Raw genomic sequence first — 364,817 nt, forward strand, 5'->3', positions numbered from 1 at the left:
CCCATCGGGCCGACTGGGTGCGACTGTTGGGGCTGGATGAGGGAGTGCTCGAGGCGGAGAGAGGCATCTGGGCCTCCCTTGAGGACCCGGGTGCGCTGTCGGGCGCGTGGCGCTGTTTTGCCGAGCGGGTGCTCAAGACCGTCTAGGGTGCGTACTCTCTGAGAAGTGATCGACCCGGCCTCTCGTGGCTCACCCGCAGGGACGAGTCATCGCCACTGTCATGCCGCTGGCCTCGCTGAGGGTCTTGCCCACTTGCATGAGGTAGAAGTCGCCTTGGGCATCGCGATAGGCCGCGTCTTCTGCATTGTCCACTAGCCGCACCGCTTCTTCGGGCGCCAGCTGCCAGAACCGTTCCATCGCCTCGGACGGGTCTCCGTCGAAGTCCAGTTCGGCCCAGAAGGTGGCCGCGTGCGGGGACGGCCCTTGCGCCGATGTGGGACATTCGGCAGTGCCTAGGTCGAAACGGTCGACTGAGCCGACTATGCGGGCCAGCTGGTCGAGCTCCCCCGCGACCGAGTCGGTGTCGAGGTAGGGCGCGCGGCTTTCGAATCCTTCGGCCCCTCGACAACCCGTGTCGGCGGAAAACGTGATCTGCCCGGTGCCCACGAGCCGCAAGTCGAGGAACTCCGGCGTCGTGACTATGCCTCCGTGGTCGGACAGTGGCCGGAAATGGTAGCGGGTGTCAAGGTGCTCAAACATTCGCGCCGCCGCCTGCTCCCGATGAGCCGATTCGGTGACCACACGCAGCGATTGGGAGTGTTCGACTCCGTCACGGACCAGCGTGATCGGGCATTCTTCCAGCAGCTGCGGGGTGATGACAAAGGGGTAGGGCTGCCCGGCCAGGGCGGTCATGCCCTCGGTCATGGCCTCTTGTAGCTCCTCGACCCCTTTGGCGGCGTCTGCTTGCTCGCGCACGGTCGGGGTGCTGGCCACAAAGGCGGTTACGACGATGGCAACGGCCCAGACCGCAGTCACGGCGAGAAGAATGCGGCGGCCACGCTGGCTGGTTTGAGCAAACACAGATTCTAGTGTGCCCCAAGAGGCCATGGGCGAACTCACCCGGCGTCGACCGATGTGGTCCTTTCTCCCGCCATCGCTGCTGGCTGGCCGAAACGTCCATCTGTGGCTGCGGCCCGCGCACGCTCGATGCCTGGTCACGGCAGGGAAGTCGTTCTCTCCTCAAGGTGGGATGTTGTGACCCGTTGGTCGTGGAGTGGCTGCCGCGCGCCTGGTGGTGCTGCGGTGCGCTCCGTCGAGGAATCCCGGTGGTGCTGGATGCTCTAGATACATCGCACTCGTTGGGGTCTCGTCGTCTCCACGCCAACGGGGGTCGGTGCCGTTGGGTGAGGGCCATCTAGACCGACGCGCAGCTGCCGCGCCAGGGCCACCCCCACTACAGCCAAAAGTGTGCGTATTGAATTGGTGTCTTAGGTTGTGTACGTCAACCAACGTGCCGCATCCACGACCGGTTGCCCCAGGTCAGCGCAGGCCAGACGGGCCGATGTGGGTCAGCGGCGCGATGGTGGCCACGGTTGGTTGACGGTGATTGCCAGCTGTGGCTACAAGTCGCGCAGCTGTGAGTGCGTCGTGAGATATTCCTGAAAATTTTCGTTCAGTCGACTCAAGCCTTTGGCTTTGTCGCCCCAGACGCACGGTTGCATCCACCAGCCGCCCAGCGGCGTTAGGTAGAAGCGGGCTACCGGTTCACCGTCGCGATTCTCTTCGCGGTGAACGGAAATGGAGTCTCCGCGCCAGGAGCCGTACAGGTAGAAGTACTGGTTGTCGGAGAGAAACCGCCCGTAGTATTTGCCCGGTTCCACGTATGTTCCCCACAGATCATGAGTCGAGGCTCGGCTGATGGCGTTGATCGATGGTTTGCGCCCGTTGACGATGCGCGTCTTCGGGATTCGAAACCTGTTGTGGCGCACTTCAGCCCACCTCCCGCAAAGCCGGGTCGGCGTTGGCGACCGCTTGGGCGAGGAGCGCTTCTTGCCATTCGGTTGGGCGGCCGGAGAACGGTGTCTCCCACTCGACGCCGGTGATGCGTCCACGGGCGAACAGGATCGTGGCGACGCGAATGGCCATGCATTGGCCGCGCATCCGCAAAGCCAGGGCTGAGCCTCGTTCCGGATGCGGCGAGACGGTGAAGACCTCTGAGTTGTAACGGAACTCGACCACAGAGTCGGGTGTTGTCTTGGGCGACTCGGTAGGAGGAGTCGTGCTGGTAAACGCCAGATCTTGGCCCACCAAGGTCCGGTGGAGATCCAGCTTGGCGGCGGGTTGTTCCTCCTGATGTCCAGATGACGGACCGCCGGAGGGCGAATCAGGTTTGGGATTATCGCTACTGTGCGCGATAATGACAGGGTCGGGCGTAGACATCGTCTACCTCCGATTTCTTTAGAGACCGGGGCGGGCTGAGCTACCAACTACTGGCCGCCCCGGTCGGCTTATGTGAACTTCGCAAGAGGTGCCCTTTTAGAACATCTCGCCACAGACAGTAGCGTCACTCTCACGATGGTTGATAGCATGACACAATCAGAGTTCCGTTGCAAGATTGCAACGGATAGTTTCCGCGATTTGTTTATTTTTGCCAGAAATGTCAGGAGAGGGTCCACGTGAAGAGAACCGGCCCAGAGCCCAGCCTTCGCGCACAGTGGCTTGGCGAAAAACTGCGTGACCTCAGGAAACGCCTCCGGATTCCGCAAGGTGAAGCTTCCAAGCACATCCGTCGCAACCCCGGAATGCTCAGTCGATATGAGAACGGCGAGATTCCGTTCCGGCGGGAAGATGTCCTAGCCCTCCTGGACTTCTACGGCGTGTCCAACGAAATCGAACGGAACGGCCTGCTGCAACTATGTGACGACATATGGCGAAAGGGCTGGTGGGATCAGCATCGAGATGACATGGGTAGCGAATTCATCAACGTTCCCTGGCTAGAGGCGAGAACTGATCGAATCAACACCTACCAACATCTGCTTGTGCCTGGTTTGCTTCAAACGCGCGAGTATGCCGACGCAATTATTCGGAACGAAGCGCCCAAGCGCACGCCTGAGGACCAGATTTCTCGGTGGGTTGACGTTCGAGTCGAGCGGCAAAAGGTTCTGCACCGGGAGTCACCGGTTCAACTCTCAGTCGTACTGGAAGAGGTAGCTCTTCTACGCCCAGTTGCGACCTCAGGAATTATGGCCGATCAGCTTCAGCACCTGCTCGATCGATCGCTGGAGAGCCACATCGAGGTCCTTGTCATGCCGATGAGCGGCGGTCCACACAAGGCTCAGTCAGGGAGCTTTGAACTTTTTGAGATGCCCTTCCCATACATGGACGTGACGTACATCGACACTGTTGGAGGGTCGCTCTACATCGAAGAACCACAGGTCCGACACATCCAGGCCGTGTGGGACAGTGTAAGAGGCAGAGCGCTCACTGAAGAAGACTCAAGAGCCCTGATCAAGCGGCACATGGAGGGCTACCAATGACATCTAGCAATCAGCCTTCGCTAGAGCGTAGTGAACTCGAAGTCATTGATTGGCATGTAAGTTCGCGAAGCTCGACCAACGGGGGCCAGTGTGTCGAAGCCGGGCCGCTGGCCGACGGTTCGGGCCGGGTCGCCGTGCGCCATTCCCACCACCCCGAAGGTGACCTCATCGTCTACACCCACCAAGAGTGGGCCGCGTTCCTCGCCGGAGCCAAAGACGGCGAATTCGACTTTTAGCCCCACAGCTAGGCGGACCCATGTTTACGGGATTCGTTGCCTCAGGCTCATCGCAAGTGGTCACGCCTCATCCAGCCACTGACATGTCGCAAGAGTGCTGCCTCAGCGCGGTCTAGAAGTCCGTCTCTTTCCTCCGGTGACGCATCCAGCTGTTGGACAACGACGTAATCCGCTATCGGCAAGATGGTTCTCTAAGCCTAACCAAGGGCTCCATCAAGTCGCTCTGGTTGGCCGAGAGTTGATTGGACCAAGAGCTCAATACGCAGTGGCTTCGGCCCATCGGAGGATGCCACCATCGCTCTGCTGGCATCTACGACGTATTTCTCTACCGTGATATGGCTACTGTCATCCTTGAGACCCTTCTCGATGACGATGCCAAACACCGCAAGATTTACTTGCCCCTGCTTTTCCCAGGGCTGCCAATCCCGATTGGCAGCAAATAGCGTCCCCCAACACTGGCGGGCATTAAAAAGAGGCGACACCTGGTCGGTCAGGTGTCGCCCCTATCCCACTAAGACGAACACAGTCGTCCGAGGAGAAGACCGCACAGGGATCGGTCTTCGATGAAGGTTCTGAAGGTTGTCGGATCCTGGCGCGAGGCCACCGGAGGGGACATTCACGGTTGCGAACGTCCTGACCGGTCTGTCGGCGCCAGCCAGTACGTGCCTAGGAACGGTCGACGGTCACAGTGGACTCGTTGAGTCCCTGCGAGACGGTGACTTCACTCTTACCGTCTCCGAAGCGTGAGAGCGCCCGCAGCGTCCAGTTACCTGGTGCGGCGAAGAACCGGTAACGGCCCTCCGCGCCCGTGACGACCTCGGCGGTGAACTCACCGGTGCCATCGAGCAGCCGAACGTAGGCCCCGGCCACGGTGTTGCCGTCGGAGTCATAGACCAGGCCAGTGACGACGGTTTCGGTCTCGAGGTCAACGGCGGCTGGTAGCGCGGCATCCTGAGACGGAGCTCCGCAACCGCTGGTCTGAGTGTTAACGGGGGTGGCAGTAGCAGCAGACATTTCTTTTCTCCTTTTCTCGTCAGCCGGTTTACTTGGCATCGCCGGGTTCATCGCCGAGCGCGATCGGCACGCCTACCAGCGAGCCGTACTCGGTCCAGGAACCGTCGTAGTTCTTCACGTTCTCGAAGCCCAGTAGCTCTTGCAGGGCGAACCAGGTGTGGGAGGAACGCTCTCCGATGCGGCAGTAGGCGATAGTCGGCCGGTCGAGGTCGAGGCCAGCTTCGGTGTAGAGCTCCTTGAGCTCTTCGTTGGACTTGAAGGTGCCGTCTTCGTTGGCTGCCTTGCTCCACGGGACGCTGATAGCCGTCGGGATGTGGCCCGCACGCTGGGACTGTTCCTGCGGCAGGTGGGCCGGGGCCAGGAGACGACCGGCGTATTCGTCGGGGGAACGCACGTCGACCAGGTTGACCGCTCCGATCGCGTTGACCGTCTCGTCACGCAGGGCGCGAATGGAGTTGTCAGCTTCCTTGGCGACGTATTTGGTGCGCTCGCGCTTGGGAACCTCGGCGACGAGGTCGCGGGCATCCAGTTCCCACTTCTTGCGGCCTCCGTCGAGCAGCTTGACGTTCTCGTGGCCGTAAAGCTTGAAGTACCAGTAGGCATAGGCGGCGAACCAGTTGTTGTTACCGCCGTAGAGAATCACGGTGTCGTCGTTGCTGATTCCGCGCTCGGAGAGCAGTTCGGAGAACTGTTCGGAGCTGACGAAGTCGCGTCGAACCGGGTCCTGGAGGTCGGTCTTCCAGTCGAGCTTGATGGCGCCTTTGATGTGGCTGGAGTCGTATGCGGTGGTGTCTTCGTCAACCTCGACGAAAACGATTCCTGCGGTGTCGAGGTTGTTCTCCGCCCATTCGGCGGTTACCAGCACGTCTTCACGGCTCATATGTGCTAACTCTCCTAAGTAGAGGGTCGAAAGATAGGGAAAGCGAATTTCCTGTGTTTACGCGTTTCTAATCTTGGGGTTCGATCCATAGGGGGTTGCTCCAACTGGTTGTCAGGTGGTTCGAACTGTTCAGGTGAAGCCGGTTGGCTTCTCTGTGACGGGTTGCGAATCCACGTTGATCATCACCGCGCAACACCACTTATGGCGATCCCCGGGGGACCGTGGCGTCACCTATGAAGAGGGTATTGAGATACGGAGACTTGGCCCCGCTCGCAGCCATAATGGCAGGAGCAAGGACTCACTTGTCTACGTAGGAAGATTGGGCAGAAACCCAGAATCCGGATTCTCGATACACCAGTACTCGCTGTGACGCCTCTGGCGGCTCATACAGCCGCCCGGGCAGCCTGAGGGCTGCCTAGGGCATTCGACATAGCGAGTTGGCGATCCGGCAAAAATCGATCGCGCGCCGCTTGGTTAGAAGTGCTTTGCGCATGAGGAGAACGGTAACAGACTGCGGGCGCTCCGGCTAGCCCCCGTCCCGGATTTTGGACACAGGCCCGAAAATGTTGGGTAGGTAACGCTGCCAGCCTCAGATTCATTGGCCAGTGTGACTCACGCTTACGAAAGTGCCGGTCAGATGCGATCGTGAACTCTATGCACGAATATCCGTTTTCTCACCGACGACCTCGAGCGCCCCCGGCTGCCAGTGGCGACGCCCCTGCCCGGTTCGGCCATCGCAGAGCGCCGCGCGGCCTCCTCCACCGACTCAAAGCCTTTCCGCACGGCGAATTCACAGCCACCCAAAAAGATGAGCTACTCGTCCTGAGACCAAGAAATGCCGAACGAGGCCGCCCGCCTCAGTTGCCATTAGGATTCTTCTTAGCAGTGACGTGCGCCTGTAATGGCCCACGCGAATCGCAAACACCGACTGTGCGAGAGCACCGATACCGCACAGTGATGTCACGCCACATTCACGACCCATTCAGACACAGCCGCAACGACGCAAAGATACCCCGATACCAAAATCGACAAATACGCGCGTCCACCCACTTGCGGCCACGATTTACAACCGCAACGCGAGGACATCCGGGGAATGGCCGCATTAGACCTGTAACGGGTTGACGACCAGTTCACGCCCCGACCCTAGAACTCACCGACGTCGTTCGATCCCAGAGTTAGGATGCGAGCAAATACGATAAAGCTATAGGCTAATTTCATCCAGCAAAAGCTACCTAGAAGCCAACGGCAAGCGAACACAAATCCATTCAGTAATCAATTATCCTCGCCCCAAAGTGGCATTATGCGCCCATATCGTATTCGCCATTATTCCCAGTCCTCGGCAGTAGCGATTAGCCGTGCGCGCAGAGGCTTCGACAAAAGGCGCTCGCGTCGGCTCGTTTACTTACGTCAAGTTCGCACTTTCTTATAGGCCTCGTAGGTGAGCGTGCCATGTCAACTGGGATCAAACACGCCCCACTATGGGCGAATGTTCCCCTTGCGGCGGCTCTATGAGTCGCCTGAAAAACCAGGTGGCCGCTCAGGTGAGGGTGACGTCTTCGGCATAGCCCTTTAGGTGGATGGCGTCGCTGGTGAACTCCAGGTCAGTCAACGTGATCCCATAAGGCAGCGTAGGCAGGGCCACGGTCGTGTTGAGGCGGTCGACCATGCCGCGCACAATCTCCTCGCCCCCAGGCGGCAGCGGGGTGCCCACGGCGTTGAAATCACCCGCGGAGATCACGATGGCGTTGTCTGCCATCGACACCGAGCCGGTGCCCTGGAGCGGGATGTCGTTTCCGAACACATTCAGCGTCGCGTCAATGGTCATGTCACCGCTGGTGGAAACACTGATGTCGAAGTCGACCACATCGTCTACCAAATTGGACAGAGACTCGGCCGACACCGTTCCGGTGGCCTCGACGCGCGCGGCCACAATCGAGCCGCCGCGCACCGTGTCCGTCAGCGGAGCGTCGATGTCGTAGGCCTCCAGTACCAGCCTGGGGAAGACCAAGCCATTCGCGTGCACGTCCCGCAGCGCGATGTCGACCTGCCCATACTCGCCGCCGACGACCTGGGTGAGGAACGGGAACCCGTGTATGTCGACGTGAGGGCGTTGTTCTGAGGCCGCGCCTTCGGACGCCGCCGAGGAGGCCACCTGCTTGGCGATCTGGCGCTCGGCGACATAGGCGGCGACGCGGTCGCCAACAACGAGCACGAGGGCCAGCACGAGCAACGCGATCAGCCAGCGGACGATACGGCGACGAGTCTTGTTCACGGGTTTCTCCTCAGCGATGCGACGCCCCGACGGCAGCGTTGTGGCACCGTGGGTCAACGTCAGGGGTAGACGGCCCGAATCCGAATGTTGGCATGGGGTTGCGCGCAATTTCGGGCGGCCGTCTGGGGCAACCATACTGCCCATCGACCACGGCAACAACGAACCGCATCAGGCCACCATGTAGTAGGCGCTGAGTAGGTAGATCACCGGCCCTGCCAAGGCGAAGGCGAGGAGCGGGCCCAGCAGTCCATTCACCAGCCACCAGGCGGTACCCAGCCCGTCGATGCGGCGAGCCGCTTGAAGGTAGGAGGCAGAAAGATCGCACAATACGGCCACGAGCGCGACCAGAAGCCCGCCGATCGCGGCCGAAGTCGGGTCAGGGCCCTCCAGCACGACCCCGGCGTACCCGGCCGCTCCCGTGCCACACACCACGCCGATGACGATGCCGAACGCACCACGGGGAACTTGCCGGTTGATGCGCGGGTTGGGCATGGCCATGTCGATCGCGCGGGCAGCCACGATCGCCGTCCCGGCGGCCATCACGGCCGTGTACATGGCTGGAGGGGCCGCCCCCAGGCGCGACAGGGCGATATAGGAGGCGAAGCCCACCGCGCCGACCACCGCGCACATGGAAATTGCCAATTGGTCGACCAAGTCACGGCGGTCGCGCTGAAACAGCTGCACCACGACCACGGCGATGAAGGCCACGGCCAGTAGTGCCGCGATGGGCAGCAGCGACACCGGCCGCCAGTGCACGGCGACGGCTCCAGCTCCAAGGCCCGTCATAACGGCTACGGCGACCGGCGGGATAGGTGACCGAGCTCTCAACTGCCACACGAGGGCAATCGCGAGCAGCGCTTGCAGGCCGCCAATCCCGATCGCGTAAAACATGCGTTCCAGTTGTGACCCAAGGATCAGGCCAGCAGTTATCAAGGCGGCCAAGACGATTGGCGGCACCAGCTGCCAGATAGGCGGCTGCGCGGGGGGCATCGTGGGGTCGATGGGGGGCTCCGCCGGTGGGCTAACGGGGGCATCGACGTCGTCATGTTGCTCAAGTGACACGCCCTTGAGCGTACGCGATCGGCCTCAGGGGGTGAAATCTTGCATTGCGAAGCCGTATACTGGTGGGCGTATCACCACCCGCTTTCCGCCAGCGGTGCCGGGCAGCGACGAACAGCCAGTCTTAGGCTGTTCAGTTATCGCGGAGGAACTCTGTGCAGATTCTCATTCTCACCGCCACCCCTGGTTCAAGCAACGGCCCTCAGTCCCGCCGCGCCGACCGTACGGCACCAGTCCGTCCCGGCCTCGCTGTCGCCTCGAACGCTCCGCTGGCCGCATTGGAGCTTCTAGGCCACCGGCTGCGATATGCCGAACCCGATGTCAACACCCTGTTGGGCGGACCCGCCCCGGACTTGATCCTGGTCGATGCCCGCACCGAACTAGCCGATGCCCGATCCACCTGTCGCCTACTCCAGGCCGCTGGCGGATCGACACCCGTGATCGCCGTGGTCACCGAGGCGGGTCTGGTGACATTGCAGGGCGACTGGGGCATTGACGATTTCGTATTGGACACTGCGGGCCCCGCCGAGGTCGAAGCGCGGCTTCGGCTGGCCTCTGGCACCCATGACACCCAGGGCACCGCTGAGGCGGCGCTCATTCGCGTCGGCGCGCTCACGGTCGACCCCGAGACCTACGCGGCGAAGCTCAAGGGGCAACCACTGGACTTGACCTACAAGGAATTCGAGCTGCTGCGCTTCCTGGCCCAACACCCCGGACGGGTTTTCACCCGTGAGCAGCTGCTGCGCGAAGTGTGGGGCTACGACTTCTTCGGCGGCACCCGCACCGTCGACGTACACGTACGACGGCTACGGGCGAAGCTCGGGAGCGAGCACGAGGCGCTCATCGGTACGGTAAGGCAGGTGGGCTACAAGTTCGTCGCCCCGCCGGTTGACAGTGACGAGGTAGTCGCGCAAGCCAACTCCTAACAGCGTTCCCACACCTCTACCGTGACCTGTCCTCGCTGGTGGGTACCTGTGCGGCGAAACGGCGTCGGAGCAAAACCGCCGGCGAACATGGGGATTCCACTGCCCGCGACTATGCTGTCACGCTTAATTTCCAGCCGGTCGATCTCGCCCAATAGTTCACCGGCGAGATTCCCTCCACCGCAAAGCCATATGTCGAGCCCGTCCTCGGACTTCAACCGCCGTACCGTCTCGACGGGGTCGCGGTCGACCACTGTCACCGCGGGGTCCACCTCGCCCAGCGTGGAGGAGAACACGAACTGGCGCAAGTGTGCGTACGGGCTCGATATTCCTTCGCGGTACCCCACCTCGTAGGTGTGTCGGCCCATCAACACCGTGTCGAAACGTTCGTTGGGAACCTCGTCTCGATTCAGCGCCTGGCGCACGTGGGTCGGGCACGTGTCGCTGTCGAGATACTTCAAACCCGCCTGCGGGTCGGCAATGTGCGAGAAAAAGTCGAACTGCCCGTTCGGTCCGGCAATATAGCCATCGACAGTGGCGGCAATGTAATAGACCAGTTGGCGCATGAGGGTCCCTTTCTAAAAACACACGGAAGCTTATGCAAAAACGCAAGCTCAAGGATACAGTGGACGCAGCCGACGAGAACGCCTGCAGCACCCTTCCATAAGCCTGGCGGACGGTTCGTCTCAGGTGTGGCCGCACCGCAAGCCTGAACAGGCCACGACTTCCAATACCGTTGAGACAGACACGAAGTGGCCGCCCGGAAAACCGAGCGGCCACTTACTTTAGTTTATTTCGTCCCTGACGGCCTCAGATTTTCACCGAGCCCGCCACGGCAAGGCAACCTAGGCGGTCACCCCGAACACGGTTTGGGCGATCAAGCCGCCGTCCTTACCGTAGTTGACGACACCCAGGTAACGTTCACCAGCAGTTAGCTCATCCCACGCCACGTTGACGGAGAAATCGCCAGTGGCCTTAACGGATTGAGAACTAGGGCTGACATCCACATTGCCCTGGTCGGCGGTGCCGACCTGCCACGTGTGCAACGTGACGTCCTGGTCGTCACCGGACCACAGGTCGACAAACACCGTGAAGGTATAGCCGCCCGGCAGGTCAATGACTTCATCGGAACCCGACGCCGCTGAGCTACCCACCAGCGTCAAGCCATTGCCGTCACCGAAGTCGTGGAAAGCGAACAAGTCGACGTCGGCATTGCTGGTGTGGTCGTCGTCAAACGATCCAAACCGTACGAAGTCGACGTCAGCGGGGACGGAGACTTCAACAGCGAACGTCTGATCGCGCTCAACCGGGTTGTCGGTCGGGAACGAGGAACCGTCCGCGTTCGACAGGGTCTGCACATCTTTCACAGAGGCGAACAGGCCAGCCGAAGACGCGGCAAGATTACCGGTGAAACCAGACTTTCCCTCCAGCGTCAGGTCACCCGAGGTGCCCTCAGCCGAAACTTCACCGTCAACGTCAAGCTCCACCGGCTGCACCACGATCGGGCTGTGAACCTGGTGGCCACGGCCATCGATCCAGGTCAGCGAACCGTAGGCGTACTCGTTGAAGTCCGCTGTGGTGCGCTTGATCGTCACATCGAACGAGGCCGTCTGGCCCGGGCGGACCACCAGGGTACGTGTCGAGACACTGACATCGAAACCGTCCGGGGCCTGAACGTGTGGGAAGTACACGCCAGCGCGCCTGTGCTTGTCAACGTTGGTGACGGTACGAGTCACGGTGTACTCACCGGTGAGAGAGCCGACCGAGATCGACGGGTAGTTCAGCTGGCTGGGCTCGATGCCACCAAAGGCGTCACACCAGCCTTCCAGGTTCGGAATCTGCTGGAACTGTCCCAGGCCACAACCGTACTGCGCCCAGTCGATGCCATCGGCGTCGTAGACCAGACCCGGGTTGAACATGCGCGAGCCGTCAACGTGACCGGCCCCGTAGTTCATCGGGGTGGCGTCCGCACCAGAAGCGGTCTTGATGGGGTTGCCCGAGTTGTCCTCGGTGTAGGCCGTGGTCATCATGGCGGACTTGATCATCGCCGGGGACCAGTCGGGGTTGGCGCTGGCGATCAGCGCGCCCAGGCCGGCAATGTGCGGCGACGACATCGAGGTTCCCTGCATCAGACCGTACTGGGTGCCGGTGGTGTGCTCGGGGTACCCAGCCATGATCTCCACACCAGGTGCGGTGATGTCCGGCTTCAGCAAGTTTCCCCCACCGGCGTTGGCCGGTCCATATGAGGAGAAGGCGGCCATCGACGGAGCGGTCTGGTCGATACGTTCGGTCTTGCCCAGCGTCACCGTGGCGTCGTCACCGGCGTAGTTCACGTACGCTTCGGTGGCCACACCGGTGTCGTAGTCAACGTGCACCGTCGGTGTCTGGTTGCGAATGACGACGTACTGCCCGGAGGGGTGGCTCGCGGTGTTGGCCACGATGACCGCCCCAGCGCCAGCGTTGATCATTTCGGCGTCGGTGTCGACGAACGGGTTGCCACGCTCACACAGAACGGCTTCGCCATCGACCTTGTCGGGGTCGATCGTGCCGAGCGTACAAGTACGAGCGGCGGCCGGGTTGGCGTCGTCGAAGGCGACGTCTTCGGCCAGCACGACTGGCAGTTCCAGCTCTTCACCCAGGAACGAACCGGACGGGAAGACCTGTCCGTCGCCCAGGGAGTAGTCAGCCTGGAAGGTCTTGTCGTGGGTCGAGGCGGCGACCGTGGTCACCCACGGGTAGTTGTGCGCCACGGTCGAGGGACCCGATCCACCGGAGTTACCGGCGGAGACGGACACGAAGATTCCGGCCGAGGCGGCGTTGAAGTACGCCACCGACACGGGCGTGATGACCGAGTCGCGGGAGCCAGAGATCGAGAAGTTCAGCACGTCTACGCCGTCGTTCAGCGCGGCTTCGATGGCCGCGACCGAGTTGGCTTCGGCGCACAGTCCACTGGCACCCCAGCACACCTTGTAGGCGGCGACGCGGGCGGCCGGAGCCATACCCGAGACGGTGCCGTAGGAGTTGCCGTCGAGGACAACCTCGACGTCGTGGTTACCGGCGGCGGTGGTGGCCACGTGCGTACCGTGGTTGAGTTCCTCCAGCGGGGAGGCGAAGCCGTGCTCGGCTTCGCCACGGCTGTCGAACCACTGGGCGCCGATGAGCTTGTTGTTGCAGGTGACGTTGTGGGCTGGGTTTTCTTCCTCGCCCTCGTCACAGACACCGTCCCACTTGGCGTCGATGATGTCCTGGTCTGGACGCGGTTCCGGCAACGGAGCCAGCGACGGGTTGGTGTGGTCGATACCGGTGTCGATAATGCCGACGATGGTTCCTTCACCAGCGTTTTCGGCGCCGCCGAACTCGCTGTCCCAGGAGCCGCCCTCGAGACCGACGAATTCGGGGGTCGACAGGGTGTCGATTTCCAGCATCCGGTCTTCGAAGATCCCCTTGACCTTGGGGTTCTTGTTGAGCTTCTTCGCCTCTTCGGCGGTGAGGTACATGGACACGCCGTTGAACACGGAGTCGTAGACCATGCTCACTTTGGAGTCGTCGACGTCTTCCAGGATTTCTTCGCGCTCTTTGGCCAGGTAGGCGCGGTAGGACTTGACTTCGGGAGAGTCAGGGTCGAACTTCTCGCCGTCCTTGACCGCGGTGGCGTTAAGGCCAGATACCTCGCCGGAGTAGGTGGCTGCGGGCTCATCGTCGAATTGAACGATGTAGTAGCCGTCCTCGAAGTCGTCAAGGTAGGCGTGTTCTTCAGTTGGGCCTTGCGTGACTTCCAAGTCATTGTTGGAGGTCGGCTCGGCGGACGCACTGTTGGCGGCCACCAAAGTCATGCCTGCGGCAGTCAATGCCGCGGCAGCAATAACGGCGCCAGACACAGTCCGACGCCGCAGTTTATGGGTTCTCGCTCCCATGTGATTGAGCTCCTTCCGGGGTATGCACCGCCAAGGGGGCGGCAGTGCATGCCAGCTGAGCCTAATTCGCATTCTTAACGATGTAAACCCAGAAGTACCTACTTCGAAGAAGCTCCACCAAATTGTTATTTTTGGGCATTGCGCAGTGGTTATGCCGCTGAATTAAGACTGGTTACCAACTAATCTCCATAGCCTAAATGGGGACTATTCGCCACTGATCACATTCCCGCGAATTCCACTAATCAGCATTCATAAATACCTTGCAATAGAATGCCTGCACTCATTTTTTCCTTTTTTGCCTTTAGTATCAACCACCTGCAAACGTGGTTCCCAATGCAATTGCCGGAATAATACCCCGGCGACCGCTTTGCTCGGTATAGCTACTAACTGACGTTTAGAGCCCTCGACCACAAAGGCCGGGAAAACATTTGTATTGACCCCGACTACGGCGAGTAAGCATCTGCGGCGAGAGGGCGAAAGGGCTTGTTTCCGGGTCGAATCGGAAACGAGGGGGCGGAACTTCCAGCAGTGGCAAGCCGAACCTGATTGTTCAAACCAAGCACGCATAGGAACAACCAAGCGCCCCGCTAGTCGCACCGGGAACTTCGAGGTTTACGTAAAAGGCACTTTCACCCTTGGGACGAAAACTCGAAAAATAGCCCCAAAACCAACAATAGTTAATCCGCATCACCGTTTGCTCGCCCAAAAACACAGGGTGCGCACGTGAGACGTTGCCGCAATGCCATGGCCCCACGACACAGCGCCGCCTATTCACGTGCGCACCCTGCGCGACCTAGCCAGCCACCGGCTGCACCACTAGCGGGCTTCGAACCTGATGACCTCTGCTATCGATCCACGTAATCGCCCCGAAGGAATACTCACCACTTGGCGCACCCGCGTGCGTGAACGTCACGTCGAACGAAGCCGTCTGGCCCGGACGCACAACCAAGGTCCGCTTCGAGACCCGAACATCGATGCCAGCGGGAGCCTCCACATGCGCGAAGTACACCCCAGTGAAATCGTCCACATTGGTCACCGTGCGGGTTACCGTATACGAACCCTCCAACGAACCCACCGAAACCGAAGGGTAATTCAGCTGACTGGGTTCGATCGGATCCACAAACTCACACATCAGCGCCAACTCCGGAACGCTCTCAAACTGGCCCAGGCCGCAACCGTAAGAAGTCCAGTCAATGAAGTCCGCGTCGTAGACCAGCCCCGGGTTGAACATGCGCGAACCATCGACATGGCCCGCACCGTAGTGCAGCGGGGTCGCCTCGTCGCCATGAGCGGTCACGATAGCCTCACCAGCAGAGTCGTCCGTGTAGGCCGTGGTCATCATGGCCGACTTGATCATCGCCGGAGACCAGTCGGGGTTCGCACTAGCGATCAGCGCGGCCAAACCCGCGATATGCGGGGCAGACATAGAGGTGCCCGACATCGGACCATACTGCGTTCCAGTGAGGTTCTCCGGGAAACCGGCCATAACCTCCACACCGGGCGCGGTAATGTCCGGCTTCAGCAAATCGCCACCACCGGCGACGGCAGGCCCATACGAGGAAAACCACGCCATCTCCGGCGCGACCTGGTCACGACGTTCGGTGGCCCCAATAGTGACCGCAGCGTCCTCACCCACCGAGGCGGCGTAGACGCGGGCAGCCTCACCAGCCTCGAGGCCGATATTGATAATCGGGAACTCGTTGCGGACCAGGTACAGCTGGTTCGCCGGGTGCTCCTCGGTATTGGCAAAGATGAACGCACCAGCACCAGCGTTCCTCACTTCGGCCAGGCTCGACCCGAGCCTGGCGTCGTCGCGCTCGCACAAGATGGCTTCACCGTCGACCTTGGCCGGGTCGATCGTGCCCGTGGCACATGTGCGGGCAGCGGCCGGGTCTGCGTCATCCCTAGCCACGTCCACGGCCGAGACCAGCGGAAATTCCAGTTCCGCGCTCTGGAACGCGGCAGACTCGAAGACCTGACCGTCCCCGAGAACGAAATCGGAGCGCAGCTTCTGCGAATGGGTCGAAGCCGCCACCGTAGTCACCCACGGATAGTTGTGGGCCACCGTGCTCGGCCCAGCCATCCCGCTATTACCCGCGGAAGCCGACACGAAGACACCCGCTGCCGCGGCACGCAAATACGCCTGTGCCACAGGCGTAACGATAGAACTGGTGGAACCAGAGATCGAAAAGTTGAGGACGTCAACGCCGTCATTGACGGCCGCCTCGATCGCGGCTACCGAGTTGGCTTCGGCGCACGTGCCGAAGAGACTCCAGCACACCTTGTAAACCGACAGTCGCGCCGCCGGAGCCATGCCCGACGCGTTCCCGTAGGAGCGCCCTTCGCTGATGGCTTCGACATCGTGGTTACCCACGGCCGTGGTGGCCACGTGCGTACCGTGGTTGACCTCCTCCAAAGGAGAGGCGTAACCGAAAGCGGCCAGACCATGGCTGTCAAACCACTGGGCACCAATCACCTTATTGTTACAGGTGACGTTGAGAGCTGGGTCCTCCTCGTCTCCCTCATCGCAGGTGCCGCGCCACTTAGCGTCGATGATGTCCTGATCCGGACGCGGTTCCGGCAACGGAGCCAGCGACGGGTTGCTCGGGTCGAAACCAGTGTCGATAATGCCGACGATGACCCCTTCACCGGCGTTGTCGGCTCCGCCGAACTCACGCTCCCAGGAGCCGCCCGCCCCATCAACACCGACAAATTCGCCGGTGCTCACAGTGTCGAGCTCAAGGTTCCGGTCTTCGAAAATGCCCTTCACCTTGGGATGATCGTTAAGGTTCTCGGCCTCGTCGGCACTCAAATGCATGGCGACACCGTTGAAAACACTGTCGTAGACCATGTTCACGGCCGCATCGTCAAAATCGGAGAGGATCTCCTCGCGCTCATGCGCCAGATAGTCGCGATAGGCCTTCGCCGCGGCCGAATCGGGGTCATAGCGCTCGCCCTCCTCCACCGCTGTCGCCGCGAACCCGCTGAGGTCTCCCTCATAGGTGACGGTGGGCTCGGCTTCGAACTCCACTATGTAGTAGCCACCGTCGAACTCATCGAGGTAGGCACTTTCTTCGGTGAACGTCTCGGACTCGAGGCCGAGTGGGGATGTTGGTTCGGCGGACGCGCCGCTAGCGGCCACCATGGTGATTCCTGCTGCGGTGATTGCCGCAGCGGTCATTGCGGTGGCGGACACGGCCCGCCGCCGCAATGGGGTTGTGACTCCCATTGTTGGGTCTCCTTCCGGGGGCGCGCGGAAAAGGGGGTCCGCGCATTAGAAGTGAGACTAATTCGGGCCCAGAGGCCGCGCATCGGGGTAAACCCTTGCAATTGCGCACAGACACCACCACATGCCACCGACGATGCTCCGAACAGCTACAACACAACGCCCGCAAAGAAAAGGGACTCGAACGAGAATTCCACGTCGGGCCTACACGCGATCTTCCACAAGATCAACTCAGGTTCAATTAATCGACGCGGCAAGCATTGTGGGACGCGCATAGATTCGCGCCAATCGAGTACGCACAAGCACCCCATACATTCGCAACCAAAAGCTTTCGATCACTTGTGAAAGTGCCGCCAGGGCACCGCATTGACCTGGCTTCGTCCGCAGCGAACCGCCGTTGGCCCCCTACTGAAACTGCGCAGGCACCTACGAAAGCGCCTGCCGCAACCGGCGCACCAACTGACATCGCACGTCGAGGTCACTGGCGCGCAACGGTCCGTACTGACTGACGTAACACGTCCGCCCCTCGAACACGACCGACGATTTTGCAGGCACCTCCGCCCGACACAGCAGCATGCGAAGCTGGCGATCCAACAGGGTCTTCGCAGCTTCAGCATCCAGGGCCAATACGGCAAAGCGGGAGTCGAACGAGGCCTCACCCGTGCGAACTCGCAACCGTCGTGCCGTGAACAGGGCGATGCGCATCCGAGGCTTGGGCACGACCAACACAGTCGGAAGCTCACGCTCGAGGTCCACCCCGACCAGGTTCATGAAGCGGTACCGCACCACCTGCCCCAAGAGAGTGCGCGGTGGAGGTCGGCGACGCGACCCTGCGAGGACGCGACTTTGCCAAATGCGGACACCATCGTCGGCAGACTCCAGCAGCGGGCCGTACGTCTCGGCGCTATCACTCCACATCGGGGGACGCGCGGCAAACCCGGCGAACAGGCGGGAGCCGGTCTCAGAGGAAGACGCGGCGCGGCCGAACGGGAGCACGTCCATCACCGTGTCGAGGCTCGTTCGGCCCCGAAAGACGAAAGCATGAGCCAGCGCCCATCGCGACAGAGCGACCTCCTGCCCCCGCAAGAGGACGATCCGCATAGCCCAGGCGACGCACAAGCCGACCACCAGGGCAGCCAGCGCGGCCACGACGCCCCACTGAAACAACGACAGGCCACTGGCCGCCTCCGAGACATAATTGATGTCTTGATCATGCAGAGCCGGACTGCTAGCTAGGGTCATGAATCGGCAATCATGCCGTCGATCTCCTCGAATGAGGCACGGAGTTCATCATCAATGAGGCTTAGAGCTCCTATCAGGTTTCTCTTCCTACTGCGGTGGAGTGATGTCGCGCCTGGCCGCGTTGTCGGCCCTTGCCCATACCCGCTGGGTATGAACAAGCACCTCCGCCTCCCCACGCACTGACAGCACACCATCCTCGCCACGGAAACAAACCTGATAGGAGCTCTTAGGCAAAAGTGCAAATTCAAGGCCGCAGGAGGCGAAGTTTACGCAGGTAAACGAGCCGACGAGAACGCTGAAAGTGCCTTTTGCATAGGCCTCAACGTCATGCCAGTGGTCAATTGATTCCTTGATCCGGTCGGCCGGGCCACTAAGCGCATGGTCAAACAAGCGAATGTTGTCCGCCAGTTCCCCTGCCGTGTCTTTGTACTTATCCACATGGCTCAGACCAGGTATCGCCATGACTGTGAAGACGTTTGTCACCAACGCCATTTGAAGAAGCGGTATTGGCGGCGGATCTTCAGCGATGAGGCGGACAGGCTGCCGGTGACCGATATGCGGACCCAGTTTTGAGGGCCGGTGTGGACCTTGTTCTTCACCGAGGCGGCTTTGAGGTCGATCTCGTCGACCGCGTAAACGCCCTCGTCGGGCAGGATGAGAACAATGCTTGAGGCCATGTCGTCAACCTGAATGTGGACTTCCCGGCTGGAGAAGATCGCCTCGGTGAAGTTGAGTTTGATATTCGAGGCTTTCCCTTTCAGGACGATCCGCTGCGGCACCCTCCAGCGTCCGAGTCGTTTGATAGTCGATGCTTTGGGGGTCAACTTCAAGAGTGCGGGCGAATCCGATTCCAGCTCACCGGGGCCGACCACCTCGACGCCGCCAGCGCTGGCCCTCAGTTGCCGGTTGATCTCGGGCAGGTCGCTGAGCAGGTCTTTGAGTTCTCCGTGGGTACGGACGCGATAAACTTCGGCGGCACGGTCGTTGAATTCGGAGAGGTCGAGGCGTCCCTCTTCGGTGCTGCGGTGCAGGTGGGCGATGACCTGCTCGCGTTCGGCATCCGAGACTCGCAGGCGGGGGTCGGGCTCTTCAGTTCCGGTCATATCTTTCAATTTAGCGAATGCGCCGGGGGTTGCGCACCAAGCCGCCGTTGCACCATTCCTGGTAGTCGAACAGTTTCGGGTACTTGATGAGGGCTTTGGTGTTGCGAATCCATAGCCGTATCCACTGGTCGCGATGTTCGGAGGCCGCTTCCAGTAGTTTCTCGACCTTTTTCTCGGTGTGGACCTTGAACTTGGTGCGCACCGCGTCGCCTGAGTAGATGTACATGACGTGTAGCGCGAACGCCCGTTTTGGGCACAGCGGGTCGGCGGCCAGTTCCAACCAGGTGTGAATGAGTTCGTCCGTTGCCAACAACAGGTCCCATTGTCGGCCTTCCGGGGGTCCCGCATGGGGGTCGTGGGCCCATTCCCGGATCTCTTCGGCAGTGGGGACCGCCGGGGTGGCAAAACCCTGAAATGGTTTCTTTGACACGCATCGCTCCTACTGTGGCCAGCGCCGAGGGTACCACCATGGGACAGCGGCGTCGTGTGTTGTCGGCGTCGGTATGGGGTGGCCGCGCTCGGCGTGGGGATTGGGGTTCGTCGCTTGCCCTCATTATTAGGTGCCTTGTCCAACTAAAGGGGCCCGGGGCCGCATCTCGCGGCTCCGGGCCCCTTTAGTTGTTGTGGCTTAGGAGCTGGGTTTGTCCGGCTCAGCCTCGGCGGCTTCTTCTGAGCTGGCTGCCTGGGCTGGGTCGGGTTTGGTCTGCTCCAGCAGCAGTTGGGCCACGTCGACAACCTGGACGTTCTCTTCTTCTCCGGAGGCGGCTACGCCGTCGTTGATCATGGTGGAGCAGAAGGGGCAGCCCACGGCGACGGTTTTCGCGCCGGTGTTGATGGCTTCTTCAGAGCGGTTGATGTTGACGCGTTTGCCGAGGTCCTCTTCCATCCACATGCGGGCGCCGCCAGCGCCGCAGCAGAAGGACTCTTTACCCGAGCGGGGCATTTCGGTGAGTCCTTGGGCGGAGATGTCGCCGAGGACTTCGCGGGGGGGCGTGAAGACTCCGTTGTGTCGCCCCAGGTAGCAGGGGTCGTGGTAGGTGAGTCCGCCTTCGAGTTGCCGGACGGGCTTGATTTTGCCGGATTTGAGCAACTCGGAGAGTAGTTCGGTGTGGTGGACGACTTCGTAGTGTCCGCCCATTTGTCCGTATTCATTGCCGAGCGTGTTGAGGCAGTGGGGGCAGGTGGCGACGATTTTCTTGGCCCCGGCTTCATTGAGCGCGGTGACGTTTTGCTCGGCGAGCATTTGGAAGAGGAATTCGTTGCCCATGCGGCGGGCGGGGTCGCCGGTGCAGGTCTCGCCTTTGCCTAGGGTCGCGAAGGAGACCCCGGCTTGGTGCAACAGTGTGGCCACCGCACGGGCGGTTTTTTGTGCCTTGGGGTCGAAGGCCGCCGCACAGCCAACCCAGAATAGGTACTCGTAGTCTTCGGCGGCCGAGTCGATGACGGGGACTTCGAAGTCGAGGCCTTCGGTCCAGTCGGTGCGCTTCTTGGGGTTTTCGCCCCACGGGTTGCCCTTGTTTTCGAGGTTGCGCAGCAGCACTCCGGCCTCGGGCGGGAAGGCCGATTCCATCATGGTCTGGTTGCGTCGCATGTCGAGGATGTGGTCGACGTGTTCGATGTCGACCGGGCACTGTTCGACGCAGGCTCCGCAGGTGGTGCAGGACCAGAGGACTTCGGGGTCGATGATGTCGCCGATGAGGCTCTTGTCGGCCTCGGCCAGCGCGATCGGGGAGACGTCTTTGAGTTGTTCGGCCGAGGCGGTCTCCTCACCCAGGGCGTCTTTGCGGCCTCCGGCCATGAGGTAGGGGGCCTTGGCGTACAGGTGGGTGCGCAGGTCTGTCATGAGCAGCTTGGGCGACAGCGGCTTGCCGGTGTTCCAGGCTGGGCATTGGTCTTGGCAGCGCCCGCATTCGGTGCAGGTGGTGAAGTCGAGCAGGCCCTTCCAGGTGAACTGTTCGACTTGGCCGACGCCGAAGGGGTCCTTTTCGGGGTCGTCGGTTTCGAAGTCGATGGGGCGGCCGTCGACGAGGGCCGGTTTGGCGGCTCCGAGCGCGACGCGGCCGTCTGCTTCGCGCTTGTAGTAGATGTTGAAGAATGCCGTCAGGCGGTGCCAGCCGATGCCCATGGTCAGGATGCGGGCGATGATGACGAAGAAGGTCCAGGAGACGAGGATCTTGCCCAGGGCCAGGAGGGTGACGACGGTGCCGAGGGTTTCGGCGCTGGTGTCGCCCCAAATGTTGGAGAGGGCGGCCGATATCGGGGAAGCCCAGGTGGTCTCGATGGCGCCCTTGGCGTATTCGGCCGAGCGAATCAGGAAGAGGAAGGACGCGATGGCGAAGATGGTGGCTTCGACGTAGAAGGCCTGCCATTGGCTGGAGCCTTCGAAGCGGGAGGTGGACTTACGTTGTCCGGCTTCGGAGGCGGGGCCGTCTTCGGGGGCGGGGTTGCGGCTGGGCAGCTTTACCATGCGCACGATGAACAGGGTGACGATTCCCAGCCATGTGAACAGGGCGATGAGTTCGGAGAGCATCAGCCACGGGATGAAGTGGCCGAGCAGCGGCAGTGACCAGTTGGGGTTGAGGACTTCGAAATAGGCCTGCACAAGGATGGGGAATAGGGAGAAGAACCCGATGAAGACAAACCAGTGGGCGGCTCCGACCAGGCTCAGTTTGAGCATGCGGGTGTGCCCGAGGGTTTCGACCGCCAGGGTCTTGAGGCGTTGCGCGCGGTTGCCGCTGCGGCTGTCGTCTTTGGCTCCCAGGCGAATGATGGCCAGGATTTGCGCGCAAGCGCGCACAAAGAGGGTGATGGCGACGGCGGTAAAGCCGAACGCGATCACCGAGGCAATGATTTGGACCGTACCCATCGGCGTCCTCCCTCGCTACAGGTGCTGTCAGACACAATAGTTGTTACTAGCCAGTAATATTTCGGCGGGGTGCGACATGACACTAATTGATCACCATTAGCGAGGTGTCCTTTTCCTGGCGAGGTTAGCCTGCCCCTTCCGCCGTGTTGGTGAAATCCGCATATGAGGCCACCCCGTCCGGCCACCCGGGGCAACCGCGTAGCCGGACGGGGCGAATAACGACCTAATCCTTGGAATCGGCCCCCTTAGAGGCCTGCTCGGCCGCCTCTGACTTCGCGCCAGCGGAGCGACGGACCGCGCGGATGTCCTTGATCGACATCAACGCCTCCACGATGACCCACATCGCCAGGCCCAAAATGATGGCGTCCAACGGCGCCAGCACCCATTCGCCCTGCTCAATAAAGTTACGCAGGTTCAAAACCAATGCCCACACCGTCATGACCGTCACGAAGACCATCGGCACCACAATCGCGATCGGATTGCGCCCCAGCTTCGTGACCCACACGGCGATGACCGCCAGCGCCAAACCGGCCATCAGCTGATTAGTGGTGCCGAAAAGCTGCCAGAGCACTCCAAACGCATACCCGGCGTCGTCCTCGCCGCCAGGCATCAGCGCCAAACTCATGCCCAAGGCTATGGTGATCAGCCCCGGCCAGGTCAAGCTGCGAGCCAGCTTCTTCCACCCGATGATGGTCGCGATTTCCTGAATCACATAGCGCTGTAGCCGCACTGCCGTGTCCAGCGAGGTCGCCGCGAACGAAATGACCACCACGGCCGCGAAAATCAACGCCAGATCCAACGGCACGCCCAGGTTCGAGGCGAAGACGGCCACCCCATCGACGAAGTTGCCAACGGCCCCGCCCGAGGCAGTGGAGAAATCCGGATACAGGCTGGACCAGTCGGCTTGGGTGGCCACGACACCAGCGGTGACGGCCAGGATTGAGCACAAAGCCAGCGAGCCCTCTCCGATGGCACCGGCGTAGCCCACGTACCTGGCATCGGTTTCCTTGTTCAACTGTTTGGCCGTGGTCCCCGAGCACACCAGCGAATGGAAACCCGATATCGCCCCGCAGGCAATGGTGATGAACAAGAACGGAAACAAGCTAGGGGAGTCAGCGGGCACATCGTTGACGATGGGAGCCACGACGGTGTTCCAGCCAACCAGCACCCCCGCCAACACCACCGCCAGGGCGATGAACAGTTGATGCGAGTTGATGTAGTCCCTCGGTTGCAACAGCATCCAAATGGGCAGGCGAGAGGCAACAAACGTGTACAGGAACAAAATGATGACCCACAAGTTGCGGGGGTTATCGAATCCCAGCCATTCGGCCAGCGGCGTGATGTCGACCGGATACATGTCGCCGACAATGATGAGCAAATACAGCGAAATGACACCGACGATCGACGGAATCAAGGCGGCGGTTTTCTTGCGATAGATGTATTGGCCGATCGCCATCGCGATGGGAATCTCGACAAAAATCGGGATCACCGCCCCAGGGTGGGCGACGAGCAAATTTGCGATAACCACCGCGAAGACAGCATTGACCAGCGTCAAAAGAAAGAAAATAATCAGCAAGAACAAGGTTCGGGAACGCTTACTGATCACATCCTGCGCCAAGACACCGATGTTGCGCGCCCGGTGCCGCACCGAAATGACCAACGCACCGAAATCATGGGTGCCAGCGGCGAAAATAGTGCCGAGGACTACCCAGGCCAAGGCCGGACCCCACCCCCAGAAAACCGCGATAGCCGGCCCCACGATCGGAGCCGCACCAGCAACAGAGGTGAAATGGTGGCCAAACAGGACATGCTTGTTAGTGGGGATGAAGTCCACGCCGTCGTGGAATCGATGAGCAGGAGTGACGAATGTGGGGTCTAGGCAATAGACTCTCTGAGCCAAATAGCGCGAGTAGAATATAAACCCGCAGGCAAATAGGGACAACACGCCTATTGCCAGCACAAAGGCAGGCATACGGCGACCTCCTCGAACGGAACGCGGCACATTGGCCTAGTGGGGTGGATCACTCAGCGGTGAAATCACACTAATATGGGCGCAAATAGGTGTCAATGACGACAAGGGTGGCGAATGATGACGAACAATGTGCCCGACACAAACCACGCGATCCGCGCCGCCGCCACCTGCGAAATCTCTTGGATCGGCGTCGACGGCAAACGCCATGCCACTGCCCTGACGCCCCTGAGTGACGGCGAACAGCTCACCGTGGCGTTCACCTTCGCCCAGGCCGAGCAAGCCCGCTCCCTGGCCGAGGCCGACACCGCCACCGTCACCATCACCGACCCACGTTCCGGTTCATCCACCTGGACACCACTGCTCATCCACGGCGACGTCTCCATGCGCGTCGACCTCGAGGGCGAGATCTTCACCGACACGCTGCTACCTGAGGAACTGGCCAAATACCCACCCTCCCGGGCGCTGGCCGACTCGATCATCCTGCGCCGCGAACACTGGTGGTACTTGCCACGACTACTTATCGACATCACACCCACCGCAGTCGAACCCTTCGCCGAACGCATAAAGGGACAACCGCTGCTCTTTACCAGCGACCGCCGCGCCCACGTCCTCGATACCAACCCCATCGAGGTTCACCGGCCCACCGAATCGCACCACATCGGCGAGGACATGCCTGAGGGGCCAGCCGCATTGTTCAACCACGACTTTTCCGTGCCCGACATGGAACAGTGGACCGAATGGCTCGCCACCGGCGACATCGCCCAGGGCGAATTCCACTTTGACTTTCAAACCGGGACGGTGGACCTGTCCCGCCCGCGCGGGCTCTTCGCTCGGTTTCGACACCAAGCCCAACTAGAGAAAGCATGTCGTACCGCCCTGGCAGCGGCAGGCCACCAGTAACGCATACCCAGCGCAACCCGCATTGCGCACCCGGCGCGGGGAGGATCTGGGCCCGAAATACGCGGCCGTGCGGGCCAGGGTGCTCCCAGGCCCCAGGTCGCGGTTTTCCACAACCACAAAACTTCTTCTTGACCCCTGAACCGCCCCTTGAAAAGATAGAATTTGGGGGTCCCAGCGTGAAACTTTCTCACCTTTCGGCGCGCGGCTGAGCAAGGCGAGAGACCAAAATAGGGAGCGCTGGCACATCCATCGTGATACAAGAAAGAGACGATGACGATCACCACTCCCGACGCACTAGCGTCACCGGATCTGCCGTTGCGTTACAAGGCAGTCCGCGAGCTCACCGAAGACCTAGCCGCACCACTGTCGGCCGAAGACCAAAGCATCCAGTCGATGCCCGACGCCAGCCCCACAAAATGGCATCGAGCGCACACGACATGGTTCTTCGAAACCTTTCTCCTCCAACCCCATCTACGCGACTACCATGTCTTTCACCCACAGTTCGGCTACCTGTTCAACTCCTATTACGAAACAGTCGGGACCCCACACCCACGCCCCGAACGCGGCATGATTTCTCGCCCCGGCATCGAAGAAGTCAAAGCCTACCGCCAGCACGTCGATGCGGGAATGGAACGCCTACTGACCGACAAACCAGGAGACGACCTAGCCGCACTAGTCGAACTGGGGCTCCAACACGAACAGCAACATCAAGAACTGTTGCTCATGGACATCAAACACGCACTATGGCAAAACCCGCTCCAGCCCTCCTATGCGGACCTACCGCCACCAAAGCCCACTACGGCGGCATCCCTCAGTTGGATCGAACACCCCGGCGGCCTCATAGAAATAGGGCATGCGGGAACCGGCTTCGCCTACGACAACGAAACACCCCGCCACAAAGTGTGGTGCGAGCCGTTCGCGCTGGCCAACCGCCTCGTGACCAATGGCGAATGGAAAGCCTTCATCGAGGACGGCGGCTATCAGCGCCCCGAACTGTGGCTATCCGAAGGCTGGGCCACCGTCCAGGAACAGGGCTGGAAAGCGCCACTGTATTGGGACCACACTGGAGACGAAGCCTTCACCCTCGCAGGTCCACAAGCGATCGACCCAGCTCAGCCAGTCTCACACGTTAGCTACTTCGAGGCCGACGCCTACGCCACCTGGGCCGGTCATCGCCTACCGCGCGAATCCGAATGGGAATGCGTAGCAGCGGCATTGCCAACCGAAGGTGCGTTTCTCAACCAAACACGCCTGCGTCCCCAACCCGCCCAAGGTAAGCAAAGCCCCATGCAAATGTTCGGCGATGTATGGGAATGGACCGCCAGCTCCTATCTTCCCTATCCCGGGTATCAGCCCCCCAAAGGAGCCATCGGCGAATACAACGGAAAGTTCATGGTCAACCAACACGTCTTGCGAGGAGGATCTTGTGTGACCCCGCCGCATCATGTGCGGGCCACCTACCGAAACTTCTTCGGCGCCAACGCCCGCTGGGCGTTCAGCGGAGTTCGCCTCGCCACATGATTACCGACAGTGCTTGACGATTAACTCTCGCGCGTTGCGCTTGGCGATCGAGTCCTCGTCCATGCGCACCATGAACCGGCTCGGGTTAGGCAGCGAGTCGAAACCTAGCTTGCGGTACAGCTCATGGGCGTCCAAGGTCGCCAGCAGCCATCTGCGGATCGGCGTCAATTCGGGGTGCTCCAACAAAAACGAACCCAGCCACGAGGCCAAGCCGTTGCCCCGGTGTTCTTCCAAGACGAACACATCAGCCAAATAGGCAAACTGGGTAAAGTCGCTGACCACACGGGCATAACCGACCTGGCTACCCTCGAAGTAGACACCGACAATCAGTGAATGCCGGGCAGAACGCTCCACATCGGCTCGGGAAATGCCCTTGGCCCAATAGCTATTGGTCAAAAAGTCGTGCACGACCTCAAAGTCAATCCGGCTTCGGTCAGTCGAGAGTTCATAGGGGCCCTTGTGCTCGGTCAAAACCGCGAATTCATCCATCGCCCGATCCTATGAGGAAAAACCGGTCCTGCCCACGCGGCGACAGACGCGGGCGGCGCTGGCGTGGTTACGTCGGCGTCCATGTCCGCAACGTCACTTGTGGGCGCACGGCCTGCTGACTAAATGTTTGGCCACGTATATGGGGCATGAACCGCGCCGCTGGACGCGGAAGATGCGTATCTGCGGCACGGCCAGTACGCTGGAGCCAAGAGCACCTTATTGGCGTGCAAGGAGAGTTCCATGGATTCCTTCGACGACGAACTCAGCTGGCCGTCTGTGCGCAGGGAGGTCACCATCGCCGATGTCGAGTTCCTTGAGTCCCAATCCGAAGACGTCGCCGAAGCGCTCGCCTTTATCTTCGCCGAAGAAACCTTCGACTATCTGCCCATCGAGTTGTCGAATGACTTCCTCGCCGCCAAAATCAAAAACGACAGCCTAGTGCGCATTATCAGCCAGCTGCGTAAAACCCTAGAGGAAGAGCCATAACCCCATGCCTGGCCACGAACCCCCCTCCCCTGAATCGATAGATGGGTTCCGGCTGCGCCTGGGGGCCTTTGAGGAGACCGTGAAGTGCCAGGAGGCGTTCCGCGAGGGCTTCTACAAGCCCACCGTGATCGAGGTCAACAAAGTCGGCAACGGTCACCAAGCCTCCGGCGAAGTTGCCCGCCGCATCTGTGTTAACTATCGGGACTCCGATGGCGACATCGCCATGGACACCCAGACTCTAGAGCGGGAGATCGACGAACTAGATACCGCCGCTGGCCATGAATTAGTAGTGACCGGTGCGGCTTATGCAAAAGCACACATTCAAGGTTGCAATAGGCGCCGTTAATATCTGCTCAGGTTGTCCGTGACCTGGGGTGTTGGGGTTCTATGCGTCGGTAGCCAGTTCCCGGCAGTGATCGCCGAAGCCACCAATGCGCACACGACCGCACGGGGCGAAAGGAGCGCGTGGGCCACGATACCGCCCACGCATCACCTGGCTCGCCGGAGAGCCCATCCTCAGACGCTGAACGGATACGCCCCCGCCCGTATGGATAGTCGGTTTTCGCTGCTGATACAGGTGGACCCGGCACTGTTGGGCAGCCGGTGCACAAGAGTGCCGGGGTAAAGAGTTGAAATCCCGAGAAACCGAGTTTTCAGTTATGAGACGTTTTCGTAGGTGGAGCAGTTATCCGGCCAGAGGGGAACATTCGTGCATGCGCGGAGTTTCTCAATTCCAGAAGACCAAGTTCCAGATCGGGCAGAACTATTCTTCCCCTCCTGCGTTTCGATGCGGTGCCTCGTGTTACTCCCTACCACGAAAAAGTTGGAGTAAGCATTAAAGCCATCCATTCTCGTATCGGTTACTTCAACACCTTTATCCTGGGAGTGAGTGGTGGCGCGGGCACCGGATACCTCCGCTGTGGCAGAAAAGGCTGGCGCGGTCGCGCCAAGGACTCCAGCGGTTGTGACGGCAATGATCGCAGTCTTGAACCAGGCTTTTGAGTGCTTACTCATATCTTCCTTTCATTGTTTAGTCCCTAATAATCGGGCCGGTACACAAGGCGGTGTCCGTTGTGGAAGGCGATCTGCGCCCGTGTACACGTCTATGGTTTTACCAACGGAGACTTATTCTCGGCCGGGTCGCCAACGCTGGGAGCAGGCGACGGCTATGGAAGATGCCCACCACCACATCAGAATTCCGGTCGCGGTAACGACCACGGTCACCAAAGTTGCCGTACCCCACCCCGGTGGACTACTGGTGTAGAGAGTCAGGGGACGCGTAATCCAGATGCCAATCGCTACGCCTATGAGAACAGTGGCAGTGATAGGGGCTGCCACACTCCATGCGGCGATACGGCGATGAGTACCAGCGGTTCCAGTGATTGCGGCTAGTGGCGCCAATGCTGTGCCATAGCGGAGGAATTCACCGGCGGCGGCGACAGCGGCGACTAGGCCCAGCAAGGCCAGACCTGTGATACCAAAAAGGCCGATCCACCGCGACTGTTCCCGAATGGGGATCGCGCCATTGCCCCACCGCTCGCCAGGCGTAGTCACGGTCGCCTGTTGCGGGAAAACTCGGGCCGAGCGTTTCAATTCAGGGATGGAGAAGCCACTCCCGGACTTGTCGATCATCAGCAATGCGGCACCATCTGCAACTGCATCGGCGACATCGCCCTGTCGTGTCTGCAATGGGTTGTGTCCCAGCCAAACGGCGAGAAACGGGTCGACCGTACGCGGGTCTATTTCTGTTTCGTCAGTGCTATGGCAGGGAGAGCCAAGGTCAGCAATATCCTCGCAACTTCCGGCCAGCAACGTGATGTTCTCCTGGGACTCCTCGTCCCATACAGTCTCTATCGCCAGAATCTTCGCGTGGTCGTCGACGGTACCTAGGAACTGGTCAGTGGCGGTGATATCGGTGGAACCATTGGGGCTGACGGTTACCGTACTGGTCCCAAACTGCGCTTGGTGTAGCTCGGCCGTTTCGGAGTTTCCAGCCAGCAAGGCTTGGTAAGCCGCGGCAAGGAAGAAGAGCACGATGCCCATGGCGAGACCGGTGACCTGACGAGTAATGGCTCGGGGCCGAGCGTGCATCCAGGATCCGGCTATCAACATTGGAGCATTCCGGCGAGCCCGGCCTGTACGGGCCAGTGATTTTCCTGCCCAGGAGGAGGCGACTCCGATGACCGCTGGCAATGTCACCATTGCGCCGATAGTTCCCAGCCAGTGGAAGATCATGTATCCGGGGGTGTACATGAAGAACTGCGGCAAGATGACCGCGATGCTTATAAAAACGGGGCACAGTGAAGCGACGATGATCAATCGGCGGTGCCGGGGAGCAGGAAGCGGTCGGGTGGAATCGTTGCGAACCTTGCCGCCTCTGGCAAGGCCCAGCGCAATCGACACGGTCACGGCGATTCCGATAAAGGGCGTGGCAGCCAGCGGCAGCCAGTGGGAGCGGACATCATCGGCGGCAATGGTGAATTCCGCATACGGCAGATTGATATCGAAGACGAGCACAAACGGAAGCAGAAGTCCGGCGAAAACGGTCCCAGCCAGAATCGGCGGAGCGGTTTCCCCTATCGCAATCCACCTGCGATGCCGTGCTGTACCGCCCAGGATCATCACCAGATGTTCCCGCCTATCCCGGGAATGCGCTGCGATGCGAGCCGCTATGAACATCAAGGCGCATGCGGGTATCAACAGCATCGCAATGGCCAAGGCCGCCAAAGCACCGACCGAAAAATCCTGTTCTTGTAGGATCCAGTGCACACCGTGGGAGTTAATAGTGTCATCTACGCCCCATCCGCTTATACGCTCGGTTGCGGAGGAATCGGCGTACTCCAGATCCTGGAGGGGTCGGACATAGGCCAGTAGTTGCCCGGCGTCCAGAAGCCCTTCCGAGCCGATAGTCCCCACCACATCGCCATAGCGTGATTCGATTTTTTCGGAACCGCCCTTTTCGAGCAATGCCGGGGATAGGACCGCTTCACCGGGCTGGGGCCAATGACTCAGTCCGGGCGGGAGCGGCGCGTCCTCACCCAAAGGAGAGAGGTAGAAAACTTCGAACTGCCTACTGCCTTGTAGGTTGTCGAAAATGCTTTGCACGAGCACAACTGAGGATTGGGATGTGTCCGTATCGGCGTAAACGGGCGTTCCATCCAGGGCCCGCTGAGCGCGTTCGGAAGCGACGGCGAATGTGACGGCAAGTGTGGCAACCGATATCACGATCATAAAGGCGGCGAACGCCAGTGCGGCGAATCGTAGTCCACCGGCTTCCATATTCCGTGCTGCCCCAAATCCGATCCGTGCGGCAATAACACGAGGGTTTCGAGGACGGTTCATGCAAGCTCGTCCCTTACTTGGAGACGACCGTCGACAATCTGCACTATCCGGTCTGCGCGAGAGGCCACGTTTAGGTCATGAGTAACAGTCAGGAGCCCACAGTGGTGAGAGACCGGCAGCTCGAACAGAATGGAGGCGACTTGGTCTCTAGTCTTCTCGTCCAAAGCCCCGGTGGGTTCATCGGCGAGTATCAGGCGGGGTGCATTTATCAGCGCCCGCGCGACGGCGACCCTTTGCCGTTCTCCTCCAGACAAATGTGCAGTCGGAGCAGTCGTGACAACTCCAAGTGTTTCCAGTAGAGAAGCAGCTCGCTCATAAGGGTCAAGGGCATCCGGGCGGGGGTTAAGCAACGCGGGCAGGGCCACGTTTTCTGCCGGTGTGAGTTCGGGAAGGATTTCCCCGAACTGGAAGACCATGCCCACTGCGGAGGCGCGCAGGTTCGCCAGCGCGTCCCCTCGCAAATCAGTGAGGGCTGTTCCATCGATGACGACTTGCCCCGAGGTGGGAGAAATAAGACCGAGAATAACCGAGAGCAGGCTACTCTTTCCCGAACCCGACGGCCCGAGAATGGCGAGGGATTCGCCTGCGTTGACGGTGAGGTCGGCGGAGGTGAATATAGTGCGTTCTCCAAGAGTCAGGCACAGGTCGCTGACCGACAGGACTGGGGATGTGTTCGGCATGCCTCTTGATTCTGTTCAGGGGGCTGGAGAGAAGCGAAGATTGCGGGCAGGGTCGCACTTGGGCGCCCCTGCCCGAGGGAGGAATTCAGCTACCACGGAACTTTGCGGTAGTCAGTGCAAGAGTCGGGAAGCAGCGTCCTATTCAGGCACGTGTTGTGGCGGTCGATACCCGCCTCATAGAGGCCGGACTCGGCGCATGAACCCTTACCGCCGGTGGTTTCGATGCGTTTGCGAACGCTGTCGTTGCGAACGTAAAAATTGGAATATACATCCCAGCCGTCCCAAGAGGTGTCACAGACTCGTACACCACGCTTGTTGCCGTACGTTTCGGAATATCCGTCCGCGCTTTGGAGTGACACGGCTCCATCGACTGATCCGGAGACGAGTAGTTGCTCGGCTGCTGCGGGGGTAACGGCTCCCATCACTCCCAGAGCAGTCACCGATATAAGGGCAGCTTGAAGCCAGCGTTTGGCCTTCATTTGGTACAATGTCCTTTCATTGTTAAGTCCCCCGTGAATGAGGGATTGATAGTGGGGTGGGCGGTATCCGTTGTGGAAGGCGATTACCGCTCACTTCTTTAGGAAAGTATCATATCTATTGCTCTGAGTCACTCCATGCCGGTTTGTCCGGTTTTTGGCCGCTGTCCTATAGGGAATCCGCAAGCTGAACAGGCAATCATGGTTCATTCGCCCACCAGCATGGCCGCTCGGGGTCGTTGAGCCTTTTCGAAAGCGCACGGTCAAGGCCGCACAAGGCAACTTAAGCTCCGTGGCAGCTAGCGCCGAAGGTGCCATTTGCGCAAGTCTCGAAGCTCTCCAGGGTGCGAAGACCCCCTCTAACGGTACGGTTAATGAGAACCCCCTCCGTGAGGCGTTTGGAGTCCGGCCATGGGAACTAGTGACGCATCCTCCAACAGGTCTTTTCCCAACCCCGTTCAACCTGGAGACATCACCCTCGCGCAGGTCGATTCCCTTCAAGCTCAGTCCGACGACGTCGCTCATATGCTCACATCGATTCTCGCCGAAGAAACCTTCGACTATCTGCCCATCGAGTTGTCGAATGACTTCCTGGCCGCCAAGATCAAAAACGACAGCCTGGTACGCATGATCAGCCAGCTGCGTAAAACCCTAGAGGAAGAGCCATAACCCCATGTCTGGCCACGAACCCCCCTCCGCCGAATCGATAGACGAGCTCCGGCTGCGCCTGGAACGACAGCTGCTATCCATAGACGAGGCCATCGCCACCGCTTCCGAAGGCCGCAAGAACTTCGAAAGCATGATCGATGAAGACTCCCCGGTCGAGATGTTCAACGCGACCCTACGAAACAGCCTGGAGAACATCAACCGCTTCACCAAGCATCTCTACCAACTACGCCAACGGGTCTACCAAGAGCTCAACGCATTGCAAAAGCATTGAGGGGCATTCGGATGGCTGGCACAGGACTTGGGATGTGCCCTTCATTGAGTTGGTGCCCCAGCCAGAGGACGATGAAGAGGTCGCCGGGTTCGGAAACCTTCGGCACGACGTTCCATCGGGCCCAACTAACTCTTCGTGAACGTGGCGCACTCGCGTTCGAGGTAAGCCAGTCGCCATGGTGCCCCGGACATTGAGAAACCTACGCCCGGTTCACCTCTGGTCACTGTGGTAACACCGTGTCGTCAACGTGACGCAATCGAGTGAGACTGGCACATTCTCGACCAGATATTCTTTGCACGGTTCGGTAAGATTGGTTTCTGAAAATTATCGTGCCCCTTGCTTGAATAAACGCCGTTGGGGCGTAGTCACAATCTAAATTCGCCAGCCTGCCCCAGGCTGGCGTTGATCCTGGTTGAGGAGATTTCACCGATGGTCCTGACCCCTATGGCCGATGGTGGTGGAGCCGCTTCCGGTAGCTCCGCTATCCAAAGCGCCGTCGCGAAAGCGGCATTGTATGTGGAGCCGCTGGAACTCGAAGAGTTCGCCGCCCGCGCGGCCGAGCTCGAGGAAGCCATTAGCAACGTAGTCGGGCTGCTGTCGCAGCAGCGCGGATTCATGATGCCTGGTATGCGGGCCTTCTCAATGCCCTCAGTGACCACCTTCGACGGGGAAAATCTCCAGCTGGGAGCTTTTGAAGAGGCCGTGAAGTGTCGGGAGGCGTTCCGCGAGGGCTTCTACAAGCCCACCGTCATCGAGGTCAATAAGGTCGGCAATGGTCACCATGTATCGGGCGAGGTTGCCCGCCGCACCTGCGCCAACTATCGAAACTCCGATGGCGACATCGCCATGGACACCCAGACCCTAGAGCGAGAAATCGACGAAGCTGGCCGCGACGCCGACAGTGCCTTTGGCGCCGATAGCCCCGGAACGCAGGGTTAGGAGCACCTGATGGCTACCAATGATTACATCGCCAAGTACAACCAGTACAGCTTCGAACAGTTGTGGTCGATGCTGTTCACCGACGCCGATCCCACCAGTGTGGCCATGGCCGCGCTGCCGTGGAAGAGCGTCCGCGAAACCCTGGAGGACGCCAACAACCGCGTGGCCTCCAGCGTTAGTCGGCTGATGCAGGGCTGGCAAGGCGAGGCGGCCGACGAGTTCGCCGACCGGATGGACAAGCTGAGCGAGTTCTCGTCAAGACTTGCCGGGTACATCGAGGAAACCGAGGCCAAGAGCATCCCCTTGTTGTCTGCGGCGCTAAAGGAAGCCCGGGAAAAGGCGGAGTCGTATCCGTTCAATGCCTCGCGGATGTCGTATGAGGAGTGGAAGGCGTCTCGCCCGCCTTGGGAAATGGACGACCGGGCCCATTATGAGAACGAGCAGCGCAAAGAGCGGCTATTGATGGCCAGCTACGTGGGAAAACTTGCCGAAACATACGACGAGGTAAGCGACAGATTCGACACAGAGCCTCCCCCAAAGCCCGCTCCGGGTACTCCGGGGGAGAATGCTCCATCGCCCGGCGGACCGCTGTTCGGTAATGACGGCTTGAATGGACGTTCGGACGGTTCTCCGGCAGTCATCGCCTCGAATAGCGGTTCGACGGGGTCAATGGGTTCCACAGGATCGAGTAGTGGCCCTGTTCTTCCGGCCGGTTCGGGCGCAATTGGCGCAACCGACGGTGTTGATTGGCAACTGTCGGGCGAGGGCGACGCCGATGAATCTGGGGCAGGTCTGTACGCGGGCACCGCTGGCCCCGCAGCTGGTCCGGCTGGCGGTGGGGTTGGTTCGATTGCCGGTGCTTCAAGCGGATCTATCGCTACCGGTGCCGGGGCGGCGGCTATTGGGGTTGCCGGTTCGGGTTCAGCCGCCTCGACGGCCAGCACTCGCGGGGGTTCCACGGGCTCTCGCGTCGGTCCGGGCGGTACCACAGCCTCCTCTACTGCCGCAGGCAAAGGCACTGCGGCGGTTATGGGCCGTGGAGGGGCCGGTACCGGTCGTCCGGGTGCGGGCATGATGGGTGCCGCTGGTGGGCGTCCCGGTGAGTCCGGGGAGGAAACCGAGGGTGGCCCGGAGAACTGGCTGACCGAACAAGACTTCGACTGGACCGCATTCGACCCGAACTCAGGTCCGGCCGATGATTACGATCCGAAAGCGATTCGTGAGTGGGAACGTATGTATGACGCATGGATGGCCCGCAAAGCACAAGCCACGGAATGAACATTGTTAGAGGTGGGCCCGGTGACCTTACGGTCACCGGGCCCACCTCTCTTGTGGCTTAGTACTGTGGCGGGTGGCTGCTGCCTTGTTGGCCCGGATACTGGGGCCATGGCGCATACGCCTGCGGTTGTTGTCGGGCTTCCTTGCGTTTCTTGAGCACCAAGAAGATCGTCACCGCGATGATGTCGAGCACGATGAACCCCACCAGCAACCAAAAGACCAGCGGGCTCAACCCCAAAATCCGATCATCGGGCGCAGCCCCCACCGGGCCAGCCGCCTCAGGCGAAGCTGTGGGCTCCTCTTCAGCCTCCTGACTGGCACCAGACTCACCCATCGGATACCCCAAGGGATTCTCACTGACCGTATCGATACCTTCAGCAGCCACCGCCGCACCAGCATCAATCAGACCATGCCCAAACTGATCCGCAGGCCCAATATCAACAGCAGTACCCAACATCCGCGCAATCGCATTATTAGCATCAATATCGGAATCAGAAGCCAGCACTAGAGCTGCGACTCCGCCGATAAGACCAACCGTCAACGACGTACCCCAGAACTGTCGATAGAGCGGATGATCGTCCTCTTGCCAGATGGTCGTGTCAGCGGCTGTGATGTCCGCTGCCGGACCAGCCGCATCGATATGCGGACCGGTCGTTGAGTCCACATACAGTTCGCCATTGACATCCGTACCCGACACAGCCAATATCCCATCGGTCGCAGCAGGGTGGAACTTATCAGCATCAGGATCGTTCCCGGCGGCTGCCAGGACAAGCACATCGTTGTCAACCGCATACTGATACGCCTCAAGGTCGACATCGTAGATTCCGTTGGAACCGAATGGAAGCACTAGAACGTCGGCACCATTATCCACAGCCCAACGAATCTCACTGTCGATCGGCGCAGGCGGAAGATCGACGGTTTCAAATTGGTCAAAGCGTCCATGGGTAGTCTTGACTGGCATCAAAGTGGCTTCCGGAGCCACGGCCAGCACCAATGACGAGACCAACGTTCCGTGACCGTCCTGGTCGTGAAAGGCATCGTCCTCACTATCGAAGGTGCTGTACCCCTCATGGACGTTCTTGTCTTCAAAATACGGGTGCGAGGCGTCTAGACCGGTATCGAGCACCGCCACCGTGATGCCTTCGCCCTGCGTGTGCTGCCAAGCCTCTTCCACGTTCAACGCATCCAACGCCCAACCACCCACCTCATCAGCATGAGCCGGAGCCGCCCCCAAAAACAACGCCGCCGAAGCTCCCAACGTGGCCGCAATAGCGGCCGCACCCCATCGAGACGCACGAGATCGCGGCCTAGCGGTCTGAGACATGGCTGGGGTGTCCTTTCGCTGGGGTATATCCGCCTCAAAGCCGGTATCGCAAGCCAATGAATGCACGCTGGCGGATACCGCGAACTTCTGGACGGGAGCTCTCCGGGTGGGTGCGTAGCGCTAAAAAATGACCGGTTGCGCCTTTAACACCATACCGAGAATCGTAAGACCGCACCAAATCAACGTCCGGCCCTGCCGATCTCAGTAAGCGAACGTCGCACGATAAACCGACACAATTCCCACTGACCACGATCCCCGACGGCCCCGGTCGCCGATGAACCGAATTCAGATCGACATAGATGCCACCGGCTAACTCATCACCTCCCAGTTCATTGCATGTCGCTCCGGTCTCAACCCATGAGCAGGCTAATTCCGAGGCTTGTAGCCGTCACGTTGACTTGTTATTCCGGGCCCGATGCGAACTAACGCGTGCATGTGCTGGTGATGCAGTGTCGCCGTGGCATCGTCGTTGCTGCGGTGACGTTGCTGGTGGTGACGTGCGTTGACGGTATCGGTGTGCCGCCTGTCCTGGTGGGGTCGCCACTGTTGGATCGTTGCGGCTAGTTTGACGTCGTCGCGGCTCGCATTGGCCCGGGTTTCTGTTGTGTGGGTTGAGTTGTTGTGAAGTTATGTCCCGTCTGGTCTGGGAATGGCTGCCGTGATTCCGTGCCGGGCTAGTTGTCTGACGCCTGGTGGGAGTAACTGTGGTTGCTCTTGCGTAGAGTTCTAGGCCGGTTTGGTTTCTGCGGTGCGCGATCCGGTCTCGGTTGAGGGTTTCTCGTCTAGATCGATCTGTCCTCGGTGAGGTCCGGATATCTCATCCAGCGGGGTTCGGTGCCGTTACGGTGGGGTCATTCTTGTCCGACAGTTAGCTTGACTGTCAGGGCCACCCCAACCACAGCGATTTACGAACACTTCCAGCATGGGTTCGTGTTGCTCACCTGGCGGGTGAGCTGCGATAGGTCTTTGGTATCGACAGGGCGGACGGTCTTTGGTGTCCAGACACCGCCACCCGGTCAGATCAGGTCAGGTCAGGTCACTTGGTTACTCGGATTCAGGTTTGTGGTGTGTACACAGGTCCGGATGTGCGGCCGCGTAGGTGGTGAAGTTCTCCGCGAAACGTTTCAACCCGTAGGCGGCTTGGCCGAAGACGAGGGTTTTGATCCACCAAGCGCCCGATGGCAGCAGGTAGGCGCGCACGATGGGGTCGCCCTCGCGCGATTCCTCCCGATGTACGGCGATCGAGTCGCCCATCCAGGAGCCATACAGGTAGTAGTAATACCCATCGGAGAGAAACCGGCCGTAAAACTTGCCCGGCTCCAGGCGTGCCCCCAACAAATCAAGCTTGGAAAACCTGCTGGTGACATTCGCCGGGGCCGGTTGCCCGTTCGCCCAGCGCACCGGAGGACCGTTCCCCGAACCCAACACGTGAGCGTTTCCCGGACGCACCGGTTGGCCGTTAGCTGAACTTACCTGGTGGTCGTTGCCTGAGCCCATCGGTCGGCCGTTGGCCGGGTTCGTCGGCTGGTCCTCGCCGGAGCGCATCGCCGGGATACCGAGATTGCGCGGGTTCATGACGCACCGCCCAGCAAAGACTCGGCCAGGTTTTGCGACACCTGGTTGAGGATGGCGTCCTTCCACTCAGGTGAACGGGCCAGAAACGGCGTCTCCCAGGTGACTTCACCCAACTGGCCCCGAACCAGGGCGATCGTGGCCACCGGAATAACCAAGGACTGACCCTGCAGGTTCAACGCCAACGCCGAACCGCGTTCCGGATGCGGCGAGACCATGTAACGACCCGGCCCAAAGGCGAACTCGACAACCTGGTTACCGGTCGTCTTCACAGGCGGCGACACAGGCGAGCCCGACGATCTCGACGACGTTGAATAGACCGTTTCCGGACTGGTCGCCTCATCAGCGCTGTGGTGTGTGGCTGCCGCATCGGCCGACTTCGCCAGATCACGACACCGGCCAACCGAGCCCGCCGCGTACGTCGGTTGAGAGGTGGCTGCGGAGATCTCATCACTCATTTCACACCGCCAAAAGTCAGCACCGAAACCCGCATCTGCCTGGGCATATGCGGGTCAAAAAGGTGTGAAGATGTGGGTGTTGACTGCTCGTTTTTGGGTGTGCGGCAGCGTATGGTGGTTCGTAGCATTACGAACTCCGTTTCTTGATGCTGTGAGGGTGGTCCGCCGGAACATGTTTAGCGGCAAGGTCCGTCGGACCACCTGTTTCCATATGAACTTGTGCGCCCCGAACCCTACGGATTCGTGAACGCGTGTGCCCCATGCGATGCCGTGCTGCACACGGATCACATCGGATAGTTCGGAACTATCCCCGAACAAAATCCAGAAGTCAACGACCACACGCGTTTCGGCTCGGCGTGTCGCCCAAAATTGACGAGATCCACGCCTAAACAGAGACCGACACCACACCCCCACCGGCGTGTCAACTGGGCACAGACTAGGTTCCGCACCCAGTCGATTCCAGTTGCCTGAGTCATGACCCCTACTGGCCACTTCCGCTTTGCGTGAACAGCGGCAATTGTCCAGTAGCGGTAAGCTATTCGACGACCACAAAACATGAGCGTTGCTCGCCCGACAGGAAGTGCCCATGCAACAAGTATCCAGTTCCCCTAGCAGTGGCTATGAAGGTCCCGCAGTCAGCTCCAACCCGGGAGACGTTGGCACCGGCCGGGGTTCGGCGTAGAACTTCACCGCCTCTATCGGGTGGGACGCCTCGACTTCCCCGATGCCGCCCAAAAGCTCGCTGTCGTCACTCACATCATCGAACGGAGTCGCGCGGACGATGCTGGCGCGTTTCGAGAGCTAGACGGCTCTCACCACCCGGCGACAACAGCATGGTTGCAGATGCGCGACTCGCTGCAACAAATCGTGCACACCTCATGTATCAATCTCCAAGACACCGGTTCGGCGCTGGTGGCCATCGCCAATGCATATGCCGCAACCGATGAAGAAGCCGCTAACGTGTTTGAGGACAAGCGCGACAACCTCTACGCGGCTGACTACACCTCCCAGCTACATACGGCTGAGCCCGTAGCTCCACGGCGCCCTGGAAACCGTGCGGCCCAGTAGAGGCGCGCTTCTGCCCACATTCAAACATCATGCCCTCGCACCCAGCAAAAAGAATAGGAAAAGTTGAGCCGTGGCTTCCCTCAAAGAGCACAAAGAATTCAACCGCGAACGTCTTTGGTCTGAATTTTCAGACCTGGGCCAAGCCCTCGCGGAGCTCAAGTATATCGATGAGATGGTCGCGTTCGATGGCCCTCGTATCCAAGCACCCAATAACACCGCGGCGATCGACAGCATGCGCTCCTCGGGCGTATCTAGCCCCGTCAACATTGGCGCTCCCCGTGGCTCTCTTACTTTGAGTGAGAGTCCGGTCGACCCCGATATTCTCAATATGAAGCTCGAGATCGGGGACGCCCAGTCTGTCCAGATTAAGAAGGAACTCCTTCTGTACAATATGTTCACTCCAGATGGCCTAGAATATTCCCAGTTCGACCTCAACTCTGTGAAGAAAATGATTGCAGACCAGGTCATGTCTGCCGCCGATTCTGCTGCTCAGTGGGCCTCCGATAACCTGGCCTTTATCAAACCCGCCCTAGACGAGATCGCATTTCGTAATCCCGCCTCAATACAGGCTGAGCATCACATGCTTTCCCAGGCGGGAAGTCAATATGCTGCCCTCATGGAAGATATGCAGAATTCTCAGTCTTATATCTCTGACTGGGTAGGGACAGCCCGTACAGACTTTCAAGAAAACATGTTGACCCCGTTTCCAAAGGCCATGGTTCATCAATCAGATGCTATCTATGAGCTTATGGCTTTTCTAGAGCTATTCAACAACATAGTTGTGGACTCACAAGATACGGCCTTCAATTGCGTGGTTGTATGCAAGAACAAAGCCCTCCAAGCAATTCAGGGCCGGGCTAACCAAATGCAACAAGAGCTAGAGCAGCGGCGCGATCGGGTAATGAACGTCGTCTTTGGCTTTCTTGGACCATTCGGAGGCTCGATAGCATCGATGATCGCTCGACGGGGTGATGACTTCAAGATCGATGTGGCACGATCCACCTATTCAGATGTCTTCGATTCAGTAAGTGAGGTCTACCCCGACCCCGAGGAGCTTCCTATATATGGCGGAACAGCGACCGGCATCATGAATGACTTCGCGACGGCCGTTACCGCATCGCAGAGGTTTTATTACGAAGCACTCGATGCTACAAAAGATGGCATTCAGGAGGGAGAGGACACCATTCATGAGCTCCGCAGGAACGCCCCAGCTCGAGGCATCGGCTCTATCGTGGTCGCCCGACCACTGCTAGTTGACTCACCTATCGATAGCTCCTCGCTCAGACACAGCTCAGGCCTAAGCAGCTAGTTAGGTCATACTCCCGGGAGCGATAACTATGAAAAGTCTCAAGTTGACACTGTCAATAGCGATTATTTCCGCCCTAGCAATTTGGGGAGGTGCCTTTTACTTGATCTTTAGTGATTCGTCTCCAGAACCCTATGTCGAAAGAGCTCAGGATCGATCACTGTTCGTCTTGCATTCAAAGGGTATTTGCGAAAACCTGACCCTGGACTTGGGCATGGGTGGCCAATTTCAAATGGAAGATTACGGTGACACTAGAGAAAGAAAATACCATGACCGCTCCGACTGTCGACAATTCTACGTAGACGACGAAGATCTTTACTTCACCGTGTCCGCGTTGGTAATCTATACAGTTATGCGGCCTGACCTGCACGATTATCAGGTCCGCTCCGAGATGGACCAAGCCAAGTGGAATCCATCTGCAAGCGCTCCCTCCAATGACGACGCCGTTACAATAGCTTCCGGTGACGTCCCGGGTTGGGATCGCAGCACCTACGAATGCTGGGACCATTCGAGTGCCCGCTCGCATAGTAAGACCTGCAGCTTCGGAGCCGAAATCGGTAACCTAGCCATGGGCGTGAGTTTGAGCTTTGACTTCCCGGAAAACAAAACCTTCGAAGAAGTCAGCGAGGAAGACCTCGAGGAACAACTAGAGTTCGTTCTCGGCTCGATCGAGGTAGTTTCCGAACTCATGAAAGACATTCATGAACTGCTTCCAGATCTTGAGCGTTAGGCACTGACGCACCTACAAGCAGGCTATGAGAGCACTTGGGCCCTCACCACAGCCGGGGCCATCACCGAGGCCACCAGAGCCCCGCATAACCGCAGTGCTCAATGGATAGAGCGACCGGTGAACGACCCCCATACGAAAACTCAACGTGAACACCCCGCGCTCATGTATCCAAGAAGCCGGTGGGCGCTCCTGACATGGTCTCGCAAAGTGAGAACGATGTCGGTCGGGCCCAGACTTCCTCACCCTCGCCTAAGCCAGACGTGGAGGAATGCGCAACCGTCGCATGGCGGTCTTGGTGGACAAACCAGCGGGCCGAGCTGGGCCAAGCCAGGAGGACGATGACGGTGGCGGCGATCGCGAGTGTCACCATGGCGATCGGGGAGCCGCTAATGAGGAGGTCGGCCAGTGACCTGAGCACGTCCATTCCCATCAAAGTCAACAGGACTATCCACGGCCACATCGCACCAGAGGTCAGTTTGTAGGCGACAAAGCCTATAAAGACCATGAGGCCAGCTAGTCCGCACCCGAGGCCTAGCGTGAAGGCCACCTCGAAGGTAAGGCCGCGGTGGGCCATCACCTCGAAAACTCCATATAGGACCAGGCAAGCGGCGGTGAAGCCGAGCAGTGCCAGGCTCCAGACCATCCACCGTGCCACCTGAATCGCCATCGGCGGCTCGACGGCATGAAAGCTGCGCGGAACCGCGACCGTCTGTTCGGCCGCGATGCGGCTTTGGTTGTTAACGTCATCGGGGTCAGGCGGTGGAGCGAACATAGGGGTGTACTCCCGGCACTTAGCGACATGGACGCCGTAACTGTACCCTCACGCTTCAACCAGGCGCTGCGGCGAAAATCTACCGGGAACCCATCACGCCGCGATATCAACCGCGTCCAGGCCTAGGAGTTACGCTCATAGATCATGCGCAGGCCCACCAACGTCAAGTCGGGCTCATAGTGGGTGATGGTCTCGCAGTGTTCGAACATCACCCCGGCCAAACCACCCGTACCGAGAACGGCCGCCACGTCGCCGTCCAGCTCGGCGGAAATACGCCGCACGAGTCCATCGACCTGCCCGGAAAAGCCATACAGAATGCCCGACTGTAGACATTCCACAGTGTTCTTCCCGATGGCGCTGCGCGGCTCCACCAGCTCAATCTTCGGCAACTGCGCCGCGCGCGCGGCCAGCGCGTCGATGGAGATGTCGATGCCGGGTGCGAACGCGCCGCCGAGGAAGTCGCCGGTCTGGCCCACCACATCGATGTTGGTCGAGGTGCCGAAGTCGACGATGATGCACGGCCCGCCGTAGAGGTGATAGGCCGCGTGGGTGTTGGCGATGCGGTCCGCGCCAACGCCTTTGGGGTTGTCGATGGCTAGCTGTACTCCGGTGCGTACGCCTGGTTCGACGACGACGCAATGTGCCTCGGAGTAGTAACGCTCCAGCATGGTGCGTACTTCGCGCAGGGCTTGTGGCACTGTGGAGGATACGGCGATGCCGCGAATGGAGACTTTGTCTCCGTCGAGCAGGGCCCGGAAGGTGAGGCCCAGTTCGTCGGCGGTGGCGCGCGGGTCGGTCTTGATGCGCCAGGAGTGGACCATTTCTTCGCCGTCGAAGGTGGCCAGGACGGTCTGGGTGTTCCCGATGTCGATGCACAGCAGCATGTCTACTCGTCTCCCTCGGGCCAGTCGAGTCCAATATCCACAATGGGCGAGGAGTGGGTGAGGGCGCCGACAGACAGGAAGTCGACCCCGGTGGCCGCGTACTCGGCGGCGGTGTCAAGGGTCAGCCCGCCGGTGGCTTCGAGTTCCACCTCGTCGTCCAACGCCGCCACGATCTCGCGCAATTGGTCGGGAGTCATGTTGTCCAGCAATAGGAATTCCGCGCCCGCCTCGACCGCTTCCAGCGCTTCGGCTAGCGTGTCCACTTCGACCTGGATAGACACGGTTGGGTCCTCATCCTCAATGGCGCGGAAAGCCGCCGCGATCGAGCCGGCGGCCTGTTTGTGGTTGTCCTTGATCATCGCCGCGTCGTACAGGCCCATTCGTTTGTTACCGCCACCTGCGGCCCGTACCGCGTATTTCTCCAACGATCGCAGGCCCGGCGTGGTCTTTCTGGTGTCGAGGACCTGCGCCTTCGTTCCTTTGAGCGCGTCGACCCAGGCGCGGGTGTGAGTGGCGATCCCGGTGAGGCGGCACAGGAAGTTCAAAGCCGTGCGCTCCGCCGACAAGAGATCACGGGTGCGTCCCGACACCTCGGCCAGCGCTTGACCGGGCGTGACGCGCTGGCCTTCGTCCACCAGGTAGGTGAAGTGGATGTCGGAGGGCATCGAGTCGAAAACCGCGTGAGCCACCGGCAGACCCGCCACCACGCCTGCCTGGCGCGTCACCAACTGGGCAGTCGAGACATGGTTGGGGTCAAAGATCGCATCGGCGGTGCGGTCCACTCGGTCCTCTGAGAGGTCCTCGTCCAAGGCCGCCTCAATCGTCACGCACACCTCGACCGGGTCGAGACCCAGCGCCACTAGGCGCTGGTTGACACCCAATAGGGCCTCTGGGTTGTCATTACTCGGGTCGGTTGTCACGGTGAAGTCCCTTCATGGGCTGGCGCATAGGCTCGGGCGAGGTCGTCGCCTACCAACCTAGTGGATCGGGCGCGGTGGGCCAGCCGGTCGGGCCAATGACTCCCCTGCCTGTCACATGTGCGGGCGTGGTCACGACCGGGTGGAGTTCTGCCACGTGCATCTCATTTGCCCATCCTCGTTCAGGCGCAGGTGAATGTGTCCCAGCCACGCGCCTTCGGCCTGGGGATGGTCGTCCCTCCAGTGGCTGCCACGGGTTTCGCGCCGCGCGTAGGCGGCTGCGGTGACTGCCACGGCCACGGTCAGGAGGTTCGTCGCTTCCCATGTCGCCGGGCGCGGGCGGCCGGTACGGGAGGCACCCAGTTCGCTGAGGGTGGCGGCGGTCGCGGTCAGGGAAGCGGCATTGCGGATGACGCCTGCCCCGGCTGTCATCGCCGCCTGCAACGGCTCGCGCGACGTGGTTGACACGGCCCAAGACTCAACATCGGGAAACACCGCTTCGCCGGGTTGCCAGTCGGACCGGGCAATGTCGTCGGCGATGCGGCGGCTGAAGACTAGTGCCTCTAGGAGCGAGTTCGACGCCAACCGGTTGGCCCCGTGCAGACCGGTGCAGGCGACCTCGCCGGCGGCATACAGCCCTGGCACCGAGGTACGCCCGTGTAGATCGGAGCGCACGCCACCGGAGGCGTAGTGCGCGGCCGGGGCGACGGGAATCAGGTCACGGACCGGGTCGATCCCGATGTCACGGCAGGTCTTGGTAATGGTGGGGAACCGGGTCTCAATGCCCTCTCCCAAGTGGCGGGCGTCCAGCCACACGTTTTTCGTTCCCTGGGCCAGCATCGAAGCGGTAGCTGCTTTCGCGACCACGTCGCGGGGAGCCAGCTCTGCCAGTTCATGGCGGCCGAGCATGAAACGCTCTCCGTTGGCATCCCGCAGGTAGGCGCCTTCTCCGCGCAGCGCCTCCGAGATGAGCGGCTGCCGGTCGCCCGTGGAGTCCTCCAGATACAGGGCTGTGGGGTGGAACTGGACGAATTCCAAGTCCGTCACGTCCGCGCCGGCCCGCAGCGCTGCTGCCACTCCGTCGCCAATGGAGACCGACGGGTTGGTGGTCGATTCGTAGATCTGTCCCAAACCGCCGGTGGCCAGCACCACTGCTCGGGCGTTGACGCCACCGACGCCGTACTCGACGCCCTCGCCCAACACGTGCAGGCTCACCCCGCACGCTTGTCCCCCAGCGTCGGTCAGCACGTCTAGCACCATCGCGTTCTCGATGACTCGAATCCACGGGTCACGGAACACCGCCTCGTGCAGGGCGCGTTGAATTTCCGCGCCCGTGGCGTCGCCTCCAGCGTGGATGATGCGGCGTGCCCGATGACCACCTTCGCGGGTCAACTCCAGGTTGCCATCACCGTCGCGGTCAAAGGCGGCCCCATTGCGGATGAGGTCCATGACGCGCTCGGGGCCTTCGGTCACCGTCACGTCCACCGCTTCGGGGTCGCACAAGTCCACCCCGGCGATCGAGGTGTCTCGCGCGTGGGCCGCCGGAGTGTCGGCCGCGTCCAGTACTGCGGCGACTCCACCTTGCGCCCACCTGGTGGAGCCGTCATCAATGTGGACCTTCGTGACGACGGTGACATGGAACCCGGCCTGGCGCAGATACAGCGCACACGTCAAGCCCGCCACGCCTGAACCGATGACGACCACGTCAGTGGTTTCGGTCCAGGATGGGGCACTGGCCCGCAATCGACGCGGAAGCCGAGGCAACCGCGGAAGTGCGAGTACGGGGTCAGCTGGATGTGCGGAAGTGGCCGTCGACTGTGGAGTCGCTCGGCTCTGCGCCAGGTCGGGTGTCACGTTGCCTTACCGGTTAGAAGTGGCGTTGATAAACGCGCTCAAGTCTGCCGCCTGTCGCAGGCGGGACTCCTCGTGGACATACATCATGTGCCCGGCCGGGTATTCCTTCACCTCGATGCGCTCGCGCGCCTCGTCGGGAATACGCAGCTGTGCCAGCGAGTGCTCAATGGCTTCGGAGGGAACGCCACCGTCGTAACGGCCCATCGCCACGTGCACTTGCAGCGCGGGGTTGAAACGCATGGCCTTGCCCAGCAGGTCCACAACTGTGACCTGCTGACCTTCGAACTCCTTGTACGACCACGGGTGCACGTTGCGCGTCAGCGTCTCGTAGACGAGGTCGTTCTCGTATTCGAGTTCGGCGCGCAGGTAGTGCATCATCGCGGCGGTGTAGGGGCCCTGGATGGCGGTCAGGAACGGGTCGCCGGGCATCGTCTCGTGCACGTAGTGGTCGGCCGGGCCCGTGAAGCGGGAGTCCAGGCGTCCGGTGACGAGCTTGCGGTGGCGCAGCAGCTCCGCGTAGTAGTGCGCGTGTTCCAGGCGCAGGTTCGCGTTGTCGACGTATTCCTCACTGACTCCGGTGAGCGAGGCGACCTTGGCCACGGCTGTGGCGCGCTCTTCGGGAGTGAGGCGCCCACCCTTGGCCAGCACCAGCGGGAATTCGTCTGCCGCATAGGCGCGAGCCTCGGCTACGACGTCTTCGAGTTCGCGGCCCTCGTGCAAGCCGTGGTAGTGGGCGATAGCGGAGTACACCGGTAGGAACAGCGAATACGGCAGGTCGTTGTTGTCACCGAAACGCAGCGTTCCCATGTCGAGCGCGGGCGCGATGAGCATCAGTCCGTTGAGGAACATGCCGTAACGCGATTGCAGGTATTCGCCGACGGAGGCGGCGCGAGTACCGCCGTAGGACTCGCCGATGAGGTATTTCGGGCTCAACCAACGGTTGTTGCGGGTCGTCCACAGGCGAATGACCTCGGCGACGGATTCGAGGTCGCCCTTGAAACCGTGGTAGGGGTCGGGCTTTTCGCCCTCGACGGCGCGGGAGTACCCGGTCGACATCGGGTCGATGAAGACCAGGTCGGAGTCGCGCAGGAGCGTCTCGTGGTTGTCGATCAGGCCGAACGGAGGTGGCGTGAGGTTGCCCACATCGCCGGAGTCGACGCGGCGGGGGCCGAGGACGCCCAGGTGCAGCCAGATCGAGGCCGAACCCGGTCCGCCGTTGAACGCGAAGGTGACGGGGCGTTCCTTCGGGTCGGCGTCGTCCAGTGTGTAGTAGGTGATGGAGACCTCGGCCTTGGGTTTACGGCCGTTGAACTTCTCGTCTTCGAAGTGCTCTTCGGCGAGCACGATGCGCCCAGTCGTGGCGGTGTACTTGAGTTTCCCCAGTTTGTGGTGGGTCGTCTTCAAGTCATCCTTGGGCTCTTTGTCCTTTTTTTCGACGTCGTTGCCCTTGGGGTCTGATGTGCCTTCTGAGGCTGAGTGTTTTTTATCCGACATGAGGGAAACTTACCCTGCGCTGTACGGATTGGCCACTGGGTTGCCAGCCGTTCCCGGCGCTGGACGAGCCGTATCCGCATTGACGTCTATGATTTCATTCTTGTCGTTGACGTGCACAACCGTCGGCTCGAAGGTGCGCGCGTCCTCGTTACTCATCTGGGCATATGAAATGAGGATGACCAGGTCTCCCGGGTCAATCAAATGCGCCGCCGCCCCGTTGATTCCCAGCACTCCCGAGCCAGCCTCACCCTCAATGAGGTAGGTCTCCAGGCGATTGCCGTTGTTGATGTCAACAATGTGAACCAACTCGCCGGGCAAAAGGTCCGCCGCGCGCATCAGGTCAGCGTCCAACGTGCACGAGCCGACATAGTGCAAATCGGCTTGCGTGACCGTGGCACGGTGGATCTTGGATTTAAACATGGTCCTAAGCATCGCGGTCTCCAATGTGGGTGGTTCGGCGGTTGAGGTCGACAGGATCGCTGCTGGCCTCGGCGTAGGTGGAGGATGTCATTGTTTCGTCGCCGTCTGGTTCGGCGGTGCGCCAGGCAGCGCCGACGCCGACGGCGGCGTTGTCGATCAGTCGCGTCGAGCCCGCAAAAGCGGCGATCAACAAACGGCCCTCGCCGTCTGAGGGCGCTGGTTCCAAGTCTGGCGCGGTTACCGCCACATAGTCCACTCGCAGCCCCGGTTCGGCCTCCAGCACCTTCTGCGCAGCCGCTAGCGGCTGCGGGCTGCTCTGCGCGACCCTGATCGCGCGCGGAATGGCCAGCGCCGACGCGCGTTCGGCCGCGCTCAAGTAGACATTGCGGCTGGATTGGGCGAGCCCGTCGCTCTCCCTCACCGTCGGTATCGCCTCAATATGGACGCCAAGGTGCAGGTCGTCGACCATCCGTCGCACCATGGCCAGCTGTTGGTAATCCTTCTCGCCAAAGGTGGCGATGTGGGCCCTGGTGAGGCGAAGCAGCTTCGCGACCACGGTCAGCACCCCAGTGAAGAAGCCGGGCCGGGAGGCCCCTTCGAACAAGTCGCCCGCCGGTCCAGGGATCACGCGAGTGACCGCGTCGCGTCCACGTGGATACAGCTCAGCCTCGCTAGGGGCGAAGACCACGTCGACGCCCTCCTCCGCGCACGCGGCGGCGTCGGCCTCCAACGTGCGCGGGTAGGCCTCGAAATCCTCGCCCGGGCGGAACTGCAGCGGGTTGACGAACACGGTCACTATCACGTGGTCGGCCAGTTGGCGGGCGCGCCGCATATGGGTGCGGTGCCCCTCGTGCAAAGCGCCCATCGTGGGGACGACGGCGACAGTCCCGGCCATGGACTCGCGCACGCGGCGTAGATCATCCAGCGTGTGGGCAATCATCGGTGGGCGAAGTGGCGACATGAGGGCAGCTCCTTAGGGCGTCACCGGCGACGCGCGAGCACTCCGAGGAGCTGCTCGGCGTCTTCAGGGGACAGTTGGCGGGCGGCGATGGCGCGGTCGGCGGTGCGACGGGCCAGCGCGAGGTAAGCCTCCACGGCGTCGGGCGCGGTCTTCTCCAACGCTTCCAGGTGGGAGGCAACGGTACCGGCGTCCCCGCGCACGACCGGGCCGGTCAGCGCGGCCTCGCCGTGACGAAGCGTGTTGTCCAACGCGGCCGACAACAGCGGGGCAATCAGGCGTTCGGGTTCGGTGATCCCCGCGTCACGCAACAGATCTAGCGATTCTGTCACCAGGGTCGACAGATGGTTCGCCCCGTGGGCCAGGGCGGCGTGATAGAGCGGGCGGTGCTCCTCGCTGACAAACTGGGGCTCGCCACTCATTTCGAGCACGAGCGCTTCGGCGATAACGCGCAGCTGTTCATCGCTGGTGCAGGCGAACGAGACGCCCGCCAAACGGTCCAGGTCCTCATCGCGGCCGGTGAACGTCATGGCCGGGTGCAGCGCCATCGTCAGGCAGCCGATGCGAGCGGCGGGGGCGAGAATGTCGATCCCGTGGGCTCCGCAGGTGTGGACGATGAGGGTGCCCGGTGCGAGACTGCCCGAGTCGACCAGTTCCTTGACCAGCGGTTCGATGGCGTCGTCAGGTACACAGATGAGCAACAACTGGGCGCATCGGGCCACTTCGCACACGTTCATTAGTTCCGCGCCGGGCAAGTATTTCTTAGCGCGGGCCCGAGATGCCTGCGAGTTGGCCGAAGTGGCGACGACGCGGTGACCGGCGCGGATGAGGCTCGCGCCGAGGATGGAGCCGACCCGTCCGGCGGAAATGACGCCAACGTTGAGCCGGCTGGCAGCGTTGAGCTCAGCATTGTCGTTCGCGGCATCGGCACGTCCTGAGGCCCGGTGGCCCTCGGCTTCGTTGCCGTGCGCAGTGTGCTCGGTGGGAGCCATAGCGTTGAGATCCAGTCCATAGTCGGTACCGGTCGTCCGGTCCTGGCACTACCTTGCAACAAATATGCCACGACCTCTATTCGTTTATTGTGCGTGGCGCTCACGACAGGGACGCGGTGGCCACTGAGAAGTGTTGCCTGTCACTCTAAGAGCATGAGCACTTTCGCCCGTTGGGCCACGGTTATGAGCGAATCCTTGTACGGGGAGGAGGGTTTTTATCGCCAATCCGACCCCATTGAGCATTTTCGCACCAGTGCCCACTATTGGGCGTTTGCACAGGCTGTCGCACGGATCATAGACAGGCTGACACCGCGGCTGGACGAAGTCACGGTAGTGGACGTGGGCGCGGGTCGCGGTGAACTACTAAACAGGCTGGCCTCTTTGGTGACGGCCGATATCCGCCTGATCGCCGTCGAAGTACGCCCCCGCCCCGGCGACCTGCCCCAACGCGTCGAATGGCGTACTGAGACCCCATCGAGGTTCTCTGGGCTGCTGTTGGCCTGCGAACTATTGGACAACATCCCCTTGGACGTGGCAGTACAGACCCCCCAAGGCTGGAGATACGAAGAAGTCGACCGCACTGGCGCGACCAGACCCGGCCCGAAACTGAGCCACACCGACCGAGCATGGATCGAAAAATGGTGGCCCGAACCGCACCCAGCAGACGCCGACGAACGCACCGAGCCAAACTTTCGGGCCGAGATCGGACGGCCCCGCGACCAGCTGTGGCGTGACATCACCGGCCGCCTCACCCACGGAGCAGCCATCGCGATCGACTACGGGCACACTCGCGGAATGCGACCCCAGCACCGCACCATCACCGGATATCGCCACGGACGACAAGTACCGCCCCAACTGGACGGCAGCACCGACATCACCGCGCACGTGTCGTTCGACTCGCTCAGCTGCCACCCCTCGGCAATGCTGCTCCCCCAGCGCGAAGCACTACTACGCTGCGGAATAACCGGCCAACGCCCACCCATCACCCAAGCTCACATCGACCCATTCGGATACGCGACCGCGTTGGGGCAAGCGTCCGAAGAAGCCGAACTGATCAACAACGACGGGCTCGGGGCGCACTGGTGGCTCGTCGAAGGGATAGACGTCCCGGCCGAAGAACTGCTACCAGTCCACGAAGAGAACTAGAAAATGCCGAGAAAACCAGCGATGATGAACAAAATCAGCACCACCAAAGCCGTCAGCGCGATATAGAGCATCGCGTTAGGAACCACCAAAATCAAAATCACCGAAATCAGCGCCGCGAGACCAACCGTGTAACCAGCCACCTTCCAGCGACGGTTGCGATCCACCCGGCCATCCTCATCCCGCGCCAACGGGAACCGAGGATCGGCGGCCAACTGATACGTCGGATCCTCGCCGTGACCGGGAGGCGCCAGACGCTGCAAATCAGCCACGAGGGCGTCCAGCTCGGCATACACCTTCGCCTCCATCGCCTTCTCGGCCCGGATGGCGTATTCGGTCACGTCCAGACGGCCCTCTTCCACCGCCACCCGCAGAGTGTCAAGCACCATCTGCCGATCCTGCTCCGAGGCCCGCATCTGTTCACGATCCATAAGTTCGAGCACCTCCATCTATAGGATGCCATTACACCGCAACCGCCCAATCTCTGCCAAGATGAACAATATGGCCGAACAGATCACGGTCGGACTCGGAGCCGGCACCGAAGCGACCGACATGGTGCTCAACATAGGGCCCCAACACCCCTCCACCCACGGCGTGCTGCGCCTCAAACTCACCATCGACGCCGAACGGGTCACCTCCTGCGAACCCATCATCGGCTACATGCACCGCGGAGCCGAAAAACTATACGAGGCCCGCGACTTCCGCCAGATCATGGTGCTAGCCAATCGACACGACTGGCTATCGGCGTTCTCCTCCGAGCTAGGTGTGGCGCTGGCGGCCGAACGGCTCATGGAACTAGAAGTGCCCGACCGGGCCACGTGGCTGCGCATGGCGATGGCCGAGATGAACCGGGTCCTCAACCATTTGATGTTCCTGGGGTCGTTTCCGCTCGAAATCGGCGCCATCACGCCCATGTTCTATGCCTTCACCGAACGCGACCATCTACAAAAAGTGTTCGAGGAAGCCACCGGTGGACGTATCCACTACATGTACAACCAAGTGGGCGGGCTGAAAAAAGACGTGCCCGCCGGCTGGGAAGATAGGGCCCGCTCCGCCATCGACGATGTCGCCCACGGCATGAAGCGGCTGGACGCGATGCTGCGCGGCAACGACATCTTCGCGGCCCGCACCAAGGGAATCGGGGTGCTCGACCCGGCCACCGCCGCCGCCTACGGCGTCTCCGGGCCGGTCGCCCGAGCCTCGGGCCTCAACTTCGACATTCGGCGCGAAGAGCCCTACCTGTTCTACGACCAGCTTGACTTTCCCGTCGTGACACGCGAAACCGGCGACTGTTACGCGCGCTTCGAAGTACTCCTCGACCAGGTCTACACCTCGCTGGACATAGCGCGGGAATGCCTCGACCGAGCCGTGCGCTTGGAGGGGCCCGTGAACTCGCGGCTGCCCAAAATCGTCAAAGTTCCCGAAGGACACACCTACCTGTGGACCGAAAACCCCTTGGGGGCCAACGGCTACTACCTGGTCAGCCGAGGCGGACAGACCCCGTGGAGGCTCAAACTGCGCTCCGCGTCGTTCTCCAACGTGCAAGCGTTGACCACTCTCATGACCGGTTGTCTCATTCCCGACATGATCGCCGTGCTCGGCTCCATGTTCTTCGTCGTTGGCGACGTCGACAAATAGCTCGACAGCCCGGCCCGAGGCTCGTAACGTGTACCTAGATGGTGATGTGTTGCCCGAGGCTCGGCGCGGTCAAGCGCTAGCAACGGCTCGAGAGCTGGAGGAGGGCACATGCGAGACGAATCAGCGCTCTTCGCGCCAGCGGTGCGACAGTTTTGGGCCGCTGGCGGTGTCACCACCCGCCACAGGGCCGGAACCCTGGTCACTCACCCCGACGCGCCGGACTACCGGATGGGCAACTTCGCTTGCGACTTCACCACTGAAGACCTGTCGGAAGTCGCCGAGCTGATCGAGCACACCGACCGGGTCGTCATCGGCCGAGACACTGGCGCGGCGATCGCCGCGCACCTGGCCCTCCACGACTGGCAGCTCGAACAAGAGCTCCAACTCGCGCTCTCTCCAAACGTGGCCGTCGAGGCGCCCATGCAGATGGAGTTTCAGCCAGTGCAGGGCGACCTTTGGGACACGATTTACCGTTTTTTCCGGCTCGACCACTGCGAAGAGGACGCTCGGGCCGGGGTGCCCACTCGCCCCGAAGCCGAAACTCGGTCAGGCGTGGCGCTGCGTCGCAATATCGCGGTAGAAGCTACGTATTACTTGGCCTCCGCCGGTGTGGAGCCCGAGGCGTGCGTCGCGATCTGGTCGAATCACGACGGTGTCGGCATCATCGAAGACGTGTTCGTCCACCCCGATGCGCGCGGGCGAGGCATCGCCACCAGCATGCTCAGGTTTGCCGTCCGGCGGTTGCGTGGCCGAGGCGTCAAGCACGTCCTCATCGCCGCCGACATCAACGACACCCCGAAGCATCTGTACCACCGATTCGGTTTTCGCCCGGCGTATGTGCGCACCAGCTACATCCGCCAACAGTGAGCCGGATTCACAAAGACCCTGAGCAGCTAAAATGTGTGCTCATCCGGTTTGGGCGGTGTTGTGAGTAACAGGCCGATACCCGGTTGCACGCGCCAATCAGCGGCCGGTAACATTGTCCACGGCCTTCAGCAATGAAAGCCAAGGCGGTGGGGAAACCTCATCGACTGGTATGCGCCCCTAGCTCAACGGATAGAGCATCTGACTACGGATCAGAAGGTTGGGGGTTCGAATCCCTCGGGGCGCGCCAAAGACACAGGTAAAGGCCGGTATCAATGCTGTGATACCGGCCTTCCGTATGTCCGCAGTACACATTTAGTACGCACAGTAAGCCCACGTCCTGATCGATCCCCTTCGTTTCAGGCCATTTTGTGTTTTCCATCCCTTCGTACTCTCCGGAGCCGAAGGCCCAGTGCACAACACCTCCGTCATCAGTGATGGCGGCATAATCGCAACCTCTGCCATCACCGCGCATCGCAAATCCCCTGCTAAACCCCTATGAAAACGCGACCACAACGCTTCCCACCGACACCTACAAACCCACATCGAACACACCTTCTCACGGATGAAATCCTAGAAAATCCTGCGTGGCTGCCGCTTCGAAGGCGACCTCGTCGCATCGCGATGAACCGCATCGCAAATCCACACAACCTCGCCCACGCCACCTGGACAAACCAAGCTACCGAGAACAGCACCGCGATCAGCGAACCCCCGCACCAATAACGGGCAATCTCAAGGAAGTGAGGTCTGATGACTTCGGTCGGCGAACACATCATGAACACCAGTGAGGCGATCTGCAACAATATCGACTCGCTGACAGACCATCGCGAATTGCTGTCCCAAAACGTACTCGCCCAACTGAGGAACCTGGTCGAGGGCGTCGCCGTACGTCTCGAACTTGGAACGTTTGAGGCTGAATACAACTACCAGGCGACTAGGAAAGGCCTAGCCTTCGTCAAAGGCAAGGGGCAGTATAGCTTCCTGAGCAAGTTCCACAAGTTCCTCCAAGCTAGTGCCTCGCACTACACTATGGATGGCGATGCTTCCGAGCGACTCATGCTCAAGTACTACGAGTATCTACTACGCATCCGGGCTCTACTTAAAGACGATTGTGAAATGGACGTGCTTGCCAACCTCGAGTCCTTTCCAGTTGACCTGGACCCGTCGTTGCGGGAGTACCACGAGAAGATCGCCGCACGAGTCCAACTGCTGCGGTCGAAGGAAGCAGGCAGCGGGGCGCGAGACCGTTACTACATCCACAAGACTCGCCCGTTCTTCGTGAATGGTCGAATATATTACGAGGTGACTTTCTATAGAGCTGTCAATAAGTTCAACAAGTTCGACCGCATTATCGCCTTCACCGAAATCGACATGACTGACAAGTACTCGGCCATGCTGACCCTCCAACCTGATTCGATCCAAGTCCTTGATCAGACGATGCCAATAACGCTCATCAGCGCCTGGGAGGTCTCGATCCGCCCGTGCGAGTTCGACATCTTTGCACGCCTCGTCGGTGTCTCCCTCAAGGCCAGCACCGGCTCGGCAGAATACAAATACCTCATGAACGACCTGACCGAGCGATCAGGCAACCTGCTCGAACTCATGGACATGTCAGACGACCAGTATGCGGCTGCCAGGGCCGCAGGAACGGCGAACACGAGCACTCCGAGAATCTTCCCGGTATTGGACAAAGCACGGGACATCGTTCGGTCCTGCGCACCCGGCCATAATATGCTCCGCTACCTGATGCTCCGAATGCGTAACGAGGTGCTCAAGCAGCAATATAACTACCAAAAGTGCAGTCTCCTATCCAATCTGAACCTACAGTTTGGGTGCATCCCGTTCGACACGATGCCATTCTGTAGTTCCCCAATACGTCACAACGTGAGGTACTGGGATCTTGTCGAGAGCCTGGACTCAACCGGGCGTGAGCACGAACTGCTCGCACGCCGAGTAAAGACCAACGTCGAGAGCTACGGGAGGTTGTACACACCCTTGGCTGAGCTTGAACCGTTCGGCGATGTCACCCAGCTGATCGCCATGCACAACGACAAGCTCTACCGCAAGCACAGGGCACGTCAGCTCGTGCAGGATAAAGGACACGTGTTCATACGAGGATACGAGAATGACGTTGTCGCCATCTTGGAAATGCTCCAGACGAATGCGTCGGCTGGAATAGATGACTACACCGTCTCCGTCGAGCGCTGGATGGGCGAGGCACCGCGTGGTATTGATGATGACGGTAAGAAGGATGCCCTCAAGCGTCTATTTAGTCAGTCAAAGGTTGCCCTGATATACGGAGCCGCTGGCACAGGAAAATCTACGATGGTAAACCATGTCGCCCAGTATTTCAATGACAAGAAAAAGCTACTCCTAGCCCACACCAATCCGGCCAAGGACAACCTAGAGCGTAAGGTAACTGCCGAGAACTCAACTTTTCAGACGATCAGTAGCTATATTTACCGCGCTAATCTGTCCTACTATTATGACCTGTTGATTATCGATGAGTGCAGTATCGTCAGCAACGCCGACCTACTCGAAGTACTGGAGAATACCTCCTTCAAAATGCTGGTGCTGGTCGGTGACGTCTACCAAATCGAGTCGATCAAGTTTGGTAATTGGTTTAGCATCATTCGCTCGTTTGTCCCGAGCAATTCAGTCTTCGAGCTGACGACGCCCTATCGAACCAAGAACAAGTCTCTCCTTAGATTCTGGGACAAGGTACGTAGCATTAAAGACGACATCGCCGAAGTCATCGCCCGCAACGGGTACTCGACCGCGCTCGACAAGTCACTGTTCACGCCGAAGCACGACGACGAGATTATCCTCTGTTTGAACTACGACGGCCTCTACGGGATCAACAACGTCAACCGTTTCCTCCAGAGCAGCAACCCCAACCCTCCCATCACTTGGCGCGTTTCTACTTACAAGGTCGGCGACCCGGTGCTGTTCCACGAGGCAGAGCGCTTCAAGCCGGTCATTTACAACAACCTCAAGGGAAGAATCGTCAACGTCGTCACCAAGGTCGGTCAGATCCAGTTCGAGGTTGAACTGGACCGACCTCTAACTGAATCCGACGTCGTCAATGATGAACTGGAGTGGGTTGAAGGTTCGACGGTGCGTTTCACCGTCTACGACTACGACACCAGCGACGAGGACGACGACTCACTCAACACCACCGTGCCGTTCCAGGTCGCTTACGCCGTCTCGATCCACAAAGCCCAAGGACTTGAGTACGACTCCGTCAAGATCGTCGTCACCGACGCCAACGAGGAGGACATCACCCATAGCATTTTCTACACCGCAGTCACTCGCGCCCGAGAGAGTCTCAAAATCTTCTGGACACCGGAGACTCAGGAGTCCGTGCTCAAGAGCTTGAAACGAAGCGACAGCATCAAGGACGTGGATCTGCTGTCGAGTCGCCGTGGCCTCACACCCTTGGACGGCAACGGTCGTTGCCAAGAACCATCTGATCGTGTCCCCTACGGAGCCATACAGGTTGAGGATGCTCCACCAGACAACTACGTAGCGCGCAGTTTACGGGCGCATTTGCTCCGTCACCTCATTCAATTCACGTTCTTGGCAATGTGAAGGTCATCAAGAAGCCGGGGCAAGAGACGCTCTTCCATGACCGCGTACTGATGATGCTGCATTTCCACAGCAAGTTTGGGATCCCATGGTGACTGGGTCGGACGGCCCTTCAAAGCTTCGGCTTCACCACGTTCGAGCGCCTCAAGGTAGTCGCTATTACCCATTCGCCAAGGCACTGCCCGCCAACGTTGAATTGCAGCAGCGGTACTGCGCACACCGGTCCAGTCGAAGTCACCCCTCCAGTGAATACGCACACCTGCATTGGCCGCGGTCGCGATGAACCGAGTACAGGCATGAAATGCTTCGCCTTCTGTGCAAATCAATGGCGGGCACTTGGATCCGAGTTCTTCGGCCGCCACACGCATCACAGCGGGGTTCTCACAAACGTACAGTTCCGGAAAAGCTGGGGTGGACGGATAGCGCATGAGCTGCTGGAGCGTCAGGCGAAACGGCAGGCCATCCTGAGCGGCCGCGTCGAGCCATTGACCGATCACATGCGGTTCACGGACGCGAACTCCGAGCACCAACACCTGCGAGGACAAATCGTCAACCACGACACCCACCTCTGCCCACAGGCTGCGCATCTGGGAACGGTCAGCGGGAACCGCTCTGCCCCGCCAACCAGCAATGGCCCGCAGTACCAGGCGCTCGAGGCCAGTATTGGACAACGCTTTAGTGTCACCAGTCGCAGCTTCGGCCAGCACTGGCACGGGTAGATCGGCGGCGGGAAGGCGGTCAAGTACCGCTACTGCCTGGGCGATCGTCTCGGCTTTCCCTTCCCGGATGCGTTTGGTGACTGTGCCATCGGATTCGATCGCGCTACTCCATGCCTCATACCAGTTCTCACCCCTGTGCTTCGAGGCATTGCGCACCTCGCCGAGCCGTTCACGCTCCTGGTTCTCTTCAGACTGTGTCTCGAGGCGACTGACAACCGGGCCCCTGAGCGTCTCGATGGCAGACCGCAAGTCAGGGGCGATTCCCGAGCCACGAAGTCGGGCTTCCAGAGCCTCCAGCCTGACCGAGACTCCTTGTCCTCCGCGATCCGGGCGGCCAAGCAACTTCGCGGCAGCACGGCGTTCCTGGGTCGTGGCAACATTTTGGGTCACGGTGCCAGATAGTTCATGGCCAAGCTCGAGCCGTCGCACCAGGCGATCGACGAGCCAAGCGAGCTCGTCTGCGCCAAGTGTGCGACGTAGCCGATCTACATCAACGCTCATACCGGCTGCTCGATCCTAGTGCGGGTGTGACCATCCCACTCGAATACGGTCACATACACCGCGTCGATATCGTCGGTTCTAACAAGTTGATGGGTGCGGATCCCCGGCACGGTCGAATAGAAGCCCCATTCCCGTTCGGAAGTCATCGCCACGTCTAGGTCGAAGTTCGCCAATAGGCCGAGGCACTTGGAGCGAGAGTCATCGTCAACTCCCGCGAATGCCTCGTCAAGCATGATCATGCGCGGCGCGTTTTCATGGGCCGAGCGATAGTGCGACGACGCCGCGGCAAACAGCGGCAGCGAGACGGTCAGCACCCGCTCGCCACCAGAGGCTGGGCCGATCGCATCTTTCCATTCCCCGTTCTGATGGCGCTCGATTCGAAACTCATGCCAGCGGCGGTAGTCTAGGGCGTTGCTCAAGTGGGTTTTCCACGTGTTCTCGGGGTCGGCAGCCGCCTCGTCCTGAATCTGGCGATGCAAGAACGCGCTGACCCGCTGCTGGTCGTCCGGACTCCACATATCGCTGTCGTCGTGCAGCAAGATGCGACGCACAGCGGCGAGTCCCTCGGGCCCGTCCCGCCTGGGACGCCACTTAAGTCGGATACGCATTCCGGTCGAGGTGGGTCGTTCGTCGAGTTCAGCATTGATGTGCTGAACCTGTTCATCGGCCGCGTCGATGAGCTGGTGCAAGTGATACGCGACATCGTTGATCAGGTGCTCTTCGAGAAGTTCCCGTTCCTTGGCGCTGAGAAGTTGTTCGCGATATTCGATGTCCTCATACAGCAACGTGGCGAGCTGATGAGCAAACAGCTGGCGGGCCTGATAGTTGACCGTTACCACAAAATAGCTGTGAACAAGTTCGCCGTTGGGCTGGTGACCGTGCGGGCCTACGGCTTCCTGGAACGTCCGGTATTCCCTAGAGGTCGCACTCTGAACGCGCTCCCAAGCCTGGTCGTCAGCGGGAACTTCGGATAGATCTCGTTCGAGGCGGCGAGCAAGTTGGACGGCCGGATCAGGTGCCCACTCCCGATCTGGATCAGGCATAGCCACATTCGGGGCAGCGACGCCAAGCAGGCCAGTGTCCGCGAATCCGCGAAGAATCTCTATCTCTTTCGCTCGGTTGCGTTTCGCCTCGGTCTGTTCTATGCCGATTTGTTCGAGTGTCCCTTCTAGGCGCGACTTGGTGTCTCTGGCGGCATCGCGCTTTTTCCCAGTAGACTCGGCTTGCTTATCAAGTCGCACTAGCTCTTCCCGCGCGGTGTCGAGATCTCGACGGATGACATCGACATCGGCTCCGATGCTCTTTCGAAGCTGGTCCAGTTCGGCCTTGGCCACCGCGAAACTTCGCGATGCCTCCTGATAGTGCCTGTCGGCCTCTCTGAACCGTTGGGTAACGGCCACAGATTCCCTGGTGCGTCGCGCAGCTTCCTCGGCAGTGGTGGCGTAGGCGTCAAACCCAGCCCATAGCTCGGCAACGGCCACCTGATACGACGCGATTGCCTTCTCGATAGTTCGCAACGCATCTGCTGCGGTCGGCAACCCTAGATCCGCCGCCAGCTCATCGCGTTCCACCACCGCTTGGCCGAGTTCTTCGCGAAGCTCAATGAGCTTGTGCTGCTGTCGTTCCACTTCCGACTTACACGTTGCCGCTTCGCGCTCAGCGGCTTCCAACCGCTGCTGCGCTGTTTGCAGGGCCTGATCCGTTGGAATCGAGCCGAGTTCTACTTGCAGAATCCGTTGCCGTTGTTCCAAAGCAACAACGGCTTTGTCGGCCTGTTCTGCAGACGTTCGGGCCTCAGCAATCATCTCTCGCAGTGCGTCAAGGCGACGAGTCCGGGCCGCTTCCCTAGCCGCATGTCCGATGTACTCGGCTTGAGTCTTGCTCCCCGTTCCCTGCCTGCAGCCGACACGATAACTGCCGTCTGGCCCAATCCAGTTGCGCCCCAATCGGATTCCGATGGCGGCAATTATCGAGTCCACGGTCTCCGGAGCTACCAGCGAAGCGTTCTGGTCATCTCGGTCAATCGACGACCGCAGAATACTGGCCACACTGTACGGCTCGCGTTCACCGCTCGTGAGAAAGTCATCGGCCATGTTGGCTTCAAGCAACTGGCCGCTTGGAGTCACCCAAGCGTCGAGAATCCCTGCGGCTTCAAGAGCAGCCTCATACCCAGCTCGGTCTGGGTCGCTAACGTTGTCATGGAAATCGATGAGCTTCCACAATGGCGCGCCAGCTCGCCCAGACCGACTAGTGGTCCTCGTGAGTGGTCGAGGCGGCAGGCGAACATGCCCCTTGTTCAGCTCCTGGTACTCCTGGTCCAGGTCACCAACAAGCTTTCGCTCTACTTTCGCGACCGCGCGTTGGTCGGAAATCTCGCTTTGGATTGCGCTGTTGGCGGCCAAGAATGACATATGCGCGGCTTGAGCTGCCGGATTGGGCCCGGAAAGAACCCGCACCCAATCTTGCAGACCAACCTCCTCCATATCGAGCGGTACAAGCTCGACCGGAGCAAACGCATTCCATTCGGCTAGGTACCCTTCCCGCTCGGCCTCCAGCGCTCGATCGGCCTCCCCGACCACATCGGTTGCCGTGTCTCGACGTCGTTCGGCCTCCCCAAGCCGCTCAATAGCGATATCCACCGTGCGCTGATGTCCATCGACCAACTGGCACTGACGGCGCATCGCATCTATGCCTTGCTGCTGGATCACAGCGGCCTCGACCGCAGCAGCTCTCGCCGTACGAATCGCCACAGTCCCAGGCGGAGAGGTCGCCTGCGAAAAAGCTTGGGTGATCTGACGATGCCGGTCCCTCAACGCGGCGGCACCAGCCCACTCCTCAGCGTTTTCGAGCAGCGTTTTGGCTTTCTCGCGGGCTAGCTCCTCCTTGCCAGCAGCCTCGACAGCATCCTCAGAGGCCTCTTCCAAGACAGCGAGATCCTGATCTCGTAGTTCCTTGGCTCGTTCACAATTCGACTGACGGTCGTCGAAAATCTCCTGCGCATTGTTGAGGTCGGCCAGCTCCCGGCGCGACTCCATTCGTCGTATCCTTCCGCGGGCTTCACCGATCTGCCTGGAGAGGGACGTGTGTTCGGTTTCAAATCGACCATGTTCGAGCTCGGCGGTTTGGAGCTGGTCATTGAGCCGCTTGGTGTCCGAGCCAATGCGTTCATACCTCGATTGTGAGCGACGTACCCCTTCAGCCGCTCGGCGTGCGGCGACACGAGCATAATCAAGGTAGCGCTGACCAAACTTTTTGGCTGCCAGCGCCGTGTCCTTCAACCCTTCGAGGGCATCACGTTGTGTGGCCTGGTCATGGAAGGCATTGGCAACGTCGGTAAGAACATCCTGGTCTACCGGCGTAAGCGCCTCCGACAGTGCGTTCGATAGCTTCTTGTTGTCTGGCCGTCTGGATAGCTGAGGTTGCCGCAATTGCACGAGCAGGTCGATGAGAGCCTCGTAGCGCTCTTCCCCAAGACGAAATAGCTGCTCGTCGACCAATCGGCGGTAATGGGAAACCGAGCGAACGACCTCACCGTCGGTGCCGATCGCGTCTTCGAGCTTTTCGCGGGAGAGTACAACTCCAGAATCGGATACCAAGTCCAACGCTCCGCGAACGCGCTGGACTGTGGAAAAGAACCATTTATCGGCCACGCCCTTGCCTCTAACTGCACGGAGACCAACGCCTATGGTCCTAAAACATTCGCGGCCGTCCTCGTCCACGCGCCCGAATTCCATCCAGGAGTATCCAAGTCGGTCGTCGTACTTACCGCCCAGCAGTAGGTTCCAGTCCATTCGCTTTTTGGGGTCGCCGTCGGGTTCGACCTTGTGTGAGGAGGAGTCTCCGTCGAGCAGGAACGGCAGCGTCAGCGCCAGTACTTTGGACTTGCCGGTCCCGTTGTTCCCGCGCAGCATCAGGCGCCCGTCTCGGAACCAGAATTCCTGCCGGTCGTAATAGAACAGGTCGACCAGTCCTAGGCGCAACGGCTGCCATCGGCCAGGGCGGGGAATGGGGAGCACTGTCATCGCTGCCCTCCTGTAATCGTGGCTGGACGATAGGCGTACCTGGCTAGGGCGGGGCGCGCTAGGACTGTGTCGTTTCGTCGTGCGACGAGGCGCAGTGCCACCAGCTTTTCCAGGGCTACTTCCAGCAGTAGCTTCAGATTCTCGGGTTTGGTCGCGTCTTTCTTCCAGTGGGTTCGATGGGTTGGCGCGATCTCGATCAGGTGTCGCAGCAGGCTGTCTTGCGTGATCTCGGAGTTAGGAGTCTCGCGGTGGATACGCGCCAGCTGCTCGGCGACCAGCAACGTGATGTGCCCTTCTGTGCCTTCTTCGGGCATGCCATAGTCGGTGGTTTCGCCGTTGGGGTCGAGCAAGGCGATGCCTTCGGCGCGAACTTCAGCGACTAGGCCGGTTTCTTCAGTGAGCCTGCGGAGCAAGTGGGGGCGTTGTTTGGTCAGGTACTCAGTTTCAGCGGAGTCGAGCTCGTCGTAATACATGACGGGGTCGTCGAGCAGCCGGCGCGACAAACGGTGGCGGATGGCGCGGTTACGGGCGTCGTCGGAGTCGGGAAAAGTCTCGGTGGAGACAGCGGCGATCTGTGTGTATATGTCCTGGGCGTTCACGAGCGAGGGGCCGGTCGTCACTGCCAGGGTCGCCGAGAGCACGTGGCGATCCACATCGTAGAGCGCGTCGCCACTGCCATGTACATATGATTGCTCGTCCCCTGCTACTCGCTTCAGCACACCCATACCTAGTAGCAGCTTTGCTACTGCGGCTAGGTCGCGTCTCTCCTCGTGGTTGCCAAGGGTGAACTCAATGCCCGCTTCGACTAGTTTCGGATCGCCGGCCAAGCCCAACAAACGCTGGGCCAAGTTCCCAAGCGTGATTTGGGATTCTGCCCGTTCCAGACCCGCCAATGCCAGGCATAGGAGCACGTAGCGCCGGCGGGAAAGTGCAATTCCCCCGAGTTCAGCGCCACGGCTACTGTCACCTTCAAGGCCTTGTTTACGCAGCCGAACGACGGCGGGGGAATCAATCAAGGGCCATCCACATTCGCGGGCGAACCATGCGCGCAACCATTCTCTATGGCGACGTGCGTCGCCGAATACCGCATGGGCCGGAGTGAGCATGGGTTCATGGAGCAACGCTCGGATCGAGCGAGCTCTTTCCGCGGCGAGTCGCCGCTGTTCGATCTCAATCATGGTGCCTGCCAGTGCGGTCGATCACAGTGATGAGATGTTCCGGGGCGTACATAACCCCGTCAGTCGTTGTTATCTCCGCGATCGCACCACCAGGCACTGGTTCCAACACTATGCCGAGCATGCCGTCGGAGGTGGTGGTGTGAATGCGGCCGTCGCGGCCGGGTCGTCTGGCAGCCAGAGCGTTGCCCAACAAATCGAGCAATAGCCGAAACTCGAGTCGGTCAAGCTGACCGAGGTCGGAAAGCTTCACGGGTTCACCGGTTGCTAGCCGCCTTTGGGCGCTTTGCAGCTCTGCGGCTTCCTTAGCGGCCTTTTCGGCCAGTTTGGCCCTGGCTGCGGTGCGGTCCTCGATCTTACGTGGACGTCCGCGTTTAGTGTATGTGCCCGTTGCGCGCAATTGTGGTGCGATATCAACAGTTTCGGCTTCGCCCCAGGGCGTCCGAGGTTCGGCATCGACGACTTCGCCGGTCATATGCCTGGCGGTTGAAAGCCCGAATGCCACTTGCCATAGGCGATGGGCTGTGGCGTCGTCGGGCGCAGTGGCAAACCAGCGTGCCAGCTGTAGAAAGTCTGCTGTGCGATCGCTGTGTCCTGTCTTTCGCTCTTGCAAGATTCCTACCGTCTCCAGTAGGTCCGGGATCGCTTTTCGGGCCCGTTGTCGCAGTAGATTCGCCTGGTTATGTCGATCAGTGGCAGGGCCGAACCAGGTGGCTAGTCCAGACCACCGATGTTCCCATTCAGCTAGACGTTCGGCGACCGCGTCGGCGGATTCGTCGAAGGCCGCGTCGTAGGCTTCCCGCTCGGCCGCAATCGTCAGCAAGCGGTGTGCGATTTCCTCGTCGAATGTCTTGAGCGTGCCAGCAATATCGTGGCTCTTATTTGCTAGCTGGGAGACGAACCTTTGCAGATAGTCGATGAGTCTGTCTTTATAAGCCAGGAATGCGCTCTCATCGACATCGTGGAGGTCAACTGTGCGCTGGAGGCTGTTCATGAATGCCTGTGCGTTCGAGGCCAACGAATCCAAGCGGCCAAACAACTCCAGCAACAGATTGTGGATCTTGGCAGGATCGGGGTTGGTCTCTCCGCCTAGTTCACGCAGATTGCGGATTCGTACCCGGATGTCCTCAAGGGCGACGGTCTGGAGCTCACCACGACGGCCGATCTCACGCTCATATAGTTGAACCGCACGAGCTGCGGCTTCACCCTCAGCGGTGAGCTGGTACAGCTTACGTGCCCGGTAAAAATCTTCCACAGTGACTACCCGGCCGGTATCCGGGTCCGAACGAAGGTTGCCCCATTCGTCTAGTTGTTTGAGCTTCGATTCCACTGTCTCCAGCGGGACTCGCCCTTCGGCGGCGAGAAACTCAGCTATGTCCTCGGGTCTCAGGTGGACGACGAAGCGCTCCTTGGCATAAGTGAACGCCGCTAGCACCCGCCGGTACAGCTCACCATCAGGTGCATCGAGATAAGCGAAGGGGCTCGACAGAATTGACTCCTCGCAAGTTGTCCGCTACGCAACGTGCTTTTCACTAGTATGCCTCACAACTGCGACATGCGGGCGCCACGTGATCTGCATCTTAGAATCATCTAGGCTGCCCGCTAACCGCTGGCGAAGTGCCTCGGTATCCGCAGAGCCTGGTGCGCACCTGGAAGATCGGACAGCCGCGCGGCAAGGGTCGCTCTTGCCAGCTCTTCGGGCAAGGCGTCATTGAACTTGAGACCGTTGACTGCACGGACATCCGGCGTAGGCGGTACGAGCACGGCGTCGCTTAGGGCGTGAGAAAGCACTTCGTTTGGAGCCGAGTCCTCGAGTCGAAGGCTGAAGTCGCTGACCCCGTCTGCGCGGGCGATACCATCCAGCGAAGCCTGCAAGGTCAGGTTGGCCCGGTATCCGGCCCAGGTCCACCATCGCAGTTCTGATTTCGAACGACGAATGATCAAACTGGTCTGATCCACGTGGTCGACGTGTTTCTCGCGCAGATCGGCCAAAGCTCCCTCAGCGCGGCTAGTGATCTTTACCGGCGGGTCTTCGCCTAGCACCACCGCTCTGATCGACTGAGCCAGCGCGAATGACTTTCCCGTCGGCAGACCCGCAGAACTCCATTTCGCGCTGCCTTCGCCCTCGGCAGGATCGACATAGCACAAGCGACGCTTCCAGTCGATGTGCTTGGGATACCACGTACGGCCAGCAAGCAGGATAATGGTGGTACCTCGGCCCTCCTCAGGTATGAGAATCGACGGGTCGACCTGACCGATCTCCTCACGTCCATGTAGAACCGTGAACTCCGGTGGGGCGCAGAAGACCGCAGTCAGGTCAGCGAAGTGTCTGGATCCGAAGCGCTTTTCGGCATTCGGCCCGATAAACAGCATCCCACCGTCGGTCTCAATGAATCCCTCGGCAACCAGGTACTCCAGGATGGGTTTCGACTCTGCGTCGAAAGGCTTCAGGCCATTCCACGAACCGGGCCAGAGCCGATCACCAACCCGGTGCTCCTGGAGGCACAATGCCAGAATCTGTTGGGCAACAATATGATTTGGTCCCGGCGGTGGCGCAACCGGTTCAACCCAGTGCCGTCCCCACAACCGCAGCAGCCCGGCTGCGTCCAGCAAGCCTCGCTTATCAATTGCCAGGAACAGACAGTTGCGGACGCTCCCTGAACGCCGCCCAGTTCGACCCAGCCGCTGCAGGAATGAGGCAACGGTCTTCGGTGCGTTGATTTGGATTACCCGGTCGAGATCGCCCACGTCGATACCGAGCTCAAGCGTGGAGGTAGCAACGATGACACAGTCACGAGCTTCGGCGAACGCCTGCTCGGCTCTCCGCCGCTCGCCTACTGACAGGGACGAATGCGAAAGAAAAACCGTCACGCCAAATTCACGCAGCCACCCGGCCAACTGTTCGACGAGTTTACGCGAATCGCAAAACACCAGCCGCTTCTCACCTCGATGCAGCGTGGCAATTACTTTGGCGGCGTTGGAAACCGAACCGACGTAGTCGAGCTCGATTTCACCACTGGGTGGGTTCTCAGGGATCTGGGAACCCACCGGCAAGACTCCTGGCGCGATGACCCGGCCGGGTCGTCGCCCGATTCCCGCGCCTTGTAGCCACTTCAGCAACTCGTCTGGGTTGCCGACGGTGGCAGACGCGCCAATTCGTTGCAAAGGGCGTCCTGCGAGGCGAGTCAGCCGTTCGAGCACGGCCCTGAGATGCCATCCTCGGTCGTCAGAGGCAAAAGCGTGGACCTCGTCGACAACCACGGCACGCAAATTCGCAAAGAAATCCGTCTCCGTCTTGGTCGAGATCAATAGCCCTTCGAGACTCTCCGGTGTAGTGAGCAAGATGTTCGGTGGATCGGCGCGCATACGGTTCTTCACGCTTTCACCGATGTCACCATGCCAGAGCCCGACTGTCCGTCCCATCCAGCCCGCGTATGCCTCCAGCCGTGGCGCAAGGTTATTCAGCAGCGCCTTGATCGGGCACAAGTAAAGGACGCTGAGTCCATTCCACTCCTGAGACGCCATCGCACTGATCAGGGGAAACGAGGAAGCCTCAGTCTTACCGCCTGCAGTGGGAGCCAACAAAATGGTGTCTTCGCCGTCGAGGATTGGTCCAATGGCCTCCTTCTGCAATGGACGCAGGTCTGACCAGCCAAGCGTGTTAGCAATGTGGTGAACCAGTCCAGGATGTAGCCGGTCAACACTCATAGACTCAGGTCGATGTCGTCTGCTGATGCCGCGTTTCGTTCCATGTCGTTGAGCTCGCTCGACCGGATGGTCAGTTGGTAGTGCTGTCTGGGATCGAAATCCTCGAACTGGTCGACTCTGTCGAGAACATCCTCAACCAACTTTCGCAGGAACAGTCTCGGTGCAATGCCCACGCGCCCACCAAGTCCACCAGTAACCGCGCTGGCCAGCTCAGCGATGAATTCGTCGTCTACGACCTTGTGGACTCGGTCTGTAGCGTCGACGGCGTACAGATCTCGCACCGCTCTACCAAGCAGTTCCAGTTTGTCCAGGTCGAATCCGTGCAATCGAATTTGCACGGCCCGGGGGTTGTCGAAGCGCGGGTCGGCGAAGTCCACTGCTAGCCGCTGAGCCAGTGCCGGAGCCCGTTGCACGCCCTGTGTTCCGTCAAAGAACGGAGGGGTTCCTGTAATGAGCAGGTACAGCCCGGGGAAGCGACCCTGGTCGATCTCGTCCATCCACTGCCGCAAGGCATTCAGGCTCTTCTCTCGGACGTCACTGCGCACTCGTTGCAACGTCTCGATCTCGTCTAGAACCACCAGGAGACCGGGGTGGCCCGAATCGCGCAACACTGTCAAGAGGCCTTGGAGGAAGCCAAGCGCACCGAAGTGGTCCAGGTCGCCTTTGACACCCGCAGCACGTTTCACCACTGCGGAGACGTTCGGCTGACCACCAATCCATGCCAATAGCCCTTCAGCCAAGGCATCATCGCCTCGCAGCCGCGCACTCCGGTAGGCACGCAGAGCCGCGGAGAAAGCAGGGGTCGAGCGGGCGACGCTCGCGAGTCGCTGCTCAGCTAGGGCGTCGACTGCTTGTGCTAGCTGACTGGGGTCCTCGATCGAATCCGCTTCCAGCACGTCTTCTTCGAGAATGTAAAACCAGCCTTCGATAATGGCACGCAGAGCGCTGGGCGGCTGAGCAGCCGTCGATAGGTGCTCCACCAGGCGTCGATAGACAGTCTCAAGCTTGTGCAAGGGCGTCTCGGTTTCCGAAATCTGGATTTCGGCAGAGGCCATGTCGCGACGTTTTGCTCTTTCGGCCAGCCAGCGCGCAAAGAACGTCTTTCCGGATCCGTATTCTCCGCGCAGCGCCTTGAACTGGGCTTTTCCGGTGGAAACGGTGTCAAGCTCAGCGTCGATGGCCTGTTCAAACCGATCAAGCCCAACGGCGAACAGGTCGAGCCCTGCTTCGGGGACTGTGCCTCTGCGTAGGGCATCTATGACAGCCCTGCGTCGGGCTGGACTGACCGATTCTGGGCTAGTCACTGGTGTCCTCCAAGAAACTGCTGGCGAAGTAGTTCCAGGTTGAGCCGAACGCTAGTGCCATTATCATCTCTAGTCAGCACTTGCGAACCGTCGATATTCAAGGCCCGCTGAAGTTGGGTGACGTATCCGTCGACACTGCCAGCTGGGCGTCCTGCGATGCGTCCTACCTCCGCGACTGTCAAAACTCCGCCAGCGTCCTGTGCGCCATCGATGATGGCTTTCACCACTGCGGAGTCCGGGACTCGGCGCAGGCCTCGAACGTGGTCACGATACGTCTGGGAGTCGCATACTTGCTCGCTCAGCGTGGGATGACGAGGAAAGGTTCCGGAGGCAACAGTGGGATTTTTTTGCTGTCCGACTGTTGCAGGCTCGGGTTCACTGTTGATGGCACCCGATGCTGCTTGCGGCTTCGGCTGGCTGTATTCGACACTCGGATCAGTGGTGCTGTGCAGTTCATCGGCCTTCAGGACAGCTCTGGCCCCAGCAGAGCTGAGTACTTGAGCCTCCGCACCGAGTTCGGTGACAATGGCCCACGCCCGTTGATACGTAGCTTGTGCCAAGTCAGGACTAATCTGGGCGAGCCGCCCCACATGGACCACTCCCGCATGAGCGAAACGCGCCAGGTAACCCGAACCGACCTGGCGGCCATCGAAATACCGCCGTTCAAGCTCAGCCAGCGCCGAGGTGGCACCCTCGCCAATAGACAGCAGTGCGCTTGCCACTAGGGCGGCGGCTGGTGCATCGTGTGCCAGGCTGAACCCATAAGGACCAGGGTCAAAGTCAGAGTGGCGGTGGGAGTCAGATTGTTGTTTGGCCGTGTGAGTCTGTTCCGGAATCAACAGTGGAGGAGTGGTCACGACAGGAGACGACTCGGGCCGGTACCAGATCTTACGCCGCACTAGGAACGCATGGACGGTGGCAAAATTCCATAGGACGATGAGGTAGGCGTACATCATGACTTGCTCGTATTGTCGACCTTCACTGAACACCAGCGCGCCGATCCACAGTGCCAAATACACCGCGAACCCGAGGAACTGGACGAACGTGCGGCGACGTATCCAGGCGATCAGGAAGGTCACCGGGGTGAGCAATCCGAAGCTCAGTAGCGGGCTCAACGCCCAGACAATGGATCCGAATGCCCGGCCCAGAGAGGCTTTCGCAGTAACGAGGGGTTGAGAGTTCATCGGCGGCGGCCCCCGAGGAACTGCTGGCGCAGAAGTTCCAGATCGATTCGAATGCTCGTGCCGTCGTCCTGTTTAGAGAGCACCTGTGTCCCATCAATGTTCAGGGCTCGTTGGAGTTGGCTGACATAGCCATCAACGCTGGCTGCCGGTTTATCCGCGATCTTGCCGACCTGGGCCGAGGCTAGGACACCTCCGGCCGACTGGACAGCGTCGATGATCGCCATGACCGCGACCGAGTCCGGTACCCGTCGCAGCCCTTTAACATGCGCACGGTAGGTATCGGACTCGCAGATCTGCTGGCCCAGCGTGACTTCCGCAAACAAGGTTGCCGCAGATTGCGTAGGCTTACCACTTTGCTTTGACTTCGACGAGGGTTCAGCGGTGCGTACTGAGTTGTTCCACCATTCGGGCTGGTGGACGGCGGCCGAGTCGTAGACCACCCAGTGTTCGGCGCGAGCCTTTGCCGTGGGGACATAGACCTGCACGGGAATGACCATCTCGGCCAGGGACGCGCCGCCGTGATACCCGGAGCGCTTGGACCGATAGCGAACTCGCTCGTCCACTGCGGCCACCAACGCATCGCCCTCCAACACCCGGGGGCCGGTGAGCACGACTTCGCCATCAGTCGCAGCCTCCCCGCTACGCCAGCGGGCACTGTCGCCCCAAACGGCCGCCTTGGCATTGCCGGGTTCGCGCACGTGCCCATGATCAGAGCACAAGACGATGGGCCTTGCTGTTCGAGAGGCCGCGTCCAGCAGCGGCTGTAGGTAGTCGATATTGGACACCTGCCACAGCGGGCGCGAGGCCAGCTCATCCTTATCGAGGGCATCGTCAATGGTGTTCAGGACGACGGCTACGACAGTGTCGCGATCCGCGAGCGCGCCTTGCAAGGCCTTCGGTATCTGACCCACCTCGGTAGCCCGCAGGTCACCCTTGTGAAACAGCTGGACCTTGCGTCGCCCCCACAGCTGGGTAAGTCCCTTCCGCTCGGCTTCTTGTCCGCCCGAGACAAGGCTGCCAGCCAACAGGCTGGCACGCGAGTAGACAGTCGAGGATGGAACAGTGGCAAGCGCGCCTTCCCGTCCGGAATCAAACCGGCCGACCTCGACCCAACTGCCCCCTGCCGCAATGTCGGCACCGATGGTGATGGCATCGGCCGCACTCATCCCGTCACAGACGACCAGCAGCGGCGCGGCTTCTCGTCCTGTGGTTCCGGCCAGCGGGCGCATGATCCGGTCTTGAAGGTTCTCCGCCAGCAACAACCGCTCAGTCTCACCGGTATTCCAGGCCGCTAGACGTTCAGCAAACCGTTGGTCCGCGAGCGCCCTGCGTTCACGGACTCGGTCAAGCAATGCTTGATAAACCCGCCCGAGGCGGGGGTTGTTCGCCGTGTCAGCTACGCGCAAACGTGCGCGAGCGGAGTCGACCCAGCCGCCTTCGCGGATCTGCCAGTCAACCCATTCGGACACTGTCAGGCCCTGGGGCACCTCGTTGGCAAGCCAACGCGTCAGACGCAGTGCGGCCCGAGCATCCTCGATGGGGCCCGAACGATCGGCGGCCATCGTATGGCTCTTAACCTGTTCGAAGGACGTCTCTAGCGCACCGATTCCCTCCGGCCGACTTAGCGTGCGCTTCAAGATGGCGGCAAAATCCGCGAGGCGAGCATGTAGACCAGCTACGAATAGGTCGGATGCTGCGATGACGCTCTCCGCACCGATCTCAGCGAGGATTGCTTCGGCACGCCGGAAGGCAGCTCCGGCGATATCCTTATCGCTTTCAGCCTGGCGTTGTAGGTGAGCAAGGCCCGCCTCGGCAAAGCGCCGGAGTGCATCCGCATCGGGACGGTCGTTACCGAAAAAGCGCTGCTCGAATCGGGCTTGGGGAATTTGGGCCTCCGACCCGGCATCCGCAAGTGCTTTGGCGGCCACCGCGACGGGGGGCGCATCGCGAGCTTCGCCAGTTTCGGCCAGCACCACGACGAGCGCGGCGGTTTGCCCGGCGATTTCTCGCAGCGCAGCCGCCAAGTGGTCACGTAGTGGTCGGTCTAGGTCGTGCCATTGTTCGATATTCGTCGCCGCCTGGCTCCAGGTGAGCATCGACGCCACGTCCACCACCGCGTCTGGGTCACTGTGCAGGTGGAGGCCAAGAAGTCGGCGGAGTACGTCCTCGCGAGCGAGTGCTCGCGGCGGCTGGCTGCGACGTTTCCACAGCTCGGAGCCGTAGTAGAGCAACTGCTCGGCGATCCAGTCGTCGCCTTTACCGCGCAGCCTTCGGTCGATGTGCTCGGCCTTGGAGTTGGCGCGGATCGCCTCCCAAGGGTCGATCGACGTGACCTTATGCCCGGCAATTTGCGCACGCAACGACGTGCCGAGCTCGTTTTCGGTCATGTCGGTGGGCACCACCAGCAGGCCATTACCGTCGTGTCGGTCGATCAAGTCGAGCACGGCCAGGACTGTCTTCGCTGGACGGACGGTCACCGTGAGGGAGTTGCCGTTGGTGCCCACGGTGATTGAGTCCGGTCCATCCCAGACCGGGTCGGCATGCAAGAGGACCGTTGACGGCCCGTTCGCTCGGCAGCCGATCTCGCGCACGATGGCCTCGACGATGCCCCTGCTGGCTGCTGGCACAGCTCCGCTCATTGTCGCTCCACTTTCATGAAGGTGACGTCGTATTCGCCATCGTCGAGCTCGTCGGAAAGGTCAGGAAAGGCGGACTTTAGTTGTCCAGCGCTGGCCCGGCGAGTAATCACCCCAGGCTGGGTTGGTTCGCTTTGGCCGGGGGCGGCTGCTTTCGCCTGGTCGGGCGGCGAAGGAGGCGTCGGCGGACGAGCCTTGACCAACCGATTCGTTGCCGCCGTGACACAGTCGCGGATGACTGGCTCTAGCGGCGCGTCATGTTGGTCTTTTTCCGCTGCCTGCCGCAGCCGATTGAGGATCTTGACAGCTTCGGGGCTAGTGTCGGTCACTAGCGGGTCGAGGATTGTCCAGGTGTTGGTTTCGTTGTTCAGCACTCCAGCCAGCACGGCGGCGTCACGGATGCTGCGCACATAGATGCCGGCATCGCGCGTGAGTTCGGGAGCGGCAAGCCGCTCGAACAGGTCGAGGTCGCCCTCGGCCTCCGACAGGCTTATAAACAGCTCCTTGAGTTCGGTGGCTGTCACCAAACGCGGGCTCTGTTCGTCCAGGCCCAGGGTGGTCTTGCGCGCCAGGAGAGCGGCATGGAGGTTTTCCACCGCCTGCTGTTTCTCATGCAGGACCAATCTCATGTGCTTGGTCATCGATACCAGCGCGCGGGAATTGTACGCGGGCCGGGGTTCGGCCCCAAAGATCTTCACAGCGCGTTGCGAGGCACGGTCGAAGGTTTCTCGCTCAGGCAAAGGCTGCTTGCACAAGCGCATGTCAGCGGCCAAGCCAGTCAGCCCTGGAGCCTCAATAGTCGTGCCCGAGCGCATCCAGGTGCGGTCATCTTCAATGGCGTAACACAGCACCACCAGATCCCGAAGATCCCCAGGCAGCCCAGGGTGCTTCTCCATAACCCAGTCGCGTATCTGGGCTACGGTGAGCGATTCGGGATGCCCGGTGGCCTCGGCCCGGGTATTGATGTCGCGCCGCCATCGGTCGGGCAGAATCATTGACCCTTCGTTGACGGTTCCCAGGTCGAGCGGACCGGCGATCCGCCTCAGGACCTCGCGATCGTCCTTGGTGATCTCGGCTCGACGGTTCGGGTCCTTCACCGCCGTTTCCACCGTGCGCAAGACAATGTCGAGCTCTGCCCGCTTGTAGGCGCGAGTTCGACCTCTGGCCCCCGAGCCAAGGTCGGGGTGGTCTGGGTAGGCGTGGTCAAGCAGGCTCTTGACAATGTCGGCCATCGAATCGGACAGCGACGAGCCCGGCTGCAACTGGTAGTGCCAACGCTGGTCCAATCCGAGAACTCGATCCCGCCCTTGGGGATGGTCATCCACGTCGGTGGGCTGGTCCTGATTGACGCCATAGGCCTGTTTCGTAGCTGAGAGGATGCGTTCCTTCAACGCGATTTGCTGCGAGTTCAAGGCAATCCGCGCTTCGGCTCGGTCTTCGCCGCTGAGGTTGGGGCTGGCCTCGATCAGCCGTTCCTCGCGCTCTAGGAGATAGCGGATGGTCACGTACTTGGCTAGGTCGGCTTGGCGTTCGGCCGTGAAGAAGGCCGGAATCATCCCGGCGGCCAGCGGGGCTGTCCCACTGAAGTTCTTCTGAGCTTCTTCGATAACCAGCCGGGCTTCGGTCGGACTGAAGCTGGCTCCTTCGTCAAATGGGTAATCGATAACCAACCGAATGCGGTCAGGTTCCTCTGAGTAGAGATCAACCTGCGCGGTCTCGCGGATGTTCGTGAAGAGGATTTCGACCGACCTGGTCGTCCCCCGCCACGTCACATCGGTGGTGGTAATGCGCTCGTCTGGGTCGCGCAAGCCTAGTTCTTCCCACAGGAGTCGCTTAAGCGCCAGCCGGTTCTCCGGCGGCTTATCACCTGATTTGCTCGCGGCGCTACGAATGATCGACTTGACATCTACTTGCAACAGCTGGATCGTGACTTGGGGGTCGTCGGATCCGGTGATACGAAAGGCACTGAAAGTAACGCCCAAGTCCTTGAGCGTCTTGGCGACCTTCTGTTTTTCGGCTCCGGGGATCGGTGAGGCGATCGCCCCTTGATTGAGGGCCGCCAAACGCGAAGCCGTCAGGTGCCCCAACGCAGGCACCCGCGGGACTAGCGCCGACAACATCAGGGTCTTGACCACCATGTCGTCAGCTCGGAAGGCGTGTTTGGGCGACAGGTCCCGTACTTCGGCCTCGGTCTTCAGCTTGTGCCGGTCAAGCAACCACGGACGCAGCTCGTCAAGGTAGAACTCCTTGATGCGGTTGTATTCATCTCGCAACCGGTCGGTGAATGGCTTGTCTTGACCGTCAATGAGCACTTCAAAGATCGTGCCTACCGGCATGAGCTGCCCCAGCGGCATGTCCCGGTGGTCAACCAGCAACTGCATGAGCAGTTTGAGCGCGGTGCGCTCACGCTGCAACGCACTCGATACGTCGACAATGGTGTGCATGAAAGCCGGTGAGAACGGGTAGGTGGCGGCGAAGTCGTCAACTGTGGCACGCCCGCCCTCGGAGTCCAGCAGGATGTCCCACACCTCGCGCCGATTGCTCTTGGTCCGGTCGAACGCATCGGCCAGCGCGCCAGCGGCCGCATCGTCCTTGGGCTTGAGCAGCCGCTCGGAGACAACAGCGGGAAGGTTGGTGTCCGCCAGGGAAATCGTGCCGAAGCGGCCGTCCCAGTACTTAAGCGTGTCGAACAGCGACTCGGTGTCGGTGCCGGCGATGTCTCGGCCGACTAGTTCGCGCAGATCGCGCTGCCGGGGCAGAAAGCTAATGATTGGGGCCGGGCGCTTTGCCTCTGCCGACTCGACCAGTTTCGAGACTTTCTGCGCCTCGTTTTTCAGCTTCGATGGTTCGCCGACGAACTTCGACTGCCAGAGCACCAACTCGTCGAGGTAGAGCACGACCGCGTCGTATCCGAGGTGCTTGGCATGGTGGCTAATTACCGAAAGTCCCTGGTCGAGTTTGAGGTAGGAGTTCTCGCCCTGGGTGTAGCCGGTGAAATGAGAGAAGTAGGACTTCATCAGCGCCGAGACCAGCTCAGTCCGGGCCGTATCACCTGGGGGCGCGGAAAAGGCGGCGTCGAGCGTCTCCGAGTCCCACGTGCCCGCCAAGTCGTCGCCCCACTCGTCTGCCTCAGCGGCCGCGCTACTGGGCAGGCCGGAGACGAAGGCCTCGTCACCGAGCTTTTCGCGCAAGAGGAGCGCGTTGTTAAGCAACATGCCGTCTCGGTAGACGGCTGGGAGCGCAGCCTCGGGGTGCAGTTCCTGGATGGCCTTCACATAGCCCCCCAGAACCGCGTCCTCAAGGGAGTCCTCATCGATCATGTGCAGACTGACCTGGAGAAACCGCTTATTCTGAAGCCAATTGTCGTGGGCGACGATGGCGTCAACCAGTCGGTGCTTGCCTCGGGCTGCGGGGTTGTGGCGGAGAATCTCTCGCAGCACTGCCATGAAGTGCGACTTACCGGAGCCGAATGAACCGTCGAGATAGGTGCCCTTGGAACTGTTCCCGGTGACTGCTTGTTCGATCAGTTCCAAAGCAGTCCTGAATCGGTCAGCCAAGTCTTCGGTCACGACATAGTCGTTGAGGACTTTTTCGGGTTGATCGTCACGGCCAAGTTCCAGGACGAAATCACCCGGATGCACGGACGTGGGTAGGTCAAATAGGTCTGAGAGGCGCTGGGGCTGGGACATCGGCTAACCTCCGCTATGGTTGCTTCTTTTTGGACTTGCGGCTCCGGGCAGAGGCAAGGGGCCTCCAGGTGGCGAGATCGGCATCGGACAGTTCAAACCGTTCCTGTTGTTCGCTCAGGAAGTCCGCGTACAGCTGGGCAGGCGTCACCCCAAGCTCAGGGTCTACTTCATCATCGTGCCATTGTTTTAGCCAAGGCAATTGTTCTGCCAGACCGGCGAAAATCGGCCTCAGGCGCTCTGAGTCCCAGCCTTCTTCACTTCGGACATGGGAGAGCATGGTCAGTGCGTGTGCAGCCTGGCGGTGGTCCCATCCGGCCCAGCCGATCAGCAGCGAGCTGTCATTGTCGGGAGCGGCACCAGGATAGGAGATAAACCGTTCCTTGGGCACGTCGAGCTTGCCGCGCTGACGCCAGTAGGAGGTCTTGCGGAAGTCGCCGGTGCCGTACTTGGGCGGGACGGCGATGTCAAGGCGCTCGCCCGTGCGGTCTTCTTCGCGCTGCTTTTCCCAGGTCTCTTCCCACTGGGCGCGTTTGCGCAGGCCGGAGTCCTTATAACGCAGGGCCGCCAGGTAGGGAACGTGCTCGGTGTCGATGATGTCGGCGAGGACTTTGGCGAGGTCGACATCAGAGCCAGCGTATAGCTTGGCTACGGAATCGACATCGTCGTCGTCCCGGAGCTTGTCGGCGAGCTGGTTGATCGTCAACGGCTGGGGCTGCTCGATGCCGTTGTGGTCGGGAGCAAACCAGAGTTCCCGGCGTTCACAGGCGTCAAGGAGCCAGGAACGAAGCGCTTCTTGCTCGCGCTGCTCCCACGGGGTGGTCGACCAGCGGCGCTTGCATTCGGGTCGCTCAATGAGCGCGATGTCCTTGCGAGACTCGATGCAGTCAATTCGCCGTTGTACAAGTTCTTGATAGGCTGCGGGCCAGTGGGACGGGATCTCGGTGATCGGGGTGGAGCCGTGGCGAGAGAACCACTCGGTCGAGACCTCACCTGCTTTCATCTTGCGGGCTAGGACGATTTCGAAGGCCCGCTCACCTAGGTTGATTTCCGGAACGGCCTCGGGGTCAGTGGTGAGACTGGCGCGCTCGGCCTCATCGAGAAGGCCATAGAGGCCGTAGACTTCCCAATCCAACTCTTCTTGAGCGGCGATCATCTGACGGCGGAGCGATGTGTTGGCTGCTCGAGCATTATCAAGGCTGGTGCGGGTGGGGGCTTCAACTTCCGTAAGCGCGGAAGGCTCGGTTGAGGCAAGCTCCCGTCCCAGGGAATCTAGTCGGCGTCCAGAATCAAGCGGGAGTTTGGACGGAAGCGGGAATTCCTTCAGTTTGGTTCCGGTGAATTCGTATCTATCATCCCAACCTTCAGCACTCACACGCGCTCCGTCTTTCCCTACTGGATCGCCACCCTTTGGATACGAAACCTGCTTAAGCCAAAAGCAGGCCGTGGAACTGTTCAACAGGCCGAGTAGCTCTAGATGGTCGTCCTCGGTGGCGCCCTCTGGCAACTTGATCACGGGAGCCGACTGCTTGAAGACCTTCCCCCCGCGGTCGAGCACGAAGTGGTTATGCGTAGCGACAAAGGCATACGTGATGGCGAATTCATGTGCACCCTTATCTACCACAATTTGATGCCACTCATACCAAGGCCGACATTCTTGAAAGTAAGAGACCTTTCCGAAAGTCTGGCGGTTCCCTGCTACGGTCCTGTAAGGCCACATCCACTTGTAACTGTCAAATTTCTTATTAAAGTCAACAAGCGATAGGTCATCTCTATACGGGAAAAAAGCGAAGTTCTCCCCACTGATATTCCAGTCACGAATTTCAACGCCAAGCACCAACCGCTTCTTCAAATCGAGAGACTTCGTTCGCCGCCTCCAGTCAACCTTTCGGGCAAGCATTGCATCATCTGCATTGGTCATGCCGAAGATCCCAATTCTAATTACCCTTGGTTTGGATAGACTATTTTCAGCCTGGCTTAGTGTACGCAGCAATTCATCAACTCCACCACCTGAAAGACTCCATGGATGCTTGGCTAGTCGTCCTCGGTTCAGGTCAGCACAACTAACCCATTTGCTTTCGCTTTCAGGATGGTCAATTTGGCTTACTATTGCACTCCAGACCACCCCCTTCGACGGAACAGTGGGCTGTGAAGGCTCACCTTGGATTCCCTGCACTACTCGGACATCATGACCTCGCTGCGCGGATTTCCTTCCAACCAAGATCACGGTCGGGGTGCCATGACCCGGAATGTAGGCACCCGAGGTATCGATAACGTGTGTCAGGTCGACCTTCAGATTGAAATATTTTTCAATGAGCTCAGTTCCGAACTCTCGTTTCATGAACGAATTTGCCGTAATTTGGCCAATATAGCCAGCGCCGACACGTTCATGTCGGCCATTGACTCCAAGTTCGAAGAACCGCGCAGCAAAAGGGACCGACAGCGCGTATTTACCTTTGCACACGTCCTTGTATGCTGCCCGGTAGTTGGCGTTTTCCCGCTTGTCTTTCACCGTGATATACGGCGGATTTCCTACCACTACATGGTATGACCCTCGTCCAAGCAGGTCGACATTCCCGAAGCGTTCCTCATAGATGTCCTCAGTAACGAATGTATGTGGCTCCAGGGTCGCGTTAAGAGCTTCCTGCACCTGCGTGGCACCTCGGCCGTGCAACAAAGAGTCACCTACCGCGATATTGACCGGGAAGTCAGGTGCCTCTTTAAGGGTTTTCGCCTCGGCCGCCTTCATTGCCGCCACGAACAACCGAAACCGGGCAATTGCTACCGCGAACGGGTTCTTGTCAACCCCGTGAATGCCATACAGCACCTTGCGGATCAATTCCCAGGGCTCCGCTCCGGGAGCACGGTGCTGCCAAGCCTTCAGCAACCGGTCGAACGCGCCTAGTAGGAAGTGGCCCGATCCGCAGGTCGGGTCGATGATGCGCAGGCCCTTCGGCATATCCTCACGCACATCCGGCCGTGGGTATTCCGGTTCCAGACCGAACTCGTCCATAGCCGGTTTCAACGTCAGGTCAAGAATGAACTCTTCCACGAACTCTGGCGTCTGCAGCAGCGCGAAGTTTTTCCGAGCCGCTTCCGAAAGGTCCTGGTATAGGTCCCCAAGAAAGCGCGTATCCCACTCCGGGTCCTCAAAGTCATGGACCAGTTCGCCGTCCTCACCACGCAGTCGCCAGAACTCGACCAGTTGTTTCGCCGCATGGTGGCTCGGCGTAATCCGCCACATCGGGTTGTGGGTCTGATCAAACAGCCCAGCCGCGACCTTAGATGCCTTCGACATGTCGTCGAATCCCGCCAGAATCCAGTCCCGGTCGGTATCCCGACCGGGGTTCTGCCCATAGAATTCGTGTTGACGGTCGGCCGGGATATCCCAACGCGCCTCTCCTGACGCTGCCAGGTACGGGTATTCGATCAGCCGGTTGTCCTCGCAGAACCGCTGGAATACTGTGCCAAGCACCCACGCAGCCGCAGCTTGAGTTACCTGAGCGTCAAGCCAAGTCTCATAGGTGACCGCAATGCGATCAGCGTTCTTGGCGGCCGCGTATTCGTTTTGAAGCGTGCTGCAGAACTCGGCCTCGTCCGCCCGCTCCAACAAATCGGCCTCAAGAGCCTTGACTTGCTGTTTCAGGTCAGCAAGCAGCAACTTATTGTCCACTAGATTCCTCGCTCAGGGCAGGGGCGGGCAGGTCTTCATCGAGGCGTGGTTTCAACACCCCGGCAGGAAATCGTATCTGTTCACCAGCTGAGTCGATAGCACCGACGTTGTAACCGTCCAGATGGGCCACGTGCCGCAAGGCATCCGTCGGGCACAACAGCCACACCCCGTGCGGCCGCAGCTCGGGACGCCGGGCCGCGCTGAGAAGCTCATGCAGAACTTTCTGGCCGCCGGAGTAGCGGCCCAGCGGCGTCGCGTTGTACAGGAAAAGCACCCGGCCCTCCGCCGTAGCTTCCAGCAACGCCGTTTCAAACCGGTTCCACACCTCTACCAGAAGGTTCGTCAATGGCGCTGGAGGCGGAACCGTATCCGCAGCCAGGACTCTTTCCCAAGACGGTTTGTTACCGCGTTCGGCCACGTATTGACGCAAGAGTCGCAGGAAAACTGCCTGCACATCCAACGCGACCACACCGGGTCGTGCGGCCAGCCATTTAGCAGCTGCACAAGTCTCGGCGACTCCAGTCTTGATTGCCCGGAAACCGCCGCTTTCGACAGCTTTATCAATCCGGTAGGTGAATCGCGCGGCCTCATCGGCCCCGCTTCCAACCCCAGTTGTCCGCGGGCCCTTGATGGAACTGGTGCGGCTGCCTTCCCCCAGCCGCAGACGGCCGCGGGCCGACGGGTGCTCCTCGACATCGAGGTCGCACTCATCCAAGAGATCCAATAGGCCCGAAAGATCTCTCGGGAAGCCTTCCAGGTCTCCGAACCGCGCCTTGACGCGCTTGATCAAGTCTTGCCACCTGACCCCGTCCTCATCATCGAGGTAGGCGCTCAATTGAGTGAGCGCCACTGCCCGCCTCGGGTTCATGTCAGTCGGATACAACTCCAACCGAGGCGTGACCGCGACTGACTTATTGGCGTCGGCAGCCAATCGCACCAGGTCAATGTCAGTCAAAACCACGCCATCGAGGGACGCGCAGGAGCGAAGCGCGGCAATCGCCTCGGCTGACGGCGGCAGCGGGTCTGCCTCACCAAGCCCGGAAACGAGCCGCTGAGCTTCCAAGGCAAGCTCAGCCACGTAATCGAAAAGCTCACGTTCGGTTGGCTTCGTGTAGTCCTCACCGTCCGAGAGCGCTACTAGCACTGAGCCATCGGAACGGCGGTGTAGAAGATACCGCGGTTCCTCCAGACTGTCCTCCACATGAACCGCCGCGTAGACGGCAGCACCCGCATTGGCCAGACGTTCGTCATGTTCGCTCAAGGCCGAACCGCGTCGCACCAAGATTGCAGCTGCCAGCCGAGAGGCCTCCATGACGCGCCCGTGCTCCGCCAAGACCTCAGCAACCAGATCACGCAATGCATTAATCGACCTGAGCTTCTTCCACCGACTGTCCCGGACCTGATTGCGGTACTGGGTGATCCGCGCCGACGTCATGCCAGTTGCACGCTCGATCTGATCAGCCGGGGCCCACACTCGGACCGGGGCAGGTTGGTTGCCTTCCGGCAGGCCAACGAGCGCCCGAATACAACGCTGATAATCCACCTCGCCCTTGACACTGACTAGCTCAGCAGCGATCGCATCGACCGTGGCATGACCGGCTTCCCCGGGCGCTTCCCCCAATCCAGGGGCGGTCTCGGCCAAATGCAACTTGCCGCGCCACTCACGGGCCTTCTGTTGCAGTTCATTGCGAACCAGTAGGCCCACGCCGCGGAGGGTCTGGATATCAATACCAGGCAGTTCGGTCAGCTGGCCGACCGTGTCGATCTTGAGCCGCTTCAGAGCTGCGGCGCGAGCCTTCTCGCTGAGATCGGTCTGCGACAAAGGCAAGTCAGGGGCAAGTCGGGATTGGGGGTCAGGGCGGGGTACCTGGATCGAGACGGGGTCCGGCTCCGAGCTCAGAGCCTTGCGGAAAGCATCCTCCATCGCGTCCAGGTCGTCAAACCGCTTCTTCACGTCACGGTGCAGCGCTTTGAGGAAGAAGGCTTTCAAACCTGCGGCGATCGACTGGTCGAATGCGTCAGACCGGATCTGCGGAACCGTCTCCGTTTCCGGCAGATCAGCCGGTTCGGTCAGGCCGTCACCCCAGGAAGGCAGCTCGGCAGTCACCATTTCGTAGAGGGTGACCGCCAGGGCATAGTGTTCGGCGGCCGAGTCATAGCTGGTGCGACGAGGAGGCCCCAGGAACGGATCAAGGTACGCCTTAGTACCCGCCTCAAGATTGGTAAGTGCGACTCCGGAAAGTGAAAAATCGAAGAGGAAGAGGTGGCGACGCTGCTTGTTCTTACCCTCTCGAACCCCCAGATTGTCGGGCTTAATGTCGCGATGCCGGACACCATGATCTTCCAGGTTACGCAAAGCCCCAAAAAGATCCCGCGTCCAACCCTTCAGCTCCTCACCAGTCAGGCTGCCCTCTCGGCGCAGGTACTGGGCAAGCGACTGTTCGCCAGCCACGGCTTCGACGAGGACCTTGCGACCCCCAAGGTCGATGGGGCCTCTCAGCAGCTCCACCACGTGAGTGGCACGAACAGACCGCAAAACCTCGGCCTCGTATGCGAGTGCCTGCGTAGCGCGCTCCTCATCCAGAGCCACCTTGAGGACCACTTCAAAGTGTTCCTCGCCCTTGGCCTTCTCAGTGTCCTCGGCCAGCAGCGCCCGGCCGGTTCCGCCGCTGCCCAAAACCCGCTTGATCCGGTACTGCCCGACCGTGTCGCCAGGACCGGCGGTCAAAGGGTCGGGGTCCGGCTCGTCGTAGAGGGCACTGATCTCCTCCTCCACGGTGTCAAGCTCGGCCATAAATGCGGCTACGTCAGCAAACCTGCGGCTGTGGTGGCAGGTCGCGCCCTGCACCATCTGGTCCATCGCCGGGGTCATGTCATCGCTAATGGCGGAGGGAACCAGCGACTCGCTTGCCTTCAGCAGTTCGGCCATACTCTCGCGAGTCTCGGCCGGTTCCTGGCCAGTCAGGATGAGATAGGCAAGCGCCCCGAGGCCAAAAATGTCCAGCTGGATCGGGTCAGCCTGCACGTTCGGGGCTTCCGGGGCGATATAAGTGCCCGCGGCGGCACCGATGTGAGGAGCCACTTTGCCCCACGAGGTCGTATGGCCCGCCTGATCCCGACCACGGCGGGCGGCCCCCTGCCAATCGGCAATACGCAGGCGCGGGTACTGGCCGTCGACCTCAACCCAAACGCTATTGGCCGCCAATGCCCGGTGATAGAGGCGCTGGCCGTGGGCGTGACGGAGGGCGTCGGCGAGTTGGCGGATCATCTCCACCCGGGTCTCGAGCGGGAGCCACTCCCCGCCGGTCGCCATATACTGGTTCAGTCGCTGCCAGCTGCGGCCGTGTTCGAACACGACCGCAGGTCCGAGGTCTTCGACCACCCCGCGATTGTCGACCGAGACGATGCCGGGGTGATTAATGCCCACCAAACTCTTGTACTCACGCTCGACCGCCATCGTCATCGAGGCGCGGGCCTCTTCGCTAGATCCCTTGGCAGTGAGGTAAATGCGTACTCGCCGGGGCGGGTCCTCGGGGAAATCCGTGTTGCTGGCTAGGAAGTCCTGCCAGGTGGGGCCCGAATCAAGTTCCTTCGGGTCGAGCGTGTACTGGCCAATACGGCGTTGGGTGCGGATTGGGGCAACGCCGATCTTGGTCAGCAGCTGCGGGAGCCTCGCGAAGAAGCCTTGGGGCGTGCGCCGGTCTGGGCGGGGCGCTCGGTTAAGAAGGCCGGTGACAATTCCAGCCAGACCGGTCTGGTTGCTCAGCCCTTCTCGGCCATAGACTTTGGTCTTTTGAATCTCGTCAAATTCGCAGACTAGGTCGAGAGCCGAGAGGAATACGGCAGCGTCGAGAAAGGGGATCTTCGCATTCCCGGTGCTGACCTTTTGGAGCAAACCCTTGAGCTCCTTGGCCTTCTGGTTGGTCAGGTGGAGCGGATTGCCGATCGTGCTGTCACGTCCGAACGACCAGGTGGCCCCATTGTTCTTCGCTCGTCCACGATGGGCCTTCAGCTCGACGAGAAAGAAACCTGCGGGGACAGCAATGAGTAGGTCGCACTCCCGAACTGCTCCGTTGGGTGCGGTAAAACTAAAGCACTGCCGTGCGTAGTAGGGGATGGGGAGTTCATCAAGACAGTTCTTGATGTGGTCAAGCCCCTCTTGCTCCCACTGAAAATTCGAGGGCTCTCCGTCCCAAACACGCTGTACCAAGCGTCCAGCCTCCCAAATTGCTACCCCGCAGTTCTACTTTGACATGGCGTACATCCAGGATACGGAGCGGCTGTGGCCTGATTACCTCAGGTAGTCAATCTGGTAACCGCATGATCACAGAAGATCACATGAGCTGACCGGACTATTCATCCGAAATGCACAAATGACACAAAGGGCAAAACGGACGCGGGTTCGATCCACCCTTGGCCGACGACGATGGAGGCATTGAGCGCGGATGGTTGCCCCAGGATGCTGAGCTGGCCACCACCTTGACCACTAGATGTCAACTCCACGACAGACAAGGTCCCGATCTAAGTGTGTGATGAGAAGGTCGCTCTTCGCAACTGTCCATGGAGTGAGCCTAGCTTATGTCACCGCCCGATTCCTCAACCCATATAGCGACTCTGCATCGGCTGAGAGACATCGAGCCTAATACCGATGCAATGTTTGAAGCGCTCGGAGACGAACGAATTGACAAACTCATCGAACGCGGGGCTGACTACAGCAACACCGAGGTGGCTGGCTGTCCGGCTCTGGTGGTCTTCGGTCAGGGTGACGAGTGCAAGCCGTCATGGCTTAACAATGCTCGGAAGACCACCGGGTTGCCGCTTGACCTGACCACCCAAAATAGTTTTGCTCTGCTGCTCATAGCGGTTGACGGCACTGTATACGGCCTTGGGTACGGCACTGGATACCACTTAATCCCCAGTGAATACAAAGACGCTCGATTTGGGTTGTCCTTCGCAGCCCGAGTTGCCGACCCCGAGCGGGTTCGAGACTTGGTACGGAGACGACCCGGTCAACGCGGCAGGGTTGACGGCACCTGGGCCGCAGGCGGCATACCTGTGTGGCTGATCGGTGTTGATCAACAAAGCGACGTCATCGACCGCCTCGGAGCGACCACCACCGGTCTAGATCTCACGGCATCTCGTAACGGCAGCGGAGACATACGGATTCAAGGGGGCATTGGACTTCGCGCCCGGTTTGGCGTCGCACCGGAAGACTTGGTACATGATATTCGCACGATCGCGGCGATCATTAACGAGAAAGCACCGATTGCTGAGCTAGCCTTTGTGGACCACATGGCAGTTGTCAATGACACCACGCGCCGCGAGTGGCTAGACGCAAATCTCGAGTCGATCCTTTCTTCAACTGAAACGGCCTGCCGCGACTTGGCGATTGCTATCCCCGAAGAATGCCTTGACGACTATCACCAGGCCCGTAGTACGGAGATCCGGATTGGGTCCGCGCCCGCCAAACCCGTCACAGAGGTCACGATGGAGGCAATAGCTACCCGCGCCTCGGTTCAAAAGGAAGGGACACGAGTAGCTTCTCTTAGAAAAGGGCGAATCCAACTCTATACCGATCAACTCCAACGTGATCGACTCTCCCACTCCAATGCGCTGAAGTGGATCGAGGCAACAGTCAGCCTCGATGAACGGCGCTACCATCTTCTGGACGGGGAGTGGCTGGAGTTCGACGGCGCTTATGCAGACAGCCAGGACGGACTCATCGAGGAGCTGCTCGCAGGGAGCAGCGACATCGAATTGCCCGCCTGGAAGGACGGCTGGAAGGAGGAGGACTACCTGCACTTCGCAGCGATCCGAACCCAAATGCCCTGCTTGGACCGGAAACTCATCTCCATCAGCGGCGGTCGTAAGTTCGAAGCATGCGATCTTCTAGGGCCTGACAATGAACTGATCCATGTCAAGCAGGGCGGCAGCTCGAAGCCCTTGAGCCACCTGTTCAACCAAGGACTGGTTTCCGCAGCAGAATTGCAGCATTCCAGCGAAGCCAGAAAGAAGTTCTCCGAGCTAGTGCAGGTACATGGAAACGGCCGGGCGATACCGCTTGACTTCGTACCCAGTAAGGTCGTGTATGCATTCCGATGTACAGACGGACGGACATTGTCAGCCTCCACCCTGTACCCCTTCTCAAAGGTCACGTTGGGTTCCTCGGCTAGACGGCTGCGAGACATGGGCATTGAGGTAAAGCTCATTGGCATCGATACAGTTGCCGAATAAGCTTTGTGGACCTAACGGCGGCTTCGGTTACTTAATCGACGGCATAAGCGCTTTCGGGGGCTCTAGCTCGGGGCTCGCGACGTCCCATGAAGTTCGACGATGTCTCGGCGGCACCAAAGATGTGAATCGATCACGCTTAGTGGCTTGAATGAGAAAGTCCAAACCCAAATGGCCTTGGTCGACCTGATTCATGGGGACTCCGGCAACGGTAGCCAAACGGTCTCGAGGAAGTCGTCCGCCACGATCATTTTCAGCAGCTCCGGCGGACCAGTGACTCTGGTGCCCCACAAATCCCAGTCGGTGTACACCACCCACGAACGATCTGCGGGCCAAAGATTGGCTGGGCCGGGCGAGAACGTGTGTGTTTCCACAGTTTCCAAGTCTTTGAGGCGCGCCTCAACTACATAGGGGAAATCCGAATCCTCGCTGAATAGAGCACAGTAGTGTGCGAATACTGGTGTTTCCTTGCCCGAGAAGCGACGCAGAACCGCCGCGAGCCGATGGAAACTCTCCCGGTCCATATAGCCGTCATCAGGCCAGAGAATATGGTTGGCCAATTTACTACGTGGTATGAGAGATGGAAACGCCATGAACGAGGGCAACCGGCATGCCGGTTGCATTTGCTGAGCGACCACTGGCTCGCCTGTGCGCTCAGACAGTTCGTGCCACCGCAACCGTCGCCACCCCTCACCAGGGTCGCATATCCACTTGGGCTCCTCGTCAAGATCCTTCTTGGCTTTCGAGGCGGCCTGGTATTCCGAGATGATGTCTTCACTGGCCGCTTCGTACAGGGCGTGCAAGATCCACAAGCCTTCCGGATACGGCGGCACCGCGAAACCAGTATCTTCTTCGCCGCACAGATCAATCAACCACGTGGCCTCACTCTTATCTGCAACCTTCCACAAATCCACAACTCACCTCTTAGTACTCAGATACGGTCCGATAATTAGAATTTGTCAAGTAACAAGCGAAAGGTCAGATTCCAACTAACCGACGTAGAATCTGAATCTAACTATCTAACCAGTTCCACATAAACCCGAGAGTTTAAGTAATACAGGCCAGAGCACACCGCGCCCGAACCGAGTCCATGATGGAAGGAGCCATCGAGCTTTCGTGACACAGCCTTCCCCAGACGACCGATTCGACTCGACCGCTCGCTGGATGCGAAACGAACTGGTCGACTCCCTAATCAGGCAACGGGTGGTTCGCTCAGCTCGGCTCGAAGAAGCGCTACGCACCGTGCCTCGACACCGCTTCGTACCCGAGGTGGACCTGGAACAGGCCTACCGCGACGATGTCGTCCTCACCAAAACGGACACCGAAGGCCGCCCCACATCCTCGGTGTCGCAACCGACGATCGTCGCGCTGCAGCTTGAGCAAGCGCTCCCCCGCCCAGGCACAAAAGTCCTCGAAATCGGTGCTGGGCGCTGCTATAACGCAGCATTGTTGGCCCATCTGGTCGGAGAGCAAGGCCACGTGGTCACCATCGACATCGACGCCGAAATGGTCAGTATCGGCGCACACACTCTCGCCCAACTGGGCTATGACAACGTGACGGTCAAATGCGCCGACGGAGCCCACGGCGACACTTCAGCGGCCCCCTTCTCGCTCATATCCGTCACGACCGGGGCCGCCGACATCCCGCCAGCGTGGTTCGAACAGCTCGCCATCGGCGGACGCATGGTCGTACCGTTGACGATCCGCAGCCTGACACGCTCGATCGGCTTCGTCCGCGAAGAGGACCGCCTGGTCAGCGAATCCATCGAACCGTGCGGATTCATCTCCATGCAAGGTTCGACAGCCGCCGCCGACGAGCTTTTCGAACTAACCGAAGGCATCACGCTAGAAGTCGGCGAAGACCAACCCATCGACCCAGCGGCTCTACAAGCCAGCGTGACCGCCGCAGGCACTCAACGGTGGTCACGCATCACCATCGGCCACGAAGCAGGTACTCTTTCCGAGCTCGACCTGTGGATGGCAATGGCATGTCGCCAATATGGCCGTGTCTATATCGCGCCCTTCGCCGCCGCTCGCGACCCGCACGGATGGGTCGCCCCCAGCGGCGCCTCGGCCACCTGGAACGCGCACAGCCTCGCCTACGTGATCATGCGCGAATCCGCCAACCGCGACCGGGTCGAACTGGGCGTGCAAGCCTTCGGCCCCGAACGCGACACCCTCGCCGAGCACATGATCGACCACATACGGGCCTGGAATGAGAACGCCCGCAAAACCCAACGACCCCGCATCTACGCCTACCCGGCCGAAACTCCCACGGATGACCTAGTCACCGGCCGCATTGTCGACAAACCCCTCAGCCGACTCGTCATCACCTTCGACTAGGCCAGATCGCGTAGGCCGTGGTTCGAAAGCTTTAAGCACAAAGGGGACACATCGGCCCACTCGCCGAATTAACACCTCTGTGGATGAAACCGCCTTCGCACGGCTCCACGGGCGCTGTCACTGGTGGTCATCGAGTATTTTTACTATGTCATGCACCTTTCCTTAAGGACACCCCATGAACTACGAACGCGTTGAAGTGGATACCGACGTCGGCGGTGGCGACCCGCTACTGGGAGTATTCGACATCAAGGGTGGCGTCACAGCGATCCCCGTCATCAGCCACGGAAACAACACCGTTTCGGCCCTATGGGACATGGGCACGGGCGAATCCACGTTGGCACAAGGCGGAACGCAGATCATGGCCTCGGTGCTCGACCTTGGTCTCCAAGCCAGTTCGCTGGCTTCCGACCCGTTGGGCACCCTCATCTCCTGGGGGCTGGACTTCCTCGTCGGCCTCATCCAACCCCTAGAGGACGCTCTCGAATGGGTCAGCGGGTCACCGGGCGACATGCGCGACGCGGCCACCATCTGGGGCCGCGTATGCGAGGCGGACGTCAAGCTCAGCGAAGGGCTGGCCGAGACCCTCACCCCGTTGGCCGAATGGACCACAAGCGACGGGACCTGCGCAAAGCAGCGCATCGACGACCTAGCGGCGGCATTGTTTAGACTGGCCAAAGCCGCAAACGGCTTGGAGAACGTCCTCAGCTGGGCGCAGGCCTTGGCCGAAATCATCAAAGAGGCGATCAAGTGGTTGATCAGCGAACTCTTGCGCTTCCTCATCATCGTCATCTTCCCGAAAGTGGCCGCCGCGATGGTCACTTTCGGAGCCACCCTCGCCTCAGCGGTCGGGCTGGCGGTCGCCGAGAGCGCGCGGGTCACCATGCGCGCCACCTCATTCATCAACCGCGTCAAACAGGCATTCGCGGTTCTCAAGGACGCCTTCGCCACGTTCCTCACCGACTCTTTGCCAGGTATCGCCATCGCCTCCCTGCAAAACTCCAGTTCCAGTCTGGGCGGTGACGGGGTCAGCGGTGAGGCTCCTAGCGCAGGCGGCGGCGGTGGCGCGATCTCCATTTCAGCGCTTCGCGAGGCAGCCCCCGTCATCAGCCATATCTGCGAGGACACCTCGGGAGTGGCCGACGTGGTCTCCACCGCCCAGTCAGAGGATCTCACGTGGGGAGTGTGCGGCCTGTTCTTCGCCAACGACTACAACGCGAAGGTCCAGGAGCTCAGCCAACTTACCGGGGCCGCGTCACAGACGCTCAGCACGTTTTCGGAGAATCTGACGAACGCGGCGAACGACTGGGAAGGAACCGATGAGGAACTGGCCGCCATCTTCGATGGCCTCGACGTAGACGCCCTTGAGTTAAGCCATGACCAAGCCAACGAAGGTTCGCTTCGCGGCGGTTTTCGCAACCCAGCCGAAACCGGTCTCTCCGCTCACCGTCGAGGCTGAACGGGTCGACCGCGCCCACACCTCCGCAACTGGGGTCCTGGAGTTGCTGGTATTCGAGCCGCGCACCTCTCACCTGACAAATCTCGAACCCGAGTGGGTGGAAAACCCAAGCCAGCCTTCAGAATGGCAAAAGACGACGATGCCGCTGGTGGCCATCGACGGTGAGGCCGTCCCTGTGGGTCGCGGTCGAGCGCATGTGACATTGGACGAAGGCGAACATCTCGTCGAAGTCAAGGACGACCACCACTTCGCCACTCAGACTGTCACCATCGTTGCGGAAGAGACACTCCAGCTGTGTATGGCTACAGTGGCCGATCAACGCTCGCTCGATATTCTGCTGGGCCCGCGTGAATACATCGACCGCCGCGCCCAGGGGGAGATTCCGCCTCGGGCGATGGTCGGTGGTGTTATCGCCTTGGCGTGCTTGGCCTTTGCGATCATCGGGGTGCTCCTGGTCGCCATTGCCGCCACGGCCCTAGGCCACGAAGGCAGCAGCTGGTCGCTAGTTGGCTTGGCCGCCGGAGTCGTGCCAGGGTTCTTTCACGACCCGCTGGCGCGCCTCTTCGAACGCCGCAAGTATGTCCGCATGTTCGACGGGGTCGACGTTCCGCCAGGCGAAGCTGTCGCACCATCGGCACTCGCAGACCATCCGGTCATGGTGGTGCCATTGGGCGCCCCGGTTCCGAAGGCGCCAGCTTCCCTTTGCCTACGGGTGCGGCCCAGCCGGGACGCCTTGCATCTGATCAGTTTCTGGGCCCACGGCCTGCACGATCGCCGCCATCGGATCTTGTTCTACTCCAACAGCTACGTTGACTGGCTCTCCCCGCCCGAGGTCAGCGTCAATGGCCATTCGCTGCCACAGCGCTGGGGCAACTGGGTGATACCCGTCCGGCCGGGCCCCCATCGAGTGCAGGTGACATTGCGCGGGTTCCGCGACCCCTCCACGGGCGAACAATATGGACTTACCTCGCCGATAACCGAAAGCATCGACGTGGAAGTCCCCGAGGGAAAGACACAGTTCCTTGACTGTGAATTTAACCCAGTAGCCCTAGTGAGGGAACGGATCGAACGCCATCCGGGCAGCGAGCCGTACTGGTACGAGATTATGCGTAAGGCAGCGTCCATCGACACCCCACAGCAAAATTTCGACACCCACATGGTCTTGGAAGCCGAGCGCGTACCAAAACTCCAATTCATCCCCGGCCAACAGCTGAACAACAACGGCTCGCTGCGCTTTGGCGGGAGTCGGTGAAAGACCGTTGAAAACCGGCCATCGAAAACGGGGCACTAAGGGCGAATCAGCAGTTTAAACCCTTACCCCATCGACCATTCGCGGTAGGCCCAGCGGGTTTGACTCCTTGAGGGCGTCGGGCAGGGCGGAGTCCGGGAAGCCCTGGTAGGCCACCGGTCGCAGGAAGCGGCCGATGGCGGCCGTTCCCACCGAGGTGGTTCCGGCTGCCGTCGTGGCCGGGTAAGGGCCACCGTGCTGCTGCGCGTGGGTGACCGAAACGCCTGTCGGCCAGCCGTTGTACAGCACCCGGCCCGCGGTTCTGGCCAGCACCTGGACTAGGTCTCCAATGTCGCACCCGTGTTCGGCGTGGATCGTCGCCGTTAGTTGACCGTCGAAGCTCTCCGCGAGCTCCAGCAGCTGACTCTGGGAGGTGTATTCCACGACCAAGGCGGCAGGGCCGAAACACTCACTCTGTAGCGTCTGCGGGTCGGCTAGGACCGCTTCGGCAGTGGTCTGGAATAGCGCCACATCCTCACGCTCACCTAGCGGCTTCACCGCCACGTGCCCGGTGAGGTCCGCCCGCGCCTGCCGGAAGCCGGATTCGATGCGCTCATTCAGCATCGGGTGCACCTCAGGCAGCTCGGCCTCCCGCAGCCGCGCCACGATCTGCGAACCCGCCGGAACCGCGAGGATGCCAGGCTTGGTGCAGAACTGACCGGCGCCAAGCGTGAACGAGTCGATGAACCCCTGCGCTATCTCGCCCGCACGCGCGTTCGCGGCAGTCTCGGTCACGAAAACCGGGTTGTTGGAGCCCAGCTCACCGTAAAACGGGATGGGTTCGGGGCGGGCTGCGGCCAGATCGAATAGCGCTCGTCCACCTTGGATCGAGCCGGTGAATCCGGCGGCGCGAATGCCCGGATGCTGAACGAGTTGCCGCCCCGCCTCCGTCCCGTATACGAGATCGAAGACCCCTGCGGGCAATCCGAAGTCGACAAGGGCGGCGATAACCGTCCGCGCGGTCAACTCGGACAGCCGCGGGTGGCCGGGATGGGCCTTGACTATCACCGGGTTGCCCGCCGCCAGCGCCGAGGCCGTGTCACCGCCTGCCACGGAGAAGGCGAAGGGGAAGTTGCTGGCCGCGAAGACCGCGACCGGCCCAAGTGGTTGGTGGACGCGGCGTAGGTCGGGGCGGGGTGCTCCCATGGGCCAGTCGGGGTCGGCGTGGTCGATCCGCGCGTCGAGGTAGCCGCCGTCCCGGAGCACTTCGCCGAAGAGGCGTAGTTGGAAGGTGGTGCGTTTGAGTTCGCCGCGCAGTCTGGCTTCGGGTAGGTGGGTCTCGGTCATTGCGACAGGGACTAGCTCGTCGGCCCTTTCGTCTAGGGCGGCGGCTATGGCGTCGAGTAGTTCGGCGCGACGCGCGGGGGTGAGCCTCGCGAGGGCGTCGAATGACTGGGTCGCGGCGTCCACTTTGGGGTTGGTTTCGGCGTGGCTGGTTTTTTCGGTCATGCGTTGTCCTTTCGCGGTGGTGTGGCCGGTGGTGTTGTCATGTTGCTCAGGGCACTGAGTGGAATGGGGGTCGCGAGTGGACGTTTGTGGATGGCTCGGAGTTCCTCGGCGTCGCCTCGCATGGGGTCGTGTGAGTTCATGCAGGTGAGGGCGAAGCCGCATTCGCGGCCTTGGCACCAGCCCATTCCGGCGCGGGTGAAGGATTTGGCGCTGCGGGGGTCTGTTGCCGCCATGTCGGTAGCGGCGGTGGTGATCTCGTCAACGGTCACTTCTTCACAGCGGCACACCACAGTGTCCGGTGTCAGTGGTGTTTGCCAGCCGGTCGGGATGGGGTGGGCTTGGTGCATGGCTTGGGCGAAGCCGCGTAGTCGCTTGGCGGTGCGGGTTATGCGTTTCGGCACCGGGGATTCGGTGACGGCGTGGGCTGCCGCGTGTCCTTCGGCGACGGCGAGTGCCGCTCCCCCGACGCCGGTCGACTCGCCCGCGACGACGAGCCCGGGTACGGAGGTGCGTCCTTGGTCGTCCGCGCGGCATACCAGGGAGCCGTCGTCGTCGACCCGGGTCTCGACGCCAAGCGCTAGGGGTAGTTCCAGTTGGGGGGTGAACCCCCAGCCCAGGGCTACCAGGTCGCACGGAATCTCTCGCCGCGCACCGACGATGACGCGGCCGGCGCGGTCCAACCTGGTTGTCTCCACGGCTTCGACCCGGTCTTGGCCGATGATGCGGGTGATCATGGTGCGGGTGCGGTAGGGGATGCGGCGGCGTGCCAGGGTGGCCGCGTACTCGATCGCCTCCATGGCTTTGGAGGGCACCGAAGCGGCCCGATGCAGGCGAGGCAGCCACTTGGTGGGAGGGTTGGCCTCGCAGATGGCGGCGACGGTGGCCCCGGTGTGGACGATACTGGCGGCCACGGAGAGCAGGAAGGGGCCGGTCCCGGCGACGACGGCCCGCGTACCCGGTGAGAATCCGTTGGTTTTGATGAACGCCTGTACTCCTCCGGCGGCCATGACGCCGGGGAGGTCCCATCCGGGCACGGGTAGTTGCCGGTCGTAGGCACCGGTGCAGAGGGCGAGCTGGCGGCTGCGGATGGCGGTGTGCGCGTTGGGCTCCGGCGGGTTTTCGGTCGTAGTGCGGGTGATGAAGTCGCCGTTGTTTTCCAGCATCCACACGTGGGTTCGCGGCAGGTAGCGGATGGCTCCGTTGTCGATTGCCTGATCGAGGCGTCTCTTCAGGTCGAGGAATGTCTTCCAGTTGTGGTGGCCTTGGCCTTGGGCCGAGGTGGTGTATTGGTTGCCGTGCCGCCAGAATTGCCCCCCGGGCCGGGGTCCGGAGTCGATGAGAACCACGGTGGCTCCTTGTTCCGCCGCCGTCACGGCGCAGGCCAGGCCAGCGGGGCCAGCTCCGATGACGACCAGGTCGGTGTTCATTGTTCCTCCGTTCCTGGCACGTCGGGCGCGTCTCCTAGTCGCATGCCGTCTACGACCTCTACGAGACAGGCGCGTTGCCCAGACACACCGTCCACAGTGAGCAGACAGTCGTAGCAGACGCCGATGCCGCAGAACAGCCCTCGTGGAACATCGCCTCTGCGAGTGATCCGCCAGGCTGAAATACCGTTCCGTATCAGCGCGGCGGCGACTGTTTGCCCCGCTGAGGCGGTGATGTCCTGGCCGCGATAGGTGAGTTTCACCTGCGGCGCGGACGGTGGCCGATTGGTCATGATGAAACCTCCAGGTCCTCGAAGCGTTGGGGTGCGAACGGCTCTAGCGACATTTCCGGGGTAACCCCGGCCATGGCTTGGGCGAGGAGTTTGCCGGTGCCTGCGGCGAGCCCGATTCCGGCGCCTTCGTGGCCGCAGGCATGCCAAAGTCCAGGTGCGCGCGGGTCGGGACCGATAATGGGCAGATGGTCGGGGCAGTAGGGCCGGAATCCGTGATAGTGGCGCAGGATCGCAACCCGTTCCAGGAACGGAAACAACTCGATGGCGTTGGCGGCGATCGTTTTGAGGGCTGTGGTGTTGAGGCTGGGGTCGAAGCCGACACGTTCGCGGCTGGAGCCGACGAGGATGTTTCCGGCGGGGGTGCCCTCGACCACGGGTGAGCATTGTAGACCTTCGTCTGAGGAGCCGACGTTGTCGACGTACTCGGCCGCATAGACCTTGTGCCGCACCATGACAGGCAAAGGCTCGGTCACGAGAACGTAGCCTTTGCGCGGAAGCACGGGAACACTCACCCCGGCCAGCGCCGCGACTTGGCCCGCCCAGGTTCCGGCGGCGTTGACGACATCGTCGGCGAAGAAGTCGCCCCGGTTGGTTCGTACTCCGGTGATCCGCTCGCCATCGCGTAGGAAGCCGGTCACGGTCGTGTCGACGTGCAGCACGGCTCCGTTGTCGCGGGCAAGTTTAAGGAGCCCACCGGTGGCGAGCATCGGCTGCACTTGGCTGTCTTCGGGATAGAGCGCCCCGCCGAGCGCCGAGGGCGTGACGTGGGGTTCCAGCTCGCGCAGTTGTTCGGCGTCAAGTCGCTGCGCTTCGATGCCGTAGCTTCGTTGGGTTTCAACCAACGTCTCCAGGGGTTCCACTGCGGATTCCCTGGAAGCCACGATGATGCCGCCTTTGGACTCGAACTCCCAGAGGTGCCCGAACTCGGCCAGCTCGCTCCTCCACAGCCCCAGAGAAATCCGGGCGAGCTCTAGCTCCGGGCCGCGTTCCTTGTCGGAGATGAGGATGTTTCCTTCGCAGCGCGACGAGGTGCCAGATGCGGGTCGGTCCCGCTCGATCACGATGACATCCAGCCCGGCCCGGGTGGCGTAGAACGCGGCGGCGGCTCCGATGATTCCGGCGCCGATGACGATGACGCGGCTCATGGCATCACCAGGGACGGTTTCAGTCGTGGGTGACTTCTTCGGCCAGTTCTTGGCGAATGTGGTCGATGTGCTCTTCCATAAGCTGCTTGATGCCAGGTGCGTCGCCCGCTAGCGCTAGGTCGACCAGCTGTTCGTGTTGTTGGGCGATGCGTTCCAGCCTGCCCGATTCCGACAGGGCGTCGAGACCGAAGAGTCGGGAGCGGCCCCGTAGTTCCTTGACTTCGGCCACGAGCCGTTGGTTTCCGTGTAGCGCCAAGAACTTTAGGTGAAACTGGGTGTCGAGTTCGACGTAGGTGAGGAAGTCCTTGGTCTTGGCCGCCTCCACAATGGCGCGGGCCTCGATGCGCAGCGCTTCCACTTGCTCTTTGACTACAGGGTCCGGGTTGGCGGCCACCGCCGCCATAATGGGCGGTTCGATGAGCCTGCGAATCTCGGCCAACTCGTCTAGTTCTTCTGAGGACAATTTGGTGACACGAAATCCCTTGTTGCGCACTACTTCGATGAGGCCCTCTGCCACCAGGTCCAGCATCGCTTCGCGTACAGGCGTGGCCGAGATGCCGAACTGCTCGGCCAACTTGGGAGCCGAGTACAGCTCGCCGGGCTTCATTTGCCCGCTGATGAGCAGGCCCCGCAGCGACTCCACCACGGTTTGACGCAGGCTGAGCCGCTTCCCAAAGGCAGGCAGATTGAGGCGCTCTTCGCTTGATGGTGTCGCCACGATGCCCCCTTATGGCCGGTAGCGGTAGCTTCCTGTGCCAGTTTATGTGAATCAGCACCGTACTAGACCTCCTGGGCTGAACGCCGGTCAGTCACCGCTGAGGTCGAAGCCCTCAGGGAACGGGTCGGATGGGTCGAGGAGGTAGGTCGCCGTCCCCGTAATCCACGCCCGGCCGGTGACCTGCGGGGTCACCATGTTGATCCCGTTGACGCCGCGGGCCTCGATGAGCCTACCGGTGAAACGCGAGCCGATCAGGGACTCGTTGACAAATTCCTGATGCAATCCCAGCTGGCCACGGGCGTGCAGCGCGGCCATGCGGGCGCTGGTGCCGGTGCCGCAGGGCGACCGGTCGATCCAACCGGGGTGGATCGCCATCGCGTGCCGTGAATGATGCGCGTTCGAGCCGGGGGCGGTCAAATGCACGTGATGGCACGCGTTGATGTCGGGTCGGGTGGGGTGACGAACGGGGCGCTGGTCATTGATGGCCTCCATGATGCGCAAACCCGCCTCGATCATGGCCGGGGCGTTGGAGCGAGCGAAGGCGATGTCGAGCGATTCAAGGTCGACCATGGCGTAGAAGTTGCCGCCATAAGCCATGTCGTAGCGCACTACTCCGAAGCCCGGCACTGTTACTTCGGCGTCAAGTTCGACGGCGAACGAGGCGACATTGCGGATAGTGACGGCCTTGGCCTCCCCGTTCTCGACGAGCACCCGCGTTTCGATCAGACCGGCGGGGGTGTCGAGCCGGACGATGGTTTCCGGCTCGGTCACCTCGACCATTCCGGTTTCCACTAGGACGGTGGCCACCCCTATGGTCCCGTGTCCGCACATGGGCAGGCAGCCCGAGACCTCGATGAAGAGAACCCCATAGTCGGCGTCCGGCCGCGTGGGCGGCTGGAGAATGGCCCCGGACATGGCCGAGTGGCCGCGCGGTTCCCGCATGAGCAGCTTGCGCAGGCCGTCCCGTTCGGCGAGGAACCGGGTGCGGCGCTCGTTCATCGTTGCGCCGGGTAGCACCCCCACGCCACCGGTGATGACCCTGGTGGGCATGCCTTCGGTGTGGGAGTCCACGGCCGAGTAGGCGAAGGTTGAACGCATTAGGAGACTCCGGCGTCGATGAGTTTCTGGGTAGCTTCGCGGACTATGGACTCCCTGTGCGCGGTGAGTGGTTCGCGCGGCGGGCGCGTGGGACCTCCGGTGCGGCCGACCATGTCTTGCCCCAGCTTGATCGCCTGAATGAACTCGATTTTGGAATCCCACCGCAGCACTGGATGAAGTTGGCGATACAGAGGCAAGGCTGTCTCCATATCGCCGGAGCGGGCGGCGTCGTACAGCTTCCGTGATGCCTGCGGGAAAACCTGCGGATAGCCCGCGACCCAACCCACTGCTCCGGCGATGGCGACTTCCACGACCGTGTCGTCGGTGCCGATGATCAGATCCAGCTCTGGTGCTAGCTCGCTGATCTCATAGCAGCGCCGAACATCGCCGGAGAACTCCTTGACGCCGACGATGAGGCCCTCTTGGCTGAGCTTAGCCAAAATCTGCGGCGTCAAATCCACTTTGGTGTCAATGGGGTTGTTGTACGCGGTGACGGGTAGGCCCACCGAGGCGATGAGCTCGAAGTGTTTGAGGACGGCGCGCTCGTCGGCCGGATAGGAGTTTGGCGGCAGCGCCATGACCGCGTGTGCGCCAAGGTCTTTGGCCACTTGGGCGTGACGCCGGGACTCGCGCCCCCCGTACGCCCCAACTCCTGGCATGACAGTGAAATCTTCGGGGGCGTTGGCCACGGCAGTCTCGACCACTTTGTCGCGTTCTTCCCAGCTCAGCGTGTGGTATTCGCCCAGGGAACCGTTGGGGGCGACGCCGTCCATGCCCTGCTCGGCCAGCCAGCGGACGTTGTCGCCGTACGTTCCCAAGTCGATGTCTAGCTGATCATTGAATTGCAGACTGGTGGCGACGATGATGCCGTGCCACGGTTTGGGTGCGGACATGCGTGGGCTCCGTTCTTTGGCACTTCCCCAGGTTGTGCAATGTACTATTGCACTGGTACTCACACTAGCCCTTGCCTCCCGCTCTTGGCAAGCACCGCCGTACGTGCCTTGACACCCGCCGCCCCTCCCCACGGGCCCGACCAGGGAGCCGACCCACCCGCCAGCGACACAAAATGGCCCGTCTCCGCTGGAGACGGGCCACCACAGCTATTACCTAGATCCTGACCAGCATTTTCCCAGTGTTATCGCCGCGCAAGACCCCCAGGAACGCCTCGGGAGCATTCTCCAGCCCCTCGACCACCGTTTCAGTCACCTTCCACGTCCCATCGGCGATTAGAGGAGCCACCTCCTGCACGAACTGCGGGAACCGGTGCATATGGTCCAACACCAGCATGCCCCGCAACGACAGCCGCTTAGAAATCGCCCGCGCGAAATCACGCGGCCCAGGCACCGACCCAGTCGCGTTATAGCTGCTAATAGCCCCGACCAACGCGATCCGCCCATTGATGCGAATAGCATCCAGCGCCGCCTCCAAATGGTCGCCTCCCACGTTGTCCACATACACGTCGATCCCATCGGGCGCGGCCTGAGCCAACTGCTCCCCAATGGGCGCGGCCCGATAGTCCAAGGCCACATCGAAACCGAAATCATCAATAAGACGCTGACGCTTCACCGGCCCACCGGCGGAACCGATCACTGTCTTAGCGCCCAAGTGACGGGCCAGTTGCCCGGCCACGCTCCCCACAGCCCCCGCCGCAGCGGATATAAAGACCACATCGCCCTTTTCAACCGGCGCGGTCTCCTTCAGCGCGATATAAGCAGTAAGACCAGTGGTGCCCAACGCCCCCAAATAGTCCTCAGGCCGCGCCAGGGAGGTATCGATGGGAATGACATCGGACGCGCCCACCACCGCATGCGAACGCCAGCCGGCGAAATGCGACACCTGCGTACCGACCTCAACCTCGGGCGACTCAGAGGCAATGACCTCCCCGATCGCACTGCCCTCCAACGGCTGGTCGATCTGGAACGGCGGCAAATATGACGGCACGTCATTCATCCGCGCCCGCATATATGGGTCGACGGACATCCAACTATTACGCACCAAGACTTCTCCCGTTTGCAACTGCGGGATGTCAGTTTTCACTAGCTGGAAGTTCTCGGCGCTAGCCTCCCCATGTGGGCGGGAGGCAAGACGGATTTCGTGTCCTTGGGATTCGATACTCATAAGACTCTTTCTCTCGGTACTGATTTCTAAGACGGGGACCATGCTCGAGCCGCTGCCGACTCTCGCACGTATTCGCTGAAATCGCGTGGCGCTCGCCCCAGCGCTTGCCGCACCCCATCGGAAAGTCGAGCGTCCTTACCTTCGCGGATGAATCTGGCAAGATTCACCACGGCCTCAGCCACCGGCTCCGGGTAGTGGTTGGCGGTCAAGTGCTGCAGATACTCCTCATCGGACAAGTGGACGTGCCGCACTTGCTGCCCGGTGGCCTGGGAGATTTCGGCCAACGCTTCGGCAAAGGTGAGGGCTCGCGGCCCGGTCAGTTCATATATCTGGCCATGATGACCCGGCTCAGTCAGGGCCGCAACCGCAACGGCGGCGATGTCCTCGGCATCGATAAACGGGTGTCGTCCATCGCCTGTGGTCACGCGCAACTCGCCCGCAGCCACATCGTCGCTAATAAAAGGTTCTTCGCTGAAATTTTGCGCAAACCACACCGGCCGCAGAATCGTCCATTCCATACCGGACTGTCGCACGATCTGCTCGCGCAATATTGCCACATCGTCGCCCAGGTCCACCCATTCACGGGCCGACAACAAGACCAGTCGTTTGACGCCCGACCGCTGGGCTTGGGCCACGAGACCCCGCAGCATCGTGCCATCATCGGCGTCGTTTTGCATGATGTAGACGCCCTCGCTGTTCTCCAGCGCCGAGGCCCACGTGTCCGCGTCGTCCCAGTCAAAGCGGACATCCGTGCTGCGCGAGACCGGGCGGGCCTGATGCCCATGCCCACGAAGTTGCGCTACGACGCGGCGGCCGGTCTTGCCCGTGCCGCCGATGACAGTGAAGGTTTTCTGACTCATGGGTCCAGTTAAGGCCCTATTTTCGAGACTCTGAATAGCTGTGACGATCAGATGGATAATCTGGCGTCTCAACCTGAGGCCGGGGGCAGCCCATGGCCGAGGCTAGGCCCGCTGCGGCGTACATGCTCTTCCCTGTAACTGCGTTTGCGGCCAAGGTGAGGGGTTACCAGTAAGACCATCGGGCGTCGGGGCTTGAGCTCGATGAGCAAGCCGCAGCCGCCTAGCTACCTCTGGGCCTCGATGACGTTGGGCCGGTTGGCATTCAGGCTGGGAGAACACCAGGCTCGCAAATTTAGCCCACATGTGGTTTTGCGCGGGGCAAGTTACGGACGGGCGACATTCTCGCCGCACCTTACCCGCGCTCACAAACACCACCTAGGCAACCAGGCTGTTAACCCACAGGCAGCAAGGCGAGATCGTATCTGGTGCGCTCGAAGACCGCCGATCGGCTGCGGTGGAGCTGAGGGGTTAACGCGGGGATAAAGGCGGTAGCTGTTCAGGGTTGACTTTCCTCGCTCAAAGCCTGGGCCAATTTTCCCGAAAGCGCTCTTCCGCTTCGCGTTCGACTCGCTTTTCGCAGGGTTTGCATAGGTTGTAGTACCGGCTTTTGACTGGCGTACCGCACTTATTGCAGTTGCCTTCATTACGTGGACTCATCTACTCATTATCGTCTCATGTGCACGGTGCCGCAAGAGCAATGCGGACACGCGATGTGGCGGTCAAGATCCACTTTGGCTGGGGCATAAGCCTGATTGCTATGAAAGCCTGGGGAACCGGTGGAATCGAATCTGCCGCAAAGCGGACTCGCTTCCCCAATAAGATCCGGAAAGAATCGCCTCGAAGGGAGAACTACTTACCTCAATACGCCTACGTTAATGAAATTCATTACCATTGATAGGTCAATTGGGAAGCTGTGATCATGGCGAGGGAATCAGGAATTCCGCCTGCGAAATCCCGCGCGCGACGGCCAGCTACATCACCGTGGCGCGACTACCTAAGTGAGTATTCGCCACCCACCACGATGGCAAAACCACCCAGACCGCCACCGGGCAATGAGACTCTCAAACGCACAGGAGCATGGTCTGATAACCCAGCGTCTAATATGAGGACATGGACGCACTGACTGGCTTGCTGTACGAAGTACGCTCCAACGGCGCGATATTCGGCCGCAACCTACTGGATCCGCCGTGGAAAGTTCGCATAGCCGATCGCGCCCCGCTTACCGTCGTCACCATGTTGCGAGGAAGCGGCTGGATCACCTCCGACGGTGACGACCCGGTGCCGATCGCCACCCGTGACGTGGCCATCGTCCTCGGCCCCACTCCGTTCACCATCACCGACGATCCGCACCTCAATACTCCGCCGCGCTACATCATGTTGGGCCCCAACGAATGTCAATACGATACGGGCGAAAACGTCAGCAGCGATATCCAGCTTGGGGTACGCACCTGCGGCGACAGCACCGAAAGCCCCAACACCCTTATCACAGGCACCTACCAGGTGCACGGGCGAGTGTCCGAACGGCTTCTCACCGCTTTGCCTCCGGTGCTGGTCGTCCCCGACCAGGGCCAACTCAGTCCTCTATTGGACCTGGCTGAAACGGAAATAGGGCGCGAGGACCCGGGACAACAAGCCGTCCTTGACCGGCTGTTGGATTTGATCCTTCTGGCCACATTGCGCGAATGGTTTGCGCGCCCCGAAGGATGCCCGCCTCCCTGGTATCGGGCCATGGGAGATCCCACCATTGGCCCCGCTCTCCGACTCATGCACGCCAAACCAGACCAAGCGTGGACGGTCGCTCGCCTGGCCAGCGAAGTCGGAGTTTCCCGAGCCACCCTGGCCCGCCGTTTCAGCGAACTGCTGGGTGAGCCGCCCATGACCTACCTGGCCGGTTGGAGACTCAGCGTCGCCGCCGACCTCCTGCAACGCACCGACAAAACCGTGGACGCCATCGCCCGACACGTCGGCTATTCCAACGCCTACGCCCTGAGCACTGCCTTCAAACGCCACTTTGGAGTCCGCCCGACTGAGCATCGGGCACTCGTAGCGGCCTGAGAGGCCGAAACTGCCAGCCTGCTGCTAGCGACGGCATTCGACGTCCGCCACAGTCCCGTCGCATAACCCCAGCTGCGGAAACTGCGGATTCTCCGCCACAAACCGGGCCAACCCCTATGCGTATCCCGGTAGCTGGCTGGACTTAGTCGAAGTGCCGCAGCTTCCAGGACGCCAAGCCGTCAACTATGAGGCTTATGCAAAAGTGCAAATTCAAGGCCGCAGGAGGCGAAGTTTACGCAGGTAAACAAGCCGACGAGAACGCTGAAAGTACCTTTTGCATAAGCCTCTATGTCAGTCACTGTCACTAGGGTCTAACTTATGAAGAACTCGACGAATGGGGAGCTGTGCTCATGACTGCGATGGTTGCCTTGTTGCGCGGTATTAATGTCGGCGGCACATCTGTCATCTCGATGGCCGACGTGCGGCAAATCGCGACCGAATGCGGTTACGGCAACGTCGGCACGTATGTGCAAAGCGGCAACCTCGTGTTTACGGCGTCGCAGGACCCCGACGAGGTGGCGGCCACGTTGCGGACGGCTTTCGCCGAGTCCAGCTCAGTAGAGCCCGAGGTCATTGTCCGCACTCAGGCCGAGCTACATGAGGTGGTCGCGGCCAATCCGTTCCTTGACCGCGACGCCGAGCCCAAGCAACTGCAGGTGGTGTTCATGCCCGGCAACGAACCTGCTTCAGTGGCGGGGGTTGACCTGGAGTCGTTCGCGCCCGAAGCGGCGGCGGTCGTGGGGCGCGAGCTGTACATGTATCTGCCGAATGGGATGGGCCGCAGCAAACTCGCTGCGGCGCTTATGCGCAAGAGCGGCACCTCGGGCACGGCCCGCAACTGGCGCACAGTGACCAAGCTGGCCGCGATGGCCGATGAGGCCGCCGACCTATAAACCAACCCTCAACAGATGGACAACATCGGCACCGATCATCACAGCGCAGTGCAAACAGCATCGAGTGACCGGTCAAGTCCGGCTTCAGCACCGTCATTGGTGACGCTCATGCCTAAGGGCCGACCCGGCATGTCGCACAAGCGGTAGGTCTAAGCAGCTGGAGTTGCGGACTTCTGCGGAGTGCCGAGAAGCAATCGCCCCGGCTTACCCGTTCTTTGATGCGGTCGATGACGGCATGGGGATTTTCAGGCAACTCTTCGCCTGGTTTCGGACTCTTGTACCCGCATGCGTGCACGGCGCCGCTCCCAAGGTACACAACCTAGCCACCCGCGGTAGCGAAAATGCTCGCATGATCAACAACATTAACCCGCGCAACTGCGACAGTAACCCGATCAATTATTCCAGCGCTGCGGCACAGGCCGTGGTCTCTTCGAGTTCCAACGGTTCCACAAATCAAGCCGCCTTCGCGACCGCGCATTGCATAGCACGCCACGTTAAGTGGTTCCACCACCATTGGACATAGGGGCACAACCACCGGAGAGATCGGGATAGCCTCGATCGCACCACATTTGTGGGCTCGGGATCAACCTATCTGGCAGGATGAAAAAACTCACTCATCGAAGTCACACCTGAGTATCGCTGGCTATTTTACCGTGAGCGAGTACCTCTATGCACATCTATATATTTGCTCAACGAGCGAAACACTCTGATAACGCTACCGTGGGGCACGCCTTAAAATGCTCACCGGTCAAGCGCCGCAAGCCCCGGTTTGACGGACCCTTATACACTGACCACCATAGAAAACTAGACACTGGCGCACGGACTACCTGGACCCCACATGATCATCAACACCACTGGCCCCAACCTACAAGAGCTGGAACACCTTGCGCGAGAAATATTTCAAGGCGATGCCCCTAGCGATATCGATGCGCTCGTTAACGCCTACATAGAGAATGCGATTGTGACTGGCACATCATCAGAATTCGACCTGACTGTATCAATGTCGTTGGACTTCCGATTGATTGACTGCAAGCTCCCTCACATAATGCTACTGGACCAAGAGACTGAATCTGAAGTTGAAGTCGAACTGAATGGACTCATCAAAGCAGTCCGCCATGAGATCATCAGCAATCTCAAAAACATGGAGACTAGTCTGGAGGCTGCATCACGATGAATGTTCAAGATCTCGGCAGCAATCGTGCCCGACTTGAAAAGAGACTTCAAGAATCACGAAGCGAGGCCAAACGGGCCCGCGAACAAGTAAGCACGATCAACCTACACTATCGCTCCAGTAGCGGAATGGTCTCGGTTCGTATGGACGCAATGGGCCATCTTACCGTGCGACTTAATACCGATGGACGGGTCAACAATACGCAAGTAGTCGCGGAGGAGCTCGTAAGCACATACAACTACGCACTGACAAAACTGCAACAAGAGCTACGCTTATCAGGAGATATGTACAGTGCCAAACTACAATATTGATGTCGACCCAACTGAGCTCTGGGAGGCAGGAAATCGCGTGCACAGTTTGACAGACCGGTACGCCGAGATAAGGTCGAAAATTCACAATAGCATGGATTCGATGAGTTCGGGTATGGTGTGCGACGAATCAGCACCACTAGTCATGAGCATGACCCAATTGTTGGGCGAGCTGAATTCAGTATTCACGCGGGCTCATCAAAACTTGGAATCTCACGGAGACGCGATCAAACAGTGGGCACGTAACCATGCCGAGAACGAAGGAGCACTTGCTGACTTTGAAAGTTACCTAGACGAGGCTCGATCAATTCGCGATCACCTGGATGAAGCAAACTAGGAGAACGATATTGTCTACCTTTAGCAAACCAAATCTACCGGGCCGGTCAGATTGGGGCCTCGAAAACTTTAATGTAGTACACAGCGCCCTCAAGACTGCCCTAATAGACGCGACTGTGATTCACACTCTCAATGAGATTAGTGAGAACCGACAATATCTCCCTGACGGAGTCGACTGGGTCAGCCGACTGGGGCTTCCATACGCGCTTCGTGGTCAATACGCAGTATACCTTGATCACACATTTCGCCATGTGTTCCGGGACGAAGCCATTGGCATCATCGCCGATGCCACCGGGGCCGCAGAGGAAGTTTTCGCTGAATACGACCTGTGGAGAACTTTCAGTAACGTCGATCTCTCATCAGTCACTGAATTCGCTGACTCCGCGCTAGAGGTCGTTCGTGAATTCGCTGGGCACTTTACCGGACTTGGTGACGCAAGTTCATCAACGTCCGGTGGCTCGAATGACATTCAAAGTATTCGTTCAACTCTCGGTCCTGACAACTGGCAGGAGGCCGTAGCGTCAGTCTATCGAGAGCGTTTTATCGATCAACTAGAGCCAACGGCAGCTCGACATGCATTCGTGGCTTCATCTATTTCAGAAACAGCCGCAGCATATCAAGCTGCGATCCGTTCTACTCAACTCAGTATATACCAGCTTATGCATTCTCTGATTGATTCCCTATATCAATCAGTCGGAGTCACACAAATTGACTTTACAGATACTTTGAAAGTAGTGACTGACTTTATGAAGGTAGGGAAAGGTTCGATCAGTCGAGCTGATTCCATCATTGACTCGATGGCCGCAGCGCAGAATTTCTCAATTGGGTCATACTCGATCACTGTGACGGAGGGAAATCCACTGGATCTCTACGCGGACGCAGCCGCACAGCTGGGAGATTACATATCTCAGACTCTATCGGAGCTGGAGTCGCTCAACTCAAACATGAAGGATATGCTAGCTGAGCTAACGAGTATGCGGGCAAGTGAGATCTCTTTTATTCAAGCATCGGATGTGTTCTTATGGGCCAGAGTTTTGTCTTGACCAGGAAGCATATAGTTCCCCTGTTTTCCGTTGCTATTTTGATGGTCTCAGCCTGCTCTTCAACAGCCCCCACGCAGGAAACATCGACTTCGTATCCGAACACCTATTCACTTGAATTTATCGAAGACCCCGACGAGTTTTGCCAGGAAGCCAACTTCGATTCTGTCAATGAGAACTTCACCAAAGATCCCTATCATATCGATGTGCCGGTGGCGTTCGAACCAACAATCATCACCTTCGGACCGATCGATGTAGATCTGGCATGCAAATTTGAAATGAACTATGACTTTGGCAGTATACGAGCCCATACCGGTTACATGATTGCCACCGAGGAAGTCGATCCCATTGACGTACTTGCTCGCATTTGCTGCCCCGGATCGCATCCCTACTATATTCACGATTTGAGTGATGGATCGTGGGATGAACGATCCCTCGTACGTTCTCGCATCGGCGATAACCTGATCACTATACAAGGGTGGATACGCAAGGACAACATCCTTATTGGCGTGAGAACTGATCTCAGCCTAGGTCGATCTGGCGGACAGCTAGAACCGGGTCACGCTGATTTCGAGTACATCATGCATGATTACCTTGAACAGCACTATTCTGACGTGATTGAACAGGCAAAGAAATAGGGCGTGCGCCTCAAGGTATGACCGTCCGGACGCACGCAGAGCCTCAGTTCGTATTCGACACGATCGGTACGGGCTCGGGAGCCACCGAAACGGGAGGATGGACAAGCACCGCTACTCGGGTCCGCAGAACGGCCCGCGAACAACGGAGGGTCAGTCAAAGTAGTGGACGTGGGTTCCCTTTTTGTCTTCTTTGGCGACGTCGATCATGCGCTTTGCCACGGCTGCGGCCTGGACCGGGCGGTATTTCGCCAAGCGCCCGACATACAGCGGCGACGTGAGCGGAGCCAGGAACTTCGCTATGCTCTCGCCGGTTCGCTTCTCTTCACGGGCCCCTAGCAGCAGCGAGGGCCGGAAGATATGGGTAGCCGGAAGCGGCAAGGTGGAGATGGTCTCTTCGGCCTCGCCTTTGACGCGACTGTAGAACCAACGAGACGCGGAGTCGGCACCTAGGGCGCTAACTAGGAGGAATTGCCGGGCCCCGGCGTTAGCGGCGGCTTCGGCCACATTGCACACATAGTCGTGGTCGACCCTCCGGAAGGCCTCTTTGGACCCGGCCTTGTCGATGGTGGTCCCCAGGCAACAAAAGACGTCGTCCACAGCGAACAGGTCGCGTTGCTGATCGAGCTGGGCGAAGTCAACCTCGTGCACGGTCAGCTTGGGATGCTCGAAGTTCAACGGTCGTCGGCTGAGCACGTGCACCGATTCCCAAGCCGAACGGGCCAGCAGCCCCTTCAGTACGAGGCTGCCGACCACGCCGGTCGCTCCGGCTACCACTGCGGTTCTGGAACTCATAGGCCCACCCTAGTGGCGAGCGACCGGCCGCGCATTGGTCTGCCAAAGACATGCGGCTAGTCGAGTTTTCCGCTGGATTCCCGCCATTTGCCGGAGCGGAACTGGGCGTAGGTGATGACCGTGCGGGCGATTTGCGCCGCTAGCAGTCCGTAGTAGACACCGATGAGGCCCATGTCGAAGTGCACCGCGCACAGCCAGGCGATAGGCAGGCCGAAGGCCACCTGCCCAACGATGGCCGCGTACATGACGCTCTTGGTGTCTCCGGCGGCGCGCAGCACTCCGGCCATGCTCATTCCGAACACCATCGCCGGTGCCATCGCCAGCAGGATGTAGACCACTGAGGTGGCTTCGGCTACCACTGCGGTATCTGCGGTGAAGAGGCCGAAGAACCAGTTTGGGTTGATCAATGGCGGTAGTACCGCGAGGGTTGCCATACCCGTCATGAGAATGGCACCTGAGCGGCGGAATGCCAGCGCGCCCGGGACGTCTCCGGCGCCGAGTCGTTGCCCGGCCAGGATTGAGATTCCGCTGCTGGCGCTGAAGACGACGACCCATAGGACGGTCACGGTGATGATCATGATGCGGTATCCGGCTAGGGATACGTCGCCTAGGTAGGCCACGATCGAGACGATGAGGATGTCTGCGGCGTAGACGCTGCCGGCCATGATTGCTTCGGGCCAACCGATGCGAGACAGCGGGTTGACGATTTCGCGGGGGCGGCGCAGGTTGGCGCGCTTCCAGAACGTGTATTCGAGCCCGAGCTTGCGGCGTCCAAACCAGATGATGTAGACCATGCCGAGGCTGGTGGCCAGGAGTGTCCCGGTAGCGGAACCGATGACGCCCAGGTCGAACCCGAATACCAATACATAGGTGGCGGGGATGTTGGTGAGGTTGACCAGGAGGGCTACGCGCATGGCGATGCCGGTTTCGCCGAGGCCGCCGAAGACACCACGGTAGGCGGTGGTGACGGCGGCGAATGGCAGGCACAGCATGAGGATTTGTAGGGCGGCGACGCTGGCGGGCAGGGAGTTACCGCCGGAGAGCAGCCGCACGATGAGTGGGGCGAGGGTGAGGAGCAGGAGGCTGGCTCCCACGCCGATGGCCAGGCAGAAGAGGAGGCCGGTGTCGAGCATCCGGTTGATGCGGGCGTGTTCGCCTGCGCCTTTCCAGCGGGAGACGAGGATTTGGATGGAGGAGCCCCAGGGGACCAGGAGTGCCATCGCGAAGACGTAGATGGGCAGGACGAGGCTGATGGTGGCGAGGGCTTCGGTGGAGTACCAGCCGAGCATGACGGTGTCGGCGATGGCGAGGACGGTGGGGCTGATGGTGGCGACGATGAGTGGGTAGGTGATTTTCCAGCTCTGCCGCACCCGGCCTGTGAGCTGGGGCGATGCGGGCGGTGGAGCTTGGAGGGTGTCGCTCATGGGCGTGGGGCCTTTCGGTGGTGGGGACCTCCGTTTAATGGTAATGATTTTCATTATGGATTGCAATCAGGGGTGGACGTGGGATCAGACAGCAGCTGTTCAGGCAGCAAGTACTCCGGGCATTCGCCCTGCTCGCGTCCATGAGAGTTGGTCCGGGAACGCGCCAGTGCCCGTACGGAAACCCCGACCAGACGGGACCTACACGGTTGGCGACGGTGTGGCATCGTGAGCGCTGAGCACAACCTATTTCGCAGTCCACGCCCTCGGGATCAACATGTTGACCAAGATTTACCGGCGCATACGCTATATCCCTCTAGACAGCCCCTACTCCACTAGTCACTTCAAAGCCCACCCGCTGAGCCGGTTCCACCTGGCCAAGCGAGGAGAACGCCTCGAGGCCGGGCACGGTGTCATCGCGATACGCACCAAGGCGGTGCGACGTCTGCGGCTCTCGCAGCCCGACCAGGCGAGCGGACTGACATCCCCTCGGGTAACGCAACCGAACACCGACCTCGGCACACCCGTCGTCCTCGTGGACGGCGAGCCTGCGGCCACCGGGTTCGGCCGGGGCCGCATCGTCGTGCCCGCAGGGCCGCACCTGGTACAAGTCCAGGCGAAAGCCTCAGGCCGCTACACACTGGTGAACGTGCCAGACCAAGGCCGCATCGTCCTCACATCCTTGTCCTCAGCCCCGATTCACTCGCGTGTCTCCCGCGACCGACTGGGGTGGTTCTACCGCAGTTTCGCCCTGGGGCGGCAGGCGTATCTTGAACGCCACCGCACTCTCGTCTGGCCGTCTCTAGCAGCGCTAGCAACTTACGTGTTCGCGATGCTCGCTCTGGCAAGAACCGGCACCGAAGCGGTCGTCGGGGAGATCTTCGCGCCCCTTGGAATCATCCTTTGCGCGGCCGCAGGCCTGGCTGCTGGCACCCTCGTCGTGCTAGCGGGAGTGGTCAAGAGCGCGTGGAACAACCGAAGACCTCCCAAATCCGTCCATTACCCACCGACTGACCTGGACGGGGGAGGCTCATGGCGCATCGTCGGTGTCGACGACACGTCGCCCCCGCGCACGCATCCCGAACTTGCCACATTGCGTGTTCACGTGGCCTTCGAACACAACTATGTCGACGCCACCCGACGAACCGACCTGCCAGTGAAAGCGGCAAAACGGCCTACGCGGGCGGACGACGCAGACCCGCAGGTAGCACGATCAGACAGATACGACCAGGATGCACGGGTCGGGGATATCGTTGGTGAGGAACTGGAGCACTTCGGAAAGTCCATGCGAGACATCGGGCAACGGACCCGCGACGAGCTGGCATCGATCCCCTGGCGCGATTCCTGGCGCTCCGATATGCATCACCACTTCGGGACGTACGCGGCCGACCAAGGCCAGAACGAGATTCGCCCATGGATTCCGGCTCCTCAGGTCAATCTTGAAGAGCGAGCACTGCCCGCTATCTGGGGGTATAACGAATACCTGATCAACCCGGGCGAGAGGCTGATCGAAGTCGCAGTGCCCGCCCCGCCACCAGAGCTCCTCACTGACATCGAAGTGGAATTGCACGGCGAATCTAGGCTGTTGATGGAGGTTGACTGCCGAGCGGGTTTCGTGACGACCATCGAGGCGTTCGCAACCATCGCAATGGAATGGAGCCAAGACGGCAAGAGCCTCAGTCGATACACCGGCCGAATGAGTTCACTCTCCTCTTACCAGAAAGGCGCTACACAGTGACATGGATCGACGTCGATGCCGAGGGCTTGCGCGACGCGGCAAACAAACTGCGACAAGCCGAGACAGAGATCAAAGCCCTGGGTAACTACGCCGAAGAAGCGGACCCGGATCTGTGGATGTTCGGCCTTGCCGGGGTCGGCTTTGCGGGTTTGTACTTCGCGATCGCCAAAGGCATCGTCCACCCTGCTTTCAGCGACGCCGAACAAGCGGTCGAAGGCATCTGCACCCGACTCGAGGACTGTGCTGACGAATACGAAGACTGCGATGAGGGCATCGCACAGGAACTCGACAAAATCGGCCAAGACATCGTAGACGGAGCTATCTGATGAACGACCACATCGAAGAACCCACCTGGAATCGCGACGACGAAGGGAACGTCGTAGATCCAGGTGGACACTCCCCAACATTTGGAGAAGAGGGTGCCTGGAACACTGGTTGGGACGACTGGCTCGGTGCAGGATCAGGGTCGAATGCCACATCTGCCTCCAGCGACAACCGAGGCAGCGGCGCACACGAAGCCATAGCTAGGAATGTGTTCCCGACCGCGAGCAACAACACGACATATCGGGACTCTCACGGCAATGTCGTCAACTCCGACCAGCGTGTCAGCGGCCGCGACTCCGAGAGCAACCTCCTCTATAACGGAGAATCCACCTCGGCATCTAACTCCGGTGCGAACGCGTTGAAGAGTGCCACAGCTCCTATCACCGCAGTGTCCAACACCGTCTCCAACGTCGGCAAGATCGACAGCCTCACCGACTGGGGTGGTTACACAAACTTGATCACCGGGCTAGCGTCGGACACGCTAGCGATTGGGAGCATGACCAAAGAATTCAATAGCTTCGTGGAGAACGTCACCGACCCGAAATTCGATCCGGTGCAATGGCTGGCCGGGACTCTCATCGACTTTCTCATCCAGGTTTTCCAGCCGCTGGAGGACCTGGTCGGACTTGTCTCGGGTAACGAGAGCCGTATGAAGGAATCGGCGGGTATGTGGGACACCATTGCCACCGGCTGCCCCGAAGTCGGCGACTATCTCGGGGCCACAGGCGAGGCCGCGCTGGCCGATTGGGGCGGCGAATCGGGCGACGCGGCGCGAACGCGGGTCAGCGAGGCAGCCGAGGCGGTCCGCGGGCTCGGCTATATCGCGGTTGGCTTGGAGGCGCTGCTCATGTGTATGGCCGACTTGGCGAAGGCTCTAAGGCAGGACATCGTGGACTTGCTGGCCAAGGGAGTTTCGTGGGCATTGACGCGTCTCCTTCCAAAGGTCGCGGCAGGTATCGCTACTTTCGGGGCGACAATTGCCCTGGCAATCGCCGACGGCATCGCCAAGGTCGCCTCACTTCTCATGAAGGCATTTAACCGAATCAACCAGGCCATCGGTATCGCGGATAAGGCAGCTACGGCCCTGGACAAGATCAACACGGCGTTCACCTATCTCAAGCCGGTTCTGGAGGGACTCAAGAAGCACCGGCACGCCCTCAACATGATAGGTGGTGCGGCCGAACAGGCTTTTAACTGAGCCGCTCCCGTTTAGTTCGACGAGCTCGGCATGTATTACCTGGAGAACAGCTGAGCTAAGCCGTTCAGCGGCGGGGCCACAGCCCAGTCGACCATCTTGATGTTGACTGCCTGCAGTCGGCGGCTACCGAGTGGGGATGGTTTGGCAGGAGACTGACTATGCGACCACTGTCTAGACAACTGCTGCTTCGGTCGTTCGTTTTGGTACTACTTCGCTCCAAGCCCAGAGGGCCGCTAGTGCCCCCAGCGCGGCCACGACCGCGAGTATCACGGCGGTGGATGCAAATCCCCACCTCGCCCCCAAAATGCCCGCCAACGGATACGTCACCAGAAAGCACAGGTGGGATAGCGAAAACTGTGCCGCGAAGACGGCGGGGCGATTCGCGTGATGGGAAGTGCGCCGCAGCAGGCGCGCCGATGGGGTGAGGATCAGCGAGGTCGCCGCTCCCAGGATCAACCAGACACCGAGGAGGGCGTACCACCCGGGGGCGGCGATGGCCGCTGCCGAGGCGAGGAGCGCTAGGGGTAGGGCGGCCGCTCCGGTCAACATCACTGTTCGATCTTGGAGGGTTTCGAGCAGGCGCGGCAGGGTCAATGCGATCAGCATGGAGCCGCATCCGTAAGCGGCTAGGGCGATGGTGACGTCCGCCTGGGTTCGTCCGAACTGGTGCTGGACGATGGCGACGGTGTTGATGAGGACCATCGCGGTCGCGGCGGCTACGGCCACGTTCATGGCCATGAGGGCGCGCAGTTGGGTTGAGGCGATGAACACGGCGACGCCTTCGGTGAGTTTGGTCAGGAAGGGCGGCGGGGCGGTCGGGGTGATGGCGGGGAGGACGGCGATGAGGACGAAGGCTGCCGAGAGCGCAAAGCCCATCGCCGTGCCGAGGAATAGGTGGTGGTAGCTAAGGACGGTCAGCATCGCGGCGGCCAATAGCGGGCTGGCCATCGCTTCCAGGTCGTAGGCCAGGCGCGACAGCGAGAGGGCTTTTGTGTATTGGCGCTGGTCGGGCAGCACTTCGGGAATGAGTGACTGGAATGTGGGGGTGAAGGTGGCTGAGGCGGCTTGCAGAAGAAATATGAGGATGTAGATGTGCCAGGTCTCGGTGATCAGCGGAAGTGACAGGGCTACTGCGGCTCGGATTAGGTCGGCGGTGACTAGTAGCTTCTTGCGCGACATGGTGGTGGTGAGGGCGGTTATGAGCGGCGCGATGACGACATAGGCGACCATTTTGATGGAGAAGGCGATGCCGAGGACTAGGCCCGCGTCGCTTCCGGCCAGGTCATAGGCGAGTAGGGCGAGGGCGACGGTGAGCAGGCCGGTGCCGGTGAGCGCTATGACGTGGGCGGCGAACAGCTTGGAGAAGGTGGGGGCGCGCAGTGTGTCGAGCACGGTCTAGGGGTCCTCTGGCTGGCGGTGGTGTGCGGGGTGGGTGTCGAGGGTGTGTTCGGCTTGGTGGATGGCGTCGGTGACGAGCCGTCGGGCGTGTTCGTTGGAGAGTCGGTAGTAGGCGCGGTTGCCTTCATGGCGGGCCGTGACAATGCGGGCTAGTCGCAGTTTGGCGAGGTGTTGGGATACGGCGGCGGGGGCTTTGTCGACGTTTTGTGCCAGCGCGTTGACGGATAGTTCGCCTTCGGCCAGTGCCAGGATGATGCGGATGCGGGTGGGGTCGGCCAGCATGCTGAAGACTTCGGCAGCGACGGCGACGTATTGGGCTCGGTCCTCACCAGACGTATTGTTAGTATCTGCATTCATACGCAGATACTAACATTGGAGGGGAGGAGTTACCCTAATGACGGCAGCCTTAAGCCCGCAGACACAGCTAACGGCCCGAAACCAGGTGTGTCATCGTTGAGCCCGCAAACCCGCACCCCTTGGGAACCACATGTTGAGCAGGATTTATCGACGGATTCGCTATATTCCGGCGAATAGTCACTACGACACCGGCCGTTTCAAGGCCCATCCGCTGAGCCGGTTTCCCGTCAGCGAGAACACCCCCCAGCTTGACCCTGGGCATGGCCTTATCGCGCTGCGTTCCAAAGGGGTTCGCCGTTTGCAGCTGGGCTTTGACGAGCGCGGCAACCGCCTCAGTCAGCCGCGACCTCAGGTGGCGCCGCCGGTTTTCCTCATCGACGGCACCCCCGTGGCCACTGGGTTTGGCACCGGCCACATCCTGCTTCCCACCGGGTCGTATCGGCTGGAAGTACAAGCTGGAGCATCAGGCCCCTACGTGCAGGTCCAGGTGCCCGACCAGGGTCGGGTCCGGCTCAAGTCGGTGGTGTCCTCTCCGGTGCGCGCTGACATCGCACACGACCGGCTGTTCTGGCTGTACTCAAGCTTTGCCTTGGGCCGCAGAGCTTTCCTCGAACGTAAGCGCGGCCTGGCGGCCCCGATCCTGATCGCCCTGGCACTTTTCGTGCTCACCTTGATCTTTGGGTTCGGCTTCAGCCGTGAGTTTGTCGCCCAGCAGTTCGGGCCAGACCAGACCAGCGGCCCGCTCCCGACCTTGCTGTGTATGGTGCCCGGTGTCCTCGCTGGCATCCTGTGGATAGTGGTCAGGTGGGCCCAGGCCAAAGCGCGGGCGATGGTGAAGGGCCCGCTCAATGAGTTCGCCCCCACAGCCCTTGCTGGCGGCGGGTCTTGGAGCATTGTGGACCCTGATGAGGCAGCACCGCCTACGACCCGGCCCGATATGGCGACGCTGCGGGTGGACGTGGCTTTCGAACACAATGATGTGGACGCCACCCGGCCGCTACGTTTGGTCGTGCCGAATACGCACAGCCAACTTTCGGGCGACGACAACGACCCGGGGGTCGCGCCTTCGCAGCGTTACCACGCCGAGCAGGAAACCATCGAGATTCTGGGGGAGAACCTGGAGCATGCCGGTAAGTCGGCCAAAAAAATGGGCCGGGAAATAGCCCACGAATTTCAGTCGATTCCATGGCGTGACTCGTGGCGTTCCGATGTGAATCACTATTTCGGAACATATTCGAACGGTCGCGCTGAGACCGAAATTCGCCCGTGGATCGCTCCCCCGATTATTAGCCTGGAGGACCGGGAACTGCCCGCAATATGGGGATGCAATGAATATGTGCTTCCGCCTGGGGTGAGGCTGATTGAAATCGCGGTGCCGCCCCCGCCTTCACCTCTAGCCAGTGACACCGAAATCGCCTTGCCCGCGGATGCGCGCCGCATATATCAGCTTGACCTGAAACCAGGTTCAAGCACCCATATTGAGTCGATCGCCGATATCAAATGTTCGTGGAGCCACGACGGTCAGTCGCTGACCCAATATTCGGCGCACATCCACCCGTTGCGCTCTCCGTCGGAAAGTACGCACTGATCTAGCTGGGGTTTCTCTATTCGGTTGTGGCGCTGAGAAGGCTTATGCAAAAGCGCGAGTTCAAGGCCGCAGGAGGCGACGTTTAAGTTCCTTAACGAGCCGAGGAGAACGCTGATGGCACCTTGGGCATAAGCCTCTAGGTGAAGACGCTGACACCACCGGGCCCAACAATCAGGCCTACCACGATGAGGACGATGCCCCATAGCAGTTGACCTCGAAAGATGGCCAGCACACCGGAAATGACGAGTATGGCCGCGAGTATCCAAAGAATAATGTCCATATATCCATGCATACTCTCTTGTCCGAACGCGCGCAAGAAACTCACGAAATTCCGGCCTCGCCGGTGCCAATGTAGAGACGGTTTTGCCGAAAATGAACGCTGGCTACCTAATCGGCTCGTAACGCATCGCGACCGCCCCTGAGCCATATTCCAACCGGCTCACCAGCTTCAAGTCCACACTTTTAGACAGTCCGGCGAACAAGGTCGGCCCGTGGCCGACGATCTTGGGATGTATCACGAACTCATACTCATCGATCAAACCCAGTTGCGCCAACGCCAACGGAAGCTGAACGCCTCCCACAAACAATCCCTTGCCTGGCTGTTCCTTGAGCTCTCGCACGGCGGCGCCAAGGTCTCCGCGCACAAGTTCGGCGTTCCAATCGACATTTTCCAAAGTGCTGGAGACGACGTATTTCTTGGCCGCGTCAATCGTTTGCGCGAACGGTTCCATCCACTCAGGTCTAGCCACAGCCTGGGCTGAGGGCCGCCAGGCCGATTCCATCATTTCGTAGGTCACCCGGCCAAAGAGCAGCGCGTCAGCCCGGCCGATGCTTTCAGCCGCCCGAGCGTGCAACTCTTCGTCTGGGACGATCGCCTCATGATGGCAGCACCCGTCCAGGGTCACGTTGATGGAATATCTCAACTGTCGCATTCGGTCAGGCTACGCCGCGCAGCCGACAATCGACCCCTCATTCACGAGGCTAGTTACCTGGAATGTCAGTCCCGCTGACGCCGTTGTCTCCAAGCGCGCGGACAGTGTGAACAGTGGCGCGGCCCCGACGAGCACCGCTGTGTTCGCATCGACGCCCAGCGACACTTTCTAGGCAAGCATCTTCCTCGCAGCCTTCCAACCTGCGCAAACACTCTCCTCTCAAAGCTTATGGAGGGTTTAGAGCTTCCTTAGCGGCCCCTTAACCAAACTGCTCGTAGCGTTCATTGACGTCGAGGGCCGAAGCCCTCTGTCGAGGAAACCTAGACGAGGAGAGCTCAATGGACATCCTGTTGGCGCTGGCACTGCCGATCAACCTGTTCTCGATCGCGGTGCTGGCCTACGCGATCTACTTTCGACGGCATCGCCGCGCCGACTTGATGTTCGCCTATATCGCCTTGAACGTCGGAGTATTCACCGTCTCTGCCATCATGCTGACGCAAAACATCAACCTCGGCGTGGCCTTCGGCTTGTTCGGCGTCTTGGCAATCATTCGCCTGCGATCGGATTCGATCAGCCAGCGCGAGATTGGCTACTACTTCATAGCCATCGCCTTGGGTTTGGTCAACGGGATCGGCTCATCGTTCCCAGTGGCGATGATTTTGCTGAATCTGCTGCTCTTGACAGTGATGTTTGTGGCTGATCACGCCCTCGTCTCCGGTGGGGTTGAGCGGCGAGTCCTGGTGTTGGACTTCATCATCAACGAAAAGGAGGGCCTGCGCGCGGACTTGGAGCAGCGGCTTGACGCCGAGGTTCTACGGCTGGAGGTCGACCGGGTCGACTATGTGCGCGACACGATGAGCGTCGATGTGCGGTACCGTCCGCGCCCACCTCACGCAACATATGCGGCCAGTGCGAATAATACCGCCACCACTGTGCAGCTACCGGCGATTTTGTAACCCGAGGTTTGAGGAAGGCATCGACATGACTGTGACCGATGGCGGCGTACGCGCCCAGGTGGGGCCAAAGGCTGGCCCGGTGTGGCCGGAAACGACGCAGGCCGCTAGTGAGCCAACCCCAGCCGAGGAGCGGGCGCACTCACCTGCCGCGAGCGTCTTTCCGGCATTGAGCCTGGCCCAAGTGAACGCCCGAGCGAAGCTGCAAACCAGGGTGGACACCAAGTATCTGCTCGACCCGTTCCAGTTCGCCGAGTTTTCCGCCGCGCTGGCCACGCAGGAGGATTGGGCGGTCCTTCAGATCGACGGAGGCCACCAGTTCCGGTATCGATCGGTGTACTTCGACACCCCGGACTTGTTGACGTTTCGGCACCACCGGCAAGGCAAGCGGAGACGTTTCAAGGTCCGCACGCGAACCTATGTCGACTCGGGTGAATGCGCATTCGAGGTGAAGGTGCGCGGCGCGCGGGCGGCGACGGTGAAACAGCGGATGGACTATGCGGCCGAGGACGCCGACCGGATCACGCCTGTGGCCTGGTCGTTCCTGACCTCGACGTTGCGCCAAGCCTATGGGGTCGCGCCGCCTGCGGTGCTGCGTCCGATGGCCAGCACCGAGTATCTGCGGCAAACATACGTGCAGTTGTCGAGCCCGGCGCGGTTGACCTGCGACACGGGGTTTGTGTGTTCATCGGAGCAGGGGCAGGTGGTGGCGCGGCCGATGTGGGTGGTGGAGTCGAAGTCCGCCTCCGGTGCGGGGGCGGCCGACAAGCTGCTGTGGACGATGGGGGTTCGTCCGTCGCCGATCAGTAAGTACTGTTTGGCTACGGCGATGCTGCGGCCGCATCTGTCAGCCAACCGCTGGAGGCGGGCGCGGCGCACCTGGTTCGCCCCTCACGCGGGCTAGCCGTCGAGGGTCAATCGCACATGAGTGCCGCGCCCGTCGGGACCCGGCCCAATGGTCATCTGCCCTCCGGCGGCCTCGGCGGTGCGGTTGATGATGTCCAACCCCAGACCGGTGGAGCCGCCGCCGCTGGCTCCGCGTTGGCGCACATGATCGCCAGGCAGGCCCGGCCCCTGGTCAACGACGTCGATGACGACGCCTCCGGCGGGACGCGGCCGCAAGGAGACAGTGAAGGCGGTCCCGTCGGGGGTGTGCGCGAAAACATTGCCCAGGGCGGCGTCCATGGCGGCCGAAAGGTCGGGCGCGGCGACGCGAACCCGTAGCGGCCCCCGTGTCAGTTGTGTGTGACAGGCACGATTGGTGTCTTCGGCCAGCGCCGACCAAAATCGCACCCGGTCGGCGACGACGGCGGCGGCGTCGCAGCTGATTTCGGTGGGGCCGGTGGCTCGGCTGGTGGTGGTGGCGGCGGGGTGGCGGGCGGCGTCGATGGTGGCGTTGACCGCGGCTTCGACTTCGTCGACGGCCGCCTCTATTTCGAGGCGTTCGTTTTCGTCGCGCAGTGATTCGGTTTCTAGGCGCAGCACGGTCAGTGGGGTGCGCAGCCGGTGGGAGAGGTCGGCGACGCGCTCGCGTTCGGCTTTCAGCATGGATTGGATGGTTCCGGCGAGGCTGTTGAGGGCTTCGGCGACGTCGCGTAGTTCGGCGGGGCCGGAGTGTTTGGCGCGGGCGTCGAGGTCGCCTTTGGCTAGGCGGTGGGAGACCTCGGATAGTTCCCCGACGGGGATGAGGAGGAGCCGGGCCAGCCAGTTGGCGATGAGGAGCCCAACCCCGAGGAGGGCGAGGGCGATCGCGCCCATGATCAGGTATGACTGGCCTAGCCCTGCGGTGAGGTCGGAGTTGGACACGTAGGTGCGGATGACGGCGACGCCTTCGGGTTGGCTTTGCACGCCGAAGAGGATTTCGCGGCCGTCTTCGGCTTCGGCGGTGAAGCTGCGGCCGGTGGCGGCCAGGTCGACGGCTTGGCTGCGTTCGGCGGACGCGCCGAGGATGGTGCCGTCGGGCCAGTAGACGGTGATGGGGTGGTCGGAGCCGCGGTTGATGATCTCGACGGTCGCGGCCACGGTGTCGTGGTCTGCTGTGGCCACGGTCGGCACGAGAGCTTCGGCTTCTTGGGTGGCGGCGGTCATGACCCGGTCGACGTTCGCGGAGTGCAGGAGCATGCCGAGGGGGACGGCGAAGGAGATCAGCACCAGGGTGACGGTGGCGGCCACGAGGAGAATGAGTCGGCGTCTCATGTGCTTTGCTCCGGGGGGTGGCCTTCGGCGAGGAGCTTAATGCCGACGCCGCGCACGGTGTGAATGAGTTTTGGTTTGGCGGCGGTTTCGCCTAGTTTGCGGCGCAGCCAGGCTATGTGCACGTCGACGGTTTTGTCCGCTCCGCCCCAGGGCGCGTCCCAGACTTCGGCGAGGAGTTCCTTCTTGGTGATGACTTCGCCGGGCCGTGTGGCGAGGTAGCGCAGCAGGTCGAATTCTTTAGGCGCGAGGTCGAGGCGCTGTTCGTGCAGGTGGGCGACGCGCCCGGCCGGGTCGATGCGCAATCCTCCGACGCGTATTTCGGGGGCGATGGCGCGTTGGGGCGGTGCGGCGCGGCGCAAGACGGCCTGGATGCGGGCGTCCAGGTGGTGGGCGGTGAACGGTTTGACCACGTAGTCGTCGGCTCCGCTGTTGAGCAGCTGCACGATTTCGTTTTCGTCGTCGCGGGCGGTGGCGATGATGACGGGAACGCTGGAGACCCCGCGTAGCATTTTCAGCATTTCTCGTCCGTCGAGGTCGGGTAGCCCCAGGTCGAGAATGACCAGGTCAGGTTCATTGTCGACGGCGGCGCGCAGGCCGGTCATGGCGTCTGGGGCGGAGGCGACCTGGTGGTTGAGGGCAGACAGCGATCGCAGCAGCGCGGAGCGGACACGGTCGTCATCTTCGATCAGGAGAAGCTGGGCCACAGTTTTCTATGGTAGCCACGCTGGCCACGGCGTGCCTTCGCATCGGGTTTCTTGATAGCCGACGACGTTCACCACTGTTCTTCATGTTTCGTTGGACAGGCGCGCGCAGCGATATCATGCTTTTAGAGCTCCCATCAGGTTTGTTTCCGGGGCGTGGACGGTGTGCTGTCAGTGGCTGGCACAGCGGAGGCGCTTGTCCAAACCCGCAGGGTATGGGCAGGTGAGGACAACGCGGCCAGGTGCCACAACACACCACCGCTATGGGAAGGGAAAACCATGAGGAGCTTTTAGGCACTCCTTAACGTTTCCTTATCACTGAGCGAGGCACAGTTGACCTCATGAAACGCAATTACGTAGTGGGGCTGTGGGGCGCGGCGGCGCTCGCGGCCATCGTGGCCGGGGTTTTGGCTGTCAGCATCGCCCAAGGTGGGCTTTTTCCCGAGCAGACGCAACCGATGTCGGCCGAGGAGATCGAAAGGGAGCTGGCAGCGGCACCAACGCCCGAGGATTCTCCCAGCGACGAAGCGACCGGCGATGAACCTACCGACGAGTCCGGCGAGCCCAGCCGGGGCGATGGTGAGCTCGAAACCGCCCCCGACAGTGCGGCGACGGCCGCCAACGAAAAACTCATCACTACCGATGGCGGCTCGGTGATGGCCCGCTGCGACGCTCAAGGGGATGGGTACTTGGTGTGGTGGGTTCCCGAACAGGGCTTTATCACCACTGACATCGACCGTGGCCCCGATGACGATGTGGAGATCACCTTCAAGAGCTCCCAGACTGAGATTGAAGTGGAGGTCGAGTGCGAGGACGGCTTCCCGGTAGCTGACATCGACATCGACTAGTAAGGCATTAGGTGCAAGGGCATGTCCACCGGCAACGTGGCCGAGATCGCGAAAAGCAACGACGGGGCCTTTAGTCGAATTACTTGGCAGCCCACCGAGGCGTAGTGAACCCACGCACCACACCTAACCGTCGCTATCGGCTGGAGTTTTGTTTTGCGAACACCATTGGACTGCGCCTGGGGCTGTCAAGGTGAACAGTGCAAGGATGTTCCAAAAGCTGACGATGAAAGCAAACGCTAGCAGTGGAATCAAAAAGAGAATAGTCATAGCGACTGCTTCAATAGTGTGCAACACGATAAGGAAAATACGGGCCCGGTTATCACCGTGTTTCAGTTTTCGCACAGCGAAAATCTTGCACCCCCACAAGGTGGTACACATGAACATAAACACCACGATGCTCACTAGTACCGCATTGCCAGGAGCGTCATCGACCATGGGGAGGCGGTTTCCATAGCGGTCGATGCCAGCGAAGACGAACAACCATAGAAATCCAAGCACCACCCCATCGCGGGCGACGGTAAGCCACGTAATGCTCTGCGACAAAGAAATAGACAATGGCTGCAAGGGTGCTGAGACCGGCGGCTTTGATTTTAGTTGAGGCATCAATGGCTCCATGAGGGGTAGGTGACAACACAAGTCCGGCTGATCATAAGACAAGTGCAATTTCGAACTCTGGGTTATGACCCGCAACAGTATAGGCGGTCAGTTCCAATGTTGTAATGACTCGGAAGCTCATTCCTGCTCATCTCCTCCTGCCCTTGGAACACCTCTGTGTATCGCCCGGCCTCACCAACGACCGACCTTGTTCTACTATGGATATTTACCGCCGCTTCTGCACTGCTGCTGTTCACAGCAGACATCATCATTCTCTATATCGTTGCCAAGTTGAAGCTCAGCGAGAGTTCCTAGAGGGCGCGCATCGGTGGGAAGGTAGTTGAAACCATCCGATTCAATGAGACATTGAACCTGGCGGGAAGCCGCCGCTGGTGTGAGTAGGTCCCTTGCACGAAAGCCGAGCTCGCGAGGTCGGCTTAGAATGAGCTCATGACATACCCACCGCCCCCTGGCCCTAGTCCCGAAGGCCAGCATCAACCGCCCTACAACCCCGTTCACTACCCGCCCTCGCCTCCTATGCAGCCGACCGGCCCCCAACCCACCGAGCAGACCGGTGCTTTGAACTTGGCCCCGAAAAAAGCTGGTGTCTCGGTCGTCACGATGGCGATCTTGCTGGTGCTGGCGTTGGCTGGGGGCGCGGTCGGCGGTTATTTCTTCGCCGGTGTGAGTGAGGAGGCTGGGGGTTCGGACGGGGCTGACGGAGCGGGCTCGGAATTCAATGAACCCGAGCTCGTCGGGCAGCCTTTCGACGAGCAGGATTTCGACGACGACCGGACCTTTCGCGATCTCAGCTTTGACCGGCTTCCCTCCGAATGGGAAGAACGTGAAGAGCCGTTCAACCGCAATGGCCGCACTATCAGCGACCCAGTGTGGCATGTGATGGAAACCCCGGACGACTGGATCAGTTCGATCACAACCGGGGGCCTGAACCAGTTTGTCGTCGGCTATGACCGCACCCAAATGGAGAGGTCAGTTCCGGGCATCTTGCAGGAATTCATGTCCAACGAGGTCGTGTTGCTGCACAACGCTTTGCATGAGGAGATCACCTACTCCTATCACGAGGTCAGCGGACGGCCCGCCGTGTTGGGCGAGACAGTAATCGCCTGGGATGGCGACCCGGCTCAGGGGCTGCCGGAGATGCAGGTCGCGGTGTTGATTGTCGATGCGGGGAAGGGTTACGCGAAGGTCGGCGTCGTGGCGATCTTCAACGAGCACCGCCACGAGTACGACGCGGCCGTGGAATATTTGTTCACCATGCGCCTGTTCTAGACTGCGAACCATCGCAAGTGGACTGTGGTTGGGTCGGCCGTCACCGGAGCCAAAAGCTGACCGAATAGGGTCGCCGTGAGTTGAATTGGATGGTTTAGCCCTCCTCCATTCGGATGACGTCGCAGGTCACGCGCTTAGGCGTGCGCTGGGGCCATAGAATGGCCCCATGACGTACCCCCAGATGCCGGGACCGCCGCAGCCCGGAGGCGACCCGAACCAGCCCGCCCAGTTCCCGCCGCCTCCCCAGCAACCGGTTCAGCCGGGGACGCAAGGCTCGCCGATGTCGGGCCCGCCGATGGGACATCAGCCCGGCTACCCGCAACAAAGTCCCTATCAGCCCTATCAAGCTCATGGCTTCCAGCCGCAGCCGACGCGGAACTCGCCGGTGGCGACCATCGCCGTGGTACTCCTGCTGGTCGTGATCATCGCCGGGGGCGGCGTCGGGGCCTACTTCCTTTTCTCCGGTGACGACAACGAGGGCTCTACAGTGACCCAAGAGCCCACCGAATCGGCTAGCGAGGACGGCGCCGAAACGGGCGGCGGGCAGACCACCGACCCGGACTTTTTCGAGTCGGCAACCTTCGAGACACCCGAAGATCCGTGGGAGCTTCAGCCCGGCTGGAGTGGTTCGACTCCGCATATGGCCAATGCGGATGTCCACACGATTCCGGCCGGGGAGGGCTGGGTTGCCGCGATCATGACCGGCGTCTACCACGACTCTCTGTACGAGTACTTGCCGAACAATCCTGAAGCAACCGTCTCCGAAATCCTGCGCACGTTCGAAGTGCTCAATTTGGGATCTATCTCCGATGTGGAGACTGACCGGATCGAGTTCACCGACCTGGAAATCCAGGGGCAGCGCGCGCTGCTGGCGGAGACGACTATTTCGTGGGACAAACAAGACCATATCGATGACCGTTATGAACAAGTTGCCATCTTGCTGGTCGACATGGGCGATGGTGCCGCCTGGGTTGGTCTAGCCGCGATCCCCGAATCGCTGCTAGATACCTACGACGGAGCCGTGGAACACCTCCTTAGCATTCAGCTGCACTGACGTTTTGCAACGTAAGCCGTGCGTCCTGTGTGGTCACCGGCAGAACGCATGGCCCGGATGCGGACTCTGGGTGCGCTCATGACGCACCGCCAAGCAGGGTATTGGCCAAGTTCTGCGACACCTGATTGAAAATCGCATCCTTCCGCTCAGCAGAGCACACCAGAAACGATGTCACAGGTAATGTCCCCCAAGCGACCACACGCCGGGGCAATCATGGCTACCGGGATGACGAGCGACTGACCTTGTAGATTCAGCGCCAGAGCCGAGCCACGTTCGGGATGGGGCGAGACCATATAACGTCCCGACCCGAAGACGAACTCGACTACCTGGCCACCGGTGGCCTTGACCCGATCGGAAGCGGTCGAGGACGTCGGCTGCGACACCGTTGAGTGGATGGGATCAGATGCCGTGAGATCGGTCGAATTACTCATCGCACACCGCCCGCCAGCAGGGCTTCTACCCGCATATGCGGGTAGAACAAATCATAAGTTTGCACTTTATGGTGCGTGTTTTTGGGTGCGGGGCAGCGTATGGTGGTTCGTAGCATTACGAACTCCGTTTCTTGACGCTGAGAGGGTGGTCCGCTAAAGCAAGTTTTAGCGACGAAGTCCTTCGAACCACCCGATTCCATATGAACTTGTGCGCCCACCTGGACAAGGTGGGCTTTTCTCTGCGCCCTGAACGACCGGCCCGCAAAGCGGGAACCCTCAAACAGAAGCACCCCAGGTGATGCCGTAATCCACACCGATCACATCGAATATTTCGGAACTATCTATGACTAAATTCCCAAAGTCAACGACCACGGCCATATCGAGCCGGGCGTGCCGCCAAAAATGACTAGAACCACGCCAGGGCATGAGATAGGCGTCACATTTTGACGGCGCATCCACTCGCCTTCGGGACATGGCACATGCCTTGTAGCACTCAATCCATAGCTCGGCGACATCACCCTCCCCATCTTGACCAAACCAATGCCAGAGGGTTGCCGCGCTCTCGAAATCGTTCCACTTCGGCGACCATGAGTCCATAAGGGACGTAGATCGACTCCGCTAGCTAGCGTTATATCGAGAGTTAAGACGAATATCTACACTATTTCGAGCATGAACCAATTACTTGACGCTTCTAGCATCAATCAAAATCACGCATTAAATAAATCGAAGTAATGGTCAACATCACTTCCGATCATAGGATCATTGGATGATCGTATTAATAAAAAGCAAATTGACGACAATTCAGCTTCGTGTTATCTTCTGATCGGCAATGTGCGACTCACTGGTAATCACTGTGGATAGACAGTGTCCTGGGTTCTAGTGACGCATAAACCCCCTAGGAATAATAAGGAGAAAATCATGCAGAACTCCAATGATGTCCTTCGCCAACTCGAGTCCGCTTCCGTGATGCGCGGATGCCAGGACAAGGAAAAGAAGTAATCCTTTAACACAGCGGCGGCAACGCTAATCCCGGTTTGCCGCCGCTCCACCCCTCTTATAAGACCGAGCCGACTCGGAGAGCACGAGAATGACCCCCCTGGATAATGTTGCGTTCGACGAACATTTGGCTTCTCGACGAATTGCAGCTCGTGATGAATTGCTGCATCTCGCCCAGTCGATGAGTCAGCGCAATTCCCCTCAGCACTGGGATGCAGTGAAAGACATTCCTAAGAACGCATTTCTGGAGCCCCGGCTTTTCACGCAATTCTCGCAACCCACGTTCGACCTGACTACGCTGCAACAACTTCTGTTGTCGCAATTCCAGGAAAGGACCGTACTCATAGCCGTCAAAACCGACTCTCAGGGAGCAATCTCCATTCCTGGCCTCGGTACGTGTGACACGGGCACTCCTGCGACAACTGGCACAGCCACATACCTCACTAGCGGCAACCAGCTGAGCGTTCAGCTCCACGGACAGGCAGCACAGACCTTCAAGTTGAAAGCGGCGGTCCACGTTCCGGGGACTGAAATCGAGCTGGTTCGCTACCTCGACCCGGCAGTCTCGGCCTTTTTGCGCAGCCACTCGGTGGACTTCGAGAAGACGCAATTGGTCTTTCCGACAGCTGAACATCGGGAACAGATCGCGCGCGCACTCACTCTTATAGAACGCGCCAGCCCCGCATTTCACACCATGCTGCATGAGTCGATTCGCTCTCTCTGCCTCTACCATCACCCGTCCGACGCATCATTTGCAGCGCTCGGAATACACGGGATGCTCTTCTTCAACGTTCCGACGACGACAACGGTCGGCTACTTCATTGACGAATTGGCACATCAGGGCGGCCATGTCCTCTTTAGTGAGGCGACGCTTCACCGCCAAGACTTCTTTACCGTCGACCCCGACACCCCTATGTCCGAAGTCATCGGGGACGACGATGCCAGATCCGCTTATGACACATTTCATGGACTTTACACCGAATTTACGGTTTCTCAGATACTCAACGCCATATCAAACCTCGGAGTGGCAAAGGCGGATGAAGCAACCGGTATTCGGCACCATTTCGACATAGTCATGGAACACAGCTCGCGCGATATCGCGCTAGTCGAATCGTGCGCGGAAAAGCTCTTCACTTCACTGGGGCACCGCGTCTTCGCACAGTTCAAGGACAGCTACGACCGCATTCAATCCCCCGTCACGCAGTAACAGATTGAGCCCCATGTCATGAAAACTACTGTCGAGATCCTCAAAGAAATGGTGGCGATTCCCAGCGTCAACCCCCTGCTCGCGTTGGAGGGTGAACCCGACGAAAGCCACCTGGCCAACTACATTGTGTCCACTCTGTCCGCTCACGGAATCAAAGTGTGGAAACAGCCGGTGAGCGAAGGCCGAGCGAACGTCATCGCCCACGTGGAGAGAGCAGGCAACGCCGACGACACGCTCGTCCTGCTCTCGGGACACATAGACACCTACCCCGCTGGCAGCCCCCACGCCGACTTCACCCCCATTGTGGAAGGCACCACCGTTTACGGACGAGGAAGCGCCGATGCGAAGGGCCCTCTCGCCGCGATGGTCAGCGCGCTGTTCACCGCTTCGCAAGCTCGGTCGCGGCGTGAGGTGTACCTAGCGGCGACCATCGACGAAGAGTGTTTGATGAGTGGCGTCAGCGAACTAGCGGCCCTGGGAATTCGGCCCGACATCGCCATCACGGGCGAGCCGACCAGCCTTGAGCCGGTCGGCATTCAAAAGGGCATAGTCCGCGGTCACATGCGGCTGTCCCATCCGAGCGCACACGCTGCGTACCCGGCACAGAGCAGCGTGTTCCTGTCCACAGCCGCCCTAATCGGGGCCGTTGCCGAACTCAACGAGCACCTGGCTTCGCGTACCCGACATCCCCTATTGGGGCCAGCGACCGTCTCCATCACGACCTTGTCCGGCAACGGCGGCATGAACCTCGTGGGCGACGAAGTGGTCGTCCAATTCGACGCCCGTTTTCTCCCCGGCTCCACAGGCGAGGAGTTCGCAGCACATATCGCACAGTTCGTGGCAGAGCGGCTCAACGCAGCGACGACATTCACCATGGACACCCCTTCGTTCATCTCCCCGGCCAACGAGACCGATAAGGCGAACGCGGCCGTCCACGATTTCTTGGCGACCATCGGCTCAGTGGCCGGGCCCCGCGAGCTAGGGCACTTCTCCTACGGAAGCGAAGCGGGCATCCTCGCCACGTTCTCCAAGGCCAGCCTCGTTTTCGGGCCAGGGGACGCCAAGTACTCCCATGGCCCCACCGAGTGCATCGACACCAACGAACTCGAAACGGCAGCCGACATACTTCGTGCTTTCGTGGTGCGGTCATGAACACGCCCCGACAAGCAAGCCGGTCACCGGCAGTCCGCAGTCGACGTATCCAGCTCGGCGACAGCTCAGCCGTCGCCGGAAACCACAGGAAATAGGAAGAAAGCATGTCTGTGCACACCGAACGATCGTCATCACCGAGCCGTGACAAGCTCTGCCTCGCCCTCGACCTCACCGACCGGGCGGCCCTGCTCGACATCGTGGACGAACTGAAGGACCTCGTCGGCTGGTTCAAGATCAACTCGGCGTTCACTCTGTTCGGTCCCGAGTTGGTGCGCGAGCTCCTGGCTCGCGACGTCCGAGTGTTCCTGGATCTGAAACTGCACGACATCCCCAACACCCTCGCCGGCTATGGCACGGCCGTCACCGAACTGGGCGCCCATCTGGTCACTGTCCACACTTCCGGTGGTGTCGACATGATGCGTTCCCTCGTCACCTCCGCCGACGAGGCGGCGGCCCAGCTGAACAAACCCCGGCCCACCTTCGTCGGGGTGACAATCCTGACCAGCACCGATCAAACCGGGTTGAACCAAGAGCTGAACGTGCCGGGCACCGTCGAAGAGGAAGTCGCCCGCCGGGCTGGGCTCGCGAAGGAAGCGGGCCTTGACGGAATCGTGTGCGCTCCGGTCGAGCTGGCCACGGCACGGAAGGTCCTTCCCGACGCCGCCTTCCTGGTGACACCTGGCACCCGCTCACCTGGGGTCAGCGGCAACGACCACCGACGCGTCGGCACGCACGCCAATGCCATCGCCGACGGCTCCTCGCTGCTGGTGATCGGCCGTCAAGTACTGCACTCGGAGGACCGCCGGACCACCGTGGCGCAGATCGTGGAAGAGATCGAGGAGGCCCGAGCGTGAGAGCCCTGCCGCCGAAATCAGTGATCGCTTGCGTCCATCTGCTGCCCACTCCGGGCTCCCCCCGTTTCGACGGCAATGTCGAACGCATCTACGCGACCGCTCTAGCCGAGACCGATGTGTTCCTACGCCACGGCGTCGACGCCCTGATCGTGGAGAACTTCCGGGACCAGCCGTTCCTACCCAACAGCGTCGGGCCCGAAACCACCGCGACCATCGCGGGCGTGGCGCGGGAGGTAGTGCGAGCATCCTCGGTGCCCGTTGGCGTTGCGGTGCTGCGCAACGACGCCGCGGCCGCCATGTCGATCGCGGTGGCCACTGGCGCGCAATTCATCCGCGTGAACGTGCACACCGGAGCCGTGCTCACTGAACAAGGCATTCTCACCGGGCAAGGTCACGACACCCTACGGCGGCGCGAACAGTTGAAGGGCACGGTCGACATCTGGGCTGACGCCCGGGTGAAGCACTCCGTGCCGTTCACTCATCACGACCTGGCCGCCGAGATCCGGGACTTGAACAAAAGCGCCGACGGCATCATCGTCTCCGGCGAACTGACCGGGGTAGAGGCCCTGCCTCAAGACCTGAAGGTCGCTCAAGAGAACAGCTCCGCCCCCGTATATGTCGGTAGCGGAGTCACGGCGGTGAACCTGGCCCAACAATTCGACTCTGCCGACGGATTCATTGTCGGCAGCGACTTCAAGGAAGACGGTGTCGCCGCCCGGCCCGTCGAGGAGGGCCGCGTCAAGACCTTCATGAACGAGGTTCGCAGACTCCGTGAAGCGTCTACACCGGCATGAGTATCACCGACCACCAAGCACGCAGCACCAGCTCATCGAGGTAAGGCTATATGGACAGTAGCAACGAAACGCGGGTCGACATCGAATCCTTTCGGAAGCTCTTCGGCGAGCCCCGGCCGACGCAGGGACGGCTGATCTCGATCGTCGGGTTCGACGGGTCGGGAAAGACCACCCAGATAGAGCAAACTGCGTCGGCGCTGCGTCGGCAGGGCCACGAAGTAGTCGAGACGAAGCAGCCCACCGACTGGTACCGGCAGCTGTCGAAAGTCCAGTCCTTCCACGCCGAGGGCGGCTCCGTCGAAACCGCTCACATCCTCGCCTTGCTCGCTGCCGCCGACCGTCGGCAACATGTGCGTGAGGTCATCGAACCCGCGCTGGAACGCGGCGCGATCGTCCTGTGCGACCGATACGTGTACGCGACGTTCGGGGTGTTCATTCACCGAGGCGTCGACTCGGAATTCCTCGCGACCATCAACAGTGGGATTCCACGCCCCGACTACGCCTTCTACCTGGACATGTCCAGTGCGGACCTTGTGCGAAGGCTGAAAGAACGGGACGGCGAGAACCTTCAACATGAAGAAAAGTCGGTCGACCGCATCGAATCCATCACGCGCACATACAAAGAGCTGGCCTCAGAACTGATCAGTATCGACGGGTCCGCCCCACCCACAGATGTCACGGCCGCGATTCTGAGCCACCTCCAGATCGGCCCCCCGACTACCGAGAACTCCACCGACCACGGGCTCTCGGCCAACGCTTAGGAATTCACTCGCTGAATCCCTAAGCCCGCAGATGGAAAGCGCGTCCGCGGGCATCGAAAGAACCACGACAAGAAAGGTGATAACCATGCCAGGCAAAGGCCCTTCGATCACTCCGTCCATCGCAGGCATCTTCAAGCCGCGCCCCTAACAGGGCACCTGGTCGCCGCCAAATCTGACAAGGGCACCGGACGTTGAGCGTCAGTGCCCGGCGGCACGAGGACAAACCCCTGCGCTTGGAGTGGGAAGAACGCTCTTTCCACTCCAAGCCACCACCACTACCCCTATACGGCCGCCCGTGCGAAGCCACCCACTTCAGTTGGCCGGACGTGCCGGCTCAGACCTCGCCCGCGAGACCACCAGGGCTGGCAACCGCACAGGTGGGACACCTTTGAGGAACACATGACCGACGACTCCGCTCCATCAGCAGACATCGCCCACATGGACCTACCATCGTGGGTTCGCGAGAGCTACTCCAACGACGACGTCTACCTCTTCGACGAAGCCCCCTCCGTCATCTCCGTGTACGAAGACCCGTTCCTGCTGGAGAAGTTCACTTTCCTCGTCCACGTCCCCGCCGAAATCCTCCACAGCCAGGAACGACTGCGACGATTCCTCGGACGGGCCCGCGCGCACTTCGGAAGCGAGTTGCCGTTCCTGCTGCGCCTAGAGGCGGACCACAAAGCCCCGGCCGGTGACGGCGTCCGCTGTAACGAACGTTTCGTCGAAATGCCGACGGTATCCGTACGCGCCTCTGTCGACGGGCTACCCGCAGACGTTCACGTCGAACAACTCCACGCCGACAACACCAAGGACTTCGTCAACCTGCTGTTGCACGGGCTGGAGTTCTCCGCCTCGTCCAAAGGCGTCCCGTTTCGCACCGACGCGGTGGAAGCGAATCTGCGCAGCAACGTGATTCCCGCCTACGAGGCAGACCAGGCGCACGCGCTGCTCGCCAAGCGCGGCCACGAGGTCATCGGGTTCGTCTCCTGGGTCGACACCGGCGAGACCGTAGAACTGATCGACATCTGGGCGTATGAGCGCGACGAACTACGACGACTCGTCTCCCCCCTGCTATACCTCGCCGTCGCCCACTCCGCGGCTGCGACCGTGCGGGGTTCGATAGTCGGCTCGGATGACAATGCGACCGCCGTCTTCCAACGGCTCCTCGCCCAAGGCTGGAGGCTACACGAATCGTATTGGCGGCTCGAACTATGACCGAGAAGTCCACAGCCGCGTCCGGCGACGTGGGTGAACTGATCGACGCCGTTCACCGCTGGTACGGAGAAGAACGTCACATCGCGCCGTTCCTGCGAAAGCTACGCAAACGCAGCCCCAAGGTCGTACCAACGTACTTGTCATGTCTGGAACTACAAGGCGAAACACTGGACAGCCTCACGAGGGCCGAAGTCGACGTGGTGCGGCAACGAGCCGACCACTATGCCGTGATCTGGGAGCAGCTGCGCCAACGATGGCCCGACATCATCGCCGTCAAAGGGCCGACCGCCAGCGCCGCCTACCCCGCCGGAGTGCAGCGCTACAGCGCAGACCTCGACGTGGTCGTTTCAGACCAGTTGACCGTCACCGACGTGGCCCGATACTTCCTTGACGCCGGGTGGCAACGCGAAAGCCTCATGTTGTGGCGTTCCGACGGCTGCGAACAGATGCGGGTCATTGTCGAAAAACCGTTCGTGGAGCCGATGCAGCAGCCCCTAAGAGTCGAGATCACCACATTGGAGTGGATCGGCGCAAGCTCGGCGACAAAACCTCAGACACGACTCGACGTGAAATCCGACATCGTGCGTACCCAGCTGGCCATCATCGCCGAACGGTATGAGCGAGCCTTCGACTTTCGGGATGCGCTGGATTTCCTGTTGCTAGACCGACAACTGTCCGACGCCGGTCGCGCCGAACGGGAGGCGATGATCGCCGACCTTGGCGTCGAACCTCTCGCCGAGGAGCTGATTCGCCTGGTGTCCCAGATTGACAAGAGCTACGCTGACGCTTCGGCACGGCGGCAACTGGCCGGATTTGGGACACGGTTGTCCGCCAAACTCTCGTTCTGGCGCAAGGGTCTGCGAAACCCACGGGCCCGACTGGCCTTGGCCTCCCAGTTCGCGCTGATCGAAAACCAGTCGTCCCAGGCTTGGAATCGGGTACTACAGGCAATGGTACGAGGCATATCCGGAGCCGATGCCCTGGACAAAGGGCTGCTGGTATGGGGCATCCCGGTCGTGCTGACCGCCGACAAACAAGACGTGGATTCACCACACATTCGGCATAGTCCTCTCGGGGCATGGTTTCTCACCGCCAGCTCGGTGATCGAAGCGAAGACGTTGGAAGAAGTCGGCGTCGAGAGCTTGGGCTAGGCGGATGAGCCGAATGCGACCCCCTCGGCTTACCGACCGACCAGATGCCCCCACACATCGGCCTTCACAACCTCACAGACAGAAGCAAAGGACACTATGAGCGACGCGACGGAACTTGCGATACGGGTAACCGACTTGACTCGCACATACCAAAGCCAGGATGGGGCGCCCGAACGAACAGCACTCGACCAGATCAGCATGGCCGTGCCCCACGGCGAAGTCCACGGGCTCCTCGGCCCCAACGGGGCCGGAAAGACGACACTGTGCAAGATCCTGTCCACGCTGCTAGTGCCGACATCAGGCAGCGCTACCGTCAGCGGGTTCGACGTGACACACGAGTACAAGCGAATACAGCCTCTGGTGGGAATCGTCTTTGGAGGCGAAAAGGGCCTCTACAACATGATGACTGCGGCCGACAACCTGCACTTCTGGGCCGGTCTGTACAACGTGAAGCGCTCCGTGGCCAAAGAACGCGTGCCGAGGCTGCTGGACTTGGTCGGCCTCAGGGGCCGGGCGCATGACCGCGTCGACACGCTGTCGCGAGGAATGAGACAAAGGCTGCACCTGGCACGCGGCCTCATAGGTGATCCGCGCATCCTGATTCTGGACGAGCCGACCGTGGGAATGGACCCGATTGCGGCGCAGGAGTTCCGCAACCTGATTCGAGACTTGCGCGAAGATAACATCACTTTCCTGCTCACCACCCACAACATGGCCGAGGCCGAATCGCTGTGTGACCGTGTCTCGTTCATCGACAGCGGAAAGCTGTTGCACTGCGAAAGCCCCCACGCGTTGCGGCGGTCGATGTCGAGTCGGCACCGCATCGTCGCCAAGAGCGTGCCCGGTGACATCGCCGCGCAATTGGAACAACGGGTCGACGTCGAGCAAGTGCGCCTCACCGACTCAAGCGAAGCGCACATCGATCTCACCGACAAGCGGGCCGCCCAAGAAGTGTTGTTCTTTCTCACCGACATAGGCATAGACGAAGTTTCGCTTGCCCCGGCGACGCTGGAGGAAGTGTACATACAGCTCATCGGCGAACGCGGTATGGAGTTGGGATCGTGACACTGTCGGCCCGGCCAATCACCGAGGCGATGAGGTTCCAGTCTCGGATCATCCGCGGTAACCCCGGAACCTTGCTGCCGCTCATCACCACCCCGTTTCTCACCGCGACACTGCTGGCGATCTTCGACCACATCGGCCGCGAGGACATTGCGGCCTATGCCGTCATCGCTCCGGCGATCATGGCGTTGCTGGGCGTCGCCATCGGCGAATCCGGCGAAATTATCTTCCGCGACCGCAACACCGGCGTCCTCGAAGCCCAAATGGGAGCGCCCAGCTCGTTCGCGTCGGTCTTGGCGGGCAGAATCGGCACCGTCTTGGCGTTCGGGCTCATCGGGCTCGTGCAGGCATGGCTGGTCGCGGCTCTCGGCTTCGGCGTCATCGTCGCCGTCGAGCACCTGGTTCCCTTCGTGCTGGCAACAGTACTGTGTCTGGTGGGCATGGTGGCCATGGCGATATTGATGGCGGCGACCTTTGTGGTCGGACGTTCGGTGCGAGCCTTCCAAAACGCCATCTCCTACCCACTGTTCCTCTTCGGTGGTGTCCTCGTGCCGCTGGAACTGCTTCCAACCGTGGTGGAGTGGATCGGCCGCCTGTTCTTCCTGTCCTGGGTGACCGACCTGCTGCGCGACAGTGTGCTCGCGGCACCCGTCGAGAACCTTTGGCCCCGGCTCGGCATCGCCACGCTGTTGGTGGGTCTCACGCTGGCAGCCGCCATCGCCGTTCTCTCACGGCTGGTTCAACGCCTCCGTACAACCGGGAATGTGAGTCTCGTATGAGTGTTGTGACGCAATCGCGGCAAGCTATCAATCTGGGCATGGCCTCCATGCGCATGACCTACACCGTGAAGTCATTCTTCGGTGGATACATGTTGCGAACACTGTGCCAGGTGGTGTTCTTTTCCTCGATTGGAGCACTGGCCGCAGGCGGAGAAGTGACTTCGTTTCTTCTAATCGGCATGTCCGTGTATCTGGCAACGACTCTGCCGATGATGGCCAGCGCCTCTACGACATGGGATCGGAACGCGGGGACTTTGTCGCTGTTGGTGGCGTCCCCGGCGGCACTGGCGGTCGTGTTCCTCTTTCGAAGTTGGTTTTTCATCCTGACCGGTTCGGTGTCGTCTATTTTGGCTTTGGCGATTCTGATTCCGGCTTTCGGCATCAGCGTCAGTATCTCGCAGGCGGCCTTGATATTCGCGCTGGTCATCGTAGCGGCACTCACCACTTATGCTCTGGGTGTCGCCTGCGGCGGCATGGCATTGCGGTTTCCCCATCTACGCAACGTCTTTTCCACGTTCGTCATGACGGTGTCCATGATGATCGGCGGGTTCGTCGTGCCGCTTGACTACTGGCCGGCGGGCTTCCAGTGGGTAGCGCAGATATTCCCAGGCGTGCACGCCTTGAGTGGGATTCGGGAAGTCATGGGAGGCGGAGACTTGACGGTGGTGGGCTTTCACACGGTTACAGCCTTCGCTGTGGCTTTCCTGTGGTTGGTTGTCGCGGCATTGTCATTTTGGTGGCTACGAGTTCACGGTCGCAAGGTCGGCAGCATCGATTTCGAGGATTAACGACGGGGCCGTAAGCCAGTGCGGCCCGCAATGTAGCCCCACGACGTGGGACCAGTTCACTCTGGGTCCGGCCCCACGTCTTGGGTGGAGATTGTTCGCGGCTAACTGGCGTTGTCGATGTCGGCGCTCCTGGCGTTGGGGCCGGTTGCCCCGGCGCTGTCCACGCCAGTGCCGTTGCCGTTGCCAGTGTCCGTCGCCTGGGGCCTTCCCTTGGAGACGGCCAGCGTGTCGCCGCGTTCGGCGACTCCCACCGAGACGGTGTCACCATCGGTGATGTCGCCGGCCAACAACTGCCGAGCCAGCTGGTCACCGATCGAGTTCTGCACCAGCCGACGCAACGGCCGCGCCCCATAGACGGGGTCAAAGCCGCGCTCGGCCAACCAAGTGCGGGCGTCATCGTCCACATCGAGGACCAGACGACGGTTAGCCAGCCGTGTGCCCAAGACGTCCAGCTGCACGTCCACAATGCCCTTCAAGTTCTCTTCGCTCAGCGAGGAGAACACGACAATGTCGTCCAAGCGGTTCAAGAATTCCGGCTTGAAATGCCCCTGCACCGCCGACATGACGGCACTTTGTCGCTGCTCGGCATCCAGCGTCGAATCCGCGATCGAGGTCGAACCCAGGTTCGAGGTCATGATGAGGATCGTGTTGCGGAAGTCGACGGTGCGGCCCTGCCCGTCGGTGAGGCGGCCGTCGTCAAGCACCTGCAACAGCGTGTCGAACACGCCCGAATGAGCTTTCTCGACCTCGTCGAACAACACCACCGAATACGGGCGGCGGCGCACCGCCTCGGTGAGCTGACCGCCGGACTCATAGCCGACGTAGCCAGGCGGCGCACCGATGAGCCGCGCCACGGAATGGCGCTCGGTGTATTCGCCCATGTCGATGCGCACCATCGCGTGCGCGTCATCGAACAGGAACTCCGCCAAAGCCTTGGCCAGCTCAGTCTTACCAACCCCGGTGGGGCCGCAGAAGAGGAAGGAGCCAGTGGGCCGGTTCGGGTCGTTAATGCCTGCCCGGGCGCGGCGCACCGCGTCGGAGACCGCGTGCACGGCGGGATCTTGGCCGATGACGCGTTGACTGAGCACTTCGTCCATGCGCAGCAGCTTCGCGGTCTCGGACTCGATGAGTCGCCCGGCGGGGATGCCCGTCCAGGCGGAGATGACCTCGGCGATCTCGTCTGGTTCGATCTCCTCCTTGAGCATGGGTGAGGCGCTTTGCTCCTTCGAGAGGGCGGCTTCGGCCTGCTGTAGTTGGGACTCCAGCTCAGGGATCTTGCCGTAGCGCAACTGGGCGACCTCTTCGAGGTTGTATTCGCGTTCGGCGCGTTCGGCGGCGGCGCGGACGTCCTCAAGTTGTTCCTTCAGTTGCGAGACCGAACCGATGCGGTCTTTCTCTTGGCTCCACTGTTGCGACAGGGCCGAGAGCCGTTCGCGGCTGTCAGCCAGTTCCCGGCGCAAGGTGGCGAGGCGTTCCCGCGAACCTGGGTCGGTTTCTTTGGCTAGCGCCATTTCTTCGATTTCGAGGCGGCGCACAGTGCGTTCGACGGCATCGATTTCCTCTGGCCGCGAGTCGATCTCGATGCGGAGGCGCGAAGCGGCCTCGTCAATGAGGTCAATGGCTTTATCGGGTAGGAAGCGGTCGGTGATGTACCGGTCGGATAGTTGGGCGGCCGCCACCAGGGCCGAGTCGGTGATGCGCACCCCGTGATGGACTTCGTAGCGTTCTTTAAGCCCGCGCAGGATGGCCACGGTGTCCTCAACGGAAGGCTCACCGACCAGGACGGGCTGGAAGCGGCGTTCCAGGGCCGGGTCCTTTTCGATGTTTTGGCGGTATTCGTCAAGGGTGGTGGCACCGACCATGTGTAGTTCGCCCCGGGCGAGCATGGGTTTGAGCATGTTGCCCGCGTCCATGGAGCCTTCGGTCTTACCCGCGCCGACCATGGTGTGCAGCTCGTCGAGGAAGGTGATGATCTGCCCGTCGGCGGATTTGATCTCTTCGAGGACGGACTTGAGTCGTTCCTCGAATTGGCCTCGGTACTGGGCTCCGGCCAGCATGCTGGCCAGGTCGAGGGAGACCACGGAGCGGTCGCGTAGGGAATCGGGGACGTCTCCGGCGACGATGCGTTGAGCCAAGCCTTCGACAATCGCGGTCTTACCGACGCCCGGTTCTCCGATGAGCACCGGGTTGTTCTTGGTGCGGCGAGAAAGCACTTGGATGACGCGGCGAATCTCCGTGTCACGGCCAATGACCGGGTCGACTTTGTCGTTGCGAGCGGCTTTGGTCAAGTCGATGGAGTATTTTTCTAGTGCCTTATAGCTGCCTTCGGGGTCGGCGCTGGTGACTTTGCGGTCACCGCCGCGAATGGTGGGGAAGGCGGCAACGAGCTTTTCGACGGTCGCGCCGAGTTGTTGCATGGCTTCGCCGACGTCGCCGATCTGAGCCAGCCCGGCGAGCAGGTGCTCAGTGGAGACATATTCGTCTCCGTTGTCGCTAGCGACGCCGTCGGCGGCGTTGATCGCGGCGAGGGATTCGCGGGCCATGGATGGTTCGGCTACGGAAGACCCTGACGCGGCTGGAAGTTGGTCGAGGTTTTGCTCGGCTTGAGTTGCCAGGGAGCCTGGGGTCACGCCGACTACCTGGAGTAGGCCCGGCGCGGTGGACCCGTCCACGGTAAGGAGAGCGTGGAGAAGATGCCAGGGCTCGACGGTGGCGTGGCCGCTGCTTTGGGCCTCGCGGGCTGCCTGCGAGATCACTTCACGGCTCTTGGTAGTTAGGCGGTTGACGTCCAAGGTTCCTCCTTTGCGGCGCGACGGTGTCTTGATGCCAAAGCTAGTGCTCGTGCGCTCACGGCGGACCTGATTGGCGTATCTGGCCCGGGCCGGTGGTGTGGCGGATATGGGCTTCGATGACGGCGGGTTTGCTTAGGTGGTCGGCGCGTGGGCGGAGATTCAGTTGATCGAGGACCAGCTGTGAGGTCTATGCAAAGGGCGTCTAGGTAGGCGCCCCGGGCCTACCTGCGTAGACGTGACGACCTCTTGATCCGCGCTTTGCCTAAACCTGCGTCTCAGAGTTGAGTCTAGTCCACTCAACTTTGTTTTTCACGACCATGCCAGTGAAATTTTCGTCACGTATCGCGCGCCGACTAATCCAACCAGGTGCGTCGCTTCCGCCAAAGATTCCGAAAGCCGCCGCCAACAGACGCAAACCCCATAGTTATCCACAAGCGCCATATCGTTACTTGACGCTCAAACAGGACTTTTGAGACGCTGGAATTGGGGGTCCCCTGGGTGAAGAATCTTCACGTCTTGACGTTGTCGCAGTTCATTACCTCAGCCGCCAATCAGGCATAGAAAAATCGGCCCTGGCGCACATCCGGCAATCGCGAAAGATCTTCGCCGGGCGCGCGGCCAATGGGCCGATTTAGCAGTTAACGCTAGTTACTTCTTACCAATGCCGAACAGGGCCTTCACCTTGGCGAAGAAACCGGCCTTAGGCTGGTCGACACCGTTGGTCTCAGCGCTGGCCTCCTCGTGAGGCTTCGACTCGTCAACAGCCTTGTCCGAGGCAGCCGCCTTGACGTCGGCCTCCTTCTCGGGCGCAGGCTCAGAGGCAACCTCGGGCTTGGCCTCTTCTTTGACCGCTACCTTCTCAGCCGCTTCGGACTCTGCGGCCGCTTCAGGCTCTGCGGCCGTTTCAGGCTTGGACTCAGCCTTGGACTCAGCCTCAACAGCGTCGGCCTCAGTCTTGGACTCAACCTCGGCGTCTTGCTCCATCGAGGGAGCTTCAGCCTGCTCGGGAATGGCAGCCGACTCGGTGTCGCCCTCAGCAGCCTTGGACTCATCACCCTCAGCCGCGGCGGCTTCGCTCGAAGCCTCCTGGGCAGCCTCTTCAGCCTGGGGGGCGTCCTCCACGACCGGGCCCGCCTCAACTTCGGTGTCGTCGGCCTCGCCCAACAAGTCTTTGAAAGCCGCCAGCCGCATCACTGGCACTCCCTGGTCGGTCGCCTTCTTCAGACGGGGCTCCGAGGGCTTGACAGTCTCATCGACGACCATGTGCGTCACGGTCGTGGTAAATCGGGCCGCAATGGCCACCTCTGCGTGGTCCTCCGCGAGCTGGCGAGCGTGCTCAGCGTCCTTGCCGGACCCCAGAATCAGAACCCTTATCGTCACTTCGGTCTTGGCTGGCACTATCAGCCCTCCTCGTTTAGGAATACAGCGTCTTTTGGGCACATTATTCAGGGCGTTCGCCTGATCGTACCGCTCGACTCCCAGCAGTATGCCAAGCCACCGCCGACTTATCCGCCTGTGCGCACCGGCTCCCACCTACGGTGACACCCCATCAGAGGCCTTCGATCCAATGGGCTCGACCCGAACAACCCACAGAGGCGACTATGTGAGGCAGTCGTGGTGGGCGCCCGGCTGGCCTTGCGCATCGCTGTGACCACTATGGATAAAAGTGGTGGCAATCCAGAGCCGACATCGGCAAACCCCGGCTCGTACTCTAACCACTTCACCAAGATGCGGCCAGAAACGGCACGGGCGCGAATAAGTGGAATGACACACAACACATACACAAAGTAACCGGCCTCCATCCAGACACACACCCCGCGCGGTGACTCGGCTCCCCACAGTTACCGATCGGTACGACACCCTTCACGTGCCCATACGCTCCCGGTTGTTTCATTCCTTTGTGGCCCAACGGTTTTAGGGTATATCGAAGGCGGTCGTTACGGACAATTTTGAGCCTTGCCCTCTTGCTGGCATATTGCTAAAGTCACTGCGAAAAATGATCATGTAATTACCATTTGTAAAGAATGGGGCATCATGTGGAAGCTCTCAAAACCGCCCCTGGCAACCGACCCACCCAGTGGAAGCCAGACTTACGGCTACATCACAACGCAACGACACGAAGAACTCAGGGACCAAGTAAAGGACTTCGCCAAACGAGAAGTACTCCCCCGCGTCAACGACATGGAGCAAAGCCGCTCCGTCCACCACGAACTATCACGGATGATCGCTCGCCAAGGCTGGATCGGCGTCACCATAGACGAAGAGTACGGCGGCATGGGCATGGGCCACGTCGCCAAAACCATCATCATCGAAGAACTCTCCAAGGCCAGTGGAGCAATGGGCGCGATGGCGCAAGCCTCGCAATTGGGCGTAGCCAAGATCATTCACTTTGGCACCAAGAAGCAGAAGAAGCACTGGTTGCCACAGGTCGCCAGCGGTGAGTGTCTGCCCACCATCGCCGTCACCGAAGGCGAATCCGGGGGCCACGTACTGGGCATGAACTGCACGGCGCAACGCGAAGGAAAGGACTACATACTCAACGGACACAAGGTATTCGTCGGCAACAGCCACGTGGGCGATGTACACGGGGTGGTGGCCCGCACCGGCTCCGGGTCCAAGGGACTCACCGCATTCCTCATCGAATCCGACCGCGAAGGCTTCTCGGTGGCCCCACAACAAACCGCCATGGGCCTGCACGGATTCAGCTTTGGGGAACTACTCTTCGAGAACTGTCGGGTACCGGCGAGCAACGTCCTAGGTTCGGTCGGCGAAGGTTTGCCAGTGGCATACTCTTCGAGCGTCCTCTACGGACGAGCCAACCTGACAGCTGTCGCCCTCGGTATTCACCAGGCGATACTGGACGAGACGACCAAGTACGCGGCCGAGCGCGAGCTATACGGCAAGCCCCTACACGAGCTGCCCACCATCAAAAACAAAATTGGTGACATGCAATCACGGCTCATGACCGCCCGGTTGGCCGCCTATCACGCCGTTGACCTTTTGGACCGAGGACTGCGATGCGACGCGGAATTGATCAACGCGAAGTTGATCAACGTCGAGTACGCGCTTGACTCAGCTCGTAACGCCATGGAAATCCACGCCGCTTCCGGCTTGTTCACCGACCGACCGATCGAGCGTTACTTGCGCGACGCGCACCACATCTTCGCCCCGGCCGGGACCTCAGACATCCAGCGGCTCCGACTCGGAGAGATGGCGCTGGGTCAATCCAAAGGCCAATGGTCAGAGCGATTGGCAGACAAGGTACAGATGACACCCTAAAAACAAGCACGGTCTCCCTCACCACCAACCGTGCCAGAGGCAACACCAACAAATGCACGGTGCACCGGCCGCTCAGGTAAAGGCCTCACCGAAAGCCCCCGCTCAACGTTGAGGACCACACCCTTGTGACTGTTCACCCCGTAACCACAATTTCCGCGCTAACAGCGTGACTGGAACCGATCCCCACCCAGTCCCTCCTCCAAAGGACTTGCCAGGCCAGCCCCTCCCATACGCCCCTCACATCAGCCAAGAACCTCGGCTTCGGCCAGTTCCCTAAGCCTCCACCGGGTCACCTCACCGAGCCCCCACAGCCCCGACTCTGTCGTTTCCGACAAAGTCGGGGTTCTTCGTCATTCTGATCCTCAACTGAGGTAGCGGGGTATCTAGCGGCTCTCGTGGGCGCGCGGGTCGGGGTAGCCCGGCTGCGGGTCCTGCTGGTACTGCGCCGGGGCTCCCGCCACAGGCCCACCCTGTTGCGGCGCTGGGGGAGGCGTGTCGTGCTGAGGCCCTTGCTCTTGCTCACGCTCCCGCTGTTCTTGTTCGCGCTTGTGGATCGTCTCCATAACCTCGGCGGCCATCGCCTTGATCGTCTCCAGGCCCGGGCGTCCCCACGGTCGCGGCTCCGTGTCCACTACGCACACCGTTCCCAGAGCCTTCCCATTGTGGTCCAGCAGCGGGGCTCCCAGGTAGGAGCGGATGCCGATCTTGTCGACCACCGGGTTGCCCGCGAAACGCGGATAGTCGCAGACGTCTTCGAGGACCAGCGCCTTCCGGCGCACCACCACATGCGGGCAGTAACCGTGGTCGCGGTCCATATCGCGACCAACCTCGGGGGAATCAGTCGCATCGGGCGCGGCCGCCGCCGGAGAGTCTTCGTCTGGCACGTGCAGGCCCGCGAAGTACTGGCGGTCCTCATCGATGAAATTGACCATCGCGTATGGGGCGCCGGTGATCTCGGCCAGCTTCTTAGCGAATTCGTCGAACTTGCCGTCGGGTTCGTCACCGATGCCCAATTCCCTGAGCCGTTCCACCCGCTCCGGGGCGGCCGGGTCGTGAGGAGTGACGAACATTCTCTCTTCTTCATAGGTCATTGCAGGCTCCAGTCTGTATAGCGAAAGGCGGGCTCGGGTAAGCGACTCAACTCAGCTCGGATGTTCCCGAGCCCGGCTCAAGGCTGCGTTCATGGGTGTTGCCTCAGCCACCGCTCTTGGTCGACAACAGGTGTTTGGTCAGGTCAACCAGCACAGACGTGGCAGAGCGCGGGTCCCGGGCGTCACACAGCACCACTGGTACATGCGGCTTCAGATCCAGCGCGGAGCGCACCTCGTCAGGGTCGTACTGGTAGGAGTTATCGAACTCATTGACGGCCACAATGAATCTGGTATTGCGCCGTTCAAAGAAGTCCAGCGCCGAGAAACAATCTTCTAGCCGTCGCGTGTCGGCGAGTACGACCGCACCCACCGCACCGTCAGACAGTTCGTTCCACATAAACCAGAATCGGTCTTGGCCAGGGGTCCCGAACAGGTACAGCACATGCTGGGCGTCCAGCGTGATGCGTCCGAAGTCCAAAGCCACGGTCGTGGTGTCCTTGTCGCCGACTCCCGTGAGGTCGTCGGTGCCAATACTGGCCGAGGTGAGAACTTCCTCAGTGCTGAGTGGCTCGATCTCGCTCACTGAGGTGACGAACGTGGTTTTACCCACCCCGAACCCTCCGGCGACCAAGAGCTTGATCGCGGTGGGCAAGGTTTGTGTCTCCGGTGCGGGAGGGGGTGCGACTCCGGGCGAGGCCGCTTGGCCGGGCGCGAAGGCCCGGGGAACTCCGGCGGAAGGTACAGCCGCAGCGGCCGTTCCCGCTTCGGGCGCAGCGCCAGCGGTCAAGGGTTCAGAGTCGCCGTTGTAGGCCATTGAGGAGAGCCTCCAGAAGGGATCGGTCGGTCGGATCGGCGAGGGGGTCCGGGGCTTGCGATGTAATTGCGCCACACTCAACCAGGTCAGACAACAAGACTTTGATGACCGCGGCGGGTAGGCGCATATGGGCAGACATCTCGGCGACGGATATGGGGTCGCAACAGAGGGATAGGACCTCAGCATGCTCGGAATCCAGACGAGAGAACGGAACTGTCCCGGTGGTACACACCATGGACAGTAGATCCAACCGGGCAGTGGGAGCGGTACGTCCCTTACTCACGGTATAGGGGCGTACCAAACGTCCAGCGTCCTCGTCGAGCAACAGATCATCGTCGAGTTCACGCATGATTAACCAGCCGCCACACCCGTATTCGGCGACGGTCGGCGCATAGGTGTCGTGAGATAGGGCCGCGCGCTCTTGACCAGGAGGGACATCTCATATCCCAGGACCCCGGCATCGGCTTCACGGTCGGCCACGACCGCGAGGACGGCCCCGGAACCGGCGGCGGATACGAACAGAATCTTGTCGTCGAGCTCGGCGACAACTTGACGAACGCCAGAACCAGATCCGAAGTGGACTCCGGCCGAACGAGCCAGTGAGAACAGGCCCGAAGCGATTGCCGACAGGTGATCAGCCCGGTCGTTATCAAGGCCATGGAAGGACTTCTTAAGCCCATCCGAGGACAGCAGCAACGCGCTGCAGGTGTGCGGAACTCGTTCGACCAGATTCGACAACAACCATCCAAGGTCGGATGGCTGGCCCTGTGACTCTTCGCTCAACATGTGGTCAGCCTCTTTCTAATAAGGAGGATCGTAGGGTGTCGCTCCGGCTGACCGAGGTTTCTCTCGGCCAGCCCTCGCATAGGTCGGGCGATCCGTGGAGACAGCCGTGCGCGAGCTACTGCCCACAGTGGTGCCGCCTCCGCGATTCACCTCAGCCTCCAGGGAGTTCGCTACGGGGATCAGGGTCGTCCGTGAGGGAATCGGCCCGGTTAACGCCCTGCTGGAAGGACATCATCAGGTTTGGGTTGTGGTCGGAGTCGGCATCGGTCACCGACTGCGGCGCGTCGCGCAGCTGCGGCGCCAGGTGGGTTTGAGCTCGCCGCTGGGGAAGCTGGGGACGATTCTCCGAGGGCTGCCGGTTGGGCTGAGGCGCGGACAGTGAGGGCCAACTGTCGGTCGCGGTCTGGCTTTCGCGCCGGTCGTACGGGCCCGCCGGTGGCGTGAGAGGCGCCGGGGCGGCCGGTGGCACCGAGGGCGGGGCCGAATTGTACGGGTCACCGCCAGCCGCACCGGAGTTGTACGGAGCGGGGCTGGAATAGCGCTGTTCGGAGTCGGCCCGCACATCGGGGACGATATTCGGCTGATGACCGGTCCCAGCTGAGGGGGCCGCACGCTGAGCGTGACGCCCACTTGACATTTCCTCGAAACGCTCATTGGCTTGCCAGCCGTAGTCAACCGGCGGTTCGGAGACAGGCGGCGCAGAGGTGGGCCGCGCATTGGCCTGCCCAGCACCCGAGTCGAGCACCGGTGCCCCGTTGTGTGACGAACCGTTCAACGACCGTGGCCCGCCGAAAGCCTGACTCATGTGCGCTGAGGCACTGCGGTCGGCTCCAGCGCTCACCAAGGGGAACTGGGCGGTGTCGTCGGGCCGATTCGCGACCACGGGCATAGCCGAAGTGTTCTCCAACGGCCGTTCGCCTACCGGAGGTTTGCCTCCGCCGGGAATCGGACGCTTTGGAAACTGGGTGGGCTGTTCGCTCTGACGTGGCGGCGCGTTGAGGCGCTTGGGCTCCCGCTTTTCCTCTTCCTCGCCCATCAGGTTCGACGACAACACGATCACCGCTTGGGTGCCGCCGAAGATGTTGGTCTGCAACTGGACGGCCAAGTCGTGGCGACGGGCTAGGGCGGCGACCACATACAGGCCAATGCGGCCATCATTGAGAAGTTCATCGATGCTGACCCCGTCCGGGTCGGCCAGCATGGCGTTGATCTGATCCAGCTGATCCTGTGGCATCCCCAGACCACGGTCTTCAACCTCGATGGCCAAACCAGCGGTGACTCGCTGCGCGCGCAACATGACTTGCGTGTTGGGGGCGGAGAACGCGGTGGCATTTTCGACTAGCTCGGCGACGAGGTGGATGACGTCGGCCACCGCGTGGCCCTTGAGGGTGCCCTCGACGGGACGGACCATCTTGACGCGCGCGTAATGTTCCACCTCTGCCACAGCCGAACGCAAGATCTCGTACACGTTCACCGGCCGCGACCACTGACGGCGCGAGACCGCGCCGCCCAAGACGGCGAGGTTCTCGGCGTGGCGGCGGATGCGGGTGGCAAGGTGGTCGACCGCGAACAAACCCTTGAGCAGGTCTGGGTCCTCCACTTGCGCTTCCAGCTCATCTAGCAGCTGAATTTCACGGTGTACCAAGGATTGCAGGCGGCGGGCCAGGTTGACGAAGACTCCGACGCGCTGGTCTCCATCCTGGACCACTGGCGGTGACGGTTCTAGGAAGTTGTCCTCCTCCAGCGAGGCCACACCTGCGGCAATCGCCGCCGCGCAGTGTCGCAGGTGTTCGATATCGCGCGATAGCCGCTCGAAGTCTCTGCCGCCGGAGGGGAAGGCCTCACTATTGGGGACCGGCATCGCCGGCAGCGCCACCTTCGGGTGTTGCTGGCGCATCTGCTCGCCCAAGTGCCACAGTTCAAGGTGGGTTTGGGTGGTGGAGCGGCGCAGGGCCGCGATGGTCTGACGCACCGACGTCGCGGCCTTGAGCGCGTTGTTGGCCGCCAGGAACGTGATGACGCCTGCGATCAGTAGCGCTGCCAGGAGTACCAACGCAGTCAGCTCGCCTGTGAGGCCAAATGCGTCCTGCTGCATGAAGATCACAACGGCCGCGCCTATGACCGTCATGGAGGCCGCTGGAACGATTGCTGTCCACAAGAGATTCTTTTTCAACCCGTCAAGCGGGTGAACATGGCCGGTCGCCTCGCCTGTCGGCGGCTCACCTTGCCACGTTGCTTGGTGTGCGGTGGGGGGAATATCAGACATCAGCATCCTCGGCCTATAGGCCAATCGACGACACAGCACAAAACGTTATCGATACGTCCACGCAGGTGACCGTAAACAGGCACAATCGGCCCACCAACGCCTCAAGCGGGATAATATCAGCAATCTTAGTAAAACTAACGTTCCATCCCGAGCCAAGGTTACGGGCAAAAATGAATTTAACTCGGCTGGTTCCCCTTCGGCCCCAAAGTCTTCCGTCCTACTTCGCAGTAGTCGAGTAGACTGAGATCAGAACCACAGTCCGAGGTGCGGAAAAAGCAGAGGAAACCGGTTGCCCCACCACGGAGTCGTGCCGCCGAGTCTTCGCCGCCCCACTCTCGGCCACAGCAGCGCATTAGTCATTTCTCCAACTTTTTAGCCCACGATGCGCATTCACGCAACCCCCATTCGCCAACATGCCTGGTGAATCGCGCTGTCAATCATCGGACAGTAACCCGGCGATGTCCGCACATGTCGAGGCGGGCCACAGCCACTGAAGAAGAGCGGAAAGACACTCTCCACGCCGCCTTAGCCAATTACCATTCGGCCCCGAGGCGGCAAAGAGACGAAAACACCGATCGGGGAAGTGGTCGCGGTAATGCGACCACTTCCCCGATCGGTATTCGAATAACAATCTAAAGAGTACTGTCCATTCAAAACAATGGCGCGTTATTCGCCGCTTCCCACCTGCGGAAGAGCCCGAGCGACCGCTGCCGAGGCAGTAGCCTCACTACCCAAACTAGAATCCCGACGACCGTCCAAACTCGACGCGATATCGGCCACGCGATCGGTCAGCAGACCCAATGCCCCCACGGCCCTGGCCATCGGGTCATCGTCGGAACCTCCCAGAGCCGCGTTGCGAAGGTAGGACTGCTTAACGTCAGCCCATCGCGCCGCTTGCTCCTCGGTGAGACGACCGCGCAACTGCGCCAGCTTCAACAAATTCGCCTCCGCGCCCGCTGCCAGTGACTGTGCCTCCCCCACATAGTGATCGTCGATGACGGCTTCGAGTTCTTCATCGTTCATGACCGGCACGACGCGCTCAGCCAAACGCCCCATGTTGCGGTAGGACCCCTGGAGCAAGAACGGCGGTTCCACTCGCGCCGAGTCGTCGGTGGCCGCCGAGGAGATATAGGCCTGGTTGACCGCCAGCACGGTCTTTTGAATGTGTAGCAGCTTGCGCAACACCGATGTGATCTGATCCAGTTCCCCAGCCGAGTACGGATGTGACAACTGCTCGGGGTTGGCCGTGGGGTCTGCTTGCGCAAGCCGCACCAACAGCCGCACGTCATTGCGGTCACGGCCAGCCAGGGGCGCGAGCACTGGGTTCGACGTCAACGAGTTCTCGATATAGGACAGGGCGAAGACCTCTTCGCGGCCCGACAGCACATCGCCCAGGTTCCACGTGTCGGCCCGGTTGGCCAACATGTCGGGAATACGGAAGCGCTGGCCCGCCTCGGTGTAGGGGTTACCGGCCATGCAGACGGCAAAACGCTTGCCGCGCAGGTCATAGGTGCGGGTGCGCCCCTGCCACACGCCTTCCATGCGCCGCTGCCCGTCGCATAGAGAGATGAATTTCTGAAGCAGCTCCGCGTTGGTGTGCTGGATGTCGTCCAGATACAGCAGCACGTTATTGCCGCATTCGAGCGCGAAGTTGATTTTCTCCACTTCCTGGCGAGCCGTGGCGTTGGGCGCGTCGTCGGGGTCGACCGAGACCGTGTCATAGCCCAGCGACGGCCCGTTGATCTTCACCAGCAACATGCCCAATCGGGCCGCCACATACTCCATGAGCGTGGTCTTTCCATAACCCGGAGGTGAAATGAGCATGAGCATTCCGGATTGATCGGTGCGCCGGGAGTCTCCGGCTCCACCGATTTGTTTGGTGAGGTTGGAGCCGATGAGCGGCAGATAGACCTCGTCAATGAGCTGGTTGCGCACGAAGCCGCTCATGACGCGCGGGTGGTATTCCTCCACCCGCAGCGCCCGCCGTTGTTTGGCGACCAGTTGACCGCGCAGCTCATGGTAGCGGCGGAATCCAGGCACGGTATGGCGGCGGAAGTGCCCGGTGCGGGCCAAAAACTCGTCGAGGCGAATGGCCACTGTGCGGTCACTGATGCGCGGATGCGTGCCCAGCAGGCCAGTGACCTCGCCGGTCAGGTCTGAGGCGATGTCGTAGCCGTTTTCGTCGGTCAAGAGCAAGGCGATGGCCTCAGGCAGGTCCTGTTCGTCAAAGTCCTCCTTGTCGGCGTGCTGAGAGAGGAAGGACTGCAACCACACCTCCGCCAGCGTCCACTGTGAACTAAGATCGCCTTGGATGGCCTGTAGGTCATCGGCCAGCGCGGTGCGCGACGCCGAGCCGATGTGGCGATGGAAGGCGGCGACAAGATCGGTGGCGCGGGCGGAGGTGGCGAAACCCTCATCGTCGGCGGCCAGCTCCTCGGCCAGGTATTCCCCGGCCAGGTCCGCGTCCACGTCGATGGGGAGCCGGACCTGGTCGGCCCAGGTGGCGAAACGACGCCCCAGCGTTGCCTGAAGCTGGGCGAGCGCATCGGTGCGGCCGAAGAGTTCGCGTACCCGGCCCAGTGACTTCGCTTGGGTAGCAAACGCGGCGGCCTCCTCGGCGGGCAAGTCGAAAGCCCACCACAGGCGAACGGCGGCGCGTTCGCCGGCGCGGTAGCGCAGCATCCCGGCGGCCGCGTAGAGGTGGATGAGCTGTTCGAGGATCAGGGCCGCGTCGGTGTCGTGGACGCCGCGTTCATAGCCTTCGTCGTAGCGTTGAGAAGCCGCCTCGGACACGATGTGGTTGAGGTTTTCCTCGGCCAGCAACGAGCGGGCTCCGCGTTCGGTCAGTAGCGACGCGGCCAGGTGTTCGGCGCGGTAGACGGTCGCGTTTTCGCTGGGGAGGGTTTGGGCCCAGAATTCGGCTGTGGCGTTGAATTCCTCATCGTCTACCCGTTGGCGAAAGTCCGTCCCCGTCAAGGAGAAAGCCAGCGCCTCGCCTTGGGGCACCAGTGTGAGGTCGAGTGGCTGCGAGTTGACCGGTAGCGCGTACTCGCCGAAGCGAATCGAGTCGCCGTCATAGAGGTCCAGTTGGTCTTGGAGGGCCCGTCCGGCCTCTTGCCGAGCCGCGGCGATGCGGCCTTCGATCTCCTCGGCCCGCACGACGTCGTCCAGGTCGCGCAGTTCACCGGCGACCCGACGCAGCCGGTCGACCATGGGGTCAGTCGCGAAATAGGTGTTGACCTCGTCGAGCGAGGACAGGTTGGAGACGCGCCGGGAGACGGCCTCCAAGATGCGGTCGGCCGAGCCAGCCAGGTTCTCGGCCCGGCGGGCGGCCTCGTCGAGCAAGTTTTGTTTACGGGAGGAGAACGCCTCATAGATGTCGGAGCGTTTCTCATCCAGTTGGGTGAGGAAGTCATCGAAGTCGGCGAACCGAGTCTCCAAGTTCTCCACAGTGAGCATGAGGCGGCCCAGCTGTTCATCACAAGTCGCCGGAGTGTCGGCGGCCGCTAGCGCGGCGGTGATGGCCTGGCCCAGCAGCCCGTATTCGGCGGCGAACTCGGCGCGTCCCTCGGCTGAGGCCAGTTCGCGGCGACGGGCTTGGAGGCCGGCTCGGGTGCGGTTGACCGAGGCGAGTACCTCGCCGATCTGGCTGAGGATTCCCGTGCGGACGGTGGCGTCGCCAATGTCGAGGTCTGACACGACCTCGGTCAAGGTCTCCAGGCCATGCTGGTGTTCGGCCAGTTCCTCGGTGATCGGCTTGGATTCGGCTACGGAGTCAATCTGGTCGGCGCGACTCGACAGTGCTTCGACCTCGGTGAAGTAGGGGGTGAAGGCGTCGTCGCGTCGCAGGAAGGCGATGGCGCGACGGGCGGCGGACTCCAGGCCTTCGGTGACGTCGGTTTGCAGTTGTTCGACCCGTTCCACGTCGATGTATCGGGTGTCGCGCAACGTCACCAGGTGGCCTTGGGCTCGGCGTAGCTCGGTGAGTTGTTCGACCCAGGCGGTGGCCGACTTGGGGGCTTCGCCTCGGGCCCGGCGCAGGAGGGTGACCGTGTCCTTCTCGGTCTGCGCCAGCGCGGTGCGGGCGTTGGCGGACAGTTCGGCGACGGTGGCGTACTCGTCTAGTACCTGTTCGGCTGTGGCGCGCACGGCTTTGAGCGACTGATCCAGTTGGCCTAGGCCCTCATCGGCCAGCCACGGGAAATCGTCCAGGGCGCGCGTGGCCGCGGAAATCATGGTTTCGAAAACGGCTTGGGCGTGCTTGGAGCCACCGGCGTTGGCGCCCTCGTCGGCTCGGATCATGCGGGCCACCGACAAGGCGTCGGAGATGGCGCGCACGAGGTCGGAGTTTCCCACGCGCTCTAGTGGGCCGTCGCCGACTTCCTGGCTGGCCGCGAAGGTGTCGGAGACGAAAGGTGTCTGCCACACCTGCATCGGATGCACCCGGGTGGCTTCTCCGGCGTCGGAGCGGAAAGCGGCCATCGAGCCGTCGTCGAACAGGGCGAAACCGTGGCACGAGAGCGGGGCCGAGACCTCCTTGCGGATCACGTTGTACGGCAGGAGAAGGGTGCGGCCCTCGTGGCGTGAATAGAACACGTACAGGAAGTCCTCACCGTTGGGTGAGCGGATCAGACGTTTGAATCGCAGCCCGTCGGTGGGGGTGTCGAACGTTTTCAGTTCGCCCTCGGCCAAGTAGTAGCCGCCGGGGAAGATGATGCCGTGGTCTTCGGGCAGGGTCCGGCAGGCGGCACCGATGTTGTCTGCTCGGCGAATGTCCCCGGTGATCGTGTTGTACACGAAGTAGCGGGTGGTCTTCTCGTTATAGGGCAGGATTTTCAACAACAGCAACGCGCCGACTCGCGCCCAAGCTATGTCGGCGTCGGCCAGGGACTGTAGCTTCTCCTCGACCTGTTCGGAGTAGATTCCCTCGCCGGAGTCGGTGTTGTCCTCGACTTTGATCGTCAGGTCGCCGCCGACGCACTCCACGAACAGCTCATCGTCGATCGACACATGCGGGTGGCGGCCCGTGACATGGTCCTCCCTGCCCGTCTGCACCCACTCGAAGTCGTAAGTGTCAGGCCAAGTCTGGTCGCGTTCGCCGTAGTTGTCCAGGTACTCAGCTGTGCCGTCGGCGTCGATATTCCAGCGCAACACCCGCTGGTCGTCAATGGTGTCACCGGTTTGGAACACCGCCAGCAGCCGGTTATCGATCCGGCGGACCTGCAACAGCTCCGTTTGCCGGTAGTAGCGATACATCTCCTCGAAGTCGTTGATGAATCGCCGATCATCCAGCAGGTGGCCCTCATCCTCCACGTGCGTGAACTCGAAGTTCTCGCCGTCGCGGTTGAACGTGTGCAGAGTGAACACGTCCGAGACCGAGGTGCTGGTCTTAAGACCCATGTGCACGTTGTAGCCGAAGAGCATCCGGTCCCCCACGTGCACGATGTCGCGTGGCACGCAGTTGTGGGTGGTGCGGATACGGGTGGTGCCCAACAGGCTCATCTCGGTGCCACCGAACGTCGCGATGCGTTCGGCGTTGAGCGCTTCGGCGCGTTTGGTGAGCTGGGTGGCCTGCTCGGTCAACCGGTTATGCAGGACCTCATAGGTTCCGGCATCCAGGTTGCTACTGGAAGACTCTCCGCCGTGGGCGGCGTCGGTGGTCTGTGGGGTCTCTTCGCTCATCGGTTACGGCTCCGGGAGGCAGACGGAATAAAGGTGAATGGACGACGACAAGGCGCACACGGACGGGGCCCACAGCGGTGCCCCACCCGAAGGTGAGGCACCGCCGGATAACTCAGGCTCGCTAATAGTTCTCGTCCAGCCTGATATGTGGACCGGTCGCCGAGATCGGCGCTACGGCGTGGTCGTCGGACGACCGGCCACACTCATACTCTGACAGAACAGTTAGCTCTTCTGCGGCATGCCCGAAATGTCGGCTGCGGGACGGTTGGCGATGCCAAGCCCCTTAGCCTGCTCCAACAGCTGGTACAGCGGTTGCGCGTCGCCTTCTCCAGCGTTGTTGATGAGCTTGACCAGCAACGCCGACACCGAGAGGTTCTTAATGTCCTCGGTCGACACGTTGGCGATGGCCTCGCGGAACATCTCAGAGAAGTCGCTCGAACCGTTCAAGAAACCACCCACGGCCGCGCTGGCCACATCCGAGTGCTTCATGAAGCCGTCGACGGCTTTGCCGTATCCGATCGCGCCGACGACGCGGTCGAAGAACTGCGAGTCTCCGCCCACCAACGAGATGTCGGCGGATTCCAGACCCTTGGCCAGCACCTCGGCCTGTTGGGCGGCGATGTCGCGGCGGGCGTCGATTTCGGCCATCCGCAGGTCGCGGTCGGCTTCCAGACGTAGGCGGTATTCCTCGTGTTCGCGGCTGGCCGCGTCGAGGGCGGCCATGGCGGCGGCCTTTTCGGTGAGACCTTCGGACTCCGAGCGCAGTTTCTCGCGCATCGTCTTGGCTTCGGCCAGACCCGAGGCTTCGATGGCTTCGGCGTCGGCGCGCGCGGCGGCTTCCTTGGCCTTGGCTTCGGCCAGACCGGTCTTTTCGATCGCCACGGCGGTCTGTTCTTGGACCTGAGCCTCGGCCAGTCCCGGGGCGGCGGCTAGCGCCTGGTCACCGTCGGCCTGGCGCTTCTTCGCGGCGGCGTCCATTTCGGCGGCTTGCTGGTCGGCCTCGGCCAGCGTCAGGCGCTCACGCGCCTTGTGCTTCGCGGCGGACTCGGCGGCTTCGGCGGCCTTGATGTCCTTGACGAGGTTCTCTTGCGCCTCGGCTTCGGCGGCGATGACGATGGCGTCGCGGTTTCGCTCGGCCTCTTCGACGGCGCGCAGGCGCTTGATGCTTTCTTCCTGCTCGGCCACGGTCTTTTCCACGGCGATGCGCTCGCGAATGACCTCGGCGATGTCGCGCTTCTCGGCTTCGACTTCCTTGTCTTTGGCGATCGTGGCCAATTCCTGTTCGCGGTCGCGGGCGACCACTTCGAGGATGCGGTCCTTCTCGATGCGTTCGGTCTCCACCGCGATCACACGTTCGCGGTTCTTCGAGGCCACCGCGATTTCGCGCTGCTGGTTCTCGATTTGGATGCCGGTCTGCTCGTCGGTGCGGATGCGGGCGGTCTCGGCCTTGAGCCGCTCTTCGTTTTGCACCTTGGCGACTTCGGCTTCTTCGCGGGCGCGCAGGGTCTCGATCTCGCGCTGCTGGCGAATCTCGGCCTCTTCCTGGCGGCGTTCCAGCTCCAGGATGGTTTCGCGAGCGTCGACGTCTTGGCGCTTGATTTCGCGCTCTTCGTGGCGGCGGTGCTCGTTGGTGGTGATGTTCTCTTTGGTGGTCAGCTCAGTGATCTTGCGAATACCCTGGGCGTCCAGGATGTTCTGCGGATCCAGCTGCGACATCGGAGTTTGTTCGAGGTAGTCGATCGCCGCGTCTTCGAGGCTGTAACCGTTGAGGTCGGTGCCGATGACGTTGATGATGCGGTCGCGGAACTGCTCACGATCGGTGTACAGGTCGGTGAAGTCCAGCTGCTTACCGACGGTCTTGAGGGCCTCGGAGAACTTGGCGTTGAAAAGTTCTTGGAGGGTGTCTTGGTCAGAGGCGCGAGCCGTACCAATCGACTGGGCGACCTTAATGACATCTTCTTGGGTCTTATTGACCCGCACAAAGAATGTGATGCGAATGTCGGCGCGAATATTGTCTTGGCAAATCAACCCGTCATGACCGGTTCGATTGATATCGATGGTCTTCACGGAAATGTCCATGTATTCGGCCTTGTGCACCACTGGGAGCACCAGAGCGGAAGTAAATGACACCCGCACCGACCGCATCTTGCTGACGATAATGGCGCGGCCCTGTTCGACTTTCCGGTATAGACGGAAAACCATCAGGACCCCGCCAAGGATGATGAGCGCAGCGACTACCAGCACAGTTAGCGCAGCAGTAGGCTCGAAACCTAGATCCATAGCGACCTCAGAGTTGCAGTTACAGGGGGAATGCGAGACCAAGCGTGATCTCGACGTCACACGCGAGGCGTGCGACATTGGGCATGTAAGAAGCGAACGATTCGCAATTTCGCCAGTGGGCAGCGCTAGTCATCAACCACAGTTGTGGCGCTTGAACTTCGACGCTGGCATTGCTCAGTTTATATCAGCTGCGCCAACTCGTGTGATCTTCGAATGGGGGCGGGTTTGGTACTGTCATTGGCATTCGATGGCACGCATTGGCATACGGCCAAGACCAGTCATAAAGCTAGGAAATCGCACCCCACAGCCCATAAGTCCCTTATGGATTCTGGTGTTTCGCCACCGGGTGGCACCAACTCAGGTGAATACCTCAGCTGTGGTGAGTTTCAAACGGTACGGCAAGGAACACCTCGCCGGATTCGTCGTAATCGAAGATGACCAGCTTCGACCCCCGGGAGAACTGGTCCTCGTCAAAACTGCCTGGCTCATGGGCTGACCTGCGCACTTGCACAATCGCGCTCGAACCATCCGCCGAGGTCAGCTCCGCCTGGCCGTAATCACCGGTAATCGACTGAGTCTGCACGACGCAAACCTTGCCCACAAAATCCGACCGCGTCTGCACCGGAGCATCCGCGAAAACCCGCTTCAACGGCGCCGACAACACTTTGGTCACAAAAATGCCAATCCCCAACGCCGCGATGAAGATCGCGATCGACACGATGACCCCCGAGGTGCCAGCCACCAGGCTTTGCAGCCACATGGTGCTAGCAATGGAGATCACCCAACCCACCGTGATCCACAGTGACAGGATGACCGTCAACGGAACTTCGCCAAAGCCCAGCGCCCCCAAGCCCGAAGCCCCGTCGGCCTCCGCGTCCTTGTCAATGTCGACTACATCGATATCCATGGCACCGACAACGGCCAACAGCCAATACAAAGCCACCAGGATGAGGCCGAAGCTGAAAATAATTGTGGGGAAACTCAGTGCGATTCCGAGGAAATCATCCATGCTGTGACCTGTTCTGTGGGCCGGGCAAATGGCCAAGGGGTTGGGTGTTTGGGCGATGTGGGCAATGGCTCGGAGCAGCAGCGTCCTCCAGGTCAGCCTACGAGGCGATGCCGTCCGCTTACCGCCGTCAGGGCAGCAATTGACATCGAGCGAGGAGACCCGAATGCGTCTGCGGGACAAACAAAGCCGCGCGTGGGCTAACGCCTTCGCATCACACCGGGCGTCGCCGACCTGGTGGGAATCGACCACGGCGCCGTGCGTGGGCCCACCCGAAGGGCATATTCGCATGGGCGCTTTCACATAGCTTACTTCATTGCAACAGCCGACAAAACCTCCCCGCACGGTCCAAACCGCGCAAATTGCCCGGAACATTGGCAGTTCACCGCGCACAATTTCGCCTGTCGCGCCCCAGATCGCGGTGCGGTAGCGTGAAAGCGACGATGCCTCCACCTTAAAGCCGCACACATCGCAGGGAGCCGGACGTGACCTCCAGCCGCAGTATCTACCGTCGACTACTCCAGGCCACTTTCCTGGGCGACCGCGAAGCGATGGCGGTGGCAGCCGCAGAGCTGGAAGGGAAGGAAGTCACCTGGGCCGACTCGGGCCTCCTAGCCGCCTCGGTCTTCACCCTCGCGGTACGTGACTGGTTCGCCGACAGTGTCGACGAGGCTGGGGTCAAAGAGCTCGCTTTGGCCGCGTCAGATCGTTCCGACCAGGAACTCTCCACCGTAAAGACGGTCATTTGGTCGGCGCTGGGCCACGACAACCTGGTCGACGAAGTCAGCCCCATGCAACGCATGCGAGCCCAAGTCGCCATCGTCACCGAGATCATCACCAAGGCAGAAGGCACCGCCGAGGAAGTCAGCGGGCTGATGGACCAAGCCGAGCAGATGCTCGACGAGATGTAGTCGCACGCCTGCGGCATCTGGCCCCTGTCAACCCACCGGGCCTCACCGACACCAAAGCTGGTGGTGGATGCGCCAAAGGTTGCGCATCCACCACCAGCCAGGCATTCGTCTAACCTGCCAAACAGTAGTGGCGTTCTAAAGCAAGTCGTCCAGGTGTCCGCCCAGGGCCGCTGGATCGCCTTCACTGGAGACCACAACGTTGCCCTCAGCATCGAGAACCACAAAGATGGACTGCTCGAAAATGCCGAAAATGCCCCAGACTTCGCCCTCGGTGTCGGCTAGATGGGTAAAGCCATCGGTACCGGTGTTTTCGACAAAGTCCTCCATCCCATTGACGTCCTGAGACAGGCCACTGACGCCCACGAAGTCGACCTGATCGGAATATTCGGATACCTGCTGATTGAGCTCAGGAGCCTGAGCGATGCATTTGGGGCACCACTCGGCCCAAAACCACAGCACAGTGGGGGTTCCCGCCAATGACTCGCCGGAGAACTCCTCCCCCGCCAAAGTCTCGGCGGTGAAACGCAAGTTCGGGCTGATACTTCCCTGTCCACTGTCGCCATTGGAGTCCGCATGATCGTTGGTGGCGGTATCGCCGTTGGACTCCTCGGAGCCAGTGCCGCAACCGGCGAGCATCAGCGCTCCACCAACGAGAGCGGCTAGGGTCAATTTCCCGATTCGATTCATCGTCGGGTTCCTTCCTGATTAAGTCCAAGGGGCCCACGGGTTTCATTCATCGAGCCCACACTCTCTGACTGTGAGGTTCAGGCGAAGGCTCATTTACCAGCCTAGACTTCGCCCCCGGGCGGCCCTAGAACCGCGCTGCCGCCTCAACCTCGGTGTACGAATCCACTACCTGCCAAAAACCCAAGCGATGAAACCGGCCAGCGCCTCTTGTATGTAGGCCGCCGCGGAGATGATGGGGTCGGTGGGGTCGCCGGTTCCACTGGAGACGCGGATTTCCCACCAGCCGTAATAGGCCACGTATGCTCCGGCCAATAGCAGCAGCACGCCTGAACCCCGCATGACCCACGGCAGCGCGCGCTTCATTTTGGTGATGATTCCTTCTCGCGCCAAGGCGATGGCAATGGAGACGACTCCGACGACCAGGGCCATGCCAGCGGCGTAGGTCAGGAACAACAGCAGGCCATGGAAGAGGCTGGCCGACCGGAACGTGCCGACGACGATGGCGAGGAACGGCGCGATAGTGCAACCTAGCGACGCGATGGCGAAGACCATCCCGAATACCGTCATCGACCCGGCGGAACGTTTGACGTTGGTGCCTTGCATTTTCGGCACAAAGCTGGGTAGGTCCCGGCCGGAGAGCAGCCATAGGCCGCCTAGGACGACCAGGATTCCCAAGACGATGGTGATCCAGGGAAGATAGTTCGCCACCGCGGGGGCGGTAGGGGCCACGATGAGCCCGAAGGTACCAAAGACCACGGCAAAGCCGATGCTCATCGCTGCGGTAAAGGCCAAGGCCCGCATGAGGGCTTGTCGTTTGCTAGAGGTGCCTTCGTCACCGTTGATCAGGAAGGTCGCATACACCGGTAGCAGGGCGAACCCGCAAGGGTTGACGGTAGCCAACGCGCCTGCCAGCAGGGCGACGGCTATGGGTAGTTCAGACAACGTATCTGTCCTTACAGTGGGCGGACGGATTGGCCCCGGGGTGGGATGGCCAGGATACTGCTGAGCCGCACGAGCGTGAATGTAAGGACGGTTACATAAGGACAAAGTTGTTTGAGGCTTGCGCAATGGGCGCTTTCGGCGTTCTCCTCGGCCCGTTTTCCCGCCTAAACTTCGCCTGCTGCGGCCTCGAACTCGCATTCTTGTTCAAGCCTCTACGTCAGATGGTCGCCGGGGTTTAGGCCAGCTCTAGGAGGGCTTCCAGATAGCGGGCCACGCCGTCTTCGTCGTTGCCATATGGCAACACTTCGTTAACGACACCCTTGACGTTGTCGGTGGCGTGCGGCATGGCGACCGCGTGCCCGACCGCTTCCAACATGGGGAGGTCGTTGGAGGCGTCTCCGAAAGCAAGGACCTCATCGAAACCCACTCCCAGGCGGTTGAGGACCACTTGCAGCCCGTTGGCCTTTGATACCCCGGCCGGACACAGTTCGGCGAAGTTGATGCCCGACTCGATGACGAGGATTTCGTCAGTGTCAACGATGTCTGTGGCCAGGTCGACCATGCGTTGCGGGCACATGGGAGGGTTGGTCGTCCAAATGGCTTTCATGAGTTGCCCTTGGTAGGCGAACTGACGAGGCTGGACGTCGACGTTGATCGCGTAGGGCCAGCCGGGCAGGTCGTCGCCCAGCAGCGGGGTCCGGTCAGTGGCCACCGGTTCCACGGCGGCGTTGATCGGGCCTAGTTCGGCCTCGATCTGTTCGACCGCGCGTAGCAACTTGTGGCCCGCGATGGTCTTCGAAGCTAGGGTCACCGAGGATTCCCCGGCGGTTTCGTAGACGAACGCGCCTTGCCCCAAAACCATATAGTCGGCCGCTCGCACGTCGCGGCGTGACAGCTCGAGCAGGCGAGGGCCGCGCCCGGTGGCACCGATGACGATGACCCCTGCGGCCTGTAGGCGTTTGAGCACCGTTTGGCTGTATTCGCTTACTGTGGAGTCGGAGCGCACGAGTGTGCCGTCTAGGTCGGTGGCCACTACTTTGGGCAAACGTTTCAAACCCAGGGTGTCGGGGTCTAGCGGCGGCGGGGATGCCGCGTGCATGCCGGAAAACCTACTCAAGGAAACCACCTCCGCAGTACCGTGGCGACGCCGTTCTCGCCAACCGGTGGGGCAACTTCGTTGGCGGCGGCCTTCACTATTTTCGTGGCTTGACCCATGGCCACGGCGTGACCAGCCCATTCGAACATGGTTAGGTCGTTGGCCGCGTCGCCAAACGCCACCACCTCCGTAGCGTCCACTCCGTAATGCTGGGCGATTCGTGCCAAGCCCGAAGCTTTGTTCACCGATGGCGGTCCCACATCGATCCAGCCGTTGAATCCGACCTCTACGTGGTAGTGGGCCGGGTCCAGGGCGGCTGCGTCAGCCAATCGCTTGGCGTTGGGACAGACGTGGCCTGCTCCATAGGGGGTAGAGGATTCTACCTGGGCGACGAACCGAGTGGTGGGTTTCGTGGCCAGTTCTTCCCAGTGGATTTCTCCGGCGAACGTGGCAGTGAAGTTGCGTCGCAGGCCAGGCGTGTGCCAGTAGCCGTCCATTCCCCATTCGGCGGCGAATTCGACTGTTTCGTCGGCTTCGCGGAACCGGGTGATGGCGGGGGCCGGGTCGACGGTGAGGCGCTGGGTGAATTCTCCGGCGGCCAGGTCGTATTCGTTCGCCCCGTGTGAGGCTGACACGAAGCCGTCGGTCAGGCCCAGTTCCTCCACGGTGCGCAAGGCCGACCAGGGGGCGCGTCCAGTGACGACCACGACCGGCACTCCGGCATCGCGCACGCGCGCTAGCGCGTCGACGACTGGTTTGCGGGGACGGACGTGGGCATCGGCATGGTCGACCACCGTGCCGTCTAGATCGATGGCGACCAGCTTGGGGACGAACGGTGCCCGATTGGCCTTGTTCGCGGGGCGGGTCGCGCTTTCGTGGCTAGATACGTCGGGGGAGATAGTCACATTTCCAACCTACAGGGCGAAAGCGCCACGATACAGGGCGTGAATCACAACGGTCCGGTGATGTTCACCTATTGGTTACCGTTTTCGCAGGTGATTGGGATGTTGGGGGCTAAATCAGGCGCGGGGGTTCGGGGTGGACAGCGCCAGGGCGCGGCGAAGAATTACCGCCGCGCCCTGGCCTGGCCTGTTACTTCTTGGGCTCGATGACTTCTTTGCCCACATACGGCTGGAGCGCGCGCGGAACATAGACCGAGCCGTCGCTTTGCTGGTGGTTCTCCAACAGCGCCACGATCCAGCGGGTCGTGGCGAGGGTTCCATTCAGCGTCGCGGCCACGGCGTTCTTGCCGTTGGTGTCGCGGTACTTGATGTTGAGGCGGCGGGCCTGGAAGGTCGTACAGTTCGACGTCGAGGTCAGCTCGCGGTAGCGGCCTTGGCTGGGCACCCAGCCTTCACAGTCGAACTTACGAGCGGCCGAGGTACCCAAATCGCCAGCGGCCACGTCGATGACCCGGTAGGGAAGCTCCATCTTGGCCATCATCTGTTCTTCCATGTCCAGCAGGCGCAGATGCTCGGCCTCGGCGGTCTCGGGAGTGCAGAAGACGAACATTTCGACCTTGTCGAACTGGTGCACGCGGATGATGCCGCGCGTGTCCTTGCCGTAGGAGCCAGCTTCGCGGCGGAAGCACGAGGACCATCCGGCGTAGCGCAGTGGCTGGTCCAGCTCCAGTTTCTCTCCGGAGTGGTAGGAGGCCAAGGGAACTTCGGACGTTCCGACCAAGTAGGCGTCATCGCGTTCCAGGTAATAGATCTCATCGGCGTGTTCGCCGAGGAACCCGGTGCCCTCCATCGCCTCGGGCCGCACCAGTACCGGCGGGATGACGGGAGTGAATCCGTTGGCCACCGCTTGTTGCATACCCAGTTGGAGCATGCCTAGCTGTAGGAGCGCCCCATCGCCGACCAGGTAATAGAAGCGGGAGCCCGAGGTCTTCGCGCCCCGCTCGATGTCAATGATGCCCAGCGACTCGGCCAACTCCAGGTGGTCGCGGCACGGGTCGGGCTTGGTAACCTCGCCGACTTCCCGGATGAGGCGAAAGTCTTCTTCGCCTCCGGCGGGAGCTTGGGGGGAAACCAGGTTGGGGATGGCTTTGTGCGCGGCTTCGAACGCCTCGGCGGCGGCGCTGACTTTTCCTTCAGCCGCTTTCACCTCCGCGGCTAGGGCCTTAGTGCGCTCCAGCAGCTGTTGTTTTTGCTCACCTTGGGCTTGCGCCACCTGCTTGCCCATGGCCTTTTGCTCGGCGCGCAGGCTTTCGAATGACTGCAAGGCGCTGCGGTGTTCGGAGTCGGACGACAGCAGCTGGTCGACGACGTCGGAGGAGGCACGCCGCTTTTGCATGCTCTCGCGAAACAGTTCCGGGTTCTCACGCAATACTCGCAGGTCAATCACGCCCACTAGGTTACTCCCGGCCGGGGGCGCGAACGCATAGAGGTCGAACGACCACCACGCTGGCACGGCAAGCCTTTTCTGTCTGGCCGTGCCCGGTGGGTGACAGGGGCGGCCAGCAACATCTAGGGTGGCGGTGTGGTTGTGGACATGAGCGAGAACGACTTCGAGCGCGCCGTGGAAGACGCGCTCGATTCGGTGCCGCAAGGCCTGCTGAACATGATGGACAACGTCGTCGTCCTGGTTCAAGACGAGCCCGAGGGCCCGGAGAAGAACCTATTGGGTCTCTACGAGGGGACGGCCCTGACCGACCGGGGGCCCGAATACGGAGGCGTTTTGCCCGACACCATCACCATATTCAGGTACCCGACCCTGCGGGCCTGCTCGACGCCCGAGCAGGTGGTGCAGGAAGTGGCGATTACGGTCGTGCACGAGATCGCTCATCACTTCGGGATCGAGGAAGAGCGACTGCACCAGCTGGGCTGGGGCTAACGGCTCGCGGCGTCCAGCTCAACCTGCCGCGCCGTCTCCGGCGCGGGAGCGACCGAGCTGTTCTCTAGTGCGCGGTTTGTAGACGGGACCTCGGCGGGTTCTAGCTGCGTGCCTTGGGCGCTGTCGCTGGCTAGGATTTCCGTGATCGCCTCGTCCACCGACTCGTCGGCCCGCACGGCGCGGCGCAGGAACGGAATGAAACCGGCGACGACGAGCAGCCCGACCGCGCCCATGGTCATGTAGATCGCGCCGGGAGACATGATCGACTCCAGCAGGCCACCGAACATGAACCCAATGACAATGGCGGCGTTGAGGATGGCACCGGCGCGGGCGGAGGCCATGCCGCGCGATTCATCGTCGACCCGGCGCACGATCGCAATTGACATCGCGGCGTTGAGTCCGGCGTTGAACGCGCCTCCGATGATCATGAACGGGATCAGAGCGAAGATGGTCGACCAAGGCAGGCCCAGCAGGATCAGCGTCAGGCAGGACCCGGCGATAATCCCAAAGTGTGCGTAGGTGACGTGACCGTCGCGGGAGAGCTTGCCGAGTACTCCGGCGAACACCGTGGCGGCGATGGCCATGGATACCGTCCAGTTCAGGCCGAGTAGGCCGTACATGGCTTCGCTGGCTCCGTAGGTTTCCCGGACCAGGAAGACCTCGGCGACATTGACCGCGCAGATGATGCCCAGGGCCGCCGCCGCGCCGATCACGGTGATGAAGAGTAGGCGGTCTCCGCGCAAGGTCCACGGGGCTGTCTTCGTACCGGCGGTGGCCACGGCCCGGCGGACGCCTCCGCGCCGGGTCCGGATGCACAGGGACAACAGTGCGCGGAGCAGCGATGCCGCCACCGCGATGTATAGCGCGCCGGTTAGGCCCGCGTACCCCATGATCAGGCCCGCGACTGGCGGCCCGGTCATAATGCCCAGCACGCTCGCGCTCTGGTTGAACCCGATGGCCTTAGCCGTGTCGGCGGGGTTGGTCATCCGAGGAATGAGCGCCGAGGACACCGGAGCAGCCAGAGCCATGCCGCAGGCGGCCACGGTTGCTGCCACGACCATCAGCTCGGGGCTCTCGGCGCGGGTCATTGCCGCGACGGCGACGGTTTGCAGGATCGCGCTACCGAAGAGGAGCGTCCGGCTGTCGAAGCGGTCGGCCATGCGGCCGGTGATGGGGCTGAGGACCGCGATGGGCAGTGAGGTGGCGATGATGACGGCCGCGACGGCGAAGCCACCGTAGCCGTTGCCCTGCATGTGAAGCACGAGGGCGAATTGGGTGATGAAGGTGGTGACGGCGGCGGTGAAGCTGCATAGGGCGATGGTGGATACGTCGGCCCAGTTGGTGGGGTTCTCGTCGGTGGTGGCGGTCCAAGCGGGGACGGTGCGCTCATTTGTGAAAGACATGTTTCGAAGTTATCACTTCATATCTAGATATGAAAGAGCTTTTTCAGATTTTTCGAAAAAATCTTTGCCCCTTGCACTACCTCGGACACGAAGAAGCCCGCCCCATCAGGGGCGGGCCTGTAACCTAAGCGAGAGTTCGCGAAACCGTTTCCTAATGATCCGCTCCCGGGACCCGACTCTGGCGAAACGTCATCCGGGCCAATCTCAGGAAACATCCGCATCTGAAACACAACCGTGCGAACTTGTTCGCCATTAATCTCCTCCACCTCGGGGTGTTCCTTGCGATAGGAGCGGATGACATCGTGCAGGCGGTTCTGCAGTTCTTCGAATTCGCTCGGAGTCATGCGTATGCGACCGCTAGTGAACATCGCCCACTTTCGCAGCTGCCCGGCACTGGACCTGATGGCAAGGAACCGCTGTAGGTTGCTCTCAACCTGGGCATTGAAGGCATTGGTCACAGCCGCTTCGGCCTCGAAGTGGCTCGGCGGGGCGTCGTCATCGGCGGCAACGGTCAATGGGCGACCCCGCTTCAGTCGCCACACTCGCTCCCGGCCGTCGCCCCTGCCGGCGGTTTCTTCCAAGAGATCCGCCTTGGCCATCGTGCGCAGGTGGTAGCTCATGGCGCTGGGAGTGAGCCCGGTGTGCTCGGCCAGCTCAGTGGCTGTCGCCCCGTGCTTGCCCACGGCGGCCTGCGAGGCCAGGAAGTCGAACACCCCGATGCGAGCCGGGTGGGCGAGGACCCGCATGAACGCCGGGTCGGATACCCGCTTGTTCTCGCTCAAAGGCGGAGGGGGAGCACTAGCCGGGGCCGCGTCCGGCGGCCTGGGCGGATCCGGAGGATTGGGCGGAGTCACTTCAGAGGGAGGCGGCTCCGGGGCCGAAAATTCCGAAGTTTTTCTTTCAGACATGACTCAAGGTAATCATGCTCGTAGCGCTTTGGCTAGGGCATATTCGAAAAATGTGGATAGGACCCCAAGTAGCGCACCTCAGAGGACACCGACTTCAGGCCCTTGAGCGCCTGAGAGACCGGCTCGTCATTCACATGCCCGGCGCAGTCGAGGAAGAACACATAACGCCCTAGTTTCTGGCCGGTCGGGCGCGACTCGATCTTGGTGAGGTTCACGTCGCGAGCGGCGAACTCATTGAGCACCACCATCAGCGCCCCGACCTGATCATGACGCAAGTAGACGGCCACCGAAGTCAGGTCGTCACCAGTGGGCGCTGGCGGGTCGGTCGGTTTCGTGATGTGGACGAACCGGGTGGCCGCGTGCGGGCTGTCCCCGATATCGCGGGCCCGCGCGGGCAAGCCCGCGGCCTCGGCGGTGAAGGGTGCGCACACACAGGCGTCGACCTCCCCGCGCGCCACCGCCTCAGCCCCCGCCGCCGTGGAGAGGGCCTGCACGGTGCGCGCGTGTGGAAGGTGTGAACGCATCCAACCACGCACTTGGGCCAGAGCATGCGGATGCGATGCGACGGTCGTGATCTCGCCCAACCGCTTATGGGAGGCCAGCACGAACGACACCGGCAAAATCACTTCGGCGGTGATAACCAAGGGCTCCCCCCGGACCAGCTCATCAACGGTGACGTTGACCGTGCCTTCCTGGGAATTCTCCATCGGCACAAAGCCACCATCGACCTGCCCGCGCCGCAGCGCCTCGACCACTTCGGGCACGCTAGCCATCGGCACGGTCTCAACGTCGTCAACGCCGGGGAGGCAACGCAAAGCAGCCTCAGTGAAGGTGCCGGTGGGGCCAAGGAACGCCAGTCGGCCCGGGGAAGACGATCCGCTGGCCGCTTCAGAGATTGACATTCCCCAACGGTACCCACGCAGGCAAAAGGCTCTGCAACTGAGACACACCACGATCCATTTTCCGCAACCGGCAGATCAAAGACCGACAATGCGGCGCTGCTTGGCGATGGAGGGGGACCGAACGGCTGCGCACGGCGCGGCGACTGGGACCCACGTCTCAATCAGACCCCGGCTCCGGCGCGCGCTCCCGCGTCACGTATGCTCTTTTAGGCCGCCAGCGGAAAGCAGCGGTGGCCAGCCCAATCAAAAACATTTCGATCTTTTACCGGTCGTGTGCCAATATGATTGAGCGCCCCCATCGTCTAGAGGCCTAGGACGCCGCCCTTTCAAGGCGGTAACACGGGTTCGAATCCCGTTGGGGGTACTAGCTAGGACGCGAGACTGGTCACAGAATCGCTCCTGGTATAACTAAGGAGGCTTTTCGGAGCCGACTTAAAAACTGAATGACCTACAAGGTCCCGTGGAGCAGTATGGAGTGCTCGCCGCCCTGTCAAGGCGGAGGTCGCGGGTTCAAATCCCGTCGGGACCGCAACTAAGACCCCCTGGTTAACCAGGGGGTCTATTGCTTTTCATCTTGCTCTATTAATCCATCATGGATGGACGTTTCACGCAGGGGGCCAGAAGGGGGGCCAAGGTGGCTCTTAACGCTCCCGGCCCGCACATCTATGCGTCCTCAGCTTCGGCTGGGGATTTTGCGTTTCCGGGCGGGGTTTGAACAACAACACAGCAAATCCCGTCGGGACCGCAGATAAAACCCCCTGATAAACCAGGCAGCTGTTGCCCTTCATAGCGCCCAAAACAAGGTGCGGTCGTCACCGCCGCGAACTAGAGTTTGTGACAAAACCAGACTTTCGCCAGCTAAAGATCCAGCGGCACTGGAAACCCCTCGGCACCTCTACTCGATGCGCACAGCGTCAGTCTGCTTGGCGAACGTCCAACGGCATGACCCGAATCTGAGAGGCGGACCCTTGTCAATCCACCGCGATACGGCCTATCACGGCGACTTCGGGGATGCTTTTGCCGCGCACGCCGAGGCCGGACCATACAACGCTCATATCGATCGACCCGCCATGATTTCCCTGGCCGGAGACGTCAAGGATGCCCGCATTCTGGACGTTGGTTGCGGGGCGGGGCACTATGCGGCCGCCCTGTCGGCTCGCGGAGCAACCGTGCTCGGAGTAGACGGCAGCGAATCGCTGCTTTCGCACGCCCGCGCCCGCACGGGAAACGAGGTCGAACTTCGACGACATGACTTGGAGAGGCCGTTTGAGTTCCTCGAGGACTCAACGTTCGACATGGTGCTATGTGCCCTGGTGTATCACCACGTCCGGGCCCGAAAACAACTTTTGGCGGAGTTCTTCCGAGTATTGCGTCCCGGCGGATCGCTGCTGATGTCAACAACGCACCCGGCGGCGGACTGGAAACACTTCGGTGACTCATATTTTTCTCACCAGTGGGTTGACCTGGCTTTCGCGGAGGGAAAGTATGCGCTGCACTTCCAACGGATGACCTTCGAGACGTGGTTTGGGGAACTCCTGGGAGCCGGGTTCGCCCTCGAAGAACTCACCGAGCCGCGCCCCACCGCCTCCCTGCGAGACCAGGACCCGGCGGCCTTCGAGAAACTCAACCAACGACCTTCGTTCGTGGCGGCCCGCTTCCGCCGCCCAAGCTAGAGCCACATCGTTGAGTCACCGTTAGCGACTGGCAGCCTGCGGTCTCGCCGCCGGTGAGGCTACGCCGCGAGGTCTTCCCATGCGAAGGTCGTGGTCGTTCCGGTCTCCCAATCGCGGCGCAGGATCGCATACGCCACCGAGGCCAGCGGCGCACCGTTCTCCACCGGCCACGACTGCCGGTAGTGGGCTTCCTTGAGGAACCCCGCGCGCAGGAAAGTCTTGCGCATCGCGATGTTGTCCTCGCGCGTTTGTCCCTCTAGCCGGTTCACCGTCGGCATCGTGGAGAACACGTGCGCAGTGATCGCTTTGACAGCCTCCAACCCCAGGCCTGAACCTCGGAATTTCGCAGCCAACCGCAGGTCGAACAGCGGGGTGTCGTCGGTCAGGTCCTCCAGCGCGACCGTTCCAATGCGACCCTTCTCAACGTGTTCCACCCAATAGGGCGCGTGGTCTTCGTCGTCGTAGACGCCTTGATCGATATTGCCCTCGACCAATTCCCGGCTGGGATTGGTCCGCACATGGAAGGGGAACTCCTCGCCGCTGAGGAAGTCCACGAACGCGCTCCGGTCACTACCGCGCACCTGGAGCGGAATCAGTTTCACATGCATGCGGGAAACGTACCGGTCCGGCCGTGGGGCGACAACTCATTTTCCCTCCCCACGGCCCAACCTGCGGTGCTATTTCAGCGGCAACTCACCAACGACTTGACCGCCGAAAATCTCGCCGGTGACGGTGAAACCCATGCGTACATAGAACTTTTCGGGCCCGACGTCACCTGGCACCCACATAGTCGTCAGCTTCGAAAAACCACGCCGTTTGGCCTCCTCGATCAAGACTTCCACGGCGAACCGTCCATAGCCTTTTCCCTGCGCATCGGCGGCGACGTTCAGCCGCCATATCCCGCATCTGAACAGCTCCATTGGGTTATCTGGATCGAACCCTCCCATCAGAAAGGCGACCGCCTTGTCACCATCGAAAATAAGGCGTGGCCAGGCTGAACTTTGGTTCGCGTAGGCCTCGGCCAGCGAATGAGCCACCGAGGCGACGACGCCTTCTTGTTCCGGCCGTACCTTGATCGCTAGGGCGGCCTCGACGTTGTCCGGCCCGATCTCCTCGACGCTCAGCGCCGTATCCATGTATGTCATCACTGTTCAAGCGTATGTATTGGCGAGAGAGACGCCCAGAGTCAACATCTACAAGGTTTCGCGCAGCCGCACCCCAGCCAGTCCACAAAGAATTAAAAGTCAAGCGTCCTTCCGGGTCATCATTCGGGGAAACCAAAGATGCCTTCGATTCACAGGTATTCGGCGACGGGGAGGCCATTTTCACGATCGTGGACACCGAGGCAGCTAGACCAACGTTTATCCCAGTGCCGCCTTCAGTCCAACAAGACCGCGTGGATACGCGGCAGCGCGTCGGCCAGCGCGAATCGCCAGCAAGGCCAGTTATGTCCACCGTCGCAGTCGGGCTCGGGTGCGCCATACATCCAATAGTGGTGTTCGATTCCGGCCTCTTCTAGGGCGGTATGCAGCTGTTCGGTTGTCTGGGCGACTACCCATTCGACGACGCCGCTGGCTTCCGCGCCGAGGGCTTCGCCTTGGATGTCGATTCCGGCCAGGTCGACGTCGCCGGGCCGGAGGCCTTCGCCCGCGTATAGGTTGACCTGCGTGTTTTCAAGCGTTTCTGCTCTCAGCACGGGGTTGTTCTCGTCCCAGCGTTGTTCTGGCCCGATGAATGGGGTTCCGAAGGAGCCGAACATGGGCATCCCGTGCGATAGCGACTGTTGGGTGATAGTGGCGCGGACGGCGGCGTTGCTCAAGTCGAGGGCCCCGGAGAAGGAGGAGACCGAGGCGAATAGTTCTGGTCGCTCCTGTGCGTAGTTCACCGCGCCGAATCCACCCATGGACAGGCCAGCTATGGCGCGTCCTTGACGTTCGGAGTGGGTGCGCAGGTTGGCCTCGACGAACGGGATTAGCTCGTCAAGGTGGTGGGTCATCCAGTTTTGCGCGTAGGTTTCTTGGTCGATCCAGTCGGTGTACCAGCCGACTTTTCCGCCTTCGGGCATGACCATGATGAGGTCTTTTTCCGCTTGTTCGACTCGGCCGTGTTCGTACCAGTTGTGGGCGCGGCCGTCGCCGCCGCCGTGTAGCAGGTACAGGGTCGAATAGTCGTGTTCGGAGGCGGTGTAGCCCTGGGGGAGGGTGATGTAGACGCTGAGGCCGCCGAAGGTTGCTTCCGGGTGGATCGACGGGGTGTCGTAGGTGATGCCGAAGGTGCGGTCGCTGTGGCGTTGTACGTCCGTGACGGTGATGCCGGGGGTGTCGGTCAGTTCGGGCAGTTCCTCGACCCCGCTGGTTTCGGGGTGGTCTTTGGTGATGGTGGGCTCGTCGCTTCCGGTGGTGCAGGCGGCCAGGCAGGCCACGGCAGCCAGGATGAGGGCTGTGCCCAGGCGCGCGGGGGCGGGTCGCTGTGGTCGCCTCATATGGGGTGCCTTTCGCGTGAGGGCGGCAGGGATGCTCTCGGCCAGTTTCACGGTAGCGCGCGGCGAGGCAGGTCTCCAGCCGCCGAAAAGCCATGGTGAGGTCTTTCAGCGGCCGGAGACCGCTCTGAACAGCAATTTCGTTGACCTTGCCGAAAGTCTCCGCTGCTGTCAGGTCTGTGACAGTTCTCGGGATTTGCTAGGAGGGGACGAGGAACTGGCGTACTTCGGAGATGACTTCGGGGTTGCTGAGGATGCGACGGTGGCCTAGTCCTTCGGTGGCGCGCATGGTCGCGTTGGGCCAGGTTTGGGCGAGGTCGGCGCCGAAGCGATATGGGTTGGGGCGGTCTCGTTTGTCGTGCACGATGAGCGTGGGTGAGTCCACTTCGAGGTTGAACAGGGAAATCTTGGCGATTTCGGTTCCGGCGCGTTGTTCGGCCATGGGAATGAGGCGTTCCATGATGCGTGGCCCGGCCGGGACGACGGAGTTGAGTGTTTCGGTGAACGATTCGTATCCGCCCACGAAGGGCGCCATCATGACCATGGGGATGGTCAGTGGTCCTTCGGTCTCCTCTTGCAGCGCGAGCGCTCCGGTGAGGCAGCCCAGTGAATGGGCGATCATGGCCTGTGGTGCCCCGAATTTTTGGATGATGGCGCGGGAGGCGTCGTGGATGTGTACGGCGCTGGAGTACCGCTCGCCCCAGGGGCTGGGTCCGGAGTTGCCGTGGCTGAGGGCGTCGAAGGCGACCACGCGCATGCCGTTGGCGCGCAGGGTGGCGGTGAGGTGTTGGAGGTCGCCGGAGCAGCCGCCCCAGCCGTGGAAGGCATAGACCAGTGGCCCGTCGCCCCAGTCGTATCCCCAGATGCTGCCGTCGGGCGTCTCGAGGGTGAAGGTGGTGGCGTCGGCGGGGGCTTCGGCCCGCAGGCGCGTTTGTGGGGTGCCGGGGAGCTTGAACCACTTGTCGGTGAGGTACTTCGCCGCTGGGGTGGGGGCGATGCGTTCGGCGAGGTTGAACCCGGCTCGAATCAACAACGGAGTACGAACGGTCGTGCTTTTCCTAGGGCGGGTGTTGGCCATTGGTCGTCACCTTTCTGTTTTCTGTGTTCAGGCCGCCCGAATCGGCGCGCCACGACCGTAGTGCCGAGGAGTCGCGCCCGCCCAGGCCGGCGGGTGAGAAACGTCGTTAAGAGGTTCGCTGGAAGCGCTGCGAATCCTCCCTAGCCGCCTGGCTTTCGACCAAGCGATCAAACGCGACCCACGCTCTTTTATCGGCGTCGGGCTCGGCGAGGATGCGATGCATCCAGTTATAGGAGAGCATGATGCCGAAGACTTCCTGCGCGATTTGGACAGTGTCGACGTCGCCGCGCAGCTCACCCTCGGATACCCCGGTGGCGACGATCTGCTTCAACGTGTCGAGCATGTCCTTTTGATCGGCGACCATTTTGGCGTTCAACGGCCCTGGTAGATCGTCAAACTCACTGATCGCGGCCAAGTGCAGACAGCCGCCGGGTTGCGCATACCACCGCATCCACAATTCCAGCAGCGCCCGCAGGCGTGCCACCCCTCGTGGTTTGGACAACGCGGGGCGGATGACTTCGGCGATAAACTGCTCGCCGTTGTATTCCATGCAGGCCATTTGCAGGGCCTCTTTGGATTTAAAGTGCGCATAGACGCCCGACTTCGACATGTCAATGGCAGCGGCCAGCGACCCGATGGTCAGCCCCGACAGCCCGCTATAGCGGGCCATACGGACGGCCACCTCTAGGATTGCTTGCCTTGTGTGGTCACCTTTACGCACTACTCCAATCTAGCACGGTCGTGCGCAAACAAAAGGGTCTGCGATTGTCGAAAGTGAGTCCCATAACCGCCGAGCGCACTGGGAATCGCTGCGAGCTTAGGCGTTGAGGAAATCCATCAGCGTGTCATATGACAAGCGGGCAATGAGGACGAACACCACCACGATGAGGACGATTCGCACGAATTTCGAGCCATTGCGCAGCGCCATGTTCGCGCCGATCAAGGCCCCGGTGGCATTACCGATAGCCATGAGCAGGCCCAGCGCCCACCACACGTGCCCAAAGTAGATGAAAACCAGCAGTGCGCCCAGGTTCGTCGCCGCGTTGATGACCTTGGCGTGGGCCGTGGCCGACACATAGTCGCTGCCGAGGATCGCCGCGAAGCAGATAGCCAAGAAAATACCGGTACCCGGCCCGATGATGCCGTCATAAAAGGCCACGAGCAGGCCCGCTGCCAGCATCAGCGCCGCCGCGCGCAGGGGCGTTTTCAACTTTGGCTGCGGGTGCAGACCAAATTGAGGCCGGGCCAGCACCATGATGGCGACGGCCATCAACACCGCGATGATGATCGGACGCAACGCGCCCGAGGAGACGGCTCCGGCCATGGCCGCCCCTAGGCCTGAGCCGACCAAGGCCAAACCAACCGTGGGCCACAACAGCCGGTGGTCGAGCTTGATTTTGCGGCCATATGTGATCGCGGCAGTGGAGGTGGCAAAGACCGAGGCGAGCTTGTTGGTGCCCAGCAACGTCGCGACGGGAGCTTGGGGGTAGGCGAGCATCAAGGCTGGTAGTTGCAGGAGCCCACCGCCTCCGACCACGGCGTCCACCCAGCCGGCGAGGAGGGCGACTGAGAAGAGGAGGACGAGGACGATATCGAGTTCCATGCATCAATGAAGTTATTTCACCTGGGGGTTTGTCCTGACGTGGCAACAAGGTTGTGTCTGGTGCGACACACGAGGAACCCAATGCGGCAACGGCATCGATGCCGCCCGCGGTCGGCATCAAGGAAGTGGGTTACCGGCCATAGCGTTGAGCACGACGAGGCCAAACACAATAAGACACAGGGTCAGCACGGCCTTTTTCCAGTTCATCGCTCCCCCACCGACCAGTCGGGCCATCGGTACCACTCCAGATTAAGAGGCCCGCTGACCAAGTCAGTGTGGCTTCGCGTTCTGCCTGGGTCTGGTTTCGGACTCATTGCGAGAAATAGCGCCCGTCCAGACCTCCCCCAAGCCTAGGATTCACCTATGGCGACCAGTGGATTTCGCCATCGTCAGGCCCAAAAACGAGTTCGACCGCCGGCCGCGCGGAAATTGGCGGCTTTGCGGTCGCCGAGAGGAAAACGATGGACTTCACTTTTAAGGTGCCCCCGGGGCAACCGATCCTGGAATGGGACATCGTCGTCGACGCTCCCATGGCGGTGGCGTTCGCGGCCTATATGGATGCCGCCGAAATCCCTAGCTTCTGGGGGCCAGCTATCTATGCCACCGAGGTACTGGAATTTGACCCGCACACCGGCGGAAAGTTTCGCATCGTCTCCCGGGCCGATGACGGCACCGAACATCTCTTCTCAGGCGTGTTTCACGAGGTGATACCGGGCGAACGCATTGTCAGCACCTTCCAATACGGGCCAAGCCCAGCGCCGGTGAACTTGGAGATTCACGACCTGAGCGAGGTCGACGGCCGCGCCCGTTTCGCCGGTCGCACGATCTTCGAGTCCACCCAGATGCGAGACGAGTGGGTGGAGGGCGGATGCGAAGAGGGCATGCACGAGACATTCACTCGTTTCGAGCGGGTGCTGGCCCGCCGTCTGGGCGATGAATGAGACCAGTGGGCGCGCGGAAACCCTTTAGTCGAGCCCAAGTTCCCAGGCCACTTGGTCGGCCGTGGACCGGAAGTATCGTTCCGGATCGGTGATGACGCGCCCCAGGTAGCCAAAGATCTCAAAACTGACCACACCGAGCAGCCCCGCCCAGGCCTTGACCAACTGCACAATCACATCGTCATCCAGGCCCGTGACAATTTCGCGCACTTCCTGGGCCAGCACCTCGCCGGGAATCTCCGGATGGCCCGACTCGGACGATGGCGGATGGAATGCCTGCTCATTGACCGCGTCTCGCACGACTCCGACCAGCGCCAGCGGCATTCGCGACGCGGCGGTGTGCGTGTCGTCGGGCCCGGCGTATCCGGGAATCGGGCTGCCATAGATGAGCCCGAACTCGTGGGGATGCTCAACCGCCCAGGCCCGAACTGCCATGGCCACCTCTATCCAACGCTGGCGAGGCCGCAGGTCGGCGGGCAGGGAGTTAGCGGTCCGTTCGGCCACCTCACCCAAGTCGTTGTAGGCGTCCACGATGAGCGCGGTGAGCAGCTCGTCGCGGTTCTTGAAGTATCGGTAGACGGCCGAGGAAGCCATGGTTAGGTCACGGGCCACCGCGCGCAGGGACAAGTTGGCGGGCCCGACGTCGCTGAGGTGCTGCCTGGCCACATCGGTGATGGCGCGCATGATGCGGGCGCGAGCCTCATCGCGGGCTGATTGGACGTTGACGCGGGCGCGTTGGGCGACCGTGAGATCTTGCGCGGTGCTGCCCGTCCTAGCACGGGAACCGGCCAGTTTGCCTGAAGTAGCTGGTGGCTGCGGAGGATCAGCCGCAGTGTCATGGGTGGTCATTCCTCCACCATAGCGCAATTGAGGTCATTGCTCACAAGCAAGAGCACTGATCTAGCATCTAGATCACTCTTATGAGAGCATAGGACCCAACCGAGAGCACTGCTCTCGGAATTGGCGGGCGACCGAGGCGTCCCACCACCTCGACCCCGGGGCCACATCACCAACGGGCAACGTCGCCCAACTGGGCTACCGATCCACCTTCACCGCGCCGAATTCACCCAGCGCGACACAGAATCTTGAAAGACTACAAACCAGACATACCCCCCTGAAACAGTGTGAGGATACTGGGATGGCTGACGACACTCAAAGCTCCAAACCCCGCCGTCAAAGCGAGGCCGACCGCACCCAGGCCGCCACGGACTCCCAGCCGGACGGCCACCACCCGACACAGTCAGAACCGACTGCCTCCACGACCAGCCACGGACCGGCAGATAAGGCCACACTGGAGCATCTCGACTCCGGCGTCATCATCGACGAAGAGCCCTTCCTCCTCGCTGCCAACCTATACTCCGCCGGCCGCTTCGGCGCCGTCTTCTCCCACGTCAACCTGCGCGCCAATCAAGGAGACCTCGTCGCCCTCACCGGCGAGGCCGGCACCGGTCACACCGCCTTGCTCCTAGCCTTGTCCGGACGCTGGAAACTCACCTCCGGCGACCTCACCGTCAACGGCGACACCGCACCCCGCCGCATCCGACGCCACGTCACCATTGCCAACGCCGCCCCAGCGGTCAACTGCGAAGACTTCCACACCATCGCCCACCTCATCACCGAAACACGCGCTGTCACCGCAGGCGAGGCCACCAAGACCGGGATCGCCACCTGGATGGAGCGGCTAGAGGTCCAACCCGAGCCACACCAAACATTCGCGCTCCTGCCCCGGGTAGAACAAACCCTGCTTCTCATAGCGCTAGGCGCTGCCTGTGGCACCCCAGTCCTCGCCGTCGACGATGTCGACGCGGGCCTCTCCACAGAACACGCCAATCGCGTCTTCGACGCACTGCGCCTAGTCGCCGACCACAACATTCTCGTCCTGGCTAGCTGCGTCCGCCAAGACCCACCCGCCGATACCGTCCTCACCCTCGACCAACCCACCACGCAGGAGAAAGCATGAATTCGGTCCGGCTCGCATTCCTCGAACTGCGTCGCTTCCGAGGCCACCCGCTGCGCTACGCCGCGCTCGTGGTCATCCTCCTCATCCCCCTGCTCTATGGCGGCCTCTACCTGTGGTTTTCGTGGGACCCCTACGGCAACACCGACCGCATGCCCGTGGCCGTGGTCAACAACGACACCGGCGCGACCGTAGAGGGCGAAGACATCGACGGTGGTCAACAACTAGTCGACCAACTCGACGCCGCCCGCGTCATGGACTGGCACTTCGTCGACGCCCAGGAGGCCGACCGGGGGCTGCGCGAAGGCGACTACTACCTGACGATCACCGTCCCGCAAGACTTCTCCGAAACCCTGTCGACCCTCGCCACCGGCGCCCCCGACCAGGCACGCATCCACATTCACACCAACGACGCCAACAACTACGTCGCCGGAATCATGGCCCAAACCCTGGAGCTGGAACTCCAAAACCAAATCAACACCGCCGTATACGTCACGGTCGCGAAAACCGCGCTCGGCGACATCCATGAACTCAAAGTCGGACTCACCGAAGCGGCCGAAGGAGCCGACCAGCTAGCCGAAGGCGCGGGCGCGGCCCAGCAAGGTGCCGCCGAACTCGAAACCGGCCTCTCCGAGCTAACCGACGGCTCCGGCCAAGTGGCCACCGGGGTCGCAGAAGTCACCGACACATTGCTACCGATCCTCGGAACCCTCTCGGAGGACTGGCCCGCCATACAAGCGGCCTCCGGTCAGGCATCGGACATCACCGGAAGGGCCGCGAACGACCTGGGCGAGGTTCACGACGTCCTTTGCGCTGAGCCCGATGACGACACCGAGGCCGCCTGCGCGACGTTTGCCGACGTCGTGGACGAGGCGCAAGAAGTCAACGAGGAGGTCAGCGCTGGAGACCAACGCGTGCAGAGCATCAGCTCCGGCGACCTCGACCAACGCGCCGGAGACCTGGACGCGCTGGCCGAAGGGGCCGACGCCGTTCACGCCGGGCTACAAGAGGCCACGGGAGGGGCTTCGCAGCTCGGTTCAGGTCTGGGCGAACTCGACGCGGGAGCCAACGAACTGGCGAGCGAACTGCATGGGGCCGCCGACCGCGTGCCCTCCACCGATCCGGCCGACAATGCCGACAACGCCGAGGCGTATGGCAACCCGGTCCTCATGCAGGAGACCAATCTCAACCCGGCCGACAACTACGGGCGCGGCATGGCCCCGTTCTTCCTGGCCATCGCACTGTGGGTGTTCGGCTTGGTGGCGTTCAAGCTGCTGCGCACGTATAACCCGCGAGCTCTCGCCGGACGTCTAGCCGCGTTTCCCGTGGTGGTGACGGGATGGTTGCCCGCCTCCATCATGGCGCTGGGCGCGGCGCTGGTTCTCTATCTCACCGTCGACCTGTCGCTTGGTCTAGCGCCAGTGAATGTGGCGGGCACGCTAGGGGTGCTTGCCGTGACCGCGCTGGTCTTCACCGCGATCGCGCACCTATTCCGCCTGGCGGCTGGCTCGACCGGAGAAGTGTTGATTCTGGTGGGGCTGATGTTGCAGCTCACCTCTGCCGGGGGACTGTTCCCGGTGGAGACCACACCGGGATTCTTCCAAGCCCTGCACCCGTTCATGCCGATGACGTACTCGGTCGACGCGCTGCGGGTGACCATCACTGGCGGAGAGTCCGACGCCGCCTGGCAGGCCATGGGCACGCTCTCCCTGTTTGGGATCGGCGCGCTGGCGCTGTCAACCTTGGTGGTGATGGGTTTCCGGCGCTGGAGCATCGACCGGCTCAAACCCAGCCTCGCCACATGAGCCCACCAATGACTCACTGAGCAGGGCCTTGAACTGGGGCGGCGTCACCGTTTCGGCGAAGCGAAAGGACAGACGCCACAGCGGTGGCACCGGCTATAGCCGCCCCTGCCAGATGCGGTAAAGTTCTCGTCGTATCTCACGCGAGGACGTAATATTCTCGGTGAGATGGCCAGGTAGCTCAGTTGGTACGAGCGTCCGCCTGAAAAGCGGAAGGTCGCCGGTTCGATCCCGGCCCTGGCCACCAACTCGATCAACCCGTTATCAGCAAAAGTGTTGGTGGCGGGTTGTTTTCATTCCGCATGGCATGTAATCGCGATCTCCGATCCATCACCGCCATTCCCGGCAGGCTACGGCTCACCGGGGTCAGGGGTGGACCGAATAGGGCCGCTAGGGTCGTGGCTCAGGTGGTGAATCTGTTGGGAAGAGCCTCTTCGAGCCCACCGGTCTATGACAGCCCTACGGTTTTTCTCCGCACATTAGTTGCACCAAAACTGGCATCGCGCTTGAAGGATCGGGCCCAACCCTGCCCGAGCTTAGCTCTGGGTCCGCGGCCCGGGCTCTGCGAACAGCCTCGAACACCTGGTCGATTGGGAACTGGTTTGAGAGGCGTTTTTCACTTAGTAGCTTGTGATCGGCTACAAGGTCATCTAGCTGCTTCGTAGTCCTCACCGAGGTCGAGTTGGATGCGTGCCACAGTAGCCAGACTTCAAACTTCAAACGGGAGACAATGAGGTCGATTCCCTCTCGTTGCGCCGTCTTTATTGCTTCCTGAAGCGTCGTGTGTTGGTCGACGTCCACAAGACAGACGCAATGATCGAACGCTTTATCTTTATCCTTGGCGTTCTTTCTGAATTCGATGCACTTCTTTACGACTTCCCGAGGGTCTTTTCCTACTCCGACAGACTTGACTGAAACCCGAAACCTGCTAGCACGTAGGTATTGTTCCAGTCGTTCCACGTATTGCTTCTCGGTCACGACGCATTCTGTGACCACCAACAGGCGTCGATATTCCTTGCGAGATTTTCTGGATTTACGTTGAGATTTATGCAAAAGGGCAGATTCAAGGCCGCAGGAGGCGAAGTTTACGCAGGTAAACGAGCCGACGAGAACGAAGAAGGTGCCTTTTGCATAAACCTCGTTGCTGTTTTGCCACTGCGGGGGGCCTTCTTCTCGATCAGCGGAGCCAGTGATCCGGGGGCGAGTCGAGGGGTGCCGCCGTAACGTCCAAGGAGGTATCGTTTGGCGACGTTGGCGTCTCGATGTCGAGGGAAATCTGCCAGGCAGGATAGCTCCGTGGCCCCGTCATATGACTTGTCGGTAAACCACACCTGCTCTGGTTCGAGGTCGGTGTCGCTGAGCGGAGACAGGATGTAGGCATCATGGCTCGTGAACAATAGCTGTGCCCGCTTTGGATTCAAGTCAGGGTCTTCGAAAACGCTCAGGAGCACGTCGAGAAGATGCGGGTGGAGACTGGAGTCAATCTCATCCACGCAGTACAGACCTCCCTTGCGAAGGACCTCAAGCGCGGGAACCATGACCGCGAGCCAGGCAATCGTCCCGTTGCTCTCATCGTGGAATGAGAATGCCGGACGATCTTCACCGACCCCACGGTGGGTGAAGAGCAGATTCCTTATGACCATGTCGGATACTTTGTCGCCCAGCTCGAAACGAGGAGTCGCCGCGTCTTCCTCCTCTGCTCCTTCCTCGGAGGCAACCTCTATATCATCTTGGAATTTTCCAATAAACACCCTAAGCGCTTCCCGAACATTCTCTGGAAGTTCTTCTTCTTGTACAGATACTTTCTCGACTCCGATATCGGCAACCTGAAGCAGGGTCTCGATGTCCTCAAAGGTGATGGTGCCATCTACCAAGGAATCGGCGATCGATCTAAGACGGTGTTCGCGATGGGTGTCCTTCACTGAAACCAAATCAAATGATTCCACTAGATTGTTCGCGATCGGTGCTAGCTGCGGGTGTTCCAAAAGCAGCGCTCGGCTCATCACCAACTCACGGCGAGTGACCTTCCCGACTGAGCGAAACTTGGGGTGCAGGTACAGAGTGCCTTTGTCGGACTCTCTTTCAAACACAGTTCGCCATCGTGTATTCGGGACATCCCGCAGCCACTCACGTGCTATACCATTGGCGTCCACTTCAAATCCATATAGGTGGCGCTTTCCGTCATAGACAAAATCCAGCTCGAAGGTGCTCGTCTCAACCGCTGGGGAATTGTCGAGGGCAAACGGTTCCCACCGCATTGACTTTGCAGCCTGCCAGGTCGTTGACGAATTGAGGATCGCGGAGAACGTGTAGCCAAGGGCGTCCAGAAGCGCGGATTTACCAGTCGCGTTCCCACCGAAGATTCCGGCTAGTGGGTAGACGTAGCTCTCCCACTCCTGGCCCTCTTTCGGTTTAAGGGTGCGAAGCGCTGGTCGGATGAAGTCCAGAGTGAGCTCGTCACGGATGCTCTTGTGGTTCCTCACCGTGAAGCTGAGCAAGATCATAGGACGACAATATCAGTTAAAGACGTCAATTTCATCGTTTTTCGCGTGAGAAAGGGCTCAAAGGTAGGTAACTTAATCACAACTGGACAAGTGACCAGGTAGGTTGCATGATGAGGTGTGTCAAGAACTCGCAGGGCAGAATTTCACTGAGGAGGCCACGAGCGTCCGCCTGAAAAGCGGAAGGTCGCCGGTTCGATCCCGGCCCTGGCCACCAGGAATGCGGCCCGCTTACCAGCTAAACGTTTGGTCGGCGGGTTTTCTTATGCGGACTGACCGATGGTGCCATGCCCGGCTCGCACCAGTCAGCTACCAGTGCATACGACCCAAGGCGGGCAAATCCTGTTTGCGGCAAAAGCCGCCAAGCCCCTGACCCAGTTGGTGACTTCACTGAGGCTTATGCGAAAGCGCAGGCCCAAGACCGCAGCAGACGAAGTTTACGCAGCCAAAAGCGCCCACGACGCCGAAGGTGTCGTTTATACAAACGTCGCAGCCGAGGGAAGTCATGCTCGGGCGGAGAATATGTCGGCTGCGGTGAAGGTCCAGACTTCCTCGGGTGCGTCCTCGACTGATTCGCGGGCGGCGATGGCGAACCGAAGGGTTTCCGGGTCGTCGACTAGGTTCGTGGCTTTGGTTCGCATGCGGTTGAGAAGACGTTGAGCCCGAACTTTTTTTGCCCACTTGGCTTCCCCGACCAGGACGGGAGTTCTCCCCCTTCCCGCCAAGACCACGGCGTCGAGTTCGTCTTTTCCGTCTCCGCGCCACCATGGGCCGATGTCGACGGTTTCAGGGTCAATTTCTACTGCGCGAAGCGATAGGTGGTCGCGGAATGCCTGCTCCCAGGCGATACCCATGAAATCGTCAAGTGAAGACATGACGGCAGGAAGGACCGTTTCGGGTGAACCGGCCTCTATCCTGGAGTGATACCTCATGAGTACACCTAGATGAAAGCGCAGAAAGCTGTCCCTGATGCGATAAATTCTCCGTCGATGCTTTGCCGGATCTTCGGTTACGGGTATAACGCGGTCGATCAGGCGCAGTTGAGTCAACCTCTCGATGGTGCGCGTTGGGTCAGTGCCCACTGCGTCAGCAATCTCGTGGAATCGGGTTCGTCCAGCGGCGATCGCGGAAAGGACTTGGCTGGTTAGTCGACCGGAGCCAAGTTCTGTGGCAAGGACGAGTTTGCCCTCGTTGTACAAGGGTGTTTCACCGCTGAGCAGGAGCCGGGTCAGGTTTTCGCCGATGGTGGCGTCTTGGTCCCACATGGTCAAATAGAGCGGAATACCTCCCAGAATGCCGTAAACAAGTGCCCGGTCGGCTGGAGATAGCCGGGTGAGTATCTCTGACACTTCGTGGGGGCGGAATGGGTGGAGCTGCATAGTCAGGTCGAACCGGCCGTAGAGGGGAGCACGGTACTCCTGCATCTGCCACATAGCCCTCATAGATGAACCGCTCAAGAGAATCTTAAGTTTGGGTTGACCGCCATGCCGGTCGAGCTCTGCGCGCATGAGACCAGGGAGCTCAGGGCTGCCGGCCAGGAGTTCAGGGAACTCGTCTAGGACCAGTAGCAAGGGAGCTTCCTCGGCTCGTGCCGCTAGGAACCGAAAAGCGTCTCTCCAGTCGCGGAACGGCTGTTCGATGAGATCTCGTTCCGGGGTGCTGAGAAAGGCTGCTTCTTCAGACAGTCCTTGCAGCTCTAGTTCGGCAGTCCCACCAATTCCGGTGTAAAAGACCATGCGTTTGTCTTGGGCGAAGTGCGTGATCAGGGCTGTCTTCCCGACGCGGCGACGGCCCCAGATGAGTCCGGGCCTTGATCGTTCAGCCTTCCACCACCGGTCGAGTGTTGCGAGTTCGGACCTTCTGTTAACAAAACCAGCCATAGATGTAGCCTATGCTGCATGTAGGCTACATTGTATGTAGGTTAGGCACTTGCGGACCCGACTCAGCTGCGCCGCGACAAGCTCTTCGGGCTCGACTGTTGTTCCGATGCTGGCCAGGAACCCACTTGGAACCGCAAGATTCCATATAGCCCTTCGCTACGCAAAAATCTTTGCCTAAAACACCGGGCGGCGAAGGGCAAATCGAGTGGGCAGCAGCACCGCGACCACGGTGATAGCCACGCTACCGATCACTACCACTGGCAGCAGCCACCAAGGCAACGTGGGCTCAAAACTGCCGGTCAGCCCATGGCTAAACGGGACCAAGGTGGCTGCGGCGATCAACAAACCCATAAAAGTCCCCCATAGGGCGATCACAACCGCCTCCCACCGCATCATGCGCCTGATCTGGGTTCCGGTTGCTCCGACCAGACGCAGCAACCGGAAGTCCCCACGGCGTTCGCCCGTTGCCAGGACCAGGCTGTTAACCGCCGCGGCCACCATGAACGCCACCAGCAAGCCCACGAACATCAAGTTGACCGGCTGCTCGGTGTCGACCGCCGCCGCCTCCTTCCGTGCCTCATAGGCCGCGCGATCCAAGGACTGAGCGCCAGGAATGGAGGCCACGAACTCAGTATCGACTTCTCCAGCGATGAGCACCTGAGTTGCGGCGGGTTCGGTCAAGAACGCGCTGACATGGTCGATGTCGACAACAACATCACCGAAACCAAGGGACCTTTCGTAAATGGCTCCCACCTCGACCGAGTCTTTAGTCCCGTCGCCCCACCACACGTCGAGTGAGTCCGAGACGCCCGACCCAGTAGTCCGCGCCAATTCCCGTGAAATCCCCACCACGGTCCCGGCTACCGCCTCAAGTGATCCATCAGAGACATCAAGATCGAGCACGTCGCCAATCCCGTCGGCCGAGACGGCCACCGCAGCACCCATCTGAAAGTACGGTTCGTCGAACGTCTCCGTCCGCATCACCCCTGCGGTCGTCGGCTGGAACGCAACCACAGCCTCGCTGCCCGGCACGTCGCGAATTCGCCTCAGCAAATCCCCCGAGATACCCGCAGGCGCTTCGATCACGAAATCGGCCTGGAACCGGTCGCGGTCCTGCTGATCGGTGGCCGCGGATTCGGTGCTCTGCACACCGATCATCACCACGGACAACGCGCTGGCCAGCGCCAAGGGGGTCGCGGCTGAGGCGAGTCGTCGTGTCCGGGTGCGCAGGTGCGCTTTGGCGAGGAACCCGGCCACGTCTAGCCGGCCGACTATGGCTCCGCCAAGGTAGGCCGGAATTCGGGCCAGGATCGGGCCAACTGCGGCAATACCGCACAACAGCAGCAGCATGACTCCGACACTCGCGGCTGCGCCGTCCTCGCCTGGGAGCCTGCCAGCCAGGAAGCTTAGACCCAGACCGCCAATGATCAATACGAATCCGAGCAGCGTGCGGAGGAGCCCGATGCGACGTGGTTCCAACGTTGCCTCGGCCACGGCCGCAGTTGGGTGGATCCGCGCGGACCGGCGGCTACCGAACCAGGCTGCGGTCACTGCGGCGACGATACTGGCGCCTGTAGCGATGAGGACAGGGTAGGCACTCCAGCGCAGTACCGTGTCTGGTCTGATCACCCCGACCGTTTGCAGGACGCCGAACATGATCTGTCCTAGCAGCAGGCCCGGAAGGGCACCGAGGATGCCCGCGAGCACTGCGAGGATCGCGGCCTCGGCGACCAGCATGCGCCGCACTTGGCGGGTTGTGGCCCCGATCGCTCGCATCATGGCGGTCTCGCGGGAACGTTGCATGATCGTCATGCCAAGGGTCGCCATGACTACGAAGATCGACAGGATCAGTGCGGTCCCGCCGAACCCGCCGCCGAGTTCGATCAACTCGGCGTCCAGTCCGAACTGCGCAAGCGCTTCGGGCCGGGATCGGTCGGGTCCGCTGAATATGGTTGCTCGATCGGGCAGTATTGCCGCGATATTGTTCGCGGTCTCGTCTAGGTCGGCACCGTCGGTGAGGAAGACGCCGATAGCGTCTGCGCGGTCTGGATTGAGGGTCAACGAGGCGAGTCGCTCATCGGTGAAGAAGACCGCTTGCAGCCGATCTGCCGGGCGGTCACTGGCGTTGGCGATTCCGACCACTGTGAGGTCAAGGCCTCCTTCGGAGGTTCCGACCCGGACGGTGTCGCCCACTGACCAGCCTGTTGCGGATGTGATCCGTTGGTCCACGGCGATTTCGGCTTCGGTTTGTGGGGCTCGCCCGTCGGTCATGGCGAGGGGCCACAGCTCGGCACTGTTCCAGCTCTGCCCGACGGCAGTCTCGGCATTGTCCCCGTCGCCGACAGTGACGGTCACTGCCCGATCGACCACGACGTTCTCGACCCCGTCGATGGCGGCTATGTCGCTGGCGAGGCTTGAGTCGAGCTGCACGCGTTCGGTGAGCAAGGTTGAATCTCCGTCGCCGTGCGGCGGTGCCATGCGTTGGTCACCGGCCACGACGAGGTCGGTGGCGGCGAATCGCTCGGGAGTAACTTGGCCGCGCATCCCCGTTTCCACGAGTACTCCGCTGGCTGTGACAACAGTGACCGCCATGGTGAGGACGAGGAGGCTGCTGACGAACGTGCGCATCCGTCCCCGGACGGTCTGCATGGCGATCTGGAGCATTAGCGCACCGCCGGACCGGTGATGCGGGTCAGCTCGGCCGCTATTGCCTCGGCCGGTGAGGCGGGCAGAGTTCTCACGATCCGCCCATCGGCCAGAAACAGGACGGCGTCGGCATGCGAGGCTACCTGTGGGTCGTGAGTGACCATGATGATCGTCTGGCCGCTCTCGTCGACCGTTGCACGGAATATCTCAAGTACCTCTCGGCCGCTTCGTAGGTCGAGCGCGCCAGTTGGTTCGTCGGCGAACATCACCTCAGGCTGGGTGACTACCGCTCGGGCGACTGCGACTCGCTGCTGTTGTCCGCCGGATAGTTCGGCGGGCCGCCTGTGCGCGAACTCGGCTAGGCCGACCTGCCGAAGCGCTGCGTCGATGAGACGGTCGTCGATCGCCGTCCCATTCAAACGCAGTGGTAGTTCGACATTCTGCGTCACTGTCAGTGCCGACATCAGGTTGAATTGCTGGAACACGAATCCGATCCGCTGGCGGCGTAGGATCGTGCGTTTCTGTTCACTGAGCCGCGTGAGGTCGGTGTCGCCCAGCCACACCCGACCGCGTTGTGGCCGATCAAGCCCGGCGGCGCACTGCAACAGTGTGCTTTTCCCGGAACCCGAGGGCCCCATGATGGCCGTGAAGGTGCCGACGCGGAATGCCTGGGAGACCTCGCGAAGCGCTTGAACGGGTGGTTTTCCCGGGTAGCTCTTACTGACTGACTCAAGCCAGACAGCGGCCCCGGCATTGGAACGTGACATAGCGATGACGCTAGCTCGCGTTGAGGCGGGCACGCATCGACAGTGGGACGGATCGTTTCTCCCACTTAAGACGGAGGCGACCGTCTGCGTCGCTGCGTACGCTGAATTCATGTTCCGAGAAAGCGCTGTGCTCCGTAGCCCGCGATACCGTGTGCTCGTCGACGTGTTCGGCGCTGCTGTTTTCGTGGTGTTTGCTGTGGACAGTGCTCGGATGGAGGGGCAGACTGGCGGGCTCGGCGTCACCCGCGATCTCGGAGTGGACACCGTTATCCTCGTGCTCGCCATGACAGTCCCATTGGCCGTTCGTCGTCAGTTTCCGCGTTCGGTCGCTGTCGTCACGAGTGCCGCTGCGGCTGTCGCCGTTGCCGCTGGTCACCCGATTGGCATCGGCCCCCTGGGCGCGGTACTGGCTTTGTTCAGCCTGGCTTACCTGACACCTGTCCGCTCGACCGTCGGGGTGGGATTGCCCGCCTGCCTGGCCCTTAGTGGGAGTCTAATCTGGACCACTGGCATTTCCTACCTCACGGTGACCGTTGGCAACACCATTTTGATCCCTCTGGCCGTTGTCGCCGGAGCGCTCCTGCGCCTACGCGGCGAACAGCGCGAGATGCTCCTAGCGCAGAATCGTGAACTCGAAGCCGCTCGTGCGGCGCACATCCGGTCGGCTGTCAAGGAAGAGCGACTGCGGATCGCCCGCGAGGTCCACGACGCTGTGGGCCATTCCTTGGTGGGAATCACCCTTCAGGCAAGAGCGGCTGGCAAACGGATCGAGCATGATCCGGCTCGCGCTGCCGCGTCACTGGAGGAGATCGAGAGCCTGGCGCAGAGCGCGCTGGACGAGACTCGGTTGGCGGTCTCGACGATCCGCCAGGGTGCCGCGCCAACCGGTCCCTCCCTACAGCTCAATGAGGCGAGCCTGTCGGTGCTCGTCCAGGCTATGAGTGGACCGGATCACCACATCGATCTTTTCGTGACCGGCTCGATGGCCGCACTCGACCCCGAGGTCGAACGGGCCGCGCTGCGGATCTTGCAGGAGTCGCTGAGCAACGTGGTGCGGCACGCGGGCCCGGCCAGAGCCTCGGTCGTGGTCCATGTTGACGACGAGGCGGTGCGGATTGAGGTGACCAACAACGGTGACTGCGATGCTGCGGCTGCGCCAGGTTCAGGGCTGGTCGGGATGACTGAACGTGCCGAGCTCCTCGGCGGCCACCTAGAAGCCGGGCCCACCGCCGACGGTTGGCGTGTTCACGCGCGCCTTCCTCGGCACCTGTCGCCCAGAACGGGGATAATATGACCATCCGTCTACTTCTTGCCGATGATCAGAAGGTCGTCCGGGCGGGGTTTCGCGCGTTGCTGGAGGACGAACCGGGTCTGGAGATCGTCGCCGAGGCAAGGGACGGTCTCGAAGCAGTTGAGTTGGCCACCAAGTACCAAGCGTCGATTGTGCTGATGGACGTGCGCATGCCGCGGCTGGATGGTATCGAGGCGACGCGGCGGCTCACAAAAGCCGGTACCGACAGTCCGGATGTCATCGTCGTAACGACCTTCGATGACGATGAGTACGTCTACGGTGCGCTGCGGTCCGGGGCCGCTGGATTCCTACTCAAGGACACTCCGGCGGAGACGCTCGTCAACGCGATCCGCGCGGTCGACGCTGGCCATGGCCTGATCATGCCTCAGGTCACGCGGCGGGTCATCTCCCGTTTCGCCGCGCTCAGCCCAGATCCTGGGCGTACCGGCGACCTTGACGCTCTCACTCCGCGCGAACGCGATGTGCTCGTGCAGGTGGCCCGCGGCGGTTCGAACGCTGAGATCGCCAGGGCGCTGTTCGTTGAGGAGGCGACCGTGAAGTCGCACGTGTCGAGCATCCTGCTTAAGCTCGGGTTGCAAAGCCGCGTTCAGGCGGTCATCTGTGCCTACGAGACCGGCCTGGTGACGGCGGGAGGCCGCTGATCTTGATCCTCGATGTTCGGCAACCGTGGTTTCGACCGGTCCTTGAACTCGTCGAAAAGACTGAGCGGCATCTCGCTCCCGCACGGAGGTTTAGCCCCAGGCTCAATGATTGAGTTTTATTGTTGCCTGACTCAGACCCGGTCGCGCCCGTATAGCTGGTCTAGTCCGATCAGCACCACGTCCTCGCGGCCAGCCATGTTTCGCAGCTCATTGGTGAAACCCGACCCGCTGAACAGGGCCAACTTCGTACTCGCGGGTCTTGGTCGGACATGTCACTTGGTTTTCGGCTGTTTCACCACGACTACAGTTAGTTGAACTACAGTTCAACTAACTGTAGTTCAACTTTATTATCCCTGCATAAACGCTGTTTCCTGGTCCGAGACCACGGCTAGAAAAGCGCGCTGGTGTGCCCATTTGGGCGAGTCGACTCCGGTGAAAGCTAGGAGGACATAATGGCCCAGGTCCCTCGAGCGTTCACCGTTACCACTGCGGGCCCAGACGTCACGGCTACCGTGCCCTCATAGTTGCCGATTTCGTTTGCCAAGAGATCCCAGCCAACCAGCGAGTCACTGATATACGTGACGATAAAATTCCCTTCACCTTGGTGAGTGAGCGCCCAGTTGGCTGCCCCACCACTGTATTGGTATACGCCGTCGCCTTGGGACTCCTCAGGATCGCCCAGCTTTGGTGCGTCAGCGATGGGCGCGATCGTGACTTCCCATGGGCCATCGGCGGTAATCTGCAACGAAGCCGAGTCCATGCCGAGCCAATCGAGACCGTACGCGCTGGTGCCTTCGTAGTTGCCAATCGTGTTCACTAGGAGATCCGACATCTCATTACTCTCGTCGAGAGTGGTGAGGATGAAGTTTGACGAACCAGTGTGGCTGGCGGTAACGATTCCTTGCCCAGCGGGCAAGTCAATCACGCTGTCACCCGAACCAGACTCGGTGAAGGCTGCAAAAACGGGGAAGGTCGATGAAAAATAGTCCGCCTCGCTCTCCTCCTCAGCTTCGGTACCGGCTTCAACGTCGTTCTCTTCCTCGTCGATGTCGGATGCGACCGAAGAATCTTCATCATTGTCCGCAGAGTCGGAGTCCAATTCTGTTCCGACCAAGACGAACGCGAGCGCCCCAAAGCAGCACACGCCAACGACGCCAACGATCCCGAGGGTTATCGCCCACCAACGCAGGTACCAAGGATTCTTTTTGACGTAATAAGGCACAGCCCCTCCCGGTGCTGGCTGGCCTGGCTGGGGCTGGCCTGGCTGGGGCTGCTGGTAATAGTATTCGTTGCTCATGACGGGAACCTTTCGAGCCAGTGCCAGTATCGAGAAGTTCCGCCGCCGTCGGAGAGAATTCTAATGAGAAACCGAACGCTGATAGTGGCTGTATTTACAGGGTAAACCTGGCATACGGCCACGTACTCCTTTCGTGAAACACAAGGCTTCGATCAAAAGCAAGGTTGCGGCATGTGAATCGATCAGCCCCCGCTACCTGTACATACGCAGGGAACGTGGCTTCTTGATGCTCACAACCACCGCGAGTCTTAGCCCGTCAAGTCGAGCATGGCGCGACTACGCGCGGCGAGGTTGGTTTCACACTCCGAATGAGCTGCACAAACACAACGTAAGGAAGTCAGTTGACCAAAGCTATACACTCGTATAGCATTTGATACATGCGTATAGCCCCGTCCGATGATGACCTCTCCTCCGCCGCACGCATCCGCAATGCCGCCATCGAGCTATTCGCGCGCGACGGGTTCGACACCGGCCTGCGGGCGATAGCCAACCACGCCGATGTCTCACTAGGACTCATACGCCACCACTACGGATCAAAAGACGGCCTGCGCTCCGCCTGCGACGCCCACATCCTCAGCGTGGTGGAAGGTCTCATGGCGGCCAAGTTCGACTCCGAGAACCCCACCGCGACCTTCATACAGCAACTGGCTTCGTCCGCCGAATACACCACCCTCACTCGCTACATGGTCCGCGACCTCCAAGCTGGCGGACAATTCGCCCGCGACTTCATGGAACGCCTCATCGAACACACCCAGACGTATCTGGAGCGAGGCGTCGAGCTGGGAACGTTGAAACCAAGCATCGACCCCGCCGGGCGAGCTCGCTTCCTCACCAACGCGGCTATGGGAAGCATGCTGATCGAATTCGGTCTCTTGTCCGATCAATCCACCGAAGCCACCTGGCAGCAATACGTTGACCGGGTCACCCTCCCGGCCCTGGAGCTATACACCCAAGGGCTCTTCACCGACCGACAAATGCTCGACGCCTACCTCAGCTATGTATCGGATCCGCCCGAGCGCGACGCCGAGGCGCAACCCGACGCCGAGTTAGCGCCTCGCCCGCCAACCATCACACGTCACCCCCAGAAGGGTCCCGATTATGTCCACAGTCATCAACATTTCCAAGCTCACCAAGACATTCGGCTCCGTCACCGCTTTGAGCGAACTTGACATGAGCGTCCAATCCGGAGAAATAGCCGCGTTCCTCGGCCCCAACGGGGCCGGGAAGTCCACCGCGATCCGCGTCCTATTGGGCCTGCTCAAGGCCGACTCGGGCAACATCGACCTGCTCGGCTCCGACCCTTGGCACGACTCGGTCGACCTACACCGCCGCTTGGCCTACGTTCCCGGCGACGTCACGCTGTGGCCCAACCTCACCGGGGGCGAGGCCATCGACATTCTGTGCCGCCTGCGAGGAAACGTCGATTCCAAGCGCCGAGAGGAACTTATCGAGCGTTTCCGACTCGACCCCAGAAAGAAGGGTCGCACCTACTCGAAGGGAAACCGGCAAAAGGTAGCGCTGATCTCCGCCCTCGCCGCCGACGTGGAGCTGTACATACTCGACGAACCCACCTCGGGGCTCGACCCGCTGATGGAGGCGGCATTCCAAGAATTCATCGGCGAACTCAAATCCGAGGGGCGCACCGTCCTTCTCTCCAGCCATATCCTGGCCGAGGTCGAGAAGCTGTGCGACACCGTCACCATCATTCGCGACGGAGTCACCGTGCAGTCGGGTCGCCTCGAAGAGCTGCGCCACCTGACCCGCAGCAGCGTCACCGTCACCACCGCCGAGGACGCCAGCGCCATCGCCAACATGGACGGCGTTCACAGCTTCAAACTGGAAGGCTCCCGGGCCTCGTTCTCGCTGGACACCGACCACAGCCAAGCGGTCATGAAGGAACTGGCGGACCTGGGAATCCTCAACTTGGTGAGCAATCCGCCGTCCTTGGAAGAGCTATTCATGCGCCACTACGGCAACGGCGCTGAGGCCCAGCAGGTGCAATCATGAAGGAACTGACCGCCACTGGCACCTTGTTGCGCCTAAATCTGCGGCGCGACCGCATCAAGCTTCCCGCCTGGGTTATCGGCCTCGCGTTCATGGCGTTCTACTTCTCCAACGCGATCACGCTGGCCTATCCGTCCCAAGAGGACCTATCCGCCATCGTCAGCTTCATGCAGGGCCCAGCGGGAACCATCATGACCGGGCCGGGCTACGGCCTGGATGACCCGTCATATTCCACTGTCTTCGCGGCCGTCTACGGGTTTTACCTGCTCATAGGCGCGGCGTTCATGAACGTCCTACTAATCGTGCGCCATACCCGCCAAGAGGAGGAGACCGGACGCACCGAAATGACACGATCCAGTGTGGTCGGTCGACACAGTCCTCTCGCCGCCGCCATGCTGCTAGCGCTCATCGCCAACGCCGCGTTGGGAATCCTCATCGCGGTAGCGATGAGCGGGACCGGCTACGGCGCCAGTGGAGTAATACTCTTTGGGGCCTCCGTGGCCAGCGTGGGCCTGGTGTTCGCCGCGTTGACCTCAATCGCCGTCCAGGCAGTCGAGCACGCCCGTACCGCCACGGCCATCGGCTCGGCCCTCATCGGTGCCGCCGTGGTGATTCGGGGCGCGGGCGATGTCTTGGAAGAACAAGGCAGCGCACTGTCGTGGTTCTCCCCCTTCGCCTGGGCTCAACAGACCCGGGTCTTCGTCGACCCCCGCTGGTGGCCGCTGGTGTTGTGCCTAGCGTTGGCCGTCCTCAGCGTGCTGGTCGCCTACGCCCTGGAATCTCGCCGCGATGTCGGCGCTGGTTTCGTGGCCCCCCGATTGGGCAGAAACTCGGCCACCAAGCGACTGTCGAACCCGTTGGCGTTGGCTATGCGACTGGACCGCAGCAACATCATCGGCTGGGCCGTGGGCCTGGGCATCGCCGGGTTGCTCTATGGGTCATTGGCCGATTCGGTACAGCAAAGTTTCACCGACCTGCCTGAGAATATGGTCGCGGTGATGGGCGGCGACGAGACCCAGATGCTGGAAGGCTTCCTGTCGATCATGGTGTTCTTCACCTCGACGCTGGCGGCCTGTTACGCGATCGTCTCGGTACACCGGCTGAGCTCCGAGGAGAATTCGGGGCGAGCCGAAGCTATCTTGTCCACGGCCGTCAGTCGCCTCACGTGGGTTACCTCAAGCCTGGCGACGGCTTTGATCGGCGCGTTCACGCTACTAGTGGCCGCCGGGTTTTCGATGGGCTTGGCCGTGGCGTTGGTGTTGGGTGAGGCTCGGTATGTGCCGGAACTCCTGGTCGGACACCTGGCATATCTACCGGCCATTGCCGTGATCATCGCGTTGGCCGGTCTCGGTTTCGCGTTGGGGCCCAAGTATCTCAACCTGGCCTGGTTCGTGGCCATCTATGGCATCGTGATGGGTTACTTCGGCCCGCTGCTGGACCCACCGGAGCTGTTCTTGCAACTGTCGCCGTTTGAGCATGTGGCACGAGTTCCGTCCGATTCGCTACAGGCGTGGCCATTGGTCGCCCTTGCGCTGGTGGCGCTCATTGTCGCCTCTGGCGCGGTGGGGTTGTTCCGTCGTCGGGATATGACAACCGCGGCTTAAACTGGCCGCCGTCAGTCGGCCGGCTCGGCCTGTACCCACGCGGTTGACACCGCGTGGTGTGGGCCGGGTCGGCCTTTGTCCGCGAGGTGAATGCTGGGGTCGAGTGGGGGCATGGTCTCAGGCGCTGGTGGCCCGGCGATCTTTCTGAGGCTTGGATGGGGAGTCTTCGCTGCTGTGCCGCGCTTTTTCCCAGACGGCATCGTCATTGGGGCAACCTTCTGCCACCATCGTCTCGGACTCTATTTCTACGGACGCGTGCTCGCTGACCACGTCCTGGGCCCTAGTTCGACTGACTTTTCGAGGTTTGTTGAACATGCTGCAACCTCCTTGGTCCTCTTGGCCCGATGCTAACAACGCGAGCACCTCTCAGGGCTGGATTGGCCTAATCGGGCCCTCGTTGTCCGAAGTCCGACGATGGCGCATCCCGAAAACAGCTGTGCCCCGGGGTTACCGGGGCACAGGATGACGAGGCCGCCTATCGCAGTCGCCGGATGATCGAATCCTTTAGCTGCCGGAACGGCGGGTAGACCGCGCGCAGCGTGTCCGGGTGCAGTGGCTTGTCGACCACTGACTTGATGTGACTGAAGGTGTCGATCGTGTATTCGCCGTGGTAGGCGCCGCTGCCAGATTCTCCGACCCCACCGAATGGCAGGTTCGGAACCTCGAATTGCACCATGGGCGCCCCGAAGCCCACGCCTCCAGAGGAGGTGCGGGTCAGCAGCCGCCGTTTGGTCAAGTCCGAGCGGGTGAAGGCGTACAGCGCCAGTGGCTTTTCACGTGCGTTGACGAAGTCGACGGCTTGGTCGATGTTGTCCAGCTCGACCACTGGCAGGATCGGCCCGAAGATTTCCTCCTGCATCACCGGCGACTCGGGGTCGACGTTGCTCAGTACGGTCGGAGCCACATAGCGGGTGTCGCGGTTGTAGCCGCCCCCGAATTCACATCGTCCCTGTCGCAGGTAGGCGGTGAGGCGGTCGAAGTGTTTCTCGTTGACGATGCGCCCATAGTCCGGGCTGGCCGCCGGCGAATGCCCGTACATCGATTGGACTGCCGAGTGCAGGTGACCGATGAGCTCTTGCCCGCTGCCGCCGAGGGCAATCACGTAGTCGGGGGCGATGCAGGTCTGTCCGGCATTGAGGAACTTCGCCCAGGCGATGCGCTTGGCCGTGGTCTTCATGTCAACCGGTGGCTCCACAATGGCCGGAGACTTGCCGCCTAGTTCCAAGGTCGTCGTCGTAAGGTGCTTGGCCGCGGCCGCGGCCACGATGCGCCCCACTCTCGCCGATCCGGTGAAGAAAATGTGGTCGAACTTCTCGTCCAACAAGTCTTCGGCCACCTCGGCCCCGCCTTGCACCACGCACACGGCTCGGTTGTCCACATAGTCATTGATGAGCTTGGCCAGCAGGCGCGAGACGATCGGAGTCTGTTCGGAGGGCTTCAACACCACGCAGTTGCCAGCGGCTAGGGCTCCCGCCAACGGACCCAAAGTCAGCTGAACCGGATAGTTGAACGGCCCGATGATCAAGACGAGCCCCAGGGGTTCTCGCAGTGTGTAGGCTTTGCCCGGCTGCAAGTGCAGCGGCGTGTGGACTCGCTGCGGCCGAGTCCAGGAACGCAGGTTCTTCAACATGTGGCTGATGCTGGAGCCGACGTGATCGACCTCGGTCATGAATGCCTCAGTCGCGGGCTTGCCAAGGTCGGAGGCAAGTGCGTCGGCTAGGTCGCTGCGGTGGTCGTGCAACAACTGCCGCAGGGCCCGGAGCTGTTCGAGCCGCCACGGGATCGGTTTCGTGTGCCCGGTGGCGTAGTGGTCGCGGAGCTGTTGGATGTCGTTGACGCCAAGGTCGTCGCGTTCAGAGTGGGTGGCCATGGGCCTACTTTAGCGAGTTGGTGCGATCGGCGATGTTCCGTTAAGGGAGGGGCCGCAATCTTTGGCCCCTCCCCACTTTCCTTACAGTGCGATATCGAAGACCCAGCTGGCCAGCGCGTACATTCCTAGAAGGACAACCACGAGGCTGATGATGTTCAGCACGGCACCGGCTTTCACCATCTGTCCGATGCGGACTTGCCCGGAGCCGAACACGATCGCGTTGGGTGGGGTGGCGACCGGCAGCATGAACGCGAAGGTCGCCGCGAGCGCGGTGGGGATGACTAGGGCCAACACGGGTAGTCCCAGTCCCATGCCGATTCCGGCCATGACGGGTAGGAAGGTGGCTGCGGTGGCGGTGTTCGAGGTCAGTTCGGTCAGCAGGAGGACGGTGGCGGCGACGACGAGGATGAGCAGCCACACGGGGACTCCGTCGAGGAATCCGACTTGTTGGCCGATCCATACGCTGAGGTCGGTTTGGGTGAATTGGCTGGACAGGGAGAGGCCGCCGCCGAAGAGCAGCAGGATTCCCCACGGGAGGGTTTTCGCGGTGTCCCAGTCCATTGCCTTATTGCCTTGGGAGTCGATGGGCAGCAGGAATAGCAAGATGGCGATGAACACGGCGATGCCGCCGTCTGAGACCACGTCGAGCCAGGCGAAGCGTTCGACGAGGCCGTCGTTTTGGGCCAGGATGCCGAAGGTGATCCAGGAGCTGGAGGCGAGCACGAAGACTCCCAGCACGGTCCATTCGCCGCGGGTGATGGGGCCCAGTTCGCGCAGTTGTTCTTTGATGAGTTCGCGGCTTCCGGCCAGCTTTTGGATCGTGGGTGGGTAGATGATCTTGGTGAGGACGAACCAGGCGATGACCATGAAGATGGCGGCCAGGGGTAGGCCCACCATCATCCATTGGGCGAAGCTGATGTTGATGTCGTGGTTTTCGCTCAGGAAGCCGGCCATGAGGGCGTTCGGTGGGGTGCCGATGATGGTGGAGACTGAGCCGATGGAGGCGGCGTAGGCGATGCCGAGCATGAGCGCGGTCGCGAAGTTCTTGTCGGTGGTTTCTTGGCCGTCTTTGCCGTTGCTGACGAGGGCGAGCACGGCTAGCCCCACTGGCAGCATCATGATCGTGGTGGCGGTGTTGCTCACCCACATGGTGACGAATCCGGTGGCGATCATGAATCCGCCGATCAGGGCGGCGGGGCTGTTGCCGACGACGCTGAGGACGGCTAGGGCGAAGCGCCGGTGCAGGTTGACCTTCTGCATGGCGAGGGCGAGGATGAATCCGCCCATGAACAGGAAGATGATTTGGTTGGCGTAGGGCGAGGCTACGGCGGCGATGCCGACGTAGCCGTCTTCGCCGACTATGGTGCCGTCTTCGTCGCGGGAGAAGCTGGTCAGGAAGGGGAAGGCGACCAGTGGCACTAGGGCGGTGACGGGTAGGGGGATGGCTTCGGTCATCCACCAGATGGCCATGAGGGTGGCGGTGGCGGCGACGATGGCGGCGGAGTTGTTGAGGGTGTCGGGGAGGAGAAGGTAGACGGCGATGGCGGCTAGGGGGCCGAGAGTGAGTCCGATGAGTCTGCGCCGTCGGTCGCGTTCGTCGACTTCGGGTTCCGTCGTGACGGTGGGTTCCTTGGTGTGGGTGGTCACGTGTGACTCCTGAGGTTGTGTTTCACGTGCGCTAATTGCTCACAGAGTTATCCCAATCACAGCTAAAATCAATGACCCTCTAGGTAACGGTTCGATAAATCTCTCCCGCTTCCTGGAAAAACATCATGCTTACCCTTTGTGGCCGACGAATAGGGCGCTAGTTTCTTCTCTGCCATGGCGATATGCGTTTTCTGCGGCGGGTCCGGTGGGCCGATTGCTGTGCTGTGGGGTGTGGGCCGCGCACGCAGAAGCCGGCCGGAACCATGTGGTTCCGGCCGGCCATACCCTACTTAGCGGAAGGTCTGTTGTCCCTGGGTCGGGTTCTCCTCTAGCGGTTGTGCTGGCACAGCCGCAGAGTTAAACCGGGGACGTGTTACTTCTGGCGACGTTCGCTCACCGCGGCGGTGAGTCGCTTGCCGAAGTCTTCGTCGGCGTTGGCGAAGTTGGAGATCGCCCGGTCGACGATGTCGTCTCGCGAGACCAGTGAGATCGAGTCCGCCAGGTTGGTGATCAGGCGTTCCTTTTCGTCGTCGCTCATGAGTCGGTACAGGTTGCCCGCCTGGACGAAGTCGTTGTCGTCGGCGTGTTTGGGTGTCTCCCATTCCCCGGTCTGGCCAGAGACCTCGATGGGTTTCCACAGCGGCTGGCCGGTTTCGTACGGGCCTCCAAAGGAGTTTGGCTCGTAGTTCTTCTGCCCGCCGTGTCGTCCGTCGTAGTGGAATCCGTCGCGGTTTCCGTTGCGGGCGGTCGTGGCCTTCGGTTGGTTGACCGGTAGGTGGTCTCCGTTGACGCCCACGCGGTAGCGGTGTGCGTCTCCGTAGGAGAAGAGGCGGCCTTGCAGCATCTTGTCCGGGCTGGGCCCGATCCCGGGCACGAAGTGTGCCGGGGAGAAAATGGACTGTTCGACTTCGGCGAAGACGTTGTCGGGGTTGCGGTTGAGTTCCAGCTTTCCGATTTCGATCTTCGGGTAGTCGCCTTGCGGCCATACCTTGGTGAGGTCGAATGGGTTGAACCGGTAGTTCGCCGCTTCGGCCTCGGGCATGACCTGTACGTACACCGTCCAGCTCGGGTAGTCGCCACGCTCGATGGATTCGCGCAGGTCCCGCTGGTGGGAGTCTGGGTCTTCACCGGCAAGCTTGTCGGCTTCGGCTTGGGTGAGGCACTTGATGCCCTGGTCGGTCTTGAAGTGGTACTTCACCCAGAAGACCTCGCCGGCCTCGTTGACCCACTGGTAGGTGTGGGAGCCGAAGCCGTCCATGTTTCGGTAGGACGCCGGAATGCCGCGGTCGCCAAATAGCCAGGTCACTTGGTGGGTCGACTCTGGGCTGAGTCCCCAGAAGTCCCATACGTTGTCTGGTTCTTGTGATCCGGTGTACGGGTCGCGCTTTTGTGTGTGGATGAAGTCGGGGAACTTGATGGTGTCGCGGATGAAGAACACCGGCGTGTTGTTTCCGACTAGGTCGTAGTTGCCCTCTTCGGTGTAGAACTTCAGCGCGAATCCGCGCGGGTCACGCACGGCGTCGGGCGACCCAAGGTTTCCGGCCACGGTGGAGAACCGTAGGAACGTCTCGGTTTCTTTGCCCACTCCGGAGAGGAACGCGGCCCTGGTGTACTTGCTCACATCCGCGGTGACGGTGAAGGTTCCGTACGCTCCGGCGCCGCGCGCGTGGACGACGCGCTCCGGGATGCGTTCGCGGTTGAAGTGGGCCAGTTTTTCCAGCAGCACTTGGTCTTGAATGAGCAGCGGTCCGCCGACTCCGGCCGCCTCGCTCTGGTTGTTGCTTGATACCGGAGCACCAGACTCAGTGGTCAGGGGCCCGGCGGTGTTGTCCAGCGCCTCGCTCATAGTTCTTTCCTCGCAATGTGGTTTCTCGTAGTGCCCGATGTAAAGGAAGTGTGCCGCGTCGGTGGCTCGATCGTGTCCACTTCCCTCGAACAAGACCTATCTTAGACCGAGTCTAAGTCAAGATCTAGTCTATACTTAAAAGAGTTCGAGCCGGAGCGGCTAGAATGGTCACGTCCCACAACCGCATCGGAAAGATCACCATGAGCGACCTGATTGAGAGGCTGCGAGACCGGCAGTGGCGGATGACGCCGCAGCGTAGAGCTATTGCCGAGACCCTAGATGGCAGCCACGTGCACTACACGGCAGAGGAGATTCACCGCCTCGCCAACGAAAGGCTGCCCGAAATCTCGCGCGCGACGGTCTATAACACCCTCAACGAGATGGTCTCCCTGGGCGAAGTGCTTGAAGTCACCGTCGATGGCCGCAGCAAGCGTTACGACCCCAACGTCGAACACGACCACCACCACCTGGTGTGCGACGAGTGCGGAACCGTGCGCGACGTCCACCCCAATGGAAACCCGGCCAACTGGCTCCCCGGCGACGAACGACACGGCTTTGCCGTGCGCGATGCGGACATCATCTTCCGCGGCCTGTGCCCCGACTGCCAGTAACCCCTTCCCCGCCCCCGCACAACACCCGCCCCCGGTTCAGCTGTGGGCGAGTTGAAGTACCGCTGCGCCCCGAGCCAACACGGACGACCGCCGCATAGGCTCCCAGGGCCGCCACCTCGCAGAGAAACCCCTGGGCCCACTCCCCTCAGCCGCTTGGCGACCCCTGCTTATACGAGAACCATGCCAACGGCACCACCTTCAGGGCTTTAATTTTCAGCAAGCCGCAGCGGGCGGCTTGCGATTCGATCGACGCCATTTCCTAGTGGCCGCTCTTCGCTTGCCCCATGCCCCATGCCCCATGCCCCAGGGAACGCTTTATGAAAGCGCTTTCATAAAGCGTTCAGAACTAATACTGCTGATATTCCATTTAATATTCGCGCAATAGGAAATCGCTTTGATAGCAGGAAAGCCCGTTCTTCAACTACGAACGTGACATTTACTCGAATTATCCTCGGCCACCACTTGAAGTCACTCCGGACATATGTAAGTATCAGGGTCATCCCATGATTCATCGGTCTCTAGTTTGCTCACATGACACGACGGATCAACCAGGAAACACAGACTATGACCTGAGCAGGGCCTCCATATGCCTGTGTCGTCCACTTGGGCTGGCAAATAGTCCTATTTGCCAGATGCGCACCATTTGCGACCTGAGTGGGATGGCACGAACACAGACTGTCCACAACTGACTAGCCGGGATCAAAAATGACATGAATATGCGAATCTTTGGATATTTTTTAGAGTCTATGAATGGCATCACCCCATGCTGTTCAGCGCAGGAGGAAACAGATATCACGAGCGTTGGCTCGTGACTTTGGAAGCTGACATCCTTTTCGTTGAAAGATGCACACATGTACTTCAAAACTCTAGGATCATTTACTATTTCAGGTCCGTCCGATGACCTGCACATAACTTCACTGACTCAACGAGCACTTTTGGTCGCCCTATTGTACGAGTCCGGCTCCCCCGTACCCACCAGGAGACTCCTAGAATGCATGTGGGACTCCCCGCCCGCCTCCGCCAGAGCCAATCTAAGAACCCAAATTGCTCGCACCCGCACCCTCCTCAACCAGGTCGAACCCGACGGCGGCCAGCGGCTGGAGACTCGACGCGGCCCTGAAGCCTCCTACCAGCTCCGGATTAATGCCGATGAACTTGATTTCTACCGATTTCGGTACTCCTCCATGCGGGGTCGGCAATCGTTGGGTCAGTGCGACTATTCCCAAGCAATTACCGAGCTGACCCAGGCGTTGACCTACTGGAGCGGGTCGTTGACCGAAGGTCTCCCCCCCACGAAATGGTGCCGGTCCGCCGGAGCTGGTCTCCATGCCGAGTATCTACGCGTAAAACAAGACCTCATTGCCGCTGAGCTATTGGGCCACACCCGCCGAGCGCTCGACTTTGACATTGAGAACCTCCTACACGAGGAACCCTCCAACACCGACACCTGGGTGATACTCGCCGCGGCACGATTCTTCAATCAGGGCCCCATCAAGGCTCTCGATGTCATTCGGGACTGCCGAAGCATGTTCACCGACGAGTACGGGATCGAACTTCCCGAACCGGTCTCTGTAATGCAAAAAGCGGTCCTCGACCAAGACGAAGGCCTCGTTCGACGCTGCATCCTGCAAAAATACGAATCACCTCGTCTAGTCCACAGCGCCCCTTGACTGCCACGATCGTCCGCCAGGCACTGCGAGATCACCTCACGTGAAAGGCGGATGGGTTGAGGCGCCCATACCTCAAAACTGCCGCCCATCGGCACCATCGAGAACGGAGCCACCCCAAACATGTCCGCATCTCACTCAACCAACGATGGGCACCCACGACGGCGCTTCGCGCTTCATGCTCTGTCCCTCGCCATGGTCGCCGTCCTGGTAATTGCCCTGGTGGCCGCGTATCGCATGATGTATGGAGACGCAGCCGAGGCCTCCTCAGACGGGCAGGATGGCACCGCAGAGGCTGGGGCCTCCGCAGAGTTCCTAGACGACGTCATCACCTACTACGATGACTTCGACGGATATTGGGAGACAGTCGAGGCAGTCCAGGACGGTCTGATCTCAGAATCTGACCTCACCCACCCGTGGGTACTGGACCGCGACCATGTCGACACCGACGTCAGCTATCCGGTCACGCCACCGGCAGGGGGACCGCACAACTCTATTTGGCAAGAATGCACGGGCACCGTCTACTCTGATCCGGTCTTGGACGTGCACGCCGTCCATAGTTTGGAGCATGGCGCGGTATGGCTCACGTATGATCCCTCCGCCATAGACGCGCCCGACATTATGGCGTTGGCCGAAACCATCAGCGAATTTACCTACACGTTCATGAGTCCATATCCAGGTCAGGAGGCCACGGTGTCGCTACAGGCTTGGGGCGCCCAACTTCCGCTGGAGGACGTCGACATCACTGTCGTGACGGCCTTCATCACCCATTACCGACTCAATGAGCACACCTCACCGGAGCCGTTTGGCCCCTGCTCAGCGGGAACCACCGAGACCTCAGCGACGACCGACGAACCGGCAGATTCATGAGCAGGAGGGATCGCCAAAGCCTGCGTTCACGCCTGCGAACGCTCTCCAACCTGGAACTGATCAACATCGTCTGGATAGCGGTGGCGGTGTTCGTCCTGCTAGATGTGCCTCGCAGCCTCCCCAACGTACTCGGTTTCGGCCTGGTCGCACTGTTGCTCGGGCAAGGGGCGGCCTATTGGGCCGCGAAAGTCCGTCAGATCGAGGACAGTCAGCCCCGGCCCCGGCACCTGGCCCTCTTCCGTGCCCTCCAACCGATCAATGTGACGGCGCTGGTGTTGGCGGGTGCCTACGTGGGGTGGGCCGCGATTACCTCGCCAGGAGCGTCGACTTTGCCAGGGCTAATATTCTTGGCCCTGGCCATCGCCGAATACGTCAACTACTTCCACTGGCAACTTATGCACGACTCTGCCTCAGATGTACGGTTTCTTATTCGGCATCGGCGGCTGCGGCGCTCAGCGCTCTATCGAGATATTCGGCAACACACCGCCGCATCTCCATTATGATCGTTCGCCCGAGGCGAACCCCGGGCCGTTGGTGGAACCCACCTGAGAGAGGGTCGTTCGCGCGAGACTGCCCGATTCAATTCTTGTCATGTGCAGACCGCACCTGACAAGGAGGCTTATGCAAAAATGCAGATTCAAGGCCGCAGGAGGCGAAGTTTACGCAGGTAAGCGAGCCGACGAGATCGCGGAAAGTGCCTTTTGTAAGAGCTTCTATCAGGTTTGTTTCCGGGGCGAGGATGGTGTGCTGTCAGTGCGTGGGGAGGCGGAGGCCCTTGTCCATATCCGCTGGGTATGGACAAGGGCCGACAACGCGGCCAGGCGCGACATCACACCACCGCAGTAGGAAGAGAAACCTGATAGAAGCTCTAAGCCTCAAGGTCCGATTTCTCATCGTTCATGCGAATTCCTATACTTTCCTCCGGGCTTGAATGCGCACGCCTGCACAAGTCCCGATTTTTATCAGATGCCTTCGGCGCAGCGCGGACAATTTCGCGCATTCTTCCTAATTGGCGCAAATATTATTTAGTTGTGCCCACTACCCCAACTTGCGTATAGCAATATGCGGCAGTGATGCAGCGCATATGCATCACTTGTGCCCACACATGGAAAGGTCACCTCCACAGCACTAATTGTCATCAACAGTGCTGATTCCACAGAGGAAGTGAGGTGAACAAAATGAACGCAATTCGCGCTTGGAAAGACCCCGAGTACCGCGCCGGCCTCAGCAACGAGGAACTGGCCGAACTCCCGGCTAACCCCGTCGGCATCGCCGAGCTTCCCGAGGGACAGCTCGACTCCGTCGGTGGTGGAACCACCTGGGGCTGCGCCACGGTCACGCTGACCGTGACTGTCTGCTCTCCAACCAACACCATGTGTGGCAGCTGCTCCTGGGGAACCAGTGGCTGCTGTTAATACCCCCCTGGAACGGATTCGTTCCCAAAATAAAGGAAAACCACAATGGACAAGATTAGGGCCTGGAAAGACCCAGAATATCGTCGTTCACTCGGGAACGACGCGCCCGACCACCCTGTGGGCCAGCCCGGCCTTGAGCCGATCACCGACGCCGAGCTAACTGACGTCGGCGTCGGAGGCGCTTCGGGAACCGGTCACATCGGAACCATGGGTTGCTGCTGGTGCCTCCCCTGGTACTCCGGCTGGACCCGTTGCGGCCTGGTCTGCAACCCGAAGCAGCCTTGCGCCTAACTGAAATATAAGACGCTTGTCTTACTTACGGTGCAAACCTGATCGGCAAGGTCTTTCGACCTTGCCGATCAGCCTACCGGCCACTTCATTCACCTTGAAGACTCTTACCAACCCCGTTCTAAGGAAACCACCATGTCCACTCCCCACCACGATTCGGGCCGGATCGCTTTTCCTTCGCCTGGACTGCCCTGGCAGCTGGCTCTGACCCTGAGCGAGCGAAAAGCCAACGGCCGCCCCACCGAAGTCGATGAGATTCGCGGAGAAAAACGCCTCGACATGTGGCGCGAGCTCAAATCCGTCGGCGCCGAGGCGAAACAGGCCGCCAACCCTCTGGCTCCTTTGGGCATGGGCTCAGAAGCAGAACTGCGCGAATACCTCGGGGAGACTCGGGAGTCCGTCATGGGACGCACTCTTGAGGAACCTCGCTGGTATCAACAATTCCGCCGGTGGTGGACCGATGGTGTGAACGTCGACCCCGACGACCGCGAGATCGTCGCCGACATCTCCATGCTCGAACTCGCGCGCCCCATCCTCGAAGGCGCGGTGAGAGAACTGCGTCAGCGCATCACCGACATGCTCGACAACGTGCCCGAAGCCGACCGGATTCTCAGCCGCCCCGACCACATGGTGCACCTCCTACTCGCGACCCTGCCCGGCGGCGAAATGCTCAGCCACATCGACCGCACCACCGTGCTCGAGCTCAACGTCGCCCGCGTCGAGGGCCGTCTTGACGGCCACAGCGCCGAGGATCGCTTCGCCGCGTTTGTCGACATGCTGCGTGACCTCGATGCCTCCTGGCAAATCTGGGACGAATACCCCGTGCTCGCCCGCCTCATCACCACCGAGCTTGACTTCTGGATCGAGGCCTGCGTCGAACTGACTCAAGCCCTCATCGATGATGTGAGCGGCCTGCGCGCCCGTGGAATGCTCTCCGAAGAGGTTGACGAACTCAAAGGCATCGAATTCGGCGCTGGCGACAAGCACCGGGAGGGTCGCTCCGTGGCGTTGTTGACCTTCGACCACGGAAAGCTCGCGTTCAAGCCACGACCGCTGCACATGGACACTGCTTTCGACGGCCTAGTTGCCTGGGTCAACGACCAAGACATCAAGCACTCCCTGCGCCGCTTCGGCGTCTGGGATAAGGGCGGCTACGGATGGTCGGAGTTCATCGAATCCGGGATTTCGATCGACGAGGAAGGCGCCGACCGTTACGCGTGGCGCCTCGGAGCGCTCACGTCGCTGCTGTACGTACTCCACGCCACCGACTTCCACTTCGAAAACGTTCTCGCCTCCGGAGAACACCCGGTCCTGGTCGATCTGGAGTCACTCCTCCACAGTGACAAGAGTTCCGCGGTCCTTTCCACCGCCGACACCAACTACGAGCCGGTTGCGCTCCAAGCTCTGATCAACTCCGTGCAGTCGATCGGGGTGATTCCCAGCCGCTTCCTCATGAAGGACGACGAGGGATTGTTCGGTCTCGACGTCAGCGCGCTTGGTGGCGGTGGCGGTCAAGTGACCCCCATGGCCATCCCCGTGTGGGAAGGCGAGGGCACCGACAACATGCGGCTGGTCAACAAACATATGGAGATGGACGACGAACTCAACCAGCCCATTGACGCGGATGGAAAGCCCTACGACCTGCTCGTACGAGTTGACCACTTCGCCGATGGCTTCAATGCTTGCTACCAGATCCTTCATGACGCCAAGGACGAGCTTCTGGCCCAAGGCGGCCCTCTGGCCGCATTCGCCGACACTGCCAGTCGGCTCATCGCCCGTCCCACGCACGTGTACGCCCGACTTCTACTCGAAAGCACCCACCCGGACTTCCTGCGCGACGGTCTCGACCGCGACCGCTCGCTGGCCCGGGTCCTCAGCGGACACCAACAGATGGAATGCCGCATCGCCATGCTGCGCAATGAGATTGCCGAGATGCACCGTGGCGACGTTCCGGTCTTCCACACCGAAGCCGACTCCGGGGCGATTCGGGCGGGAATGGACTCCCAACCCATCGGCTACGGCCCGGACGTGCCCTTCGCCGAAATCGAAGCCCGGGTGGCTGGGCTCGACGAAAATGACCGGGCCTTCCAAGAATGGGTGATCCGCTCTTCCGTGGCTGCCACCACCATGAGCGACGAAGGCGCAACCTGGCCCAACTGGAGCCGAAAGCGGTCGGAGCGCCGTTACAGCGCCCAGCAGGCAGCGGAGGCGGCCAAGGACATCGCCGACCGGCTCGACCATCTCGCGATCCGCCAAGGGGACCGCATCGGCTGGATCGGCCTGGGCCTCATAGAAGAGAAGTACTGGCAACTGCAAGCAGCCAGCCTCGACTCCTATATCGGGTATGCCGGGATCGCACACGCCATCGACGCCGTCAGCGCGGTCACCGACGACGAGCGACTAGCAAACCTTGCCCACCAGACATACCGAGAACTGACCGAGCACGTGTCACACTTCTCCACCGGGATGCTGGAGATCGCCCGGGAAAAGGAACGCCCCGAACCACCTGGAATTGGCGCATACACCGGCATCGGTGGAGCCATGTACGTGCTAGCACACGCGACCGCCCGCCACGGCAACCCCGAATACGCCCACGCCGCCGCGTCGCTGTTGCCAGTTATGGAGATGTACATCGACGACGACATCCTCATCGACGTCATCTCCGGGGCCGCAGGGGCTATCTTCTCCCTCCTGGCACTGGAGACGGTCACCAATGACGGAGCCGCCCTCCGCCTCGCCCAGCGCTGCGCCGACCGGCTCCTAGCCACCAAAAAGGAAATGGAATCCGGCTGGGGCTGGATCACCCCCATCAACCCCAATGTGCCCCTGGCCGGGTTCTCGCACGGCAACTCCGGCATCATCACCGCCTTTGCCCGGTTGCATGAAGTCGCGCCCAACCCCGCCTATGTCGAAGCGATCGAGCAAGCCCTCGCCTACGAGAAATCACTGTTCGACCCCCACACCGGCAACTGGCCTGATTTGCGCGAAGGCAACGTTGGCGCCTCGGCTGACATGCGAGCCTGGTGCCACGGTGCCCCCGGGGTCACCATCGCACGGGGCGAATTGCTGCGAACCGGCGTTGTCAGCCACCTCACCGAGGAGCTGGAACTCGACCGCCAGCGCGGCGTGCTCGCCTCCCTCGAAACTGGCCTCACTCAAGACCCGGTGTCCGGCATCGGTAACCACAGTCTCTGTCACGGAGACGTCGGTAACCTCCTCATCGCCTCCGACTACGTCAATCCGGAGTCAGAGCCCGAGGTTGCCGACCTACTCGGCCGGGTCTGGGACACGCTTATCGCCGACGGCAGCCAGAACGGGTGGCTAAGCGGTGTGCCACACGGAATCGAGACGCCCGGGCTCCTCACCGGAACCTCCGGAATCGCCTGGGGCCTGGCCCGTCTGGCACGGCCCGACCTGGTGCCAGACATCCTGCGGCTGGAAGCTCCTCGAACGCACGAACCCGAGGGCTCCGTATGAGCAGCGCCGATCGCCCCGAAATACTCCCCCAACAGGGTGTTTTCCGCGAGGAGTTCCTCGCCGCCTACTCTGAACGACCACGCGGCAGCGGCGAGATCTTCTTCGACCCCACCGAGATGAAACCGCGCTGGAAACACGGCGTCTGGGCATCGGTGGTGGTTGTGGCCCTGCTGGTGGCAGGTCTGATGTATCCGGTACAGGGCGGCACCGCGGCTGTGTTGGCGGGTGCGGACCACAACTCGGTGGTCTTGGCGATGGCCGATGACAATGTGCCCGAAGTTGGCAGCACCATCACCATCACGGTGGGCGATGTCGAAATCGAGGGGCGCGTCAGCGCCGAGCAGGAAGCCGAAGACCCGGCACCGCACATGCTGCTCGTCGACCTGGTGAGCTCCAGCCCGCTATCCGAAAGCGATGTCGGCACCCCGGCCACCATCCAACAGGGTGTGCGGCCCATCTTGATCGATATCATCACGAGAGGCGCACTGTGATGGCTACACGCATTCTCGGACGTCGCCGAGTCCCCGTCATGTTGCAGTCCACAGCAGTGGAGTGTGGTGCGGCGTGCCTGGCCATGGTGTTGAGTTACCACGGCCAGCACACTCCGATCGCCGAAATCCGTGACGAGATGTTCCTTGGCCGCGACGGAGCCACGGCGGGCGCGATCGCCCGTCAGGCCCGCGCCTATGGGCTCACCACGCAAGGTTTCCGGTCCGACCCCGCTTCGCTGACTGAGCTGACGTTCCCCATTATCGTCCACTGGGGAATGAATCACTTCGTTGTGGTGGAACGGATCGGCAAGGACTTCGTCGACATCGTCGATCCCGACGCGGGCCGACGCCACATCAGCAAGGAGGAGTTCTCCTCCCAGTTCACCGGCGTAGTCTTGCAACTGACACCCGGCGAAGGCTTCACCCAACGCAGTCGCATGGGAATCGGGCTGTGGAAGTTCGTCAAACCATTCATCCCCCGCTCCCCGAAAGTAATCTCCGCGGTCCTGTCGGCCTCGATGGTATTGACAGTCATGGGCCTGGTGCCAGCCTTGCTCATCGGTTATCTGCTCGACCAAGTACTTCCCACCTCGCAACTGGACCTCATCCACGTGCTCGCTGCGGGCTGCGCCGCATACGCCCTGGGTCATACCTTGGTCACTCTCGTACGCGCAGAGCTACTGCTGTGGTTCCAAGTGCGCATCGACTGGTCAATGATGAGCGCATTCCTGCGACATCTGATGTCCTTGCCGTACAAGTACTTCCAGATTCGCCAAGGCGGCGACCTGCTGGTGCGAGTCTCCTCCACCAGCTACATCCGCGACGTGGTGAGTTCACAGATGCTGGCCATCGTGATCGACGTCGGCCTGCTGTTCATCTACCTGATGGTGATCGGCATCCAGTCGTGGATCTACGTCATGGTCATTCTCGGAATCGCCCTACTCCAAATCGCGATCATGCTGGGCTCGGCCCGCCGAGCCCAGCGATTCACCGAACGGGAACTACGCGCCACCGGCGACGCGCAAAGCGTGCTGCTGGAGACCATCACCGCCGCAGAATCAGTCAAATCCGCCGGGGCCGAAAAGGCGGCCGTGGCACGTTGGTCGTCCAAGTATTCCCACCAGATCGACGCGTCGATTCACCGCCGCCGCCTCGACAACCTGCTCGACGCGATCCTCGGACTGCTAGCCGTCTCAACGCCGCTGTTGATGCTGCTCATGGGCAGCTACATGGTCATCGGCGGCCAAATCTCGGTGGGCACCATGTTCGCGCTCAACGCCCTGGCAGCCGCTGCACTGGCGCCCGTGACCCAACTGGGAGCGAGCATCAAGTCATTGCAGACGGTACGGGTTCACCTGGACCGGCTGCGCGACATCTTCAACGAAAAGCCCGAAGACACTGACCAAGGAGACCTGCCGGCAAGCTTGGAACGCGACATCACTCTCGAAGATGTCTCGTTCCGTTACTCCGGCGACGGACCGGCGATTCTCTCGGACATCAACGTCACCATTCAGCGGGGCCACATGGTCGCCATCGTGGGCCGCAGCGGCTCTGGAAAGAGCACCCTGTCCCGGCTCATGTTGGGCCTATACCACCCCAGCGCTGGCACGGTGTCCTTCTCCGGAGAGCCACTACACAACCTCGACCTCAGCAGCCTACGCAAACAATGCGGGGTCGTCACACAAGAAGGCAGCGTCTTTAGCGGTTCCATCCTCAATAACATCACTCTCGCCGCGCCCGAGGCTTCGCTACAAGATGTCATGGAGGCATCGCAACTCGCCGAGCTGCACACCGACATCACAAACATGACGATGGGATATGAGACGGTCCTCGGTGAAGGCGGCAGCGGCCTCTCCGGCGGGCAGCAACAACGGCTCGTGCTGGCGCGCGCGCTGGCTACAAGGCCCAAGCTGCTGTTGCTCGACGAGGCCACTAGTCATTTGGACGCTGCCACAGAGGCGGCGGTTCACCGCAACCTGGCGGACTTGGATTGCACGCGTATCGTCATCGCTCACCGGCTCAGCACGGTGCGCGACGCGGACGTGATCATCGTCCTCGACGAAGGTCGCATTGTGGAGACGGGGACGCACCAGGAACTTCTCTACAACAATTCCACCTACGCGCACCTAGTTTCCGAGCAGCTGACGGTATGACGTGTCCGCACGCAATAGCGCTCTGAGTGGCCTGGCGCACGGCCGGGAGTCATCCGAAAGGGGATTCCCGGCCGTGCGCGCAGCCGCGAACCCCCTAGAACTTCACCCACCGACTGACCAGCTTGAGGGATTACGTTGCCGAAGAGAACGGATACGACGCCCATTGCCGTCGACGGGCTGACGAAGAAATACGGATCGGTCACAGCTGTCGACCAGCTCTCGTTTACGGTTCGCCCGGGCCGGATCACCGGATTTCTCGGACCAAACGGAGCCGGAAAGACGACTACCCTTCGCATGACGCTGGGATTGGTGACGCCTTCGGCCGGGCGCGCGACCATTCACGGTCACATCTATCGCCAGCTGGCGAATCCAACGTCGGTTGTGGGCGCGGTACTCGACGACGTCGGAGCGCACGACAGTCGCTCGGGACGCCATCACTTGCGGCAGCTGTGCGCGGCCGCACGGATACCGGCCTCTCGAGTTGACGATGTCCTCGCGGAAGTGGACCTGACGCAGGCGGCCGACCGGGACTACGGCACCTATTCGCGGGGAATGCGGCAGCGACTGTCCCTAGCCCAGGCGCTACTTGGAGATCCGGAAGTCCTCATCATGGACGAACCCACCAACGGGCTCGATCCCAGCGGTATCCGCTGGATACTCGACGCGCTGCGCGAGTTTGCCGATCAGGGGCGGACCGTGTTGATCTCAACGCACGTGATCGCCGAAATTCAAAGCCTGCTAGAGGACGTCATCATTATCAACCGAGGCACTTTGGTCGCGCAGGGCACGGTCGCACAGGTGTGCGGCTCGGAATCTGGCACGGGGCAAGTCAGCGCCCACGCTTCGGACCCCGCAGGGCTACTGGCCGCCGCGAGAGCTAAGGGGTTGTCCGCGACCATGTCCGGAGGCGCGGTGCTGTTCTCCGATGGCGGCATCGAGCAGGTGAGCGCCCTGGCCGCCCAGGAGCGGATCACATTGCGCGAAGTCTCGTCTCTCCAGCACAGCCTGGAAGCCGCATTTCTCAACCTGACCCGCCAGGAGGGGAAATAGCATGAAGGGACTCATTCACTCTGAACTATTGAAGTTCTTCACCCTGCGCATGTGGTGGATTTCCGCTCTCGTCCTCGCTGGCTCGGCCGCGATCGCCTCGGCATGGCACGCGTGGCAGTTCACGATGTACACCGGGTCGTTCGAGCATTACATGAGCGCCTACACCATACCCATGGAGGATTTCTCCGCCGACACATTGGCGCAGCTTCGCGCCAATTACGAGTCCTTGGGGACCCCGGACAACCTGGGGGTCACCATGTACAACTCCGGCCAGTCGATCGCTCTGTTGGTGGTCGCACTGTTGGGGGTCCTCATTGTCACAGGCGAACACCAGTACCGGACCTTGACCTCAACGTTCCTTTTCGAGCCGCGCCGCGACCGCGTCATCGCCGCCAAGCTTGTCACGGTCGTCCTCATCGCTTCTGGCATGTGGTTGGTTACCAAGGTGATTAGCCTCGGCATTGGAGCGGTCGCGCTGTCCGCACAAGGGGTCGGTACTCAGCTGGACAACCCTTCGGTCGTTGGCGCGGTGATGCTGAATTTGCTCGCCTTTAACCTGTGGGCGATCTTTGGTTTCGCGCTTGGCGTCTTGGTGCAACGGCAGACTGCGGCCATCGTGACGCTGGCGATTGTGTACTTCCTGACTTCGGTCGTCGTATTGGTTGTATTCAATGTGCTGCATGACTTGGGCTACACCGGCCAGTGGGTTTCGAATCTCCCGGTGGTCTTTCCGGGGGTCGCCTCTGAGGTCATGGTCAAGCCCGTGGACTTGCGCCCGACGTTGCCCGACCAGTGGGTCGGCGGGGTGGTCTTGGGCGGATACGCGGTGGTAGCCGGAACGCTCGGCACGTTGCTACTGAAACGGCGTGATGTGGTGTAGCTATATGCCATGAGCGGAGTTACCGCGGGCTTATCTGATTGGCCACACGCTTCGCCATCGGACCGTCCTTAGCTGCGGTCGGGGGCCCAAGGGGTTGGTGGCTCCCGACCGTTTTAGTGCCCCGGAGGCCGGATGCCTAGCCTCCGCCGCCACCTCCCGCGCCACCGCCGCCTCCACCGCCGCCCCCGGCTCCGGCCCCGCCAGCGCCGCTGAGGTCCGCCCCTGCGGTGCCTCCAGCCACCGACACCGGAGCAGCCACCCAGCGAACGGAGGCCCGGCGCTGAGACAGGGTGGACCAGGCCGTCGCCGCGACTGTGAGGAACCCACCGGCGAGAGCCAGCCACCCCAGATGGGCCAGCAGCGCCCGAGTCTCCGGGGCCATCGCAAATGCCGAGGACGTTGGTTCCTCGGCCGGGCGCGGTGCGGGCACATTGACCACGCTCGACTCCTCCAGTGTGACCCAGGTGTTCAAGGCTCCACCGGGCTCGATTAGCCCGTGGGTGAACCGCACGCCCAGCCCGTCCTCGGGGTGCTCGAAGGTGATCTCGTCGCAGGGTTCGGAGTAGTTTCCTTGCCACGCACGGCATCCGGCTCGCATCGGCGGGTCGGCGAACGCACCCTTGGGCGGCTGTCCCGGAGTCCGCACGGTCACCGCCACGGATTGAATGTCGATGACCCAGCCGCGTCCAATGGCGTCGAAATTCAGCGACACGTCGTCTCCATCGTGGACGACAAGGCGCTCGTAGGTATAGGCGATCTCGAAACGGTGCCGACCAGTCAAGGTGGGTTCAGCCTCGAAGTCACCGACCTCGATATATGTTTCGGTGGAGCCGGGGCGGATGTCCACGGGCATCGGCTCCTCCAGCGAACGGGCACTCACATTGGTCAAACCAAGGTCGTGCCATCCTGCCTCACCAATGGCGCCGCTATGGGGCAGATGACGGCGCATCCCTTGCCCCGCAGCCTCGGCGTAGTCATAGGTGAAGGTCTCCACAATCCGCGCGGTACCGCTTTCGGTGACGGTGAGGTCAATGTCGACATGTTCCACTGACGTTGTCGGTTCGCCGAAGTGAGCCACCATCTGCGAAGCGAACCGAGTGAGGCTCACCGCTGCCGCCACCAGGGAGAAGATCACCAGGAGCACCAGGGCGGCCTTGACATAACCGGGATAGGGCGGGCTGGAGAAAGTGGCCCCGATTCGATGGCGCCAGGCAGCTGTCCGGGGCCGCGTCTGTCGCGGCGCTGTGGCCTCGCCGTGCCCCTGCGCGCGCTGATATCCGCCAGCGCTGGTCGGCGGGATGGAATTCGCCGTAGGGCGGCGACGAAAACCATCTCGATGCCTACGCTTTGCCATCCTTTACTTTATCTGAGGCGAACCAACGATCATCCATCCACAATCACGTGACCACACACTTGATACGCAACGAGACTCCTGAGTCGAATGTGGCGCTCTACTTTGCTGAGGCCGCTGAGGACGAGTGATCATTTGTTGGGCCGCGCACGTGATTTCATGCTGTCTGACCACGGTAAAGTCCTCTACTCAGGAGTATCGTTTGCCCCTTGACCGCAGCCTTTAGGATGTGAGGGGTCGGTTTTCCCCATACAACGTCAGTGCCCATCTTCGTTGTGCCTTCGCCATGTACCCCTGACCGATGGACCTCTAATGGCCAATAGTTTCGATAATTCACAACCAAAGCACTCGTTTCCTCCTCCAGTCAAACCCGAGGAGAAGGTAGAAGAAAAGTCGATTTTCGACTCATTCAAGAGCAAGGGGCGGGCCGCCAAGCTGGGTCTCGTCCTCGCGCTGTTGATTCCGCTGCTGGTCGCGGGAACGCCGCTGGCGTTGGGGTATTACAACAAGCGCGAGCCGGTGCGCGCCATGCAGGATTTCTTGGAGGCTTCCCGCACCGGTGACATCAGTACCGCAATGGAGTATGTCGCCTTTCCTCCCCGGGGGCAGAGCGCGAAGCTCCTGCACCCTGACGCTGTCAGCACCATGTGGGAGGTCGACGATGTCTCCTTGTTGTGGTTCTCTGACCGATCCGAGTTCACCGACGAGACGGCTAGCGCTCGCGTCGAGGTGACCATTATCGGCCCGCAAGAGACCGAGGTGACCTCAAAATTCATGATGGGGCAGCGACGGGGCGAACGGTGGTACATCCACCACGCGCTCAGCTCCGTGGAAACAAACTTGCAGACGTTGCCGTACGTGGAGGCGAACGGTCACCGGGCTGAGATCGGGCGCAGCCGTGGGGATTCGGATAACTTTTATGTCTTGCCGGGGGTATATGAGTTCTACAGCCAGGAGATGGAGGTCTTCGAATCGGGGATCGACACCAAGGTTGTCCTGGGTAGCCGCGTCTTCTCAGTGGGGGAAGAACAGATCGAGCTGTTCAACCGCGACAGACGCCAGACGGTGAGTTTGAACGACGACTTGCAATTGAAGTCCACAGTTGACGAGGTGGCCAATGCTCGGCTGCGGTCGCATCTGACACTGTGCGTGGATACGACCGATGGCCCGCGACAGGAAGGGTGTCCGTTCGGCACCACCCCCGATAATCTCCGGGCTGCGTTGAATAACTTCTCCTATCAGGATTTCAGCGACTTCCGGTGGAGCGTACTCGAAGAACCATCTGTTGAGGTTTCGATGGGTCGAAGCAACCAGCCACGGGGCGACCTAGCCATCGAATACGACCACGGGTTGGCCGAACTGATTGTCAACGCCGACGGGGTCGATTTGCGATTCACCTGCCAAATGCACCTGGACTATTTGTATTTCCATGTCAACGAAAACGCCGATATGGCGATTGGTTCCCTGGACGACTTTGAGGAGATGTCAGCTGACCGGTTTCCAGACTGGGACAACTGCGTCTTTGGTTAACTGCCTTCGGGCTCGATAGCCGAACTGATCAGTGAAGGGGGTTTCTGGCCCGCCACTAGAGGGTGGGGCCAGGAGCCCCCGTTTCGTCCACCGGTGACCCCGATCAGGCTGGATTCAGAGCGAAGAGCCAGCTAGATGGCCGATTGTTTGATAGTGAGGCCAGGTACACATGTGGTGCTCACGAACTGACAGATTCACTTTGCTGCGATAGGCTCCAGGGCCACCGCCGCTTTTGCGTTCCAAAACCATCTCGCCTGAGCGGCTTCCCACCTCCCCGACCGTTCACTATGGACCAGTTATGCCCAACTCCTCCCCCTCCCCCATGTCCCTTCACAGTCTCGATCGTCGCCTGATGCGGTATGTCTGCGCGGCAATCGCCGTCGCGTTGCTACTGACGTTGGGAGTCTTGACCACGATCAACGTCCATCACAAGAACGCTCCACTGCGGTCGGTCACCCAGTTCCTAGAGGCGGCCCAGACCGGTGACGTTGAGACGGCTTTGAACTTTGTCGCGTCGCGGCAACATCCCGGCGGCAACGCCCTCGTCCTGGCGGATGACGCAGATGGCCCCTTGTGGAGCATTGACGACGTTTCCTTTCACGTGCCGCCGCGCTCCGGAGACACCCACGTGCGCGTCTCGGCCAGCATTTCCACAGCGGACGGACTCACGGCGACTCATGTCTTCGACGTCGAACAGGAAGCCGGAGCATGGCGGATCTACCAGGCATTGACGCCGGTCACGATCGAGTCGGACTTTGCGACCTTCCTGCAGGTCAATGACCACACCGCCGAAGTGAGCACGGACCAAGCCAGGCCGATCTATCTGCTGCCTGGCGCCTACGTCTTCTATGATGACGAGCTCGAAGTGGTGAGCTTCCCATCGGAGCCGACTTTGTTTCTGGGCTCGCATATCGTTGGCACCCAGAGGGGTCCTACGGGGACGACGCCGACGCCTTTCCCGGTGTGGTCGCTCGCCCAGTTGCGGCACGACGCCAACGAGGATGTCAATTCCCAGCTGCGGGATTACTTGACCGCGTGTGAAGGTTCCAGCTCGACAGGGGTTATCGAGCCGGACTGTCCATTTGGTACGTCGCGCTCCGCAATCGCCGAGGTCATCGGCATGGAGGACAGTGACTCAGCCCTGTCGCATTTCCGCTGGCAGATCGAGGAATACCCGGCCGCCGAAGTAGAGCTATGGAATGAGCCGCACAGCACCACCTTCGAGGTCGCGTTTGCAACGCCTGGGTCGATCAAGCTTGAGGTCGAGGCAGGCGACGACACCCATGTTCTCCTTTGTTCGATGGAGCCGGAGCGACTATCGCCAATGTTCGAGGGCGATGGCACCCTCGCGTTTCAGCCCGCTGAGACCGCACCAGATCACACAGACGCACGCGGCGACTATCCACATAGTCTTGATATCAGCGAGTGCTCGCTGGCTTCCTAGGAACACCGATCATCAAGTACTCCCCGACCGACCGGGAGGCGGCCATTCCAGACTCGCAAAACCACCCAGGCACCAGGCCCCAGCGAATCGGCCAGCGGCCCTGTACCAATAATGGCAACGCTTGCCGCATGCTCTTCTGCGAAGCACATCGGGCCAGCCATCAGATCAACTCCACGGATGCGTTCGGCCCTCAACGGGCGCAAGCAAAGTGAATAAAAAACCAGCAATCGGCGTGCTACAGTGCAGGTCAAGAAGTATGCTCCCCGCGCACGCGGGGATGAACCCAACTGAGACCATCACAGACCGTGATAATTTGAATGCTCCCCGCGCACGCGGGGATGAACCCTAAAGGCGGCGACGAACCGCAGCGCCAAAGCAATGCTCCCCGCGCACGCGGGGATGAACCGTAGAGAACCAAACCCTCTAGTGAGGGATCAAAATGCTCCCCGCGCACGCGGGGATGAACCCATACGAACAGCCCCAATCATTCGGGTCGTTCTATGCTCCCCGCGCACGCGGGGATGAACCTTAACCGCATCAATAGCTACGTAGCCACCCGGGATGCTCCCCGCGCACGCGGGGATGAACCGCGCCAAACGAACCGAACGAGCCCAACAATGAGATGCTCCCCGCGCACGCGGGGATGAACCGTCGTTCGATACAAGTCTGGCAATGTTCATGGAATGCTCCCCGCGCACGCGGGGATGAACCCTACCGCAACATCGCAGGCCACCTCGCCGGTGAATGCTCCCCGCGCACGCGGGGATGAACCCGGTGGCTGGAGCGTCACAGCATCATCCGAACTATGCTCCCCGCGCACGCGGGGATGAGCCTCTGCCCCCGGCGCGGTATCCGTTATGTCTCCTTGGGCTCCTTTCACGCACCCCGCGTGGACCATTTTTCCTGTGCGGGTTTGGATTTGTGGTGGTTATTCCGGGCCGGATGCGGGTTGCCGCTGGCATCTGCTGGTGATGTGTCCCTTGGCGGCAGCGGTGCGCGGTCGCTGCCACCTGGGACGTGCGGTTGAGGATGTCAATGGGGCCGGGTGTGCTTCGGTGGGGTCTCCACTCGGTGTGCACACGTTGGCGGTGGTGATGTCCTCGTAACCGGCATGGGCCCGGGATTCTGTTGTGAGCTAGTTGTTATGTGGTTATCCCGCTGGTCTGAAAGATGGCTGCCGTGGCCTCGTCCAAACGGGTGTTGCTTGGCCGCCTGGTAGTAGCGACGGTGGTCGCGTTTGCGGCAAGGTCACCATCTGGATGACGCCTACAGTGCACTATCTGAGCCCCGAACACAGGCGGTGACTTCATCGAGGTTGACGATGGAGCTGTCTGTGTATGGACTAAGACTTTTCAGCCTTTGGGGTTCGGTGCCGTTACGTTGGGGTCATTCTTGTCCGACAGTTAGCTTGACTGTCAGGGCCACCCCAACCACAGCGATTTACGAACACTTCCAGCACGTGTGTTCGTGTTGCTCACCTGGCCGGTGAGCTGCGATAGGTCTTTGGTATCGACAGGGCGGACGGTCTTTGGTGTCCAGACACCGCCACCCGATCAGGTCAGGTCAGGTCAGGTCAGGTCAGGTCACTTGGTTACTCGGATTCAGGTTTGTGGTGTGTACACAGGTCCGGATGTGCGGCCGCGTAGGTGGTGAAGTTCTCCGCGAAACGTTTCAACCCATAGGCGGCTTGGCCGAAGACCAGGGTCTTAATCCACCAAGCGCCCGATGGCAGCAGGTAGGCGCGCACGATCGGGTCGCCTTCCCTGGATTCTTCCCGATGCACCGCGATCGAGTCGCCCATCCAGGAGCCATACAGGTAGTAGTAATACCCATCGGAGAGGAACCGGCCATAGAACTTGCCCGGCTCCAGGCGTGCGCCCAACAGATCGAGCTTGGAAAGCCTGCTCGTGACATTGGCCGGGGCCGGTTGCCCGTTGGCGCTACGCATCTGCGGAATCGCGCCCTTACGGTATGGCTGCGGGTTGGATGCGCTCATGATGCCGCCCCTAGGATCGCCTCAGCCGACTCGGCGATCACGCGGTCGAGCAACGCCTCACGCCACTGCTCAGTACGAGCCGTAAACGGTGACTCCCACGCAATATCAGCGATCCGACCCCGCGCCAGACTGATCGTAGCCACCGGAATCACCAAAGACACCCCTTGCAAACTCAGCGCCAGAGCCGCCCCCTTATCCGGATGCGGAGAGACCATATAAACGCCAGAGTCGAAACCAAACTCCACCACCTGCGCCCCAGTGGTCTTGATCAAAGCCACATCCCTAGACCCGATTGATGAAGCCTGAGACGATGCGGCCGCACCGGTGGTCGTCACCGATGCCGAACCCGTAGCCTTACTGGCCGCGACCTGAACCGAGTTCATCGCCGCATCCCGGTGCGTACCAGTCGAACCGGTCGCGCCCATGGAGTTCGCCTGCCCGGCGGCGGCGGTATCGATGGCGTCGATGCTCGAACCGAGCTCGACGCCGGATTGCGCGGTGGTCGACTCGGGCGAGGAACCACACTGCGGGCCGGTCTCACCGGTTGCCTCGGGTGTTTGGGTGCTGGTCGAATAGATGGGAGTACTCATGCCGCACCACCTACAGGCAGCACCGATACCCGCATCTGCCTGGGCAAATGCGGGTCAAAAAGGTGCGAATATATGGGTGTTGAGTACTCGTTTTTGGGTGCACGGAAGCGTATGGTGGTTCGTAGCATTACGAACTCCGTTTCTTGATGCTGTGAGGGTGGTCCGCGGAAGCTTGTTTAGTCGACAGAGTCCGTCGGACCACCCGATTCCATATTTAGTTTTCGCCCACTCATTGGAGTGGGGGTTTTTCTGTGCCCTTAACCGTACGGCCCACAGGGCCACACTCGTGGTATTGACATTCCGTCGCTCGTGTCGCTTTCGCGACAGAATCAACGAGAACCCCAGCGGCTACCGTGGCGGCCACACAGAACCCGGTGGCGGCGCTCCTCCCCAGAAGCGAACCGGCGTTAGGCGTTGCGGCACAGGCACACCCGTGCCACCACATCCAACCCAGTGACAACAGCCCGTCACATCGGATAGCACGAAACTATCCCGGATGAAAACACAGAAGTCAACCACCACAACCCATCCCGCCCGGCGTGTCGCCCCAAACTAACCAGACCCCACGCCTGAGACGAGACACAGAACACACACCCAGCGCACCTGGTAGCGTTTGGCCCTAGCCTTCGCAACGCTCCGGTCTCATAGGGACAAGACACGCTCGCATACTCTGGTGGTGGCTCCACAGCGTCACGCGCGAAATCTGCGCCGCTGTCGGCCACGGCACCCCATCTAGCACCGCCCCAAGACTGCGAGGGACCAGGTTGTGAGGAACCGAGCAATGAACGATCACGCCCCAGCATGGAGAACCGCCCCGTTCGCACGACGCCTCGGCGTAGCCGCCAGCGCCGCCCTCCTGGCGGTGTCCTCCACTGCTTGCACCAGCGAAAATGATGGTCGTCAGCTGCGTGTGCTCATGGCTGATCCGCCTGAGGCGGCTCTGTCTCCGCATTCCAACGACGCCTATTTGCTCTCCCGTTGGTCGGTCTCGGAAACCTTGGTCACTTTGGACGAAGATGGGGAGCTATCCGCTTCGCTGGCCACTGGATGGTCGATGGTGGACGACAATAGGTGGGAAATTGAGCTACGCGAAGGCGTGCGCTTCCACGACGGGACCACTATGGACGCGGCCGCTGTGGAGAACGCGCTGAATGCCGCCGCTGAGTCTGCCACGAAACCACGGGTGCTGGAGGGCATCGAGCTAACGGCTGAGGCTACTGGTGACCACACGCTCCTCGTCTCGACGGCTTCGCCCGATGCGACGTTGCTCCAGCGTTTGGCTTCGCCGCAGTTGGCGATTCTTGCTACCTCGGCCTATCGTTCTGGGGATGTCGATCCGGTCGGGGCGGCCACCGGGCCGTTTCGTATCAGTGAGTCCACCAACGGTGGGGCGCAAATGAAGCGGTTTGACGACTATTGGGGTGCCGCGCCCGCGTTGACTCGCTTCCGCGCCGAGTACGTGGCCGACCCGCATAAGCGGGCTATGGCGTTGCGCGGCAACTCGGCCGATATCGCCGAGAACATCCCGGCTAGCGAGCTGGTCCATCTGCATGCGGGGCAAGTTCAGGACTCCCCTACCTCACGCAGTGTCTTGATGTATTTGAACACCGATACCGGGCCGTTTGCCGATGAGGGATTGCGAGCCGCGGCCCGGGAGGCGATTGAGCCGGAGTCGCTAATCGACGGCCTATATGCGGGCCATGCCGATGAGCCCATTGGGTTGTTTGGCCCCTCGGTGCCGTGGAGGAGCGATGTCGCTGCTGAGTTTGGTGAGGCCGGGCCGGTTGATTCTGACCGCATTGACCTCGTTACCTATTCCAACACCCCTCAGCTGGCCGAAGTGATGGCTTTGGTGAGTTCGCAACTGGAGGATGCCGGATTCGAGGTGACGACAACCGTGCGTGAGTATTCGCAGGTTGAAGGCGATGTCCTTGGTGGACATTTCGACGCTTTCATTTTGTCGCGTTCCACTGTGCTCGATTCGGGTGACCCGTATTCGTTCTTGGAGAGCGACTTCAGTTGCAACGGCGTGTTCAACATTTCGCAGTGGTGCACACGCGGCGTAGACACTCAGATCGCCACCATGGCCGCCGCGACACCGGGAGATGAACGAATCAGCCAGATCGCGCAAGTGGAGGCGGAAATTTTGGGTTCGGTTGCCGCCATTGTGCTTTTGCACGAGCGCCTCATCACCGGAGTCGGGCCCGGGGTGGAGAACGTGGCTCAAGACCCCAGGGAGTTCACGCTTATTACTCCGGAGACCACAAAGCGTTGATCAGCGCGGCTCAATTCAAGAAGGCGGCCCCGCGCCATTGCGAGGCCGCCTTCTCAGTGTGTCACTAAACGTGGTTGTCCGTACCAACCCGGGCTAGAACAGGCGCAGTGCCTGCAACTTGCCCACGGCTGAGATGCGCTCTTCGGCCAGCTGGTCGGCGGCCTGTCCGGGCGGGATGCCGTCGGCGGCCGAGCGGGCCAGGATCTCCAGCGTCGTGGTGAAAATGTTCTCGGTGCGGCGCTTGGCGCGCTCGAAGTTGAACGGCCCGGCGAACTCGTCGGCCACCTGCACCACTCCCCCGGAGTTGGCCAGATAGTCGGGGGCATAGAGGATGCCTCGGTCGGCTAGGAGCTTGTCGATTCCGGGGCGGGCCAGCTGGTTGTTTGCCGCTCCACACACGATCTCGACGTTCATGGTGCTCACCGACTCGTCGGAGAGCGCTCCACCCATCGCGCACGGCGCGTACACGTGCAGCTGGTGCTCTAGCAGTTCCTCGGTGGAGCCGACGAACTTGGCCAGCGGGTAGTTCTCGGTCAACCACTTCTGGGCCACGGAGTTGACGTCCGTGGCGATGACGCGGGCCCCGGCCTCGGTCAGGTGGCCCACTAGGTGGCGGCCGACCTTGCCCACTCCGGCGACGCCGACGGTCTTGCCCGCCAAGTCGGCCGAACCCCAGCGGTGCTGGGCGGAGGCGCGCATCGCCTGGAAGACGCCGAAGGCGGTCAACACCGAGGAGTCCCCCGCGCCGCCGTGGTCGGGGCTGCGACCGGTGCAAAAGCGCGTCTCGCGGGCGATGTGGTCCATGTCCTGCACGTACGTTCCGACATCACACGCGGTGATGTAGCGGCCGCCCAGCGACTCCACGAAGCGGCCATAGGCGCGCAGCATCGCCTCGTTCTTGTCCTTGCTCGGGTCTCCCCAGATGACAGCCTTGCCGCCCCCGTGGTCCAGACCGGCCAGCGCGTTCTTGTACGCCATGCCCTTGGACAGGTCGAGGACGTCGTTTAGCGCCCCGGCTTCGCTGGCGTAAGGGTAGAAGCGGGTGCCGCCGAGCGCGGGCCCCAGCGCGGAGGAATAGATGGCGATGATGGCTTTAAGCCCCGTGGACGGATCGTGACAGAAGACCACTTGTTCGTGCCCGGCCAACTCGACCGGAGCTTCGAATACGCTCATGGCATGTGCTCCTTTGCAATACATGCGTCGGGCCAGGTGATGGCCGCGATTAAGTAATGGTGGCGTCCACGGATTAGGCTTGGGTGTGCCGCTCGGAAGGACGTTGGCAGGTCGTGCCAGTATCTTCCAGTCTATTGCCTTTGGTGGGCGCGATGGCAGTGGTGTGGTTGTCGAAAGTCACGCTTTGCGACGTGTGTGCCACTCGATGACGGTTGGGTCGCGCCCGTGGGGCTGACTGGCCGGCCGGTTGGCGATGCTGACCGTTCGGATGAGGTATCGCAAAAGTGCGAATCCGGACGCGCCACGGGAGCCACAAGCCCAGTAGCTGCGGGTTCTACTGTGGCCTGTGCGAAGGGCTTAACTCACATGACACGGAAGTTTGATACAAAACTGTCCGTTTGGCCTATATGGGATAACTCCGACAGCACGGACGATTGATCTGAATCGAATACCTGGCAACAGGATTCGTAAGTCTGTGGAGGAGACGAGACATGACGATGCATGCAAATGCCACTGAAGAGGATGTGCTGCTTACCCCCTCAGAGGTGGCCGCCATGTTCCGAGTTGACCCGAAGACGGTGACCCGCTGGGCAAAGGCCGGAAAGCTATCGGCCATTCGCACCCTGGGCGGACACCGCCGTTACAAAGAGTCCGAGGTACGTGAGCTTCTGGGCGGATTCATTCCCGCTCCTCGCGAAGCGGCTGAATAGGCCACGCAGTAAAAGGACGTGCTCTCCCGACGCACGTTCGGGTTCGCTTCCGCATCCGGTGCCGCCAGGCCCGGAGACGCTTGCCCCACCCACTACTGCACAACCTATCCAGCCGGTCCACCCTGACGGCTGGCAGCGGACTCGCCAACGACATAACTGAATCGACACCAACGAGCGCTTCACGGTTACCGCCCTCTACCAAGGGATGGGGCCGAGGCGGCACCGGGCGCGGCGAAGGCCTATCAACCCTCGCCGATACCCTCGCCCGCGACCTCGTATTCGCAACAGGGAACCTGCGGCGAACCCGGACCAGACATATCACGCAACGGTGACCAAAGGTGATAGTCGGCAAGACCCGGGGAAACCGCACGAGAGAACGCTAGTCATTCGCACGACATCACCACGTGCGCATCCGGACCCCGGACAGGACGGATTCGCGAACGTGACGACGTTGACCGGCGTTCGACCATCTGAAGCGACCCGCCGCCACCAACGGCGACCTCGACAAACACGAGGCGGTGGCGCAAACCAACTTTATAGGTGCGGCTCCTTTGGAGTAGGAACCGCAGCCCGACGGGCGCAGCATTGGATGCTGCGCCCGTGAGGTTTTCCAGGCCCCACACCGCCCCCACCAGCCACAATCGGCCGTCCTCAATGCACTGCGCGCTCGCCGAAGCAGTGTGCGAAAGTGTTGCTGCGCCATCGCCGATTGTGTGCGAAGGTGTTACTAGGCTTGAGCCGATCAAGGTCGGGGAAGAGGCACTCAATGCGCAGATGGTGGGGGCAACTGGCAGCCAGCAGCGCCATCGTCGCACTGACGGTCGCGCTGGCGATGGGCGTGCCGCTACTCAACAAGGCCATCAGTAGCGAAGTAGACGTCACTGGTGAATCGTTTCGGCTCAGCCCCGGCGTGACGGTGACGGCTCCCCCCGGAACCGAGATGCGGCCCGGGTTCCACCAACCTCAGCAGGGTCGGGCCGAGTTCTCCATCAACTCCGCCACGGTCGCCGTGGAGGCGCAGGCCCCATACCATTTCAGCGCCGACTATCTCATCGATGAGATGGAGCGACTTATCGCCGCTCAGCCGGGTGTCCACATGGCCGAAGACCGCGCCTGTCAGGCGGGTCAGATTGTCGGGGCGGGCCGGTCGTTTTTGACCGCTTCGGGTTCGGGTTTCCTGTGCGCGTTCGTCTATGACGGTGTGCGCGTCGAAGTGACGGCCTCCGGCACCGCCTTGGATTCGGAGACAGTGGAGGCTATCGAGCGGCTGATCGACAGTCTGGACTTCGGAGGGGCCGCATGACCACCACCCAAGTTCGGCCATCGCTGTGGGCGGAGGACACGCAGCGGGATCGTTGGCGGCTGTTTCGTTCGCCCCCAGTGTGGGCGGCGAGCTTCTTGATCGTGGCCGCGTCGGTCTTGTTGTTGCATCACACGGTGCCGGTGGCGGTGGCCTATCCGCGTGCGGCGGCGACGGCCGCGGGATTGTTCGCGCTGTTCGCGATCCCGTTTATCGCCCTGTATCGGCGGATGGCGTGGTTGCAGTCGATGCCAGCTGGCCTGCACGTGGTGGCGTTCCTGTGGGGCGGCACGGTCGCGGTGATGACGTCGATTTTCGCGGTGGGCGCGGTGCGCGGGTTGCTGGCCACGGCGGTGAGCCCCCTCTGGGCCGAGACGTGGTCGCCGGTGTTGGGCGCGCCGATTGTCGAGGAGCTGATTAAGGCCGTCGGGGTGGTCATGGTGGCGCTTTTGGCGCCGTGGCGGCTGCGTAGCGTCTTGGACGGGATCTTTTGCGGGGTGTTCGTCGGGGTCGGTTTTCAGGTGATCGAGGGTTACGCTTTCGCGCTGTCGGCCACGATGATGCAGCGCACCGGCGACGTGACCGAACCGGCCATGTCGACGTTCATTGTGCGCGGGATTCTGGCTGGGCTGTGGTCTCACGCGGTATTGACCGCGATAGTCGGGGCCGGGATCGCCTATGTGATTGTGCGGCGCACTAAACCGCTGTCGCACCGGCTAGGTTTGGCGTTCCTAGCGTTCGCGGCAGCGGTGGGCTTCCATGCACTGTGGAATTCGCCGTTGCTGCGCGACGGCTTCGGGCTGGGTACTCCGGGGATTTTCATCGGGGTGTTGGTTAAGGGCCTACCGGCGGTGGTGTTGGCCGCGTGGTTGCTGCGGCGGTTCTTCCTCCAGGAGGTGCAGCGACGGCGCGAATTGCTACGCGACTTTGGCGTGGAGGGCGTCGCGCCCCAGGAAGCCGAGACATTGTTGTCGTGGAAGGCGCGGGAGGCGGCGGTCGTGGCCGAACGGAAACGCTCGGGGCGCAAGGCCGCGGCGCGACTGCGGCGACGGCACCGGCGTCAGCTGCGGGACTTGGAAGCGCTGCACGAACAACATGGCTGATGGCTTGCCGCTGCGGCGGTGTCTTTGGGGTGGTGCTTGGGGTGGTGCTTGGGGTGGTGCTTGGGGTGGTGCTCGGGGTGGTGCTTGCGGTGGCGCGAAACATCGTGGGGCTGGGTGGAAGCGCGACCGCCTAGCGTGTTTATCCGGCTGGGTCGAGTTTCGGGCAGTCGGGCAGTCGGGCAGTCGGGCAGTCGGGCAGTCGGGCAGTCGGGCAGTCAGGCAGTCAGGCAGTCAGGCAGTCAGGCAGTCAGGCAGTCAGGCAGTCAGGCAGTCAGGCAGTCAGGCAGTCAGGCAGTCGAAGAGTTATCCACAGGGCGATAAGTTGATTCTTGACCCCACATGGGCGACTTTGGGATGATTTTAAGGGGGCCCCAGCATCGATAAATGTACATGTGTGAATCACATGCCCTCCTGCGGCAACGTGGCATGACGATGCCGCCGAGGTCATTGCGCGCCCACCTCAGCGGCACCTCATGGATTAGTCGCGGTGCGGACTCCGCAGCCCCTCCCGGCCAGACTATCGACGGCGAATTGCGGTCGGTGCGACCTTCTCCTGCGCGTAAGCCGCACCGTCGTAGTATTCCGCCGCCAGGGGCGGCCTCCAGGACCGGTGGATTTACCCAGCAACAGCGAATCGCGGGAATACGCTGGGCTGGCGCCCCGGAGAGTGGGACGCTCTACCACCAACTAACCCTTATTAAGTTCATGCCCCACCCAGCTAAGTGAAGATTTCTCAACCCCCAGTTTAGCCCTCTGGTGCGCAAGTGAGAAGGATCTTGACGACCTTTCCCGGTACGCATATGCACCTTCAGCAGGCAAAACAACTAAAAACCAGACAAGGCACGTGCCGGGATCGGGACTCATCGCGGCAGCGGCACCAATCACCGGCGGCGTCCGCTGCCGACCCGTACTCACCGACCAGTCGGGGCCGCCGCGCGAGGGATCACTCATGCGCCACCTCCTACTTTGCTCCCACCTTGGGGAGAACCTGGGAGCAAATTGGGAGCACCAGCGGCCCAGGCGGTCGCTTTCGAAAGCTGGGTCGACCAGCGGCTGAGTTCTCCATTCAACCCGCGCCAGGACTCACCTCGGGTCAGAGCGAACCTGGGAAACCAAAGTTGCCAGCACCATCAGACTCGACAAGCCCCTCTTCCAGCAACTGCGCCAACGCCTCGTTACGCATCGCTTCCTGAGACCACACCGCGTCAATGCGAGCTCGTGGAATCGTCCCTTGGCTGGAACGCAGCTCATTGAGAATCAAGCCGCGCACCTGCCGGTTCGTGCCCGCGTACCTTTGCGGCTTCCGGCTAGGGCCGTCCAACGGCTTGAGGCCCCGCGAGGCGAACTCGCAACGTTCCCGCAGCGGACAAACCTCGCATCCGGCGCTGCGAGCGGTACACACCAGCGCCCCAAGCTCCATGATCGCAATGGAGACATCGGAGGCAGTCTCCTCGTCGGCGGGCAGCAAAGCCTCCATCGCGGCCAAGTCCCGCTTGGTGGTCGCGGTGCCAGCGTCACGCTCGCCCGCCAACCGGGCCACCACCCGCCGGACATTCGTATCAACGACCGGGTGACGTTGCCGGTAGGCGAACACAGCGACCGCAGCGGCCGTGTACGTGCCAATGCCAGGCAGTTCGAGCAACTGGTCCAACTGGCGAGGCACCACGTTTCCATGGTGCTCGGCGATGCGTTCGGCGCAGGCTTGGAGCCGCAGAGCCCGGCGCGGATAGCCCAGGCTGCCCCAGGCGCGCAAGACGTCCCCGGTGGCTGCCGACGCGAGATCGGCCGGGGTCGGCCAGGCCGCCATCCACGCCTCCCACGCGGGCGCGACCCGAGCCACGGGCGTCTGCTGGCTCATCACCTCCGAAACCAGCACTCCCCACGCGGTCGTGCCAGGCTGCCGCCAAGGCAATTCGGAGCGCTGATTCTGTTCAAACCAGGGAATGAGCGCTTTGGCGAGCCAATCGGGGGCAACAGAATCCATGCGGCCCATTCTCTCTTACCTGAACCGGGTGCGTGTCGCGGCTGCGCCGGGGACGTGAGCTGCGATAGCGTTCCCCATCATGCGACTAACTGTGGGCCGGGAAGAACCGGGTGTTTACTGGCGACGGCGGGCGATCGCCGTCGGGGCGCTGCTCGCGTTGGTAATGGTGATCGCGATAGCCTGCCGCGCGATCGGCAGCGGGGACGACGACACCGACACCGAGAACACCTCCTCGGAAACAGTCCTCAACGAGGAGGCAACAGTCCCCGCCGACGACGCCACCCCCAGCCGCGACGTCAAACGTCCCTACGTCGACGGCGAAGAACCCGACGAAGAAGAGCCCGAACCCGAAGGGCCAGCCGATTGCGAAGAAAACGACGTCAGCTTGCAGGTCGTGCCAGCCTATGAGTCGGCCGCCGCTGGCACCGACGTGCCTACCAGCGTGCTCGTGGCCAACGGCAGCTCACAACCGTGCCTGGCCCCCATTGACGAGCTAGCTTTGGTGGCGCTGGCGGGCACCGAGCAAGTTTTCAGCTCGGCCGACTGCGGCGACGACTCCGACATTCAGTCAAACGAGCTCCCCGCCGGGGACGGCGAGATGGCGCAATTCAACTTCCAGGGCATTGCCTCGGCGGAAGGATGCGCGGGGGAAGCACGTCGGCTCCCCAGCGGAGACTACGAGCTCAAAGCGGTCATGGCCGATTGGGAAAGCGAACCGGTGACGATAACGCTGGACTAGCGCAGCCCTCGCGTGCATGGAAAACACTTATTGACCTAAAGCTTGGCGCTGCCATCAGTCGAATTCCATTCACGGTGACTCAGGCGCTACGGTCGTGCCGGTAAAGCCGATCAGGAAATCGTTCATATACTTTTCGACTTTTTTGCGAGGGGTGTAGCAATGTGTATCTAGCGTGACCGTACGTGTCACCTGGAGCCACTCGCCCGAAGCAACCACACCTTAGGAACCGCTCTGTGCTTACTAAGGTCGCGCTACGATCGCTGAAACCCCTGGGAGCTCATCGAAACATGCTGATTCATCTGTCGTTACAACCGATCGGGCGGTTGCCACGGCCGTTGCGGCAATCATGAGATCGTAGGCGCCTCGCTTCTTGCCCTGGGACTTCACATACGCCAAGAGCCTCGCGTGGACCCTGGCCACAGTCATGTTGTAATCCTCAGCTGGGACAAGTGCCAAGACGGTATCGATAAAGCGTTGACGCATCCCTCGGTTGTAATCATTGGCCAGCTCCACACCCGCCAGCAGTTCGGCAACCGTGACGGCTGCGATGGCGATGTCGTCATCGTCGAAGCAGACCGAGTCCAGCGAAATCCTCCCGCGCACGGCAGCAACCAGCACTCCCGTGTCAAGGATTACTCGTCGTCCCACAAGTTCCTCGAATCGTGATCGACAGCCTCTCGCGCGGAGCGAACATCTGCTTCCCGGTGCTCGTCAAGGCTCTGCCGGAAGTCGGCCATCGCCTTGAGGAACTCACCACCATTGACCTTTGGCGTCGGGACGAGCTTGGCAACACGCTGTCCGCCACGAGTGATGATGATCGTCTCGCCTCGCTCGACCTCGTTGATCGTAGCTGCGAAGTGTCGCGAAGCCTCAGTAACAGTTATCAGCTTCATGGAATCTAACTATCAGATAAATGCTCTTCACTAGCGGTAAAACAGACTGTTGCACGGGGAACGTTTATGTCACTTGCGAACGAAAGTCAGTCTGGTAGGTTGCTCCCCGCGTGTGCTGGGAGCTTTGCCACTTGATCAGCAACGTAAAACCGTCCATGGCCGTTTTTCATTCACTTTTCGGCTCAATGTGCTCGCTCTCCTTCGGAGCTTTGTCACCGAGGAGAAAATCGTTCATCAAGTCTTCGGCCTGTTTTACGAATGGCCGCAGCAACTTGTAGCGCGATAGCGTGATCGCCCGAGCGACCATGGGTGCTGTCTTGCGCGCCAGCGCGTAGCTTCGGGTCTGCTCGTCGGACTTGTCGTACACCCAGAAGAGGACGAGGCCCATTTGGTGTAGCCACATCATCTGGGGCAATGTCTCGGTCATTTGCGGCGGGACCTTGGTCGCGGTGTTGCGCAGGATTTCTCGGTAGAGATCGATCGTGCGTTCGCGAGAGACGGACGATTCGGGCGAGAAGGGGCTCAGTGGGCTGTCGGGGTCGGCTGCGTTGCGGAAGAACTGGCCGGCGAATTTGTGGTAGGGCCGCGAAACTTCCAGCCATGACACCAACGCTATTTCGATGCTGTCGGCCAGGTTTGGCTTCCCGGCCTTTTCGGTGGAGGCTTTGGCTGCTATTCGGGCGCGGGCTCGCGCGACGTGCCGGGTGGTGCTGTGTTCGTAGAAGCCCTGGATGAGGTGATCTTTGGAGGAGAAGTAGTAGTAGGCGTTGCCTACGGAGACACCGGCTTCAGCCGCGATCGCACGCATGGTGGTCTTTTCGTATCCATGCTCGACAAACATCTTGAGGGCTGTGTCCATGATGGTTTGTCGGGTGCGTTCGCCCTTGCTGCGCGCACTTGTATACGCAGCTGCTCCACTGGGCTGGGTGGGGCTAATTTCAGGGCGTTTACCCGCGTCTGAAGCCGGTGTTGTCACGATTTCGATCCTACGTGGCGACCTTGGGCTTGGGCTCGCTGCTAGGCGGGGGTGGCTCGAGTCGTGACAGTGAACCCGCCGACGCATTCCCATTGCGGCGGATTCGGTTGAGGACGACAACGTTGAGAACGTGCATGGCCCCCAGAATGAGCAGGACGGCGCCCAGCTTGAAGGCGACCGTCTCGAAGACGTCGCGCGGGGTGTGGATGGCTTCGGTGACGGGCATCCAGAAGACGACGAAGCCCAAGTTCAGCAGGTAGAAGCCGACTTGCAGCAGTTTGTTGACAGCGGTGGCAAGTTCTTCGTCGCCAGCAAAGACGTCCTTGATGAAGTGGTAGCCGTTGCTGCCCAGGGTGCGCCCTACCCAGACTGTCAGCACGAAGGCCAATCCAAGATAGACCGAGTAGCTGACGATGGCCATGTCCGTTTCCATGGGGGTTCCTTTCTATCGGACACGATTTGAACGTGTTCAATTATGAATCTGAGCGTACAGGATCTTTTGAACATGTTCAAACTGAGGATAGGAAGAACGAGAAACTACTGGTGCAGACCGACTTTCGTGGCAACACCAGGCAGCACCGAAAAGATAAGCGGAGGTTCATCCCCGCGTGCGCGGGGAGCATGCAAGTTCAGACAGCGCTACGTTGCGGCCTGAGGGTTCATTCCCGCGTGCGCGGGGAGCATTTATCTCTCATTGCCTTACGAATATTCTTTACCGGTTCATCCCCGCGTGCGCGGGGAGCATTGGTGTGAACATTTTTGATATCGACCACGATCAGGTTCATCCCCGCGTGCGCGGGGAGCATTTGGTATATGTGCCAATGACACACACGCCGATAGGTTCATCCCCGCGTGCGCGGGGAGCATAGGGTGTTTCGCGCTCTCTTACCCATGAACTCAGGTTCATCCCCGCGTGCGCGGGGAGCATGTAGGTGTGGGAGATGGTGAAGGGGATGAAGGGGGTTCATCCCCGCGTGCGCGGGGAGCATCCCCAACCCCACAGCGTAGAAAGAATTCGCCGCGGTTCATCCCCGCGTGCGCGGGGAGCATTCGATATCAGCGATCCTAGCTAGGTCTGTCCCGGGTTCATCCCCGCGTGCGCGGGGAGCATCACTTGTCCTCTGAATTCATGGCCGCGTTGCGGGGTTCATCCCCGCGTGCGCGGGGAGCATACTTGTTGACCAGCATCGTAACACCGCCCATGGCCGATTTTCATTCACTTTCGGCTCGATGAGCTCGCTTTGTTCCGGGCCTTCCCCTTCGCAGACAACACCGCTCGTGACACGCTGTACCGAAACCCCGGCTCTGTGCCTCACCGAACCTAGCTAGCAAGTGCTCGCTCCTGAGCCGCGCTACGCAGCGCCTGGCAAGACCTATAGCGCGCTAAGCCGCGTCCTCGGCCCGGCCTTCAGCACCCCGCTGGGGAGCTCCTTGCCCACCATCTCTTGGGCGAACTGGGCCACCTCTAGCAACTTATCCAAATCAACACCCGTGTCAATTCCCATGTCGTGCAGCATGTGCACGACTTCCTCGGTCGCCACGTTCCCCGACGCGCCCGGCGCATAGGGGCAGCCGCCCAAGCCGCCCACGGCCGCGTCAAACTCGGTCACCCCGTAGTCCAAGGCGGTGAGGATGTTGGCCAGCGCCGTACCGCGCGTGTTGTGGAAGTGCAGCAGCACAGGCAGTTCTTTCGACACTGGTTTTACGGCGTCGAGCAGGGCTTGCACCCGGTAGGGGGTGGCCATCCCGGTGGTGTCGCCGAAGGCGACTCGGTCGACGCCTTGGTCTACCAGTTGTTCGATGATGCTGGCGACCGCAGCGGGGTCGGTGTCGCCCGCGTAGGGGCATCCGAAGCTGGTCGCCACGATCACTTCGACACTGGCGTTCGCCGCGTGGGCTTGTTGTAGCAGCGGCGGGAATTCGGCGAGAGACTCGGCCACGGAGCGCCTCAGGTTGGACTGGTTGTGTTTTTCGGAGGCTGACACGACCACTTCGATTTCGCGGAATCCGTGGTCGAGGGCTCGGGATACTCCGCGGGCGTTGGGGGCTAGGGCCGAGTATCGCACGCCTTCGACGGGCCGCACGCGTTTCCACACTTCGTCGGCGTCGGCCATTTGCGGGATGGCCTTCGGGTGGACGAAGCTGACCGCTTCGATGCGCCGCAACCCGGTGGCGGAGAGCTTCTCGATCAGCTGCACCTTTGCGTCGGTCTCGACTGGGGCTTCGCTTTGCAGCCCGTCGCGGGGTCCGACTTCACGCAGGGATACGGATTTCGGTCGCGTCATCAGAAGCGTCCTCTCTTGGTGGACCATCGGCGGTTACTCAGGCATGTGTCGCCTTTGCTTTGAGTGTATCGCCGGGGCCAGAGGTCGCGAATTACTTCGGGGCGAGGGCGGCTAGGGCCGCTTGGCAGAGCAGCTGTTTGGTGTCTTCGGGCGTGACTTCGTCGCGCAGGGCCAACCAGGGGGTGGAGTTCATGAGGCCGAATGCGCCGTGGGCGAGGACGCGGGCTTCTTCGGGTTTGAGGCCCGGTCGCAGGCGGCATAGCAGGCCGACCCATTCCTCGACGTAGGCGCGTTGCAGTTTGCGGACTCTTTTGCGAGGTTCTTCGGGGAGACGGTCGAGTTCGTGCAGATGCAACACGATCACTTCGGGGGATTCCACGGCGAAGGAGACGTGGAAGTTAACTAGGGCTTCGAGGGCGGCCGCGGGGTCGGGCGGGTTGGGTCCGCCCGAGTGCTGTTTGCCGCCAGCGAGCATGCGTTCGCTGACGGGAATGAGCGCTTCGGCGAGCATCTGCTCTTTTCCGCCTTTGAAGTGGTGGTAAAGGGCGGGCCCGGTGATGTTCGCGGCCGCGCCGATGTCGTCCATGGACACGCCGTGGTAGCCGTGGCGGGCCAGCAGCTTGATGGCCACGTCGAGGATTTGCTGACGCCGTTTGCTGCCTCGCGCATTGTTGGCGCTGGCCGGGTGGGGGGCGGGTTCGCTGATGCTCACGTTCTCAGGTTACCGGCCGGTTGGCTCCGTTCTCGGTTTAGGTTTGTTTGCGTCCGGCGGCTGGGGCCGTGGTGGGCGTGTGGACCGGTCACGAATTCAGCTGTCGGTCTTGCTGCGGGAGCCGTGACATCATTTCTTTTTGGGTCAGGGTGTCGCCCATATGCAGTTCTGGGGTTGAGTCGAGGCCCTCGGGGCTGAGGCTGGACTGGTAGGTGTTGACGCGCATACGTGGCACACAGTGCGGGTGGTTGGCGACGATCCATTTGATCATCGCCTCTCGGACCTCGCAGCGTAGTTCCCACTGGTCGTCGGGGTTGGCCGCGGAGATGAGGAGCCGAATTTGCATGTAGGGGCCGATGGTGTGTTCGACGATGATGGAGGCGCGGCGTCCGTCCCATAGTGGGTTGTCGGAGACGACCCGGCGTAGTTCGCGGCGGGCCTCGTCGACGGGTAGTCGCCAGTCGACGTCCATGTAGACGGTGCCCAGCAAGGCGGGGTTGTGCCGGGTCCAGTTGACGTAGGGGTTGTCTTTGAAGTAGGAGGTGGGCAGTACGAGGCGTCGTTCGTCCCAGATGCGCACGACGACGTAGGAGAGGGTGATCTCTTCAATCCATCCCCATTCGCCTTCGACCACGACGACGTCTTCGAGGCGTAGTGCGTCGCCGAAGGCCAGGGAGATCCCGGCGAACAGGTTCGACAGCATGGTTTGGGCGGCGAGGGCGGCGATGATGCCCGCGAGCCCGGCCCCGGCCAGCAACGAGGCTCCGATGGCTTGCGCGTTGGGCATGTTCCACATGAACACGCCGACGACGAGGGTCCATGCCAAGGCCACCAGTAGTCGGTGCATGACATTGATTTGGGTGCGGCGGCGGCGGCCGTCGATGTTTTCGGTGTCGAATGAGCCGAAGTGTCTCTCCAGGCTTTCGCGGGCTAGGGTCAGCAGGTTTGTGGCCAGCCATGCCCCTGAGGCGAGGGTCCCGATGAGCATCACTTTGGAGATTCCGGCCGACCATTCGGTGTCGGAAAAGAACATCGAGATCCAGGCTTGGATGGCGCCGGTCGCGGCCATGAGTTGCCCGGGGCGCAGTGCTTTTCCGAAGATGCGGGAGGCGGTCTCGCTCTTGTGTTTGCGTAGAGCTAGTTTGCCGAAGAGCTTGAGGAGGCTGACGAATGCTGCTGAGGCAAGGGCAACCAGGAGCAGCTCAATCCAAGGGGGCAGTTCCAACATAGTAATTAAACTAATGGAAACGTGAAGTCGTGTCAGCACACACCTTCGCGGATAGTGTTCCGACTTGTACGCGGGGCAAGGCGGGGCCGATGCGCCTTGCGCGCAACGGTTCTGCGGGCCTGGGAAAACGCGCCGGGCGCTGTGCCAGTTCGCGGCCGAGAGAGCGCCTCATAAACAAAGCCCCGTCGACCCGTTGCGGAGGTCGACAGGGCTTGCAGAGCAGCGCCTAATGCTCTTTTACTGTTCGGTTCGGTGGCGAATCTCTTCGCTTTGGGTGTCCATCGCCGCTTCGTAGTTCGACGATTGGTAGTCCGATTGCATCGGGCCCTCACCGGTGTTCGCGTTGGAGGATGCGGCGGCCTCCTTCATCTTCGGAGCCTCCTCCTCAGCGGCGTTGAGGGCACGTTCCCAACGGGAACGCATGGGGCCGATGAGTCCACCGCCGACGCCGACGATGACGACACCGGCGACCATGGCCAATACGGTCCACAGGATCGGAACCAGGACGACGGTAGCGACGCCGATTTGGGCAAACGCGGCCACGGCCACGATCGCGACAATGGCGACCTGGGCGGCCATGCCCAGGGCTTTGCCGTAGCTGGTGTTTTCGAGCGTGCCGGAGATGAGTTCGCGGACAACGTTGGCGATCGCCATACCGATGACGATGAGCACTGCGGCGACGAACAGGTGCGGCAGCCAAGCCACGAGGTTGTTCAGCAGGTCGGATACCGGGTTGGGGCCAAATACCGCAAACGACAGTTGCAGCACGACCAGCACCAGGGCGAAGTAGACAAGTCGGCCCATGAGCTGGCTGACCGTGTACTTACCGGTGAAGCGGCGCAGCTCTGCGCGGTCGGCTACCTTGTCGAGCCCGACCTTCCCAAGTATCTTCCCGATGGCCTTCCCGATCATCTTGGCGATGAACCAACCAACGATCAGGATGACAAGAAATAGTGCGGCTCGCGGTAGGAACTCTCCTAGCGCGTCCAGGGAGTTCTGGAAGCTCTGCGTGATATCCATACTCCGGAGCGTAAGGCAGATCACGTTTCAATTCGGACTATTTCGCTAAATTTCGGTCATTAAAGACGCGAATTTTATGCCCAGCGAGCGAAAAACCTCAAAAGTGGACACTAATATGGGTCGGATTCGCGTCACAGGGCCGTCAGCCCGTGGCCCAAGTCGTCCAGTTCTGCCACGAACGGCTCGGGGTCGGACCGCGCTGCCCCTGGTAACGCGAACCGTTCACCGCCGAACCGTACGGATGCTCAGCAGGCGACGACAGGCCAAACAAACACAGTTGGCCGATCTTCATGCCCGGCCACAAAGTGATCGGCAAATTCGCCACGTTCGACAGCTCCAAAGTGACATGCCCATTGAAACCGGGGTCGATGAAACCAGCCGTCGAGTGAGTGAGCAGACCCAAGCGGCCAAGACTGGATTTTCCTTCCAGGCGACCGGCGATGTCATCGGGAAGCGTCACACACTCCAGCGTCGCGGCAAGCACGAACTCGCCCGGATGCAAGACGAAAGGCTCACCGTCTTCCACCTCAACCGGCACCGTCAGGTCATCTTGCTGCACCGCTGGATCAATATGCGTGTACTTCTGGTTGTTGAACACCCGAAAGCGGCGGTCGAGACGCACGTCGACGCTGGAGGGCTGGATAAGTTCTTCGCAGAAGGGCTCCAGATGCAGGCGTTCTTCTTTGACGGCGGCGCGAATATCGCGGTCGGAAAGCAACATAAGGGAAGCTTAACCGCCGCGCTGGCGGCAGGGCGTAGCCCACGTCGTCAAATAGGTATACGTCCCAATTGGGCGGCGCGAGCCGTTGGCATTCCTGTAGCGCCTCGGCGCACACGATCGCGTCGACCTCAGCGGCCGACGCGGGCGGGTAGCCGGGAATCCTCGACTGCAAGGCCACAATCGTGGTGCCTTCGGGCAGGTAAAGCCACCACGGATATTCCCACGAGTCGTTGCTTTGCACCAGTCCGACCCGCTGCGCGCCACTATCGGCCACCGCGCTCGCGGCGGCCTCGTACTGCTCTTGCCAATGGCTACGGCGCATGAATCGCTGTTCTGATTCGGTGGTCGCGAAAACAGACAGCTCCCCGACCAGGCGACGCGGGTAGCCATAGGCGACCGTCAAAACCCCAGCTAGCGCGGCGGTCGCCGCGAGCGCGACCACTGTGACCAGGATTGACGCGCGTTTGCACCGCCGGGAGATGGCAGTCGCCCAGGTGACGCCTGGTCCTTTCCCGGGCGGCTGTCGCCGTAGGCGGCTGGCTTGCCGTAGTGCGGCGGCGATACCAATGCCGATCAGCGGCGCGGCCAATACCACTAGAAACAGGTACAGCCGGTTGATCCAGGGCTGCCATTGCACGCTGGCGGCGAACGCGATGGCGGTGAGAACCAGGATTAGGGCATAGGCTCGGCGCACGGTCGCCAAGGTGGTGCCGTGTCGGTTGGGGCGGATCATGAGTGCCAGCGTGGCGATGATCGCCGCTAGGCCGGTGATGGGCAGGGCGGCGCGGTCCTCGTCGGGGTACCACGATGCGACTGGCCAAGTGGTGGAGCCGAAGGTAATCGCCTCGTCGTTGGGGTCGACGCCGAGGATGGCCGAGGCGGCGCGAACGAGCTGCGCGTGGGCCTCAGAGAGCGGCTGTATTGGTGTGTCGAGCGCGGTGTGGGTGATTTTAAGCCCGTTGACCAGCCACAATCGCGGGTCATCCGATTGCACGGTGATCGACTCATGTAGTTGCTCGGGTCCTAGCGGGTGACCAAAGGTCGTCTGCATCCGCCACAGATGTGGCCCGGCGATGATCAACCCGATGAGCACAATGGCCACCGAAGCCCCGACGGTCTTGGCGTAACGCGAGGCGCGCGTTCCTGTTTGGCTGGGTCGCGAATCCTGGATAAGACGCCTAATGCCCCACAGCAGCAGGAGAAAACCCACGGCGAGCAATCCGCTGGATTTGGTGACCGCGACAAGGCCGGTGGCCAGGGCCAAATAACCCAGGTCACGGAGGCGTGCGTCCAGTGACACCGTCGCCAGGCAGGCCACCCACGCGGCGGTCACCAGGTCGACCTGGGTGGAGGTGGCTTGCAAGATGATCTCGGGCGTGGTGGCCAAAACTCCCACGGTGATCACTTGGGCGTTGCGGCTGCCGCCCAGTTGGGCGCAAATGCGGCTGGCGGCGATGATCGCGCCGATCCCGGCGGCGAATTGCAGTAGGTTATACGCCGCGTCACTGCCGGAGACCAAACGGAGGTGGGCCAGCAAGTACTCGGCCCCGGGGTTGATGTCGATCTGGCGGTGAATCGCGGTGGCCCAAGGCTGCACGTTGCCTTGCTGTACCCAGTGTTCGATGCGGGGCAGGTGATAGGTCTGGGAGTCGAAGTTATTGGGGGCCGAGGCTATCGCCAGGATGAATGCCCCGGCGGCGATGGTTGCGACGACCCCGGCGGTCCACCAATGCCAGCGCGGCAGGCGGTGTCGGCGTAGTGCGCTTCGGTGGAGCCGGGCGAGGGTGGAGCCTTTGCCGCCGGGCCAGGCGGAGCCTTCGGCGTGGCTTTGGTCGCGGCGCAGTCGCCAGGTCACGGTGGCGGCGGTGGCGATGCAGGCCAACAGCCAGGCGGCGATGATGTGGTTGCGGGTGAGGGCGTCGAAACGGCTGAGTGTCTCGATAGTGAGGACGCCGAAGGCTCCCAACAGAAGTGCGGCACGCACGATGGCCAGGCGGATGGGGGCGACGACTTTACGGGAGGGGCCGCTGCCGGTTTGTCTTCCGGTGACGGGGTTGGGGCGCACGGCGAACGCCAGTACCCCGAGTAGCCCAGTGACCAATACGCACAGCAGCACAGACTCGATTAAACCGCATCGAAGGGGCACAGGGGGACCTTCGGGGTCGACCAAAATTTCACGCTGGTTTGGGAGTGTGATGGGGACGAAAGCCAGCGGCGGGCCGGGGCAATGGGGCAGAGCGCAGAAGTCAGCACCGGTCAAACCGAGGACCGCTACTACTACCTGCACGGTTCGTGGCAGGGCGACTCGATCGAGATTCGGCGCGCGGACAACCGTGACGCCAAACCGATTGGCCACGCCTACCTGACGCCGCAGGGCCTCTGGTGGATTTAGTGGTACATCTTCGGCCCCGCCGCCGTGCCCCTCGTGGACTTTGCTGCCCCACCGTGGGGTCGCGGCGGCGGGAGCGCACCGCAGGCGGCTGATCAGCCCTACGGTAGCCGCTGCGCGGCCATCTAGCTTTTCTCAGCTGCGGCTTCGCCACTTGACTGATCGAACATTTCCGCCGCGTCGGTGACCACCATCGCGCGGTCGAACCATTCATCGAGCTGGTCGAGGTCAGTACACGACTCGATTCGCTCGCGCTGATCGTCCGTAACAGCCACGGATCGGTTTGTAAGTAGGCGCAGCACCAGGTTTGCTTCACGCTCGGCTTTGCCTTCGGCTTTGATTGTCTCGTACGAATCGCCGACGAGCGCGCGGTGAAAAGGATAAACCTCTGGCATCATGACCATCCTTATCGTCTCCGAATCCGCTTCGTCGAAGCTGGGAAAGATCTCGTTTGCATATTCTATTGCCTCCTCCTGGCTGAGTTCTCGCAGTTCAGCTTCCAGGGTTTCGATGATTTGCGGTCTCCAAGGCGAGTCGTGGTGGATAAGCACCGAGACCACGGTTTCGGCCAACGCGTACGGCCCTTCGCGACGATTCCTTGCCTCGGGCACCTCCTCGGGACCGACGACCTGGGGAAAGAATTCGAGCCCCCACAACCGGTCACAGCCTGCGTTCTTCGCCCATGCGGCGGTGCGCCGATCTGGGCAGAAGACCAGCAGCGCGACATTGCACTTGAGACGTCGCTCCAGGTTGGCCATATAGGCAATCCAGCCGTATGGCTTGTCGACTGCGGGCCGGTTTTGCACCTCGATGATGACGGCGAAAACGATCTCACCTTCGGTGTCTCGGCATATCTGCACGGAATCGCAGTTGAGCTCAACGGGGCGCACGTCTGTCAGTGCTTCCGATGACGGCTCCACTGTGGCGAAGTCGGGCAGGTGTTTGCCAAATGCCATACGCAACAGTGCGCCCGCCACTGCGGGCTTGGTCTGGAACACCCGCAGCGGGGTCTCGTGTTTGAAATTAGGCATGGAACAACGCTACGAAGGGTGGGGCCGAGATCCGTTGCGCCACACTAGTACTAACGGACAGGCAGAAGTCACATAAGTGACAGAAGCTCCGAGTGTGCCCCGCACCTATACGCGCCTCTCTCACCTCAGCTGCGCGACCACTGTATGGGAGGCACGGCAGCGAAATATGTAGATATACGGCATTTTGACACCCGCACGTCTCAGATATTGGGCCGATTCGTTCCGGTTTGCCCTGGTCCATTGACTTTTGACTGTGACCGTGGCTACTCTGCCTATTCATAAGTAAAGTTTATGTACCAAACGGTACGTATGCCTCAGAGAAAGGTGACTCCCATGGTCGCGCGACGCACCCGCGCAGGCTGGACGGTTGCCACAGCGGCCTCCCTAGCCGTCGCCGTGCCGGTAGCCATCGGCAATGGGGCCCTCGCATCCCCTCTCGACACCCCCGATGACTCCTCCCCCAACGACATCTCCCCCACCTCCGAACTCTCCACCAACGACCTCCCGGCCCACGCCATCACCGGCTACTGGCACAACTTCGACAACGGCTCCACCGTGCTGCGGCTGTCCGATGTTCCCTCCGAATACGACATCGTGGCCGTAGCCTTCGCCGACGAAGTGGCCCACCCGCCCGGAGCCGTCGAATTCAACCTCGACAGCGACCTAACCGACCAACTGGGTTACACAGACGACGACTTCAAAGACGACATCGCCGCCCTCCAGGCGAACGGCCAAAAAGTCATCATCTCCGTGGGCGGCGAAGTAGGCAACGTCATCATCGACACCCAGCAAAAGGGCCTCAACTTCGCTGCGAGCATCCTTGACCTCATCGACGAATACGGCTTCGACGGCGTCGACATCGACCTCGAACACGGCATCCACGCCGGACCACTCGAAACCGGGATGCGCGCCATTGCCGACCAAGTCGGCGACAGTCTCATCTACACGATGGCGCCACAAACCATCGACATGCAAAACACCCAATCCCAGTACTTCCAGTTGGCGCTCAACACCCAAGACATCCTGACAATCGTCAACATGCAGTACTACAACTCCGGCACCATGCTCGGCTGCGACAACCAGGTGTACGCACAAGGCTCCGTCGACTTCCTGACGTCGCTAGCCTGCATTCAGCTGGAAGCGGGCCTCGATGCCAGCCAAGTGGGCCTGGGCGTGCCCGCCACACCCAACGCCGCTGGCGGCGGCTACGTTCCCGCCAACGTCGTCACCGACGCCCTGGACTGTCTGGCCAAGGGTGAAAACTGCGGCGCCTTCACCCCCTCCCAGACCTACCCCGACATTCGCGGGGCCATGACCTGGTCGGTCAATTGGGACGCCACCAATGGCTATCAGTTCGCCAACACCGTTGGCTCGCACCTCGATGGGTTCCCCTAGGCCGCCAGATTCCGGCAGCTCACAACAGTCCGGTCACCTGCGGTGTTCGAACCGGTAGCCATTGACGGAGGGTCGGCTACCGATGCGGACACCGAGGAGAACAGGCCCGGGCAGGGGTACGCGCACTCTCACCCCTTCCGCGACGCGGCGGTCTCATAGATCGCCTAGCCACGGGAGAGGAGGAGCGAGAACCAACGGCTATGCCGAACCCCGGGATGGCATCAATTCCCGGGTAGCTCGGGGCGGAAACGTCGATCCGCCTCGGGTGTCCTGATCAACCGTCCACCCCGAGGCCGGGGCGCATCGCGGCAGTTGTGCGCCCCGGCCGCTTTCTATCCGCCACAACCACCCAGGAACTGGTGTTTTAGCTGGTCAGAGTCATGATCGACAAACGATGCGCAGGTGAGGCGGTTATCCGACACCACTCGTGACTTTCGCTGAGACCCCCGCCCCCGGTAAGGTGGTTAGGTATTCATGCAGGGCAAATTACACCTGCACATTTGATCTGTGAGGCCAAGGTGATCGGCATGATGTTGTCGATATTGGTCCCCGTGTACAACGAAGAGTTGAAAGTGGCGGGGACCCTCAAGGAGCTGCTGGCCGTTGACTTCCCTTGCCCCATAGAAGTGGTAGTCGTCGACGACGGCTCCCGCGACTCCACATGGCAGATCCTGCAAACCATTGACGACCCCCGCGTCAACCTGCACCGACATGTTCATAATCGTGGCAAAGGCGCGGCCATCTCCACTGCCGCCAAGGAAGCCGCCGGTGAGTACCTGCTGGTGTTCGACGCCGACGGCGAATATGACGCCGAGGACATCCCCAAACTGTTGCAGCCAGTACTCGAAGGGCGTGCCAAGGTCGTCTACGGATCACGCACCTTCGGTAGCCACAGTTCCTATTCGTTCTGGTACGTCATGGGCAACAAGGGCATCACGCTAGCGGCGAACCTGCTGTTCAACTCGTACTTGTCGGACCTGGAGACGTGTTACAAACTGCTGCCCACCGACCTGTACCGCAGTTTGCGCATCCGCTCGCGAGACTTCGGGATGGAAGCCGAAATCACCGCGAAGCTACTACGACGCGGCATTCGGCCCTTCGAGGTTCCCATCTCTTATAAGGCGCGCACCCGCGACGAAGGTAAGAAGATCACCTGGACCGACGGCGTGCAGGCCATATGGATTCTGGGGCGCGAACGGATGCGCCGAGAGCCCAAGACCACCACGCAAGTGGGCTCGGGCCGGGAATGACCGCGCATCACAGCACGCATGCCTAGCGCCCTGCCAAAGAGCGGGCTCTAGGCCGCCCGAGGCGGCGTACACGCTGCTAAACGAGCTGCCGTACCTGCCGAAGGCTGCTTCTCGTTCTAGCGCACAAAAAACGGCTGCACCACGGTAGCGGTGCAGCCGATCATTTTCTGGGGAAAATCGCGGACCATTCTGCCTTTGGCTTGTGGCCTGGCTAGATTGGTTGCGACCTCATTCGCGCTATTTTTCAGTGCCGGGAAATGTTAATTCACGGTGAAGAGGATGCGAACTCTTCTCAACTGATTCAATAGCTCGAATAAGTATTAAGTTGGCAATGCTGTGGAGAACTCGACTGGTTCTAGTGGCTGTCGAAAAGCTTGCCACCGGTCTCGCGCAGACCAACGCAGTAGTTCGAGAAAGTGTGTTCGAAACTGCGGGCCTCACCGTTCCAGGTGCCCTCGGCGATCAGAGTCGCGGGCCGGACCTCCATCGTGCACATCATGTCGCCATCAGCGGGGATGGCCTCGATGTGACCATTGGCGGCAGTGAGCTGGGCGCAGGAATCCCAGATGATCTGGGGGTCGCCACTACCGGCCGGGCAGGAGACGGAGGTCGACTGGATGGAGCCATCGTTGAACTCAACAAAGAGGTTGAATTCACCAGTGGCATTCGCGGAATCGGTAGACGATGCGGAAGCGGTTGCGCCGAAGGAAACGGCGATCATTGCGGCAGCTGCGGTAGCAGTCGTTACTTTCAGGATCTGTTTGATCATGTATTTAGCTTAACGTCACCTTTTCGACTGACCGCCCTTTCTGGCCCGTGCCATTCACAAGTATCTGTATTTGCGTTCGTCTATTAAAAATGCGAACTATCGCCCACAGCTCGCATCCAGCGCCTTTGTCTCACGTTGCGAGACTTGATCTTGCCGCGTATCAGCCGTAATCTATCGCGTGACACTAGGCACATCACTTGACACTTATCGTGATCATGGCAGGTGAGGGCGTCGGCATGACCTCTCTCACCTCACCAACCCCACTGGCCCCGCATGGGTCTCGACTGGCCCAGCGCTCCCTGTCCACAACCGTCACACCCAGCCGGTAGGTTGAGCCCCATGGCTAAAGCTCCCCGCACCCAGTACGCCTGCACCATCTGCGGCCACCGCGTGCCCAAATGGTTCGGACAATGCCCCGACTGCGGCGAATGGGGTTCGATGGAGGAAACCGCGCCCGAAGTACGCAAGTCCCACCGCGCCGCCGCCTCAGCCAGCGTCGCCCGGCCAGCAACGCCCGCTCAATCCATCGGCGACGTCAGTAGCGAAAAAGCCGCCTTCCTCCCCATCGGCATCGGCGAATTCGACCGCGTCATGGGCGGCGGAGTCGTCCCCGGCGGCGTCACCCTCATCGCCGGAGAACCCGGCGTAGGTAAATCCACCCTGCTGCTCGACGTGGCCCACCGCTTCGCCGCCCGGGGCTTCGGCAAAGCCCTCGTGGCCACCGGCGAAGAATCAGCCTCCCAAGTGCGCCGCCGCGCCGACCGCACCGACTGCCTCCACCCCGACCTCTTCCTAGCCGCAGAAACCGACCTCGCGGCCGTACTCGGGCACCTCGACGACGTCAAACCCGGGCTGTTGATCCTCGACTCAGTCCAAACAGTCACCACCGGCGACAACGACGGCGTCCCCGGCGGCGTCACCCAAGTGCGAGCCGTCGCCAGCGCCGTCATCAGCGTCGCCAAAGCCCGCGGCATCGCCGTGATCTTGGTCGGTCACGTCACCAAAGACGGCAATATCGCCGGGCCGCGCGTGCTGGAACATTTGGTTGACACTGTGGTCAACTTCGAAGGAGACCGCCATTCCATGCTGCGGTTGCTGCGCGGAGTGAAGAATCGATTCGGGCCCGCCGACGAAGTGGGCTGTTTTGAGATGCGTGAAGACGGAATCACCTCCATTGCCGACCCGACCGGGCTGTTTCTGGCCGAACAACCCGAAGAACCCACCCCAGGCACCTGCGTCACCGTGGCCATGGAAGGCCGCCGGGCTCTCCTGGTGGAGGTGCAGGCACTCGCGGGGCGCAGCGTGGCAGACGGAGCGGTGCCGCGCCACACTGTCTCGGGCCTGGAACTGGCCCGTCTCAACATGGTGCTGGCCGTGTTGCAGCGTTACGCCAAAGTCAAAGTGCTGGACAAAGAGATCTACGCGACCACTGTGGGCGGCATGAAGGTCAAAGAACCGGCGGCGGACCTGGCGATCGCTCTAGCGATCACGTCGGTGGAGCAGAATTTGGCGATCAGCTCCGACCTGGTCGCCATTGGTGAGGTGAGCTTGACGGGCGCGATTCGCCGCTGCGCGAACGTCGACCGGCGACTAGCTGAGGCCGCGCGACTGGGGTTTAAGACCATGCTGGTGCCGCCCGGATGCACTGAGGGCACACCAGCCGGTTGTGAGGTTGTCGAAGTGGCCAACGTGGAGGAAGCCAAGCGGGCCGCGTCGCGGGCGTGGGCGCAACGGAACTTAGAAGCTTATGCAAAAGTGCGAGTTCAAGGCCGCAGGAGGCGAAGTTTACGCAGGTAAACGAGCCGACGAGAACGCTGAGAGTGCCTCTTGCATAAGCCGCTTACTTCAACCTGTCGATCACTTGCACGTGGCCCGGGGCGTGTGAGGCCAACTCGGCCAACACTCGTGGCGGTGGGTCTTTGAAGTCGTCCAGTCGTACCGCCAAGTCGAAGCCCGCCACCAGGCCCTCGGTGGCCCGGTTCGCTTCGCGCAGAACCGACCGCGCCATGAAACCGGGCCGATCCGACCCGGCTCGCCCTAGGTAGATGTCGGTCGCGATCAGCAAGTAGTGGTTGCCGCGTCGCGAACCGACCGAGATGGCGGCCAGTTCCTCGACATTGGTCCACGGGATGAGCAACTCGCGGTGGCTATTGGGTCGCACTCGAAGCCCGTAGTGGTTGACCAGTAGTTTCGCTGGGCGCATGAGGGGTATGAGGATGAACACCGAGGCGATAGCCGCCACGAGCAGGAAGTAGCTCTTCACCTGCACTGTGGGGTTTGCCTCACCGGAATCGAGAATCTCAGGCTCCGTGGCGAGAATCCAATGCAGCAGAGAACCCATTGTCGCCACTACGATGAGATAGGCGAGCAAATACGCCAGCCGACGCGCGGGGACCCGCCGCCGGACTGTCGTCCACTCGCTAGCGCGTGCCACGCGCACCTCCCATGGCTTTCGGCCCAGTCGAAGTAGCTTCACCTGGGGCTATGCGGCACACTCTAGAGATCGGGTGCCGCTCTTCGTACACTGGGAGGCCAGCGCACGAAGATGCAACCTGTAGATGCATAGAAAAGAGGACCCCGTGCCCGCGATACGCGACGACGGCTTGCGCGCGACGCTGGCCATGATGGCCCCTGGCACAGCTTTGCGTGACGGCCTGGAAAGAATCCTGCGCGGACGCACGGGTGCCTTGATCATCGTCGGTCACGATGACCTGGTCGAGTCGCTGTGCACTGGCGGTTTTCATCTCAATGTCGAATTCTCCGCTACCCGGCTGCGCGAGCTATGCAAAATGGACGGATCAGTCGTGTTGACGACCGACGGGACCCGCATCGTGCGGGCCGGAGTACACCTGATGCCGGAGCGCTCCATTCCCTCCACCGAATCTGGCACCCGCCACCGCACGGCCGAGCGGGTCGCCAAACAAACCGGCTACCCGGTGATATCGGTCAGCCAGTCCATGAACATTATCGGCCTGTTCTTGGGAAACCGCCACCATGTCTTGGACGCGACGGCCGAAATCCTCTCTCGCGCCAACCAGGCGTTGGCCACGTTGGAGCGCTATAAGCATCGACTCGACGAGATCACCGGTACCCTCTCGGCGCTTGAGGTCGAAGATTTGGTGACGGTGCGCGAGGCGATGATGGTGATCCAGCGGCTCGAGATGGTGCGCCACATCGCCGATGAGGTCGAGGGTTACGTCATCGAGTTGGGGGTCGACGGGCGACTGTTGGCGTTGCAGCTCGATGAGCTCATGGCCGGGGTGGAACGCGACCGGGCCCTTGTGATTCGCGATTACGCGCCCTCGGCGGAGGGCTACCGCAAAATCATGGTGGAGCTGGACCGTTTGTCCTCCACCGAGCTGCTGGACCTGACGGCGGTGGCGGCGGCGCTGGGTTTTGGGACCGGGGCGGACGTGTTGGAACAGCGGGTCAGCCCACGCGGGTTGCGCCTGTTGACCCGGGTGCCCCGCCTACCGGCCTCGATCGTGGACCGCACCGTCGAATACTACGGAACGTTGCAACCGTTGATGGCCGCCTCGGTTGAGGAACTGATGCAGATCGAAGGCGTGGGGCAAACTCGCGCCGAAAGCATCCGCGAAGGGCTCTCCCGCCTAGCTGAAATCTCCATCCTGGAACGCTACGTTTGAAGCAGGCCCGTCAAGATCACACCACTGAGGACCGCGCGCAGGCGAACGTTCCGTTAACGTGGTCTTAGCCGACCGGGGAGGCTGGGGTGGGCACGTTCCGCGAAACATGGAAGCCGATGACGTTCGTGCAGTCGTTGACGCGCACCGCATTGGCCACAGAGCATCAAGGATGCGAATACCTGGTCGCCGCTGACTTTCTCGGCTGGGATAAGTCGTTGGCCCTGTATCGCGACCGGCAGCTAGTCGAGCAACGCGATTTCTCCGGAAAGTTTACATTGGACGATGGTGCTCGTATCAGCGTGAAGCTGTCGCTGTTTGGGGTGAAGCAAGCCAACCTCAAAGTCAACGGCGTGAAGACCGCGCTGAAACCTACCCCGGACACGATCGAATACAAACGACTCCGCTGGAACCAAAAGCACCCGAAGCGAGCGCGTTGGATCGGATTCGCATCGTGGATGACACTCGTGGCGGCGGTGGTCGTGGGCCTGCCACAATTGGCAGAGCAGATCGGCCAGATCGACGCGCTACGCGACTGGGGTTACAGCTTCACCTCGCCGCTGCACCTGCCAGCGGCCCTCAATACGGCCCTGGGAACTGCTGCCATGGTCGCGGCGATTGAACGCGCCACCCGCATGAAATACAGCTGGCTAGACGAGTGGGCTTAAGCGCGCCAGCGGGCCCGACTATCCAGTCAGCGGTAATGCCCCCAGCGGAACAACTGGGGGCATTGCCTCGGAGAGTCCGTTAACTGGCTGGCAGTTCGCCACTTGCCAAGATGTCCTGTGCGCGCTCCAAGGCCTCCTGGGCCTCATCCGCGAAAGCGAACACCGCCACCTCATAGTCCAGCAACATCGCGGTTCGCTCCTGCCAATAGGCCTCGGTCTGCACTTCCTCCAGGTCGTACCTGTCGTGGCATTCGATATCGGCCGTCTTCATATCACGCTGGTAACGCTCGAACTCCTCTATAGCCTCTTGGGGAACATCTCCTCCGCCAAGCATCATGGCCTCACTCATCACCAGCGAGGCGGCGTCACGGGGCTGTTCCAGCTCCGGGTACCCGTGCTCCTCCATGCAATTGGACCAGTCGGCACGGGCGGCAACCACATCATCTTGGGTGTCCCAGGTACCAAAATGCCCGCCCACGGCTTGGGCATAAAGCACCATGTAATCGCGGATCTCTCCCTCGTGGACTATGTCATTGACCTGGCCCGCACAGCCACCACTTGACCATTGAGCGACGCCGCCACCTGCTGGAAACTCGACTTCCTCAGTGTGGCCTGAGCCTCCATATGCGGCTTCCCAGATCTCGTCTCTTTCCTCATCTGACAACAGATCCCAGGGGTTGTGGCTATCGCCGTCTTCCCACCTTCGCTGAACCATTGGGTAGTCTTCCCCGAAGATGGGTTTGGTCCAGACGTAACGCATGACATCACGATCTGTCGTCTCCTCGGACAGGCCCCCGTAGAAATTGTATGCGCCGATGTCGTATCCGAGATCTTCCATGCACATTTGCTCTAGCCGTTCCTTGGCTGCTCGGAGCTCCTCATACGCGATGTTGTTGTCAATGTATTGCGCCATATATTGTTCGACAACGTCTGAGTCTAGGTCCGGGCTCGATTCATCAGTGTCGCTCGCGCACGCTCCCAGCAGCGAAGCTGCGGCGATCATCGGGATTAGTTTGCTACGCATACAACAGCACCATTCAATTTCTACGGTCATAAAGAGGAGTTGGGCACCGCCTTTGCCATGAGCAAAGGACCGCACCTACCGTAACGGCGAGGTCGCCACATAGACCGGGAAGTCCTTACGCTATGGAAGTAGACACACCTGCCTGAGCCCTCTTGGCGACAGTTGGCATCTGGCCTGATCGCGCCCAGGATCAAAAGCCCACGCAGGTGGTGGCCCGGATGCCATCCGCAGGCACTCGCCGGTCAAGATTGTGGGCACACGCGGCAATGGCAAGAGATGCGCGGGGAGCACGGAAGTCCCTGCCCCTACGTTTAGGCCCGTAGAGCTCATCCCCGCATGCGCGGGGAGCACAGCGTGGACGAGCCCTAGCAACTTGGCCGACTGTGTCGATAACAATCGCGCTCCCCGCGCAGGCGGGGGTTTTCTTTGGCTTTGTGGCTCGCTGCTCACTCGGGGCCCACAGGCCACAACCAAGCAGCACTATTTATTGGACGTGGCTTCGCTCCTTCCGGCATGCGGTTCTGGCCGCTGCCTGATTGGTGATGGGGGGCCGGTATGCAGGCCTTCCGCTGCACTAGTGCTGGGCTAGTGGTGCCGTTCCTGCTCAGACGGTGCGCGGTCGTCTCAGCTGGTCGGGCGGCGGTGATAGGAACCGGTTCGCATACGGGCCCTAGTGGGATCGCCACATGTTGCGCCCGGTACGTAGTGGTTCCTTCTGGGCCTGCATAGGCCCGCCGAATTCTGTTGTGGGTTTCTGTTGGGTGTGTCTGTTGTGGTGACCCACTGGTCTGAGAACGGCATTCGTGGAACGTTCCCTAAGTGGTGCTTGCCTAGCCTGGTAGCGGCGAGGTTGTCGCCTGGCCAGGAAGCCCCCTCCCGGGGCGGTTCCAACGATGCGCAATCAAATCTCGGTGAACCCATAGACCACCTGTGGCGGCGATCCTGGGCCCGGTGAATGGTTCGATGTCTACATCCAGTCGGGACGTGCCGTTAGATGAGGGCCATTCTTGACCGACAGCCAGCTTCGCTGTCAGGGCCGCCCCCACCACAGCGGTTGGTGCGAACGCCTCCAGCGGTGGGTTCGCGTTGCTTGCCTGGCAGGCAAGCTGCAATGGTGTTTGTCGATAGTGGAAGTATTTAGTTGGTTGGGTTGCCAGCCGGTGCGGTGATCGGTCGCCCGGCTGGAGCTTGGTTAAGTCAGCGGCGTGGTGTCTCTCATGGAGCCTTCACCGTTGGCTTGGTCTAGTGGCCACGTTTGTGGCTGCGTCACTGCGTGCCCGATAGGTCGGGGTGTGCGGCGGCGTAGGTGGTGAAGTTCTCCGCGAAACGCTTCAACCCATAGGCTGACTCGCCGAAGACCAGGGTTTTAATCCACCAAGCACCCGAGGGCAACAGGTAGGCGCGCACGATCGGGTCACCCTCGCGCGATTCCTCCCGATGCACCGCAACAGAATCGCCCATCCACGAGCCATACAAGTAGTAGTAATACCCATCGGAAAGGAACCGGCCATAGAACTTCCCCGGCTCCAGCCGCGTGCTCAACAAATCAAGCTTGGAAAGCCTGCTCGTGACATTGGCAGGGGCCGGTTGCCCGTTAGCGCTACGTATGGGGTGACCATTGGGTGAGCGCATCGCCGGGATACGCGGAAACGGGCCACTCATGACGCGGCCCCCAGAATCGCCTCAGCCGACTCGGCGATCACGCGGTCGAGCAACGCCTCACGCCACTGCTCAGTACGAGCAGTAAACGGTGACTCCCACGCAATATCAGCGATCCGACCCCGCGCCAGAGCGATCGTGGCCACCGGAATCACCAACGAGACCCCCTGCAAACTCAGCGCCAGAGCCGCCCCCTTATCCGGATGCGGCGACACCATATAGACCCCGGAGTCGAAACCAAACTCCACCACCTGCGCCCCAGTGGTCTTCACTTGCGCGGACGCAGAAGTCGTGGAAAAGGCCGAGGCTCTATCGCTCGACGCGCCGGTAGTCATGACCGACGGCGAACCCGTGGCATCACTGGCCGCGACCTGAGCCGAAGCCGTTGCTCCCGTGGAGTTCGCCTGATCCTCCGAGCCGGGGCTAGTCGCATCGATCCGGTCATGGGTCGCCGCCTGGTCATGCTGCGCAGCACTCGCCCCTGACGCCGCATCACCTAGCGCCTCAGTTGCGTCGGCCGTGGTGTCGCATTGCGCACGGGTCGGCTCACTCGCGAAGCCCAGTTGCGCGCTCGCCGAGCCTGCCGCACCATGTTGTGCACCGGACACGCCAGTCGCACCGGGCGAACCGGTCACTTCGGCCGCATCGGCTAGATCGGGTGTTTGGGTGCTGGTCGAATAGATGGGAGTGCTCATGCCGCACCACCTACAGGCAGGCCCGATACCCGCATCTGCCTGCGCATATGCGGGTCAAAAAGGTGTGAAGATATGGGTGTTGAGTACTCGTTTTTGGGTGCACGGAAGCGTATGGTGGTTCGTAGCATTACGAACTCCGTTTCTTGATGCTGACAGGGCGGTCCGCGGTTCAAGTTTCCAGACTGAGGTCCGAGGACCGCCCGTTTCCATATTCAATTGTCATGTTTAGTTGTGCGCCACAAACCAGTCTGGCTCATGAACGCCTTTGCCCCATGCGATGCCGTGATGCACACGGATCACATCGGATATCTGGGAACTATCCATGACGAAAACACGGAAGTCAACGACCACAAGCGTTTCGGCGCGGCGTGTCGCCCAAAGTTGACTAGTTCCACGCCTGGAATGCGATCCACAACACATAGCGCTGGCGTGTCGTATCCGCTTAGGGAATCGCTGTTCCCCACCTCGGCACCAAGTACTGCTAATCGGACAAATTTGCGCACTTTCGGTACAATTTTCATGACTCAGTGAGAAACCCTCAGTTCCGGAAGGTGTCCCGTGCCCTCACCGTTCCGTACTGCGCCGCGAGCGCAGGCGAAGAAACGTTCTGTCCACGCCTCGGACAGCAGCTCCCCCAGCCATCCAGCCGACTGCTCGCCGTTGCGGCCCGGAGAGGGGATGGCCTGATGTCGGGATTCTCCGTAGACCAGGAGGCTTTGGAAAAGGTCGGCGCGAGTTTGCGCCGCCAGGCCGAGTACTGCCATGAAGCGGTGACCTACCTGGGCCGACACAACTCGTATCAGCACTCCGAAGGCATTATCAACGTCCTGAACAAAGCCAGCGAAGACCTGCACTATCAAGTCGAAGACTGGCTGAAAACCGCCGCCATGTACTGCTTCGAAGAGGCGGCCAACCGGATCGATGGGGCGCTAAGGACCTACCGGCACAGCGACGAGGAAGCCGCCGCCGACATGGATGCGGCCATCGAACTCATCGGTTCAGGTGGGGAGCTGGTCCTCACCCCCGCAACGATTCCCAGCGACTTTCGCGACCGCTACGATGCCACCGACGCGCTGCGCCAGCCTCGCGACTACCGCGACCATCCCGACTACGCCTACAGCCCCGCGAAGCTAGACCACATCAGCTTCGCCTCAGGTGCGCGCGCCGTCGTCCACCACGGCACGTCGATCGCCGCAAGTCTAGGAGCTATGGACGGCCCTTGGGACATCTACGAGTTGTTCGCCAAGCCAATGTGCGGAGACTGGGCACAGATCAAGACCAATGCCGAAGTCATGGAACATCTTGCAGGATTCGTGCGGCAGCTGGCCGAGAACCTACAAGCGTTGCGTGTAGGCACGGCACAGGTATGGACCGGTAACGCCGCATCGCTGTTCGATGAATATCTCTACCGCCTGGAAACCACCCTCGCTCGCTCAGCCGAGACATTCACCAAGGCCAGTGAGGTCTACAACCTGGCAGCCGAAGCGATGGCCAACAAGCGTCAGGAAATGACCTTTCTCTTCGAACAAATCTTCGACTTGGGCCTATCACTTGTGTTCGCGGCCAAAGCTGCCGCAGCTACAGCGATGACGCCCCTGGTTCTGGCCACTGGCGGCGCTCTCCTAGCCATCGTGCGTCGGCTGATAACGACACTGCGAAACGCCGTCACGCTGAAGAACCGGGCCGAACTCGAAGCGATCGAGGACGCCGAAGACCTCACCGACCTCGGGCTCGTCGACACCAGCGGCAACGCCCTGCCCAAGCTACCCACGCCCGATGAGGCTGGCAGCGCAATGACCCACCTGCCCGGATAGGAAACCCACGCAATGAACGATGCGAATTTCTCCCTACGCCCTGAGGCGATCGACCCGCAGCTGTTCGCCAAGGCCATCCAGGCCGAGACCGAGGCCGAGGAACCACAGACCGAAGACAGCATGATCGCGGCCCTGTGGTCGATCATGAGCGACCTAGACGACCCGGTGTTGGCAGACATCGGAGTCCGCCTAGCCCAAGGGGCGTCCGCTAGCAGTATCGCCGACGATCCGCTCATCGGGCCCGAACTGACCGGCCTCGCCGAGCAATACAGCCAAGAGTTCAACGCCGGGGCCGCCGGGCAGATTGTGGCCATGAACGCGGAACTCAAGGACTTGTTCGAGCCTGACGACGAAACCGGGCAATCCGGCCGCTGAGGCCTTTTCGGGCTGACGGTGGTTGCGGATAGGCCGCCATCCTCAGTCCACAACCTGTCAACAGCATCCCGAACGACGAAGAAAGCGAATCATAGCCATGAGTCGTGAATTTGACCCTGATGCGGCTAAGACAATCCATGCCGAGCTAGTGCATGTGATCGAGAAACTGGAACTCAAGCAAGAAATGGTCGGCAGAGGCGACTTGAGTTACGCCCCGGCCTTCGGGCTGGTCCTCAGCGGGCAGTCCACCGCCCAGACGAACTATAAACAGCTGCACTACACAGCCTGGAACAACCTCGACACCACTCGGCGAGGGATGTATGCGGCGCTGTCGTGGCTAGAGATGGTCATGAAACAGCACGGCATCACCGAATATGAGAACGTGCGCGAATTGGACGCTTTGAAAGAGGCCACCGAGGGTGAATGAGCACCGAGACTGGGTGGAGGCCGATGCGGACAGCCCAAACTCCGTGGTTTGGCAGTCGAGGCCGAACGTGTCGTCAGATACCGGTCACAGGCTGCCAACGTCCCGGCATTCCCTGCGACAATCGGGGGGAAAGTCCGCGCTAGGCGCTGCGCCTGGCTCGGTGACCAGGCCCGCCGCTCCTGCTCGAACATCGCCGTATCAACACTTCTACCCCCACTGGGAACGAAAGGAATCAGCCAGTGAATAGCTCGCTGCGCCTCGCCGGAACCGCCCTCGCTGGCACGGCACTCCTACTCGGGACCGCCTGCGGCAGCGACAGCACGAACGGGAATGACGATAATGGGGATGACCTGCCGGGCCTGCCCGCCATGGCCCTGACCGACCTCGAAGCCTCCTGCGACATGTTCCTCGAAGAGATGGCAGAAGCATTCTTCGGCTACGTCGACCGACCCAACCCACCAGTGGAATCCCCCTACGGCTCCGGCATCTCCCCCCACTCCATCAGCTGCGAAGGCACAGTTCTCTGGCCCGAATACGAATTCTCTCCCGGGCGAACCAGCACTCCCAGAGGAACTCTGTTGGTCGAAATTTATCCGACCGAGTCAATCGCCGAGGCCGAAGAAACCTATGCGGGACGGTTGGAATTCGTCGCCGACCGAGACAAAGAAAACCACGGCGAGGACTTCTTCTTCGAAGACCACCCCACAGGCCCATGGGACCAGGCATACCACTACGCCTACGAAGACCGAACCGATTGGTACGCCTTCTTCGCCCAAACCGACGATTTTGTCATTGAGCTGCACTTCTACCACGGGCAAGATCCCAGTGAGGAATCCTCCGATCTCAGTCAGGGGGCAGGTCCCGGTGAGTGGTCGGTCTTCGACTTCGATCGCGACTCAGTCAGCGCATTCCTTATCGAGGACTACATGCCCGCGGTGCACCAGAACTTCCTGAACTTGCTGGATCGGACGGAGTAGGCCCCTCACATGAACTTTATGGAAAGGAATAAGCCTGTGCGCAACGCATCGCGGCTACCCACAATCGCCCTTCTTACCTCCGCCCTGCTGGTGGCTACCGCATGCACCACTGACAACGGGAACAACGAGAACGGGAATGACGATAATGGGGATGGCCTGCCGGGTCTGCCCGCCATGGCCTTGGCCGACCTCGACGCCTCCTGCGACATGTTCCTCGAAGAGATGGCAGAAGACTTCTTCGGTTACGTCGACCGACCCAACCCACCAGTGGAATCCCCCTACGGCTCCGGCATCTCCCCCCACTCCATCAGCTGCGAAGGAAGCATCCACTGGGCTGAATACGAGATGACACCAGGGCGAACCAGCACGCCCAAAGGCAATCTCTGGCTCACCGTCTACCCAACCGAGTCAATCGCCGAGGCCGAGGAAACCTACCAGGGCCGGCTGGAATTCGTAGCCGACCGACACCAGGACCTCTACGGCGAGGATTATTTCTTCGAAGAAAACCCCGCAGGTCCCTGGGACCAGGCATACCACTACGCCTACGAAAACAGAGGCGACCGCTACTATTTCTTCTTCCAAGCCGACGACTTCGTCGTCGAACTCAGCTTCAACCACGGGCAGGATCCCAGCGAGAGATACTCCGACCACAGTCAGGGTGCGGGTCCGGGTGAGTGGTCGGTCTTCGACTTCGATCGCGACTCAGCCAGCCAATTCCTCATCGAGGACTACATGCCCGCGGTGCACCAGAACTTCCTGAACTTGCTGGATCGGACGGAGTAGGCCTCTGATGAGCGTTCACGATGATTTCGAAGAGCACAAATACTTCACTCCACAGACAGGCGTGGGTGGGTGGAAAAAGGAAGCCCTGGACTCCACCGAACTGCTGCTGTCGTCCAACTCGTGTTCCCTGGATGGCTGCACCCTGGCCCGTAACCCGGCCGATCAGGCCTGGATCGAACTCATGTCCGCCATCCCCAAAGAAGACAGCCTAGTCAGGGACTTGCATACTGCACCCAGTTCTGCGGTCATGCCCAGTGAACACATGTTTAATGACATCGTCTCCCTGCTACGCCCCGATAACGGTGAGCGCCATGCCATGGAATCCATTAGTAAGCTGTGGAGAGACGAAATCGCCGATTCGCTCTATGATGACGCGGATTCGCTTGAGGCGGTGTTGAAGGACGCGTCGCATGCCTGGCACGGGGCGGACTTCGACTCCCTACACGAGCACATCCAGCAATGTTTGAACGCTCTGCGGACCACGGGAGAGCATGCCGACCTAGTTTCAGCCGAACTCTATGAGCAGTCCGAGACCATCCACACCCTGCAAGGCGGCGATTCCGGCGAGATCCCGTTTCCCGCCCCGCAGTTCTTTGACGCCAATATTCGCAAAGAGTCCGCCGATGTGCATGTGCGGCCGCCGTTTTGGTCCGAGGGCAACTGCCAGCGCGTGACGATGGATGAGGCCCTAGCCATGGTGGGGGCCGACCCGGAGGCGACCGAGGAATTCCACCAGCGCGAGCTGGCCCGGGCAGAGGAAATCATTGACCAGCGCCTGGCCCAGATGACCGATGAGGAAATCGAAGCCACCCACCTGGGCACCCTGGAGCAAGAAGCCATCGCCCAGGCCCGCGAAGAGATCGCCCCGGAAGTCGACAACTACAAGCAGAGCGTCCATAACGGACAACTGGGCGAGTCCGAACGCATCAACGCCGTCGTCCTCGACCACCGCGATCAAACCGACGCCACTTTGTCGACCTCGAAATACACGATGGAACCGGTCGAGGTCGAGCACACCGATCACACCGAACGAGCCAACGGCTCGGGCTATGGCGGCCTGAACATGCCCGGCCCCACCGGCACCCCCGATGCCTCCGGCATGACCCAACCCGGTGGCTACACCCCCGGCGTCTCCCCCACCCTGCACGAGGTGGAAACCGGCGGCTCCGGTGGCTCCGGTGGCAGTGGCCCCAACTGGAGGCTGCCAGCCAGCGCCAGCAGCAGCAACGATGCGGTCAGCGACGGCCTCTATGCCGGTAGCCCCGGCAGCCTCGGCGCGCCCGGGGCAAGTCCCGGCGGCGCAGCCCCCGGTGCGGCACCCGGAGCAGCGGGCGGGGGCGGAATGTTCGCACCGGGTGCACGGGGCGGATCAACCGGTTCTCTGGGTGCGACGGGTCGCGGCGGTGCCGGTTCGGCTGCTGGCGTCGGGCGTGGTGGCTCCGGCGGAGTCTCCGGCGCGGCCAGTGGCGGACGCGGCGGAGCCGGGGGCGGTATGCGTGGAGGCGCAGGCGGCGGCATGGGCATGATGGGCGCCGGAGCCCCTGGCCAGGCCGGTGGCCAACAGCAGGGCAAGAAATCCGATCAGCGCACCCTGTCGTCCATGGGCCGCCCCACCGGCGCGGCAACCAAGCCAGCCAAGGACGAGCCTAAGAAAAAAGAGGACAAACCCGCTGAGAAGAAAAGCCCTCTGGCGGCCGCGTTGGAGAAACGCCAAGCGCAAAAAACCGAACGCGAACCAGCCCCCGTCGCCCAACCCGACCCCGACCAGGGCCACGAACTTGACATCCATGACCAATTCGATATCGAGGACGACATCTGGGGAGTCCACTCGGCCCGCAAGGACGAGTACCGCTAGAACCCAGTGCGGCTAAGAAACACCGTGGCCCGCCGGCAGCAGGTAGAACATGCTGTCGGCGGGCCACGTCCGTTATGGGTTAGCGCCCCGGATCGTCCTCACAGGACTAGCACCACAGGTTGTCGCCCGTTGGCACTCCCAGGACGTTGGTGAAGTTGGTGTAGAGGTTGATGCGGCTTTGCACTTGCCCTGGATTGCCGCCGTTGCATTCGAGTGAGCCGTTAATGGAGCGGATCGACTCGCCGAATCCGGCCCCGCTCGTCATGGCCGTGTGGCCCGACATCGAACCGGCTCCCGACTGCGTCACCCAGAACCACAGTGCCGTCTGCCAAGCCACGGTCGCGTTCTGCTCGACCAGCCACGGATTGGTCAACAGCGGCAGACCGAGGTCGTTGCCAGCGGCGTTGTAGTTGAAGTTCCAGCTCAACTGGATTGGGCCGCGACCGTAGTAGGCGTCGTTCCCGGCCGGGCAGCCAAATGATTGGCCCGCATCGCAATAGTGCGGGTAGTTGCTGGTGTCTTGTTCAACGATGTGGACCAGCCCGCCGGTTTCATGCGAGATATTGGCCAGGAAGGAGGCGGCCTCTTGACGTTGCACTGTGCTGTTGCCGGTGTTAGTGAAGGCGGGGAAGGAGTTGGCCGCCTCCACGAAACCGCTGTAGGTGTAGAAGGAGTTGCGCTGCGGGAACATCTGGTTGAACTGGGCTTCAGTAACCACGAACGACCCAGGGTCGCCCGGGTCACCGGGATCGCCGGGGTCACCGTCGCCGCCACAGGGAACCGGGTCGCGCCACACGCCCCAGTCTCCAGTCTGCCCGGGGGTTTCTCCCTGCGTCCACCATTGGGCGGTCCAGTTGTGGCCGTTGTGGGAGGCGACATCGCCTCCGTTGTAGACGGCGGAAGAACTCCAGGCGGAGGCGCAGGTCGTCTGCGCGTTGGCGGTGAGGGCGGGAAGTCCGGCGGCGGCGGTGAGGGTGAGGAGGAGGGTACTGATCAGCGCGAGCATTCTCTTGCGCGATGAGCGAAGCATAGAATCACCTTTTCAGGAAGGAAACTTTCCTTATTGAGGAATATAGATATCCTCTGTGATCTTCACAAGACTTCGCGCGCAATCTGAAACGCGAGTTTCCACTGTTTCGCCACCCAGCGCCACACACGTCGCCTTTGCCCGTGGACTTCGCAATGCACAAATGCGGCCGACCCCGGCGATTGGCTCTAAAGAACTACTCGCCGGGAAGCACGACGTATGGAGTGAGAGCCTCGGCAATGTCGTGGACTTCCGACAGCTCACCGGAGGCAACCGCAAGCGTCAGGTCGACGGCTTCACGGTTAGTCGCGGTGACGGTCGCACCGTTGAGGCGGAGGAAAGTCACCGTGCCAAGCCAAGCGAGGCGTTTGTTCCCATCCACCAACGGATGGAAGCGCGCAATGGAATGCATGAAAGCCGCAGCCTTCTCCATTAGCGTCGGATACTGCTCCGCACCGAAGTAGCTGGCAGCAGGACGGTTGCAGGCCGACTCAAGTAGACCAGGGTCTCGGACCAGTGGCTTCTCATTGAGCGCAAATTCGGCTACGTCCAGCAGCTGCTCAACAGTGAAATGGCGAGTAGACATCACTACTTACCAAGCTCGTCAAGAGCCGCACGGTAGCGCTGCGCTTCCTCACGAGCAATCCGCCGAATCTCGTTGTCCTGCCCGTGCCGGAGCACATACTCTTCGATCGCATTGACAACAAAACTGTTCAGGCTCCGGTGCTCGATCTCAGCCTGAGCAACAGCCTGAGCTTTCAGTTCATCGGGGATTCGTAGCCTCATGTCCATCCCATTATGGTACCAATATGGGCCCATAATGGCACCCTTAAAAAGGTGTTCTTCTGTCGGACATGAATGAGGGGCACCGGCAAGCGCCGGTGCCCCCTCATGTGAAGCTTTAGATCATCTGGTGACGGATCACGTTCTCTTCGCGACCGGGGCCAACCCCCACGACCGACACCCGCGCCTTGCACAAGTCCTCAAGTCGCTCGATGTAGGACTGCGCGTTCTTGGGCAACTGGTCGAATCGGCGACAGCTGGAGATGTCCTCGGACCATCCGTCGTGGTACTCATAGACCGGCTTGGCGTGGTGCAGATCCGTTTGCGTCATGGGCATCTCGTTCATGACCTCGCCGTCGACCTCGTAACCCACGCAGACCGGTACCCGGTCCAGGCCCGACAGAACGTCAAGCTTGGTGACAAACAGATCGGTGATGCCGTTGACGCGCACCGCGTAACGGCCCAACACGGCGTCAAACCAGCCGCAGCGACGCTGGCGACCAGTGGTCACCCCGTACTCGCCGCCCTTCTTGAGCAAGAATTCCCCATGCTCGTCGAAAAGCTCCGAGGGGAAGGGCCCCGCCCCGACGCGGGTCGTGTAGGCCTTGATGATGCCGATCACGGTGTCGATCTTCGAGGGCGCGATGCCCGCACCCACACAAGCGCCACCGGTGGTCGGGTTAGAGGACGTCACGAACGGGTAGGTGCCGTGGTCGACGTCAAGCATCGTGGCTTGAGCACCCTCCATGAGGACGTTCTTGCCCTCGTCCAGAGCCTGGTTCAGCTCTAGCCGGGTGTCGGCGATGAAGGGCGCCAGGCGCTCGCCGTACTGCAAGTACTCGGCGACCACGGCGTCAGAATCGATCGCCTTGCGGTTATAGACCTTCACCAAGATCTGGTTCTTCTCCCGCAGGATCAGTTCCAGCTTCTTTTGCAAAATCTTGGGGTCGAGCAGGTCCTGTACGCGGATACCCATCCGCGCGACCTTGTCGGCATAGGTGGGGCCAATTCCGCGCCCGGTCGTGCCAATGCGGGAGCTACCCAAGTAACGCTCCACGACGCGGTCCAGCGCGCGGTGATGCGGCATGACCAGGTTCGCGTCGGCGCTAATGCGCAAGTTGGAGACGTCCACTCCCCCGGCTTCGAGGCCGTCGAGCTCTGAGAGGAGGAACTTGGGGTCCACGACCACACCGTTACCGATGACGGGGATGCAACCGGGGGTCAGAATCCCCACGGGCACCAGGTGGATGGCGTATTTCTTTCCGTCGGGAGTGACAACGGTATGACCGGCGTTATTGCCGCCTTGGTACCGGACCACATAGTCCATATCGGCACCGAGCAGGTCGGTGACTTTACCTTTACCTTCGTCGCCCCACTGCGTACCGACTACAACAATCGCTGGCATTTGCCGTTCACACCTTCCCGGGAAGACACCCGATTACCGCCTAAGCCTAATCGGTCTATTGCGAGGTTGGCAGCACCCACCCCTCCTCTTTGTCAAAGGACTCATCTCACACCGTACTCTGAATAACTGTGGAAGTTACCGTGTTGACGCTGGTAGAGGGCTGTTCGAGTGGCGGGCCCCGTACGCAAGTACTAACGCTTGTCGATGAGCTGAAGGCCCGTGGTGTGAGTGCCGACACTGTCGAGGCGTCCAATGAGTCCGTCATCGACGAGGTCGTGAAGTCCGGCCGGGCCATTGTCGTGGCCGCCGACACCGACGCCCAGTTGCGGGCGGTGGTGCACCGCTGCGTGCGCATCCTCGCCCCGCCTCCCAGCAAGCGACCCGACGACCTGCCGAAGGACCGCACGGTTCCGGACCTACCGCCGCTGGGGGTGCTCGCCTTGGGCGAGACGCCTGGACTGGTGGGCCGCCTGGGCTTGCCCTCGACGCCCGGGGAGGTGGCCGAGGCCATGGTGGCCGGAAACGTCAAGCGCACCGACTTTTTCCGCCACGACGGTGGCGGCATCACGCTCGATGGGGTCCGCATCGGCGGCGGCGACTACCTGTGGCGCGGAGTGGTCGCCCTGGACGACGCGGTGCTCAGCGACGGTAGCGAGCAGATCATCACCTGCGTGGTCGCCAACGCCGACGGGTTTGCCCAGGCAAACGGGATGACGCTAGTCGAGCCCTCCCCGACCGACGGACAGATGGACGTGGCGGTGGCCGTTCCGGTCGTGGTGCCCGCTCGTTGGGGCATCGGCAAGTTGCGCTTTGGGCGTCCGCGCCAGCGCATCGAGGTGCGGCGGGCCCGGGGCCGGGCCGTGCAGGTGGCCCCAAGCGATGACACCAAACTGATCGAAGACGGCATTGTCGAGGACCTCAAGCGCAAACGCAGCTGGTGGATCGAGCGGGGGGCCGTGGGCTGGTATGTCAGCCCCGCCGCGTAACCGCCGACGCCTTCATGCACTGTGTAGCGTCTCTAGCTGCTGGAACAGCGCCCGAAGTGGCCATAGATCCAGGCTGTCTTATGAGATGTAAGGGACTAAAAGTATCTAAAGTGACGCCTGTCACTTACCCGACGTTACGAAACAATTGCGGTGACCGCCATTTAGCAGCCAAATACGCCACAATGGGGAAGGAAGCTTATGCAAAAGGCACCTTCTGGGTTTTCGTGTGGCCCAGGCCAGGTGATTTCACCAGTGCGCTTTTGCTTAAGCCTCACGATGACGGCGTAGACCGCACCCTCGTGCCTGAGCAGGGACACACGTTCCTCGCGCGACGGTGCAGGCCCCAGGGCCGTACGGTCAGCTTGCTGAGGAGGCACTGTGGAGCACCACCGCCCGGCCGGGCCAGAGGCCCCCACTAGCCACGGCGGCCACGCCCCACGCGCCGACGATGAACGGCAGCGAGACGAATCGGGGCGCATCCCCAACTCCGGGTCAGACCATCACAGCGCCCCAGAGACTGCCGCCCCCTTGAGCGCCGGTCCCTTCTCGACCGAAGCCTTCACCTCCCCGCCCACGGCGGCCCCGCCTGGGAACCAACAGCCGGACGCATCCGAGACCCAAGCGCGCACTCCCTGGCCCTCTGAACCCGCTTGGCCAGCCGAAGAGCCCAGAGCATCCCACTCACATCAGGGCACCGAGGGCGGCAATGGTTCCCGGCCAGCGAAGCGAGCCGACCAGGGGCCCATGCCGTGGTCGCCCTTCGTCTCGCACGTGGCTCCCGCTGGCCCACCGGCTTCCCTGATCAACGCGCAACCAGCGCCGGCGGCGCAAGAACCTGCGACCGACCAGGGGCCGCACACACCGACGTTCCACCGCCAAGAGCCGCACGAGGACGTCATCTCGCCCCCACCGGCCTTCGCCCCAGGAGAAGACCTGCCACCGGTGGCCACACCAGTGCCGGTCGCGGACCACCGAGTCATAAGCCCGCCGGTGACGGCAGGAGGCGACCCCAGCACCAACACGAACCCACCTCTGGCCGACGGCACCGCGTCCGCGCCGCCTCAACCACCCGAGGCCCACACTGTCGCCCCCGCCCAGAGCGAGCCTGTGGCGCCTTCGGGACCCATCGAGCAACAGGGGACCGATTTCATGCACTACCCCCCACCGAATCCACACCACAATTCGGGCTATGGACCCGAGGACACCGACGAACACTATGTGGCTCCCCCGCCACCCAGCGGGTCGCACGTGCCAGCCTGGAATAGCGTCTCCGGGGCCGGGATGGCACCAGGCTCATTCCCCGACGAGCCCGGTGCGCTGGAGCGAATCGGGGTCACCGCCGACGACTTCGCCCGCCGCCGGGTCACACCGCCCAGCGGCCCCATCGCGTCGATGGGGCTGCGGGGAGCACTGTGCAAACTGAGCCTGGGGCTGCTGAAGCTGCCGCCCTCGCGCCGCGAACGAGCCTGGGCGCGGAATGTGGAAATGGTGCGGCGCAACTTTGGCGGCCTGCGGCAAGTCACCGTCGTCAACCCCAAAGGCGGGGCGGGGAAAACCGTCGCGGTGCTGATGCTGGCCATGACATTCGGACAGCGACGCGGAGGCTACGTCCTGGCCTGGGACAACAACGAAACCCAAGGCACGCTGGGGATGCGGGCACAGCAGGACTTCCACATCCGAACCGTGCGCGACCTGCTGCGGGACCTCGACCACTTCCAAGGGCCCACCGGCCGCGTGGGCGACCTGTCGCAATATGTACGCGCGCAAGGCGAAGCCATGTTCGACGTGCTGGCCTCCGATGAGTCGGCCACGGCCGGAGAAATGCTCACGGCCAAGGCCTTCGGCGAACTGCGAGAAGCGGTCAGCCGCTTCTATAAGCTCATCATCGTCGACACGGGCAACAATGTCCGGGCCGAGAACTGGCAGTCGTCCATCGACGCAACCGATCAACTGGTGATCACCATGTCGGCGCGCAACGACTCCGCCGAGACCGCCGCGCGGGCGCTCGACCACCTGGAACAGACCGGAAGGCGGGAGCTGGTGCGGCAAGCGGTGACGGTCGTGTCAATGCCCGCCCACCGCAAAGATGTCGACCTGCCCGCCGTGCAGCGGCACTTCGCGGCCCGCACACGCGCGGTCATGTTGGCTCCCTATGAGAAGCTGCTCGATTCGGGGGAGCCCATTCGCTACGACCTGCTGAGCAACGCCTCTCGTCGCGCCTGGCTGCGCATTACAGCGGCGGTGGCCGAAGGTCTATAAACGAGGCTTTTGCGCAAGCCCCACTGTTGGCAGACAAGACAATGCGGCCCAACTCCACCTTTACAGTGAAGTTGGGCCGCATCACGTCAATCCCTGCTAGGGCAGGGACGTTTCCCCGTACCCCCATTGTTACCGCTGAGTTAACCTGGCAACATCACCCGTCGGAATGATCTTGGGCGACCGTTCAGGCCAACCTCATCCGCAGGCGTCGGGCCGGGTATGAGTTCGCTAGCTCAAAGCGTCGGCGGCGGCCGGGTCGGAGTCGCGCAGGAACTGCGCACACCGGGCGGCCTCCTTGGACTCGCCGATGGCGGCAGCGGCCTGGCTGAGCCGATACAGCGACTTCAAGAAACCACGGTTGGGCTTGTGTGACCAGGGAATCGGTCCGTGACCCTTCCATCCGTTGCCGCGCAGTTGATCCAGGCCCCGGTGATAGCCAGTACGGGCGTAGGCATACGCGGCGACGTCGTCACCACGCTCCAGCGCTTCCTTGGCCAGCCGCGCCCAGGCGGCACAGAAAGTCGGGTATTGACGAATCGTTTCTTCGGGCCCGGACTCGTCGAGCATCGCGCGGGCTTCGCTGTCGTCAGGCAGCAGCGTTTCGGGAGGCTGAGCCATAAGATTGTGTGCAACCATAAGCTAAGCCTAACCCGGTGAAATTGGTTGGTACACCGGCGGCGCTCACGGCCACCAGATGGAGACGACCCGCCGGAGACGGTGGCCTAGGGACGTTCGTCCTTGTCGTTAAGCTCATCCAAGATCAGCAGATCCGAACGGGCCTGACCGTCCCGGTAGGCGGCGCGACCGACCATATAGGCAGCCACCGGAGCCGTGGCCAACTGAAAGACGCCCACCAGGACCAAAGTCGTGATGTCCACGGTCGTGCGCAGGCTCAAGGCACACCCGATCAGAATCAGCAGCAACCCCAAGATCTGTGGTTTTGTCGCCGCGTGCATGCGGGTGAGAAGGTCGGGGAAACGCACCAGGGCCACGCCTGCGGCCAAACTCAGCAAAGCGCCCAGAAAGATACAGATCGCCGCGATCACATCGAGCACAGCTTCCACGCTCACTCCTCCTTCCGGGTCGCGAACCGCGCCACACCAACGGTGCTGGTGAACCCAAGAATGGACAGCACCACCAGGATCGGCAACGCCGAGGCATCCCGGGTGTAGGCCGCACCGGCGGCGATGGCGGCCATGATGATCGCCAAGAACACATCGGTGGCCACGATGCGGTCCAAGGTGGCTGGGCCGCGCACGACGCGATACACCGCCATGGCACCGGCGGCGACCAGGATCGTCGCCACCACAGTTACCGTCAGGGTCGTCATGGGGTGACCTCACCGTCCTCGTCAGGTCGTCTCTTCGGCTTGCGTTGGCGGCGCTTTCGCAGCTGCTCGCGGGAGGGTTTATCCACTTTGCGGCCAGCGGCGGCCTGGGCGCGCAATTGCCGCTTGGCCTTCGACATTGGCCGATGCGGCGGCTCCGGTTCGGAGGAATCCTCCACCAAGGCCAGTTCGGCATCGGAACCGAGCGCCCGGATGAGTCGTTTCTCCAACCGCAGCACGTTGCGTTTGTACGCCTCGACTTCCTCGACGGTTTCGGTGCCAATCATGTGAATGTACAAGACGCCGGTGTCGGGGTCGGCCTCCAAGATGAGGCTGCCTGGAATCAGCGACAGCGCCTCGGCCACCAAAGTGACATTGAGGTCGGAGACGACTCGCAGCTGCACGGCCACGATCGCCCCCCGGGGCTGCCGTCCGATCCGGAAGGCCAGCCAGCTGATCTGCGCACTGGCCACCAACAGGTCATAGACGAACTTGACCACGAATTTCGCCATTCCCACCGGTCGGATGCGGCCGTCGAACTTCACCGGCGGCAGCGGCAAGACCACCAGGATGATGACCGCGACGATCAGTCCGGTGACGAAACTCAAGACCGAGAAGGTGCCCCAGAGAAACACCCACGTCAGCAACAACGCTATGGCGGCGACAACCCGGTTGCGGAAGTACTCGCGTCTGACCAGCCGTGGCCAGCGCGGTGGCTCGCCGGAGCGGCGCACGTTTGATTGCGGTCGGCTCATGGTGCCTCCCCCGTGGGTACGCCGTCAGGGAAGACAGCTTCGATATAGGGGGTTCTCTCCAGCAAATCCGTAGCCGATTCCGTGGTCAACTCGAAAAGCGGCCCGGCAAAGATAGTCAACGCCAAGCTGAAGGCGACCAAGATCAAAGTTGGGATGACCATCAGCTTGGGCAAGATGACCCCGGAGGGGACGCCCTGGATGGCGGGATCGGCTTTTGTCGCCGTCGCCGCGGAGGGCGCAGCGCTGGTGACCGACGGCTGTGCCGCTTCGCGGACGCGAATCGCCACGCCAGCGCGGTCGATGTCGCCTACAAGGAGCATATCGGGGTGGGGGCTGCGCCAGAACGCCAAGTTCCAGACTCGGGCGATGGCGTACAAGGTCAGCAGGCTCACCAGCGCCCCGCTGCCGACGAGGGCATAGGCCAGCGGTGTGCCCACGTCTACGCCCGCTTGCATGAGGCCCACTTTCCCCAGGAAGCCCGAGAAGGGGGGAATGCCCGCCAGGTTTAGGGCGGGGACGAAGAAGAGGATTGCCAGGACTGGGGAGAGCCGGGCGAGTCCGCCGAGCCGTTCTAGGTTGGTGCTGCCGCCGCGACGTTCGATCAGTCCCGCTCCCAGGAACAGCGTCGTCTGGATGGTGATGTGGTGCAGCGCGTAGAAGATCGCGCCGGAGAGTCCCGCCACCGTCGCCAGCGCCACGCCGAAGATCATGTAGCCGATGTGGCTGATGAGGGTGAAGGACAACAGACGTTTGATGTCGGTTTGCGCGACCGCGCCCATGATGCCCACCACCATGGTTAGCCCCGCCGCCACCATCAAGTAGTTGACGGCTCGATCGTCGGGGAAGAGCAGGGTGTCGGTGCGGATGATCGCGTAGACACCGATCTTGGTCAAGAGACCGGCGAACACCGCCGTGACCGGGGCGGGCGCGGTTGGGTAGGAGTCGGGAAGCCAGGCGGACAGGGGGAACACGGCCGCCTTGATGCCAAAGCCCAATAGCAGCATGATCTGCAAGAGCAGCCGGAGGTCGTCGGGCAGGTCGTCAAGTCGGTGGGCCAGCTGGGCGAGGTTGAGGGTTCCGGTGGCGGCGTAGATCAAGCCGATGGCCACGAGAAACACCACTGAGGAGAGGATCGACACGACCGCGTAGGTCGTGCCCGCCCGAATCCGGTTTTCGGTACTGCCCAAGGTCAGCAGGACGAAGCTCGCCACCAGCAGCACTTCGAAGCCCACATAGAGGTTGAACAGGTCCCCGGAGAGGAACGCGTTGGTGACGCCAGCGGTCAAGACCAGAAACGTCGGGTGGTAGATCGATAGTGGGGTGCCTTCGTTGCCGTCGGCCATGCCCTGCCCGATGGCGTAGAGCATGACGCACAAGGTCATGGTGGCTGAGACGACCAGCATCATGGCCGCCAGCTTGTCGGCCACGAGCACAATGCCCACCGGCGGAGCCCAAGCGCCGATGGCCACCACGGCGGGGCCTTCGGTCCAGGTGTAGACCAGCAGGATGATCGCGGCCAGGAGTGTCGCGGAGAGCACGACGGTGCTGACGGCCCGCTGGAGGTGCGACCGGCGCGGCACCATGAGCGTCACGGCCGCTCCCAGCAGCGGCAGCAGCACAGGCAAGGGGACGATGTAGTCGATCATGTGTCGCTCCGCTCGCCCTCGAATTCACTCATGGGTTCGCTTTGCGCCTCGTCGGTTCCGGTGTCGTTGAGGTCGTCGGGGCCTTCGTCGCGTTCGGCTCGCTTCATGATGCGGCGGTCTTCGACGTCGTCTTGGACGTCGTCGTGGCCCAGCAGTTGCCAGCTGCGGTAGGCCAGCGCTAGGAGGAAGGCGGTCAGACCCAGGGTGATGACGATGGCGGTGAGGATCATCGCCTGTGGTAGTGGGTCGCTCATCTCCTCGGCGGGGAACCAGCCGACTAGGGGGGCACTCCCGGAGGTGCCTCCGACCAGGATCAATAGATTGCCGCCGTTGCCCACCAGGATGATGCCCATGATGACGCGGGTGAGGCTGCGTTCGAGCATGAGCGAGACCCCAGCGGCGAAGAGAACTCCGATGGTGACGATGTAGACCAGATTCACGGCCATGGGCGTTATCGCCTCCTCGAGGTCGAGTTGGGTTCGCTCTCGGAGGCGTCAGTGCCCTCGGGGGCGACTTCGGTTGTCTCCTCGGTGTCGTCTCCGTCGTCGGGTTCGCTCTCGGAGCTTTCCTGTTGGCGGTCGATTTCAGCCCCGAGGGAGCGCAGGATGTCGAGGATGAGGCCGATGACGATGAGGTAGACCCCGATGTCGACCACCGCCGAGCTGGCGGCGTGAATGTTGCCCAGGATCGGTATGTCGAGGTCGATGACGGCGCTTTCGAAGATCTCGCGGCCGAAGAACAGTGAAGTCGCGCCGGCTCCTAGGGCGATGAAGAGCCCGATTCCCAGCACGCGCCCGGCGTCGACCGGTGCGGCGGCGTTGAGTTCGTGTCGACCACCGGCCAGGTATCGCACCACGAGTGCCAGCCCGGCGACGAGGCCGCCGGCGAATCCTCCGCCGGGGGTGTTGTGGCCGGCGAAGAGTAGGTAGATCGAGAACAGGATGATGGCGTGGAACAGAATCCGGGTGACCACCTGCAAGATGATGGCCTGTCGCGCGGCTTCTGGGCTGGCTCCGGCCAGCCAGGGCGAACGGTAGGTGGCGGTGGGGCGCGCTGCTCCGCGTCGGCGTAGCGCCCGGGAGTGGCCGAAGATCAAGCTGGCGACACCGGTCGCGGCCACCACTAGTACCGCGACTTCGCCCATGGTGTCCCATACGCGAATGTCCACTAGCGTCACGTTGACGACGTTGGCTCCGCCGCCGACGTAGTAGGCGAGGTCGGGGAATTCCGTGGAGACTGGTATCGCTTCGCGCCCTCCCACGGCTACGAAGGCCATGAGGGAGGCGACGATGCCAGCGGCGATGCCGATGCCGATGCGCGCCCAGCGCACCATTTTCACTGGACGTTCCGAGAAGTTGGCGGGCATCCGGCGCAACACCAGCACGAACAGGACGACCGTGGCGGTTTCGACCAGGAACTGGGTGAGGGCTAGGTCGGGTGCGCCGTGCAGGACGAAGATTCCGGCCACGGCGTAACCGGCCACGCCCACGAGGATGACGGCGGTCAGTCGCCGTTGGGTGCCAGCGGCGAATATCGACACCACGATGATGACCAGCGCGGCGGCGACCTGAATCGGTGAGGTGAACAGTTCCACCTGTTGGGGCCAGGAGCGGGTGAACACGAGCGCGGCACCGGAGGTGACGATCATGACTAGCAAGATCAGGCCCAGGTAGAACGGGAGCGAACCACGTTGGGTCGCACCGGTCATCTCCACGGCCGCGCGGTCGATCCAGCTCATGGCCGTGCGATAGCCGTCACTGCCGTCGCGAGGGAATTTCAGCAGGCTCATGCGCTCCCAGCGTTGGCTGAGGGCGAAGACTCCGGCTCCGGCCGCGAAGGCGACCAGCGACAGCAGCAAGGGCAGGTTGTATCCGTGCCATAGGGCCAAGTGCAGGCTGACCGGTTCGGCGAATGTCTGCGCGTAGGGAAGGATCGCGCGGTCGATGGCCGGGGCGGCCATCCCCGAGACCAAGCCCAAGGCAGCCAACAGCACGGGGGCCAGCATGAATATGAAACCGGCCTGGCGCACCTGGATTGTCTCCACGCCGGGTTTGGGCGCGAACGCTCCCCACAGGAAGCGCAGCCCATAGGCCACGGTGAGGGCCGATCCCCCGACGAGAGCGGCTACCACTAGCTGGTTCACGCCTGATCCCGCGTCAATGAACGCCGATAGCGCCGCTTCTTTGGCGATGAAGCCGAACAGCGGCGGGAAGCCCACCATCGAGGCCACCGCCAATACGGCGGTGAACAGCAAGAACGGGCGCTGGCGTCCCAGGCCCGACAGCTGCCAGATATCGCGGGTGCCGCAGGTGCGGTCGATGACGCCCACGATGAGGAACAGGGCGGCTTTGAACATCGCGTGCGACAGCAGCAGGGCCACTCCGGCCACGGCCGTGTTCGCGCCGCCCGCGCCCAGCACGATGGTGATCAAACCCAGTTGGCTGACCGTGCCGTAGGCGGCCAGGAGTTTGAGGTCGCGTTGTCGCAGGGCGGCCCAGGCCCCAAAGAACATGGTGATCGCCCCGCCGGTGAGCACGATTGGTTGCCACAGTGCGTTGGCGGCGTAGACGGGGGCGAGCATGCCGATGAGGAAGACTCCGGCTTTGACCATCGCGGCGGCGTGCAGGTAGGCGCTGACCGGGGTGGGGGCGGCCATCGCGGCCGGAAGCCAGAAGCTGAAGGGGAAGATCGCTGACTTTGACAGGGCTCCCAGCAGGATCAGCACCAGGGCTACCGACAGGTAGGTGCCTTCGGGCACGCTCGCGACGACTTCGGAGAGGCGATAGGAACCGGCGTGTTGGCCCAGCATGATGAAGCCGACCAGCATGGCCAGGCCACCGAGGGTGGTGACCAGGAGCGCTTGCATGGCGGCTCGGCGGGCGGCGCGACGTTCGGGGTCCATCCCGATGAGCAGGTAGGAGAAGACCGTGGTCAGCTCCCAGAAAATGTAGAGCATGAGCAGGTCATCGGAGATGACCAGACCGAACATGGCCCCGGCGAAGGCGATGAACGACCAGGTGAAGCGCGACAGGCTTGGGGAGTCGGCTTGAAAATAGCGGGCCGAGTAGATGAGGACGAGAGTGCCGATGCCGCTGACGATGAGGACCATGAACCACCCAAAGGTGCCCATGTGGAAGGCCAGTTCCAGGTCTAGCTGGGGAACCCAGGGGTATATCTCGATCACCGCGCCGCCGTCGTAGACGGCGCGGGCGTGGCTGAGCGCCCAAGCGAACGTCGCGGCGGGGACGAGGGCGATCGCGTAGAGAGCTCGGGGGCCCCACCAGCGGACCAGGGCAGGGGCGACAACGGCCGCGGCCGCGTAACTCGCCAACAAACCCAGCACCCGCACCTCCAGCCGACCCGCCCGACAGGCGGTTAGCCTACCGTGAAAATCCCTGGCTAGGGCAGTGACCCTCGCTACGGTGAGCTTCACGTCACGCAGCGCAGCCAGGGGGATCGCACCCTGGCCCCACAGCAGTGATTCGCCTGTCAACAGCGCAAATACCGCCTTGGCGGCCGGTTTCCCCTCCGAGGCCAGGCCGATGGGCCCCACCCGCATACAGGGTGGGGGTACGGATGACCAGATGGGCACATGGCCACAGGTAGAAGCATCTCAATTGCCCCTGCCCGGGGCTCAATGGCGCAATCCCAGGCCCCAAATGCGACCGCCAAGCCATGAGCTGCGCCACAATCCCACAGAGTGAGAAGTGTTTTATAGGCCTTTATCCAGGTTAAAAAGTAGTGCGCAACACCAAGGTCCCAGCCCGGAATAAAACTTTGTCGACTTAGGTTGTACCGTAGGAGCCACGGAGAGATTGCAAAAGTGACCGGGGCGCCTCACGGCGGCCCCGATGATTCTGTGCGAGGGGGTCGAGCCATATGGGGCGCGGCCGAGCTAAGGCCAAACAGATGAAGGTTGCCCGGCGGCTGAAATACCACTCGCCGAATACCGACCTGCGCGCACTAGAGCGCGAACTAGCAGGCGGTAAAGAGGCTGAGAACCATGCCATCGAGGCTGAGGAAGCAGTCGACGAAGAGCCAGACGAAGGCTACTCCGACCCTTATGCGGACTACGCCAGCGACGATGACGACGGACTTCGCGAAGAGGATTGGCTCCCTCCGAGGAACAAGTCTGACTTACGGTGGATGAAGCGGTGGGACGGCAACCCATCGCTTCCTCCCACCTAATTAGGACTCTCACCCACTTCGCACCCAAGGCAGCCTATCGATCCCTCGCCGCTGCCATCATGACCAAAAATCCCGCTGAGGCGCCCTTGCGCAGTCGGCGGGATTAAGCATGCCCGGCCCCGCCCTGGCGTCACGACGCAACCCCACCACGCCACATCCGCCCAGCCAGACGCAAACAGCGCTCTGCCCGGCGACCAACATCTCACCGCAGTCCCCGGGCAGAACACGCCACGACATATAAGGCCCCAGAAGAGCCCAGTTAAGCCTTCTTGTACTCCCCGACCATCTTCACGCCACTGCCACCCTCAGTAACCTCACCGGCCACCCAGCTATTGACATGACGTGTGGTCAGCACGGCGAGAGCGCGGTCGACCTGGTCGGGCGGGACAATCGCCATCATCCCCACGCCCATGTTGAACGTGCGCTCCATCTCCACGTCCTCAATCGCGCCAACTTTCTGCACCACATCGAAAACCGGCTGCGGAGACCACGTCGAACGATCCACCTCCACTTGCAGGTGATCGGGAAGCGAACGCACCAAGTTCCCCGGAATACCGCCCCCGGTGATGTGCGAAAAGGCGTGCACCTCGCACTCCTTGATGACCTCAAGACAGTCCTTGGCGTAAATGTGCGTCGGAGTCAACAGCTCCTCGCCCAACGTGCGCTGACGGCCGAACTCGGCGACCTCTGACTTCAAATTCATGCCGCCATGGTTAAGCAGCGCCTGCCGCACCAGCGAAAAACCATTCGAATGCAGACCCGAAGAAGCCATCGCGATAACGACATCCCCCGCCTGGACCCGGTCGGGACCCAACAGGTCATCCGTCTCCACGATGCCGATGCCCGTCGCCGAGACGTCATACTCGTCGGCTCCCAACACGCCCGGGTGCTCGGCGATCTCGCCGCCGACCAACGCGCAACCGGCATAGCGGCAGCCATCGGCGATCCCCGCCCCGATATCGGCGATCCGCTCCGGCACCACCTGGCCGCAGGCGATGTAGTCAAGCAAGAACAGCGGCTCCGCGCCACAGACGACCAAGTCGTCCACCACCATCGCCACCAAGTCGATGCCGACAGTGTCGTGAATGTCCAGACGCTGCGCGATGACCAGTTTCGTCCCCACACCATCGGTGGAGGAGGCCAAAAGCGGCTTACGGTACTTCTCGACATCCAAGCTAAACAGCCCGGCAAATCCCCCAATACCCCCCACGACCTCAGGCCGGGTGGTCTTACGAATACTCGGCTTCAGCGCCTCAACCGCACGATCCCCGGCGTCAATGTCGACGCCAGCGGAGGCATAGGAGACCTTCTTCTGTTTGTCCTCTGTCTTGCTGCTGCTGCTGCTCACGCCTAAGCGCCCCTTCCTGCGTAATCGCGGCTATAACTTCCAACTGGGCCCCATATGGCAATGCTGAGAGACCCGCGCCATTGCCGCGCTGGCGGTGGTGAAACGAACGAAAGCGGCCAACAACGCATCGGGTGGGATCGACGCGCGGCCACCATCGCCTCCAGACCAGGCCAGGCGCATGCCCGCCGAGTCTGTCTCACCTACGCCTCACTTCGTTGACGTTGTGATCGATTGGTGCTTGATTCTTCTCCGGACTCGCCGCCGGATTCCAGGAGGTTCTTTCCCAGTAGCGAGGAAGCCGGAAGTTCTAGGGGGTAGTCGCCGTCGAAACAGGCGCGACACAGCCTTGAGGCGGGCTGTTCGGTCGCCGCGGTCAGCCCTTCCATCGAGACATAGCCGAGGCTGTCCGCGCCGATGTTCTTGCGAATCCCATCGACGTCCAGATTGCCAGCGATGAGTTCGGCCCGACTGGCGAAGTCGATGCCGAAGAAACACGGCCATTGGATCGGCGGGGCCGAAATCCTCACATGCACCTCGACGGCTCCGGCCTCACGCAGCATTCGCACGATCTGACGCTGAGTGTTGCCGCGCACGATCGTGTCATCGACCACGACAATGCGTTTACCACGGATTTGATCGTGCAACGGATTGAGTTTGAGGCGAATGCCCAGCTGACGCAGCGACTGCGACGGCTGAATAAACGTGCGCCCCACATAGGAGTTCTTGGTGAAGCCCAGCCCATAGGGGATGCCGGACTCCTCGGCGAAACCAATCGCGGCCGGGATGCCCGACTCGGGAACCCCAATCACCAAATCGGCTTCCACCACCTGCTCGCGTGCTAGGCGGCGTCCCACCTCAACCCGGGTGGCATACACGTTGCGACCCGCCAGAACAGAGTCAGGGCGGGCCAGGTAGATGTACTCGAAGATGCAGTTTTTAGGCCGAGCTGGGGCGAAGCGCTCAGAGCGCATCCCATGCTCGTCGATGGAAAGCAGCTCACCAGGTTCGATCTCCCGGACGATGGTCGCGCCGATAGTGTCCAACGCGGCCGTCTCGCTGGCCACAGCCCAGCCGTTGCTGAGGCGACCCAGCACCAGCGGCCGGAACCCCTCCGGATCACGCGCCGCATACAGCGTGTTGTCGTCCATGAAGACCAAGCTGAATGCTCCCCGCAACTGCGGAAGCACCTTCTGGGCCGAGGCGGTGATGGACTCATCGGGGCGGGCGGTCAACAGCGCCGTCATGAGCGCGGTGTCCGAGGTCGACGCGCCAATGTCAAGGTTGAGGTTCGCGGCTTCCTTCGCCAGGTCGGCGGTGTTGATCAGGTTGCCATTGTGAGCCAGAGCCAAGGAGGTGCCCGCCGAGGTGGTGCCAAGAGTCGGCTGAGCGTTGTCCCAGGTATTGGCCCCGGTGGTGGAGTATCGCGTGTGACCGATGGCGACGTGCCCGGTCAAGGGGGCAAGAGTGGTTTCGTCGAAAACTTGGGCGACGAGCCCAGTGTCCTTGTAGACGACCGTCCGAGCGGCGTCGGAGACGGCGATTCCGGCGGCTTCTTGTCCCCGATGTTGCAGGGCGTAGAGGCCGAAATAGGTTAGTTTGGCGACTTCTTCGCCGGGAGCCCAAATTCCCACCACACCGCACTCATCGCGCGGTCCGGCGTCATTCGAGTCAAGCTCCAACGAAAGCTGCCCATCACCTCGGGGCACAACTACTCCTTGTGGTTTCAATTGAGGCTGCGCCGAGGAGGCGCACACGGTCGTCATTGTCCGCATTAGTGCTCAGGCCGACTGTGTGACGACCGCGGTCGTCACGATCGAAGCCACAACGCGGGCGAAGCAACGGCGAGGCACCACGGGCTGTCGCCGGTGAGGCCGCGCGAGAGCGAACGCGTCTCGATGCGTCTTGCGGTGAGCGTCCCCGGGCCCGAAGCGCTCGGGAACCATTTTGTCGGAAGCGGTGAAAGCGCTCCCACCCATGAGCGTGCCACAGACCCCATCTGGGATTCCATCGAGAGGGCCGCTCATGTGAACAAGGACCACGTTCAGCGCAAGCGGTCTCGCTAAGGAGAATCGCGCATTCTGGAAACGACGGATCGGCCACACGAAAAAGCCGAAAGGCAACCGGCGTGCCCGCAGTAGATCGCATCAGCGAAAGCGGTAGTCCATCCCGACACCTGCCGTATCTGTCGCGCTTGAGCACAGTGCCAGTTTACTGGACCGCACTGCTTCTACCAAGAGCGTGGACGGTCATCCCAGTCGCGATATCCGTCTCGCTCGTCACGGTGCCCCTCCCGGGGAGGACGAGGCTCGCCTGGATAGCGGCCCTCGTCACCATTGGCACCGGGTTGCAACCGGGTAGCGTCGTCGGCTGGCGGGCCGTAGCCGCCCGGGCCGCCGGGACCACCAGGGGCCGCCGGGCCATCGGCCTGTCCATGGCCGTAGGGACCCGCCTCATACGGACTGGGCGGCCCTCCACCGGGCCGGCCGTAACCGCCACGATCGCCATAGCCGGGATCTGGTTGGCCATAACCGCCGCTGTCGCGCCCGTAGGTGCCACCGCCGTATTCGGCACCACCGGAGGGTCCGCGACCATAGTCGCCGCCAGGTCGACCGTACTCATCGCCAGCGGGGCGGTGTCCATAGTCGCCGCCGCTGTCGGTTCCGTAGCCGCCACGGCCATAATTGTCCGATTCGGGGGCGCTGGGGCTACCCCACTGGTCGGTGCTGGCCGGTTGGCTCCACGGGTTGGATGGCTGCGCGGGGCCAGCCCCATAGTCGGTGCCGCGTGGCTCGGAGGGCGCGCCATAGGTGCCATCGCCGAAGCCGAAGTTACTTCCGCGATCGCCTTGGTCGCCCCCGCGTGTCCCGCCATAGGGATCGGAGCCATAGGTCGAGGGCGGGGCGCTGGGAGAACTCTGCGGGTACCCAGACGGGCCGCCATAGTCGGAGCGAGGACCGCCGTAAGGATCGGAGCCGTAGGGCTCGCGGCCTCCACCGGGCGGGGACGGCTCGGAATACGGCGGGCGCGAAGGCTCGCCATAGGCTCCGCGCTGCCCCTCGGGACGAGACGGCTCGCCGTAAGGCGAAGGCGGGCCGCTGCGCGGCTGGCTGGACGGCGAGGAGCCGTACCCAGCTGGATCGGAGCCGTAAGGAGCGGGCGGAGCAGGCGGAATACCGCCGGGTGCGCCACCGGAGGTCGGAATGATCTGGGTGGAGTCGTTCTCGGGCGGGCCACCACGTCCCAGACCGCCCATAGGAACGATCTGCGTGGCGTCGGCACCAGGACCGGGCGAGACGGCACCACTCGGCAAACCACCGTCGGCCGACGGAATCAGCTGCGTGGCGTCGTCGGGGCCATAGGCGGGGCCGAAGCCACCGCCAGCGGGCTGCGAGCCGTACCGGGCCAGGTCATCGTCTTGCAAGAGCGGGCCGTCGTGGATCATGGTCGGCTGGTCGGCCCCGGGCGCGGGTCCTGAGTCGTAGACACCCGGCTGGCCGGTTTGCGCGGCCTTGGGCGTGTGATCCGGAGGGACGTCCTCGTCGAGGAAGTCTCCGTCTTCGCCCTCGTCATCGTCCTTGCGGCTCTTGACGATCATGATCACGATGGCGGCGATGCCACCGAGAACAAGCAGAATACCGAGGATGATGATCAGCCACATCATGCCGCTGACGCCGTCGTCGACGACCGCGGCTTCGGTGGTCTCCTCCTCCGTTGGCTCCTCGGCCGGAGGTTCGTCGTCGTCGCTATCGTCCTCCGGAAGCGACAGGGAGACGGCCTCTACGAAGACCGCACCCGCACCGACCTGGATCGTGCGTTCAAAGTCCTCAAAGCCATCGGCGGTGACTCTCAGGTCAATTTGGCCAGGGGCGATGTATCGGTCGTCGTTGCCTTCAAATCGATAGGCGCCGTCGCCACCGGTAGTCGTGTCGTAGGTGGTCCCGGCCGGGTCGCGGATCTCCACGCGCGCCCCGGAGACGGCCTCGCCCTGGTCATCGGAGACCACGCCGGAGATTTCCTGCACGGTCGGGTCACGGTCAGGACGGTTGCCCCTGATGCTCACGGAGGTGCGGTCGGAGGAGGAGCCTCCCGTAGCGCCGACGTCGAAGTGACCGGATCGAGTATCCGCGTCAGTCAGGTCCGAGTCGGGAACCGGGGCGAGAATGAAACGCAATTGAGCGGTGTTGTTGGCCAGGTCGTCCATGTCGTTGCAGCGCGCTTTACCGTTCCCACGGTCTTCGCAATCGCCGTCGACGCGGATATCAACCCACTCGCTGACCCCAGAGAGCACGCCCTGAATATCGACTTTGGTGGGTCGGGGCGAATTGCGCACCTGGACCATGACGCCGATTTCAGCGGGGGCTCCACCCACCTCTAGGCTCGGGTCGTGCCCGTGGACGATCTGGACGGTGACTTCGGGGTTGGCCAAGGCAGCCTGGGGGACCACGACTGCACCGATCGCGGCACCCAGTACCATGCTGATCATTGCCAGCCATGCGGTGAGCATGCGTGAGGTGGCAAAACTCCAGGCGCGCGGAAGGGCACGTACACGGCGCGAAGGCCGGGGTGCGAGTGGCCCGGACGGGACGACTCGGGACGTGCTCCGGTCCTCTGGTGCGGTCATGACTCCTCCTGGGCACAACTCACCCATGGTTGGGTATCGTCGTGGGTCACTATGCCTGGTAACAAATCGGTATCAATACGCAGGGGTCTTCAATATCGCCCGCAACCATCGAAAAATGCCTGCTTTATAGGTATTTAGAAGTTTATAGAGGCGGACATGGATGCCATTTCACAGGTTATAGCGGCTATAGATCACTCTCAAGAGCCAGCCCGAGACGTCCAAAAGGCGGCGGTCCGAACGCTGTTGGAACGCTTGGCCACCTCCGTTCCGGGCAACTCGGTCGAGGTGCGGGTACCTCCGTTCGGAGCCGTCCAGTGCGTTGCCGGGCCGCGGCATCGGCGTGGAACTCCGGCCAATGTCGTCGAAAGCGATCCGGTCACGTTCTTGCACGTAGCCCTAGGCCGAATGACATTCGCCGAAGCGGTGGCCTCCGGCAAGATCACAGCCTCGGGAGCCCGCTCGGACTTGAGCGAACACTTTCCGCTACTTGAATCGTGAGGCCAGTTCTAGGATAAGACCGGTCACAGCGTTCGCGGGTCAGCCGTCAGCGTGTCGCGTGCGACCTCTGACACCTGCTCGATGATGGCGATCGCGTCCTCGAACTCATCGAACCCCGTGGTGAGCACCGCGATCGACGTGGGTTCTTGGTCGGCCAGGCTCATCATGCCAATGGAGTTGACCACCCAGCGGTTGCCGATATTACTGCGGATGTCCCATCCGTTCTTCATCCACACCGATTCGGCCTCCTGCGCCCCTGCGGAAATGCCCCACTCCTGGTCATCGGCGAGATTGCCCAACAACTGGCGCGCCAAAGCGGCCTTGCTGTGACTCATGTGCTCATCGGGAGTGAGGAGAACCTCCAACATTCGCAGTTGGTCGGACGCGGTGGTCTGCGTGGTGCCCCACACGGTGCCGCGCTCGGTGTTCTCCAGGCCGTATCTCTCGTGAGCGGCCTCCAGCGCCGGATGACCGTCCATGAAATGGAAAAGCAGTTCATCGGTCGAGTCATTGTCCGAGGAGGCGATCATGTCCTCGGCTAGGCCCATTTGGTAGGCGGGAATCTCCTCGACGGTGTCGTAACTGTCCAGGAACATCGCCAAGACCTCGACCTTGATAATGCTGGCCGTGTCGTGCTGCGTGTCGTCGTTAAAGGTCAAAATGGTGCCACCGTGCTGGATGGCCAACGACAGTTCGGCGGTGTCGGGAACGCTGGCAGATTCGAGGATCGCCTCAATGCGCTGTTCAAGGGCGTCTTGGCGGATTGCCGCGATCTGGGCGGCTATCGCGTTGGGGTCGGGCGCGTAGGTGGAGTCTCGAAGCTTTTCGGGGTCGCCCTGGGAACCGCTGAGGCGGTTGGGGTCATAGACATTGCCGCCCTTTTCCGACGAACTGGGCCACACGGTGATGATGAGGACCATCGCAACGAGCAGCACTACGAGACCGGTCCCCAAGATCGACCAGTAGCGAATGGGTGGCGGGGTAACTCGTGAGTTCATGTGACCAAGCGTTTTCGGGTGGGTGGAACATCGGTGGGGCCGGGCAAGGGGTACTGAAGCTTGAGCAAAAAGCTCCTTGGCGGTCTCGTCGGCTGGTCTACCGGAGGTAGACGTCGCCGTGGAGGACCACGAGATTTCACGTGCGCTTTAAGGCGGGTGCCTCGGTGGGAGGGCCTGACTTCAGCTCGTCGGGGTACCGAGAGGACTCTTCAGTAACAGGGTTCCCAGGGTGCTCGAACTACGCCCTGACCATGAGGTTTGATCGGATTTAAAGTAACCCATTCACGAGGGATTGGCAACGTGGCGACCGCACCCCAAGATCAGTGATGATTCACTCACTGAGTGCTATCTTTGCAGTTCAGCGTGGATATTGACATGCGCTCACTCAAAGTTACCGACGAGTAATAAAGGGTGGTGGGGTGACTGATTCAATCCTCCACCTCAAAAGTCTGCCCTGCTAGCGACCGAGTTGGGGTATGGAAAGCGGTTTGTTCGCCCTCGCGTCCTAAGGCGGGCCCATGATCAATTTGTTGCAATCCGCAAGCGTTGCCGCAACCTCTGCGGCAACGCCCCAGCGGTGTTAGCGTCGCTGGAGAAGGAAAAGCCGTGAGGCGTCGGATCAGCCAACTGAGTGGGACCTGGGGAGGAATGACCATTCAGGAGCTGGACCGACGCCTCACGGGGCTTAGATCCACGCGTATTGCAACGTTCGTCAAACGCCCCACAACGGGGCTGTAGTACAAGGCCGTCCGAGCCACCGGCGCCGAACGGCTGCGACCCAAGCGGGCCCACAAACCCACCCATGCTCCGGTAACACCCGCGCCAGCGAATCTCTCCGCCCGGCGCAGTACCGCGCGCCACTGCCCAGACCGCCCGCCAACGGTTGACTGCGCCTCACATAACTGCAAGCGGATGTGAAGTGTCGGTCAGTTACCGCTCGCGGGTAGCTGCCACCGGGGGAACACGGCAACTGACCGACACGTGGTCACATACGTTTCATATGGTCACAGGCTCACAGGCCCGATCTTTTCGATGGCGCCAAGCGCCTCCGCGCCACTGTCTGGGAGTGCGGGCCGCCGGGCCCGCCGCATCCACGGCCTACCGGCCATCGCCGCCACGACCCCGCTCTCAGACAACGGTCTTCGCGACCTTGCCCTCGCGACCCTGCCCTGACGACACTGTCCTGATGACCCTGCCCTCAAGCTGCCGTAGCGCGCTGCGCCATCATCGTCCGCAAAGCCGCCGCACCGACGCCCACCAGACACACAATCGCCAACAACGCCAGCAAGCCGCTGGCCCCGTCCTTCAGCTGCTCCCTGTCAACGGCCTGCACCTCACCGGCAGTCGCGATACCGTCCGACTCGTCCTCAGTCGAATCACGATCGACCGGAGGGAACGGAAGAGACGACTCATCGGAATCCCCTACGTCGCTATCGGCATCGTCCGCCGCCTCAACCTCACCACCGGGAGTACCAGCCGGACCGCCCTGCGGGTGACCGCTCTCGCCACTGGGGACGCCGCCACCCGAAGACTCGGTCGAGGCCCCCTCATCGGAGTCCTCGCGCTGCGTGGAAGGCAAGTCATGCGAACTGGCCTGCGGAGCAGTCGAGCCCGACGAAGAACTTCCCGAACCAGAGGAAGACGAATCCGACGAAGAGTCATCGTGGCTGACCGTCACCATCGCCGTGTCATATTTAGGCAAGATCAGCCCGCACTGTGGCACCATCGCCACCTCCGCCGACTGGTTCATGGTGAACGTCATCGTCGCGTTGCGGTCAATGTCGTGCGAACTGTTACCCACCAACAAATCCGCCGCCCGGCCAGTGTCATTGGTGAAGCTGACCACCGTGCCCGCGGGGACCGACAAGTCATCGACATTCGGCGACGAGTTGGGCCCAATCGTGCTCAGCAGCCCACACGAACCGCTGAAGATGATCTCAGAACCACCGCTTTCCGGGGTGCTGTCAGCCATGGCAAAGCTCATGCCAGCGGCACCGCCCATCGCCACCAACGACGCCGTGAACCCAGCGGCCAAGCGCGTACGGCGACGATGCTTACGCCGCATCTCCATACGAGCCCCAGGCGACAAACGCCCGTCGCCAACTGGATAGGGCAAAGGTGGGCGGGACTGACTCCGCGCTGCCTCATGTGGCGTGGTGCGGTGTTTACCCGACATAGCCTGCCTCCCGGATGAAACCGTCAGGGGAACCAAGAGTCGCCGCACCGTAGCGGCCGCCCAGCAGACCTCACCGTTCAGACGCGCAAACGCAGATCAGTAAAAGGCCACATCGAGACAGACAATGCCGCGACGCACAAAGTCGCGACCGCGTCGTCTCGACAAAAGGACAGCAAACGCGAAGAGCTAGGCCACTCCCGATGGAGCAAGCCCCTCCAACTGTGAAAACAGCCCTCAGCGGCGTCAACCTCAGCCAAACCCGACAGGATTCAAGAGTTGATAATGGTATTACTCGTTCAAAGCGAAGCCGCATGAATGAATACGGCTGTCGAAACTGAATAACGAGACAGGCAGGAGTAAGTTACGCCCTATAGTTTCAGACTTAGGCACAAAACACCTTCGACATTCCCATCGGCTCGTCTACCTCCGGAAAAAGCGTCACCCCCACGACCAACAATCCGCGAGACCGCCTCAATCTGGAACACCCTTCCGCTTAGACGCGAAACCAAAAGTAGGATGTGGCTCAGTCCACCATCTTCGACGCAGCAGTGAGACCGACAATGCCCACGACAGGCAACACCACCCCCGACCACCCCGACCACACCACAGCGCCACCCACTGACGAAAACCACGATCAGGCCGACCACGACGCCACCCTCGAAGCCGAAACCACCCGCGTCAAAGAGGAAAACGACTCCAACCAGGCGGACAAACCCGAGGCCGACCTGTCCGAAGACCACCGCTGGGAAAAATTCGCCGCCGGAGAAACCCTGCGCCCCGAAGCGCCGCCCCACCCCATCATGCGCGTACTCAAGCGCATCCGAGTGGGCCTGACCCACGAATGGACCCTCGCCGCCGCAGCCAGCGCCGTCCTCGCCGTGGCCATGACCTGGCCACTGGCCACCGAGGCAACCCGTGTCATCCCCCACGACCTAGGCGACCCGCTGTTGCTGACCGCCATGCTCGCCTGGCTGGGACACGTCGGCCAACAAGCGCTAGGCGGCACCTACCTCAACCTGTGGGACTCCGGGGCCTTCTGGCCCGCCACGGACTCCCACCTCTTCACCGACACTCTGCTCGGATACGCCCCCGCCGCGCTGGCCATCACCGACTACTCCTCGGCGCTGCTGGTCTACAACCTGCTCTACATGGGCACGTTCGCACTCGCGTTCTTCGGCTGCTACGTCCTGCTGCGGCAACTCGGGGCGCGCGTGGCCGGGTCGGTCATCGGGGCGGCCGCGTTCGCCTACGCGCCGTGGAAACTCGCCCAAGCCGGGCATTTGCAGGTCCTGTCGGTGGGTGGGATCGCGCTGGCGCTGGCGATGCTGGCCCGTGGTCACGGATGGTCGCTGCGAGAGGGGTTCAAGCCCGAACGAGTCAAGCCAGGGTGGATCTTGGGCGGCTGGCTCGTGGCGCTGTGGCAGGTCTCCATCGGGATGGGAATGGGGATTCCGTTCCTGTACTTGCTGTTGGCCATCGCGGTGGTCGCCGGGCTGTTCATACTCGGCAAGCGCCTGCGGCTGGGCTGGTGGGCGGTCGCGGCCAATGGGCTGGGTGGGATGGTCTTCAGCCTGGGCACGCTGTGGATGGGTGACCAGCATTTGGCGGTCGCCCGGGCCTATCCGGAGTCCAGCCGCGGCCTGGACTACATCGAGCAGTTCAGCCCGACCTGGACCAGCTTCATCATCGCGCCCGAAGAGTCGCGTCTGTGGGGCGAGGCGCATGCTAGCGCCCGGGAAGGGCTCACCTGGGCCCCCGAACAGACGCTGCTGGTCGGATTCACGGTACTCGCGTTGGCCATCGCGGGGCTGGTGTGGTCGTGTTGGACTCCCCGGCAGCGGCTTTTCCTAGCCTTGGGACTGTTGGTGACGTTGAGCTTGGCGATGGGGCCCAACTTCTTGGACAATGGGGCGTGGGCCTATGGCCTGCTCTATGAGTACCTGCCGGGCTTTGAGGCGATCCGTACCCCAGGTCGACTGGTCTTGTATATGAGCTTGATCCTGGCGGTGTTGGCGGCGGGGACGATCACTAACTTGGCCGATCGCGCCGATGCCCTCGCGCATGAGAACCGGTTTGACAAGCGGCTGAGGGTGCGAGCTCCCCGGCGTCTGCACTTGCTGTTCTTGCTGCCGTTGCCACTGATCTTGGCCGAAGGGTTGACCGCCGCGGAGAATTACGAGCCGCCGCGTGCGCCGGTGGCGTTCTCTGAGTTGGAGGGGCCGGTGATGGTGCTGCCATCGGACGGCCGGGACACTGTGGTGCAGTTTTGGGGCATTGATGGGTTTGGCGACCTGGTCAACGGGGTTGCGGCGTTCACGCCGGAGGCGCAGGCGCGCATGCGGGCCGATTCCTATGACTTCCCGCAACCTGATTCGATCGCGGCGTTGCGCGAGGCGGGCGTAAAGACCGTGGTCGTGGTGGTCGATTGGGTGCCCCATAGTGATTGGGACCCGATGTTCTTGGACGAAGACCCGTGGGATGTTGAAGTCGAGCGCACCGATGGCGTCATCATCTACCACTTGTGAGCTGCCAAGACGAACAATCGCGCCTGCTCGAGAGAGCGGGCGCGATTGTCGCACAGGCATATGCGGAAGGCATTTTCGGCGTTCTCGTCGGCTCGTTTAGGAGCGTAGAAGTCGCTTGCTGTGGCCTTGAATCCGCACTTTTGCATAAGCCTCACTTTGTGCAATGGTGAGGCTTTCGGTCGTAAGCGGGGACGCTTCCGGGTGGCCCCTATGCCTCGGCGCTGCGGCTGCGGATGGTCACCAGTGGTTTGGAGGTCTCGGCGAAGAAGTCATTGCCCTTGTCATCCACGACGATGAAGGCCGGGAAATCCTCGACCTCGATCTTCCACACCGCCTCCATACCCAGCTCCGGATACTCCAAGACCTCCATCGACTTAATGCAGTCTTGCGCCAGCCGGGCCGCCGGGCCCCCGATGGAACCCAGGTAGAAGCCGCCGTGCTTTTCGCAGGCTTGGGTGACTTTCCGGGAGCGGTTGCCCTTGGCCAACATGACCATGGAGCCGCCCGCGGCCTGGAACTGGTCGACGTAGGAATCCATCCGGCCCGCCGTCGTCGGGCCGAACGACCCCGAGGCGTAGCCTTCGGGAGTCTTGGCCGGTCCCGCGTAATAGACGGCGTGATCGCGCAGGTAATCGGGCATTTCCTCGCCCGCGTCCAGCCGTTCCTTGATCTTGGAGTGGGCCAGGTCCCGGGCCACGACCAAGGGCCCATTGAGCGACAGTCTGGTCTTGACCGGGTGCTTCGATAGCTCGGTGAGGATGTCGGCCATCGGCCGGTTCAAGTCGATGCGAACCACGTCGCCGTTGACGTCGGCGTCGGTGGTCTCGGGCATGTACTTGGCCGGTTCGGTCTCCATCTTCTCCAGGAAGACACCCTCGGGCGTGATCTTGGCCAGGGCCTGCCGGTCGGCCGAACACGACACGGCGATCGCCACCGGGCAGGAGGCGCCGTGACGCGGCAGCCGGATGACGCGCACGTCGTGGCAGAAGTACTTGCCGCCAAACTGCGCCCCGATACCGAAGTGCCGGGTCAACTCCAGCACCTGCTGTTCCATCTCGATGTCACGGAAGCCGTGGCCGGAGTCCGAACCTTGCGTGGGCATCGAGTCCAGGTATTTGGTCGAGGCCAGTTTCGCGGTGTTGAGCGCGTATTCGGCGCTGGTACCGCCGACGACAATCGCCAGGTGGTAGGGCGGACACGCGGCCGTTCCCAGGGCTCGCAGCTTCTCGTCGAGAAACTTCATCATGCTCTCGGGATTGAGAACCGCCTTGGTCTCCTGGTACAGGTAGGACTTGTTGGCGCTGCCGCCGCCCTTGGCGATGAAGAGGAACTTGTAGGAGTCGTCCCCGTCGGCATACAACTCGATTTGGGCGGGAAGATTGGTGCCGGTGTTCTTCTCCTCCCACATCGTCAGCGGGGCCAACTGCGAATAACGCAGGTTCAGGTCGTGGTAGGCGCGGTAGATGCCGCGCGCTAGGTGCTCAGCGTCCTTGCCGTCGGTGAGCACGTGCTGCCCACGCTTGCCCTTGACGATCGCCGTGCCGGTGTCTTGACACATCGGCAGTACTCCACCGGCCGAGATGTTGACGTTTTTCAGCAGGTCCAAAGCCACGAACCGGTCGTTCGGGCTGGCCTCGGGGTCGTCGAGGATCTTGCGCAGCTGCGCCAGGTGGGCCGGGCGCAGGTAGTGGGAAATGTCCTTCATTGCCTCCGCAGCCAGATCGGCCAAGACGTCGCCGTCCACCTGCAGGAATCGTCTGCCCGCCGCTTCGATGACCTCAACACCCTCAGAGGTGAGGAGGCGGTACTCGGTGGCGTCTTCGCCAACGGGAAGCAGGTCGGTGTATTTGAACTCGCCAGTCACGCCTCCAACATAGCGCGCGGGGCATTCTGGGTCTGGCCGACGGGACAGGAGGACGCATTCGCATCAACGGGTGGGCCACGCGGGTGGCCGGGCGGCACGGGCAGAAACGCGGACATCCGGGCGGCTTTTGCGCTCCGATGTGTCACAGGGCACTGATAGCCTCGATCCCCTACCGAAGTAGCTGGGCTCGGGCTTTGAGGAACCACCACGGGGTGAGTCACAACGGGGCGGGTGGAGCGGGAGAGAGCACTCTCAGCAGGTACTCTTAGACGGTTGCGCGTCTGTGACGCCCCCTGTGGCGGATCGAATTCCCCGGATTAACCTCCGCGGATTCGAGTGCTGAGGATGCGCGATGGTGCAAGAGCCCTCCTGCCGTGGAAAGTCTGCGGCCGATAAAGACCAGAGGAGGTGGAGCGATCTTGCGGCATTACGAACTGATGGTCATCTTTGACCCTCGCCTGGAGGAAAGCCAGGTAACTCCCACGTTGGAGAAGTTCCTGAAAGTAGTGCGTGACTCAGGTGGTTCCGTCGAGAAAGTCGACGTTTGGGGCCGCCGCCGTCTGGCCTACGAGATCAACAAGCACAGCGAAGGAATCTACGCCGTCGCTGACCTGAAGTCCGAGCCGGCCGCTGTGGCCGAGCTGGACCGTCAGATGCGACTCAACGAGTCGGTGCTGCGGACGAAGGTTCTTCGTCCGGAACTTCGGTAGAAGTACCCGCCCCAAACGAGATTATTAGCTCTGTGGCTCGCGATGTCGAGCTTCTAGGGGCACCACAACTATCGAAACAGTGCCACGGATTCATCCGTGCGACTGGCAGACCTTAAGGAATTTAAGGAGAGGTCATGGCAGGAGAAACCGTAATCACGGTTATCGGCAACCTCACCGAGGACCCGGAGTTGCGTTACACGCCCTCCGGTGCTGCGGTGGCGAAGTTCCGTATCGCCTCAACCCCACGGACTTTCGACCGCGAGTCGGGTCAGTGGAAAGACGGCGAACCGTTGTTTTTGACTTGTAGTGTGTGGCGAAACTACGCCGAAAACGTGGCCGAGAGCTTGTCTCGCGGCATGCGCGTGATCATTCAAGGCCGCCTGAAAATGCGGTCCTTTGAAACCCGTGAAGGGGAAAAGCGCACCGTTTACGAGCTGGATGTCGAAGAAGTCGGCCCAGCGTTGCGTTTCGCCACCGCGAAGATTCAGAAATCCTCCGGCGGCGGAGGTGGAGGCGCCCGCTTTGGCGGTGGCGCCGCAACCTCTCAGCCGGAAGATCCGTGGGCCTCGGCCGCCCCCGCCTCGCAAAGCGCGGGCAAGGGCGGATTCGACGAAGACCCACCGTTCTAGCGTTGATCGCACTGCGGCCCCATCCCCTTGCCAAGCAAGTACAAGGCCGTAGTTCAGGAATTTGCGAAAGGCAGAAAGTATGGCTAGCTCCAAAGCTGCGCCGCTGCGGAAGCCCAAGAAGAAGTCCAACCCTCTTGACAAAGAGGGCATCAAATACGTCGACTACAAGGACACCGCCCTGCTGCGGAAGTTCATCTCCGACCGGGGCAAGATCCGTGCCCGCCGTGTCACCGGGGTGACCTCTCAGCAGCAGCGTCAGATCGCCTCGGCGGTCAAGAACGCTCGCGAGATGGCGCTGCTTCCTTACACGAGCCAGAGCCGGTAGGGAGGCGAGCCATGAAGATCATTCTGACGCACGAAGTGGCGAACCTGGGTTCCGCCGGAGACGTCGTGGAAGTTAAGCGCGGTTACGCGCGTAACTACCTGCTGCCGCAGGGATACGCGATCAACTGGACCAAGGGTGGCCAAAAAGAGGTCGACGTGATTCGCCGTGGCCGCGAGGCGCGCGACATTCGTGACCTCGACCAGGCCAAGGCCGTTGCCGACCAGCTGAAGCAGGCTGACGCCCACATTGTGGCGCGAGTAGGCGACAACGGTCGTCTCTTCGGTTCCATCACGCCGGTGGACATTGTCGAGGCCGTGACCAAGGCCGGTGGCCCCAGCATCGACCGTCGTCGCGTGGAGCTGGATGGACAGATCAAGTCCATCGGCACCTACGACGTGAGCGTGAAGCTGCACCCGGAAGTGACCGCGAAGTTCAAGCTTCAGGTGACCCCGGCCAAGCGCGCTAAGGGCAAGAAAAAAGGCAAGTAGTCCCATGAGGGACTGACGGGTCCGATTCGTGATCCAAAAGTGGGGGTCGCCAGGCTAAGCCTGGCGACCCCCACTTTATTTAGATTTAGCGTGCACGTTGTCCATTACCGCCGCGAATGAACGTGGGGTGTTTATCCTCTACGCACAGGCGGCAATTCGCCCCCGGCTCGGCGTTCTCCTCGGCCCGTTCTATTGCGTAAACTTCGCCTTCTGTGGCCCTGAACTCGCACTATTACAAAAACGTCCTCACTGATTCCGTGAATCAGTGATCAATAGAGCTCGAGCTCAGTTTGATCGTGGTCGACATTGGGAGGCATCCCCGCATCGTCGATCACGAGGGAACGCTGCGAGACCCCAGGCGGTACGTGGGAAATGGTGTGGGAGCTATTTGGGCCGAAACCACCGACAATGTCGCCGCCACTATCTCGCAAGACTCCACTAACCCACAAACTTGTGACATACGTGCCTTCCCTCTCCACGGAAAGATCGTATGTAACGTGATCGTCGGTGGTCCTCACATTGTCGATAGCGACCTCTATGGGGCCTTCGAGCCGGTCGGATCGCAAGTGGAACACATCGCCGCGCGGCTCAAGCCACGTCACCGAAGTGAGCACATCAACCTCGAAGATGTCAGCCGAACCAATGCGGTGGTTATTTCCCAGCGAGACCTGCTCGCCCGGCGCCAAGGCCAACTCATTCGGTAGCCGCTCGGCATTGGACAGCATCGCATCGCTACCCACCTCGTATAGCACCCGAATATCGATGGTGACAGCCGCGTAGTACTCCTCACTGGAGTTTTTCAAGACCGTGCCCCAATAGAGCCGATCAGACCACGATGAGCTTTCCGTAGTGCTGTAACCGAACTCGACTACCTCGATCTCTCCGTCCGAGGAATGCACCTCTGTCAGGCCTTCTGGGCCGGACTCATCGCTTGAGGCCTCCTTGAGCGCGAGGTCGTGCTCATATGGACGCTCGTGCATGGCCGACGACATCGGCACCACAGCAGCGACGACAAAGAGCACCACCCCCAGGGCGATGGCGACATACCACAGTTTCGGTGGCACCCGCATGATCGAACGTTGCAGTTTTGAAGGGGCGTCCGGCGGCGAATGAATGGGGGTGTTTGACATGTCGCCTCCATGCTTACCTGTGCGTCACACAGGAATCAACGAATGTATTGGGGCCCTTGCGTTTCACGACTTACGCACGATGGCCATTTGAGTGAGCGGGATACCCTATACAGGGTAGCTAGTTCGTCCAAATGGCGCCCATAGTCTTGCACCCAAGGAAGATCGCATGTCAAACGACAACGAACAATCCACCTCCGATGGCGAATCTGTCCCTGCGGGCGAGGCCAAGAACCCAGGCGACCACCCCGGGACCGAAGCCGCGCAAGCAGCTGACGCCAGTGCCTCATCACCGGCAACGGCAAACGAAGAACCTACGCCGCCGGTCAGCGAAATGGCCTCGGTGCCAACCCAGAATCCCTCTGAACAGGTTCCGCTGCCCAATCCTGGCCCCAACGGGCCGACCTTTGGGCCCTACTGGCGTCAGCACTATCGAAAAGTGCGCGTTCTAGCCATCATCGCAGTCGTAGCACTCGTGGCTACCGGTAGCGTAGTCGGCATCAAGTACCTCAGTTCCAAATCCGAAGCACAGCAACCAGTGCGGGTGGTTGAGGACTACCTGGCCGCAGTTTCACGCGGCGATGTTGAGGAGGCACTGACATTCACCGTCGAAGGAAGCGACGGCGACGAGCCACTTACTCATAACGCCTTCGTCTCATCCGAGGTACTCAGCGCCGATTGGAAAATAGAGCAAGTTCGCCTCCACGAATACGAGAACCATCAAGCATCAGTGTGGGCGACCATTTCGGCCGAAGACGGTACCACTGCCACTGGTATGTACACGCTTCGTCGTGGCCACGATGACAACTGGGCCATCCTTGATCCGTTTGCCTACTTCTCCTCCCCCTACCGGTATCGAGACTTCTTTTCGATCAACGGAGCCGACATAGAGCTCACCAACTCCCCGCACGACGGAACCGGTGGCATGATCCTGCCCGGATTCTATGACTTCTACTCGCAAACGGGCCCGCTATTGGACGTGACGTCAGGGCGCTATCTCGTGATCGGCCAGCACCATGTGGCGCTGGGCGAAGACCAATGGGACTCCGAGAGCACCGGCGGACTCATACTCAACCCCACATTCGCTCCTACGCAAGACGCCGGGGAGTCTTTGCAACAGGCCGTCAATGAGTACCTTGATAGCTGCATTTCCTCGATGTCCAGCAACGCGCACAGAGAATGCCCCACTGGTATCACCGATCCCAACATCCATGCTGACGGCGGGCAGCGTATCCGGGCCATTCAAAGCTTTGAATGGGACCTAGTGGACTACCCCGAAGTCGACCTGGGCTTGACGCAGGTTGACGATCACGTGCGCATGACCCTATTTGACCGGGTGCCGGGAACCGCCCACGTCACCGTTTCGGGGCGAGTGCTCAACGACGACGGATACTCCAATGTATCGGTGACGTTCGCTTGCCCGGTGCGTGTCATGGCTCTCGTACCAGATGAGGCCAACCCTGGGGGTGTCTATCATGATCCGGATCTTTTGTGGGACACGACGATCAGCGGAGTAGTCGACGACCCCAATACCTTTGGTCCTTGCACCAAAACCTAACCGAATAAGATCGCCCTAAGCTGGGGCGCATTCCCGGAGAAGAATCAGTGCCGTTGGGGACCATCTGGCTGATCGGGGCGGCTCGCCAATAACGGCGACGAAGTTTCGGCAACACGCACATAGACCAGCAGCCCCAGGAACCCTAGCGCCGTTAGCGCGGCAAACGTCGCCGCAAGCCCGGCCGTGCCCGCCAGCGCCAAGCCAACACCGCCCAGACCAGCGCCAGCGAAAACCCCCAAGCTCATGGCTGCGGCGTTGAGGCTGAACGCCATCGGTTTCGCTTGGCCGGAGCGGTGCGCGATCAACGTGGTGACGCCTGCGGCGACCACGGCGTGGCTAAATCCGACTATTGAGGTAGCCCCCAGAGCAATAAACATCTGGTCAAAGCTGTAGACGGCCACCACGGCTACCGTCGCGGTCACCAGGCCGCCCCCGATGAGCCACGCCTGACGTTGAGAGCCTTCCGCCTGGTGAGCCGCCCAACGTCCGGCCAGAAAGTTCCCGACGAAGAACGACAGCCCGCTGAGGGTCCACACCAGGGTGATCGTGGTGGCGTCGAGGCCGAAACTGCGGTGGAAGTGGATTGCGAGAAACGAAAGGAATCCCATAAAGGCGGCGGTTCGCGCGAACGCGATTCCGATCAGCGCCAACAAGTCGATGCGGCTGGCCATGGAGCGAAACGCCTCCAGGTACCCGAGGCGCTGTGATGGTGGCTGCGGTTGATCAGAGGCGGTGAACCAGAACCGGCCCGCCGCTAGGAGCGCTAGCGCCGCGACGACCCACATGGTGGCTTGCCACCCCATCACCAGCGCCATGCCGCCGATGAGCGGAGCGCACATGACCGCCGCCAAGGTTTGTACGGAGGTGACGATAGTGGCGGCGCGAGCCGATGAAGCTGGGTTGGGGAATTGGGCGGTGGCCGTCGTCAGTAGCGAGGGTGTCAACAAGGCGGTGGCCGCGCCGATGCCCGCGCAGAAGACGATCAGGGCCGCCTGGCTTCCCTGGGTGAGGAATCCGCTGGCTATCGCCAGGGCCAACAGGGCGGCGGCGGAGGCTTTTTGCAGGGACCAGCGTTGGAGCCAGGGGGCGATAAGGACCCCTGTGACCAGGGCGGCGATGCCGCCGAGGCCGCGGAGGGCTCCAGCTAGGGCTTCACTGACCTGGGCTGTCTGGGAGATGGGGACAAGGAAGGTCGAATAGATCGTAAAGGGAAATAGGCTGATGATGGCGGCGAGCAAGACCAGCCATAGTTGGGCGATGATGCGGGCGTCGCCGGTGCGTGGCTCGGCGACGGTTGCGGTGGTCATGGGTCCCCCGTGGAGTGCCGCCCAGGGTGGCCCGGGCGGCAGACTGCTGTCAGTCGTTGAGTGTGTCGAGGTAGTCGGAGAAGTTTTCCAGCCCGTCGATGTTGCGGGGGCCGGAGATGCCTTCGTTGTAGTCGAGGATGAAGAAGTTTTCGTCGACGACGGCGGGTAGGGCTGAGGTGACCGGCGAGGTCTGTAGGAAGTCGATCTTGTCTTGGGCGGGGGCGTCGCCGTAGTCGAGGATGATGATCACCTCGGGCTGTGCTTCGACGACGGCTTCCCAGCCCACTTCGGTCCACCGGGCTTCCAGGTCGGCGAAGATGTTGGTGGCTCCGGCGTGGCTGATGATGTCGTTGGGCGGTACCTGGTTTCCAGCGGTGAAGGGTTTGTCGGTGCCGGAGTCGTAGAGGAAGACGCTGACGTCGTCGCGGTCGGCGGCGGCCTGTTCGACCTCGGCGATGCGGTCACGGTATTGGGAGATGACCTCGTTCGCGATGTCTTCGACGTCGAAGATCGCCCCGAGGCGTTCCAGGTCGGCGAAGAGGCCCTCGAATGGTTCGACGTGTTCGGCGAAACCAGGGTAGTTGTAGCAGGTTTCGGTGTGCATAAAGCTCATGATGCCCAGCTCGTCGAGGATTTCGGGCGTGATTCCGCGTTCGACGGAGAATCCGGAGTTCCATCCGGCCACGACGAAGTCCGCGTCGGCGTCGACGACGAGTTCACGGTTGAGCAGGTCGTCGCTGAGGAATTCCACTTGGGCGTATTCGTCAGCCCACGGGGAGTCTTCCACCGGAGGGTTGGCGGGAGGCATGACGTATCCGTGGACGTGGTCGGTCAGCCCGAGGACGAACATCTTGTCGGCGCTGCCTGCCTCGTAGACGACCGCTCGTTGGGGTAGGGAGTATTCGACCTGTTCGCCGCAGCGGGCCACGGTCGCGGTTTCGGCCTCGGTCTCGGCGTCGACTTGGGCGCCGCAGGCGCTGATGGCCAGCAGCCCGGAGGCGGTGACGATTGCGGTGGTGACGACTCGGCGTTGTCGAAAGCGGGTCATGGGCGGGTTCCTTTCGCTTCGGCGGCCGCTAGGGGCGCCTGCTGGGTGGGGATGTCGGCGTGGAGCTGGTAGAGGATTTGCGGGTCTGCGGTGAGTGGGTGGGTCACGACGTGGGCTTCGACGCCGAAGACCTCTCGCATGGTCTCGGTGGTGAGCACTTCGGTGGGGGTGCCGTGGGCGACCAGGCTGCCTTCGCTGAGCACCCCGATGCGGTCGCAGGTGGCGGCGGCGAGATTGAGGTCGTGCAGGACGATGACCACGGTGACTTTGGTGCGTTTCAAATGGGACAGCAGCTCGACTTGGTGGCGTACGTCCAGGTGGTTGGTCGGTTCGTCGAGGATGAGGACGCGGGGCTCTTGCACGAGGGCGCGGGCCAGGAGCACCCGTTGGCGTTCGCCGCCGGAGAGGCTGAGGATTCCGCGTTCGGCTAGGTGGGTGAGACCCAGCTGGGCCATGGCCTCGTGGCATAGGTCGCGTTCGGCGGCGGTGAGCGGCTGGTTGCCCTGTTGGTGGGGGCTGCGGCCTAGGGCGACGATTTCGAAGACGGTGAAGTCGAAGTCGGTTCCGCCCTCTTGGGTGAGGGCGGCGACGGTTTGGGCGCTACGACGCAAAGATAGTGAGGCTAGGTCGTCGTCGCCGACCCAGATGGTGCCGCTGGTGGGTTTGAGGGCCCGGTAGACGCAGCGTAGGGCGGTGGATTTTCCCGAACCGTTGGGGCCGACCAGGCCCACGACCGAGCCGGGGGGAACGTCGAGGCATAGCTCGCGCACGAGATGGTGGCCGTCAATGGTGACGGTCAGGTGGTCTAGTCGCAGGTCCATCGTTATTTGCCTCCGAAGACGTAGCTTCTGCGGTGCATGAGGAAGATGAACACGGGCACGCCGATGAGCGCGGTCATGACGCCAAGTGGCAGTTCGCGGGGGGCCACGACGGTGCGGGCGAGCATGTCCACCCAGATCATGAGGGTCGCGCCCACGAGTGGGGCGATGGTGAGGACGCGGGCATGGCCTGCGCCGACGACCATGCGGACGATGTGGGGCACGATCAAGCCGACGAAGCCGATCGCGCCGCTGACGGCGACCATGGCGCCGGTCATGATCGCGGTGATGGCGAAGAGCATCCAGCGGACGCGGCCGGTGTTGATGCCGAGGCTGGCGGCGGTCTCGTCGCCCAGCGACATGCCGTCGAGGTTACGTCCGTGTCGTCGCAGGAGCAGGATGCCCAGGGCGACCACGGCGGCGACGAAGGGCAGGGAGCCCCAGGTCGCGGCTCCGAAGCTGCCCATAGTCCAGTAAAGGACGGTGCTGGTGGCCTCGCCGGTGGGCGCGAAGTAGATCATTACGGCCATGATGGCCTGGAATCCAAAGGAGAGGGCGACGCCGGTGAGGACCAGGCGCAGCGGGGTGACGCCGACACGGCTGTAGGCGATGCCGTAGACGAGGATCGTGGCCAGGAGGGCGGCGAGGAAGGCTCCGGCGGAGACCGCGTAGATGCCTAGGCCGGTGAGGAGGCCGAACAGGGAGACGGTGACCGCTCCGACTGATGCGCCCGAGGAGACGCCGAGGATGTATGGGTCGGCCAGCGCGTTGCGTACCAGGGCTTGGATGGCGACACCGACGACGCTGAGCCCGGCTCCGACGACGGCGGCGAGGAGGACGCGGGGGGTGCGTACTTGCCAGATGATTTGGTAGCGGGAGAAGTCGTCGGCGGAGATGGTTCCGCCGCTGAGGGCAGCCCATAGGTAGCGGGCGGTTTCCAACGGTGGCACGTTGGCTGAGCCGATGCCAATGGCGAGTACGGCGGATGTGAGCAGGGCGGCGGTGAGGGCGATCAGGGCGAGGGCGAAGCCGAGGCGGGTGCTCGTGCGTCGGCCTCGCGGGGCCTCGGTTCGTTGGCTGCGGGTGGCTTGAGGCGGAGCGGGGGTCTGGCTCAGGGATGACACGTCAGCTCCATTTGATAATGAATCTCATTATCAAATATTCCCGTTTGCCTCCGAACCCACTCGCGTCCCACCCCTCGAAGTGACAGACAGCACACGCAGCGGCAACGACGGGGCAGGGCAATGGATACGAAAAGCGCCGAAGAATCGAGCCGACGCAGTCATGGAGACACGCCGCGGTCAGCTACCGCGACCAAGGAGGCTTATACAAAAGGTATTCCTCGGCTCGCTTACCTGCGCAAACTTCGCCTCAGGCGGCCTTGAACGCGCAGCCTGAAAAATTCGGCTACGAACCGCCGGCGTCGGTGATCTGGTAGGAATAGCCCTGTTCGGTCAAGAAACGCTGCCGAGACGCCGCGTACTCCACGTCGACGGTGTCACTGGTGACCACGGCATAGAAATGGGCCCGCCGCCCATCGGGCTTCGAACGCAACACCCGCCCAAGCCGCTGCGCCTCCTCCTGCCGGGAACCAAAGGTGCCCGAGACCTGAATACACACCGTCGCGTCAGGCAAGTCCACCGAGTGGTTCCCCACCCGCGAAATCACCAACACCGTGACCTCACCGGAACGGAACTTCGCGAACAAATCCTCCCGTTCACTCGTAGAGGTCGAGCCCTGAACCAACGGAGCACCCAGCTTGTGGGCCAGATCCTCAAGCTGATCCAAATACGCGCCGATCACGAGGATCTGCTCCCCGGAATGCTCGGCGATCAAGTCCTTCACCACCGCCACCTTCGAGCGCGCCGAGGCCGCCACCCGATACCGGTCAGCGTCATCGGCCTCCAACGAAGCCAACAACTCAGAGCGCTCCGGCCGCACCCGCACCTCTGTGCACGAGGCCGGAGCGATCCAGCCCTGCTGTTCCAGCTCCCGCCACGGAGCTTCGAATCGACACGGCCCAATTAGCGAAAACACGTCAGTCTCGCGGCCGTCCTCGCGCACCAGGGTCGCGGTCAAACCCAGGCGACGCCGAGCCTGCATGTCGGCGGCCATGCGAAAAACCGGGGCCGGAAGCAGATGTACCTCGTCGTAAATGACCAGGCCCCAATCCCGGGCGGCGAACAACTCCAGATGCTGGAACTGCTTGTTACGCCGGTATGTGACCACTTGATAGGTGGCGATAGTGACCGGGCGGATCTGCTTGCGTTCACCCGAATACTCGCCGATTTCCTCCGCCGTGAGGCTGGTGCGGCGCAGCAGTTCGTCACGCCACTGGCGCGCGGCCACGGTGTTGGTCACCAAGATCAGCGTCGTGGCCGAAGCACGGGCCATGGCCGCCGCCCCCACCACGGTCTTGCCCGCCCCACACGGAAGGACACACACCCCCGAGCCCGCTTGCGAGAACGAATCGACCGCCGCCTTCTGATACGGGCGCAAACTCCAACCATCTTCGACCAGCGTAATCGGGTGGGCCTCCCCATCGACATAACCAGCCCGGTCGTCCACGGGCCACAGCAAATGCAACAGGGCTTGCTTGAGGGCTCCGCGCTGCGAAGGATGGACGGCCACAATGTCTGGTTCAATGCGGGAGCCCAACATCGCGGTGGTGTGTTTGGAGTCAATGACCTCAGTCAAGGCAGCGGGGTCGCTAGAGGTCAAGACCAGCCCGTGGCTCGGGTGATCCTCCAGGCGCAGGACGCCGAAACGACTCATCTGCTCGCTGACATCGAGCAAGATCTCATGAGAGGGAGGGAACTTCGCGTAAGTGAGGAGAATGTCGATGACAGTCTCGGCGTCATACCCGGCCGAAGCGGCGTTCCACAGCCCCAACGGGCTAAGCCGGTAGGTGTGGATGTGTTCGGGTGCGCGCTCCAACTCCGCGAATGCCGAAATGGCCAGACGGCACTGCTCAGCCTGCGGATGGTCAACCTCCAGCAGCAGACTGCGGTCACTTTGCACAATCAGTGGCCCCGACACGACTCCCCCAGCTTCCCGTTCGCGCGGCCCAGGCCGCAGTTCTCCACAACCTTGCCACGGAAGCGGCCGATGCGGTATCGCTGTGACCGAAGTGTCTAGTCACAAGGTCGCCGCAGGTGTTCACACTGCTGGAACGGGCATAAAAATTGGGTGCGCGAGCATCCCCGCGCACCCACTTGCTTCTACAGCTACTGGCTGGAACTCTCGCCAGCGTCCTCCTCGGCGGCAGACTCCGCGTCCACCGACGAAGCCTCAGTGGCCTCGGCCAGCGGCGCGGCAGCCTCAGCAGCACGACGCGCCTTACCCTCAGCGGCGGTGAGACCATCGGCGATGTCGCCCAGAGTCTTCCCGGCCGCTTCGGCCAGCTCCTGGCGGCTAATCGTGAAGTAGTTCTCCACCCGCAGGCCCTCCACGGTCTCATCGACCATGCCAATGGGCGTAAACGGCAGCTCGTACTGCTTGCACAGGCCCTCCACGGCCAGTTCCTGGCCGCGCGGAATCGTCACCAGGACCCGCCCGGCCGACTCCGAGAACAGAGCGCCGAACAGGTTCACCTCTTCGGCGAAACCGATGCGCGCGCCATGGGGCGAGGACATCACGGCCTCGACCAGGGCCTGTGAAAGGCCGCCGTCGGACAGGTCGTGCGCGGAGGTGAAATGCTCCGAACGGTTGGCCCGCAGCATCACCGTGGCCAGTCGCCGCTCCACGTCCAAGTTCACCTTCGGCGGAGTCCCGCCCAAGTGACGGTGCTCCACCCACGCCCACTCCGAGCCCGACAGCTCGACCTCGGTGTAGCCGATGACGGCGATCGTGTCGCCCGGGTTGCCCAATCCCAACGGGATACGGTGCTCGACGTTGTCGATGACACCCAGCACACCCACCACCGGCGTCGGGTGAATCGCCTCGACCCCGGTCTGGTTGTAAAACGACACGTTGCCGCCGGTGACCGGGATACCCAGCTCAGCGCAGCCATCAGCCAGACCGGTAACGGCCTGCTGGAACTGCCACATCACATTCGGGTCCTCGGGCGAACCGAAGTTCAAACAGTTAGTGACCGCCTGCGGCACCGCGCCAGTGACGGCGACGTTGCGGTAGGCCTCGGCCAGCGCCAACTGTGCCCCCTGGTAGGGGTCCAGGCGAGCGAAGCGGCCGTTGCCGTCCAAAGAAATGGCGATACCGGTGCCGGTGTCCTCGTTGAGCCGGATCATGCCCGAATCCTGCGGGTAGGACAACACGGTGTTACCTAGGACGGAATTGTCGTACTGCTCGGTGACCCAGTCCTTCGAGGCAAGGTTGGGGCTGCTGGCCAGTTTGAGGACCGTGGCGCGCAGCTGCTCGGGAGTGGAGGGTCGACTCAGCGTCTCGGCGCGGTCGGCCGCCAACAACGCGCGGTCGTTGGGTTCCTTGATGGGCCGCTCATAGACCGGCCCGTCGTCGGCGAGGCTGACCGGCGGGCAATCCACGACGGTGTGTCCGTGATAGTCGATGATGAGGCGACCCGAATCGGTGACCTCACCCAAGGCGGTGGCAAGGAGGCCCCAGCGCCGGGCGCGGGACAGCACGGCGTCCAAGTGGGCCGGGTCGACAATGAGCAGCATGCGCTCTTGCGACTCCGAGGCGAGGATCTCGTGGGGTTCCATCGCGGCGGCGCGCAGCGGCACCCGCTCCAAGTCCACGTGCATTCCGCCACCACCAGCGGCGGCGGTTTCGGACAGCGCGCAGGTGAGCCCGGCCCCACCGAGGTCCTGGATACCGGTCACGAGACCGGCGTCGTAAAGCTCCAGGCAGCACTCGATAAGCAGCTTCTCGGTGAACGGGTCACCAACCTGCACGGTGGGGCGGGCGTCAGTGTCGTCGTCGGCGTCGAAGGTGGCCGAGGCGAGGACGGAGACGCCCCCGATACCGTCGCGTCCGGTCTTGGCACCCAGAAGCACCACGACGTTGCCGATCCCGGCCGCTTCGTGGCTTTGCAGACGCTCCACCGGCATAACGCCTACCGACAGCGCGTTGACCAGTGGGTTTCCCTGGTAGCACGGGTCGAAGATCGTCTCGCCACCGATGTTGGGAAGGCCCACGCAGTTGCCGTAGTGGCTGATACCGCTGACCACTCCAGGCAGGACCCGGGCCGTGTCAGGGTGGTCGGCGTCGCCGAAGCGCAGTGAGTCCATGACCGCGACCGGCCGCGCACCCATCGCGAGGATGTCGCGGATGATGCCGCCGACGCCTGTGGCCGCGCCCTGCATGGGCTCGATGTAGCTGGGGTGGTTGTGTGACTCGACCTTGAACGTCACCGCCGTGTCTTCGGTGATCTGAATGACCCCGGCGTTGGCTCCAATTCCGGCCAGCAGCCGGTCGGTCTTGGGGTTCTTCTCGCCGAACTGGCGCAGGTGCACCCGCGAAGACTTATAAGAGCAGTGCTCGCTCCACATGATCGAGTACATCGACAACTCGGCGGTCGTGGGGCGACGGCCCAAAATGTCGCGGATCTTGTTGTACTCTTCGTCGTTGAGCCCCAGGTCCACGTACGGCTGTTTCTCGTCCGGCGTGGCCTCGGCCCGGCCGACAGTGTCGACGACGGGGCCTTCAATGTGGTCGGATGTCATTACGCGGTCGCTCCCGAGTGAACATGGGACAGCACCGAGGCGAGAATTCCCCGCCCGTCGGTCGAAGGCCCGGTCAGCTGGTCGATGGCGTGCTCGGGGTGAGGCATCATGCCCACCACGTTGCCCTCGGCATTAGTGATCCCGGCGATGTCGTGCACCGAACCGTTGGGGTTGTCCAAGTAACGCAACACCACCCGGTTCTGATCCTCCAGCATCTCCAAGGTCGAAGCGTCGGCCTGAAAACGGCCGTCCTTGTGCTTGGCGGGGATGACAATCTGAGCACCCTGCCGGTAGGCGCTCGTCCAGGCGGTATTGGTCGACTCGACCCGCAGCGGCGCCGGACGGTTGCGGTAGCGCATGTGCGCGTTCTGCGTCAACGCGCCAGGCAGCAAACCCGACTCGCACAGCACCTGGAAGCCATTGCACACCCCGATGACCGGCATGCCACCGCGTGCGGCGTCGGCCACCGAATCCATCACATGCGAAAAGCGGGCGATGGCCCCCGAACGCAAATAGTCGCCATAGGAGAAGCCGCCCGGCAACCACACGGCCTGCACCCCACGCAGCGCCCCCTCGTCGTGCCAGAGACGAACCGGCACAGCCCCGGCGCGGGCGACAGCACGCGCCGCATCCCGGTCGTCCAGCGAACCGGGGAAAGTCACGATACCGATGCGCACACGCGGCTCGGCGGAATTCGATGCCATCTGGGCGCTCACGAGGCCCCCGCAGGCGCATCGGCCTCAACCGAGGCAATGGTGAAGTCTTCGATCACGGGGTTGGCCAGCAGTGCGTCGGCAACCTTACGGGCCTGCTCCTCAACCGAGGCCGCGTCAACGCCCTCGGCAAAGTCCAGTTCAATGCGTTTGCCGATCCGTACTCGCTCCACACCCTCGACGCCGAGGTTGGGGAGGGCGCCCTTGACTGCCTCGCCCTGCGGGTCAAGGATGTCGGGCTTGAGCATCACGTCCACTACTACGCGTGCCACTATGTGCGCTCCTGTCAGTTGCGTTAGGAAACGAAGGGGGTCCCTGCGTCAATGTGTCGCGAGTCAACGTGTGCCCAGCTTGGGCACAGTCGCCTCTTCGGCCACACGATTTCAGCATATGTGCTGGCTGAGGGCGTGACCATTCGTCAAGGGCAGGGAGTGTCCTGTTACTCATTTACGAAAAGGTGAACTTCGCCCATTCCCGACGATTCTGCGCAGCGGAAACCACTTGCTGTGAACAACGTGACCACTGAGAGACCACCGGGAGGTAGGCGGCGAAGATCAACCCATGCGAGTGACGTCAGCTCGGCGGGTGAGCCAACGACAAACACACCTGTGCAGATTAAGCCAAAAAAGCCACCCCATGTGCCCAGTTAAGCGGCTAGGCCAAAAATTCCCCTACAAGATCTGGCCAGGCGCGTATGCCGCCGACTGCGGAAACTTCGCCGCGACCTGGGAAACCCGCTGCGCGATCCGGCCAATCTGGTCCCCCGCCGCACCCGTGAATTCACCCGGATCGGCGACAAGCTCACTGAGCTGTTCCCTACTCAGCCCCAAGCGCTCATCGGCGGCCAGACGATCAAACAAGTCATTGTCGGCCTGACCCGACTCACGCATCGCCAGCGCCACCGCCACCGCGTGCTCCTTGATCGCCTCGTGCGCGTCCTCCCGACCCGCCCCGGTACGCAACGCGGCCATCAGGATCTTCGTCGAAGCCAAGAACGGCAAGTAGCGGTCCAGTTCGCGTCCGATCACAGCCGGGTAGACGCCGAACTCATCGAGCACCGTCAGGAACGTCTGAAAGAGACCATCGACGGCGAAAAACACATCGGGCAACGCCACCCGCCGCACCACCGAGCACGACACGTCGCCCTCGTTCCACTGATCCCCAGCCAGTTCGCCCAGCATGGAGGTATACCCGCGCGTAATGACAGCCAAGCCGTTGACCCGCTCGGTGGAACGCGTGTTCATCTTGTGCGGCATGGCCGAAGAACCCACCTGGCCAGCCTGGAAACCCTCCGTGGCCAACTCCGCGCCCGCCATGAGACGAATGCTCAGCGACGCCGAAGACGGCGCGGCGACAATCTGACTCAACGTCGAGGCCACGTCGTAATCCAACGACCGCGGATACACCTGGCCCACCGAGTCAAGTACCCGGCTAAAGCCCAAATGCCCGGCGACGCGCTGCTCCAACTCGGCCAGTTTCGCCTCGTCGCCATCGAACAAGTCCAACTGATCCTGAGCCGTACCCACCGGGCCCTTAATGCCGCGCAACGGATAACGGGCGATCAGGTCGTCCAGGCGCTCATAGGCGCTCAGCAGCTCCTCGGTCCAGGAAGCGAACCGTTTGCCCAGCGTCGTCGCCTGTGCCGGGACGTTGTGGGAACGGCCCGCCATGACCACGTCGCGGTACTGCTCGGCCCGCGCCGAAAGACGCACCAGCGTGGCGATCACCCGGGTGCGGATCAGCTCCAAGGACTGACGTACCTGCATTTGCTCAACGTTCTCCGTCAAGTCGCGGCTCGTCATGCCCTTATGAATGTGCTGGTGACCGGCCAGCGAGGAGAACTCCTCGATGCGGGCCTTCACGTCGTGGCGAGTGCGTCGCTCACGTTCGGCGATCGAAGCCACATCAACCTGGTCGAGGACCCGCTCATAGTCGGCGATCACCTCATCGGACACCGAGACGCCCAACTCATTTTGCGCCCGCAGCACCGCCAGCCACAGCTGACGTTCCGCACGAATCTTCGCCACTGGGTCCCACACATCGCGCATTTGCGGGGAGGCATACCGGTCAGCCAAAACGTTTGCGATCACCACCCCATTGTCACCCATCGACCAGGCGAGAACGCGGCTGTACCGCGCACGTGACGACCAACACGGTCGGGCGTTCCTCCAGCACAGGCCACCACAGCTAGCCATTAAGCGCGTCACGCCCCGCCACTGGCCTCCCCGCCTCGGCCAATCGGCGGGCGTAGAATCGGTTCGTGCGAGTCTTGTTGATCGGCACGGGAGGGCGAGAACACGCGCTTGCCGCCCGTCTGGCCGAAGATCCAGCTGTCGAATCACTCATCTGTGCGCCCGGCAACCCCGGCATGGCGCGCCTGGGCGAATGCGTGCCCGTCAACGCCAACGACCCGCAAGCGGTCGCGGCGCTGGCGGTGACCAGCAACGCCGACCTAGTCGTGATCGGACCGGAGGCTCCGCTCGTCGCTGGCGTGGCCGATGCGGTGCGAGCCAAGAACATCCCGGTGTACGGGCCTTCTCGTGAGGCGGCGCGTCTGGAGGGCTCCAAGGAGTTCGCCAAGAGCGTCATGGCCGCCGCTGGGGTACCCACGGCTGCCTCCCGGGTGTGCACCTCCCGCGACGAGGCGGAGGTGGCGCTAAAGGAATTCGGCGCCCCATACGTGGTCAAGGACGATGGTCTCGCCGCTGGCAAGGGCGTCATTGTGACCGAAGATCTCAACGAGGCACTGAAGCACGCGGAGAACTGCGAGCGGATGGTGGTCGAGGAATACCTCGACGGGCCCGAGGTGTCTTTGTTCGTCATCAGTGACGGTACGAACGCGGTGCCGTTGCTGCCCGCGCAGGACTTCAAGCGGATCGGTGAAGGCGGAACCGGCCCCAACACTGGCGGCATGGGCGCGTACACGCCGTTGCCGTGGGCCGAGGAGACGCTCGCCGAACAGATCATGGAGACCGTCGCCTATCCCACGCTGGCCGAGATGACGCGACGCGGGACGCCGTTCGTCGGCACTTTGTACTGCGGTTTGGCGTTGACTTCGAAGGGCCTGCGAGTCGTGGAGTTCAACGCCCGATTCGGTGACCCGGAGATCCAGGCGGTGTTGGCGTTGTCAGAAACCCCGTTGGCCCAACTACTGTTGGCTGCCGCAACGGGCAAGCTGGACGAATTCGAGCAGCTGAGCTGGAAGAACGCCTCGGCGGTGTGCGTGGTGATGGCCAACGAGGGCTACCCCGGCACACCTGCGAAGGGTCGCCCGATCAAGGGGGCCGACGGCGAGGGAATTTTCCACGCCGGGACTGGCCTGGACGAGCACGGTCGACTGGTGGCCACCGGTGGCCGAGTGTTGAACTTCGTGGGGGTGGGCGAGACGATCGCCGCGGCCCGCGAAGAGTCCTATCGCAAAGTCGCAGGTGTGAGTTTGCAGGGCGGATATTGGCGCGGAGACATCGCGGCCGACTTGTAGCCCCGATTCTTAGCGTCTACGCGGTTCGTGGAAGGTCTGGCTTCGGCCAGGCTCCTGCGCCAGCCGCGCACTTCTTGGGTGGCGAGAGCGGCCCTAGGGGGCGCACGTTTTCGTAAACGTGCCCGCCTTCCCTGGCCGCGCGCCTTCACGCCCGCCCGCCAAGGCAAAGCCGCCCCGCGTTTTCCTGGCTAGGCCAAGGAAAACGCGGGGCGGCTGATTGCGCCGAGCTGAGTCACTGCGGTCACTCGACCTGAGCCACACCGCCTGCCCTACTGCGGGCGGGCTCGCCCAAGCAGGTGCGCTGTGCTGATCAGCCATTCCGGTTGGAACAGGCTCTACTTCCTAGTCGCGCCAGATGGGGCACGCTCTACCCACCTAGTCGCGCCAGATGGGACACGACATGCACCGGGGGCCGCCTCGACCGGAGCCCAGTTCAGAGCCCTCGATCGTGATGACCTTGATACCGGAACGCTCCAGGCGCGAGTTGGTAACCGTGTTGCGTTCGTAGGCGATGCAGATCTTGGGCGCGATCGCGAGGGTGTTGTTGCCGTCGTCCCACTGTTCACGCTCGGCGGTAACCAGGTCGCGTTCACCGGTGTGAATGATCTCCAGCTTGTCGATTCCCAGCGCCTCGGCCGCGGCCTCGGTGAACAGGGTGGGTTTACCGACCACGGGCTCGCCGTCGTCTCCACGGTGAATCGGGAACGCCTGCAACTTCTTCTCGGCTGGCGCGTACATGACCATCTTGTCGTGGTCGACCATCGTGCACACCGTGTCTAGGTGCATGGTGGCGCGGCGCTGCGCGATCGGCACGGCCAGGATCGTACGGACGTTGCCGGTGGCAAAACACTGCCGGGCTAGGCGCTCCACTCCAGCCGGCGTGGTGCGCTCACCAACCCCGACCGCCAGAATTCCCTCGCCCAGGACCAAGACGTCGCCACCTTCGAGGTCTTCCAAGTCGGGGTGGTAAATGCGATTGACGCCCGCAAACTGCTGGTGGTGCTGGTAGATAAGGTTCGTCAGGGTCGTTTCGCGGCGGCGAGCGGGCATCGCCAGGCTGGTGACGGCCACCGAGTCGCCGATCCACACCGAGGAGTCGCGGGTGAACAGCACGTTTGGCAGCGGGTCGATCAGAAAATCCTGGTCGCGCATCATCGCGTAGCGCAGGCTCGGGCCCACCGGAAACTCTTCCTTGGTCAGCCCCGCGATGAGCAGAGAAGACAGGTCAGAGGGCGTTTGGTCGCGCAGGAAACCAGTGAGGGACTTCTGAAGAGACTGGCCCAAAGAGCGGTCGTGCATGACGGTGACGTCGATGGCTTCGGCCCGGGCCTGTTCAACGGACAGTGCCTCAGTCAGAAGGTCGTCGACGTAGAGAACTTCGACGCCGTTGTCTGTGAGAACAGCGGCGAATTTATCGTGCTCCTCTTGGGCTTTCTCCACCCACGGAATACCGTCGAATAGCAAGCTGTCGTTGTTGCGGGGAGTCAGACGACGCAGCTCGCCGCCAGGACGGTGAAGCAACACCCGTCGTAGTCGACCGACTTCGCTGTTAACCCCGTAAGAGGATGGAGTGGCACTGTGCATGCGTCAATGGTAATGCTGAATTTAGTAAAGGGTGACAGACCCTTAAGAATTGTGTTCTAGCAGCTAGATTGGCGTTTTACCCGTAGGGATATCCATGTTTATGAATAGGCATTCAGCCGCTAGGAGTAAGACGTCGAGTAATGGTCACTCACTTTAGGAAACAGTTATTCATACCGTTTCCTCCTCCACCCCAAGACTCAACTGGGTGGTATTTTCACACATTCATCGGAATTTTTTCTCGCCATGTGACCAGCCGCGGCGACGAGGAGAATCATTCCCTTTACCCGCTTGTTGCCAGACCGTGCAGCTTCGGCAAAAGTGCGAGTTCAAGACCGCAGGAGGCGAAGTTTACGCAGGTAAACGAGCCTAGGGGAACACCGAAAGTGCCTTTAGCGGAAACCTGATGAGGCTTCGGTCCCCATCAGGTTTGGCATCGGCTGGAAAATAGCGAACTCGCGTGGTCGGCACGGCAGCGTGTGCGCCCTGCGGGTCACACAGGCCCCGCAGGGGCGGGCCAACCCCTGCGGCACGACCGTAAAGTGACTACCTTCACTTCAGCAACGCCCACCCAGAACCGCCGCGACCGACATCCGCGAGCCTCAACATTCCCGCAGGTCAACAGAGAGCCTAAACCTCAGGCGTACTCACTATGTCAACCTCTCGGGGGAGTTTATGCCGTCTCCTATTCGCCGTACGGAGTACACGCAATGTCATCTCTGGGCTGACGACAGCCACCTTCTTTTCCAGGAACATTGACCCAGTCAGCCTCCACTCATCACCAACGAGAGACCACACCAGGCTCCCCGGCACCTAGAGCGGACCAATACCCACGCTGGCTGAAACGGAATCTCGAAGCCGAACCGGTACGCCACGGAGGAAACAATGCTGAACCGAAGGACGCTAATGAAGCTGGCGGCGACCAGCGCAGCTGGCAGCGCGGCCATCGCTAGCCTCGGAGCCTGCGGCCGCCACCGAGCGGCCGTCAACACCTTCGGCGAGATTGACTTCAGCAACGAACTATCGATCCCCGCTTTGGCGCAAGCGCGCACCGACAACGGCGGAACCCGCGTGTTCACCCTCGGTATTAGCGCTGGCGAAACCCAGATCAAGCCTGGGAAGAAGACCCAAACATGGGGAATCGACAGCAGTATCCTCGGCCCGACCATTCGGGCCCGCCGTGGCGAGCAGATCGGCTTCCTCATCCACAACGGACTGGACGAGACCACCAGCATCCACTGGCACGGCATGCATCTGCCAGCAGTGATGGATGGAGGCCCCCACCAGGAAATGCACCCCGGGGCCGAGTGGTACCCACAGTGGACTGTGGATCAACCTGCCGCCAGTCTCTGGTACCACCCGCATCCACACGGGCACACCGCCGAACACGTCTATCGGGGCCTCGCGGGCATGTTCATCATCGACGATGACGAAACTGACGCACTGAATCTGCCCTCGGAGTACGGCGTCGACGACCTGCCCCTTATCGTGCAAGACAAAGCCTTCGATGAGGACAACCAGTGGGACGCAAGCTCACCGATGGGCACACCGTCGGGCATCTTGGGCGATGAAATCCTGGTCAACGGTACGCATTCGCCGTACTTCGATGTCACCACCCGACTGGTTCGGCTCCGCCTGCTCAACGGCTCCACGACGCATCCATTTAACTTCGGCTTCGACGATGACCGCGACTTCCAATTCATCGCCACCGATGGCGGCCTGATCAACGAACCGTTCACCACCAACCGCATCATGCTCACTCCGGGAGAGCGAGCCGAAATAGTCGTCGCCTTCGAGCCCGGCGACGAAGCGATTCTGCGCAGCTACCCCATGGACATCTCCATCAGAGGCAACGAAGCGCGCGCCTTTGGCATCGACGACCAATTCGACATCTGCCAATTCCGCGCCACATCCGAACTAGCCGACGACACCGAAGTGCCCTCCACTTTGGCCCCAGAGCCGAATCTCGATATTGACGACGTCATCACTCGTCGCAACTTCCAGTTCTCTGGTACCCACATCAATGGCAAACGAATGGACATGGAGCGCATCGACTTTGGCGTCCGCCTAGACAACACCGAGCTATGGACAGTTGAAAACGAGCACAACAACTTCCATAACTTCCACGTACACGACGTGCAGTTCCAAGTGGTCTCACTCGACGGCAACGACCCGCCCGCACACTGGAAGGGCTGGAAGGACACCATCCACCTGCCTAACTTCGAACCCGTCGAACTCCTCCTACGCTTCACCGACTATGCCGACCCGAACATTCCCTACATGTTCCACTGCCATGTGTTGCGCCACGAAGACGACGGGATGATGGGCCAATTCGTCGTCCTAGAAGAAGGTCAAGAAATCGGCAGCGTCCCCGACAACGCCTTCCACGAAAACGGCCATGGATAGGAGGAGGCAACCACGCCACGACGACACGAAACTCGCAGCAAACATGGGCCGACACATCGAGATACGGGGATGCTCGGCACCAAAAGCGGATTCATTCTCCACCCAGCCACGACACGCTTGCATCCCGATACCTACGCCAGAGGCGGCACCCCAGCGAAAACCTCGGCATAAAGCCTGCGGGCCGCACCAAGCCAGGCAGCTCTGGCAAAGTCTGGCCCTCGACGGTTTACCCCAGCTCACGGCACCACTTGCAGCATTCAGAAGTTCGCTTCGTCCCTTTTTCGCGTGCTCCCCGAAGGCTTCGCACGGCGTCCGATACTGTCAAAGAGTGTCTCAACCGCTGATCATCGCGCACCGCGGCTCGAACGACCACTTCCCCGAGCATTCGCTAGCCGCCTACCGGCAAGCCGTAGCCGAGAACGCCGACGGGTTCGAGTGCGACGTACGACTGAGCCTCGACGGCCACCTCGTACTCCACCACGACCGCAACGCCCGCCGCACCGCCGGAGACCGCCGAAACATCTCCGACATGACATTGGAAGAACTGCGGGCCCTCAACTTCGCCAAGAAACACCCCGCGCAAGCCGACGACCCCGCATCGGCGCGCATCCCCACCTTCGAGGAATTCCTCGACCTGGTCGAGGAGACCAATCCTCACCTGAAGCTCCTTATTGAAACCAAGCATCCGACCCGGTTTGGCATGCGGGTCGAAGAGGAAGTGTTTAAATCCCTCCGTCGTCGGCCACACCTGGACGCAGTAGTCATGTCCTTCTCGCGCGCCGCGCTGCGACACTGGCGCGCCGAAGACAAGGAGACGCCGCTGGTGTGGCTATTCGAGTACCCCTTTGGCTCTCCCCCGGCCGAAATCAACGCCTACGGCCCCCGCTTGGAATTCGTCCGAGCCGACCCCAGCTTCATCGCCCAGGCCAAAGACGCGAACAAGGACGTCTTCATCTGGACGGTCAACACGCCCAAAGCGGCTAAAGAAATGCGTGGCGCGGACATGCTCATCACCGACAAACCGGGAATGATCAAAGCCTCCCTGTGAGACGCGAGGGAGATTCCGATCCCCTACTAGGCAGTTGCCCAACCACTCCCACCTCAGAGCGCCGGTGTGTTCACTGACACATATAAATATGCAACCTCGCAGCCAGCGCACCTCGCGAACCCCCTCAATGTTGCGCAGGGGCTAGCCAAACTTCATCTGCCGTTATATCTTCGGCGCATGGCTCATAGAGCCTCCCCTAAACGGGTAAGTTGAGTAGCGATAAGGGTCATGCGCGGGGGTACGAACGTGTTTGCAACGGCGAGTACGCAGTGGCGGGTGCAAATGCCGCACCACGCGACCGCCACTGCCATGACTCGAAGCTGGATTCGCCAACACCTCCCCGCCGTTACCTCTGACGCCCTCGACGACCTCCAGGCCGTCGCCACCGAGCTCGTCTCCAACGCCATCCGCCACGCCCAGGCCCTGCCTGGAAACAAACTGTGGATTCAATGCCGCGCCGATGAGGACCACGTCGAATTCTCCGTGGTCGACGGAGGCTCCGGCAGTACCCCCGTCGTGCGCCCGGTGAATCTGGAAAGCGCCGACGGTCGCGGCCTGTTCATCGTCGCGCACCTCGCCGACGAATGGGGTGCCCGCTGCCAAGCTGGCGGTCGCAAAGAAGTCTGGGCCCGCGTCAAACTCTAAAGACCCCTCCATCCGGCTGATACGACCTCGGTCGTCGCCCTCACCTGCATTGGGCCACGCCAGCGAACGATCCCGGTGCGACCGGCACACACCCACCACTTACCCTGTCAGGGTGAGCAAACGACGCAAGATCAAAGAGAAAAAGTTCCGCGACGTCTTCGTCCCCCGTCCTTTCGCCGGCCTCGCCGGAGAAGCGAACTGGGTCGCCGTGCGCGAACTGTTCCCCGCCGCCACCGCCCCCCTCTCCCTCACCGGTGAATGGGCGCAGAAGGCAAACGGGCGCACCGTCACCCTCACCACCGTGCTGCCCCTGGCCTGGCCCGCCATGAGCCACGAAGACGGCAGCATCCTCATCGCCGCCCAACGTCACTTCCAGTCTGGCGACATCAGCCGCGACATCGCCTCCTCCATCATCACCGCGCTGGAGACCGAACCGGGCAAGCAGATCCCCGTCCCCGCGCGACCGGCCCCCGGCCCCCGCCTACAAGACATCATCGACGTCAACGAGCCGCTCACGCTCACGTTGCAAAAAGACTTCTCCTACTGGTTGGCCGAGGATGTCGACGCCAACGACCCCGAGGTCGCCGCGAGCCTGGAACGCGCCAATGAATCGCTCTTCCCCATCGAACAGCTGGCCGTCGAAGGCGCGCACTGGTGCCAAACCACCGAGACCGTGCACGTGCGCCACATCCTCACCGACGATGAGGACGCCGCGCTCAAGGCCCTAGCCCGCCTATCGGCCGCCGACAGCCTCAAACTGACGCCAGAGTCGAAATTCGCCGGAATGTTCCGCGCCCACGGTCTCCTCGTACCCGTCTGGGACCTCGACGTCAACACGAAACCGGCCGACGTCGAAGGCCCCGTACGTGAATTCCTGGAGCGCTACCAGGCCAGCCTCGAAGCCGGAGCCGACCTGTCCGCCACCGAACGCCGCGCCCGCGACGGCCTCATTGGTCGACAGCTGTCGATCCGCTAACTCGACGCGGTCGGCATTCCCGCAGGCGAGTGCCGACCGCCTAGACTCGCTCCACTTCAGGTCGCCACGGTATCGGCCCCGATGAAAGTTGAAGCTGACCACTCGTGACACGCATGCCGCCGCTTCTCAAACCGACCGCTCCCACGATTGGCCGCATTCACAGCCAGTTCGCAAGCGGTCCGGAACCAGTCCATCCGTGCGACCATGAATAGTCCCCACGAAGAGCGGCCGCAGCAGCACGAGGCCCACCTCGTCATAGACTCCGAAAACGTCGAGCCCGAACCCGCCGCCGAGACCGTCCTCGGGCGCGACAGCGGCAAGCGCCCGCTCCACCTTGACGCCACCCTGTACGCCCTCAGCGCCCTCTTCGCCGGAGCGACAGCGCTGTGGACAGTCCTCCCGGCACACGAATACTGGGGATTCATTGCCATCGGTGGATACGCCCCCGCCGCGGCCATGATCGGCATCCTGCTCATATCCGCCGCCGTCCCCTTCCGCATGCGCCTCCTGGTCGCCGCAGCCACCAGCGCGGCAGTCCTCCTGGTGCCCATGCTGGCCTCTATCTTCCAACGCGCGGCCGGAAACCCCGACCGGGCCCAAGAAGAAGTCCTCGTCATCGAGGCATCCGCCCAGAGACTATGGGACAGCGGCAGCCCGTACCTGCGCGCCGAGGAAATCGCGGCCCTGTCCGAACCCCTCCTGGGCTACACGCCCTACCAGCCCGGAATGGCCGTATTCGGCCTGCCCAAAGCCATCATCGGCGACTACTGGTGGACCGACGCCCGCCTCTTCTTCACCGCCGTGACCGCCGTATGCCTCATCGCCATGCTGCGACTGCTGCGGCACCGCGCCAGCAAGAGCGCCCTCCTGCGCGCCTTCCAAGCCTCCGCGATCGTGCCCGTATGCGCGCTCACCCTCAGCACCGGCGGCGACGACATGCCCGTGGTCGCCCTGGCCGCGCTGGCCATCGTCTTGGGGTACCGCAACAAGTGGACCTGGGCCAGTTTGGTCATGGGCGCGGCCGCGACGTTGAAACTCATCGCCTGGCCTTTGGCGATCGTCTTGGGAATCCTCGCCTACCAACGTCGACAATCGGCCCGCTACTGCGCGATCGTGGCCGCTCCCGTCATACTCACCCTCGCGCCGGTGGCCCTGTACGACTGGCACGGCGTCGTCGACAATGTCATGGCGTTTCCCTTCGGCAAGGGAGTGATCGACTCCCCGGCCCAATCCCCGCTGCCGGGCTATCTGATCGCCTCTAACGTGCCCGGCGGCTCCTACATCGCCATCGGCCTACTCTTGGCCGCCGGCGCGCTCATCGCGGTGGCCCTGTACCGTCGCCCGCCGCTGACCGCCAGCGCCGCCGCCGCATGGTGTGCGGCTGGTTTGACGGTGGCGATTGCGCTGATGCCGGCGACCCGATTCGGGTATCTGCTGTATCCGGTGGTGCTGCTGGGTTGGGCGTTCGCGTTGCGCAGCGCTGAGGAACCGGATTCGCCGTTGGTTGATCGCTGGCGCTAGTGCGTTGGGTTTATTGGCCATTGTGGTTTCTCGGGCCCGAACGCCCCTGGCCCCAGCGCCATGGTCGGCGCTGGGGCCAGGGTTCACAATGTGGCCGCTGTCGACCTCGTGGCGGGCGGCCGCTGCCGATCGGGTGGCTAGCCTTCGCGTCGAAGGCGCGGCTTTTGGCTCCTTAGCCGTTGGAGCTCAACACCGAGCAGCCGTCGATGAATTCGGAGACCACGTTGGAGATGTCGACGGCGTTTTGGGTGCCTAGTTCGTAGGCGGAGGGGTCACTCGCGGCGTCGGCGAGCATGTCGCGCAAGTCCGCGGAGGAGTCGGACAGTCCCGGGTCGCTGACCATGCCGTTGAATTCGTCCATTTTGTCGGACAGCTCGGTGAGTTCGGCGGCGTCCATGTCACTGACGTTGAGGCCGAGCATCATGACGTCGATGGTCAGGGTCGTGCAGGCGGAGAAGGCCGCGTCGTCGTCAACGGAGCCGGTGTCGGCCTCGTTGGAATCGATGTCGTCGGTCTGTTCGGTGTCGGTGACGTCGGTGGAGTTGTCCGGCGCCTCCAGTGAGACCTCCTCGGAGTCATCGCAGGCGGCCAAGGCAAAGGCGGTGGCGGCGGCGATGGTCACGGCGAAGAGTCGACGAGCGTGGGTGTGGCGCATTGAGATTTTCTCCCAGGGGTCAATGGATGATCAGGGTGTTCGCGCCGAGTGTATCGGGCCCTTACCAACGGTGATGTCTACTGTCAATGCGATGTGAGACGTGAGTCCACACTGTGACGTGGGCGCCTCGCCCGGTGGCATTGCCCTAGCAAACGTCTGCTTCATCCACTGTGGCCTTGGTCGGGGTTTTCGGCCAGGTCGCTTCGAGCGGGCCCGCGCGGCGGCGCCTTCCGGTGCGCAAACCCAAATGAGCCGCACCGCCGAAGGCCCTCGGTTACCGATGCGAGGTGAGGCCCAAACGACGGTGCGGCTAGGTGAGGCGTTTTATCCGGCTTCGTCGCAGCTGCGGGCGAAGGAGGAGGAGGCTTCGGCGAACTCCATCATCAAGTCGGGGTCTTGCGCGATGGAGTCCATGTCCTCTCCGGCCAGTTCCAGCATGTCGGCCAGTTCGTTACCGGCCAGCGTGACGTCGGCTCCGTTTTGGGAGTTGGCGAACTGGCGCACTTCTTCTGCTTTGGCTTCCAGATCGGCCGGGTCGGTGTCGCGGCCTTCGTTGATAAGCGCGGCGACCGAGTCGCTGAGTTCGACACAGTCTTCTTTCAGCGCTTCGACTCGGTTGTCACCGTCGGATTCGCTGTTGTCGTTCGCGCTGTCATTGTTGTCGCCTGTTTGGTTGTCATCACTGTCGCTGCCTGCGCAGGCGGTGAGGGCGAACATCCCGGCAGTGGCCAGGGTGAGGGCAAACAGGCGAGGGGTCGTGGCAAATGACACGTCTAGGCTCCAAGTCGTCGTTGGTCTTGGCCCTAAGTCGGCGCGATGCTGCCGGGAGGGGGTATGAATGCCCGGCAGTGTGCACTCTTCGACCAGCGTCGGGCTGGCCGGTGGGAAACTCCGCCACCTGCGAGGTGTCGAGTTACCGGGCCGTTCGCGCAGGCTCAGGGGTCGGCGAGCCGTGCTGGGTATGTGCCTGGGTTGGCTGGTGGGGCCACCTACGGGGTAGGTCGCCTCCGTCGCCTGGCAGGCCACCCGATGCGGGCTCGTTAGTGACTGCCCTCACTGTAACACTGGCGCCTCATACCGCCATATCGACGAACCGCGATAGATGTAGCTGCGCTGCCACGGTAATGGTGTCCGTAGCGCCGTTACGGTGTTTGGCGACGATGAAGTCCGCCTCGCCCGCACGCGGGGATTCCTTGTCGTAGTAGTCGTCGCGGTGCAGCAGTAGCACCACGTCGGCGTCCTGCTCAATCGACCCGGATTCACGCAGGTCCGAAAGCTGCGGACGCTTGTCCGTTCGCTGCTCGGGACCACGGTTGAGCTGGGCAACGGCGATGACCGGGCATTCGATTTCCTTGGCGAGGAGCTTGAGCCCACGCGAAATCTCGGAGACTTCCTGTTGCCGGGACTCCACCCGCTTGGGCGAGGTCATCAGCTGGAGGTAGTCGACGACCATGAGCTTGAGGTTGTGTCGTTGTTTGAGGCGGCGCGCCTTGGCGCGGATCTCCATGAGCGTCATCGCGGCGGTGTCGTCGACGAACAGGGGTGCCTCGGAGATCTCGCCCATGCGGCGGGCCAGTCGGGTCCAGTCGTCGTCGGAGAGTTCCCCGGAGCGAAGGACGTGCATCGGTACCCGTGTCTCGGCGCTGAGAAGCCGCATGACGATTTCCAGTTTGCTCATTTCGAGGCTGAACAGTGCCGATGCTTGTTGATGGTGCAGGGAGGCATGGCGCATGAAGTCCATGGCCACGGTCGACTTGCCCAGGCCCGGACGCCCGGCGACGATAATGAGCTGCCCGGCCTGGAGCCCGTTGAGTAGCCGGTCCATGTCGGCGAACCCGGTGGGCACGCCCGTGAGCATCCCGGCGTTGGCGCCAATGGTCTCGATTTCGTCCAGCGTGGGTTGTAGCAGCTCGGAGAGCACGGTGAAGTCTTCGGAGACACGCTTCTCGGTGACGTCGTAGACGGCCTGCTGAGCGAGGTCGACCAAGTCGTCAACGTCGCGTCCGGCCGAACCGTAGCCCAGCTGGACCACTCTGGTGCCCGCCTCGATCAGGCGGCGCAGGACGCCCTTCTCGGCGACGATGCGGGCGTAGTAGCCCGCGTTGGCGGCCGTGGGCACGGCGGAGAGCAAGTCGTGCAGGTAGGGGCCGCCGCCGATCTTGCCTAGGTCGCCGCTGTTGGCCAGCGCGGCGGCGATGGTGACGGGGTCGGCCGGTTCGCCGGCGGAGTATTTGTCGCAGATGGCTTCGAAGATGATCGAGTGTGATGGCTTGTAGAAGTCACCTGGTTTGACGATCTCGACTACGTCGGCGATGGCGTCTTTGCTCATGAGCATGCCGCCGAGGACGCCTTGTTCGGCGGCGAGGTCTTGCGGCGGGGTGCGCTCGTAGGAGCGGAAGCCTCCTTCGGAGGCGAAGTCATCGCCGGCGTTGAAGTTGCCTTTGCTCGAACCGTTGCGTCCACCTTGTCCCGGGGGGCGGTTGGTGCTGCGCCCCACGGCAGCACCCTCGGGCGCGGGCCCGTCATACATGTCCGTCACTGTGTTACACCCCCATAGGTTTCACTGCGGTCGTCGAGCCTCGCGGATTGCCTCACCGGTCGCGCGCTGGTTCGTGGAGAGGTGTCGACGTCCTCACCTGTGGCCTTGCCCAAGCCTCGGGATCGGGTGTGTCGATGTGGTCGATTGAGTATGGCGAGGTGGACGCGGCCACTTCCCCTCGGCAGCCAAACCTTAGCGAGACGACGTCTCAGTATAGGGGCGAACCGCCGCGCACATTGGTGTTCACGTTGACGCTATGCCCCTGGGCACTCCACCGCAAATCGGCCTGTGGATAACCCTGTGGATAACTTGTGGATAACCTGTGGAAATCGCCGGGATTTCTGTGGATGAGGTTGTGCACAGTAAATTAGATGATTTTTCGACACGCATAACTAGCTGGGATTTTGTTGTCCACTGGCTGTGGAGGAAAGATTTTTCGACCGAGTGTCGCGCCTCTCGGCGGCTTCTGTCACTCTTGTGGATGACGCACAGCCTGTGGATAACTTCGGTGGGTGTTCGGGGTGACCTGCGACTACGCTGATCATGAGGCGGATCCCTTCCTCCGTGCCAATGAGCACCTGTCGCATTTGCGCGGGGTTGCCGAGGGCGGCACGGTTCGGGGCCGTCTTGACCACTGTGGCGCGACCACTTGCGCGTTTGAGAATGTCGCAGGTGTGCCCGGCGAGGACGATGCACCACCAGTAGCGAAAGGGGCGGCGATGACCAGCGACGAGAAGTCCAGCAGAGGCCGTCTCGATCCCGACCCGGAGGTTGACGACCGGCCGGGGGAACGCGCGTTCACCCCCACCTTGCTGGTCACGCTCTCTTGGTACGCCGGGCTGGGCGTGCTCTATGTGCTCTGGGCGATTCGCAATCCCCCGGTTGAGGGGATGTGCCCTGATCAAGGCTGTGGAGTCATAGCGCGACTGAGCGCGCTCTGGACGGACTCGTGGGGCTGGATCGCCTCGGCCCTGACGTGCAGTCTGCTTATCGCGGTGCTATTGCGGCTCCCGCGGGCGGGTTGGCGGGCGGGGGCAGCTGGAACGGCGGCCGCGCTGTTGGGCGCGGGCTTGGTGACGGTCATTTTGCGCACGGCGGGATGGGGTTACTAGTAAGTTCCTCGGCCCGGCGCGCCCAACCGGACTGTGGGGCCTGGTCTCCGAGGCCGTTGTTCGGTGGCAGCAGAAACGTTCAGTAGCTCTCGGGCGGACATTAGCGCTGTTCTTGCTTCTGACATTGGTGTTGGAACAGCAGTTCGACCGCGCGTGACCGGGACTGATCGATAAGTGCGTCTCGTTGCACGCCAAGGGGAAGGTCGGGGTGGCGATCGAACTGTTCGGTGTGCCCGCAGCGACGGCAGCGAACCTCAGGCCAGCGTTCTTCGTCGGGCTGCACTTGGTCGAGTTTGTGTTTGACCGCCCCTGGGTAGGCGCTTCCATGCCCGGCAATACCCACATCGAGGAATCGCTTGTATCCAAAGAAGATCGCCAGAGCGAAGAACGTGGCCACGCCCAATAGGTAGACGACGATGGCGGCGACAACATTCGGGTCCTCGGCGGACTTACCCGTCTCGGGGACCAAGAGAGCGATACACAAGAGCGCGAGGGCCACATAGAGCAAGGCTTGGATACCCCAGAGGCGACGGCGGCGCACGGTAGTGCCGACCGAGTATATGCGGAAGCTGAGGTTTTCCTTGCATTCGTGGCAGGTCAGGTTGTAGCGGCGGGGTGGCTCGCCCTCGTCGGGGCGCTCGATCTCAAGGGCGGTACCAGAGTAGGTGTGGGCCTGATAGCCGCCTCCGTACTCGGTGCCTACTTTGTGATGGAAACGGGCGTCAATGACCTTTGTAAAGGCGGGTGCTGGCATTGTCCAATTTTACGACGAACGCGAACTAAGTCAAGAACCAAAGGGAGCTGATAGCCCTAAATGGAGCATATGCCTCAGAGATCCTCGATTCTATAAAAATACCTCCACAATGTATCGCCCTAAACACTTGGGATTACTCGTGTCACAATGAGGCATGAAAATTCAACACTTCGATCGCCAGGACGAGGCCCAATTCGCCTCGCTTATCAACCTCCTCAAAGAGTGCGCCGCACACGATGAGCCGGGCAATTCCCCCCGCTGCCCGGTCGAGATGAAATTCATCCTTAACCATGAGGGAGCCGAGACCGATGTAGCCGCGTTCGTAGCGCTGGAAGACGGGCAAGTCCGCGGCGCGGCAATAGTCCTTTCGCCCATTGAGGACAACACCCATTTGTCGCAATTCAATGTGTACGTGGCCCCCGAATACCGACGGTCCGGAATAGGCACATCCCTGTTCGAATTCGCCGCGGAAAACTCACTTGCCACCGACCGCCCCGCGTGGATGGCTCGCACTGTCAACGCGATCCCCGGAGGTCCGGCGCGCGCAAGCGCTGGCGCGGCGTTCGCGGAGGCGAAGGGCTTTACCGCAGCCCTGAACTTGCACCGCCGCCGCAGCAACTTGCATGAGGCTGACCTAGAGGTCGAACAAGCGCTGGAGGACGATCTAGGCGACCACGTGAGCGACTATGAACTCGTCGAATGGGTCGGCACCCCACCGGAGGACATCATCGAGGGCGTCGCCGCGTTGACGTCGCTGATCATGGATCAAGTTCCCTCCGGTGAAGTGATGGTCGAGGAACAGAAGTTCAACGCTGAGCGCCTTCGCACCGTTGAAGACCTCGACGTCCAATGTGGCATCAAGGTCGTCTCCACTGCCGCCCGGCACAAGGAGACCGGCCAGATCGCGGCGATGAGCCGGGCGGCTGTCAACGCCGAGCCGGGCACCGAAGCCGAAATCCGCATCACGCTAGTCGACCCACAGCACCGCGGCCACCGGTTGGGAACGCTAGTCAAGATCGGTCTGCATCGCCAGCTGCGACGAGATTTCCCACAGGTGGTCCATGTCAAGACCGGCAACGCGGACATCAACCCGCACATGAGTGCCATCAACGACAAGCTGGGATACGTCGAGTTCGAAAAGGCCGTCATCTTCCAACGCGTAGCCTCGCACTAACGGCTACCTTCGCCGCATGGCCACATTGGCCTACCCCGGACGGGGTTCAGTCGCGGCGAAATCTTTGTCCACTCGCGATGGCCGTAGGCGGTAAAGCCTGACCGATCCGCCTACGAGCCACGCGAGGGCCACCATTGCGGCGATGGCGGCCAGGGACGTCAACATCCAGCCCATGTCGGGCGCCACCATCCGCACCATTGCCAACCGCACCCCCATTGTCGTGGGGAACCAGAGGATCGCCCAGGTCAACGCGGACCCGACCAAAGCCCATCCGATCGTCCAGACATACAAGAGCCAACGGCGTTCATTGTTCGACAAGGGGCGAGTAAGCCGGCGTATCGACCAAGCCAGAATCGTTGCAAACCCCAACAAGACCACCGCCAGAATCGCGAGTGTCGAGGCGTACGTGGCGCGCCCTGAGTCTGGGCCGGCCTCGCCCCCAGCTGCTATCCGGGTCGCGTTGAGACTGGTTTGCAGCAGCTGGACATCCTGGAAGTGGCCGAAGATGTTTTGCATGATCACGATCGCCGTGTCATGTTCGGGCATGACGGCAATGAACGTGGTGTATCCGGGCACGGCTCCGTTGTGCCAGTAGGTAGACGTCCCCAGGTCGCGGTTGCGCTCATCGTCACGCCAGCCCAAGCCGTACATGTGGGCTCTATGGATCTCGGCACTTCCTTCGAGCATCGTCGCGACCGATTCGGTCGCGACGACCTGTTGCCCGTCGACGCTTCCTTCATTGAGGACGAACTTAGCGAACCCGGCCAGATCAGTGATCGTGCCTCCCATATAGCCATAGGAGGCTCCGGCCTCGTCAAAGGGAGACTTGACCGAGACGGGCTGCCCAAACGCATAGGAGTGGCCCCCGTCGAGCCTAGAGGCCGCAGGCCGATCGAGGATGGGTGAGTCCATCATGGTCCGGAGAAACTGTGAGTGGACGTGGTCGGCGAAGCTCTCGCCAGTGATCTGCTCAATCATCGCCCCCAAGACCAGATAGTTGGCGCTGGTGTAGATGTGCCGCTGGCCTGGCTGGGCATCCAGTTCCACGTTCGCTAGGTCGGCCACAGCTTCGGAGTATGGGTCGTCGTAGTCGCCGAATCGGTCGGTGATGAGGGTGTCGATTGGCAAGCCACTCGTCTGGTCCAGCAGGTGGCGCACTGTTATACGTTCGGCTGCCTCCGCATCGGCCACCGTGAAATAGTCCAGATGGTCTTTGACCGGGTCGTCCAGGTCAAGGCGGCCATCGTCGACCAGTTGCATGACCGCCGCCGATGTCACGGGCTTGGCCACGGAGCCCCATAGAAAGTTGGTTTCGGTCGTGACGGGGTTGCCGTTGGATGAGGTGCCCCAGGCGTCCATGGACTCGATGCCATCGGAGGAGACGATTGCGTAGCTCGCGCCGGGAGTGCGGGTCTGGGCGGTCCGTTCACGCAAATACTCTTCCACCGATGTGTGCATGTCCTCGTCGTTGGGCCCCTGGGCGTTGGCGGCGGGTGGGGCGACAAGCGCAAGAGTGAACACGATGGCGACCGTGGCTGACCAGGTAGTGAATCTACGGAATTTTTCATCCATTGCGGAGAAACTCCTTGGGTAGGCGCGGCTTGGCCAGGCGTGACGAAGTCATAACCGGTCGCCTAGGCAGGCACCGGATTGCGGTGGGGTTGGGTAGGTGGTGAGGTTAGACAGTCGCGTCGCCACGAGTAGTACTGCACGATCACCCGAGCGGCGAATATAGCCCGGGCGATCAGCAAGATCGACCAAGCCACCAGCATAGTCAGGCCCCACCAGAGTGCGGCCAAAGTGACGGCTGGGATCACCCCCAACAGCATCACGACGGCTAGGGTTCCCAGGTTTGCCGTGGGCCGGATGACGATCTTGAAAGCCGAGGCCAGGCAGCCGGTAATTGGTTCTAGCAACAACGCTATGGCGCACAGACGCACCGCCCACTCCATGGCCACGGTGGTTGCCGAAGCCCCCAGTAGCGTCAGCAGCGAACCGGGGGCGACGAACATGAGGGCCGCGACCGGCAGCAGTAGCGCCGAGGCAATCGACACGTACAGCTTGATTTGCCTCGCGGAGTCGACCTGAGTCTCACGCCGAAGCTGCTTGGCGGCTACGATCCCGAATTGTTTCATCGGCAACATGAAGGTGCGAATCACCGTGATCAACGCGGCCGTCGTCAGCGCTTCGACTGGCTTTGACTGTGCCATCAAACTCGTCACCACGGCAAAGGTGAACATCATGATGATGCCGTCGGCGGCCCCGGCCAGGGTCTTGGGGTGCGATCGCACGTGTGCCCACGGAGCGAGCAAGAACGTTGCGGCCCCCTCGCGCAACGCTCGGTTGATAAGCCACCTGTCCTTCCCCAGGCGCAACCACTTGCGCAATAGCGTGAACAAGGTGACTAGCCCCATCGCCCCGCCGATCGTCATCAACGCCACGTGCGGGCTCGGGTGCAGGTACCAAATCGAGATGGCGACGGTGAAGTGTAGTCCGAAGTTCTCCACGGTCGTGCGTAGCGCGGCCCCCTCCTTGTCGGCGAGGACTAGCGCGGCGGTGAGAATTCCCTGCATGGGGAAGAACATCGCCCCCACCATCCGGGGCCAGTAGGTCGCCGCCAGATAACCGGTGTCGTCCAACGTCGTCAACACCAGCCCGGCCAGCAGCAAGATCACGGTGAGAACACTGATGGCCGCCACGACGGCCCCGCCGGTGTGAGCCAATTGTTCGCGGGCGTCGGGGTGGTGCAGTCCTTCGCCTGGCAGGCGGTGCATCGCGTATACGAAGATCCCCGCCCCCAGCATGGTGACGGCGGCGGTGACGGTCAAGGCGACGCCGTAGGCCGCGCCCACCTGGTCGTCGTAGGCGGAGATCGCGATGAAGTAGATGATGCCGGAGAGGCCGAAGATCAGCGGAATCGCCGCCATCTTACTGCCGGTGACGAGGAAGCGTTTCCCCAGCTGTGGTCGCGCCTGGGTGTCAGCGGTAGTCATAGGACTCCTGTGACCCACCGGTCGATGAGGGCGACCTTGGGCCCGATGTGGGGGGGCGGTCCTTCGTTGCTGCTGTTGAACATGTTAACAACTCGTATGACCTCCCCCGGCCTCTCGCATCGACATCTGTCAATACATCACAGACCGGTCTGAGCAGTTGCGCCTCAAAAGCGCCGGCGAGACCGCTCACGCTAACGCGTGGACGAAGGCCGCGAAACTCTCTATTGGTGCCGGTGACCATCGACGCCTCCAGAGCGGCGAGCGTGGAAAAAGCCTATTTGGTCTGGAGAACTGACAGCGATGTTGGTAAACATGAGGAATGAGTGACTCCGCTATCGCCGCCGTGCTGGCTTCGCTCGCCGAGGCGAACATTTCCTACTCGACCGACGCGGCCGTGGTGGAGGCGCATTCGGTCGACCACACCAACACCGTTAAGCCGGGCCGCGCCGCCGCCCTGGTCCGAGCCAAGTCAACCGCGCAAGTGCAGACGGTCATGAGGCTGGCCAGCCAGCATCGCGTCCCGGTGGTGCCCCAGGGTGCCCGCACCGGATTGGCGGGCGGGGCCACCGCCACCGACGGAGCGTTGCTACTGGACCTCACCGCCATGAACCAGGTGCTATCAGTCGATGCGCCCAATCGGCTCGCCGTAGTCCAACCAGGTGTGCTCAACGCCGAAATTTCCCAAGCGACGAAGGAACACAATCTGCGTTACACGCCCGACCCCGGATCGTGGGAAATTTCCACCATCGGCGGCAATATCTCCACCGGCGCGGGCGGAATGTGTTGCGTGAAATATGGAGTCACCTCCGAATACATACAGGCCCTTGAGGTGGTTCTCGCCAATGGTGACCTGATGCGCTGCGGTCGCAATACCGCCAAGGGTGTGGCTGGATACGACCTAGTGCGTCTGTTCGTGGGCTCGGAGGGAACTCTTGGCGTCATCACTGAGGCGACCGTGCGGCTGTCGCCCATTCCCGCGCAACGCTTGACTTTGGCCGCCGTCTTTAATTCCACCGCAGAAGCCGGCGCGGCCGTCACCTCTCTCATGGGCGCCGGTCTCCAGCCGAGCCTGCTGGAGTTGGTGGACGCGGTGCATATGCGCGCCATTGAGGACATGCGGCCTTCGGGACTACCCATGGATGCGGCCGCGTTGCTACTGGCGGCATCGGATGCGGCGAATCCCGAAGCGGAGCTGTCGGCCATCGCCGCGCATTGTGAGGCCTCCGGTGCTACCGAAGTGCATCAGGCAACCGACGCGATGGAAGCCGACGCGCTCATGCAGGCTCGTCGGGATGCCTTGCACGCCATGGAAAAGAAGGGTGCGGTCCTGGTTGACGACATCGCCGTTCCACGTACGGCGCTAGCGCAAGCGCTGGACGCGGTGGAGGAAATGTCGCGCAAGCACGGCGTGACGATCGGAGTCATCGCCCACGCCGGAGATGGGAATCTGCACCCGAACATCATTGTGGACATGGCAGATCCAAAGAGCGTGGCGGCGGGAAACGCCGCGTTTGGGGAGATCCTCGATGTGGCTTTGGCCTTGGGTGGCACTGTGACCGGTGAACATGGGGTCGGTGTTCTCAAACGGGACTGGCTGCGCCGGGAGTTGGATCCGGTGAATTTGCGGATGCAGTGGGCCATCAAGCAGGCGTTCGACCCACAAGGGATTCTCAACCCCGGCAAGGTGCTACCGAGCCTGGAGTGAGATGCGGCGGGGAATTGGGGCTCGGCTTTTAATCCCTGGGATGGCACGCTGCGAGTAGCTCGTATCGGGCCTTGGCGGGGTGGAGTTGAGGCGGGTTCGATGCGGTGAGGCTTATGAGAAAGGCATCCTCGGCGTGCTGGTCGCCTTGTTTGGCTGTGTCAACTTCGCCTCCGGCGGCCTTGAACCTCAGCCCGCGGCTTAGCCGTGCGGGAGCGGGCGGGTCGCGATAGATGCGCCGCTGAGTCGCTACGCCCACTATGGAGGGGAAGGTGATCGCGGCTACGCCGCTGTCACCAAGCGATCTCGCCCTGAAAGAGATAGGGGGCCGCAGTGCTTGCCCATTCACTGCGGCCCCGATAAAGTGGAGGAGCTCCACTTTTTATGGCACCGACCCGAGCTGTGCCCGATGGCCCGGACCGGTTTTGCCCCCGGATTCGTTCCGTGTCTCCCGAGAAACTGCCCATTTCATCTCGGTCAACGTGTCGGCGTGACCGGAACAACTATGACTATGGGAGACGGTTCTGAATCTCGGCTCCAATGAAGCTGTGAAAAACCTGTGAATCTATGCCGAACCGTTATGAAGGCAGTTCAAATCCAGAGAGTTTCACCAGCTCAGAGTGCATTTCAGGGTCTGTTGCCAATTCTTGACCATCCAAGGTTGTGACAAAAGCCACACCCCTGACTGAGGATGTCATCCAGACGCCATCGACTCGCGTCAGCTTCTCGGGCGTAATCAGCCTCTCCTCCGAACGCAGCCCCAGCTTCGAAGCGTGCTGCAACAGATACGTACTGGTCGTACCCGGCAGAATCCCCGTATCAGTCGGCGTCGTGCACAGCACGTCCTTGTCCCGCCACACCAGCGAGGAAGTCGGGCCCTCCAGGCAGTAGCCATCGGCGGTCACCCACAGGGCGTCATCGGCACCCAGGCTCTTCGCCCAGCGCATGACCGCCATCGTCGTGGCGTACGACAGCAGCTTCGCTCCGCCCAGCAGCCACGGCGCCTGCCCCCGAGTGTCAGCGTTGACTCCCGAGGAAGCCGTGAGCACCTGGAGGCCGTCCCGGCGCGGCAAAGTCCGCTCACGCGGCACCGGATCGATCGTGGCGTAAACCGTCGGCTCACTGCCATGCTCCAGGCCGCGCGTAGCCACAATGCGCAGCGCCGCCTCAGCGTCCGGGTCGAAATCGGGGTGGGCCAGCCACGCCTGGCGGGCTTGCTCGGACAGTTCGTCCAAAGCCTCATAAGGGGGAAGGTCGATCTCAGTGCGGCGAGCCGAGGCCGCCATGCGCACCAGATGCTCGCGCAACAAGAACATCTCGCCGCCGCGCACATTCAACGTCTCGAAGATGCCGTCGCCGCGCAAAACTCCCAGGTCATCGGCGCGGATAATGGGCTGCTCCGGGTCGATCGCGCCGCGTCCCAACACTGCTAGAACTTTCGCCATACATGCTCCCTTAATTCACAGGACGCGGTGCGAATGCGCCCCTCGGTTCGTCAAACGAGGCCGATCCCAGGTCGCGTCCGCACGTCGCCGCCATCGCCGCATCGACGAATGTCAGGCTCCCTAGCCGTCACAGAAGTACGCCTGAATGACCCTCGCCACTTAAACCTTACGCAGATGAACAAAAATTCTCGACCTTCACAGCGCGTGCCTATGGAGTCTTGACCGTTGCCCAAACCAGGCGAACTCTCGTGACCGGCGGCATGACCGCACAAGCCAACAGCGGCGCCTTCGGCGACGTACCATCGACAAAGGCAGCCCCAGGTCAACTTTGGAGTCACGCATGAACGCATCGGTTTTGCTCAAGCGCCCCGGCGCCGTCGCCACCATTGAGAACGGCGAACACACGGGTACGACCGCTTGGCACTACGGTGATCCGCTGGGCGAACAGCGTGCCGCCGATACCGGTGGAGCCATCTTCGACCTATCCGACCGCGACCTGATCACCGTCACCGGCGGTGAACGGCTCAGCTGGTTGCACCAGATCACCAGCCAACACCTGCTGCAACTGCCCGCGCACACCGGCACCGAGCTGATGGTCCTGTCCCCGACCGGCCGCATCGAACATCACGCGGGCGTCTACGACGACGGCACGACCACATGGCTGGACTGCGAACCGGGCGCAGGCGAGGCACTGCTGAGGTTCCTCCACATGATGAAGTTCTTCACCGAAGTCGATATAGAACTGCGCACCGACTGGGCCATGCTGACCGTGACACAGGCCAGTTTGGATCTAGCCCAGCCGCATATATCCGAGGTGCCGCCCGCCAAATACGTCGCCGCCGACGTGCCCTCCATCCCCACCTCCTCCTACCCGGGCGGACCGCACCCCGATGGCACGCCAGGCTGGCGACGCCGAACCGACCGGTTTGGGAAGGCGACCGTGGACCTACTGGTGCCGCGCCAGGACCTCGACGCCACCGTCGATAGCCTCGGCCTCCCCCTGGCTGGAACCTGGGCCCACGACGCTTTGCGCGTGGCCAACCAGGCCCCCCGCGTCGGCATCGACACCGATCACAAGACCATCCCGCACGAAGTGCCCGCGCTCCTAGTACGCGCCGTCCACATCGACAAAGGTTGCTACCGGGGGCAAGAAACCGTCGCCCGCGTCCATAACCTCGGCCAAGCCCCACGCCTGCTGGTGAGCCTGCACCTGGACGGAACCGACGAACACCCGCCCCAGCCCGACACGGAGATCACCAGCGGTGAACGCACCGTCGGGCGGCTCGGCACCGCCGTGCAGCACTACGAAGAAGGCCAGATCGCCTTGGCGTTGCTCAAGCGCAAGATCGCATCGGCCCCGGAGACGAAACTCACTGTTGGTTCACAAGCTGCTCAACAGTAGAAACGCAAGGTAGATTCGACTTTGTGGCTGATGAAATGAAGTACGTAGGCGGCTCCCCGCTGGCCCAGATCGTCCGAAGCGAATTTGCCGAAAGCTTCCACAGTGGCTCCGTGGCCGTCCTCGACGCGCGCGGAACCCTCGTGCGCGAAATCGGCGACGTCACCGGCGCGGTGTTCCCCCGCTCCAGCAACAAGCCCATGCAGACGCTCGCGGCTTTGCGCGTCGGCTGGAAACCGCAACGCCAAGCCGACCTGTCCATCGGCTCCGCCAGCCACCACGGCGAACCCATGCACGTCGACGCGGCACGCACCATCCTGGCCGACGCCGGCCTGGCCGAAGGCAGCCTGCTATGCCCAGTAGACCTGCCCGGAAACGAAGAGGCCCGGCGCGACGTCCTCGCCGCTGGCGGAAAACCCGAGCGCATCTACATGAACTGCTCGGGCAAACACTCCATGATGCTGGCCACCTGCGCCAACCGCGACTGGCCGCTAGATGACTACCGCGACCCGGCCCACCCACTGCAAGTGGCCATTCGCGAAACAGTCGAAGAATGCACCGGAGAGAAAGTGCAGGCCACCGGCGTCGACGGCTGTGGAGCACCCGTCCTCGCATTCAGCCTCACCGGGCTCGCCCGCGCCTTCCAACGCTTCGTGGAAGCCCCAGCGGGCACCCACGAGAGAGCCATCGCGGACGGAATTCGTGCCTACCCCGACCTCATCGGCGGCACCAAATCCAACGACTCCCGGGCGATGCGCGCCATCGGCGGCCTCATGTCGAAAGCTGGGGCCGAAGGCATCCAAGCGTTCGCCCTACCGGGAGTCGGAGCCGTCGCGGTGAAAATCGACGACGGCAATGGCCGCGCCGCGATGCCCGTGGCCCTGGCCGCACTACGCCAGCTGGGATACCCCGAACCAACCGCAGACGCGGCCACCACGCTCGCCGCGCTGGAAGCCCCCGACATCAAGGGCGGCGGACGCACAGTCGGTCACCTGCGGGTTCTCATTTAAGAGCCACCTCATACTCGACGCGCTAAGGCCTGCTGTTAGGCCCGCCATCCATCCAACCGATGTGAGCGTGGGCCCAACAAAGGGAGGCCCGATGACAGTAAACGTTTGGCGACCGGTACTATTCTTTTCGTTGCCTCGTCAGACTGTGTCATGACGAAAACGCACGCGCGAGTGGCGGAATGGCAGACGCGCTAGCTTCAGGTGCTAGTGTCCTTAGGGACGTGTGGGTTCAACTCCCACCTCGCGCACAGAGTAAAGGACCTCAGCCGCAGGCTGTGGTCCTTTCGCGCGAGTGGCGACCCTACCAACGACGACCAACAGACGCCCTAGCCCCAAATCCCAGTCTCCTCAGGGACATGTGAGTTCAACTCCCACCCCGGCGGAAACCTTGCGGATCAAGGCGTTCTTGAACGTACGAAGGAGACAAACTCGCGACTATCTAGACGTTGCTGCCCTGAGCAATCAATACAGCCTTGACCTCTCAGCAGGGATACTGGCACAAATTGACGAATACTACTCTGATCAGCGCAAGGATGAGGAAAGTGTCCGGTCTCAGCTGGTCAGACAACTCGGCGAACCGTGCCCATCAGACTTCAAGGTCACCAAAGAACTTCACGCATACCGCAATCTTGTCGACCATTGGACCGAGTGGCCAAACGTGGTGGCTACCTGCGAGGCGCTGGCCGAACTAATTGCGAAGAGGTGAATACATGGCTTTGCGATTTCGAAACCTGAACGTGTCCCCGTCGGATCCGGTGGAACAGTGGCCGGTTGAGGCCGTCCACCCGGCAATGGATCGGGGTTCAGTGCGGGACTGGAAGCGGCTGATTACCGCAATTGATCGCGATCCCTGGGGTAAGACGGCCCGCCAAGTCGAGCATGTCCTGACATACGACCGCCCGTACGGCGTCGGGAATCTTATGGAACGGGTGATCCGCAGCGCCCGAAGCGCCGCCGCAGATACCGAACGTGAAGCAGTGGCGTCCACGATCAAACAAGCCATTGCGGATTCAGGTTTGACGCGTTCCGAGTTCGCTTCCCGTATCGGCACGTCCGTTTCTCGACTGTCGACCTATGCCAATGGCAAGGTGGCACCGTCGGCAACACTTATGGTGCGCATTGAACGAGTGGCCCACGAGGCGGCGCGAAAGACGGAACCATCCGCCTAATCCAGGCCCGCTATTCCTCTGGGAGGCTAAAGCCAACGAACTCGGTGTGGACCGTCCAGCCGATGGCCTGGTAAAGCGCCAAGCCCTCCTCCGTTGCTCCCAAGATCCCGGTGTGCGCTCCCTTTTCAATCGCGTGATTTCCCAATACGCGCATCACGACCCGCCCCAGGCCTCGCCGACGATGACCTGGGTCAGTCTTAATCTGGTCAAAGACCGCAAACTCACCGGCTGGCCCCATCCGTCCCGACGCGGCTTCGGACGCATCTGCCGCCCGCACCCGCGCCACCGTGGCACCATGGTCGGTGTCGACCTCGACGGAGTAGCCCGCCGGCAAGGACACCTCGGATTCGATCAAGGACACCGACATGAGGTAGCCGGGCACATCACGCTTCCACCGCTGGTCGAAACAAGCGATCAGCTCTGGATCGACCGAAAACACCTTGATCCAGCTGCCCGGATCAGTCAGCGAATGCGCCAACTGACGCAAAGCGTTGGGCTGCACCGTGTGCAGGATGTGCCGAACCCGGTGCCCAGGCAATCCAACGTCAATGCGGAAACCGCCCTCGATCGACGTGGGCGCGTGCGTGCCCCGAGAAACAGCCCAGCCGCGCCCCCAGGCCATCACCAGGTCCGCAATCGTCATCTGTGTCTGTCGCACTTGTGTGTCACATCCTTACGTCACGACTTCCAATAGCTATCACGGAAGTACGACGGTCGAGAACGCGAAAGCGCGTTTCCCACATTGAGATCCACCCACCCCTTGCTACCGAACGGTAATAAGGGTGAGAATTAAGTCACCGTCCCACTGACTAAGAAACTTCGTCAGCCGCGCTCGCCGCATGCCAATGCGCAGCCCCAGCACTCCCCACCCCGCCAGTTCAACCCTAGAAAGCCCCGACATTCGGTCGCCCCACCGAAGGGACTCCGCATCATGATCGACGCAGTCGCCTACGCCATCCCCGCCTTCGTACTCCTCGTGATCGTCGAAGCCCTCTCCTTTCGCCTCAAACCCCACCACGAACAGCGCGGATACGAGCTCAAGGACGCCGCCACCTCCATGACAATGGGAGCGGGTTCGCAGGTGGTCGGGTTCTTCTGGAAATTCGCCGTCGTGGTGGTCTACGCGGGCGTCTACACCCTCACCCCCTTCGAACTCGACCCGACGAACCTATGGACCTGGGTGTTGCTGTTCTTCGCCGACGACCTGGCCTATTACTGGTTTCACCGCTGCCACCACCGCATCCGCCTATTGTGGGCCAGCCATGTGGTTCACCACTCCAGCCAGTACTTCAACTTGACGACCGCGCTGCGCCAAAGCTGGACCCCCATGGGAGGCATGCCGTTCTGGCTACCCCTGGTGCTCATGGGCATGCCACCGTGGATGATTTTCTTGCAACAGTCGATCAACCTGACCTACCAGTTCTTCATCCACACCGAACGCGTCCGATACCTGCCGGGCCCGCTCGAATTCTGGTTCAACACCCCATCCCATCACCGCGTCCATCACGGCAGCGACGAGATTTACCTAGACCGCAACTACGGCGGCATCCTCATCATCTGGGACCGCATCTTCGGCAGCTTCGCCGCCGAAACCGCACCGGTCACCTATGGCCTGACCCAGAACATCCGCACCTACAACCCGTTGCGGGTCGCCTTTCACGAATACGCGGCGATCTGGCGCGACGTGCGGGCCTCGCGCACCTGGCGCGACCGCTTGGGATACCTCTTTGGGCCACCCGGCTGGGGTAAAGACCTCACCGGGCCCGATGCCCAAGTCACCCCAGAGAAAAACGCAAAGGAACCCACATGAACCCACGCTGGATTCTCAGCCTGTTCGGTCTCTTCACCGCCGCGAACCTGCTGGCGGTCGCCTTTGGCTCGACGGCTGGAGTCTGGGCCACCAAACCAGTGCTGATGCCCATCCTCGCCGCCTATCTCATCACGGTGGCCTGGCGAGACGACCTGGCGAACCTCGGCCGCACCACCGGCCGCAGCCTCGTCCCCGCCAATCCCATCGTGACGTGGCTTTTCATCGGGCTAGCCTGCGCGTGGGTGGCCGATATCGCGCTGATCCTCGACTCCGAGGCGGCATTCTTGACCGGCGTGGCGGTCTTCGGGCTCATGCAGCTGTGTTACCTCTACGTCTTCGCCCGGTTGGGCGCATGGGCGCGCCTGCGCGGCCGCCGCCTCATCGTCCCCGGCGTACTGGTGGTGTTTTGGGCCACGTTCAACATCCTCTTGTGGGACTCCTTTGACAGCCTCGCCGCCCCCATAGCGGCCTATAGTTTCCTGCTGGTCAGCATGGCCGCACTCGCCGTCGGCCTCTCGTATCGCGTTGCCACCGGCGCGATCCTGTTCGTCGTCTCCGATCTGATGATCGGAATACGGCTAACGGACGTGACGTTGCCCGGGATAGGGGTGGCCATTATGGCCACCTACGCCGCCGCGCAGCTACTCATCATCACTGGGATTCTGCGCGCTAGGCTCTCTTATGAGCGGGGGAAACACCCGCACGCGAAGACACCAGACCCACGTTATTTGTGAGGAATGCACCACTAATGAGTGACAAGACGACCACCTCGGACGAGCAGGCCCGCACCGAAGGGCCAGAATCCACCGACGCGGTCGTCCTCGACGCCGAGGGCAACCCGGTGGAGTCGCAGAACCACAAAGCGACCGACGCCGAGTCCAACCGCGAAGCCGAGGAAGAACAGACCGCCGCCGAATCCGATCCGTCCAAGCTTGTCGAACAACCCGCCAAAGTCATGCGAATCGGCAGCATGATCAAGCAGCTACTCGAAGAGGTCCGCGAGGCCACCCTCGATGAAAAGGGACGCCAGCGCCTAGCCGAGATCCACGCCCGGTCCATTGCCGAGCTTGAGTCGGGCCTCGCCCCTGAGCTGCAAGATGAGCTGGAGCGGCTGTCGCTGCCGTTCACCGCTGACGAGACGCCGACCGATGCGGAGCTGCGTATCGCGCAAGCTCAGCTGGTGGGGTGGCTGGAAGGGCTCTTCCACGGCATCCAGGCCGCGCTCGTGGCCCAACAGATGGCCGCGAAGCTACAGCTGGATCAGATGCGGCGTGGTGAGATCCCGGCCTTGCCCGCTGGAGCAGGCAACCTACCACCTTCTTTGCAAGCTGTCATGGCCGAACAAGGCAACGGTGATGAACCTGATCAGCACCCCGGCCAATATCTGTAGTAACTCATTCGTGCCATAGACTGCCTGCGCCCGGGCTCCCCAGCTCGGGCGCGCGGACAGGCCGCGCGTTCGAACCAACGCATTCGGGCCTGATCGAGGTCCGCTGTCTCGCCTGAGGACGTTTTCGTGACAGCGGTGGCCTCTATGAATTACTGGAGACGCGACACGGTGCTTTACAAGACCTTGCAATGGACGGCTGCCCCAGCCATTAAGGCGGTGTGGCGTCCCTGGATTGACGGACACGAGAACATTCCCGACGAGGGTGGCGTGATCCTGGCCAGCAATCACCTCTCAGTCGCCGACCACTATTTCTTGGCGCTGACAACCAAGCGTCACATCGCCACCATGGCGAAGATCGAATACTTTAGCGGCGCTGGTTTGAAAGGCAAGCTGGTGTCGAAGACTGTCAAGGCGTTGGGTCAAGTCGCCGTCGACCGTTCCGGTGGCCGCCGGTCCGCTGACGCTCTGGGCCCCAGCCAGCAGGTGTTGGAGGAGGGCCGGGTCTTCGCGATCTTCCCGGAGGGAACGCGCTCGCCCGATGGCCGTCTGTACCGGGGCAAGGTCGGGGTGGCGCGTTTGGCGTTGGCTACGGGCGCCCCGGTGGTTCCGGTGGGAATGATCGGAACCGAGCAGGTTATGCCCATCGGCCAGTCGCGTCCGCGGGTGGCGCCGGTTGGGGTTCGGGTCGGGAAGCCGTTGGAGTTCAGTCGCTATGAGTCGATGGGGGCCGAGCGGCTGGTTTTGCGAGCGGTGACCGACCAGATCATGGATGCGATCCGGCAGCTGACTGGGCAGGAATATGTTGACTCCTATGCCAAGCGCCGCCCTGTGGTCAAGAAGGCCGACGCTGGCAAGGACGCGGAGTCGAGCGAGGGTTAACGCCCTTCGGAGGCCTGCTTGGCCAGTGGGATGGAACGGTAGGGGATCTCTTCGGCGAGCGCGATCACCGTGTGGGTGCGCTGTACACCGTCGAGGGTGACGATGGCGTCGATGACACGCTGTAGGTCGGCGTCGGAGCGGGCTACGACTCGGCATTGCAGGTCACCGGCGCCGGTGACGGTATGAACTTCGAGTACTTCGGGGATGTCCCCAAGCCCGGAGGTCACGGGGCGGTGGCCGCTTTGTTGACGTATTTCCAGGGTGATGAACGCCGTGACCGGGTAGCCCAGTTCGGCGGGATTCAGGTTGGGTCCAAAGTCGCGGATGACGCCGCGTTCCCGCATGCGGTCGAGGCGAGCTTGCACGGTCCCGCGTGCCACGGAGAGTCGGCGGGAGGCTTCGAGCACGCCAATTCGGGGCTCGTTGTGCAGCAATTGCAGCAGTTTGGCGTCGAGCTGGTCGATCATTAACGGTCTCCTCGCGGAGGGTCTCTGGTGGGCAGGTCGGTGGTTGTGGGTCCGTTCGGGCTGGGCGTGGTGTCTGGTTCGCCCTCGTCGCCGTCGCGGTCGGCGTTGTCGGTGGGTTCAACGTCGCGGGTCGCGTCGACGTCTTCTGATGGATCGTAGTCGATCTCGGTTTGTTCTATGGTCACGTTGTACACTGTGACCGGTTGCGGCGGTTCAGCGGAGTACTCAATTGCCTCAGGAAGCGCCCCAATTTGGTCTAGGACATCGAATCCGTCGATGATTTGCCCAATGACGCTTATTCCGGCGGTGGCGACGGATTGTCCGCGTACGAGAGTGAACGAGCTGCCCGCTTGGCCGGTGTCATCGGTTTTGAGCGCCAGCGCGTCGAGCACTGTTTCTCCGGCCATGGCGACCTCGGCTAGGTAACGCCATCCGGGTCCGTCACCGTCTGGGCCCGGTTGGCCGCATTCGAGGACGGCGGTGGGTTCTTGGGGTTGGGTGGTGAGCCAGTCGCAGTCGTGGCTGGCGTAGAAACCGGCCTGGGCCAGATAGGTGAACGCTTCGACTCCGCAGGGGGCGAGGTCGCCAAAGAGCATCACCACGATGTCGCCGTAGTTGGTCTCGATGGTGGCTAGCGACCGGTCGGCGGGCTGGCCCGGTGTGAATGGGGGAAGGTTGACGGTGTCCTCGGCGTCGGTGATGCGACATTCTTCGCGCAGGACGACATCGTTGGGGCGGGTCGGTTCTTCCTCGTCGGAGGCGAAGATCCACCAGGAGACCGCGCCGACGGACGCGAAGATCAGCAGGAGGGCGGATATGCCGGCGAGGGTGCGTTTCCAGCCGCCGGGCCCAAGCCACGGGGGTCCTTCGGCGTCGGCCCACGCGTCGGGTTGCGAGGGGCTGTAGGGGGCAAAGCCGCTGGGGCGATATTCGCCGACGGGCTCGGCTGGTTGGGGTGGTGGGAACTCCACGTGCGGGAGGGTGGGGCCGTCGTCGACGGCGGTGTCTGTGTCCTCGCCTGAGGGGTCGGTAGTGCCTTGGTCGGTGCCATCGGACGCCCCTGCAGCGTTGTCCGGTTTCGCTTCTGTTGGGGAAGCCTCATCGGGGTCTTCGCTGTTCGCGGTGCTCACTTCTGTGTCGCTATCGCCTGTTGCTTGGCTGGAGGTGGCGTCGGCGGCACTGGGTTGCTTGGGGCTTTCGTCGTGGAGGTTGCCCTCGTCGTGATCACCGGCGGCTTGAGTGCCGTCGGTGGCCTCATCGGGTGTCTCCTGCGGGTTCGGGGTGGTTCCCATAGTTGTGAATCGTAAGGTGCGCGGCAAACGCGGTCTGCCACGGGTGGGCCCGCCGCGCACGTGGCAAAGCCAGTACGGCGGGCCCTTCGTGGTTGCCAGGCACTGTTATCAGCGCTGGTTGATGAGGTTGTGGTTCACGGCGATATTCGCGACTGTGTTGAGCAGGCTGATGATGCAAATACCGGTGACGACGTTGATGGAGGCCGTGGCGATTTGGGATTCCATCTCGGCGTTCATGGTGAACGGAATCAACACCGACACCAGCGTCATGAGCCCGAGAATCCAGTTGAAGAAACTGATCGGGCTGGGCATGAACATGAGCATCATGTGTAGCAGGCCGGTGGCTAGGATCGCGATTCCGAAGGCACCGAAAGCGTAGGAGGTCGTCGAGGCGGTGCCGTAAGTGCCCGCGTCTTCTGGTGCGAGCACCGGAATGGCGAGCACTCCGCGTACGAGCAGGATGCCCACCAAGACGACCAGGGAGGCGATCACGGCGGTTCCGACTCCGCCAGACCATAGTTTGCCCGCGTCGACGACACGCTCGTCTGGGCCTGGCTGCCCAGCTTGCGGGTGCAAGCCGCCTGCTTGGTTGGGAGTGTTGTATCCATATCCGGTGTCGCGCTGCTCGTATTCGGTGTAGCCGCGCGGTTGGTTTTTCAGGTGGCTGGCTTCGCCGGGGGTGAACTTCCGGGTGGGTTGCCCCGGGCGGCTTTGTTCGGTCATGGTCGACTCCGTTGCCCTCAAGACTCATTCACGTCCACACCTGCGGCGTGGTCTGCGGAGAGTTCACCGCCGGTGATCCTCGCCTTGCGACCTGGCAGGAGCACACCTGAATGGGTCTCATGCGTGCTGATGGTGTGCTTGCAGGCTCAATCGTCGCAGAATTTCGCTCCGCGAAAGGAAGTTTGCGAACTTTGGCCTCACGCGGAGGTGTTTTGCGCGGTCTGCCGTTGCGCACTCGGCCCTGGGGCGTCCACATAGGGCCATGCGGTGCGGGCAGTGAAGTGGTAGCCGATCGCGGCCAGCGCCCAGGCGCAGGCTAGGCCGAAAACAATGCCTGGGGCGTAACCGTCAGCCGGTACGATCAACCCGCCGATAAAGAGTCCCAGCAGGTAGGAGACGTTGTAGACGGTGTCGTTGAGGCTGAAGACGCGGCCACGATAGGCATCGTCGATGCGGCTTTGCAAGCTCGTGTCTGCCACGATCTTGATGCCCTGCGAGGCGATGTTGATCAAGAGCACGGCCACGACGAAGGACATTTGCATCATGGTGGCGCCGATACCCGCGACAGTGAACGCGGCGAGAGTCAGCAACAGGACCACCCAGCGGTGTGAGCCGAGGGTGCGGGTGGCTTTGGGAGTAATGAACGCGGCGATGACGACGCCGACATTTCCCAGTACGGCGATCGCGATGAGCCAGGCCAGGGGCCCGGAGGCGTCCGGGTCGGCGAGGCGATCCCAGAAGTACACCAGCAGCATTGTCACGGCGACGACGAACAGGATGCCATAGAGCATGCGATGCAGGCCTTGCAACGCGATGACATAGGCGGGGCCCTTGCGACCGGCAAGGTGGCGCAACCCGGTGATCATCCCCCGCGAGATCGCGGCGATCTCGCCCAAGACAGAGGTGGTGGTGCGTTCGTTGTCGTCCGGGCCCAGGTCCATTGCGGCAAACAAGCGCACCGCGAGCAGGCCCGCGGTGAGATACCCGGCCGCGCCCAGGGCTGCCAGAAGCGCATACGACCAGGCTCCGGAGCCGAACAGTTGCAGCAGGCCAGTCGTGGCCAGCCCTAGGCCGAACACCGCGGCCCCAGCGGTGGAGGCCACCGAGTTGGCGGTTACCAGCTGCGGAGTCTCCACCACATGCGGATGGGAGGCGGTGACGCCAGCGAGGATAAAGCGGTTGCTGGCGATGGCGATCATGGCCAGGAATATCCATATCCACATAGGCCACGACAAGGCGATGGCCGTCGAGACGCCAAGGACGACACCGCAGCGGCCGATGTTGACCGCCGCGATCAAGTTGCGGCGCGGGAACCGGTCGAGCACGACACCGACGTAGGGGCCCAACAGCGAGTACGGGCCGATGAGCACCGCCACCGCCGCCGCGTAGGCAAGCGGGTCGGCTCCCACCACGTCCGGGTTGAAGAAGACACTAAAGGCCAGGCTGGCTTGAAATACCCCGTCGGAGGCTTGCGATGTCAGCCGCACGGCGAGAAGTCGACGGAACTTGCCGGTGCGGGCCAAGATCCGCATATGGCCTTCGGTGCGCATCCTTTGAGTCTAGGAGACCTAGAACAGGCGTCGATACGCCCTCGGCGCACGGCGCAGAGAGCAAGAACTCCGGGAGCGGGCACCGGGCCGACGAAGGGAATCTATGTCGCACGCTCCATCCGAAACCAACGCGACGAAAGTGTTGAGACCGGCACGTCAGAGGTGCCCCTCACAAAAGCCTTCATTGGGCGATTGGTCCAGCCGAACGCGTACAAAAACAGTGGTAAACCGTGAGGCAGCTGCGGAATTGCAAGATCGTGGACGCCTGACTTTCCAAGCAGCAGGAAACACCTGGCTTTCTGGATATGGCTGCGCGCAACCCTGGGTATGCCGCTCACGATGTCCATTCGTCGGTAAGCTCTTCCGCCTCGTCAAGAATTGCGTCAATGTTGGCCCGTATGTCTTCAGAATCAAACCCGACTTTTCTGATCATCGCTACATGGGTGGAGTACTGGTCACGGCCCCGGATATCGTCAAGTAGATGATCCTCTCCCCAGACTGCACGAATGACGGCTTCCACGTGAAGCGGCTTAACTGGTGGGTCTGCCTTCTGAAATTGGTCACGCATCTCCACAGCAAAGTCCTTGATCGTTTCCAAACTGTGGTCACCGCTAAAGTGACGGTCGATGAAGAGGCTGGAAGCAGCAGTCACGTAGAGACCCAGGTACTTCGTATCGCCCTCGAGTAGCTGCGGACCCAGCCGCTGGCTCGTTGCAACATCACCCAGCGCGAGCGCCTTAACGAAGTCCTTCAAGCGTTCGTGATCACTCATGCTTCTCGTTTCCTCTCTTCGTGAATCTTGATGCGCCGTCAATTAGCAAAGCCGTCATCATCGTCGCCGTCCCAATAATGTCTGGTACATCAATCGATTGCGACGTCACGGGTGCCTGAACTGTTGTTACATGATGGGTTTCAGTTCTGACGCTGGTGCCCCAGGGGTCAAACTTGGACTCATACTCAAGGGCTGGTGTGGTCACTTCTTGGAGATACTCGCGAAAGTCATCCGCACCCTCAACTGACTTGCGTCCCATCCGTCGCAACCGAGAGGCAGCTGACTCCGGTGGTGCGGACTCAACGGGCTTGACCGGGTCTCCGATTTTGGCTACTGGTGCTTTGAGGTGGGGCGGTGCCGCGTCCAGCGGCGTGGGTTTGCGCTCTAGTCCCGTCCTCACCTCGTACTCTGGTGCGGCAGCGGCAGACGGCCCGCCGCCTGGGGTGGTTTTGAGGGCTTCGGCCCTGGCCCGCTCGGCCTCGAGGCCAGTGGCGATCGATGTCAACGCCGCCATCACTTGGTCACATTCATCCACCAACACCTGGGCTTGTGCCGCTTTGCCCGCAGCGGATAGAGCTTCCAGCTGCGTGGCGACTTCTTCCAATGCGGCCTTCGTACCAGCAACTTCACAGACGCAGCCGCGCACGGCATCCACGTTGGCACCGATACTGGAGGCCAACGCGTCAATCAACGACACGCAAGGGGTTCCTAACCAAAGGGGCGATGGGGCTACACAAAGGAACAACCATGGGGGTCAGAACCGCATGGCGTCCCCACCGACTCTAACAAAAACAAGGAACTTTCACGTGCCTGCGAAATGGGGTCGACAGCATTGGTTGACCATCTCAACGCGAAGCCAGCCCACCACTGTCAACCCGAGTCGTCCCCAGACAAAGGCGGAGTCGGGAACCCCAAGAGCCTCAAGGTGACCTGCGGGAGTCTGCTCCGATGGCCGCTGATAGCGCCGCAGGAGCGCGATGTAGTCCTCGAAGAACTGTTACCACTGGGGGCTCTTCACCATCTAGCAGCACAGGCTCCCACCGTGACAGCAAGAGGCCCAGCAGGCTTTGCCTGCTGGGCCTTCAACGTCACAGAAGCGGCTAAACGGGCTCCACGACGCACACCTCAATAAGGAGGGCCTTACATCAAGAACTACTTGGTCTCGCCCTTGATCAGAGCCTCGACCGCCTCATGCGCATCGTGGTCGGAATACTGCACCGGCGGGCTCTTCATAAAGTAGCTCGACGCCGACAACAGCGGTCCGCCATGCCCACGGTCGGCGGCGATCTTCGCCGCGCGCAGCGCGTCGATGATGACACCGGCGGAGTTCGGAGAATCCCACACTTCCAGCTTCAGCTCCGCGTTCAACGGAACATCACCGAAAGTGGTGCCCTCCAGGCGAATGTAGGCCCACTTGCGGTCGGTCAACCACGGCACGTGGTCCGAGGGACCAATGTGAACATCGGCGCCATTCATTTCGCGGGGGATCTGCGAGGTCACCGATTGAGTCTTAGAGACCTTCTTCGACTGCAAGCGCGTGCGCTCCAACATGTTCATAAAGTCCATGTTGCCGCCGAAGTTCAGCTGATAGGTGTGGTCCAGCTGCACTCCACGGTCCTCGAACAGCTTCGCCAGCACCCGGTGAACGATGGTGGCGCCCACCTGCGACTTGATGTCGTCCCCGACAATCGGCACGCCAGCCTCGGTGAACTTCTCAGCCCACACTGGGTCCGATGCGATAAACACCGGCAGCGCGTTCACAAACGCCACCTTGGCGTCGATAGCAGCCTGGGCGTAGTGGCGCGTCGCTTCCTCAGAGCCGACCGGCAAGTAACACACCAGCACGTCAGCCTTCGCATCACGCAACGCCTGCGCGACATCCACCGGCTCGTCAGATGATTCTGACACCATCTGCTGGTAGTACTGACCCAAACCATCAAAGGTCGGGCCTCGCTGCACGGTCACACCCGAGGGCGGAACCTCAGCGAACTGCACGGTGTTGTTCTCCGAGACGTTGATGGCGCTGGCCAAGTCATGGCCGACCTTCTTGGCGTCTACGTCGAACGCGGCGACAAACTCGATGTCGCTGATGTGGTATTCGCCGAACTGCACGTGCATGAGTCCGGGTACTCGGTCGGTTGGGGCTGCATCCTTGTAGTACTCAACGCCTTGAACCAGCGAAGACGCGCAGTTACCTACCCCGACAATTGCGACGCGGATTTTACCCATCGCGCATGCCTCCTTGTTCGTTATTTTCGATGGTGCTGTCCCGTTTCTCCGCATCCTCGCTAGGCGAGGCCCCTGACCGATGGCGGTCAGTATCAGAGGTTTGGGAAGGTGGTGTTCCCTGTTCTTCGGAGGCGATGAGCTCGTTGAGCCACCGGACCTCCCTGTCGGCGGTCTCCAGGCCGTGCCGTTGCAGCTCCACTCCGTAGGCGTCGAGCCTCTCGGTGGTGCGGTCCAGCGCAGCGCGGATCCGTTCCCGACGTTCCTCTACGCGGCGGCGGCGTCCTTCGAGGATGCGCAGCCGCGTAGCCGGGTCCGTACGGGAGAAAAACGCAAAGTGCACGCCGAAGTGGGCGTCCTCAAAGCAGTCATCCCCGCCAGAACCGGACATGATTTCCGCGAATCGTTCCTTGCCCTCGGGTGAGAGCCGGTAAATAATGCGAGCACGGCGCCCCGTCAGCACCGGTGCTTCGTCGGTCGCGTCGGGTTCATCGGCCACGATGAGCCCGCGCTCGCGCATCCTTTTGAGGGTGGGATACAGCGAGCCGTAGCTAATCGCGGCGCGGAAAGCACCGAGCAAGTTGAGCAAGCGCTTTCTCAACTCATAGCCGTGCATGGGCGAGTCATGCAGGAGACCAAGTATGGCCAGTTCCAGCATGCTCTCCTCCTCACAACAGCGCCTTGTGGACAAGGCTGGAGCTTGCCGGCCTCTAGAATTCAGAGAACCGATCCGATTTACGTTCGCGTTCGCGATAATGAGCGACGCGAACCCAAGGTTTGGCGTACTCGCCCCGATCCCATCGACATGTATTGAGTCGATGTATCGAGCCGATATATCAACGTACGTTAACGCAGCTTAGCGGCATTGGTCAACTTACTGAGAGGTAACCGCCACCGAAGGCGAGCAGTATCACCCCGTCGCTGGAGGTAACCGAGGCCAACGGACCGACAACCGGCAAGTTGTGGCCAGCGCACCATCGCGCATGAGGCACAACACAACCCAATGGTGTCCGAACGTGCCGAACTCAAAGACCAAACGTGCCAGGAAGCTCGAGGCATCAGGGCAAAGCAGTCTGGCTGCCTCACGATCACCGCGCAAACATCGGGCCTGTTACCTGCACTGACTTCCACAATGTCCATGATTGGTGTGGCGTTTCTAGGATGAGAGGGAGCTCCCACGCAACCCACGAGGTGACCACCCAGGAGGACCACGTGCGATGAATCGCAGAACACTACTACCGACACACGGCTTTTAGCAGCTAGGCTGGCAGGGTGCGGGAACGATATACCACCGTTGACTACGCGCTGCGCAAGAAACGCTTGCTGCAGCAGGTGGCTAGTGGCCTCATCAGCACCTCCGAGGTGTGTGATGCCAGCCCGTATCTGGCAAACGCAGCCCGCTTCCACGGGGAAGATCTCGCGCGACGCTGCCCCATCTGCCGCCGCAGTCGCCTCCGCATGGTTCACTACGTGTTCGGCGACGATCTCTCCTCGGCGTCAGGCTCAGCCCGCAGCAAACGCGAACTGCGCATATTGGCCGAAAGCTACCCTGAGTTCGATGTCTTCGCGGTCGAAGTATGTCGCGAATGCAGCTGGAATCACCTGATCTATCAGTTCCGACTCGGATTCAATGTGCAAGACTTCAAGGTCACCGAGTCAGTCGAGTCGCCTCCAGGCGCGACCGGCCTCACGCGCCGCCCGGCGGGAACGACCACTACCGGGCCGGACGTGAACCACAACAATGTGAACCCAACTAGCTCGGGGCAACTGACGCGGCTGGGTGCGGATCCCCAAAACCGCACCGGCGGCACAAGCTGTGACGTGGATGGTTAATCAAACATGAGCGACTACGGTTATCGCTCGTCCTCATCCCCCGAGGGCGGACGATTCTTCAACAACGGCGACATACCTGAGGACGAGCACAGCTCCCGGTCCCATCCTTATGGAGACCAAGGGAGCTACGGTTCGTATGGTTCAGCCCCCTCCTCTCCCTCCGGCGGCACCAGCTACGGTTCCTCCGCCAGCGGCAGAGGAAGCAGCTCTGAGAGCAACCCCTACGGCTCTTCCTCGGGCACCTACGGCAGAGGTGGGGCGGCGGGCCCGACCTCAGGCGCGGCGTCCGGAGCCTCTGGCGGCCGTGCCTCGGCCAATGCTTACGGTTCCAGCCCATATGGTTCACCCGACCAGGACAACCCGTATGGTTCTGCCGCTGAAGGTGGCTACGGCAATTCCTATGGCAGCTCAAATCCCTATGGTTCTACCCATTCGGGCGCCTCGGCGGGCAGCGCTTCGGTGGGCGGAGCAGCGTCGGTCAGCGGTGCCTCGGCTGGTAGCGCTTCGGTGCCCGGCCCTGAAGGTCCCTCGCCAAGCGAGGCCCCCGCTGGAGCGGCTCGCGGCTCGGCCTCGGTGACGGGAACCCGCCGCAAGGGCGTGCGCAGCGAAGAAGACATCGCGGCGCTGAGGAAGAAGAAAAAGCAGAAACGCCGCCGTAAGGTCTACATCGCGATGGCCGCGGTGTTCATCATTATGATGGGCGGCATCACCGTCGCCGGTGCCATGTTCTTCCAGTCGGTGGAGATGCCCGACCAACTCTCTCTCGAAGAGACCTCATTTGCCTACTATGCCGGTGGCGAACATGAGATGGGCTCCTACGGCCAGTACCACCGCAAGCTTATTCGCGACACCGAAGACGTGACCGACGAACTCAAATGGGCCACGATCGCGCTGGAGGACCGCACCTTCTACGAACACCCCGGTGTGGACATGAAGGGCGTCATGCGCGCGGTGTGGAACAACGTCTCCGGTGGCGACAAACAGGGCGCCTCCACGCTGTCGATGCAGTATGCCGGTCAGCTGGCCGACATTCGCGACGACATCAGCTACACCCGTAAAGCCTCTGAGGCCGTCATCGCGATGAAGATGGACCGGCAGATGTCCAAAGACGAGATCCTCATGAGCTATCTGAACATCGCTTATTTCGGGCGCGGCGCCTATGGAGTGGCGGCAGCCTCGGAGGTCTACTTCGGCAAGCCGTATGAGGAGCTCGACTACGCCGAGGCCGTGTATGTGGTCATGCAGGTCCAAAGCCCCAACGGCTTCTACGACCCGGAGATCAGCGACCCCGAAGAGGCGCATGATCGGATCATGAACCGTTGGTCGTACGGCGTAAATGGTCTGGTGGCCATCAATGAGCTCTCCGGCGTCACGCAGGCCGATATCGACGAGCTGATGGAAAAGCACGAAGGCGTCTACCCAACACCGATTGAGTTCGACGAGAATCCGGGCACGTATGGAGCCAACACTCCGACTGGTTTTGTCTCCCACGGCTACGTCTATGCGGAGCTGCGCGACCGCTTTGGCATCTCCTATGACCAGCTCTATGGCAATGACGGATACGACGGTGGTTACACCATCGAGCTGACCATCGACAAGGAACTTCAGGATGCCGCCGAGAGGCTGGCATACCGAGGGCCGCTCAACGAGGACGGCGACGGTTTCGAGAACACCGAGGAAGCCGCGTTCCTCTATAACTACGCCGAGAATATGACCGCTTCCATTGTGGTCGTAGAACCCGGCACGGGTGAGGTTTTGGCCTATTACGGCGGGCCCGACGGGACCGGTATCGACAAGGCCGGGCCGAACAACCCGCACCCACCATCGTCGACGTTCAAGACCATCACCACCGCCGTCGCGATCGACAACGGCGCTTCCATCGAGTCCTGGTGGGACGCGCGCAGCGGCCGTACGTTTGACTCGCTGGAGGGTTCGGAGCAAGAAGAGGACGGTATTCGTAACTCTGGCGACAGTTCGAATCCGCCGGAGATGACGTTGCAGGACTCGCTCATCCAATCGAAGAACACCCCGATGTTCTCCATTGCCGACACCTACGGGGCCTCCTCGGTGTTGGAGACGGCCGCCAAGCTGGGCCTGACCCACATGAAGCGCAATGACGACAACTACCTGTTCGATCAGGACGGCAACGTCACTCGCTTTGGCCCAGAGAAGGACGACGACGACAACTTCGTTCTCGATGAGAACGGCAACATCGATCGCTGGATTCCCAAGGACACCGACGAGGACGGCAACCCGGTGGCCATCCCCATCGACAGGGACGGTCCGCGTGCCATTGTGGACAACCACGTGAGCTTTGGTCAGTATGACGTCTCGGTGAAGGACATGGCGGTCATTTACGCGACCATCGCCAATAACGGCCAGTACAACGAACCGCACTTCATCAAGTCGGTGACCGACCACAATGGCAACCCGGTTCCTGAGAAGCGGGAGCTACGTTCCTCGCAGGCGATTTCGCAGGAAGTCGCCCGCGACTTGCAGCACGTCGGCAATCAGATCACTCCGATTCCCCAGGGCAATGGCCTCAACGATGGCCGTCCGTTCTTCGGCAAGACCGGGACGTGGGAGCGTGACTGCCACAGCGCGGACATGACCCCCTCCTGTGAAAGGGGGCAGAACTCCCACCTGTGGTACGTCGGGGCGATTCCGCAGCTGAGTGTGGCCGCCTGGGTGGGTGACATCGGCGACGAGAACGGGCTGCTCACTAATGAGTGGGGCGGTACCGAGGGAGTCTTTGGTGGCACGATCGCTGGCCCACTGTGGGCCGAATACATCCACCAGGCGGTGGAGAAGAAAGGCTACGATCCACAACCGTGGTCGGACCCGGTGCGGGTGGGCAGTGCCGAAAACGGAGAACTGCATAGCTACCCGGCCGACAAGCTGGTTCCCGGCGGGGCCTTCTGTTCGGCCTTCCCCGACCACGGCCCCTGTCGGGAAGCCAATGACGACGATGACGACGACGATGACGACGACAACGACCGTGATCCCTTGTGTCGCATCTTCCCCGATCGTTGCGACGATGGCGATGACGACGACGATGATGACGACGACAACCGCGGCGACTTCGGAATTGATCCGCCCGGTGAAGACGAAGAATAACGCCGGTGCGCGCCTAGGCTAAACGGCATCGGCTAAGACAACTTGCACGTAGTGGGGGCCCGAGACTTTGTCTCGGGCCCCCACTACGTCTGGGAAGACTCCAAGTTTGCAGATCATGCGACCGCTAACGCTTCAGTTATGAAGCAGGTCTAGGCAAAAGTCACTTTCGGCTTTCAGGTCGGCTTGTTTACCTGCGAAAACTTAGCCTCCTGTGGCCTTGAGTTTGCGCTTTCGCATCGGCCTCAAGCTACGGCCCACCATCTGGCACGGGCTCATCGCTCATAGGACACAATGACGGTCATGACCCAGGGAAGCGAGACCGGCGAGCCAGGACCCGACCAGGCTGAGGAGCCTAGCGTCGCCGGCGCTGCGAAGCAGGCCAGTCATGGCCGTGATCTCATCGTGGCACCCTCGCAGGAGGACGGCATTGTCCGCGCCGCCAGTGAACTCATCGGCGGCCCGCACGGGGAACACGCCCGCACTCCCCGGCGGGCGTTTTGGACTCCGATTCGGGTCATTCTCCTCGTCGCGGTCGCCGTATTCGCACTGTCGTGGCTGCAAAAGTACCCTTGCGCCTCCGGCGGCTGGGAGGACTATCAGCAGTACACCCAAGCGTGCTATACCGACATTCGCGCTCTGTACGGGGCCGAACGCCTTAATGAGGGAGCCGTTCCCTACCGCGATCACCCCGTGGAGTATCCGGTGTTGACCGGCTGGTTCATGGGTATCTGGGGCTTGAGTTCCTATGAGATCGGCCAACGCAGCGACATCAATGATGGCGCTCTGTTCTATCACCTCAACGCGATCGTCTTGTTTGCCTTTGGTATCGCGGCGGTCTACGCTCTGTACGCGATGCGTCGTAACCGTCCCTGGGACGCGATGATGCTGGCGGCCGCGCCCATCATGGTCGTCACCGCCTCGGTCAACTGGGACCTATTCGCCATCGGCCTGGGTATGGCATTCTTCCTGTGCTGGCGGCGCACGCACATTTTCGCCGCCGGGGTATTCCTGGGCCTGGCCGTTGCCGCCAAGTTCTACGCCCTGCTGTTTTTGGGCCCTCTGCTGCTGTTGGCATTGCGTAACAGACGTCTGGCCGAGCCACTCATCACCACCGCGACCGCGGCCCTTACCTGGGCGGCATTCAATTTGCCAGTGGCGTATTTCTGGACTGAGTCGTGGCTGGAGTTCTTCCGCCTCAACGAGACTCGCCATATCGATTGGGGTACCGGTTGGTACGTGTTGCGCGACCTCACCGGCTGGGAGGCGCTCAACGACACCGAGTTTGTCAACGACGCCTATTTCTTGGCTTTTCTCACCTGCTGCCTGGCCATAGCGGCCTTGGCATGGCTGGCGCCGACCACTCCCCGGTTCGCCGCCCTGTGTTTCCTGGTCGTGGCTGCCTTCTTGCTCACCGGCAAGGTCTGGTCGCAGCAGTTCGTCCTCTGGCTGATCCCGCTGTTGATTCTGGCGCGGCCCAAGTGGGGCGCTTTCTTGGTATGGCAGGGCGCAGAGTTGGGCTATTTCTTGGCCTTCTACGGCAAAATGCTCGCCGTATCCACTGAGGACCAACGTGGGATCAGCGAAGGCTGGTTCGTGCTTGCCGCCGCCGCCCGGTGGCTGGCAGTGGCATGGCTGTGTGTGCTCGTGGTGCGGGAAGTCCTTCAGCCGCAACGGGACGTGGTGCGTACGACGTCGATGATGAGGGGAGACCCCGAGCCGGGAATCGATCCAGACGCGGGGTTGTTGAAACCCACATTCAAACCCAAGGCGACCGCGAGCTGATCGGGTTAAGCCTCCGGGGGTGAACCGATATTGTGCTGTCGCGCCCACTTCAAGAGTTCGGCTTCGGCCTCGTCGCGGTCCAATGGGCCTCGCTCCAACCGCAGTTCCTTAAGGTGTTTCCAGGCCTGGCCGACCTCGGGGCCAGGCTGCAAGCCAAGCAATTGCATGATCGCGTTTCCGTCCAGGTCCGGGCGCACTGCCCGTAGGTCCTCTTCGGACTGAATACGCGCGATGCGTTGCTCAAAGGCGTCATAGTCGGCTGCCAGCCGAGCCGACTTACGCCGGTTGCGGGTCGTGCAATCGGACCGCACCAGCTTATGTAGGCGTTCCAGCTCATCTCCGGCGTCGGTGACATAGCGGCGCACAGCCGAATCGGTCCATCCAGATTCGCCATAGCCATAGAAGCGCAGGTGCAAGAAGATCAGCTGGGAGATCGAGGCGATGTCGTGCTTGGGGAATCGCAACGCGCGCAGTCGCTTGCGAGCCATGCGCGCCCCCACGACCTCATGGTGGTGGAACGTCACTCGGCCAGATTCGGCCGTTCCCTTGGTGTCGGGCTTACCAATGTCGTGCAAAAGCGCCGCGATGCGCAAAATGACATCGGGCTGACCCTCTTCGTGCGCAAGGACATTGCGCACCACTTGCAAAGTGTGCTCGTAGACGTCCTTGTGTTGGGCGTGTTCGTCAATGGACATGCGCATGCGCGGCAGCTCGGGCAAGAAGTAGTCAGCAAGTCCACAGTCGACCAAAAGCCGGAGGCCGACGACGGGATCTGGAGCCCCCATGAGCTTCACAAACTCATCTCGAATCCGCTCGGCCGTAATGCGTCGCAGTTCCCCCGCCAAGTCGGTCATCGCCTGTTTGACATCAGGGTCGACATCGAAACCCAGCTGCGCCGCGAAGCGAGCGGCTCGCAGCATCCGCAATGGATCATCCAAGAACGAACTCTGCGGTGAACCAGGGGTACGGATGGTGCGCTGGGCTAGGTCGCTCACCCCGCCATAGGGGTCGCAAAACTCGGTACCGCCCTGGCCCAACCGAACGGCCATAGCGTTGATGGTGAAGTCACGCCGGACCAGATCCTCCTCCAGCGAATCGCCGAAGGCCACCTGCGGGTTGCGACTGAGGCGGTCATAGTTGTCAGCCCGGAAGGTCGTCACCTCGACCTGATGGCCGGCGAACATCGCCCCGATCGTCCCGAATTCGGCCCCAGTCGTCCACACTGTGGTCCCGTGCTCTTGCAACAGACGCGTCGTATCCTGTGGACGGGCATCAGTCGTAAAATCCAGGTCTGTACATGAGCGACGCAAAATGGCGTCGCGGACGGGCCCACCCACCAAATACAACCGATATCCGGCAGAGTGGAACACCCTCCCGAGTTCTTCGGCCACGGGCGGGACAGCAATTTGGTTTCCGCTACGGTCAGACATCGATCCGCAAGCTTACACAGGCCGCCGAGCGCACGCTCAACCGCGAGACAATCAGGCGGCGAACGTCTCTATGGTGAAAGAAACGACTCATGGCTGATCACGGCAACAGCGCGGGTCCCCACGGCTGGGGCCAGTTCCAGGGCGACGAGCCCCCACGGAACCGTGCAAACCCGCACGACTCGAGCCCTGGCAGCCTCCCACCTCGCCGGGGACAACCAGGCTACGGCGGCTACGGTGGCTCCTACTCGCACCATCACCCGCCCCCCCACAACCGGCAGCCACCGAACGACCCCAGAGGCGGGCCACACCACCAAGACCAACAATTTCAGCCATACGGATCTCAGCAGCAGGGGCCAACCCCGCAGGCACCCGTCCCGCCCGAGCCTGGAGTTCCCACCTCCGCCCCAGCCAGCGGCGCTGAGTCAGTCGACCCCGCCCAGGGCCCGCCGCGCAAGAGCGTGGCCCGTTCGAGCCTGATCATGGCGGCCGGTTCACTCGTTAGTCGCATGACCGGTTTCGGCCGCACTGTCGTCATCGGCGCCGCGCTCGGCGCGACATTGCTGGGAAACTCCTACACCACCGCCCAGTACTTCCCACAAATGATCTTCGAGCTGGTCATGGGCGGCATTCTGACCTCGGTGATCGTCCCCTTGCTCGTGCGAGCCAAGAAAAACGACCCCGATGGCGGCTGGGCCTTCACCCAACGACTTCTCACTTTGGCGTTCTGCCTGCTGGCCACAGCGACCCTCCTGGTGACCCTCGGCGCCCCCTTGCTGGCCGCACTCATGGCTTCCGAAGGCAACCGCTCCTTGGTCACGCAGCTGTCCTATCTCATGCTGCCCGCGATCCTGTTCTACGGACTAGCCGCGCTGCTGGGCGGCGTCCTCAATTCCCGGGAACGCTTCGGCGCTCCCATGTGGGTGCCCATCATCAACAACCTGGTGGTCATCGGCGTCGGTATCGCCTTCTTCATCCTCTATACCCGCAACCAGCCCATCGCCGAGGACGGCGAACGGATCGGGTTCACCCTTGAGGCCATCACTCCGGGAATGATCTGGCTGCTCGGTGCCGGAACCACCGCCGGAATCGTGCTGCAAGTGCTGGCGCTGTGGCCCGCCTTGCGACGGGCGGGGTTTCGCTGGAAGTGGCGTTTCGACTTCCGCGCCGGGCTCGACCTAAGCCAGATCGGCACCCTCGCCGCGTGGACGCTCGTCTTCGTCGCGTTCAACCAAATCGCCGTCATCGCCGTGCTGCGCATCGCCAACGCCGCCTCCGACACCACCGACGGGTTCGTGCCCGGGGCGCTGGTCTACAACAACGCCTATCTGATGATGATGATGGCCCATGGAATCGTTGCCGTCTCGGTGATCACCGCGCTGATGCCGCGCATGGCATCGGCCGCCGACGACAAACGGTTCGCGGAAGTCGCCGCTCACATGTCCTCCGGAGCGCGAATGGCGGGCCTACTTCTGGTGCCGATCGCCGGGGCGTTCATCTTCCTGAGCGTGCCCATCTCCCAGGCGATATTCCAATGGGGTTCCTATACCGAGACCGCCGCGCTAGCCACGGCGAACGCCCTGTTGGTCGTGGGCCTGATCTTGATCCCGTTCTCACTGAGCCAACTGCAGATCTATGCGTTCTACGCACTGACCGACACCAAGACGGTAGCGTTGATAACGATTCCCGTCGTAGCCATCCGCATCGGCGGATATCTCCTATCGTTCGGGATACTTCCGGCGCAATGGGTGGTCGTGGGGCTGATCGTCTCCAACGGAGCTTCCTACGTGGCCTCGTTCGGGTTGTCATTGATGCTCTTGCGGCTCCGCCTAGGGCTGCTTGGAATGCGACATGTGGCAACGGGTTTGCTGGCCATGGCCACAGCCGCGGCCGTCGCCGGGGCCGCGGTCTACCTTTTGTGGATGGCGTTGCCGGACTTCTCGGGCAGCAAAGGCGGTCAGATCGGCATTGCCATGCTCTTGGGCACCATGTTCATCGTCCTCTACGCACTGTTGTGCTATCTTTTGCGGCTTCCGGAGGCCAGGAAGGTTTCGGCCTCAGTGCGCGCAAAGCTGGGTCGGTAGGCCAGCTACCATTCAGATGAGCCCTGTTAGATGACACCGTCTATCGGCCATCGCCATCACGCTCGATTGAAGGCGTTTGCTCAATCGGTGCCGCCGCCGATACCGTTGCCATACTCATAGCGAACACGAACGCCGACTGCACCCACGCCCGGCGCAGAGCAACCGCGATGACGACGACACGACGCCGCGCGATGAGTCTTGATCCCCGAAAAGGAGGGACCACACGATGACCGACGTAGATGTCCCATCCACTGGCGACCTTCTGGCCGACCGTTACCGCCTCGACGAACCGGTCAACGTCGACACCGACGGGCGAGAAGTCTGGCGCGGACTCGACGTCCTGCTTAACCGCAAGGTGGCCGTCGTCATCAACACGCCCGGTGGTTCGGAGGCCGCACCGATGATGGAGGCGGCCGTGGCCACCTCACGCATCGGACACGCCTCATTGGTCGACGTCTACGACGCGGTCGATGAAGGTCGGTTGGCCTATGTGGTGCGCGAATGGGTCGAGGGACAATCGCTGCGCGAAATCCTGGAACACGGCCCGCTGGACGGGCAACAGGCGCGCGACATTCTCTCTAGCGTGGCCGGGGCCGTGGCCGCCGTGCATGCCCAAGGCATCTCTCACAGCAACATTCACCCGGGAACGATTCTGTTCTCCGAGGACGACCGCGTCATGGTCACCGAGCCGCGCTCGAAGCGCGCCGGGGAGAAGGCCGACGACGTGCGTGCCATTGGCGCGACCCTCTATGCCTGTGTGACTGGGCAGTGGCCGCACAACGTGCCCGGTTCCGAAGGACTACCGGTAGCCGATCCCGACGAGTCGACCGGCGAGGTACGGCCGCCCAAGCAGTTGCGGTCGGGTTTGCCGCAAGGGCTGAATTCGCTGGTCATGAGCCTTCTAGCTGCCGAGCCATACCCCAGCACCGCCTCTGAGCTGGCCGCGGAGTTGCGTAAAGACGCCAACCAGTTGGCCGCGGACACGACCTTTCACAGTGCCGCGCACGACACCGTCGCCGCAGGTGGTTCGGTCGCGCTCGACGCCACTAGCCCCGATCTGCCCCCGCAACGCACCGATACTGCGGAGTCTCTCCTCATTGCCGAGGGCAAGCCGGGCGAGAAACGCCAGGAGGACGCCCCGGCCGGGATGCGCCGGCTGGCGATGGTCGCCGCCGCGATCGCTGGAGTCGCCCTCGTGGGCGTGCTTGCCAGCGCCGTCATCACGCAAGGCGGTGGGGCCGACCCCGATAATGCCGGGTTGGTCGGTACCGACGATGACGATGGGGAGTCCGAGGAGGAGGAGCAGACCTCCGTGCCCGAACGGCTAGAGCTGGACGCGGCGCAGATTCGCATTGTGGATCCGCCTGATTCCAGCCGTTCGGAGTTGCAGGGCACCGAATTTCTTATCGACAATGATTCGTCGACGGGCTGGTCTACCCAGACGTATTACAATCACGCCAATTTCGGGAACTTGAAGCCAGGCATGGGCATTTTGATGGATTTGCGCTCTGAGCAGGAGATCGCCTCGGTGCGGCTGCACATGACCGAGCCTGGGGCGACTGTGGGTTTGCGGGCCGGGGATGTCGATCCGGGCAGTTCGGAGTCGGGCGATCAGCAGATCGCCGACAATTACACCGAGGTGGTCGCGCCCATCGCGAACGTTGATGCGAACCTGGAACTGACCTTGGAGGAGTCCGTTACCACCCAGTACTTGATGGTGTGGATCACGGAGCTTCCACCGGTTTCAGGAGGATATAAACTGACGGTGAGTGATATCAACGTGTACGTGCGATAGGACGTTGACTCCGAATATGCCCAAGCCCACCCCTAACTGGACCAGCGACGACTCTGGCGAGCCCACTGACGCGGAGTTGTTGCGGCGTCATGTCGACGGTGATTCTGAGGCCTTTGGCATTTTGTTCTCTCGTCACCGCACTCGGCTGTGGGCGGTCGCCGTTCGTACTATTGGCGATGGCGAGGAAGCCGCCGACGCGCTCCAGGACGCCATGGTCAAGGCGTATAGGGCCGCCTCGTCGTTTCGCGGGAAGTCAGCGGTGACCACCTGGCTGCATCGTATTGTGGTCAACGCGTGCTTGGACCGGTTGCGGCGCAATGCCGCCCGGCCTGCCGACGCTTTGCCCGAACACTTTGACATTCCTGATTCCCGCCCGACTCCGGCCGACTCGACGACTCATATGGTGGTGCGTGAGGCGCTGGCGACGTTGCCGTTTGATCAACGGGCGGTCTTGGTTTATATCGACATGCTTGGATATTCTGTCGCTGATACCGCCCAGATATTGCAGGTCCGCGCCGGGACGGTCAAATCACGAGCCGCCCGCGCGCGCAAGCGCCTTGCGTCACAGTTGGCAGAGCTGGGGAACCGGGAAGGGTTCTCGCGCGTCTCACCTACAGATGATGCCGCTTTGGGCGCGCCCAGAACCGGGCAGACGGACACCGAGAACGGCGCCGCCGGGCCTCCAGGTGAGGTCGCCAGCGGCACAAGCGAGGTGCGGAAGGAGGGGAAGCGACCGTGAAACCTAACGAAGATCACCCAGCGCCCCGCCGTATGTCCTCACACCAGGTTGCGCAAATGTTGAGTGCGGCCTCGTCGGATTACGAGGAGTTGCCGCAGTCTCTCGAGCGCAGACTCGACACAGTGCTGGCCAACTTGCCTTCGGCAGAAACCCTTCACTCCGAGCGCCCTTCCTTGGCTCGCAGCTGGACCCGTCGCTTCCAGATTCCACGTTTCCGCTACGCGTTGGCTTCGGCCGCGACCGCTGTCGTCGTGACCGTGGGCGGCGTTTGGGTCGCCTCGCAGATCACTCAAACCGGCGATGTGGGCGATGAGCCGCCGACTATCGCCGGAGAGAGCCCGACCGATACCGAGGCGGGCACGCTGGATGAATCCGATGACGACATGGGCGCGTTCAGCGATCCCGAGGATGGGGTGTGGGATGGGCAGGAAGAGACCGAGACCCGTCCGTTGCCACCGTCTGAGTCGGCCTTGGAGACGCACACCTCTGGTGAGAACTACTCGCCCGAGGATGATCTCGCGGCCGCACTGCGCGACCTGGTGGACGTTGACGAACCGGCGAACGTGCCCGATGACCTTCGTGGCCTCTACACCAACGGCGACGAATGGGAACGCTGCCAGAGCGCTATCTTGCGCCACTACGACGCCATTCCGATCATGGCCGACTTCGCCCAGTTTGAAGACCAGCCCGCCGTGTTGGTCGCGCTGGTGGGCGAGTCGGGCGATTCGGTAGCCGTTTTGGGTCCTAACTGCGGTTTCCCCGATGTCGACGAGCTATTTTTGCAGCGGACACCTTAAGTTCCCTCCTAGACGCATGCGTACGCATGCCCCAGTCCGGACCTCTCGAAACATGTGTTTCATAGGGTGGGAAAGGTGCTCGGGCCCACACGCTGTGACCAGATACGGCCGCTCCTGGTGTCGTTGAGGGAATGTTTGCTCTTTACGATGGCGTTGAAGGTGTCGTGACGTGCGTAAGCAACGTGACACACCCCGAGACAATGCGCGTTAGGAGCGAGGCGAAGTGAACGACGTACGCAAGGTCATCATCATCGGGTCGGGGCCGGCTGGCTATACCGCCGCCCTGTACACGGCCCGAGCTGACCTCAAGCCACTGGTTTTCGAAGGTTCCCAGTTCGGTGGGGCTTTGATGACCACCACTGATGTGGAAAACTTCCCCGGCTTCCCTGACGGCATCATGGGCCCTGACCTCATGGACAACATGCGCAAGCAGTCCGAGCGGTTCGGTGCCGAGCTTGTCTCCGAGGATGTGACTCGGGTTGATCTCAAGGGCGACATCAAGCGCGTCTGGGTCGGCGAAACCGAGTACCAGGCTCACGCGGTGATTCTAGTCACGGGGTCGGCTTGGCGTCCTCTGGGAGTGCCCGGTGAACAGGAACTGCTCGGCCGTGGAGTCTCCTCTTGCGCGACCTGTGACGGTTTCTTCTTCAAGGGTCAAAACATCGCCGTGGTCGGTGGTGGTGACTCCGCGATGGAAGAGGCCACGTTCCTCACCAAGTTTGCCGATCAGGTGACAATCCTGCATCGCCGCGAAGAGTTCCGCGCCTCGAAGATCATGGCCGACCGCGCCTTGGAGAACCCGAAGATCAAGGTGGAGTGGAACACCGTGGTCGAAAAGGTCGAAGGTGACAACAAGGTCGAATCGTTGTTGGTCCAAGACACCAAGACTGGGCAACAACGCAAGCTGGACGTCACCGGGCTGTTCATCGCCATTGGTCACGACCCCCGTTCGGAGCTGTTCCGCGATCAGGTCGACACCGACGAAGATGGCTATGTGCTCGTTTCCGCGCCCAGCACTCGTACCAGCCTGCCGGGCGTTTTCGCCGCTGGCGACCTGGTAGATCACCAGTATCGCCAGGCCATCACGGCAGCCGGCACTGGTTGCTCCGCAGCGCTCGACGCCGAACGTTACGTCGCCGACCTGGGATTGTAACGACCATCAGGCCGCTGGAGCCTCGGCGACACCTCGGTTGCGCACTGCCGCTGAGGCGCAGATGAGCTCGGGGCCACCTCATGTGGTCCACAGATGGCCGCATCGAGGCTAAAGACTTCCGTTGATACGCGGTGTATCGACGAAACACCGATGGGGAGAGCGTTAGTCAGACTTCCCGGCGGCGCTCGCGTCGCCCAGGGCAGTCGAACCGATCGACTCTCACCCTCAACCAGACACATCTAGTAGGAGGAGCGCGATGAGCGCAATCGCAGACGTAACCGATGCCAACTTCGAGACCGAGGTTTTGGGCTCCGATGTGCCGGTGCTAGTGGACTTTTGGGCCGACTGGTGCGGGCCGTGCAAGAAGGTCGCCCCCGTGCTCACCGAGCTCGCGAGCGAGCTGGGCGACAAGGTCGCCATCCGCAAGCTGGACATCGACGCCAACCCCGAAATGGTTCGCAAGTACCAGGTGATGAGCGTGCCGACCATGATCCTGTTCAAGAACGGTGAACCGGCCGACCAAATCGTGGGTGCGCAGCCAAAGGCCGCCATCAAGGCCGTGCTGGAGAAGTAAGACTTCGGCATAGAGGTGGGCCGCAACGTGTGAAACGTTGCGGCCCACCTCTATGTCACAGTCATGGGCGTTGGCCGTTGAGTCACCGGAGGCCTTCCCGGCTATCAGCGCGAACGCACTTCTTCGAGCAGCGCGTGCAGGAAGCTATCGATGTTCTCCATCTCGAGGTCGATCTCCGGCTCACTCACGGCGCTGCCCGCACTACGTTCGCTACCGCTCTTGAGCTCCAACCGCAAACGCGGGTAGTGCCGGTCAGGGCATACCGTCTTAAAGCCGACGGAACGACAGAAATCTGCGGGGATGAGGCAGGCGTCGGGTTCTCCTTTGGCGTCGGCGAAGGCCTCAATGGCGCGGATGCCACGGCGATTCAGATCCTGCGCCACTGTCTGCACGAGGGCTCGGCCAATCCCTTTGCCTCGGTACAGGGGGCTTACGTGTGCCGTCATCAATAGGGCCGCGTCGGCAGAGGCCGGACCCGAAGGGAATTCCTTGGCACGGGGCACCACACTAGGCGAGGCATACACGACATAACCTGCCACGGTCTTGTCGTCGTAGGCGATCCGGCCACAGCTACCCCACTCCAGCAGCGTGTGAGACAGCCACGCTTCCTTCTCCAAACCGGGATCACCGATGCTTTCGGCCGTATCGGCACACCGAGGAGACAACTCCCAGAAGACGCAACTACGGCAGCGCTTGGGGAGCGCGTCCAAAGTGTCCAGATTGAGACTCACCATCTCCGAATGCATCACTCCAGATTACGTTGATCAGCTCACAAGTGGGGGTCAACACGCGCCATTTCTTTTGCCGCAGGCGTGGGTCATATTTCCGACATTGACAAATACCCAACCACGAATAAAGGCAGGCCCTCATGAGTAAAGAAAGGCGAGAAATGCCCGTTGCCTACGCTCCCACCGATCAACGCCGCGGGGGCCACATAATCGCAGAAAGTCTAATTTCGGGCCCGCTCGGAGCGGAACTTTGACCTCAAATCCGGTCGACGTGATTGACGTCGACACGTAAGGTAACGGGCACATCTGGCGCGTACAGTTAAGCGAAGTTGCCAGCATGAGCAGGCATATCTACCGCGACCGTGGTCAAAATGCGCACCCAAGCACCGACGCCACCAGCTCACGGCCGCATCCTGGATGGGAGGGAAGACGCGTGTCCGGCACAACTCTCGATGATTTCACCGGTCGATACGCACAGCGTATTCACGGCATGGCCCAGTCCGAGATCCGCGCGCTTTTCTCTGTCGCATCCCGCCCCGAGGTTGTCTCGCTCGCAGGCGGTAATCCCTACACCGCGGCACTGCCCATGGACGAGCTCAGCTCCATGTTCCACGATCTGTTGCACACCAGCGGGCCCCAGTCACTGATGTATTGCCCCGGCCAGGGAAACCCCCGGCTGCGAGAACTCCTCAGCGAGCTGATGTCTGAATCCGGAATCGACTCCTCCCCCGACGACATCACCATCACCACTGGGGCCCAGCAAGGCCTCGACCTCATTGCCCGTGTGTTCCTCGACCCTGGCGACATTGTGCTTGCCGAAGGGCCGACCTACGTGGGTGCGCTCGGCGTCTTCCAAGCCGCTCAGGCGGATGTTCGACACCTTCCCATGGACGAGGACGGCCTGCTCCCCGATGCCCTGCGAGAGACGCTCGCCCAGTTGGACCGCCTGGGCCGCAGCGCCAAATTTCTCTACCTGGTCCCCACTTATCAAAACCCGGCCGGGGTGACACTGAGCGAAGAACGTCGCGACGAAGTCGTGGCCATTTGCCACGACCATGGGTTGCTGATCGTCGAGGACGACCCGTACTCTCAGCTGACGTTCGACTCCACCGATCCGACTTGCTCTCCCGCTGTGGAGCCACTGACGCCCGCTAGCGGCACGGCGCGGCCACCCGCTCCCCTGCGCGCCCGCACTGACTGGGGCATCATCTACGTGGGAACCCTGTCGAAGATCTTCGCCGCTGGCCTTCGGCTCGGTTGGGTGCTGGCTCCCCCAGCCGTGCGCGACAAACTCGTACTCGCCGCCGAAGCCTCCATCCTGTGCCCCTCCGCGTTCACACAAGAGGCCGCCGTCCGATTCTTCACCACGATGGCCTGGCGCGAACAGATCAAGTCCTTTATCGCCATCTACCAAGAGCGGCGTGACACGCTACTGAATTCACTCTCAGCCCACATGGACCAAGGAGTCACCTGGACCAAGCCAGGAGGCGGCATGTTCGTATGGGCGCAGTTGCCCGAGGGGCTCAACTCCAAGACGATGCTGCCGCGCGCGCTTAACGAACGGGTCGCCTACGTGCCGGGAACCGGATTCTTCGCAGACGGGGGCGGGCAGGCTCAGATGCGGCTCAATTTCTCATTCCCCTCTGCGGAGGAAATTCAGGAGGGCGTGCGGCGCTTGGCCGGAGTCATCTCCGAAGAAATGGCCTTGCGTGCCTCCTTCGACCGCTAGTTGCTCCGGTGTCCTCCTCAGCGTTTGTTGGAGGCGCCGTAGCATCTAAGAGTCGGGACCGGTCGTGGTCGTGAAAAGATGCCCAGAGATGATCAACGGTCGCCCGGGGCTATCAATCGCTCCCTGAGCCAGTTTGGGCCCAATGAGTCGGCTCTTGCCACCAGTTCGATGGCATCACGCGGTAGGCCAACCAGGGACGGCACGTGCCCATTGAATTCGCATGAGTGGCTTGGAGACGGTAGTCTCCTCACCGGGTACGTCGCGGTAGGGCGACGTCTCCCACGGTTGCGCCCAGACGGGAACAACCCGGTATCGATAGCGATGTAAAGGTGGTCAGTTCCGTGAGCGACGCAGCAGCCACGACCGAAACCGACGCACTCGACGTCATGGTCATCGCGGGCGGAATGTCATACGAGCGCGATATCTCCATGCGCTCGGGCCAACGCATTGCCTCGGCCCTGCAACGGCGCGGAGTCTCGTGCGAACTGCATGACCTAGACAAGTCACTCTTGCACTCCATCCGCACCAACCCGCCCCAAGTGCTCTTTCCCGCCCTTCACGGTGCGGCGGGGGAAGATGGCTCGCTGCGGAAGATCCTCGAATTGCTCGACGTTCCATTCGTTGGGGCGACAGCCTCTGGTTCACGCCGCGCCTGGAACAAGGATTCGGCCAAAGACCTTCTGCGCCAAGCTAACTTGCCCACCCCCGACTGGATGGTGCTCTCGCAAACCGCGTTTTCCGACTATGGGGCCGCCGACCTTCTCGATAGCATTGTGGAGCGTTTCGGGCTGCCGCTAGCGGTGAAGCCCACCGCTGGTGGCTCCGGCCTTGGGGTGCACGTGGTCGAGAATGAAAGCGATTTTCCCGGTGCCATGATGGGTTGCTTCGCCTACGGAGACAAGGCGCTTTTGGAAAAGTACGTAGCCGGACGCGATATCGCCGTAGCCGTAGTCGACTTGGGTGAAGGGCCCGAAGCGCTACCGGCGGTGGAAATCGCTCCGCTGAGCGGAGTGTACGACTTCGTGGCTCGCTATAACGCCGGAGCTACCCGCTGGCATGTTCCCGCCCGCCTAGACAAGGCGCTCTCGCAGCAGGTGGCCGAACTGGCCATCGCCGCCCATGACGTGCTTGGGCTCCGCGATCTTTCCCGAGTGGACATGATGGTTTCCGACGATGGCCAGGTGCGGATTCTGGAAGTGAATGTTGCCCCCGGCATGACGGATACGTCCCTGTGGCCGATGGGCGTGGAGGCGGCGCAACGAGACTTTGCCGATGTGCTCGTGGCCTTGATCGAACAGGCGAAGCGGCGGCGGAGCTAGCCGTCGATCACCAGCTATGGCGAATCAGCCTATCGAAGTATGACGGAATGTTTCACGTGAAACGTCGATGCGCAATTCACGTTGCCGCGACCGCGTTGTGTGAGTTCCCGGAAGTTTCCCCCAAACCTTCCGGGAATCGGCTCTCCGCGCCCCGTTGTCTCAGCGAAAGAATCGGCGGGCGGTTAACAGCAAGCGGCGTGAGACGACGCCGTTCGGGCCCACACCGAAGTTCTCTTCGCTGGCAAGCCCGCCGCATTCACCTCGGCGGCCCCTAGTGGCGGCGCTAGAAATTACTCGTCACCCATCCACGCACTGATGTAGTCCAGATCGAGCTTCCACTGCGCTTCGTCCACTGGAGGCAGGATCTCGTCCCACATCGTCATGAAAGGTCCTCGCAATTGCAGGTATCCAGCCGGACGAGCCATGAACCACTGCTGGAGATGAGCAGAGCCGTCGCCCCAGCGCGTGATGTGGACTCGGGCGACGGAGTCGAGCGATCGAATCGCGCGCTCGAGCCGAACGGTGAGGACTCCTAGCTCCGCCGCGTGCATTGTCGACAGATCACCGATATCGAGGTGGGCTCGCGGTTCGAGGATCATGACAATTGGCAGGCCGCTGGGCTTGGGTGGGGTCTTCACCCGCCAACGTTCGTTTGCCCATAGGTACTCGGAGTCCGGAGTATGGCAGGCAGTGCAGTTGACGGAGTCTTCCCCTTTGCGGGGAGGTTCAATGTCGACCGGGTCGGCGATCTTCTTGATCCGCAGTTTGCCTTCAAACGGAAAAGCTGGCCACGTCACGAATTCCGGAAGGTCGTCAGAGGTGGCGGGATGTTTCTTAGGGGAGGTATTGGGTTCATCATTAGACGCTGTCACGTTCGGACAGTATCGCATCGACATGCCCTGCACCAGAGGCAGGTCGTCCAACTATTTTTCGGTGCAAGCAACGCTTCGTCCGAGGCCGAAAACGCTGCCCGAGCCGTGCTTTCACACTCCAGCAGGCCCGACTGAGCTAGGTTCGCGCTCGGGCATGTTTCACGTGAAACATGCCCGTCTCATACAACGCTTGTTGTGGACGTGATCATCCATTGCCCCCATCCAAAAGGTCCCAAGGCCACTCGACGTTGGGGCTGGTGGCATTCGTCCGAACGGACCCATTTTCCCCACCGCGCGAGATAGGCGCGGCCACCGGCTCACTCACCGGGAATTGATTTGCGATAGTTCGTATATTCATGCATGATATGAGGCGTGCATTCAACAGTGACTGACGGAGCCCCCGGAAGCACGGTGCCCCATGCACGGGCACCCAAATCCGGGCCCTCCGTATACGGAACCATAGACAGCCCAGCGGGCTTTCCCGCCACGACTGCTGTTCTTGTGGACCCGCCGGTCACCGCCGCGCTCGTTGATGAACTTAGCGACCTCTGGGTACGAGTCACCAACGCCGGCGGTTCCGTCGGTTTCGTCCCGCCAGTGGATCTCGACCGCGTGCGACCGCACACCGTCTCCATCCTCACCCGCGTCATCGACCAGACCGATACACTCGTGGCTCTGCGCGAAGTGCCGGTCTCTGACCACGAGTCAGCTGGTTCAGATTCCTTGCTCGCGACCGAACAGAAAGGAGACGCCCCGATTGTCGCTTGGTGTGTACTCACCGCCAACGACAGTCCGCCGCGTCGAGGTTGGCGAACGGTTCGCCATGTTCAGGTTGACCCCGCCCGGCAAGGACAGGGGCTCGGTTCCCGGCTGCTTGCCGCCGTTGACCTAGTCGCGAAGGATCACCTTGGGCTGACTGCCCTCACGTTGAATACCCGTTCTGGCACGGGTGCGGATGCTTTCTATCGGCGCGAAGGCTACCGCGAGGTCGGGCGACTCCCGCGGGCCGTGCGCATCTCGGATGATGATTACCGAGACGACATCATCATGTGGAAAGAGATGGGCTGAGGATTCGACGGCGTTTTTCTGGCCCCTGCTGGCCATACATTGCCAACGTTGACCGCGCGCTGATGGCGGGCAGCTGACCTTTTCTGACATTAGCCAGCTGGGCGAAGTTGACTCGGCACTTAATCTCATAAAGTGGGGGCGGGATGTTTCACGTGAAACATCCCGCCCCCACTTTATGTCGCCCCTGGGCCTGTAGATCTGGGCCCAGGCGAGTACTGCAAGCTAAGAAGTTGAGTCTTCGATCTTCAGCTGTTCGACAATGCGGTCCAAGTCGGATAGTGATCCAAACTCGATCACGATCTTGCCCTTTTTGCGCCCCCAGCTGACATTCACCTTGGTCTCGAAATGGTCTGAAAGTCGCTCCTTGAGCTCTTCCAGCCCAGGAGCTTCCATGCGGCTGGTGATCGAGGCTTTCTTGCCAGCCTTCGCCGCCTTCGTTTCCTCGGCCGACAGGTCCGGCTTTTCTTGCAACCGACAGGCCATAATGAGCTCTTCAGTGCTTCGCACCGACAAGCCCTCGCTGATGATGCGCTCGGCGATGTGCTCTTGGTCCCCGTTGCTCTCCAGGCCCAAGAGGGCTCGAGCGTGTCCGGCGGTGATGACCCCGGCCGCAACCTTGGTCTGCACCGTGGGAGGAAGGCTCAAGAGGCGAATCGTATTAGAAATCTGCGGACGGGATCGGCCGATACGTTTCGCCAGCTGCTCTTGCGTCACGCCGAACTCGTCGAGCAATTGCTTATAGGCCGCGCCCTCTTCGAGCGGGTTCAGTTGCACCCGGTGGATGTTCTCCAGAAGTGCTTCGCGCAGCATTTCGTCATCGGTCGTCTGCCGAACGATGGCGGGGACGGCTTCCCAGCCCAACATGGTGGCGGCCCGAAGGCGCCGCTCTCCCATGACCAATTCGAAGGCGGTCAGTTCCGGATCAGCGGCCAACTCGGCAGATGTACGTTCCCTTACCCCGATCGGTTGCAGCATCCCAACTTCCTGCAGGGACGTCTGCAACTCCTCCAAGCTCTCGTCGTCAAAGATCTGCCTGGGCTGCTTCGGATTGGCCGTAATCGAGGTGATCTCGATCAGCTGGAAACGCGCCCCCGGCACCGGACGAGGCCCGTCATTTTCTGTCTGGGCGGTCGATGTTTCACGTGAAACATCGACCGCAGCGACTGGCTCGTCGTCGTCCGAGTGACTGACGGCGGGAGCCTCCGGCTCCACCGCCGGTGCGGAGATCGACTCTTCGGTTGGCTGTCGCTCCTTCACTGCCGTCGCACTATCGGTCAGGCCCGAGGGGATGAGTGCGCCCAACCCACGCCCCAGTCCCCCACGTTTCGGTGTCGTCGCCATCTCGTCCCTAACTCCGCATCTGTGCACCGCGCTGCGCGATTTCCTCGGCAGCTTCGAAATAGCTACTTGCTCCCCGCGAGCCAGGGTCATACGTCATTACTGACTGCCCATACCCTGGGGCCTCCGAGACTCGGACGCTGCGCGGCACCACCGCGTTCAACACCGTGTCTTGGAAGTGCCCGCGCACTTCCTGCTCCACCTGGTCGGCTAGCTTGGTTCGCTTGTCGTACATGGTGAGCAAAATCGTCGACACACGCAACTTGGCGTTGAGGTGACCCTTGACCAACTCGATATTTCGAAGCAGCTGTCCGAGCCCCTCGAGCGCGTAGTATTCGCATTGGATCGGAATCAAGATCTCTTCGGCCGCCACCAAGGCGTTCACGGTCAAGAGGCCTAGTGACGGCGGACAGTCAATAAAGATGTAGTCCAGCTCTTCTGGGTACGAGGCGATGGCGTTCTTTAGCCGCGCCTCGCGTGCCACCACGTTCACCAACTCAACCTCGGAACCGGCCAAGTCGATCGTCGCTGGGACGCACACCAGGTTTGGAATGCCCTCGACCGGGTGCGTCACCTCCTGCATGGGGGTTTGGTCGATGATGGCTTCATAGACGCTCGGCGTGCCCGTGCTGTGGTCGACGCTCAAGCCAGTCGAGGCATTGCCTTGCGGGTCAAGGTCGATGACCATGACTCGGTTTCCATGCAGCGCTAGGGAGACCGCCAAGTTGACAGCACTAGTGGTCTTCCCGACTCCGCCCTTTTGGTTGGCCACAGCGATGACTCGCCGCTTCGTCGGGCGCGGCATCAACGTCCGCCCGGCCGGGTTCAGCACGCGCACTGCTCGCTGAGCTTCGCGTGCCAACGGCAGATCGTCATCGACGACCGCATAACCCGAGCCTTGACTGGCTGAATCGCTAGCCTTAGCCCCATTGGACTGTGCCCGTGCTTGCTTGCCGTTGCCGCGCTGCCGGCCTGGCGTGCCTGCCTGCTGACTGCTGGCTGACTGGTTCCTCATCCCGTTGTTGTCCCTCCCTGGCTCGTCGCCACTGTGGCGACTGGTCCTCTGGCGGTAGGGGACATTGCCAGTACCCGATGTGGAGCTGGTCGACTCGGCTGGTCCCCCGCCATGAAATTCTGACTGAGAGTGGGCTGGGGGTTGGGGTTCTTGCTCCGCGTGCCGGTCAGATTCTGCCAGCTCTGGGCTGCCGTGGTGGACGGCTTCATCGAGCACATTGCGGATTCGGCGTTCGGCGGAGACTTCTCCGAGGCGGGGAGGCGACTTATCGTCTTTGGAACTCATGGGGCGAGCATCCCGTTCCTGAGTAGGGTGATCACGAGTCGGGTGGTGTCGACCGGAATACCGGCCTTCATAAGGGCTGGGGGTGCGCGTACTCACCTCGCCAGATTACGGCCTCAATGTTTCACGTGAAACATCGGCCCGTCTCGGTGTCCTGCGAGCGAACGCCGAGAGCCTTTTCGGCCTCAGTTACGCTCAATTCCCGAGATATAGATAGCACATCGCGCCAGCCGCGGATTGGTCTGCGATTCACGCCCTTACCGGGCACCCTTGGCTAGCCTTCCTCTACGCTAGCCGGATTCAGCGGCCCTGTCAGGTTACTAGGAGCAAATCGACACTCCGGAGCCGAAAGCGGCCGGGTAGGCAGGGAAAGGAATCTTTCGCCGGTGCGATCGGCACATCACAACCCCCGACACGCCCAACAGAAACTCCGACAACGCCAACCCGACCGGTATCCTATTCATACAAACAAGGCGACGGCTTTTTATATGATTCATACATAGACGGTCATGGTGAGCCAAAATGGCAACAGAGCTTTCGGCAGCCCCGTGACCGTTAGAACGAGCTGGCGTTTCCAGTGGCTGGATGGTGGCGGGTGGGTGGGATTGGGGAGGGGAGGCCCGAAACCCTTCTGTCGAGCTGCCCCCGACCGCATCCCAGCCCTGCTTGCCTAAGCGTCCGTCCCAGACACCGCAACCGCCCCGGCCGCCGAGCAAAGATTCCGCCGAAACTAAAGCTCTCCCACCGGCGGGAGTCACCCGTCCACCAAACCCAACCTGCGAAACTAGAGTCGGCGCCTTCGCCTCAAGGCAACCCATTCCTTTGGGGCACAACAACCCTACGTTTCCGCAACTCACGCAAAGGCACTACTGCACTGGCCTAAGGCCCGCAGGCGGAAACTGCTAGCGCACTCGATCTATTCGCGCGACAGTCGTAACCTCATCGAGAATCGTCTCCCCGCACGTGAGGATCTCGATATCGCCACCACCGGCCTTACGCACGTTTCGCGCCTCCCGATTAGCTTCCTCAATCACGCTGCGGCCCTTGATGGCCAGCATCGTTCCCGGCTCAGCAAACGGACGTGACGACCCCTTTCGCACCAGCGGAAGGCACCACCGGGCCAGTTTCCCCAGCGGAGCCACCGCTCGAGACACCGCCACATCGGCCCTGCCTTGCGGAAAGACCTCTTCGGCTCGCGCCCGCACCACTTCGACGTTCGGAATTCCCAACGTCTGCACGACCTCCTCCAGGAAGGCCACTCGGCGCTGCATCGGTTCCACTAGCGTGACCCACAGATCGGGGCGAGCCAAAGCCAACGGAATCCCCGGAAGACCAGCGCCCGAGCCCACGTCGATGACGTCCGACTCCCGCTCGATCAGCTCCCCCACCACCGCGCAGTTGAGCACATGCCGATCCCACAACCGTGGCACTTCGCGCGGCCCCAACAAGCCGCGCGTCATCCCCTCAGTCGCCAGCAAACCCACGTAGTCCTCAACTTGCTGCATCCGTTCCATGGCCGCCGCCGAAGCCCGGTGCTCAGGCTGGGGTCGCCCACCGGCTTTCGCCGGCGCACCCGGAGTAGAAGCGGCCACACTGCCGCCAGCTGGTCCATCTCCAAAAACTGAGGCCAATGTTTCACGTGAAACATCCCGCAAAACACTGGCCTCGTCGTTCTTGGCGTCGAACATGTCGTTCTCGCCGTTAGTCATCGCAAATGATCTTTTCGTCCATAACCAGAATCGTGAGCCCACATCGCTATCCGCCCGCAGGCGAGAATGGCGATCTAGGCTGGCTTGACGACCACCCGGCGGTGCGGCTCCGCACCTTCGGATTCGCTTTCCACTCCGTCGGTCGCGTTGATCACGTCGTGCACGCATTTACGTTCGAAGGCACCCATGGGGTCCAACTTCACAACGCGATCCTGTTCGATCACCTTCGCTGCCGTCTTCTTAGCCAACTCCGCCAATTTCTTGCGGCGGTTGGCCCGGTAGCCGCCAATGTCGAGCATCAGCCGCGAATGCTCGCCGATCTTGCGGTACACCGCCAAACGCGCCAGCTCTTGCAGAGCCTCCAGGGTCTGGCCCTTCTGACCGACCAGTTTCTCCAGTCCATCGCCGACGATCTCGACTTGTGGGCGGTCGCCCACCACAAGCTCGTCAATGTCGCCATCGGAGTCGAGGACGTCCAGCAGGCCTTCCAAATAGTCCGCCGCGACCTCACTTTGGTCGAACAATTCATCTTCGGAGGTCACTTCGTCCTCCCGCACCGTTTGAGTCATGAGTTCCAGTCCTACTACGTTCGCCCTTGTCGCGCCCGGCATCGCCCAGGATTCTCATCACAGACGTCCGACCCTGGTCCGCCATGGCCAAACTCCACTGTTGAGCCAACTGGTCGAAACGGCATCCCGACACCTCGCCGAGATCAAGACTAGCCAAGTCGCGCTTTGGGACGTTTATCCCCATTGTTATATCTAGATTACCTACGGCATACCCGCCCTTGGCGAGCTGCTCCGGCAATCATCGACGTCAATCGTCAACGTGGCCACGGCGACATTCCAACCGCCGTGGCCACATCGCTAGTTCTTGTTCTTCTTGCCCGACTGCTTGGCACCGCTGACCTTCTTGGCCCGCGCGATGCGTTCAGCCCGACTCAGGTTCTTTCCGTTACTCGGCTTAGAACCCGCAGAGGCATCCCCGCTAGGCTTCTTGTTCGGCGGACGCTTCGGCTTCTGCCCCGGCTTGGGAGCTAGCGACTTACGGCGCTCCTCTTCCAAGCGTTGCTCTTCCTTCAACCGGAGGTCTTCCTTGCTGCCCGGCTTCGGAGGCTTGACCGGCTTGTTGTTCCCGTTCATCTTCGGCGGCGGATACTTCCGCAACACATATTGCTGTTGCGCCAGCGAGAACAAGTTGTTGATCACCCAGTAGATGACCACACCGATGGGGAAAATACCGCCGGAGAACAGCAGCAGGACGGGGATACCGTAGAGCATCAGCTTTTGCAGCATCCGCTGTTGAGGTTCCTGCGCCCAGCCGCTCTTGAGGATCATCTGCCGTGCGGTCAGATACGTCGTGACGATCATGATCGCCACCAGCACCGCCGCCACGATCTTCACCGTCGTGCCGCTGGCTTCCACGCTATCCAGCTTCTCGCTGCTTTCGAGGAACGAGGCCCAGAACGGGGCGCCGAACAGCTTGGAATCCAGGTAGCTATTCCAGTGTTCCGGAGTCCAGGTGTACAGAGTCTGTGGGTAGGTGCTCGTCTTGTCCGGGTCGACACGCCGCAGCACCCAGAACAGTCCCAGGAACACCGGCATCTGAATCAGGATCGGCAGACAACCCATGAGCGGGTTGGCCTTCTCTTCCCGATACAGCTTCATCGTCTCGCGCTGAAGGGTTTCCTTGTCGCCCTTATAGCGCTGCTGTAGTTCCTTGATCTGCGGCGCGAGAGTCTGCATCGCTCGCTGCGCCCGGATCTGTTTCATGAACAGCGGGAACATGATCACACGCAAGGTGATCACGAGGAAGACAATGGCGAGGACCCACACCCAAGTGGTAGCCCAAACCTCGGTTTCGGGGACGACTGTCGCCCACAGGTCGTGCCATTTCAACAGCGCCCAGGACAACGCTGTATAGATCCAGTTCATGTTCACTGGGTAGCTCCGGTGGTGTCATTGTTGCTGTCGGGGTTCATACCCTCGACACTATCGGTTTGGTGTTGTGCCGACCCTGGCACGCGTCGACGCGCCGTAGGCTCCGGCCCAGGCGGGGACGAGGAGTCCGCCGTCTCGGCCTCGGGTGCATCAGCACCTTCGCGTCCAGGCACGGGGTCGTAGCCTCCCGGGTGGAAGGGGTGACACCGCGCAAGGCGCCGCAAAGTCAAAAATAGGCCCCTCGCCGCTCCATGGATCTGAATCGCGTCAAGGGCATATGCGCTGCAGGAAGGGTAGAACCGGCAACGGTTGGGGATAGCTGGGCTTACCCATCGACGGTACGCGATAACCGGCCAGCTCAGCACTCGGGCGGCGAACATCACTGGTCACGCCTCACTTTTGCCGAGTTGCCACGCCTGCGGCCCCGGTTGCGATCCGCAGACGGCTCTGCGGCAGATCGGGCGGCGAACTTCCGGGCGGCCGCGCTGGAGGCGGCAAGAATATCATCTTTGAGCTGGTGAAACGTTCTTTTGCTGGCGCTGGGAGTAGCGCGGATAACAACGTCGACATCGCTGGGCCACTGCGAGTGGGTCTCCATCACAGCGTGTCGCAGCCGGCGCTTGACCTTATTGCGGATCACAGCGTTCCCAACGGCTTTGGACACGACAAAGCCAGCTCGCATGGCTCCCGGTTCCGGGTCCTGCGGCTGGCTGTCGATGTTGTGGCCCGCGCCCGTGAATGTCTGCGGCGTTTCAGTAAGCGTCCTGGGCAGCAGACCCGACCGTGCTTGACGGCTGGACCAGTGCACGACGACTCCACCTCGGGCGGCGCGCGTACCTCCTCGCAGCACCGAGGTGAATTCTGAACGGCGACGGATTCTTTGCGCGCTTGGCAGCACCGGTGGGCGCTCTTCGCTACTTAAGAATCGGGCACGTGGGCCGGCATGAGTGTCCGAACGCCTGTGCTGGCGATTTAGACACTCAGGCGGTTGCGGCCTTTGCTGCGCCGCGCGTTGATGATGGCGCGACCCGCACGGGTGCGCATCCGCAGCCGGAAGCCGTGGGTACGCTTGCGACGGCGGTTATTCGGCTGGTAGGTGCGCTTGCTCACGGCAGTAATCTCCCATAACGAATGCGGTCTAATTGCTTCTGCGAAGTCGTGCGGCTGCACATGCGAGAAGCGTCTTCCAGAGTAACAAGTAGTCACTCGCTGGTTTCGTCCCGCAGGGCGCGGGTGTGGCCTGCGACGCGACGCGCATAGCCTGCCCATCCTACGCCAGGTGGGGGCAGCGACTTCAAGCGGATCCGGTGCACTGAATCACACTGACGTGCAAGGGGCTCACTTTCAGTTCACAGCTCACGCATCAAGTGCCCTACCCAGGGTTGTCTTCGCACGTCGTCGTCCACAGGCTGGCTGGGTGGGGGAACCGGCAAGGTCACTACCTGTGGATAACTCACACTTGCCTGTGGATACAGTGAAGGATCGCTCACATTCCACCTGCGACTTTCCGCGCGTTTCCCCTGCTCACAAAGTTATTCACAGGTTTCTCCGCAGGTGAGCGGCGAATGCGCTAGCCGCCTGTAAGCCTGTGGATAACCTGTGGAAAACTGCTTAATGACGCTGCTGAGAAGAGCTTTCCACCTAGCGTTTCGACTTCCGCGGACCAGCAATCACCGACCATACTGAGCACCACCATCCCAGTGGGCCGATGCCTGCTCTGCTCCGCGCCTCCGGCGAGGCTCCCCGTTCCCGGCGGGTCTCCTTGGCGTCCGTCGGAACAGTGAAGCCGAAAGCTCTCAGAGGACTTTCAGGCGTGCGGATGCGATAAGCAATGTGGGGGTGAGTAACG

302 protein-coding genes, 6 tRNA genes, 1 pseudogene and 2 CRISPR repeat arrays (1 of these 311 running past the window's edge) are annotated in these 364,817 nt (G+C 61.6%); of the genes and pseudogenes, 136 read left to right on the forward strand and 173 right to left on the reverse strand.

Annotated features, from left to right (window positions below):
* Window positions 1–146: the final stretch of a hypothetical protein gene (locus tag JQS30_RS15265; protein ID WP_213171096.1), read on the forward strand. 532 nt of this gene lie to the left of the window's left edge; the window shows 146 of its 678 coding nt (coding positions 533–678); the start codon falls outside the window, past its left edge; the stop codon is at window positions 144–146.
* A gap of 43 nt (window positions 147–189) precedes the next feature.
* On the opposite strand, the gene JQS30_RS15270 is transcribed toward JQS30_RS15265, so the two are convergent.
* The 3 genes from JQS30_RS15270 to JQS30_RS15280 form a co-directional block, all read right to left on the reverse strand.
* Window positions 190–1,020 carry a hypothetical protein gene (locus JQS30_RS15270; protein WP_213171097.1) on the reverse strand — a complete coding sequence of 277 codons (831 nt, stop codon included), beginning with the start codon at window positions 1,018–1,020 and terminating at the stop codon, window positions 190–192.
* Between the two features lie 539 nt (window positions 1,021–1,559).
* Window positions 1,560–1,928, reverse strand: coding sequence for a hypothetical protein (locus JQS30_RS15275; RefSeq protein ID WP_213171098.1), 369 nt, complete (start codon window positions 1,926–1,928; stop codon window positions 1,560–1,562).
* A 1-nt stretch (window position 1,929) separates the two neighbouring features.
* Window positions 1,930–2,379, reverse strand: a complete 450-nt coding sequence (locus tag JQS30_RS15280; RefSeq protein WP_213171099.1) for a hypothetical protein — start codon at window positions 2,377–2,379, stop codon at window positions 1,930–1,932.
* Between the two features lie 236 nt (window positions 2,380–2,615).
* On the opposite strand from JQS30_RS15280, the gene JQS30_RS15285 reads away from it, so the two are divergent.
* Together JQS30_RS15285 and JQS30_RS15290 are read left to right on the forward strand one after the other, a co-directional pair.
* Complete coding sequence (locus JQS30_RS15285) at window positions 2,616–3,476, forward strand: helix-turn-helix domain-containing protein (RefSeq protein ID WP_213171100.1); 861 nt, start codon at window positions 2,616–2,618, stop codon at window positions 3,474–3,476.
* Window positions 3,473–3,712, forward strand: a complete 240-nt coding sequence (locus JQS30_RS15290; protein WP_213171101.1) for a DUF397 domain-containing protein — start codon at window positions 3,473–3,475, stop codon at window positions 3,710–3,712. The genes JQS30_RS15285 and JQS30_RS15290 overlap by 4 nt, the downstream gene beginning before the upstream one ends.
* Before the next feature lie 666 nt (window positions 3,713–4,378).
* On the opposite strand, the gene JQS30_RS15295 is transcribed toward JQS30_RS15290, so the two are convergent.
* The 4 genes from JQS30_RS15295 to JQS30_RS15310 form a co-directional block, all read right to left on the reverse strand.
* Window positions 4,379–4,726 carry a DUF1416 domain-containing protein gene (locus JQS30_RS15295; protein WP_213171102.1) on the reverse strand — a complete coding sequence of 116 codons (348 nt, stop codon included), beginning with the start codon at window positions 4,724–4,726 and terminating at the stop codon, window positions 4,379–4,381.
* A gap of 28 nt (window positions 4,727–4,754) precedes the next feature.
* Window positions 4,755–5,606, reverse strand: a complete 852-nt coding sequence (locus JQS30_RS15300; protein WP_213171103.1) for a sulfurtransferase — start codon at window positions 5,604–5,606, stop codon at window positions 4,755–4,757.
* Between the two features lie 1,537 nt (window positions 5,607–7,143).
* Complete coding sequence (locus JQS30_RS15305; protein ID WP_213171104.1) at window positions 7,144–7,878, reverse strand: LmeA family phospholipid-binding protein; 735 nt, start codon at window positions 7,876–7,878, stop codon at window positions 7,144–7,146.
* A 168-nt stretch (window positions 7,879–8,046) separates the two neighbouring features.
* A complete protein-coding gene (locus JQS30_RS15310) occupies window positions 8,047–8,940 on the reverse strand; it encodes a hypothetical protein (RefSeq protein ID WP_213171105.1) in 894 nt (297 codons plus the stop codon).
* 266 nt (window positions 8,941–9,206) lie between these two features.
* Between JQS30_RS15310 and JQS30_RS15315 the strand changes: the two genes are divergently transcribed.
* Window positions 9,207–9,863: a winged helix-turn-helix transcriptional regulator gene (locus tag JQS30_RS15315; RefSeq protein WP_213173102.1), complete on the forward strand. Its 657-nt coding sequence runs from the start codon at window positions 9,207–9,209 to the stop codon at window positions 9,861–9,863.
* On the opposite strand, the gene JQS30_RS15320 is transcribed toward JQS30_RS15315, so the two are convergent.
* From JQS30_RS15320 to JQS30_RS15360, 9 genes are all read right to left on the reverse strand, one after another.
* Window positions 9,860–10,426 carry a dihydrofolate reductase family protein gene (locus tag JQS30_RS15320; RefSeq protein WP_213171106.1) on the reverse strand — a complete coding sequence of 189 codons (567 nt, stop codon included), beginning with the start codon at window positions 10,424–10,426 and terminating at the stop codon, window positions 9,860–9,862. The two genes, JQS30_RS15315 and JQS30_RS15320, sit on opposite strands and share 4 nt — an antisense overlap.
* Before the next feature lie 279 nt (window positions 10,427–10,705).
* The gene (locus JQS30_RS15325; RefSeq protein WP_213171107.1) at window positions 10,706–13,738 is read right to left on the reverse strand and encodes a S8 family serine peptidase; all 3,033 of its coding nucleotides are present in this window, start codon (window positions 13,736–13,738) and stop codon (window positions 10,706–10,708) included.
* Between the two features lie 829 nt (window positions 13,739–14,567).
* Entirely contained in the window at window positions 14,568–17,003 is a 2,436-nt protein-coding gene (locus tag JQS30_RS15330; protein ID WP_213171108.1) for a S8 family serine peptidase, read from the reverse strand.
* 423 nt (window positions 17,004–17,426) lie between these two features.
* On the reverse strand, window positions 17,427–18,242 hold the full coding sequence (locus tag JQS30_RS15335) for a hypothetical protein (RefSeq protein WP_213171109.1): 816 nt from the start codon (window positions 18,240–18,242) through the stop codon (window positions 17,427–17,429).
* 87 nt (window positions 18,243–18,329) lie between these two features.
* The gene (locus JQS30_RS15340; RefSeq protein ID WP_213171110.1) at window positions 18,330–18,725 is read right to left on the reverse strand and encodes a hypothetical protein; all 396 of its coding nucleotides are present in this window, start codon (window positions 18,723–18,725) and stop codon (window positions 18,330–18,332) included.
* A complete protein-coding gene (locus tag JQS30_RS15345; protein WP_213171111.1) occupies window positions 18,722–19,345 on the reverse strand; it encodes a DUF1707 SHOCT-like domain-containing protein in 624 nt (207 codons plus the stop codon). The genes JQS30_RS15340 and JQS30_RS15345 overlap by 4 nt, the downstream gene beginning before the upstream one ends.
* A 10-nt stretch (window positions 19,346–19,355) precedes the next feature.
* On the reverse strand, window positions 19,356–19,775 hold the full coding sequence (locus tag JQS30_RS15350) for a hypothetical protein (protein ID WP_213171112.1): 420 nt from the start codon (window positions 19,773–19,775) through the stop codon (window positions 19,356–19,358).
* Window positions 19,776–19,973: 198 nt separating this feature from the next.
* Window positions 19,974–22,211 carry a (Fe-S)-binding protein gene (locus tag JQS30_RS15355; protein ID WP_213171113.1) on the reverse strand — a complete coding sequence of 746 codons (2,238 nt, stop codon included), beginning with the start codon at window positions 22,209–22,211 and terminating at the stop codon, window positions 19,974–19,976.
* 223 nt (window positions 22,212–22,434) lie between these two features.
* Window positions 22,435–24,183: a carbon starvation CstA family protein gene (locus JQS30_RS15360; protein ID WP_213171114.1), complete on the reverse strand. Its 1,749-nt coding sequence runs from the start codon at window positions 24,181–24,183 to the stop codon at window positions 22,435–22,437.
* Between the two features lie 114 nt (window positions 24,184–24,297).
* On the opposite strand from JQS30_RS15360, the gene JQS30_RS15365 reads away from it, so the two are divergent.
* Window positions 24,298–25,083, forward strand: coding sequence for a hypothetical protein (locus JQS30_RS15365; protein ID WP_213171115.1), 786 nt, complete (start codon window positions 24,298–24,300; stop codon window positions 25,081–25,083).
* 270 nt (window positions 25,084–25,353) lie between these two features.
* The gene (egtB, locus tag JQS30_RS15370; RefSeq protein ID WP_213171116.1) at window positions 25,354–26,604 is read left to right on the forward strand and encodes an ergothioneine biosynthesis protein EgtB; all 1,251 of its coding nucleotides are present in this window, start codon (window positions 25,354–25,356) and stop codon (window positions 26,602–26,604) included.
* Here egtB and JQS30_RS15375 read toward each other — a convergent pair whose 3' ends face one another.
* Complete coding sequence (locus JQS30_RS15375) at window positions 26,605–27,093, reverse strand: GNAT family N-acetyltransferase (RefSeq protein ID WP_213171117.1); 489 nt, start codon at window positions 27,091–27,093, stop codon at window positions 26,605–26,607.
* A gap of 240 nt (window positions 27,094–27,333) precedes the next feature.
* Here JQS30_RS15375 and JQS30_RS15380 point away from each other — a divergent pair, with 240 nt between their 5' ends.
* Together JQS30_RS15380 and JQS30_RS15385 are read left to right on the forward strand one after the other, a co-directional pair.
* Window positions 27,334–27,579 carry a hypothetical protein gene (locus JQS30_RS15380; RefSeq protein WP_213171118.1) on the forward strand — a complete coding sequence of 82 codons (246 nt, stop codon included), beginning with the start codon at window positions 27,334–27,336 and terminating at the stop codon, window positions 27,577–27,579.
* A 4-nt stretch (window positions 27,580–27,583) separates the two neighbouring features.
* On the forward strand, window positions 27,584–27,925 hold the full coding sequence (locus tag JQS30_RS15385) for a hypothetical protein (protein WP_213171119.1): 342 nt from the start codon (window positions 27,584–27,586) through the stop codon (window positions 27,923–27,925).
* 779 nt (window positions 27,926–28,704) lie between these two features.
* Here the strand turns inward: JQS30_RS15385 and JQS30_RS15390 are convergent.
* From JQS30_RS15390 to JQS30_RS15400, 3 genes are all read right to left on the reverse strand, one after another.
* Window positions 28,705–30,921: an ABC transporter permease family protein gene (locus JQS30_RS15390; RefSeq protein ID WP_213171120.1), complete on the reverse strand. Its 2,217-nt coding sequence runs from the start codon at window positions 30,919–30,921 to the stop codon at window positions 28,705–28,707.
* Window positions 30,918–31,601, reverse strand: a complete 684-nt coding sequence (locus tag JQS30_RS15395; protein WP_213171121.1) for an ABC transporter ATP-binding protein — start codon at window positions 31,599–31,601, stop codon at window positions 30,918–30,920. The genes JQS30_RS15390 and JQS30_RS15395 overlap by 4 nt, the downstream gene beginning before the upstream one ends.
* 89 nt (window positions 31,602–31,690) lie before the next feature.
* Entirely contained in the window at window positions 31,691–32,080 is a 390-nt protein-coding gene (locus tag JQS30_RS15400) for a hypothetical protein (RefSeq protein ID WP_213171122.1), read from the reverse strand.
* A gap of 408 nt (window positions 32,081–32,488) precedes the next feature.
* Here JQS30_RS15400 and JQS30_RS15405 point away from each other — a divergent pair, with 408 nt between their 5' ends.
* The 4 genes from JQS30_RS15405 to JQS30_RS15420 all read left to right on the forward strand — a co-directional run bounded on the left by JQS30_RS15405 (window position 32,489) and on the right by JQS30_RS15420 (window position 35,234).
* Entirely contained in the window at window positions 32,489–32,746 is a 258-nt protein-coding gene (locus JQS30_RS15405; protein ID WP_213171123.1) for a hypothetical protein, read from the forward strand.
* 4 nt (window positions 32,747–32,750) lie between these two features.
* The gene (locus tag JQS30_RS15410; protein ID WP_213171124.1) at window positions 32,751–33,017 is read left to right on the forward strand and encodes a hypothetical protein; all 267 of its coding nucleotides are present in this window, start codon (window positions 32,751–32,753) and stop codon (window positions 33,015–33,017) included.
* A gap of 429 nt (window positions 33,018–33,446) precedes the next feature.
* A complete protein-coding gene (locus JQS30_RS15415) occupies window positions 33,447–33,956 on the forward strand; it encodes a hypothetical protein (protein ID WP_213171125.1) in 510 nt (169 codons plus the stop codon).
* Between the two features lie 9 nt (window positions 33,957–33,965).
* On the forward strand, window positions 33,966–35,234 hold the full coding sequence (locus tag JQS30_RS15420; RefSeq protein WP_213171126.1) for a WXG100 family type VII secretion target: 1,269 nt from the start codon (window positions 33,966–33,968) through the stop codon (window positions 35,232–35,234).
* A 58-nt stretch (window positions 35,235–35,292) separates the two neighbouring features.
* Here JQS30_RS15420 and JQS30_RS15425 read toward each other — a convergent pair whose 3' ends face one another.
* The 3 genes from JQS30_RS15425 to JQS30_RS15435 form a co-directional block, all read right to left on the reverse strand.
* Window positions 35,293–36,558 (reverse strand): S8 family peptidase, encoded by a 1,266-nt coding sequence (locus JQS30_RS15425; protein ID WP_213171127.1) that lies wholly within the window; start codon window positions 36,556–36,558, stop codon window positions 35,293–35,295.
* 1,044 nt (window positions 36,559–37,602) lie between these two features.
* Window positions 37,603–38,133, reverse strand: a complete 531-nt coding sequence (locus tag JQS30_RS15430; RefSeq protein ID WP_213171128.1) for a hypothetical protein — start codon at window positions 38,131–38,133, stop codon at window positions 37,603–37,605.
* Window positions 38,130–38,588 (reverse strand): hypothetical protein, encoded by a 459-nt coding sequence (locus JQS30_RS15435; protein ID WP_213171129.1) that lies wholly within the window; start codon window positions 38,586–38,588, stop codon window positions 38,130–38,132. The genes JQS30_RS15430 and JQS30_RS15435 overlap by 4 nt, the downstream gene beginning before the upstream one ends.
* 702 nt (window positions 38,589–39,290) lie before the next feature.
* Here JQS30_RS15435 and JQS30_RS15440 point away from each other — a divergent pair.
* The 3 genes from JQS30_RS15440 (at window position 39,291) to JQS30_RS15450 (ending at window position 41,692) form a co-directional block, all read left to right on the forward strand.
* A complete protein-coding gene (locus JQS30_RS15440) occupies window positions 39,291–39,656 on the forward strand; it encodes a hypothetical protein (protein WP_213171130.1) in 366 nt (121 codons plus the stop codon).
* 70 nt (window positions 39,657–39,726) lie between these two features.
* Window positions 39,727–40,965 (forward strand): hypothetical protein, encoded by a 1,239-nt coding sequence (locus tag JQS30_RS15445; RefSeq protein WP_213171131.1) that lies wholly within the window; start codon window positions 39,727–39,729, stop codon window positions 40,963–40,965.
* A gap of 28 nt (window positions 40,966–40,993) precedes the next feature.
* Entirely contained in the window at window positions 40,994–41,692 is a 699-nt protein-coding gene (locus tag JQS30_RS15450) for a hypothetical protein (RefSeq protein WP_213171132.1), read from the forward strand.
* A gap of 160 nt (window positions 41,693–41,852) precedes the next feature.
* Here JQS30_RS15450 and JQS30_RS15455 read toward each other — a convergent pair whose 3' ends face one another.
* The 8 genes from JQS30_RS15455 to JQS30_RS15490 all read right to left on the reverse strand — a co-directional run bounded on the left by JQS30_RS15455 (window position 41,853) and on the right by JQS30_RS15490 (window position 49,983).
* Window positions 41,853–42,464 carry a hypothetical protein gene (locus tag JQS30_RS15455; RefSeq protein WP_213171133.1) on the reverse strand — a complete coding sequence of 204 codons (612 nt, stop codon included), beginning with the start codon at window positions 42,462–42,464 and terminating at the stop codon, window positions 41,853–41,855.
* A gap of 122 nt (window positions 42,465–42,586) precedes the next feature.
* A complete protein-coding gene (locus JQS30_RS15460; RefSeq protein WP_213171134.1) occupies window positions 42,587–43,348 on the reverse strand; it encodes a type III pantothenate kinase in 762 nt (253 codons plus the stop codon).
* Between the two features lie 2 nt (window positions 43,349–43,350).
* Entirely contained in the window at window positions 43,351–44,229 is an 879-nt protein-coding gene (gene nadC / locus JQS30_RS15465) for a carboxylating nicotinate-nucleotide diphosphorylase (RefSeq protein WP_425498879.1), read from the reverse strand.
* A gap of 168 nt (window positions 44,230–44,397) precedes the next feature.
* A complete protein-coding gene (locus JQS30_RS15470) occupies window positions 44,398–46,029 on the reverse strand; it encodes an L-aspartate oxidase (protein WP_343076230.1) in 1,632 nt (543 codons plus the stop codon).
* Window positions 46,030–46,125: 96 nt separating this feature from the next.
* Window positions 46,126–47,613 carry a S10 family peptidase gene (locus JQS30_RS15475; protein WP_213171136.1) on the reverse strand — a complete coding sequence of 496 codons (1,488 nt, stop codon included), beginning with the start codon at window positions 47,611–47,613 and terminating at the stop codon, window positions 46,126–46,128.
* A gap of 9 nt (window positions 47,614–47,622) precedes the next feature.
* The gene (panD, locus tag JQS30_RS15480) at window positions 47,623–48,045 is read right to left on the reverse strand and encodes an aspartate 1-decarboxylase (RefSeq protein ID WP_213171137.1); all 423 of its coding nucleotides are present in this window, start codon (window positions 48,043–48,045) and stop codon (window positions 47,623–47,625) included.
* Window positions 48,038–48,994 carry a pantoate--beta-alanine ligase gene (panC, locus tag JQS30_RS15485; RefSeq protein WP_246497951.1) on the reverse strand — a complete coding sequence of 319 codons (957 nt, stop codon included), beginning with the start codon at window positions 48,992–48,994 and terminating at the stop codon, window positions 48,038–48,040. Before panC ends, panD begins: the two co-directional genes overlap by 8 nt.
* A 20-nt stretch (window positions 48,995–49,014) precedes the next feature.
* Entirely contained in the window at window positions 49,015–49,983 is a 969-nt protein-coding gene (locus JQS30_RS15490) for a Rossmann-like and DUF2520 domain-containing protein (RefSeq protein WP_213171138.1), read from the reverse strand.
* A gap of 153 nt (window positions 49,984–50,136) precedes the next feature.
* Here JQS30_RS15490 and JQS30_RS15495 point away from each other — a divergent pair, with 153 nt between their 5' ends.
* Window positions 50,137–51,129, forward strand: coding sequence for an SAM-dependent methyltransferase (locus tag JQS30_RS15495; protein ID WP_213171139.1), 993 nt, complete (start codon window positions 50,137–50,139; stop codon window positions 51,127–51,129).
* Here JQS30_RS15495 and JQS30_RS15500 read toward each other — a convergent pair.
* The gene (locus tag JQS30_RS15500; protein ID WP_213171140.1) at window positions 51,126–51,557 is read right to left on the reverse strand and encodes a DUF1707 SHOCT-like domain-containing protein; all 432 of its coding nucleotides are present in this window, start codon (window positions 51,555–51,557) and stop codon (window positions 51,126–51,128) included. The genes JQS30_RS15495 and JQS30_RS15500 overlap by 4 nt on opposite strands.
* Window positions 51,558–51,627: 70 nt before the next feature.
* Here JQS30_RS15500 and JQS30_RS15505 point away from each other — a divergent pair, with 70 nt between their 5' ends.
* The 4 genes from JQS30_RS15505 to JQS30_RS15520 all read left to right on the forward strand — a co-directional run bounded on the left by JQS30_RS15505 (window position 51,628) and on the right by JQS30_RS15520 (window position 57,219).
* Window positions 51,628–52,764: an NADH-quinone oxidoreductase subunit D gene (locus JQS30_RS15505; RefSeq protein ID WP_213171141.1), complete on the forward strand. Its 1,137-nt coding sequence runs from the start codon at window positions 51,628–51,630 to the stop codon at window positions 52,762–52,764.
* Between the two features lie 108 nt (window positions 52,765–52,872).
* Window positions 52,873–53,631, forward strand: coding sequence for a GNAT family N-acetyltransferase (locus JQS30_RS15510; protein ID WP_213171142.1), 759 nt, complete (start codon window positions 52,873–52,875; stop codon window positions 53,629–53,631).
* A gap of 171 nt (window positions 53,632–53,802) precedes the next feature.
* Window positions 53,803–53,878, forward strand: a tRNA-Arg gene (locus JQS30_RS15515).
* Between the two features lie 500 nt (window positions 53,879–54,378).
* Entirely contained in the window at window positions 54,379–57,219 is a 2,841-nt protein-coding gene (locus JQS30_RS15520) for an ATP-dependent DNA helicase (protein ID WP_213171143.1), read from the forward strand.
* Here JQS30_RS15520 and JQS30_RS15525 read toward each other — a convergent pair.
* From JQS30_RS15525 to pglW, 11 genes are all read right to left on the reverse strand, one after another.
* Window positions 57,195–58,436, reverse strand: a complete 1,242-nt coding sequence (locus JQS30_RS15525) for a TIGR02679 family protein (protein WP_213171144.1) — start codon at window positions 58,434–58,436, stop codon at window positions 57,195–57,197. The genes JQS30_RS15520 and JQS30_RS15525 overlap by 25 nt on opposite strands.
* Window positions 58,433–62,458 (reverse strand): TIGR02680 family protein, encoded by a 4,026-nt coding sequence (locus tag JQS30_RS15530; protein ID WP_213171145.1) that lies wholly within the window; start codon window positions 62,456–62,458, stop codon window positions 58,433–58,435. The genes JQS30_RS15525 and JQS30_RS15530 overlap by 4 nt, the downstream gene beginning before the upstream one ends.
* Window positions 62,455–63,636, reverse strand: coding sequence for a TIGR02678 family protein (locus JQS30_RS15535; RefSeq protein WP_213171146.1), 1,182 nt, complete (start codon window positions 63,634–63,636; stop codon window positions 62,455–62,457). The genes JQS30_RS15530 and JQS30_RS15535 overlap by 4 nt, the downstream gene beginning before the upstream one ends.
* Window positions 63,629–65,125, reverse strand: coding sequence for a TIGR02677 family protein (locus JQS30_RS15540; RefSeq protein WP_213173105.1), 1,497 nt, complete (start codon window positions 65,123–65,125; stop codon window positions 63,629–63,631). Before JQS30_RS15540 ends, JQS30_RS15535 begins: the two co-directional genes overlap by 8 nt.
* A 110-nt stretch (window positions 65,126–65,235) precedes the next feature.
* Complete coding sequence (locus JQS30_RS15545) at window positions 65,236–67,341, reverse strand: DEAD/DEAH box helicase (protein ID WP_213171147.1); 2,106 nt, start codon at window positions 67,339–67,341, stop codon at window positions 65,236–65,238.
* A complete protein-coding gene (gene brxD / locus JQS30_RS15550) occupies window positions 67,338–68,645 on the reverse strand; it encodes a BREX system ATP-binding protein BrxD (protein ID WP_213171148.1) in 1,308 nt (435 codons plus the stop codon). The genes JQS30_RS15545 and brxD overlap by 4 nt, the downstream gene beginning before the upstream one ends.
* Window positions 68,642–69,829 (reverse strand): hypothetical protein, encoded by a 1,188-nt coding sequence (locus JQS30_RS15555; protein ID WP_213171149.1) that lies wholly within the window; start codon window positions 69,827–69,829, stop codon window positions 68,642–68,644. Before JQS30_RS15555 ends, brxD begins: the two co-directional genes overlap by 4 nt.
* The gene (gene pglZ / locus JQS30_RS15560; RefSeq protein WP_213171150.1) at window positions 69,826–72,468 is read right to left on the reverse strand and encodes a BREX-2 system phosphatase PglZ; all 2,643 of its coding nucleotides are present in this window, start codon (window positions 72,466–72,468) and stop codon (window positions 69,826–69,828) included. Before pglZ ends, JQS30_RS15555 begins: the two co-directional genes overlap by 4 nt.
* Complete coding sequence (locus JQS30_RS15565; protein WP_213171151.1) at window positions 72,465–76,154, reverse strand: DUF6079 family protein; 3,690 nt, start codon at window positions 76,152–76,154, stop codon at window positions 72,465–72,467. Before JQS30_RS15565 ends, pglZ begins: the two co-directional genes overlap by 4 nt.
* Window positions 76,155–76,167: 13 nt before the next feature.
* Window positions 76,168–79,824, reverse strand: coding sequence for a BREX-2 system adenine-specific DNA-methyltransferase PglX (pglX, locus tag JQS30_RS15570; protein ID WP_213171152.1), 3,657 nt, complete (start codon window positions 79,822–79,824; stop codon window positions 76,168–76,170).
* Window positions 79,814–84,034, reverse strand: a complete 4,221-nt coding sequence (pglW, locus tag JQS30_RS15575) for a BREX system serine/threonine kinase PglW (protein ID WP_213171153.1) — start codon at window positions 84,032–84,034, stop codon at window positions 79,814–79,816. The genes pglX and pglW overlap by 11 nt, the downstream gene beginning before the upstream one ends.
* Window positions 84,035–84,402: 368 nt before the next feature.
* On the opposite strand from pglW, the gene JQS30_RS15580 reads away from it, so the two are divergent.
* Window positions 84,403–86,058 (forward strand): TIGR04141 family sporadically distributed protein, encoded by a 1,656-nt coding sequence (locus JQS30_RS15580; RefSeq protein ID WP_484555214.1) that lies wholly within the window; start codon window positions 84,403–84,405, stop codon window positions 86,056–86,058.
* Between the two features lie 188 nt (window positions 86,059–86,246).
* Here the strand turns inward: JQS30_RS15580 and JQS30_RS15585 are convergent, their stop codons facing one another.
* Entirely contained in the window at window positions 86,247–86,969 is a 723-nt protein-coding gene (locus tag JQS30_RS15585; RefSeq protein ID WP_213171155.1) for a hypothetical protein, read from the reverse strand.
* A 202-nt stretch (window positions 86,970–87,171) separates the two neighbouring features.
* Between JQS30_RS15585 and fxlM the strand changes: the two genes are divergently transcribed.
* From fxlM to JQS30_RS15600, 3 genes are all read left to right on the forward strand, one after another.
* Entirely contained in the window at window positions 87,172–88,398 is a 1,227-nt protein-coding gene (gene fxlM, locus JQS30_RS15590; protein ID WP_213171156.1) for a methyltransferase, FxLD system, read from the forward strand.
* Between the two features lie 175 nt (window positions 88,399–88,573).
* Window positions 88,574–89,854 (forward strand): hypothetical protein, encoded by a 1,281-nt coding sequence (locus tag JQS30_RS15595; RefSeq protein ID WP_213171157.1) that lies wholly within the window; start codon window positions 88,574–88,576, stop codon window positions 89,852–89,854.
* Window positions 89,772–91,106 (forward strand): hypothetical protein, encoded by a 1,335-nt coding sequence (locus JQS30_RS15600; RefSeq protein ID WP_213171158.1) that lies wholly within the window; start codon window positions 89,772–89,774, stop codon window positions 91,104–91,106. Before JQS30_RS15595 ends, JQS30_RS15600 begins: the two co-directional genes overlap by 83 nt.
* A gap of 54 nt (window positions 91,107–91,160) precedes the next feature.
* On the opposite strand, the gene JQS30_RS15605 is transcribed toward JQS30_RS15600, so the two are convergent.
* The 9 genes from JQS30_RS15605 to JQS30_RS15645 form a co-directional block, all read right to left on the reverse strand.
* Window positions 91,161–92,591 carry an aldehyde dehydrogenase (NADP(+)) gene (locus JQS30_RS15605; RefSeq protein ID WP_213171159.1) on the reverse strand — a complete coding sequence of 477 codons (1,431 nt, stop codon included), beginning with the start codon at window positions 92,589–92,591 and terminating at the stop codon, window positions 91,161–91,163.
* Window positions 92,588–94,018 (reverse strand): FAD-dependent oxidoreductase, encoded by a 1,431-nt coding sequence (locus JQS30_RS17595; RefSeq protein WP_213171160.1) that lies wholly within the window; start codon window positions 94,016–94,018, stop codon window positions 92,588–92,590. The genes JQS30_RS15605 and JQS30_RS17595 overlap by 4 nt, the downstream gene beginning before the upstream one ends.
* On the reverse strand, window positions 94,015–94,308 hold the full coding sequence (locus JQS30_RS15615; protein WP_213171161.1) for a (2Fe-2S)-binding protein: 294 nt from the start codon (window positions 94,306–94,308) through the stop codon (window positions 94,015–94,017). Before JQS30_RS15615 ends, JQS30_RS17595 begins: the two co-directional genes overlap by 4 nt.
* Complete coding sequence (locus JQS30_RS15620) at window positions 94,305–95,453, reverse strand: NAD(P)/FAD-dependent oxidoreductase (RefSeq protein WP_213171162.1); 1,149 nt, start codon at window positions 95,451–95,453, stop codon at window positions 94,305–94,307. Before JQS30_RS15620 ends, JQS30_RS15615 begins: the two co-directional genes overlap by 4 nt.
* 19 nt (window positions 95,454–95,472) lie before the next feature.
* Complete coding sequence (locus JQS30_RS15625) at window positions 95,473–96,171, reverse strand: GntR family transcriptional regulator (protein WP_213171163.1); 699 nt, start codon at window positions 96,169–96,171, stop codon at window positions 95,473–95,475.
* Window positions 96,172–96,258: 87 nt separating this feature from the next.
* Window positions 96,259–97,269, reverse strand: coding sequence for a proline racemase family protein (locus JQS30_RS15630; protein WP_213171164.1), 1,011 nt, complete (start codon window positions 97,267–97,269; stop codon window positions 96,259–96,261).
* Window positions 97,269–98,162, reverse strand: a complete 894-nt coding sequence (locus JQS30_RS15635) for a dihydrodipicolinate synthase family protein (protein ID WP_213171165.1) — start codon at window positions 98,160–98,162, stop codon at window positions 97,269–97,271. The genes JQS30_RS15630 and JQS30_RS15635 overlap by 1 nt, the downstream gene beginning before the upstream one ends.
* A 214-nt stretch (window positions 98,163–98,376) precedes the next feature.
* The gene (locus JQS30_RS15640; RefSeq protein ID WP_213171166.1) at window positions 98,377–99,387 is read right to left on the reverse strand and encodes an NADP-dependent oxidoreductase; all 1,011 of its coding nucleotides are present in this window, start codon (window positions 99,385–99,387) and stop codon (window positions 98,377–98,379) included.
* A 26-nt stretch (window positions 99,388–99,413) separates the two neighbouring features.
* On the reverse strand, window positions 99,414–100,247 hold the full coding sequence (locus JQS30_RS15645; protein ID WP_213171167.1) for an NmrA family NAD(P)-binding protein: 834 nt from the start codon (window positions 100,245–100,247) through the stop codon (window positions 99,414–99,416).
* A 1,110-nt stretch (window positions 100,248–101,357) separates the two neighbouring features.
* Between JQS30_RS15645 and JQS30_RS15650 the strand changes: the two genes are divergently transcribed.
* From JQS30_RS15650 to JQS30_RS15675, 7 genes are all read left to right on the forward strand, one after another.
* Window positions 101,358–102,302, forward strand: a complete 945-nt coding sequence (locus tag JQS30_RS15650; protein ID WP_213171168.1) for an AraC family transcriptional regulator — start codon at window positions 101,358–101,360, stop codon at window positions 102,300–102,302.
* 350 nt (window positions 102,303–102,652) lie between these two features.
* Window positions 102,653–103,195: a DUF1697 domain-containing protein gene (locus tag JQS30_RS15655; RefSeq protein ID WP_213171169.1), complete on the forward strand. Its 543-nt coding sequence runs from the start codon at window positions 102,653–102,655 to the stop codon at window positions 103,193–103,195.
* A gap of 838 nt (window positions 103,196–104,033) precedes the next feature.
* Window positions 104,034–104,369, forward strand: coding sequence for a hypothetical protein (locus tag JQS30_RS15660; RefSeq protein ID WP_213171170.1), 336 nt, complete (start codon window positions 104,034–104,036; stop codon window positions 104,367–104,369).
* Window positions 104,366–104,677, forward strand: a complete 312-nt coding sequence (locus JQS30_RS17915; protein ID WP_484555215.1) for a YbaB/EbfC family nucleoid-associated protein — start codon at window positions 104,366–104,368, stop codon at window positions 104,675–104,677. Before JQS30_RS15660 ends, JQS30_RS17915 begins: the two co-directional genes overlap by 4 nt.
* Window positions 104,678–104,777: 100 nt before the next feature.
* Entirely contained in the window at window positions 104,778–105,011 is a 234-nt protein-coding gene (locus JQS30_RS15665) for a hypothetical protein (protein ID WP_213171171.1), read from the forward strand.
* Between the two features lie 10 nt (window positions 105,012–105,021).
* A complete protein-coding gene (locus tag JQS30_RS15670; protein WP_213171172.1) occupies window positions 105,022–106,053 on the forward strand; it encodes a hypothetical protein in 1,032 nt (343 codons plus the stop codon).
* Window positions 106,050–106,688 (forward strand): hypothetical protein, encoded by a 639-nt coding sequence (locus tag JQS30_RS15675; protein ID WP_213171173.1) that lies wholly within the window; start codon window positions 106,050–106,052, stop codon window positions 106,686–106,688. Before JQS30_RS15670 ends, JQS30_RS15675 begins: the two co-directional genes overlap by 4 nt.
* 150 nt (window positions 106,689–106,838) lie before the next feature.
* Here JQS30_RS15675 and JQS30_RS15680 read toward each other — a convergent pair whose 3' ends face one another.
* The gene (locus tag JQS30_RS15680; RefSeq protein ID WP_213171174.1) at window positions 106,839–107,480 is read right to left on the reverse strand and encodes an NAD(P)H-binding protein; all 642 of its coding nucleotides are present in this window, start codon (window positions 107,478–107,480) and stop codon (window positions 106,839–106,841) included.
* 56 nt (window positions 107,481–107,536) lie between these two features.
* Entirely contained in the window at window positions 107,537–108,904 is a 1,368-nt protein-coding gene (locus JQS30_RS15685; RefSeq protein ID WP_213171175.1) for an MATE family efflux transporter, read from the reverse strand.
* Window positions 108,905–109,178: 274 nt separating this feature from the next.
* Between JQS30_RS15685 and JQS30_RS15690 the strand changes: the two genes are divergently transcribed.
* The 3 genes from JQS30_RS15690 to JQS30_RS15700 are packed head-to-tail and all read left to right on the forward strand — an operon-like array spanning window position 109,179 to window position 112,161.
* Window positions 109,179–110,639, forward strand: coding sequence for a hypothetical protein (locus JQS30_RS15690; protein WP_213171176.1), 1,461 nt, complete (start codon window positions 109,179–109,181; stop codon window positions 110,637–110,639).
* Window positions 110,636–110,965 carry a WXG100 family type VII secretion target gene (locus tag JQS30_RS15695; RefSeq protein WP_213171177.1) on the forward strand — a complete coding sequence of 110 codons (330 nt, stop codon included), beginning with the start codon at window positions 110,636–110,638 and terminating at the stop codon, window positions 110,963–110,965. The genes JQS30_RS15690 and JQS30_RS15695 overlap by 4 nt, the downstream gene beginning before the upstream one ends.
* Window positions 110,965–112,161 carry a hypothetical protein gene (locus JQS30_RS15700; protein WP_213171178.1) on the forward strand — a complete coding sequence of 399 codons (1,197 nt, stop codon included), beginning with the start codon at window positions 110,965–110,967 and terminating at the stop codon, window positions 112,159–112,161. Before JQS30_RS15695 ends, JQS30_RS15700 begins: the two co-directional genes overlap by 1 nt.
* Before the next feature lie 171 nt (window positions 112,162–112,332).
* On the opposite strand, the gene JQS30_RS15705 is transcribed toward JQS30_RS15700, so the two are convergent.
* Together JQS30_RS15705 and JQS30_RS15710 are read right to left on the reverse strand one after the other, a co-directional pair.
* Window positions 112,333–113,553, reverse strand: coding sequence for an MFS transporter (locus JQS30_RS15705; protein ID WP_213171179.1), 1,221 nt, complete (start codon window positions 113,551–113,553; stop codon window positions 112,333–112,335).
* Window positions 113,554–113,556: 3 nt separating this feature from the next.
* Window positions 113,557–113,916: an ArsR/SmtB family transcription factor gene (locus JQS30_RS15710; RefSeq protein ID WP_213171180.1), complete on the reverse strand. Its 360-nt coding sequence runs from the start codon at window positions 113,914–113,916 to the stop codon at window positions 113,557–113,559.
* A 130-nt stretch (window positions 113,917–114,046) separates the two neighbouring features.
* Between JQS30_RS15710 and JQS30_RS15715 the strand changes: the two genes are divergently transcribed.
* Window positions 114,047–115,504, forward strand: a complete 1,458-nt coding sequence (locus JQS30_RS15715) for a YrzE family protein (RefSeq protein ID WP_213171181.1) — start codon at window positions 114,047–114,049, stop codon at window positions 115,502–115,504.
* A gap of 136 nt (window positions 115,505–115,640) precedes the next feature.
* On the opposite strand, the gene JQS30_RS15720 is transcribed toward JQS30_RS15715, so the two are convergent.
* Together JQS30_RS15720 and JQS30_RS15725 are read right to left on the reverse strand one after the other, a co-directional pair.
* Window positions 115,641–115,784, reverse strand: coding sequence for a GPGG-motif small membrane protein (locus JQS30_RS15720; RefSeq protein ID WP_213171182.1), 144 nt, complete (start codon window positions 115,782–115,784; stop codon window positions 115,641–115,643).
* Between the two features lie 103 nt (window positions 115,785–115,887).
* Window positions 115,888–116,436, reverse strand: a complete 549-nt coding sequence (locus JQS30_RS15725; protein WP_213171183.1) for a dihydrofolate reductase family protein — start codon at window positions 116,434–116,436, stop codon at window positions 115,888–115,890.
* 338 nt (window positions 116,437–116,774) lie between these two features.
* Between JQS30_RS15725 and JQS30_RS15730 the strand changes: the two genes are divergently transcribed.
* Both JQS30_RS15730 and JQS30_RS15735 read left to right on the forward strand, forming a co-directional pair.
* Window positions 116,775–117,392 carry a DUF4956 domain-containing protein gene (locus JQS30_RS15730; RefSeq protein WP_213171184.1) on the forward strand — a complete coding sequence of 206 codons (618 nt, stop codon included), beginning with the start codon at window positions 116,775–116,777 and terminating at the stop codon, window positions 117,390–117,392.
* Window positions 117,393–117,417: 25 nt separating this feature from the next.
* Complete coding sequence (locus tag JQS30_RS15735) at window positions 117,418–118,293, forward strand: polyphosphate polymerase domain-containing protein (RefSeq protein WP_213171185.1); 876 nt, start codon at window positions 117,418–117,420, stop codon at window positions 118,291–118,293.
* Here JQS30_RS15735 and JQS30_RS15740 read toward each other — a convergent pair.
* Window positions 118,290–119,585, reverse strand: a complete 1,296-nt coding sequence (locus JQS30_RS15740; protein WP_213171186.1) for a sensor histidine kinase — start codon at window positions 119,583–119,585, stop codon at window positions 118,290–118,292. The genes JQS30_RS15735 and JQS30_RS15740 overlap by 4 nt on opposite strands.
* A complete protein-coding gene (locus tag JQS30_RS15745; RefSeq protein WP_213171187.1) occupies window positions 119,582–120,289 on the reverse strand; it encodes a response regulator transcription factor in 708 nt (235 codons plus the stop codon). The genes JQS30_RS15740 and JQS30_RS15745 overlap by 4 nt, the downstream gene beginning before the upstream one ends.
* 338 nt (window positions 120,290–120,627) lie before the next feature.
* Here JQS30_RS15745 and JQS30_RS15750 point away from each other — a divergent pair, with 338 nt between their 5' ends.
* Window positions 120,628–121,134 (forward strand): hypothetical protein, encoded by a 507-nt coding sequence (locus JQS30_RS15750; protein ID WP_213171188.1) that lies wholly within the window; start codon window positions 120,628–120,630, stop codon window positions 121,132–121,134.
* A gap of 123 nt (window positions 121,135–121,257) precedes the next feature.
* Here JQS30_RS15750 and JQS30_RS15755 read toward each other — a convergent pair whose 3' ends face one another.
* Window positions 121,258–121,737 (reverse strand): hypothetical protein, encoded by a 480-nt coding sequence (locus JQS30_RS15755; RefSeq protein WP_213171189.1) that lies wholly within the window; start codon window positions 121,735–121,737, stop codon window positions 121,258–121,260.
* 441 nt (window positions 121,738–122,178) lie between these two features.
* Between JQS30_RS15755 and JQS30_RS15760 the strand changes: the two genes are divergently transcribed.
* Both JQS30_RS15760 and JQS30_RS15765 read left to right on the forward strand, forming a co-directional pair.
* A complete protein-coding gene (locus JQS30_RS15760; RefSeq protein ID WP_213171190.1) occupies window positions 122,179–123,018 on the forward strand; it encodes a hypothetical protein in 840 nt (279 codons plus the stop codon).
* Between the two features lie 166 nt (window positions 123,019–123,184).
* Entirely contained in the window at window positions 123,185–124,072 is an 888-nt protein-coding gene (locus JQS30_RS15765; protein WP_213171191.1) for a flagellar basal body-associated FliL family protein, read from the forward strand.
* Window positions 124,073–124,218: 146 nt separating this feature from the next.
* Here JQS30_RS15765 and JQS30_RS15770 read toward each other — a convergent pair whose 3' ends face one another.
* Window positions 124,219–124,503, reverse strand: a complete 285-nt coding sequence (locus JQS30_RS15770; RefSeq protein WP_213171192.1) for a hypothetical protein — start codon at window positions 124,501–124,503, stop codon at window positions 124,219–124,221.
* A 1,087-nt stretch (window positions 124,504–125,590) separates the two neighbouring features.
* On the opposite strand from JQS30_RS15770, the gene JQS30_RS15775 reads away from it, so the two are divergent.
* The 10 genes from JQS30_RS15775 (at window position 125,591) to JQS30_RS15820 (ending at window position 135,262) form a co-directional block, all read left to right on the forward strand.
* Window positions 125,591–126,706, forward strand: coding sequence for a hypothetical protein (locus JQS30_RS15775; RefSeq protein ID WP_213171193.1), 1,116 nt, complete (start codon window positions 125,591–125,593; stop codon window positions 126,704–126,706).
* An 18-nt stretch (window positions 126,707–126,724) separates the two neighbouring features.
* Complete coding sequence (locus JQS30_RS15780) at window positions 126,725–127,858, forward strand: M20 family metallopeptidase (protein ID WP_213171194.1); 1,134 nt, start codon at window positions 126,725–126,727, stop codon at window positions 127,856–127,858.
* Window positions 127,859–127,962: 104 nt separating this feature from the next.
* On the forward strand, window positions 127,963–128,712 hold the full coding sequence (gene pyrF, locus JQS30_RS15785; RefSeq protein ID WP_213171195.1) for an orotidine-5'-phosphate decarboxylase: 750 nt from the start codon (window positions 127,963–127,965) through the stop codon (window positions 128,710–128,712).
* Entirely contained in the window at window positions 128,709–129,506 is a 798-nt protein-coding gene (locus JQS30_RS15790) for a BtpA/SgcQ family protein (RefSeq protein ID WP_213171196.1), read from the forward strand. The genes pyrF and JQS30_RS15790 overlap by 4 nt, the downstream gene beginning before the upstream one ends.
* Before the next feature lie 50 nt (window positions 129,507–129,556).
* On the forward strand, window positions 129,557–130,267 hold the full coding sequence (gene tmk, locus JQS30_RS15795; protein ID WP_213171197.1) for a dTMP kinase: 711 nt from the start codon (window positions 129,557–129,559) through the stop codon (window positions 130,265–130,267).
* Between the two features lie 399 nt (window positions 130,268–130,666).
* Window positions 130,667–131,482, forward strand: a complete 816-nt coding sequence (locus tag JQS30_RS15800; RefSeq protein WP_213171198.1) for a hypothetical protein — start codon at window positions 130,667–130,669, stop codon at window positions 131,480–131,482.
* Window positions 131,479–132,633: a hypothetical protein gene (locus JQS30_RS15805; protein ID WP_213171199.1), complete on the forward strand. Its 1,155-nt coding sequence runs from the start codon at window positions 131,479–131,481 to the stop codon at window positions 132,631–132,633. Before JQS30_RS15800 ends, JQS30_RS15805 begins: the two co-directional genes overlap by 4 nt.
* Window positions 132,634–132,729: 96 nt before the next feature.
* Window positions 132,730–133,698, forward strand: a complete 969-nt coding sequence (locus JQS30_RS15810; protein ID WP_213171200.1) for an ABC transporter ATP-binding protein — start codon at window positions 132,730–132,732, stop codon at window positions 133,696–133,698.
* The gene (locus JQS30_RS15815; RefSeq protein WP_213171201.1) at window positions 133,695–134,474 is read left to right on the forward strand and encodes an ABC transporter permease; all 780 of its coding nucleotides are present in this window, start codon (window positions 133,695–133,697) and stop codon (window positions 134,472–134,474) included. The genes JQS30_RS15810 and JQS30_RS15815 overlap by 4 nt, the downstream gene beginning before the upstream one ends.
* Window positions 134,471–135,262: an ABC transporter permease gene (locus tag JQS30_RS15820; RefSeq protein ID WP_213171202.1), complete on the forward strand. Its 792-nt coding sequence runs from the start codon at window positions 134,471–134,473 to the stop codon at window positions 135,260–135,262. Before JQS30_RS15815 ends, JQS30_RS15820 begins: the two co-directional genes overlap by 4 nt.
* A 101-nt stretch (window positions 135,263–135,363) precedes the next feature.
* On the opposite strand, the gene clpB is transcribed toward JQS30_RS15820, so the two are convergent.
* Both clpB and JQS30_RS15830 read right to left on the reverse strand, forming a co-directional pair.
* Window positions 135,364–138,054 carry an ATP-dependent chaperone ClpB gene (clpB, locus tag JQS30_RS15825; RefSeq protein WP_213171203.1) on the reverse strand — a complete coding sequence of 897 codons (2,691 nt, stop codon included), beginning with the start codon at window positions 138,052–138,054 and terminating at the stop codon, window positions 135,364–135,366.
* Between the two features lie 648 nt (window positions 138,055–138,702).
* Window positions 138,703–139,452 (reverse strand): hypothetical protein, encoded by a 750-nt coding sequence (locus tag JQS30_RS15830; protein ID WP_213171204.1) that lies wholly within the window; start codon window positions 139,450–139,452, stop codon window positions 138,703–138,705.
* A 636-nt stretch (window positions 139,453–140,088) separates the two neighbouring features.
* Between JQS30_RS15830 and JQS30_RS15835 the strand changes: the two genes are divergently transcribed.
* The gene (locus tag JQS30_RS15835) at window positions 140,089–141,333 is read left to right on the forward strand and encodes an acyl-CoA dehydrogenase family protein (RefSeq protein WP_213171205.1); all 1,245 of its coding nucleotides are present in this window, start codon (window positions 140,089–140,091) and stop codon (window positions 141,331–141,333) included.
* A gap of 539 nt (window positions 141,334–141,872) precedes the next feature.
* On the opposite strand, the pseudogene JQS30_RS15840 reads toward JQS30_RS15835, so the two are convergent.
* The 8 genes and pseudogenes from JQS30_RS15840 to JQS30_RS15875 all read right to left on the reverse strand — a co-directional run.
* A pseudogene (locus JQS30_RS15840) lies at window positions 141,873–142,424 on the reverse strand (GAF domain-containing protein); the annotation flags it as partial.
* 103 nt (window positions 142,425–142,527) lie between these two features.
* Window positions 142,528–143,238 carry a GTP-binding protein gene (locus JQS30_RS15845; protein WP_213171207.1) on the reverse strand — a complete coding sequence of 237 codons (711 nt, stop codon included), beginning with the start codon at window positions 143,236–143,238 and terminating at the stop codon, window positions 142,528–142,530.
* Complete coding sequence (locus JQS30_RS15850; RefSeq protein WP_213171208.1) at window positions 143,216–143,587, reverse strand: DUF742 domain-containing protein; 372 nt, start codon at window positions 143,585–143,587, stop codon at window positions 143,216–143,218. Before JQS30_RS15850 ends, JQS30_RS15845 begins: the two co-directional genes overlap by 23 nt.
* A 2-nt stretch (window positions 143,588–143,589) precedes the next feature.
* Complete coding sequence (locus tag JQS30_RS15855; protein ID WP_213171209.1) at window positions 143,590–144,024, reverse strand: roadblock/LC7 domain-containing protein; 435 nt, start codon at window positions 144,022–144,024, stop codon at window positions 143,590–143,592.
* A gap of 151 nt (window positions 144,025–144,175) precedes the next feature.
* Entirely contained in the window at window positions 144,176–146,290 is a 2,115-nt protein-coding gene (locus JQS30_RS15860) for a sensor histidine kinase (protein ID WP_213171210.1), read from the reverse strand.
* Between the two features lie 666 nt (window positions 146,291–146,956).
* Window positions 146,957–151,972: a DNA repair ATPase gene (locus JQS30_RS15865; protein WP_213171211.1), complete on the reverse strand. Its 5,016-nt coding sequence runs from the start codon at window positions 151,970–151,972 to the stop codon at window positions 146,957–146,959.
* A gap of 222 nt (window positions 151,973–152,194) precedes the next feature.
* The gene (locus JQS30_RS15870) at window positions 152,195–154,174 is read right to left on the reverse strand and encodes an SPFH domain-containing protein (protein ID WP_213171212.1); all 1,980 of its coding nucleotides are present in this window, start codon (window positions 154,172–154,174) and stop codon (window positions 152,195–152,197) included.
* 448 nt (window positions 154,175–154,622) lie between these two features.
* Complete coding sequence (locus JQS30_RS15875) at window positions 154,623–155,261, reverse strand: OB-fold-containig protein (RefSeq protein WP_213171213.1); 639 nt, start codon at window positions 155,259–155,261, stop codon at window positions 154,623–154,625.
* A gap of 482 nt (window positions 155,262–155,743) precedes the next feature.
* Here JQS30_RS15875 and JQS30_RS15880 point away from each other — a divergent pair, with 482 nt between their 5' ends.
* Window positions 155,744–156,169, forward strand: coding sequence for a hypothetical protein (locus JQS30_RS15880; RefSeq protein WP_213171214.1), 426 nt, complete (start codon window positions 155,744–155,746; stop codon window positions 156,167–156,169).
* A gap of 135 nt (window positions 156,170–156,304) precedes the next feature.
* Here the strand turns inward: JQS30_RS15880 and JQS30_RS15885 are convergent, their stop codons facing one another.
* From JQS30_RS15885 to serS, 5 genes are all read right to left on the reverse strand, one after another.
* Window positions 156,305–156,856 carry a redoxin domain-containing protein gene (locus JQS30_RS15885; RefSeq protein ID WP_213171215.1) on the reverse strand — a complete coding sequence of 184 codons (552 nt, stop codon included), beginning with the start codon at window positions 156,854–156,856 and terminating at the stop codon, window positions 156,305–156,307.
* 165 nt (window positions 156,857–157,021) lie between these two features.
* Window positions 157,022–157,798 (reverse strand): cytochrome c biogenesis CcdA family protein, encoded by a 777-nt coding sequence (locus JQS30_RS15890; RefSeq protein WP_213171216.1) that lies wholly within the window; start codon window positions 157,796–157,798, stop codon window positions 157,022–157,024.
* Window positions 157,799–158,033: 235 nt separating this feature from the next.
* On the reverse strand, window positions 158,034–158,915 hold the full coding sequence (locus tag JQS30_RS15895; protein ID WP_213171217.1) for an HAD family hydrolase: 882 nt from the start codon (window positions 158,913–158,915) through the stop codon (window positions 158,034–158,036).
* Window positions 158,912–159,799, reverse strand: a complete 888-nt coding sequence (locus JQS30_RS15900) for an HAD family hydrolase (RefSeq protein ID WP_213171218.1) — start codon at window positions 159,797–159,799, stop codon at window positions 158,912–158,914. Before JQS30_RS15900 ends, JQS30_RS15895 begins: the two co-directional genes overlap by 4 nt.
* A gap of 187 nt (window positions 159,800–159,986) precedes the next feature.
* Window positions 159,987–161,243, reverse strand: a complete 1,257-nt coding sequence (gene serS / locus JQS30_RS15905) for a serine--tRNA ligase (protein ID WP_213171219.1) — start codon at window positions 161,241–161,243, stop codon at window positions 159,987–159,989.
* Window positions 161,244–161,390: 147 nt separating this feature from the next.
* Here serS and JQS30_RS15910 point away from each other — a divergent pair, with 147 nt between their 5' ends.
* A complete protein-coding gene (locus JQS30_RS15910; protein WP_213171220.1) occupies window positions 161,391–161,732 on the forward strand; it encodes a metallopeptidase family protein in 342 nt (113 codons plus the stop codon).
* Here JQS30_RS15910 and JQS30_RS15915 read toward each other — a convergent pair.
* Genes JQS30_RS15915 through pheA form a run of 3 tightly spaced genes read right to left on the reverse strand, consistent with a single transcriptional unit; the run spans window position 161,729 to window position 164,945 of the window.
* A complete protein-coding gene (locus JQS30_RS15915; protein ID WP_213171221.1) occupies window positions 161,729–163,135 on the reverse strand; it encodes an MFS transporter in 1,407 nt (468 codons plus the stop codon). The two genes, JQS30_RS15910 and JQS30_RS15915, sit on opposite strands and share 4 nt — an antisense overlap.
* A 23-nt stretch (window positions 163,136–163,158) precedes the next feature.
* The gene (locus JQS30_RS15920) at window positions 163,159–164,043 is read right to left on the reverse strand and encodes an ArsR/SmtB family transcription factor (RefSeq protein WP_213171222.1); all 885 of its coding nucleotides are present in this window, start codon (window positions 164,041–164,043) and stop codon (window positions 163,159–163,161) included.
* A gap of 32 nt (window positions 164,044–164,075) precedes the next feature.
* Complete coding sequence (pheA, locus tag JQS30_RS15925; protein WP_213171223.1) at window positions 164,076–164,945, reverse strand: prephenate dehydratase; 870 nt, start codon at window positions 164,943–164,945, stop codon at window positions 164,076–164,078.
* A 291-nt stretch (window positions 164,946–165,236) separates the two neighbouring features.
* Here pheA and JQS30_RS15930 point away from each other — a divergent pair.
* The 3 genes from JQS30_RS15930 (at window position 165,237) to JQS30_RS15940 (ending at window position 166,618) form a co-directional block, all read left to right on the forward strand.
* Window positions 165,237–165,309 (forward strand) — tRNA-Glu (locus JQS30_RS15930).
* 90 nt (window positions 165,310–165,399) lie between these two features.
* Window positions 165,400–165,474 (forward strand) — tRNA-Asp (locus JQS30_RS15935).
* Between the two features lie 439 nt (window positions 165,475–165,913).
* Entirely contained in the window at window positions 165,914–166,618 is a 705-nt protein-coding gene (locus JQS30_RS15940) for a class I SAM-dependent methyltransferase (protein ID WP_213171224.1), read from the forward strand.
* Between the two features lie 59 nt (window positions 166,619–166,677).
* On the opposite strand, the gene JQS30_RS15945 is transcribed toward JQS30_RS15940, so the two are convergent.
* From JQS30_RS15945 to JQS30_RS15970, 6 genes are all read right to left on the reverse strand, one after another.
* Window positions 166,678–167,226, reverse strand: a complete 549-nt coding sequence (locus JQS30_RS15945) for a GNAT family N-acetyltransferase (RefSeq protein ID WP_213171225.1) — start codon at window positions 167,224–167,226, stop codon at window positions 166,678–166,680.
* 69 nt (window positions 167,227–167,295) lie between these two features.
* Entirely contained in the window at window positions 167,296–167,763 is a 468-nt protein-coding gene (locus tag JQS30_RS15950; protein WP_246498169.1) for a GNAT family N-acetyltransferase, read from the reverse strand.
* Window positions 167,764–167,996: 233 nt separating this feature from the next.
* Window positions 167,997–169,100, reverse strand: a complete 1,104-nt coding sequence (locus tag JQS30_RS15955; protein WP_213171227.1) for an alpha/beta hydrolase — start codon at window positions 169,098–169,100, stop codon at window positions 167,997–167,999.
* A gap of 196 nt (window positions 169,101–169,296) precedes the next feature.
* Window positions 169,297–170,175, reverse strand: a complete 879-nt coding sequence (locus JQS30_RS15960) for an alpha/beta fold hydrolase (RefSeq protein ID WP_213171228.1) — start codon at window positions 170,173–170,175, stop codon at window positions 169,297–169,299.
* A 106-nt stretch (window positions 170,176–170,281) separates the two neighbouring features.
* Window positions 170,282–170,896 (reverse strand): TetR/AcrR family transcriptional regulator, encoded by a 615-nt coding sequence (locus JQS30_RS15965; protein ID WP_213171229.1) that lies wholly within the window; start codon window positions 170,894–170,896, stop codon window positions 170,282–170,284.
* 96 nt (window positions 170,897–170,992) lie between these two features.
* Window positions 170,993–171,778, reverse strand: coding sequence for a TSUP family transporter (locus tag JQS30_RS15970; RefSeq protein WP_213171230.1), 786 nt, complete (start codon window positions 171,776–171,778; stop codon window positions 170,993–170,995).
* A gap of 461 nt (window positions 171,779–172,239) precedes the next feature.
* On the opposite strand from JQS30_RS15970, the gene JQS30_RS15975 reads away from it, so the two are divergent.
* Window positions 172,240–172,719 (forward strand): SRPBCC domain-containing protein, encoded by a 480-nt coding sequence (locus JQS30_RS15975; RefSeq protein WP_213171231.1) that lies wholly within the window; start codon window positions 172,240–172,242, stop codon window positions 172,717–172,719.
* A gap of 24 nt (window positions 172,720–172,743) precedes the next feature.
* Here the strand turns inward: JQS30_RS15975 and JQS30_RS15980 are convergent, their stop codons facing one another.
* Entirely contained in the window at window positions 172,744–173,565 is an 822-nt protein-coding gene (locus tag JQS30_RS15980; RefSeq protein ID WP_213171232.1) for a TetR/AcrR family transcriptional regulator, read from the reverse strand.
* Window positions 173,566–173,854: 289 nt separating this feature from the next.
* On the opposite strand from JQS30_RS15980, the gene JQS30_RS15985 reads away from it, so the two are divergent.
* The 3 genes from JQS30_RS15985 to JQS30_RS15995 all read left to right on the forward strand — a co-directional run bounded on the left by JQS30_RS15985 (window position 173,855) and on the right by JQS30_RS15995 (window position 176,722).
* Complete coding sequence (locus tag JQS30_RS15985) at window positions 173,855–174,676, forward strand: ATP-binding cassette domain-containing protein (protein ID WP_213171233.1); 822 nt, start codon at window positions 173,855–173,857, stop codon at window positions 174,674–174,676.
* Window positions 174,673–176,478, forward strand: coding sequence for a YhgE/Pip family protein (locus JQS30_RS15990; RefSeq protein WP_213171234.1), 1,806 nt, complete (start codon window positions 174,673–174,675; stop codon window positions 176,476–176,478). The genes JQS30_RS15985 and JQS30_RS15990 overlap by 4 nt, the downstream gene beginning before the upstream one ends.
* Window positions 176,479–176,645: 167 nt before the next feature.
* Window positions 176,646–176,722: transfer RNA gene (locus JQS30_RS15995), tRNA-Phe, on the forward strand.
* Between the two features lie 212 nt (window positions 176,723–176,934).
* Here the strand turns inward: JQS30_RS15995 and JQS30_RS16000 are convergent.
* Together JQS30_RS16000 and JQS30_RS16005 are read right to left on the reverse strand one after the other, a co-directional pair.
* Entirely contained in the window at window positions 176,935–177,471 is a 537-nt protein-coding gene (locus tag JQS30_RS16000) for an RloB family protein (RefSeq protein WP_281398819.1), read from the reverse strand.
* An 89-nt stretch (window positions 177,472–177,560) separates the two neighbouring features.
* Complete coding sequence (locus tag JQS30_RS16005; RefSeq protein ID WP_213171236.1) at window positions 177,561–178,979, reverse strand: AAA family ATPase; 1,419 nt, start codon at window positions 178,977–178,979, stop codon at window positions 177,561–177,563.
* A gap of 92 nt (window positions 178,980–179,071) precedes the next feature.
* On the opposite strand from JQS30_RS16005, the gene JQS30_RS16010 reads away from it, so the two are divergent.
* A tRNA-Phe gene (locus tag JQS30_RS16010) sits at window positions 179,072–179,193 on the forward strand.
* A gap of 286 nt (window positions 179,194–179,479) precedes the next feature.
* Here JQS30_RS16010 and JQS30_RS16015 read toward each other — a convergent pair.
* From JQS30_RS16015 to JQS30_RS16025, 3 genes are all read right to left on the reverse strand, one after another.
* Window positions 179,480–180,856: an ATP-binding protein gene (locus JQS30_RS16015; RefSeq protein WP_213171237.1), complete on the reverse strand. Its 1,377-nt coding sequence runs from the start codon at window positions 180,854–180,856 to the stop codon at window positions 179,480–179,482.
* 174 nt (window positions 180,857–181,030) lie between these two features.
* On the reverse strand, window positions 181,031–183,520 hold the full coding sequence (locus JQS30_RS16020) for an FtsX-like permease family protein (RefSeq protein WP_213171238.1): 2,490 nt from the start codon (window positions 183,518–183,520) through the stop codon (window positions 181,031–181,033).
* The gene (locus JQS30_RS16025) at window positions 183,520–184,269 is read right to left on the reverse strand and encodes an ABC transporter ATP-binding protein (RefSeq protein WP_213171239.1); all 750 of its coding nucleotides are present in this window, start codon (window positions 184,267–184,269) and stop codon (window positions 183,520–183,522) included. Before JQS30_RS16025 ends, JQS30_RS16020 begins: the two co-directional genes overlap by 1 nt.
* A gap of 109 nt (window positions 184,270–184,378) precedes the next feature.
* Between JQS30_RS16025 and JQS30_RS16030 the strand changes: the two genes are divergently transcribed.
* Window positions 184,379–185,563: a sensor histidine kinase gene (locus tag JQS30_RS16030; RefSeq protein WP_213171240.1), complete on the forward strand. Its 1,185-nt coding sequence runs from the start codon at window positions 184,379–184,381 to the stop codon at window positions 185,561–185,563.
* Window positions 185,560–186,222, forward strand: coding sequence for a response regulator (locus tag JQS30_RS16035; RefSeq protein WP_213171241.1), 663 nt, complete (start codon window positions 185,560–185,562; stop codon window positions 186,220–186,222). Before JQS30_RS16030 ends, JQS30_RS16035 begins: the two co-directional genes overlap by 4 nt.
* Window positions 186,223–186,661: 439 nt before the next feature.
* Here the strand turns inward: JQS30_RS16035 and JQS30_RS16040 are convergent, their stop codons facing one another.
* Window positions 186,662–187,519, reverse strand: coding sequence for a hypothetical protein (locus tag JQS30_RS16040; RefSeq protein ID WP_213171242.1), 858 nt, complete (start codon window positions 187,517–187,519; stop codon window positions 186,662–186,664).
* Between the two features lie 377 nt (window positions 187,520–187,896).
* Here JQS30_RS16040 and JQS30_RS16045 point away from each other — a divergent pair, with 377 nt between their 5' ends.
* Genes JQS30_RS16045 through JQS30_RS16055 form a run of 3 tightly spaced genes read left to right on the forward strand, consistent with a single transcriptional unit; the run spans window position 187,897 to window position 191,127 of the window.
* Complete coding sequence (locus JQS30_RS16045; protein ID WP_213171243.1) at window positions 187,897–188,688, forward strand: TetR/AcrR family transcriptional regulator; 792 nt, start codon at window positions 187,897–187,899, stop codon at window positions 188,686–188,688.
* A complete protein-coding gene (locus JQS30_RS16050; RefSeq protein WP_213171244.1) occupies window positions 188,618–189,526 on the forward strand; it encodes an ABC transporter ATP-binding protein in 909 nt (302 codons plus the stop codon). Before JQS30_RS16045 ends, JQS30_RS16050 begins: the two co-directional genes overlap by 71 nt.
* A complete protein-coding gene (locus JQS30_RS16055; protein WP_213171245.1) occupies window positions 189,523–191,127 on the forward strand; it encodes an ABC transporter permease in 1,605 nt (534 codons plus the stop codon). Before JQS30_RS16050 ends, JQS30_RS16055 begins: the two co-directional genes overlap by 4 nt.
* A 475-nt stretch (window positions 191,128–191,602) precedes the next feature.
* Here the strand turns inward: JQS30_RS16055 and JQS30_RS16060 are convergent, their stop codons facing one another.
* The 3 genes from JQS30_RS16060 to JQS30_RS16070 all read right to left on the reverse strand — a co-directional run bounded on the left by JQS30_RS16060 (window position 191,603) and on the right by JQS30_RS16070 (window position 196,490).
* Entirely contained in the window at window positions 191,603–192,997 is a 1,395-nt protein-coding gene (locus JQS30_RS16060) for an aldehyde dehydrogenase family protein (RefSeq protein ID WP_213171246.1), read from the reverse strand.
* Between the two features lie 81 nt (window positions 192,998–193,078).
* Complete coding sequence (locus JQS30_RS16065) at window positions 193,079–194,644, reverse strand: SLC13 family permease (protein ID WP_213171247.1); 1,566 nt, start codon at window positions 194,642–194,644, stop codon at window positions 193,079–193,081.
* A 373-nt stretch (window positions 194,645–195,017) separates the two neighbouring features.
* Window positions 195,018–196,490, reverse strand: a complete 1,473-nt coding sequence (locus tag JQS30_RS16070) for a catalase (RefSeq protein ID WP_213171248.1) — start codon at window positions 196,488–196,490, stop codon at window positions 195,018–195,020.
* A gap of 200 nt (window positions 196,491–196,690) precedes the next feature.
* On the opposite strand from JQS30_RS16070, the gene JQS30_RS16075 reads away from it, so the two are divergent.
* The 11 genes from JQS30_RS16075 (at window position 196,691) to JQS30_RS16125 (ending at window position 209,392) form a co-directional block, all read left to right on the forward strand.
* On the forward strand, window positions 196,691–197,101 hold the full coding sequence (locus JQS30_RS16075; RefSeq protein WP_343076231.1) for a Fur family transcriptional regulator: 411 nt from the start codon (window positions 196,691–196,693) through the stop codon (window positions 197,099–197,101).
* A gap of 851 nt (window positions 197,102–197,952) precedes the next feature.
* Window positions 197,953–198,771: an AfsR/SARP family transcriptional regulator gene (locus JQS30_RS16080; protein ID WP_246497953.1), complete on the forward strand. Its 819-nt coding sequence runs from the start codon at window positions 197,953–197,955 to the stop codon at window positions 198,769–198,771.
* A gap of 120 nt (window positions 198,772–198,891) precedes the next feature.
* Complete coding sequence (locus tag JQS30_RS16085; RefSeq protein WP_213171251.1) at window positions 198,892–199,638, forward strand: thioredoxin-like domain-containing protein; 747 nt, start codon at window positions 198,892–198,894, stop codon at window positions 199,636–199,638.
* Window positions 199,635–200,141, forward strand: a complete 507-nt coding sequence (locus tag JQS30_RS16090) for a hypothetical protein (RefSeq protein WP_213171252.1) — start codon at window positions 199,635–199,637, stop codon at window positions 200,139–200,141. The genes JQS30_RS16085 and JQS30_RS16090 overlap by 4 nt, the downstream gene beginning before the upstream one ends.
* A gap of 675 nt (window positions 200,142–200,816) precedes the next feature.
* Window positions 200,817–201,053, forward strand: coding sequence for a mersacidin/lichenicidin family type 2 lantibiotic (locus JQS30_RS16095; protein WP_213171253.1), 237 nt, complete (start codon window positions 200,817–200,819; stop codon window positions 201,051–201,053).
* 45 nt (window positions 201,054–201,098) lie between these two features.
* Window positions 201,099–201,344, forward strand: a complete 246-nt coding sequence (locus tag JQS30_RS16100) for a mersacidin/lichenicidin family type 2 lantibiotic (RefSeq protein ID WP_213171254.1) — start codon at window positions 201,099–201,101, stop codon at window positions 201,342–201,344.
* Between the two features lie 132 nt (window positions 201,345–201,476).
* Window positions 201,477–204,818, forward strand: a complete 3,342-nt coding sequence (locus JQS30_RS16105; protein WP_213171255.1) for a type 2 lanthipeptide synthetase LanM family protein — start codon at window positions 201,477–201,479, stop codon at window positions 204,816–204,818.
* Window positions 204,815–205,309 carry a hypothetical protein gene (locus JQS30_RS16110; RefSeq protein ID WP_213171256.1) on the forward strand — a complete coding sequence of 165 codons (495 nt, stop codon included), beginning with the start codon at window positions 204,815–204,817 and terminating at the stop codon, window positions 205,307–205,309. Before JQS30_RS16105 ends, JQS30_RS16110 begins: the two co-directional genes overlap by 4 nt.
* A complete protein-coding gene (locus JQS30_RS16115) occupies window positions 205,309–207,462 on the forward strand; it encodes a peptidase domain-containing ABC transporter (RefSeq protein ID WP_213171257.1) in 2,154 nt (717 codons plus the stop codon). Before JQS30_RS16110 ends, JQS30_RS16115 begins: the two co-directional genes overlap by 1 nt.
* 135 nt (window positions 207,463–207,597) lie before the next feature.
* Entirely contained in the window at window positions 207,598–208,512 is a 915-nt protein-coding gene (locus JQS30_RS16120) for an ABC transporter ATP-binding protein (protein WP_213171258.1), read from the forward strand.
* 1 nt (window position 208,513) lies between these two features.
* Window positions 208,514–209,392 (forward strand): ABC transporter permease subunit, encoded by an 879-nt coding sequence (locus JQS30_RS16125; RefSeq protein WP_213171259.1) that lies wholly within the window; start codon window positions 208,514–208,516, stop codon window positions 209,390–209,392.
* Between the two features lie 136 nt (window positions 209,393–209,528).
* Here JQS30_RS16125 and JQS30_RS16130 read toward each other — a convergent pair whose 3' ends face one another.
* Window positions 209,529–210,746, reverse strand: coding sequence for a DUF2207 domain-containing protein (locus JQS30_RS16130; protein ID WP_213171260.1), 1,218 nt, complete (start codon window positions 210,744–210,746; stop codon window positions 209,529–209,531).
* A gap of 309 nt (window positions 210,747–211,055) precedes the next feature.
* Between JQS30_RS16130 and JQS30_RS16135 the strand changes: the two genes are divergently transcribed.
* Together JQS30_RS16135 and JQS30_RS16140 are read left to right on the forward strand one after the other, a co-directional pair.
* Window positions 211,056–212,273, forward strand: a complete 1,218-nt coding sequence (locus JQS30_RS16135; protein ID WP_213171261.1) for a hypothetical protein — start codon at window positions 211,056–211,058, stop codon at window positions 212,271–212,273.
* Between the two features lie 298 nt (window positions 212,274–212,571).
* Complete coding sequence (locus tag JQS30_RS16140) at window positions 212,572–213,717, forward strand: hypothetical protein (RefSeq protein ID WP_213171262.1); 1,146 nt, start codon at window positions 212,572–212,574, stop codon at window positions 213,715–213,717.
* A 256-nt stretch (window positions 213,718–213,973) separates the two neighbouring features.
* Window positions 213,974–214,550: direct repeats of the CRISPR family, unit length 28 nt; unit sequence ATGCTCCCCGCGCACGCGGGGATGAACC.
* Window positions 214,551–215,308: 758 nt separating this feature from the next.
* Here JQS30_RS16140 and JQS30_RS16145 read toward each other — a convergent pair.
* Window positions 215,309–215,713 carry a hypothetical protein gene (locus JQS30_RS16145; protein ID WP_213171263.1) on the reverse strand — a complete coding sequence of 135 codons (405 nt, stop codon included), beginning with the start codon at window positions 215,711–215,713 and terminating at the stop codon, window positions 215,309–215,311.
* Complete coding sequence (locus tag JQS30_RS16150) at window positions 215,710–216,303, reverse strand: hypothetical protein (protein ID WP_213171264.1); 594 nt, start codon at window positions 216,301–216,303, stop codon at window positions 215,710–215,712. Before JQS30_RS16150 ends, JQS30_RS16145 begins: the two co-directional genes overlap by 4 nt.
* Window positions 216,304–217,084: 781 nt before the next feature.
* Between JQS30_RS16150 and JQS30_RS16155 the strand changes: the two genes are divergently transcribed.
* The gene (locus JQS30_RS16155) at window positions 217,085–218,578 is read left to right on the forward strand and encodes an ABC transporter substrate-binding protein (RefSeq protein ID WP_213171265.1); all 1,494 of its coding nucleotides are present in this window, start codon (window positions 217,085–217,087) and stop codon (window positions 218,576–218,578) included.
* A gap of 93 nt (window positions 218,579–218,671) precedes the next feature.
* On the opposite strand, the gene JQS30_RS16160 is transcribed toward JQS30_RS16155, so the two are convergent.
* Window positions 218,672–219,751: a Glu/Leu/Phe/Val dehydrogenase dimerization domain-containing protein gene (locus JQS30_RS16160; RefSeq protein ID WP_213171266.1), complete on the reverse strand. Its 1,080-nt coding sequence runs from the start codon at window positions 219,749–219,751 to the stop codon at window positions 218,672–218,674.
* Window positions 219,752–220,248: 497 nt separating this feature from the next.
* On the opposite strand from JQS30_RS16160, the gene JQS30_RS16165 reads away from it, so the two are divergent.
* The 3 genes from JQS30_RS16165 to JQS30_RS16175 all read left to right on the forward strand — a co-directional run bounded on the left by JQS30_RS16165 (window position 220,249) and on the right by JQS30_RS16175 (window position 222,864).
* Window positions 220,249–220,461, forward strand: coding sequence for a BldC family transcriptional regulator (locus JQS30_RS16165; RefSeq protein WP_213173106.1), 213 nt, complete (start codon window positions 220,249–220,251; stop codon window positions 220,459–220,461).
* 766 nt (window positions 220,462–221,227) lie between these two features.
* Window positions 221,228–221,764, forward strand: a complete 537-nt coding sequence (locus tag JQS30_RS16170; RefSeq protein ID WP_213171267.1) for a hypothetical protein — start codon at window positions 221,228–221,230, stop codon at window positions 221,762–221,764.
* Complete coding sequence (locus JQS30_RS16175) at window positions 221,761–222,864, forward strand: PrsW family intramembrane metalloprotease (RefSeq protein WP_213171268.1); 1,104 nt, start codon at window positions 221,761–221,763, stop codon at window positions 222,862–222,864. Before JQS30_RS16170 ends, JQS30_RS16175 begins: the two co-directional genes overlap by 4 nt.
* A 1,093-nt stretch (window positions 222,865–223,957) precedes the next feature.
* Here JQS30_RS16175 and JQS30_RS16180 read toward each other — a convergent pair.
* Complete coding sequence (locus tag JQS30_RS16180) at window positions 223,958–224,848, reverse strand: HhH-GPD family protein (protein WP_213171269.1); 891 nt, start codon at window positions 224,846–224,848, stop codon at window positions 223,958–223,960.
* Window positions 224,849–224,927: 79 nt separating this feature from the next.
* On the opposite strand from JQS30_RS16180, the gene JQS30_RS16185 reads away from it, so the two are divergent.
* On the forward strand, window positions 224,928–225,587 hold the full coding sequence (locus JQS30_RS16185) for a hypothetical protein (protein ID WP_213171270.1): 660 nt from the start codon (window positions 224,928–224,930) through the stop codon (window positions 225,585–225,587).
* Window positions 225,588–225,827: 240 nt separating this feature from the next.
* Here JQS30_RS16185 and JQS30_RS16190 read toward each other — a convergent pair whose 3' ends face one another.
* From JQS30_RS16190 to JQS30_RS17435, 10 genes are all read right to left on the reverse strand, one after another.
* Window positions 225,828–226,235, reverse strand: coding sequence for a PIN domain-containing protein (locus JQS30_RS16190; protein WP_213171271.1), 408 nt, complete (start codon window positions 226,233–226,235; stop codon window positions 225,828–225,830).
* Window positions 226,220–226,480 (reverse strand): type II toxin-antitoxin system Phd/YefM family antitoxin, encoded by a 261-nt coding sequence (locus JQS30_RS16195; RefSeq protein WP_213171272.1) that lies wholly within the window; start codon window positions 226,478–226,480, stop codon window positions 226,220–226,222. Before JQS30_RS16195 ends, JQS30_RS16190 begins: the two co-directional genes overlap by 16 nt.
* 166 nt (window positions 226,481–226,646) lie before the next feature.
* Window positions 226,647–227,456: a TetR/AcrR family transcriptional regulator gene (locus tag JQS30_RS16200; protein ID WP_213171273.1), complete on the reverse strand. Its 810-nt coding sequence runs from the start codon at window positions 227,454–227,456 to the stop codon at window positions 226,647–226,649.
* 10 nt (window positions 227,457–227,466) lie between these two features.
* A complete protein-coding gene (locus tag JQS30_RS16205) occupies window positions 227,467–227,889 on the reverse strand; it encodes a hypothetical protein (protein ID WP_213171274.1) in 423 nt (140 codons plus the stop codon).
* A 162-nt stretch (window positions 227,890–228,051) separates the two neighbouring features.
* Window positions 228,052–228,628: a CRISPR direct-repeat array (repeat unit 28 nt; unit sequence GGTTCATCCCCGCGTGCGCGGGGAGCAT).
* A 201-nt stretch (window positions 228,629–228,829) separates the two neighbouring features.
* Complete coding sequence (locus JQS30_RS16210; protein WP_213171275.1) at window positions 228,830–229,741, reverse strand: hydroxymethylglutaryl-CoA lyase; 912 nt, start codon at window positions 229,739–229,741, stop codon at window positions 228,830–228,832.
* Window positions 229,742–229,832: 91 nt separating this feature from the next.
* Entirely contained in the window at window positions 229,833–230,453 is a 621-nt protein-coding gene (locus tag JQS30_RS16215; protein ID WP_246497954.1) for a TetR/AcrR family transcriptional regulator, read from the reverse strand.
* 88 nt (window positions 230,454–230,541) lie between these two features.
* Window positions 230,542–231,681 carry a mechanosensitive ion channel family protein gene (locus JQS30_RS16220; protein ID WP_213171276.1) on the reverse strand — a complete coding sequence of 380 codons (1,140 nt, stop codon included), beginning with the start codon at window positions 231,679–231,681 and terminating at the stop codon, window positions 230,542–230,544.
* A 237-nt stretch (window positions 231,682–231,918) separates the two neighbouring features.
* Complete coding sequence (locus JQS30_RS16225) at window positions 231,919–232,701, reverse strand: mechanosensitive ion channel family protein (protein WP_213171277.1); 783 nt, start codon at window positions 232,699–232,701, stop codon at window positions 231,919–231,921.
* A gap of 142 nt (window positions 232,702–232,843) precedes the next feature.
* Window positions 232,844–233,374 carry a dCTP deaminase gene (gene dcd, locus JQS30_RS16230; RefSeq protein ID WP_246498170.1) on the reverse strand — a complete coding sequence of 177 codons (531 nt, stop codon included), beginning with the start codon at window positions 233,372–233,374 and terminating at the stop codon, window positions 232,844–232,846.
* Window positions 233,268–235,538 carry a hypothetical protein gene (locus tag JQS30_RS17435; RefSeq protein WP_246497955.1) on the reverse strand — a complete coding sequence of 757 codons (2,271 nt, stop codon included), beginning with the start codon at window positions 235,536–235,538 and terminating at the stop codon, window positions 233,268–233,270. The genes dcd and JQS30_RS17435 overlap by 107 nt, the downstream gene beginning before the upstream one ends.
* A 111-nt stretch (window positions 235,539–235,649) precedes the next feature.
* Between JQS30_RS17435 and JQS30_RS16235 the strand changes: the two genes are divergently transcribed.
* Complete coding sequence (locus JQS30_RS16235; RefSeq protein WP_213171279.1) at window positions 235,650–235,814, forward strand: hypothetical protein; 165 nt, start codon at window positions 235,650–235,652, stop codon at window positions 235,812–235,814.
* Window positions 235,815–235,936: 122 nt separating this feature from the next.
* On the opposite strand, the gene JQS30_RS16240 is transcribed toward JQS30_RS16235, so the two are convergent.
* A complete protein-coding gene (locus tag JQS30_RS16240) occupies window positions 235,937–236,842 on the reverse strand; it encodes an RpnC/YadD family protein (protein WP_213171280.1) in 906 nt (301 codons plus the stop codon).
* Between the two features lie 333 nt (window positions 236,843–237,175).
* On the opposite strand from JQS30_RS16240, the gene JQS30_RS16245 reads away from it, so the two are divergent.
* A complete protein-coding gene (locus JQS30_RS16245) occupies window positions 237,176–238,237 on the forward strand; it encodes a chitinase (RefSeq protein ID WP_213171281.1) in 1,062 nt (353 codons plus the stop codon).
* Between the two features lie 527 nt (window positions 238,238–238,764).
* Window positions 238,765–239,487: a glycosyltransferase family 2 protein gene (locus JQS30_RS16250; RefSeq protein ID WP_213171282.1), complete on the forward strand. Its 723-nt coding sequence runs from the start codon at window positions 238,765–238,767 to the stop codon at window positions 239,485–239,487.
* Window positions 239,488–239,842: 355 nt separating this feature from the next.
* On the opposite strand, the gene JQS30_RS16255 is transcribed toward JQS30_RS16250, so the two are convergent.
* On the reverse strand, window positions 239,843–240,256 hold the full coding sequence (locus JQS30_RS16255) for an SSI family serine proteinase inhibitor (protein ID WP_213171283.1): 414 nt from the start codon (window positions 240,254–240,256) through the stop codon (window positions 239,843–239,845).
* Window positions 240,257–240,595: 339 nt separating this feature from the next.
* On the opposite strand from JQS30_RS16255, the gene radA reads away from it, so the two are divergent.
* A complete protein-coding gene (radA, locus tag JQS30_RS16260; protein ID WP_213171284.1) occupies window positions 240,596–242,053 on the forward strand; it encodes a DNA repair protein RadA in 1,458 nt (485 codons plus the stop codon).
* A gap of 43 nt (window positions 242,054–242,096) precedes the next feature.
* On the opposite strand, the gene JQS30_RS16265 is transcribed toward radA, so the two are convergent.
* Window positions 242,097–242,690, reverse strand: a complete 594-nt coding sequence (locus tag JQS30_RS16265) for a hypothetical protein (protein WP_213171285.1) — start codon at window positions 242,688–242,690, stop codon at window positions 242,097–242,099.
* A 124-nt stretch (window positions 242,691–242,814) separates the two neighbouring features.
* Here JQS30_RS16265 and disA point away from each other — a divergent pair, with 124 nt between their 5' ends.
* The gene (disA, locus tag JQS30_RS16270; protein WP_213171286.1) at window positions 242,815–243,903 is read left to right on the forward strand and encodes a DNA integrity scanning diadenylate cyclase DisA; all 1,089 of its coding nucleotides are present in this window, start codon (window positions 242,815–242,817) and stop codon (window positions 243,901–243,903) included.
* A 116-nt stretch (window positions 243,904–244,019) separates the two neighbouring features.
* Window positions 244,020–244,568, forward strand: a complete 549-nt coding sequence (locus JQS30_RS16275; protein WP_213171287.1) for a hypothetical protein — start codon at window positions 244,020–244,022, stop codon at window positions 244,566–244,568.
* A gap of 79 nt (window positions 244,569–244,647) precedes the next feature.
* Here the strand turns inward: JQS30_RS16275 and JQS30_RS16280 are convergent, their stop codons facing one another.
* The 3 genes from JQS30_RS16280 to JQS30_RS16290 all read right to left on the reverse strand — a co-directional run bounded on the left by JQS30_RS16280 (window position 244,648) and on the right by JQS30_RS16290 (window position 247,946).
* Complete coding sequence (locus JQS30_RS16280; RefSeq protein WP_213171288.1) at window positions 244,648–245,592, reverse strand: hypothetical protein; 945 nt, start codon at window positions 245,590–245,592, stop codon at window positions 244,648–244,650.
* A 1,266-nt stretch (window positions 245,593–246,858) separates the two neighbouring features.
* A complete protein-coding gene (locus JQS30_RS16285; RefSeq protein ID WP_213171289.1) occupies window positions 246,859–247,254 on the reverse strand; it encodes a hypothetical protein in 396 nt (131 codons plus the stop codon).
* Window positions 247,251–247,946 (reverse strand): hypothetical protein, encoded by a 696-nt coding sequence (locus JQS30_RS16290; RefSeq protein WP_213171290.1) that lies wholly within the window; start codon window positions 247,944–247,946, stop codon window positions 247,251–247,253. The genes JQS30_RS16285 and JQS30_RS16290 overlap by 4 nt, the downstream gene beginning before the upstream one ends.
* A 686-nt stretch (window positions 247,947–248,632) precedes the next feature.
* Here JQS30_RS16290 and JQS30_RS16295 point away from each other — a divergent pair.
* From JQS30_RS16295 to JQS30_RS17600, 6 genes are all read left to right on the forward strand, one after another.
* A complete protein-coding gene (locus JQS30_RS16295; protein ID WP_213171291.1) occupies window positions 248,633–249,760 on the forward strand; it encodes a WXG100 family type VII secretion target in 1,128 nt (375 codons plus the stop codon).
* 12 nt (window positions 249,761–249,772) lie between these two features.
* On the forward strand, window positions 249,773–250,135 hold the full coding sequence (locus JQS30_RS16300; RefSeq protein ID WP_213171292.1) for a hypothetical protein: 363 nt from the start codon (window positions 249,773–249,775) through the stop codon (window positions 250,133–250,135).
* 97 nt (window positions 250,136–250,232) lie between these two features.
* Complete coding sequence (locus JQS30_RS16305) at window positions 250,233–250,562, forward strand: hypothetical protein (RefSeq protein WP_213171293.1); 330 nt, start codon at window positions 250,233–250,235, stop codon at window positions 250,560–250,562.
* A 239-nt stretch (window positions 250,563–250,801) separates the two neighbouring features.
* Entirely contained in the window at window positions 250,802–251,539 is a 738-nt protein-coding gene (locus tag JQS30_RS16310; protein WP_213171294.1) for a hypothetical protein, read from the forward strand.
* Window positions 251,540–251,575: 36 nt separating this feature from the next.
* Entirely contained in the window at window positions 251,576–252,322 is a 747-nt protein-coding gene (locus tag JQS30_RS16315) for a hypothetical protein (RefSeq protein WP_213171295.1), read from the forward strand.
* Between the two features lie 7 nt (window positions 252,323–252,329).
* Window positions 252,330–254,177, forward strand: a complete 1,848-nt coding sequence (locus JQS30_RS17600) for a hypothetical protein (RefSeq protein ID WP_213171296.1) — start codon at window positions 252,330–252,332, stop codon at window positions 254,175–254,177.
* 106 nt (window positions 254,178–254,283) lie between these two features.
* Here JQS30_RS17600 and JQS30_RS17445 read toward each other — a convergent pair whose 3' ends face one another.
* The 4 genes from JQS30_RS17445 to JQS30_RS16340 form a co-directional block, all read right to left on the reverse strand.
* The gene (locus JQS30_RS17445; RefSeq protein WP_246497957.1) at window positions 254,284–255,207 is read right to left on the reverse strand and encodes a glycoside hydrolase family 19 protein; all 924 of its coding nucleotides are present in this window, start codon (window positions 255,205–255,207) and stop codon (window positions 254,284–254,286) included.
* 193 nt (window positions 255,208–255,400) lie between these two features.
* Entirely contained in the window at window positions 255,401–255,790 is a 390-nt protein-coding gene (locus tag JQS30_RS16330) for a type II toxin-antitoxin system death-on-curing family toxin (RefSeq protein ID WP_213171297.1), read from the reverse strand.
* Window positions 255,791–255,792: 2 nt separating this feature from the next.
* Window positions 255,793–255,996, reverse strand: coding sequence for a YlcI/YnfO family protein (locus JQS30_RS16335; protein WP_213171298.1), 204 nt, complete (start codon window positions 255,994–255,996; stop codon window positions 255,793–255,795).
* Between the two features lie 109 nt (window positions 255,997–256,105).
* Window positions 256,106–257,392 (reverse strand): adenylosuccinate synthase, encoded by a 1,287-nt coding sequence (locus JQS30_RS16340; RefSeq protein ID WP_213171299.1) that lies wholly within the window; start codon window positions 257,390–257,392, stop codon window positions 256,106–256,108.
* A gap of 128 nt (window positions 257,393–257,520) precedes the next feature.
* Between JQS30_RS16340 and JQS30_RS16345 the strand changes: the two genes are divergently transcribed.
* Window positions 257,521–258,378, forward strand: a complete 858-nt coding sequence (locus tag JQS30_RS16345; protein ID WP_213171300.1) for a hypothetical protein — start codon at window positions 257,521–257,523, stop codon at window positions 258,376–258,378.
* Window positions 258,379–258,756: 378 nt separating this feature from the next.
* Window positions 258,757–260,637 (forward strand): MinD/ParA family ATP-binding protein, encoded by a 1,881-nt coding sequence (locus tag JQS30_RS16350; RefSeq protein ID WP_213171301.1) that lies wholly within the window; start codon window positions 258,757–258,759, stop codon window positions 260,635–260,637.
* A 228-nt stretch (window positions 260,638–260,865) separates the two neighbouring features.
* On the opposite strand, the gene JQS30_RS16355 is transcribed toward JQS30_RS16350, so the two are convergent.
* From JQS30_RS16355 to JQS30_RS16385, 7 genes are all read right to left on the reverse strand, one after another.
* Window positions 260,866–261,273: a DUF3151 domain-containing protein gene (locus JQS30_RS16355; protein WP_213171302.1), complete on the reverse strand. Its 408-nt coding sequence runs from the start codon at window positions 261,271–261,273 to the stop codon at window positions 260,866–260,868.
* Window positions 261,274–261,359: 86 nt separating this feature from the next.
* Complete coding sequence (gene mnhG, locus JQS30_RS16360; protein ID WP_246497958.1) at window positions 261,360–261,701, reverse strand: monovalent cation/H(+) antiporter subunit G; 342 nt, start codon at window positions 261,699–261,701, stop codon at window positions 261,360–261,362.
* A gap of 2 nt (window positions 261,702–261,703) precedes the next feature.
* Entirely contained in the window at window positions 261,704–261,967 is a 264-nt protein-coding gene (locus JQS30_RS16365) for an MrpF/PhaF family protein (protein WP_213171303.1), read from the reverse strand.
* On the reverse strand, window positions 261,964–262,719 hold the full coding sequence (locus JQS30_RS16370; protein WP_213171304.1) for a Na+/H+ antiporter subunit E: 756 nt from the start codon (window positions 262,717–262,719) through the stop codon (window positions 261,964–261,966). The genes JQS30_RS16365 and JQS30_RS16370 overlap by 4 nt, the downstream gene beginning before the upstream one ends.
* Complete coding sequence (locus JQS30_RS16375) at window positions 262,716–264,362, reverse strand: Na+/H+ antiporter subunit D (RefSeq protein ID WP_343076234.1); 1,647 nt, start codon at window positions 264,360–264,362, stop codon at window positions 262,716–262,718. Before JQS30_RS16375 ends, JQS30_RS16370 begins: the two co-directional genes overlap by 4 nt.
* Window positions 264,362–264,811 carry a Na(+)/H(+) antiporter subunit C gene (locus JQS30_RS16380; protein WP_213171306.1) on the reverse strand — a complete coding sequence of 150 codons (450 nt, stop codon included), beginning with the start codon at window positions 264,809–264,811 and terminating at the stop codon, window positions 264,362–264,364. Before JQS30_RS16380 ends, JQS30_RS16375 begins: the two co-directional genes overlap by 1 nt.
* Before the next feature lie 5 nt (window positions 264,812–264,816).
* On the reverse strand, window positions 264,817–267,708 hold the full coding sequence (locus JQS30_RS16385) for a Na+/H+ antiporter subunit A (RefSeq protein WP_343076235.1): 2,892 nt from the start codon (window positions 267,706–267,708) through the stop codon (window positions 264,817–264,819).
* A gap of 536 nt (window positions 267,709–268,244) precedes the next feature.
* On the opposite strand from JQS30_RS16385, the gene JQS30_RS16390 reads away from it, so the two are divergent.
* Window positions 268,245–268,553: a DUF3073 domain-containing protein gene (locus tag JQS30_RS16390; protein WP_213171308.1), complete on the forward strand. Its 309-nt coding sequence runs from the start codon at window positions 268,245–268,247 to the stop codon at window positions 268,551–268,553.
* 259 nt (window positions 268,554–268,812) lie between these two features.
* On the opposite strand, the gene purM is transcribed toward JQS30_RS16390, so the two are convergent.
* From purM to JQS30_RS16405, 3 genes are all read right to left on the reverse strand, one after another.
* Window positions 268,813–269,901, reverse strand: coding sequence for a phosphoribosylformylglycinamidine cyclo-ligase (purM, locus tag JQS30_RS16395; protein WP_213171309.1), 1,089 nt, complete (start codon window positions 269,899–269,901; stop codon window positions 268,813–268,815).
* Window positions 269,902–270,101: 200 nt separating this feature from the next.
* On the reverse strand, window positions 270,102–271,607 hold the full coding sequence (purF, locus tag JQS30_RS16400; protein ID WP_246497960.1) for an amidophosphoribosyltransferase: 1,506 nt from the start codon (window positions 271,605–271,607) through the stop codon (window positions 270,102–270,104).
* 521 nt (window positions 271,608–272,128) lie between these two features.
* Complete coding sequence (locus JQS30_RS16405) at window positions 272,129–274,522, reverse strand: carboxypeptidase regulatory-like domain-containing protein (RefSeq protein ID WP_213171311.1); 2,394 nt, start codon at window positions 274,520–274,522, stop codon at window positions 272,129–272,131.
* Window positions 274,523–274,678: 156 nt separating this feature from the next.
* Here JQS30_RS16405 and JQS30_RS16410 point away from each other — a divergent pair, with 156 nt between their 5' ends.
* Window positions 274,679–275,020 (forward strand): sterol carrier family protein, encoded by a 342-nt coding sequence (locus JQS30_RS16410; protein WP_213171312.1) that lies wholly within the window; start codon window positions 274,679–274,681, stop codon window positions 275,018–275,020.
* A 23-nt stretch (window positions 275,021–275,043) separates the two neighbouring features.
* Here JQS30_RS16410 and JQS30_RS16415 read toward each other — a convergent pair whose 3' ends face one another.
* Complete coding sequence (locus tag JQS30_RS16415; protein ID WP_213171313.1) at window positions 275,044–276,018, reverse strand: serine hydrolase; 975 nt, start codon at window positions 276,016–276,018, stop codon at window positions 275,044–275,046.
* 1,198 nt (window positions 276,019–277,216) lie between these two features.
* Window positions 277,217–278,083, reverse strand: coding sequence for an ICP22 family protein (locus JQS30_RS16420; RefSeq protein WP_213171314.1), 867 nt, complete (start codon window positions 278,081–278,083; stop codon window positions 277,217–277,219).
* A gap of 671 nt (window positions 278,084–278,754) precedes the next feature.
* Here JQS30_RS16420 and JQS30_RS16425 point away from each other — a divergent pair.
* Window positions 278,755–280,719 (forward strand): DUF2339 domain-containing protein, encoded by a 1,965-nt coding sequence (locus tag JQS30_RS16425; protein ID WP_213171315.1) that lies wholly within the window; start codon window positions 278,755–278,757, stop codon window positions 280,717–280,719.
* Between the two features lie 208 nt (window positions 280,720–280,927).
* On the opposite strand, the gene JQS30_RS16430 is transcribed toward JQS30_RS16425, so the two are convergent.
* Window positions 280,928–282,583 carry a fumarate hydratase gene (locus tag JQS30_RS16430; protein ID WP_213171316.1) on the reverse strand — a complete coding sequence of 552 codons (1,656 nt, stop codon included), beginning with the start codon at window positions 282,581–282,583 and terminating at the stop codon, window positions 280,928–280,930.
* A 419-nt stretch (window positions 282,584–283,002) separates the two neighbouring features.
* Between JQS30_RS16430 and rpsF the strand changes: the two genes are divergently transcribed.
* From rpsF to rplI, 4 genes are all read left to right on the forward strand, one after another.
* On the forward strand, window positions 283,003–283,293 hold the full coding sequence (rpsF, locus tag JQS30_RS16435; RefSeq protein ID WP_213171317.1) for a 30S ribosomal protein S6: 291 nt from the start codon (window positions 283,003–283,005) through the stop codon (window positions 283,291–283,293).
* Between the two features lie 134 nt (window positions 283,294–283,427).
* On the forward strand, window positions 283,428–283,922 hold the full coding sequence (locus tag JQS30_RS16440; protein WP_213171318.1) for a single-stranded DNA-binding protein: 495 nt from the start codon (window positions 283,428–283,430) through the stop codon (window positions 283,920–283,922).
* Window positions 283,923–284,001: 79 nt separating this feature from the next.
* Window positions 284,002–284,247 carry a 30S ribosomal protein S18 gene (rpsR, locus tag JQS30_RS16445; RefSeq protein WP_213171319.1) on the forward strand — a complete coding sequence of 82 codons (246 nt, stop codon included), beginning with the start codon at window positions 284,002–284,004 and terminating at the stop codon, window positions 284,245–284,247.
* Window positions 284,248–284,258: 11 nt separating this feature from the next.
* Entirely contained in the window at window positions 284,259–284,735 is a 477-nt protein-coding gene (rplI, locus tag JQS30_RS16450; protein ID WP_213171320.1) for a 50S ribosomal protein L9, read from the forward strand.
* Window positions 284,736–285,004: 269 nt separating this feature from the next.
* Here the strand turns inward: rplI and JQS30_RS16455 are convergent, their stop codons facing one another.
* Complete coding sequence (locus JQS30_RS16455; RefSeq protein ID WP_213171321.1) at window positions 285,005–285,865, reverse strand: hypothetical protein; 861 nt, start codon at window positions 285,863–285,865, stop codon at window positions 285,005–285,007.
* Between the two features lie 166 nt (window positions 285,866–286,031).
* Here JQS30_RS16455 and JQS30_RS16460 point away from each other — a divergent pair, with 166 nt between their 5' ends.
* Window positions 286,032–287,420 carry a hypothetical protein gene (locus JQS30_RS16460; RefSeq protein ID WP_213171322.1) on the forward strand — a complete coding sequence of 463 codons (1,389 nt, stop codon included), beginning with the start codon at window positions 286,032–286,034 and terminating at the stop codon, window positions 287,418–287,420.
* A gap of 44 nt (window positions 287,421–287,464) precedes the next feature.
* On the opposite strand, the gene JQS30_RS16465 is transcribed toward JQS30_RS16460, so the two are convergent.
* The 9 genes from JQS30_RS16465 to purB all read right to left on the reverse strand — a co-directional run bounded on the left by JQS30_RS16465 (window position 287,465) and on the right by purB (window position 299,056).
* A complete protein-coding gene (locus tag JQS30_RS16465) occupies window positions 287,465–288,727 on the reverse strand; it encodes an MFS transporter (RefSeq protein WP_213171323.1) in 1,263 nt (420 codons plus the stop codon).
* Window positions 288,728–288,776: 49 nt separating this feature from the next.
* The gene (locus JQS30_RS16470) at window positions 288,777–289,775 is read right to left on the reverse strand and encodes an ABC transporter substrate-binding protein (RefSeq protein WP_213171324.1); all 999 of its coding nucleotides are present in this window, start codon (window positions 289,773–289,775) and stop codon (window positions 288,777–288,779) included.
* Window positions 289,772–290,596: an ABC transporter ATP-binding protein gene (locus JQS30_RS16475; protein ID WP_213171325.1), complete on the reverse strand. Its 825-nt coding sequence runs from the start codon at window positions 290,594–290,596 to the stop codon at window positions 289,772–289,774. The genes JQS30_RS16470 and JQS30_RS16475 overlap by 4 nt, the downstream gene beginning before the upstream one ends.
* 2 nt (window positions 290,597–290,598) lie before the next feature.
* The gene (locus tag JQS30_RS16480) at window positions 290,599–291,708 is read right to left on the reverse strand and encodes a FecCD family ABC transporter permease (protein ID WP_343076236.1); all 1,110 of its coding nucleotides are present in this window, start codon (window positions 291,706–291,708) and stop codon (window positions 290,599–290,601) included.
* Window positions 291,709–292,000: 292 nt separating this feature from the next.
* On the reverse strand, window positions 292,001–293,632 hold the full coding sequence (locus tag JQS30_RS16485) for a DNA repair helicase XPB (protein ID WP_246497961.1): 1,632 nt from the start codon (window positions 293,630–293,632) through the stop codon (window positions 292,001–292,003).
* Window positions 293,633–293,820: 188 nt separating this feature from the next.
* On the reverse strand, window positions 293,821–296,235 hold the full coding sequence (gene purL, locus JQS30_RS16490; protein WP_213171327.1) for a phosphoribosylformylglycinamidine synthase subunit PurL: 2,415 nt from the start codon (window positions 296,233–296,235) through the stop codon (window positions 293,821–293,823).
* Window positions 296,235–296,939 carry a phosphoribosylformylglycinamidine synthase subunit PurQ gene (gene purQ / locus JQS30_RS16495; RefSeq protein ID WP_213171328.1) on the reverse strand — a complete coding sequence of 235 codons (705 nt, stop codon included), beginning with the start codon at window positions 296,937–296,939 and terminating at the stop codon, window positions 296,235–296,237. The genes purL and purQ overlap by 1 nt, the downstream gene beginning before the upstream one ends.
* An 8-nt stretch (window positions 296,940–296,947) precedes the next feature.
* The gene (purS, locus tag JQS30_RS16500) at window positions 296,948–297,220 is read right to left on the reverse strand and encodes a phosphoribosylformylglycinamidine synthase subunit PurS (RefSeq protein WP_213171329.1); all 273 of its coding nucleotides are present in this window, start codon (window positions 297,218–297,220) and stop codon (window positions 296,948–296,950) included.
* A 399-nt stretch (window positions 297,221–297,619) separates the two neighbouring features.
* Entirely contained in the window at window positions 297,620–299,056 is a 1,437-nt protein-coding gene (gene purB / locus JQS30_RS16505) for an adenylosuccinate lyase (RefSeq protein WP_213171330.1), read from the reverse strand.
* A 152-nt stretch (window positions 299,057–299,208) separates the two neighbouring features.
* Between purB and purD the strand changes: the two genes are divergently transcribed.
* The gene (purD, locus tag JQS30_RS16510) at window positions 299,209–300,429 is read left to right on the forward strand and encodes a phosphoribosylamine--glycine ligase (protein ID WP_213171331.1); all 1,221 of its coding nucleotides are present in this window, start codon (window positions 299,209–299,211) and stop codon (window positions 300,427–300,429) included.
* A 375-nt stretch (window positions 300,430–300,804) separates the two neighbouring features.
* Here purD and JQS30_RS16515 read toward each other — a convergent pair whose 3' ends face one another.
* Window positions 300,805–302,013: an arginine deiminase gene (locus JQS30_RS16515; protein WP_213171332.1), complete on the reverse strand. Its 1,209-nt coding sequence runs from the start codon at window positions 302,011–302,013 to the stop codon at window positions 300,805–300,807.
* 903 nt (window positions 302,014–302,916) lie between these two features.
* Here JQS30_RS16515 and JQS30_RS16520 point away from each other — a divergent pair.
* The 5 genes from JQS30_RS16520 to JQS30_RS16540 all read left to right on the forward strand — a co-directional run bounded on the left by JQS30_RS16520 (window position 302,917) and on the right by JQS30_RS16540 (window position 308,606).
* Window positions 302,917–304,416, forward strand: coding sequence for a multicopper oxidase family protein (locus tag JQS30_RS16520; protein WP_213171333.1), 1,500 nt, complete (start codon window positions 302,917–302,919; stop codon window positions 304,414–304,416).
* Window positions 304,417–304,744: 328 nt separating this feature from the next.
* Window positions 304,745–305,464 (forward strand): glycerophosphodiester phosphodiesterase, encoded by a 720-nt coding sequence (locus JQS30_RS16525; protein ID WP_213171334.1) that lies wholly within the window; start codon window positions 304,745–304,747, stop codon window positions 305,462–305,464.
* Window positions 305,465–305,746: 282 nt separating this feature from the next.
* Window positions 305,747–306,109, forward strand: a complete 363-nt coding sequence (locus tag JQS30_RS16530) for an ATP-binding protein (protein ID WP_213171335.1) — start codon at window positions 305,747–305,749, stop codon at window positions 306,107–306,109.
* A 112-nt stretch (window positions 306,110–306,221) separates the two neighbouring features.
* On the forward strand, window positions 306,222–307,085 hold the full coding sequence (locus JQS30_RS16535; RefSeq protein ID WP_213171336.1) for a DUF5926 family protein: 864 nt from the start codon (window positions 306,222–306,224) through the stop codon (window positions 307,083–307,085).
* A gap of 204 nt (window positions 307,086–307,289) precedes the next feature.
* Window positions 307,290–308,606: a glycosyltransferase 87 family protein gene (locus JQS30_RS16540; protein ID WP_213171337.1), complete on the forward strand. Its 1,317-nt coding sequence runs from the start codon at window positions 307,290–307,292 to the stop codon at window positions 308,604–308,606.
* A 172-nt stretch (window positions 308,607–308,778) separates the two neighbouring features.
* Here JQS30_RS16540 and JQS30_RS16545 read toward each other — a convergent pair whose 3' ends face one another.
* The 3 genes from JQS30_RS16545 to dnaB form a co-directional block, all read right to left on the reverse strand.
* Window positions 308,779–309,261 carry a hypothetical protein gene (locus JQS30_RS16545; RefSeq protein ID WP_213171338.1) on the reverse strand — a complete coding sequence of 161 codons (483 nt, stop codon included), beginning with the start codon at window positions 309,259–309,261 and terminating at the stop codon, window positions 308,779–308,781.
* Between the two features lie 324 nt (window positions 309,262–309,585).
* The gene (locus tag JQS30_RS16550; RefSeq protein WP_213171339.1) at window positions 309,586–310,032 is read right to left on the reverse strand and encodes a hypothetical protein; all 447 of its coding nucleotides are present in this window, start codon (window positions 310,030–310,032) and stop codon (window positions 309,586–309,588) included.
* A 301-nt stretch (window positions 310,033–310,333) separates the two neighbouring features.
* A complete protein-coding gene (dnaB, locus tag JQS30_RS16555) occupies window positions 310,334–311,791 on the reverse strand; it encodes a replicative DNA helicase (RefSeq protein WP_213171340.1) in 1,458 nt (485 codons plus the stop codon).
* Between the two features lie 521 nt (window positions 311,792–312,312).
* Between dnaB and JQS30_RS16560 the strand changes: the two genes are divergently transcribed.
* Window positions 312,313–312,912 (forward strand): hypothetical protein, encoded by a 600-nt coding sequence (locus JQS30_RS16560; RefSeq protein ID WP_213171341.1) that lies wholly within the window; start codon window positions 312,313–312,315, stop codon window positions 312,910–312,912.
* Window positions 312,913–313,012: 100 nt separating this feature from the next.
* On the opposite strand, the gene JQS30_RS16565 is transcribed toward JQS30_RS16560, so the two are convergent.
* On the reverse strand, window positions 313,013–313,666 hold the full coding sequence (locus JQS30_RS16565) for a hypothetical protein (RefSeq protein ID WP_213171342.1): 654 nt from the start codon (window positions 313,664–313,666) through the stop codon (window positions 313,013–313,015).
* Window positions 313,667–313,820: 154 nt separating this feature from the next.
* Between JQS30_RS16565 and JQS30_RS16570 the strand changes: the two genes are divergently transcribed.
* A complete protein-coding gene (locus JQS30_RS16570) occupies window positions 313,821–314,840 on the forward strand; it encodes a GNAT family N-acetyltransferase (protein WP_213171343.1) in 1,020 nt (339 codons plus the stop codon).
* Between the two features lie 30 nt (window positions 314,841–314,870).
* Here JQS30_RS16570 and JQS30_RS16575 read toward each other — a convergent pair whose 3' ends face one another.
* On the reverse strand, window positions 314,871–316,412 hold the full coding sequence (locus JQS30_RS16575; protein WP_213171344.1) for a serine hydrolase domain-containing protein: 1,542 nt from the start codon (window positions 316,410–316,412) through the stop codon (window positions 314,871–314,873).
* Window positions 316,413–316,474: 62 nt separating this feature from the next.
* A complete protein-coding gene (locus JQS30_RS16580; protein ID WP_213171345.1) occupies window positions 316,475–317,833 on the reverse strand; it encodes a hypothetical protein in 1,359 nt (452 codons plus the stop codon).
* Between the two features lie 319 nt (window positions 317,834–318,152).
* On the opposite strand from JQS30_RS16580, the gene JQS30_RS16585 reads away from it, so the two are divergent.
* Entirely contained in the window at window positions 318,153–319,538 is a 1,386-nt protein-coding gene (locus JQS30_RS16585) for an FAD-binding oxidoreductase (RefSeq protein WP_213171346.1), read from the forward strand.
* A gap of 575 nt (window positions 319,539–320,113) precedes the next feature.
* Here the strand turns inward: JQS30_RS16585 and JQS30_RS16590 are convergent.
* Window positions 320,114–320,980, reverse strand: a complete 867-nt coding sequence (locus tag JQS30_RS16590; protein WP_213171347.1) for an aminotransferase class IV — start codon at window positions 320,978–320,980, stop codon at window positions 320,114–320,116.
* A gap of 340 nt (window positions 320,981–321,320) precedes the next feature.
* Between JQS30_RS16590 and ygfZ the strand changes: the two genes are divergently transcribed.
* The 5 genes from ygfZ to JQS30_RS16615 all read left to right on the forward strand — a co-directional run bounded on the left by ygfZ (window position 321,321) and on the right by JQS30_RS16615 (window position 324,558).
* A complete protein-coding gene (gene ygfZ, locus JQS30_RS16595; RefSeq protein ID WP_213171348.1) occupies window positions 321,321–322,382 on the forward strand; it encodes a CAF17-like 4Fe-4S cluster assembly/insertion protein YgfZ in 1,062 nt (353 codons plus the stop codon).
* A 23-nt stretch (window positions 322,383–322,405) separates the two neighbouring features.
* The gene (locus JQS30_RS16600) at window positions 322,406–323,389 is read left to right on the forward strand and encodes an asparaginase (RefSeq protein WP_246497963.1); all 984 of its coding nucleotides are present in this window, start codon (window positions 322,406–322,408) and stop codon (window positions 323,387–323,389) included.
* 165 nt (window positions 323,390–323,554) lie between these two features.
* Window positions 323,555–323,637 (forward strand) — tRNA-Leu (locus tag JQS30_RS16605).
* Window positions 323,638–323,747: 110 nt separating this feature from the next.
* Entirely contained in the window at window positions 323,748–324,095 is a 348-nt protein-coding gene (locus JQS30_RS16610; RefSeq protein WP_213171349.1) for a hypothetical protein, read from the forward strand.
* A 4-nt stretch (window positions 324,096–324,099) separates the two neighbouring features.
* Window positions 324,100–324,558 carry a helix-turn-helix domain-containing protein gene (locus JQS30_RS16615; protein ID WP_213171350.1) on the forward strand — a complete coding sequence of 153 codons (459 nt, stop codon included), beginning with the start codon at window positions 324,100–324,102 and terminating at the stop codon, window positions 324,556–324,558.
* Window positions 324,559–324,568: 10 nt separating this feature from the next.
* Here JQS30_RS16615 and JQS30_RS16620 read toward each other — a convergent pair whose 3' ends face one another.
* Entirely contained in the window at window positions 324,569–325,216 is a 648-nt protein-coding gene (locus JQS30_RS16620; RefSeq protein WP_213171351.1) for a GNAT family N-acetyltransferase, read from the reverse strand.
* Window positions 325,217–325,489: 273 nt separating this feature from the next.
* Here JQS30_RS16620 and JQS30_RS16625 point away from each other — a divergent pair, with 273 nt between their 5' ends.
* From JQS30_RS16625 to JQS30_RS16640, 4 genes are all read left to right on the forward strand, one after another.
* Window positions 325,490–326,368: a sterol desaturase family protein gene (locus JQS30_RS16625; protein WP_213171352.1), complete on the forward strand. Its 879-nt coding sequence runs from the start codon at window positions 325,490–325,492 to the stop codon at window positions 326,366–326,368.
* A complete protein-coding gene (locus JQS30_RS16630; RefSeq protein WP_213171353.1) occupies window positions 326,365–327,102 on the forward strand; it encodes a lysoplasmalogenase in 738 nt (245 codons plus the stop codon). The genes JQS30_RS16625 and JQS30_RS16630 overlap by 4 nt, the downstream gene beginning before the upstream one ends.
* Window positions 327,103–327,116: 14 nt before the next feature.
* The gene (locus tag JQS30_RS16635) at window positions 327,117–327,758 is read left to right on the forward strand and encodes a bacterial proteasome activator family protein (protein WP_213171354.1); all 642 of its coding nucleotides are present in this window, start codon (window positions 327,117–327,119) and stop codon (window positions 327,756–327,758) included.
* A gap of 144 nt (window positions 327,759–327,902) precedes the next feature.
* Window positions 327,903–328,637, forward strand: coding sequence for a lysophospholipid acyltransferase family protein (locus tag JQS30_RS16640; RefSeq protein WP_246497964.1), 735 nt, complete (start codon window positions 327,903–327,905; stop codon window positions 328,635–328,637).
* Here the strand turns inward: JQS30_RS16640 and JQS30_RS16645 are convergent.
* From JQS30_RS16645 to JQS30_RS16680, 8 genes are all read right to left on the reverse strand, one after another.
* The gene (locus tag JQS30_RS16645; RefSeq protein WP_213171355.1) at window positions 328,634–329,104 is read right to left on the reverse strand and encodes an Lrp/AsnC family transcriptional regulator; all 471 of its coding nucleotides are present in this window, start codon (window positions 329,102–329,104) and stop codon (window positions 328,634–328,636) included. The genes JQS30_RS16640 and JQS30_RS16645 overlap by 4 nt on opposite strands.
* A complete protein-coding gene (locus tag JQS30_RS16650; protein ID WP_213171356.1) occupies window positions 329,104–330,396 on the reverse strand; it encodes a peptidylprolyl isomerase in 1,293 nt (430 codons plus the stop codon). The genes JQS30_RS16645 and JQS30_RS16650 overlap by 1 nt, the downstream gene beginning before the upstream one ends.
* A 108-nt stretch (window positions 330,397–330,504) precedes the next feature.
* Entirely contained in the window at window positions 330,505–331,119 is a 615-nt protein-coding gene (locus tag JQS30_RS16655; protein ID WP_213171357.1) for a DUF6069 family protein, read from the reverse strand.
* Between the two features lie 197 nt (window positions 331,120–331,316).
* On the reverse strand, window positions 331,317–332,669 hold the full coding sequence (locus JQS30_RS16660) for an MFS transporter (RefSeq protein WP_213171358.1): 1,353 nt from the start codon (window positions 332,667–332,669) through the stop codon (window positions 331,317–331,319).
* A 334-nt stretch (window positions 332,670–333,003) separates the two neighbouring features.
* Window positions 333,004–333,441 carry a hypothetical protein gene (locus tag JQS30_RS16665; RefSeq protein ID WP_213171359.1) on the reverse strand — a complete coding sequence of 146 codons (438 nt, stop codon included), beginning with the start codon at window positions 333,439–333,441 and terminating at the stop codon, window positions 333,004–333,006.
* Window positions 333,434–334,138, reverse strand: a complete 705-nt coding sequence (locus JQS30_RS16670; protein ID WP_213171360.1) for a hypothetical protein — start codon at window positions 334,136–334,138, stop codon at window positions 333,434–333,436. The genes JQS30_RS16665 and JQS30_RS16670 overlap by 8 nt, the downstream gene beginning before the upstream one ends.
* 455 nt (window positions 334,139–334,593) lie before the next feature.
* Entirely contained in the window at window positions 334,594–335,670 is a 1,077-nt protein-coding gene (locus JQS30_RS16675; protein ID WP_213171361.1) for an inositol-3-phosphate synthase, read from the reverse strand.
* A complete protein-coding gene (locus tag JQS30_RS16680; protein WP_213171362.1) occupies window positions 335,663–336,325 on the reverse strand; it encodes a PadR family transcriptional regulator in 663 nt (220 codons plus the stop codon). Before JQS30_RS16680 ends, JQS30_RS16675 begins: the two co-directional genes overlap by 8 nt.
* Window positions 336,326–336,939: 614 nt before the next feature.
* Here JQS30_RS16680 and JQS30_RS16685 point away from each other — a divergent pair.
* The 3 genes from JQS30_RS16685 (at window position 336,940) to JQS30_RS16695 (ending at window position 342,399) form a co-directional block, all read left to right on the forward strand.
* Entirely contained in the window at window positions 336,940–337,500 is a 561-nt protein-coding gene (locus tag JQS30_RS16685; RefSeq protein WP_213171363.1) for a DUF5318 family protein, read from the forward strand.
* A gap of 6 nt (window positions 337,501–337,506) precedes the next feature.
* A complete protein-coding gene (locus JQS30_RS16690) occupies window positions 337,507–340,617 on the forward strand; it encodes a transglycosylase domain-containing protein (RefSeq protein ID WP_213171364.1) in 3,111 nt (1,036 codons plus the stop codon).
* 300 nt (window positions 340,618–340,917) lie between these two features.
* Complete coding sequence (locus JQS30_RS16695) at window positions 340,918–342,399, forward strand: glycosyltransferase family 87 protein (RefSeq protein ID WP_213171365.1); 1,482 nt, start codon at window positions 340,918–340,920, stop codon at window positions 342,397–342,399.
* A 5-nt stretch (window positions 342,400–342,404) separates the two neighbouring features.
* Here the strand turns inward: JQS30_RS16695 and JQS30_RS16700 are convergent, their stop codons facing one another.
* Window positions 342,405–343,829, reverse strand: coding sequence for a CCA tRNA nucleotidyltransferase (locus JQS30_RS16700; protein ID WP_213171366.1), 1,425 nt, complete (start codon window positions 343,827–343,829; stop codon window positions 342,405–342,407).
* Between the two features lie 89 nt (window positions 343,830–343,918).
* On the opposite strand from JQS30_RS16700, the gene murJ reads away from it, so the two are divergent.
* From murJ to trxA, 6 genes are all read left to right on the forward strand, one after another.
* A complete protein-coding gene (gene murJ, locus JQS30_RS16705; RefSeq protein ID WP_213171367.1) occupies window positions 343,919–345,910 on the forward strand; it encodes a murein biosynthesis integral membrane protein MurJ in 1,992 nt (663 codons plus the stop codon).
* Window positions 345,911–346,136: 226 nt separating this feature from the next.
* A complete protein-coding gene (locus tag JQS30_RS16710; RefSeq protein WP_213171368.1) occupies window positions 346,137–347,705 on the forward strand; it encodes a protein kinase family protein in 1,569 nt (522 codons plus the stop codon).
* A 16-nt stretch (window positions 347,706–347,721) separates the two neighbouring features.
* On the forward strand, window positions 347,722–348,444 hold the full coding sequence (gene sigM / locus JQS30_RS16715) for an RNA polymerase sigma factor SigM (RefSeq protein WP_213171369.1): 723 nt from the start codon (window positions 347,722–347,724) through the stop codon (window positions 348,442–348,444).
* Window positions 348,441–349,241: a hypothetical protein gene (locus tag JQS30_RS16720; RefSeq protein ID WP_213171370.1), complete on the forward strand. Its 801-nt coding sequence runs from the start codon at window positions 348,441–348,443 to the stop codon at window positions 349,239–349,241. The genes sigM and JQS30_RS16720 overlap by 4 nt, the downstream gene beginning before the upstream one ends.
* 223 nt (window positions 349,242–349,464) lie before the next feature.
* Complete coding sequence (gene trxB, locus JQS30_RS16725; RefSeq protein ID WP_213171371.1) at window positions 349,465–350,394, forward strand: thioredoxin-disulfide reductase; 930 nt, start codon at window positions 349,465–349,467, stop codon at window positions 350,392–350,394.
* Between the two features lie 256 nt (window positions 350,395–350,650).
* Window positions 350,651–350,968 carry a thioredoxin gene (gene trxA / locus JQS30_RS16730; protein WP_213171372.1) on the forward strand — a complete coding sequence of 106 codons (318 nt, stop codon included), beginning with the start codon at window positions 350,651–350,653 and terminating at the stop codon, window positions 350,966–350,968.
* Between the two features lie 104 nt (window positions 350,969–351,072).
* Here trxA and JQS30_RS16735 read toward each other — a convergent pair whose 3' ends face one another.
* Window positions 351,073–351,714 carry a GNAT family N-acetyltransferase gene (locus tag JQS30_RS16735; protein ID WP_213171373.1) on the reverse strand — a complete coding sequence of 214 codons (642 nt, stop codon included), beginning with the start codon at window positions 351,712–351,714 and terminating at the stop codon, window positions 351,073–351,075.
* A 415-nt stretch (window positions 351,715–352,129) separates the two neighbouring features.
* Between JQS30_RS16735 and JQS30_RS16740 the strand changes: the two genes are divergently transcribed.
* Complete coding sequence (locus tag JQS30_RS16740; RefSeq protein WP_246497965.1) at window positions 352,130–353,425, forward strand: aminotransferase-like domain-containing protein; 1,296 nt, start codon at window positions 352,130–352,132, stop codon at window positions 353,423–353,425.
* A gap of 329 nt (window positions 353,426–353,754) precedes the next feature.
* The gene (locus JQS30_RS16745) at window positions 353,755–354,744 is read left to right on the forward strand and encodes a D-alanine--D-alanine ligase family protein (protein WP_343076142.1); all 990 of its coding nucleotides are present in this window, start codon (window positions 353,755–353,757) and stop codon (window positions 354,742–354,744) included.
* A 290-nt stretch (window positions 354,745–355,034) separates the two neighbouring features.
* On the opposite strand, the gene JQS30_RS16750 is transcribed toward JQS30_RS16745, so the two are convergent.
* Window positions 355,035–355,616 (reverse strand): hypothetical protein, encoded by a 582-nt coding sequence (locus tag JQS30_RS16750; RefSeq protein WP_246497967.1) that lies wholly within the window; start codon window positions 355,614–355,616, stop codon window positions 355,035–355,037.
* A 372-nt stretch (window positions 355,617–355,988) separates the two neighbouring features.
* Here JQS30_RS16750 and JQS30_RS16755 point away from each other — a divergent pair, with 372 nt between their 5' ends.
* Window positions 355,989–356,684, forward strand: a complete 696-nt coding sequence (locus JQS30_RS16755; protein WP_213171375.1) for a GNAT family N-acetyltransferase — start codon at window positions 355,989–355,991, stop codon at window positions 356,682–356,684.
* Between the two features lie 222 nt (window positions 356,685–356,906).
* Here the strand turns inward: JQS30_RS16755 and JQS30_RS16760 are convergent, their stop codons facing one another.
* The 8 genes from JQS30_RS16760 to rpmH all read right to left on the reverse strand — a co-directional run bounded on the left by JQS30_RS16760 (window position 356,907) and on the right by rpmH (window position 364,078).
* Complete coding sequence (locus JQS30_RS16760; protein ID WP_213171376.1) at window positions 356,907–358,025, reverse strand: ParB/RepB/Spo0J family partition protein; 1,119 nt, start codon at window positions 358,023–358,025, stop codon at window positions 356,907–356,909.
* 7 nt (window positions 358,026–358,032) lie between these two features.
* Complete coding sequence (locus JQS30_RS17740) at window positions 358,033–359,322, reverse strand: ParA family protein (RefSeq protein WP_343076143.1); 1,290 nt, start codon at window positions 359,320–359,322, stop codon at window positions 358,033–358,035.
* Window positions 359,323–360,221: 899 nt separating this feature from the next.
* On the reverse strand, window positions 360,222–360,833 hold the full coding sequence (gene rsmG, locus JQS30_RS16770) for a 16S rRNA (guanine(527)-N(7))-methyltransferase RsmG (RefSeq protein ID WP_213173115.1): 612 nt from the start codon (window positions 360,831–360,833) through the stop codon (window positions 360,222–360,224).
* A 269-nt stretch (window positions 360,834–361,102) separates the two neighbouring features.
* On the reverse strand, window positions 361,103–361,639 hold the full coding sequence (locus JQS30_RS16775; RefSeq protein WP_425498829.1) for a Jag family protein: 537 nt from the start codon (window positions 361,637–361,639) through the stop codon (window positions 361,103–361,105).
* A gap of 255 nt (window positions 361,640–361,894) precedes the next feature.
* Entirely contained in the window at window positions 361,895–362,962 is a 1,068-nt protein-coding gene (gene yidC / locus JQS30_RS16780; protein WP_213171378.1) for a membrane protein insertase YidC, read from the reverse strand.
* Between the two features lie 2 nt (window positions 362,963–362,964).
* Window positions 362,965–363,348, reverse strand: a complete 384-nt coding sequence (gene yidD / locus JQS30_RS16785) for a membrane protein insertion efficiency factor YidD (protein WP_213173116.1) — start codon at window positions 363,346–363,348, stop codon at window positions 362,965–362,967.
* Entirely contained in the window at window positions 363,348–363,866 is a 519-nt protein-coding gene (rnpA, locus tag JQS30_RS17745; RefSeq protein WP_213171379.1) for a ribonuclease P protein component, read from the reverse strand. The genes yidD and rnpA overlap by 1 nt, the downstream gene beginning before the upstream one ends.
* Window positions 363,867–363,940: 74 nt before the next feature.
* Entirely contained in the window at window positions 363,941–364,078 is a 138-nt protein-coding gene (gene rpmH, locus JQS30_RS16795) for a 50S ribosomal protein L34 (protein WP_213171380.1), read from the reverse strand.
* Between the last annotated feature and the right edge of the window lie 739 nt (window positions 364,079–364,817).

It is taken from the genome of Natronoglycomyces albus (assembly GCF_016925535.1).
GTDB classification, from domain to species: domain Bacteria; phylum Actinomycetota; class Actinomycetes; order Mycobacteriales; family Micromonosporaceae; genus Natronoglycomyces; species Natronoglycomyces albus.

Excerpts from the sequence above, each read along its gene's own strand:
- JQS30_RS15280 (WP_213171099.1), bottom strand. The coding sequence starts at position 2,379 with ATGTCTACGCCCGACCCTGTCATTATCGCGCACAGTAGCGATAATCCC.
- JQS30_RS15290 (WP_213171101.1), top strand. The coding sequence starts at position 3,473 with ATGACATCTAGCAATCAGCCTTCGCTAGAGCGTAGTGAACTCGAAGTC.
- JQS30_RS15295 (WP_213171102.1), bottom strand. The coding sequence starts at position 4,726 with ATGTCTGCTGCTACTGCCACCCCCGTTAACACTCAGACCAGCGGTTGC.
- JQS30_RS15300 (WP_213171103.1), bottom strand. The coding sequence starts at position 5,606 with ATGAGCCGTGAAGACGTGCTGGTAACCGCCGAATGGGCGGAGAACAAC.
- JQS30_RS15320 (WP_213171106.1), bottom strand. The coding sequence starts at position 10,426 with ATGCGCCAACTGGTCTATTACATTGCCGCCACTGTCGATGGCTATATT.
- JQS30_RS15330 (WP_213171108.1), bottom strand. The coding sequence starts at position 17,003 with ATGGGAGTCACAACCCCATTGCGGCGGCGGGCCGTGTCCGCCACCGCA.
- JQS30_RS15335 (WP_213171109.1), bottom strand. The coding sequence starts at position 18,242 with ATGACCCTAGCTAGCAGTCCGGCTCTGCATGATCAAGACATCAATTAT.
- JQS30_RS15345 (WP_213171111.1), bottom strand. The coding sequence starts at position 19,345 with ATGACCGGAACTGAAGAGCCCGACCCCCGCCTGCGAGTCTCGGATGCC.
- JQS30_RS15355 (WP_213171113.1), bottom strand. The coding sequence starts at position 22,211 with ATGGGTACGGTCCAAATCATTGCCTCGGTGATCGCGTTCGGCTTTACC.
- JQS30_RS15360 (WP_213171114.1), bottom strand. The coding sequence starts at position 24,183 with ATGCCTGCCTTTGTGCTGGCAATAGGCGTGTTGTCCCTATTTGCCTGC.
- JQS30_RS15365 (WP_213171115.1), top strand. The coding sequence starts at position 24,298 with ATGATGACGAACAATGTGCCCGACACAAACCACGCGATCCGCGCCGCC.
- egtB (WP_213171116.1), top strand. The coding sequence starts at position 25,354 with ATGACGATCACCACTCCCGACGCACTAGCGTCACCGGATCTGCCGTTG.
- JQS30_RS15375 (WP_213171117.1), bottom strand. The coding sequence starts at position 27,093 with ATGGATGAATTCGCGGTTTTGACCGAGCACAAGGGCCCCTATGAACTC.
- JQS30_RS15380 (WP_213171118.1), top strand. The coding sequence starts at position 27,334 with ATGGATTCCTTCGACGACGAACTCAGCTGGCCGTCTGTGCGCAGGGAG.
- JQS30_RS15385 (WP_213171119.1), top strand. The coding sequence starts at position 27,584 with ATGCCTGGCCACGAACCCCCCTCCCCTGAATCGATAGATGGGTTCCGG.
- JQS30_RS15390 (WP_213171120.1), bottom strand. The coding sequence starts at position 30,921 with ATGAACCGTCCTCGAAACCCTCGTGTTATTGCCGCACGGATCGGATTT.
- JQS30_RS15395 (WP_213171121.1), bottom strand. The coding sequence starts at position 31,601 with ATGCCGAACACATCCCCAGTCCTGTCGGTCAGCGACCTGTGCCTGACT.
- JQS30_RS15400 (WP_213171122.1), bottom strand. The coding sequence starts at position 32,080 with ATGAAGGCCAAACGCTGGCTTCAAGCTGCCCTTATATCGGTGACTGCT.
- JQS30_RS15405 (WP_213171123.1), top strand. The coding sequence starts at position 32,489 with ATGGGAACTAGTGACGCATCCTCCAACAGGTCTTTTCCCAACCCCGTT.
- JQS30_RS15410 (WP_213171124.1), top strand. The coding sequence starts at position 32,751 with ATGTCTGGCCACGAACCCCCCTCCGCCGAATCGATAGACGAGCTCCGG.
- JQS30_RS15415 (WP_213171125.1), top strand. The coding sequence starts at position 33,447 with ATGGTCCTGACCCCTATGGCCGATGGTGGTGGAGCCGCTTCCGGTAGC.
- JQS30_RS15420 (WP_213171126.1), top strand. The coding sequence starts at position 33,966 with ATGGCTACCAATGATTACATCGCCAAGTACAACCAGTACAGCTTCGAA.
- JQS30_RS15425 (WP_213171127.1), bottom strand. The coding sequence starts at position 36,558 with ATGTCTCAGACCGCTAGGCCGCGATCTCGTGCGTCTCGATGGGGTGCG.
- JQS30_RS15430 (WP_213171128.1), bottom strand. The coding sequence starts at position 38,133 with ATGAACCCGCGCAATCTCGGTATCCCGGCGATGCGCTCCGGCGAGGAC.
- JQS30_RS15435 (WP_213171129.1), bottom strand. The coding sequence starts at position 38,588 with ATGAGTGATGAGATCTCCGCAGCCACCTCTCAACCGACGTACGCGGCG.
- JQS30_RS15450 (WP_213171132.1), top strand. The coding sequence starts at position 40,994 with ATGAAAAGTCTCAAGTTGACACTGTCAATAGCGATTATTTCCGCCCTA.
- JQS30_RS15455 (WP_213171133.1), bottom strand. The coding sequence starts at position 42,464 with ATGTTCGCTCCACCGCCTGACCCCGATGACGTTAACAACCAAAGCCGC.
- JQS30_RS15460 (WP_213171134.1), bottom strand. The coding sequence starts at position 43,348 with ATGCTGCTGTGCATCGACATCGGGAACACCCAGACCGTCCTGGCCACC.
- JQS30_RS15475 (WP_213171136.1), bottom strand. The coding sequence starts at position 47,613 with ATGTCGGATAAAAAACACTCAGCCTCAGAAGGCACATCAGACCCCAAG.
- panD (WP_213171137.1), bottom strand. The coding sequence starts at position 48,045 with ATGCTTAGGACCATGTTTAAATCCAAGATCCACCGTGCCACGGTCACG.
- panC (WP_246497951.1), bottom strand. The coding sequence starts at position 48,994 with ATGTCGCCACTTCGCCCACCGATGATTGCCCACACGCTGGATGATCTA.
- JQS30_RS15490 (WP_213171138.1), bottom strand. The coding sequence starts at position 49,983 with ATGGCTCCCACCGAGCACACTGCGCACGGCAACGAAGCCGAGGGCCAC.
- JQS30_RS15495 (WP_213171139.1), top strand. The coding sequence starts at position 50,137 with ATGAGCACTTTCGCCCGTTGGGCCACGGTTATGAGCGAATCCTTGTAC.
- JQS30_RS15500 (WP_213171140.1), bottom strand. The coding sequence starts at position 51,557 with ATGGATCGTGAACAGATGCGGGCCTCGGAGCAGGATCGGCAGATGGTG.
- JQS30_RS15505 (WP_213171141.1), top strand. The coding sequence starts at position 51,628 with ATGGCCGAACAGATCACGGTCGGACTCGGAGCCGGCACCGAAGCGACC.
- JQS30_RS15510 (WP_213171142.1), top strand. The coding sequence starts at position 52,873 with ATGCGAGACGAATCAGCGCTCTTCGCGCCAGCGGTGCGACAGTTTTGG.
- JQS30_RS15520 (WP_213171143.1), top strand. The coding sequence starts at position 54,379 with ATGACTTCGGTCGGCGAACACATCATGAACACCAGTGAGGCGATCTGC.
- JQS30_RS15525 (WP_213171144.1), bottom strand. The coding sequence starts at position 58,436 with ATGAGCGTTGATGTAGATCGGCTACGTCGCACACTTGGCGCAGACGAG.
- JQS30_RS15530 (WP_213171145.1), bottom strand. The coding sequence starts at position 62,458 with ATGACAGTGCTCCCCATTCCCCGCCCTGGCCGATGGCAGCCGTTGCGC.
- JQS30_RS15535 (WP_213171146.1), bottom strand. The coding sequence starts at position 63,636 with ATGATTGAGATCGAACAGCGGCGACTCGCCGCGGAAAGAGCTCGCTCG.
- JQS30_RS15545 (WP_213171147.1), bottom strand. The coding sequence starts at position 67,341 with ATGAGTGTTGACCGGCTACATCCTGGACTGGTTCACCACATTGCTAAC.
- JQS30_RS15555 (WP_213171149.1), bottom strand. The coding sequence starts at position 69,829 with ATGAACTCTCAACCCCTCGTTACTGCGAAAGCCTCTCTGGGCCGGGCA.
- pglZ (WP_213171150.1), bottom strand. The coding sequence starts at position 72,468 with ATGAGCGGAGCTGTGCCAGCAGCCAGCAGGGGCATCGTCGAGGCCATC.
- JQS30_RS15565 (WP_213171151.1), bottom strand. The coding sequence starts at position 76,154 with ATGTCCCAGCCCCAGCGCCTCTCAGACCTATTTGACCTACCCACGTCC.
- JQS30_RS15580 (WP_484555214.1), top strand. The coding sequence starts at position 84,403 with ATGTCACCGCCCGATTCCTCAACCCATATAGCGACTCTGCATCGGCTG.
- JQS30_RS15595 (WP_213171157.1), top strand. The coding sequence starts at position 88,574 with ATGAACTACGAACGCGTTGAAGTGGATACCGACGTCGGCGGTGGCGAC.
- JQS30_RS15600 (WP_213171158.1), top strand. The coding sequence starts at position 89,772 with ATGACCAAGCCAACGAAGGTTCGCTTCGCGGCGGTTTTCGCAACCCAG.
- JQS30_RS15605 (WP_213171159.1), bottom strand. The coding sequence starts at position 92,591 with ATGACCGAAAAAACCAGCCACGCCGAAACCAACCCCAAAGTGGACGCC.
- JQS30_RS17595 (WP_213171160.1), bottom strand. The coding sequence starts at position 94,018 with ATGAACACCGACCTGGTCGTCATCGGAGCTGGCCCCGCTGGCCTGGCC.
- JQS30_RS15615 (WP_213171161.1), bottom strand. The coding sequence starts at position 94,308 with ATGACCAATCGGCCACCGTCCGCGCCGCAGGTGAAACTCACCTATCGC.
- JQS30_RS15620 (WP_213171162.1), bottom strand. The coding sequence starts at position 95,453 with ATGAGCCGCGTCATCGTCATCGGCGCCGGAATCATCGGAGCCGCCGCC.
- JQS30_RS15630 (WP_213171164.1), bottom strand. The coding sequence starts at position 97,269 with ATGCGTTCAACCTTCGCCTACTCGGCCGTGGACTCCCACACCGAAGGC.
- JQS30_RS15635 (WP_213171165.1), bottom strand. The coding sequence starts at position 98,162 with ATGTCCGCACCCAAACCGTGGCACGGCATCATCGTCGCCACCAGTCTG.
- JQS30_RS15640 (WP_213171166.1), bottom strand. The coding sequence starts at position 99,387 with ATGAGTATCGAATCCCAAGGACACGAAATCCGTCTTGCCTCCCGCCCA.
- JQS30_RS15645 (WP_213171167.1), bottom strand. The coding sequence starts at position 100,247 with ATGAGTCAGAAAACCTTCACTGTCATCGGCGGCACGGGCAAGACCGGC.
- JQS30_RS15650 (WP_213171168.1), top strand. The coding sequence starts at position 101,358 with ATGGACGCACTGACTGGCTTGCTGTACGAAGTACGCTCCAACGGCGCG.
- JQS30_RS15655 (WP_213171169.1), top strand. The coding sequence starts at position 102,653 with ATGACTGCGATGGTTGCCTTGTTGCGCGGTATTAATGTCGGCGGCACA.
- JQS30_RS15660 (WP_213171170.1), top strand. The coding sequence starts at position 104,034 with ATGATCATCAACACCACTGGCCCCAACCTACAAGAGCTGGAACACCTT.
- JQS30_RS17915 (WP_484555215.1), top strand. The coding sequence starts at position 104,366 with ATGAATGTTCAAGATCTCGGCAGCAATCGTGCCCGACTTGAAAAGAGA.
- JQS30_RS15665 (WP_213171171.1), top strand. The coding sequence starts at position 104,778 with ATGAGTTCGGGTATGGTGTGCGACGAATCAGCACCACTAGTCATGAGC.
- JQS30_RS15680 (WP_213171174.1), bottom strand. The coding sequence starts at position 107,480 with ATGAGTTCCAGAACCGCAGTGGTAGCCGGAGCGACCGGCGTGGTCGGC.
- JQS30_RS15685 (WP_213171175.1), bottom strand. The coding sequence starts at position 108,904 with ATGAGCGACACCCTCCAAGCTCCACCGCCCGCATCGCCCCAGCTCACA.
- JQS30_RS15690 (WP_213171176.1), top strand. The coding sequence starts at position 109,179 with ATGTTGACCAAGATTTACCGGCGCATACGCTATATCCCTCTAGACAGC.
- JQS30_RS15700 (WP_213171178.1), top strand. The coding sequence starts at position 110,965 with ATGAACGACCACATCGAAGAACCCACCTGGAATCGCGACGACGAAGGG.
- JQS30_RS15710 (WP_213171180.1), bottom strand. The coding sequence starts at position 113,916 with ATGAATGCAGATACTAACAATACGTCTGGTGAGGACCGAGCCCAATAC.
- JQS30_RS15715 (WP_213171181.1), top strand. The coding sequence starts at position 114,047 with ATGTTGAGCAGGATTTATCGACGGATTCGCTATATTCCGGCGAATAGT.
- JQS30_RS15720 (WP_213171182.1), bottom strand. The coding sequence starts at position 115,784 with ATGGACATTATTCTTTGGATACTCGCGGCCATACTCGTCATTTCCGGT.
- JQS30_RS15725 (WP_213171183.1), bottom strand. The coding sequence starts at position 116,436 with ATGCGACAGTTGAGATATTCCATCAACGTGACCCTGGACGGGTGCTGC.
- JQS30_RS15730 (WP_213171184.1), top strand. The coding sequence starts at position 116,775 with ATGGACATCCTGTTGGCGCTGGCACTGCCGATCAACCTGTTCTCGATC.
- JQS30_RS15735 (WP_213171185.1), top strand. The coding sequence starts at position 117,418 with ATGACTGTGACCGATGGCGGCGTACGCGCCCAGGTGGGGCCAAAGGCT.
- JQS30_RS15740 (WP_213171186.1), bottom strand. The coding sequence starts at position 119,585 with ATGAGACGCCGACTCATTCTCCTCGTGGCCGCCACCGTCACCCTGGTG.
- JQS30_RS15750 (WP_213171188.1), top strand. The coding sequence starts at position 120,628 with ATGAAACGCAATTACGTAGTGGGGCTGTGGGGCGCGGCGGCGCTCGCG.
- JQS30_RS15755 (WP_213171189.1), bottom strand. The coding sequence starts at position 121,737 with ATGCCTCAACTAAAATCAAAGCCGCCGGTCTCAGCACCCTTGCAGCCA.
- JQS30_RS15760 (WP_213171190.1), top strand. The coding sequence starts at position 122,179 with ATGACATACCCACCGCCCCCTGGCCCTAGTCCCGAAGGCCAGCATCAA.
- JQS30_RS15765 (WP_213171191.1), top strand. The coding sequence starts at position 123,185 with ATGACGTACCCCCAGATGCCGGGACCGCCGCAGCCCGGAGGCGACCCG.
- JQS30_RS15770 (WP_213171192.1), bottom strand. The coding sequence starts at position 124,503 with ATGAGTAATTCGACCGATCTCACGGCATCTGATCCCATCCACTCAACG.
- JQS30_RS15775 (WP_213171193.1), top strand. The coding sequence starts at position 125,591 with ATGACCCCCCTGGATAATGTTGCGTTCGACGAACATTTGGCTTCTCGA.
- JQS30_RS15780 (WP_213171194.1), top strand. The coding sequence starts at position 126,725 with ATGAAAACTACTGTCGAGATCCTCAAAGAAATGGTGGCGATTCCCAGC.
- pyrF (WP_213171195.1), top strand. The coding sequence starts at position 127,963 with ATGTCTGTGCACACCGAACGATCGTCATCACCGAGCCGTGACAAGCTC.
- tmk (WP_213171197.1), top strand. The coding sequence starts at position 129,557 with ATGGACAGTAGCAACGAAACGCGGGTCGACATCGAATCCTTTCGGAAG.
- JQS30_RS15800 (WP_213171198.1), top strand. The coding sequence starts at position 130,667 with ATGACCGACGACTCCGCTCCATCAGCAGACATCGCCCACATGGACCTA.
- JQS30_RS15805 (WP_213171199.1), top strand. The coding sequence starts at position 131,479 with ATGACCGAGAAGTCCACAGCCGCGTCCGGCGACGTGGGTGAACTGATC.
- JQS30_RS15810 (WP_213171200.1), top strand. The coding sequence starts at position 132,730 with ATGAGCGACGCGACGGAACTTGCGATACGGGTAACCGACTTGACTCGC.
- JQS30_RS15820 (WP_213171202.1), top strand. The coding sequence starts at position 134,471 with ATGAGTGTTGTGACGCAATCGCGGCAAGCTATCAATCTGGGCATGGCC.
- JQS30_RS15835 (WP_213171205.1), top strand. The coding sequence starts at position 140,089 with ATGTGGAAGCTCTCAAAACCGCCCCTGGCAACCGACCCACCCAGTGGA.
- JQS30_RS15845 (WP_213171207.1), bottom strand. The coding sequence starts at position 143,238 with ATGGCCTACAACGGCGACTCTGAACCCTTGACCGCTGGCGCTGCGCCC.
- JQS30_RS15850 (WP_213171208.1), bottom strand. The coding sequence starts at position 143,587 with ATGCGTGAACTCGACGATGATCTGTTGCTCGACGAGGACGCTGGACGT.
- JQS30_RS15855 (WP_213171209.1), bottom strand. The coding sequence starts at position 144,024 with ATGTTGAGCGAAGAGTCACAGGGCCAGCCATCCGACCTTGGATGGTTG.
- JQS30_RS15860 (WP_213171210.1), bottom strand. The coding sequence starts at position 146,290 with ATGTCTGATATTCCCCCCACCGCACACCAAGCAACGTGGCAAGGTGAG.
- JQS30_RS15865 (WP_213171211.1), bottom strand. The coding sequence starts at position 151,972 with ATGAGCGAAGAGACCCCACAGACCACCGACGCCGCCCACGGCGGAGAG.
- JQS30_RS15870 (WP_213171212.1), bottom strand. The coding sequence starts at position 154,174 with ATGGTTTTCCGTCTATACCGGAAAGTCGAACAGGGCCGCGCCATTATC.
- JQS30_RS15875 (WP_213171213.1), bottom strand. The coding sequence starts at position 155,261 with ATGGATGATTTCCTCGGAATCGCACTGAGTTTCCCCACAATTATTTTC.
- JQS30_RS15885 (WP_213171215.1), bottom strand. The coding sequence starts at position 156,856 with ATGAATCGAATCGGGAAATTGACCCTAGCCGCTCTCGTTGGTGGAGCG.
- JQS30_RS15910 (WP_213171220.1), top strand. The coding sequence starts at position 161,391 with ATGAGCGAGAACGACTTCGAGCGCGCCGTGGAAGACGCGCTCGATTCG.
- JQS30_RS15915 (WP_213171221.1), bottom strand. The coding sequence starts at position 163,135 with ATGTCTTTCACAAATGAGCGCACCGTCCCCGCTTGGACCGCCACCACC.
- JQS30_RS15920 (WP_213171222.1), bottom strand. The coding sequence starts at position 164,043 with ATGTCTGAAAGAAAAACTTCGGAATTTTCGGCCCCGGAGCCGCCTCCC.
- pheA (WP_213171223.1), bottom strand. The coding sequence starts at position 164,945 with ATGTCAATCTCTGAAGCGGCCAGCGGATCGTCTTCCCCGGGCCGACTG.
- JQS30_RS15945 (WP_213171225.1), bottom strand. The coding sequence starts at position 167,226 with ATGCATGTGAAACTGATTCCGCTCCAGGTGCGCGGTAGTGACCGGAGC.
- JQS30_RS15950 (WP_246498169.1), bottom strand. The coding sequence starts at position 167,763 with ATGACATACATGGATACGGCGCTGAGCGTCGAGGAGATCGGGCCGGAC.
- JQS30_RS15955 (WP_213171227.1), bottom strand. The coding sequence starts at position 169,100 with ATGAGGCGACCACAGCGACCCGCCCCCGCGCGCCTGGGCACAGCCCTC.
- JQS30_RS15960 (WP_213171228.1), bottom strand. The coding sequence starts at position 170,175 with ATGGCCAACACCCGCCCTAGGAAAAGCACGACCGTTCGTACTCCGTTG.
- JQS30_RS15970 (WP_213171230.1), bottom strand. The coding sequence starts at position 171,778 with ATGGAACTCGATATCGTCCTCGTCCTCCTCTTCTCAGTCGCCCTCCTC.
- JQS30_RS15975 (WP_213171231.1), top strand. The coding sequence starts at position 172,240 with ATGGACTTCACTTTTAAGGTGCCCCCGGGGCAACCGATCCTGGAATGG.
- JQS30_RS15980 (WP_213171232.1), bottom strand. The coding sequence starts at position 173,565 with ATGACCACCCATGACACTGCGGCTGATCCTCCGCAGCCACCAGCTACT.
- JQS30_RS15985 (WP_213171233.1), top strand. The coding sequence starts at position 173,855 with ATGGCTGACGACACTCAAAGCTCCAAACCCCGCCGTCAAAGCGAGGCC.
- JQS30_RS15990 (WP_213171234.1), top strand. The coding sequence starts at position 174,673 with ATGAATTCGGTCCGGCTCGCATTCCTCGAACTGCGTCGCTTCCGAGGC.
- JQS30_RS16005 (WP_213171236.1), bottom strand. The coding sequence starts at position 178,979 with ATGATCTTGCTCAGCTTCACGGTGAGGAACCACAAGAGCATCCGTGAC.
- JQS30_RS16015 (WP_213171237.1), bottom strand. The coding sequence starts at position 180,856 with ATGGCTGGTTTTGTTAACAGAAGGTCCGAACTCGCAACACTCGACCGG.
- JQS30_RS16020 (WP_213171238.1), bottom strand. The coding sequence starts at position 183,520 with ATGCTCCAGATCGCCATGCAGACCGTCCGGGGACGGATGCGCACGTTC.
- JQS30_RS16025 (WP_213171239.1), bottom strand. The coding sequence starts at position 184,269 with ATGTCACGTTCCAATGCCGGGGCCGCTGTCTGGCTTGAGTCAGTCAGT.
- JQS30_RS16030 (WP_213171240.1), top strand. The coding sequence starts at position 184,379 with ATGTTCCGAGAAAGCGCTGTGCTCCGTAGCCCGCGATACCGTGTGCTC.
- JQS30_RS16035 (WP_213171241.1), top strand. The coding sequence starts at position 185,560 with ATGACCATCCGTCTACTTCTTGCCGATGATCAGAAGGTCGTCCGGGCG.
- JQS30_RS16040 (WP_213171242.1), bottom strand. The coding sequence starts at position 187,519 with ATGAGCAACGAATACTATTACCAGCAGCCCCAGCCAGGCCAGCCCCAG.
- JQS30_RS16045 (WP_213171243.1), top strand. The coding sequence starts at position 187,897 with ATGCGTATAGCCCCGTCCGATGATGACCTCTCCTCCGCCGCACGCATC.
- JQS30_RS16050 (WP_213171244.1), top strand. The coding sequence starts at position 188,618 with ATGTCCACAGTCATCAACATTTCCAAGCTCACCAAGACATTCGGCTCC.
- JQS30_RS16055 (WP_213171245.1), top strand. The coding sequence starts at position 189,523 with ATGAAGGAACTGACCGCCACTGGCACCTTGTTGCGCCTAAATCTGCGG.
- JQS30_RS16060 (WP_213171246.1), bottom strand. The coding sequence starts at position 192,997 with ATGGCCACCCACTCTGAACGCGACGACCTTGGCGTCAACGACATCCAA.
- JQS30_RS16070 (WP_213171248.1), bottom strand. The coding sequence starts at position 196,490 with ATGAGCGAGGCGCTGGACAACACCGCCGGGCCCCTGACCACTGAGTCT.
- JQS30_RS16075 (WP_343076231.1), top strand. The coding sequence starts at position 196,691 with ATGAGCGACCTGATTGAGAGGCTGCGAGACCGGCAGTGGCGGATGACG.
- JQS30_RS16080 (WP_246497953.1), top strand. The coding sequence starts at position 197,953 with ATGTACTTCAAAACTCTAGGATCATTTACTATTTCAGGTCCGTCCGAT.
- JQS30_RS16085 (WP_213171251.1), top strand. The coding sequence starts at position 198,892 with ATGTCCGCATCTCACTCAACCAACGATGGGCACCCACGACGGCGCTTC.
- JQS30_RS16090 (WP_213171252.1), top strand. The coding sequence starts at position 199,635 with ATGAGCAGGAGGGATCGCCAAAGCCTGCGTTCACGCCTGCGAACGCTC.
- JQS30_RS16095 (WP_213171253.1), top strand. The coding sequence starts at position 200,817 with ATGAACGCAATTCGCGCTTGGAAAGACCCCGAGTACCGCGCCGGCCTC.
- JQS30_RS16100 (WP_213171254.1), top strand. The coding sequence starts at position 201,099 with ATGGACAAGATTAGGGCCTGGAAAGACCCAGAATATCGTCGTTCACTC.
- JQS30_RS16105 (WP_213171255.1), top strand. The coding sequence starts at position 201,477 with ATGTCCACTCCCCACCACGATTCGGGCCGGATCGCTTTTCCTTCGCCT.
- JQS30_RS16110 (WP_213171256.1), top strand. The coding sequence starts at position 204,815 with ATGAGCAGCGCCGATCGCCCCGAAATACTCCCCCAACAGGGTGTTTTC.
- JQS30_RS16115 (WP_213171257.1), top strand. The coding sequence starts at position 205,309 with ATGGCTACACGCATTCTCGGACGTCGCCGAGTCCCCGTCATGTTGCAG.
- JQS30_RS16125 (WP_213171259.1), top strand. The coding sequence starts at position 208,514 with ATGAAGGGACTCATTCACTCTGAACTATTGAAGTTCTTCACCCTGCGC.
- JQS30_RS16130 (WP_213171260.1), bottom strand. The coding sequence starts at position 210,746 with ATGGCAAAGCGTAGGCATCGAGATGGTTTTCGTCGCCGCCCTACGGCG.
- JQS30_RS16135 (WP_213171261.1), top strand. The coding sequence starts at position 211,056 with ATGGCCAATAGTTTCGATAATTCACAACCAAAGCACTCGTTTCCTCCT.
- JQS30_RS16140 (WP_213171262.1), top strand. The coding sequence starts at position 212,572 with ATGCCCAACTCCTCCCCCTCCCCCATGTCCCTTCACAGTCTCGATCGT.
- JQS30_RS16145 (WP_213171263.1), bottom strand. The coding sequence starts at position 215,713 with ATGAGCGCATCCAACCCGCAGCCATACCGTAAGGGCGCGATTCCGCAG.
- JQS30_RS16150 (WP_213171264.1), bottom strand. The coding sequence starts at position 216,303 with ATGAGTACTCCCATCTATTCGACCAGCACCCAAACACCCGAGGCAACC.
- JQS30_RS16155 (WP_213171265.1), top strand. The coding sequence starts at position 217,085 with ATGAACGATCACGCCCCAGCATGGAGAACCGCCCCGTTCGCACGACGC.
- JQS30_RS16160 (WP_213171266.1), bottom strand. The coding sequence starts at position 219,751 with ATGAGCGTATTCGAAGCTCCGGTCGAGTTGGCCGGGCACGAACAAGTG.
- JQS30_RS16165 (WP_213173106.1), top strand. The coding sequence starts at position 220,249 with ATGCATGCAAATGCCACTGAAGAGGATGTGCTGCTTACCCCCTCAGAG.
- JQS30_RS16170 (WP_213171267.1), top strand. The coding sequence starts at position 221,228 with ATGCGCAGATGGTGGGGGCAACTGGCAGCCAGCAGCGCCATCGTCGCA.
- JQS30_RS16175 (WP_213171268.1), top strand. The coding sequence starts at position 221,761 with ATGACCACCACCCAAGTTCGGCCATCGCTGTGGGCGGAGGACACGCAG.
- JQS30_RS16180 (WP_213171269.1), bottom strand. The coding sequence starts at position 224,848 with ATGGATTCTGTTGCCCCCGATTGGCTCGCCAAAGCGCTCATTCCCTGG.
- JQS30_RS16185 (WP_213171270.1), top strand. The coding sequence starts at position 224,928 with ATGCGACTAACTGTGGGCCGGGAAGAACCGGGTGTTTACTGGCGACGG.
- JQS30_RS16195 (WP_213171272.1), bottom strand. The coding sequence starts at position 226,480 with ATGAAGCTGATAACTGTTACTGAGGCTTCGCGACACTTCGCAGCTACG.
- JQS30_RS16205 (WP_213171274.1), bottom strand. The coding sequence starts at position 227,889 with ATGGAAACGGACATGGCCATCGTCAGCTACTCGGTCTATCTTGGATTG.
- JQS30_RS16210 (WP_213171275.1), bottom strand. The coding sequence starts at position 229,741 with ATGACGCGACCGAAATCCGTATCCCTGCGTGAAGTCGGACCCCGCGAC.
- JQS30_RS16220 (WP_213171276.1), bottom strand. The coding sequence starts at position 231,681 with ATGTTGGAACTGCCCCCTTGGATTGAGCTGCTCCTGGTTGCCCTTGCC.
- JQS30_RS16225 (WP_213171277.1), bottom strand. The coding sequence starts at position 232,701 with ATGGATATCACGCAGAGCTTCCAGAACTCCCTGGACGCGCTAGGAGAG.
- JQS30_RS16235 (WP_213171279.1), top strand. The coding sequence starts at position 235,650 with ATGGGGCAGAGCGCAGAAGTCAGCACCGGTCAAACCGAGGACCGCTAC.
- JQS30_RS16240 (WP_213171280.1), bottom strand. The coding sequence starts at position 236,842 with ATGCCTAATTTCAAACACGAGACCCCGCTGCGGGTGTTCCAGACCAAG.
- JQS30_RS16245 (WP_213171281.1), top strand. The coding sequence starts at position 237,176 with ATGGTCGCGCGACGCACCCGCGCAGGCTGGACGGTTGCCACAGCGGCC.
- JQS30_RS16250 (WP_213171282.1), top strand. The coding sequence starts at position 238,765 with ATGATGTTGTCGATATTGGTCCCCGTGTACAACGAAGAGTTGAAAGTG.
- JQS30_RS16255 (WP_213171283.1), bottom strand. The coding sequence starts at position 240,256 with ATGATCAAACAGATCCTGAAAGTAACGACTGCTACCGCAGCTGCCGCA.
- radA (WP_213171284.1), top strand. The coding sequence starts at position 240,596 with ATGGCTAAAGCTCCCCGCACCCAGTACGCCTGCACCATCTGCGGCCAC.
- disA (WP_213171286.1), top strand. The coding sequence starts at position 242,815 with ATGCATAGAAAAGAGGACCCCGTGCCCGCGATACGCGACGACGGCTTG.
- JQS30_RS16275 (WP_213171287.1), top strand. The coding sequence starts at position 244,020 with ATGACGTTCGTGCAGTCGTTGACGCGCACCGCATTGGCCACAGAGCAT.
- JQS30_RS16280 (WP_213171288.1), bottom strand. The coding sequence starts at position 245,592 with ATGCGTAGCAAACTAATCCCGATGATCGCCGCAGCTTCGCTGCTGGGA.
- JQS30_RS16285 (WP_213171289.1), bottom strand. The coding sequence starts at position 247,254 with ATGAGTGGCCCGTTTCCGCGTATCCCGGCGATGCGCTCACCCAATGGT.
- JQS30_RS16290 (WP_213171290.1), bottom strand. The coding sequence starts at position 247,946 with ATGAGCACTCCCATCTATTCGACCAGCACCCAAACACCCGATCTAGCC.
- JQS30_RS16295 (WP_213171291.1), top strand. The coding sequence starts at position 248,633 with ATGTCGGGATTCTCCGTAGACCAGGAGGCTTTGGAAAAGGTCGGCGCG.
- JQS30_RS16300 (WP_213171292.1), top strand. The coding sequence starts at position 249,773 with ATGAACGATGCGAATTTCTCCCTACGCCCTGAGGCGATCGACCCGCAG.
- JQS30_RS16305 (WP_213171293.1), top strand. The coding sequence starts at position 250,233 with ATGAGTCGTGAATTTGACCCTGATGCGGCTAAGACAATCCATGCCGAG.
- JQS30_RS17600 (WP_213171296.1), top strand. The coding sequence starts at position 252,330 with ATGAGCGTTCACGATGATTTCGAAGAGCACAAATACTTCACTCCACAG.
- JQS30_RS17445 (WP_246497957.1), bottom strand. The coding sequence starts at position 255,207 with ATGCTTCGCTCATCGCGCAAGAGAATGCTCGCGCTGATCAGTACCCTC.
- JQS30_RS16330 (WP_213171297.1), bottom strand. The coding sequence starts at position 255,790 with ATGTCTACTCGCCATTTCACTGTTGAGCAGCTGCTGGACGTAGCCGAA.
- JQS30_RS16335 (WP_213171298.1), bottom strand. The coding sequence starts at position 255,996 with ATGGACATGAGGCTACGAATCCCCGATGAACTGAAAGCTCAGGCTGTT.
- JQS30_RS16340 (WP_213171299.1), bottom strand. The coding sequence starts at position 257,392 with ATGCCAGCGATTGTTGTAGTCGGTACGCAGTGGGGCGACGAAGGTAAA.
- JQS30_RS16355 (WP_213171302.1), bottom strand. The coding sequence starts at position 261,273 with ATGGTTGCACACAATCTTATGGCTCAGCCTCCCGAAACGCTGCTGCCT.
- JQS30_RS16365 (WP_213171303.1), bottom strand. The coding sequence starts at position 261,967 with ATGACGACCCTGACGGTAACTGTGGTGGCGACGATCCTGGTCGCCGCC.
- JQS30_RS16370 (WP_213171304.1), bottom strand. The coding sequence starts at position 262,719 with ATGAGCCGACCGCAATCAAACGTGCGCCGCTCCGGCGAGCCACCGCGC.
- JQS30_RS16380 (WP_213171306.1), bottom strand. The coding sequence starts at position 264,811 with ATGGCCGTGAATCTGGTCTACATCGTCACCATCGGAGTTCTCTTCGCC.
- JQS30_RS16390 (WP_213171308.1), top strand. The coding sequence starts at position 268,245 with ATGGGGCGCGGCCGAGCTAAGGCCAAACAGATGAAGGTTGCCCGGCGG.
- JQS30_RS16405 (WP_213171311.1), bottom strand. The coding sequence starts at position 274,522 with ATGACCGCACCAGAGGACCGGAGCACGTCCCGAGTCGTCCCGTCCGGG.
- JQS30_RS16410 (WP_213171312.1), top strand. The coding sequence starts at position 274,679 with ATGGATGCCATTTCACAGGTTATAGCGGCTATAGATCACTCTCAAGAG.
- JQS30_RS16415 (WP_213171313.1), bottom strand. The coding sequence starts at position 276,018 with ATGAACTCACGAGTTACCCCGCCACCCATTCGCTACTGGTCGATCTTG.
- JQS30_RS16420 (WP_213171314.1), bottom strand. The coding sequence starts at position 278,083 with ATGCGGCGTAAGCATCGTCGCCGTACGCGCTTGGCCGCTGGGTTCACG.
- JQS30_RS16425 (WP_213171315.1), top strand. The coding sequence starts at position 278,755 with ATGCCCACGACAGGCAACACCACCCCCGACCACCCCGACCACACCACA.
- JQS30_RS16440 (WP_213171318.1), top strand. The coding sequence starts at position 283,428 with ATGGCAGGAGAAACCGTAATCACGGTTATCGGCAACCTCACCGAGGAC.
- rpsR (WP_213171319.1), top strand. The coding sequence starts at position 284,002 with ATGGCTAGCTCCAAAGCTGCGCCGCTGCGGAAGCCCAAGAAGAAGTCC.
- rplI (WP_213171320.1), top strand. The coding sequence starts at position 284,259 with ATGAAGATCATTCTGACGCACGAAGTGGCGAACCTGGGTTCCGCCGGA.
- JQS30_RS16455 (WP_213171321.1), bottom strand. The coding sequence starts at position 285,865 with ATGTCAAACACCCCCATTCATTCGCCGCCGGACGCCCCTTCAAAACTG.
- JQS30_RS16460 (WP_213171322.1), top strand. The coding sequence starts at position 286,032 with ATGTCAAACGACAACGAACAATCCACCTCCGATGGCGAATCTGTCCCT.
- JQS30_RS16465 (WP_213171323.1), bottom strand. The coding sequence starts at position 288,727 with ATGACCACCGCAACCGTCGCCGAGCCACGCACCGGCGACGCCCGCATC.
- JQS30_RS16470 (WP_213171324.1), bottom strand. The coding sequence starts at position 289,775 with ATGACCCGCTTTCGACAACGCCGAGTCGTCACCACCGCAATCGTCACC.
- JQS30_RS16475 (WP_213171325.1), bottom strand. The coding sequence starts at position 290,596 with ATGGACCTGCGACTAGACCACCTGACCGTCACCATTGACGGCCACCAT.
- purL (WP_213171327.1), bottom strand. The coding sequence starts at position 296,235 with ATGACATCCGACCACATTGAAGGCCCCGTCGTCGACACTGTCGGCCGG.
- purQ (WP_213171328.1), bottom strand. The coding sequence starts at position 296,939 with ATGGCATCGAATTCCGCCGAGCCGCGTGTGCGCATCGGTATCGTGACT.
- purB (WP_213171330.1), bottom strand. The coding sequence starts at position 299,056 with ATGGGTGACAATGGGGTGGTGATCGCAAACGTTTTGGCTGACCGGTAT.
- JQS30_RS16515 (WP_213171332.1), bottom strand. The coding sequence starts at position 302,013 with ATGCACAGTGCCACTCCATCCTCTTACGGGGTTAACAGCGAAGTCGGT.
- JQS30_RS16520 (WP_213171333.1), top strand. The coding sequence starts at position 302,917 with ATGAAGCTGGCGGCGACCAGCGCAGCTGGCAGCGCGGCCATCGCTAGC.
- JQS30_RS16530 (WP_213171335.1), top strand. The coding sequence starts at position 305,747 with ATGCCGCACCACGCGACCGCCACTGCCATGACTCGAAGCTGGATTCGC.
- JQS30_RS16540 (WP_213171337.1), top strand. The coding sequence starts at position 307,290 with ATGAATAGTCCCCACGAAGAGCGGCCGCAGCAGCACGAGGCCCACCTC.
- JQS30_RS16545 (WP_213171338.1), bottom strand. The coding sequence starts at position 309,261 with ATGCGCCACACCCACGCTCGTCGACTCTTCGCCGTGACCATCGCCGCC.
- dnaB (WP_213171340.1), bottom strand. The coding sequence starts at position 311,791 with ATGTATGACGGGCCCGCGCCCGAGGGTGCTGCCGTGGGGCGCAGCACC.
- JQS30_RS16565 (WP_213171342.1), bottom strand. The coding sequence starts at position 313,666 with ATGCCAGCACCCGCCTTTACAAAGGTCATTGACGCCCGTTTCCATCAC.
- JQS30_RS16570 (WP_213171343.1), top strand. The coding sequence starts at position 313,821 with ATGAAAATTCAACACTTCGATCGCCAGGACGAGGCCCAATTCGCCTCG.
- JQS30_RS16575 (WP_213171344.1), bottom strand. The coding sequence starts at position 316,412 with ATGGATGAAAAATTCCGTAGATTCACTACCTGGTCAGCCACGGTCGCC.
- JQS30_RS16580 (WP_213171345.1), bottom strand. The coding sequence starts at position 317,833 with ATGACTACCGCTGACACCCAGGCGCGACCACAGCTGGGGAAACGCTTC.
- JQS30_RS16585 (WP_213171346.1), top strand. The coding sequence starts at position 318,153 with ATGAGTGACTCCGCTATCGCCGCCGTGCTGGCTTCGCTCGCCGAGGCG.
- JQS30_RS16590 (WP_213171347.1), bottom strand. The coding sequence starts at position 320,980 with ATGGCGAAAGTTCTAGCAGTGTTGGGACGCGGCGCGATCGACCCGGAG.
- ygfZ (WP_213171348.1), top strand. The coding sequence starts at position 321,321 with ATGAACGCATCGGTTTTGCTCAAGCGCCCCGGCGCCGTCGCCACCATT.
- JQS30_RS16615 (WP_213171350.1), top strand. The coding sequence starts at position 324,100 with ATGGCTTTGCGATTTCGAAACCTGAACGTGTCCCCGTCGGATCCGGTG.
- JQS30_RS16625 (WP_213171352.1), top strand. The coding sequence starts at position 325,490 with ATGATCGACGCAGTCGCCTACGCCATCCCCGCCTTCGTACTCCTCGTG.
- JQS30_RS16630 (WP_213171353.1), top strand. The coding sequence starts at position 326,365 with ATGAACCCACGCTGGATTCTCAGCCTGTTCGGTCTCTTCACCGCCGCG.
- JQS30_RS16635 (WP_213171354.1), top strand. The coding sequence starts at position 327,117 with ATGAGTGACAAGACGACCACCTCGGACGAGCAGGCCCGCACCGAAGGG.
- JQS30_RS16640 (WP_246497964.1), top strand. The coding sequence starts at position 327,903 with ATGAATTACTGGAGACGCGACACGGTGCTTTACAAGACCTTGCAATGG.
- JQS30_RS16645 (WP_213171355.1), bottom strand. The coding sequence starts at position 329,104 with ATGATCGACCAGCTCGACGCCAAACTGCTGCAATTGCTGCACAACGAG.
- JQS30_RS16650 (WP_213171356.1), bottom strand. The coding sequence starts at position 330,396 with ATGGGAACCACCCCGAACCCGCAGGAGACACCCGATGAGGCCACCGAC.
- JQS30_RS16655 (WP_213171357.1), bottom strand. The coding sequence starts at position 331,119 with ATGACCGAACAAAGCCGCCCGGGGCAACCCACCCGGAAGTTCACCCCC.
- JQS30_RS16660 (WP_213171358.1), bottom strand. The coding sequence starts at position 332,669 with ATGCGCACCGAAGGCCATATGCGGATCTTGGCCCGCACCGGCAAGTTC.
- JQS30_RS16665 (WP_213171359.1), bottom strand. The coding sequence starts at position 333,441 with ATGAGTGATCACGAACGCTTGAAGGACTTCGTTAAGGCGCTCGCGCTG.
- JQS30_RS16675 (WP_213171361.1), bottom strand. The coding sequence starts at position 335,670 with ATGGGTAAAATCCGCGTCGCAATTGTCGGGGTAGGTAACTGCGCGTCT.
- JQS30_RS16680 (WP_213171362.1), bottom strand. The coding sequence starts at position 336,325 with ATGCTGGAACTGGCCATACTTGGTCTCCTGCATGACTCGCCCATGCAC.
- JQS30_RS16690 (WP_213171364.1), top strand. The coding sequence starts at position 337,507 with ATGAGCGACTACGGTTATCGCTCGTCCTCATCCCCCGAGGGCGGACGA.
- JQS30_RS16695 (WP_213171365.1), top strand. The coding sequence starts at position 340,918 with ATGACCCAGGGAAGCGAGACCGGCGAGCCAGGACCCGACCAGGCTGAG.
- JQS30_RS16700 (WP_213171366.1), bottom strand. The coding sequence starts at position 343,829 with ATGTCTGACCGTAGCGGAAACCAAATTGCTGTCCCGCCCGTGGCCGAA.
- murJ (WP_213171367.1), top strand. The coding sequence starts at position 343,919 with ATGGCTGATCACGGCAACAGCGCGGGTCCCCACGGCTGGGGCCAGTTC.
- JQS30_RS16710 (WP_213171368.1), top strand. The coding sequence starts at position 346,137 with ATGACCGACGTAGATGTCCCATCCACTGGCGACCTTCTGGCCGACCGT.
- sigM (WP_213171369.1), top strand. The coding sequence starts at position 347,722 with ATGCCCAAGCCCACCCCTAACTGGACCAGCGACGACTCTGGCGAGCCC.
- trxA (WP_213171372.1), top strand. The coding sequence starts at position 350,651 with ATGAGCGCAATCGCAGACGTAACCGATGCCAACTTCGAGACCGAGGTT.
- JQS30_RS16735 (WP_213171373.1), bottom strand. The coding sequence starts at position 351,714 with ATGCATTCGGAGATGGTGAGTCTCAATCTGGACACTTTGGACGCGCTC.
- JQS30_RS16760 (WP_213171376.1), bottom strand. The coding sequence starts at position 358,025 with ATGGCGACGACACCGAAACGTGGGGGACTGGGGCGTGGGTTGGGCGCA.
- JQS30_RS17740 (WP_343076143.1), bottom strand. The coding sequence starts at position 359,322 with ATGAGTTCCAAAGACGATAAGTCGCCTCCCCGCCTCGGAGAAGTCTCC.
- rsmG (WP_213173115.1), bottom strand. The coding sequence starts at position 360,833 with ATGGAACGGATGCAGCAAGTTGAGGACTACGTGGGTTTGCTGGCGACT.
- JQS30_RS16775 (WP_425498829.1), bottom strand. The coding sequence starts at position 361,639 with ATGCCGGGCGCGACAAGGGCGAACGTAGTAGGACTGGAACTCATGACT.
- yidC (WP_213171378.1), bottom strand. The coding sequence starts at position 362,962 with ATGAACTGGATCTATACAGCGTTGTCCTGGGCGCTGTTGAAATGGCAC.
- yidD (WP_213173116.1), bottom strand. The coding sequence starts at position 363,348 with ATGTTCGCCGCCCGAGTGCTGAGCTGGCCGGTTATCGCGTACCGTCGA.